Below are 455531 nucleotides of genomic sequence, written 5' to 3'. Positions count from 1 at the left end.
CGGTCCGCCCGGGTCTCCGCCCACCCGTCCTGATCATTCATGATCAGGTCTGATCGGCCCTGATCCACCCTGATCCGCCCCGAGTTCCCGGTTCCGTCCCCGGCAGCCACCCCCCGCCGGGGCCGGAGCCGGTCCCTCCGCGGGCGGACGCCGATTGTCACTGCCCGCAAGTAGGGTGTGTGACATGGCCGACCCCAGCAGCTACCGACCCAAGCCGGGACAGATCCCCGACTCGCCGGGGGTCTACAGATTCCGTGACGAGCACGGCCGGGTGATCTACGTCGGGAAGGCGAAGAGCCTGCGCCAGCGCCTCTCGTCGTACTTCCAGGACCTCGCCGGCCTGCACACGCGCACCCGCACGATGGTGACCACGGCCGCCTCCGTCGAGTGGACCGTGGTCTCCACCGAGGTCGAGGCGCTCCAGCTGGAGTACACCTGGATCAAGGAGTACGACCCGCGGTTCAACGTCAAGTACCGCGACGACAAGAGCTATCCCTCCCTCGCCGTCACCATGGGCGAGGAGTTCCCGCGCGTCCAGGTCATGCGCGGCCCCAAGAAGAAGGGCGTGCGCTACTTCGGCCCGTACGCCCACGCCTGGGCCATCCGCGAGACCGTCGACCTGATGCTGCGCGTCTTCCCCGTGCGCACCTGCTCGGCCGGGGTGTTCAAGCGCTCCGCCCAGATCGGCCGCCCCTGCCTGCTGGGGTACATCGGCAAGTGCTCCGCCCCCTGCGTCGGCCGGGTCAGCCCCGAGGAGCACCGCGAACTGGCGGAGGAGTTCTGCGACTTCATGGCCGGCCGCACGGGCGCCTACCTGCGCCGCCTGGAGCAGCAGATGCACGAGGCCGCCGAGGAGATGGAGTACGAGAAGGCCGCCCGCCTGCGGGATGACATAGAGGCCCTCCGGCGCGCCATGGAGAAGAACGCCGTCGTCCTCGCCGACGCCACCGACGCCGATCTCATCGCCGTCGCGGAGGACGAGCTGGAGGCCGCGGTCCAGATCTTCCACGTGCGCGGCGGCCGGGTGCGCGGCCAGCGCGGCTGGGTGACCGACAAGGTGGAGGCCGTCGACACCGCCGGCCTCGTCGAGCACGCCCTCCAGCAACTCTACGGCGAGGAGAGCGGCGACGCGGTGCCCAAGGAGGTCCTGGTCCCGGCCCTGCCGGAGCCGGTGGAGCCCGTCGCCCAGTGGCTGGGCCAGCGCCGGGGCTCCCGCGTCGACCTGCGCATCCCCCAGCGCGGGGACAAGAAGGACCTGATGGCGACGGTCCAGCGCAACGCCCAGCAGGCCCTCGTCCTGCACAAGACCAAGCGCGCCTCCGACCTGACCACCCGCTCCCGGGCGCTGGAGGAGATCGCCGAGGCCCTGGGGCTGGATTCGGCGCCGCTGCGCATCGAGTGCTTCGACATCTCCCACCTCCAGGGGCAGGACGTGGTCGCGTCCATGGTCGTCTTCGAGGACGGCCTGGCCCGCAAGAGCGAGTACCGCCGCTTCCAGATCAAAGGCTTCGAGGGGCAGGACGACGTCCGGTCCATGCACGAGGTGATCGGCCGGCGCTTCCGCCGCTATCTGCTGGAGAAGCAGAAGGCGGGGGAGTGGTCCGAGGAGAACGCCGTCGAGACCGTCGAAACCGGCGAGGCGGCCGACGGGGAGGCCACTCGGACCGACGACGGCCGCCCCAAGCGCTTCGCCTACCCGCCGCAGCTCGTGGTGGTCGACGGCGGGCAGCCGCAGGTGGCCGCCGCCCGCCGCGCGCTGGACGAGCTCGGCATCGACGACGTGGCGATCTGCGGCCTCGCCAAGCGCCTGGAAGAGGTCTGGCTGCCCGGCGAGGACGACCCCGTCGTCCTGCCCCGCACCAGCGAGGGCCTCTACCTCTTGCAGCGCGTGCGTGACGAAGCCCACCGCTTCGCCATCGCCTACCAGCGCAGCAAACGCTCCAAGACGTTCAAGGCCGGGCCGCTGGATGCGGTCCCGGGCCTCGGGGAGACCCGCAAGAAGGCCCTGCTCAAGCACTTCGGCTCGGTCAAGCGGCTGCGCGCCGCCACGATCGAGCAGATCTGCGAGACGCCGGGCATCGGTCGCAAGACCGCCGAGACGATCGCCGCCGCGCTCGCGGCGGCCGCCCCGCCCGCCCCCGCCGTGAACATGGCGACGGGCGAGATCATGGAAGAGGCGGGGGAATGACGGGACACGCAGTATGGAAGGACGGGGCCGCGACCGCGGCGCCGTCGGTGAGACGGGGGTAGCAGCATGACCGGGAACGACCGAGACGGAGCACAGGTGAGTACGGGCACGACGGCGGATGCGGCGGCCGAGACGGCGGGCATCCCCGAACTGGTGATCATCTCCGGCATGTCGGGGGCGGGCCGCAGCACCGCCGCCAAGTGCCTGGAGGACCTCGGCTGGTTCGTCGTCGACAACCTGCCGCCCGCCCTGATCCCCACCATGGTGGACCTCGGCGCCCGCTCCCAGGGCAACGTGGCCCGCATCGCCGTGGTGGTGGACGTCCGCGGCCGGCGCTTCTTCGACAACCTCCGCGAGTCCCTGGCCGACCTGGCAGCCAAGCAGGTCAAGCGGCGCGTGATCTTCCTGGAGGCATCGGACGACGCCCTGGTGCGCCGCTTCGAGTCCGTGCGCCGCCCGCACCCCCTCCAGGGCTCGGGCCGCATCGTCGACGGCATCGCCGCCGAGCGGGACCTGCTGCGCGAGCTGCGCGGCGACGCCGACCTGGTGATCGACACCTCCAGCCTCAACGTCCACGAGCTGCGCGCCAAGATGGACGCCCAGTTCGCCGGCGAGGAGGAGCCGGAGCTGCGGGCCACCGTCATGTCCTTCGGCTACAAGTACGGCCTGCCCGTCGACGCCGACCTCGTCGTGGACTGCCGCTTCCTGCCCAACCCGCACTGGGTGCCGGAGCTGCGCCCCTTCACGGGCCTGAACGAGGAGGTCTCGGGCTACGTCTTCAACCAGCCCGGCGCCAAGGAGTTCCTCGACCGCTACACCGAGCTCCTCCAGCTCATCGCCGCGGGCTACCGCCGCGAGGGCAAGCGCTACGTGACCATCGCGGTCGGCTGCACGGGCGGCAAGCACCGCTCCGTGGCCATGTCCGAGAAGCTCGCACACCGCCTCGTCTCCGAGGGCGTGGAGACGGTCGTCGTGCACCGGGACATGGGGCGCGAGTGACCGGCCGCACGTCCAGGCTCCACCGGGTGCGCCGCCTCGTCCCCGGGCGGGCCGTGCGCGGCCCCGAGGGGCGCACGAAGCGCGGCGCCCAGCCCAAGGTCGTCGCCCTCGGCGGCGGCCACGGCCTGTCCGCCTCGCTCGCCGCCCTGCGCCGGATCACCGGCGACCTCACCGCCGTCGTCACCGTCGCCGACGACGGCGGCTCCAGCGGGCGGCTCCGCGACGAGCTGGGCGTGCTGCCCCCCGGCGACCTGCGCAAGGCCCTCGCCGCCCTGTGCGGCGACGACGACTGGGGCCAGACCTGGGCCCGGGTGATCAAGCACCGCTTCACCAGCGAGGGCGACCTGCACGACCACGCCGTCGGCAATCTGCTGATCGTCGCCCTGTGGGAGCAGCTGGGCGACCCCGTCCAGGCGCTCGACCTGGTCGGCAAGCTGCTGGGCGCGCACGGCCGGGTGCTGCCCATGTCCGCCGTGCCGCTGGAGCTGCAAGCGCTCGTCCGGGGCCACGACCCCGCCGAACCCGACGCCGTCACGACCGTCCGCGGCCAGGCCACGGTGGCGCTGACCCGCGGCGAGGTGCAGTCCGTGCACGTCGTCCCGGAAGATCCGCCGGCCGTGCCCGAGGCCGTCGCCGCCGTCCTCGACGCCGACTGGGTCGTGCTCGGTCCCGGCTCCTGGTTCTCCTCCGTCATCCCGCACCTGCTCGTCCCTGAGCTGCTGGAAGCCCTCCAGGAGACCAAGGCCCGCCGGGTGCTGTCGTTGAACCTCGCACCACAACCGGGTGAAACCGATGGCTTCTCCCCGCAGCGTCATTTGGAGGTTTTGGCCCGACACGCCCCTAAACTCGCCCTGGACGTGGTGCTGGCCGACGAGGCCGCCGTGCCCGACCGGGAGAGCCTCACCGAAGCCGCGAAGCGGCTCGGGGCCGCGGTCGAGCTGGCGCCGGTCGCCGCGCCCGACGGCTCCCCGACCCATGACCCGGAGCTGTTGGCCGCCGCGTACGACCGTATTTTTCGGATGCATGGAAGGATCGGCCCATGGCGATGACGGCAGCGGTGAAGGATGAAATCTCCCGGCTCCCCGTCACCCGCACCTGCTGCCGGAAAGCGGAGGTCTCGGCGATCCTGCGGTTCGCGGGCGGTCTGCACCTGGTCAGCGGGCGCATCGTGATCGAGGCGGAGCTGGACACCGGGATCGCCGCCCGGCGGCTGCGCAAGGACATCCTGGAGATCTTCGGGCACGCCTCCGACCTGGTGGTGATGGCCCCCGGCGGGCTCCGCAGAGGCAGCCGGTACGTGGTCCGGGTGGTGGCGGGCGGTGACCAGCTGGCGCGCCAGACCGGCCTGGTCGACGGCCGCGGCCGGCCGATCCGCGGGCTGCCCCCGCAGGTCGTCTCCGGCGCCACCTGCGATGCCGAGGCCGCCTGGCGGGGCGCCTTCCTCGCGCACGGCTCCCTCACCGAGCCCGGCCGCTCCTCCTCCCTGGAGGTGACCTGCCCCGGGCCCGAGGCGGCGCTCGCGCTGGTCGGCGCGGCCCGTCGGCTCCAGATCGCGGCCAAGGCGCGCGAGGTGCGCGGCGTGGACCGGGTGGTCGTCCGCGACGGCGACGCGATCGGTGCCCTGCTGACCCGGCTGGGCGCGCACGAGTCGGTGCTGGCCTGGGAGGAGCGGCGGATGCGCCGCGAGGTCCGCGCCACGGCCAACCGCCTGGCCAACTTCGACGACGCGAACCTGCGCCGTTCGGCCCGCGCCGCGGTCGCGGCCGGCGCCCGGGTGCAGCGCGCGCTGGAGATCCTGGGCGAGGAGGTGCCCGAGCACCTCGCCGCCGCGGGCCGGCTGCGCATGGAGCACAAGCAGGCGTCGCTGGAGGAGCTCGGCGCGCTGGCCGACCCGCCGCTGACCAAGGACGCCGTCGCGGGCCGCATCCGGCGCCTGCTCGCCATGGCCGACAAGCGCGCCCAGGACCTCGGCATCCCCGGCACCGAGTCCAACCTCTCGGACCTGTCGGACCTGTCCGAGGAGATGGCGGAGGGCATGGCCGGCTGAGCGGCCCTCCCCGCCGGCCGGCGGCTGACCGGCCGCCGCCTGCTGGACGGTCGGCTGACCGGCCGCCGCCTCACGTTCGAGCCACCCCGGTGCCGTGCAGGGCGCCGGAGGGTGGCTGTTTCTGCATCGTTGACATGATCATGCAGTCTCTCCAGTCTGGCGTCCGTGCACTGACGTGGCAGACAACAGCAAGGGGGGCTCATGAGACGCAGGACGAGATCGGTCCTCGCGGCGGCTTCGCTGCTCTTCGGCGGACTCGCCGCGGCACCCTTCGCCCACGCACAACCCGCCGCCGCGGCCGCGGCGCGGGACGATGACGGCGCACCGGCCGTCTGGACCGCCCGGATCACCGCCGACCAGGTGCCGCTGCTGCTCGCGGCCGGCGTCGACGGCCAGGAGCTCGCCGAGCGCCCGCAAGGGACCAAGGCGGCCTCCGTCGAGCTCTACCTCACCCCCGGCCAGGCCCGTGACCTGCGCGCACGCGGCATCGGCCTCACCGAGAAGCGAATCCCCGAGCGCACGCAGAAGCGCCTCAAGGCCGCGGGCGACGGCGTCTTCCGCCCGTACAGCGGCAAGAACGGCCTTCAGCAGGAGCTCCTGGACACCGCCAAGGCCCACCCCGGCCTCACCAAGGTCGTGAGCATCGGCAAGACCGTCCGCGGCCAGGACATCCTCGCCCTGAAGCTCAGCAGGAACGCCCGCACCGAGGCCGACGGCCGCAAGCCCGCCGTGCTGTACATGTCCAACCAGCACGCCCGGGAGTGGATCACGCCCGAGATGACGAGGCGGCTGCTCCACCACTACCTCGACGGCTACGGCAAGGACGCCCGCCTCACCGACGTCGTGGACCGCGCCGAACTCTGGTTCGTCCTCTCCGCCAACCCCGACGGCTACGACTACACCTTCCAGAGCCCGGCCACCCGCCTGTGGCGCAAGAACCTGCGCGACAACAACGGCGACGGGAAGATCGCCCCGGGCGACGGCGTCGACCTCAACCGCAACTTCCCGTACAAGTGGGGCTACGACAACGAGGGTTCGTCCCCCCGCCCGGGCTCCGAGACCTACCGCGGCCCGGCGCCCGCCTCCGAGCCGGAGACGCGGGCGCTCGACGCCTTCGAGAAGAAGCACCGCTTCGGCTACGCCGTCAACTACCACTCGGCGGCCGAACTGCTGCTCTACGGCGTCGGCTGGCAGGTCGCCACGCCCACCCCGGACGACGTCCTGTACAAGGCGCTCGCCGGCACCCCGGAGAAGTCCGCGATCCCCGGCTACCACCCGCAGGTCTCCTCCGAGCTCTACACGACCAACGGCGAGGCCGACGGCCACGCGGCGAACGTCAACGGCACGATGATGTTCACCCCGGAGATGTCGACCTGCCGCACCGCCTCCGAGGCCGACCCCCATGACCGCTGGGACCCGGCCGACTGCCCGTCGTCCTTCAGCTTCCCCGACGACGAGAAGCTCATCCAGCAGGAGTTCGCGAAGAACATCCCGTTCGCGCTCTCCGTGGCCGAGACCGCCGTCAACCGCGAGGGCGCCGACCGGCCCCGCTCGTCCGTCGGCCTGACCGCCCCCGACTTCACCCCCGACGCCTTCACCACCTCCTACGCCCTCGGCGACGAGCAGGAGGTCTCCGTCACCGCCCGCAAGAGCCTGCGCGAACTCCGCCTCAACTACCGCATCGACGGCGGGCGCACGCACTCCGCACCGCTGGAGGCCTGGAAGGGCGGCGACCGCTACGGCGGCCGGGACAGCATCCGCTTCGCCGAGTACCGCGGCTACGTCGAGGGTGCCGAACCCGGCTCCAGCGTCCGGGTCTGGTACACGGGCCGGACGCACGACGGGAAGCCCACCGCCAGTGAACCCTTCACCTACACCGTGGCGCACCGCCCCGAGGCCGACACCCTGGTGATCGCCGACGAGGGCGGCACGAGCGCCGCCCGGCACACCGCCGCCTACACCGGCGCCCTGTCCGCGGCCGGCCGCGACGCCGCCGTCTGGGACGTCGCCACCCGAGGCGCGCCGCACGCGCTCGGCGTGCTCGGCCACTTCAAGAGCGTCCTCTGGTACTCCGGCGACAACCGGCCCGGCGGCGCCACCCTGCTGGCCGTGCGGGACTTCGTCAACGAGGGCGGCAAGCTCGTCGCCGCGGGCAAGCAGGCGGGTGGCTACGCCGTCGTCGGCGATGCCGAGACGAACGACTTCAGCCAGTACTACCTGGGCGCCGGCAGCCGGGCGCCGCAGCCCGCCCCCGCGCGCTTCACCGGGGCCGGCGCCCTCGCCGGCACCGCCGTCCGCCTCGGCGACGCCCCCGGCGACCGGGTCGACGGCGCGGGCACGTACACCCCCGTCTCCGACGAACTGCCGCCGGCGGGCTTCCCGCAGTTCCGCAGCGCCGCCGCGGGGGAGTACACGAACGGCCCAACGGGCACTCCGTGCACCGGGACCGCCGTCACGCTCCGTGACGAATCCTGCCCGGCGTCGGCCGGCGCACGCCGCGCGGCCGCCGTCTCCACCCCCGCCACGGTGCTCCTGGGATTCGGTCTCCAGCACGTCCCGGACCCCGCCGAAAGGTCCGCGCTCATTAGTGCAGCCCTGCGCTCTGTCAAGGGGTGAAGCCGCCTCAGAGGCCCAGTGACGCCAATGTCACGTCCCTCCCTTCTTAGAGGTAGGGTCGGTGGTGGTCGGGGACATCCCAATACAGCCCGCCGGCGGACAGTCCGGCACACCAACGAGGAGATCGGTTCGTGACGATCCGCGTAGGCATCAACGGCTTTGGCCGTATCGGTCGCAACTACTTCCGCGCGCTGCTGGAGCAGGGCGCGGACATCCAGATCGTCGGTGTCAACGACCTCACCGATAACGCCACTCTGGTGCACCTGCTGAAGTACGACAGCATCCTGGGTCGTCTCAAGCAGGAGGTCAGCCACACCGACGACACGATCACTGTCGGCGACATGACCTTCAAGACGATGGCCGAGCGCGACCCGGCGAACCTGCCCTGGGGCGAGCTGGGTGCCGACATCGTCATCGAGTCCACCGGCATCTTCACCAAGCGCGAGGACGCCGCCAAGCACCTCGCCGCCGGTGCGAAGAAGGTCCTCATCTCGGCTCCGGCCAAGAACGAGGACATCACCATCGTGATGGGCGTCAACCAGGACAAGTACGACGCGGCCAACCACCACGTCATCTCCAACGCCTCCTGCACCACCAACTGCGTGGCGCCGATGGCCAAGGTCCTCGACGAGACCTTCGGCATCGTCAAGGGCATGATGACGACGGTCCACGCGTACACCAACGACCAGCGCATCCTGGACTTCCCGCACTCCGACCTGCGTCGCGCCCGCGCCGCCGCGGAGAACATCATCCCGACCTCGACCGGTGCCGCCAAGGCCACCGCCCTGGTCCTCCCGCAGCTGAAGGGCAAGCTGGACGGCATCGCCATGCGCGTCCCGGTCCCGACCGGCTCGGTCACCGACCTCGTCCTGGAGCTCGACCGCGAGACCACCAAGGAAGAGATCAACGCCGCCTTCCAGAAGGCCGCCGAGGGTCAGCTCAAGGGCATCCTCGAGTACACCGAGGACCCGATCGTCTCCTCCGACATCGTCAACTGGCCCGCCTCCTGCACCTTCGACTCGCAGCTGACGATGGTCCAGGGCAAGCAGGTCAAGGTCGTCGGCTGGTACGACAACGAGTGGGGCTACTCCAACCGCCTGGTGGACCTGACCGTCTTCGTCGGCGGCCAGCTCTGATCTCACTGCCCGCTGATCGTACGATCACAGGCATCGGGATGTAGGGGACGGGGCTCGTGCGACGCGATGGAGCGTCGTGCGGGCCCCGTCCCATGACTGTCCCCCAGCTGGATGCTGGGAGGGGCCCGCACTACGGAAGCCACCGGAGTCACCGTATGAAGACGATCGACGAACTCATCCAGGACGGCGTCGAAGGCAAGCGGATCTTCGTCCGCGCCGACCTCAACGTGCCGCTCGACGGCACCACCATCACCGACGACGGCCGCATCCGCGCCGTCGCACCGACGATCGCCAAGCTCGCCGCCGCGGGCGCCAAGGTGATCGTCGCCTCCCACCTGGGCCGTCCCAAGGGCGCCCCGGAGCCCCGGTTCTCCCTCGCTCCGGCCGCGACGCGGCTCGGCGAGATCCTGGGCAAGAAGGTCTCGTTCGCCACCGACACGGTCGGCGACAGCGCGAAGGCCACCGTCGCCGCACTGGCGAACGGCGAGGTCACGCTGCTGGAGAACCTCCGCTTCAACGCGGGCGAGACCAGCAAGGACGACGCGGAGCGCGGCGCCTTCGCCGACGCCCTCGCGTCCCTGGCCGACCTGTACGTGGGCGACGGCTTCGGTGCCGTGCACCGCAAGCACGCCTCGGTCTTCGACCTCCCGGCGCGCCTGCCGCACGCCGCCGGCGACCTGATCGCCACCGAGGTCGGCGTCCTGAAGAAGCTCACCGAGGACGTCGCGCGCCCCTACGTGGTCGTGCTCGGCGGCGCCAAGGTCTCCGACAAGCTGGGTGTCATCGACAACCTGCTGGAGAAGGCCGACCGCATCCTCATCGGCGGCGGCATGTCGTACACCTTCCTCAAGGCCAAGGGCCACGAGGTCGGCATCTCGCTGCTCCAGGAGGACCAGATCCCGGTCTGCCTGGAGTACCTGGCCCGCGCCGAGAAGCGCGGCGTGGAGTTCGTCCTCCCCGTCGACGTCCTGGTCTCGGCCGACTTCCCGGACCTGAAGACCAAGGCCCCGGCCAACCCGGAGCTCGTCGCCTCGGACGCCATCCCGGCGGACAAGGAGGGCCTGGACATCGGCCCGAAGACGCGCGAGCTCTACGCCTCGAAGCTCGCCGACGCCGGCACCGTCTTCTGGAACGGTCCGATGGGCGTCTTCGAGCACCCCGACTACGCCAACGGCACCAAGGCCGTCGCCCAGGGCCTCCTCGACAGCGAGGCCTTCACCGTCGTGGGCGGTGGCGACTCGGCCGCCGCCGTGCGCATCCTGGGCTTCGACGAGAATGCTTTCGGCCACATCTCGACCGGCGGCGGCGCCAGCCTCGAGTACCTCGAGGGCAAGACGCTCCCCGGCCTCGCCGCACTGGAGGACTGAACCACTGTGAGTGCACGTACCCCGCTGATGGCGGGCAACTGGAAGATGAACCTCAACCACCTCGAGGCCATCGCCCACGTCCAGAAGCTCGCCTTCGCGCTCGCCGACAAGGACTACGACGGCACCGAGGTCGCCGTCCTGCCGCCCTTCACCGACCTCCGCTCGGTGCAGACGCTGGTCGACGGCGACAAGCTGAAGATCAAGTACGGTGCCCAGGACGTCTCGGCGTTCGACTCCGGCGCCTACACCGGCGAGATCTCCGGCGCCATGCTCGCCAAGCTCAAGTGCACCTACGTGGCGATCGGGCACTCCGAGCGCCGCCAGTACCACGGCGAGACCGACGAGCTCTGCAACGCCAAGGTCAAGGCCGCCTACCGGCACGGCCTGACCCCGATCCTGTGCGTCGGCGAGGGCCTGGACGTCCGCAAGGCCGGCGCCCAGGTCGCGCACACCCTCGCGCAGGTCGACGGCGCCCTCAAGGACGTCCCGGCCGAGCAGGCGGAGAGCATCGTCATCGCCTACGAGCCGGTGTGGGCCATCGGCACCGGCGAGGTCGCCACGCCCGAGGACGCCCAGGAGGTCTGCGGGGCCATCCGCGGCCGCCTGACCGAGCTCTACGGCCGCGAGGTCGCCGACAAGATCCGCATCCAGTACGGCGGCTCCGTCAAGTCCGGCAACATCGCCGCGATCATGGCGCAGCCCGACGTCGACGGTGCCCTGATCGGCGGCGCCGCGCTGGACGTGGACGACTTCGTCAAGATCGTGCGCTTCCGCGACCAGTAGCAGCGCTATGACGAGGAACGCTCCTCGTCGTACCCTGTCGGGGCCGGGACCGGCACATTCCGTGCCGCCCGGCCCCTCACCGTTCACCGTCCGAGAGAGTTGGTCCAGCCGTGGTCATGGGGTTCTCGATCGCCCTCATCATCTTCAGCGTGCTGATGATGATGCTGGTGCTCATGCACAAGGGGAAGGGCGGCGGCCTGTCCGACATGTTCGGCGGTGGCATGCAGTCCTCCGTCGGCGGCTCCTCCGTCGCCGAGCGCAACCTCGACCGCATCACCGTGGTCGTCGGGCTGCTCTGGTTCGCGTGCATCGTCGCACTCGGCCTGCTGATGAAGCTCGATAGCTGACGTACCGTCGTGAACGCGGCCTATCATTGGGGTCGCGTCCACACGGCCGGGCTGTAACTCCTGCCACTGGACGCGCGTTGGGCCTTACGTAGACTGGGGCGCCCGCAGCGGAGCCGTCGGTTCAGACGGTCCGCAGCACCATTACGCAGGGAGTTACGACCGTGGCAAGTGGCAACGCGATCCGGGGAAGCCGGGTCGGAGCGGGGCCGATGGGTGAGGCCGAGCGGGGCGAGTCCGCGCCGCGCCTCCGCATCTCCTTCTGGTGCTCTAACGGGCACGAGACGCAGCCGAGCTTCGCCAGCGACGCACAGGTGCCGGACACGTGGGACTGCCCGCGCTGCGGCTTCCCGGCAGGTCAGGACCGGGACAATCCGCCGGACCCGCCGCGCACCGAGCCGTACAAGACCCATCTCGCCTACGTCCGGGAGCGGCGCAGCGACGCCGACGGCGAGGCGATCCTCGCCGAGGCGCTCGCGAAGCTCCGCGGCGAGATCTGACGAAACGGCACCCCTCGTGGGTGCCGTTTCGCGTTGCGCTCGAACCGGCCGCAGATCAATTAGGTTGGAGGGCGGCGGGGCAGTTACGACAACGAATGGGCTGATGTCCGAGATGAACGCAGAGGACCGCACCAGGCTGGACCGGACCCCGGAGTGGAACGCTCTGGCCAAACACCGGGACGAGCTGGGGGAGGTGCAGCTGCGCGAGCTCTTCGCGGACGACCCGCGGCGGGCCGAGAAGTACGCCCTCACCGTCGGCGACCTCCACCTGGACTACTCCAAGCACCTCGTCACCGACGAGACCCTGCGCCTGCTGCGCGAGCTCGCCGCGGCCACGGGCGTCGCGGAGCTGCGCGACGCCATGTTCCGCGGCGAGAAGATCAACACCACCGAGGGCCGCGCCGTGCTGCACACCGCGCTGCGCGCCCCGGAGTCCTCCGTCGTCAAGGTCGACGGCGAGAACGTCGTCCCGGCCGTGCACGCCGTGCTCCGCAAGATGCAGGTCTTCTGCGACCGGGTGCTCTCGGGCGACTGGAAGGGCCACACGGGCCGGCCCATCAAGAACGTCGTCAACATCGGCATCGGCGGATCCGACCTCGGTCCGGCGATGGCCTACGAGGCGCTGCGCGCCTACACCGCCCGCGACATGACGTTCCGTTTCGTCTCCAACGTGGACGGCGCCGACCTGCACGAGGCCCTGCGCGACCTCGACGCCGCCGAGACGCTCTTCATCGTCGCCTCCAAGACGTTCACGACGATCGAGACCATCACCAACGCCACCTCCGCGCGGAACTGGCTGCTGACCGAGCTGCGGGCCGGCGAGGAGGCCGTCGCCAAGCACTTCGTGGCCCTGTCGACGAACGAGGAGAAGGTCTCCGAGTTCGGCATCGACACCACCAACATGTTCGAGTTCTGGGACTGGGTCGGCGGCCGCTACTCCTACGACTCCGCCATCGGGCTCTCCCTGATGCTCGCCATCGGCCCGGACCGCTTCCGCGAGATGCTCGCCGGCTTCCACCTCGTCGACGAGCACTTCCGCACGGCGCCCTTCGAGGAGAACGCCCCGCTGCTGCTCGGCCTGCTGGGCGTCTGGTACGGCAACTTCCACGGCGCGCAGTCGCACGCGGTCCTGCCCTACAGCCACTACCTGTCCAAGTTCGCGGCGTACTTGCAGCAGCTGGACATGGAGTCCAACGGCAAGTCGGTCGACCGGGACGGGCAGCCCGTCGGCTGGCAGACCGGTCCCGTCGTCTGGGGCACCCCCGGCACGAACGGGCAGCACGCGTACTACCAGTTGATCCACCAGGGCACGAAGCTGATCCCGGCGGACCTGCTGGGCTTCGCGAAGCCCGTGGACGACCTCCTGCCGGGGCTGGTGGCCCAGCACGACCTGCTGATGGCGAACCTGTTCGCCCAGGGCCAGGCGCTGGCCTTCGGCAAGACGCCGGAGGAGGTCGCGGCGGAGGGCGTCCCGGCCGAGCTCGTCCCCCACAAGACGTTCCGCGGGAACCACCCGACGACGACGATCCTCGCGAGCGAGCTGACGCCGTCGGTGCTGGGGCAGTTGATCGCCTTGTACGAACACAAGGTGTTCGTCCAGGGCGCGATCTGGAACATCGACTCCTTCGACCAGTGGGGTGTGGAACTGGGGAAGGTCCTGGCGAAGCGGGTGGAGCCGGCGCTGACGGCTTCCGCCGAGGTTGCGGGGCTGGACGCGTCCACGGCCGCGCTGGTCGCCCGCTACCGCGAGCTGCGGGGGCGCTAGCCCCTTGGCCTGAGGCGGGTCCGGCACCGCCGGAGACGTTGACGGTGGTTGCGCGCCGCTGCGGCGGTTCGAAGGATGCGGGGCATCCTTCACCAGGTGAAGGGCGCTTGCGCCCTTCATTCCGCCGCAGCGGCGCGCAACCACCGCGGCGCATCCCGGCGGTGCCGAAAATGGCCCGGCCCCCTCGCGGGGGACCGGGCCATCGGTCTACGGGGCAGAGCCCCGTCAGGGGGACGCCGGCGGGTACAAGCCCCGCGGGAGCCGCGCCGCCGCGGCCGCGTCCAGCAGCCACAGCGTGCGGCTGCGGCCGTACGCGCCGGCAGCCGGCGCCTGGATCTCGCCCGCACCGCTGAGCGCGAGCGCAACGGCGTTCGCCTTGTCCTCGCCCGCCGCGAGCAGCCAGACCTCCCGCGCCGCGCGGATCGCCGGCAGCGTCAAGGAGACGCGCGTCGGCGGCGGCTTGGGCGCGCCGTGGACGCCCACGACCGTGCGCTCGGTCTCCCGTACGCCCGGCATCTCGGGGAAGAGCGACGCGACGTGCGTGTCGGGGCCGACGCCCAGCAGGAGCACGTCGAAGGACGGCACGGGGCCGTGGTCTTCGGGCCGCGCCGCCTTGGCGAGCTCGGCCGCATAGGCCTCGGCCGCCGCGTCGGCGTCGTCGTGGGTGCCGTCGGCGGCGGGCATGTAGTGCACCCGCGCCGGATCGAGGTCCACGGCGTCCAGCAGGGCCTCGCGGGCCTGCGTGGCGTTGCGCTCGGGGTCGCCCTGGGGCAGGAAGCGCTCGTCGCCCCACCACAGGTCGAGCCGGGACCAGTCGACCGCGTCCCGGGCGGGCGCCGCGGCGAGGGCCGCGAGCAGCCCGTTGCCGTTGCGCCCGCCGGTGAGGACCACGGACGCCGAGCCGCGGGCGGCCTGGGCGTCGACGATCTTCGTGATCAGCCGGGCCGCCGCGGCCTGAGCCATCAGCTCCTTGTCCCGGTGGACGACGATCTGCGGGGTGCTCACTTGCCGGCCGCCTTCTTGCCGCCGGCCTTCTTGGCGGGTGCCGGGGCAGCCTTCTCCTCGGCACCTGGAGCCTCGGCGGCCGGGGCCTCGGCGTCGGCGGGCGCCGGAGCGGCCTCCGCGGCCGGGGCCTTCGTGGCCGGCTCGTGGTTCAGCCGGTCCACCCCGTACTTGAGCGCGGACTGGTAGATGTCGTCCGGGTCGAGCCGGCGGAGCTCCTCCGCGAGGAGCTCCGCCGTCTCGCGCCGCTGGAGGGCGACGGCGCGGTCGGGCTGGCCGGGCATGGAGAGCGTGGCCAGGGAGCCGTCCGGGCGGCCCAGGACGACGGGGCCGGCCTTGGTCTCCAGGCGGACGGCCGTCAGGCCGGGGCCGTCGGAGACGGTGCGGCGCACCGGGACGCCGAGGCGGTCGGCGAGCCACAGGGCGAGGAGCTCGGCGCTGGGGTTGTAGCCCTCGCCCTCGACCTCCGCGGAGACGACGTCGGCGTGCTGCTGGTCCAGGGCAGCCGCGAGCATCGAGCGCCACGGCGTGATCCGGGCCCAGGCGAGGTCGGTGTCGCCGGGCGTGTAGTGCGCCGAGCGGGCCGAGAGCTCCTTGACGGGGTCCTCGGCGGCGTACGCGTCGGTGACGCGGCGCTGGCCGAGGGCGCCGAGCGGGTCCTCGTGGGGGTCGACCGGGGAGCCGACGGGCCACCAGACGACGACGGGGGCGTCGGGCAGCAGCAGCGGCAGGACGACCGACTGGGCGTGGTCGATCACGTCGCCGTAGAGCCGCAGGACGACCGTCTCGCCGGTGCCGGCGGAGGTGCCGACCCGGACCTCGGCGTCGAGGCGGGCCTTGGCGCGGTCGCGCGGGGAGCGGCTGACGCGCTTGATGACGACGAGCTTGCGCGAGGGGTGCTCGCGGGACGCCTCGTTGGCGGCCTTGAGCGCGTCGTAGGCGTGCTCCTCGTCGGTGACGATGACGAGGGTGAGCACCATGCCGACGGCCGGGGTGCCGATCGCTCGGCGGCCCTGGACCAGCGCATTGTTGATCTTGCTGGACGTGGTGTCCGTGAGGTCCATCTTCATGGCCGGCGCCAGCTCCGTCCGTCTCGTGCGAGCATCTCGTCCGCTTCGACCGGGCCCCAGGTGCCTGCCGGGTAGGAGGCGGGCTTGCCGTTCTTGTCCCAGTACTCCTCGATGGGGTCGAGGATCTGCCAGGACAGCTCGACCTCCTTCAGGCGCGGGAAGAGGTTGGCGTCGCCCAGCAGCACATCGAGGATGAGCCGCTCGTAGGCCTCGGGGCTGGACTCGGTGAAGGATTCGCCGTAGGCGAAGTCCATCGAGACGTCCCGGACCTCCATCTGGGTGCCGGGCACCTTCGAGCCGAACCGCATGGTGACGCCCTCGTCCGGCTGCACCCGGATGACCAGGGCGTTCTGCCCGAGCTCCTCGGTGGCGGTGTGGTCGAAGGGCGAGTGCGGGGCGCGCTGGAAGACGACCGCGATCTCGGTGACGCGGCGGCCCAGCCGCTTGCCGGTGCGCAGGTAGAAGGGGACGCCCGCCCAGCGGCGGTTGTCGATCTCCAGCTTGATCGCGGCGTAGGTGTCGGTCTTGGAGTTCGGGTCGATGCCGTCTTCCTCCAGGTAGCCGACGACCTCCTCGCCGCCCTGCCAGCCGTGCGCGTACTGGCCGCGGACGGTCTCCTTGCCGAGGTCCTTGGGCAGCCGGACGGCGCCCAGCACCTTGGTCTTCTCGGCGACCAGCGCGTCCGCGTCGAAGGAGGCGGGCTCCTCCATGGCGGTCAGCGCAAGCAGCTGGAGGAGGTGGTTCTGGATGACGTCGCGCGCGGCGCCGATGCCGTCGTAGTAACCCGCGCGGCCGCCGATGCCGATGTCCTCGGCCATGGTGATCTGCACGTGGTCGACGTAGGACCGGTTCCAGATCGGCTCGAAGAGGGTGTTGGCGAAGCGGAGCGCCAGGATGTTCTGGACGGTCTCCTTGCCGAGGTAGTGGTCGATCCGGAAGACCTCTTCGGTCGGGAAGACCTCGTGGACGATCCGGTTGAGCTCCTGGGCGCTGGCCAGGTCGTGGCCGAAGGGCTTCTCGATGACGGCGCGCCGCCAGGAGCCCTCCTTCTGGTCGGCCAGGCCGTGCTTCTTGAGCTGCTGGACGACTTTGGGGAACCACTTCGGTGGAACGGAGAGGTAGAAGGCGAAGTTGCCGCCGGTGCCCTGGGCCGCGTCCAGCTCGTGGATGGTGGTCTTGAGGGTCTCGAACGCCTCGTCGTCGTCGAAGTCGCCCTGCACGAACCTGCAGCCCTGGACCAGCTGCTGCCAGACCTCCTCGCGGAAGGGCGTGCGGGCGTGCTCCTTGACCGCGTCGTGCACGATCTGGGCGAAGTCCTCGTTCTCCCAGTCGCGGCGCGCGAAGCCGATCAGCGAGAAGCCCGGCGGCAGCAGACCCCGGTTGGCGAGGTCGTACACCGCCGGCATCAGCTTTTTCCTGGACAAATCGCCCGTGACGCCAAAGATGACCAGGCCCGACGGCCCCGCGATGCGCGGGAGCCGTCGGTCCAGAGCGTCACGCAGCGGATTGCTGCTTGTGCTCAATTCACGCCTCCGGAGCGAGGCGCTTGAGCTCCGCCTCGGTGGACTTCAGCAGGTCGTTCCAGGACTGCTCGAACTTGTCGACGCCCTCGTCCTCCAGGAGCTGCACGACGTCGTCGTACGAGATCCCGACCTTCGCGAGCGCGTCGAGCTCGGCCTTGGCCTGCTCGTACGTGCCGCGCACGGTGTCACCGGTGATCTGGCCGTGGTCGGCCGTGGCCTCCAGGGTGGCCTCCGGCATGGTGTTGACCGTGTTCGGGGCGACCAGGTCGTCCACGTACAGCGTGTCCTTGTAGGCCGGGTCCTTGACGCCGGTCGAGGCCCACAGCGCACGCTGCTTGTTGGCGCCGGCCTTCTCCAGGGCGGCCCAGCGGTCCGAGGAGAAGACCTCCTCGTAGGCCTGGTAGGCCAGGCGGGCGTTGGCGAGGGCGGCCTTGCCGCGCAGCGCCTTGGCCTCGTCGGTGCCCAGGGCGTCCAGGCGCTTGTCGATCTCGGTGTCCACGCGGGACACGAAGAAGGACGCGACCGAGTGGATCAGGGACAGGTCCAGGCCCGCGGCCTTGGCCTGCTCCAGACCGGTCAGGTAGGCGTCCATGACCGCGCGGTAGCGCTCGAGGGAGAAGATCAGCGTGACGTTGACGCTGATGCCCTTGCCGATCACGTCGGCGATGGCCGGCAGGCCCGCCTTGGTGGCCGGGATCTTGATCAGCGTGTTGGGGCGGTCCACCAGCCAGGCCAGCTGCTTGGCCTCGGCGACGGTGGCCTTGGTGTTGTGCGCGAGGCGCGGGTCGACCTCGATGGAGACCCGGCCGTCCTGGCCGTTCGTCGCGTCGAAGACCGGGCGCAGGATGTCGGCGGCGTCGCGGACGTCCGCCGTGGTGATCATGCGGATGGCCTCGTCGACGGTGACCTTGCGGGCCGCGAGGTCGGCGAGCTGCTGCTCGTAGCCCTCACCGCTGGAGATCGCCTTCTGGAAGATCGACGGGTTGGTCGTGACGCCCACGACGTGGCTCTGGTCGATCAGCTCGGCCAGGTTGCCGGACGTGATGCGCTTGCGGGACAGGTCGTCCAGCCAGATCGCGACGCCTTCGTCGGAGAGGCGCTTGAGTGCGTCTGTCATGGGTTCTGCATCTCCTACTTGCTCGTAAAGGGGCGTCAGCGGCGGTTGGCGTCGGCGTGCTCGATCGACTCGCGCGCGGCCGCGACGACGGCCTCGGTGGTCAGACCGAACTCGCGGTAGAGCACCTTGTAGTCGGCGGAGGCGCCGAAGTGCTCCAGCGACACGATGCGGCCGGCCTCGCCGACGTAGCGGTGCCAGGTCAGGCCGATGCCCGCCTCGACGGCGACGCGGGCCTTGACGTCCGGCAGCAGCACGCCGTCGCGGTACGCCTGGTCCTGCTCCTCGAACCACTCGACGGACGGCATCGAGACCACGCGGGTCGGGATGCCCTCGGCCTGGAGCTGCTCGCGGGCCTCGACGGCCAGCTGGACCTCGGAGCCGGTGCCGATCAGGATCACCTGCGGACGGCCGCCCTCGGCCTCGAACAGGACGTAGCCGCCCTTGGCCGCACCCTCGTTCGCCTCGTACGTCGGGACGTTCTGGCGGGTGAGGGCCAGGCCGTGCGGCGCGGGCTTGACGGTGTGGCGCTTGGTGATCTCGCGCCAGGCGATGGCCGTCTCGTTGGCGTCGGCCGGGCGGACCATGTTCAGGCCCGGGATGGCGCGCAGGGCGGCCATGTGCTCGACCGGCTGGTGGGTCGGGCCGTCCTCGCCGAGGCCGATGGAGTCGTGCGTCCACACGTAGGTGACCGGCAGCTTCATCAGCGCGGCCAGGCGGACCGCCGGGCGCATGTAGTCGGAGAACACCAGGAAGGTGCCGCCGTAGACGCGGGTGTTGCCGTGCAGCGCGATGCCGTTCATGGTCGAACCCATGGCGTGCTCGCGGATGCCGAAGTGGATGGTGCGGCCGTAGGGGTTCGCCTCCGGCAGCGGGTTGCCCTTCGGCAGGAAGGACGACGACGGGTCGATCGTCGTGTTGTTCGAACCGGCGAGGTCGGCGGAGCCGCCCCACAGCTCGGGGATCACGCCGCCCAGCGCCTTGAGGACCTCACCCGACGCCTTGCGGGTGGCGACGTCCTTGCCGGCCGGGAAGACCGGGAGGGCCTTCTCCCAGCCGTCGGGCAGCTCGCCCGCGGCGATGCGGTCGAAGTCGGCGGCCCGCTCCGGGTTGGCCTCGCGCCACTCCTGGATGCGCTTGTCCCACGTGGCGTGGGCCTCGCGGCCGCGGTCGACGACCTTGCGGACGTGCGTGAAGACCTCGTCCTCGACCTGGAAGTGCTGCTCGGGGTCGAAGCCCATGACGCGCTTGGTCGCGGCGACCTCTTCGGCGCCCAGCGCCGAGCCGTGCGACGCCTCGGTGTTCTGGGCGTTCGGGGCCGGCCAGGCGATGATCGTGCGGGCGGCGATGAGCGAGGGACGCCCGGTCTCCTCCTGCGCGGCCTTCAGCGCGGCGTGCAGCGCGTGGATGTCGAAGTCGCCGTCGGCACCCTGCTCGATGCGCTGCACGTGCCAGCCGTAGGCCTCGTAGCGCTTGAGGACGTCCTCGGAGAACGCCGTCTCGGTGTCGCCCTCGATCGAGATGTGGTTGTCGTCGTAGAGCGCGACGATGTTGCCGAGCTTCTGGTGGCCGGCGAGCGAGGACGCCTCCGCGGAGATGCCCTCCTCCAGGTCGCCGTCGGAGACGATCGCCCAGATGGTGTGGTCGAACGGGGAGGTGCCCTCCGGCGCCTCCGGGTCGAACAGGCCGCGCTCGTAGCGGGCGGCCATGGCCATGCCCACGGCGTTGGCGATGCCCTGGCCCAGCGGGCCGGTCGTCGTCTCGACGCCACGGGTGTGGCCGTGCTCCGGGTGGCCGGGGGTCTTGCTGTCCCAGGTGCGGAAGGACTTCAGGTCCGACAGCTCCAGGCCGTAGCCCGCCATGAAGAGCTGCACGTACAGCGTCAGGCTGGTGTGGCCGGGGGAGAGGACGAAGCGGTCGCGACCGGTCCAGTCGGCGTCACTGGGGTCGTGCCGCATCATCTTCTGGAACAGCAGGTAGGCGGCGGGCGCCAGGCTCATGGCCGTGCCCGGATGGCCGTTGCCGACCTTCTGCACGGAGTCCATGGCCAGGACGCGGGCGGTATCGACGGCCCGCTGGTCCAGTTCGGTCCATTCGAGGTCTGTGGTGGTCGGCTTGGTGCTCACCCTTGGATCAGGGCTCCTCTCCACATGGTCTTGTCTGCCGGGGGCGGTATGTTCCGCCACGACGCGGCGTGGTCGAGCCTACCCCTGCGGGGACGCGCATCTTTTCGACGTACAGTCGGCTGCCCGCTCGCGGGCAGCCGAATCGCGGCGGCAGGGATTCCCGCCGCGGGTGCGGCGCCCTGGGTCCAGCCTGACGGGCGGCGCGCCCGCCCGCCTCCCGAAGACGACCGTTCCGTCATGTCCGGGGAGCTCCGCGGTCCTGTCCGGGGCGCGCGGCGACGCGTCCGTGATCCGTTGTGCGCGCCCCCAACACGACCCACCCCGGCGGAGGCCGCGCCATGGCCTGCGTCTAAAGTGGCGTGGTACGCGCAAGTCTTTACCGGGCTTTCCGTCCCGGATGTGCTTGCTGGCCTTATCTCTGTCAGGGGTGTGCGTGACGGCCGTCGAATCCCGTCCTGCGGGTGGGGGTACCTCCCACGCCCTTAAGGCTGTGGGGGAGCTCGTGGAGAGCCCCGGGCACCGGCCGTTCGGGGCCCGTGCCAAGGCGTTCGTGGCGCTGACCAAGCCGCGTGTCATCGAGCTGCTGCTGATGACCACCGTGCCGGTGATGTTCCTCGCGGCGCAGGGCGTGCCGGACCTCTGGCTGGTCCTGGCCACCTGCATCGGCGGCTACCTGTCCGCGGGCGGCGCCGGCGCGTTCAACATGTGGTACGACCGCGACATCGACGCCCTGATGGACCGCACGTCGCAGCGCCCGCTGGTGACCGGCATGGTCTCCGCGAAGGAGTGCCTGGTCTTCGCCTCCGCGCTGACCGTGGGCTCGACCCTGTGGTTCTGGTTCCTGGTCAACCCGCTGTCGGCGATGCTCTCCCTCGGTGCCAACGCCTTCTACGTCGTCATCTACACGATGATCCTCAAGCGGCGCACCGCGCAGAACATCGTCTGGGGCGGCATCGCGGGCTGCATGCCGGTCATCATCGGCTGGTCGGCCGTCACGAACTCCGTCTCCTGGGCCGCCGTCGTCCTCTTCCTGGTGATCTTCTTCTGGACGCCGCCGCACTACTGGCCGCTGTCGATGAAGGTCAAGGACGACTACGAGCGCGTCGGCGTGCCGATGCTGCCCGTCATCGCCGGCAACAAGGCGGTCGCCAAGCAGATCGTCCTCTACAGCTGGGTGATGGTCGCCGTCTCGCTCTCCCTCCAGCCGCTCGGCTACACCGGCTGGTTCTACACGGTCGTCGCGGCCGCACTGGGCGCCTTCTGGCTGAAGGAGGCCCACGCGCTCCAGGCCCGCGCCAACGCCGGCATCACGGGCGCGAAGCTCAAGGAGATGCGGCTCTTCCACTGGTCCATCACCTACGTGTCGCTGCTGTTCGTCGCCGTGGCCGTGGATCCCTTCCTTCGTTAATTACTGGTGGGTAGCATCTGCGGCATGGCAGATGACACCACCCCGCAGGCACCGGCCGCACCCGACGCCCGGGCGGACCGCAAGGCCGCCCGGCTCGCCCGGCAGATCGACACGTTCGCCAAGAGCCACGGCGGCTCCGCCGAGGGCCAGCTGGCCCACATCGCCCGCGGCACCGTCCGGGTCGCCCTCGTGGGCGCCGACGGCGAGTGGGGCAACCTCGTCGCCCCCTCCCTGGACGTCGCGCGGAAGGCCGCCGAGAAGGCCGGGCTGACCCTCCACGACGACTTCGACGGCGAGCTCGCCGCCAAGGTCCGCACCGGCCCGTACGAGTGGTCGCGCATGGCGGGCATCCAGATCGGCGGCCCGCGCAACCCCGCCGCATAGCGAGCCGCGCAGGGAGCCGGTGACCAGCCGGTAGGCGACGCCCGGTGGACGCCTGGCGCACGTCGATCACCGGCGCCGATAACTGACGGGCCCCTCGGCCGTTAGACCCCCGGGGAGCGGCCGCACGCGCGCCGCTCGGGGCGGGACGGCACGAGGGGGGGCGGATGGACGGCATGCCGCCGCTCGTCGACCAGCACAGCCACGGCGCGGTCCACGGCGAGCTGGGGCTCGGCGGGTTCGAGGCGCACCTGGCCGCGGCCGCGGGCGCCGCGGGCCCCGCCCCGCCCGGCACGTCCTTCTTCGACAGCCGCACCGGCCTCGCGCTGCGCCGCTGGTGCCCGCCCCTCCTCGGCCTGGAGCCGCACTGCTCGCCCGTGCGCTACCTGGCGCGCCGCCGCGAGCTGGGCGCCTACCGGGCCGGGCAGCTGCTGCTGCGCGGCGCCGGCATCGGCACGTTCCTGCTGGAGACGGGGGAACCGAGCGCCCTCACGTCCGCCGCCGAGCTGGCCGGGGCCGCCGACGGCAGCGCGCACGAAATCGTCCGGCTCGAACCGCTCGCCGAGCAGGTCGCGGACACCTCCGGCAGCGCGGAATCCTTCACCGCGTACACGGCAGAAGCGCTCTACGCGGCCGCCCGCAGCGCCATCGCGTTCGCCTGCCGCGTGCCCTTCTGCGAGGGGAGCCCGCCGGGCCTGGCGGAGGTGCGCAGGGCCGCGGGGCAGTGGCTGCGGTCGCGCCGCCCGGGCGGCCGCCTGGACGACCCCGTGCTCGCCCGCCACCTGCTGTGGAGCGCACTCGCCGCCGGGCTCCCCGTCCAGCTGCACTGCGCCGACCCGCTGCGCCTGTCACGCTTCCTGCGGGCCACGGCGGGCCTGGGGTGCGATCTGGTGCTGCTGCCGGACCCCTGGCACCACCGGCAGGCCGCGCAGCTCGCCGGGGCCTTTCCGCACGTCTACGCGGACGTGGGGCCGCACCCCGGGGAGACGTTGCGCGAGGCGCCCTTCGGCAAGCTGCTGTTCTCCTCCGGCGCGCGCGGCCCGGCGGAGCTCTACGTGGTCGCCGCCCGGTCGTTCTCGCAGGCCATGGAGCGGCTGATGAGCGACTGGGTGGCCGACGGCTGGTGCCGGCGGGCGGACGCGCGCAGGATCGCCTCGCTGGTCGCGGCCGGCACCGCCCGCAGGGTCTACCGGCTGGACGCGCCGGCCGGCTGAGCCGGGACGGCCTCGTGCCCGTCCGCGGGGGCGGGCACGACGGGCTGCTCGCCGCGGTCGCGCAGCGACAGGAAGACCCGCAGCACGGCGATCCACACCAGGCAGGAGCCGAACATGTGGGCGCCGACGACGATCTCGGGCTCGTCGTTGAAGTACTGCACGTAGCCGATGACGCCCTGGAGCATCAGCACGGCGAACAGCTCGACGACCCGGCGGCGCGGCAGGGCCGGCGCCTTCACGGCCCGCAGCACGAACCACAGGGCGGCGGTCAGGCCGACCACGATGTAGACGAAGTCGACGTGCAGCTGCGTGACCTCGCGCCAGTCCAGCGGGATGCGGTGGACGTCCTTCGAGGCGTCGCCCGCGTGCCGGCCGGAGCCGGTGACGACCGTGCCGACGAGGATCAGCACGGTGGTCGCCGCGACCAGCACCCAGCTGAGCTGCCGCACGGGGCGGGCCACCAGGTCGCGCGGTGCGTCGTCGCCCTCGCCCGAGCGGTGCCACATCACCACGGCCACCGTCAGCAGAGCGGTCGCCGCGAGGAAGTGCAGGGCCACGATGTACGGGTTGAGGCCGGTGAGGACCGTGATGCCGCCGATGATGCCGTTGCTCGCGATGAGCCAGAACTGGGCCCAGCCCAGCTGCGTCAGGGGGCGGCGGCGCGGGGCACGCGCGCGTGCCGCCACGATCGCCACGCCGACGACCGCGCACAGCACGTACGTCAGCATGCGGTTGGTGAACTCGATGATGCCGTTGACGCCCATCTCGGGGGTGGGCGTCAGGCTGTCCTCGGTGCAGGTCGGCCACGTCGGGCAGCCGAGCCCCGACTGGGTGAGCCGGACCGCGCCGCCCGTCACCACGATGACCACGCCCATCACCACGCAGGCGAGGGCCGCTCGCTCGACGAAGCGCGCGGACGGCTGCCAGCGGTCGGCGACGATCTGGAGGGGGTTCAGCGTTTTCGGCACGGGCTCATCGTAAGGGGGAGCTTGTGCACGGATTCACGAGGGGTGGGTGTCCCTCTGCCGTGTCCCTCTGCCGTGTCCCTCCGGGGCTTCACTCCCAGCGGAAGAGCTTCCCCGCCGCTCCCAGGCCCAGGACCGCCCACACCGCGAGGACGCCGAGGTCGCCCCAGGGCATGCCCGCGCCGTGCTGGAGCACGTCCCGCAGGCCGTCCGAGAGCGCCGAGATCGGCAGCAGCTCCAGCACCGCCCGCACCCCGCCGGGGAACTTCTCCATCGGCACGATCACGCCGCCGCCGACCAGCAGCAGGAGGAAGACGAGGTTCGCCGCGGCGAGCGTCACCTCGGCCTTCAGCGTGCCGGCCATCAGCAGCCCCAGTCCGGAGAACGCCGCCGTGCCCAGCAGGAGCAGCAGCAGGACCGCGAAGGGGTTGCCCTGCGGGGACCAGCCCAGCGCGAAGGCGATCACCGTCAGCAGCACGATCTGGAGCACCTCGGTGACCAGCACCGAGCAGGTCTTCGCCGTCATCAGCGCCCAGCGCGGCAGCGGCGTGGCGCCCAGGCGCTTGAGCACGCCGTAGCGGCGCTCGAAGCCGGTCGCGATGGCCTGGCCGGTGAACGCCGTGGACATCACCGCCAGCGCGAGCACGCCCGGGGCGAGGAAGTCGACGGCCTTGCCCTCACCGGTGTCTACGATGTCGACGGCGCTGAAGAGCACCAGCAGCAGCGTGGGGATGACGACGGTCAGCAGCAGCTGCTCGCCGTTGCGCAGCAGCATGCGGGTCTCCAGCGCGGCCTGCGCGCGGATCATCCGGGAGAGGGGTGCGGCACCGGGCCGCGGGCTGTGTTCCCCCGGGGGGCAACCCCCGGCCCCCCGGCCGGTCTCTACGTACCCGCTCATGCCCGCAGCTCCTTACCGGTCAGTTCGAGGAAGACGTCCTCCAGCGTGTGCCGCTCGACCGCGATGCGGTCGGGCATGACGCCGTTCTGCGCGCACCACGTGGTCACCGTGGCGAGCAGCTGCGGGTCGATGCGGCCGCCCACGCGGTACGTGCCCGGGGTCAGCTCCGTCGCCGTGGACTCGGCGGGCAGGGCCTTCAGGAGCGAGCCGAGGTCCAGGCCGGGCCGGCCGCTGAAGCGCAGGGTGTTCTCCGCGCCGCCCCGGCACAGCTCCTCGGGGCTGCCCTGGGCGATGACGCGGCCGCTGTCGATGATGGCGACGTCGTCGGCCAGGGCCTCGGCCTCGTCCATGTAGTGCGTGGTGAGGACGACGGTGACGCCGTCGGCGCGCAGCTCGCGCACCAGGTCCCAGGTGGCGTGCCGGGCCTGCGGGTCCAGGCCGGCCGTCGGCTCGTCCAGGAAGACCAGCTCGGGGCGGCCGACGACGGCCATGGCGAGCGCGAGGCGCTGCTGCTGGCCGCCGGAGAGCCGCCGGTAGGCGGTCCGGCCGCAGCTGCCGAGGCCCAGCCGGTCTATCAGGGAGGGCACGTCCAGGGGGTGGGCGTGCAGGGCGGCGACGTGGCGCAGCATCTCCTCCGCGCGCGCCCCTGCGTACACCCCTCCGCTCTGCAGCATCACGCCCACGCGGGGGCGGAGGGCCGCGGAGTCGGCGACGGGGTCGAGCCCGAGGACGCGGACGGTGCCCGCGTCGGGGCGCCGGTAGCCCTCGCAGGTCTCGATCGTGGTGGTCTTGCCGGCTCCGTTGGGGCCGAGGACGGCGGTGAGGCCGCCCCGGGCGACGGACAGGTCGAGCCCGTCCACCGCGGCCTTCGGTCCGTACCGCTTGACCAGACCGCGGACCTCGACCGCGGGCCGGTCCGGGGCCTCGGGGGTGTCCCCCGGGAAGACGCTGCGCATGGCGGGAAGTCTACGAAGCCGGGCGTGTCCCCACAGGCCCCGGGGTGGAACCGGAAGCGGAGGAGGGGCCCTCGCCCGCCTGCTCCGGGCTGCTTCCCGCCGCTTCCCCGGTGCTCCCCGGGCAAGATCGACGGGTGGCGCTTAGGTAACCCTTAGTGATCGAGGACACCGCCGGACGGCGGGGGCGAGGCTTGTCCGCCTCCGGGTAATTACGCAACAATGGTGTTGTGAAATACGCGGGCGAGGCTTCGCAGGGCCCCGCGGCCGGTCCGGGAGGACCCGTGGCCGCCGGGCCGCAGCAGCCTGCGCCCGGGCCCGTGCGCGAGGACGAGCGCCGCGAGCACGGCCATGACGAGCAGCGCGGCACCCGCAATCGCGTCGCCCGCTCCATCCTCGATCACGGCCCCTCCACCGCGGCCGAGCTGGCACTGCGCCTGGAGCTCACCCAGGCCGCCGTCCGCCGCCACCTCGACACCCTCGTCGCCGAGGGCGTCGTCGAGCCCCGCGAGAAGCGGGTCTACGGCGCCCGGGGCCGCGGCCGCCCCGCCAAGGCCTTCGCCCTGACCGACTGCGGCCGCGACGCCTTCGACCAGGCCTACGACCAGCTCGCGGGCGACGCCCTGCGCTGGATCGCGCAGGCCGCCGGCGGCGGCGAGATGGGAGAGGCCGCCGTCGCGGCCTTCGCCCGCGCCCGGATGGCCGCCCAGGCCGAGGGCTACCGCCGCGCGCTGGAGGCGGCCCCGCCCGAATCCCGCACGGAGGCCCTGGCCAGGGCATTGACCGCGGACGGGTACGCTGCTACGGCGCGTAGCGCGCCGGTCGGCGAACAGCTTTGCCAGCACCACTGCCCGGTCGCCCATGTCGCCGAGCAGTTCCCGCAGCTGTGCGAGGCGGAGACCGAGGTCTTCTCCCGCCTGCTCGGGACACATGTGCAGCGTCTTGCCACCATCGCCCACGGCGACGGGGTGTGCACGACGTTCATCCCGAAGAGCAAGACCAAGACCACCACAGCATCCGCCAGCACGGCCGGGAGGAACCCCGCATGACTCTCCCCACGGAGACTGCCCACCCTGAGCTCGAAGGCCTGGGCACGTACGAATACGGCTGGGCCGACTCCGACGTGGCCGGCGCCGCAGCCAAGCGCGGCCTCTCCGAAGCGGTCGTCCGCGACATCTCGGCCAAGAAGTCCGAGCCGGAGTGGATGCTCAAGCTGCGCCTGAAGGGCCTGAAGCTCTTCGACAAGAAGCCCATGCCGACCTGGGGCTCCGACCTCTCCGGCATCGACTTCGACAACATCAAGTACTTCGTCCGCTCCACCGAGAAGCAGGCCGCCACCTGGGAGGACCTGCCGGAGGACATCAAGAACACCTACGACAAGCTGGGCATCCCGGAGGCCGAGAAGCAGCGCCTCGTCGCCGGTGTCGCCGCCCAGTACGAGTCGGAGGTCGTCTACCACCAGATCCGCGAGGACCTGGAGGAGCAGGGCGTCATCTTCCTGGACACCGACACCGCCCTGAAGGAGCACCCCGAGCTCTTCCAGGAGTACTTCGGCACGGTCATCCCCGTCGGCGACAACAAGTTCGCCTCGCTGAACTCCGCCGTGTGGTCCGGCGGCTCCTTCATCTACGTCCCCAAGGGTGTCCACGTGGACATCCCGCTCCAGGCCTACTTCCGCATCAACACGGAGAACATGGGCCAGTTCGAGCGGACGCTGATCATCGTCGACGAGGACGCCTACGTCCACTACGTCGAGGGCTGCACCGCCCCGATCTACTCCTCGGACTCGCTGCACAGCGCCGTCGTGGAGATCATCGTCAAGAAGGGCGGCCGCTGCCGCTACACGACCATCCAGAACTGGTCGAACAACGTCTACAACCTCGTCACCAAGCGCGCCGTGGCCTACGAGGGCGCGACCATGGAGTGGGTCGACGGCAACATCGGCTCCAAGGTGACGATGAAGTACCCCGCCGTCTACCTGATGGGCGAGCACGCCAAGGGCGAGACGCTGTCCATCGCCTTCTCCGGCCAGGGCCAGCACCAGGACGCCGGCGCCAAGATGGTCCACATGGCGCCGAACACCTCCTCCAACATCGTCTCCAAGTCGGTGGCGCGAGGCGGCGGCCGCACCTCCTACCGCGGCCTGATCGAGATCGGCGAGGGCGCCCACGGCTCCAAGTCGAACGTGCTCTGCGACGCCCTGCTCGTGGACACCATCTCCCGCTCGGACACCTACCCCTACGTCGACGTCCGCGAGGACGACGTCTCCATGGGCCACGAGGCGACCGTCTCCAAGGTCAGCGACGACCAGCTCTTCTACCTGATGAGCCGCGGTCTCTCCGAGGACGAGGCGATGGCCATGATCGTGCGCGGTTTCGTGGAGCCGATCGCCCGCGAGCTGCCCATGGAGTACGCGCTGGAGCTCAACCGGCTGATCGAGCTGCAGATGGAAGGCTCCGTCGGCTGACCCTCCCCCCGCCCCGGAGGCGGGGGAGGGGCACGGACGCCCCCGACCGCAGCAGCGAACCCTTTGTGACAGGAAGAGAGCACGACGACAGCCATGGCTGACAACACCCCCGCCGGCAGCACGACCGACGGCGCCATCCAGGTGGGCGGGCCGCAGCAGCCCATCGACGCGCGCGTGAGCGCCCCCGCCTCGTACGACGTGGCGGACTTCCCCGTGCCGCACGGCCGCGAGGAGGAGTGGCGGTTCACCCCGCTGGAGCGCCTGCGCGGTCTGCACGACGGCACGGCCGTCGACCAGGGCGTGGACGGCGGCGGCGTCAAGGTCGAGGTGAGCGCCCCCGCGGGCGTCACCGTCGAGACCGTCGGCCGCGACGACGCCCGCCTCGGCCGGGCCGGCAAGCCGGTCGACCGCGTCGCCGCCCAGGCCTACAGCTCCTTCGAGAAGGCCTCGGTCGTCTCGATTCCCAAGGACGCGGTGCTCACCGAGCCCGTCACGATCTCCGTGCACGGCGAGGGCGGCGTGGCCTTCGGCCACCAGGTGATCGAGGTCGGCGCCTTCGCCGAGGCCGTCGTCGTCCTCGACCACACCGGTGACACCACGCTCGCCGCCAACGTCGAGTTCCTCGTCGGCGACGGCGCCAAGCTCACCGTCGTCTCCGTCCAGGACTGGGACGCCACCGCGGTGCACGCCGCCCAGCACACCGCGCTGGTCGGCCGCGACGCCTCCTTCAAGTCCGTCGTCGTCACCTTCGGCGGCGACCTGGTCCGCCTCCACCCCCGGGTCGTCTACGGCGCCCCCGGCGGCGAGGCCGAGCTCTACGGTCTGTACTTCACGGACAAGGGCCAGCACCAGGAGCACCGCCTCTTCGTCGACCACGACACCCCGCACTGCCGCAGCAACGTCGCCTACAAGGGCGCGCTGCAGGGCCAGGACGCCCACGCCGTCTGGATCGGCGACGTCCTCATCCGCGCGGAGGCCGAGGGCACCGACACCTACGAGCTCAACCGCAACCTCGTCCTCACCGACGGCGCCCGCGTCGACTCCGTGCCCAACCTGGAGATCGAGACCGGCGAGATCGTCGGCGCCGGCCACGCCTCGGCGACCGGCCGCTTCGACGACGAGCAGCTGTTCTACCTGATGGCCCGCGGCATCCCGGCCGACGAGGCCCGCCGCCTGGTCGTCCGCGGCTTCTTCGCCGAGCTGGTCCAGCAGATCGGCATCCCGGAGCTGGAGGAGCGCCTCATCGCCAAGATCGAGGCCGAGCTGGAGGCGTCGGTGGCATGAGCGAGACCCTCTACGTCAAAGTGGCCGCCCTGAGCGACCTGGAGGAGGACACCCCCAAGCGGGTCGAGATCGACGGCGTCCCCGTCTCCCTCGTCCGCACCGAGGGAGAGGTCTTCGCCATCAACGACATCTGCTCCCACGCGAACGTCTCGCTCTCCGAGGGCGAGGTGGAGGACTGCGCCATCGAGTGCTGGCTGCACGGCTCCAGCTTCGACCTGCGCACCGGAAAGCCCTCCGGCCTGCCCGCCACGCGCCCCGTCCCCGTATACCCCGTCAAGATCGAAGGGGACGACGTGCTCGTCTCCGTCACCCAGGAGTCCTGAGTTCCCCATGGCAACGCTTGAGATCCACGACCTGCACGTCTCCGTCGAAGCCGAGAACGGCCCGCGCGAGATCCTCAAGGGCGTCGACCTGACCGTGAAGCAGGGCGAGACCCACGCCATCATGGGCCCCAACGGCTCCGGCAAGTCGACCCTGGCGTACTCCCTGGCGGGTCACCCCAAGTACACGATCACCGGCGGCACCGTCACCCTCGACGGCGAGGACGTCCTGGAGATGTCCGTCGACGAGCGCGCCCGCGCCGGCGTCTTCCTCGCCATGCAGTACCCCGTCGAGGTGCCCGGCGTCTCCGTCTCCAACTTCCTGCGCACCTCCGCCACCGCCATCCGCGGCGAGGCCCCCAAGCTGCGCACCTGGGTGAAGGAGGTCAAGGGGGCCATGGAGCGCCTCAACATGGACCCCGCCTTCGCCGAGCGCAACGTCAACGAGGGCTTCTCCGGCGGTGAGAAGAAGCGCCACGAGATCCTCCAGCTGGAGCTCCTCAAGCCGAAGATCGCGATCCTCGACGAGACCGACTCCGGCCTCGACGTCGACGCGCTGCGCCAGGTCTCCGAGGGCGTCAACCGCGTCCGCGAGACCGGCGAGGTCGGCACCCTGCTGATCACCCACTACACGCGCATCCTGCGCTACATCAAGCCCGACTTCGTCCACGTCTTCTCGGGCGGCCGCATCGTCGAGTCCGGCGGCGCCGAGCTCGCCGACAAGCTCGAGGCCGAGGGCTACGAGGCCTACCAGACGAAGGGTGGCATCACCGCGTGACCATACTGCCGGGCCTCCTCGACACCGAGGCGATTCGCAAGGACTTCCCCATCCTGGACCGCACGGTCCACGACGGTAAGAAGATCGTCTACCTGGACTCCGCGGCCACCTCCCAGAAGCCGCGCCAGGTGCTCGACGCGCTCAACGCGTACTACGAGCGGCACAACGCCAACGTCCACCGCGGCGTCTACACCATCGCCGAGGAGGCCACGGCGCTGTACGAGGGCGCCCGCGACAAGGTCGCCGCCTTCATCAACGCGCCCAGCCGCGACGAGGTCATCTTCACCAAGAACGCCTCCGAGTCGCTCAACCTCGTGGCCAACATGCTCGGCTGGGCCGACGAGCCCTACCGGGTCGACCACGACACCGAGATCGTCATCACGGAGATGGAGCACCACTCCAACATCGTCCCGTGGCAGCTGCTCTCGCAGCGCACCGGCGCGAAGCTGAAGTGGTTCGGCCTCACCGACGACGGCCGGCTCGACCTGTCCAACATCGACGAGATCATCACCGAGAAGACCAAGGTCGTCTCGTTCGTGCTGGTCTCCAACATCATGGGCACGGTCAACCCCGTCGAGACCATCGTCCGGCGCGCCCAGGAGGTCGGTGCGCTCGTCGTCATCGACGCCTCCCAGGCCGCCCCGCACATGGTGCTGGACGTCCAGGCCCTCCAGGCCGACTTCGTGGCCTTCACCGGCCACAAGATGTGCGGCCCGACGGGCATCGGCGTCCTGTGGGGCCGCCAGGAGCTGCTGGAGGACCTCCCGCCGTTCCTCGGCGGCGGCGAGATGATCGAGACCGTCTCGATGCACTCCTCGACCTACGCGCCCGCGCCGCACAAGTTCGAGGCCGGTACGCCCCCGATCGCCCAGGCCGTCGGCCTCGGCGCCGCGGTGGACTACCTCTCCGCCATCGGCATGGAGAACATCGCCCGGCACGAGCACGCGATCACGCAGTACGCGGTCACGCGCCTCCAGGAAGTCCCGGACCTGCGGATCATCGGCCCCACCACGGCCGAGGACCGCGGCGCCACGATCTCCTTCACGCTCGGCGACATCCACCCGCACGACGTGGGCCAGGTCCTCGACGAGCAGGGCATCGCCGTCCGCGTCGGCCACCACTGCGCGCGGCCCGTCTGCCTCCGGTACGGAATTCCCGCGACCACGCGAGCGTCGTTCTATCTGTACTCCACCCCCGGCGAGGTCGACGCCCTGGTCGCGGGTCTGGAGCACGTCCGGAACTTCTTCGGGTAGAGCGGGGTACTTGTGAAGCTTGATTCGATGTACCAGGACGTCATCCTGGACCACTACAAGCACCCGCACGGGCGGGGCTTGCGGGACGGCGACGCCGAGGTGCACCACGTCAACCCCACCTGCGGCGACGAGATCACGCTGCGGGTGCGCATGTCCGGCGACACCATCGAGGACGTCTCGTACGAGGGCCAGGGCTGTTCCATCAGCCAGGCCAGCGCCTCCGTGCTCAACGAGCTGCTGGTCGGCAAGGAGCTGGAGCAGGCGCGGAAGATCCAGGAGACCTTCCTGGAGCTGATGCAGTCCAAGGGCCGCATCGAGCCGGACGACGCGATGGAGGAGGTGCTGGAGGACGCGGTCGCGTTCGCCGGCGTCTCCAAGTACCCGGCGCGCGTGAAGTGTGCTCTGCTGAGCTGGATGGCGTGGAAGGACGCGACCGCCCAGGCCATGGGTGAAGGCCGCGACAACACAGCAAGGAAGACCGCATGAGCGACAACGCAGAGATGACCACCAAGCCGGCCACCGAGGAGGAGGTCCGCGAGGCCCTCTACGACGTGGTCGACCCCGAGCTGGGCATCGACGTCGTCAACCTCGGCCTGATCTACGGCATCCACATCGACGACGCCAACATCGCCACCCTCGACATGACCCTGACGTCCGCGGCCTGCCCGCTGACCGACGTCATCGAGGACCAGGCGAAGTCCTGCACGGAGGGCATCGTCAACGAGCTCCGGATCAACTGGGTCTGGATGCCGCCGTGGGGCCCCGACAAGATCACCGACGAGGGCCGCGAGCAGCTCCGCGCCCTCGGCTTCAACGTCTGAGGCGTCGCCCGAGCAACGTCTGAGCCGTACTCCGTACGACGGCAGCAGCCCGCCCCTGACCCCCGGTCAGGCGGCGGGCTGCTGCTGTGTGGCGCAGTGGATGCCGCCGCCGCCCTCGGCCAGGTCGTGGATCCCGACCGTGCGGACGGCGTGTCCCGGGTGGAGATCGGCCAGGAGGGACGCGGCGCGTTCGTCGGCGCGGCGGTCGCCGAAGCGGGGGACGATCACGGCGCCGTTCGCCACGTAGTAGTTGGCGTAGCAGCCGAGGAAGTCCTCGCCGCGCCGGCCGAGGGCGGCCGGGTCGGGCTCGGGGAGGTCCACGATCTCCAGGGGCCGGCCGCGGGCGTCGGTGGCCGCCTCCAGGGTGGCGCGCGCCTGCTCGTACACGCGCGTCCAGACGTCCGGCTGCGCCCCCGGCGGCGGGCTGCTGAGCAGGACGGTGCCGGGGGCGGCGAAGCGGGCCAGGGCGTCGACGTGGCAGTCGGTGACGTCCTCGCCGCGCACGCCCTCCAGCCAGATCACCTTGCTGACGCCGAGCAGGTCCACGAGCATGCGTTCGATCTCGTCGCGGGTCCGGCCCGGGTTGCGGTTGTCGTTCACCAGCGAGCTCTCGGTGACCAGCAGCGTGCCCTCGCCGTCGGTCTCCAGCGAGCCGCCCTCCGCGACGAGCGGCGCCTCGACGCGCGGCACGCCGAAGGCCTCCAGCACCCGGCGGGCCACCAGGGCGTCCCTCGGGTGGGCCTGCTTGCCGCCCCAGCCGTTGAAGCCGAAGTCGATCCCGGCGGGGCCGTCCGGGCCGGTCACGAAGACGGGCCCGGAGTCCCGCAGCCACAGGTCGTCGACGGGCACCTCCACGACCTCCACGCCCCCGCCGCACGCCTTCCGCGCCGCCGCGGCGTCCTCGGGCCCGGCGAGCAGCACCACCGGCTCGTACTCCGCGATCACCCGGGCGACGGCGGCGACGTCCCTCCGCACGGCGCCGGTGTACGGGCCCCACACGGGTCCGGCCGGCGGCCAGCCCATGAAGGTGCGCAGGTGGGGCTGTGATTCGGCAGACATCTGATGCATCGTGGGGAATCCTCGGAGCCGCTCGGACAGACTGTGATCATGGCTTCTTCGCTCTACACCGTCGTCATCGACGCACACGACATGCGCGCGCAGGCGCAGTTCTGGTGCGGGGTCCTCGACTGGAAGGTGCTCTACGAGGATGACGCGGAAATCGTCATCGGCGTTGACGAGACCGCGACCCCCGGCATCACCTTCGTGCCCGTGGAGGAGGGCAAGACCCTCAAGAACCGGCTGCACATCGACCTCAACCCCGACGACCTCGACGCCGAGGTCGCCCGCATCACCGCGCTCGGCGCCCGCCCGGCGGACGTGGGGCAGGGCCCGGACGTCACCTGGCGCGTCCTCGCCGACCCCGAGGGCAACGAGTTCTGCGTGCTGAGCCCCAAGCGGTCGCTCGTGGCCTAGCCACCGGCTCCGGGCCGGAGGCACGGGCCGGGTGCCGGGGCGCGGGCGCCCCACCGTGGCGACCGGTTCGCCTTGAGAGGCTCCGGCCGGTTAGGTTTTCGAGCATGACCGATGCTGTTGCCACCCGTACCACCGGCGCCGTCGCCGCCGGCCTCGCCACGATCACCCAGGACGGGACCGTCCTCGACACCTGGTTCCCCGCCCCGGAGCTCACCGGGGACGCCGGCCCGGCCGGCACCGAGCGGCTGACCGCCGAGCGCGCCGCCGAGCTGCTCGGCGAGAACGCCCTCAAGGCCGTCGGCCCGGACCCGCGCCGCGGCGTCGAGGTCGTGGCCGTCCGTACGGTCATCGCCTCGCTGGACGACAAGCCGCTCGACGCCCACGACGCCTACCTGCGCCTGCACCTGCTCTCGCACCGCCTGGTGAAGCCGCACGGCCAGAACCTGGACGGCATCTTCGGCCTGCTCGCCAACGTCGCCTGGACGTCCCTCGGCCCCGTCGCCGTCGACCAGGTCGAGACGGTGCGCCTGAACGCCCGCGCCGAGGGCCTGCACCTCCAGGTGACGAGCATCGACAAGTTCCCCCGGATGACGGACTACGTCGCCCCGTCCGGCGTCCGCATCGCCGACGCCGACCGGGTCCGCCTCGGCGCGTACATCGGCTCGGGCACGACCGTCATGCACGAGGGCTTCGTCAACTTCAACGCCGGCACGCTGGGCACCTCCATGGTCGAGGGCCGCATCAGCGCGGGCGTCGTCGTCGGCGACGGCACCGACATCGGCGGCGGCGCCTCCACCATGGGCACGCTCTCCGGCGGCGGCAAGCAGATCATCTCCATCGGCGAGCGCTGCCTGCTCGGCGCCGAGTCGGGCATCGGCATCGCCCTCGGCGACGAGTGCGTGGTCGAGGCCGGCCTCTACGTGACCGCGGGCACCCGCGTCACCCTGCCGGACGGCGAGGTCGTCAAGGCGCTGACCCTGTCGGGCGCCGACAACATCCTCTTCCGCCGCAACTCCACCACGGGCGCCGTCGAGGCCCGCCCGTACAAGAGCTCCTGGGGCGGCCTGAACGAGATCCTGCACAGCCACAACTAAGCAGGGCCGAGCACGGCTGAGCACGGCGACGCAGCGGAGCGGCCGCACCCCGGGCGAGGGGTGCGGCCGCTCCTGCGCCGGCGGGGGCCTCAGAGCGCCTTGTACGCCTGGAGCAGTGCCTCCGTGCGCTCCGGGGCCGCCGCGCGCAGGGGCGCCCGTACCGGACCGGCCGGCAGGCCGAGGGCGTTCAGCAGGGCCTTCGCCGTCACCGTGCCCGGCAGGCCCGACGCCATCATCAGCTCCACCAGGGGCAGCAGCCGCGCGTGCAGCCGGGTCGCCTCCGCGGTGTCGCCGCGGTCGTACGCGTCGAGCACCGACGCCACCGCCCCGCCCGCGACGTTCGCGACCGTGCTGATGTATCCGACGCCTCCCACCGAGCGCAGCGGAAGGTTCAGCTCCTCGCAGCCCGAGTAGTAGGCGAGGTCCGTCGCGGCGATGACCTTCGCGCTGCCCAGCAGGTCGTAGGCGCAGTCCTTGACGCCGGCGATGCGCGGGTGCTCCGCGAGCCGCAGCATGGTGGCGGGCTCGATGCGGGTGCCGGTGCGGCCGGGGATGTCGTAGAGCATCACCGGCAGCCCGGTCGCGTCGGCCACGGTCAGGAAGTGCTCGGCGATGTCCTCCTGCGGCGGCCGGCTGTAGTACGGGGTCACCACCAGCACCCCGTGCGCCCCCGCCGCCTCGGCGGCCCGGGCCAGCTCGGCGGTGTGCCGGGTACTGGCCGTGCCGACGCCCGCCGTGATCCGCGCCCGGTCGCCGACGGCCTCCGCCACGGCGCGGATGAGCGCGCTCTTCTCCGCGTCGCTGGTCGTCGGCGATTCGCCGGTGGTGCCGCTGAGGACGAGCCCGTCGCAGCCGCCCTCCCCGACGAGCCGGTCGGCGAGGGCCTGCGCTCCGTCGAGGTCGAGCTCTCCCTCCGGGGTGAAGGGGGTGACCATCGCGCAGACGGTACGGCCGAAGGGGCTGGCGGGAGTCGTGATCGTCATGGACGCGATTCTCGGCCCCTTCGACCGTACAGGTCTATTTAATTGTTCTCGCTGTCACCGCTAAGCACTGCTTACGGCTTCCAGCGCAGCACCTGCGGGTCATGGTCGCTCGCCTGGTCGGCGAACTCCGCGTTGACGTGGACGATGTCGTAGTCCACCCGGCGTACGTGAGGGCTGGTCAGGATGTGGTCGAGCACCTGGGAGTTGCCCTGGTAGACGTAGCCGTAGCGCTGGGCGCGCGGCAGCCGGGCGACCTGGTCGGTGAGCACCTTGCCCGCCGTGAGGGCCTTCAGCGCGGGCGAGAACTGGTAGTCGTTCAGGTCGCCCGCGACGATGACGTTCGCGTTCCGGTCGGCCGCCAGCAGCTGCTTGACGAACCCGTTCACGAGCTCGGCCTGCTGGGTGCGCTGCACCTCCGAGGAGCGGGCCGGCGGCTGGAAGCGGCTGTCGACGCCCTGGTCGCCGCCCTTCGAGTTGAAGTGGTTCGCGACGACGAAGACCCGCTGACCGCGGAAGGTGAACTGGCCCGCGAGCGGCTTGCGGCTGTTCGCCCACGCGGCGTTCCCGGGCTCGACCCGGCCCGGGGAGGCCGACAGCGCGGCCTTGCCACCCTCGCGGACGGCCTTCACCGCGGTGGTGGAGTCGCCGCCGGGCTTGTCGGTGAAGGACACCCGGGCGGGGTTGAAGAGGAAGGCGGTACGGATGTTGCCGCCCGGCTGGCCGCCGTCCTGGTCGTTGACGGGGTTGATCTGCCGCCACTGGTAGGCCGGGCCGCCCGCCGCCTTGATGGCGTCCGTGAGCTTCTTCAGCGTCTGGCCCGCGTCCACCACGCCGTTGTCGGTGACGCCGTTGTCGTCCTGGACCTCCTCCAGGGCGACGATGTCGGGCGAGGCGAGGTTGGTGACCAGCGCGGACGCCAGCCGGTCGAACTTCGCCTGCGACGTCTTGGGGGAGAGGTTCTCGACGTTGTACGTGGCGACCGCCAGCTCGTCGCCGCGCTGCTTGCGGGTGGTCTCGCGCTTCAGGCCCCGGTCGGTGAGCTTGCCGAGCTCGGTGGCCTGGAGGGTGTAGCCGCCGAAGTTGTCGTAGTCCAGCGGGCCCGCGGTGGTGCCGGACAGCTCGTCGCCGACGTTGGCGACGGGGAAGGGCCGCTGGGCGAACGGGATCAGCGAGGTGACCTTGACACGGCCGGCGTTCGGGTCGCGGTACGCGCCGTAGAGCGCGCCGCCGCGGCTCGTGCGGTTGCGGCGGGGCTCGGCGGTGACCCACAGCTCGTTGTGCGGACTGGTCGCGCCGACGACGGGGGCGTTCTGCACGGAGACGCGCATGCCCTCAAGCGACTCGTAGCGGTCCAGGGCGTACGTGCCCGGGCGCAGCGCCAGCTTCTCGATCGAGCCGCCGTGCGCGTCGGGCGCGTAGCGGTCCGGGATCTGCGACGGGCTGAGCCGGACGGGGGCCGGCAGGGCGTTGCCGGAGGACGCGACGCGCCACGTGGCCTTGGTGAGCTCCGTGACCGACTGGAGGCCGGCCGCCTCGCCGCCCGGGTAGTACTCGGTGACGGTGCCGGAGACGGTCACGGCGTCGCCCACGGCCACGGCCGGGGTGGTGGAGCCGGTGAAGACGAAGATGCCCTCGCTCGTGGCGTCGTTGCGGTCCGGGTGCGTGTCCTGCATCCAGAAGCCGCGGGCCGAGCCGAAGGCGCGGACGGCGGTGACGACGCCCGGCACGTCCGCGACCTGCCGGCCGGCGAGCGGGGAGAGGCGGGTCGTGCCCTGGATGTCGTGGATGCGCAGGCCCTCGGCGCTCGCCGCCTCCGGGGCGGCGAGCAGCCCGGCCGCGAGCGCGGTGGCGAGGAGGGAGCCGAGGGCCGCGGGTCTGCGCAGGGTGGCGCGGCGGGCGGACGGGGGAGTGGGCACGGTGGCCTCCGGTAGGGATTGCGAGGGGGGTATGACGTGGAGGAGTCGTCGTTGACGCGATCCTGACGATCTCTACGCGCGTCAATGTCTTGCGAGCCCAGGGAAGTTGTCAAGGTTCCGCGGGTAACCGTCAGCCATATGTCCGGCGGCGGTTCGGCGAACCGGGCGGCAGGGCGGAAATCCCGTCTACGCTTGGGCGTACCGCGCCCGGTCTGCGGCGCCGCATGCCACACCGCATGTCACCACGCGTGTCGCCGCACGTCACCGCACGTGCCGCGGCGCATGTCACGACGAGGAGAGACCCCCCTGATGTCCGGAGACCGTCCGACCATGCCGCCGGTGCGGCTCCCCTCCGACGCGGAGCTCGCGCGCGACGCGCTGTCCGCGCCGCTGCTCGCCCGCGCCGCGAAGCTCGCGCGCTGGGCCGGCGAGGAGGGCATTCCGGTCGGGGTCGGCGGCGAGCTGCTCGCGGCGCAGCTGCGGGAGGCCACGGAGCTCCTCGGGCTCGCGGGCGACGAGGACGGCGACGCGTACGCCATGGACGCGTGGCAGCACGCGCTCGACACGGGGCTGGTCGACTTCGAGGAGCACGAGGAGACCGGGGACGGCGAGGAGGCGGAGCCCGGCGAGGACGAGCCCCGCGGCATCGCCGTCGCCGGCGAGGAGCTCGCCACGCTCGCCTCCGGCAGCCCCTCCGACATCCTCGAGCTGTGGCTCGCCGGCTTCGAGAGCGTCCTCGCCGACGCCGCCGCGCCCGACCTCGGCGACATCGCCGACCGGATCGCCGAGGGCGAGGACCTCGACCTCGACTCCCTCGACTGGGACCCCGAGGGCGAGGCCGACTTCCTCGACGGCGTCCTCGGCAACCTCTACCTGCTCACCGCGCTGGAGCAGAGCGACGCCGAGCGGCCCGTGCCGCTGCCGGCGCTCGCCGCGTCCATGATCGTGCCGGATGACATGGACGAGCCCACGGACGACATCCTCGAAGAGGTCTCCGACGCGATGATGCGCCTGGACGACCAGTTCCGGCTGCTCGCGCCCACCGGCGTCATCGCGTACCGGCCCGTCGACGAGTCCCTCATCGAGGAGGTCGACGGCGAGGGCCACATCCGCGAGTCCGTCGACGGCGTCACCTCCGACAGCCCCGAGGAGGAGGACGTCAGCCGCTACGGCATGGTCTCCCTCACCCCGCTCGGCGTCCTCGCCGTCCGGGACCGGATGCAGGAGGCGGGCGTCGACGCCCCCGTCGTCGGCGACCTCGCCGACAAGGGCGCGGACGCGCTCCTGGCCGCGCTGCCCGGCCACCCGGAGACGGCCGCGCGCGCGGAGGCCGAGCTGTGGCTCGCCCGCCGTACGCCTGAGGCCGCCGCCGCGGAGCTGCTCGCCGCCGGGCGCGGCGACGACCTGGACGCGCCGTCCCGCCGCCTCGCCTGCCAGCAGACGCTCTCCCTCCTCGGCGCCGGCGCCGAGCCCGCCGTGCGCGAGGTCCTCGACGACCGCGAGCTCGGCGGCCTCGCCCGCGTGTGGCTCGCCGAGCACGGCGCGGCGGACGTGCCCGAGCCGGGCGAGGACATGGTCTTCTGGCTGACCATCGACACGATCGCCGCCCAGCTGGCGGCCTCCGGCGACACGGACGAGCTGCGCGGGCTGGTGGAGGGCCTCGTCGGGCAGCACAGCGGGTTCTTCGACGCGGCGTGGCGGGTGGACCACCCGGCGACGGCGGACGTCCTGGAGGCGATGGGCCGCCTCCACCCGGACAAGAAGGTGGCCAAGGAGGCCCGCAAGGCCGCCTTCAAGGCCCGCTCCCGAGGCTGACACGCGGGGCCCGGCGGCGCCGGGAGCTCCTTCGCCGCGGCGCGCCAGGATCTCCTTCCGCCGCGGCGGTGATCAGCCACCGCGGTGGTGTCCGGCGGTGCCGTGCGGGCTTGAGCGGGTTTCGGCACCGCCGGTAGGGGTCGTGGGGCTTGTTCGCCGTTGCGGCGGGAGAGTGCGGCGGCGCTACGTCCCGGGGGCGGGTCGGTCGGCGCTGCCGAAACCTGCTTCCGCCGCGGCGGTGATCAGCCACCGCGGTGGTGTCCGGCGGTGCCGTGCCGGCTTGAGCGAGTTTTGGCCCCGCCGGTAGGCGCCGCGGGGCTTGTTCGCCGTTGCGGCGGGGGGCACGTCGGGGCCGCCGGAGGCCCCCGGCGCGGTGGGGCGCGTGACGGGCGCCCCGGGAGTGGTGTTCGGGGCGCTGCGCGCCCCGCGACGCTTCGCGTTCCGTTGCGCGTGGTTCGTGTGGTGTTCATACCGTATTCGGTGGGGAACGGGACCGTAGGCGCGTAGCCAGCGGACCCGGGAGTGCAGATGACCCTCAGCCGAAGAGACTTCGCGAAGCGATCCGCCGTCGCCGGCGCCGGGGTGGCGCTCACCGGCAGCGTGGGTGTCCTCGCCACCGCCCCCGGCGCACTCGCCGGCACCGTGCCGGAGCAGCGCGGCGCTCGCCCCCGCCCCGCCCGCGGGCCGGGCTACGGCCCCCTCGTCCGGGATCCCCAGGGCCTCCTCGCCCTGCCGGCCGGCTTCTCGTACCGCGTCATCACCCGGGCCGGCACCACCCGACTGGAGTCGGGCGAGCCCACCCCCTCCCACCACGACGGCACCGCCGCCTTCGAGGGCCCCCGCGGCACCACCCTGCTCGTCAACAACCACGAGCTCAAGGGCCCCCGGGCCGACTGGAAGTACCCCGTGCCGCTCGCGCAGGACCTCGTCTACGACCCCGCCGCGTCCGGCGGCTGCACCGTCGTCGAGGTCTCGCACGACGGCGCGCACGTCACGGAGTGGGTCGGCATCGCCGGCACGTCCACCAACTGCGCCGGCGGCGCCACCCCCTGGGGCACCTGGCTGACCTGCGAGGAGACCGAGGACAAGGCCGGCCGGAACGGCATGACGAAGACGCACGGCTACGTCTTCGAGGTCGACCCGCACGACCGCCGCGCCAACCGCGCCCCCGCGCCCGTCAAGGCCCTCGGCCGGTACGCCCACGAGGCCGTCGTCGTCGACCCGGCCCGCGGCCACCTCTACCTCACCGAGGACGCCGCCGGCCCCAACGGCCTGCTCTACCGCTGGACCCCGCCGGCCGGCTTCCGGCACGGCCGCGGCCGGCTGCGCACCCTCGCCGCCGACGCGGGCAGGCTGCAGGCCTTTAAGTGCTTCGACTCCGGCGGCCGGTTCGTCGACGACCTCTCCCGCGCCACCCGCCCCGGCACGGTGTACGGCGTCGACTGGGCGGACGTGCCCGACCGCGACGCCGCGTCCGTCTCCGTCCGCAAGCAGTTCAAGGGCGGCGAGGTCACCCGGGCCCGCAAGCTGGAGGGCATGTGGTGGGCGGACGGCGGCGCGTACGTCGTGTCGTCGTTCGCCCGCGAGGAGAGCCCCGTGCAGCACGACGGCCAGGTGTGGTTCTACGACCCCCGCCGCCGCACGCTCACGCTGAAGGTCCGCTTCGGCGTCAACGAGGACCCGGAGCGGGACGGCGCCTTCGACGGACCGGACAACATCACGGTCTCCCCGCACGGCGGCCTGGTCATCGCCGAGGACGGCGAGGGCGTGCAGCACCTCTTCGGCGCCCTGGACGACGGCCGCACGTACCCCATCGCCCGCAACGACCTGAACATCGGCACCGAGCAGAAGCCCTCGTACAGCGAGTTCACCGGCGTCACCTTCTCGCCGGACGGCAGGACCCTCTTCGCCAACATCCAGGAGCCCGGCATCATGCTGGCGATCACCGGCCCCTGGCGCCGCCAGGGCAAGTGACCAGCGCCGGGAATCATGACCGGTCGCCCTTGTTGAAGAAGAGGTGACGATCCGGCTCTCCGTACTCGACCGCTCCCGCACCCGCCGGGGCCGCCCGCAGGCCGAGGCACTGCGCGACACCGTACGGTTCGCGCAGCAGGCCGAGGCGCTCGGCTACCACCGCTTCTGGGTCTCGGAGCACCACGGCGTGCCCGGCGTGGCGGGCTCGGCCCCGACCGTGCTCGCCGCGGCGGTCGCCGCCGCGACCTCGCGGATCAGGGTGGGCACGGGCGGCGTGATGCTGCCCAACCACCGCACCCTGGTGGTGGCCGAGCAGTTCGGGGTGCTGGAGTCCCTCTTCCCGGGCCGCATCGACATGGGGCTGGGCCGCTCCGTCGGCTTCACGGACGGCATCCGCCGGGCCCTGGGCACGGAGAAGGAGGCCATGGGGGACTTCGGCGGGCAGCTCGCCGAGCTGGAGGGCTGGTTCACGGACGGCCCGCGGCCGCACCCCGAGGTGCACGCCCGCCCGGCCGAGGGCCTGCGCATCCCCGCGTTCGTCCTGGCCAACGAGGCGGGCGCGGACGTGGCGGCCGCCGCGGGCGCGGCCCTGGTGATCGGCGGCCTGAGCGGCGAGGAGCGGATGCTCGCCGCCGTCGGACGCTACCGGCGCGCGTTCCGGCCGTCGTCGTGGTGGCAGCGCCCGTACGTCGTGGTGGCGGGCAACGTGGCCGTCGCCGGCACCCGCGAGGAGGCCCGCCGGCTGCTCGTCCCCGAGGCGTGGGCGCTGGCCCATTCCCGTACGCACGGCGTCTTCCCGCCCCTGGAGCCCGCGGAGGAGACCGAGGTGCGGGCGATGACCGAGCGCGAGCGCCGCCTGTACGAGGAGGGGCTGCGCGGGCACCTCCACGGCACGGAGGACGAGGTGGCCGCCGCGCTCGGCGCGCTGCTGGAGCGCAGCGGCGCCGACGAGGTGCTGGTCACCACCTCCTCGTACGACCGGGAGGCCCTGCTGGACTCCTACCGCCGGCTGGCCCGGCTCGCGGGCCTGCCGGCGGCGGGAGCCCCGGTGCTCACAGCGCCTGCGCCGCCGGCTTGACGAGGTCGCGGACGGTGCGGGACTTCACGAACTCGCCGAGGGCGGTCATCTCCCACTCGCCCGAGTACTGCCGGACGAACTTCGCCATGAGCACGCCCGTCTTGGGCTCGGAGCCCGTGAGGTCGAAGCGCACCAGCTCCTCGCCGGTGCGGGCGTCGAGGAGGCGGCAGTAGGCCTTGGCGACCTCGCTGAACTTCTGACCGTTGAAGGAGCTGACGGTGAAGACCAGGCCGGTCACCTCCGGCGGCAGACCGCCCATGTGGACCGTGATCGTCTCGTCGTCGCCGGAGCCCTCGCCGGTGAGGTTGTCGCCGGAGTGCTGGACGGCGCCGTTGAGGATCTGGAGCTTGCCGAAGTAGCAGGCGTCGATCATGTTGCGGTCGGGGCCGTAGGCGATGACGGAGGCGTCCAGGTCGATGGCCCGGCCGCCCCATGCGGGCTCCCAGCCCAGGCCCATCTTCACCGACTCCGTCAGCGGCCGGCCGCCCTTGACCAGGGACACCGTCTGGTTCTTCTGGAGGCTCACCCGGCCCTTGTCCAGGTTGACCTTCCCGCTGCCGGGGGCCGGGGCGGGCGGCGCCGGGGGCGCCGCGGGCACGGGCGGCGCGGCCGCGGGCATCGGCGGGGCGGCGACGGGCGGCTGCACGGGGGCCGGGGCGGTGGGCGCCGGGGCGGGGGCCGCGGGCTCCTCCACGCTCACGCCGAAGTCGCCGGCGATCCCCGCCAGGCCGTTCGCGTACCCCTGGCCGACCGCACGCACCTTCCAGGCGCCGGCCCGCCGGTAGACCTCCACGACGACGAGCGCGGTCTCGGAGCCCAGCCGGGGCGGCGTGAACGTGGCCAGGACGGAGCCGTCGTCCGCGCTGCGCACGGTGGCGGTGGGCTCGATGCCCGCGAACGTCTGGCCCTGGGCGTCCGGGCTCGCGGTCACCACGATCTTGTCGATGCCGGCCGGGACGGCGGCGGTGTCCACCGTGATGGCGTCGGGCGTGCCGCCGGACGCGGCGCGGTGGGTCACCCCCGGCCCGGAGGGCTGGTTGTAGAAGACGAAGTCGTCGTCGGAGCGCACCTTGCCGTCGGCGGTGAGCAGCAGGCCCGATACGTCGAGCCGCACCGGGGCGGCGACGTCCACCGTCACGCGGGCGACGGAGAGAGGGATGTTCGAGCCGGGTGTCATAGCGGTCATGCCCCGGGTAACGAGTGGCCGCTCTTTGCGGTTCCATTACCGAACACCTGATGCGGGCTCAGTGCGCTTTCTTTACGGAGTCGGCCGTTCTTTGCCGTCGCCGCAGGTCAGGAGGGGTGCCAGCAGGGCGGCTCGGCGCCGCAGAACTCGCCGCCGACGAACGTGCGGCCGAGGTCGTGGCCCTCCCGCGGGGACTGCTGCTCCTCGTCGGCGAGGAGGGCGGCCGCGTACGGCTCCGAGTCGTCCTCGGGCTCGTAGCCGAGCGCGCGGGCCGAGGACAGGTCCCACCACGCCCGGGTGTTGGCGGAGCTGCCGTAGGCGACGGTGTGGCCGACGCCCTCGGCCGTGAGCGCGGCGTGCACGAGCCGTGCGCAGTCGGCGGGGCTCAGCCAGACCGACAGCATGCGCACGGACGTCGGCTCCGGGAAGCACGCGCCGATGCGCAGGGAGACGGTCTCGATGCCGTACCGGTCCCGGTAGAGGGAAGCGAGGTCCTCGCCGAAGCACTTGGAGAGGCCGTAGAGGGTGTCGGGGCGGTGCGGCGTCTCCACGGGCAGCGGACGGCCGTCCTCGGCGGGCGGCAGGGGCGTGAAGCCGACGGCGTGGTTGCTGGAGGCCAGCACCACGCGCCGTACGCCCGCCTCCCGCACGGCCTCGTAAAGACGGTAGGTGCCCTCGATGTTGGCGCGCAGGATGTCCGCGAACGGCGCCTCCAGGGGGATGCCCGCCAGGTGGACGACCGCGTCCACGCCGTCGAGGGCCTTGCGCAGCGCCTCGCCGCCGGCGCCCGGGTCGGCGAGGTCCGCGGTGGTCGCCTCGGGCTCGCCGGGCACCGGCCGGACGTCCAGGAGGCGCAGCCGGTGGCCGTGGGCGGGGAGCAGGGTGCGCAGGTGGGTGCCGATGCGGCCGGCCGCGCCGGTGAGGAGGACGGTGCGGGGTGAGGGCATGCGCGGGGCCTCCTGAAGGGGGGACGGGACGATGGTCACAAAATAAACGCGGAGGTGCCGGTCCTTGCTCCCGCCGCGGCGGAGGGCGTGCGCGGCGCACGCCCTTAGGCGTGCCCCGGGGTCAGCGGGGGGAGACGAAGCCGCATTCGTAGGCCGCTATGACCGCCTGCGTGCGGTTGCGGACGCCCAGTTTGGAGAGGGCGCCCGCGACGTGGGTCTTCACCGTCGCCGCGCCGAGGAAGAGCTCCGCGGCGATCTCCGCGTTCGACAGGCCCCGGGCCATCAGCCGCAGCACCTCCGCCTCCCGCTCCGACAGCTGCGCGCGCAGCCGCCCCGCGGCCGCCCGCGCCCGGCGCGCCTCCGCGTGCTCCGCGGCGAGGGCGCGCACCGCGGCGGGGAAGAGGAGCGAGTCGCTGCGGGCCACCAGCCGGACGGCCTGGACGAGTTCGTCCGCGTCCGACCGCTTGAGGAGGAACCCGCTCGCCCCGGCGCGCAGCGCGTCGTACACGTAACTGTCGTTCTCGAACGTGGTCACGACGACGACCCGCGGCGGCTTCTCCATCCCGCCGCCCAGCAACTGCTCCGTGGCGCGGATCCCGTCGACGCCGGGCATCCGTACGTCCATCAGCACGACGTCCGGCCGCAGCTCGCGGACGACGGAGACGGCCTCCGCGCCGGTCGAGGCCTCGCCGACGACCTCCAGGTCCTCCTCCGCGCCGAGGATGGCGCGCAGAGCCGTCCGTACCATGCGCTCGTCGTCGGCGAGAACGATCCGCAGGGGCGTTGCCGCCGTCATCGCCCCGCACCCCCGCCCAGCGGCAGGCGGACGGCGAGCCGCCACACGCCGTCCCGCTCGCCCGCACTGCTGCTGCCGCGCAGCAGCCGGGCGCGCTCGGCTATGCCCGTCAGACCGCGGCCGCCGCCGGTGCGGCGGTGCACGCGGTGTGCGTGGCCCTTGCCAGGAGTGACCGGATTTTCCACAGTGACCTCCACGGCCTCGTCGTCCACAGTGATCCGCAGCAGGACGGGCACCCGCCCGGCGTGCCGCAGGGCGTTGGTGAGCCCCTCCTGCACGATCCGGTACGCCTCGCGGGAGACGACCGGGGGTACGCGCTCCAGGCCCGGCGGCGCGGTGAGCTCGACCGCGCCGCCCGCCGCCCGGGCGCGCTCCAGCAGCCCGGCCAGACCGTCGAGGGTCGGGGCGGGCGCGGCGGAAGCGGCGCCGTCCTCGCGCAGCAGCCCCAGGACGGTGTCCAGCTCGCCGACCGCCTCGCGCGTGGTCTCCTCGATCGCGGCGAGCGCCTGCCGGGCGAACTCCGGGTCGGTGTCCAGGACCTTGCGCGCGGCGCTCGCCTGGAGCGTCACCGCGCTGAGGGCGTGCCCCACCGAATCGTGCAACTCGCGCGCCAGCCGGTTGCGCAGGGCCAGCCGCATGGCGTGCTGCTCGGCGGCGGCGAGCCGGTCCGCGGCCGTCGGCCCGAGCAGGACGGGCGCGCAGCGCGCGAGCAGCGCCCCCACGCCCGCGGACAGCGCGGCGAGCAGGGCGAGCAACGCCAGCCCGGCGAACGGCATCAGCAACCGCCCCGGCAGCGACAGATCGCCCAGCCCGTAGGGGGAGTCCGCGCCGCCGGGCGCGCCGGTGACCGGCAGGGCGATCAGCAGCAGCGCGAACGGGGGCATGGCCAGCGACATGCCGCTCACGACGCCACCGGCCAGCAGATGCAGGGTGTACCACAAGGCGGCCCGCCCGCGCGCGGCCCACGACTCGGCCGGGCCCGTCGCCAGCGCCTCCTCGGGCAGCCCGCACAGGGCCCGGGCCGCCACGGACTCCAGGGACCGCACCAGCGGCACCAGCGCCGTCACGGCCGCGGGCACCAGCGCCAGCGCGAAGACGCCGAACTGCCGCCCCGGAGTGTCCGGAAACAGGACGTTCGTACTGCTGATGAAGACCGACAGCAAGGTGCTCGCCAGCAGGTAGTACGGCATCAGCAGCGCGCCCCCGAGCAGGAGGTGCACCCACCGGAGGCGGGCGCGGCGGCCCAGCAGCGCGCGGGCACCGCGCCGGAGAAGAACCGTCACAGGGTGAAGGCCTCCGCCTCGGTGCGCCGCGGAACCGGGGCCGGAACGCGGAGCGGGACCGCCGCAGGCGTACGCGCCGCCGCCGAGCGCACGGCGAAGAAGCGCGCGCCCGCGCCGAGGACCAGCAGGCCGGTGATCACCTGCACAGCGTAGGTGACCGCCATCGCCGCCGTCGGCCCCCGGCCGTCACCGGCCAGCGGCGTCAGCATCGCGAGCAACTGCCAGCCGCCCCACGCGGCCGAGGCGGCCGAGCCCACGCCCGCGAGGAGCAGCGGCACGCGCAGGGGGAGACGGCCGCCCCTGTTCGCCCCGGAGAGCAGCAGGGCGATGCCCGCGACCGTCGCGGCGGCGTAGAGCACGTAGCCCGACTCCACGACCGCGGAGTCGGCGCCGTACCCCCGGGCGATCCGCGGCGACAGGCCCGCCGGCCGGCCGCACGCCCACAGCAGGTGCACCGCGCCGGGCACGACGGCCAGCACCGCCGCCGCGGTCAGCGCGGCACGCTGTCCGCGGCCCGGGGCGGTACCCGCCAGGTCACCGACGCCGCCCTGCCACAGGTGCCCCCAGCGGTCGCGTGCGTACAGCACGAACAGGGCGCCCAGGGCCAGCCCTTGAACGATGAAGCCCGTGTAGACCACCCCGAACACCCACGCGTCCAGGAACGGCCGCTCCCCACTGCCGCCTTGAGCGCCGGCCGGGGGGTTGCTCCCGCCCAGCGCCCGCACCAGAAACTGCACCGGAAACCCGTACATGATGGGCGTCAGCAGCCCCACCGCGCCCCACATCGGCAGGAGCAGCAGCCACGCGGGGACGCGCCTGCCCCACGGGCGCGTCAGCAGCAGGGCGAGAACAACGACGGCGGCGTCCGTCAATACGGTCACGGCGTTCACCACGGCCAGCCCCGCGTCGGCATCCAGCAGGACGCTGCCCTCCGGAATGCCGAGGTGACTCCCCGACAGCCAGGCGGCCTTGAGGCCGAGATAGGGCAGGCATGCGGTGATGGCCGCGGCGCGGAGGGCGCGGCGTTTGGTGGCGTGGTCGTCCCGGAGGAGCGTCGTCGTGCGGGTCATGAGACCAGGGTCCCGGCGTGCACGCGGCCGGGCATCGGCCTGAGCGGCGGACCGCCTCCACCGCAGGGTGGAGCGGCGTCTCCACCCTGCCTCCACCCCTGGTCCGTGGACGGCGGGATCACTGCCGCGCATAGTGGACGAATGGATGACATGAGCAGCGTGATCAGGAGTGGGGGCGCGGGCATCGGGAGCCTTGCGCCCGAGGAGTTCGCGCCCGAGACCGTCTACGTGAACACTGCCGCCACCGGCCTGGTCCCCGCGTCGGCCGTCGCCGCCATGCACGAAGCCGCGACCGCGTTCGCCCGGGGCCGGGCCGGCAGCGAGGACCACTTCGAGGTGGTGAACGCCGTCCGCGGCGCCTTCGCCCGGCTGGTGGGCGTGCCCGCGCGGCGTGTGGCTACGGGGGGATCCGCCGCGGTCTTCTGCGGGCTCATCGCCCAGTCGCTGCCGGACGGCGCGGAAGTGCTGTGCGCCGAGGGCGACTTCAGCTCCCTGGTCAATCCGTTCCACGTCCGGGGGGACCTGCACGTCCGGACCGTCCCCTTGGAGAAGCTCGCCGCGGAGATCCGGCCCGGGACGGCGCTCGTGGCGGTCAGCGCCGTGCAGTCCGCGGACGGGCGCCTCGCCGACCTGCGGGCGATCGGGGAGGCCGCCCGCGCGTACGGGGCCCGGACGCTCGTGGACATCAGCCAGTCCGCGGGGTGGCTGCCGACGGACGCCGGCGCGTACGACTTCACCGTGTGCGTCGGCTACAAGTGGCTCATGGGGCCGCGCGGCACGGCCTTCCTCACCGTGCCGGAGGACCTGGGCGGCCTCAGCCCCGTCTTCGCCGGCTGGGTGGCCGGGAAAGACCCCTGGGAGAGCACGTACGGGCCGGTGACCGAGCTCGCCTCCTCGGCGCGGCGCTACGACCACAACCCCGCCGTCCTCACCTACGTCGGGGCGCAGGCAGGGCTGCGGATCATCGAGGAGCTCGGCCCGGAGCGGATCGCGGCGCACGACCGGGCCCTCGCGGACCGCTTCCGCGAGGGCCTCGTCCGGCTGGGCCACCGGCCGGTGCCGGCGGACGGCTCCGCCATCGTCTCCGTCCCCGGCCCGGGCCCCGCCACGGAGCGCCTCTCGGCGGCGGGCGTACGGGCGAGCGTCCGCGCGGGCCGCCTGCGCGTGGCCTTCCACGTCTACAACGACACGTCCGATGTGGACGCGGTGCTGGCCGCCTTGTCCTGAGGCCGGCCCGGCATCGCCGGGCACCTCCGGTGGGGGTGCCCGGCGATGCGGCCGGCCGCTAGGACACCGGGGTGAAGTCGCGCGCTCCGATGAACTCCGGGCGGGGCACAGGAGCCGCGAAGGGGGCTTCCGCCGTGTTCTCCACGCTGTTGAAGACGATGAACACATTGCTCCGCGCGAACGGCGTGATGTTGTCGCCCGAACCGTGCATGCAGTTGCAGTCGAACCACGTCGCCGAACCGGCCGGGCCGGTGAAGAGACGTATGCCGTGCTGCTCCGCGAGCCCGGCGAGGGCCGTGTCCGACGGCGTGCCCGCCTCCTGCATCCGCAGGGACCGCTTGTAGTTGTCCCGCGGTGTCACCCCCGCGCAGCCCAGGAACGTCCGGTGCGACCCCGGCATGATCATCAGGCTGCCGTTGGTGGGGAGGTTCTCCGTCAGCGCGATCGACACCGACACCGTCCGCATCCGCGGCAGCCCGTCCTCCGCGTGCCACGTCTCGAAGTCCGAGTGCCAGTAGAACCCGGCGGCCCCGAAGCCCGGTTTGACGTTGACCCGCGACTGGTGGACGTAGACGTCGGAGCCGAGGATCTGCCGCGCCCGGCCCACGATCCGCGGATCGCGCACCAGCCCGGCGAACACCTCGCTGATCCGGTGGACCTCGAACACCGACCGCACGTCCTGCGAGTGGGGCTCGACGACCGCTCTCTCGTCGGCCCGCACCGCCGGGTCACTGATCAGCCGGTCGAGCTCGGCGCGCAGGGCGGCCACTTCGTCCGGGGTGATCAGTTCGTCCACGGTGAGGAAGCCGTCGCGTTCGTAGCCCGCGAGGCCGGCCGCGTCGACCGGCCCGGGGGCCGGGGCCCCGGAGGCGGAGGGCCACACCACCGGGTCCCGCCGCGGTACGGCGGCCTCGCGCGTGCCGCGCGTGGGGTAGAGGTCGGTGACCGCGGCCATGGTTCAGCCCTCCTCGGTCAGCAGCGGGTAGACGCCGTTCTCGTCGTGGTCCTCCCGCCCGGTGACCGGCGGGTTGAAGACGCACACGCAGCGGAAGTCGGTCTTCACCCGCAGGGTGTGCCGCTCGTGGCCGTCGAGCAGGTACATGGTGCCGGGCGAGATCCAGTGCTTCTCGCCGGTCTCGTCGTCGGTGAGCTCGGCCTCGCCCTCCACGCACAGCACGGCCTCGATGTGGTTGGCGTACCACATGGACGTCTCGGTCCCGGCGTAGAGGACGGTCTCGTGCAGGGAGAAGCCGACCCGCTCCTTGGCGAGGACGATCCGCTTGCTCTCCCACGTACCGCTGCGGGCCTTGACGTGCCGGTCGGTGCCTTCGATGTCCTTGAGGGAGCGGACGATCATGGTGATTGCCTTTCTGTTTGTTCTCCGTGCTTCCTGTTCAGGCCGTTTCTCAGGCCGTTTCTCAGGCCGTTCTCAGGCCGTTCTCAGGCCGTTTCGCGGACCGCGCGGGCCAGGATCCTCAGCCCCTCGTCCAGCTCCTCGGGCGAAATCGTCAGCGCCGGCAGCAGCTTGACGACCTCGCCCTCCGGACCGGACGTCTCCACGAGCAGGCCGAGCTCGAAGGCCCGCCGGGAGATCGCCGAGGCCCGCGCCTTGTCGGCGAACTCCAGCCCCCACACGAGCCCGCGGCCCCGGTACCGCGCGCCGAGCTCCGGGTGCTCGGCGCAGATGGCGCGCAGGGCCTCCTCGGCCTGCTCGCCGCGGGCGAGGGTCTGCTTCTCCATCTGCCCGTCGGTCCAGTAGGCGTCGAGCGCCGCCGCGGCGGTCACGAACGACGGGTTGTTGCCGCGGAAGGTGCCGTTGTGCTCGCCGGGCTCCCACACGTCGAGCTCGGGGCGGAAGAGGGTGAGCGACATCGGCATGCCGTAGCCGCCGATGGACTTGGACAGCGTCACGATGTCCGGGGTGATGCCCGCCTCCTCGAAGGAGAAGAAGGAGCCGGTGCGGCCGCAGCCCATCTGGATGTCGTCGACGATCAGCAGCATGTCGTGCCGCTCGCACAGCGCGGCGAGCCCGCGCAGCCACTCCGGGCGGGCGACGTTGATGCCGCCCTCGCCCTGCACCGTCTCGACGATGACGGCGGCCGGGGTGTTCAGGCCCGAGCCCTGGTCGGCGAGGAGCCGCTCGAACCACAGGAAGTCCGGCACCGTGTCGTCGAGGTAGTGGTCGAACGGCATGGGCGTGCCGTGCACGAGGGGGATGCCCGCGCCGGCCCGCTTGAAGGCGTTGCCGGTGACGGCGAGCGAGCCGAGCGACATGCCGTGGAAGGCGTTGGTGAAGGACACGATCGCCTCGCGGCCCTTCACCTTACGGGCCAGCTTGAGCGCGGCCTCGACGGCGTTGGTGCCCGTCGGGCCGGGGAACATCACCTTGTACGGCAGGTCGCGCGGGCGCAGCACGACGTTCTGGAAGGCTTCCAGGAAGGCGCGCTTGGCGGTGGTCCCCATGTCCAGGCCGTGGGTGACGCCGTCGCGTTCGATGTAGTCGATCAGCGCGCGTTTGAGGACCGGGTTGTTGTGCCCGTAGTTGAGCGCTCCGGCACCGGCGAAGAAGTCGAGGTAGGTGTGGCCGTCCTCGTCGTACATCCGGCTGCCCTGGGCCCGGTCGAAGACCGCGGGCCAGCTGCGGCAGTAGCTGCGGACCTCGGACTCGAGGGCTTCGAAGACGCTGAGGGCGGGCGGGGTGATGGTCATGGGCTGCTCCTGTTCGATGCGTTCGGGGCGTGTGATGCCGTCGGTGAGCGCGTTCAGCGCGCGAGGGGCCCGAGGGGGCCGATGCGGTGCAGCACTTCCGGGTCGTGGCCGTCCTCGGGGAACAGGCCGCCGTGGAAGAGGACTTCGCGGTCGACGGTGGCGCCGTGCCGCTCGGCGAAGGAGGCGAAGAGGCGGTTGGAGGCGGTGTTGCCCGGCGTGATGGTGGTCTCGATCCCGTCGAGCCCGCCCGTCTCGCGGGCCACCCGGGCGACGAGGCCGTCCAGCAGCCCGGCGGCCAGGCCGCGGCCGCGGTGGGGGCGGTCCACGGCCACCTGCCAGACCACGAGGGTGCGGGGGCGGGCGGGGCGGATGTAGCCCGTGATGAAGCCCGCGGGCTCCCCGTCGCCGGGGCGGCGGGCCACGGCGGAGGTGGCGGCGAAGTCGCGGCACCACAGCAGGTAGCTGTACGAGGAGTTGAGGTCCAGGGTTCCGGAGTCGCGGGCGATGCGCCAGATCGCGGCTCCGTCGTCGACGCGCGGGACGTCGAGCGTGAGGTCCTCCGGAATTCCCGGGAATTCCCGGGAGGAGGCGGGGCGGGCACGTGCAAGGTCTGCTTGTGCGGCGGTCATGCGGAGGGAATTTACCGATGCGGATCGGAAATCGCATCGGGGGTGCGGGTTACCCGGCGGCGGGTGGTTGTGTTATCGCGCGAAGGCGCGTGGGCGGGCGAGGCGAGAGTGATACGGGGTGCTTTGCCCGGAAATAACCGGGCGAAAGGGGCGCGATGTGGAGTGTGTCACAAGGGATTGCGGGGCGGATGAATTCCCTTGCGGAAACGTAAGGAAAAAGCTGTGTTTAGGGTGCGGGAAAGCGGGCAGGAGAATGCGCGGGGAGTTGTCTGTGTGAATAAGAAAGGCGGGTCCCGGGGAATTGCCCGGGGTGCGGGCGGGGCCGGCCGGTATCCCGGGGCCGGCGGCCCCTTGGCGAGTGGGAGGAGCGGGCTCGTACAGTGCGGTTCATGAGCGACAGCGGTGTGCTGCACATCAAGGGGCGGGTGCTCGTCGGCGCGGACCCGGACGGCGGGGTGCGTGACGAGTTGTGGGTCGTCGACGGCCGGATCACCTTCGAACGGCCGGTGGGGGCGCGGGACGTCACCACTATCGAGGGCTGGGCGCTGCCCGGCCTCGTGGACGCGCACTGCCATGTGGGGCTCGACGCCCACGGGCCGGTCGACGAGTCCACGAGCGAGAAGCAGGCGCTGACCGACCGGGACGCGGGGGCCCTGCTCCTGCGGGACGCCGGCTCGCCCTCCGACACGCGCTGGATCGACGACCGCGAGGACCTGCCGCGGATCATCCGCGCCGGGCGGCACATCGCGCGCACGCGGCGGTACATCCGCAACTACGCGCACGAGATCGAACCGGACGACCTCGTCGCGTACGTGGCGCGGGAGGCGCGGCGGGGCGACGGCTGGGTCAAGCTCGTCGGCGACTGGATCGACCGCGAGACCGGTGACCTGTCCGCCTGCTGGCCGCGGGGCGAGGTGGAGGCGGCGATCGCCGAGGCGCACCGGCTCGGGGCGCGGGTGACGGCGCACTGCTTCGCGGAGGAGTCGCTGGCGCCGCTGGTGGAGGCGGGGATCGACTGCATCGAGCACGCGACGGGGCTCACCGAGGACACGATTCCGCTGTTCGCGGAGCGGGGGGTCGCCATCGTGCCGACGCTGGTCAACATCGCGACGTTCCCGCGGCTCGCGGAGGGCGGCGAGGCGAAGTTCCCGCGCTGGGCGGACCACATGCGGCGCCTGCACGCGCGGCGCTACGACACGGTGCGGGCGGCGTACGACGCGGGGATCCCCGTCTTCGTCGGGACGGACGCGGGGGGCTCGCTCGCCCACGGCCTCGTCGGCCAGGAGGTCGCCGAACTCGTCAAGGCCGGCCTCCCGCCGGTCGACGCCCTCGCCGCCACGACGTGGGCGGCCCGCGCCTGGCTCGGCCGCCCGGGCCTGGAAGAGGGCGCCCCGGCCGACATCGTCGTCTACGCGACGGACCCCCGCGCGGACGTCCGCGTCCTGGGCACGCCGAGCCGCGTGATCCTCCGGGGGCGGGTAATCCGCTGACGCGGGGGCACCTCCGGTGGGGCTCCCGGGAATCCGGCCGGCCCCGGGCGCCTTTGAGGCGGGCCCGGCACCGCCGGGCACCTCCGGTGGGGGTGTGCGCCGTGGCGGCGGGAAATCCCTCCGCCGCGGCGGTGATCGGCCACGATGCTGCTGTCCGGCGGGTGCCTGACGGCCTTGGGTGGGTTCGGCACCGCCGATGGCGTCCGGTGGGGGCTGCTCGCCGTCGCGGCGGGAGGATTCGGGCAGGCCGTGCCTGGTAGCTCGTTCCGCCGCGGCAGCTCTTCCGCCGCGGTGGTGATCGGCCACGATGCTGCTGTCCGGCGGGTGCCTGACGGCCTTGGGTGGGTTCGGCACCGCCGATGGCGTCCGGTGGGGGTTGCTCGCCGTCGCGGCGGGAGGATTCGGGCAGGCCGTTCTCGGCAGCTCTTCCGCCGCGGCGGTGATCGGCCACGACGGTGGCGTCCGGCGGTGCCGAACCCGCCTCGGGTCTGCTCGGCACCGCCGGTTACGTCCGGTGGCTCGGGCGCCTCGACATCCACGCTGCCACCACCGACCCCGACACGTTGTGCCACACCGAGAAGACCGCCGCCGGGAGGGCCGCCGCGGGGCTGAAGTGGGCCGTGGCCAGGGACGCCGCCAGGCCCGAGTTCTGCATGCCGACCTCGAAGGCCATCGCGCGGCTCGACGGGCCGCCCAGGCGGGCCGCGCGGCCCGCCGCGTAGCCCAGGGCCAGGCCGAGCCCGTTGTGGAGGACGACGGCGAGGAGGACGAGCGCCGCCGCGTCCTTGATGCGCGCCGCGCTGCCCGACACCACGATCAGGACGAGCACGGCGATCGTCAGCGCCGACAACGACGGCAGAACACCCAGCACCCTGGCGATTCGCCGCCCCGCAGCCATCCGCACCAGCGCCCCGCCGACCACCGGCACGAGCACGGTCTTGAGGATGTCGGTGAACATCGCGCCCGCGTCCACGTCCAGGAACCGGCCCGCCAGCAGCAGCGTCAACGGCGGTGTGACCAGCGGCGCGACGAGCGTCGAGACGGTCGCGACGGACACCGACAGAGCGACGTCCCCGCGCGCCAGGTACGTGACCACGTTCGACGCCGTCCCGCTCGGCGCGCAGCCGACCAGGATCACCCCGGCCGCCAGCTGCGGCGGCAGCCCCAGCGCCGTGGCGATGAGCCAGCCCAGCCCCGGCATGATCACGTAGTGGGCGACGAGGCCGAGCCCGACCGCCCAGGGCCGCTTGGCGACCGCGCGGAAGTCGTCACCGGTCAGGGTGAGGCCCATCGTGAACATCACGACGCCCAGCAGGTACGGCACGGCCGGCGCCCAGCCGGTGAAGTGCGACGGCGCGGCCAGCCCCAGCGCCCCGGCCGCGACGACGAGCAGCGGGAAGACGGTGACGGCCAGCCGCGCCGTCCGGTCGGCTGAGGACGAGGGTGAGGCCGAGGCTGCTGCCGGGCGTATACGCGTTCTCGGGGTCGACATACGGCGGACCTTAGCGATCACTCCGCCCCTCGGCCAGAGCCGGTCTCACCCCTCGGCGAGCGCCTTGCCCAGCGCCTCCGCGAAGCGGTCCGTCGTCGCGCGGTCCCGGACCGCGAGGCGCAGATAGTCCGGCCCCAGCCCCGGAAACGTGTCGCCGCGCCGCACCGCGAACCCCAGCCCCCGCAGCCTGCCCCGTACGGCCGCGCCGCCCCGTACCCGGATCAGCAGGAACGGCCCGGCCGCCGGCCCGTGCACCCGGACCCCCTCGAACTGGCCCACCGCGGCCGCCAGATACGTCCGGTCCTCCGCGAGCCGCCCCGCCGCGTCCTCGGCCTCCGCGAGCGCCGGGGCGGCACTGCACGCCTCCGCCGCCGCCAGCGCCGGCGACGACACCGGCCACAGCGGCTGCGCGCGCTCCAGCCGGGCTATGGTCCCGGGCGACGCGAGGACGTAGCCGATGCGCAGACCCGCCAGCCCCCACGTCTTGGTGAGGCTGCGCAGCACGACCAGCCCCGGCAGGTCCGTGACCGAGGCCAGGGACTCCGCCTCGCCCGGCACCGCGTCCATGAACGCCTCGTCCACGACGAGCGTCCGCCCCGGCCGGGCGAGCCGCGCCAGGTCCCGCGCCGGGTGCAGCACGGACGTCGGGTTCGTCGGATTGCCGACGACGACCAGGTCCGCGTCCCCCGGCACCGCGCGCGGGTCCAGCCGGAAGCCGTCCGCCTCGTCGAGCAGCACCCGCTCCACTTGGTGCCCCGCGTCCCGCAGCGCCGCCTCCGGCTCCGTGAACTGCGGGTGCACGACGACCGGCCGCCGCACCCGCAGCGCCCGCGCCAGGAGCACGAACGCCTCCGCCGCGCCCGCCGTCAGCAGCACCCGCTCCTCCGGCAGCCCGTGCCGCGCCGCCACCGCGCGCCGCGCGGCCCGCCCGTCCGGGTACGCGGCGAGCCCGTCCAGCGACGCGGCGATGCGCTCCCGCAGCCACACCGGCGGAGTGCCCGCCCGTACGTTCACCGCGAGGTCCGTCAGCTCCGCGCCGGCACCCCGCACTTCGGCGTCACCGTGGTGGCGCAGGTCGGGTTCGCTGGGAGTGTGCATGGCCGCGGGCCGCCTTCTTCTCAGTTTCTCAGTGCCGGATCGTCGTCGGCGGGCGCGTGCGGCCCACCCCGAAACGGTACTGACGGCCACCGAACGGCCGTCAAGCGGGTCCGTACGCGACCGCGCACGTCGCCCGCGCGGACTTCCGCTTCCCCACGGCCAGTACGGCGCCCGGCCCGGCCGCCAGCAGCGCCGCCGCCTCCGCCACCGCGGGCGTGCCCACGGCGGCCAGGGCGGCGGCCGACGAACCCGCCGGCACGGCGACCTGTGACAGGGCGTCCGCCCCGTAGGACCGCAGCGGCACCCCCAGCCGGGCGGCCGCCGCCAGCAGGCCGGGCTCGTCCGCCTTCGCCTCCACCGTCACCAGCGCGGACGGCCGCGGCCCGGCCGCCCCCGCCCCCGCCCCCGCTTCCGCAAGCGTCTGCTCGATCAGCTCCAGCACCTCCGCGGCCGGCACGCCGCGCCGGGCGCCCACGCCCACGTAGACGGCGGCCACCGGCATCACCCGCGGGCGGCGGCGCCCGCCACGAGCCGGGCGGCCGCGCCGGGGGCGCCCGCCCAGTGCACGTGCAGGTACGAGGCGTGGACTCCGCCGAGCACGAAGCCCTCCGTTCGGCGCTCCGGGTGCGTGAAGCCCCACGCCGGGGTCCCGCCCGCGCCCGGCTCCGTCACCGTGCGGTGGAACTCGTGGCCCCGGACGCGGGTGCCCGCCTGCGCCAGCGGGTTGTCCGCGATCGCCACGGCCTCGCGGTAGCCGAGGGTGAGGCGGCCGGACATCCGCGCCTCCGCGGGCAGCACGCCGCACATCGGCTTGCCGTCCAGCGAGCGCGACAGGTACAGCAGGCCCGCGCACTCGGCGACGACCGGGGCGCCGGTTGCCGCGAGGGCGGCGACCGCCTTGCGGAGGGGTTCGTTCGCGGAGAGTTCCGGGGCGTAGACCTCGGGGAATCCGCCGCCTATGACGAGGGCGGCGGTTCTTTCCGGGAGGGACTCGTCGCGGAGGGGGTCGAAGGGGACGACCTCCGCGCCGGCGGCCCGGAGCAGTTCTGTGTGTTCCGTGTACGAGAAGGTGAACGCGGCACCGCCGGCTACGGCGATGATCGGTGCGCTTTTCGGGTGCGGCTTGGTGGGTGGTTTGTGCCCACCCGTTCCGCCTTGCGGAACGCCTGCCCACAAACCAGCGGGATCCCACGGCTCCGCCGTGAGCGGTGGTGCCGTGCGCGCCAGCGCCAGCAGGCCCTCCAGGTCGCAGCCCTCTCTGACCTGGGCCGCCTGGGCCGCCACCGCGTCCGTCGCCTCGGTGCTGCGCTCCGCCACCGGGACCAGGCCCAGGTGCCGGGACGGCGTGTGCACCTGCTCGACCCGCCGCACCGCCCCCAGCACCGGGACCCCCGACTCCGTCAGGGCCTCCCGCAGCAGGGCCTCGTGGCGGTCCGAGCCGACCTTGTTGAGGATGACGCCCGCGACCCGTACCTCCGGGTCCCAGGACGCGAAGCCGTGCACCAGCGCGGCCACCGAACGCGACTGCGACGACGCGTCGACGACCAGCACGACCGGCGCCTTCAGCAGCTTCGCCACGTGCGCCGTCGACGCCAGCTCGCCCTGCCCGCTCGCCCCGTCGTACAGGCCCATCACGCCCTCGACCACCGCGACGTCGCAGCCCGCTGCCCCGTGCAGGAACAGCGGGGCGATCCGCTCGGGGCCGCACATGTACGCGTCGAGGTTGCGGCCGGGCCGCCCCGTCGCCAGCGCGTGGTAGCCGGGGTCGATGTAGTCCGGGCCGACCTTGTGCGGGGACACGGCGAGGCCCGCGTCCGTGAAGGCCCGCATCAGGCCGGTGGCCACCGTGGTCTTGCCGCTGCCGGAGGCCGGCGCGGCGATGACCAGGCGGGGGATGCGCGTACTCACCACTCGATGCCCCGCTGGCCCTTCTGGCCGGTGTCCATCGGGTGCTTCACCTTCGACATGTCCGTCACCAGGTCCGCGAACTCGACCAGCTTCTCCGGGGCGTTGCGGCCCGTGATGACCACGTGCTGAGTGCCGGGGCGGTTGCGCAGCACCTCGACCACCTCGTCCGTGTCGATCCACCCCCAGTGCAGGGGGTAGGCGAACTCGTCCAGCACGTACAGCTTGTACCGCTCGGCCGCCAGGTCGCGCTTGACCTGCTCCCAGCCCTCGCGCGCCTTCTCCTCGTTCGAGAGTTCGCCCTCTTTGGCGTCGCGCTGGATCCACGACCAGCCCTCGCCCATCTTGTGCCAGTCGACGCTGCCGCCTTCGCCCGACGCACCGAGCACCCGCAGGGCGTTCTCCTCGCCGACCTTCCACTTCGCCGACTTCACGAACTGGAACACCCCGATCGGCCAGCCCTGGTTCCAGGCCCGCAGCGCCAGGCCGAACGCCGCCGTCGACTTGCCCTTGCCGATGCCGGTGTGGACGAAGACGAGCGGCCGGTTGCGGCGCTGGCGCGTCGTGAGGCCGTCGTCGGGAACGGTGGTCGGCTGCCCCTTGGGCATTACGCGGCCCTCCTGGTGTGAGTGGTCCGTACGGTGTGTACGAGCGCGGAGATGCTGTCCGCGCGCAGCTCGTCCAGCGTCACGACCGGGCCGCGCAGCTCGCGGCCCAGCTCGGCGGCGAGCCCGAGCCGCACCGGCCCCTGCTCGCAGTCCACGACCACCGACGCCGTGCCCTCGCCGGCCAGCAGCCGCGCCGCGCGCGCCGCCCGTGCCAGCGGCTCGGGGCCGCCCGTCGCCCGCCCGTCGGTGACCACGACCACCAGCGGCCGCCGCGACGGGTCGCGCAGCCGCTCCACCCGCAGGACGTCGTGCGCCCGCAGCAGGCCCGCCGCGAGCGGCGTGCGGCCGCCCGTCGGCAGCTTCTCCAGCCGGGCCGCGCCGGCGTCCACCGACGAGGTCGGCGGCAGCGCCACCTCGGCGCCCGCGCCGCGGAACGTGATCATCCCGATCTTGTCGCGGCGCTGGTACGCGTCCAGCAGCAGCGACAGCACCGCGCCCTTCACGGCGCTCATCCGCTTCCGGGCCGCCATGGAGCCGGAGGCGTCCACGACGAACAGCACGAGATTGCCCTCGCGGCCCTCGCGCACCGCCTCCCGCAGGTCGTCGCGGCGCACGACCAGGCCGGGGCCGCTGCGGCCGCGCGCCCGCTGGTGCGGCGCGGCCGCCTGCACCGTCGCGGCCAGGTGCAGGCGGGACAGGGCGCCGCGGGGACGGCGGGAACCGGTCGTCCGGCCGTGCGCCGTACGGGCCCGCGAGCGGCGGCCGTCGGCGCCCTCGCCGAGACCGGGGACGTCGAACCGGCGGGTCCGGAAGGGGGCGGAGGCGGCCACGGCGGGGGCCTCGGGGGCTTCTCCGGCCGCGGGCGCGCTCTCAGGGGCGTCCGGGGTCTCCCGGGAGGCGGGGCCGGAGTCGGCCCCGGTCTCGGCGGGCTCCTGCCGCTGCTGCGGCACGTCGGGCGCGCCGTCAGCGGCCGGGCCGTCCTGCGGGGGCTGCTGCCCGCCGCCGTCGGGACCGCCGGGGCCGTCGTCGTCCGGGCCTTCCGGCTCCGGGCCCGGCTCGGGGTCCGGCTCCTCGTCCTCGAAGCTGTTGAGGATCTCGTCGAGCTTGTCCTCGTCCAGGCCCGGGGCGTCGAAGGGGTTGCGCCGGCGCCGGTGCGGCAGCGACAGCAGCGCTGCCTGCCGGACGTCCGCCGTCGTCACGTCCGTACGGCCCGCCCACGCGGCCAGCGCCGTCGCCGTCCGCGCGGTGACGATGTCGGCGCGCATGCCGTCCACCTCGAACCCGGCGCACACGGCGGCGATGCGGCGCAGCGCGCCGTCACCCAGCCGCACGTCCGGCAGCAGCGCCCGCGCGGCGGCGATGCGCTCGCGCAGCCCGTCCTCCTCCGCCGCCCACTTGGCGGCGAACGCGGCCGGGTCCTCGTCGTAGGCGAGGCGGCGGCGTACGACCTCGACGCGCTCGTCGGGCTCGCGCGAGGCCGCGACCTCGACGGTCAGGCCGAAGCGGTCGAGGAGCTGGGGGCGGAGCTCGCCCTCTTCGGGGTTCATGGTGCCGACGAGCAGGAAGCGGGACGCGTGACGGACCGACACTCCCTCACGCTCGACGGAGGAGGAGCCGGTGGCCGCCGCGTCGAGCAGCGAGTCGACCAGGTGGTCCCCGAGGAGATTGACCTCGTCGACGTAGAGGACGCCCCGGTGCGCGGCGGCCAGCAGGCCCGGCTCGAACGCCTTCACGCCCTCGCCCAGCGCCCGCTCGATGTCGAGCGCCCCGACGAGCCGGTCCTCGGACGCGCCGACGGGCAGCTCGACCATGCGGGCGGGCCGGGAGGCGCTCGGCCCGCCCTCGTGCGGGCCGTCGGGGCACGAGGGGTCCGGGGCGGCGGGGTCGCAGGAGAAGCGGCAGTCGGGGACTGCCACGACGTCGGGCAGCAGCGTGGCCAGGCTGCGGACGGCGGTCGTCTTGGCCGTACCTTTCTCGCCCCGTACGAGCACTCCGCCGATGGACGGCGAGATGGCGTTGAGCAGCAGGCCCAGCCGCATGTCGTCCATGCCGACGATCGCGGTGAACGGGTAGGTGGCCGAGGCCATCAGGTGGTACCCCCTTCGAGGGAATCGATCCGGCTGGGAACTTCGGTGGCCGCTGGACCCGGCAGAGTGTTGCCGTGCCCCGCGCGAGCGGGGGTGAGCCGGGGACTGCCAAGACGACGACGGTCCGGGCTCTGTTCTCTCTGCGCAGGCGGAGGTGGGGCCCCCGGCGGTATGAACCGTAGACCGCTGGGCACCCCGTCCTCGATCAGCCGCAGCAGCGCGTCCGTGTCCGCGTGTTCCTCGATCAGGTCGCCCAGCCGGTCCAGCTGTTCCTCGCGCAGCGCCGCGAACGACGTGTCCGGGGCCGGGACGAACGCCCTCCCCGCCGCCTCCGCGACGCGCCGCAGGAACGCCCGGCGGAAGCCGTCGCTCTCCAGGGAGCCGTGCCAGTGCGTGCCCCACACCGAGCCCACCCGGCAGCCGTCCAGGAACGGTTCGTCCCCGCCCCGCACGTCCGCCACGCCGTGGTGGATCTCGTAGCCCTCCACGGGCTCGCCCAGGGCCGTGCCCACCGGTCTCGCCAGGGTCTTCTCCGCGGCGAAGCGGATGCGCACCGGCAGCAGGCCCAGCCCCTCGACCGTGCCCGCCTTCGACTCGACCTCGTCCTCGATGCGCTCGCCCAGCACCTGGAAGCCGCCGCAGATGCCCAGCACCGGGCGGCCCTCCGCCGCGCGCCGCGCGAGCGCGTCCGCGAGGCCGCGCTCGCGCAGCCACGCCAGCGCGCGCACCGTGCCGCGCGTGCCCGGCACGACCACCAGGTCGGCGTCCGCGAGCTCCTCCGCGCGGTCGACGAAGCGCACGACCACGCCCGGCTCGGCCGCCAGCGCGTCCACGTCCGTGAAGTTCGACATCAGCGGCACCGCGCACACCGCGACCCGCAGCACGTCCGCCCCGTGCGGCGGCGCCACCACCGACTCGCGCACCGCGCCCCGCAGGGAGACCCGCAGGCCGTCCTCCTCGTCGATGCCGAGGCCGTGCGCGAACGGCAGGACGCCGAACGTCCGCCGGCCCGTCAGCTCGTACAGCATGTCCAGGCCCGGCTCCAGCAGCGTCACGTCGCCCCGGAACTTGTTGACGACGTAACCCGCTATCAGCTCCTGGTCCTCCGGCGACAGCAGCGCCGTCGTGCCGAAGAACGACGCGAAGACCCCGCCGCGGTCGATGTCGCCCACCACGACCACGGGCAGCCGGGCCGCCCGGGCGATGCCCATGTTGACGATGTCGCTGCGCCGCAGGTTGATCTCGGCCGGGCTGCCCGCGCCCTCGCAGATCACCGCGTCGTGCGTGCGCCGCAGCTCCTCCAGGCACTCGGTCACCGTGCCGAACAACTGCTCCTGGCGGCCCGCGTGGTAGCCGCGGGCACTCAGCTCGCCGACCGGCTTGCCCATCAGGACGACCTGGCTGCTGCGGTCCCCGCCGGGCTTCAGCAGGACGGGGTTCATGAGCGCGCTCGGCTCCACGCGGGCCGCGGCCGCCTGCATGGCCTGCGCGCGGCCTATCTCCGCGCCCTCGCGCGTCACGAACGAGTTGAGCGACATGTTCTGCGCCTTGAACGGCGCGACCTTGACGCCCTTGCGGACCAGCCAGCGGCAGATGCCGGCCGTCACCACGCTCTTGCCCGCGTCCGAGGTGGTGCCGGCCACCAGCAGGCCCCCGCCCAGCGGGCCCCCGGGCCCGCTCCTGTCAGCCGTCACCGGTTCCTCCTTGCCGTCGTCAACAGGCTGCCCACTGTGCGGGCCGCCACCGCCGTCCCCAGGGCCAGCAGCGACACGCGGCGCGAGAGGCGTACCGCGCGCTCGATGTCGTCCGTCCGCACGGGGCGGTTCTCCGCGCCCAGGACGGGGCGGTGCTCGACCCGGCCCGCGTACGCGAGCGTGCCGCCCAGCCGCACGCCGAGCGCCCCCGCGAACGCCGCCTCCACGGGGCCCGCGTTGGGGCTCGGGTGACGGGAAGCGTCGCGCCGGGCCACGCGCCAGGCGCCGCGCCGGTCCGGGCCCGCGAGGACGGTGAGGGCGGCGGTCAGGCGGGCGCCGGGCCAGCCGGCCACGTCGTCCAGGCGGGCCGAGGCCCAGCCGAAGCGGCGGTAACGGGCCGACTTGTGGCCGACCATGGCGTCCAGGGTGTTCACGGCCCGGAACGCCACCAGGCCGGGCACGCCGCCGAACGCGCCCCACACGAGGGCGCCGACGACGGCGTCCGAGGTGTTCTCGGCCACCGACTCCACGACGGCGCGGGCGATCTGCTGACCGTCCAGCGCCTGCGGGTCGCGGCCGCACAGGTGCGGCAGGCGCTCGCGGGCGACGTCCACGTCACCGGCGGCGAGCGCGCCCCCGATGGCGCGCGCCTCGCGGCCCAGCGATGTGCCGCCGAGCACGGCCCAGGTGGCGGCGGCGGTCAGCGCGACCTCGGCGGTACGGGAACGGGAGGCGCGTACGGTACGGGCCAGCAGCGCGGCGCCGGCGGCAGCGCCCCCGGCGCACACCAGCGTGTGCAGGGCGCCGCGGCCGCGGTCGTCGCGCCACAGGCGCTGCTCCACGGCGAGCGCGGCGCGGCCGAACGCGGCGACGGGGTGGCCGCGGCGGGGGTCGCCCAGGACGCGGTCACCGAGGAAGCCGAGGGCGGCGCCGCACGCGAAACCGATCGGGTCGGCACGCATCGGCTCAGACCGCCGTCACGCCTCGGCGGGGGAAGAGGGTGCTGCGGGGCGTTCGGTGGCGGGCGCCGGGCATGACGATGTGTCCTCACTCAGGGTCCGCGCCCTGGCTCGACGTGACCGGCGACCAGAGTCTCCTGGCTCCCGGATCCGCGTCCGCCCCGGCCTTCCGGCTCGCCGCCGTGGCCATGGTGTGGGGAGACGCTCCCCGGTGACAGTGGCGGGACCGCGCCGGATTCGCACCGGCTTCCTCTGCTGTCGCCGTTTGGCTCCGGAAGTCCACCATGCGCCGCGGGCGCCGTCAACTCATGTCTGACCTGGCCCGACGCGGACGCCTCCGGCGGGAGTTCTGTTGCGCGGCAACGGAATTGCCCCTGGGCACGCGAACGGCCGGGCCCCCTCGGGGGCCCGGCCGTCGTCGTCGGAGCGTGCGCTTACGCCACGATCAAGTAGATGCCGTAGCCCACGGCCGCCGCGCACAGGGCGAAGCACGCGTACGCGCCGGAGCGCGCGAGCGCCCCCGCGCCCGTACCCGCGGCCGCGTCCGCCGAGGCCCCCGTGCGGGGCGCCGTGCCCATGATGCCGAGGGTGAAGATGCCCACCAGGCCGACCGTCACCACGAGGCTGACGCCGAAGACCTGGCCGAGAGCTGCCCAGTCGATGTGCATGCTGTGTCTTCCTTATGCCTTAGCTCGCCGCGGCGGCGGCAGGAGCCCGCCCGGCCTCGGGGGAGGGGGAGGCCGCGGAGGCCAGGGGCCCGGCCGGCGGCGGGGCGACGGCCTGCAGGGCCGCGGTGACGACACCGGCCGGCTCGGCGCCGGCGACGGCGTCGCGCGCGTCCAGGTCGTCGTGGGTGACGGGCTTGCGGCGCGAGGCCAGCCAGATCGCGGCGGAGACGCCCAGGCCGAGGACGGCGACCGCGCCGACGCCCCAGTCGCCCTGGTCGGCGAGGAGGGCCGCGCCGCCGGCGACGAGGCCGGCCGCGGGCAGGGTCAGGCCCCAGGCCATGACCATGCGCCCGGCGGTGGACCAGCGCACGACGCCGCCCTTGCGGCCGAGGCCGGCGCCCATGATCGAGCCGGAGCAGACCTGGGTGGTGGAGAGCGCGAAGCCGATGTGCGAGGAGGCGAGGATCACGGTCGCGGCGCCGGTCTGGGCGGCGAAGCCCTGCGCGGGCTTGATGTCGGTGAGGCCCTTGCCGAGGGTCTGGATGATGCGCCAGCCGCCCAGGTACGTGCCGAGGGCGATGGCCAGGCCGGCCGAGACGATGACCCACATCGGCGGGTCGGAGTGCGGCGCGACGACGCCGCCGGCGACGAGCGCGAGGGTGATCACGCCCATCGTCTTCTGGGCGTCGTTGGTGCCGTGGGCGAGGGAGACCAGGGCGGCCGAGGCGATCTGCCCGGCGCGGTAGCCCTTGGCGGTGTCGCGCTCGTCGCGGCCGCGGGCGAGCCGGTAGGTGAGCCGGGTCGCGCACCAGGCGGCGAGGCCGGCCACGATCGGCGCGGCGACGGCGGGGATGAGGACCTTCATGACGACCTTGTCGGCATTGACCGCGTCGAAGCCGACGGAGACGATCGTCGCGCCGATGAGACCGCCGAAGAGGGCGTGCGAGGAGCTGGAGGGCAGACCGGCGAGCCAGGTCAGCAGGTTCCAGACGATCGCGCCGACCAGGCCCGCGAAGATGACCTCCGGTCTGATGCCCGCGCTCTCATCGATGATTCCCCCGGAGATCGTCTTGGCGACCTCCACGGACAGGAATGCGCCGACGAGGTTCAGCACGGCCGACATCGCCACTGCCACCTTGGGCTTGAGGGCCCCGGTGGAGATGGTGGTGGCCATGGCGTTGGCCGTGTCGTGGAAGCCGTTCGTAAAGTCGAACACCAAGGCCGTGACGATCACGATCCCGATGAGAAGCGTGATGTGTTCCATTCACCCAGGCAATCAGCTCGATGGTCAGTACAGCGGGGACCGTAAAGACCTTGGGTGAACGGAAGGTGAACTGATCCCGGCACGGCAGTGACGCGAACCGGAGGCAGTAGCGGATGCAGACGGATGGAGGACGGATGACGGAGACCGAGCGGATCCGCCGGACGTGGGCCGATGTCCTGGCCACGGCCCGCCGCACCACCGCCGAGGGCCTCGTCGTGGGCACGTCGGGCAACGTCTCCGCCCGGACCGGCGACGTGATCGTCGTCACACCGAGCGGCGTCCCGTACGACCGGCTGACCGCGCGCGACGCGGTCGCCGTCGACCTGGAGGGCCGCCCGCTCCTCGGCGACCTCGCCCCCACCAGCGAGCTCCCCCTGCACCTGGCGGTCTACCGCGCCACGGACGCCGCCGCGATCGTGCACACGCACGCCGTCCACGCCACGGCCGTCTCCACCCTCGTCGACGAGCTGCCCCTGATCCACTACATGTCCGGCGCCCTCGGCGGGCCGGTCCGCGTCGCCCCGTACGCCCTCTACGGCAGCGACGAGCTGGCCGCGCACGCCCTGGAGGCCCTCGACGGCCGCACCGGCTGCCTCCTGCGTAACCACGGCACCCTCACCTACGGCGCCGCCCTCGACCAGGCCTACGACCGCACCGCGCAGCTGGAGTGGATGTGCCGCGTCTGGCTCACGGCCTCCTCCATACCCGGCCGCGCCCCCGCCCTCCTCACCCCCGCCCAGGCGGACCGGGCGGCGGAGAAGCTCCGCGGCTACGGCTCCCGGCGCTGACCGCCGCGTTCCGGCCAGGGGCGTACGGAGCGCCGCCGTCGCCCACTGGCCGGGTGCGCCGCGGCCGCTCACACTGGACGTGATGGGCATACGAGCGACGGCGGCCGCGGCCGCCGCGACAGCGATCGGTGCCGGCGCAGCCGCCCTCGCGGCCGGCCGGTACGCCTCCGACGCCGCCCTCCGCGCAGCCCCCGGCGGCCCCCCGCCGGACCAGCCGCGCCTCGCCGTCCACTCCGTCGACGGCGACCACATCACCCTCACCCGCCACCAGGCCTCGCTGCGCCCCGGCACCTACGGGCTGACCGGGCGCGGCCTGCACGCCGTCGTCGGCCCCGTCGTCCAGGACGCGCCGCACTCCGCCGACGCCGTCGTCCGCCGCCTGGTGCGCGTCACGCGCGGCGCCCCGGAGCCGGGTGACCGGGTGTGGCTCACCCCGCAGGTCCACGCCGGGAACCCCCGCGACACCCTCGGCCTCGACCACGCCGACGTCACCGTCCCCGGCGAGTTCGGACCGCTCCCCGCCTGGTTCCTGCCCGCCGCCCGCGACACCTGGGTGATCGCCGTGCACGGCCTCGGCGCCACCCGCGAGCACCCCATGGTCGTCATGCCGTTCCTGCACCGCCTGCGGCTGCCGGTCCTCGCCCTCGCCTACCGGGGCGACCCCGGGGCGCCCCGCCCACCGGACGGAATCAGCCGTTTCGGGCTCGCCGAATGGCATGATCTCGCCGCTGCCGTCCGCTATGCCCTGGCCCACGGTGCCCGCCGGGTCGTCCTCCACGGCTGGTCCACCGGCGCCACCATGGCCCTGCTGGCCGTCACCGACCCCGAGCTGCGCCCGCACATCAGCGGCGTCGTCCTCGACTCGCCGGTCCTCGACTGGCCGGCGGCCCTGCACGCCCTGGCCGCCGGCCGCGGCGTGCCCGCCCCGTTCCTCCCGCTCGCCGTGCACGCCGCCCGCGGCCGGACCGGAATGGCCCCCGACGGGCTCGACCGGCTCCGCGACCCGGCCCGGCTCGCCGTCCCCGCCCTCCTGGCCCACGGCCCCGACGACAGCGTCGCCCCGTGGCACACGTCACGCGAACTCGCGGCCGGCCGCCCCGATCTGATCGTCCTGCACACCGTCCGCCGCGCCCCGCACGCCGCGATGTGGAACGCCTCCCCGGAGCGTTACGAAGAGGCGCTGCGGAGGTTCCTCATCCCCTTCATGTGACGCCTCCACAGCCTCCAAGCTGCCCTGATCCAGCGGCAGGAAGTGAATGGTGGAGGGCTGGACAATTGATTCCGATTGGGTTTTCGGAGCGGCAGCGGCAAGACTGCTCCTGTGACGTCCCGTACTCCGCGCGACTCCCGGCTCAGACTTGTCCCCCGACAGCCGATCGCCGCTGCCCGCCGGGCCGTGGCCAACCGAGGCACCCGCCCGGCGCCCCGCCCGCCGGCCGGCACCCCGGCCCCGGCGGAACTGGCCCGGCAGGCCAGAGACTGCCTCACCGGCGCGGTCCGCGTGGCCCGCTGGGCGGCCGACGAGCGAGGCCGCGGCGCCACCCTGCGCCCCGGCACGACCGGCGGGCTCTCCGCGGAGACGGCCGGGCGGGCCGCCGCGGCCCTGGGCCTGACGCCCCACCAGACGCGCGCCGACTGGGACCGCGCCCGCCTCGCCGGGCTCGTCGAGCTCCACGGCGGCAGCGCCCGCCCCGGCTGGCGGATGCAGGCCTGGGACCGCGACGACGGTGCGGTCCTGCGCGGCTGGGTCGCCCTCTTCGACGCCTGGTCCCTGGCCCACCCCGCGCCCGAGGGAACCGACGCCACGGTCGCCGCCGAGGTCGTCGAGGCCGCGCCCCAGCTGCTGTCCGTCATGCACCTGTCGGCCGGGTCCGTGCCCGTCGCCATGCTCCTCGACCTGCTCCAGCAGCGCGTCGCCGAGATCCGCGCCGAGCGCTGTGAGGTCCCCTACGGCGGCCGGCCCGTCCCCGCGGCCCGGTCCGTCTCGACCGACGGCGACCTGCTGGAGGAGCTGCTCGGCTGGGCCCTCGAAGGGCTCGCCTCCGTCGGCGCCCTGGTCGTGCGCGGCGGCCCCGGGCCGCAGGCCGAGGCCGTGCTGACCCCGCTGGGCAACTGGGCGGTGTGGGTCAAGCTGGAGCAGATCTGCGTCGCCGCGCAGAGCCCCGCGGGCAACATCGAGCTGTCCGCCGAGGCCATGCTGCGCGGCTGCGCCGACCTCACCCCGGGCCCGGCCCGCGCCGAGTACCGCGCGTGGCTCGCCGCCCGCCCCGCCGGCAGCGCCCTGTGCGAGCTGCTGGACGCGGCCCGCGGTGACGACGCCCTCGTCCGGGGCCTGGCCTTCGAGGCGCTGCGGGCCGTCGGCGCGGCCGCGGAGCCCGCCGTCCGGGCCGTCGTGGAGGAGCCGTGCCTGCGGCCGTACGCCCTGCTGTGGCTCGCCGAGCACGAGGGGCGGGATCCGGAGCAGGCGGCCGAGGTCCTCACCCGCGAGGAGGCCACCTGGCTGTGGGTCGATACGGCCGCGGCCGTCGCCGACCACGGCGAGAGCCGGCTGCTCGTGCGGCACCTCGACTCGGCGGTGCAGGGCACGGTGCCGGGGCTGCTGGAGGAGGTGCGGGCGGTGGGGCATCCGCGCACGGTGCAGGTGCTGGTCGCCCTGGCGGCGGCCCATCCGGACCCGGCCTTGGCCAAGGCTGTCCGGAAGGCGGCCTTCCAGGTGCACACGGGCGGAGCCTAGGAATCCGGAGCCCGGCCGGCCCCGCGGGCCGCGCCGGGCTCAGCCCGCCGGGACGTACGTCCCGAAGCTCCACACGTTCCCCTCCAGGTCCCGCGCCATGTAGTCCCGCGAGCCGTACTCCTGGTCCGTCGGCGGCATCAGGATCTCCACGCCGCCCTTCTCGGCCCGCCGGAAGTGCGCGTCGGTGTCCTCGACCACGACGTAGACGCCCACCGGCCCGCTCTCCCGCATCGCCTCGGCGAACACCCCCACCCGGCCCTTCGAACCGATCATCACCCTGCCGTTGCCGTAGGCGAGTTCGGCGTGCAGGACCGTGCCGTCCTCGCTCTCGTACAGGGCGGCCTGCGTGAAGCCGAACGACTTGGTGAGCTGTTTGATCGCCGCCTTCGCGTCGCGGTAGAGCAGCGTGGGGTACATGCTCGGCGTGTGCGTGCCAGTCATCAGATGTCACTCCTTAGCGGGGGCTCGCCGGCCGGGCGCGCCGCTCAGCGGAAGGTGTTGCAGCGGGCCATGTCCCCGGTGCTGTAGCCCGTGTTGAACCACTGCTGCCGCTGCGCGGCCGAGCCGTGCGTCCAGCTCTCCGGCGTCACCCGGCCCTGGAACTTCTCCTGGATGCGGTCGTCGCCGACGGCCGCGGCCGCGGACAGGCCGTCGTCGATGTCCGCCCTGGTCAGCTTGCTGATCAGCGGCCGCCCGGTGGACTTCTCGGGCGTGGTCGTCGCGTGCCGGGCCCAGACGCCCGCGTAGCAGTCGGCCTGGAGCTCGACCTTGACGGAGTTGCTCTCGGCGCCCGTGCGCCGGTCCTGGGCGCGGCCCAGCGTGCCCATCAGGTTCTGGATGTGGTGCCCGTACTCGTGCGCGACGACGTACGCCTCCGCGAACGGGCCGCCGCTCGCCCCGAACTTCGTCCGCAGCTCGTTGAAGAACCCCAGGTCGAGATAGACCTTGCGGTCGCCCGGGCAGTAGAACGGGCCGACGGCCGAGGACGCGGTCCCGCAGGCCGTACGGACCTGGCCGGTGAAGAAGACGGTCGACGCGGGCGTGTACGTACCGGAGCGGCGGGCGAACTCCTGGCTCCAGAACGACTGCGCGCTGTTGACCACGGCGACGATCCGGCAGTCCTCGCGGGTGTTGGCGTCGCGGCCCGTCCGGCAGTGCTGGTTGACCTGCGCGTCGCTGCTCGCCGTGCCGCCGGGGGCCGGTTCCGAGGTCAGGCCGAGCTCCTGCGGGCCGATGCCGAAGAACAGCCCCAGGACCAGGGCGATCAGGCCGACGATGCCGCCGCCGATCGTCACCCCGCCGCCCGGGATCCGGCCGCCGCGCTCGTCCTGGACCTGGGAGGTGTCCAGTCCGGCGTCGTCGTCGAACTGCATGCGCCCACCGCCTTCCCACCCCTGAGTATCGGTGAATCGCCCCGTATGTCGCTATTGCTCGGGCGTCCGGTCCGGCGTGTCGGCGAGGCCGGCCGGCGGCGCCCGGATATCCAGGACAAACGGTACGGAAGGAGTGCCCTCATGGCGACGGCGGACACGGTGCACGACGGGCACCGCACTCCCTTCCGGGCCTCCCTCGCGCTCCTCCTCGCGGTGCTGCTCCTGACTCCGCCGCTGGCCGCCCTCGCCGTCCGCGGGCGGCACGCCCCGTTCGGCGACCGGCTCACCCTGCACGCCGCCGCGCGCGTCGCACGGCCCGCGAGCGCGCCCCGGGTGCGGGTCGTGCGGGGCGGGCTGGAGGCGTACGACCCCGGCACGGGCGCCCGCCGCTGGACGTACGCCCGTGACGGCCACCACCCGCTCCAGACCGCCCGCCCCGCCCGCGGCGGGGCCGTCGCCCTCTGGGACGACGGGCTCGTCACCGGCACCGCCCTGCGCGGCGGCGCGCTCTCCGTCTGGCACCGCGGCGTCCCGGGCGCCGCCGGGCGGGCCGCCCGCGGCGCCCTCCACCTGCTCGGCACGCCGCCGGGCGCGGTGGCCGTCGTCACCCCGCGGCTGGTCACCGCCTACGGGCCCGCCGACGGCGACCTCCGCTGGCACCGCGAGGCGGGCCCCGGCTGCGCCTTCGACCCGGCCCGCACGGCCCACCACGCGGGCTTCCTCCTGATCGCCCGCCGTTGCGCCCCCGGAACGCCCTGGACGACCGGAATCGCCGCCATCTCGGCGACGTCGCCGTTCGCGTAGCCCTCCGGAGCGGCGTACGGCACCGCCGGACCGGCGGTGCCGGTCCGGACCCGGCGGAGCTCAAACGTCCTCGCGGATCACCGTTAGACTGATGGGTATGGCATTCCTCCTCGTGCATTAGACGGCGCCGGCCGCCGCCCCGCAGGGGCCCCGCGGCCGAGATGACTCCCGTCCCCACCGCCGTCCATCCCGCCCTGGAGTAATCCCGTGATCACCGCTTCCGGCATCGAGCTGCGCGCCGGCGCCCGCATCCTCATCGAGAACGCCTCCTTCCGCATCGCCAAGGGCGACCGCATCGGCCTCGTCGGCCGCAACGGCGCCGGCAAGACCACCCTCACCAAGTGCCTCGCCGGCGAGGGCATGCCCGCGGGCGGCACGATCTCCCGCTCCGGCGAGGTCGGCTACCTCCCCCAGGACCCCCGCACCGGCGACCTCGACGTCCTCGCCCGCGACCGCATCCTCTCCGCCCGCGGCCTGGACGAGGTCCTGCGCAAGATGCGCGAGAACGAGGACCGGATGGCCAACGGCAAGGGCGCCACCCGCGAGAAGGCGATGAAGAAGTACGAGCGCCTGGAGACGGAGTTCCTGACCAAGGGCGGCTACGCCGCCGAGTCGGAAGCCGCCACCATCGCCGCCGCGCTCAGCCTGCCCGACCGGGTGCTCGGCCAGCCGCTGCACACCCTCTCCGGCGGTCAGCGCCGCCGCGTCGAGCTCGCCCGGATCCTCTTCTCCGACGCCGACACCCTGCTCCTCGACGAGCCGACCAACCACCTCGACGCCGACTCGATCGTCTGGCTGCGCGACTACCTCAAGACGTACCGCGGCGGCTTCATCGTGATCTCCCACGACGTCGACCTCGTCGAGACCGTCGTCAACAAGGTCTTCTACCTGGACGCGAACCGCTCGCAGATCGACGTCTACAACATGGGCTGGAAGCTCTACCAGCAGCAGCGCGAGGCCGACGAGAAGCGCCGCAAGCGCGAGCGCCAGAACGCCGAGAAGAAGGCCGCGGCCCTCAACTCGCAGGCCGACAAGATGCGCGCCAAGGCCACCAAGACCGTCGCCGCGCAGAACATGGCCAAGCGCGCCGAGCGCCTGCTGTCCGGCCTCGAAGCGGTACGGGTCTCCGACAAGGTCGCCAAGCTCCGCTTCCCCGACCCCGCGCCGTGCGGCAAGACCCCGCTGATGGCGGAGGGCCTCTCCAAGTCCTACGGCTCGCTCGAGATCTTCACCGACGTCGACCTGGCCATCGACAAGGGCTCCCGCGTCGTCATCCTCGGCCTCAACGGCGCCGGCAAGACCACGCTGCTGCGCCTGCTCGCGGGCGCCGAGAAGCCCGACACCGGGCAGGTCATCGAGGGCCACGGCCTGAAGATGGGCTACTACGCCCAGGAGCACGAGACGCTCGACCCCGAGCGCACCGTCCTGGAGAACATGCGGTCCTCCGCGCCCGACCTGGACCTCGTCGAGGTCCGCAAGACGCTCGGTTCGTTCCTCTTCTCCGGCGACGACGTCGACAAGCCGGCCGGCGTGCTCTCCGGCGGTGAGAAGACCCGGCTCGCGCTGGCGACCCTGGTCGTCTCGTCCGCCAACGTGCTGCTCCTCGACGAGCCCACCAACAACCTCGACCCCGCCAGCCGCGAGGAGATCCTCGGCGCCCTGCGCACCTACAAGGGCGCGGTCATCCTCGTCACCCACGACGAGGGCGCGGTCGAGGCCCTCGAACCCGAGCGCATCATCCTGCTGCCGGACGGCGTCGAGGACCTCTGGGGCCCGGACTACGCGGACCTGGTCACGCTCGCCTGATCCGGGGCCGTGACGGCCGTCGTCCTTCCGCCGCTTCGCACGGCTTCCCGCGGCCTTCCCCGCGGCTGCCCGCCCGAGCCCTGCCCCGGGCCCGGGCGCTCCGTAGCGCTCCGTGACGGCGTGATCGGTGCCGTCCCGATCATTCGGCCGACGGGTGATCCATCATCTGAGTGAGAGCGGCTCGTACCTCGCTGTCACCCGCCGCCCCGGCGCACGACCCGTGTCATGCGCCGGGGCGTTCGCACCACCGGCCGGGAGTGCCCCGTCTGACCTGCTCCTTCGCCGCGCCACCCGTACGGCCGTACGAGCGTGATCGTTCGGAATTACCTGCTCCGAGGCCTGTGAACGCCGGAAATCCGGGCCTCCGAGGGCCCCGGACTTCTCATGGACCTTGTCGAATGGGTGGCCAGGAGGCCGTATAGGGGTGATCATGAGAGTCAAGAGGCGCATCTCCCATGAGGAGGCACGGGTGGCCGAGACTCTGAAGAAGGGCAGCCGGGTAACCGGCGCCGCGCGCGAGAAGCTCGCGGCAGACCTGAAGAAGAAGTACGACTCCGGTGCGAGCATCAGGGCGCTGGCCGAAGAGACCGGCCGCTCCTACGGCTTCGTACACCGGATGCTCAGTGAATCCGGCGTGATCCTCCGGGGTCGCGGCGGAGCGACGCGCGGCAAGAAGGCCGCCTCGGCCTGACGCCCGCGCACCCAGGGCACCGACAGTGTGGGCAGTGCCACCCGGTCGGTCGAGCAGTCGGCCGGGTGGTTACTGTGCAGTCACCTACTGTGCAGTAGCCCGATCGGAGGCCCTTCGATGACTGCCCCCAGCGACAAGACTCTGCTCGACACCCTGCTCGACCGTGACGGCGTACGGCTCACCGTGGACGACGCGGTGGCCACCGTCACCCTCACCAACCCCGCCAAGCGCAACGCTCAGTCGCCCGCGCTCTGGCGGGCCCTGACCGAAGCCGGCCGGCTGCTCCCGGGCAGCGTCCGGATCGTCGTGCTGCGCGGCGAGGGCAAGTCCTTCTCCGCCGGGCTCGACCGGCAGGCCTTCACCCCCGAGGGCTTCGAGGGCGAGCCCTCGTTCCTCGACCTGGCCCGCGGAAGCGACGAGGCGCTCGACGCCGAGATCTCCGCGTACCAGTCCGCGTTCACCTGGTGGCGGCGCAACGACATCGTCTCCATCGCCGCGGTCCAGGGCCATGCGATAGGCGCCGGCTTCCAGCTCGCCCTCGCCTGCGACCTGCGCGTCTGCGCGGAGGACGCCCAGTTCGCCATGCGCGAGCCCAGCCTGGGCCTGGTGCCCGACCTCGGCGGCACCCAGCCGCTGGTCTCCCTCGTCGGCTACGCCCGCGCGCTGGAGATCTGCGCCACCGGGCGCTTCGTCCGGGCCGCGGAGGCCGAGCGCACCGGGCTCGCCAACCTGGTGGTGCCGGGCGACGAGCTCGACGGCGCGGTCCACGACCTCGCCGCGGCGATCCTCGCCGCCCCGCGCGACGCCGTGGTCGAGACCAAGGCGCTGCTGCGGGGCGCGGCCGGGCGGACGTACGACGAGCAGCGGACGGCGGAGCGGGCCGCGCAGGGGCGGCGGCTGCGGGATCTCGCGGGGGTGGGGGAGTAGTACCGGTCGTAGTGCCGGTTACTTCGTTACGCCGGCAGCTTCTGCGTGCCGGCTCTCGGGTTCCCGTGCGGGTTCGTGTTCGGGTCCGCGTTCGGTCAGCCCCGGACGCGGACCCCGTAGCGGGTGCGCAGCACGTGCAGCTCCCAGTACGACACCGCCGTCACGGAGAGCGGCCCGCCGAGGAACGCGGCGACCTGCACGGCCACCGGGCCGTTCGGCAGCCCGTCGCCGAGCTGGGCGACGTTCAGCACCCACACGAGGACGGCCGTGAGCACGGCCGGCAGGGCGGCGTGCACGTCGGCCGTGTTGAAGGCGTAGCGGGCGGCGGCGCCCGAGGCGAAGAAGAGGAAGAGCGCCGCCCAGATCAGCAGCGGGATGCCGGCGAGCAGGACGGTCAGGGCGATCACGGCCTGGAGCGCGAAGATGCCCTCCAGCGCCTTGTTCAGCACGAGCAGGAGCAGCACCGCGGCGGCCGCGCCGAGCGGTATGCCCAGGTACCAGCCGATGGCCCGGAGCGGGTAACGCAGCCGGGCGCGCAGCACGGGGCGGTGCTGCGGCGGCGCGTACCAGATGAAACCGGCGATCACGAGCGGGCCGACGAGGATCAGGACGAGCGGTGCGAGGAAGAGCTTCGTGAAGCCGTCCTCGAAGACGGCGCTCCAGCCGCCGTCGACGCCGTAGACGGATATCAGCAGGAACGTCGTGAGCGCGCCGGCGGCGGCCCGCGCCTTCTGGACGCGGCCTATGACGGGGTCGATGACCCGGCCGGGGCCGGCGGCGGCGAAGATGCCGTGGGCGTGGCGGCGGGCGTGGCGGGCGAGGCTCACCCCGTTGATCTTCAGCAGCTGTCTCAGCGACATGTGGCGTGCTCCCCCTGTGGTGCGGTACGTGCGTTACTGCGCGTCAAGATTTCGCGGAAGCTTATCCGGGGCTTATCCCCGGACGCGCACGCCGTAGCGGGTGCGCAGGTAGTACAGCTCCCAGGCGGAGACCGCGGTGACGGAGAGGGGACCGCCGAGGAAGGCGGCGATCTTGACGGGCAGGGGGCCGTTGGGGAGACCGTCGCCCATGGATATGAGGTTGAGCCCCCAGACGCAGATGGCCGTGAAGATCGCGGGCAGCATGGGGTGTACGTGCCCCGTGTTGAAGGCGTGCCGTGCAACGGTGCCGGAGGCGAAGAACATGAAGGCGGCCAGCCACAGGAGCATGGCGAACAGGGCGATCCTCAGCACGATGCCGAGCAGCAGGCCCTTGTAGCTGTAGCCGGCGATCGAGTGGTAGATGTCCTGCACATTCAGTAGCGCCAGGAAACAGCCGCCGGTTGCCGCGGCGCCCAGGAGGTAAAGGACGACGGCCTTCAGCGGATAGCCCAGGCGGGAGCGGAACAGGGGGCGTTTCTCCTTCGGCGCGTACCAGATGAAGCCCACCAGTACGAGCGGGCCGATCGCCAGCAGGACCACCGGCGCGAGGAAGAGCTTGCTGATCCCGTCCTTGAACGCGGCGCTCCAGCCGCCGTCCACGCCGTACGTCCAGAGCATGAAGAGGGTCGCCACCGTGCCGAGGACTGCCCGCAGCACCTGGATGCCGGTGATGTTGTCGTCTTCTATGCGCTGCGTGGGGCTGGTGACGGCGTAGCGAGCCACTCTGTGGGCGCTGGTCAGGAAGACCACCAGGCAGCCGCCGTTGTCTTCCGCTTGCCCGGTCTGTCCGGCCTGCTGGGTGTCCGCCATGGGTCCCCTCCTGGGGACCTGCTGTTGCCGCCCCGCGTTCTTGATCGAATGGGCGGGATTCTATCGCTGTGGGCATGACAGCCGGGGTCGTGTGCCCTCGCGGCCTCCCGCGATGCCGCGCGCACGCCCGGGCGCGTTCCGGGCCGAGGCTCACCCCCGTGGAGGCCTGCTCCCGTCGTTTCCCCCGGATCCCCCGCGCGGTCCGGGGAAAGCGCACCTAAGGTGGCAAAGGGAGCCCGTAGCCCATGGCCCGTAGCCGAGAGAGGCGAATGGACGATGAGCGAACACGTAAGCAGCAAGGAAAGCGTTCCTACCGCCCCGGCCGACCGCGGCCGCACCACGATCGCCGACGGGGTCGTCGAGAAGATCGCCGGGCTCGCCGCCCGTGATGTCGTCGGCGTCCACGCGATGGGCAGTGGGTTCTCCCGGACGTTCGGGGCCGTCCGGGACCGCGTCCCGGGCGGCAGCCGGTCCGTCTCGCGCGGTGTGAAGGCCGAGGTCGGCGAGGTCCAGACCGCGCTCGACCTGGAGATCGTCGTGGATTACGGGGTGGCGATCGCCGACGTCGCCCGGTCCGTCCGGGAGAACGTCATCGCGGCGGTGGAGCGGATGACCGGCCTGGAGGTCGTCGAGGTCAACATCGCCGTCACGGATGTGAAGCTGCCGGACGAGGAAGAGGACGAGCCGGAGCCGAGGCTCCAGTAGCCCAATCTGCGTAGCGGGGTTTGCACAGCCGGGATCGAGCGGCCGGGGTTCGCGTAGCCGGTCTGAGTGGAGGAGCTCGCGATGAGCATGGCCGTCGTCGGCATGATCGCCGGCATGGCGCTCGGGTTCGCCGGGTACTTCGGCGGGTTCGGGGCGTTTCTGCTCGTAGCCGCCCTGGGCGCGCTCGGGTTCGTGGTGGGCCGCTTCCTCGACGGGGACCTGGATCCGGGGGAGTTCTTCCGGACACGGGACCGGGACGGGCGGCGGCGGTGACGCTTCCGGCCGGTGAGCGCGGGGCGACCCGGATCGCCGACCGCGTGGTGGCGAAGATCGCTTCGCAGGCGGCGCGGGAGGCGCTTCGCGGGGCCGGGGTGCGGGGCGCGGGTGTCTCCCTTTCGGCCGGCGACGAGGCCGGGCCGCCCTACGCCGACGTCACCGTGCACGACGACATCGTCCGGGTGCGCGTCGCCGTCGAGCTCGGCTACCCCTCGGACATCGGTGCGCAGTGCGGGGCGGTACGGCGGCGGATCGCCGAACGGGTGAAGGCCCTGGCCGGGATGGACGTGCCGGAAGTGGCCGTCACCGTGGAACGGCTGCATTCCGTGCACACGGGGGCGACGGGGCGGGAGCGGGTGCGGTGAGCGGGGTCGAGGGCGGGATCGAGGGCGGGATCGACGGTGGTGTCGAAGGCGGGGTCGGGGGTCAGGGCGAGGGCCGGATTCCGGGGGCCCGGCGGTTTTGGGCCGTACGGCGGGTGCCTGCGTTTTTGGTAGCTGCCGTCGTTCTGGGTGCGGCCGGGATGCTGCTGTACGACGTTGCTGCTGTTCGCGCTCACCGGCCCGCCATGGAGTGGCGGCGGCGGCTCGCCCATGAGCTCGCCACCCGGCCCCTTGGCGATGGGTGGGTTGTGGGCGGTGCTGTTGTTGCCGTGGTGGCGGGGGTGTGGCTCGTTGTTCTTGCTGTCACCCCGGGGCTGCGGTCCGTGCTGCCCATGCGGCCCGACCGCGCCGACCTCCGCGCCGGGATCGACCGGCGCGCCGCGGCGCTCGTCCTGCGGGACCGCGCCATGGAGGTGGCCGGAGTGCAGTCCGTACGGGTCAACGTGGGGCGCCGGCGCGTGACCGTACGCGCGCAGTCCCACTTCCGGGACCTCGACGACGTACGGGCCGACGTGGAAGACGTGATCGGGGAAGGCGTGCGGAAGCTGGGGCTTGCGCACGAACCGGGGGTGTCGGTACGGGTCGGGCGGCCGGCGCCGGCGAAGCGGTGAGGGGCGGTGTGCGGTGCTGAGGGGTGTTAACCGGGTGCTGGTGGGTGCGGCCGGGGTCGTGCTCGTGAGCGTAGGGGCGGCTGTTCTTGTCGGAGCGCTCGATCTTCAGCGGCGCTGGGGCTTCACCCTGCCGTCCGCCTGGCCCTTCGACGGGCCGCGGGACGTGCTCTTGAGCCGGGGCGCGCGGACGAAGTGGCGGGGTGCGGGGTGGCGGTGGCCCGCGGTCATCGCCGGGCTGGGGGTTGTGGTGCTGCTGGCGCTGTGGTGGCTGCTGGCGCAGGTGCGGCGGCGCCGGCTGCGGGAGCTCGTCGTGGACTGCGGGGACGGCGAGGAGGCGGTGCTGCGGGGGAGAGCGCTGGAGGAGGTGGTGTGTGCGGAGGCGGAGGCGCTGGACGGGGTTGAGCGGGCGTTCGTCGCCCTGGAAGGGCGGCGGGGGGCGCCGGAGGCGCGGGTGGGGCTGACGCTGGCGCCGCACGCGTCGCCGGCGGTGGCGCTGTCGCGGCTGGACGGCGAGGCGCTGGAGCATGCGCGGGTGTCGGCGGGGGTGGGGCGGTTGGCGGTGTCGGTGCGGGTGCGGGCGGTTCGGCATCGGGCTGAGCGGGTGGGGTGAGTGCGGGGCCGGTGAGTGCGGGGCCGGTGCGTGCGGGGTGCGGGGTGCGGGGTTCGTGGTGGTGCGGGGCCGGTGCCTCCGGGGCAGGGGTCCGGGACCGTATATTTACGGGCCCGTTCCCCGCGTTTCTTTTGCGCCCTCATGCGCATCGGGCCCGCAAATACACGTCAGCGTCCCGGACCCCTGCCCCTGCGGCCCCGGCCCCTCCCGTCTCGTCGTCCGCTGACCGCCGGTCTCAGATGCCGTGGCGCGCCCCGCCGTCCACCGGCAGCATGACGCCGGTGAGGTAGGAAGCTGCGGGGGAGAGGAGGAAGGCTGCTGCCTTGCCGAATTCCTGAGGGGTTCCGTAGCGGCGCAGGGGGATTTGTGCTGCGTGGTGTGCTTTTGTTTTTTGCGGGTCGTCTGATCGGGCGTCCAGCTCCCTGACCCTGTCCGTGTCGATGCGGTGGGGGAGGAGGCCTATGACGCGGATGCCTCTCGGGCCCAGTTCCGTGGACAAGGACTTCGCGAAGCCCGCCAGGCCCGGCCGCAGGGCGTTGGAGATGGTCAGGCCCGGGATCGGTTCGTGGACCGAGGCCGAGAGGACGAAGCCGATCACGCCGCCCTCGGAGAGTTCGCCCGCGGCGGTGCGGGCCGTGCGGATGGCGCCCAGGAAGATCGTGTCGATGGCTCTTTGCCACTGGTCGTCGGTGACCGCGGCCGCGGTTCCCGCGGGCGGGCCGCCCACGCTGATGAGGATGCCGTCGAAGCCGCCGAAGTGGTCGCGGGCCGCGGCGATCAGGCGGTCCGGGGTGGCGGGGTCGGCGTTGTCGGCCGCCACGCCGAGGGCGTTGGGGCCCAGGGCCGTCGCGGCGGAGCGTGCGGATTCCTCCGTGCGGCCGGTGATCACTACCTTCGCGCCGTCAGTGATCAGTTCCTGGGCGGTGGCGTTGCCCAGGCCTCTGGTCGCCCCGGTGAGGACGTACGTGCGGTCTTTCAGTCCTAGATCCATGGGGTCAGTCTTGCGGAGAGAAGAGGGCCAGCGCGGCGTTGACCAGGCCGATGTGGCTGAACGCCTGGGGGTAGTTGCCCAGGTGGCGCAGGGCGTCCGGGTCGTACTCCTCGGCCAGGAGGCCGACGTCGTTGCGGAGGGAGAGGAGCCGCTCGAAGAGGTGGCGGGCCTCCTCGGTGCGGCCGGTCCGGTGCAGGGCCTCGGCCAGCCAGAAGGAGCAGGCCAGGAAGGCGCCTTCGTTGCCGGGGATGCCGTCCATGGGCTTGTGGTCGCTGGTGTAGCGGCGCAGGAGCCCGCCGTGGGACAGCTCGTGGCGGACGGCGTCGACGGTGCCGGTGACGCGGGGGTCGTCGGGCGGGAGGAAGCCGACGCGGGGGATGAGGAGCGTGGCGGCGTCGAGCTCGCGGGAGCCGTAGGACTGGGTGAAGGTGCCGCGCTCGGCGTCGTAGCCCTTTTCGCAGACCTCGCGGTGGACCTCGTCGCGCATGGCGCGCCAGCCGTCGAGGTCGCCGGGCAGGCCGGGGTCGGCCTCCAGGGCGCGGACGGCGCGGTCGGCGGCGACCCAGGCCATGACCTTGGAGTGGACGAAGTGACGGCGGGGGCTGCGGACCTCCCAGATGCCTTCGTCGGGCTCGCGCCAGTGGTCCTTGATGTACTCCATGAGGGAGCGCTGGAGCTTCCACTCGTGGGGCTTGGCGGGCAGGCCCCAGTGGCGGCAGAGGTGGAGGGAGTCCATGACCTCGCCGTAGACGTCGAGCTGGAGCTGGTTGACGGCGCCGTTGCCGGTGCGGACGGGGGCGGAGCGCTCGTAGCCGGCGAGCCAGGGCAGCTCGGCCTCGGTCAGCCGGCGCTCGCCGGCGAGGCCGTACATGACCTGGAGGTCGGCGGGGTCGCCGGCGGCGGCGCGCAGGAGCCAGGCGCGCCAGGCGGCGGCCTCGTCGCTGTAGCCGGCGGAGAGGAGGGCGCCGAGGGTGAGGGTGGAGTCGCGGAGCCAGCAGTAGCGGTAGTCCCAGTTGCGGACGCCGCCGAGCTCTTCGGGGAGGGAGGTGGTGCAGGCGGCGGCGATGCCGCCGGTGGGGGCGTAGGTGAGGGCTTTGAGGGTGATGAGGGAGCGGATGACGGCTTCGCGGTGGGGGCCGTCGTAGGTGCAGCGGGCCGCCCACTCGCGCCAGTCCGCGAGGCTTTGCTGCAAGGCTTCGTGGGGGTCGACGAGGGCGGGGCGGGGCTGGTGGGAGGGGTGCCAGGTGAGGACGAAGGCGACCTTGTCGCCGGCGGAGACGGTGAACTCGGAGCGGGTGCTGAAGTCGCGGCCGTAGGTCTTGACGGGGGGCTCGCTGCGCAGCCAGGCGGAGTCGGGGCCGGCGACGGCGACGCGGTGGCCGTCGGTGCGCCGTATCCACGGGACGACGCTGCCGTAGTCGAAGCGCAGGCGGAGGACGCTGAGCATGCCGACGGTCCCGGAGACGCCCTCGACGATGCGGACGACGTCGGGGGCGCGGTCGCGCTGGGGCATGAAGTCGGTGACCTTGACGGTGCCGTCGGCCGTCTCCCAGACGGTTTCGAGGATGAGGGAGTCCGGGAGGTAGGAGCGGCGGGTGCAGGGGGTGCCGGGGTCGGTGCCCGCGGGGGCCAGGCGCCAGTGGCCGTTGTCCTCGTCGCCGAGGAGGGCGGTGAAGCAGGCGGCCGAGTCGAAGCGGGGCAGGCAGAGCCAGTCGACCGAGCCGTCACGGCCGACCAGGGCGGCGGTCTGGAGATCGCCGATGAGCGCGTAGTCCTCGATGCGTGCTACCACGCGGACCGTCTTCCCGCGCGGCGGGAGGGCTACTCGGGGGTTGCGGCTGTACGGGCTACGTCCGGTTGCGCGGCGGGCGCGGCAGGGGCGGTTCCGGCGGCGCGGTCGCGGCGCTCGCGGCGGACGAGGATGATCCAGCCGACGGGCACGAAGGCGGCGAAGAGCCACCACTGGACGGCGTAGGCCATGTGGGGGCCGATGCTGTCGTGGTCGGGGGCCGCCACCGGCTCGGGACCCTTGGCGCCGGGGTCGGGGTCGGTGAGCTCGATGTAGCCGCCGAGGACGGGGCGGTGCAGGGACTGCGCCTGGCGCTCGCTGTTGATGCGCATGACCTGACGGGGCGGCAGGCCGCGGGTGTCCTTGATGCCGCTGGAGTCGGTCTCGTCGGCGCGCAGCCGGCCGGTGACGGTGATCTTGCCGGAGGGCGGGGCGGGGACCTCGGGGAACTTCGTCAGGTCGCCGGTGGAGGGGATCCAGCCGCGGTTGACGAGGACGGCCCGCCCGTCGGCCAGGAGGAGGGGGGTGAGGACCATGTAGCCGGACTTGCCGTCGGCGTCGGTCCGCAGCCGGACGACGACCTCGTCCTTGGTGTCGAAGGTGCCGCTCGCGCTGACCCGGCGCCAGACGTCGTCGGAGACGTCCTTGCCGGGCGCGGACAGCTCGGTCACCGGCACGGGGTCGGCGGCGAGGCTGCGGGCGACGAAGTCGTTGCGCGCGACCCGGTGCTCGTGGCGGTGGAACTGCCAGAAGCCCAGTTTGATCATCACCGGGATGAGGACGAGCCCCACGAGGGTGAGGATCACCCACTGCCGGGACAACAGGAAGCGGTACACGCATTTGACGGTACCTGGCCCGGTTCGCCCCGGGTGCAGTGGGTGGCGCTGCCGGCGGCCTCAGCCCTTGGGAGCGGGCGTCACGTGCGACAGCAGCTGGACGAAGGCCGCCTCGTCGATCACCGGCGTGCCGAAGGAACGGGCCTTGGTGGTCTTGGTCGTGGGGGAGCCGGGGTCGTTGGTGACCAGCACGCTGGTGAGGCGGGACACGCTGGTCGCGACGTGCAGCCCCGCCTCGACGGCGCGGTCCTCCAGCAGCTCGCGGTCGATGGAGGTGTCGCCCGAGAACGCCACCCGCATGCCCTGAATGAGCTGTTCGCCCTCTTTGTACCGCCCGGGGTTGGGGTACGGGCAGGCCGGGCGCTTACGGCTCGGCCGCCAGGAGGAGGGCGAGCTGCTCCCGTATCCGTATCCGGAGCCGTGGGAACGCTGCTGTCCGATATGACCGCTTTGGCGGGGTGTTGCCGGTCCGTCGGACCATTCGGTCAGCGGCTGGCACGCGAGCAGCGGCAGCCGCAGGCCGGCCTCCGCCGCGAGGTGCAGGCTCGGCCGGAAGGCTTCGGCCAGCACGCGGGCGTCGTCGAGCGCGTGGTGGGCGCGCTGCTGCACGACGCCGTAGTGGGCGGCGAGCGACTCCAGCTTGTGGTTGGGCAGCGGAAGCTGGAGCTCCTTGGAGAGCGCGATGGTGCACAGCCGCTGGCGGACGGGCGCGGTCGCCCGGGCGCGGGCGTACTCGCGGGCGATCATCGACCAGTCGAAGGCGGCGTTGTGCGCGACGAGGACGCGGCCTTCGAGGCGCTTCGCGAACTCGTCCGCGATCTCGGGGAAGAGCGGCGCGGAGGAGAGCACGGCGGTCGTCAGACCGTGGATCCACACGGGGCCGGGGTCGCGCTCGGGGTTGACCAGCGTGTACCAGTGGTCTTCGACCCGGCCGCGGGCGTCCAGCTGGTAGACCGCCGCGGACACTATCCGGTCGTCCCGGGCGAGCCCGGTGGTCTCCACGTCGACGACCGCGTACCCCTCGGGGTACGCGGCCGGCCACGGAGTCGGAGCGGCGGCTGCGGTCTGGTCTTCGAGCATGGTCAGAAAGAATACGGGCCGGGACTGACACCGATCGTTCCGGGCGGTCACTCGAAGACGAGGCGCTCGGGTGGGAAGAGGTCCGCGCCGCGGATGGGGGTAGCCGTCCGGATGGTGATGGTGAGGTGTTCCAGAGGGGCCAGAGACGTCAGGTCGATCGGTCCCCCGTCGGCCGACTTGCAGGCGCTCAGGCTGAGTGCTGTGAGGTCTGGCATCTCGGCCAGGGGGGCGAGGCTGCTGCTTAGTACGCAGGCCGCCAGCCGCAGCTCCTGAAGTTGGCGGTGACAAACGAGCGTCTCTGGATCGAGTGCCGATTGGTCCAACACTTGCAGGGTCGTCAGGCTCGGAGGATTCGTCTGCCGAGCGAGCTCGGCTACCTGTGCCTCTCCAGCGATGGTCAGCCAGGAGAGTTCAGGCCACCGGTCGAGGCCGTCAAGAGCCGTCCCACGAGCGTCGCCGAGAAGAGAGAGGCCGGTGAGCTGGGGGCCGACGGGGATCTCTCCCGCCGTCCGGGCCAAGCGGCTATGGAGGTGGAGGAACCTCAAAGCGGTGTGCCCGGCGAGCGGCGCCAGGGACAGGACTCCCATCCCTTCGCCGAGGGTGAGAGCCTCCACCTCGGTTGCAGCGAGTGGAGCGAGGCCCTTGACCGCAGGGCATTCGATGAGTCCAAGGCTCTTCAACCGCGGGCAGTGGACGAGCGGCGTGAGGTCTGTCAGCTCGTAGTTGTTGACGAGGTACAGCGTCGTCAGGTGCGCGTTTCGGGTGATTTCCCTGGTGAGCCGGTGATTTCCCACGACGGTCACATGCCGGGCGTGCGGAATCTGCGGGAGGGCTTGAATCTGCTCTGCCGACTCCAGCCGTACGAAGATGCGCCTCACATTCGCCTTGGCAAGCACGGCGTCGACGAACTCCTGGGTGCCGAAAGCGTTCCAGCACCCCGCCAGCGCCACCTGAACCCGTGACCTCTCATCCCCCCGGAACCGCGAGATCACCGCCAACCCCCCATCCCCACCGATCAACCCCGCCGTCCGTACCGTCGCCCGCGCGCTCTCCTCGTCCAGCTCCTCCGGGCCCTGGAGCAGCTCCAATACAAGATCGCCCGCCTTGGCCAAGGCCTCCGCGTCCTCGTCGCTCCGCGGCGGCAGCAGCGCCCTCGTCCGCCGCTCGATTTCCCCCCGTACGTCCGGGTCCAGCTCCGCCGCCTGCTCCAGGCAAGCCGCCATCAGCAGCGTCAACCGGTGCCGATGCCGTTTCACCCGGTCCGCGCGCCGCATCAGTTGCCGCAGTACTCTCGCCCGCTCCTCCGGACGTGCGTGGCCGACGGCCATCCGGACCACGTCCTCCCACTGGTCGTCGTGCGCCTTGCTCACCAGCAGGCCGAAGTCCCGGGCCTCCACGGCCGCCCGCGCGCCCAGATAGTCCTGGAACGTCCGATGGACGAAATGCACCGAACCCGGAATCGGCTCCCGCAGCAGCCCGCTGCGGATCAGCAGGTGCCGGAAGACCCGCTCCGCATCCCCCTGCGCCCGCACCTGCGGCATCGCCGCCAGCCACTCCTCGATCATCTCGACCGCGTCCCCGCACGCCGCCTCCGTCTGGCCGTTGCGGATCAGCCAGTACGCGAGCCGCTGGAGCAGCAGCGTCTGCTCGTCGCGCGTCAGGTCGACGCCTTCCAGGGCCGCGCCGATGTCGCGCTCGGTGTCCCGCCGCACGAGCAGCATGTCGAGCGCCGCGTCGTACAGCTCCTTCCGCGCCCGTGGCAGGTGCATCCGCCGGTCGCGGTTCAGGGCGCACAGCAGGGCGCACATCAGCGGGTTCGTGGCGAGCCGCCCGAGCTCCCGCCGCGTGGCGACCGCCTGCTGCAAGGACTCCTCGAAGGCCTCCTCCGCGCCTGCCGCCCGGTGCCAGTGGGCGATGAACCTGCGGATGTCCTCGCGGTCCATCGGCTGGAGCGCGTACGCGGTGAAGCCCTGGCCGTCCAGCCAGTCCTCCGGGACCGCCGACGGTCTCGTCGTCACGACGTAGCGCGCCTTCGGAAACGCGGTCAGCAGCGACTGGAGCCACTCCCGCGTACGCCGCCGCTGGTCGGCCGGGACCTCGTCCACGCCGTCGATCAGCACCAGCGCCAGGCCGCTCGACAGCAGGCCCTCCGCCCAGCCCGCCGGCGCCAGGCCCGCCAAGGGGTTTCCCGTCGCGCTCAGGAACTCCCCCGGCCCCGGCAGCGCGCCGCCCCGCTGCGTGAGCGTCCGCAGCCGCAGCACGAACGGCACGCAGCAGTTCCACTCGAAGTACTCCGGGGCGAACGTCCGCCGCGCCGCGTTCGTCGCCAGCCACTGCACGAGCGTGCTCTTGCCCGAGCCCGCCGGACCCCGCAGCAGCATCCGCTCGCAGCTCGCCAGCGCCTGCTCCGCGGAGAGCGACGCCTGCGCGAGGTGTGGTGAGGCGTCGGCGGCCCAGCGAGTCTCTTCCCCACCCGTCACCTTGAGCGAGATGTACGCCGTGCTCAGCGCCCACTTCTGCTCCCCGCACCCCAGCGTCAGCCCGAACAGCTCCACCCGCCCGTACGTCTCCGCGATGTAGTCCCGGTAGCGCCTGTCGAACTCCGCGCCGCCCGGCACACCGTCCATACGGCCGAGCAGCTCCGCCAGCCTGCGCTGCGACTCACCTGAGCGCCGCACCAGCTCCACGTCCGCCCGCGCCGCGAACGCCGGCTGCGACGTCGCGTACTCCACGACGTGGAGGCACGCCGTCTCCAGCAGCTCCCGGAACGCCGCTTCCCCCGCCTCGCCGAGCCCCGCCCGCTCCACTGTCCCCGGGCACCGCGCGAGCAACTCCGTACGTAAACGCCCGGGGTCGAGGTCGGCCGCGAAGAGCACGCGCTGGTCGAGCGTGCCCGCCGCCGCGAACACCTCGCACACCGCATCGGCCGCCGCCCGCCACTCGCCCTCCGGCAGCCGCTCCCACGGGCCGCCCTTCCGGAGCGCCGCGAGGCGCCGCGTCAGGCGCGCCGTCTCCTCCTCCCCGAGCGACGGCGGGCGCAGGCCCGGCCCCACCAGGGCGCCCGCTTTGCCCGTAAGCCCCGCCCCGCGCCCCCTGGCCAGCAGCGACTTCGCGAGCGCTCCCGCCACCGCCCCCGCCACCCGCGCCAGCACCGCTTCCCCTGCGACCACCCCGCGCCCCCTCCGCGAACCTTCGGTAACACAATTCGATACCGATGAGTAACTACCCCTAGCGGCACGCCCGATGGCGCGCCTATCGTGCGTCCATGCCGCACCTTCCCGACGCCGTGCTGTGGTCCATACCCGCCTTCGTCCTGCTCACCGTCCTGGAGTTGGTGAGCTACCGGCTGCGCCCCGCCGAGGAGACGGGCGACGCGGGCTACGAGGCCAAGGACGCGGCGACCAGCATCGGAATGGGCGCCGGCAGCCTCGTCTTCGACGCGCTGTGGAAGATTCCGATCGTCGCCGCCTACACCGCCCTCTACGAGCTCACGCCGCTGCGCGTCCCCGTCCTGTGGTGGACGCTCCCCCTGATGCTGCTCGTGCAGGACTTCTTCTACTACTGGTCGCACCGCGGGCACCACGTCATCAGGATCCTGTGGGCCTGCCACGTGGTGCACCACTCCAGCCGGAAGTTCAACCTCACCACCGCGCTGCGCCAGCCCTGGACGACGCTGACCGTGTGGCCGTTCTACCTGCCGATGATCGCCGTGGGCGTGCACCCGGCCGCGGTGGCCTTCTGCTCGTCGGTGAACCTCGTCTACCAGTTCTGGGTGCACACCGAGCGGGTCCGGAAACTGCCCAGGCCCTTCGAGTACGTCCTGAACACGGCCTCCCACCACCGCGTCCACCACGCCTCCCAGGGCGGCTACCTGGACCGCAACTACGGCGGGATCCTGATCGTCTGGGACCGGATGTTCGGCTCCTTCGTGGCCGAGGGCGAGAAGCCGGTCTTCGGGCTGACCAAGAACATCGACACGTACAACCCGCTGCGCGTCGCCACCCACGAGTACGCCGCGATCGCCCGCGACCTGCGCGCCGCGCGGGACTGGCGGGAGCGGCTGGGGCGGGTGTTCCGTGGCCCGGGGTGGCAGCCGGCGCCCCGTCAGGGGGCCCCCGCCACCGCGGCCGAGGCCGTTCCCGCGCACGAGCACGCCGCGTGAGGGCCCGCCGCGCCCTCACCGCCCTCTTCGGCGCCGTCGCCCTCGCCCACCTCGGCGCCCTGCTGGCGGCGCCCTCCGTCGCGCTCTTCACCAAGCCCGCCCTGATGCCCCTGCTCGCGGCGTACGTCCTCGCGCGCGGCGGGCCCCGGCTGCTCGTCGTGGCGCTGCTGTTCGGGTGCGGCGGCGACGTCCTCCTCCAGGTGGGCGGAGACGTGCCGTTCCTGCTCGGCATGGGCTCGTTCGCCGCCGGGCACGTCTGCTACCTCGTGCTCTGCTCGCGGCACGGCAGCCCCGGCGGCGCCCGCACCCGCCGGCTCGCCGCCGGCTACGGGGCGGCCTGGCTCGTCACCGTCGCGCTGCTGTGGCCCGGCCTGGAGGCCGGGCTGCGCGTGCCCGTCGCGCTCTACAGCCTGCTGCTCGTCACGATGGCGCTGTGCGCGACCCGCACCGTGCCGCTCGCCGCGGCCGGCGGGGCGCTGTTCGTCGTGTCGGACACCCTGATCGCCACCGGCGTCGCCGGCTGGCCCCAGGCGCCCGCCGCCCAGTTCTGGGTCATGCTCACCTACATCGGCGCGCAGCTCCTGCTCGCCGAGGGGATCCTGCGCAGCGCGGCCCTGTCCGACGCGGAAGGGGCCGGGCGCGTGCCCGGCCCCTCTGCTCACCGGCGCGAACGTCAGCGCACCGCGTCCAGGGCGTCGACGATGCCGAAGCCGTAGAAGCCGTTGACGTTCTTCGTGCCGGTGCACACGGCGTCCACCTTGCCGTCGCCGTCACCGTCGTACGGGGCCGTCGGGCAGCCGGGGTTGTCGGCCTGCGCCTTGAGGAGCCACTGGATCTCCTGCGGGGACGACGTGGGGTGCGCGCTCTTCATCAGCGCCGCCACGCCCGCCACGTGCGGACCGGCCATCGAGGTGCCCTGCAGGAAGCCCCAGTCGCCGCCGGGCAGCGTGGAGAGGATCCGGCCGTCCTTCGCGGGCAGGTCCGGGACCTGGTACTTGTCGCCGCCGGGGGCCGCCACGTCGATCTGGCCCAGGCCGTAGTTGGAGTAGTACGACTTCTGGCCCTTCACGCCGGTCGCGGAGACGGTGACCACGCCGGGCAGCTGGGCGGGGACGTCGAGGCAGACGGACGGGTCGATCTTGCGGGTCTGTGCCGGCCGGCCCTTGTCGTTCGGGCTGGAGGAGTCGGTGATCTCCTTGGCGGCCAGGTCGAAGTTGGAGTTGCCGGCCGAGGCCACGTTGACCGTGCCCTTGTCCTGGGCGTACTTCGACGCGCGGGCCACCGACTCGGCTATCGCCTTCTGGTCGGGGTCGTCGGCGCAGTTGAACATCCACGGGTCGACGTAGTAGCTGTTGTTGGTCACCGCTATGTCGTGCTCGGCGGCGAAGACGAAGGCGCAGACCACGCTCTCCGCGTAGAAGAAGCTGTTCTTGTCGGAGACCTTGAGGGCCGAGACCTTGACGTTCGGGGCGACGCCCGCGACGCCCACGCCGTTGCGGGCCGCGGCTATCGTGCCGGCCACGTGCGTGCCGTGGTAGTCCTTGTCCGGGTTGTACGGGCGCCAGGCGCCGGGGCTGGTGTCGGCCTTGCCGCTGACGCAGCTCGCCGACTGGGCCCGGGAGAAGTTCGGGGCCAGGTCCGGGTGGGTGTCGTCCACACCCGTGTCGATGACGCCGACGGTCACCTTGCGGCTGCCCGGGTTGACCTTCGCGGCCTGGTCCGCCTTGATGGCGGGCAGGTCCCACTGGAGGCTTTCGAGGGGCTCGGCCCCGCCGGCGGACTCGCGGGCCGCCGCCGCGGCGTTGGCCTTGGGCAGCTTCACCTTCTCGGGCTTGCCGACGTCGGTGGTGGCGGCCGGGGTGATCGGCGCGGTGCGGGTGGCGCCCGCGGACTGCACCCCGGGGACCGCGCGCAGCGCCTTGGCGAAGTCGGGGTTCGCGGAGCGGGCGACGACGACGCCTATCCGCTCGTAGGCGGTCACGACGCTGCCGCCGGACGCGGCGACGGCCTTCTTCACCCGGGCGACGGTGGCGCGGTCGGCGGAGGTGTTCACCACGTACGACAGCAGGGGGCCGTCCGTGGCGGCCTGCTTCGCCTCGGGCGCGGCCTGCGGCGTGGCGGAGGCCACCCCGGGCAGGAGACCCAGCGAGGCGGTGAGGGCGAGACCGACGGGGACGGCGAGCAGTGCGTGCCGTCTGTGACGCAGGTGAGCCATGGGTTCTCCACATCATCCGAAGACCGCCGGGGCGCGGGCCGCGCGCGGGCGGGTACATGACGAGTGAAGCTAGCGCCGATCATGGCACCGGGCAATACATTCCGGAACAAACGCCCTGGCAGTCATCGTCAGGCAGCAAATGGCCCCGGGGCGGCGGGAATTCGGAAGAGGAGCATCCGGATCCGAGGGGTGGGATCGTACGGCTCGCGGCGGGGGTGGAGCAGCGGGTCCCGGGCCGGGGCACGGGGTCAGGGACCGGTGGTGGCCGGGGACAGGGACCGGGGCGGTGCGCTCAGGGGCCTTGCGCGCTCAGGGAGCCAGGTCGCTGTCGCGCAGCGCGTCGATGCTCAGCGGCGGCAGCGGCACCCGCGGCCCGTACCAGCGGCCCGCCCTCGGCGGGGGCACGGACCGGCCGGTCGGCACCGCCGCTATGGGCGCCGTCAACCTGACGATCCCGAACGGCCGACGACCGGGGGACGGCGGGGGAGGAGGAGGCGCATCGCTCACACCAGGGTCAACGAGTCCGCGGGCGGGCGGTGTCGCCCCTGCCGCCGGCCGCTCCCGAATTCCGGGCTTCCCCCCTGTCGCATACTGCGACCTGCCTCTACGATGCGTGATCCGGATCACAAGCCATCGGCTCGCGCCTCACTCCCCCCTTGTCAGGAGAGACCGTGGACACCGCACCAGCCACCACTCAAGAGCCGGACGAGCCCGACGGCCCGGACACCACCGCAGCCGCTGCGCCCGGCGCCGCGGCTGATCGTTTCAGCGAGGTGCAGTCGAGCACCGAGTTCGGCGAACTCCGCCGCACCCAGCGCACGTTCGCCTTCCCGCTCACCCTCGCCTTCGTCTCCTGGTACCTGCTGTACGTCCTGCTTTCCAACTACGCGGGCGACTTCATGGGCACCCAGGTCGCGGGCAACATCAACGTCGCCTTCGTGCTCGGCCTCGCCCAGTTCCTCACCACCTTCCTGATCGCCTGGTGGTACTCGCGCCACGCGGCGGCAAAGCTCGACCCGAAGGCCGAGGCCCTGCGGGCCCGCCTGGAAGCGGGGGAATGACCCGAATGACCAGCATGACCAGCGCCCTGCACACCGGTGTCCCCCTCGCGGCCGGCGCCGCGAGCGAGCACCGCACCCTGATCATCACGCTCTTCTCCGTCTTCGTCGCCGCCACCCTCGCCATCACCGTCTGGGCCGGCCGGCAGACCAAGGACGCCACCGACTTCTACGCCGGCGGCCGCTCCTTCACCGGCTTCCAGAACGGCCTCGCCATCTCCGGCGACTACATGTCCGCCGCGTCCTTCCTCGGCATCGCGGGCGCCATCGCCCTCTACGGCTACGACGGCTTCCTCTACTCCATCGGCTTCCTGGTCGCCTGGCTGGTGGCCCTGCTGCTCGTCGCCGAGCCGCTGCGCAACTCCGGCCGCTTCACCATGGCCGACGCCCTCGCGTACCGGCTCAAGCAGCGGCCCGTGCGCACCGCGGCCGGCACCTCCACCATCGTCGTCTCGATCTTCTACCTGCTCGCGCAGATGATCGGCGCGGGCGCCCTCGTGGCGCTGCTGCTCGGCGCCTCGGGCGAGGGCTCACGGCGCTGGATCATCGGCCTCGTCGGCCTGGTGATGGTCCTCTACGTGACCATCGGCGGCATGAAGGGCACCACCTGGGTGCAGATCGTCAAGGCGGTCCTGCTCATCCTCGGCACCCTGCTGATCACCGTCCTCGTGCTCAACAAGGTGGGCTGGAACGTCTCCACCCTCCTCGGGCGCGCCGCCGAGGAGAGCGGCAAGGGCAAGGCCTTCCTCGAACCGGGCCTCCAGTACGGCAAGGACGGCACCACCAAGCTCAACTTCATCTCGCTCGGCCTCGCCCTCGTCCTGGGCACCGCCGGCCTGCCGCACATCCTCATCCGCTTCTACACCGTGCCCACCGCCAAGGCCGCCCGCAAGTCCGTGAACTGGGCCATCGGCATCATCGGCGCCTTCTATCTCATGACCATCGCGCTGGGCTTCGGCGCCGCCGCCCTCGTCGGCTCCAAGTCCATCACCGCCTCCGACCCCTCCGGCAACACCGCGGCCCCGCTGCTCGCCCAGGAGGTCGGCGGCGGCGCCGGCTCGACCGGAGGCGCCGTCCTCCTCGCCGTGATCTCCGCGGTCGCCTTCGCGACGATCCTCGCCGTCGTCGCCGGCCTCACCCTGGCCTCCTCGGCCTCGTTCGCCCACGACCTGTGGGCCAACGTCATCCGCAAGGGGAAGACCAGCGAGAAGGAGGAGCTCCTCACGGCCAAGTGCGCCGCCGTCGTCATCGGCGCCGTCGCCATCGCCCTGAGCATCTTCGCCCACCGGCTCAACGCCGCCGCCGTCGTGGCCCTCGCCTTCGCGGTCGCCGCCTCCGCGAACCTCCCGACCATCCTCTACAGCCTCTTCTGGAAGCGCTTCACCACCCGGGGGGCCCTGTGGTCGATCTACGGCGGGCTGATCTCGTCCGTCGGCCTGGTGATCTTCTCCCCGGTGGTCTCCGGCAGTGAGAAGGCCCTCTTCCCCGGCATGAGCTTCGACTACTTCCCGCTCGGCAACCCCGGCCTGGTCTCCATCCCGCTCGGCTTCCTGCTGGGCTGGCTCGGCTCGATGCTGTCCGAGCCGGAGCCGGACGCCGACGCCAAGTACGCCGAACTCGAGGTCCGTTCCCTCACGGGACACGGGGCGCACTGACACACCTGCCGGACGGGCCGTAAGCCGGCCCGTCCGGCCGTCGCGTACGCTGCGAAGGTGAACGAACGTTCAACCTGAGGCCGCAGGAGGCGCAGCGTGCTCATCGATACCTACGGTCGCGTCGCCACCGACCTGCGCGTCTCCCTGACGGACCGCTGCAACCTGCGCTGTACCTACTGCATGCCCGAAGAGGGCCTCCAGTGGCTCGCCAAGCCCGACCTGCTCACCGACGACGAGATCGTCCGCCTCGTCCGCATCGCCGTGACCGCGCTCGGCATCACCGAGATCCGCTTCACCGGCGGCGAGCCCCTGCTGCGCCCCGGCCTCGTCTCCCTCGTCGAGCGCTGCGCCGCCCTCCGGCCGCGCCCCCGGATATCCCTCACCACCAACGGCATCGGCCTCGCGCGCACCGCCCCGGCCCTGGCGGCCGCCGGTCTCGACCGCGTCAACGTCTCCCTCGACACGCTGCGGCCCGACGTCTTCCAGCGGCTGACCCGCCGCAAGCGCCACCAGGACGTCCTCGACGGCCTCGCCGCGGCCCACGCCGCCGGCCTCACGCCCGTCAAGATCAACGCCGTGCTCATGCCCGGCCTCAACGACGACGAGGCCCCCGACTTGCTCGCCTGGGCCCTCGGCCACGGCTACGAACTGCGCTTCATCGAGCAGATGCCGCTCGACGCCCAGCACGGGTGGCGCCGCGACGGCATGATCACCGCGGTGGACATCCTCACGAGCCTGCGCACCCGCTTCGCCCTCACCCCCGAGGGCGCCGGCGAGCGCGGTGCCGCACCCGCCGAGCGCTGGCTCGTCGACGGCGGGCCCGGCCGGGTCGGCGTCATCGCCTCCGTCACCCGCCCCTTCTGCGGCGCCTGCGACCGCACCCGGCTCACCGCCGACGGGCAGGTCCGCAACTGCCTCTTCGCACGCGAGGAGACCGACCTGCGCGCGCTGCTGCGCTCCGGCGCCCCGGACGAGGAGCTCGCCGCGCGCTGGAAGCACGCCATGTGGGGCAAGAAGGCGGGCTCGGGCCTGGACGACCCGGCCTTCCTCCAGCCCCAGCGGCCGATGTCCGCCATCGGCGGCTGACCCGCCGCACCTGCCGCACCCGCCGCCCTGCGAGCTCGCCCGTGCCCTACGGGCGCGGCGACGCCTCCCACTCCTCCAGCGTCACCACGTCCTTCAGGAAGCCGCGCAGCCCGAGGAAGTTGGACAGGTGCTCGCGGTGCTCGTCGCACGCGAGCCACGTCTTGCGGCGGTCCGGCGTGTGCAGCTTGGGGTTGTTCCACGCCAGCACCCAGACGGCGGGGGCACGGCAGCCCTTGGCGGAACAGATCACGGCGGCGGAGTCATCGGCGGAAGTCATACCCCGGACTCTACGAACCGCGTGCAGACACGGCGACGCCGGGCAGCCACGGGGGGAGCCGCCCGGCGTCGGTCTGTCGCTCCGACGGGGGATGCGGAGCGCTTAGGAAGTATGTCACGGGGTGCCCGGCGTGCGGCACTGAAACCACATGATTGATCTGAGGTTTTCTTGAGCTTTGCGGCGCGCGGCACGGGCCGCCGCGCCCCCGCGGCGTATCAGCCGTGGTCACGCCCTTGATCGGCCCCGGAGCGACGGCCCGCTTCCGGGACGGATTCCGCCGGCTCCTCACCGGCACCCGGCATCAGCACCGGCCGTGTCGGGGCCGGGACGAAGGTGCCGGGCAGCGAAGGGGCGTTCTCCCGCCCCGCGTTGGCGATCACGACCGCCACGTACGGCAGCGCGGCACCCAGGATCAGCGTGCCGATCGCCACAAAGCGCTCGACGTTCCACAGCACCACGGTGAGCACCACCGACAGGGTGCGGATCGCCATCGAGATGACATAGCGGCGCTGGCGGCCGCGCACGTCCTCGGCCAGGCCCTGACGGGCACCGGTGATCCTGAAGACCGCCGCCCCGCCCTGCTTCCGCATCACGTTCCACCACCTGATCCGCCGCGCCCGCGCACCCGTGCCGGGACTCCTCCCACGTTACGCCGCGTGGCCGCCGGGTACGAGAGCGGGTCCCCCCGCGTCCCCGTTCCCACCTGCGGTTGCGTACGGCACGCCCGCACGGCGGCGGACGGACCGCTCCGGCGTGCGCCGTACCGGCGGCGGCCACAGAATGGCGGGGCACGGCACCTCGCGCCGCTGAGGAGGCGACATGAGCTGGTTGTGGGCCATCATCGTCGGACTTGTCCTGGGCCTGATCGCCAAGGCCATCCTGCCGGGCAAGCAGCAGGTCCCCCTGTGGCTGACGATCATCCTGGGCATGATCGGCAGCCTGCTCGGCAACTGGGCGGCCACGGCCCTCGGCATCAACGAGACCAAGGGCATCGACTGGGGCCGGCACCTGCTGCAACTGGCCGGAGCCGTCCTCGTCGTCGGCGTCGGCGACCGGCTGTGGGTCGCGGTCCGCGGCCGCAACAGGAGCGGCGGGAGACACGCGGCGTGAGGGGCGGGAGGGGTCACGCCCCGTAACGGCGCCGGGGCGGTCCGCGCGCGTCTCGCGCACGGACCGCCCCGGCCACGTCTCCGGCGGATTCCCTACCGCAGCTCGGCGATCTTCCGGCCGGCCTTGAGGTACACCCGTCCGGCCCCGGCGACCTTCGCGACCGTCTCCGTCACGACCTCGCCCAGCGGGCGGATCGCGTCGGCCTCGGCCAGCACGACGGCCTCCTGGCCGCCGTCCGTCTCGACCACGAGCCGCAGACCGTTCTGCTTGGCGACCCGGCGGGCCGCCGAGGCGGACGGCTGGAAGCCCAGGACCTGGCTGAGCACCGCCGTCGCCGGGGCGGCGCCGTGCTCGGCGAGCTCCACCACGGGCGTCTCCACGTCGGAGAAGCTCTTCTTCGAGAACTGCGCGACGAACCCGGCCCGGGCCGCCATCGCCGCCTCGATCCCGTACAGCGCGGACACGACCTCACCCGCGAGGATCTTCTTGAGGTCCATCGGGTGCAGCGAGCGCTCCTCGACCCGGGACAGCGCGAGGGCGATCTCCTCGTCCGTCCACTCGGTCCACGCCTTCAGGTACGGCTCCATCAGCCGGTCCGGAACCGACATGATCTTGCCGAAGACGTCGTCGGCCGGAGCCGTCAGGCCCACGTAGTTGCCCTTGGACTTGGACATCTTCGCGCCCGTGCCGTCCGTGCCCTCGATCAGCGGCATCGTGACGACGAGCTGCGGCGTCTGGCCCTTCAGCTCCATGAGCTTGCGGCCCATCTGGAGGTTCAGCAGCTGGTCGGCGCCGCCGAGCTCCACGTCGCAGTCGAGCGCGACCGAGTCCAGGCCCTGGGCGATCGGGTACAGCAGCTCCGACATCGTCAGGCCCGAGCCCGCCGCGAGGCGGTTGCGGAAGTCCTCGCGCTGGAGCAGCTGCGAGACCGGCACCTGCGAGAGCAGCCCGAGCAGCTCCGGGAAGGTGTACGGCGCCAGCCAGCTGCTGTTCTGGACGAACGTGACCTTCTCGAAGTCGAAGAACGGGCGCACCTGCTCGCGGTAGCCCGCGAGGTTCTGCGCGATGTCCTCGTCGGTCAGCGGCGGGCGCTCGGCCGTACGGCCCGTCGGGTCGCCGATCTTGGCCGTGAAGTCGCCGATGAGGAGGGTGACGTCGTGGCCCATGCGCTGGAAGCGGCTGAGGATGATCACCGGCACGGCGTGCCCGAGGTGGACGTCGGCCGCCGTCGGGTCGATGCCCAGCTTGAGCTTCAGGCCCTTGCCCGCCGCCCGCCGCTCCTCGATGCGCTCGGCCAGCTTGTCCACGCCCGGCAGCACCTCGACGGTGCGGGAGGCGATCAGCTCGGCCTGCTCCTTCGGCGACAGGTCCGTCAGGTCGAGATAGCGCCGCGAGCCCGTCTCCTGGAGCAGCCGCTGGACGGTCTGGTCGGAGGAGAGGTCCTGCGCGAGGAGCTCGCCGGCGCGGGCGACGGATTCGCCGAGGCGTGTCATGACGTTCCTGAGGTGAGAAGGGGACGGTGGACGCGGACCAGTCTATTCGGACCGGTACCGCGCCCCCGCTGTCACACCCCCGCCCCCGTCACACCCCCCGGCTCACCGAGCTCATGTTGAAGTCCGGCACGCGCAGGGCGGGCGCCGCAGCCCGGGTGAAGTAGTCGCTCCACTCGCGCGGCAGCGTCGGCTCGGTGCGCCCCGCCTCGGTGGCGCGCGACAGCAGCGACACCGGGGACTCGTTGAAGCGGAAGTTGTTGACCTCGCCGACGACCTCGCCGTTCTCCACGAGATAGACGCCGTCCCGGGTCAGCCCGGTCAGCAGCAGCGACGCCGGGTCGACCTCGCGGATGTACCACAGGGAGGTCAGCAGCAGGCCGCGCTCGGTGGCCGCGACCATCTCCTCCATCGACCGCGTGCCGCCCGCGTCCAGGATCAGGTTGTCCACGAGCGGGGCGACTGGCAGGTCCGTGAGCCCGGCGCTGTGCCGCGTGGTCACCAGGTGCTCCAGCACGCCGTCGCGGATCCAGTCCACCGGACCCAGCGGCAGGCCGTTGTCGAAGACCGACGCGTCGTCCCCCGAGGCGGACGTGAGGACGAACGGCGCGCACTCCAGGCCCGCCGCCCGCGGGTCGCTGCGCAGCGTCAGCGGCAGCGGGGACAGCTTCTCCCCGACGCGGGTGCCGCCGCCGGTCTTCGAGAAGACCGTCCGGCCCTCCGCGGCGTCGCGCGCGGCGGCCGACCACATCTGGTAGACGAGCAGGTCCGCCACGGCAGTCGGCGGCAGCAGCGTCTCGTACCGCCCGGCCGGCAGCTCGATCTTCCGCTCGGCCCACGCCAGGCGCTGCGCCAGCTCGGCGTCCATCACGCGCGGGTCGACGTCCGTGAAGTCGCGGGTGGCCCGGCCCGCCCACGCCGAGCGCGTGCCGTCCGGCGACTTGGCGTTGAGCTCCAGGGTGCCGGCCGGCTGGTCGTGGCGCAGCCGCAGCCCGGCGGACGTGCCGAGGTAGTACGAGGAGACCTCGTGGTGGGCGAAGCCGTACAGCTCGCGGCCCGCGGCCCGCGCCCCGGCGAAGGACTCGCCGAGCGCGGGCGCGAAGGCGTCGAAGACGGCGGAGGACGTCTCGGCGGGCGCGGCCGTGAAGTCGGGGGAGTGCGGCACGCCCGTCACCAGCGGCTGGGCGTCCTCGGCCGGGCCGGCCTCGCGCGCGGCGGCCTCGGCGGCCCGCACCAGCGGCTCCAGCTCCCCGGCCGTGACGGCCGAGCGCGACACGACGCCCGAGGCGGTGCCCTCGGCGCCGTCGACGGTGGCGATCACCGTGACCGTACGGCCGCGGGTGACGCCGTTCGTCGTCAGGGCGTTGCGCGCCCAGCGCAGGTTGGCCGTGGAGCGCTCGCCGGCGATCACCATGCAGCCGTCGGCGCGGGACAGCTCCAGGGCCCGTTCGACGATCTCGTGCGGCTGGTTGCGAGGGCTCACTGACCCGCCTCCTCGGTGGTGTTCAAGATGTTGACGTTCTCGAAGAGGGCCGAGGGGCAGCCGTGGGAGACGGCCGCGACCTGGCCCGGCTGCGCCTTGCCGCAGTTGAACGCGCCGCCCAGCACGTACGTCTGCGGCCCGCCGACGGCCGCCATGGACCCCCAGAAGTCGGTGGTCGTGGCCTGATAGGCCACGTCCCGCAACTGCCCGGCCAGCCGCCCGTTCCGGATCGCGTACGCCCTCTGCTGCGTGAACTGGAAGTTGTACCGCTGCATGTCGATCGACCAGGAGCGGTCACCGACCACGTAGACGCCGCGCTCCACGCCGGAGATCAGCTCCTCCGTCGAGGGCCCGCCCTGCGCCGGCTGGAGCGAGACGTTGGCCATGCGCTGGACCGGGACGTGGGCGGGGGAGTCGGCGAAGGCGCAGCCGTTGGACCGCTCGAAGCCCGTGAGCTTCGCGATCCGCCGGTCCAGCTGGTAGCCGACCAGGACGCCGTCCTTGACGAGGTCCCAGGACTGGGCCTCGACGCCCTCGTCGTCGTAGCCGATCGTGGCGAGGCCGTGCTCCGCGGTCCGGTCGCCCGTCACGTTCATCAGCGGGGAGCCGTACTTCAGCTTGCCCAGCTGGTCGAAGGTCGCGAAGGACGTGCCCGCGTAGGCCGCCTCGTAGCCCAGCGCGCGGTCCAGCTCGGTGGCGTGGCCGACCGACTCGTGGATCGTCAGCCACAGGTTGGACGGGTCGACCACCAGGTCGTACGAGCCCGCCTCGACGCTCGGTGCGCGCATCTTCTCGGCCAGCAACTCGGGGATCTCCGCCAGCTCGGCGTCCCAGTCCCAGCCGGTGCCCGTCAGGTACTCCCAGCCGCGGCCGGCCGGGGGCGCGAGCGTGCGCATCGCGTCGAAGCCGCCGGTCGCCGGGTCGACCGCGACCGCCGTCAGCTGCGGGTGCACCCGGACGCGCTGCTGGGTGGTGGTCGTGCCCGCCGAGTCGGCGTAGAACTTGTTCTCCTGGACGGTCAGCAGGGACGCGTCCGCGTGCGCCACCCCGTCCGCCGACAGCAGCCGCGCGCTCCAGTCCGCGAGCAGCGCGCTCTTCTCCGCGTCCGGCACGTCGAAGGGGCTGACCTCGTACGACGACACCCACGTCCGGTCGGCGTGCACCGGCTCCCGCGCCAGCTCCACCCTCTCGTCGGAGCCCGCGGCCGCGATCACCTTCGCCGACAGCTTCGCCATCGCGACGGCCTGCCCGGCCACCCGCGCCGCCGCGTCCATCGTCAGGTCCACGCCCGACGCGAAGCCCCAGCTCCCGCCGTGCACCACCCGCACCGCATACCCCAGGTCGGTGGTGTCCGAGGTGCCCGCCGGCCGGGCGTCCCGCAGCCGCCAGGACGCGCTGCGCACCCGCTCCAGGCGGAAGTCCGCGTGGTCGGCCCCCAGGGCGCGGGCGCGCGCGAGGGCCGCGTCGGCGAGTTGCCGCAGCGGCAGCGCGAGGAACGACTCGTCGATTTCATGTGGCACGGATGGCCTCCCCTAGGCGTGCGATGTCTCCCGAAGACGCAGTGAATCACGCCGCACCACGCGCCGGGGCGGCCTTCCGCGCAGTTCAGGGGCGGACCGGGGCGCACTCCGGGAAGCGTCCTCCGCGGGCCGCGCCGCCTCGTGCGGCGCCGCTTTCTGTAGGGACCCGACAGGGACCGCCATGTGCTCCTGTTCGGGGCGGGCTGCGCGCCGTGCGCCGGGGCCAGATAGTTTTCGTACGGTACAGACGACCAATGGCAGCTGAATGGCAGCTACACGTGAAGGAAGGGTGGTCCTTTGAGCCGCTCGGTTCTGGTCACCGGAGGAAACCGGGGCATCGGCCTCGCCATCGCCCGCGCCTTCGCGGAGGCGGGCGACAAGGTCGCCTTCACCTACCGCTCGGGCGAGCCGCCGGCCGCCCTCCTGGAGCTGGGGTGCCTCCCCGTCAAGTGCGACATCACGGACCCCGAGCAGGTCGAGCAGGCCTACAAGGAGATCGAGGAGAAGCAGGGCGCGGTCGAGGTGCTGGTGGCCAACGCCGGCGTCACCCGCGACCAGCTGCTGCTGCGGATGTCCGAGGAGGACTTCACCTCCGTCGTGGACACCAACCTCACCGGCACCTTCCGGGTCGTCAAGCGGGCCACGAAGGGCATGCTGCGCGCCCGCAAGGGCCGCGTCGTGCTGATCTCCTCCGTAGTGGGCCTGCTGGGCTCCGCGGGCCAGGCCAACTACGCCGCCTCCAAGGCCGGCCTGGTGGGCTTCGCCCGCTCGGTCGCCCGTGAGCTGGGCTCCCGGAACATCACCTGCAACGTCGTCGCCCCCGGCTTCGTCGACACCGACATGACCCGCGTGCTCACCGACGAGCAGCGCGAGGGCATCACCAAGCAGGTCCCGCTCGCGCGCTACGCGCAGCCCGAGGAGATCGCCGCCTCGGTCCGCTTCCTCGCCTCCGACGAGGCCGCATACATCACTGGAGCCGTCATTCCTGTCGACGGCGGATTGGGCATGGGTCACTGAACGACATGAGTGGAATCCTCGCAGGCAAGCGCATCCTGGTCACCGGCGTCCTCACGGAGTCGTCGATCGCCTTCCAGGCCGCGAAGGTCGCCCAGAACGAGGGCGCCGAGGTCATCCTGACCGGCTTCGGCCGGCTCTCCCTGGTCGAGCGCATCGCCAAGCGCCTCCCCAAGGAAGCCCCGGTCATCGAGCTGGACGTCACCAACCAGGAGCACCTGGACGGGCTGGCCGGCAAGGTGCGCGAGCTCCAGGGCGAGGACGCCCGGATCGACGGCATCGTGCACTCCATCGCCTTCGGCCCCCAGGGCGCCTTCAACTTCCTGGAGGCCACGTGGGAGGACGTCTCCACGGCCGTCCAGGTCTCGGCGTACTCCTACAAGTCGCTGGCCATGTCCCTGCTGCCGCTGATGAGCGAGGGCGCCGCGATCGTCGGCCTGACGTTCGACGCGCAGATCGCCTGGCCGAAGTACGACTGGATGGGCGTGGCCAAGGCCGCCCTCGAGGGCACGAACCGCTACCTGGCGCGTGACCTCGGCCCCAAGGGCATCCGCTGCAACCTGGTCTCCGCCGGCCCCATCAAGTCGATGGCCGCCAAGTCCATCCCGGGCTTCGAGGAGCTCGCGGACGTGTGGAACCACCGCGCGCCCATCGGCTGGGACCTGGCCGACCCGGAGCCGGCCGGCCGCGGCGTCGTCGGCATGCTGTCGGACTTCTTTCCGCGCACGACGGGCGAGATCGTCCACGTGGACGGCGGCGTCCACATGATGGGGGCCTAGCACCCTCGCCGGGCGGAGTCCGGCGCAGCCGTCCGAAGCCTGTGAGGCCCTCCGGGGCCGAGCAGTGCGAGGGCGGCGTGCAGGAGAGGTCGGCGGCGTCCACATGATGGGGGCCTGAGCCGCTCCGCTGCGGTTCGCGGGCGTACGGGTTCGCGATCGGTCGGCTGCGGGCCGTGCGTGGCTGGTCGCGCAGTTCCCCGCGCCCCTGACGGGGCACAGGGCTGCCCCATGATGGCCGCCCCGGACCCGTAGCGCACGCCCGGTGCCCGTTCCGTTAGTCCGGAACGGGCACCGGGCTTTTCCGGCTCGTGCGGCGGGGCCCGCCCCCGCACACTGAAGGGCGGGAGGTACGCGCATGAGGTCCCCGCTCCGCCGCACCACGGCCCTGCTGTTCGCCGCCACGGCCCTGGCAGGCTCCACGGCCCCGGCCTTCCCCGTGGCCGCCGCGGCACCGGCCGCAGCCCGCACCGCCGCACCGGCCGCCGCCCGGCCGGGGGCCCGGCACGCCGAGTGCCGCACCCGCGTCCACGGCTCCCACGCCACCGCCCACTGCTTCAACGGCAACGCGACGACCGACCACGTCCAGCTGCACGTCGAGTGCGTGCGCTGGTGGGACCCGGACATGGACACCGCCCGGGCCGCCGTCGGCCCCGCCGGCCACGTATCCCTCGCGCAGCGCTGCTGGCTCGGCATACGCCACGCCTGGGTGACCCACCCCGCCGCCTGAGCCCGGCCGGCCGGCGCACTCAGCAGGCGCCGGCCACGCCCCGGCAGCCGAACGGATAGGCGCTCGCCTCCGCCCCCGCCGTCTCCTCGTCGCCCTCCTCGATGGCCGCGACCAGCCGCCCGTGATCCACGAGCCCCTCGGGCCGCAGCGCCGTGCCCACGCCCGCCCGCAGGAACTCGCGCATCACCCCGCCGAGGTCCGCGTACACCTCGGACATCACCTCGTTGTGCGCGGCGGAGACGACGGCCGCGTGCAGCGTGGCATCCGCCTCCACGAACCGCTCCGCGTCGCCCGAGCGCCACGCCTCCTCGCGCCGCTCCAGCAGCGCGGCCAGCTGCACCAGGTCCTGCTCGGTGCGGCGGCGGGCCGCGAGCCGGGCGGCCGAGGCCTCCAGGGCGCTGCGCAGCTCCGCCACGTGCAGCGGGTCGGCGTCGGCGAAGCGGCGGTTCATCACGCCGGCCAGCTCGCTCGTCGCGACGACGTACGTGCCCGAGCCCTGCCGGATGTCGAGCAGCCCGTTGTGCGCGAGGGCGCGCACCGCCTCGCGCACGGTGTTGCGGGCCACACCGAGCTGTTCGACCAGCTCGGGCTCGGTGGGGATGCGCGAGCCGACCGCCCACTCACCGGAGGTGATCTGGCCGCGCAGCTCGGCGATGACCTGGTCGACGAGGCAGGAGCGCCTGGGGGAGTTCAGTGGCATCGACAGCCTCCATTCATCCCATGATTCTATCTATGATGCGGTCATGGCATCTACGGCAGACGAAGACCTCAGAGCAGCCGGCACCTCCGCGCCCGCCCCCGCATCCGCCGCGCCCGCCGCCTCCCCGGCCGGTCCGGCCCGCCGGGCCCGGGGCGTCCCGCTCCTCGTCGTGGGCCTCGTCCTCGCCGCGCTCAACCTCCGCTCCGCCGTCACGAGCCTCGGCTCGCTCCTCAAGGAGGTCCGCGCCGACCTCGGCATGAGCGGGGCGGTGGCCGGCCTGCTGACGTCCGTGCCCGCCTTCTGCTTCGCCGTCTTCGGCCTCGCCGCACCCCGCCTGGCCCGCCGCTTCGGCCCCGCCGCCGTCGTCTGCGCCGGCATGGCGGCGATAGCCGCCGGCCTCGCCCTGCGCCCGTACGTGGGCGGGGTCCCCGGCTTCCTCGCCCTCAGCGTGCTCGCGCTCGCGGGCATCGCCGTCAGCAACGTCCTGATGCCGCTGGCCGTCAGGCGCTGGTTCCCCGACCGGGTCGGCCCGATGACCGGCCTGTACTCCATGGCCATCGCCGCGGGCGCGGCGGGCGCCGCGGCCGCCACCGTGCCGCTCGCCGACGCGATGGGCCACAGCTGGCGCCTCGGCCTCGGCTCGTGGGCGCTGCTCGCCGCCGCGGCCGTGGTGCTCTGGCTCGTGGTCGCCCGCCGTGACCGCACGGACCGCGCCGCGGCCCCCGCGGCCGCCGCGCAGGACGCCCCGCGCACCAGCATCACCCGCAGCCCCACCGCCTGGGCCCTCGGCATCTTCTTCGGCATCCAGGCCACCGGCGCCTACATCGTCATGGGCTGGATTCCGGCGATCTTCCGCGACGCCGGGGTGGCCCCCTCCACCGCGGGCGTCCTGAGCGCCGTCACGATGCTGACGGGCGTTCCGCTCGCCTTCGTGCTGCCGCGCCTCGCCGCCCGCCTGCCCCACCAGGGCGTCCTGGTCGTCATCCTGGGCTGCTTCGGCCTGGCCGGCTACGCGGGCCTGTGGCTGGCCCCGGCCGGGGGCGCCTGGGTCTGGGCCGTGCTGCTCGGCGTGTCCAACAGCGCCTTCACGCTCGCCCTGACGCTGATCGGCATGCGCGCCCGCACCGGCGGGGGCGTGGTGCGGCTGTCGGCGTTCGCCCAGAGCACCGGCTATCTGATCTCGATCCCCGGCCCGCTGCTCGTGGGCTGGCTCAACGAGCGCACCGGCGGCTGGGACGTGCCGCTCGCCCTCATGGCCGCACTGATGGTTCCTCAGATCGTGGCGGGCGTGCTGGCCGGCCGCGCCCGCACCGTCGAGGACGAGCTCTGACGGCGAGCTCTGACGGGGCCTGCCCGTTCCGCCCCCTCCTGCCCCGTACCGCCCCGGCCGCGGCCGCGGGGGCGCGGGGTGGGACACTGGTCCGCATGCAGCCTGTGCTCGATCCGAACCCCAAGAACGGCCAGAAGGCCCTGCTGACGATCCTCGGGGCGATGCTCGCCATCACCGTGGTCATCTCGGTCATCGCGACGGTGTTCTCCCCCTGACCGGCCCCTGACTACCCCTGCCGCTGACCCCTGCTCCCGGCCCTGGCGGTCCGCCTCCATGCGGGGGTGGGGCTAGCCCCCCGTCCCCTAGGGGGTCTGGGTCAGGGACAAGTGGGTGGTCCACCGGATGGGAGCGGGCCCCCGTTCTCCGTAGCTTCGTAGTACACCGCGACGCGGCGGTGCACAGAGCACTCGGAGGCGATCGATCCCATGCCCGCCGGTAGGAAAGTGACCGCCGGTCCGAAGGCCCGGGCCGCCGGCACGGTGCAGTCGGGCCTGCCGTGGTGGGCCCTCGCGCTCGCCGTCGCGGCCTTCACCGGCTTCTTCGCCCTCCTGGCCGCGCCCGCCTCCGCCGACCCCGGCCCGGACGCCGCCGGCGCGGGCACCGTCGCCCGCGTGGTCGCATTCGTCCAGCTGGCGCTGGGCGAGCTCGCCGCGTGACGCCGTGCGGGGCGCCCGCGCCGCTTCGGGTGGAAGCCCCCCAACACCCCGCGCCTCGCCGTGGGTTTCGTGCGAAGCTGGACGGCATGAGCTCCGAACCGACCCGCAGGATCGTCATTCTCCGGCACGCCAAAGCCGAATGGTCCGACGGCGACGACCACGAACGCCCCCTCGCGGACCGTGGCCGCAAGGACGCCCCGGTCGCCGGCCGCTGGCTCGCCGGGTCCGGCGTCACCCCCGGCCTGGCCCTCTGCTCCACCTCCGCCCGCACGCGCGAGACGTGGAAGCTCGCCGTCTCCGAGCTGCCCGAGCGCCCCCGGACGGCCTACGAGGAGCGGATGTACGAGGCCTCGCTCGGCGAGCTGATCGCCCTGCTCAACGAGGTCTCCGACGAGGTCCAGGACCTCGTCCTGATCGGGCACAACCCCGGCATGCACGCCCTGGCCGACGCCCTCGCGGGCGAGGCGGACGGCGATCTGCTGGCCCGGATGAACCGCTCCGGGTTCCCCACCGCCGCCATCGCGGTGCTGGCCTTCACCGGATCGTGGAAGTCCGTCGAGCACGGCGTGGGCCGCCTCGTCGCCTTCTGGGCGCCTCACGCGTAGCGGCTTGCCGCCGTTGCGGAGCGCGCGCCGGTCACGGTGCCGGCCTCTTCCGCCGGACCCTCGCCGCGGGGGCTTGTCGCCGTGGCGACGGACTGTTCTTCCGGGGATCCCGCCCGTTGCGGGCGGAGCACAAGTGCCCGCCGCAACGGCGAGGCACCCCGATGGCGAGGGTCCGGCGGAATCCGCACTCACCGGAACCGGCACGCCGGGCAGGTCACTCGTGCGTGCGCGCCGCCTCGACCTCTTCGCGGGTGACGCCCAGCAGATACAGCACCGTGTCCAGGAACGGCACGTTCACCGCCGTGTGCGCGGCCTGCCGGACCACCGGCTTGGCGTTGAAGGCCACGCCCAGCCCCGCCGCGTTGAGCATGTCGAGGTCGTTCGCGCCGTCGCCGATCGCCACGGTCTGCGCGAGCGGCACCCCCGCCTCGGCGGCGAACCGCCGCAGCAGCCGTGCCTTGCCCGCCCGGTCCACGATCTCCCCCGTGACCCGCCCGGTCAGCTTGCCGTCGGCGACCTCCAGGGTGTTCGCCGAGGCGAAGTCCAGGCCGAGCCGCTCCTGAAGGTCGTCGGTCACCTGGGTGAAACCGCCCGAGACCACGCCCACCTGGTAGCCGAGCCGCTTGAGGGTGCGGATCAGGGTCCGGGCGCCCGGCGTCAGCCGCACCTCCGCCCGCACCTTGTCCACCACGGACTCGTCCAGGCCCGCCAGCAGCGCCACCCGGGCGTGCAGCGACTCCTCGAAGTCCAGCTCGCCGCGCATCGCCCGCGCGGTCACCTCCGCGACCTCGGCCTCACAGCCCGCGTGCGCCGCGAACAGCTCGATGACCTCGTCCTGGATCAGCGTGGAGTCCACGTCCATCACGATCAGGCGCTGGGCCCGCCGCTGCAAGCCCGCCGCGACGACCGCGACGTCCACCCCGCGCTCGTGCGCCTCCAGCGCGAGCGCGGTGCGCAGCGCCTCGGTCTCCGTGCCGGACACCGCGAATTCCACGGCGGTCACGGGGTACTTGGCGAGCCGGAAGATGCGGTCGATGTTGCCGCCCGTGCCGGTGATCCGCGCCGCGATGGCCGCCGTCGACTCGGCGGTGAGCGGGTGCCCCAGCACCGTGACGTGGGAACGCCCGGTGCCGCGCGGGCGGTTGTCGCCCCGGCCCGAGATGATCTCCGCTTGCATCCGCATCGACTCGGCCCAGCTGTGCACCGTGGCCCGCAGCCCGCCCTCGGCGTTCGCGCCGCCCTCCGGCGCCGTGACCAGCGCGCACAGCGTGATCCGGCCCCGGGTGACGACCTGCTCGATGTCGACGACGTCGACGGCGTACGCGGCGAGCGTGTCGAAGAGCCCGGCGGTGATGCCCGGCCGGTCCTTCCCGAAGATCTTGACGAGGAGCGTCGGCTCGTCGTCGCTGGTTACGGGGGTGGCAGGCGAGGTCTGCGATGCACTCATGGTCCTCTTACCGTATCGGGCCCCGTACCCGATACGTACAGGTGTCCCGGGGAGCGGACGGCGAAGACCTGGCCTACTTCGTGTGAACCCCGCTCAACGCCGGCGTGGTGGCGGCCCGGGCGGCGGAGGCGGCGGTTCCTCGGGCGGCGGGGCGCCGTAGCGGTATCCGCTGCTCCGGGGCCGCCTCGGCGGCGGCAGGGGCCGGCCCGTCTGCGTCGGCGCGGTGGAGCGCTCGTCGGGCAGCAGGGGCCGCTTGTACGGGTTGGTGTCGTCCCGCGCGGGCCGCCCCGGCGAGGGGCGGTACGGGCCCGGGGGCCCCGCGGCCTGCGGGTGGGCCGTGCCCGCCGCGGCCGGGCGGGCCGCCGGGGCCGCTCCCGGCCTCCGGAGCACCGCCCGCCGCCCCGCCGTCCCCGTCGCGCACGCCAGCAGGCCCCCCAGAGCCCCGGCGGCGGCGCCCCACGCGGCGCCCAGGGCCAGCGCCATCGGGGCGTTGCCCCGGAGCTCCAGGCCCGCTCCGAAGACGTCGAAGCTCAGCACCGACAGGCTCGCGTCCGCCTTCACGCGGGTCGCCAGCACCAGCAGCGGCAGGGCCGCGGCGGTCGCGAGCCCCAGGGCCACGGCGCAGCGCGCGGCGAACGCCGTCACCCCCAGACCGTCCCGCGGCGTACGGACCGCGGTGAGCACCCCGACGCACAGCATCATCAGCACGCAGCCCACCGCCAGCAGCCACACCAGCGAGTCGAGCTCCGCCAGCCGCCCCAGCGTGACCGGCTCGTCGGCCCGCGCGCTGAGCAGCTCGTCCAGCGGCGAGGGCAGCACCTTGGTGAGCGCGCCGCTGGCCGTACCGCGCCAGGAGACGAACAGCCCCAGCGGCACCGCGAGGAACACCCCGTTCGGCGCCCCGAGCAGCGCCGCCCCGAGGACCCGCTTCGGGGCGTCGTCCCCGGCGGCCGCGTACGCCGCGGCGGCCAGGCCCGCCGCCACCGCCAGGACGAGCACCGCGCACAGCGCCGACACCGCGGGCCGCACCCCGCGGTGCAGCACCTCCCAGCCGCGGGGGAGCGGGGCGCGCCGCGCGGCCAGCACCGCGATCAGCAGCACGCCCAGCACCCAGGCCGCGCCGCCGAGCAGCGAGGGCCCGGTCCGGACGCTGAAGCCGACGGCCGCCTTGGCGTTCACCAGCCCCGTGAGCCGGTCCGGCAGCCCGCCCGCGATGTCCCCGATGTCGCCGATCCCCGGGATCTCCAGCTTGGGACCGCTCCCGCCCCCGCCGCCCCCGAGACCGAGGCCGCTCCCGTCGAAGGTGATCGAGTCCTCCCCGGCCCAGGCGAGGCCGGCGAGCAGGACGAGAAACAGGACGGCCACTGAGGCGGCCCGTACGGCGAGCTCTCCGGCGCCGATCGTGGCACCGGCCCGGCGCAACGATCGCGTAAAGATCATTCCCAGCAGGAGGGCGCCCACGAGGCTCACTCCCAGTGGCGCGATATCGATGGCGGTGTGCGCCCCGGCGCCCTTCAGTCCGAATGCTTCAATATCGCCCGAAGGCATGAGGGATCCGCCTACGGCCAGCACGACGGCCGCCGCCGTCATCGGCCCGAGCGCGCCCGCCGCATCCGCGCCCAGCAGGTGCAGCCCCAGTGCGGCGATCCCGGCCATGGCCAGAAAAGCCCAGCTCACAGCGGCAATGGAAGTCAGCAGCAGCTCCGCCGGGCGCGCTGTGCGCCGGCCCCCGTCCATGCTCATCACGGCCCCCCGTGCCGGTCAGCAACCTGGCTGTTGCCCGGATACGCATGATCCGTACATATCCGTGGCGGTAACTACTCTCAGGGTGCGTTTCGGTGGCGTCAACGGTGCCTGTTACACGGTCGCGGCAATCCCCGACTTTCGGTTCGGGGACTGTGCCTGAAATAGTTCCTCCCGATGTTCGCCATCCCTAGACTCCCCTTGCAGGGGGCTCATCGGGGGACAAGTAGTGGGGCATGGAGTGCCGGAACTCGTACTGGAATTGAATGGACAGACCTGGACGCTCGATCCGTCCAGGTCCTACACCCTCGGGCGGGATCCGCAGGGTGACATGGTGCTACAGGACGCGCGCGTCTCGTGGCGGCACGCCACCGTACGGTGGGAGGGCCGCAGTTGGGTCATCGAGGACCACGGCAGCACCAACGGCACGTACGTGCAGGGCCAGCGGATCCACCACATGGAGATCGGCCCCGGCTCGACGGTGCACCTGGGCAACGCGACGGACGGCCCGCGGCTGAATCTCACCGCGGGCGCCGCCGGCGCCGGAGTGGGAGCCCCCGCCGCGGACCTCTACAGCGCGCAGACGGCCATGGCCGCGCCGCTGCAGCAGCAGGCCCCGCCGCAGCAGGCGCCGCACCAGCCGCCGCAGCACCAGCAGCCCGGCGCCTGGCAGCAGCCGGGGCAGCAGCCCCAGCAGTACCAGCAGCCGCAGCAGGGCGGCTGGCAGCAGCAGCCCCAGCAGGCCTACGTCCCCCAGCAGCCGGGCCCCGGTGGTCCCGGCGGCCAGCAGCCCCCCGCGCACGGCGGCGCGCCCTCGCAGGGCGGCGCCCCGCCCGTCTACGGCGACCGCAGCCCCACGAGCTTCCACCAGATGGCCGTCGGCCGCGGCACGATGCGCATCGGCCGTGCCCTGGAGAACGAGCTGGTCGTCTCCGACCTCCAGGTCTCCCGCCACCACGCCGAGTTCCGCGCCACCGGCGACGGCCGGTTCGAGATCGTCGACCTCGGCAGCCACAACGGCACCTACGTCAACGGCCAGCCGGTCCGCCAGCAGGTCATCGGCCCCAACGACATCGTCGGCGTCGGTCACTCCACCTTCCGCCTGGTCGGCGACCGCCTGGAAGAGTTCGTCGACACCGGCGACGTCTCCTTCTCCGCGCGCCACCTCACGGTCACCGTCGACGGCGGCAAGCAGATCCTCAAGGACGTCTCCTTCGGCGTCCCGGAGAAGTCCCTCATCGCCGTCATCGGCCCCTCGGGCTCCGGCAAGTCCACCCTGCTCAAGGCGCTCACCGGCTACCGGCCCGCCAACCAGGGCGACGTCCTCTACGACAACCGGAACCTGTACAAGCAGTTCGCCGAGCTGCGCCAGCGCATCGGTCTGGTCCCGCAGGACGACATCCTGCACAAGGAGCTCACCGTCCGGAAGGCGCTGCGCTACGCCGCCAAGCTCCGCTTCCCCGGCGACACCGCGGCCTCCGAGCGCGAGGCCCGCATCGACGAGGTGCTGCGCGAGCTCAAGCTCGACATCCACAAGGACAAGAAGGTCACCGCCCTCTCCGGCGGCCAGCGCAAGCGCGTCTCGGTCGCCCTGGAGCTGCTGACCAAGCCCTCGCTGATCTTCCTGGACGAGCCCACCTCCGGCCTCGACCCGGGCATGGACCGCGACGTCATGCAGCTGCTGCGCGGCCTCGCCGACGACGGCCGCACCGTCCTCGTGGTCACGCACTCCGTCGCCGAGCTGGCGCTCTGCGACAAGCTGCTCGTCATGGCCCCCGGCGGCTCCGTCGCCTACTTCGGCCCGCCCGAGGAAGCCCTCAACTTCTTCGGCTACGAGACCTGGGCGGACGTCTTCTCGGCCTTCGAGAACTACCGCGACTACGACTGGTCGGGCCGCTGGCGCGGCTCGCAGCACTACCAGATGTACGCCGCCGACATCGACGCCGTCGCCCCGCAGTCCGTCCACGTCCAGCCGCAGATGGTGCGCCCGCCGAAGGCCCAGAGCTGGGGCTCCCAGCTGTGGACCCTGATGCGCCGCTACTCCTCCGTCATCGCCTCGGACCGCGGCTTCATGGCGCTGATGCTGATCCTCCCGGCCGTCCTCGGCGGCGTGAGCACGGTGATCCCGTCCGACTTCGGGCTCGGTCCCGCCACCAAGGGCCACTTCAACCAGGACGCCGGCACGATCATGCTGATCCTCGCGGTCGGCATGTGCTTCTCCGGAGCCGCCAACTCCGTCCGTGAGCTGATCAAGGAACGGGTCATCTACGAACGGGAACGGGCCGTCGGCCTCTCCCGCTCCGCCTACCTGATGTCCAAGGTCGTCGTCCTCGGCCTGATCACCGCGGTGCAGGGCGCCCTCATCTGCGCCATCGGCTTCTCGGTCCGCAAGCTGCCGGAGAGCGGACTGGTCTTCAAGGCCGCGCCCGCCGCCGAGCTCTGCCTGGTGATCATCGCCCTGGGCTTCACCTGCATGATGATCGGCCTCGTCATCTCCGCCCTGGTGAAGACCGCCGAGAAGACCATGCCGCTGCTGGTCATGTTCGCGATCGTCCAGGTCGTCTTCACCGGCATCCTGTTCAAGATCTACGACTCGCCCGGCGTCGAGCAGGTCGCCTGGCTGATGCCGGCCCGCTGGGCCATCGCCGGCGCCGGCACCACGCTGGACCTCTCGCACGTCATGGCCCCGTTCGACAAGAGCAGGCCCCCCAAGCTCGACCCGCTCTGGGAGCACACCGCCACCCAGTGGGGCATCGACATCGTGGCCCTCATCGTCATCGGCGTCGCCTGCGGATTCGCGGTCGCACGTTTGCTGCGCCGTCACGAGCCGGAGGTCATGCGCAAGTAGTCGCACGCCTTCCGTACGCGCCGAAGGGCGGCACCCGCAATCGGGTGCCGCCCTTCGGCGTTGTCGTCCGCGCTCGCGCTCTTAGTAGGCGGAGTTCACGTTGTCCATCGAGCCGTACACCTTGGCCGCGTAGTTGCAGGCGGCGGTGATGTTGGCGACCGGGTCGTAGATGTTCCAGGACGTGCCCTCGACGTGGTACGCCTTGAAGGTCGGGTCGATCACCTGGAGCAGGCCCTTGGACGGGATGCCCTTGGCGGCGTTCGAGTCCCAGTTGTTGATGGCGTTCGGGTTGCCCGTCGACTCCCGCATGATGTTGCGGTAGATGCCGTTGTAGGAGCCCGGGATGCCCTTGGCCTTCATGATGTCCAGGGCTTCCTTGATCCAGCCGTCAAGGTTGTTGGCGTAGGTCTTCGGGGCCGGGGCGGCCGGGGCGGCCTGGACCGGCTTGCGCTCGGCGGACCGGCTGGCGGCCTCCTTGTCGGCGCGCTCCTTGTCGGCCTTGGCCTTGGCGGCGGCCGCGTCGGCGTCCGCCTTCTTCTTGGCCTCGGCCTCGGCCTTCGCCTGCTTGGCAGCGGTCTCGGCCTGCTTGCCGAGGTGCTCCTGCTGCTCCTGGGTGCCGAAGGCCTCCGCGCTCCACGCGACCGGCTTCACGCCGATGGACTGGGCGCTGGTCGCGGTGTCCGAGGAACCCGGTATCGCGGCGAACGTCAGGGCCGCGACGCCCGCGGCGGCGATGCCCGCGGTGGTGAACTTCTGGATCTTGGTCAGGCGGCTATAGCCAGAGATGGGGGAGCGCATGATTGTGCTGAACCTCTTCTGTTCGCTTCAAGTCGCAGTGGCCCGGATCGGCGCGAAAAAGCGCCGCGTCTCGATCGACGGCGCCGTGCAACGTGAGAATTCTTAGCGGCCGCAAAAAGGTTCGGCAAAGGAGTGACGTACTACCCGGCTTCGTTGCCGAGGGGCTGGCGGGGAGGGCCCGCGGGAAGGTCAAAAGGGCCCCTGCCACCCGCTTACGCCGGATTTATCTCTCCACTATGCGTGGTCGTAGGTGACGTGCGTCCTATGTGCGGCGTCACACCGGGCGAGCGCTCCCGTCGCCCGGCGTGACCGGCCCCGCACGCAGGGTGCCTCCCTGGAGTTACACTTCCACCAGCACCTGACCGAGGCTCTTGCGCACCAGGTCCGGCACCTCGCAGTCGTCCGCCGGATAGCCGACCGGGATCACCGCGAACGCCTTCTCGTTCACCGGCCGCCCCAGCGCCTCCGACAGGAACCGCATCGGGCTCGGCGTGTGCACCAGCGCCGCGAGCCCCGACAGGTGCAGCGCCGACAGCAGCATCCCGACCGCGATGCCGACCGACTCGTCCACGTAGTAGTGCTTGCGCTTCTCCCCGCCCTCACCCAGCCAGTACCGCTGCTGGAAGACCACGATCAGCGCCGGCGCGTCCGTCAGGTGCGGCTTGACCTCGTCCGTGCCCAGCGGCCGCAGCGCCTCCAGCCACTCCTCGCCCAGCCGGCCCGCGTACGAGCGCTGCTCCTCTTCCTCCGCGGCCGCCCGGATGCGCCGCCGCACCCCGGCGTCCTTCACCAGGACGAAGGTCCACGGCTGCTGGTGCGCCCCCGAGGGCGCGGTGGCCGCGCACGCGATCGCGTCCCGCACCACCTGCTCCGGCACCGGGTCCGGCGAGAACTGCCGTACGGTCCGGCGCCGCCCCATGCGCTCGCGCAGCTCCGCGGCGCGGGCGAGGGACTCGGCGGTGGGCATGCGCTCGGGGCGGTAGGCCACGGGCCGGTAGGGATCGCCGTGGGTGGGTGTCCACTCGGTTGGTATAGACATGACGAGAACATGCCCGCTACCTCGTTGTGGGCAATCGTCCCCTCATACGGAACGGAACCGGCGGGCACCACCGGCCCGCCGGCAGGACCACCGGCCTAGGGCTGGGGAACCAGCTCCCGGCCGTCGGCGGCCCGATCCGCCCGGCCCGGCACCCTCGGTACCGTGATCCCATGACCACCGGCCCCCGCTCCGGCCTCACGGCCGTGAGCACCGCACTCCTCGCCATGAGCAGACACCTCCAGGTGCACGACGTGCTCAAGACGATCGTCGTCTCCGCCCGGGAGCTGATCGGCGCCCGGTACGCGGCCCTGGGCGTCCCCGACGACCACGGCGGCTTCGCCCAGTTCGTCGTCGACGGCGTCAGCGACGAGCAGTGGAAGGCCATCGGCCCCCTGCCCCGCCAGCACGGCGTCCTCGCCGCGATGATCCAACAGGCCACCCCCGAGCGCCTCGCCGACGTCCGCGCCGACCCCCGCTTCGGCGGCTGGCCGGCCGCCCACCCCAACATGCGCGACTTCATCGGCATGCCGGTCGCCGACGGCGACGAGATCCTCGGCGCCCTCTTCCTCGCCAACAAGAAGCGCCCCGACCGCCCCGGCGAGCCGCCCTGCGGCCTGGAGGAAACCGCGCCCACCTGCGGCTTCACGGCGGAGGACCAGGAGCTGCTGAGCGTGCTGGCCCAGCACGCGGCCATCGCCCTCACCAACGCCCGCCTCTACGAGCGCAGCCGTGAGCTGACCATCGCCGAGGAGCGCGCCCGGCTCTCCCACGAGCTGCACGACGCCGTCGCCCAGAAGCTCTTCTCCCTGCGCCTGACCGCCCAGGCCGCCGCCGCGCTCGTCGACCGCGACCCGGCCCGTGCCAAGGAGGAGCTCCACGAGGCCGCCAGGCTCGCCGCGGAGGCCACCGACGAGCTCCGCGCCGCGGTCGTCGAGCTGCGGCCCGCAGGGCTGGACGAGGACGGCCTCGTCGCCACCCTGCGCACCCAGGTCCAGGTCCTCGACCGCGCCCACACCGCCAAGGTCACCTTCGCCTCCCACGGCATACGGGCCCTGCCTGCCGCCCAGGAGGAGGCGCTCCTGCGCGTCGCCCAGGAGGCCCTGCACAACGCCCTGCGCCACTCCGGGGCGGACCGCGTCCAGGTCACCCTCACCCGGGCGGGGCAGGGCGCGGCCCTGTGCGTGGCCGACGACGGCTGCGGCTTCGAGCCCGAGGCCGTCCGCAAGGCCGGGCGCCATCTGGGCCTGGTGTCGATGCGGGACCGTGCCAGCGGCGTCGGCGGCAGTCTGACCGTTACCTCGGAGCCCGGCCTGGGCACCGCGATCGAGATGGAGGTGCCCGGTGGCTGAGGACGTCATCCGTGTGGTGCTGGTGGACGACCACCAGGTGGTCCGCAGGGGCCTGCGCACCTTCCTGGAGGTCCAGGACGACATCGAGGTGGTGGGGGAGGCCGCGGACGGCGCCGAGGGCGTCGAGCGCGCGGAGGAGCTGCGCCCGGACGTCGTCCTCATGGACGTGAAGATGCCCGGCATGGACGGCATCGAGGCGCTGCGCCGGCTGCGGGAGCTGGAGAACCCCGCGCGGGTGCTGATCGTCACCAGCTTCACCGAGCAGCGCACGGTCGTCCCCGCCCTGCGCGCGGGCGCGGCGGGCTACGTCTACAAGGACGTGGACCCCGACGCCCTGGCGGGGGCGATTCGCTCGGTGCACGCCGGGCACGTCCTGCTCCAGCCCGAGGTGGCCGGGGCGCTGCTGTCGCAGGACGAGCCCGGTGGCGGCGGCCACGGGCGGGGCAACGCGCTGACCGAGCGCGAGCGGGAGGTGCTGGCGCTGATCGCGGACGGCCGGTCCAACCGGGAGATCGCGCGGGCGCTGGTGCTCTCGGAGAAGACCGTCAAGACCCACGTGTCGAACATCCTGATGAAGCTGGATCTCGCCGACCGCACGCAGGCGGCCCTGTGGGCCGTCCGACATGGGATCGGAGCCTGATCAGAGGTGGCGCGCGGCAAAACGGAACGTCGCATTCTGATCAGAGATTCATACGACCGTGTGGCTGTAGCCCCGGCCCCGCAACCCGAATGGCCGCAGCCCGTTCTCCATGGCGTACGCGGCGGCTGGCCGTGGCAACGCCCTAGGAAGGTCATTAGAAGAGTGAAGAACATGAAGAAGGCCGCAGTCCTCACCATCGCCGCCGGCGGTCTCGCCATCGCCGGTGCGGGCATTGCTTCCGCGCACGAGGCTGACGGCAAGGCGATCGGCAACCCGGGCGTCGTCTCCGGCAACGTGGTCCAGGTGCCCGTGCACGTCCCCGTGAACGTCTGCGGCAACACCATCAGCGTGGTCGGTGTCCTCAACCCGGCCGCTGGCAACTTCTGCATCAACAAGTAAGCCCGGCGCATCCGTCTGCCCGGTGGTGCGTCGCATAGCCGGGCAGGCGCGGGCGAGCAATCGTCCGAACGAGGGCAACACCGCCGATGGCCGTGCCGTCGGCGGTGCGCTGGCGTTCATCACTACGCGACCCCGCGGCTGGGGCCGCTGAGAACGTCAGCAGAAGGAAGACCCTCCATGAACAGTGCCAAGAAAGCAGCCCTCGCTCTGGCGGTCACAGGGCTCGCCGTAGGTTCCACCGCGGCCGTCGCCTCCGCGCACGACCACGGTGGCCGCCAGGTGCTCCAGCACCGCCACCACCCGGGAGGCGCCATCGCCAACGGCGTCGCCAAGGGCTCGCCGGGCGTCGTCTCCGGCAACGTCATCCAGGTGCCGATCCAGATCCCGCTGAACGTCTGCGGCAACAGCATCGACATCATCGGCCTGCTCAACCCGACCTTCGGGAACACCTGCGTCAACGCAGCCCCCGGCTGGGACGAGTTCCACGCCCACCGCGAGTTCCACGGCCACGGCCACGGAGGTGGCCACGACAAGCACGGCCACGACGGCGGCTGGGGCGGTCACGGTGACCACGGCGGTCACGGCGACCACGACGACGACTGACCGTAAAGGCGTAACGGAAAGGCCCCGCGGACCTCAGGGACCGCGGGGCCTTCCCGCGCCCGCGACCCCGTCCCCCCCCCGTCCGCGGTCACGGCCTCAGTGCCGCCTGCGGGCCCGCTCCTCGACGATCGCGTTGTACGCGGCCACCTGGGCCCGCCGCGCCGTCCGCTCCACCGGCCGCAGCGCCTGCGCCCGTGCCGCTATCTCCGACGCGCTCACCGCGGCCCCGTGCTCGCGGCCGCCGCCGTCCCCCGGCGCGTGGGCGATCGCGATCAGCGCTCCCACGCGCTGCGCCAGCTCCAGCACCCGCACCGCCCGCGGCGGATATCCCGGGGCCAGCACCTCGCCCCCGCGCTCCGCGCGCGCCCGGTACGCCTCCAGGGCCGCCTGCGCCACCGGCCCCGAGCCCGCCACGTCCAGCCGGGTGAGCACCTCCGTGGCGTCCCGCAGCGCCTCCGCGAGCTCCCGCTCGGCCTCTCCGAGCGAGGGCACGTCCGCCGGGTGCGCGTCCCGCGCGGGCAGGCAGTGCCAGAGCACCTCGACGTGCACGTCGCCCTCCGGCCCGGCCTCGTACACCTCCGGTACGAGCCCCAGTGCGGCTCCCGTGGCGACGACCGCCTCGCCGGCCTCCAGGGCGCGTGCGTTGAACTCCGGCGGGCCGCTCAGGCCCAGCGGGTGCCCGGGCGCGGGCAGCGCGAGGCGAAGCCCCGTGGCCCCGAGGGCCCGCAGCCGGCCCAGCGCGAGCGTCAGGCCGACGGGCCCGGATTCACCGGGAAGGCCCACGACGCGGTGGACGGCGTCATCTCCGGTGATGTGGTGCGCGGCGTCATCAGGTGCGGCAAATCCCGCAATAAGGGCATTTCCCCACGCGGTGAGGCGTCCTGAGCGATGTTCATCGAGCATGGTCACCAGCCTAAGGACTGGCGCCCCCGGTGGGTGGCGTAGGTTTTCCCTGGGGGCTGCGCTTACCGGCGCCGCGACGACGAGACTGCAATGGGAGACAACGCGCTCATGAGCGAAGTGCTGGAACTGGTGGACGTATCCGTGGTCCGCGAGGGCCGGGCTCTGGTGGACCAGGTCTCCTGGTCGGTCAAGGAGGGAGAGCGCTGGGTCATCCTGGGCCCCAACGGCGCCGGCAAGACCACCCTCCTGAATGTCGCCTCCAGCTACCTCTTCCCGACCACCGGCACGGTCAAGGTCCTGGGCGAGAAGCTGGGCTCCGTGGACGTCTTCGAGCTGCGCCCGCGCATCGGCGTGGCGGGCATCGCCCTGGCGGACAAGCTGCCGCGCAGCCAGACCGTCCTGGAGACCGTCCTCACCGCCGCCTACGGCATGACGGCCACCTGGCAGGAGAACTACGAGGAGGTCGACGAGCAGCGCGCCCGCGCCTTCCTCGACGTCCTCGGCATGACCGAGCTGCTGGACCGCAAGTTCGGCACCCTCTCGGAGGGCGAGCGCAAGCGCACCCTCATCGCCCGCGCGATGATGACCGACCCCGAGCTGCTGCTGCTCGACGAGCCCGCCGCGGGCCTCGACCTCGGCGGCCGCGAGGACCTCGTCCGCCGCCTCGGCCGGCTCGCCCGCGACCCGCTCGCCCCCTCGATGATCATGGTGACGCACCACGTCGAGGAGATCCCCGCGGGCTTCACCCACGTCCTGATGATCCGCCAGGGCAAGGTGCTGGCCGCGGGCCCCGTCGAGCTGGAGCTCACCTCCCGCAACCTCTCGCACTGCTTCGGCCTCCCGCTGGTCGTCGAGCGCAAGGGCGACCGCTGGACGGCCCAGGGCCTGCCGCTCTCCTGACGCCGCGCCGGACCGGGGCGCCCCGCCGCGGGCGCCCTGTCCCGGGGCGCCCGCCCCGCCTACCATGACCTTGTGGACACATGGGTGTGGTGGCTGGTGGCCGCCGTCGGACTGGGCATCCCGCTGGTGGTGACCGCGATGCCCGAGTTCGGCATGCTCGCGATCGGCGCCGTCGCCGCCGCCGTGACCAATGCGCTCGGCGCGGGCACCGTGGCGCAGTTCATCGTCTTCGCGGCCGTCTCGGTCGCCCTCATCGCCGTCGTCCGGCCGATCGCCATGCGGCACCGCGCCCAGCGGCCCGCCCTGGCGAGCGGCATCGAGGCCCTCAAGGGCCGGCAGGCCGTCGTCCTCGAACGGGTCGACGGCAACGGCGGCCGCATCAAGCTCGCGGGCGAGACCTGGTCGGCCCGCTCCCTGGACGAGGACCGCGTCTTCGAGGCCGGCGAGCACGTCGACGTCGTCGAGATCGAGGGCGCGACGGCCCTCGTCATGTGACGCGCGATCCGACGCGGCCCCATGAAGTGCCGTCAACGCCTGCACGGCGGTCCCGCGTTCTGAAAGACTCGAACTGGATCAGCCCGGTCCACCCGATCAACGACCAGCGGCACGGGGAGCCCCGATGGAACCGATCATCATCGTCCTGATCATCTTGGTGGTGCTCGTCTTCATCGCCCTCATGAAGACGGTGCAGGTCATCCCGCAGGCCAGCGCCGCCATCGTGGAGCGCTTCGGCCGCTACACCCGCACCCTCAACGCCGGCCTGAACATCGTCGTCCCCTTCATCGACTCCATCCGCAACCGCATCGACCTCCGCGAGCAGGTCGTGCCGTTCCCCCCGCAGCCGGTGATCACCCAGGACAACCTGGTCGTCAACATCGACACCGTCATCTACTACCAGGTGACCGACGCCCGCGCCGCCACGTACGAGGTCTCCAGCTTCATCCAGGCCATCGAGCAGCTCACCGTCACCACCCTGCGCAACATCATCGGCGGCATGGACCTGGAGCGGACCCTGACCTCCCGCGAGGAGATCAACGCCGCCCTGCGCGGCGTCCTCGACGAGGCCACCGGCAAGTGGGGCATCCGCGTCAACCGCGTCGAGCTCAAGGCCATCGAGCCCCCGACCTCCATCCAGGACTCGATGGAGAAGCAGATGCGCGCCGACCGCGACAAGCGCGCCGCGATCCTCACCGCCGAGGGCATCCGCCAGTCCCAGATCCTCACCGCCGAGGGCGAGAAGCAGTCCGCGATCCTGCGCGCCGAGGGTGAAGCCCGGGCCGCCGCGCTGCGCGCCGAGGGCGAGGCCCAGGCCATCCGTACGGTCTTCGAGTCCATCCACGCCGGCGACGCCGACGAGAAGCTGCTCGCCTACCAGTACCTCCAGATGCTCCCGAAGATCGCCGAGGGCGACGCCAACAAGCTCTGGATCGTGCCCAGCGAGATCGGCGACGCCCTCAAGGGCCTCAGCGGCGCCGTCGGCAGCCTCAACCCCACGGCCGGCGCGCCCAAGATCCGCAAGGACTCCCCGCGCCGCGAGCAGCCGGGCATCGACTGACGATTCGACCTCGACCGGCAGCCGCTCTCTCCTGCATGATCAACGAGGCCCCCCGACCTGTCATGGCGGGGAGGCGACAAACGGATCATGAAGGAGATGGCCTTGTCCATCTGGGAAGCACTCGCGGTCTTCGCCGCCGGCATCGGCGCCGGCACCATCAACACCATCGTCGGCTCCGGCACCCTGTTCACCTTTCCGGTGCTCCTCGCCATCGGCCTGCCGCCGGTGACCGCCAACGTCTCCAACACCATCGGCCTGGTCACCGGCAACATCAGCGGCGCCGTCGGCTACCGGCGCGAGCTCCGCGGCCAGGGCGCCCGAGCCGTCCGCCTCGGCCTCACCGCCCTCGTCGGCGGCCTCGCCGGAGCCGTCCTGCTCCTCGCCCTGCCGTCCAAGGCGTTCAACGCGATCGTGCCCGCTCTCATCGGCATCGCCCTCGTCCTCGTCATCCTCCAGCCCCGGCTCGCCAAGGCGCTCGCCCGCCGCCGCGAACGCAACGGCACCGAAGCGACCTCCCACCCCGACGGCGGCCCCGCCCTCCTCGTGGGCCTGCTCCTCGCCAGCGCCTACGGCGGCTACTTCGGAGCGGCCCAAGGAGTGCTCTACCTCTCCCTGATGGGCCTGCTGCTCCGCGAGGACCTCCAGCGCATCAACGCCCTCAAGAACATCCTGGCCGTCGTCGTCAACGGCGTCGCCGCCCTGTTCTTCGTCTTCGTCGCCCACGTCGACTGGACCGCCGCCCTCCTCATCGCCGCCGGATCCACTCTCGGCGGCCAGATAGGAGCCAAGGTCGGCCGCCGCCTGTCACCCACGGCGCTGCGCGGCGTCATCGTCGTGGTGGGCGTCGTCGCCATCGTGCAGATGGTGCTGCGCTAAGCCGCGGCGCTGCGGCGGCCGGGGGCACCGTACGCCCCCGCCGCCAGCAGCAGCGACTCCGCCGGAGTGGGCTCGAACGGGAGCTTCAGCAACGGCATCCCCGCCTGCTCCGGCGTCCGGTCCGCCTTGCGGTGGTTGTCCTCCGCGCACGCCGCGACCGTATTCAGCCAGCTGTCCTCGCCCCCGCGGGACCGCGGCACCACGTGGTCCACCGTCGTGGCCCGCCGCCCGCAGTACGCGCACCGGTGTCCGTCCCGCACCAGCACCCCCCGCCGCGACCAGGGCGCCCGTCTTCGGAACGGCACCCGTACATACCGGCAGAGCCTGATCACCTGCGGCGCGGGAACGTCGACCGCAGGGCCCCGCACCCGGCGCCCCGGGCGGGCCTGCTCGACCACGGCCTTGCCCTGAAGGACGAGCACCACCGCACGCCGCAGCGACACCGTCGCCAGCGGCTCGAAGCTCGCATTGAGGACCAACGTCTCCCGCATCCCGGCCACCTCCCGGCTCACCCCGCCCCAGCGGCGAGATGGCTCAACTGTGCCGGTGCCGTCGCGGCCCGGACAACGCAATTTCCTTACACAAAAAGGAAGTTGAGGTGAATGGGAGGGGTGTGAGCAGGGAGGGAACGGGGGGCAACGCTCCGGGCCCTTCCCCCGTAACGCACACGGGCCCGGAGCGTACGGCAGCGGACGCGGTCGCCCGGCACGCAGCCCGGCTCCGGCAGACCGCGGACGCAACTGCGCCCCGCCGCCCCCGCCACTGCGGTGTCCACTGCCCGACGGCCATGCGGGGCCGTCAGCCATGCACCACTGTGCGATCCAAGGGCGGCGGGGCGCAACGGAATTTCCGCGGCCACGCCGGGCCGTGCCGGGCCCGCGTCGGCGGGGCGGGTCCGCCCGGGGGCCTCAGCCCGCGGCCGGCACCTCGTACTCACCGATCAGCTGGGCGCGGCCCAGCGCGTGGAACCGCAGGTGGAAGCCCACCACGGCCGGCGACGCGTCCGCGTCCGGGCCAAGCTTCTCCCCGTCCACGGCGTACACCGTGAACACGTAGCGGTGCGGGCCGTCGCCCGCCGGCGGAGCGGCCCCGCCGAAGTCCCGCGTGCCGTAGTCGTTGCGCGCGTGGACCACGCCCGCCGGCAGCCCCTTCATGTCCCCGCTGCCCGCACCCGCCGGCAGCTCCGTCACCGAGGCCGGGATGTCGAACAGCACCCAGTGCCAGAATCCGCTGCCCGTCGGCGCGTCCGGGTCGTAGCACGTCACCGCGAAGCTCTTCGTGCCCGCGGGGAATCCCTCCCAGCGCAGGTGCGGAGACGTGTTCCCCCCGCTGTGGACCTGATCCCGGCCGAGCGTCCCACCGTCCGTCAGATCGTCGCTCACCACCGTGAACGAGGGCACCGGCGGGTGGAAATCGTGGGGGAGCGGCCGTCGCTTCTGCTCGGACACCTCTGGGCCTCCTGTAACGCGCGGAATGCTGGGGATCACCAGCGTGCGGATCCTGCGGATCCCTCTGCTACGGATCACTGAAGACGCCAGCCTAACGAGCCCTCAGAGCCTCCGGCTGAGACCATACGAAGCGTGCTTCGACAGTTTGGCCCCATCGGACGACCGGCCGGCCGCGCCCTGCGCAGTCTGACCGTCCTCCTCGCCGCCCTCCCCCTGCTCCTCCTGCCCGCCTGCTCCTCCTCGGACGGCAGCCACAGCAAGAAGGGCGGGAGCGGCGGAGCCTCGACCGCCGCACCACCCGCGCCCGCGTGGGCACACGGCATGAAGACCGTCTCCCGGGAGAAGCTGCCACCTGAGGCCCGCAAGACCCTCGACCTCATCGACAAGGGCGGTCCCTTCCCGCACGACAAGGACGGCACCGTCTTCGGCAACTACGAGAACCGGCTGCCGAAACAGGCCCGCGGCTACTACCACGAGTACACCGTCCCCACGCCCGGGGCCCGCAACCGCGGCGCACGCCGCATCATCGCCGGCAGCCACGCCGAGCGCTACTACACCAGCGACCACTACGAAACCTTCGAAGCGGTGGTACAGCCATGACCGACCTGCTGCCCGCCCCGGGACTCACCGGACTCCTCCTCGGCACGACCCCGCCGGGCGTCTACCGGCTGCCCCCCGCCGACACCGCCCCCCGCGTGATGGCGCTCGCCGCCGAAGCCGACTGGCGGGGGGCCACCCTGCACCTGGGCGGGGTGACCACCAAGACCGCCTTCATGGATCGCTGCGCCACCGGCCTCGAGCTCCCCGACTGGTTCGGCCGCAACTGGGACGCCCTCGCCGACTGCCTCACCGACCTCTCCTGGTGGCGGGAGGAGGGCAAGGCACGTGGCTTCCTGGTGCTCGCCGAGGAGTGGGCGGCCTTCAAGAAGGCGGCGCCGCGCGAGGCCCGTACCGCCGAGGCCGTCTTCGGCGACGCCGTCGACTACTGGGCGGAGGCGGAGTCACCGCTGGCGGTCCTGCTGGGGTGACCGGCGGGGGAGGGACGGAGCCGGCCGGGCGCTCAGAACCAGTTGCGCCGGCCGCCGACCTCCGCCAGCCACTGGTTGAGGTAGGCCGCCCAGTCCGTCTGCCCGTACGCGTGCAGGTCGACCGTGAACGACCGGTACGTGTCACTGCCCTCCGTGAACAGCCCCGGCTTCTTGTCCATCTCCAGCACGACGTCCATCTCACGGTCGTCCGCGACGAACGACAGCTCGACCTCGTTCAGCCCCCGGTACTGCGACGGCGCCCGGAACTCGATCTCCTGGTAGAAGGGCAGCCGCTGACGCGTCCCGCGGATGTGGCCGCGCTCCAGGTCCGCACTCTTGAACGCGAAGCCCAGCTGCCCGAAGGCGTCCAGGATCGCCTGCTGCGCCGGCAGCGGGTGCACGTTCACCGGATCGAGGTCGCCGGAGTCGACGGCGCGCGCGATGGCCAGGTGCGTGGTCACCCCCACGTTCATGCCGGTGAGGTGCCGCCCGAGGAAGGTGGTGACCGGCGTCTCCCACGGGATCTCCAGCCCGAACGGCACCGTGTGCACCGCCCCGGCCTGCACTTCGAACGCCCCGCCCAGCTGTACGCGCGTGAACTCGACGTCCTGCTTGTACTCGCTGTCGTCGCCCTCGACCTCGACGCGGGCCTGCAGCCCGACGGACAGTGCCTGGATCGCCTGGGCGACGGAGCCGCCCTGGATGCGGACCTCGCCCTGGACGATGCCGCCCGGGACGACGTTCTCCTCGAACAGCACCGTCTCCACCGAAGCGCCCCCGGCGCCCAGGCTCGCCAGCAGCTTCTTGAACCCCATGGCCGCGACCTCTCCTCTTCTGTTCTTACCGTTCCGGTCTTGCCGGTCCGGTCCGTTACGCTCGATCGGCATGATCGCAGCGCCTGACCGTATGCCCATCACCCGGGACTTCTTCGCCCGTCCTGTGCTTGAGGTCGCCCCCGAACTGCTCGGCCGCACACTCGTCCGCACGACCCCCGACGGGCCGATCGAGGTCCGCATCACGGAGGTCGAGGCGTACGCGGGAGAGGCGGACCCCGGCTCCCACGCCTACCGCGGCCGGACCGAGCGCAATGCCTCGATGTTCGGACCGCCCGGCCACGCGTATGTCTACTTCATCTACGGCATGTGGTTCAGCCTCAACCTCGTCTGCGGGGAGGAGGGCACCGCGAGCGGCGTCCTCCTCAGGGCGGGCGAGGTGATCAGGGGCCAGGAGCTCGCCCGGGAGCGCCGCCCCAAGGCGCGCAAGGACCGCGAGCTGGCCCAGGGGCCGGCGCGGCTGGCCACGGCACTGAGTGTCGACCGGGCACTGAACGGCACGGACGTGTGCGCCGGCCCGGACGCCCCGCTGTCCGTCCTCACCGGCCACCCCGTGCACCCGGACCGCATCCGCAACGGCCCGCGCACCGGCGTGGGCGGCGCGGGGGCGACCCACCCCTGGCGCTTCTGGGCGGACGGCGACCCGACGGTCAGTCCGTACCGGGCGCACGTCCCGCGGAACAGGGGAGGCGGCGCCGGCAAGACCGGCCGACAGGCCGGTGCTTGACTTCGGAGTGAGGAGGACCTAACGTAGCCCGAGCCGCTTGAGACGGACGCGCTGTGTGCACGGACCGGTGGGCGGCACCACTCACTACCTACGAGGTCGCCCCGGATCGGGGTCATATTTTGGTGCGCCGAAATATGACGCCGGACGGACTCGACCGGCTCGATTAGGAGCCGGACGGGAAAGCCGCTAAAGTAGTGAACACCCCGCCGACGGGGATCGGAAAACGAATTTCGAGCCGGAAACGGCAAGGAAAACGATCTGATAGAGTCGGAACACGAAATACCGAAGGGAAGCGCCCGGAGGAAAGCCCGAGAGGGTGAGTACAAAGGAAGCGTCCGTTCCTTGAGAACTCAACAGCGTGCCAAAAGTCAACGCCAGACTATAAAATACCCCGTCTCCGGTCATCTTTGATCGGGACGCGGTTCCTTTGAAAGTCCTTCCTCTAGGGGAAGGCACACAGCGAGGACGCTGTGAACGACCGGGACTATTCCTCCTGGTTGTTCCGCTCAACGCGAGTGTCACACCGGATTACCGGTAAACATTCACGGAGAGTTTGATCCTGGCTCAGGACGAACGCTGGCGGCGTGCTTAACACATGCAAGTCGAACGATGAAGCCCTTCGGGGTGGATTAGTGGCGAACGGGTGAGTAACACGTGGGCAATCTGCCCTGCACTCTGGGACAAGCCCTGGAAACGGGGTCTAATACCGGATATGACCTTTGAAGGCATCTTCAAAGGTGGAAAGCTCCGGCGGTGCAGGATGAGCCCGCGGCCTATCAGCTTGTTGGTGGGGTGATGGCCTACCAAGGCGACGACGGGTAGCCGGCCTGAGAGGGCGACCGGCCACACTGGGACTGAGACACGGCCCAGACTCCTACGGGAGGCAGCAGTGGGGAATATTGCACAATGGGCGAAAGCCTGATGCAGCGACGCCGCGTGAGGGATGACGGCCTTCGGGTTGTAAACCTCTTTCAGCAGGGAAGAAGCGAAAGTGACGGTACCTGCAGAAGAAGCGCCGGCTAACTACGTGCCAGCAGCCGCGGTAATACGTAGGGCGCAAGCGTTGTCCGGAATTATTGGGCGTAAAGAGCTCGTAGGCGGCTTGTCACGTCGGATGTGAAAGCCCGGGGCTTAACCCCGGGTCTGCATTCGATACGGGCAGGCTAGAGTTCGGTAGGGGAGATCGGAATTCCTGGTGTAGCGGTGAAATGCGCAGATATCAGGAGGAACACCGGTGGCGAAGGCGGATCTCTGGGCCGATACTGACGCTGAGGAGCGAAAGCGTGGGGAGCGAACAGGATTAGATACCCTGGTAGTCCACGCCGTAAACGTTGGGAACTAGGTGTGGGCGACATTCCACGTCGTCCGTGCCGCAGCTAACGCATTAAGTTCCCCGCCTGGGGAGTACGGCCGCAAGGCTAAAACTCAAAGGAATTGACGGGGGCCCGCACAAGCAGCGGAGCATGTGGCTTAATTCGACGCAACGCGAAGAACCTTACCAAGGCTTGACATACACCGGAAACGGCCAGAGATGGTCGCCCCCTTGTGGTCGGTGTACAGGTGGTGCATGGCTGTCGTCAGCTCGTGTCGTGAGATGTTGGGTTAAGTCCCGCAACGAGCGCAACCCTTGTCCTGTGTTGCCAGCATGCCCTTCGGGGTGATGGGGACTCACAGGAGACTGCCGGGGTCAACTCGGAGGAAGGTGGGGACGACGTCAAGTCATCATGCCCCTTATGTCTTGGGCTGCACACGTGCTACAATGGCCGGTACAATGAGCTGCGATACCGTGAGGTGGAGCGAATCTCAAAAAGCCGGTCTCAGTTCGGATTGGGGTCTGCAACTCGACCCCATGAAGTTGGAGTTGCTAGTAATCGCAGATCAGCATTGCTGCGGTGAATACGTTCCCGGGCCTTGTACACACCGCCCGTCACGTCACGAAAGTCGGTAACACCCGAAGCCGGTGGCCCAACCCTTGTGGAGGGAGCCGTCGAAGGTGGGACTGGTGATTGGGACGAAGTCGTAACAAGGTAGCCGTACCGGAAGGTGCGGCTGGATCACCTCCTTTCTAAGGAGCATATAGCCGACTGCAAGCGAATGACTTGCACGGTTGCTCATGGGTGGAACGTTGACTATTCGGCACAGTTCAGGATCTCCCTGTTAGTACTGCTTCGGCGTGGAACACAGAGAGTGAGTGGCTGGGCCGGGCACGCTGTTGGGTGTCTGAGGGTACGAGCGTTGCTCGTCCTTCTTGACGCCGGCCCCAGTGAACTCCGGGTTTTGGTCCGGGGGTGATGGGTGGCTGGTCGTTGCTTGAGAACTGCACAGTGGACGCGAGCATCTGTGGCCAAGTTTTTAAGGGCGCACGGTGGATGCCTTGGCACCAGGAACCGATGAAGGACGTGGGAGGCCGCGATAGGCCCCGGGGAGCTGTCAACCGAGCTTTGATCCGGGGGTGTCCGAATGGGGAAACCCGGCAGTCGTCATGGGCTGTCACCCGCTGCTGAACACATAGGCAGTGTGGAGGGAACGCGGGGAAGTGAAACATCTCAGTACCCGCAGGAAGAGAAAACAACCGTGATTCCGGGAGTAGTGGCGAGCGAAACCGGATGAGGCCAAACCGTATGTGTGTGATACCCGGCAGGGGTTGCGCATGCGGGGTTGTGGGATCTCTTTTTCATAGTCTGCCGGCTGTGAGACGAGTCAGAAACCGTATGGATAGGCGAAGGACATGCGAAAGGTCCGGCGTAGAGGGTAAGACCCCCGTAGCTGAAATCTATGCGGCTCGTTTAAGAGACACCCAAGTAGCACGGGGCCCGAGAAATCCCGTGTGAATCTGGCGGGACCACCCGTTAAGCCTAAATATTCCCTGGTGACCGATAGCGGATAGTACCGTGAGGGAATGGTGAAAAGTACCGCGGGAGCGGAGTGAAATAGTACCTGAAACCGTGTGCCTACAAGCCGTGGGAGCGTCGCTTGCAAGCTTGCTTGCAAGTCGTGACTGCGTGCCTTTTGAAGAATGAGCCTGCGAGTTTGCGGTGTGTTGCGAGGTTAACCCGTGTGGGGAAGCCGTAGCGAAAGCGAGTCCGAATAGGGCGATTGAGTAGCGCGCCCAAGACCCGAAGCGGAGTGATCTAGCCATGGGCAGGTTGAAGCGGAGGTAAGACTTCGTGGAGGACCGAACCCACCAGGGTTGAAAACCTGGGGGATGACCTGTGGTTAGGGGTGAAAGGCCAATCAAACTCCGTGATAGCTGGTTCTCCCCGAAATGCATTTAGGTGCAGCGTCGTGTGTTTCTTGCCGGAGGTAGAGCACTGGATAGGCGATGGGCCCTACCGGGTTACTGACCTTAGCCAAACTCCGAATGCCGGTAAGTGAGAGCGCGGCAGTGAGACTGTGGGGGATAAGCTCCATGGTCGAGAGGGAAACAGCCCAGAGCATCGACTAAGGCCCCTAAGCGTACGCTAAGTGGGAAAGGATGTGGAGTCGCAGAGACAACCAGGAGGTTGGCTTAGAAGCAGCCACCCTTGAAAGAGTGCGTAATAGCTCACTGGTCAAGTGATTCCGCGCCGACAATGTAGCGGGGCTCAAGCGTACCGCCGAAGTCGTGTCATTGCAGCAATACTCCCAACGGAGGCTGTGATGGGTAGGGGAGCGTCGTGTGCCGGGTGAAGCAGCCGCGGAAGCGAGTTGTGGACGGTTCACGAGTGAGAATGCAGGCATGAGTAGCGATACACACGTGGGAAACGTGTGCGCCGATTGACTAAGGGTTCCTGGGTCAAGCTGATCTGCCCAGGGTAAGTCGGGACCTAAGGCGAGGCCGACAGGCGTAGTCGATGGACAACCGGTTGATATTCCGGTACCCGCTTTGAAACGCCCAATATCGAATCCATTAATGCTAAGGCCGTGAAGCCGCCCTGGACCCTTCGGGGAAAGGGGAGTGGTGGAGCCGCTGACCCAAGGTGGTAGTAGGTAAGCGATGGGGTGACGCAGGAAGGTAGTCCAGCCCGGGCGGTGGTAGTCCCGGGGTAAGGGTGTAGGGCGCTGTCCAGGCAAATCCGGACAGCATGAAGCCTGAGACCTGATGCCGAGCCGATTGTGGTGAAGTGGATGATCCTATGCTGTCGAGAAAAGCCTCTAGCGAGTTTCATGGCGGCCCGTACCCTAAACCGACTCAGGTGGTCAGGTAGAGAATACCGAGGCGTTCGGGTGAACTATGGTTAAGGAACTCGGCAAAATGCCCCCGTAACTTCGGGAGAAGGGGGGCCACAACCGGTGATGAGTCTTGCACTCTGAGCTGGGGGTGGCCGCAGAGACCAGCGAGAAGCGACTGTTTACTAAAAACACAGGTCCGTGCGAAGCCGTAAGGCGATGTATACGGACTGACGCCTGCCCGGTGCTGGAACGTTAAGGGGACCGGTTAGCTTGGATTCGTTCAGGCGAAGCTGAGAACTTAAGCGCCAGTAAACGGCGGTGGTAACTATAACCATCCTAAGGTAGCGAAATTCCTTGTCGGGTAAGTTCCGACCTGCACGAATGGCGTAACGACTTCTCGACTGTCTCAACCATAGGCCCGGTGAAATTGCACTACGAGTAAAGATGCTCGTTTCGCGCAGCAGGACGGAAAGACCCCGGGACCTTTACTATAGCTTGATATTGGTGTTCGGTTCGGCTTGTGTAGGATAGGTGGGAGACTGTGAAGTCATGGCGCCAGCCATGGTGGAGTCGTCGTTGAAATACCACTCTGGTCGTGCTGGATGTCTAACCTGGGTCCGTGATCCGGATCAGGGACAGTGTCTGGTGGGTAGTTTAACTGGGGCGGTTGCCTCCTAAAGAGTAACGGAGGCGCCCAAAGGTTCCCTCAGCCTGGTTGGCAATCAGGTGTTGAGTGTAAGTGCACAAGGGAGCTTGACTGTGAGACCGACGGGTCGAGCAGGGACGAAAGTCGGGACTAGTGATCCGGCGGTGGCTTGTGGAAGCGCCGTCGCTCAACGGATAAAAGGTACCCCGGGGATAACAGGCTGATCTTCCCCAAGAGTCCATATCGACGGGATGGTTTGGCACCTCGATGTCGGCTCGTCGCATCCTGGGGCTGGAGTCGGTCCCAAGGGTTGGGCTGTTCGCCCATTAAAGCGGTACGCGAGCTGGGTTTAGAACGTCGTGAGACAGTTCGGTCCCTATCCGCTGTGCGCGTAGGAGTCTTGAGAAGGGCTGTCCCTAGTACGAGAGGACCGGGACGGACGAACCTCTGGTGTGCCAGTTGTCCTGCCAAGGGCATGGCTGGTTGGCTACGTTCGGGAGGGATAACCGCTGAAAGCATCTAAGCGGGAAGCCTGCTTCGAGATGAGGACTCCCACCCACTTGATGGGGTAAGGCTCCCAGTAGACGACTGGGTTGATAGGCCAGGTGTGGAAGACCGGTAACGGTTGGAGCTGACTGGTACTAATAGGCCGAGGGCTTGTCCTCAGTTGCTCGCGTCCACTGTGTTAGTTCTGAAGCAACGAACAGTTGCTGGTTTGAGCAGAACCACTTAATTGAAGAGTGTGCTTGTTCGCTCGAAACCGATAGGGTTTCGGTGGTCATAGCGTTAGGGAAACGCCCGGTTACATTCCGAACCCGGAAGCTAAGCCTTTCAGCGCCGATGGTACTGCATGGGGGACCGTGTGGGAGAGTAGGACGCCGCCGAACAATATTTCAAGGACCCTTGGTCCCAGCGTTCACGCTGGGACCAAGGGTCCTTTTTGTATTTCTGCCGAAGCGCGCCGGTCCGCCGGTTGCGCGAGAATGACTGCGGTACCTGAAGACAGGAGTCACGTCGATGCCCACCAACTCTCCCGACGACCGTTCGGGTGGCGACCGCGGCGGTTTCCGCCGCGACGACCGACGCGGTGGCCCCCGCCGTGATGACCGCGGCCCGCGTCGCGATGACGACCGTGGCGGCCGTCCGGCCGGCGGTGGTTTCCGTGGCGGCCGTGACGACCGTGGCGGCGACCGTCCGTCCTTCCGTCGTGACGACCGCCGTGATGACCGTGGCCCCCGTCGCGACGATGACCGCGGTGGCTTCCGCGGCGGCCGCGACGACCGCGGTGGCGACCGTCCCTCCTTCCGTCGCGATGACCGCGCCCCGCGCCGTGACGATGACCGCGGTGGCTTCCGCCGTGACGACCGTGGCGGCTTCGACCGTGGCCCGCGTCGCGACGACCGCGGGGGGCGTCCCGCCGGCGGTGGCTTCCGCGGCCGCGACGACCGCCCCTCCTTCCCCCGTGACGACCGCGCTCCGCGTCGTGACGATGACCGCGGTGGTTTCCGCCGTGACGACCGTCGCGACGACCGCGGTGGCGACCGTCCCTCCTTCCGCCGTGACGACCGCGGCGGCTTCGACCGCGGCCCGCGTCGCGATGACGACCGCGGCGGCTTCCGTCGCGACGACCGTCCCTCCTTCCGTCGTGACGACCGTCGTGATGACCGTGGCCCCCGTCGCGACGATGACCGCGGTGGCTTCCGCGGCGGCCGCGACGACCGTGGCGGCGACCGTCCCTCCTTCCGTCGCGACGACCGCCGTGACGACCGCGGCCCCCGCCGCGACGATGACCGCGGCGGTTTCCGCGGCGGCCGCGACGACCGTCGCGACGACCGTGGTGGCGACCGTCCCTCCTTCCGCCGTGACGACCGTCGTGACGACCGTGGCGGCTTCGACCGCGGCCCGCGTCGCGACGACGACCGCGGCGGCCGCCCGGCCGGCGGTGGCTTCCGTGGCGGCCGTGACGACCGCGGTGGCGACCGCCCGTCCTTCCGTCGCGACGACCGTCGCGATGACCGCGGCCCCCGCCGTGACGACGACCGTGGCGGCTACGACCGCGGCCCCCGTCGCGAGGACGACCGCGGCGGCTTCCGCCGTGACGACCGCGGCCCGCGCCGTGACGACGACCGCGGTGGCTACCGCGGCGGCCGCGACGACCGTGGCCCCCGTCGTTCGTTCCGTGACGACCGCCAGGGCGGCGGCTACCGCGGCGGGCGTGACGAGCGTTCCGGCGGCTACGGGCGCCGTGACGACCGCGACCAGTACCGCAGCGACCGCGAGCCGGTGAAGCGCCTGCCGATCCCCGACGACGTCACCGGTGAGGAGATCGACGCGGACGTGCGGCAGGAGCTCATGAGCCTGCCGAAGGGCCTCGCCGAGGAAGTCGCCCGCAACCTCGTCATGGTCGCCAACCTGCTCGACGAGGACCCGGAGCAGGCCTACGCCTACTCCCGGATCGCCCTGCGTCTCGCCTCCCGCGTCGCCGCGGTCCGCGAGGCCGCCGGCTTCGCCTCGTACGCGACGGCCAAGTACTCCGAGGCGCTCGCCGAGTTCCGTGCGGCCCGCCGCATGACAGGCTCCGTGGAGCTGTGGCCCGTGATGGCCGACTGCGAGCGCGGCATGGGCCGCCCCGAGCGCGCGCTGGCCATGGCCGGCGAGCCCGAGGTCAACAAGCTCGACAAGGCCGGCCAGGTCGAGATGCGCCTGGTCGCCGCCGGTGCCCGCAAGGACATGGGCCAGGCCGACGCCGCCGTCGTGACGCTGCAGAGCCCCGAGCTCGCCTCCAACTCGGTCCAGCCGTGGACCGCGCGCCTGCGCTACGCGTACGCCGACGCGCTGCTGGACGTCGGCCGCGAGGCCGAGGCCCGCGAGTGGTTCGCCAAGGCCCTCGAAGCGGACCAGGGCGGCCAGACGGACGCCTCCGACCGCCTCGCGGAGCTGGACGGCGTCGAGTTCACCGACGCCATGGTGGACTCCGAGGACTCCGAGGACGAGGTCGCCTCCGGCGAGGAGTCCGGCGTTTCCGAGGCCGAGGCGTCTGCCGAGCAGCCCGTCGAGACTGAGCAGCCTGTCGAGGCCGAGCAGCCTGTCGAGGCCGAGAAGTCCGCTGACGCCGACAAGGCCGGCGACGACAACCGCTGACACCGTAGTAGGGCAGCAATGAGACAGTGACGAAGAGGCCGGCACCCCGATCCCGGGGTGCCGGCCTCTTCGTTCAGTTCAGGGCCAGGCTCCGCAGCACCAGCCCCGTCGCCGGCTTGGGGCCGAACGAGGTGGACTTGCGCGGCATGGTCACGCCCTGTTCCGCCAGCTCCCGGACCACGTCCTCCTTGACCGGATGCATCAGCACCGCCGTGCCGCCGTGCCGCTCGGCCTGCTTCACGGCCGCCGCCGTCTCGTGGATGTAGCCGATGTGCTCCGGGTCGTCCGGCACCCGCCACACGTGCTCCAGCAGGACCGAGTGCAGGACCGTGGCGTCCAGGGTGCGCCAGGCGTCCGGGCGGTCCGCCGGGACCAGGCGGGCCAGCAGGGCCGGGTCCGGGCGGTCGAGGAGGTGGAAGCGCCCGTCGCCCGCCAGGACGAAGGCGTTCCCCGGCTCCTCCGACGCCTCCGCCAGTGCGTCGAGCGCCGCCGGCAGCGGGCCGTCGACCGTACGGACGCGGAAGACGCCCTCGACGGCGGCCAGGGCCTCGGCGACCGGCAGCCGGTGCAGCAGGCGGTGGATGGCCCGTACGCGCAGCGGGTAGCGGGCGGTGTCCACCAGCAGCACGAGGCCGAAGTCCCAGGGGCCGGGTGCGGGCTGCTCGGCGCGCAGCCGCAGGTACGTCGCCCAGCGGTGGTGGCCGTCGGCGATGAGGGCGTGCTGCTGCGAGAGGTCCTTGCCGATCAGTTCGAGGTCGTGCGGATCGGTGATGGACCACAGGCGGTGCGCGTAGCCGTCGTCGGTCGTCGTGGACAGCAGCGGCGGGGTGGCGGTGACGCGGTCGATGACGGCTGCCGCGCCGGTCGTGCTGCCGTTGCCCCGGTAGGAGAAGAGCAGCGGTTCGAGGTTGGCTCCCGTGTCGCGCATGAGGGCCGCGCGGTCCTCGACGATGTGCGGCATCACGTCCTCGTGGGGGAGGACGACACCCTCCTCACGGGGGCTGAGGCGCAGTGCGCCGATGAGGCCCCGCTGCAGTATGCCGCCGCCCCGCTGCTCGTACACGTACAGCGCGGGATCCGGGTCGGGGGCCAGGACCTGCTCGTCCTGCCAGCGGCGCAGCGTCTCCGCGGCCAGCCGGTGCCGGTCGGCGGCGCTCGCGGCCTGGGGGAGGATCAGCCGGACGATGTTGTGCGGGTCCGCGGTCTCCAGGTGACGCAACCCGTCGGGCCGTACGACGACGTCGTACGGTGGCGAGGTGACGGCGGCGAGGCTGCCGACCCGCTCCGGGACATAGCGCAGCCCTCGGAAGGGGGCGAGTTGAAGTCCTTGCCCTGCTTTCCCTGCTCGGCCTGGAGTGCTCATTGGGAAATGTTATGTCTCATGGCCCCGTGAGCAATGATCGTGGAAGAGACGTACAGCACAAGGAGCGAGTACAGGATGAATCAGACCGTCCGGACGCGGCCCGACGGCAGCGAGCGGCCCCTCGGCGAGGCCTACGACACGGCGCTGCTCGACCTCGACGGCGTGGTGTACGCGGGCGGCGAGGCCATCGCGCACGCCGTCGAGTCGCTGGAGACGGCCCGCGCGGGCGGGATGCACCTCGCCTACGTGACGAACAACGCCGCGCGCACCCCGGAGACGGTGGCCGCCCACCTCACCCGGCTGGGCGTGCCGGCCGAGCCCTCCGACGTGATCACCTCGGCCCAGGCCGTGGCGCGGCTGATCTCCGAGCAGGTGCCCGCCGGCTCCCGGGTGCTGGTGATCGGCGCCGAGGGGCTGCGGGTCGCGCTGCGCGAGCGCGGGCTGGTGCCGGTGGACTCGGCGGACGACGACCCCGCCGCCGTCGCGCAGGGCTACGGCGGGCCCGACATGCCGTGGTCGCGGCTGATGGAGGCGTCGTACGCGGTGGCGGCGGGCGTGCCGTGGTTCGCCTCCAACACCGACCTGACGATTCCCAGCGGGCGCGGCATCGCCCCGGGCAACGGCTCGGCCGTGGAGGTCGTCCGGATAACCACGGGCGCGACGCCGCAGGTGGCGGGCAAGCCGCAGCCGCCGATGCACCGGGAGACGGTGCTGCGGACGGGCGCGGAGCGGCCGCTGGTGGTCGGCGACCGGCTCGACACGGACATCGAGGGCGCGAACGTGGGCGGGGTGGACTCGCTGCTGGTGCTGACCGGCGTGACGACGGCCGCGCAGCTGGTTGCGGCGCGGCCGGAGCATCGGGCGACGTATGTGGCCGCGGACCTTCGGGGGTTGCTGGTGGCGCAGCCGGCGGTTGTGCCGGCCGGGGACGGGTTCCGGTGCGGGGGGTGGACCGCGTCCGTTGACGGGGGTGCGCTTGCCCTTGAGGGTGAGGGGGATTCCGTGGACGGGCTTCGGGCGCTTTGCGCTGTCGCGTGGACGGCTGCGGGGAGTGGGGTGTGCGAGCTCGACTCCGCCAAGGCGGTGGGGCTGCTCGGGCTGTGACGGAAGGTTTTTAGGCCAGCTCCGCCAGCAAGTCCTCCTCCGTTGCTCCCCTGCGCCAGTAGCCCGTGAACGTCACCGTGCGGCGGTCCAGGCTGCGGTCGTTGACCAGGTGGCGGCGGAGGCCGCGGACCGTGCCGGATTCGCCGGCCAGCCACGCGTAGGGCTTGCCGGCGGGGAGGTCCGCGGCGCGGACGGCGCTCAGGACCGGCTCGGCCGCGCCCCGTACGAGCCAGGTGATCTCGGCGGCGGCGTCCGTGGGCAGGTCCTGGACGTCCTCGGCGTGGGGGACCTCGATCCACACCTTGGCGGGCGTGCCGGCCGGGAGCCGGGCGAGGATGCCGGCGACGGCCGGCAGCGCGGTCTCGTCGGCGGCGATCAGGACCCAGTCGGTGTCCGCGGGCGGCTGGAAGTCGACGCCGCCGTTGTCCTCGACGACGGGGGCGAGGACGGTGGCGCTGTCGCCGGGGCGGGCGGCCTGGGCCCAGTTCGTGGCGGGGCCGCCGTGCCCGTTGGCGTCGCCGTGGACGGCGAAGTCGACGTCCATCTCGTCCGGCCCGTACCGCATGTCCCGCACGGTGTAGGTGCGCATGAAGGCCCGTACGGCCGGGTCCTGGGCCCGCCACTCGGTGAACCAGTTCTCGTCGCGGGCGGCGGGCAGCACCGGCGCGTCCTGGCCGGGCTGCGGCAGGAACAGTTTGAAGCGCTGGTCGCGGCCGCCGGTGACGACGTCGCGGAGGCCCTCGCCGCCGAAGGTGACCCGCACCATGGCGGGGCTGATCCGTTCGGTGCGGAGGACCTCCAGGTCGAAGAAGCGGTACGGGAGGGTGGTGGGGCTGGCCATGCGCGGCGTTTCCCTTCGCTTGTCAGGCGGTCTTCTTGGCCTTCTGGACCGCCTCGGCGAGGGCTTCGACGAGCGGTGCGCAGCCCGCGTACGAGTAGCGCGGCTCGCTGAGCCAGGGGCTGACCTGGCCGGCCTTGACGGCGGGCAGCCCGGCCCAGGTGGGCTTGGCGGCGAGGTCCTTGGGCTGGAGAGCGGAGGTGCGGTTGTCGAGGAGGATCAGGTCCGCGGCGTACTTGCCGGCGTTCTCCCAGCTGAGGCTCTCGAAGAAGCCGCCGGTGACCTTGTCGGGGGTGACGAAGTCGACGCCGAGGGACCTGAAGTAGGTGAGGTCGGCGTAGACGGCGGGGTCGGAGACGTAGAGCAGGTCGGCGGAGCCGGAGGCGGCCATCACCTTGAGGCCCTTGTTGGCCTGGGCAGCCTTGCGGAGGGTCTCGGAGGCCTTCTCGAAGCGGGCCTTGGCGTCGGTGACCTGCTTCGCCTTGAGGTCGGCGCCGAGGGAGGCGGCGAGTTCGGCGTAGCGCCCGATGACGTGGGTGAGGGACACCTTGGAGACGTTGATGCCGACGGCGGGGGCGAAGCCGAGGATCTTCTTCTTGCTCTCGTCCGGCACGTACCAGAGCTCGGTGCCCTGGATCATGTTGGTGACGAGCAGCTCGGGGGAGAGGGCGGCGTACTTCTCGACGTTGAACTCGCCCCAGGCGTTGCCGAGGACGGTCAGCTTGCCGACGTCGAGGTCACCGGCCTGGGGGTCGGGCTTGCCGCCCTTGAGGACGGTCGGGCCGAAGACGGCGGTGCACTCGACGCCGAAGTCGTGGAGGGCGGCGGCGGTTCCGGTGAAGGCGACGACCTTCTTGGGGGTGCGGGCGGCCTTCGCGGTCTCGCCGCGGTCGTCCTTGAACGTCCACGGGCCGGAAGCGGAATCTGATTCCCCGTCCGTGGAGCCCTTCGAGCCGCCGCCTCCGCAGGCCGTCAGGAGGGCGCCGGCACCGAGCGCGCCACCCGCGGCCAGCAGGCTGCGGCGCGAGAGGAGGGAGTTGCGGAGGGTTCGGGGGCTGCTCATGGTGGTGCGCTTCTCTCAGGAACGAGGCAAGAACGGGGGGAGTTAAGGGTAGGCTAACCTAAGGCTTGTGTTGGTTGACAGTCCCCCCGAGCCCCCGGCGGATACCGCTCCGCCACCGCCGCAGATACCCCCGGCAAGCCGTAAGCGGAATGCCGCCCGGGCCGCCGGTCTGCTCGCGGCGACCGGTCTGCTGCTGCTCGTCGCGGTCGCGAGCGTCGCCATCGGCGCCAAGCCGCTGCCGCTGGAGGCCGTCTGGCACGGGCTGTTCCACACCTCGCACGGCGAGGCCGACGTCATCGTGCGCGACGTCCGCCTGCCCCGCACGCTGCTCGGTCTGCTCGCCGGTGCCGCCCTCGGGCTCTCCGGCGCCGTGATGCAGGCCCTCACCCGCAACCCGCTCGCCGAACCCGGCATCCTCGGCGTCAACGCGGGCGCCGCCGCGGCCGTCGTATCCGCCATCACCTTCCTCGGCGTCAGCTCGGCCGGCGGCTACGTGTGGTTCGCCCTCCTCGGAGCGGCCGTCGTCTCCGCCGTCGTCCACGTGCTCGGCGGCAGCCGCGGCGCCACGCCCGTCCGGCTCGCGCTCGCCGGCACCGCCGTGACGTACGCGCTCTACGGCTACGTCAACTCCGTCCAGCTGATGGACTCCGCCGCGCTCGACCGGATGCGCTTCTGGACCGTCGGCTCGCTCGCCTCCGCCAACGCGGACGTCATCCGGCAGGTCCTGCCCTTCATCGCCGCCGGCACGCTGCTCGCCCTCGCGCTCGCCCGGCCGCTGAACGCCATGGCCCTCGGCGACGACAGCGCCCGCGCCCTCGGCACCCGGCCCGCCCGCACCCGTGTCCTCGCGCTGGCCGCCGTCACCCTGCTGTGCGGCGCCGCGACCGCCGCCTGCGGGCCCATCGTCTTCATCGGCCTGATCGTCCCGCACCTCGTGCGCGCCCTCACCGGCCCCGACCAGCGCTGGATCCTGCCCTACGCGGCCGTCCTGTCGCCCGTGCTGCTGCTCGGCGCGGACATCCTCGGACGGGTCGTCGCCCGGCCCGGCGAACTCCAGGCCGGCATCGTCACCGCCGTCATCGGCGGACCCGTCTTCATCCACCTCGTACGGCGCCGGAGGGTGGCCCAGCAGTGAGCTCGTCCCCACGAACCCTCCGTACCGGCGGCGGGCTCTCCCTGCGCGTCGACGCGCGCGCCGCCCTGGTCGTCCTCCTGCTGCTGGCCCTCGCAGCGGCCGCGTCCGTGGCCCTCATCGGCACCGGCGACTTCCCCCTCTCACCCACCGACGTCCTGCGCACGCTCACCGGCGGCGGCACCCCCGCACAGGACGTGATCGTCCACGACCTGCGGCTGCCGCGCGTCCTCGTGGGCCTCCTCGCCGGCGGCAGCCTCGGCCTGGCCGGCGCCGTCTTCCAGTCCGTCTCCCGCAACCCGCTGGGCAGCCCGGACGTCATCGGCTTCGGCCAGGGCTCCGCGGCCGGCGCGCTCGTCGTCATCGTCCTCTTCCACGGCGACCCGTTCGCCGTGTCCGCCGGAGCCGTCGCCGGCGGACTCCTCACCGGCCTCGCCGTCTACCTCCTGGCCTGGAAGAAGGGCATCAACGGCTACCGGCTCGTGCTCGTCGGCATCGGCGCCGCCGCCGTCCTGACCGGCCTGCGCGACTACCTGATGACCAAGGCCGACCTCGTCGACGCCACCCGCTCCATGATCTGGATGGTCGGCTCCCTCAACGGCCGCGACTGGGAGCAGGTGTGGCCCCTGCTGTGCGCGGCCGCCGTCCTCTTCCCCCTCGTGCTCGGGCACGGGCGCGCGCTGCGGATGCTGGAGATGGGCGACGACGCCGCCCACGCCCTCGGCGTACGGGCCGAGCGGACCCGGCTCGTGGTCATGGCCTCCGCCGTGCTGCTCACCGCCGCCGCCACGGCCGCCGCCGGGCCCATCGGCTTCGTGGCGCTCGCCGCGCCGCAGCTCGCCCGCCGGCTGACCCGCGCCGCCGGGCCGGGCCTCTTCGCCGCCGCGGCCATGGGCGCCGCCCTGCTCGTCGGCGCCGACTGGGCCTCGCAGCGGCTCTTCGGGGCCGACAAGCTGCCCGTCGGCGCGCTCACCGGGATGTTCGGCGGCTGCTACCTGCTGTGGCTGCTGTTCAAGGAGCGGAGGGCCGGGCGGGTGTGACAGGTACCCCCGGCCCTCCGTACGAGCATGACGACCCCTCAGCGACGACCCCTCAGCAAGGAGACCGCACCATGAGCCGACTGACGGCCGAATCCGTCACGCTCGCCTACGACCAGCGCGTCATCGCCGAGAACCTCTCGGTCGCGATCCCCGACCGGTCCTTCACCGTCATCGTCGGCCCCAACGCCTGCGGCAAGTCCACCCTGCTGCGCGCCCTCGCCCGGATGCTCAAGCCGGCCGCCGGATCCGTCCTGCTGGACGGATCCGCCATCAGCTCGTACCCGGCGAAGCAGGTCGCCCGCACGCTCGGGCTGCTCCCGCAGTCCTCCATCGCACCCGACGGCATCACTGTCGGCGACCTCGTCGCCCGCGGCCGCTACCCCCACCAGGGCCTGCTGCGCCAGTGGTCGCGCGAGGACGAGCGGATCGTCACCGAGTCCATGGCCGCCACCGGCGTCGACGCCCTCGCCGAGCGGCACGTCGACGAGCTCTCCGGCGGCCAGCGCCAGCGCGTCTGGATCGCCATGGCCCTCGCCCAGCAGACCCCGCTGCTCCTGCTGGACGAGCCCACCACGTACCTGGACATCCAGCACCAGATCGAGGTCCTCGACCTGTGCGCCCAGCTCCACGAGGAGCAGGGCCGCACCCTCGTCGCCGTCCTCCACGACCTCAACCACGCCGCGCGCTACGCCACCCACCTGATCGCCATGCGCGACGGCAAGGTCGTGGCGGAGGGCGAGCCGGGGGACGTCGTCACCGCCGAGCTCGTGGAGCGGGTGTTCGGGCTGCGGTGCCAGGTCATCGACGACCCGGAGACGGGGACGCCGCTGGTCGTGCCGGCGGCCCGGAAGGCGCGTGCGGCCGTTGCGGCGCAGCTGTAGGAGTTACAGCAGCGACCGTAGGCGCAGGACGTCGCGCAGGCTCGCCTGGACCCTGACCCGGCCGGCGGCCCACGCCTTCGCGAAGTTCAGCCGCCCGTCCACCAGGGCCACCAGGTCGTCGCCCGACATCGTCAGCGCGATCTCGGCCCGCCGCTCGGGCGTGCCCGCCAGCCGCTCCACGTCCTGGATGTGCCCACCCATGAGGTGCCCGGTGAACGTCACGTCGAGGTCGGTGATGTGGCAGCTGAGCGAGCGGTCGGGCGCAGCGGCGTCGCGGAGCTCGCCCTTCGCCCCCGCGAGGTTCTCCGCCAGTCTGTCGAGTGCGGCGCGGCACTCCTCGATCGTCGCCATCACCAGGGACGGTACCGCAGCAGGCCGCGTACGCCGCAGAGGCGCCGTTCCGGGGTAGCGTCGGGGTCATGAGCGATGCGATGACTCCCGCGGATCCGGTGTCTCCCGCGGGCCCCGTGACTCCCGCGGACCCGGAGCCGAGTGAGGCCGGTGAGGCGGCGGCCGAGCCCGGGCCGCAGCCGCTCGGGGTCGCCCGCACCGCGGCCGGCGACCCCGCCGTCGACGCGCAGCTCGACCGGCTGGCCGACGCCGACCACCTCGCCGTGAGCGGCCACCTGGAGGTGTACGAGGATGTACACCGGGGCCTGCGGGACGCGCTGAGCGCGCTCGACCGGGGCCCCGGCCCGTCCGGGGCACCCGCCGCCCCGGGCGCACCCGCTTCGTACGACACCAGGAGCTGAACCACCCGTGGCAGTGACCCGCCCGCGACGCAGCCGACTCGACGCCGAGCTCGTGCGCCGTAAACTCGCCCGCTCCCGCGAGCACGCGAGCCAGCTCATCGCGGCGGGCCGGGTGACCGTCGGCGGCGCCGTCGCGACCAAGGCGGCCACCCAGGTCGAGCTCAGCGCCGCGATCGTCGTCACCCAGGACGAGACCGACCCCGACTACGTCTCCCGCGGCGGCCACAAGCTGGCCGGCGCGCTCGCCGCCTTCGTGCCGCGCGGGCTGAAGGTCGAGGGCCGCCGCGCCCTCGACGCGGGCGCGTCCACCGGCGGGTTCACCGACGTCCTGCTGCGCGCCGGCGCCGCGCACGTCGTCGCCGCCGACGTCGGCTACGGGCAGCTCGCCTGGTCGCTGCAGAGCGACGAGCGGGTCACCGTGAAGGACCGCACCAACGTCCGCGAGCTCACGCTGGAGCAGATCGACGACGTCCCCGTCGACCTGATCGTCGGCGACCTGTCCTTCATCCCGCTCGGCCTCGTGCTGCCCGCGCTCGTGCGCTGCGCCGCGCCCGACGCCGACCTGGTGCTCATGGTCAAGCCGCAGTTCGAGGTCGGCAAGGAGCGGCTCGGCAGCGGCGGCGTCGTGCGCAGCACCCAGTTGCGGGCCGAGGCCGTGCGCGGTGTCGCCGCCCGCGCCGCCGAGCTGGGGCTGGGCGTGCTCGGCGTGACCGCCAGCCCGCTGCCCGGCCCCTCCGGCAACGTCGAGTACTTTCTGTGGCTGCGAGCCGGAGCGCCCGAACTGGACCCGGCGGACGTTGACCGTGCAGTGGCGGAGGGGCCGCGTTGACGACTTCACAAGCAGCATCACAGGCGACAACAGCAACAGGGGCGGGGGAGCGGGAGGCGGCTGCCGAGGGCGGCCGCACCGTGTTCCTGCTCGCGCACACGGGCCGCCCGGCGGCCATCCGCAGCGCCGAACTCGTGGTCCAAGGGCTGCTGCGGTGCGGGATCGGCGTACGGGTCCTCGCCGAGGAGGCGGCCGACCTGCCGCTGCCGTCCGAGGTCGAGCTGGTCGAGGCCGGCCCGGGCCGGCCGGACGTCCTGGAGGGCTGCGAACTCCTCGTCGTCCTCGGCGGCGACGGCACGCTGCTGCGCGGCGCCGAGTTCGCGCGCCGCTCCGGCGTGCCGATGCTCGGCGTCAACCTCGGCCGCGTCGGCTTCCTCGCCGAGGCCGAGCGGGACGACCTCGACAAGGTCGTGGACCGGGTCGTGACCCGGGCCTACGAGGTCGAGGAGCGCATGACGCTCGACGTCGCCGTCCTGACCGACGGGCACGTCGTGCACACCGACTGGGCGCTCAACGAGGCGTCCGTGGAGAAGGCCGCGCGGGAACGGCTCCTGGAGGTCGTCACCGAGGTCGACGGGCGCCCGGTGTCCCGCTTCGGCGGCGACGGCGTCGTGTGCGCCACGCCCACCGGCTCCACCGCGTACGCCTTCTCGGCCGGCGGGCCCGTGGTCTGGCCCGAGGTCGAGGCCCTGCTGATGGTCCCGATCAGCGCCCACGCGCTGTTCGCCAAGCCGCTGGTGACGGCCCCGGACTCGGTCCTGGCGGTCGAGGTCCAGCCGCAGACCCCGAACGGGGTCCTGTGGTGCGACGGCCGCCGGACGGTGGAGCTGCCGGCGGGGGCGCGGGTGGAGGTGCGGCGCGGGGCGGTGCCGGTGCGCTTGGCGCGCCTGCACCACGCGTCCTTCACGGACCGGCTGGTGGCGAAGTTCGCGCTGCCGGTGGCGGGGTGGCGGGGCGCGCCGCACTAGCGTTTCCGGCGGGGAGCGGGGTGCCGGTCAGTGACTTGCGCCCCTCAGCACCTCCAAGGCCCTCGCCAGGGCCGGGTCACGGTGTTCCGTGAGGTCTTCCTCCGTGAAGACGCTCGTGCGGGCGTCCGGGGCGATGCCCGTGCCGTCGTACGTCGTCCTGCCGTCCTGCGCGCTCAGGAACTCCTCGTTCGGGAGCCAGAACTGCCAGCCGTTCGGCAGGGTGCGCATGAGCCGGTCCGAGAACAGGCCCTGCGTGTTCTCGCCGATGAGCGTGGGCTTCGGGCCGCGCTGCATCAGTGCCTGCGTGAGCGTCTCGCCCGCGCTCATGGTGAGCCGGCCGGTGAGGACGGCGAGGGGTCCGGTGTAGACCGGGCCGCGGTGCGGGGCGACCCGTACCGGTTCGGCGGGGGTGAACCTGCGCGGGTCGCGGGCGTCGTCGCGCGCGTGCTTGAGGTAGGCCGTGTACGGCCGGGCGGTCAGCCGCTCGGCCACGTCCAGGGCGAGGCGGTCCGAGCCCCCGCCGTTGAGGCGCAGGTCGAGGACGAGGCCGCGCAGGGCGTCCGGGCCGGTCGTGCGGGCGGCGGTGAAGACCTCGTCGAGGGCGGCTTCCAGCGCGGCCTTGTCGGCCTCGTAGCCGCCGTCCTTTGCGTAGTTCGCGAACGACGTGATGCGGAGGAAGCCCGTCCGGCCGGGGAGCTCGGCGTACGTGATCTGCCCGCCGGCCCAGGAGCGCTGCGTGCCGGCGCCCGCCTTCGCGACGCTCCCGGCGACGGCCTCGTCGATCCGGGCCCGCGCCGCCGCGTCGGGGATGACGGTGTCCCGGCGGTGCCCCGCGAAGTAGCCGGCGGGGTCGGCCGGGTCGACGAGGCCGGTGTGGCCGTCGTACAGCGGCCGGATCATGTCCGACAGGATGCCGAACAGCTCGGCCTTGCCGGTGGTGGCGGTGACCCGGGGACGGTAGTGGTCACGGACGGCGTTCCAGTCGACGTGCCGGGCGGCGAAGAACGGATAGTTCTCGGCGTAGGTCTGCCAGAACGTGTCGAAGACCTTCCGCGGGTCCGCGGCCGGGTCCGGGGCGGGGGCGTTCCGGCAGCCGGACGGCAGGGCGGGGACGCGGTGCAGTGTGCGGTGGCCCACGTTGTCGGCGAACGCCAGCCGCGCCGTGTCGCGCCCCTGCGGGGTCACCGTGACGGCGGGCTCGCCCTCCTGCCGGAAGGGGCCGGAGGCGTCCGTACGGGCGGCGGTGAGGGCGCCGGGGAGGCAGCTCACCTGCGTGGTCTCGTACGTCCGCAGCCGGCGGCCGCCGTCCTCGACGACGGCGAGCGTGCCGTAACCGTCCATGCGCCACACGCCGTCGAGCGCTGCGGGCGCCGCCGGGCGGGGGCTGCGGGCGAGCGCGCTCGCCGTGCCGGCGGCGGTGGTCACGGCGACCGCGGCGGCGAGGAGGAGCGCGGCGGCGCGGGATGAACGGGGACGAACGGGCATACCGACCTCATGGGGCAGGGAGGGGCTTTGCGGTCGCCATCAGACTCCTCCGCCGGGGTCCCCCGGGGCCATGGAGAGATCACCCGGAACGGTGGTGGGGTTTCCCCCAGGGGGGTCGGTGGGGGTGGCCGTCGCGAGGGGGCCCCGGAACCTCGTATGGTCGTATCCGTGTTGGAGGAGATGCGGATCCGGTCCTTGGGCGTCATTGATGACGCGGTCGTCGAGCTGTCGCGCGGTTTCACCGCGGTGACCGGCGAGACCGGCGCGGGCAAGACCATGGTGGTGACCAGCCTCGGTCTGCTGCTCGGCGGGCGTGCCGACCCCGCGCTGGTGCGGATGGGGGCCCGGTCCGCGGTCGTCGAGGGGCGGCTCGCCGTCGACCCCGCCTCGTCCGTGGCGCTGCGGGCGGAGGAAGCGGGCGCCGAGCTGGACGACGGCACCCTGCTCATCAGCCGCACCCTCTCCGCCGAGGGGCGCTCCCGGGCGCATCTCGGCGGGCGCAGCGTGCCCGTCGGGCTCCTCGGCGAGCTCGCGGACGACCTCGTGGCCGTCCACGGCCAGACCGACCAGCAGGGGCTCCTGCGGCCCGCGCGGCAGCGGCAGGCCCTCGACCGGTACGCGGGCGACGCGGTGGCCGCGCCCCTCGCCAAATACGCCGACGCCTACCGGCGGCTGCGCGCCGTCACCGCCGAGCTCGCCGAGCTGACGACGCGGGCCCGCGAGCGCGCCCAGGAGGCCGACCTGCTGCGGTTCGGGCTGGACGAGGTCGCCGCCGTCGAGCCGCTGCCCGGCGAGGACGCCGAGCTCGCCGCCGAGGCCGAGCGGCTCGGGCACGCCGAGTCCCTCGCCTCCGCCGCCACCGCCGCGCACGCCGCGCTCGCGGGCAACCCCGAGGACCCCGAGGGCATCGACGCCGCCACGCTCGTCGCCGGCGCGCACCGGGCCGTGGAGGCCGTACGGTCCCACGACCCGGCGCTCGCCGCCCTCGCCGACCGCATCGGCGAGATCGGCATCCTGCTGTCCGACGTCGCCGGAGAGCTCGCCGGATACGCCTCCGACCTCGACGCCGACCCGCTGCGGCTCGCCGCCGTCGAGGAGCGGCGCGCCGCGCTCACCCAGCTCACCCGCAAGTACGGGCCGGACATCGCCGAAGTGCTCGCCTGGGCCGAGCGGGGCGCCGCGCGGCTCGGCGAGCTCGACGGCGACGACGAGCGGATCGAGGAGCTCACCGCCGAACGGGACGCGCTCCGCGCCGAGCTGGGCGGGCTCGCCCAGGCCGTCAGCGACGCGCGGGCCGAGGCCGCCGAGCGGTTCGCCGAGGCGGTCACCGCCGAGCTCGCCGAGCTGGCCATGCCGCACGCCCGCGTCACCTTCTCCATCCGGCAGACCGAGGCCGCGGACGCGGACAGCGGCATCGACGTCGGCGGGCGCGCGGTCGCGTACGGGCCGCACGGTGCGGACGAGGTCGAGCTCCTCCTCGCCCCCCACCCCGGGGCGGTGCCCCGGCCCATCGCCAAGGGCGCGTCCGGCGGTGAGCTCTCGCGCGTCATGCTCGCCGTCGAGGTCGTCTTCGCGGGCTCCGCGCCCGTCCCGACGTACCTCTTCGACGAGGTCGACGCGGGCGTCGGCGGCAAGGCGGCCGTCGAGGTGGGCCGCCGTCTCGCGCGGCTCGCGCGTACGGCCCAGGTCGTGGTGGTCACGCACTTGCCGCAGGTGGCGGCCTTCGCCGACCGGCACCTGGTGGTGGAGAAGACCCACGAGGGGTCGGTGACGCGCAGCGGCGTCCAGGCCATGGAGGGCGAGGACCGCATCCGCGAGCTCTCCCGCATGCTGGCGGGCCAGGAAGACTCCGAACTGGCCCGCGCCCACGCGGAAGAACTCCTCGCCACAGCGCGGGGCGCCTCCGGCGGGGGTGCGTAGACGGTACGGGGTGCGCCGGGTCGCCTCCGGCGGGGCGTGTAAGCGCTCCGCGCGGGGTTCGCTTCGTACGTACCGGTGCCGGCGGCTGCGCATTCCGCCGGACTCCCGCCGCGCCGGTTTCTCGCCGTAGCGGCGGGATGAAAGGTGCCGGTCACCTTTCATCCCGCCGCGATGGCGACCGGCCACGACGGTGGTGACCGGCGGTGCCGTTCCGGGCCCGGCTCGGCCTGGTCCGGCACCGGCGTGGGCGCGCGCTCCGCACCGCGGGCCGGTCCGGCACCGCCGGGCTGCGGCGTTGTGGTTGATCGCCATCGCGGCGGGATGAGAGTGGCCGGGGTGGGCCGGCCGAGCCCCGGCGGTGCCGGGATGGCCCGCTGTGGGGGGCCGGCGAGACCCCCGGCAGGGAGTCGTAGGGTCGGGCCATGATCACTTCGAGGGCAGTCGGGAAGGCGGCGTTCCGTGGGGCCGTCGTGGCGCGCGGGGTCTACGAGGCCGCACGCAGGCGCAGCGGCCGGGGCGCCGTATGGGAGCGCACCAATCACGTCGGCCGCACCGTCCACCTCCACGCCGGCCCCGCCGCAGCCGCCGGCACCGCGCTCGCCCTGGCCACCGCCGCCGGGCTGCCGCCGCGCGCCCGGGCGGCCGGAGCCCTGACCGTGGTCGCCGCCGCGGCGTGCGGGGCCTACGACGACTTCGTGGGGGCCGGGGACCCCCGGCGGGGGTTCCGGGCGCATCTGGGGGCGCTGCGGCGGGGTGAGGTCACCAGTGGTGCCGTGAAGCTCATCGGCATCGGGGCGGCCGCCTGCGCCGCGGGGGCGGTCGTCAAGGAGCGGCCGCTCGACAAGGCGCTCGCCGCGGTGGTGATCGCCGGGTCCGCGCACCTCGTCAACCTGCTGGACGTCAGGCCGGGGCGGGCGACCGGAGCCGTGCTCGCACTGGCCGCGCCGGGCCTCGCCCGCCGCGGCTCCGCACCCCTCGCGGCCGCCCCGATGGGCGCCGCGGCCGCGCTGATCGCGGACGATCTCGCCGAGCGGACCATGCTCGGCGACACCGGCGCCCACGCGCTCGGCGCGGGCCTCGGGCTCGCCGTCGCGGTGGGCAACGGCCGTGCCGGGCTCGCTCTGCACGCCGCCGCACTGGTGGGCACGGCCCTCGCCATGGACGCGAGAAATCACCTATGTGAGTGAATCCGCGGATGTGCGGGCGAGGTAGGGCGCTCAACCCGCGAGACGGTGGTCCCGTGATGTCGGCGGGCGCTGGCATCCTGGGCGGCAGCAATGCGCCGTACGCCCACCGACGATGCCGACGCCGAATCAGGAGCCCTCACCGCGTGAGCAGTACACCCGCACCCCAAGGGCGGCCGCCCCTGCACGTGGTGCAAGTGCTGGGCAGCGGGGGAGCCGGCAGCGGTGCGCACGTGCGGTCGCTGGCGGCCGGCCTGGTGGCGCGCGGCGTGCGCGTCACGGTGTGCGCCCCGCAGCCGACGGGCGAGGCGTACGGGTTCACGGCCGCGGGCGCGGCCTTCGCCCCGCTGTGGTCCCGGCCGGACGCCCTGGCCGTGGCCGGCATCAGGGCGGCAGGTGCCGGGGCCGACGTCGTGCACGCGCACGGCCTGCGCTCCGCCGTCCTCGCGGCCCTCGCGCTGCGCGGCCGCAGCACCCCCCTGGTGGTCACGTGGCACACCACGCGGCCCGCGGAAGGCGCCCGCGGCCGCTTCGTACGGCTGATGGAGCGGCGCGCGGCCCGTGCCGCGGCCGTCGTCCTCGGGGTGACGTCGGAGCTGGTCGACCGGGCCCGGTCGCGCGGCGCGCGGGACGCCCGGCTGGCCCCCGCGGCCGTGCCCGCCCCGCGCCCGCCCTCGGACGACGACGAGCCGAAGGACAAGACCCGCGCCGAACTGGGCGCGGTGGCCCGCCCGTTGCTGGTCACCGCCGGCCGCCTGGAGCCCGGCCAGGGGCACGGCCCGCTGCTGGACGCGGCCCGCGCGTGGCGCGAGCTGGACCCCGAGCCGCTGCTGCTCGTCGCGGGCGAGGGGCCCGAACGCCCGCTGTTGCAGCGCCGCATCGAGGACGAGGGCCTCCCGGTCCGCCTGATCGGCCGCCGCGACGACGTGCCCGCGCTGCTCGCCACGGCCGACGTGGCGATCCTGCCGAGCCGGTGGGAAGCCCGCTCCCTGCTCGCCCAGGAGGCGCTGCACGCGGGCGTCCCGCTGGTCGCGACGGCGGTCGGCGGCGTCCCGGACCTCGTCGGCTCCGCGGCCGTCCTCGTCCCGTACGGGGATCCGGCCGCGCTCGCCGGTGCGGTGACGTGCCTGCTGGCCGACCCCGCTCGCCGCGCCGAGCTCACCGCGGCCGGGCGTGCCCAGGCGGCCACCTGGCCCACGGAGGACGACACCGTCGCGCACGTCCTCAGCGTCTACGACGAGCTGCTGTCGAGCCGCTAGGGGCTCCTACGCCCAGTGCCCCGGCCGGCTCAGCCCCGCCGGCAGCTTCGTCCGCGCATCGCCCCGCGCCGCGTTGAGCTGCGCCTGGGTGAGGAAGATGCTTCCGGTGAGGTCGGCGCCGCTCAGGTCCGCGTCGCGCAGATCGGCCCCGAGGAGGTCGGCCGTCCGCAGGTCCGCGCCGCCGAGGTCGGCGGCGATCAGGTACGCCCCGCGCAGCTGGGCGCCCCGGAGGTTCGCGCCGCGCAGCCGGGCCCCCATGAGGTCGGCCCCGCGCCGGTTCTTCTTCTTGCCCGGGACCTGCGCCCGGACGAGCTCGCTGGTGCGCTGGAGCAGCTCGCCGACCTCCTGCCGGCGCACCGCCACGTTCACCTCGAGGATCGCCTCGGGGCTCTCGTGGGTGAGGCGCTCGACGGCGTCGTGCACGCGGCGGACCTCGGCGTGCAGCTGCCGGGCGGCCGGGAGGGCGAGGGCCTCGGCCAGGTACCAGAGCAGCTCGTGCAGCTGCCGCATGACGGGGTAGACGGCGAACATCTGCCGGGCCGTCCCCGGGTCCTGCCGCCAGTCCCGCCCGCCGAAGGTGACCTGGGAGACCTTCTGTCCCGCGCCCTGGCAGTCGTAGACCGTGCAGCCCGAGTAGCCCTTCTTGCGCAGCCCGGTGTGGATGCCGCAGCGGAAGTCCTGCTGGAGGTTGCCGCACGGCTTCCCGGCGTCCTTGCTCGCGGCGAAGTCCGCCGACGCCACGAACGGCAGCGCGACGCAGCACAGCGCGAAGCAGCTGCCGCAGTCCGCCCGCAGGTCTTCGCGGTCCGTGGTGGCGACGCCGGCGGCCGCCGCCTCGTTCTTCTCTATCCCGGTCACCAAACGAGTAGAGCCCGGTGCGTCTGCGCAGGTCAAATCCATTCCGTGTGCCGTCGGGCACGCAGCGCCAGACCCAGTGACAGCACCGTCTCCGGGTCCTCCAGGTCCCTGCCCAGCAGCCGCCCGATCCGGGCCAGCCGGTCGTAGAGCGTCTGGCGGTTGAGGTGGAGCTCACGCGCGGTCTCCGCCTTGCGGCCCGCGTGCGCGAGGTACGCGGCGAGCGTGGGCAGCAGCGCCGGCCGCGCCGCGGCGTCGTGCGCGATCAGCGGGCCCAGCACCCGGTCGACGAACGCCGCCAGGTCGCCCTGGGAGCGCAGCCGCCACAGCAGCACGTCGACGTCGAGCCCCCGCACGTCGTGCCAGGGCCGGTCCGGCAGCCCCTGGGCCGCCGTCGCCGCCTCGGCCGCGTGCCGCAGCTCCGCACCCGCCGTCTCCCACGTCGCGGGCGCCCCCGCCACCACGACGGGCGCCGGGAACCCCGCCCGCTCCGTCCCCGCCCGAAGCGCCGCCGCCACCCGGTCGGCCACCGCCGCCCGCTCCGCCGCGTCCCGCAGCCCCACCAGCAGCGGAACCCGGCCCTCCGGCAGCCGGACGCCCAGCAGCACGGGCACCCCCGCCCCGGCCAGCTCCTCCTGCACCGCGCAGGCCAGCGCCGCCCGGCCCTCCGCCGGCGCCAGGTCCGTGGCCGGCCGCATCACCAGCGGCAGCAGCGGACCGGAGCCCGGCCGGAAGCCCAGGACCCGCGCCTGCGCCGGTGCCTCGGCCGCCGGCACCCGGCCTTCGGCCAGATCGGCCAGGAAGTCGCCGCGGCCGCGCGCCGCCAGCTCCTCCTCCTGCCGGGCCTGGAGCAGGACCACCGCCAGCAGCCCCGCCGTACGCTCCGCCGCGATCCGGTGCACGGGCGCCAGCGGCGCGTCCACCGGCAGGACGGCCAGCCGGGCCCGCACGGCACCCGGCCCCGGCCCGTTCCCCGGGACGTCCGTGACCACGGCCCCGGCGGGCCGGCCCGCCGACGACCGCAGCCGCTCCCACACGTGCAGCGGATCCGTACCGCCCGCCGCGCCCTCCGGACCCGCCGCGTACAGCAGCCGCCCGTCCGGCGTCTCCAGGAACACCGGATTGCCCGCGAAGCCCGCGAACAGCCGCAGCACCTCCGGCACCCCGCCGCCGCTCAGCAGCACCTCCGTGCAGCGCCGGTACACCTCCTCCGCGCGTTGCAGCACGGCGTAGTGCTCGTTGACGAGCTCGGTGTGGATCTCCTCCGTCACCGCCACGAACGGCACCTCCCGGTGCAGCTGCACCAGCGGCAGCCCGCACGAGCGCGCCGTGTCCACCACCGCGGCCGGCAGTGTCGCGAACCGCGCGCCCAGCTCCACCACCAGCGCCGCGATGCCCCGCGCGGCGAGCCCGCGCACGAAACCGCGCTGCTCGGCGGGGCGGCTGCCCAGCCCCAGGCCCGTCGTCAGCAGCAGCTCGCCGCCCTTCAGCAGGGCGGCGATGTTCGGGGCCTCGCCCGCGTGCACCCACCGGACGGCACGGTCCAGCCGGTCGCCCGCGGCGAGCACTTCGGGCAGACCCTTGCGCAGCGCGGGCAGTTCGAGGGCCCGGGCCACGGTGATGCCCTGCTGGGCGCGCGCTTCCATGACCGGATTCTGCACGTGAGGACCCCCTTCGCCACCGCCGCCCCTACCCTGTCCCGCATGACCGCAGCCCCCGACAGCCACGAGTCCATACCCTCCGGCATATCCCGGGACCAGGACTCCGCCCTGCCCGACCGCGCCGCCGTCCAGCGCCGTACGGTCAACGTCCTCATGGCCGCCCAGGTCGTCATCGGCATCGGCATGGGCGCGGTGATCTCCTCCGGCGGGCTGCTCATCGAGCACCTCACCGGCTCCGAGGCCGCCGCCGGCTTCGCCACCACCCTCGTCACCCTCGGCGCCGCGCTGCTGTCCGTCCCCCTCGCCGCCCTCTCCCGGGCCCGCGGCCGCCGCGCCGGCCTCGGCGCGGGCTGGCTGATCGCCTCCGCGGGCGCGCTGACCGTGCTCGCCGGCGCCGCGCTCGGATGGGCCCCGCTCGCCCTCCTCGGCCTGCTCCTCCTCGGCGCCGGCACCGCCGCCAACCTCCAGTCGCGCTACGCCGCCACTGACCTCGCCGAGAAGGACGGCCGGGCCCGCGCGCTCTCCCTCGTCGTCTGGTCGGCGACGGTCGGCGCCGTCCTCGGCCCCAACCTCACCGGGCCCGGAGCCGCCGTCGCCCGCGCCCTCGGGCTGCCCGAGGCGTCGGGCACCTTCGTCTTCTCCTGCGCGGCGTTCCTCGCCGGCGCGGCCGTGATCCGCGCCCGGCTGCGCCCCGACCCGCTGCTCCTGGCGGCCCGCCTGGACGCGGCCGCGGCGCCCGCGCGGCAGGGCCGCTTCCTTACCCGAATGAGCGGCGCCCTGCGGCACGTGGCCGCATCACCCTCCGCGCTGACGGGGCTGACCGCGCTCGTCCTCGGGCATGCCGTGATGGTGTCGGTGATGACGATGACGCCTGTGCACCTCGCCCACCACGGCGCCTCGCTCAGCGTCGTCGGCTTCACCATCAGCCTGCACATCGCAGGCATGTACGCGCTCTCGCCCCTGGTGGGCAAGGCCGCGGACCGGGCCGGACGGGTGCCGGTGATCCTGGCCGGGCAGGTGATCTTCGTGGTGGCGACGCTGCTCGCGGGCACGGCGGGCAGCCGGCAGTGGGCGATCGCGGCCGGGCTGTTCCTGCTGGGCGTCGCGTGGTCGTGCGCGACCGTCGCCGGTTCGACACTGCTGAGCGAATCGGTGGACGCGGAACACCGGTCCGAGGTGCAGGGCGCCTCGGACACGCTGATGAACCTCGTCGGCGCGGCGGGGGGTGCGCTCTCCGGCGCGTTCGTCGCCTTCTCCGGCTACGGAGGGCTCAACGCGGCCGCGGCCGTCCTGGTCGTCCCGGTCAGCGCGTGCGCGCTGTATTTCGCCTTGCGGCGTCGTTAGCCGGAGCCGGGCTCGGCTCGGCACCGCCGGTCAGACGCGTCGTGGCTGTTCGCCGCTGCGGCGGAAAGAAGCGGAAAGAAAGGGGCCGGAGCCCCTTTCAGCCCGGCCGGCTCGGGCGGGACAAAGCCGCCGCCGCGGCCGAAGAACCGGCCCGCTGCGGCGCAGCGAAATCTGATCCCGCCGCCGCGGCGAGGAACCCCCACCCCGCGGGTCCGGCGGAATGGTCACCCACCGCAACCCGTACGTACCGCTACCCCCCGAACGCGCTGGAGGCCGTAAGCCGCAGTGCCGTGTCGATCAGCGGCACGTGGCTGAAGGCCTGCGGGAAGTTCCCCACCTGGCGCTGGAGCCGCGGGTCCCATTCCTCCGCCAGCAGCCCCAGGTCGTTCCGCAGCCCCAGCAGCTTTTCGAACAGCTGCCGCGCCTCGTCGACCCGGCCGATCATCGCCAGGTCGTCCGCGAGCCAGAAGGAGCAGGCCAGGAACGCGCCCTCGTCGCCCGCCAGGCCGTCGACGCCGGCCTCCTCGCCCGCCGTGGGGTAGCGGAGCACGAAGCCGTCGGGCGTGGACAGCTCGCGCTGGATGGCCTCGATCGTGCCGATGACGCGCTTGTCGTCGGGCGGCAGGAAGCCCATCTGCGGGATGAGCAGCAGGGAGGCGTCCAGCTCCTTCGACCCGTAGGACTGGGTGAAGGTGTTGCGCTCCTTGTCGTAGCCCTTCTCGCACACGTCCCGGTGGATGTCGTCGCGCAGCTCGCGCCACCGCTCCAGGGGCCCGTCCACGTCGCCGGACTCGATGAGCTTGATGGTGCGGTCGACGGCGACCCAGGCCATCACCTTGGAGTGCACGAAGTGGCGGCGCGGGCCGCGCACCTCCCAGATGCCCTCGTCGGGCTCGTTCCAGTGGTCTTCCAGGTAGCCGATGAGGCGCAGCTGGAGGACCGACGCGTAGTCGTTGCGGGCGAGGCCCGTCATGTGGGCCAGGTGCAGGGCCTCGGTGACCTCGCCGTAGACGTCGAGCTGGAGCTGGTCGGCGGCGCCGTTGCCGACGCGCACGGGCGTGGAGTTCTCGTAGCCGGGCAGCCACGGCAGCTCGGCCTCGCCGAGCTCGCGCTCGCCCGCGATGCCGTACATGATCTGGAGGTTCTCGGGGTCGCCCGCGACGGCCCGCAGCAGCCACTCGCGCCAGGCGCGGGCCTCCTCGCGGTAGCCGGTGCGCAGCAGCGAGGAGAGGGTGATCGCCGCGTCGCGCAGCCAGGTGTAGCGGTAGTCCCAGTTGCGGACGCCGCCGATCTCCTCCGGCAGGGAGGTCGTCGGGGCGGCCACGATGCCGCCGGTGGGGGCGTACGTCAGGGCCTTGAGCGTGATCAGGGAGCGGATCACGGCGTCCCGGTAGGGCCCGTGGTACGTGCAGTGCTCGACCCACTCCCGCCAGAACTCCTCCGTGGCCGTCAGCGAGCCCTCCGGGTCCGGCAGGGCGGGCGGCTCGCAGTGCGAGGGCTGCCAGCTGATGGTGAAGGCGACGCGCTCGCCGGGGGAGACGGTGAAGTCGGAGTAGGTGGTGAGGTCCTTGCCGAAGGTGTCGGCGGAGGTGTCGAGCCACACCGAGTCCGGGCCGGCCACGGCCACCGAGCGGTCGCCGACCTTGTGCACCCAGGGCACGACCCGGCCGTAGGAGAAGCGCATCCGCAGCGCCGAGCGCATCGGCACCCGGCCGCTGACCCCTTCCACGATGCGGATCAGCTGGGGCGCGCCCTGGCGCGGCGGCATGAAGTCGATGACGCGCACGGTGCCCCGCGGGGTGTCCCACTCGGATTCGAGCACGAGGGAGTCCCCCCGGTACCGGCGGCGGTCGGCGGCCGGTGGAGCCGCCCCCGAGGGGTGCGCGGGCCCGACCCGCCAGAAGCCGTGTTCCTCCGTGCCGAGCAGACCGGCGAACGCGGCATGGGAATCGAAACGGGGCAGGCACAGCCAGTCGGCCGTACCGTCCCGGCAGACAAGGGCGGCGGTCTGCATATCGCCGATGAGTGCGTAATCCTCGATACGCCCGGCCACGGTCATCTCCAGTCGAACGGCGCCACATGACCCCGTGGGGGTCCCTCTTGCGGTCAAGCGATCTTTAGACGAGCTCTGTTCCGGAAGGTGCGTCTCCCTGCGGATGAACCGGTACCCCCGGCGGTGGCCGGGGGAGGTGGCTGGGGGAGGGCGGGATGATGCCGTGCCGGCCGGCTCGCTGCATGTGTCCGAGCAGGATACGACGCGGAGTTGGTGCGACGCGCGACGGTTGGAGGACGAATCTGAGCCGAATGGGTGGCCTGTGACGAAGCCGCCGCGCACGGTCGCGCAAGGGGCCCGGACGCGTCGGCGGAAGCGGCCGGCCCGGGGCGCTGATACCCTGGTACCCCGTGGACCGGTGGGCGCAAGACCCCCCAACCGCAGCGACGGCACCCCCGAAAACCCCGGGTCGGCGCCGGTACGCACCCTCCACTCGCGACCACGGGAGCCCCCCTTTGGCCATTGCCGCTAAGCCCACGACGACCAAGCACCTCTTCGTCACGGGGGGTGTCGCCTCCTCGCTCGGCAAGGGACTGACGGCCTCCAGCCTGGGCGCGCTGCTCAAGGCGCGGGGACTGCGGGTCACGATGCAGAAGCTCGACCCCTACCTCAACGTAGACCCGGGCACGATGAACCCGTTCCAGCACGGTGAGGTGTTCGTCACCAACGACGGCGCCGAGACCGACCTGGACATCGGCCACTACGAGCGCTTCCTGGACGTCGACCTCGACGGCTCGGCGAACGTCACCACCGGCCAGGTCTACTCCTCCGTGATCGCCAAGGAGCGGCGCGGCGAGTACCTGGGCGACACCGTGCAGGTCATCCCGCACATCACCAACGAGATCAAGCACCGCATCCGCCGCATGGCCACCGACGACGTCGACGTCGTCATCACCGAGGTCGGCGGCACGGTCGGCGACATCGAGTCGCTGCCGTTCCTGGAGACCGTCCGCCAGGTCCGCCACGAGGTCGGCCGCGACAACGTCTTCGTCGTGCACATCTCGCTGCTGCCCTACATCGGCCCCTCGGGCGAGCTGAAGACCAAGCCCACCCAGCACTCGGTCGCCGCCCTGCGCAACATCGGCATCCAGCCCGACGCGATCGTGCTGCGCGCCGACCGCGAGGTCCCCACCGCCATCAAGCGCAAGATCTCCCTGATGTGCGACGTCGACGAGGCCGCGGTCGTCGCCGCGATCGACGCCCCGTCGATCTACGACATCCCGAAGGTCCTGCACACCGAGGGCCTGGACGCCTACGTCGTCCGCAAGCTCGACCTGCCGTTCCGCGACGTGAACTGGACCCAGTGGGAGGACCTGCTGGACCGCGTCCACAACCCCTCGCACGAGGTCACGGTCGCCCTGGTCGGCAAGTACATCGACCTGCCCGACGCCTACCTGTCGGTCACCGAGGCCATCCGCGCCGGCGGCTTCGCCAACCGCGCCAAGGTCAAGGTCAAGTGGGTCGCCTCCGACGACTGCAAGACCCCGGCCGGCGCCGCCGCCGCGCTCGGTGACGTCGACGCCATCTGCGTCCCCGGCGGCTTCGGCGACCGCGGCGTGAACGGCAAGGTCGGCGCGATCACCTACGCCCGCGAGAACAAGGTGCCGCTGCTGGGCCTGTGCCTGGGCCTGCAGTGCGTGGTCATCGAGGCCGCCCGCAACCTGGCGGGCATCGAGGGCGCCAACTCCACCGAGTTCGACCCGGCCACCGCCAACCCGGTCATCTCCACCATGGCCGAGCAGCTCGACATCGTCGCCGGCGAGGGCGACATGGGCGGCACCATGCGGCTCGGCATGTACCCGGCCAAGCTCGCCGAGGGCTCCATCGTCCGCGAGGTCTACGGCAACGAGCAGTACGTGGAGGAGCGCCACCGCCACCGCTACGAGGTGAACAACTCCTACCGCGCCGAGCTGGAGAAGGCCGGCCTGCTCTTCTCGGGCACCTCCCCGGACAACAAGCTCGTGGAGTACGTGGAGTACCCGCGCGACGTGCACCCCTACCTGGTGGCCACCCAGGCCCACCCGGAGCTGCGCTCCCGCCCGACCCGCCCGCACCCGCTCTTCGCGGGCCTGGTGAAGGCGGCCGTCGAGCGTCAGCAGGGCTGACCTATACGGTTGACCGGGGTGAAGGTTTCCGCACGGAGGCCCTCACCCCGGTTTCCGTATTTCTGGAGGACGCACATGGGCATCAAGGACACCGCCGCCGAGTGGCGGGTCATCGCCAGCGAGACCCCGTTCACCGGCAACAAGACCAGCGTCCGCACGGACGAGGTGGTCATGCCCGACGGAACGGTCGTCAAGCGCGACTACCAGGTGCACCCGGGCTCCGTCGCCGTCCTCGCCCTGGACGACGAGGGCCGCGTGCTGGTCCTCAGCCAGTACCGCCACCCCGTCCGGCAGCGGCTGTGGGAGATCCCCGCCGGCCTGCTCGACGTGCCCGGCGAGAACCCGCTCCACGCCGCGCAGCGCGAGCTGTACGAGGAGGCCCACGTCAAGGCCGAGGACTGGCGGGTGCTGACCGACGTCTACACCACGCCCGGCGGCTGCGACGAGGCCGTGCGGATCTTCCTGGCCCGGGACATCTCCGACGTCGAGGGCGAGCGCTTCGAGGTGGAGCACGAGGAGCTCGACATGGAGCTCGACCGGGTGCCGCTGGCGGAGCTGGTGCGGGGCGTCCTCGCGGGCGAGCTGCACAACAACTGCCTGGTCGTCGGCGCCCTCTCGCTCGCCGCGGCCCTGGCCGGCGACGGCCTCGACGCCCTGCGGCCGGCGGACGCGGAGTGGCCCGCGAGGCCCTTCGAGGCGTAGGGCTGTCCGACCATCATCAGAACCGAATAGGTGATCTTCTGCGGGGCCGGTGGGGATTCACCGGGTCGTGCCGGGGCGTGAACTAGGCTCATCGCGTGCCCGACCGCGGCCGCGGCGGGCTCGTGCGTGGCAGGTGGACGGAGTGTGCCCCGTGGCGGAGCAGGCGGTGGAGACCGGCGACGGGATGGCGGCGGTGCCGCCGGGGCGGCGGCTGTCCGTCCCGGCGGCCGGCGGCCCGGCCCGTACGGCGGTCCCCGTGCTGCCCGGTTTCGTCGGCCGCCGCCGGGAGCTGGAGGAGCTGCGCGCCGACATCGTGCGCGCCGGCCTCGACACCCTCGCCGGCCGCAAGAGCCCGCGCGGCCGGGTCCTCCTCATCGCCGGGCGGCCCGGCTCCGGCCGCACCGCCCTGGCCGAGGAGCTCGCCGGGCAGCTCGCCGGCCAGTATCCCGACGGCGTGCTGCGCGCCCGGCTCACCGAGGCCGGCGGCGCCCCCGTCCCCACCGAGCGGACGGCCCGCGCCCTGCTCGGCGCGCTCGGGGCGCCCGTCCCCGCGGGGGCCGAGGAGGACGAGCTGACGCAGGCGGTGCGCGCCGCCCTCAAAGGCCGCCGCGCACTGCTGCTCCTCGACGACGCGGCGGGCGCCGAGCAGGTGGACCCGCTGCTGCCGGACAAGTCCGAGTGCCTGATCGTGGCCGTCTCGCGCGGCCCGCTGACCGGCGTGCCCGACGTGCGGCCCTGCACCCTGGGCGGCCTGGACTCGGCCTCCGGCGTCGAGCTCCTGGAGCGCTACGCGGGCCCCACCCGCATCATGGTCGACCCGGCCGCCGCGAACGCCGTGGTGGAGGAGTGCGGCGGCCAGCCCGCGGCGCTAGTCCTGGTCGGCGGCTGGCTCGCGGCCATGTCCAAGCTGTCCGTGGTCGACGCGGTCACCCGGCTGCGGGAGCTGCCGCCCGGCGACGGCCACGACATCGCGGGCCGCCCGCTCGCCCGCGCCTTCCGGCTCGCCTACGAGGCCCTGCCGGCGTCCTCCGCCCGCGTCCTGCGGCTGCTCGCGCTGGCCCCGGCCGGCCGGGCCGACGCCCACACGGCCTCCGCGCTCGCCGGCTGCTCGGTGTCCGCCGCGCAGACCTCCCTGGAGGACTTCGAGGCCCGCGGCCTGCTGCGCGCCGAGCCCGCCGTGGGCTCGCTGCCGCCGCAGTACCTCGTCCCGGGCTGCCTCCTGGACATGCTGCGGGAGCTGATGCGGACCGAGGAGCGGCCGGCCGAGGTCGAGCTCGCGCGGGCGCGGATGCTGGAGCGCACCGTCCGCCAGCTGCACTCGTGCCGGGCCGCCACCCGCACCGACGACCCGCTGACCCGCAAGCGCCTCGCCGAACTGCCCCGGCCGCTGCGGTTCGCCTCGCCGCAGGCGGCGGGGGAGTGGCTGACCTGCCGGCTCCCGGCGCTCCTGGCGGCCGCCCGGCTGGCCGTGCAGGACGGCCGCCTGGACACCCTGGCCCGCCGCCTGGTGTCCGCGCTGACCCGCGCCCTGACCGCGCACTTCGGCGCCGAGGAGGCGGGCCCCGAGCTCTACGGCCTCCACCAGCTCGTCCTGGACGTCGCCCGGCGCTGCGAGATGCCCCTGGAGAAGGCCGCCGCCCTGCTCAACATCGGCGACCTGGACGCCCGCGCCGGCCGGACCTCCGCCGCCCTCGGCCGCTACCGCGAGGCGCTGGACGCGGCCCGCCGCGCGGGCGACCCGTACGCGATCAGCCGCTCCCTGGAGTCGATCGCCGCCTCGTACCACGAGCTCGGCGACTGGCAGCGGGCCGTCGACTGGTACGGGCGCGCCCTGGAGCTGCGCCTGACGCGCGGCGAGCTCGCCGACGAGGCGCGGCTGTACGGCCGGCTGGGCGCCGTACGCAGCTACGCCGGGCAGTGGAACGAGGCCCTCCGCGACTGGCGGGCAGCGGCCTCCGCATGCCGCCGGCTGCGGGACCTGCCCGGGCACGCCCGGGCCCTCGGCGAGATCGCCCGGGTGCACGAGCACGCGGGCCGGCCCCAGGACGCCGTGCGGACCTGCCGGGAGGCGGTGGAGTGCGCGCGGCAGGCGGGCGACGACCGGCTGCGGGCGGCGATGCTGCTGCGCCTGGCGGACACCCTGGAGCGGCTCGGCGACCCCGCGGCCGCGGCCGGGCACCGGTCCGCCGCCGGGGAGCTGCTGGCGGGCGCCGCCTCCGGCCCCGCCGGGCCCGCGGCCTCCGCCGCGCAGCCGGGCGGCGCCATAGTGCCGCTCCCCTCGCCGGCCGAGGGCGAGCTGCCCGGTACCAGGACGGCACCGCCGGACTGACCGCATCCCCGAGGGGTTACCTGCGAAACCGGTAGTGCTTTTCCAAAAGATTGGCCCTTTGCAAGGCTAGACAGCGCAGGATCCTTCATTAGACTGGTTGGGCCGCGGTTGCCGCGGTCTGCTCTGGTGTGCCCCCGCATTTCCGGAATAGCCTGTATTTCTCTGATTCAAGGACCGTGATCGACGTGAAGGTCGGCATCCCCCGCGAGGTCAAGAACAACGAGTTCCGCGTTGCCATCACGCCTGCCGGCGTGCATGAGCTCGTCCGCAACGGCCACCAGGTCTTCGTCGAGAAGAACGCTGGTGCCGGCTCGTCCATCACCGACGCCGAGTACGTCTCGGCCGGTGCCGCGATCCTGGACACGGCCGACGAGGTCTGGGCCACCGCCGACCTGCTGCTGAAGGTCAAGGAGCCCATCGCGGAGGAGTACCACCGCCTGCGCAAGGGCCAGACCCTCTTCACGTACCTGCACCTCGCCGCCTCCCGCGAGTGCACCGACGCCCTGCTGCAGTCGGGCACCACGGCGATCGCGTACGAGACGGTCGAGCTCGCGAACCGCGCGCTGCCGCTGCTCGCCCCCATGTCCGAGGTCGCGGGCCGGCTGGCCCCGCAGGTCGGCGCCTACCACCTGATGCGCTCGGCCGGCGGCCGCGGCGTGCTGCCGGGCGGCGTCCCGGGCACCCACGCGGGCAAGGCCGTCGTCATCGGCGGCGGCGTCTCCGGCTGGAACGCCGCGCAGATCGCCGTCGGCATGGGCTTCCACGTCACCCTGCTCGACAAGGACATCAACAAGCTCCGCGAGGCGGACAAGGTCTTCGGCACCAAGGTGCAGACCATCGTCTCCAACGCCTTCGAGCTGGAGAAGGCCGTCGTCGAGGCCGACCTCGTCATCGGCGCCGTCCTCATCCCGGGCGCCAAGGCCCCGAAGCTGGTCACCAACGAGCTCGTCGCCAAGATGAAGCCCGGAAGTGTACTTGTCGACATTGCGATCGACCAGGGCGGCTGCTTCGAGGACTCCCGTCCGACCACCCACGCCGAGCCGACCTTCCAGGTCCACAACTCGGTCTTCTACTGCGTCGCCAACATGCCGGGCGCGGTGCCGAACACCTCCACCTACGCGCTGACCAACGCCACGCTGCCCTACATCGTGGAGCTGGCCAACCGCGGCTGGCAGGAGGCGCTCAGCCGGGACGCCGCCCTCGCCAAGGGCCTCAACACCCACGAGGGACAGGTCGTTTACGGCCCCGTCGCCGAGGCGCACGGCCTGCCGTTCGTCGAACTGAGCACCCTGCTCGGCTGAGTCGTCAACACGACACGCCAAGAGCGCACCCCCGGCCGGGCCTTGTTCAGCAAGGCCCGGCCGGGGTCGTTTCCACCCAGTTTGCGACTGGTTTCGACGCCTGGTCACCCACCCGCGAAACTTCCGGGTCGGGGTCCGCAGGGCCTTGACAGAACCCTGTTCGATTGCCGACACATCGTGCCGTCTCCGGCGGATTGTGTTGCTGCGAACCGCCGACACGCCATAGAGTCGCCAACCGTCGGCATGGTGCAACGCTGACCTATCTAGATGTTTCCTGGTCACCAAGGAGGTAGGACGACTTGTGAATGAGTCGACATTTGCTCCCGGGGGTGGTCACCCAGGAATGTCTGCGCAGGGCCAGAGTCCCAGGGGACTCGAAGCTGTCGGCTCCGTCGCTGTCCACACCTTCGCGGCACACCAGAACATCCAGAGCACACCGACAGCCCACCAGAGCATGGACGGCCATCACGTGAACGCCATGGCCGGCGACCGCGGCGGGGTCGATCCCGCGCGGCTCGCCGACTACGAGGACGTGCCCGACGGGCACTTCTACGACCCTGACGCGGAGTACGAGCCCGACCCCGAGTACGCGGCCACCCTCGCGCCCGACGCTGCCCGGCAGCGCCGCGAGCGCATCGGCCCGACCGGGCGTCCCCTGCCGTACTTCCCCATCCCCGGACCGCTGACCGACCACGGCCCCGCGAAGATCATCGCGATGTGCAACCAGAAGGGCGGGGTCGGCAAGACCACCTCGACCATCAACCTGGGTGCCGCCCTGGCCGAGTACGGACGCCGGGTGCTGCTCGTCGACTTCGACCCGCAGGGCGCGCTCTCCGTCGGCCTCGGCGTCAACCCGATGGAGCTGGACCTGACGGTCTACAACCTCCTCATGGAGCGGGGCATGTCGGCCGACGAGGTCCTCCTCAAGACGGCCGTGCCCAACATGGACCTGCTGCCCAGCAATATCGATTTGTCAGCGGCCGAGGTCCAGCTCGTCAGCGAGGTGGCCCGCGAGTCGACGCTCCAGCGCGCCCTCAAGCCGCTGCTCGCCGACTACGACTACATCGTCATCGACTGCCAGCCCTCGCTCGGCCTGCTCACCGTCAACGCCCTGACGGCCGCTCACAAGGTGATCGTCCCCCTGGAGTGCGAGTTCTTCGCGCTGCGCGGTGTGGCGCTGCTCACCGAGACGATCGAGAAGGTCCAGGAGCGGCTCAACCCCGACCTGGAGCTCGACGGCATCCTCGCCACCATGTACGACTCGCGGACCGTGCACAGCCGCGAGGTCCTCGCACGGGTGGTCGAGGCCTTCGACGACCACGTCTACCACACCGTCATCGGCCGGACGGTCCGCTTCCCCGAGACCACGGTCGCGGGCGAGCCGATCACCACGTACGCGTCCAACTCCGTGGGCGCCGCCGCCTACCGACAGCTCGCCAGGGAGGTGCTCGCCCGGTGTCACGCCGAGTGAGTCTGCCCGGCGCCGACGAGCTGTTCCGTACGACCGGGGGGTCCGGGCTCCAGTCCTCCTCCCCCCGCCGGCAGGCGAACGCGGAGGGCGGCCCGCGGGTCCCCGGCCCCGCCGGTGACTCCGACGCGCCGTCCGAGGGCGGCGCCGCCGGCGCGGGCACCGAGCACAGCGGCCGCGGCACGGCCGCGGCCGAGCGGGAGAACGCCCCCGAGCGCCGCCCCGCGGGCGCGCAGGAGCGCCCCGCGGGCGCCGGCCGGGCCGCGGGCCAGGGCGAGGCCGCCCCGCCCGCGCAGGGCCGCCGCCGCGGGCGCGGGGCGGGGCGCCGGCCCAGCGGCCGCGAGCGCCACGACGAGAAGATCACCGTCTATGTCTCCGCCGAGGAGCTCATGGACCTCGAGCACGCCCGGCTGGTGCTGCGCGGCGAGCACGGCCTCGCGGTCGACCGCGGCAGGATCGTGCGGGAGGCCGTCGCGGTCGTCCTCGCCGACCTGGAGTCGCGGGGCGACGCGAGCATCCTCGTACGGCGCCTGCGCGGCCGCTGAGGGGTTCCGCTGCGCTAGCCTCGCTAGCCTCTGCCGTGACCGCGCCCCGCGCGCCGTCGTACGGCCCGTTCCGCCCCCACCCTGGATCACCGATGCCCGCAGCCGCCTCCTCTCCGGCCCGCCGTCCCCTCGGCCGTGGCCCGGGCGGCCGGCCGCATCCGCAGCCGCCTGCCGGCGGCGAGGCCGGGGCCGCCGTGAGCGAGGCCCGTGGGCCGTCGGTTCCCGCGGCGGACACCGCTGCGGCGGAGCCCTCCGGGGCCGGAGCGCCGGCTGCGGAGCCGGCGCCCGGGCCGGGTGCCGCCGCGCCGGAGACCCCCGCCGGAGGCGACTCGTTCACCGTCCGGCTCGACAACTTCGAAGGGCCCTTCGACCTCCTCCTCCAGCTGATCGCCAAGCACAAGCTGGACGTCACCGAGGTCGCCCTCTCCAAGGTCACCGACGAGTTCATGGCACACATCCGCGCCATGGGCCCCGCCTTCGACCTCGACCAGACCACCGAGTTCCTCGTCGTCGCCGCCACCCTCCTCGACCTCAAGTGCGCCCGGCTGCTGCCGGCCGCCGAGGTCGAGGACGAGGCCGACCTCGCCCTCCTGGAGGCCCGCGACCTGCTGTTCGCCCGGCTGCTCCAGTACCGGGCCTACAAGCGGGTCGCGGAGATCTTCAGCGCCCGGCTGGACGACGAGGCCCGCCGCTTCCCCCGCACGGTCGGCCTGGAGCCGCACCACGCCGAGCTGCTGCCCGAGGTCGTCCTCGGCATCGGGCCCGCGCGCCTGGCCGAGCTGGCCGTCAAGGCCATGCGGCCCAAGCCGGTGCCGCAGGTGTACGTCGACCACATCCACGCGCCGCTCGTCAGCGTCCGCGAGCAGGCCGAGGTCGTCGTGGCCCGGCTGCGCGGCGCCGGCCGGGCGACCTTCGGGGAGCTGACCGGCGACGCCCCCGACACCCTGACCGTCGTCGCCCGCTTCCTGGCCCTGCTGGAGCTCTACCGCGAGCGCGCGGTCGCCCTGGACCAGGACGAGGCCCTCGGGGAGCTGACGGTGTGCTGGACCGGCGAGGACGGGGCGCGCCCGCTGGTGACCGACGAGTTCGACCGCGCGCCGGAGACCGAGCCGGAGGAGAAGGCCCAGTGAGCGAAGCGGAAGCAGTGGCGGAAACGGTCGACGAGGGCCTCGCGGGGGACTCCGCCGTGGCCCGGCTCGACCTGCGGCCCGCGCTGGAGGCCGTCCTCATGGTCGTCGACGAGCCGGCTACCGAGGAGCACCTCGCCAAGGTCCTCCAGCGCCCCCGCCGCGAGATCGCCGACGCCCTCGCCGGGCTGGCCGGGGAGTACGACGCCCAGGGGCGCGGCTTCGAGCTGCGGCAGGTCGCCGGGGGCTGGCGCTTCTTCACCCGCCCGGCCTACGCCGACGCCGTCGAGGCCTTCGTCCTGGACGGCCAGCAGGCACGGCTCACCCAGGCCGCCCTGGAGACGCTGGCCGTCGTCGCGTACCGTCAGCCGGTGAGCCGTTCGAAGGTCTCGGCGGTGCGCGGCGTGAACTGTGACGGGGTCATGCGCACCCTCCTCCAGAGAGGTCTGGTGGAGGAGGCGGGGACGGAACCCGAAACAGGTGCGATCCTGTACAGGACGACGAACTACTTTCTGGAGCGCATGGGCCTGCGCGGCCTGGACGAGCTCCCGGAGCTCGCGCCCTTCCTCCCCGAGGCGGAGGCGATCGAGGGCGACACTCAGGAAGGTGTGCCGTCGTTCGATCCGGACGCACCGGACACCGAAGCGGACGACAAGACGGAACTTTGATGCGAAGCAGCGGCAGGAACAGCGGAAGCGGCAACCGGGACGACCGGGGCGGGCGAGGACGTCCGGCGTCCGGGGGCGGGCGCGCGGGCGGCGGCCGTTCCGGCGGCGGGCGTGCGGGCGGCAGCTGGTCGGGAGGGCGGCCCGAGGGCGGCGGTCGCTCCGGCGGTGGCCGCTCCGAGGACCGGCGTGACGATCGCCGCGACGACCGCCGGGACGACCGGCAGCAGGAGCGTCCGCGCCGTCCGCGTCCCGAGGAGCGCCGCTACGACGTGGGCCCCGACGCCGAGCGCACCCGCGGCGGCGCCACCAGCGGCCGTCAGAGCGGTCCCACCAGCGGCCGCGGCGCGGCGGCCCGCGGCGGTGCCAAGGGCGGCCCCAAGCGCAGCTCCACGGCCGGCGCCGGCGGCCGCAGCAGCGGGCCCGCCCGCGGCCACGGCTACGCCCCCGCCCGCCCGCGCGAGCTCGACGCCAAGATCGAGGAGCGCAACCGGGAGCGGCACAACAAGCCGCAGGTGAAGACGCCCAAGACCTTCCCCGGCGCCGAGCAGGAGGGCGAGCGCCTCCAGAAGGTGCTGGCCCGGGCCGGCATGGGCTCGCGCCGCGCCTGCGAGGAGCTCATCGAGCAGGCCCGCGTCGAGGTCAACGGCCAGATCGTCACCGAGCAGGGCCTGCGGGTCGACCCCGAGAAGGACGAGATCAAGGTCGACGGCCTGACCGTCGCCACCCAGTCCTACCTCTTCTTCGCCCTCAACAAGCCGGCCGGCGTCGTCTCCACCATGGAGGACCCCGACGGCCGCCAGTGCCTCGGCGACTACGTCACCAACCGCGAGACCCGGCTCTTCCACGTCGGCCGTCTCGACACGGAGACCGAGGGCATCATCCTGCTCACCAACCACGGCGAGCTGGCCCACCGGCTGACGCACCCGCGGTACGGCGTGCAGAAGACGTACCTCGCCGCGATCACGGGGCCGCTGCCGCGGGACATCGGCAAGCAGCTCAAGAACGGCATCGAGCTGGAGGACGGGTACGCCCGCGCGGACAACTTCCGCGTCATCCAGCAGACCGGTAAGAACTACCTGGTCGAGGTCACCCTCCACGAGGGCCGCAAGCACATCGTGCGGCGCATGCTGGCCGAGGCGGGCTTCCCCGTCGAAAAGCTGGTCCGCACGTCGTTCGGCCCGATCCCCCTCGGCGACCAGAAGTCGGGCTGGCTCCGCCGCCTGACGAACACGGAGGTCGGCATGCTGATGCGCGAGGTCGACCTCTAAGCCGGTCGGGGGTTCCGGCCCCATCGGGGCCCGGTGGTGCGGCCCGGCTACGTCCCTCCTGCCGCCGCGGCTGATCGCCGCGGCGGCGGAGTGCGGGGTGCGCACGGCTGTCCGCCTAGCCCGCCGAAGCGCGGCGGACGCGTATCAGGAAGTCTTCGACCCGTGCCCGGTCCGGCTCCTCGGGGAGGGGGGTCGTGCGGGCCGCCTCCCCGGCCTCCTCGGTGAGGCGGTTCAGCCACGCCTCCGCCTCGGCCCATGGCAGCTCGCCCCGCCGCACGGCGAGCAGCGGCTCGCGGAGTTCGCCGACGTCGAGCACGAGGGAGCCCGTGCGCAGCAGGTCGCGGCCGCACATCAGCAGCCGCAGCGCGTGCATGACGGGCTTCCACCGCCGCGGCGCCCCGTGCGCCCGGACGTCCGCCATGAACTTCTTGCGCTGGTCCGCCGCGTAGCCCGCGTACGTCTGGTGCACCCTGCGGGAGAGGAACGCCTCCCGCAGGGCCAGCAACTCGCGCCCGGTGGCGTCGGCGTGCTCGACGAGAGGGGAGTGCAGGCACTCCAGGATGTTCGGGTTGCCCCGCAGCGCCAGCTCGCAGAAGCGCTCCAGCTCCCAGGAGAACTGCTCCTCCGCGGGGCCCTCCACGTGCGGCGGCGGCTTGTCGAAGCCCCAGAACAGCGGCGTGGGCGCCACGTACACGCCGCGCCGGTCCGTATCGCTGGCCTCCGTGGCCAGCCCGAAGGCCCGCGAGCCCATCACGCACGCGTAGACGGTGTGCTCGGTCACGAGCTCGACCGGTCCGGCCGGCGTCACGAGCGTCACGACCACACCGCCAGGCCCGTCGCCCGGCCGTCCTCGTCGCGCTGGATCTCCATCATGCCCTCGACCGCGTCGCGGTTGATGCGGCCGAAGACGTGCGGGAAGAGCGTGCCGGGGGCGACGCCCGGCGGCGGGGCCGGGTCGGCGGCCTCCCAGCGGACCAGGACGTCCAGCTTGTGCTCGTCGATCAGGAGGACCATCAGCGGGCCGCGCACGTCCTTGTAGAAGGCCGTGGCCACGGCGAGCGTCGTCTCCTCGTCGGGCGAGCAGTGGACGAAGCCTTCCTCGGAGAGGGAGGCGGGGGAGTACGGGCGGTCGGGCACGGCCAGCCAGTCGTCCAGGGGCACCACGTGGTAGATCATGTGCACGGTTCTACCGGACGCGGGCCCGGCAGTCCCGCTTCGGCGCCCGCCCCGCCCGGCCGGCGGAGCGGCTGGATAGGCTGGCCGGGCCCGCTCTCCGTCACGCTCCACGCACCTCACAAGGACTCCCCGTGAGAACCGCCCTCGTCATCGGCACCGGACTGATCGGCACCTCCGCCGCGCTCGCCCTCGCGGGCCGCGGGGTCCACGTCCACCTCAGGGACCACGACCCGGACGCGGCGCGGACGGCCGCGGCCCGGGGCGCCGGGACGGACCAGGCCCCCGAGGGCCCGGTCGACCTGGTGATCGTCTCCGTGCCGCCGGCGCACGTCGCGGCCACCCTCGCCGCGGCGATCCGGGACGGCCTCGGCCGCGGCTACGTCGACGTCGCGAGCGTCAAGGGCGGCCCGCGCCGCGAGCTGGAGGCGCTCGGCGCCGACCTCTCCGGCTACCTCGGCACGCACCCGATGGCCGGCCGCGAGCGCTCCGGCCCCATGGCCGCCACGGCCGACCTCTTCGAGGGCCGCCCCTGGGTGCTCACGCCGACCCGCGACACCGACACCGAGGTCCTCAACCTCGCCCTCGAGGTCGTCGCCCTGTGCCGGGCGGTGCCCGTGGTCATGGACGCCGACGACCACGACCGGGCCGTGGCCCTCGTCTCGCACACCCCGCACCTGCTCTCCAGCATGGTCGCCGCCCGCTTGCGGGACGCCGACGAGACGGCCGTACGGCTGTGCGGCCAGGGCATCCGGGACGTGACCCGGATCGCCGCGTCCGACCCGCGGCTGTGGGTCGAGATCCTCTCCGCCAACCCGGGCCCCGTCGCCGACGTCCTCGCCGCCGTCGCCGCCGACCTGGACGAGACGGTACGGTCCCTGCGCGCGCTGGAGGCCGCCGACGACGGCAAGCGCGAGGAGGGCGCGGCCGGCCTGGAGGACGTCCTGCGGCGCGGGAACGCGGGCCGCAGCCGGGTGCCGGGCAAGCACGGGGCGGCTCCGGCCGCGTACGAGACGGTCACCGTCCTCATCGGCGACCAGCCGGGCGAGCTCGCCCGGATCTTCGCCGACGCGGGCCGGGCCGGCGTGAACATCGAGGACGTCCGCATCGAGCACGCGACGGGCCAGCAGGCGGGCCTGATCCAGCTCATGGTCGAACCGGGCGCGGTCACTTCTTTGAGCGCCGCGCTCCGCGACCAGGGCTGGTCGCTGCGGCAGTAGCGCTCCGTGCGGCTCGGGCCAGTGCTCCGTGCGGCCCGGGCCGCTCCCGCGAGCCAGTAACCTTGTCGGAGGCTGATATGAGCCGCCCGTACCCCACCCCGTGCACAAGGAAGGTGTCAGACACCGTGGAAACCGCCGCCCGGACCGCTCCGGCAGCAGTCATCGTCGGCATCGACGGCCCCTCCGGCACGGGCAAGTCCAGCACGTCCAAGGCCGTCGCGGCCAAGCTCGGCCTTCGCTACCTGGACACCGGCGCGCAGTACCGCGCGATCACCTGGTGGATGCTGAGCAACGGCATCGACGTGAACGACGCCGCCGCGGTCGCGGACGCCGCGGGCAAGCCCGAGATCGTCTCCGGCACCGACCCGTCCGCCCCGACCATCACGGTCGACGGCGCCGACGCCGCGGGCCCGATCCGTACCCAGGAGGTCACCTCCGCGGTCAGCGCCGTCAGCGCCGTCCCGGAGATCCGCACCCGCCTGACCGAGCTCCAGCGGGCGATCGCCGCCGAGGCTCCGGCCGGCATCGTCGTCGAGGGCCGCGACATCGGCACCACGGTGCTGCCCGACGCCGACCTCAAGATCTTCCTGACGGCGTCCGCCGAGGCCCGCGCCGCCCGCCGCAGCGGCGAGCTGAAGGGCAAGGAGGCCACTGACCTGGCCGCCACCCAGGCCGCGCTGGTCAAGCGGGACGCCGCCGACTCCGGCCGCAAGACCTCGCCGCTGGCCAAGGCGGGCGACGCGGTCGAGGTGGACACCACGGAGTTGACCTTGGACCAGGTCATCGAGTGCGTGGTGACCCTGGTTGAGGAGCGGCGGTCGGCGTGACCGCGTCCCCCGGGGGTGCCGCCGTCGGCCGGCGGATCGGCATAGGCCTGATGTACGGGCTGTGGAAGCCGCGCGTGCTGGGCGCCTGGCGGGTGCCCGCCGCGGGGCCGGTCATCATGGCCGTGAACCACTCCCACAACGTCGACGGCCCGATGCTCATGGGCACCGCGCCCCGGCCCGTGCACTTCCTGATCAAGAAGGAGGCGTTCACCGGCCCCCTCGGCCCGTTCCTGGAAGGGATCGGCCAGCTGAAGGTGGACCGGGAGAGCGCCGACCGCGCCGCGATCACGGAGGCGCTGGGCGTCCTGGAGGGCGGCGGGGTCCTGGGGATCTTCCCCGAGGGCACCCGGGGCGAGGGCGACTTCGCCTCGCTGCGCTCCGGCCTCGCCTACTTCGCGGTGCGCTCCGGGGCGCCGATCGTGCCCGTGGCGGTGCTCGGCAGCGCCGAGCGCAAGAGCCGCCTCGTGCGGGGCCTGCCGCCGCTGCGCAGCCGGGTCGACGTCGTCTTCGGGGACGCCTTCGAGGCGGGCGACGGCAGCGGCCGGCGCACGCGCAAGGCGCTGGACGAGGCGACCGTCCGGATCCAGCAGCGGCTGGGCGCGCACCTGGCGGACGCCAAGCGGCTGACCGGCCGCTGAACGAGACTTAGTAGCGGACCCGCGGGTCCGCCGACCATACGAACGAGGAACGGACTTCATGAACGACCAGATCCACGGCGACGAGCACGGTGAGCTTGGCGACGCCGAGTACGCGGAGTTCATGGAGCTCGCGGCGCAGGAGGGCTTCGACGCCGACGAGATCGAGGGCGCCCTCGGCGAGGCCGGCCACGGCCCGCTGCCCGTGCTCGCCGTCGTCGGCCGCCCCAACGTCGGCAAGTCGACGCTGGTGAACCGCATCATCGGCCGCCGCGAGGCCGTCGTCCAGGACAAGCCGGGCGTCACCCGCGACCGCGTCACCTACGAGGCCGAGTGGGCGGGCCGCCGCTTCAAGGTCGTCGACACCGGCGGCTGGGAGCAGGACGTCCTCGGGCTCGACGCGTCCGTCGCCGCCCAGGCCGAGTACGCGATCGAGGCCGCCGACGCGGTCGTCTTCGTCGTGGACGCCACCGTCGGCGCCACCGACACCGACGAGGCCGTCGTCAAGCTGCTGCGCCGGGCCGGCAAGCCCGTCGTGCTGTGCGCCAACAAGGTCGACGGCCCCTCGGCCGAGGCCGACGCCGCGATGCTGTGGTCGCTGGGCCTCGGCGAGCCGATGCCGGTCTCCGCGCTGCACGGCCGCGGCACGGGCGACATGCTGGACGAGGTCCTCAAGGCCCTGCCCGAGGCCCCGGCCCAGCTCTTCGGCACCGCCCTCGGCGGCCCGCGCCGCATCGCCCTGATCGGCCGCCCGAACGTCGGCAAGTCCTCCCTGCTCAACAAGGTGGCGGGCGAGGAGCGCGTCGTCGTCAACGAGCTGGCCGGCACGACCCGTGACCCGGTCGACGAGCTGATCGAGCTCGGCGGGGTGACCTGGAAGTTCGTGGACACCGCGGGCATCCGCAAGCGCGTCCACCTCCAGGAGGGCGCCGACTACTACGCCTCCCTGCGCACCGCCGCCGCGGTCGAGAAGGCCGAGGTCGCGGTGATCCTGATCGACGCGAGCGAGAGCATCTCGATCCAGGACCAGCGCATCGTCACCATGGCCGTCGACGCCGGCCGCGCGATCGTCATCGCGTACAACAAGTGGGACACCCTCGACGAGGAGCGCCGCTACTACCTCGAGCGCGAGATCGAGACGGAGTTCCAGCAGATCGCGTGGGCGCCGCGGGTCAACGTCTCGGCGCAGACCGGCCGGCACATGGAGAAGCTCGTCCCGGCGATCGAGACGGCCCTCGAGGGCTGGGAGACGCGCGTGCCGACCGGGCGGCTGAACGCCTTCCTCGGTGAGCTCGTCGCGGCCCACCCGCACCCGATCCGGGGCGGCAAGCAGCCGCGCATCCTCTTCGGCACGCAGGCGGGCACGAAGCCGCCGCGGTTCGTCCTCTTCGCCTCCGGCTTCATCGAGGCGGGCTACCGGCGCTTCGTGGAGCGTCGCCTGCGCGAGGAGTTCGGCTTCGAGGGGACGCCGATCCACATCTCGGTGCGGGTGCGGGAGAAGCGCGGCAAGAAGAAGTAGGGCGAGCTCTGCCGGGCCCCCGGCTGGGGGTCCGGGGGTCATCCCCCGGGAGATGCAGCATCGAGGCGGGCTACCGGCGCTTCGTGGAGCGTCGCCTGCGCGAGGAGTTCGGCTTCGAGGGGACGCCGATCCACATCTCGGTGCGGGTGCGGGAGAAGCGCGGCAAGAAGAAGTAGAAGTAGAAGCAGCAGTACGCCGTGGGGGGTGTCCGGGTCGGTCCCGGACACCCCCCACGCCACGTCTAATAGCCGCGCATGCGGCCGTCACGTGGTGCGGGCGGCAGCGCGGGCACGTGCCCGCGCTGCCGCCCGTAGTGCGTGTCCCAGGCGGACTGGTAGCCCGACGGGACGTGGTAGCCCAGCTGGCCCGCGTAGCCCTGCTGCCCGCCGTACTGGCCGTAGCCGAGCTGCGGGTGCGGACCGAAGCCCACGAACCTCAGGTCCTCCTCGCCGGAGCGGTCGAAGGGGAGCGCCCGGAACGAGCGGCGGTACTCGGAGTAGAGCGCATCGTAGATCGGGGTGACCGAGGCGGGATGGCTCTGCGGGGTGGTGTCGCGGGGTGGGCGCATACCGGGGATGTGGTTCGGGTACGGAATCCGCGGGGCAGGCTCGTATGAGTGCACATACGAGCCAACGAGTCCGTGGCCCGGGGGATGCGGGCCCGGCTCGTAATGGCCCGCCGGAGCGCCGCCGGCGGGGTGCACGGGGTGCACGGCGCTCGTCACATACCCGCGAGCGGCATGGACGCGGCGACGAGCCGGCCGGCCGCCGCCGCCCGGTCGAGGGCCTCGCGCAGCAGGTCCTCCCGCGGCTGGGAGCCGATCGTGCCGACCGGCGCCGCGAAGACGAGCACCTGCTTGGTCTTGTTCACCGCCGAGCGCCACTCGGGAGCGACCTGCATCGCCTGGTGGGCCTGCCACCACGCGCTGGGCGCGGCGCCCGGGACGCCGCCCGGCATCAGGATCGCGTGCAGCTGCCCCATGGCGAGCAGTACGGACCAGCCGGGGGTGGGCGGCGGCACCTGCTCCACGGTGGCGACGGGCGCGAAGCCCTGCTCGATCAGGAGCGGCAGGAAGACGTCGACCGGCCCGGACGTGCCGGGGCGGGCGATCGGCCCGAGCGGCTCGACGACGAGCGCCGGGTGCAGGTCACCCTTGATGAGCACCAGGCCGCTGGTGACGCCCAGCTCGGCCTGCACGGGCCCGTCGGGCGCTGCGGGCATCGTGGGCATGGTGGCGGGCGCCGGCAGCTGGGCCCCGGCCTGCCCGCCCTCGCCCTGGATGGAGCGCACGGCGCCCTGGAGCTGTTCCTCGGACACCGCGACGACCTGGGAGGGGATGCAGGCGGCGTGCGCGAAGGCGAGCACGGCCGTCTCCTCGCCGACGAAGAGCACGGTGCTGGTCCGCTCCCGGTCCGTGTCACCCGGGGTGCGGCAGGACGTGCAGTCGTAGCTGCCCGGGGCGGTGTCGCCGCCCAGCAGTCGTTCGGCCTCTTCGTCGCCGATCTCGGCGCGGACGTCGTCACTGACGTCGAGCATGCGCGGCACGGGTGGCTCCTAGATATCGGTGCGTATCACACGGGGGTTCCCGGTTCGTAAGAGCACAACGGGCGATCCGTGGCAGGGGTCACGCGTAACGAGTTGGTGATCAGGGCCAACCTCACGCGCCCCGCCACGGTCTAATCTCTGGGTAGGCGGGCTGGATGGAATGTCCGCGGCACACGGCTGGGGACGAATGCACATCTCATTCCTGATTCACAACGCGTACGGCATCGGCGGGACGATCCGGACCACGTTCAACCTCGCGAGCACCCTCGCCGAGCAGCACGACGTGGAGATCGTCTCCGTCTTCCGCCACCGGGAGGAGCCGGTCTTCTCGCCCGGCGGCAAGGTGCGCCTGCGCCACCTGGTCGACCTGCGCAAGGGCACGCCCGGCTACGAGGGCGACGACCCGGAGTACGAGCGTCCCGCGGCGGTCTTCCCCGCCACCGAGGGCCGCTACAAGCAGTACAGCGCCCTGACCGACCGGCGGATCGCCGAGCACCTGCGCACCCTGGACAGCGACGTGGTCGTGGGCACCCGCCCCGGCCTCAACGTGCACATCGCCCAGCAGGCCCGCCGCGGCCCGGTCCGGGTCGGCCAGGAGCACCTGACGCTGAGCACCCACTCCCAGCCGCTCAAGCTGACGCTGCGCACGCACTACCCGCGGCTGGACGCCGTCACCACCGTGACCGAGGCCGACGCCGCGACGTACCGCAAGCTGATGCGGCTGCCCGGCGTGCGGGTGGAGGCCGTGCCCAACAGCATCCCCGCCCCGGCCGTGGCCCCCGCCGACGGCACCGGCAAGTGGGTGGTCGCCGCCGGCCGCCTCGCCCCCGCCAAGCGCTACGACGTGCTGATCCGCGCCTTCGAGAAGGTCGTGGCCGAGCGGCCCGACTGGAAACTGCGGATCTACGGCGCGGGCGCCGAGCGCGCCAAGCTGCGCGCCCTGATCGACAAGCGCGGCCTCTACAACCACGTCTTCCTCATGGGCCCCGCCAACCCGCTGGACCCCGAGTGGGTCAAGGGCTCCATCGGTGCCGTCACCTCCAGCCTGGAGTCGTTCGGCATGACGATCGTCGAGGCGATGCGCTGCGGCCTGCCGGTGGTCTCCACCGACTGCCCGCACGGCCCCGGCGAGATCATCGACGACGGCGTCGACGGCCTGCTGGTGCCGGTCGGCAAGACCGACAAGATCGCCGCCGGGCTGCTGAAGCTGATCAACGACGACGAGCTGCGGCAGAACATGGGCCGGGCGGCGCTCGCGAGCTCCGCCCGCTTCGACCCGGCCGAGGTCGCCGGCCGCTACGAGCGGCTCTTCGGCGACCTGGTGGCCCGCGGCTCCCTGCGCGGCTCCCTGCACCGCACCCGCGGCGCCCTGCTCAGCAGCGCGTTCAGGACGTCGGACGCGAGCCGCTCCGCCCTGCGCCGGGTGCGTGCCGCATGACCGACGAGGACCGCACACCCCCCGTGCCCGCGAACGCCGCCGGATCCGGCGGTTCCACCACCCCCGAGGAGAGCACCATCGTGTCTGCCCCGGCACCGCCGCGCGCCGACTGCATCGCGGACTCCGCGGGCGGGCTCACCTTCGACCTCGACGCCCCCGGCTCCGGCCCCGACCTCAGCGAGCCGGGCCACTGGACCGCCGCACTGGTCCTGCGCCGCCGCGGCGACGACGAGGCCGAGGAGGTCCGCCTGCCGCTCGCGCCCGACGGCGAGGGACGGCTGCGCGCCGTGCTGCCGAGCACCGTCGCGCTCCCCGAAGGGCGCTGGGACGTCTACGTCGCCTTCGCCGACACCGAGCCCCGCCGCCTCGTGCCGGGCCTGGCCGACCTCAGATCGCTGGTCGACCGCAGACCCGGGCCGAGCACCTCGCCGCTCGCGGTCCGCATCCCGTACGCGACCAAGCACGGCAATCTCTCGCTGCGCAGCTGGCTGCGCGCCCCGCACGCCGAGGCCGGCGACCTGCACCCGGACGCCTCGGGGCTGACCGCCCACGGCCGCCTGCACGGCGTCGCGGACCCGGCCGCCTGGCTCGCGGGCGCCGTCGTGGAGGCCCGCTGCCGCCGCGCGCCCGACCTGGTCGTCACGGCGCCGGTCACCCAGGAGAAGCGGCCGGACGACGCTCCCGCGGAGGAGGGCGGCCAGGACTTCTCCTTCACCCTGGACTACGCCCGGCTCGCCGCGGAGTGGCGGGGCGGCCTGGACGTCTGGGACCTGTGGCTGTGCCCGGCGGACGGCTCGGAGCCCGCCCGCCTCGCCCGCCTCCTCGACGACGTCGTCGACAAGCAGCAGGTCTTCGCCTATCCCGTGCTGCCGGTCGACGCCGATTACGCGCCTGCCCAGGCCGGCCCGTGCTACACCACCGACAACGACCTTTCGGTCCGGATCGAGGAGCGCCCGCCCGTAGCGGGCTGACCCCGGGGCCGCCCGCCCGGCCCCGGGGCACCGCATGCCACGGTCAGAAGCGGTCAGGGCGCGGCCGCCCCGGGCGCTTCCGCCGTCTGCGGGGTGGTCACCCGCGCCACCTCCGGGTGGTGCAGGTCGAAGGCGGGCGACTCGGAGCGGATCCTGGGGAGGGCGACGAAGTTGTGCCGGGGCGGCGGGCAGGACGTCGCCCACTCCAGCGAGCGCCCGTAGCCCCAGGGGTCGTCGACGCCCACGGGCTTGCCGTACTTGGCGGTCTTCCAGATGTTGTAGAAGAACGGCAGGTTGGACAGGCCCAGCAGGAACGCGCCGATCGAGGAGACGGTGTTGAGGGCCGTGAAGCCGTCGGCCGCGAGGTAGTCGGCGTAGCGGCGGGGCATGCCCTGGGCGCCCAGCCAGTGCTGGACCAGGAACGTGAGGTGGAAGCCCAGGAACAGCGTCCAGAAGTGGACCTTCCCCAGCCGCTCCTCCAGCATCCTGCCCGTGAGCTTCGGCCACCAGAAGTAGAAGCCCGCGAACGTCGCGAACACCACCGTCCCGAACACCACGTAGTGGAAGTGCGCGACGACGAAGTACGTGTCCGTCACGTGGAAGTCCAGCGGCGGCGACGCGAGGATCACGCCGGTCAGGCCGCCGAAGAGGAAGCTCACCAGGAAGCCGACGGCCCACAGCATGGGCGCCTCGAAGGACAGCGAGCCGTGCAGCATGGTGCCGATCCAGTTGAAGAACTTCACTCCGGTCGGCACCGCGATGAGGAACGACATGAAGGAGAAGAAGGGCAGCAGCACCGCCCCGGTGGCGAACATGTGGTGCGCCCAGACCACCAGCGACAGGGCCGTGATGGCCATGGTGGCGCCGATGAGCGACAGATAGCCGAAGATCGGCTTCCGGGAGAAGACCGGGATGATCTCGCTGATGATGCCGAAGAACGGCAGCGCGATGATGTAGACCTCGGGATGGCCGAAGAACCAGAAGAGGTGCTGCCACAGCAGCGCCCCGCCGCTCGCCGGGTCGAAGACCAGGGACGAGAACCGCCGGTCCGCCTCCAGCACCAGCAGCGACGCCGCCAGGACGGGGAACGCCAGCAGGATCAGGACCGAGGTGAAGAGCACGTTCCAGGTGAAGACGGGCATCCGGAACATCGTCATCCCGGGGGCGCGCATCCCGATGATGGTGGTCAGGAAGTTCACCGCGCCGAGGATCGTGCCGAAGCCGGAGAGCGCCAGGCCCATGATCCACATGTCGGTGCCGATGCCGGGGGAGCGGGCCATGCTGTTCAGCGGGGCGTAGCCGGTCCAGCCGAAGGTGGCGCCGCCCTGCGGCATCAGCAGGCTGGACACCACGATCAGGCCGCCGAAGAGGTAGAGCCAGTACGCGAACATGTTGAGCCGCGGGAAGGCCACGTCCGGCGAGCCGATCTGCAGCGGCATGATCGCGTTGGCGAAGCCGGCGAAGGCCGGCGTCGCGAAGAGCAGCAGCATGATCGTGCCGTGGGCCGTGAAGGCCTCGTTGAACGACTCGTTGGTCATGAACTGCAACCCCGGCCGGGCCAGCTCGGCGCGCATCAGCATCGCCAGCAGGCCGCCGCCGAGGAAGAAGGCGAACGAGGTGATCAGGTAGAGGTTGCCGATGGTCTTGTGGTCGGTCGTCGTGAGCCAGTCGACGACGAGCCGGCCCGGTCGGCGCTTCCGCACCGGGCCGGTGGTCGCCTGCGCGGTGTCCGTCCCCATCTGCGCTCCCTCGATCGCTCGGTCGTGCACCTCGACGGGCTTGCGGGCTCACGCCATGATGCTCGCCCCGCGCCCGGCGCGCGAGGGTGCCTCCTATTCGGAATTACTTATTCCAGTTACTTACGGGCTACACCATTCCGATGACCGCGAACATGGATCCGCAATATCCGCCGGGTCCCTTGTGTGGTCATTCGAACCATCCTGGCGGGGGTTTTCGGGGAGGGTACGGGAAAGGAGGCGTGTATTTCCCGCCCGCGCTTTGTGAAGACGCCCGGCCCGGTGGCGTAATCCCCGTAGGAGTGAAAGATTCCGGGGTAAACCACACCGGGTTCTCTGTGACAGAAGTGTGACCGCGGGGGGACGGCAGTGCCATGCCCGCGTGCTGCCCGCCCCCGGCCGCTTCCTTCCCGCCCGTCCCGTCCGTCCTTCCCGCTCCGCTTCCGTCCGGCGGCGGGGGCGGCCTACGGTGACGGGCATGGCACCTCTACCGAACCTCCCCGCCGACCCCGACGACGACCTCACCGCCTACGTGGGCCTCGGCACCGCCGCCGCGGCCGAGCGGGCCCGCGCCCGCGGCTGGGCCACCGTGCGCGCCCTCGCGCCGGGCACGATCGTCACCATGGAGTACCAGGCGGGACGGCTGAACTTCGAGGCCGAGAACGGCGTCGTGAAGCGCTGCTGGAAGGGATGACCGGCCGGACGCACGGCGGACGTACGACGGCGGCCCCGGACCTCCGAAGAGATCCGGGGCCGCCGTCGCACTGAGGCAGCGGGGCTACGGGCCGTCAGCCGCCCACCGTCCGGCCGCGGCCCGAGGCCGGGCCCAGCGGGGCGGTGCGCGGCACCCGGTCCGGGTTCGGCGGGCGGCGGCTGCCGGTCGGGGTGACCGGGGTCCGCTCCGAGCGCGCCGTGTGCGGCCGGGCCGGCAGGTACGGCCGGCCCTCTCCGGCGCGGCCGCCCGCCGTACGGCTCCCGACGCCCACCGGCTCGCGGGCCGGCTGCTCGTCGTCCGCGGGGGCGCGCGGGGCGGCCACGGGCACCGGAGCCACCGGGACGGGCACGGCCGCGCCGCGCTCGCGCACCCGGCGCCACAGGGCCAGCAGCCACACCTCGGCACGGGCCATCGGTGCCTCGAACCAGGGCAGGGCCAGCAGCACCAGCAGGCCCGCGGTCCAGCCGAGGGTCACGTCGCTCATCCAGTGCGTACCGAGGTAGACCGTCGTCATGCCGACGCCCAGCGCGAGCAGCGCGGCGATCACCGAGGCCACCCGGCGGGTGCGCGGCGTGGTGGCCAGATAGGCCAGGACGCCCCAGGTCACCACGGCGTTGGCGGTGTGCCCGGAGGGAAATATGTCGCCGCCCGCGAACATCTCGTTCGAGCCGATCGAGGTGGCGTAGTGCGGGCCGAGCCGGCCCATGCCGATCTTCGCCGCGCCCACGGTCGCGTTGAGCAGCAGCAGGGACGTGCCGAGGACCAGCAGCGGGCGCAGCGTCCCCTGCCGGTAGGTGCGCCAGCCCAGCCAGGCGGCCACCGCGACGGCGGTCGGGCCGCGCTGGCCCAGGACCACGAAGTAGTCGAGGAAGGTGTGGATCTCCGGCCACTGCTTGTACGGCCGGAAGAGCATGACCTGCCAGTCGAACCGCACCGGCCAGGACGTGGTGAGCACGCCGACCACGATCGCCAGGTACACCACGGAGGTGGCCACGAAGATCCCGAGGCGGGTCCGGGTCATCCGCGGCCGCACGGGCTCGGTCGGGCGCTCCTCCGCTTGGACGAGCTCGTCGTTGGTACGCACTCAATCGACGTTACATTGAGTGACAGGAAGCTTCGGCCGATCGGGCCTGTTCGTGATGACGATGTGATGTGGAATGCGTCTCAGCCATGACATGCGCCACATTCGATTCCCCGGGACGACCGTCGCACCGGAAATTCCGGAGCCTCTCCGGCCGTCCGCCGGGGCCGTTTTGCCGGGTATTCCGAGCCGTCGTTTATCGGGGATTGGCCCGGGCGTTCCACGGCGTTTTCCCCGGGCCCGGGAGACCGTACGGAAGATCACCGGGAAAACGATCAGAGGGCCGCGGGGGCGGTGCACGATCGTGGGGGAGCGGAGATCACGGGGGGCCGGAGCCGTTCAGCCAGAACGCCCCGTACACCGCCGAGACCAGCACCACCGTGCTCACCGTCAGTACCGCCCGCACCGGCCGGGCCCGCGCGGCGGCCACCGCGAGCGGCAGCAGCAGCGGGAACGCCGGCATCATCAGGCGCGGCTTCGAGCCGAAGTACCCCTTCGCCGTCAGGGCCAGCAGCAGCACGGCCCCCGCGTAACCGAGCAGCGGCAGCGGCTGGCGCTGCCGCACGCACGCCGCGTACAGCCACAGCACCAGACCCACGCCCACCAGCAGCCCCAGACCCGCGGCGAACGCCGGGCCGAAGAGCCGCTGTGCGATGAAGGAACCGAAGGCCAGCCCGCCGTCGAAGCCGTTGCCCCAGCCGCCCTGCACGTCCAGATAGCCCGTCGGGCTGCCCGTGCGCACGCCCACCCACGCGAAGTAGGCGAGCCAGCCGAGCGGCGCGAGCACCGCGCCCAGCAGCATCCGGGGCAGCGCCGGACGCGCACCCCTTTCCCCCTGCCGCAGCGCCACCAGCACCCCGAGCCACACGGCGAGCACCACCGCCGCACCCACCGGGCGCGTCAGCCCGGCCAGCGCCGCGAGCGAGCCCGCCCACACCCAGCGGCCCGTCAGCACCGCGTACAGGCTCCACGCCGCCAGCGCCGTGAACAGCGACTCCGAGTACGCCATCGACTGCACGATCCCGACCGGCAGCGCCGCCCACAGCGCCACCAGGGCCACGCCCGCCCGGCGCCCGTACAGCCGCTCCCCGATCAGGAAGACCGCCCAGGCGGCCGGCAGCGACGACACCGCGCTGACCACCAGGCCCGCGTCGCCCGCGGACAGCGGGAAGACCGCCGACAGGCCCCGCTCCAGCCAGGGCAGCAGCGGGAAGAACGCCAGGTCCGCATGGACCTTGCCGCCCGGCAGGTGGAGCGTGTAGCCGTAGCCGTCCTCGGCGATGCGCGCGTACCAGAGCGAGTCCCAGCGCGCCGAGAGCAGCTGGTGCGGGCTCTTGCCCGTGCAGTAACCCCACACCGCGAGGACCGCGATCCCCAGCGCCCGCACCCCCGCGTAGACCAGCAGGGCGGGCAGCGCACGGCGCAGCGCGCCGCGCGCCCGGAGGACGGCCCGGGGCAGGGGAGCCCCGGCGCCCGTACCGGCGGGAGAAACAAGATCAGTCACCGATCAATTGTCCAGCATGCGCGGAGCGCCTCCACGATGGGCCCGGACGGTGACGGAGCACACGGATCCGTGCCCGGGACTCGCGTACTCTGTCGAGTCACTCGCCGACGACGCCGCACGGTCCGCAGTCCCCAGGGCCGGCGGGCGGCCGCGAGCGCACGACACGGAGGTGTGAATGTCCGGGACGACCACGGCCGGCCCGCCGCGGGCTGACGGCGTCCCCCGGCAGCGGTACCGGCGCGGACAGCGGCAGCGGCCGCCGTACGGGCCTTCCGCCTGCGCCGGGGTGAGCCGCTGGACCGTCCTCGTCGTCCTCTGCGTCAGCCTGCTCCTCGTCGCCGTCGACGCGACCGTCCTGCACGTCGCCGTCCCGGCCGTCACCGAGGACCTGCGGCCCGGCGCGATCCAGCTCCTGTGGATCGTCGACGTCTACCCGCTCGTGTGCGCCTCGCTGCTCATCCTCTTCGGCACCCTCGGTGACCGCGTCGGCCGCCGCCGAGTGCTCCTGCTCGGCTACGGGCTCTTCGGCGCGGCCTCCGCGCTCGCGGCCTTCGCCCCCACCCCGGAAGTGCTCATCGGGGCCCGCGCGCTGCTCGGCGCCGGCGGCGCGATGATCATGCCGGCGACGCTGTCCATCCTCCGCCAGGTCTTCCCCGACCGGCGCGAGCGGGCCGTCGCCGTCGGCGTGTGGAGCGCGGTCGCCGCGGTGGGCGCGGCGGTCGGGCCCCTGCTCGGCGGCTTCCTGCTCGAACACTTCTGGTGGGGATCGGTCTTCCTCATCAACATCCCGCTGATGGCCGCCGCCCTGCCGGTCGGGCGGTGGCTGCTGCCCGAGTCGACCGGGCCGCGCGACGGGCCGTGGGACGTGACCGGTGCGCTGATGGCGGCGTTCGGGCTGTTCGGGCTCGTCCTCGGCGTGAAGCGGGCCGGCACGGGCGACGCGCTCTCGCTCGGCACGGTCGTCCCCGGCGCGGTCGGGGCGGCCCTGCTCGTCCTCTTCGTGCGCCGGCAGCGGCGGCGGGCCCACCCGCTCGTCGACCTGCGGATGTTCTCCCGGCCCGCCTTCGGGACGTCCGTCGGGTGCATCGTGCTCGCCATGCTCGCGCTCGTCGGGCTGGAGCTGATCGCCGCGCAGTACCTCCAGCTCGTCCTCGGGCTCACCCCGCTGGAGACCGGCCTGCGGCTGCTGCCGCTCACGCTCGCCGCGATGGCCGCGGGGCTCGTCGGCTCCCGGCTGCTGCAACGGCTCGGCCCGCGCACGATGGTCGCCCTCGGGTTCGTGCTGACCGCCGCGGCGGTCGCCTCGCTGACCGCGATGGGCCTCCACGACCGGCCCGGCGTGCTCGTCGGCTGCTTCGTCCTGCTCGGTTTCGGCCTGGAGACCACGCTCTTCGGCGCGTACGAGTCGATGCTCAGCGAGGCGCCCGTGGAGTCCGCGGGCGGCGCCGCGGCGATCGGCGAGACCTCGTACCAGCTGGGTGCGGGCATCGGCATCGCCCTGCTGGGCAGCGTCATGAACGCCGCCTACGCGCCGGGCGTCGCCTCCGTCCCCGGCGTCCCGAGCGCGGCCGGCGCCTCCGCGAGCCACTCCCTCGGCGAGGCGTACGACGTCGCCTCCCGGCTGGGGGGACCGGCGGGGTCCGCGTTGCGGGTCGCGGCGCGGGACGCCTTCGTGCACGGCCTGCACGTGACGCTGGCGCTGAGCGCGTGTCTGCTGCTGGCGGGGGCGGTCGCGGCGCTGCGCCTGCCGCGGGCGATGGATTGCGGGGTGCCTGCGGCGGTTCCGGAGCGCCTGGAACTCGAGGCGGGCTCGGCACCGCCGGTGACGTAGCGGTCGGCTGAGCGCCGTCGCGGCGGGGGAGGGGCCCCGGGCCCGCCCCTTCCCGAAACCCCTGCGGGGGGCTGGGGGCTTGCCCCACCCCCGCCCCGCTCTGGACTCGGCCGGTTACCCGGCCGTAGCGTGCTGGCGAAGCGATCACTCATTCGCCCGCACCCCGCCGGAGGCACCCGTGTTCGACCCGCATGACCCCCTCGGCATCGACGACCTCCTCACCGACGAGGACCGCGCCGTCCGGGACACCGTCAGGCAGTGGGCCGCCGACCGCGTCCTCCCGCACATCGCGCAGTGGTACGAGGCCGGCGAACTCCCCGTCGTCCGCGAGCTCGCGCGCGAGCTCGGCGCGATCGGCGCCCTCGGCATGCAGCTCGACGGCTACGGCTGCGCGGGCGCGAGCGCCGTGCAGTACGGCCTGGCCTGCCTGGAGCTGGAGGCCGCCGACTCCGGCATCCGCTCCCTGGTCTCCGTGCAGGGCTCCCTCGCGATGTACGCGATCCACCGCTTCGGCTCCGAGGAGCAGAAGCGGCAGTGGCTGCCGTCGATGGCCGCGGGCGAGACGATCGGCTGCTTCGGCCTGACCGAGCCCGACCACGGCTCGGACCCCGCCGGCATGCGCACGTACGCCAAGCGCGACGCCGGCGGCGACTGGGTGCTGACCGGCCGCAAGATGTGGATCACCAACGGCTCGGTCGCCGGCGTCGCCGTGGTCTGGGCGCAGACCGACGGCGGCATCAGGGGCTTCGTCGTGCCCACCGACCTCCCCGGCCTGTCCGCGCCGGAGATCCGGCACAAGTGGTCGCTGCGCGCCTCCGTCACCAGCGAGCTGGTCCTGGACGAGGTGCGGCTGCCCGCGGACGCGGTGCTGCCGGAGGTCACCGGCCTGCGCGGCCCGCTGAGCTGCCTGAGCCACGCGCGCTACGGCATCGTCTGGGGCTCGATGGGCGCGGCCCGCACGAGCTTCGAGACCGCGCTCGACTACGCGCGCACGCGCGAGCAGTTCGGCAAGCCCATCGGCGCCTTCCAGCTCACCCAGGCCAAGCTGGCCGACATGGCGGTGGAGCTGCACAAGGGGATCCTGCTGGCCCACCACCTGGGACGGCGGATGGACGCGGGGACGCTGCGGCCGGAACAGGTGAGCTTCGGCAAGCTCAACAACGTGCGGGAAGCGATCGAGATCTGCCGGACGGCGCGGACCGTCCTCGGTGCGAACGGGATCTCGCTGGAGTATCCGGTGATGCGGCACGCCACGAACCTGGAGTCCGTGCTGACGTACGAGGGGACGGTGGAGATGCACCAGCTGGTGCTGGGCAAGGCGCTCACCGGTCTCGACGCGTTCCGGTAGGCCTTGGGTGTATTACGCCCGTTATGGCCGCTTAAGTTCTTAAGGCCTTAAACCCTTAGGTCCTGACCTGAGGTGCGCGGCTCCTCGCCGCGCACCTCAGCTCTGGTTGTAGAAGCCGCCGTTCGCCCGCCCCACCGGCTCCCCGCTCACCACCTTGTAGTCGGCGGGGGTCAGCAGGAAGACCCGGTTGGCCACGCGCTCGATGGAGCCGCGCAGCCCGAACGTCAGCCCGGCCGCGAAGTCCACGACGCGCTTGGCGTCGTTGGGCTCCATGCCCGTGAGGTTGACGATCACGGGCACGCCCTCGCGGAAGAGCTCGCCGATGCCCCGGGCGTCGCGGAAGCCGTCCGGGGTGACGGTGGCGATGCGCGTGCCCTGCTCCTGCGCGGCCTCGTCCGCCACGCGCACCTTGGGGTTGGTGACCCAGGCGTCGCCGGGCTCGGGTCCCTCGGCGTAGTCGTCGTCGTAGTAGCGCTCGTCATCGCTGTCGTCGACGAGGCCGAGCCAGGCACTCGCCTTGCGCACCGATCCCATGAACGCCTCCTCTCACACGCGGTGTGTTCCGTCCGCATCCCTATCGTCGTCCATGATGCGGATGGTGTGCCAAGTGGATGGCCGCCGGACGAGCATTTCGTGACGCATCTGGTGCAAACCGGTTGGCGGTGCGTCAGAAACCCCGTAGGCCCCTTCTTGCGCCCTGGACCTGGGCATATGCGGTTACGGCGGGCGATTCGGGGGCGTGGTGCGGGCCCCGGTCGGGTCGGGTGGTCAGGTGATTAGGATGCCCGGGTCCATTCACACCACACACGGGGGCTGGGTTTTGTTCGGGATCATAAGGCCATGCCGGCACCGGTTGTCAGAGGCCATGCGCACGGAATGGATGGCGCATCTGTGCGGACTGTGCCTCGCGCTGCGCGGCGACCACGGTCAGTTCGCACGCGCGGCCACCAACTACGACGGTCTGGTCATCTCGGTGCTGGTGGAGGCCCAGTCGCCGGCGGACGAGGGCGCCAACTCCTGGCGGCGCACGGCGGGCCCGTGCCCGCTGCGCGGCATGCGCACCGCTTCCGTGGCCAAGGGCGAGGGCGCGCGGCTGGCCGCCTCGGTCTCGCTGGTGCTGGCCTCGGCGAAGATGCGCGACCATGTTGCCGACGGCGACGGCGTGTTGGCGCGCCGCCCGGTCGCCGCGGCGGCGCGCCGGGTGGCCGCGAAGTGGGACCGGGCGGGTGCCCGTACGGGAGCCGACCTCGGGTTCGACACCGCGGTGCTGGTCGACGCGGTCGAACGGCAGGCCGGCATCGAGGCGCTGGCCGGTGCGGGGACGTCGCTGCTGACGGTGACCGAGCCCACCGAGACGGCCACTGCCGCGGCCTTCGGTTACACCGCCGTCCTCGCCGGACGGCCCGCCAACAAGGCGCCCTTGGAGGAGGCGGGCCGGCTCTTCGGACGGCTGGCTCACCTGCTGGACGCCGTCGAGGACCTGGCGGAGGACGCGGAGAGCGGCGCGTGGAACCCCGTGGCCGCGACGGGCACCGGGCTCGCCGAGGTGCGCAGGCTGTGCGACGACGCGGTGCACGGCGTCCGCCTGGCGCTGCGCGAGGTCGACTTCGCGAGCAAGAGCCAGAGCCGGCTGGCGCACGTGCTCCTCGCGCACGAGCTGGAGCGCGCCGTCGACCGGGCGTTCGGCACGGCGGGCTGCGGGCACGGCGGGCATGCGCATGCCGGAGCGGCCGGGCACGCCGCTGCCGCAGGACATCAGGACGGTTCGCCGCAGGGCGCGTTCGGGCCGCCGCCCGTCATGCCGCCGGACCGGATGCCGCCGGGGCAGGGGGCGCCTCCCGGCGCGCCGCCCGAGCCGCCGCGGCGCGGGCGGCGGCGCGGGCTCATCGCCGGCTGTGCGGTGTGGGCCACGCTTTTCTGCACGTGCCAGGTCTGCTGCCGGGACCCGTACTTCGACCCGTGGGACGGGCAGCAGCGGGAAGGCTGGTGCCACAAGTGTGACTGCGGCGACTGCGATTGCAGCAACTGTGGCGATTGCTGCGACTGCTGTAACTGTTGCGAGAACTGTGATTGCTGCGACTGTGGTTGCGACTGCGGCTGTTGAGTGAGCGCTGTGCGACGTACGAGGTGCTGCGAGGGGAGGGGTGCGCGGCGCTGGAGTGCCGCTGATGTGAAGGCGTGAAGGGGTACGCGGGGCTGATGGCCGTAGGGGAGATCAGCCCCGGCCCGGAAGGGGCGCGTGGAAGCCGGGACACGACGCGGACCACACCCGACCGAAGTCGATGTGGTGCCGGGTGACGAGCCGTTGCCCTGAGTGCATGGGCCAAGTGGAACAGCCATCCGTATCCCCGTCAACTGTCCTGAGACGACTTGTCCATCATGTGGACCTGTCAGTGGACAAGCTTGACAGTTGGCCAAGGCACCGGAATAGCCTCGGAGTTCGGCCGTGCTGAGGGGCGCGGCCGGATGCGCCGCGCCCTGAAGCGGTCGCCGCATCCAAGGTGTTCGATGTGTCCGACGTGAAGGCACCACCCGTGTTCGATCCCGTATCCACGGAGCCTTTCGCGTGACCGGCGGCGTCCCGCCACCTCTCTTCTTTTCTCTCCCCTCCCTCCTTTCTCTCCCCTCGCACCGGGCCCCAGCGCCACCATGGCCCCCACACCCCCAGGGAAGCCCATGCCCGCACCCATCCGGCCGTTGCACCTGGCCGTGAGCATCGACCGCCCCGGCGTCCGGGACGCCGGGCCCTACGTCCGCGCCGCGCGCCTCGCCGAACGCGGCAGGCTGGACTTCGTCACCCTCGGCGACACCCTCGGCCCGCCCCGGCGCGGCGAGAGCCGCCTCGACGCCCTCGCCGTCCTCGCCCGCGTCGCCCCCGCCACCCGGCGGATCGGCCTCGTGCCCACCGTCACCACCACCCACACCGAGCCGTTCCACGTCGCCGACGCCGTCTCCACCCTCGACCAGGTGAGCAACGGCCGCGCCGGGTGGACCGCCGAGGTGTCCGCCACCGAGGCCGAGGCCCGCCACTTCGGCCGCCGCGCCCCGGCGCCCGCCGACGCCCTGTGGCGCGAGGCCGCCGCGGTCGCCGACGTCGCCGCCCGGCGCTGGGACAGCTGGGAACCCCGGCCCCCGCAGGGCCGGCCGGTGACCGCTGTCGACGCCACCCGCCTGCCGCCGCGCGAGGCCGCCGCCCGCCACGCCGACGTCGTCTACCTCCGCACCGGCCCCACGCCCGCGCCCGGCGCGGTCCGCGCCGCCCGCGACGACCTGCACGCCCGGCTGCGCGCGCTGGGCCGCGACCCCGGCCGCGTCGTCTTCCTCGCCTCGCTGCCCGTGGCGCTGTACGCGGCCGCCGACGCCGTCGCCCTCGCCGACCTGGCCGGCTCCTGGTGGGCGGACGGCGTCGTCGACGGCTTCCACTTCCGGCCCCGGGACCCCGACCGGGACCTCGCGCTGCTGGTCGACGGGACCGTGCCCGTCCTCCAGCACCGGGGCCTGCTCCGCTCCTTCTATCCCGGCGGCACGCTCCGCGAGCACCTGTGCCTGCCGCGCCCCGCCAACCGCTATGCCGCCGCAGCCACGGTAGGGAGGACCGCATGACCACCGGCAGGGCGCGGCAGCGCAAGCAGATGCACCTCGCTGTGCACTTCCCCGGTGCCGACGACGCCACCGTGTGGGCGGACCCCCGGGCCGGCAGCCGGACCGGCTTCGCGTCCTTCCGGCACCTCGCCGCCACCGCCGAACGCGGCCTCTTCGACTTCTTCCTCCTTTCCGAAGGGCCGCGGCTGCGCGAGCACAAGGGCCGGATCCACGACCTGGATGCCGTCGGCCGCCCCGAGCCGGTCACCGCGCTCAGTGCCCTGGCCGCCGTCACCGAACGGATAGGCCTGGCCGCGGCCGTCGGCACCACGTTCCACGAGCCGTACGAACTGGCCCGCCGGCTGGCCTCCCTGGACCACCTCAGCGGCGGGCGGGCCGCCTGGAACGTGATCAGCTCCTCCGATGACGCTTGCACCGGCTTCATCGGCGCGAACTTCCGGCGCGGCGGCGGCCTCGACCGGTCGGACTGCCACGCCCGGGCCGCCGAATTCGTCGCCACCGCGCGTGACCTGTGGGGCTCGTGGACGCCCGGGGGAGTGCCGCGGCCCTTCGCCCACCACGGGCGCCACTTCTCGGTCTCCGGCACGTTCGACGTGGCCCGCAGCCCGCAAGGGCACCCGGTCGTCATACAGGCCGGGGGCTCCGGTGAGGAACGGGAGTCCGCGGCCTCCGCCGCCGACGTGATCCTCGCCGGTCACGGGTCGCTTGAGGCCGGGCAGGCCTTCTGTGCCGACGTCAGAGGGCGGCTCGCCGCGTACGGGCGGCGGCCCGAAGAGCTGAAGGTCATGCAGGGCGGCGTGACGTTCGTCCTCGGGGACACCGGCGCCGAGGCGCAGGAGAACGCCGCCGAGATCCGTAAGCAGCAGGTCTCGCCGCAGAAGGCGCTGTTCGCCGTGGAGCGGGTGTGGGGCCGGGACCTGTCCGGCTACGACCCCGACGGGCCGCTGCCCGCCGTCGACCCGGACCCCGCCGTCGCCGGCTCCCTCGCCGTCGCCGCGCGGTGGCGGGCCGTTGCCGAGGCCAAGGGTCTGTCCCTCCGGCAGACGGTGATCGAGGTGACCGGGCGGCAGTCCTTCATCGGGACCCCCGCCTCGGTCGCCGCACAGCTGGACGAGTACGTCACCGCCGGGGCCGCCGACGGCTTCGTCCTCGTCCCGCACCTCGTTCCGGGCGGGCTGGACGACTTCGCCGACCGCGTCGTGCCGCTGTTGCAGGAGCGTGGCGCGTTCCGTACGGAATACACGGGCGCGACGCTCCGCGAGCACCTCGGGTTGCCGGTGCCCGTATGGAAAGGTTGACGGTCATGAGCACGGACACGGCGCGCGACGCACGACAGCAGTGGAACGCGTGGCGCGAAGAGCGCACGGAGACGGTCTCGGCACCGTACGGACCCCTCGCCCTGACGGGGACGCACTGGCTCGCCGACGCCACCGAGGGGCGAATTCCCGCCATTCCCGGGCGGTGGGCGGAGGAAGAGGAAGCGGTACGGCTGACCGCCGCGGCCGTCGACGGACTCACCCTCGACGGGCGGCCGCTGGACGGCGTGGTCCGGCTCCGCCCCGACAAGGGGCCCGCGGCCGGGGCCCGGCTCTCGTACGGGGGGCGGAAGCTCGTGGTGATACGGCGGGAGGGGCTGTGGGCGGTGCGCGTCTTCGACCCCGGCTCGGCCGGGCGCCGGGAGTTCGCCGGCATCGACGTCTTCGGCCACGACGAGGAGTGGGTGCGGGACGGCGTCTTCCGCCCGTACGGCAGCAGCCGGCGGGTGAGCGTCCCGAACGCGGACGGGCGGGAACGGGGGCTGGGCCTGGACGGTGAGCTGGCGTTCACGGTCGCCGGGGCCGAACACACGCTGCAAGCCGCGCTGGAGGTGGACGGGACGCTGTGGGCGGTGTTCGCCGACGCGACGAGCGGTACGTCGAGCTACCGCTTCCGCTTCCTGCGCGCGCCGGCGCCGGGCGTCGACGGCCGGGTGACGCTCGACTTCAACCGGGCCTTGCTCCCGCCGTGCGCCTTCGCCGACCACTTCATCTGCCCGTTCCCGCCGCCGGGGAACACCCTCGCGATCGCCGTACCGGCAGGCGAACGAGACGTCTTGCGGGGCTAGTTCCCCCACGTCGTACGCTTCGCCCCGCGCGAGGGCCCGTCCGAAAGCGGCTCTTGCGAGGGGCGTTGCGCGGCCCGAATACTCCCGAGAAGCGCTTGTCAGGGGCACGGCGAAAACGGAATCCCGCGTGCCCGTACGTCCTGGCTGCGCCTCACCTACCGACCCCACTCGGGAGGAACCACGTGAGGATCAAGCGCACCACCCCCCGCCCGCGCACCCGCACCGCGACCCGCGTCGCCCTCGCCTCCACCCTCGCCGCCGCGGCGGCGCTCCTCGGCACCGCCGCCCACGCCGAGCCCGCCGCCGGATCAGCCGGCTCCGCCGGATCGGCCGCCCTGCTCGCCTCCGCCGCCAGCGCCGTGCAGTCCGCGGACGTCGCCGGCACCGCCTGGGCCGTCGACCAGGGCAGCGGCACCCTCGTCGTCACCGCCGACTCCACCGTCCCCGACGCCGCCCTTGCCAGAATCAAGCAGCAGGCCGGCCCCGCCGCCGACGCGATACGCGTCGAGCGGACCACCGGCGTCCTCCGCCCCTACCTCGGCGGGGGCGACGCGATCTACGCCCCGAGCTGGCGCTGCTCCCTCGGCTTCAACGTGCGCAAGGGCAACACCGCCTACTTCCTCACCGCGGGCCACTGCACCGAGGGCAAGCCGCCCTACTACACCAACTCCGGGCACACCACCAGCATCGGCCCCACCACCGGGACCAGCTTCCCGGGCAACGACTACGGCATCGTGCAGTACACCAACGGCTCCCTCGCGCACCCCAGCGAGGTCAACCTCTACAACGGCCGCACCCAGAAGATCACCGCCGCGGGCAACGCGAGCGTCGGCCAGGCCGTCCAGCGCAGCGGCTCCACGACCGGCGTGCACGGCGGCAAGGTCACCGGCCTCAACGCCACCGTCAACTACGGCAACGGGCAGGTCGTCCGCGGTCTGATCAAGACCAATGTGTGCGCCGAACCCGGCGACAGCGGCGGCGCCCTGTTCGCCGGATCCACCGCGCTCGGCCTCACCTCCGGCGGCAGCGGGAACTGCAGCTCCGGCGGGACGACGTTCTTCCAGCCCGTCGGACCGGCCCTGAAGGCGTACGGCGTGACCATCGGCTGAGCACGGCGCGCCCAGGCTGCCCCTGCCGGGGACTCGACCCTGTGCCCGATACGGGCATACCGTGGACATAACACCTGAGATGTACGGCAGGGGGCCTCCCATGGTCGAGGATCTGGTGGTGGCAGCCGTGGGCGTGGCGTCCGCCGGGGCGGTCTACGTCATGGCGGCGGCCCGCGTGGTCAAGCAGTACGAGCGCGGCGTGGTGCTGCGGCTCGGGCGGCTCATGCCCGACGTCCGCCCGCCGGGGTTCACCCTGGTCATCCCGGGCGTCGACCGGCTGCGCAAGGTGAACATGCAGATCGTGACGATGCCCGTCCCCGCGCAGGAGGGCATCACCCGCGACAACGTCACCGTGCGGGTCGACGCCGTCGTCTACTTCAAGGTCGTGAACCCCGCCGAAGCAGTGATCGCCGTGGAGGACTACCGCTTCGCGGTGTCGCAGATGGCCCAGACGTCCCTGCGCTCGATCATCGGCAAGAGCGACCTCGACGACCTGCTCTCCAACCGGGAGAAGCTGAACCAGGGCCTGGAGCTCATGCTCGACAGCCCCGCCATCGGCTGGGGCGTGCAGATCGACCGCGTGGAGATCAAGGACGTCTCGCTGCCGGAGACGATGAAGCGGTCCATGTCCCGGCAGGCCGAGGCGGAGCGCGAGCGGCGGGCGCGGGTGATCAACGCGGACGCGGAGCTGCTGGCGTCGAAGAAGCTGGCCGAGGCGGCGGCGACGATGGCCGACCAGCCGTCGGCGTTGCAGCTGCGACTGCTCCAGACGGTGGTGGCGGTGGCGGCGGAGAAGAACTCCACGCTGGTCCTGCCGTTCCCGGTGGAGCTTCTGCGCTTCCTGGAGCGGTCGGCTCAGCAGGGGCTCGTGCCGCCGGATCCGCCGCGGCGTGCGGAGAAGGAGGAGGTGGAGAAGCCGGCGCCTCCACCTCCTCCTCCGGAGGAGCTCCCTCCGGCCCCGGAGCTGTGACCCCTGCCCGGGCGGGCTACGTCCCTTGAGCCCCGCTCCACGGAGAGCCCTTCCGGCGGTGCCGGTCGGTCCGGCACCGCCGGGCTGCGCCGTGGGGCGTCTCGCCGTTGCGGCGGGGATGAGGGGGCCCGGCGCCCGGGCCGGGTGAGGGGCGTGGCCAGGCATGCGGCGGCGGGCGCGGGCCCTTGCTCCCGCCGCCGCGGTGAGCAACCCCGAACGACGTAGTCCGGCGGTGCCGGGCTGACCGGTACCGCCGGTCCGTGCCGCGAGGCGTCGCGCTCCGTCATCCCAACGGTCTAGCCCCGTGGGGTAAACCGCGGGGCGGTCGCGCGTAGCGCGTGCGCGGGGCGTGCTGCGTATCGCACGCGCCAAAGGAATTCCGCCTTGTGCGCGCCCTCCCCGGGTCCGGGATACTCAACAAGCCAACTTGGCATGGACGCGCCCTCTGTAAAGCCGTCGGCGAGCCCGTGTCGTATGTCCTCCGGGCCCGGCGAATCACCTCTCCGTGGCCCAACCCCCCACCGGAGGTGCCGAGTTGAAGCGTAGATGGATTCCCGCGCGCGTCGCCCTCGCCGCCGCGTCGACCGCCGCCCTCGCGGCGGTGACCCTCAGTCCACAGCAGGCCGACGCCTCGCCCGGCTCGCCCGCCGCTCCGGCCCGCGCACCGTCCGCCGCTTCGAACGCTTCGGACGCCTCCCTCACCAGGACGCTCGTCGCCGCACTGGGCGGCGCTGTCGCGGGTTCGTACTACGATTCCACTCTCGGCCGGCTCGTCGTCGACGTCACCGACAGCGACGCCGCCGGCATCGTCCGCGCGGCAGGCGCCGCGCCCCGCGTCGTGGAGCACTCGAAGGCCGAGCTCGACTCCGCCCACGCGGCGCTGGACTCCCGCATCACCACCCCCGGCACCGCCTGGGCGGCCGACCCGCGGCTCAACAAGGTGGTCCTGACCGCCGACCCCACGGTCACGGCGGCGGACCTCGCGCGGATCAAGGACACCGCCCGCTCGCTGGGCAGCGCGGTCGTGGTCAAGCGGTCCGCCACGAAGCTCACCCGGTTCATCGCCGGCGGCGACGGCATCTGGGGCTCGCAGTACCGCTGCTCGCTCGGCTTCAACGTGAAGCGGCCCGGCAAGCCCGACGCCTTCGTGACGGCCGGGCACTGCGGCAAGGTCGAACCCGACTGGCGCGCCTCGAACGGCGGCCCGGTGATCGCGAGGACCGAGGCCGCCACGTTCCCCGTCAAGGACTACGCCATCGCCGCGTACCCCGCCACCGGTGCCGTCGACCACCCGAGCGCCGTGAACCCGGGCCTGAAGCCCATCACCGGCGCCGGCGCCGCGACCGTCGGCCAGGCCATCAGCCGCAGCGGCTCCTCGACGGGGCTGAGGAGCGGCACGGTCACCGCCCTCAACGCCACGGTCAACTACAAGGAGGGCCAGGTCACCGGGCTCATCGAGACCAGCGCCTGCGCGGAGTCCGGTGACAGCGGCGGACCCCTCTTCGCCGGGACGACGGCGCTGGGCGTGCTGTCCGGCGGCTCCGGGAGCTGCACGATGCCGCTCCCGGAGCCGAGGACGTACTACCAGCCGGTCCAGGAGATCCTCGCGGCGTACGGCGCGACCATCCCGTAAGACCGAAGCCGAAGCCGAAGCCGAAAGCGAAGCCGAGGACACCCAGGACGCGGCCCCCGGACACACCTCCACGGTGTCCGGGGGCCGTTCCACGCTCAACCGGTCTCTGCGTTCAGTCGTTCAGTCGTTCAGCCGGTCCGCGGGGGGTTTCAGAACTCGAAGAGCGTGCCCTTGCCCGCCTTCGCCTCGCACGGGTTCGCGAAGGTGCGCTCGAAGTGGACCCGCTGGCCCTCCCAGACGCCGTCGGCGGTCACGACGCTCGGGTTCCACTCCTTGGTGCAGGCCGTGCCGGACTTGATGGTGGTGGCCTTCTTGAAGTCACCGTCGGCCGCCTTCAGCGCGGCGCAGGCGCCCTTCGCGTCCGGGTGCGAGCCGGTCGCCTTGGGGAAGCAGGTCAGCGTCACCGCGCGGTCGACCGAGGCCTCGGTGGAGTTCGCTCCGTGACCGACGGTCAGGACCAGGGCGGAGGCGGCGTACAGGCTCTGCGCCTGCGCCGCGGGGACAGGTGCGGGTGCTGCGCTCGCGGTCGTCGTTCCGGCGGCCAGGAGGCCGCCGCCCAGTGCGAGCGCGGCGCCCATCGCGATGCCCCCAGTGATGTACCGCATTCCGAACACTCCCTTGCTCGTGGCTGCAGATAACGGACGGAAGTCTTACCCAAGTTGGGCATGAACGCACATCGAACGAACACTTTCAGTCGCTGGTTGAAAACCCTCCGTAGTGGCCGGATCTCGTGTGAGGCACGTCTCATACGGGCCTTGAGGGAGAGGGTCCGACCCCGCCCGGCGTCCGCTTCAGGGCAATTGCGGGGATTTAATGTTACGGGGATGTTGACCAGCAAGGATTCCTTGTAATCAATGAAGAATTATCCAACTCGCCTTTAAAAAGATGGATTGCAGCCGCTCATTTCGTTGGATCTAATGATCTGCACGCCGGATCGGGCGATCCCCGCACACCGGCCGAAAAGAGGCCCGCCGCGTGACCGAGCGGCGGCCGGAGCGATACAGGAGCGCGGCAGCAAATGGCCGAAGAGCACTCAGGGAGAGCCCCTCGGGGCACCCTCGAAGCGCCCTCCCAGGGGCCCTCCGCCACCCCCTCCCGCGGCCCCTTCGCCACCGCCTGCCGCGCATTCCGCCGCGACCGCACGGGCATGGCCGCGCTCGCCGTCGTCGTGTTCTGCGCGCTGCTCGCGGCCGCCGCGCCCCTGGTCACGGCCCTCTACGGGAAGGACCCCACCTCCCACTACGGGCAGCAGACCCCCGGTCTGCTGAGCGCCGAGGGCCTTCCGGTCCTGCCCAACGGCGGCATCTCCGCCGACCACTGGTTCGGCATCGAACCCGGCCTCGGCCGCGACGTGTTCGCCCAGCTCGTGTACGGCATGCGCACGTCGCTTCTGGTGGCCTTCGCCTCCGTCGCGGTGATCGCCGTGACGGGCGTCGTCCTCGGCGTGACCGTCGGCTACCTCAGCGGGCTCGCCGACCGGGCCTTCACTTTCGTATGCAATGCACTGCTCGGTTTTCCGACACTTCTGCTTCTCCTCGCGCTCAGCCCGGTGATCCGGACCCGCTTCGTCGGGCCGGGTGAGAACGAGCCCGCATGGATGCAGTTCACCTCGCTCATCCTGGTGTTCTCGGCCTTCGGCTGGGTGCCGCTCGCGATGGTCCTGCGCACCTCCGTACGGGCCCTGCGCGAGCAGGAGTTCGTCGAGGCGGTGCGGGCCGTCGGGGCGAGCCGCCGGCACGTCGTGCTGCGCGAGCTGCTGCCCAACGTGTGGGCGCCCGTGCTCGTGCACATCACGCTCGCCGTCCCCGGCATCGTCACCGCCGAGGCCGCGCTGTCCTTCCTCGGCGTCGGCATCAACGAGCCGGTCCCCGACTGGGGCCGCATGATCTCCCGCGGCTCCGAGGTCTTCTACGACGACCCGACGTACATGGTCTTCCCGGGCGTGGCGATCCTCGTCTTCGTCCTCGCGTTCAACCTGCTCGGCGACGCGGTCCGGGATGCGCTCGATCCTCGGATCGTGCGCTGAGATTTCCGCCCGGAGCGTTGTCGGCTGCGGGTCGGTTTCGGCTGGTCGCGCCCACGCGGCGGAGCCGCAGATTGATACAGCCCCGCGCCCCTGCGGGGCGCGCTGCCTCCCTTGCGGGACGCACCCTCTTTCCCTTCCTCAACTCGGAGTTCACCATGCCCCGCATCCGCCCGCGCACCGCAGCCGTCCCGGCACTTCTCACCGCCGCCGTCATGCTGCTCTGCTCCTGCTCGGCCGGCGCAGAGGCGGGCAGCGGGGAGCAGGGGAAGGACGCGGACGCCGCCAAGAGCGGGCAGCGGCTCACCGCCACTCTCGGTACCGCCGCGGACAGCCGGGGCCCGGCCCCCGCCGTCGAGGGCGCCCGGAGCGGCGGCACGATCCGCATCGCCAACGCCGACGACTACTCCCACCTCGACCCGCAGAAGATCTACGCGGGCGAGTCGTACAGCACCTCCCTGCTGTGGGGCCGCCAGCTGACCCAGTATCAGATCGTCGCCGGCAAGCCCAAGCTCGTGGGCGACCTCGCCACCGACACCGGGAAGTCCACCGACGGCGGCCGCACCTGGACGTACCAGCTCAAGGACGGCATCGCCTGGGAGGACGGCGAGCCCATCACCTCCGAGCACGTCAAGTACGGCATCGAGCGCACCTTCGCCCCCGGCTTCGAACTCGGCCCCACCTACTGGCCCGAGTGGCTCACCGGCTCCGAGGACCGCACCGCCGCCGTGAAGAAGTACGCCGGGCCCGAACACGGCGACCTCGGCGCCATCGAGACGCCCGACGCCAAGACGATCGTCTTCCACTTCCCGCAGCCGCAGTCCGACGTGCCCTACATGGCCGCCCAGTCCTCCTCGTCCCCCGTCCGCAAGGACAAGGACACCGGCACCGCCTACGACACCCGGCCCTTCGCCACCGGTCCGTACCGGATCGCCGCGCACAAGCAGAACCAGAGCCTGACCCTGGAGCGCAACCCGCACTGGAAGCCGGAGACCGACCCCATCCGCCACCAGTACGCCGACCGCTTCGAGTTCACCTTCGGCAAGAAGATCCTCAACACCGCGCAGGAAGTCCTCAACGGGCGCGGCGACGGCCCGGCCACCCTCTCCACCAAGAGCGAGGTCCCGCCGGAGCTCTACGCCGAGGCCCGGCGCGACCCGCGGCAGAAGGAGCTCCTCGTCGCGGGCAGCCGGGGCGCGTACACCAGCGACCTCTACATCAAGAACAGCCGCGTCACCGACCCCGAGGTCCGCAAGGCCATCCACTACCTCTTCCCGCGCGAGCAGGCCCGCCAGGTCCTCGGCGGCCCGCGCCTGGGCGACTTCGCCACCACGCTCTCCTCGCCCGCCGTCGTCGGCTGGAAGAAGTACGACCTCTACCCCGTAGCACCCGCCGGCGACATCGAGAAGGCCAAGGAACACCTGGCCAGGGCCAAGACGAAGGTCGACACGCTCACGTACGCGTACGAGAGCGACGCCCCCGAGAAGGACCGGCTCGCCCAGGTCCTCGCCGACGCCTTCGCCAAGGCCGGCATCAAGCTTGTCACCAAGCCCCTGGAGAAGGCCGCGTTCACCAACGAGGTCTTCCGCGGCCCGGCCCCCTACGACCTCTGGCTGTCCACCAACTCCGTCGACTGGCCCACCCCGTCCACGCTCCTGCCCGACAGCTACCACAGCAAGCTCGACGCCCTCGCCAACCCCGTCCGCTACGCCAACCCCGCGGTCGACAAGGAGCTGGAGCGCATCGCCGGCATCGGCGACGCCCAGCAGAAGGCCGACGCGCTCATGGCCCTGGAGGAGAACGTCATGAAGGACGTCCCGGTCGTGCCGTTCCTCTACGCCGGCGTCACGCAGTTCCGGGGCGCGAACGTCGGCGGCGCCGCGATCCATCCGATCTACGGCTCCATCGCGGCCGCCGACCTGTACCTGAAGAGGTCGTAAGACTCCATGACCGGCTACCTCCTGCGGCGGGCCCTCCAGGCCGCGGCGGTGCTCCTCGCGATCACCGCCGCCGCCTTCGGCCTCTTCTACGCCGCCCCCTCCGACCCCGCCCTCATCGCCTGCGGCCCCAAGTGCGACACCGCACAGGTCGAGGCCGTCCGCCACAGCATGGGCCTCGACCAGCCGCTCGGCGGCCAGTACCTCGACTACCTGCGCGGCCTCGTCGCCGGCCGCACCATCAGCGACGTCGACGGCAGCCCCATCGACTGCACCGCCCCCTGCCTCGGCTACTCCTACACCCTCCACCAGCCGGTCCTCGACGCCATCGGCGACCGTTTCCCCGTCACCCTGTCGCTGGCGGGCGGCGCACTCGTCGTGATCGTCGTCCTCGGCATCGGCGCGGGCTTCGCCGCCGCGCTGCGCCGCGGCACGGCCACCGACCGGCTGCTGTCCGGCTTCACCCTGGTCGGCGCGAGCGTGCAGATCTACTTCCTCGGCTACGCCGTGCAGTACCTGCTCGTCTACAAGACCGGCCTCCTACCGCTGCCCGGCTACGCACCCCTCGCCGGCGGGCCGGGCCCGTGGGCCGCCGGGCTGCTCCTTCCCTGGCTCGTCCTCGGCTTCGTCAACGCCGCCGTCTTCGCCCGCCTCGCGCGCTCCCAGACGCTGGAGACCATGCACGAGGGGTACGTGCGGACGGCCCGCGGCAAGGGGCTCACCGCGCTGCGGGCCCACGTGAAGTACACGGCGCGCGGCGCCGCCGGGCCCCTCGTCCAGCTGCTCGGGCTGGAGGCCGGGGCGCTCTTCGGCGGCGCGTTCATCACCGAGACCGTCTTCGGGCTCGGTGGCGTCGGCAAGCTCGCCGTCGACTCCGTCGTCCAGAACGACCTGCCCACGGTCGTCGGCACGGTGCTGCTCGCCGCGTTCTTCGTCGTGGTGTTCGTGGCCCTCGCCGACGTGGTGGTGGCCCGGCTCGACCCGAGGGTGAGGCTCGCATGACGGCGTCGGCTTTGTCCGCAGCCCTGTCCGTAAGGGATCTGACGGTCGCCTTCAAGGGGCGGGACGGTACGGAGACCACGGCCGTCGACGGCCTTTCGTTCGAGCTGGCGCGCGGTGAAGTGCTCGGCCTCGTGGGGGAGTCCGGCTCGGGCAAGTCCACCGTCGGGCTGGCCGCGATGGGGCTCCACGACCCGGCCCGTACGCGGGTGAGCGGGAGCGTGCTGGCCGGGGGAACGGAGGTGGTGGGCGCGCCCGAGTCCGCGGTGCGCGCGCTGCGCGGCTCCCGGATCGGCATGGTCTTCCAGGACGCGCTGGCCGCGCTCTCGCCCTTCCACACGGTGGGCGCGCAGGTGGCGGAGGCCTATCGTGTCCACGCCCCGGCGGGGGCGGGGCGGCGGGCCGAAGCGAAGGAGAAGGCCCTCGCGATGCTGGAACGCGTCGGCATCCCGGCCGCCCGTGCCCGCGACTACCCGCACCAGTTCTCGGGCGGCATGCGGCAGCGGGTGATGATCGCGATGGCGCTCGTGAACAGCCCGGACGTGGTGATAGCCGACGAACCGACGACCGCGCTGGACGCGCGCGTGCAGCGGCAGATCCTCGAACTGCTCGCGGAGCTGCGGGAGGAGAGCGGTACGGCGGTGCTGCTCGTCACGCACGACGTGGGCGTCGTGGCCGGGACGTGCGACCGCATGCTCGTCATGCGGGGCGGGCGGGGCCTGGAGCTGGGCCCCACCCGCAAGCTCCTGACCGACGCGGCCCACCCGTACACGCGCGCCCTGATCAGCGCGGCACCGACGCTGAACACGGTGCCGGGGACGCGCTTGCCGACGGTGGAATCCGGCGGTGCCGGACAGGCCCCGGCTGTACGGGCCGCCTTCGCGGAGGCACAGGCACCCCGCGGCGGCGGACCCACCCCCGTCCATCCCCTCGCCGAGGTCGTCGACCTCCACGTGGAGTTCGGGGGCCGCCGCGGGCTCCTCCGGCGGGGGCGGGGTGCCGTGCACGCCGTACGGGGCGTGAGTCTGCGGATCGGCGCCGGAGAGACGCTCGGGCTCGTGGGGGAGTCCGGGTCCGGGAAGTCCACCACGGCGAGGGTCCTCGCGGGGCTGCAGCGGCCCACGTCGGGGGACGTGCGGTTCGACGGCCGGGACATCTCCCGCGCCGCGGGCGACACGCGCCTGCGGCGCGCGCTCAGCCGCGACGTACAGCTGGTCTTCCAGGACCCGTACGCGTCACTCAACCCGCGCCGTACGGTCGAGGAGATCGTGACCACCCCGCTGCGGGTGCACACCGGCCTGGACAAGGGGGAGCGCCGCGCGCGGGCGGCCGAGCTGCTGGAGCAGGTGGGCCTGCAAGCAGCCCATCTGCACCGCTACCCGCACGAGTTCTCCGGCGGCCAGCGCCAGCGCATCGGCATAGCCCGCGCGCTCGCCCTCCGCCCGCGCCTGGTCATCGCGGACGAGCCCGTGTCGGCGCTGGACGTGTCCGTGCAGGCCCAGGTGCTCAACCTGCTCATGGACCTCCGCGCCGAACTGGGCCTGTCGCTGCTGTTCGTCTCGCACGACCTCGCCGTCGTCCGGCACTTCTGCGACCGGGTGGCGGTGATGCGGGCCGGGAGCGTGGTCGAGAGCGGTCCGCGGGACGAAGTCTTCGACGATCCGAAGGCCCCCTACACGCGGGAGCTACTCGCGGCCACGATGTAGGGCGGTGCCCGCGCCGCCGCTCGTGGAGGGGACGGGCGGTGGCGCGGGACGCCGGGGGCGCAGCAGGTCCACCGGGACACCGGTGACGTCGTCGGCGAGGAGCAGCGGCCGGGTCTCCCCGGCCGGACCCTCGCGCAGGGCCCACGCCAGGTGGCCGTCGGCCCAGAGGGAGAGCGCGCGGCTCCAGGCGGCGACGGCCGCGGAGGAGGACGCGGGGGCCTCGTCTTCGAGACGGTCCAGCGCGCCCCGGAGCGCCTCCCGGGCGGCACCGCCCTGGGTGAGCACCGAGACCGCGGCCGCGACCGCTTCCTGATGGGGCGCCAGCTCCCGTACGGCGGCGGGTAATTCGTTTCGGCAGGCGTATTCGACGAGGTCGGGCACGATCCCGGGCGCGAGCCCGTCCCAGGGCCGCCGCCCGGCGGCGCACTCCCGGAAGCGCGCGGTGACCCGGGCGCGCCACGCGGGCGACATCGCGGGCGCGGTCATCCGCCAGACGTCGGCGAGCGCCCGCTGGAGGGCGGTCCGCGGCGGCGGCGTGCGCCCGCCGTCCGGCGGCAGGAAGTCGGGCAGCGCGTCGTACCCGTACGGGCTCTCCTCCTCCCGGTGGTGGAACCGGTCGTCGAGGGCGTGGAACCACACCAGCCAGGCCGAGACCCGCTGCAACCGCCCGCACTCGGCCTCCGGCGCCACCCGCGCCGCGAACTCCGCGCAGCCCGCCCTGCGGAAGCGCCGCTGGGCGGAGAAGGACTGGATCAGCCCGGTCCGCCGCACCCAGCGGTCGGTGAACGCGGCGGCTTCGTCGAGGTGCGGGCTGATCCGGGACACGGCGTTCCTCGAGGAGGAGGGGGTGGACGACGGAGGCGCACGCGAGGTGCTGACGTCACAGCGTCCACCCCGCCCCCGCACCGGATCCATGGCCCTGCCCCGTTTCACCAACGGCTCATCAGTGCACCACGAGGCGCGCGGACCCGGCTCGCGCGCCGGGGTGCCATTCGCTGGGGCGGGACCGTGGCTGGGATCCGTGGGTGGGGTGCGGGGTAGAACAGGATGACTGTCGTGGGCGCTCTGCTCGGCTTGTGTCACCGGTGCGGCTGAATGGCAGCCCGGATGTGGCGGGGAGACGCTAGGCTGATATTTGCCCCGGTCGGCCAGGCATACGGCCGAGGTGCGGTCGTCGGGTGGGCATATCCGCGACCGGGACGTATCAAGAGAGGCCCCCACCACGGATGGGCGAATCCGCGGCGAGGGCCAAACCGGAAACGATGTTCCGGCCGGAGGCTTCTACTTCGAGCCTCCGGTCACTTCCGGCACATCCACCTCCACAGTTCACGGATCACCGCAGCGACCCGTTCCCACAGAGGCGTCTTCCGGTGGCGTCCCGTCATGCGGGCGCCCCCCTTTCCTACTGCGGCCATGCCCGGTGGCCGCTCCGGAGGAACCCGGTCGTCCGGGCCCTCCGCGAACCCGACGACTGTCGGCTCCTCCTGGAAGGGGGGCGCCCGTTCAGGGGCGCCGCAGAGCACATTAGTCGCGAACCGGGATCAACTGCCGCCCTGCGAAGGGGTGTTCACTCTTCGGGGTTCTTTTCCTGTCGTTTGAGCACCGAGCACGCCATCGTCACCACCACCCCCGCCACCGCCCAAGCCGCCAGTACCAGCAGGGACGGGGCCAGGCCGTTGCCGCTGAAGTAGGCGAGGGAGCGGGCGGACCAGGTGGCGGCGCCCGGGGGGAGGGCGGGGCCGAGGGCGTTCCAGAAGGGGGGCAGGAGGGGGTACGGGTAGGCGCCGCCCGCGCTCGGGTTGCCCAGGACGACCACGATCGCGATGGCCAGGCCGATGCCGACGACGCCCGCGAGGCCCTGGAGGGCGAGCGTCGTCGCTCCGACGGCGAAGACCACCAGCGCTCCCAGGCCCCACAGTCCGAGGATGCTGCCGGGCAGCGCGTCCAGGACGGGGCCCGCGATGACGGCGCCGAGCAGGCCGGCCGCGGCCGCGTAGAGGGCGAGGGCACCGAGCCGGATGACGGCGCGGTGGGAGTTGGCGGGCCGGGCGCCCGCGCTGATGGCGAGGATCGCGGCGCACAGGTAGCCGCCCACGCACCAGCCGACCGCCAGGTAGAACGCGGTCAGGCCGCGAGCGTCGCCGGCCGCGGCGGGCGCGACGTCCTTGACCCGCACCGTGCGCCCCTCCGCCGCCTCCGCGCGGGTGAGCACCGCCTCGGTGGCCTGGGCGAGGGAGGCGCCCGCACCGCTTGCGACCAGCAGGGTGTCGGTGTTGCCGCGGGGGTCGACGATCAGCGCCGCGTCGAGGTCGCGGTTGCGGATCTCCCGGGTGGCCGCGGCCTCGCCGCCGTCCACCGTGCGCGGGTCCAGGGGGCCGCCCGGCAGCCCGCCCAGCCGCTGCACCAGCTGCCCGCCGATCTGCCGCGGGGCGACGACGCCGAGCGCGACGTCCCGCGGCCGGGGGCTGTGGAAGGCGCCCACGTACGAGGCGATGAAGGCGAGCTGGAGCACCAGGGTGCCGATCACCAGGACCGCGGCCCGGCCCGTCACCGCGCTCCGCAGTTCCTGGACGAATGTGGGCATGCCCCGAGCCTGCGGGGTGCGGAGGGCCGGCGCAGGCGGTGCGGGCCGTCCGGGTGATCGAAGCCCGCGACCCGGGCTCGCACTCACACATATGTTCGTACGAATGTTCGAGAGTGTGGTTTATGGTGGATGGAGAGGGCGGTTTTCAGCCAGGGGGTGACAGGAACGGCAGGAGGTGCGATGACCGGGCTGAACACGTTCACGCACCTGCACACCGCGTCCGGCTTCTCGACGCGGTACGGGGCCACGCACCCCGAACAGCTGGCCGAGCGTGCCGCCGAGCGCGGCATGGACGCCGTCGCCCTCACCGACCGCGACACCCTCGCCGGAGCGATCCGGTTCGCCACGGCGTGCGCCGGGGCCGGGGTGCGCCCGGTGTTCGGCGTGGACCTGGCCGTGCGGGACGAGCCGCCGCGCCCCCCGCAGCCCCCGCGGCCGTCCGCCCATCCCGGCCCCCGCCCCCGTACCCCCGTACGCGGCGGCGCCTTCGTCGACGAGTCCGCGCCCCGCGCGGTCTTCCTCGCCCGGGACGGCGCGCGCGGCTGGGCCGCCCTGTGCGGACTGGTCTCCGCGGCCCATGCGAATGCCGCTTCCACCCCTCCCGAGCTCACCCGTGAAGACCTTGCGGCCGCCGCCCCCGGCATCCGCGCCCCCCTCCACGTCCTCCTCGGCCCCGGCTCCGAGCCCGGTCGCGCCCTCGCCGCCGGCCGCCCCGACCGGGCCGCCCGGCTGCTCGCGCCCTGGCGGGAAATGTTCGGTGACGCCCTGCGGCTGGAGGTCGTCTGCCACGGCCGGACCGGCACCGGTCCCGGCTCGCTGCGGCTCGCCGCCCGTACCGCCGGCTTCGCCGCCGACCAGGGCGTCCCCGCCGTCCTCACCAATGCCGTGCGCTACGCCGACCCCGGCCAGGGGCCCGTCGCCGACGTCCTCGACGCGGCCCGCCGGCTGGTCCCGGTCGACCCCCGCAAGCCGGAGTCCCTCGACACCGGCGAGCGCTGGCTCAAGGGGCCGGCTTCCATGGCCGCCCTCGCCGAGCGGATCACGGAGGCCGCGGGGCTCGGCAAGGGCGCGGCCCGCCGGCTGCTCGCCACGACCGAGGAGACCGCCGCCGCCTGCCGGGTCGGCCCCGAGGAGGACCTGAGGCTCGGCCACGTCCACTTCCCCGAGGCGCACCTGGTCGGTGCCGGTCACCGCACCGCCGACCGCGTGCTGCGCTCCCGCTGCACGGCGGGCATGGTGCTGCGCGGCTACGACCGGAAGCGCCGCTACCGGGAGCGGCTGGAGGAGGAGCTGGCGATCATCGCCGGGAAGGGCCTCGCCTCGTACTTCCTCACCGTCGCCCAGGTCGTGGACGACACCCGCGCCCTCGGCGTACGGGTCTCGGCCCGTGGCTCCGGCGCAGGCTCCCTGGTCAACCACCTGCTCGGCATCGCCCACGCCGACCCCGTCGAGCACGGCCTGCTGATGGAGCGCTTCCTGTCGGTCCACCGCAAGGCGCTGCCCGACATCGACATCGACGTGGAGTCCGCGCGCCGCCTGGACGTCTACCGCGCGATCTTCGACCGCTTCGGCGCGGACCGCGTCGCGACCGTCGCCATGCCCGAGACCTACCGGGTCCGGCACGCGATCCGGGACGTGGGCGCGGCCCTCGGCAAGGACCCGGCCGAGGTGGACCGGCTCGCCAAGGCGTTCCCGCACATCCGCGCCCGCGACGCCCGCGCGGCGCTGGCCGAGCTGCCCGAGCTGCGCGGGGTGGCCGCGGAGGACCACGGCCGGCTGTGGGAGCTGGTCGAGGCGCTGGACGGGCTGCCGCGCGGCGTCGCCATGCACCCGTGCGGCGTGCTGCTGTCGGACGCGAGCCTGCGTGCCCGCACGCCCGTCGTGCCGACCAGCGGCGAGGGCTTCCCCATGGCGCAGTTCGACAAGGACGACGTGGAGGAGCTCGGGCTGCTCAAGCTCGACGTGCTGGGCGTGCGGATGCAGTCCGCGATGGCGCACGCGGCGGCCGAGATCGAGCGGGCCACCGGGCGCCGCCTCGACCTCGACGACCCCGCGCACGTGCCGCCGGGTGACCCCCGTACGTACGAGCTGATCCGGTCGACCGAGACCCTCGGCTGCTTCCAGATCGAGTCGCCGGGCCAGCGCGACCTCGTCGGCCGGCTGCAGCCCACGACCTTCCACGACCTCGTGGTGGACATCTCCCTCTTCCGGCCGGGCCCGGTCGCGGCCGACATGGTGCGGCCCTTCATCGAGGCCCGGCACGGGCGCGCGCCCGTGCGCTACCCGCACCCGGACCTCGAACCCGCCCTGCGCGAGACCTACGGCGTGGTCGTCTTCCACGAGCAGATCATCGAGATCCTGCGCATCATGACCGGCTGCGACCGGAGCTTCGCGGACGAGACGCGCCGCGCGCTGTCCGACCCGCAGCTGGTGGGGCGGGTGCGCACGTGGTTCGGGCGGGAGGCGGCGAAGCTCGGTCGCTCGCCCGAGTCCGTGCGCCGCACCTGGGAGATCGTGGAGGCGTTCGGCAGCTACGGCTTCTGCAAGGCGCACGCCGTCGCGTTCGCCGTGCCGACCTACCAGTCGGCGTGGCTGAAGGCCCATCACCCGGCGGCCTTCTACGCGGGGCTGCTCACCCACGACCCGGGGATGTACCCCAAGCGGCTGCTGCTCGCGGACGCGCGGCGGCGCGGCGTGCCGATCCTGCCGCTGGACGTGAACCGGTCGGGCACGGCCTATTCGATCGAACTGGTGTCCGGTGATGCTGGCGGGGCCGGCGCCGTATGGGGGCTCCGCATGGCCCTCTCCGACGTCCAGGGCATCACCGGGGCCGAAGCCGCACGCATCGCGGAGGGCCGCCCGTACACCTCCCTCCCCGACCTGTGGCAGCGCGCCCGTCCGGCCCGGCCCGTCGCCGAACGCCTCGCCCGGGTCGGCGCGCTGGACGCCTTCGGCGGCAACCGCCGCGACCTGCTCCTGCACATCGCCGAACTGCACCACGGGCAGGGCCGCTACGGGCACGGCCGCCGCGGGCACGGGCGCGGAGGCGTGGACCAGCCCACCCTGATCGACAGCGTGCGGGCCGAGCCCATCGGCCTGCCCGACCTCGACGCGGAGGAGCGGCTCGGCGCCGAGCTCGGCGTGCTCGGCATGGACACCTCCCGGCACCTGATGTCGGACCACCGGGCGTTCCTCACCGAGCTGGGCGTCGTCCCCGCCCGCCGGCTGCGCGACGCGCGCCATGGCGAGACCGTCCTGGTCGCGGGCGCCAAGGCCGCCACCCAGACCCCGCCCGTCCGCTCCGGCCGCCGCGTCATCTTCACCACCCTCGACGACGGTACGGGCCTGGTCGACTGCGCCTTCTTCGACGACAGCCACCCCGCCTGCGCGCACACCGTTTTCCACTCCTGGCTGCTGCTCGTCCGCGGCGTCGTCCAGCGCCGCGGGCCGCGCAGCCTGAGCGTGGTGGGCGCGGCGGCGTGGGACCTCGCGCAGCTGACGAGGCTCCGTGCGGAGGGCGGGCTGGAGGCAGTGGCTTCGGTGCTGGCGGCCCCGGCAGCAGCTCCGGCGACCGCGGCGGCTTCCGCGGCCGGGACCGCGGGGCCGGACCCGGCCGGGAGCCCGGGCCGCCGCATCCACCTCCCCACCGGCTACGCCATGCACCCGTGGGCGGATCTGCAACCCGCGGGCGAGGGTGCGGCCACGGGCCGCAAGCTGTGGCACGCGAGTCCCGGGAGCGCGGGATGAGCGCCCGGGCGCGGCTCGCCGCGGTGCCGGACCCACCGCCCGGTCCGGCCGGCGCGCCCACCGTGCTCTACGTCCACTTCCACGCCGGGGCGGGCGCACCCCTGGGCGAGGAGACCTACGACGGACTGCTCGGCCTGCTGGCCGAGGTCAGCCCCGTCGTGCAGGCCGTCCCTCCCGACGCGGCGCTCGTGGAAGTCCGCGGCGCCACCCGCTACTTCGGGCAGGACCCGGCCGGGCTCGCCGCGCTCGTACGGGTACGGGCGCTCGCCCGGTACGGGGCCGACTGCACGGTCGGCATCGCGGGCAATCCGATGCTGGCCCGGATGGCCGCGCAGGACGGCCCGCCCGGCGCGGTGCGCACGCTCCCCGGGGACCCGGCCGCCGTGTCCGCGTTCCTCATGGGCAAGCCGGCCGCCGCCCTGTACGGCGTGGGCCCGGCCACCGCCCGCACCCTGGCCACGTACGGGCTCGGCACCGTCGGCCGGATCGCCGCCGCGCCGCTGCCCGCGCTCCAGCGGATCCTGGGGCCCGTGGCGGGCCGGCAGCTGTACGAGCGGGCGCGCGGCATCGACCCGACCCCCGTCACCCCGGGGGCGCGGGCCCGTTCGATGGCCGCGGAGCACCGCTTCGAGCGGGACGAGCTGGACGCCGACCGGCGCCGCCGCGCGCTGCTGGCGCTCGCCGACGGGCTGGGCGGCCGGCTGCGGGAGAGCGGCCAGGTCGCGCGCGGTCTGACCCTCACCGTGCGCTACGCGGACGGCTCGGCGACCACCCGCTCCCGCACCTTCGCCGAACCGACCGCGCACACCCCCGAGCTGACCGCGACCGCGTACGCGCTGCACGACGCGCTCGGGTTGCAGCGCGCCCGGGTCCGGGCCGTGGCGCTGCGCGCGGAGGGCCTCGGCGACGCCGGATCCGCCGCGCACCAGCTGTCGTTCGACCCCGCCGACGAGAAGGCGCGCCGGGTCGAGGCGGCCGTGGACCGGGCGCGGGCCCGCTTCGGGCCGGGGGCGGTGGGCCCGGCGGCGGCGCTGAGCAGGCGTGCCGTGGCCTGAATCCGTTACGGAGCGATGTCTTCCACATAAAGAACGCGTGACGGATTCCTTGACCGATCAAGGTGCGCCACGCATCCTTACTGGCACGTAAGTTAACGCCCTTTCAGCAAACCGCGGTTCCGGGCCACCCGTGTGCCCACCGTCGGTGACCACCCCCCACCAGCGAGGTGTTCATATGAAGCTGCCCTGGAGACCCCTGCGCACCCTGCTCCCCGCACTGGCCCTCGCCCTCTCCGCCGCCGCCCTCACCGCCCCCGGGGCAGCGGCCGCTTCGTCTCACGATTCCCGCCCGGCCGCTGTCGCCGGCAAGGCCGTCAACAGCGGCTGGAACGACTACTCCTGCAAGCCGTCGGCCGCCCACCCGCGCCCCGTCGTCCTCGTGCACGGCACCCTCGGCAACTCCTGGGACAACTGGGCGGCCTTCGCGCCCTATTTGGTGGGACGCGGCTACTGCGTCTTCTCCCTCGACTACGGGCAGCTGCCGGGCGTACCGGTCTTCCACGGCCTCGGCCCGATCGACAAGTCGGCCGAACAGCTCTCCACGTACGTCGACAAGGTCCTGAAGGCGACCGGCACCTCCAAGGTCGACCTGGTCGGGCACTCCCAGGGCGGCATGATGCCGCGGTACTACCTGAAGTTCCTGGGCGGCGCGGACAAGGTCAACGCGCTCGTCGGCTTCGCCCCCAGCAACCACGGCACGACGCTGTCCGGCCTGACCAAGCTGCTCGACGTCGTCCCGGGCGCGCGCGACGTCATCGCGGCCAACGCCCCCGGCCTGACCGACCAGGTCATCGGCTCGCCCTTCATGAAGCGCCTCGACGAGGGCGGCGACACCGTGCCCGGCGTCCGCTACACCGTGATCGTCACCAAGTACGACGAGGTGGCCACGCCTTACCGCAACGGCTTCCTGACCGGCCCGAACGTCCGCAACGTCGTCCTCCAGGACCTGTGCGCGGTCGACATCTCCGAGCACGTCGCCATCGGCACCATCGACCGCGTCGCCTTCCACGAAGCCGCCAACGCCCTCGACCCGGCCCACGCGACGCCGTCGACGTGCGCCGCGATGGTGACCGGCTGAACCCGGCGGAAATCCAGTGGCTCCACGGCCCGTCGTGGGGCAGCCTCATCTCCCATGAGCACCACGAGTTTCACACTGGAGCCCGGCAGTGACGTGACCGTCACGCTGGTCAAGGAATCCCGGTCCGGCATCGGCTACCCCGCGGTGGTGGTGCGCGACGACGGCACCCACGCCGTCGTCCGCGCCCCGTGGGCGGCCCCGTCGGACCGGGACTTCGGCTTCGTCCGCTTCGAGCGCGGCGACGTCTTCACCGAGCACTACTGGCGCGACCGCTGGTTCGCCGTCAAGGAGGTGCGCGGCGCCGACGGCGTCCTGAAGGGCTGGTACTGCGACATCACCCGGCCCGCCGAGATCACTCCGGGCGCCGTCGTCTCCACCGACCTGGACCTCGACCTGTGGGTCTCCGCCGACGGGGCCACGGTGCTCCGCCTGGACGAGGACGAGTTCGAGGAGAGCGGCCTGGCCGGGCGCGACCCCGGAGCGGCGGCGAAGGCCTGCGCGGCCCTGGACGAGCTGGAGGCGCTGGCGTGCGGCGGCGGGCTGACGGGGCTGCTGGGCTAGCGGGGTTGCGGCGTACCGCCCGGCGGCGCCGGTGTCCTGTCTCAACGAAGTTAGTCGTCCGCATGCCGCGGACCTGCGTGGACTGGATTGAGTGAGACGCGTGGACTCGGTTCGTTGAGACAGACGTCAGTTTCCGGATCGGAGCGGGCTGTCCCGTCTCGAAAGACCTGGACCCCGTAGGCAGGCGAACTGGTCCACTTCACCTGCGGTCTCAGGTGAAGTGGCGCGCCGGGTCCGCGAGGCGACCAGGCACGGGCCTGTCGGCGGCGGCCAGTCCCAGCGCCGGGAGGTTGCTACATCACCGCGTCGGTCTGCAGAGGGCCCGCGGTGATGCGCAGTTCACGAACGCGGACAGGCTCCTCGTCGGCGAGGTAGAAAATGTGCATGAATGGAGCGCGCACCACGCGCTCCGGTTCACTCTTCTTGGCCATGGTCGCCTCTCCGCGCAGCAGGCGGACGCCGTCGCACGCGGTCCAGAACTCCAGGACCTCATGAGCGATGATCAGCGGCTCGTCGATCTTGACGAAGAACGCCTTGATGGCCTCGACGCCGTGGATGTGTTCGGTGCCGAAGAACATGTCGGTGTCCTCGGTCAGCGGCGAGAAGCCCTCCCCGAAGTCCAGTGTGTCGATGGCACCCATGAACTTCAGGACCCATTCGGGCGCAGTCGTTGCCTGTGCTGTGTTCGCCATCGCCGTCCTCTCCCCATCAGGCCACCGTCCACCGTAACCCGAGCAACCGACGCACGACGCCGGACCAGATCACTGGAGACACCTCCAACGTCCAAGCGCCGAGAACCAGTTCACCCGAAATTCCCGGCCGCCCGGCGTCTCAGTCGATCCGGTCGCCGCAGGACACAGCTCTGGTCACGGACCAGAACACCGAAGACGGGACACGGACCCCAGCGCACTCAACCGCGCGCCTAGGTTCGCTGAGACAGAAGGCCGAACGACTCGGTTCGCTGAGAAAGCGACTCGATTGAGTGAGACAGGACAGCCGGAAAGGGCCGGCCGCTCGGCCGACCGGCCCTTGTGCCACTTGTGTTCCTTTGTGTTCCTGTGTGTTCCTCAAGCGGCGGACGTCACCCGCCGCACTGGCAGGAGCCACCGTTCTGGCATCCGCAACTGCATCCCGGACCACAGGTGCAATCAGCACCGGGCGCCGCGACAGGCTCGTGAGCAGCCATGGTCAACCGCCTCCTTCGACGCGGGGATCGGGGTGTTCCCCGATCCAGCGAACACCCGTCCGCCCTCACGGACAAGACCCGTTGCGGTCAAGCCGCGCCGTGGCCGTCCTCCTCCAGCTCGACGACAACGAGCGTGCCGCGGCTCCCGGGCCGCACCGCGTGCCGCACCCCCGCGGGCACGACGCAGAGCTCACCCGGCCCGACGTTCACCACCTCGCCGCCGACATCGAGCCCGAGCCGCCCATCGAGGACGAGCAGTGCCTCCGGGGCGTCGTGGCTCTCCTCGTCCACGGGCAGCTCATTCATGCGCAGCACCTTGAGACAGACCGGCCCGACGCGCCCCAGCACGCGGGAGCGCCACGCTTCGGGGAGGGCTGCGACGGTGTCGTTCAGATTGATCACTGTCATGGAGCAGACGCTAGGTGACCTGCGGGGACGGTTGGTCGACCGTCGGGTAAAGGATCTGGGGGCAGGCGGAACGTCTCCGGACGGGGGTGGTGAGGATGGTGACGTGCTCTCCGAACCGTGCGATCCCGGATCAGCCGGGCCCGGCCGGAGGGGGGACGGGGCGGGTTCAGATCCGTGGGTTGGGTGCGGGTCAGAACAGGCTGGCAGCAGGGGGAGGAGTGGGGGCTTGTGCACGTCGGGTGTCCGACGCCCGGTGGGTGGTTGGGCGCCGTACTCCTGCCGCCACGGATGGCACGTGCGTGAGGAGACCTTGCGTATAGGTCTGGGCTGAGGGGGAGCGGGCTGCTGCCGCGATGTGGCTGGGCCCGTCGTGGGCGTTCCACTCACCTTGTCGCCGTCGTGGCTGAGCGGCCGGGTGCGGGATGGTGGGGGTTGGTGTCCTCTCGGCGCGGAAAACCACCGGCGGGGCGGGGCTGCGCGGCGTAGAAGTGCGCTGGGAGTGCAGTCGGTGCGCCTCACCAGCCCCACCCGGCAGTCCGGCGCCTCACGAGCCTCGGTGACCTTCCCAGGACAGAAGTCACCCGACTCTGCGGCCGTACGCGGCGTACAAGTGGGCTGGGAGCGTCAGCCGCCCCACTTCACCAGACTCTTCCGGCCGTCCGCGCCTCTCTAACCCCAGCCTCACTCCGCTTGTCAGCCGCCTCGACCTGGCCCAGAAGCGACCCCACGGGTCCTCGGGAATGGATCACGGCATTCCGTGGTTGTCCTGTATGGATCGCCATCGAGCTGGCGATTGCCGCCACTTGGCTACACACAAGCAGTTTTGAAGGAGCGTCAGCACTGTGTCCGTTACACCATCCGCCGCTGAGCGTGTACGCGTCTCCGCGGAGCCCGACTGGTACGAGTCGGCCGGTATATCGCTCGGCATCCGCGTCGGGAATCTGGTCTTCACCTCAGGCCAGGCCCCGATCGACGCCCAGGGGGCCACGGTCGGCGCTGGGGACTTCGAGGCGCAGGCCCGCCAGGCGCTCGCGAACCTGTCGACGGTATTGACGAACGCGGGCTCCAGCCTCGCCGACGTGATCAAAGCGACCGTGTTCGTCACCGACATTGCACGGCAGGACAACTTCGCCAAGCTGCGCACGGAACATTTCCCCAACGAGCCCCACCTCGCGGAGTCGTTCGTAGAGGTCTCCTCACTCGCCGACCCCGAGTGGATGATCGAGATTGAAGCCATCGGCCTCGTCCGGTGAAGTGAGGGGCTAAGGACTGTGCGGCGGATCATCAACGAACCCACAGCCGGATCGCGGCGAGGGTGATCGCTCCGTGAAAGACGTACGCTCTCTTGTCGTACCGGGTCGCCACGGCGCGGAAGCCGTTGAGAGCATTGAGGGTCCGCTCGACTTCGTTCCTGCGGGCATACCGTGCCCGGTCGAAACCAGCGGGGCGACCGCCCCGGCTGCCGCGCCGCCGGCGGTTGGCTCGCTGGTCCCGGCGCTCGGGAATAGTGTGCTGGATCTGCCGTCGCCGCAGGTAACGGCGGTTTCGGCGCGAGCTGTACGCCTTGTCGCCGCACATGTGATCCGGGCGCGTCCGTGAGTGCCCGCCCGCCGGACGCGGGACACGGATTCGGTCCAGCACCGGGATCAACTGCGGCGCGTCACCCCACTGTCCGGGCGTGACCACGATGGCCAGCGGGCGACATCTGCCATCACTCGCTAGGTGGATCTTCGTCGTGAGACCGCCGCGTGAACGACCGATCCCCTCGTCGCCCCGGCGGCATGCTGATGGGCACGGCACACCGTGGAATCCACACTCACCACACTCCAGTCGATCCGGTCCTCCGCGTCGGCGTTGCTCTGGACGGCCCTCAGGACTTTCTCCCATGTGCCGTTCGCCGACCAACGCCGGTGCCGATCATGAATGGTCTTCCACTTGCCGAACCGCGCGGGTAAGTCCCGCCACGGGATGCCGGTCCGCTGACGGAAGAGGATGCCGTTGATGACGGTGCGGTGGTTCTTCCACCGTCCACCCCGACCGACGTTCCTCGGAAGGTGCGGCCGCAGCCGAGCCCACTCAGTATCTGATAGATCTCCCCGCCCCACACCAAGCGAACGATCTGCTCGCAAGCCCGTCACCCGACCCGTCGGACACTCCCTAGTGGAACGCCCGCGACGGGAGAAACCACATCGCGGCAGCAGCCCGCTCCCCCTCAGCCACGGACGGAGCGTCCGGTCTCCTCACGCAGCCGCATCCGTGACGGCGCGAGTACGGCGGCCAACCGCCCACCCACCGCAAGTCGCCTCCGACAAGCGCAACCCCCCCCAACCCTCCTCCGCTGCCGGCCTGTTCTCACCCGCACCCGAACCACGGATCCCAGCCACCGGACGGTACCTAACGCGGCAGGCCCGCCCCCTTCACGTGGGACACGAAAGCGGCCCACGCCCTGGCCGGGAGGACCAGGGTGGGGCCGTGGGGGTTCTTGCTGTCGCGGACGGGGACCATGTCGGCGACGCCGTCCGCCACCTGTATGCAGTCGCCCTGGTGCCCGCTGTGCGTGCTCTTGCGCCAGGTGACGCCTCCGGGGTCCCTCTCTCGCCGGTTTGGGTGCCTCACTCGAGATCCTTTATGACGTGTGCGATGAGGTCGCGCGATGACACCGCGTTGAGCGCTGCTGCGCAGATGTTCTCGAACAGCTGGCTGTAGGTCGCGAGGTCGGACTTTCGCTCCAGCTGAATGCTACTCGTGTGGGACTCGGTGTACACGACGTCGAGATCGCTCCGGACGGGGAACTGAAGGATCATGAACGATCCTGTCATCCCGGCGTGCGCGCCCGCCGCGAACGGCAGTACCTGCAAGGCGATGTGGGGTTCTTCGGATGCTTCCAGCAGGTGGCGGAGCTGTTGAGCCATGGTCTGTGCGCCGCCGATCGCCCGGCGCAGCGCTGCTTCGTCGAGCACTACCCGTAGGTCGAGCGGATCGCTGCGACGGAGAACGGCGTTCTGCCGCGAAAGCCGGACGCTCACCAAGGCGTCGATCGCGTTCGGAGCCAGGTCCGGCTGGAGCGCGCTGAGTACTGCGCGGGTGTATTCCGGAGTCTGGAGCAGACCGGGGATCAGCGTGTCGCGGAAGCTCCTCATGGACGTCGCGTCCGCTTCCAGCGCGATGTACGAGGCGTACCTCGATGTGATCACGTCGGAGTAGGGCGTCCACCACATCCGTTGCCTGCCCTCCGTGGCAAGTGCCGAGAGGGAGGCCCGGGCGTCGGCTGTGGCTACCTCGTAGGCGTCGAGCACGGAGGAGACCTCTTGGGTGCGGATACCGGAGCGTCCGCTCTCCACCCGGCTCACCTTGGACTGGTGCCAACCGATGCGCTCGCCCATTTCGCTGGTGGTGAGCCCCAACCCCTCGCGGAGCTGGCGTAGTTCGGCGCCGAGAATCCGGCGGCGCACAGTGGGCAGTGCGGGCACTTCGAACCTCCGGGGGTGGCGGTGTGGCCCTCAGTCTGCCGGAGGGGCCGACAAGTGCAGCCAACGTTCACGCGTTCCGATGCACTTTCGCGGTTTTCGTTGCTGGCTGAGAGCAGGGTGTGCATGCTTCTGGCCAGAAGAAGACCCCGGCGACCGCTGCAACGGCCCCGGGGCGTGGTCAACGCTGCACCAGGAGCGTCAACGTGCGTCATTTTATCGCCCGCTGCACGGGATGGTTCCGGACCTTCGGGTTCGGAACTCGTGTCCGTAAGGAAGCCCTCGCCGCTTCCGATGCAACCCCCGCCGCACCGCCCGAAGCCTCCCCGGTCCCGGCGCCCGAGCCCCCGTCCCCGTCCTGCAAGGTCTACGTCTGGGCGACCGCCCATGGCATTGATCTCAGTTCGCCCGGCCCGCTGTCCTCATGCAAGTGCGGAGAGCCCGAGCCGGAGGCACACCGCCGGGCGACCGACTCCCAGCTGCTCAGTGCCAAAGTGCGGCAGGCCAACTCGGCGAGTCGCTGGGGGAAGTGAGTCGCGGCTACGCCCGGCGCGCCCGCCCCCGTCCCGCCAGCGTCGTGAAGCCCCACGACAAGCCTGCCAACACCACCGGTATCAGCAACAGGATCCCCGAGAAGGCCAGTACCCCCGCCGTAAGGACGGAACTGGCGATCCCCGCGTACCAGAGCCACGTCCGGCGCGGGAGCAGGGCCAGCGCCGACAAGAGGCCCGCCAGGGTTACTGAGGCCAGGCAGGTTGACGTGGCGCGCATCAGGGCGTCCAGGTCGCCGCCGGCGAGCCAGGCTGCCGTGCCGACCGCCGCGCAGGCGCCCGCCAGTACGGCCAGGCTGCGCCGCGGGACCTCGCCCGGGGCCGCGCCGCGGGCGAGCCAGCGGGGGGCGGCGCCGTCGCGGCCGAGGGCGGCGCCCAGGCGGGAGGCGCCGGCGAGGTAGGTGTTGACGGCGCCGAAGGTGAGGAACAGGGCCGCCGCGGCGGCGATCGGGCGGGCGGCCGTGCCCGCGCTCTGCGCGAGCAGGTCCGTCAGCGGGGTGTCCGTGCCGGCGGCGGCCGGGCCGAGCGCGCCGATCGTCGTCACGGCGAGCCCGAGGTAGAGGACGGAGACGGCGGCCAGGGTGTACACCGTCACCCTCGGCAGGTCGCGGGCCGGGTTCGCGAACTCGCCCGAGAGGTGGCTGGCCGCCTCCCAGCCCGCGAAGGCGAAGAACAGCACGCCCGCGGCCGAGCCCACCGAGCCCCAGCCGTGCGGCATGAACGGGGTGAAGTGCGCGGAGGCCATGTGGGGCGCTGCCGCGAGCGCGGCCCCGGCCAGCACCGCCGCCAGCAGGGCCACCAGCAGCAACTGCACGCGCCCCGACAGGTGCAGGCCCACGCAGTTGGCCGCGAACGACGCCGCGATCACCACGGCCCCGATGGCCGCGGCCGCCACCGGGCCCAGCCCCAGGGCCCCGGCCACGTACTGGCCGCCGATGAGGGCCGCCGCCACGACGCCGATCGGCACGGCCCCGTAGAACCACCAGCCGACCGCCGCCGCGGCCCGCGGGCCCGCCGCCCGGTGCACGAAGGTCGCGACCCCGCCGCCGTCCGGGAACCGCGCGCCGAGCGCGGCGAACGACAGCGCTACGGGCACGCTCGTCACGAGCAGGACCAGCCAGGCCAGGATCGAGGCCGGCCCGGCCGCGTCGGCGGCCAGCGCGGGCAGGGCCAGGACGCCCGGGCCGAGGACGGCACCGGCGCACAGGGCCGTGCCGCTGCCGACGCCCAGGCCCCGAACGGACGGCCGGGAAGGGGCGGGAGCATGAGTGGTTCGTACGGTCACGGGTGGTGAAGTTAGCTCGACCAGTGGGAGAAAAGGCCTCCTGCCGAATCAAATTCGGTGCGTGCGGCATCATGTGCCCTTATGGACGACATAGATTCGGCGATCGTCAGGGAACTCCAGCGCGATGCACGGCAGACCAACCGCGACCTCGCCCGGACCCTCGGCATCGCCCCCTCCACCTGCCTGGAGCGGGTACGGGCGCTGCGTCAGCGCGGGGTGATCACCGGGTACCGGGCGACGGTCGACCTGCGGGCGCTGGGGCGGCCGGTGCAGGCGCTGCTGTCGGTGCGGATCCGGCCGATGAGCCGGGAGGTCATCGAGGGCTTCAAGGCGTACCTCATCGGGCTGCCCGAGGTGCTCAACGTGTACGTCGTCGCGGGCGGGGACGACTTCCTGGTGCACGTGGCCGTGCCCGAGGTCGACGACCTGCACAGCCTGCTGATGGACCGCTTCTCCGGGCGCCGCGAGGTCGTGGGCTTCCGCAGCTCCGTGATCTACCAGCACGTGACCAAAGACGTGGTGGGGCCGCTCGTGACAGGGTGACGGCATGAACGCGAGCAACCACCGCACCTCCGCCCTCGACCTCGTCCACGCCGTGGTGGACCCCGGCAGCTGGAGCAGCTGGGACGAGCCCGTCGAGGTCACGACGGACGACCCCGCCTACCGCGCCGACCTCCTCGCCGCGCGCGAGCGCACCGGCCTCGACGAGTCCGTCGTCACCGGCGAGGGGCGGGTGCACGGCCGCCGGGTGGCCGTGGTGGCGTGCGAGTTCCGCTTCCTGGCCGGGTCGATCGGCGTCGCGGCGGGGGAGCGGCTGGTGCGCGCGGTGGAGCGGGCCACGGCCGAGCGGCTGCCGCTGCTCGCGGCGCCCGCCTCGGGCGGCACCCGGATGCAGGAGGGCACGGTGGCCTTCCTCCAGATGGTCAAGGTCGCGGCCGCCATCACCGACCACAAGGCGGCCGGCCTGCCCTACCTCGTCCACCTCCGGCACCCCACGACGGGCGGCGTCCTCGCCTCGTGGGGCTCGCTCGGGCACCTCACCTCCGCCGAACCGGGCGCGCTCATCGGCTTCCTGGGGCCGCGCGTCCACGAGGCCCTGTACGGCGAGGAGTTCCCGCCGGGGGTGCAGGTCGCGGAGAACCTGCTGGCCAACGGGCTGGTGGACGCCGTGCTGACCGCCGAGCAGCTGCCGGGGGTCGTGGCGCGGGCGCTGGGGGTGCTGTGCGGCGAGCCGTCCGCTCCCGTCCCCGCCGCCCCTGCCGGGAGCTCCCCGGCCGCCCCCGCCCCCTCCGCGGAAGAATCGATTCGCCGCTCCCGTGACCCCGAACGCCCCGGCGTCCGCGCCCTGCTGGACGCCGCCGCCACCGACGTCACCCCCCTCAGCGGTACGGGCGCGGGGGAGCGCGACCCCGGGCTGCTGCTCGCCCTCGCGCACGTCGGCGGCACGCCCTGCGTGGTGCTCGGGCACGACCGCGGAAGCCGTACGGGGGCGACGGCCGGGGCGGGCGCGAGCGGTGTGCCCGCCGCCGGGCAGGCGCTCGGCCCCGCCGGGCTCCGCGCCGCCCGGCGCGGCATGCGGATCGCCGCCGAGCTGGGCCTGCCGCTGCTCACCGTGGTCGACACGGCGGGAGCGGCGCTGTCCCGCGACGCCGAAGAGGGCGGCCTGGCCGGCGAGATCGCGCGCTGCCTGGCCGACCTGGTGACCCTGCCCGCGCCGACGCTGTGCCTGCTGCTCGGTCAGGGCGCGGGCGGCGCGGCGCTCGCGCTGCTGCCCGCGGACCGGGTCGTCGCGGTCCGGCACGCGTGGCTGTCGCCGCTGCCGCCCGAGGGGGCCTCGGCGATCCTGTACCGCACGACGGACCGGGCCTACGAGGTCGCCGGGCGGCAGGGCGTACGGTCCGCGGACCTCTTGGCCAACGGCATCGTGGACGTGGTGGTCGAGGAGCCGGACGGGGGCACGGAGCAAGCCCCGTACACCGGCCCGGCGGACGCCGCGGACGGCGATTTTCTGCCGCACCTCGGTGCCCTTCTCGGTGCCGAAATGGCCGCCCTCCGCGCCCGCGAGCAGGGCGAACGCCTGGCCGACAGGCGTGCGCGCTACCGCCGGATCGGGCTGGGAACGTGATGCCCCGGCGCCCATAAATGGGCATTGAGGGCATGGGAGAGTGTGCGTTCCATGAAGAATTGACAAGGTAAGCCTTACCTAACCTAGGGTCTCCCTCGTGAACGAGACCGCTCCAGGGGCCGCCACGGCGGCCCCCGGCTCCGCCGTGCCCGCCGCCGGGCGTCCGGCCCCGGCCCGCCGGGCCGCCCTGCTGCTCGGCGGCGTCGCCCTGCTGGCCCTCTGCGCGGCGCTCAGCCTCGCGCTGGGCTCCCGCTCGGTGCCCCTGGAGACGGTGTGGCACGCCCTCGTTGACGACGACCGGAGCCGCGACGGCCTCGTCGTGACCGGCCTGCGGGTGCCGCGCACCGTGATCGGCCTCGTCGTCGGCGCCGCGCTCGCCCTCGCGGGCGCCCTCGCCCAGGGCATCACCCGCAACCCCCTCGCCTCGCCCGCCACGCTCGGCATCAACCACGGGGCCGGCTTCGCCGTCGTCGTCGCGAGCTACGCGCTGCACCTCTCGCACCCCGCGCAGTACTTGTGGTTCGCCTTCGCCGGCGCCGCCCTGGCCACGCTCGCGGTCCTCTCCCTCGCCCGCCGCGCCGGCGACCTGGACCCCGTACGCCTCGCGCTCGGCGGCACCGTGCTGGACGCCGTCCTCATCTCCTGGACCTCCGCGGTGATGCTCACCAGCCACCGCACCCTGGACGAGGCCCGCTTCTGGCTGGCCGGGTCGCTCGCCGGACGGCAGGCCGACATCCTGCTGCCGGTCCTCGTGCCGCTCCTCGTCGGCCTCGTCCTCGCCCTCGCCGTCGCGCCCGCGCTCAACGCCCTCGCCCTCGGCGACGAGACCGCGCAGGCGCTCGGCGTCCCCGTCGCCAGGGTCCGCGCGGCCGGAGGGCTCGCGGTCGTGCTGCTCGCGGCCTCCTCCGTCGCGGTCGCGGGACCCCTCTCCTTCGTGGGACTCGCGGCCCCGCACCTCGTACGCAAGCTCGTCGGCAACGACCACCGCTGGGTGCTGCCCGGCTGCCTCGTCGCCGGGCCGCTGCTGCTGCTCACCGCGGACGTCGCCGGCCGCCTGGTGCTGCGGCCCGTCGAACTCGAAGTGGGCATCGTCACCGCCCTGCTCGGTGCCCCGCTGCTGGCCTTTCTCGCCCGGAAGGTGGCGCGATGACCCCCCTTGCGACCACCCCCGCCCCGGCGGTCCCCCGTGCGCTCGCCCGGCAGCGCCGGCGCACCGCGCTGCTGAGCACCGCCGCTGTGGCCCTGCTGGTCGTGCTGACGGCCGTCGGCCTCGGCACCGGTGAGGTGTCCGTCCCGCCGGTGGACGCCCTGCGCGGCCTGGTGGGCCTCGGCGACCCCGGCACGGTGATGCTCGTTCAGGAACTGCGCGCGCCCCGCGTGCTGTCCGCCCTCGTGGCCGGCGCCGGGCTGGGCGTCGCCGGAGCGCTCCTCCAGCGCGTCGCCCGCAACCCCCTCGCCTCCCCGGACGTGGTCGGCGTGACCGGCGGCGCCTCCCTGGGCGCGGTGGCCGCCATCGCCACGGGTGCCTCGGCCGCCTACACCCCGCTCGCCGCCCTCCTGGGCGGGCTGCTCGCGGCCGTCCTGCTCGGACTGCTCGCCTGGCGGGGCGGGTTCACCGTCTCCCGGCTCGTCCTCGTCGGCATCGCCGTGCAGTCGGGGCTCGCCGCCGCCGTCAACCTCTTCATCGTGCGCTTCCCCCGCGAGCTCGCCTCCACCGCACTCCAGTGGACCACCGGCTCGGTCTACGGACGGACCTGGACCGAGTTCGGCGCCGGGGGAGCGGCGATCCTCGCCGGGATCGCCCTCGCGCTGGCCTGCAACCGGCGGCTCGCCGTCCTCGACCTGGGCGACGACGCCGCCGGCGCCCTCGGCCTGGCCCCCGGGGCCGCCCGGCTGCACCTGCTCCTCCTCGCGGTCGTCCTGGCCTCGGTCGCCGCCGCCCTCACCGGGCCCATCGGCTTCGTGGCCCTGGCCGTCCCGCACGTCGTGCGGTTCCTCGCCGGGCCGCCCACCCTGGGCACGCTCGCGCTGACGGGCCTGACCGGAGCCGCCCTGCTGCTGGGCGCCGACCTGATCGTGCTGCACCTGCTGCCCGTGCACGGGCTGCCCGTCGGCGTCGTCACCGCGACGCTCGGGGCGCCCTGGCTGCTCGTACTGATGCTGCGTCAGTTGAAGCCCAACGCTGGGAGTACCACCCGATGAGCGCCACGAAGCCCTCCACGCATGCGAGTGCTGCGAGCACCGCGGCCCCTGCCGGTGCCGCAGCGGGCACGGGCCGCCTCGCCGCCCACGCCCTCACCCTCGGCTACGGCGGCACGGTCGTCGTCGACGGCATCGACCTCGCCCTGCCGGGCGGCGCCGTCACCGCCGTGGTCGGCCCCAACGCCTGCGGCAAGTCCACCCTGCTGCGCGGCATGGCCCGGCTGCTCGCCCCCACGGCCGGCACCGTCACCCTCGACGGCAGCGACATCCACCGGATGCCCGCCCGCGCGCTGGCCCGCCGCATGGGCCTGCTCCCGCAGCAGGCCGTCGCCCCCGAGGGCATCACCGTCGAAGCCCTCGTACGCCTCGGCCGATACCCCCACCAGCGGATGCTCACCCCCTGGTCCCGGGCCGACCAGGCGGCCGTCGAGGAGGCCCTCGCCCGCACCGGCACCGCCGTGCTGCGCGACCGCGCCGTCGACGAGCTCTCCGGCGGCCAGCGCCAGCGCGCCTGGATCGCCCTCGCCCTCGCCCAGGACACCCCGCTGCTGCTCCTGGACGAGCCCACCACCTTCCTCGACCTGCGCCACCAGCTCGACGTGCTCGACCTGGTCGAGGAGCTCAACGCCGAGGCCGGGCGGACGGTCGTGATGGTCCTGCACGACCTCGGCCAGGCCGCCCGCTACGCCGACCACCTGGTCGTCATGTGCGAGGGCCGGCCGGCCGCGGCCGGGCCCCCGGCGGACGTCCTCACCGCCGAACTCGTCGAGGAGGTCTTCCGGGTCGCGTGCCGGGTCGTCCCTGATCCCGAGACCGGCACCCCCCTCGTCGTGCCCCGCGCCCGGTCCGCCAAGCGCGCGGCGCGAACCACCTCCTGACGCCCCCCCACTCACCCACCGCCCGAAAAGGAACCCCACCATGACCGTGCTCCGGCCGGCCCAGAACCGCATGCGCAGAGTGTTCGCCGCCTCTCTCACCGTGATCATCGGCGCCGCCGCCCTCGGCGCGTGCGGCGACGGCGAGACGAAGCAGGACGACGACCAGCCCGCAGCCGCCGGCACCGGCTTCCCGCGCTCGGTCACCCATGCCATGGGCACCACCGAGATCAAGAAGAAGCCGCGGCGCGTCGTCGTCCTCGACACCGGCGAACTCGACGACGTCACCATGCTCGGCATCGAGCCGGTCGGCGCGGTCTCCCCCCACATGAAGACCGAGGGGGGGTTCCCCTCCTACCTCTCCGGCAAGACCAAGGACACCAAGGACGTGGGCCCCATGGCGGAGCCCAATATCGAACGCATCATGGCGCTCAAGCCCGACCTGATCCTGTCCTCCAAGGTCCGCCACGCCAAGGTCTACGACAAGCTCAAGGGCATCGCCCCCACCGTCTTCACCGAGACCACCGGAGCCCCCTGGAAGGACAACCTGAAGGTCCACGCCGAGGCGCTCGGGCTGGAGAAGGAGGCGCAGGCGGCCATGGAGGCGTACGAGAAGCGCGCCAAGGCCCTGGGTGAGGAGATCAAGAAGAAGAACGACGGCACGATGCCCACCGCGTCCGTCGTCCGCTTCGTCGCCGGCCCCACCCGCCTCTACCAGAAGCAGTCCTTCAGCGGCATCGTCCTCTCCGACGTCGGCCTCCGCCGCCCCGCGTCGCAGGACGTCGACAAGGCGATGCTGGAGGTCTCCCCGGAGCAGATCGACAAGGCCGACGCCGACCTGATGTTCGTGACCGTCGCCGACGACCCGAAGAAGACCCAGCAGTCCGCCGTCCAGGACAACCCGCTCTGGAAGGAGCTCGGCGCCGTCAAGAACGACAAGGTCGTCCAGGTGCCGGACGAGACGTGGATGTCCGGCATCGGCATCCAGGCCGCGAACCACGTCGTGGACGACATCGCCAAGGCCGCCGGCGTCCCCGCGCCCCGGTAGGCCCGGGCCGCCCGGGTGCAAGCCCGGCCGTCCCCCTTCCTCCGCCGGGCCGCCTCTGCGGTGCGGCCCGGCGGAAGCCCTTCCCCGCGCTCCCCCCACCAGCACGCTCCTGCCCGCGAAAGGCCCACCCGTGCGCCGGCTGTATCTCCTCGCGCTCAACCCCACCGACTCCGTCACCGAGGGCTTCCTGCCCGCCGCCGCCCGCCTCGGCCTCGCGGTGACCCTCCTGACCGACCAGCCCGACGCCCACCGCCGCGCCTACGCGCGCCACGTCGCCCACGGCGGCGCCCCCCTGCCCGAACTCCGCCTCGCCGCCTGCGACGTCCGCGACTTCCGTGAAGTCATCGGCCGGATCTCGGCCCTCGGAGCGCCCGACGCGGTCTTCACCAACAGCGACCACCTCCAGACCCAGGCCGCCCTCGCCGCCGACTACTTCGGCCTCCCCGGCAAGGACTGGCGGGCCGCCCTGCGCGCCAAGAACAAGGCCGAGCTGCGCCGCAGCCTCGCCGAGGCGGGCCTCGACGCCGTCTGGTCCGCCGAACTCGGCCCCGACGAGGACCTCGACGCCCTCGCGGACGGCCGCCTCGAAGGCGCTCCCTTCCCGTGCGTGGTCAAACCCCGCGAGGGCGTGGCCAGCGAGGACGTCGTCCTCGTCGGTGACGCCGCCGCGCTGGCCGACCGCTGCCGCGAGATCCGCGCCCGCCGCCCCGGCACCGCCCTGGTCGTCGAGGAGTACCTGGACGGCGAGCTGCACACCCTCGAAACGCTCGGCGACGGCACCACGCTGCACGCCTTCGCCTCCTTCCACACCGAACTCTCCCCGCCCCCGTACTTCATCGAAGAACGGATGCGCCTCCTGCCCGCCCCGCTTCAGCCGCACACGGAGCAGCTCCTCGCCCAGCTCAAGGCCCTCGGCATCGGCTTCGGCATCTGCCACACCGAGTACGTCGCCCAGGGCGACCGCGCCCGGCTCATCGAGGTCAACTACCGTGCCATCGGCGACCAGTGCGACCTCACCCTCGCCCAGCTGCTGGACGTCCCCCTCTTCGAGCACGTCCTGCGCACCCACCTCGGCGAGCAGCTCCCGGCCCAACTCGGTGCGCGCACGGACGGCCGGGTACGTATGGAGTATGTGTGCGCCGGGCGCGGCGGCACGCTCAAGTCCGCGCCCGGGGCGAGCGACACCGAGCACGACGGCGTGCGACTGGTCTACCGGCCGCTGCGCGAGCTCGGCGAGGACCACCCGCTCTACCGCACGAACCGCGACTACGTAGGCGTGTTGCGGGCGACCGGTACCGACCAGGACCGGATCGACCGTGCCGTCGCGGACTTCCTGTCTGCCCAGCGATGGGAGATCGTTTCATGAGCACGGCCGCGACGGCCGCCCCCGCCACGCACGGCGCCGTGGAGGACGAGCTCCTCGGCAGGGTGCTCAGCACCCTGCTGCGCGAGGACGCGTACCAGCTGCGCAGCAAGGCCGTCACCGAGCACCGCCCCGACGGCGACTGGCTCCGGCTCCCCGTCCCGGGTGAAACGTTGCTGCTGCCGGTGGCCCCCGAGGGCTTCCAGTGCGAGATCCGGGCCCGCGAGCCCGTCCTGCACACCGCCGGCGGCCCCGTACGGGGTCTGCAACCCGTGCTGGCCCGGCTGCACGGCGCCGTCGCCCCCGAGGACCGGGCCGGGTACGAGGCCTTCCGCACCGAGTGCCACGAGGCCCTGGCCACCGTGCAGCTGCACGGCGCGGTACGGGAGGAGACCGTAGGACGGCTGGCCGCCGCGTACGGACGCAGCACCGCCGAGTGGACCGGCCTGCGCGGCAGCCTCGCCTACGACACCCTCGCCGCCTACCGCGACCACCCCGTCTACCCCACCGGACGGGCACGCTCCGGCCTTTCCGAAGCCGAACTACGCGCGTACACCCCCGAATTCCACCCCTCCTTCGCCCTGCGCTGGCTGGCCCTGCCGCGCGAGGCGGTCACCGGCGGCCGCGCCGGGCTGCCCCCCTGGTGGCCCACCCCCGCCGCCCTCGGCCTGCCCGCCCTCGACGCCACCCACCTCGCCCTGCCCGTCCACCCCCTCACCGCGGGCGCCCCGCTCGCCGGGGCGCTGCGCGCCCGCGGCCTCGAAGGCTCCGCGCACCTCGCCGAGAAGCCCTGGCTGGAGGTGATCCCCACCCTGTCGACCCGTACCGTCGCCGTCGCCGACGACCCCGGCACCCACCTCAAGCTCCCCCTCGCCACCGCCACCCTGGGGCAGCGCAACCGGCGCACCATCAAGCCCGGCACCCTCCTCGACGGCGAGGTCGGCCAGCGGCTGCTCGAAGAGATCGTGGCGCGCGAGCCGCGCTTCGCGGACGCCGTGCTCCTCGCCGACGAGACCACCCACCTCGGCGCGGACCACGAGCTCCTCGCGGCCCTCGTGCGCCGCTACCCGGCCGGGCTCCAGGACGCCCACGTGGTGACCGTCGCCGGGCTCCTCGCCCGCACCCCGGACGGCCGGCTCGTCGCCGAAGCCCTCGCCGACCGGTACTACGGCGGCTCGCTCGCCGCCCTCCTCGACGCCTACCTCACGCTGCTGCTGGACTGGCACACCACCCTCTTCTCGTACGGCATAGCCCTGGAGTCCCACCAGCAGAACACCTCCGTCGTGCTCGACGCGTACGACGGACGGCCCCGGCTGCGGCTGCTGCTGAAGGACAACGACGGCCCCCGCGTGCACTCCGTCCGCCTCGCGGCCCGCATCGGCGGCCAGGCCGCGGACCTGCTCGGCTTCGACGACCGGCGCATCCTCGTCGGCGGCGACGGACCCGTGGCCGACGTCTTCGCGACCATCACGGTCCACCTGTGCGCCGGCGCCCTCGCCTTCGAGCTGGCCCGCCTGGGCCGCGGACCGCTGCGGCAGTGGCTGGACCAGCTGCGCGACCGGCTGGCCGAGGCGGTCGGCAGACTCCCCGAAGGCCCGGCGGGCGTGCTGCGCGCCCGCGTCCTCGACGCCGACCGGCTGCCCGTCAAGGCCATGATCACCGCCGGCACCCTGCTGACCAAGGAGCGCTCCGGCGCCGCCGACATCAACAAGCACTACGTCGACGGCCCCAACTACCTGCGGGGGGAGGCGCGGTGACCGCCGTCCTGGAGCGCACGAAGGCCCAGGCGCCCGCGTCGCTGCGCACCCGCCAGATCCACGCGGTCGCCGCCTGCTACTTCGTCGCCTCGTTCGCCGCGCTCGGCCTGCCGCCCTACCTCACCGAGATCCTGCCCTCCCTCGGCGACCGCGAGGCCCGCTGGGCCGGGCTGCTCTACATCGTGCCGACCGTGTTCGGCGCGATCGGGGCACCCCTGTGGGGGCGGCTCGCCGACCGCTACGGGCGCAAACGGCTGCTGCTCCGCGCCCAGCTGGGCCTGGCCGTCTCCTTCCTGCTCGCGGGCTGGGCGGACAGCCTTCCCGGCTTCACGGCCGCCCTCGTCCTGCAAGGCGTCCTCGGCGGCACCTTCGCGGCCTCCAACGGCTACCTCGCCGCGGCACTCGACGGGCAACGGCTCTCCTGGGCCCTGACCTTGATGCAGGGCGCCGCCCGGCTCGCGCTCGTCGCCGCACCCGTCCTCGTGGGCTCGCTCTCCCCGTGGATCTCCCCGCACCGGCAGTACGCGCTGCTCGCCGTCCTGCCGCTGGCCGCCGCCCTGATGCTGGCCGCGCTGCCCGAACCGCCGCGTCCCCGGGCGCCGGACCCCGGCCCGGAGAGCACGGAGACCACCGAGGACGCCGCGGCGAGCTCGCCCCGGCGCGCGCTCCGCACCCTCTACACCCTCGAATTCGCCTTCGTCTTCGCCACCGTCGTCTCCTACCCGTACATGATCACCCTGGTCGAGGACCGGCTGCCCGGCCTCGGCGGAGCCGTCGGCGGCGTGCTCTTCGCCCTCCCGCACGTGTGCTACCCGCTGCTCGCCAAGCCCGTGCACACCGCCGTCGCCTCCCGCCCGACGCTCGGTGCCGTCACCGGCTTCGCCCTGGTGGCCGTGGCGCTCGCCGGGCACTGGGGCGCCGGGAGCCTCGCCTCCTTCGTGGTGCTGCGGCTGCTGCTCGGCGCGGGCATGACCCTGGGCCTGGTGAGCCTGTCCGCACTCGCCGCCGACGCCTGCCGCGGCCGCAGACCCGGCCGGATGTTCGGCTCCCTGGAGTTCATATCCAAGGCCGGGGCCGTCGTCGCCGGAGCGGTCGCCGCCCTCTCCAACGACGTCTGGGGCCCGGCCGCGCCCATCGTCGCAGGATCCGCCGTCGCAGCCCTGACGGCGCTCATCAGCACGCCCGTCCTCCTCCGCTGGAGCCGCTGAAATGTCCTCCTCAGCACCCATCGCCACCCCCGCCACGTGCCCGTCCGCCGTCCCGGGCGTGCCCACCGCCGACCACGTGGTCGCCCACACCCTGCTCAACTGCCTGCTGCGCGAGGTCTCCGGACCCGAGCACCAGACCGCCGTCAGCGACGGCCACCTCCTGCTGCGGCTGCCCCGCACCGGCGACCTGCTCCGCGTCCGGCTGCGGCGCGCCTCCCTGATCGGCGCCCACCGCTTCACCGGGCCGGTCACCGTGCAGCGGGACGGCGAGCAGGGCGGCGGCTGGGCCGAACTGACCTGGCAGGCCCTCGCCGAGCTCATCCACCGCGAACTGCGGCTGCGCACCGGCGTCCGCAACGAGGAGTTCCTCGACCAGGTGGCCTCCAGCCACGCCGGCGTCAGCGCGGCCCTCGCCGCCCGGCGCCCGGGCGCGGACGAGCCCGCCGGGACCGACCGCTACGTCGACTCCGAGCAGTCCCTGCTCTACGGCCACCGCTTCCACCCCACGCCCAAGGCCCGCACCGGCGCCGCCGAGGACTGGGACCGCTACGCCCCCGAGGCCCGCGCCCGCTTCGCCCTGCGCCACCTGGCCGTGCGCAGAGAACTCGTACGCGAAGAGGCCGCGACCCCCACCGCGCTCGCCGCCCTCGACCGGCAGGGATCCGTACCGGAGGGCTACGTCCTGCTGCCCGCGCACCCCTGGCAGTACGGCATGTTCCGGGACCACCCCCTGCTGCGCGCGGCCGCCGGGCGCGGCGACGTGATCGACCTGGGCGAGCGCGGCCCCGCGTTCGCGCCGACCGCCTCGGTGCGCACGCTCTACGACGGCAAGGACTTCCTGAAGTTCAGCCTCAACATCCGCATCACCAACTGCCTGCGCAAGAACTCCGAGTACGAGCTGACGGGCGCCGTCGCCCTGACCCGCCTGCTGGAGCCCGCCGCCACCGGCCTCGCCGCCCGCTTCCCCGGCGCCGACCTGCTGCGCGAGCCCGGCTACCGCACCCTCGACCTGGGCAGCCGTGAGCTCGCCGAGGCCTTCGGCGTCATCGTCCGCGAGGGCCTCGGCGCCCGCCTCGCGCCGGGCCTGACCGCCCTGCTCGCCGGAGCCGTCGCCGACGAGTACCCCACCGGCGCGGCCCAGGTCTCCCGGCTGCTGGCGGGCACCGGCCCCGAGACCGCCCTGGCCTGGTGGGACGCCTACCTCGGCCTGCTCGTTCCCCCGGTGCTGGCCGCCTACTTCGACCACGGCATCGTCCTCGAACCCCACCTCCAGAACGTCGTCGTCGGCGTCGACGGGGCGGGCATGCCCCGGCAGGTCCTCCTGCGCGACCTCGAAGGCACCAAGCTGCTCCCCGAGCACCACGCCGAGGCGCTGGCCGCCCTCGGCGACGACGTGGCCCGGCCCATGACCTACGACCGGGAGCGCGGCTGGGACCGGGTGGTCTACTGCCTGGTCGTCAACCACCTCGCCGAGATGCTCGCCGCCCTCGCCGACCGCCACCCCCGCCTGGAGCCCGAACTGTGGTCCGCCCTGCGCCGGGTGCTGGCCGCCCGGTCCGCGGCCCACGGCAACCCGCCGCTGCTGCGCGCCCTGGTCGCGGGCGTCCCGCTGCCCGCCAAGGCCAACCTGCTGACCCGCTGGGAGCGCAAGGCCGACCGGCACGCCGGATACGTCCGCATCGGCTCGCCGCTCGTGTCCGACCTGCTCTCCGAAGCCTCCCGCACCGCACCCTGGAGCACCGCCTCGTGATCACCCCCCGCGCCGCCGCCCTCGCCGGCCGCCTCCCGGCCGGCGACCTGCCGTCCTACCTCTACGACCTCGCCGCCCTCGGCGAGCACGCCCGCGCGGTACGGGCCGCCCTGCCCGAAGGCGTCGAGCTCTGCTACGCGGCCAAGGCCAATCCCGCCCCCGAGATCCTCCAGGCCCTCGCCCCGTACGTCAGCGGCTACGAGGTCTCCTCCGGCGGCGAACTCGCCCACGTCCGCAACGCCGTCCCCGGCCTGCCGCTCGCCTTCGGCGGCCCCGGCAAGACCGAGGCCGAGCTGCGGCTCGCCCTCGACCTGCGCACCGAGCGCATCCACGTCGAGAGCGAGAGCGAACTGCGCCTGCTCGCCGCCCTCGCCGCGGAACGCCCCGGACAAGAGCCCGTCGACATCCTGCTGCGCGTCAACCTGCCCGCCGGCGACGGCGAGCTCGGCGGCGCCGCCCTCGCGATGGGCGGCCGCCCCAGCCCCTTCGGCCTCGACCCGCGCCGCGCCGAGGCCTGCCTGCCCCTGCTGCGCGGCACCCGGCTGCGGCTGCGCGGCATCCACGCCCACCTCGCCAGCGGGCTCGACGCCCCCGCCCTGCTCGCCGTCGCGGCCCGCGTCACCGCTTGGGCACGCGCCCTCGACGAGCGGCACGGCCTCGGCCTCACCGAGGTCAACGTGGGCGGCGGCATGGCCGTCGACTACGCGCGCCCGCACGCCCGCTTCGACTGGGCCGCCTACGGAGCCGGCCTCGCCGCCCTCGCCGTCGGACACCCCGGCTACCGGCTGCGCATCGAGCCCGGCCGCGCCCTGACCGCCCACTCCGGCTGGTACGTCACCGAGGTCCTCGACATCAAGCACAGCCACGGCGAGGCGTTCGCCGTCGTGCGCGGCGGCACCCACCACCTGCGCACCCCCGCCGCCAAGGGCCACGACCAGCCCTTCACGGTACTGCCCGCCGACGTGTGGGAGCGCCCCTGGCCGCGCCCGGCCGCGCTGGACGAGCCGGTCACCCTCAGCGGGCAGCTGTGCACGCCCAAGGACGTCCTCGCGCGGGCGGTCCCGGTGGCCGAGCTGCGGGCGGGGGACCGGATCGCCTTCGCGATGGCCGGCGCGTACGCCTGGAACATCTCGCACCACGACTTCCTGATGCACCCGGCGCCCACGTTCCACTTCCTGTCCTGAGCAGGGGCATTGGCTGGAACCGACTGCTTTCCCGGCGTTTTACCACCACATGGATGGCCTATGCATCTACATGGGCGTACGGTGAACCGAGCGGTCCCCGCCGCCCCCGAGGCGGGGACCGCGCCCCACGGGGGACAGCCACACCCGGAAGCGACCCGGGACGGCCTACCGAAAGGGGAGACCGCGACCATGTGCGGGATCACCGGATGGATCTCCTACGCCGACGACTTCACCGCCCCCACCGCCGCGCGCGGCACGCTCGACGCGATGACGAAGACCATGGCCTGCCGCGGACCCGACGCCGGCGGCACCTGGTTCGGCCCCCACGCCGCCCTCGGCCACCGGCGCCTCGCCGTCATCGACCTCGAGGGCGGCGCCCAGCCCATGCGCGTCGAACGCGGCGGCCGCACCCTGCTCGTCACCACCTACAGCGGCGAGGTCTACAACTACCGCGAGCTGCGCGCCGAGCTCGAAAGCCACGGGCACACCTTCCGCACGCAGAGCGACACCGAGGTCGTCCTGCACGCCTACCTCCAGTGGGGCGAGGACTTCACCGAGCGCCTCAACGGCATGTACGCCTTCGCCCTGTGGGACCCGCGCACCGAGGAACTCCTGCTCGTCCGCGACCGCATGGGCATCAAGCCCCTGTACTACTACCCGCTGCCCGACGGCGTCCTCTTCGGCTCCGAGCCCAAGGCCATCCTCGCCCACCCGGCCGTCCGCCCCGCCGTCGACGCCGAAGGCCTCGCCGAACTCGTCGCCTTCACCAAGACCCCCGGCCACGCCGCCTACAAGGGCATGTACGAACTGCCCCCCGGCCACACCGCCCGCATACGCCGCGGAGGCCTGACCCTCCGCCGCTACTGGGCCCTCGAAGCCCGCGAGCACACCGACGACCTCGACACCACCGTCCGCCACGTCCGCGACCTGCTCGACGACATCGTCGGCCGCCAGCTCATCGCCGACGTCCCCCTGTGCACCCTGCTCTCCGGCGGCCTCGACTCCTCCGCCATCACCGCCCTCGCGGCCCGGGGCCTCGCCGCCGCCGGCGCGGGACCGGTCCGCTCCTTCTCCGTCGACTTCACCGGCCACACCGAGAACTTCCGCCCCGACCCCCTGCGGCCCACCCCCGACGGCCCCTACGCCCACGCCCTCGCCGCCCACGTCTCCTCCCACCACTCCGACATCGTCCTCGACGCCGCCGACCTCATGGCCAAGGCCAACCGCGACGCCGTCCTCACCGCCCGCGACATGCCCATCAGCGGCTTCGGCGACGGCGACGTCTCCCTCTACCTGCTCTTCAAGGCCATCCGCGAACAGTCCACCGTCGCCCTCTCCGGCGAGTCCGCCGACGAGGTCTTCGGCGGCTACCGCTGGTTCCACGACCCCGCGCACGTGCACGCCGACACCTTCCCCTGGGCCGCCGCCGGAGCCGCCGACCGCTTCGCCGGCGAGCACAGCGGGGGGCGCTCCGCCCTCCTCGACCGCGGCCTCCTCGCCAAGCTCGACCTCGCCGGCTACCAGGACGCCCGCTACCACGAAGCCCTCGCCGAAGTGCCCCGCCTGCCCGGCGAGACCGGCCTCGAACGGCGCATGCGCGAGATCAGCCACCTGCACCTCACCCGCTTCGTCCAGCTCCTCCTCGACCGCAAGGACCGGGCCAGCATGGCCGTCGGCCTGGAGGTCCGCGTCCCCTTCTGCGACCACCGCCTCGTCGAGTACGTCTTCAACACCCCCTGGGCCATGAAGACCTTCGACGGCCGCGAGAAGTCCCTGCTGCGCGCCGCCACCCGCGACGTCCTCCCCGCGAAGGTCGCCGACCGCGTCAAGAGCCCCTACCCCAGCATCCAGGACCCGCGCTACGCGGCCGCGCTGCGCGCCGAGCTCGCCCGCGTCCTCGCCGACAAGGACGCGCCCGTACGGCCCCTGCTCGACACCGAGGCCGCCGCGGGCTGCCTCGCCGGCGACGCCGGCGAAGGCTTCCGCTCCGCCACCGAACTCGTCCTCAACCTGGACACGTGGCTGCGTATGCACGACACCGTGCTGGAGCTGTAGAAGCGGTAGAGTCCGGGCGTGGCCCTGAAGATCACCGTCGACCCGGACGCGGCGGAACCCCCGTACGAGCAGATCCGCGCCCGGATCGCCGAGCGAGCGCGCTCCGGCGACCTCCCCGTCGGCTACAAGCTGCCCACCGTCCGCGGCTTCGCCGAAGAGCTCGGCCTCGCCGCGAACACCGTCGCCAAGGCCTACCGCGCCCTGGAAGCCGACGGCGTCATCGAAACCCGGGGCCGCCACGGCTCCTTCATCGCCGCCCCGGGCGACACGGCGGCCCGGGAAGCGGCCTCCGCCGCAGCGGAGTTCGCTGCGCGGGCGCACCGCCTGGGCCTGGACCGCGAGGCCGCCCGCGCGGCAGCGGAAAACGCCCTGCGGGCGGTGTACGGCTAGCACCGGGCTGCGGCCGGTCCGGCACCGCCGGTCTCCCACGCCGTGGTTGCGCACCGCGGCGGCGGGCCTTCTCCTCCGCAGCAACGGCGCTCAGGCACTACGTGGCGGTCCAGCGGTGCCGGACCAGGCCCGGCCGCCGGGCGACGTCCTGCTCACGCACCGCCGTGGCGAGCACGTTCCTTCCGCCGCAGCGGTGCTCAGCCACCACGTGCCGGTCCGGCGGTGCCGGACCAACCCCGGCCGCAGCGCTGTCAGGCCGGGCGCGTCACAAGTACAACCCCGCGTCCGCCTCGCCGTCCCGGGACGCCGGCACCGACGCCGGTCCGCTGCCACGCCGCAAGGCGAACAGCTCCGCGAGCGTCGCGCCCTCGCGGCCGACGCCCTCCTCCGAGCCCAGCCAGCTCACCGCCTCCCCGCGGGACAGCGGCCCGACCTCGATCCGGGCCAGGCAGCGGCCCGGCCGCACGACGGCCGGGTGCAGCCGCTCCAGGTCCTCGTTGGTGGTGACACCGACCAGGACGTTGCGGCCCTGCCCGAGCAGCCCGTCCGTGAGGTTCAGCAGCCGGGACAGGGCCTGCCCCGCCGTGTGCTTGGCCTCGCCGCGGATGAGCTCGTCGCAGTCCTCCAGCAGCAGCAGCCGCCAGCGGCCCTTGGAGCTGCCGTCGTCCTCGCCGATGGCGATGTCCATCAGATAGCCGACGTCGTTGAACAGCCGCTCGGGGTCCAGCACGCAGTCCACCTGGCACCAGTCCCGCCACGACCGCGCGAGCGTGCGCAGGGCGGACGTCTTCCCCGTGCCGGGCGGGCCGTGCAGGAGCAGTAGCCGCCCCGCGATGTCATCCGGGGTGATCTTCATCAGGCGGTCCATCGCGTCAGCGACCCGCGCCGTGTAGTTGGGCCGGACCTCCTCCCACGTGCCGGCGGAGATCTGCCGCGTCGTCCGGTGCGGGCCGCGCCGCGGCGAGACGTACCAGAAGCCCATGGTCACGTGCTCCGGCTGCGGCTCCGGCTCGTCCTCCGCGCCCTCGACGGCCTGGCCGAGCACCTTCTTGGCCAGCTCGTCGGTGGTGGCCGTCACGGACACGTCCGCCCCCCGGTTCCAGCGGGAGACCAGCAGCGTCCAGCCGTCGCCCTCGACGAGGCTCGCGCTGCGGTCGTCGTCCCGCGCGGAGCGCACCACGCGGCCCGACGGCGGGATCAGGGTGGCCCCGGACTTGACGCGGTCCACGGAGTGGCTGTGCGCGTACGGCTGCTCGCCGGTGGCGAACCGGCCCAGGAAGAGGGCGTCGATGACGTCGGACGGCGAGTCGCTGTCGTCCACGTTCAGCCGGATGGGCAGCGATTTCTCGGTCGGAGTGAAGTCCGGGTCGGTGGGCAGGGCCTGCCTCCTGGCGCTGGGTCGGCGGTCGGCACACATGCCGCCCATGATCCGGCACCGGGGCCCCTTGCGCACACAGGTTTTCGCCGATTCCCGGACGGAACCCGGGGCTTTCCCTCCACGGGGCCGTGAACGGAACCACGACACCTGCCCACGTTCGTCCGGAACGCGCCCACGGGGATTCGGCCGCGGATACGCTTGCCCGTGATGGGACGACGTGGCGCAGTTCGGACGTTTCGGCGGGCAGGCCGGTGGAAGTTCGCCGTGGCGGCCGGAGCCGGCGCGCTCGCGCTGGCGCTGCTGCTCGTCCTGTGGGCGACCAGCCGGCAGAGCGGCGACGACCTCTCCGACGGGTCCGGCGGCGGCCAGTCGGCGGCCGTGGAGCTGGGCTGGGGCTTCACCCACACCCAGTACAGCGCCGACCGCGGCGACGACGCCGCCCGCCGCACCACGGCCGGGCTCCTCTCCGCCACCCCCATGCCGCAGAACCAGCACATCATGGGCTGGGGCGTCGACAACCCCGAGCCCAAGCCCGGCACGTACAACTTCGGCGACCTCGACCGGCGCGTCGCCTTCATGCGCAAGACGAACGCGACCCCCGTGCTCACCCTGTGCTGCGCGCCCGACTGGATGAAGGGCGGCGGCGAGCGCACCGACTGGTCGCAGAAGTCGCTGGAGAAGGCGCCCGACCGCGCCCACTACCAGGACTTCGCCAAACTCGCGGGCGTCATCGCCAAGCGCTATCCGGACATCCGCCACTTCATCGTCTGGAACGAGTTCAAGGGCTTCTACGACGAGCGCAAGGGCCGCTGGAACTACGAGGGCTACACGGAGCTGTACAACCTCGTCTACGCGGAGCTGAAGAAACAGAACCGCGCCAACGCCGTCGGCGGCCCGTACATCAGCATGGACAGCAATCCGCCCGGATCCTCCTCCAACGCCTCGTCCCTGCGCGGGCCCTGGGGATCGGTCGACCAGCGGGCCGTCGACGCCCTCACGTACTGGAACAGCCACAAGAAGGGCGCCGACTTCCTCGTGGTCGACGGCGCCAGCTACACCCGCGAGGGCAGCAAGCTCTTCCCCGACGAGTTCGCCGCGACGGCCAAGTTCGCCGACGTGACCACCTGGCTGCGCAAGTCCACCGGCCTGCCCGTCTGGTGGTCCGAGTGGTACGTGGAGCCCGCCGACGCCAACGACGACCGCAAGATGTGGACCGAGCAGCACCGCCTCGCCGTGCACGCCACGGCCATGATGCAGCTCGCCAGAGCGGGCGCCTCCGCGGCCTTCTACTGGAACCCCGAGGAGACCGGCGCCGACTGCCCCGGCTGCCTGTGGCGCAGCACCGAACCGAAGGGCGGTGGGGGCGGCCTGCCCATGCTGGACCTGCTGACCCGCTTCGGCAAGGACTTCCCGCCCGGCGTGGAGCTGCGCACCCCGGAGGTCACGGGGGACAACCGCGAGGCCGTCAGCGCGCTCGCCGCGGGCAGCACCGTCCTCGTCGTCAACATGCAGGACCGCCGGCTGACCGCCGAGGTCGACGGCAAGCCGGTGGACCTGGCGCCCAACGAGATCCGCTGGACCGGCTGAAGCAGCCTTCAACCGGCCCCGCGCGGCTACGACATCGTCGCGAAGCGGTACACCAGCGACGCCAGCAGGACCAGCAGCAGCGGCAGCGCGAACCAGTACGAGCCCTGCAGCCAGCGCAGCTGCCGCACCCCCGGCCGGACCATCACCCGCGTCAGCTCCCGCACCGTCAGCAGCACCAGCAGCGCCGCCGCCGCGAGCGCGCCCACCACCGACACCGGCGTCCACGTCACCCGCGGGCCCGCCGGCCCCGGCCTGGGCTGCGGCGCCTCCCCGGCGGGCTTCTGCTTCAGCTCGTACAGCACGGCGTCCTTGTTCCAGAACGCCCGGCGCAGCTCCGGCCGCCCGTCGAGCGCCCGCATCACCCGGCCGTCCCAGCCGTCCGCGTAGCCCGCGTCGAGCTGGAGGTACACCGACTGGCCGCGGTTGACGATCAGATACGCGTTCGGGCCCGACTTCCGGAGCGCGGTGACCAGATCCTCCACGCGCGCAGGGTCGCGCGGGGCGAGCATCGCGTCGTACTGCACCCGCTCCATGTCCTTGGCGCCCCACGGCATGGCCGGGGTGACGTTCTTCGACGGGTCGCTGCTCATCCACAGCAGCCGGACGGTCGGCTTGTCGTGCGCGTACACGAAGTCCATCGCGGCGACCTCACCGGGCCGCACCCGCTCGAACGGCTCGTTCCCCCAGCGGGCCACCAGGAAGCCGAAGACCAGGACCAGGCCCGCCAGCAGCGCCGCCAGCGGCGCGACGAGCGGGCGGCCGGTGCCCTCCGCGGCGCGCGGGAACAGCGCGAGCGCCCCCAGGACGCACGCGCCCGGCAGCGCGAACAGGAACACCCGCAGGGCCACCTCGCCGCCGTACGACTGCATGCCGAAGGCCAGGAACGGCACGGCGGTCAGCACCAGCAGCGCCACGTCGCCGATCCCGGCGCGCCGCCGGCGCCACCAGCCGACCGCGGCGAAGGCCAGCACCCCGCCCGCGAGCACGACCCGGGTGTAGAGCACCAGCTTGTGGACCGGGCTGCCGCCCTCGATGCGGCCCGAGACCGACGAGGAGACGTTGCCGCCCAGGGACCCCAGGCCGCCGAAGAGCTCGTCGAAGTGGCCCGACCAGTACGGCTCCGCCAGGAAGCCCACCCACACCACCAGCATCACGCCGCACAGCAGCGGCAGGCCGCGCAGCGTCGAACGGCGGGTGACGACCAGGGCGGTCAGCACGCCCAGCATCACGAACGGTGTCAGCTGATGGCTGACCACCGACGCCGCGAACAACGCGATCACCACCGCCAGCAGCGCGCCCTGCGCCCGCCGGCCGGCCGGGAGCGGCTCCGTCTCGCCCGGGAGCAGCGTGCCGCGCAGCTGCCGCGGCCAGCGGAACCACACCAGCAGCACCGCGGCGAACAGCAGGTAGAAGAAGTAGTTGAGCGCCTGCGGGGAGAAGTAGTCCTGCCCGACCCAGCCGCACAGCACGAACAGCCAGGCCGCCGTCCACTTCGCCCGCCACCCCGCGCGCACGGCACGCAGCAGCAGCGCGAGCGGCGCCAGGCACAGCAGCTGAATGGCCGTCGGCCACCAGCGCAGCACCTCCGTCAGGTCGCTCACGCCGGCCACCTTCGCCGCGAACGCCATCAGGGCGAAGAACCCGGGCCAGCTCCAGCGGGCGTCCAGATCCGGCGCCGCCACGCCCGTACGGTCGATGAAGTCCAGGAAGCCCAGGTGCTGCCAGGCCGTCGCGAAGCGCGGCTGCGCCTCCAGCACGGCCGGCAGGGCGTGCAGGCACACCACCGTCAGCACCAGGACAGCCGTGAGCAGCCGGCGCCGCTGGCCGTCCAGGCACAGGGCCGCCGCGAACGCGGCGATCAGCAGGGCCGCCCCGGCCAGCGTGGCCACGGGCAGCACGGAGATCAGGCCGAGCCCGCCCATCCGGTCCAGCGTCGCCTCGCCGGCGCCCGCCAGCGGCGCCCAGTACAGCGCGAGGGCCGCGGCCAGCAGCAGCCAGACAGCCGTCTCCGGGCGGCGCCACCACGGCGGCGGGCCCGGGGGAGCGGCGGTCTTCTCGTGGGCAGTCTCTTGGAGGATCGCCTTCTCCTGGGGGGCGGCCTTCTCCCGCGCGGGCGGCGTCACGGACGGGCCGGGCGCGGCCGGGGAGACCGAGTGGGACACGACGACTGCCTCCGGGGTGTGCCGGAGATCAGGGCGCCTCTCCAAGTGGTCGAAGTCCAGCCGCACGCCCAGCGGCATCGTGTCGGCGTCGAGCGCGGCGCGCAGGGCCCAGCGGGTGCCGTAGCCGCCGGTGTCTCTGTCCCCGGGCGCCTCCTCGCCCTCACCCCCTAAGCCGCGGGTGAGGCCGTGCCGCACCCCGCGCCGGACGCCGTGCGGCTCGGTGCGCGGGGCGTCCCGCCGGTCGCCGCGGACCGCCAGGTCGGCCAGATCGCCGTCCGGGGCCACATCGGGGGCGTAGGAGGAGGGCGCGGGCCGGACGCCGCGCAGGATCCGCCGGAGCTTGACCGCCGAGATGGACACGATCACCGCCAGGCTGCTGATCTCGGCCACTCCCGCCCCCGTGAGCCCCATGCGCGGCAGGAGCAGCAGCGTCAGCCCCAGCACCAGCACGCACAGCAGCCCCTGGAGATAGGCCAGCCCCGCCGTGCGGCTCTGGGCCCGCAGCACCGCGAAATAGACCTCCATCACCACGCGCAGCGCCGCCCCCACCGCGAACCAGCGCAGCAGCGGCGTGGCCGCCGCGGCGTAGCCGGGGCCGAAGACGCGCAGGATGTACGGGGCGAGGAAGAACAGCAGCAGACAGACCGGCACCATGATCGTGGCCATCCGGCGCAGCGCCGCCCGGCAGTTCTCCGCGAGCCGCGCCGGGTCGTGCGAGCCCTCCACCGTCAGCGACGCGCCCATGTTGATCGCGAGGAGGTTGACCGTGCCGCCGATGGTGGTGGTGATGTAGAAGTACGCGTTGTCCTCGGAGCTGACCTGCGAGGCGATGATCACCGGCACGAGGTAGACCACGGCCAGCGAGAACAGCGAGCCCGTGTAGTCCCCGGCGAGGAAGCGGCCCATCTCGCGGTACGAGGCGGGCCGTGCTGTCGCCTCCGTCGCCGCGACGTGCCGGGGCACGAGCTTGCGGAACACCAGCCAGCCCAGCGGCAGCACCGACACGGCGATCGAGACCACCCACGACACGAACACGCCGGAGGTGGGCAGCGTCGCCGCCAGCCCCACCAGCAGAGCCAGCTTCACCGCCGAGAAGACCGTGTTGCCCACGGGCACCCACAGCGCCCGGCGCAGGCCGGTGAGCACCCCGTCCTGAAGGGTGAGGACCGACCAGGCGACGACGGCGGCGATGAAGCCCAGGCCGTTGAGGGTGCCGTGCAGGAAGCTGTACGACGGCCCCCACGAGCCCAGGGTGAGCAGGAAGGCGCTCGCCGCGAGCGCGACGACCAGCGAACTGCCCGCGTAGGTGCGGAAGACGAGCTTGCCCGTCGTCCGCCCGGCGACCGGGATGAACCGCGCCAGCCCCCCGGTCAGGGTCACCGCGGTGAGCCCCGCGATGAGCTTCATCGCGGCGATGGCCGCCGAGCCCTGGCCGACCGCCCCCTCCGTGTAGTACCGGGCGGCGATCAGCCAGTACCCGAGACCGAGGACGGCGCTGATGCCCGTGTTGAGCATCAGCGCGAAGGCGTTGCGGAACAGCGGGCTTCCGCCGCCCCGCCCCGGCAGCCGCAGCCTGCGGCCGGCCGGCCCCTCCGTCTCCCGCTCCTCGGTTCGGGTGGACGTGTCAGACACGGGTTTCGCTTGCCTTCCTGACGACCTGTCGGGTTCTGCGGTAGAGGGCGTACCCCTTGGTGAGCGTCCGGTCCCGGGCGAAGATCCGCCCCACCCCCCGGCCCTCCACGAGCCGCTCGAACTCGGCCATCCCCGTCGAGCGCCGCACCGTGACCCGCTCCAGGGCGTACGGCCCCTGGGGGCGGGAGGCCAGGCTGTTGCCCACGGCCAGGGAGATGCCGAAGCCCGCCGCCCGCACGATGCGCCGCACCCGGCGGCTGGAATAGCCGTACGGATACGCGAACGAGACCGGCGCCCGCCCCAGCTCCGTGGCCAGTATCTCGCGGCACCGCAGCACCTCGAACCACAGCTGGTCGTCCGGGAGTTGATCGAGCTGCGGGTGGGTGTGGCTGTGCCCGCCGATCTCCACCCCCGACGCCGCGAGCTCCCGCACCTGACCCCAGCTCAGCATCAGGTCGAGCGCGCCCCCCGTCTCGTGCGCACCGCGGAGCCAGCCCGTGGAGGCGAACAGCGTGGCGCTGAAACGGTGCTCCACCAGCGTGGGCAGGGCGTGCCGGTGCACGCCCTCGTAGCCGTCGTCGAAGGTGATCAGCACCGGCTTCCGGGGCAGCCCGGAGCCGGCCCGCCACGCCTTCGCGAGCTCCTCGGTCGTCAGCGGGTGGAACCCGCGGTCGGCCAGGAGCCGCATCTGCCGCGCGAACGCGTGCGGCGAGACCGACAGGCCGTAGGTGGCGCGCGCGGGGGTGTGGGCCACCGCGTGATACATCAGTATCGGGACCCGGCTCGCGCTCATGCGCCCGCCTCCTTCGCCGGTCTGAGCCCGGCCGGCTCCCCGGCCGCCGCCACCGCATAGCGCCCGCCGATGCGCCGCGCCCGGAGCGTGCCCACCGCATAGCCGCAGGTCGCGGCCGTCAGCCCGGCCACGATCGCCCCCGCCCGCCCCGCACCGCCGGGCCTGCCCAGCAGGGCGTCGCGCAGCCCCCGGGCGACCCCGGCGGGCAGCACCCGCGTGGTGTACCGGCGCTCGGACGCCAGCCCCTGCTGCGTTCCCACGCTCCGCGTCACCAGGGCCTTGGACAGGCCCTCGGCGTACGAGCGGGTCCACAGATAGCCGAAGCGCTCGCGGGCCGCGGGCACCCGGTGGTGGATGACCGACCGGTCGTCGATCAGCAGGACCGCCCCGGGCACGGCCCGGGTCAGCCGGATGCACAGCTCCGTCTCCTCGCAGCCCAGCGGCAGCCGGTCGCCGTCGCGGCCGATGCCGCTGGCGAACCCGCCGGCCAGCTCGAAGGCCGACCGGCGGAAGGAGGCGTTGCCCCCGAGGACGTTGCGCACTTGCACCCTGCCGGGCGGCAGGCCCCGGTAGGTGCAGCCGACGGCCCAGTCGAGCTCCTCGGGGAACCAGGCGGGCCGCCGCCGGGACGCCCACACCGGCCGGGTGCGGCCGCCCACGGCCATCACCCGGGGGTCGGCGTAGGCCTCGGCGAAGTGGCGCAGCCAGTCCCGCTCGGCGACGGCGTCGTCGTCGAGGAAGGCGATGACCTCGCCGGACGAGGCCGCGATGCCGGTGTTGCGGCCCGCGGACAGGCCGCGGGGGCCCGCATTGGCGAGCACCCGCACCCCGTCCCCGGCGCAGCCGTCGTCCCCGAACTGCTTGGCGAGCCGTCGCAGCAGGGCCGGATTGTGGTCCACGACCACCAGGATCTCCAGCGCGGGCCGGGACTGCTCGCGGACGGAGGCCACCGAGGCGACGATGTCGTCCCAGCGGTCCTCGGTGTAGACGCAGATGACCACCGAGACGGAAGGCCCGGTGGCCGGGCCGGCGCCGTCCGCCGCGCCGGCCGGGGCACCGCTGGGGGAGTCGGTCGAGGTCAAGACACTTCCCCACGGTTGGCGGCGGGCGCGATGGCCGGCCGCTGCGGGCGGCGGCGCCGGGTGCCGCGCTCCTGCAAAATCACTTTCAGCACGCGCAGCCCGTCCCGCACGGCCCGCAGATTGCTGGCGCCGTGGATGCGGACGAACTCGTGGCTGGGAATCTCCTGGACGCGCAGGCCCGCCTTGACGACTCTGATGTTCATCAGGGTCTCGACCTCGAAGCCGGCGCAGTCGAGGGCGATGTCGTCCAGGCAGTGCCTCCAGAAGGCGTTGTAGCCGTAGCACAGGTCGGTGTAGCGGGCGCCGAACTTGTGGTTGACGATCGAGCACAGCACGCGGTTGCCGAGCTTGCGGATCGGGGTCATGTCGTCCGTGCCGCCGCCGTTGGCGAACCGGGAGCCCTTGGCGAAGTCCGCACCGCCGACGAGGGCGGACACATAGCTCACGATCTCGCTGCCGTCCGCGGAGCCGTCCGCGTCGACCATCACGATGATGTCGCCCGTGCAGGCGGCGAAGCCCGTGATCAGGGCATCGCCCTTGCCCTTGCCGAGCTGCTGGACCACCTTGACGTCCGGCCACAGCTCCCGGGCGACCTCGATGGTGTCGTCCGTGGAGTTGCCGTCGACCAGGACGACCTCGTGGATCCACTCCGGCAGGGTCTTGAACACGTACGGGAGGTTCTCCGCCTCGTTCATGGCGGGGATGACGACGCTCACCGGTGGCGCTATGGCGAAGTGCGTCGTCACCGGGCGGTAATGGGCAGCGACCAGGCCCTCCTGATCAGCCGCCGGGCGCAGGAAAGAACTCATGACTCGGATGTCCCTCTCGTCCGGTGGACCGCCCGCCCCGAGCGGTCCGGTGGCGTATCCGGTTCGAAAAGGGGGTACTCACCCCGCCCTGACGGCACTCAGCACCGCATGGGCAGGGTGAGCTGGCAACGGTTGCTGGCCGCGCGGTATACGCGACACGGCGACTCTGATCAGCCGGACGCGGCACCCCCCACCGCGCCCCGCCCCGGACACCATCGCGACGCTTGCCCTCCCCTTGAGCCGCTTTGCATGATGGGCCGATGCGGGTGGATGTACGACGGTATTGATGGTTGAGACTGTATGGCAAGAGCTGGTGCGTTGACTCCTCCTTTGGGTGTTTTTTGCGCCCAACTCGTGTGTCCTGTTGACGCTTTGCGCTGTTGACGGCGCGCGCCGGGCGCAGTGCGCCCCTCAGTCCCCCTGGCGCAACCTGCCCACGCGTTTGAGCAACCGGTCGGCAGGCTCGAAGAGTTCGGGCCGGGACAGCACCGTGTTGCGCAGGGCCCGCACCGGCGCACGCCGGGCACGGTGTCCCAGCGCCACCGGGTGACGGCGCGTCACCCACCCCTCCGACACGCACAGTTCGCGCGTCTTGAGCGAGTTCTTGTAGTCCTTCTCGCCCCGCCCGAGGTCGAGGTAGGCCATTCCCGCGGCGGCCGCCCCCTCCGCCATCCGCAGGTGCAGCACCAGGCCCGGCGAGTACTTGGCGAACGCCGGGTCGTACGACGGGAACCAGCAGGCGAGCACCTGCCGCGAACGCAGCCCGAAGTGCGCCGCGACCGGCCGCCCCCCGGCGTACAGCACCGACAGCAGGCCCGCGAAGGACTCCGTCCTGGTGTGGAAGAGCTGCTCGACCAGGCGCGCTATCCAGGGGCGCGCGAACCGGTCGCTGCGCCCCGTTCTTCGGTACTGCGCGGACTTCCAGGCGATCAGGGTCCGCAGCGCCTCCGGGTCGCGCTCGTCGTGCACGTAGCGCACCTCGCCGATGTCGCGGCCGAGCCGGCGCTCCTTGGCGAGCGTGGTGCGGGTGAACTTCGGCGACTGCTTGCGCAGGACCGCCAGATACGGCTCGAAACCCTGCTCGACGTCCACCACGGGCGACCGGTAGGACCCGGAGGCGCCGGCCTCGAACGGCTTCTGCCCCTCCACGAGGTGGTCGAACTCCCACACCGACAGCCCGCAGGCGTGCAGCAGCTCGCGGGCGTCCCACTGGAAGCCGGGCCGGTGGATGAGCCCCTGGGCGTCGGAGACGCCGAGGCCGATCGCCCGGCCCACCCCGAGGGCGGAGCGCTGGTACGGGAAGAAGCCGGCCGGCTCGCCGTCCTCGCGCACCACGGCGATCCGCGCCCCGGCCCGGCACCGGCCGACCGCAAGGGCGAACTCGGGTGCGAGGAAAGGATTCGCAAGCTGCGGAGAGCCGTCCTCCACCGCCTTGGCCTGCAGGGCGGACCAGGCCGCCCGGTCGGCCGCGGTGAGCTCGCCGGGCCGGTACACGCTGATGTTCACGTCAGGAAGCCCGACTTTTCGCCGCACGGCCCCGGTGGCGCCGCACGTGTGCCAGCAGGAACAGGAGGAGGCTGACCGCCGCGACCGCCGCGACGCCGCCCCGCACCGTCCAGGTGTGGAGCGCGAGCATGGCCTGGGCGACCAGCATGTCGACGGCGACGGCTCCGCCCGCCGCCACCACGGACCTGCTGAGTGGATCGAGGCCGCGCAGCGCCGCCCCCACGGCGCAGGCCGGCGCGACGAGCAGGAAGAAGAGGGTGAACGGCGCACGCAGGGGTGAGCCGATGTCGGCGAGGGCCAGCACGGCGCCGACCCCCGCGATCGCCGTGGCGGCCCCCGCCACCACGGGAAGGGAATCCCCGGCCGGTGCTCCGCCCGCGGCCACCGGCCGGTCGGGTGCGGCTGCGGGCCCGGTGTGATCCGTGTGCTCGACGGTGGCGGCCGGGCCGGGCGGGCCGGGAGAGCCGGTGCTTCCGGGCGGGCCGGACGGGCTGGAAGGAATGGATGTGCCGGGTGTGCCGGACGGGCCGGTGAGACCGGTGGGATCTGTGAAGCTCTGCATTGGCGACTTTGCCCCCCGAAGCGCCGGATGCCGAGGCTTCAATGTCGCGCAATCGGCGGAGCGACGTCAAGATGTGAAGGCCGTGCAAACAGCCTCCGGTTACCGCATCGGAAGAGAACCGGAGGCTTTCGGTCAGGTGAATACTGCACGAATATGTTGACCCGTCAGATTGTCCCCCGCTGTAGGTGATTGAGCGTTCATTGGCTCACACCTTTGACATGGACACTTCCATGAATCGCGGTCTGCTGCTACCACGGGTACGGCAGAAACCCTGGTAAAGGAGGTTCCATGAAGCTGTCCCGCCTCGCGGGTTCCCTCTCCGCGTTCGCCCTCGCCACCACGCTGGCCCTCACCGGAGCCGGCGCCGCCCAAGCCGCGCCGCAGGCCGCAACTCCCGGCTACGTAGCGCTCGGTGACTCCTACTCGTCCGGCCTCGGAGCCGGCAGCTACTACACGAACAGCGGGGACTGCAAGCGCAGCTCCAAGTCCTATCCCGCGCTCTGGGCGGCCGCGCACGCCCCTTCGAGCTTCGCCTTCACCGCCTGCTCCGGCGCCCGAACGGGTGATGTTCTGAGCAAGCAGCTCGGCCCGCTGAACAGCACGACCGGCCTCGTCTCCGTCAGTATCGGAGGGAATGACGCCGGTTTCGCCGACACCATGACGACCTGCGTGCTCAGCAGTGACAGCGCGTGCCTGGACCGGATCAATCAGGCCCGTACATATGTCCAGAACACGCTTCCCGGGGAACTCGACAAGGTCTATACCGCCATCAGAGGCAGAGCCCCCGCCGCCCACGTCGTCGTCCTCGGATATCCGCGCTTCTATAAACTCGGCACCACCTGCACCGGGCTCAGCGAGACCAAGAGGTCGGCCGTCAACGCCGCCGCGGAGCTGATCAATTCCGTGATCGCCAAGCGGGCCGCCGACCACGGCTTCTCCTACGGGGACGCCGCCGCCGGCTTCACCGGCCACGAGCTCTGCTCGGGCAGCCCCTGGCTCAACAGCGTGACCTTCCCGGTCGACAGCTCCTACCACCCGAACGCGGCGGGCCAGGCCGGGGGCTACCTCCCGGTCTTCTCCTCAGCCGCCTGACCCGTAGTCAGCCGCCTGAGCCGTGGCCATAGCTGTAGCCGTAGCCGTACGTCGGGCCCGTCGGAGCGGAGGGCGACGGGCCCGCCGGCCGGGACGGTGATGCCGAGCCCGGTGCCGACGGCTTGTCCGACGGCCTGCTGGACGAAGAGTCCTTGCAGGTCACCGTGAACGACACATGGTTGGAGGTGACCTTCTGCGGGTCCTTGACCTCGACGCCTATCCAGTCCTTTCCCGAGTCGCGGGGGACCTCGACGTGCCGCAGCGTGGCGGTCCTGCCGTTCGTGACGTCGACGGACTGGTCGGCGCCCACCTGCCCACTGCCGGTGACCCAGTGGTACACGAGACGGACGGGGGAGCGGTCGACGGTGAACGTCACCCGGAACGTGGGGCCCGAGCTCGCCGGCTGCGGCGGGCAGGGTCCCGTGTACGCGCCGCGCTCCGCCTCGACGGAGGCCCGAACGCCCGGCGAGGAGCCGCCGGCCGAACCGCCGGCGTCCGGGGACCTGCCCGGGGAGCCGCCCGCCTGTCCCGCCCCCGCGTTCTTGTCCGGGGCGGCGGAGTCGCTGCTGCCGGTGGCGCCGCTGTCGCCGCCGCCCCGGGTCAGGGCCCACACCAGCCCCGCGGTCAGCAGCACGAGCACGACGGCGGCCACCGCGAACACCACGGCGGGGCGGCGCCGCCGTGCGTCGCCGCCGCCCGGCCCGGCGGGAGGGCTCCCGCCCGGCGGGCCGAAGCCGGCGCCGGGGTCCCCGCCGCGCTCCCCGGCGGACCCCGCCGGGCCGCCGGCCGGGTCGTGCGGCGGGGTCTGCGCGGGCACCGTCGGCGCCTCGGAGGCGAGCGCCGTGTCCGTGCCGGAGACGGTGCCGCCCCGCGCCACCACCCGCAGCATGTCCTCCGCCTCCTCGGCACCGAGCCGCAGGGCGGGGTCCTTGCGCAGCAGCCCTTCCAGGACGGGCGCGAGCGCCCCCGCCCGCACCGGCGCCGGAAGCTGCTGGTCCACCACGGCCCGCATGGTGGAGAGCGGGGTGTCCTGGCGGAAGGGGGAGACGCCCTCCACCGCCGCGTACAGCGTCACGCCCAGGGACCAGAGGTCGGAGGCGGGGCCCGGCGGGTGCCCGAGCGCCCGCTCGGGGGCGAGGAACTCGGGCGAGCCCACCAGCTCCCCGGTCCGGGTCAGCGCCGAGCTCCCCTCGACCGTCGCGATGCCGAAGTCGGTGAGCACGACACGCCCGTCGTTGGCGAGGAGGACGTTGCCCGGTTTCACGTCACGGTGCAGCACGCCCGCCGCGTGCGCTCCCCGGAGCGCGGAGAGCACCCCGGCGCCGATGCGCGCCGCGTGCGCCGGGGGCAGCGGGCCCTCGGTCTCCAGGGCGTCGGCCAGTGAGAGGCCGCGCACCAGCTCCATCACGATCCAGGGCCGGCCCTCGTCGGAGGCCACGTCGAAGACGGTCACGACATGGGGGTGCGCGATGCGCGCGGCGGCCCTGGCCTCGCGTTCCAGCCGTACGTAAAGCTGCTGGACCTCGTGGTCGAGCAGGCCCGCCGGGGCCCGCACCTCCTTGACGGCCACGTCGCGGTCGAGCACCTCGTCCCGCGCGCGCCAGACCACTCCCATGCCGCCCCGGCCCAGCCGCTCCAGCAGCCGGTACCGGCCCGCCACCACCCGGCCCGGCGGCACCGCTGCCCCCTCCGGACCGCCCCCGGACATCCCGCTCATCGACGGGCCCCCTCCAGCAAGAGAGCGATTCGGGGTGAATCTACCGCAACGGAGCGTGATTGCCCCCTCTTCTGCATATCCTTGACCCGCTAACTCGCCGACAGTGACGGCAGGTTCACGCCAGCCCTGTCAACGCCCTTGACGGAGCGGTGAATCCGCCCCGCCGATGCGCGGGTGACGTAAGAGGGCGGTAGGGTTACCCTGCCTGAGCCGGGTGCCTCGTTCGGGTGGGGAGTCTCAATGGATCAGATAGCAATGCGTGGCAGGCCTCGGGTGCCTGCCATCAACTGCAACAGCGGTGCGTCCAGTGCGCGCCTCGACCGCCATCTCGCGGTGCTGGGCGGGCCTGCCGTGCCCCAGCGCGAAGTCGAGGGGGCGACCCTGCTCATGCGCGAGCTGACCACACGTGATCATGCGCGCGCCAAGCAGAGCCGGACCGCCAAGGTCTCCCTCCTCGCGCCGCTGAGACGGCTGCGCCGCTCCCTGTTCGGCAATCACGGCTGAACCCCGACTCCCGAGCGTAAGCGCCCCACCGTCGACGCCGTCGGCCCTCCACCCTCTCCCCAGGGCGCGGCCGCACGGCGCCGTCGCACGTCAGGCCCCTCTCCGGTATGCCGGGGAGGGCGGTACGCCCCGCGGTGCGCGCGGCGGTGCGCGCCCCCTTCGAGCGCCATGAGCCGCCCCGTGCGTCAGTCCGCCCCCGGCTCCCGGCCCGTCCGCGGCTCGGGGTCCGTGCCCGTCTCCGTCTCCAGCGTGGTCTCCGTCTCCAGCGTGACCGTGAAGGAGAACCGGTCGCCCCGGTAGCGGATCCGGGCCACGTCCACCGCCCGGCCCGACGCGTCGTACGTCACGCCCGTGTAGTGCAGGATCGGGCTCAGCAGCGGCACTTGCAGCAGCCGCGCCGTCTCCGGGTCGGCGAGCCGGGCCTCGACCGTGTCCGTGATCCGGCTGATCCGGACGCCCACGGCGTCCCGCAGCACCTTCGTCATCGGCCACCGGGCCAGGTCCGCCACGTCGATGCGCGCGGCGACCTCCGGGCGGACCAGGTTCTCCGCCCAGTTCGTCGGCTCGCCCGACTCCCCGTCACAGCGCAGCCGCCGGAAGGCCACCGCCTCCGCCAGCCCGGGGAAGTGCTCGGCCAGCTCCGCCGGGACGGGGGCCGGGCCGTGGCCCAGCACGGTCGTCCGCTCGCCGGACTGCTGCGCCACGATCGCGTCCACCGAGCCGAGCAGCCGCACGGGGGAGCCGCGCCGGGCGCTCGGCTCGATGAAGGTGCCGCGCCGCCGGTGCCGGCTGATCAGCCCCTCCTCCTCCAGCTCCTTCAGCGCCTGCCGCATGGTCAGGACGCTCACGCCGTAGTGCTCGGCGAGGGCGTCCTCGGTGGGCAGGCGCAGCGGGTCGCCCGGGCAGCGCCCGAGTATCGAGGCCCGCAGCGACTGCGACACCTGGTACCAGAGCGGCAGCTTGCGGTTGAGCGCGAGGGAGTCGGGGGCGAAGGTGGTCACGCGGAGCTCCGTGGGCGTCAGCGACGGAAGTGGCGCTGCAGACCCTGCCACACGCCGTCGTAGCCCGTCTGCAGGTGGTCGGCGGCGGCCGCCTGCGCGGTGAGCGCCACGGGCCAGCGCGTCTCGAACATGAAGGCCAGCCCGTCGTCCACCTTCTGCGGCTTCAGCTCGGCCGCGCTCGCCCGCTCGAAGGTGTCCCGGTCCGGCCCGTGCGCCGACATCATGTTGTGCAGCGACCCGCCGCCCGGCACGAAGCCGCCCTCGCCGGCGGTCTTCGCGTCGTACGCGCCCTCGATCAGGCCCATGTACTCGCTCATCACGTTCCGGTGGAAGTACGGCGGCCGGAAGGTGTCCTCGCCCACGAGCCAGCGCGGCGCGAAGACGACGAAGTCGACGCCCGCCAGGCCCGGGGTGTCCGACGGCGACGTGAGCACCGTGAAGATGGACGGGTCCGGGTGGTCGTAGCTGATCGAGCCGATCACGTTGAAGCGGCGCAGGTCGTAGACGTACGGGACGAGGTTGCCGTGCCAGGCGACCACGTCGAGCGGCGAGTGGTCGTACGTCGCCGTCCAGAGGTCGCCGCAGTACTTACTGACGACCTCGACGGGCCTCTGGACGTCCTCGTACGCGGCGACCGGCGCGAGGAAGTCCCGCGCGTTCGCCAGCCCGTTCGCGCCGATCGGCCCCAGCTCGGGGAGGACGAACGGCTGCCCGTAGTTCTCGCAGACGTAGCCGCGGGCGGTGGCGTCCAGGAGCTCGACGCGGAAGCGCACCCCGCGCGGGATCAGCGCCATGTGCCCCGGCTCGGCGCGCAGCAGCCCGAACTCCGTCCGCAGCAGCAGCCCGCCGCGCTCGGGCACGATCAGCAGCTCGCCGTCGGCGTCGCTGAACACCCGGTCGGTCATCGAGGCGTTCGCGGCGTAGAGGTGGACGGCCATGCCGGTGCGCTGCGCGACGTCGCCGTTGCCGCCGAGGGTCCACAGGCCGGCGAGGAAGTCCGTGCCCGCGGGCGGCTCGGGCAGCGGGTTCCAGCGCAGCCGGTTGGGGTCGTGCACGGCGCCGGCGAACGGCGCGCTCGCCAGCCCGCCGTTGCCGGTGCGGGTGAACTGCGGGTGCGCGGCCGAGGGCCGGATGCGGTAGAGCCACGACCGGCGGTTGCTGTGCCGGGGCTCGGTGAAGGCCGTGCCGCTCAGCTGCTCCGCGTACAGCCCGAGCGGGGCCCGCTGCGGGGAATTGCGCCCTTCCGGCAGCGCCCCCGGGACGGCCTCGCTGCTGTGCTCGTTGCCGAAACCGGCCGAGTAGGAGAGCCCCTCGGCGGTCTTCCGCGCCTGCTCGTTGCCCGTACCGCTCATCGCGTGCTCCCAGCGCTGATGGATTCCTATGGGAGACCGTAGGATTCCCGGCGGGGCGCGTCAATGGATCAGGGGCGGCGTGTGGGGGGACCGGGCCGGGCGCGCTACTTCTTCGCGTACCCCACCATGCGCAGCGCCAGGTCCGCGTACAGCTCGCCCACCTCGTCCGGCGTGCGCTTACCCCCCGACGTGAACCAGCGGGCCACGTCGATGCACAGGGACAGCACGGCCAGCGTGGTCCCCGGGACGTCCGGGGTGTCGAACTCGCCCGCCGCCACGCCGTCCTCGACGATGGAGCGGACGGCGGCGTCGGTGTCCCGGCGCAGGGCGACGATCTCCGCGTAGTGCTCCTCGGCGAGCGCCCCCAGCTCGTACTGCACGACGCGCGCCGTCGTGTGGTGCTCGGCGTGCCAGCGGACGAAGGACCGCACGGCCTCGCAGAGCCGGTCAGCGGGGCTGCCGGCGGAGTCCCGCGCCCGGCGCAGGATGTCCAGGGCGAGCCGGTGGCCGACGATGCTGATGCGGTAGAGCAGCTCTTCCTTCGTCTTGTAGTGGATGTAGAGCGCGGCGGGGCTCATGCCGGCGCGGCCCGCGATGTCGCGGGTGGTGGTGGCGTGGTAGCCGCGCTCGGCGAAGGCCTCGACGGCGGCGGTCACCAGCCGCCGCGCGGCGTCGGGCGTGACGTCGGCCCACTGCCCGCTCTGCTGCCCCTCCGCACCCATCCCACGCCCCGCTCTCCCGGTCCGCCCCGGGCCCTGCGCCCGCGGAACGAACACCATACCCCGGGGTGAGCGGGCGCTTAGGGAGGTGGGGAGGAGCCCCGGCCGGCCCCCGCCACGGCTTTTCCGGCCGCCGGCCCGGGCGTTACGGGCGCAGCGCCCGCATCAGCAGATCGGCCAGGTGCCCGGCCACCTCCTGCGCGCTCAGCCTGCCCTCCGCGCGGTACCAGGCACCCAGGTGGTGCACCGAGCCGAAGTGGTAGTCGACCACCAGGTCGGCGGGGGTGGCCGTGGTGAACACGCCCGCGCGCTGGCCCTCCTCGACCAGGGCCCGGAAGCGCTCGTGGTAGCGGCGCCGCTCCGCCCGGACCTGCGCGAGCTTCTCGGGCCCCAGGTGGTGCATGGAGCGGAAGAAGATCGTCGTGTCGTCGAGGTTCTCTATGGTGGTGATCACGACGTCGGCGGCGGCCTCCCGCAGCCGCTTCTCGACGGGCGCCCGCGAGCCCGCGAGGGCGTCCAGCCGCTCCTGCTGGAGCCGCAGCACCCGCCCGTAGACCTCGTGCAGCAGGTCGTCCTTCGACCCGAAGTAGTGGTAGAGGGCGCCCTTCGTGACGCCCGCGGCCTCCACGATCTCCTGTACGGACGTGCGGTCGTAGCCGCGGTCGGCGAAGAGCCGGGTGGCGGCGGCCAGCAGCCGCTGCGGCACGGAGTCGCCGTCCGGCGCGGGCTTCGTGTCGGCCTGCGGCCCGGCGGCCGCGCGTGCGCCGCCGCTCACAGGCCCTCTTCCAGCTTGCGCTGGAGGTGGTTCATGCCGCGCAGCCAGCGGTCGGGGTCGGTCGCGCGGGCCGCGTAGTAGTCCGCGACCTCCGGGTGCGGCAGGATCAGGAAGCGGCCCGCGGCCATCCCGTCGAAGAGCGCGTCCGCCACCTGCGCGGGCTCGATCGCCGTGGGCACGAGGATCAGGTCACCGGCCGGGCCCGTGCCGCGCAGCATGTCCGTCCGCACGCCCTGCGGGCAGATCGCGTGGACCTCGATGCCGCAGTGCCGGTAGGTGAGCGAGAGCCACTCGGCGAAGGCCAGGGCCGCGTGCTTGGAGACGCTGTACGGGGCCGAGCCGAGCATCGTCAGCAGCCCGGCCGCGGAGACCGTGGACACGAACCGGCCGCTGCCGCGGTCGAGCCACTCGGGCAGCAGCTTGCGCGCCGCGCGCACATGAGCCATCACATTGACGTCCCAGGCGGTCTCCCAGAGGGCCTCTTCGGCCTCGGGCCCGCCGGTGGGGGCGACTCCGGCGTTGGCGCAGTAGATGTCGACGCGGCCGCCGAGCGCCTCGCGCGCGGCCTCCACGACGTCGGAGGCGTCGCCGGGCACGGCCGTCGCGCCGATCTCCGCCGCGACCGCCTCGGCCTTGCCGGCGTCGAGGTCGTTGACCGCGACCCGCGCCCCCTCGGCCGCGAACCGGCGGGCGAGCGCGGCGCCGATGCCGCCTCCCGCCCCGGTGACGACGACTCCCGCGTCCCGCACGATGCCCACGCTCGGTCTCCCTCGGCTCGGCTGCACCGCGCAGACTAACCAGTCGGTATGTGCCGGGGGAAGAGGCCCGGAACGCGGTCCGGAGGCGCGCCCTCCGGCATTCTGCCCACCGGGCCGCCGGAGCGTTAGCGTGCATGACCATGCGGCACTCTTCCGGGGGACGCCCCCCGTACGCACGGCATGTGACGCGCCGCCAGGTGCTGGGAACGGCGGCCGCGGGCGCCCTCGCCGGCCCGGCCGCCGCCCCGCCGGCGCGGGCCGCGTCCGCCCCGCGCGTCCGCACCGGCTTCGAGCGGCTGGCGGAGAGCGGATACGCCCTCCTCGACGGGGACCGGATCGGCGTCGTCACCAACCCCACGGGCGTCACCAGCGACCTCCGGCACGTCGTGGACGTCCTGCACGCCGACCGCCGCGTGGACCTCCGCGCGGTCTTCGGCCCCGAACACGGCTTCCGCGGCACGGCGCAGGCCGCCGGCTCGGAGCCGACGACCACGGACCCGGCGACCGGCCTGCCGGTCCACGACATCCACGGCAAGCGCGGCCGGGAGCTCGCGGACCTGTTCGCCCGGGCCGGCGTGGACACCGTCGTGTTCGACATCCAGGACGTGGGCGCGCGCTTCTACACGTACGTGTGGACGCTCTACGACTGCCTGATCGCCACGGCGCTCGCGGGCCTGCGGACCGTCGTCCTGGACCGGCCCAACCCCCTCACGGGCCGCGGCGCGCACGGCCCGGTCCTGGAGCGCCCGCTCGCGTCCGGCGTGGGCCGCGAGCCGGTCGCGCAGGCGCACGGCATGACCGTCGCCGAGCTGGCCCTGCTGTTCAACGCGGCGTACGTGCCGGCGGCGGCCGGGCGGCCGGCGCGGCTGGACACCGTGCCCATGAGCGGCTGGCGCCGCGGCGACCTCTTCGCGGACACCGGGCTGCCGTGGGTCCCGCCCAGCCCCAACATGCCCACGCCGGACACCGCCCTCGCCTACCCGGGCACCTGCCTGCTGGAGGGCACCACCCTCTCCGAGGGGCGCGGCACCACCCGCCCGTTCGAACTCGTGGGCGCCGAGGGCATCGACCACCGCTGGGCAGCCGCCCTCAACGCGCTGGACCTGCCCGGCGTGCGTTTCCGGGAGGCCTACGCGGTCCCCGCGTTCTCCAAGTTCCAGGGGCGCACCATCGGCGGCGTACAGCTGCACGTGCACGACCCCCGGGCCTTCGAGCCCGTACGGGCGGGCATCGCGCTGCTCGTGACCGCCAAGCGGCTCCGGCCCGGCTTCGCGTGGCGCCCGGACCGGTGGATCGACCGGCTCGCGGGGACCGCGTCCGTCCGCACGATGACCGACGCGGGCGCGCCCGTGGACGACATCGTGGCGGCCTGGCGGCCCGGGCTGGAGGAGTTCCGGGCCCTGCGCGAGGAGCACCTGCTCTACGGCTGACCGCGAGCGCCCCTACGGCTGACCGCCGTGACCGCCCGGGGGCTGTCCCCACCCCGTCCCCGGGGGCGCATCGGATGGTCCCGCAGGGCCGCGCCGGGAATCGTGGAACGGGCCACCGACGCACGGCCCACCGACACGGTCCGACCCCGAGGAGTGCCCCGCATGACCCCCCAGCGCCGCCGCCGGCGCACCGGCCTTCCCGCCGCCCTGCTGCTCACCCTGCTCGTGTGCGCCCTCTCCTGGACACCCGTCCTCGTGCAGCGGGCGCAGGCCCGCCCCGCGGACGCCGTGGCGGCCCTCGCCTCCGCCGCCCACCCCCTGCGCACCACCGAGCCGGGCGGCAGCGTCGCGGACCTGCGCCCGCTCGGCGCCATGATCGGCGACGCCGAGGTCGTCGGCGTCGGGGAGGCCACGCACAGCTCGCACGAGTTCTTCACCAACAAGCACCGCATCTTCCGCTACCTCGTAGAGGAGAAGGGCTTCACGGCCTTCGCCCTGGAGGCGAACTGGAGCGCGGGCCTGCGCATCAACGACTACGTGCTGCACGGCAAGGGCGACCTGCGGAAGATCATGCAGGAGGAGTTCCAGGACGCGTACCAGCTGTGGAACACCCGCGAGTACCTCGACCTGTTCACCTGGATGCGCGACTACAACGCCCACCACGCGCGCAAGGTGCAGTTCCTGGGCAACGACGCCGCCTACGCCGGACCGGAGCTCTTCGACCGGGTGACCGGCTACGCCCGTGAGCACCACCCCGCGCTCCTGCCCCGCCTCGCCGAGCTGTACCGCGGGCAGCGCCCCGAGCCCGGCACGAGCGTCAAGGACACCATGCAGGCGCTCCTGAAGCAGCCGCTCGCCGAGCGGCGCGCGAACGCCGACCGGGCCCGGCAGGCCCTCGACCTGCTGGCCGGGCAGCACCCCGGCGGCGGCCACAGTGGCTCCGACCACCGCGCCTTCGACAGCGCCGTGCAGGACGCGCGCGCCGTCGCCCAGGTCGCCGGGATGTACACCTACGACCTCGACGATCCCAAGGGCGTCGCCGACTGCATGCGCTACCGCGACCGGGTCATGGCCGACAACACCGTCTGGTGGCAGCGGCACACCGGGCAGAAGATCCTCCTGTCCGCGCACAACGCCCACGTCTCCTACGTGAGCGACAACCCGGCGCAGTACCCGAAGATGCAGGGCGCGTTCCTGCGCGACCGGCTCGGCAGCGCGTACGTCAACGTCCGGCTCACCTTCTCGGAGGGCTCCTTCAACACCGTCGACGACGAGGGGCGCACGAAGCCCGTCACGCTCGGCCCCGCCGCGCCCGGCAGCAACGAGCACACCCTCGACCAGGTGGCCCACCGCCCGGCCTGGCTGCTGGACATGCGCACCGCGCCCCGCGCCGCGAAGGACTGGCTGGCCGCCGCCCGGCCGACCCGCAACATCGGCACCGCCTACCCGGAGCCGGAGTACATGACCGCGCTCGGCCGCTCGTACGACCTCCTCATCCACGTCCACCGCATCCGGGCGGCCGAACTCCTGACCCCCTGACGATGCCCTGATCCGCGGTGCGCACGGTTCCAGGACACGGAAGCGTGAACCGCGTGACAGGAGCCTGGACAGTCCTCCCCGGCAGCGGGACGATGCGCCCGCATCGGGCCGCTGCCGAGGGGGAATGCCATGTCCGGCATGAGCGCGGAACCTTACTGGGAGCTCACGTTCGACGCCGGCGGGGACGCCGACGCGGGCGAGCGCGACGCCCTGATACGCGGCGCCGTGAGCGAAGGCCTCACCGATCTGGTGGTGTTCGCCCACGGGTGGAACAACGACAGGCCGATGGCCACGGACCTCTACTCCCGCTTCTACGCACCCTTCCCCGGCCTGGTCGCCCGCGCCCCCGGCGTCCGCATGGGCTACGCGGGCGTGATCTGGCCGTCCATGCGCTTCCCGGGCGAGGCCGTCCCCGACTTCCCGTCGGCGGCCCCCGAGGCGCCCCCCGCCCCGCCCGCCCTCGACGCCGCCACCCGCGAGGCCCTGGTCAGGATCCTGCCGTGCGAGCGGGCCGTGATGGACCGGCTCGCGGAGCTGGCCGCGGAGCAGTCCGATGACCCCGCGCGCCTGGAGGAGTTCGTCTCCCTCGTCCGCGGCCTCGCCCCCGCGCAGCCGCAGGGCCTCGGGGCCGGGGAAGCCGCCGAAGGGCCCGACGAGGGGGACGCCTCGTACCTGCTCACGGGCGACGCCCGGCAGGTGTGCGAGAGCTTCGCCGCCGCCCTCGACCGGATGGGCGCCCTGCCGCCCGCCTTCCTCGGCGGAGCCCTGAAGCGGCTGTGGGGCGGCGCCCTCGAAGTGCTCCGGCAGATGTCGTACTACACGATGAAGCGGCGCGCGGGCACCGTCGGCGAGAAGGGCCTCGGGCCCGCGCTCGCCCTGCTCGCCGAATCCGCCACCGGGCTGCGCGTCCACCTGGCAGGGCACAGCTTCGGCGCCCGCCTCGTGTCCTACGCGCTGCGCGGCCTGCCCGACGGCGGCACCGCCCTGAGCAGCGTGACCCTCCTCCAGGGCGCCTTCTCGCACTACGCCTTCTCGTCCCGCCTGCCGTTCGACACCGGCCGCGGCGGGGCGCTCGACGGGCTGCACCGGCGGATCCGCGGACCGCTGGTGGCCTGCCACTCGCGCCACGACTCCGCGCTGGGCACCCTCTATCCCCTCGCGTCCATGACGTCCCGCGAGGACAGCAGTGTTCTCGGCGGTCTCGGCCTCGACGACGGCCGGTGGGGCGCCGTCGGCCACGACGGCCTCCGGGCCGTGGACCCCTGCGCCCGGATCGCCCTGGACGCGGCGCTGCGCGGCGGCCTGCCCGCCGAAGGGTGCGTGAGCGTGGACGTCTCGTCGGTCGTCGCCCGCGGCGGCCCCCCGTCGGGCGCCCACAGCGACATCTGCCACGAGGAACTGGCCCGCGTCATCCTCCACGCCGGCCGGGTCCTGCCGGCCGGGCCGTGAAGGAGGCCACCGGACCGGGCCGAGCCGGCCGGACCGGGCGACTGAACCGAGCCTGATGAACCCGTCCCCACATCCCGGCGCGACTTCGGGGTAGCAGAGCGGAGTCGGCCGCACACCGCGGCCGAGGGATCCGAATGGCGATGAGTTACGTCCCTTCCATGTCGATCCGAGTCCGCGCTGTCGGAGGTGGGATGCAGTGGCAGGTTTCAGAGCACTCGCACGAGAGGTGCGCAATCCACGGAACACCATCGCCTTGCGGCGGACCTCCCTGCGCAAGTGCCTCGAGCGCTTCGCCCCGTACGGGCACCGGGCGACCTGGCACCACCTGTGCGACCTGGCCGGGATCGCCCCGGCCGACCGGGCCCCCGACCCGGCCCGCCTGGTCGTCGCCCTGAGCGAGCTGGAGGAGGCCCGCGCGGTCTGGCTGGCCTACGAGGCGTCCTTCGCCGACCGCCGCAAGCGCGAGAAGCACGACGGCATCCGGCAGCCCGCCGCCGTCGACGCATGGCACCGCAACACCTGGGGCGGCTGTGACATCGTGCCCTGCGTGAGCCCCGACGTCTACCCGGCCGAACGGCTCTCCGACGTGCTGCGCCGGGTGATCGCCGCCATGGAGGCCGAGCCCGGGAACGTCTGCCCCGTCTGCTCGCAGGACCATCTGGAGTGGCGCCCCGACCTGGACCGCTGCCCCGCGCAGGGCCCCGTCTGCGCGGACTGCGGCATCGTCGTGCCCGCGCCCGTACTCACCGCGGGGGCGCTGGCGTCGGCCCGCCGCCGGGTGCTGGAGGACCGTTACGCGGCGGTGTGAGCGAGGCCGCGGCGTGGCGGAAGTGATCCGCAGGAGGCCGGGAAAGGGGGGTGTCCGCCGTCCGGTGGTGGTGCGAGGATGCAGCGCACGGCCCACCGGTGTGCGAGAAGAGGCGGACGGCATGGCGCAGTTGCACGATCTGACCGCGTTGGAGCAGGGGGCGGCGGTGCGGGCGGGAGAGGTCTCGCCCGTCGAGCTGACCGAGCACTACCTGGAGCGCATCGGACGGCTGGACGCCACCGTCGGGGCGTTCGTCACCGTCACCCCCGAGACGGCGCGCAAGCAGGCGGCCGACGCCGAGAGCGCGGCCTCGGCCGCCCGGCGCGAGGGCCGCGCGCTGCCGCCGCTGCACGGCGTGCCCGTCCCGGTCAAGGACCTCAGCCAGGTCGCCGGCGTGCGCTGCACGATGGGCTCGGCCGCCTACGCCGGCAACGTCGCCACGATGGACGACCACGTCGTGGTGCGGCTGCGGGAGGCCGGCACGATCCTGCTGGGCAAGACCAGCACGCCCGAATTCGGCCTGTCCTCGCACACCGAGAACGCCCTCGTGCCGCCCGCCCGCACCCCCTGGGACCTCGGCCGCTCGGCCGGCGGGTCGAGCGGCGGGGCGGCGGCCGCGGTCGCCGCGGGCCTCGCGCCGCTCGCGCACGGCGGCGACGGCGGCGGCTCCATCCGCATCCCGGCGTCCGCGTGCGGCCTGTTCGGCATCAAGCCCAGCCGCGGCCGGGTGAGCGGCGGCCCGCTCCTGCACGACGTGACCGGCCTGGTGACCCACGGGCCCCTCGCCCGTACGGTCGCGGACGCCGCCGCGCTCCTCGACGTCCTCGCGGGGCCGATGCCCGGCGACCCGTACGCGGCGCCCGCGCTCCCGCCCGGCGAGACCTTCGCGGAGCACGCCCGGCGCGCCCCGGGCCGGCTGCGCGTCGCCCACCTCACGGAGGCGCCCGTTCCGGGCGTGGAGGTGCACCCCGAGTGCCGGCGCGCCGCGCAGGAGGCGGCGGACCTGCTGCGGGAGCTCGGCCACGACGTGGAGGAACTGACGCTCCCCGGCGACGAGTCCCTCGCGCGGGCCTTCATCACCGTCTGGGAGGTGACCGCGACGCTCCCGCCCGTACCGCCGGGCGGCGAGAAGCTCCTGCTGCCCCTCACCCGCCACCTGCGCGAGCGCGGCGCCCGGGTCACCGGCACGGAGTTCGCCGCCGCCCTGCGGCAGATGCGCGGGATCGCCCAGCTCGTCGACGACGTCCTGCAAGCGCCGGGCACCGGCTACGACGTGCTCCTGTCGCCCACCCTCGCCCGGCCCCCGCTGCCCGTCGGCGGGCTGCGCAACGACGACGACCCGGCGCGGGAGTTCGCGGACCTCGCCGCCTTCACGCCGTTCTGCCCGCTCTACAACGCGACCGGCCGGCCCGCCGTGAGCGTGCCGCTGCACTGGACGCCCGAGGGCCTGCCCGTCGGGATCATGCTCGGCGGCCGCTACGGCGACGAGGCCGGCCTCATCGCGCTCTCCGCCCAGCTGGAGGAGGCCCGGCCGTGGGCGGGGCGGCGGCCGGGCATGTGGTGAGGGCGGGCGCCCGGGGAGCGGTGTTCGCCGGCGCCCGGCTCGGTCAGCGCTCGACCAGCAGGCGCGAGCCCGCGCCCCGCAGGCCGTTGCGGTCGTCGGGGTTGGACAGCGCGCAGGTGTCCAGCGACAGGCAGCCGCAGCCGATGCAGTCGTCCAGGTGGTCCCGCAGCCGGGTCAGCTGCTTGATGCGCTGCTCCAGCTCGCCGCGCCACGTCTCGGACAGCCGGGCCCAGTCCTCGTGGTTCGGGGTGCGCTCGTCCGGCAGCTCCGAGAGCGCCTCCCGGATCGTGGCCAGCGGGATGCCGACCCGCTGCGCGGCCCGGATGAAGGCCACGCGGCGCAGGGCGTCACGGTCGTAGCGGCGCTGGTTGCCCGAGGTGCGGCGGCTGCTGATCAGACCCTTGGTCTCGTAGAAGTGCAGCGCCGAGACCGCCGCGCCGCTGCGCGCGGACAGCTGGCCGACGGTCAGTTCCTGGAGCGTGTACGAAATCTGCGGCACGAACAGACCTTACGTGACCGGTGGCTCCCGGCATTGAGACGACGGCCACACCGCCGCGTGGGGCGCACTCTGGTACGGCCGGTGCGCGCGGCGCTAGCGTGGGGTTTTCCGCAGTTATCCGAAGCTGTCAGCAGCTTTCCCGATCCGGGACCCGGAGCCTTCCCTCCGGTTCCGCTTTCGCGAGGAGACGACCCGTGAGCGCGCACGACGGCATGTACATCGACGGAGCCTGGCGCCCCGCCGAGGGCACCGGCACGATCGACGTCGTGAACCCGGCCGACGAGCAGGTCGTCGGCACCGTCCCGGCCGGTGACGCCCGGGACGTCGACGCGGCCGTCCGGGCGGCCCGCGCGGCCCTGCCCGGCTGGGCGGCCACGCCGCCCGCGCGGCGCGGCGAGTACATCGCCGCCCTGCGCGACGCGCTCGCCGCCCGCAAGGACGAGATCGCCGCCACGATCACGGCCGAGCTCGGCTCGCCCAAGGGCTTCGCCCAGCGGGTCCAGACGGGGCTGCCGATCGCCGTCGCCGGCTCGTACGCCGAGCTCGCCGCGAGCCACCCCTTCGAGGAGCGGATCGGCAATTCGACCGTCCTCCACGAGCCCGTGGGCGTCGTCGCCGCCATCACGCCCTGGAACTACCCGCTCCACCAGGTCGTGAACAAGGTCGCCCCCGCGCTGGCCGCGGGCTGCACGATCGTCCTCAAGCCCGCCGAGGACACCCCGCTGACCGCGCAGCTCTTCGCCGAGTGCGTGGACGCGGCCGGGATCCCCGCGGGCGTCTTCAACCTCGTCACCGGCCTCGGGCCGGTGGCCGGCCAGGCGCTCGCCGAGCACCCCGGCGTCGACCTCGTCTCCTTCACCGGCTCCACGGCCGTGGGCAAGCGGATCGGCGCGCTGGCCGGCGCGGCCGTCAAGCGCGTCGCCCTGGAGCTGGGTGGCAAGTCCGCCAGCGTCATCCTGCCCGGCGCCGACCTCGCCAAGGCCGTTGCCGCGAACGTCGCCGACGTCTGCCGCAACACCGGCCAGTCCTGCAACGCCCTCACCCGTACGCTCGTCCACGCCGACGTCTACGAGGAGGCCGTCGCCCTCGCCGCCGCCGCGGTCGCCGACTTCGCGCCCGGCGACCCCGCGCAGGACGGCGTCCGGGTCGGCCCGCTCGTCAACGCCAAGCAGCACGCGCGCGTGCGCGGCTACATCGACAAGGGCGTCGAGGAGGGCGCACGCCTCGTCGCCGGCGGCGCGACGCCCCCCGAGGGCCTCGACAAGGGCTACTACGTCACCCCGACCGTCTTCGCCGACGTCACGCCGGAGATGACCATCGCCCAGGAGGAGATCTTCGGCCCCGTGCTCTCCTTCATCAAGTACGAGGACGAGGACGAGGCCGCCCGGATCGCCAACGGCACGGTCTACGGCCTCGCCGCCGCGGTCTGGGCCGCCGACCAGGAGACGGCCGCCGCCTTCGCCCGCCGGCTGGACGCCGGCCAAGTGGAGATCAACGGCGGCGGGTTCAACATCCTGGCGCCCTTCGGCGGCTACAAGGAGTCGGGCGTCGGGCGCGAGCTGGGCGTCCACGGGCTGGGGGAGTACCTCCAGACGAAGTCGCTCCAGTTCTGACGCCTTCCGCTTTCGCTTCCGCTTCCGCTCCCGCCTCCGCCTCTGCACCGCATCGCCGCATCGCCCCACCGTCGAGAGGAATGGCATGGTCCGCGCCGCCGTACTGCCCGCCGTGGGTGCTCCGCTCCGGATAGAAGAGATCGTCCTGCCCGCGCCCGGCCCCGGGCAGGTGCGGATCCGCCTCGCCGCCGCCGGGGTGTGCCACTCCGACCTCTCCTTGTCCAACGGCACGCTGCGCCAGCCCGTGCCCGCCGTCCTCGGGCACGAGGGCGCGGGCCGGGTCACCGCGGTCGGCGAAGGGGTCACGCACGTGGTGCCGGGCGACCTGGTCGTCCTCAACTGGGCGCCCTCCTGCGGCGGCTGCCACTTCTGCGGGCTCGGCGAGCCCTGGCTGTGCGCGGGCTCCGCCGCGGCCGCCGCCATGCCGTACGCGAGCCTCGCCGCCGACGGCAGCGCGCTCTACCCGGGCCTCGGCACGGCCGTGTTCGCGGAGGAGACCGTCGTCCGCGCGGATGCGGCCATTCCGCTGCCCGTGGGGATCCCGCCGGTCGAAGCGGCGCTGCTGGGCTGTGCGGTGCTCACCGGCTACGGCGCGGTCCACCACTCCGCGCGGGTCCGCGCGGGCGAGTCCGTCGCGGTCTACGGCGTCGGCGGCGTCGGGCTGGCCACCTTGCAGTCCGCGCGGATCGCCGGCGCGGGCACGATCGTGGCCGTGGACGTCTCCCCGGAGAAGGAGGCGCTGGCCCGGGCCGCCGGCGCCACCCACTTCGTCGTCGCCGGCGCGGACACGGCCAAGGTGGTCCGCAAGCTCACCGGCGGCTGGGGCGCGGACGTCGCCATCGAGTGCGCGGGACGGGCGGACGCGATCCGTACGGCCTGGTCGTCGACGCGCAAGGGCGGCCGGACGACGGTCGTCGGCATCGGCGGGATGGACCAGCAGGTGACGTTCTCCGCGCTGGAGCTCTTCCACTTCGGCCGCACGCTCTCGGGCTGCGTCTACGGCAACAGCGACCCGGCGAAGGACCTGCCCGTGATCGCCGAGCACGTGCGCGCGGGCCGCTTCGACCTGTCCGCCCTGGTGACGGCGCGGATCGGCCTCGACGGGATAGCCGACGCGTTCGAGGCGATGCTCGCGGGGCGGGGCGGGCGGTCGCTCGTGGTCTTCTCGGGCGCGGAGGTGTAGGAGGCGGCTCCGGGCGGCCCTGCCGGTCCTCGGGCCGCCCGGGCCGTCAGCCCTCCGAGTGCCACTGCGGAGACGGCAGGTGGATCAGCACGAGCACGAACCCGGCCAGCAGGAAGTTCCGCTCCGCGGCCTGCAAGCCGTTCCACTTCTGGGACTGCCACATGGCGAACCACTCGCCGCCGATCGCGATGAAGCCCGCGCCGAACAGCAGCAGGACCATCACCAGCCCCAGCGTGCTCACGCGCCGCGCGCGCCGGAAGCCCGCGCCGCGGCTCGTGAAGCCGCGCACCCACAGGACCGTTGCCCCCACGAGCACGACCGCGGCCAGCACCTCCCAGATGATGATCGCGAGGTAGGCGATGTCCTGGAGCGTACGGTCCGTGATGGACCGCCACATCAGGTCGTCGTCCCGGAACGTCGTGTCCATCGCCAGGACGTGCCGCACGAACTCCTGGTTCGTCCCGAAGTCGGTGATGTTCCCGAAGGCGACGAGCGCCATGTAGAGCGCGACGGTGCCGGTGAGCGCGGCAGCGGCGAACGGCAGACCTCCCAGCCGCATGGTGTCCCCCTTAATGGCCTTGGGCCTTGGCCTGATGGCTCTTTACATGGCTTCCCGGTCCGCAAAGAACCAAGCCTGCCCAGGGCCCGGCAGGGGCGGGCCACCACCCGGCCCGCCGGCCGGAAGGCTAGCGATACTGCCGCAGCTCCCGCCGCGCCAGTGACCGCTGGTGCACCTCGTCCGGCCCGTCCGCCAGCCGCAGCGTCCGCGCCGCGGCCCACAGCTCCGCCAGCGGGAAGTCCTGGCTCACGCCGCCCGCCCCGTGCAGCTGGACGGCCTTGTCGAGGATGTCCACGACCGTCCGCGGAGTGGCGATCTTGATGGCCTGGATCTCGGTGTGCGCGCCGCGGTTGCCCACGGTGTCCATCAGCCACGCGGTCTTGAGCACCAGCAGCCTCAACTGCTCCACCGCCACGCGCGAGTCGGCGATCCACTGCTGCACGACGCCCTGCCCGGCCAGCGGCTTGCCGAAGGCCGTACGGTCCAGGGCGCGCCGGCACATCAGCTCGATCGCCCGCTCGGCCATCCCGATCAGCCGCATGCAGTGGTGGATGCGGCCGGGGCCGAGGCGCGCCTGGGCGATCGCGAAGCCGCCGCCCTCCTCGCCGACGAGGTTCGCCACCGGCACCCGTACGCGGTCCAGGACGATCTCGGCGTGGCCGCCGTGGTAGTGGTCCTCGTAGCCGTAGACCCGCATGGCGCGCCGGACCTCCAGGCCGGGTGTGTCCCGCGGGACCAGCACCATCGACTGCTGGCGCCGCGGGTCGGCGCCGTCCGGATCGGTCTTCCCCATCACGACGAAGATCTCGCAAGCAGGGTTCATGGCACCGGAGATGTACCACTTGCGGCCGGTGATGACGTACGCGTCGCCGTCGCGCTCGATGCGGGTCCCGATGTTCGTCGCGTCGGAGGAGGCGACATCCGGCTCGGTCATCGCGAACGCCGACCGGATCCGGCCGTCGAGCAGCGGCTCCAGCCAGCGCTTGCGCTGCTCCTCGCTGCCGAACTGGGCGAGCAGCTCCATGTTCCCGGTGTCGGGGGCGGCGCAGTTGAGGGCGGTGGGGGCCAGCTGCGGGCTGCGGGCGGTGATCTCGGCGAGCGGGGCGTACTGGAGGTTGGTCAGCCCGGCGCCGTACTCCTCATCAGGAAGGAAGAGGTTCCACAACCCCTGCCGCCGCGCCTCCGCCTGGAGCTCGGCGACGACCGGCGGCGCGGTCCACGGGTCGGTCAGCCCGGCGCGCTGCTCCTCGGCGACGGCCTCCGCCGGGTACACGTGCTCGTCCATGAACGCGAGCAGCCGCCCGCGCAGTTCCTCGGTGCGGGCGTCGAATGCGAAGTCCATGGCCGGTCAGCCCTTCCGCAGGGTGGTGAGTCCGTTGTCGATGAAGCGCGGGACGAGCTGCCCGATGCGGTCGAAGCCCGCGCCGACGGTCTGCCCGAGGGTGTAGCGGTAGTGGATGCCCTCCAGGATCACGGCGAGCTTGAAGTAGGCGAACGCCGTGTACCAGGGGAGGGCGGAGACGTCGCGGCCGGACGCGGCGGCGTAGCGGTCGACGATCTCGGCCGGGCCGGGGTGCCCCGGGGCGTCGCGCGTCGTGCTGATGGGGGAGCCGGGGACGGGCTCCTGCTCGCTGTACATCACCAGCAGGCCGAGGTCGGTGAGCGGGTCGCCGAGCGTGGACATCTCCCAGTCGAGGACGGCGGCGACCGTGTCGTCCGCGCCGATCAGGACGTTGTCGAGCCGGTAGTCGCCGTGCACGACCGTGGCGGCGGGGGAGGCGGGCAGCGCCGCGGCCAGGGCGGAGTGCAGCGCGTCGATGCCGGGCAGCTCGCGGTTGCGGGACGCCTCCAGCTGCTTGCCCCAGCGCCGCAGCTGCCGCTCCAGGAAGCCGTCGGGCCGCCCGAAGTCCGCGAGCTGGGCCGCCTCCGGATCGACGGCATGCAGCCGTACGAGCGTGTCGGCGAGCCCCAGCACGACCTTCCGGGTGCGCTCCGGGCCGATCTCCGCGAGCTGCGCCGCCGTCCGGTACGGCGTCCCCTCCACGAACTCCATCACGTAGAACGGCGCCCCGAGCACGCTCTCGTCCTCGCACAGCAGCAGCGTCCCCGGCACCGGCACCGCGGCCGTCCGGTGCAGTGCACTGATCACCCGGTGCTCGCGCCGCATGTCGTGCGCGGTGGCCAGGACGTGCCCGAGCGGCGGCCGGCGCACCACCCACCGGCCCGTGCCGTCACTGACGGCGTACGTGAGGTTGGACCGCCCCCCTTCGATCAACTCGGCGGCCAGCGGCCCCCGCACGAGCCCGGGAAGCTCCCGGTCCAGACAGGCCCGCAGCCGCTCCGGATCGAGTCCGGGGGGATTGCCCTTGCTCATCGCACGCTCCTCGTCAGGGGAGTTGACCACCACGTCCGCAGGCCATCATGCCGACCGGTCGGTATGCCGTCCAGAGCGCGCCGGACGCCGGGTGCCCGGGCGCCGGATCACGCGTGGCAGACCATCAGGCGGCCGCCGTTCATCGTCATCATGTCGCCGACGGCGGCCGGCAGGTCGAGGGGCTCCCCCAGGGGGCGGCCCTCCAGTTCGGCGTAGGCGCGGTGGAGGTTGGCGACCAGGCGTTCGCTCTCGTGGAGGGCCGCGAACTCGCCGAGGTCGGCGGCGCGGGCGGCCTCCAGGGGAGTGCGGCCGGCGGCGTGTTCCGTACGGGCCAGGTCCTGCAGCCAGTGGAAGTAGCGCTCCAGGACGTCGTACGCGCCGGGGTCGGTGACCGGGCCGTGGCCGGGCACGACCGTCTCGGCGTCCAGTTCGCGCAGGACCTTCAGGGAGTGCAGCGAGCCCGCGAGGGAGCCCATGAGGAGGAACGGGGTGCCGCCGTTGAAGACGAGGTCACCGGTGAAGACGACGCGCTGCTCGGGCAGCCAGGCGATGGTGTCACCGGTGGTGTGCGCCGGGCCCGGGTGGATCAGCCGGATCTCGGTGTCGCCCACGTGCAGCGCGAGGGTGTCGGTGTACGTGACCTCGGCGGGCGTGATCCGGACGTCCCCGTACTCGACCCCGGGCCAGATGCCGTGCAGTTGCAGGCCGGCGTCGAGGGTCTGGCGGCGGCACTCCTGGTGGCCGACGACCGTCGCCTCGGGGAAGACGCAGTTGCCGTAGGTGTGGTCGCCGTGGTGGTGCGTGTTGACGATCGTGGAGGGCAGGGGCGCGCCCGCGTCCGTGACGGCGTCGCGCAGCAGCCGCGCCCGGCGGACGGTGGCCGTGGTGTCGATCAGCGCCGTCCGGCCGCCGCCGGTCACGATCCCCGCGTTGTTCAGGCACCAGCCGCCGTCGGGCTGGACGAAGGCCGTGACACCGGGGGCGACGTCGACGGTGTAGGGCTCGGCCTGCTCCGCTCCGACGGGCGCGACCGGGCTCGTGCTGCACATGGAAGACCTCCCCTTGCCTCCGCGCGGGGTGCGCGGAACGGACTGCCCGTCAGAATACGGGCGACGGGGAGGCGGCACGGAAAGGGCCGGCCACGGTGCTCCGGGCCCGTCAGCCGCGGTGCTCCATGCCGGGGCGCAGGCGCTCCAGGAGCCCGTACAGCGTGGTGCGCTCCTCCTCGTCGAGGGCGTCGAGCGCGCTGTGGGTGGCCTGCATCTCGGCGCGGACGCGGCGGATGGTCTCGTGGCCCTCGTCGGTGGCGACGACGTTCTTCACGCGGCGGTCGGCGGGGTCCGGCTCGCGGCGCACCAGGCCGCGGGCCTCCAGGCGGTCCACGATGCCCGTGACGTTGGAGGCGTCGCACACCAGCAGGGTGGCGAGCTTGCGCATGGGGACGGGGCCCTTGAGCTGGGCGAGGAGCTTGGCCTGGACGGACGTGAGGCCGTGCCGGGAAGCGGCGGCGGCGAAGTCCTGCCACTGGGCGGTGCCGAGCGCCGCCACGAGCTCCAGGAGCTGGGCCTTGGTCGGGGTCCGGGGTGCGGTGGCGGTCATGCCTCGAGTGTACTCAAGAGGTTGAGGTAATAAAACATTAACTTGACTACCTGAAGTATTCCGGCCTACCGTGGTCCGAGTTGCTTGACGATCTCAAGCATCAATGTCGTGAAGTAACAAGAAGGACTCCCCTTGACCTCCTCACCGGCCGCTGCACCGGCCTCTCCGCGCAACGAGACGGTCATCGTCTTCGCCCTGAGCCTCGCCGCCATGGTCGTGTCGATGATGCAGACCCTGGTCGTCCCGATCCTCGGCCTCATCCAGAGCGACCTGGAGACCAGCTCCGCCAACGTCAGCTGGGTCACCACCGCGACCCTGCTCTCCGCCGCCGTCTTCACCCCGCTCCTCGGCCGCTTCGGCGACCAGCACGGCAAGAAGAAGACCCTGGTCGCCGTGCTGATCGTCATGGTCGCCGGCTCCGTCCTCGCCGCCGTCACCCACTCCCTGCTGTGGCTGATCGTCGGCCGGGTCCTCCAGGGCGCCGCCACCGCGATCTTCCCGCTCGCGCTCTCCGTGCTGCGCGAGGAGGTCCGCCCCGCGAAGCTGCCCGGCGCCATGGCCATGGTCAGCGGCACCCTCGCCTTCGGCAGCGGCCTCGCCCTCGTCGCCACCGGCCTGCTGACCTCCGGCGACAACCCCGACTACCGCAGCGCCTTCTGGCTGGCCACCGGCCTCGCCGCGCTCGCGCTCCTCGCCGTCGTCTTCCTGGTCCCCGCCACCCGCGAGACCACCGGCGGCCGCACCGACGTCCTCGGCGCGCTGACCCTGGCCGCCACCCTCGTCCTGCTCCTGCTGCCCATCACCCAGGGCCACGAGTGGGGCTGGTCCTCCGCCCGTACGATCGGCTGCTTCGCCGGCGCCGTCGTGATGGCCGCTGTCTGGACGCTCGTCGAGCGCAAGGTGCGCGAGCCGCTGGTCGACATGAAGATGTTCGCCCACCGCCCGGTGCTCTTCGCCAACATCGCCGGCCTCCTCGTCGGCTTCGGCTCCTTCGCCCTCTTCATCGGCGTGTCCTACCTCGTCCAGATGCCGGAGAAGATCGCCGGATACGGGTTCTCCGCCAGCGTGCTGCGCGCCTCCGTCGAGTACCTGCTGCCCAGCACCATCGTGTCGCTGCTCGCCGCCCCGGTCGGCGGCCAGCTCGTCCGCCACAAGGGCCCCCGCCTGGTCCTGCTGCTCGCCTCCCTCATCGGCACCGCCGGCTTCGTGTGGATCGCGCTCGACCACGAGCACACGGTCTCCGTGATCGCCGCCGGGATGTTCGTCGGCGCCGCGATCAGCTTCGGCTACGCCGCCATGCCCGCCGTGATCGTCGCCAGCGTCCCGCCCCGGCAGACCGGCATCGCCAACGGCATCAACTCCATCTCCCGCTCCACGGGCAGCGCCATCGGCAGCGCCATGATCACCACGGCGCTCGCCTCCAAGAGCCTGGAACACCTGCCGCCGGGCGCGCCGAAGCTGCCTGCCGAGAGCCAGTTCACGCTGACCTTCGTCATCGCCGGCACGGCGTTCCTGCTGGTCGCCTTCGTCGCCGGGCTCGGCCTGCGGAAGATCCACGCCCGGCACGCCGAAGTGGCGGACCACGCCGCCACGGCGGACGCTGAGACCGCACCCGCCGGCGCCTGACGCGCACGCCCGACACCCCCCCCGCGAGGAGCACCACCCATGAAGGCCATCAGCTACCGGACCTACGGCGGGCCCGAGGTCCTCGAATACGGCGAGCGGCCGAACCCCAAGGTCGGCCCCGACTCCGTCCTGATCAAGGTCAAGGCCGCCGCGGTCAACCCCGTCGACTGGAAGGCCCGCGCCGGCTACCTCGACCCCGCCCTCGACGCGGTCTTCCCCGTCATCCCCGGCTGGGACGTCGCGGGCGTCGTGGTCCGGCCCGGCGCCGACGCCACGGAATTCGCCGAGGGCGACGAGGTCATCGGCTACGTCCGCGAGGACTTCCTCTCCCGCGGCACCTTCGCCGAATACGTCGCGGCACCCGTACGGACCCTCGCGCGCAAGCCGAAGAACCTCACCTTCGAGCAGGCCGCGGGGCTGCCGCTGGCCGGGCTCACCGCCTACCAGGCCCTGGTCAAGGCGCTCCGGCTGTGGGAGGGCGAGACCGTGCTGATCCACGCCGCGTCCGGCGGCGTCGGCAGCATGGCCGTCCAGATCGCCCGGCACTTCGGGGCGCGGGTCATCGGCACGGCCAGTGAGCGCAACCACGAGTACCTGCGCTCCCTCGGCGCGGAGCCCGTCCTGTACGGGGACGGGCTCGCCGAGCGGGTGCGGGCGCTGGCCCCGGAGGGCGTCGACTCCGTGCTCGACCTCGCCGGCGGGGACGCGCTCACGGTCTCGCCCGGGCTGCTCGCCCACGGCGGCCGGCTCGCCTCCGTCGCCGACCCGGCCGTCCTCGGCCTCGGCGGCCGCTACGTCTTCGTCCGCCCGGACCACTCCGACCTCACGGCCCTCGCCGACCTGGCGGAAAACGGCAAGCTCACGGTCGAGGTGGCGAAGACGTTCCCCCTGGCTCGCACGGCGGAAGCCCACCGCCTCAGCGAAGAGGGCCACACCCGGGGCAAGATCGTAGTAACGGTCGACTAACGCGCCGAGCCGCGGCCCCACCGCCCGCGCGCACTCCGGGCCCGGCCCGGCCTGACCGCCGGTGCCGGCACTTTTCTCCGCCGTGGCGGCGAGCAACTACCACGGCGGATCCCGGCGGTGCCGCTCCGGGCGTGGCCCGGGTTGGGCACCGCCGTTCAGGCGCGTGGTGGTTGCTCGCCGTGGCGGCGGAGGGGATGTGTGCTCGGCTGCAGAGTTGCCGGCTCCTGGCATGGTCCGGACCTCAGTGCCGGGCCGGCCTCTGACGACTCGGCCGGGTCACCGGCACTTTTCTCCGCCGCGGCGGCGAGCAGCCACCACGGCGGATCCCGGCGGTGCCCCACCCGGCTGTGCCCCGAACGGCACCGCCGGTCAGGCGCGCCCCCGCAGGCGCCGGTACGCCTCATATCCGTCCGGGACCCAGTCCCACTCGGCGAGGCGTTCTTCCAGCTCCTCCTCGGAGAGGAACCCGTGCCAGGCGACCTCCGACACCTGCGGCCGCACCGGAAGCTCGCACCGGACCTCGTACACCGCCGACCACCACGAGCCGCCCTCCCCCTCGTAGAGGAACCGGAACAGCGGCGCCGGCGCCGGCAGCCCCGAGACGCCGAGCTCCTCCTCGGCCTCCCGCAGCGCCGCCTCGTCGTACGTCTCGCCCGCCCCGACGACCCCGCCCACGAACATGTCGTGGCGCGAGGGGAAGACCAGCTTCCCGGCGGTACGCCGGTGGACGAAGATCCGCCCCTCGCCGTCCCGGGCGAGGACGAACACACAGCGGTGACGCAGCCCCCGCGCGTACGCATCGCCGCGCGCGGCCCGTCCCACCACCCGGTCCTGCTCGTCGACGATGTCCAGCACCTCGTCCGCGGGCTGCGGTGTCTGATTGCTCATGCGCCCATGAAAGCAGCGAGGGCGAGCCGCCACGCAACCGCTCAGTGCGGCTGGAGATCGCGCATCCGGTCCACCTCCGCCGTCCCCGACGGCATCGCCGGATGCCGCCCGATCAGCACGATGCCGATCACGATGGCCACCAGGCCGGTGACCTCCCAGGCCAGCGCCCCGGGCGAGGTGTCCAGCCGGTCGCCGAGGAACCCCACCCCGCAGGCGATCCCGGCCAGCGGCTGCGCCGCCGTCAGCGCGGGCAGGGACATCCGCAGCGGGGCCGTCTCGAAGGCGCTCTGCACGAACAGCAGCGCCGTCAGACCGAGCGCGAGCACCCCGTACGGCTGCCAGCTCAGGAAGAACGCCGTCCAGCCGTGCTGGGACAGCCGCTCGCCGCTCACGCGCGTGAGGGCGTCCTGCACGCCGTAGAGCATCCCGGCGGCCACCGCCAGCAGCGGCGCCTCGATGCTCATCCGGGCCCGCTTCGACGCCGCCGCCAGCGCGAGCGCGCCGCCCACCATGACGCCGATGATCAGCCAGTGCCGCAGCGGGTCGGTGACGGTGGCGCCGCCGTGCGGGCGGCCCGCGACGATGAAGGCGGCGACGCCGCCGGCCAGCAGCCACAGCCCGCCCCACCCCGACCGGCCCAGCGGCTGGCGGGTCTGCCAGCGGGAGAGGGCCATCGCGAACAGCAGGTTCGTCGCGAGGAGGGGCTCGACCAGCGAGACCTCGCCCTGGCTCAGCGCGATCGCGCCGAGCACCATGCCGCAGACCATCATCCCGATGCCGGCCAGCCAGCGCGGCATCCGGACGAGGTCGAGCAGCAACCGGAGGGAGAGGAAGTCGCTCATCGGGGCCCGCTGCGCGGCGTTCTGCTGGAGGACGAAGCCGATGCCCAGGCAGCAGGCCGCGCTCACGGCGAAGGCGAAGACCATCACGTCGCGCACCTCAAGACCATTCGGTTCAAGACCATTCGGTCGTCGGGGACTTGACAGAAAAACGATAGCCGCCTTGAGGGCGGTGTGACGCCCGAGTACCCCTCTTTCGGGCGGCCATCCCCTCCAACGGTCGACACCTCCGGGGAGTGCCCCACCCTCTGTCGAACGGTTGTTCACGGGTTAGATGTACGAATTGATGGGCCGACGCGGTGCCGGGGAGTGAACCCCGGTAACCGGAACTGACTGCTGGTGAGTTGATGTCATGTCAGCCCCAAGATCGGGTCTTGACTCGGAGTAGTGACTACCGCTTTGCTGTGCGTGACTGACTGGATGCATGCGGACGCCCCGACCAGGCGGCCGGAGGGGACGTACGCCGTGGAGGAAGCCCGCAGATGACGCCCCCGCCACCCCTGGGGAGAGCGGCCCGGTCTGCCCGCTCCCGGAGCAAGGACGGAGTGATCTTCGACCCCGCCCTGGACGACGGCGAACTCGCCACGGTCCGTGACGCGCTGGCCCGCGGCCGCTGGACCGAGGCCCGCCATCTCCTCGCCGAGACCGGCGACGACTGGGACCGCCGCGGCCACCGCCTCGTCGTCCTCGCCGAAGGGCCCGCGAGCCTGGCCTGGGCCCGCGAGTGGCAGCTCGCCGAGCCCGACAGCCCGGACGCCGCCGCCCTCCTCGCCTGCGCCACCGTCTTCCGCGCCGTGGGCGGCAAGGACAGCCCCGAGGCGGCCCGCGCCGCGTGCCTGGTGGCGGCCAGGATGGCCCCCACGGACCCGTCCCCCTGGCTCGCCGTCCTCATCCTCGCCCGCCGCACCGGCACCGACGACGAGCGCGTGCGCGCCTTCGACCAGGTCCGCGCCCGGCACCGCGACCACCACCACGCCCACCACCTCATGGCCGCCTGCCTCGCCGAGCACCAGGAGGGCGATCGCGACGACCCCCTGCACGAGGTCTACGACTTCGCCTCCTGGGCCGCCGAACAGGCGCCCGCCGACTCGCCCTTGGCCGTCCTGCCCGTCGTCGCCCACGCCGAGCGCTACCGCGTCCTCGCCCGCGCCGGCCTCGAACCCCGCGACCCCGCCCGCTCCGGCCACTGGACCAGCCGCCGCGCCCGCCAGGTGATGAAAGCCGCCTTCGACTGGTGGCTCGAATGGGACATAGACGAGAACGACGAGCAGACGGGCGCCTCCGCCGGCAGCGCCCACCCCCGGCGCAAGGTCGACCTCAACTACCTCGCCCACGCCAAGCTCCACGAAGGCCGGCTCGCCGAGGCGGCGGCCCTGCTCACCCGCATAGGACCGCACGCCACCCGCGCGCCCTGGTCCTATCCCGACCGGGACGCCGGCCGGGCCTTCCAGGACGCGCGCCGCGCCGCCCTCGGCTCCGCCTGACCCGCCCGGCGGCCCGCCCCCCCCGCACCACTGTCCCCGCTCTCCCCACGGGAAGGACCACCCCGCCATGACGACGGGCACGACGAGCGAGATCAGCACGTTCAAGGGCCAGGAGAGACGCCTGCGCGCCGACCGCATAGGGCTCGCCGGCCTGCTCCTGTCGGTCGTCGCCGCCAGCGCCCCGCTCATGGTGACGGCCGGCGTCATGCCCACCACGTACGGCACGATGGCCATCGTCGGGCAGCCCCTGCTCTTCGTCATCCTCGGCGTCGTGCTGACCCTCTTCAGCTTCGGCTACGCCGAGATGAGCCGCCACGTCCACAACGCCGGCGCCTTCTACGCCTACATCGCCCGCGGCCTCGGCGGCACCGCCGGCGCGGCCGCCTCCGTCGTCGCCCTCGTCGCCTACAGCCCCATGCAGTTCGGCATCTACGGCATCTTCGGCTACGAACTCTCCGGCCTGCTCGACGAGCACCTCGGCATCTCCGTCGGCTGGTGGGTGCCCGCCCTCGCCGCCGTCCTCGTCGTCGGCGTCCTCGGCTGGCTGAAGATAGACCTCAGCGCCAAGGTCCTCGGCGTGCTGCTGCTCATCGAGTGCGTGATGGTCGTCGTGTTCGACATCGCGGGCATCGCGAGCCCCGGGCCGCAGGGCGTCTCCCTGCACGCCTTCGACCCCGCCACCCTCGGCGGCGGCGGGCTCGGCACCGCCCTCTGCTTCACCATCGCCGCCTTCGTCGGCTTCGAACAGGCCGCCGTCTACGCCGAGGAGACCAGCCGCCCGAACGTCGTCGTCGCCCGCGTCACTTTCCTCGCCGTCGGCTTCGTCGCCCTCTTCTTCGCCGTCAGCTCGTGGGCCCTCAGCGTCGCCGCCGGGCCCGGCCGCATCGTCGGCCTCGCCCAGGAACAGGGCCCGAACCTCCTCTTCGGCCTCACCGAGGACCGGCTCGGCGGCACCTTCACCGACGTCATGCACGTCTTCTACGTGACCGGCATGTTCGCCGCCATGCTCAGCTTCCACAACGTCGTCGCCCGCTACGCCTTCGCCATGGGCCGCGAGGGCCTGCTGCCCGCCGCCGTCGGCCGCACCTCCCGCGCGAGCGGCGCCCCCGCCTACGGCTCCCTGCTCCAGAGCGCCGTCTCGCTGATCGCCGTCCTGCTCTTCGCCGTGACCGACGGCCGCCCGCACGGCGACCCCACCGCGCCCGTCCTGCGCCTGTTCACCTGGAGCGGCAACGTGGGCGCGCTCGGCGTCATCGTGCTCATGGCCGCCGCGTCCGCCGCGGTCATCGCCTTCTTCGTACGGCGCGGCGCCGCGCGGACCCAGGCGCCCCGCCTCGTCGCGTCCGGCGTCGCCGGCGCCGCCCTCCTCGTCATCGCCGGGTACGCGGTCAAGGACTTCGACGTCCTCCTCGGCGCGGACCCCGGGTCGCCCCTGCGCTGGATCCTGCCCGGCACCATCGGCGCGGCCGTCGTCGCCGGCATCGGCTACGGCATCGTCCTCAAGTACGTACGACCCGGGGTGCACGGCAGCATCGGCCTGGGGAACGAGGCGTTCCAGCTGGAGAAGGCGGCCGCGGCCGCCGAGCGCGGGTAGCCGGAGGGGGTGGAGGGGCGGGCTACCCCTCCACGGCCTTCCCCACTCGCCGCGACACCGTGAACGCGTACAGGTCCAGCACCCCGGGCGGCTCCGCCAGCCCGGGCCCGCCGGCCCGGATCCACGCGGCTATGTCCGCGAGCGCGTCGTCGTCGTTGACCAGCCCCAGCCACACGGGCCGGCCCCCGGCCGCCCGCCCCGCCGCCGACGGCTGGACGACCACCACGTTCGCCTGGTCGCACACGTCCAGGCACTCGGACGCCCGCACCTGCGCGGCATCGCCCAACGCCGCCCGCAGCCGCGGAATCTGCCCCGCGTGGTCGACCCCCGGCACCTTCCGCGCGTCCCCGCAGCAGCAGCCGCGGCAGACGGTGACGCGACAGGGTGCGGAGGAGCCCGCCGGCGCCCGGCGCCGGGACTGGTTAGTGATCATCCGCCAGATAATACGCACGGGACAAAGCCCGCAGGCATAACAAAAGAGCCCCAGCATTGCTGGGGCTCCTCGCCGGTGTCCGAGGGGGGACTTGAACCCCCACGCCCGATAAAGGGCACTAGCACCTCAAGCTAGCGCGTCTGCCATTCCGCCACCCGGACCAGGTGTTTTGTCTTCCGGGCCGTTGCCCTTCCGACGAGGAAAACAATACCAAACATCTGGGGGTGGTCGATCACGTGGCCGGTGGGGGCGGCGCGGGCGGGTGTGACGGGCGGATGTCGGGAGCATTGCGGCCTTGGGCTGCGGCGGGCGGAGAGAGAGGATGGCCGAGGACCCACGCCGCGGACCGCCCCAGCGGGCGGGCCGCGGCAGCGAACCAGGAGGAGGCAGCGTGAGCGAGTCGAAGCCGGCCGGGGCCGGGACGGGCAGGGGTGGCGAGGACGAGGTCGTCGACCTCTGCCGCGATCTGATCCGGATCGACACCAGCAACTACGGCGACCACTCCGGGCCCGGCGAGCGAGCCGCCGCCGAGTACGTGGCGGAGAAGCTCGCCGAGGTCGGGCTCGAACCGCAGATCTTCGAGTCCCACAAGGGACGCGCGTCGACCGTGGCGCGGATCGAGGGCGAGGACCCCTCGCGGCCCGCCCTGCTCATCCACGGCCACACCGACGTCGTGCCGGCCAACGCCGCCGACTGGACCCACCACCCCTTCGCGGGCGAGATCGCGGACGGGTGCCTGTGGGGCCGCGGCGCCGTGGACATGAAGGACATGGACGCGATGACCCTCGCGGTCGTCCGCGACCGGATGCGCACCGGCCGCAAGCCGCCCCGCGACGTGGTGCTCGCCTTCCTGGCGGACGAGGAGGCCGGCGGCGTCTACGGCGCGCGGCACCTGGTCGACAAGCACCCCGGGCTCTTCGACGGCGTGACGGAGGCGATCGGTGAGGTCGGCGGCTTCTCCTTCACGGTCAACGAGAACCTGCGGCTCTATCTGATCGAGACGGCCCAGAAGGGCATGCACTGGATGCGGCTCACGGTCGACGGCACCGCGGGCCACGGTTCGATGACCAACAAGGACAACGCGATCACCGAGCTGTGCGAGGCGGTCGGCCGGCTCGGGCGGCACGAGTTCCCGGTCCGGATGACCAAGACCGTGCGGTCCTTCCTCGACGAGCTCTCCGACGCGCTCGGCACCCCGCTCGACCCCGAGGACATGGAGGCGACGCTCACCAAGCTCGGCGGCATCGCCCGGATGATCGGCACCACGCTGCGCAACACCGCGGCCCCGACGATGCTCGGCGCCGGGTACAAGGTCAACGTGATCCCGGGACAGGCCACGGCGCACGTGGACGGAAGGTTCCTGCCGGGCTACGAGGAGGAGTTCCTCGCCGACCTCGACCGCATCCTCGGGCCGCGGGTCAAGCGCGAGGACGTGCACGCGGACAAGGCGCTGGAGACGAGCTTCGACGGCAAGCTGGTCGACGCGATGCAGTCGGCGCTGAAGGCGGAGGACCCGATCGCGCGCGCCGTCCCGTACATGCTCTCGGGCGGTACGGACGCGAAGTCCTTCGACGACCTGGGCATCCGGTGCTTCGGGTTCGCGCCGCTGCAGCTGCCGCCGGAGCTGGACTTCGCGGGCATGTTCCACGGGGTGGACGAACGAGTGCCCGTGGAGGGGCTGAAGTTCGGCGCACGGGTTCTCGACCGCTTCCTCGATCAGTGCTGAATCAGGGGCTAAACTCCGTAAGTTTGTGCCGAGTTAACCGTAACGAGTGAATGATTCGAGGGTTGCGTAGCCCGATTACCTCCTCGTCGTTACAGGTGTGCGGTCCGCGGCTGGGACCGCATTGCCAACAAGGAGGAATCCATGATCAAGAAGGTCGTCGCTTCCGCGGCCGTTACCGGTGGTCTCGTGCTCGCGGGTGCTGGCCTTGCCGCTGCGGACGGACAGGCCCAGGGGGCTGCCGTGAACTCGCCCGGCGTGGTCTCCGGCAACGTCATCCAGGTCCCGGTGCACGTCCCGGTCAACGCCTGCGGCAACTCGGTCAACATCGTGGGCCTGCTGAACCCCACGTTCGGCAACACCTGCGTCAACGACTGACGTCGTGCCTCAACCCGTAAGGGTCTGACATGGGCGGCTTCGGAGTGACATGCGTGCACTCCGGGGCCGCCCGGGCTTTCGATGCGCGAGCAGTGGGCACTTTGTCCCCATTGCTGGCGCGTATCCGTATAGCGCAAGCAGAGAGGCAGGACTCATGCGACAGGTCACCAAGAAGGGCCTGATCACAGCAGCGGCGGCGAGCGGCGTGCTCGCGGCCGTGACCGGCAGTTACGCCCAGGCGTCCTCGGGCGCCTCGGGCCACTCGGTCAACTCGCCCGGTGTGGCCTCCGGCAACACCGTCCAGGTCCCGGTGCACGTGCCGGTCAACGCCTGTGGCAACACGGTGAACGTGATCGGGGCGCTCAACCCCGCGTCGGGCAACCAGTGCGCCAACGGCGGCGGGCACGGCGGTCAGGGTCACGGCGGTCAGGGCCACGGCGGTGGCAACCACGGGCACGGCGGTTCCGCCGCTCAGGGCTCCGCCGCCCACTCGCCCGGCGTGCTGTCGGGCAACACCGTCCAGGCGCCGGTCGACGTGCCGGTCAACGCCTGCGGCAACAGCGTCAACGTCGTCGGCGTGGGCAACCACACCACCGGCAACGACTGCGCCAACGTGAGCGGTGGCGGGCACGAGTGGCCCGGCCACCCCGGTCACAAGCCCCCGCACAACCCCGGTGACCACGACGGGGCCCACAAGCCGCCGTCGCACCCGGGCCACCCCGGCGGGCACGACTGCGACCACAAGCCGCCGGCCAAGGACCACGACAAGCCGGCCGGTCACAAGCCGGGCGGCCACACCCCGGGCCAGGACAAGCCGGGCGAGCACGCCCCCGCCGGGCACAAGCCCGCGCGGACGGATGCCGCTCACATCCCCGCCCCCGCGGTGAAGGACGCCCACAAGGGCGCCCCGATGGCCGCCCCGGCCATGGCCGCCGGTCCGGCCGCCAAGGCCGTCGAGCTCGCGCACACCGGCGCGGGCCAGCTGGGCATGGCCGGCGCCGCCAGCGCCGGTCTGCTGCTCGGCGGCGCGGTCATCTACCGCCGCGCGCGTGCCGGGCAGAACTGACCCGGTCGCTCGCAGCACCGCCTGAACGGCACGGAGCGGGCCCCGCCACGCGGGGCCCGCTCCGTCTGCGTGTCACCAGGTGGCGCGCACCTGGCGGATGATCCTGCGGCGCAGCCGCACTCTGCGACTGCCGTCGGGGTAGAGGCGAAGTCGGTCCAACTCCCAGTGTCCGTACTCGGCGTGATCGGTCAGCAGGCGTGTGGCGGCACCCCGGGAGACCCCCCGTGGCACATACACATCACAGAATTCGTATTCCGGCATCGCATCTATTGTGCGGGAACGGGCCTGGTGCGGATAGCGTCTGCACTATGTCTGATGCTGCGCAGCCATCCGCTGCCGAGGTACGCGCCGCCGCCGAGGCGGTCAAAGCCGCTCTGGACCGCCACCTCGACGCCGTCGAACGCCGGTCGGGCGAGGACGACCCGGCCGTCTACGCCGCGTTCAACGACCTGGCCGCGACAGCCGAGGCCTACGACGAGCTGCTCTACGACGTCTACGACGAGGTCACGCCCTTCGAGATCCCCGGCGACGACACCCTGCCCGCCTACGCCGGACCGGAGGAGCCGAGCGCGCTCAGCGTCATGATCCGCAGGGACTACGCCGTGGTCGAGCCGCAGCGGCTCCTCGCCCAGGCCCAGCGCGTCGCCGACCTCGACCCCGATGTCGACACGCCGCCCGGGACGGCCGCCGCGGCCGTGGGCAACGTGGGGGGCAGCGTGCACGCCGCGCTCGGAGTGATCTTCGGTGAGTACGAGCCGGACGAGATCGCCTCGCGGCACAAGGAATTCGGCCTTGAGGAAGGCGACTCCACGCTCTGGGTCACCGCGGCGGAGGACCCCGCGGAGCCGGGGGAGTGGCTGTCGGTGCCCTTCGAGCAGGCCGACCCGCAGCGGGTGATCTGCCGGTTCGACGTCAGCGCGGTCTTCGACGAGGAGCAGGATCTGGACGACGACGGCGACGACGATGCGGATGACGTCGACGACGTCGATGACGGGGACGACGGTGATGACGTCCTGGACGTCGACGCCGACGACGATGCGCACGGCACTCCGGAGGCAGGGAGCGGCGGCGCGCCGGCTTCCTCCCCCAAGCGCTGACCCGCTCCGGGCCCGGGCACGTGCCCGGGCCCGGATGCCTCACTCGGCCGGACGCACCTGGGCCCGCAGCAGGGCCCGCAGCCGGGTCGTCCGCTCCTTCGCCGGGACCTCCGCGACCGCGCGGGGCAGCGCCTGGTCCACGCCGTGCACGACGGACAGGTGCTGCCCGGCCCGGCCGAAGGCTGTGTAGACCCACGAGCGCGTGAGCGTACGGGCCGCGTCGCCCGGCAGGACGACCACGGCCGCCGGCCAGCGGATGCCGGCCGCCTGATGGGCGGTGACGGCCCAGCCGGGGCGGACCATGTCGGCCACGCGCTCCCGCGGGACGAGCACGGAGGAGCCGCCGCAGTCCAGCCGGAGCCCTTCCGGCTCCGCGGCGGTCACGGTGCCGGGGACCATGCGGCCCGGCGCCGGCACGTACGCCACGCGGTCGCCCGGGTCGAAGCCGCCGAACCGGCCGGGGCCGGGGTTCAGTCGCTCCTTCAGCGCCGCGTTGAGCGCGCGGGTGCCGGCGGGGCCGCCGTGGCCCGGGGTGATCACCTGGGTCTGCTCGGCGGGCACGCCGATGGCCCGCGGGATGGAATCCGCGACCAGCTGCACCGTGCGGTGCACGGCCTCGCCCGGATCCCGCACCGGGACGATCACGACCTCCTTGCCGGGGGCCGCCGGCTGCGTCAGCTCGCCGACGCCGATCCCCGACACCAGCTCGCCGACCGGGCCCTCGTCCGGCGTGCGGGAGACGACCGCCGGGCAGGCGCGGGCCGCCACCACGTCCGCGAAGACGCGGCCCGGGCCGGCGGACCACAGGACGGCCGGGTCGCCGCTGAGCACCAGGCGGGTGCCGTCGGCGAGCGACTCCACCAGCACGGCCGCCGTCTCGACGTCGAGCTGCGGGGCGTCCAGGACGGCCAGCACGTCGAGGGCGAGGGCACCGTCCTCGTCCCGGCCGGGGCCCTCCGCGCCGGACAGCAGGCCCGCCACCGTCACCGCTTCCGGATCGCCCGCCGCCGCCAGGCGCCGGCGGCCGTCCTCGGTGTGCGCGGCGGCGCAGGCGCGCAGGCCCAGGGCGCGGGCCGCGGCGACCAGGGCGGCCGGCTCGGCGCGGGCGGCCTCGCCGCCGCTGTGCGTGACGAGGCCCGCGGCCGACGCGGCGCGGATCAGCTCCGCTGCGGAGGGTGTGGGGGCAGTGGCCGCCGCCCCCTCCCACTCGGCTTCGCCGGCCGTGAACGTGCTGATCAGCCGGGCCAGGCCGTCGGCGAGGCTCTCCTCGGCCATGGCGTAGCGGTCGAGGCCCAGGAGCAGGCGCACCGGGACCTCCTCGTCCTCGCCCTGGGGCGCGGCGGCGCCGGGCGCGGGCTCCACGGCCTCCTGGAACACCAGGACCGTGCCCTCGGCGATGGCGGACTGGAGGGCCTCGTCCGGGTCCGGGACGGCGTGCTGGGCGAGGGCCGCGGTCAAGGCCGGCGCCTCCAGGACGGTGTGGCCTTCGAGCGCGGCGCGCTCCAGCAGCCAGCCGGTCAGGGCCTGGGCCCGGCGCTCGTCCCCGGGGCCGGCCTCCGTGCCCAGCAGGGCCCGCGCGAAGCCGTCCGCCTGCTCGGGCCGTACGCCCGGGACGGCCAGCAGCCGCCAGGGGTCCTCCTGGAGGGCCTCGGCGGCCTGCTCGCCCAGGGCCTCGGCGACGGGGACCGCGAGCTGCTCGGGCGCGCCGCCCGCGGCGAGGACCTGCCGTACGCCGGCGAGGCCCTCGGCGTCGATGCGGGGGGCCGCGGCGGCGGCCGGCGCGGGGGCGGGTGCGGGTGCCGCTTGGCGGGGCGGCCGGGCGGGCGCGCGCCGCGGCGCCTCCGTAAAGAACGACGCCGCGTCCCGCTCTCCGCTCTCCACGGCCCGAACGGCCGCGGCGAGCGCCTCGGCAACGGCACTCTTGGGTGCCGCGGCTGCGGGGCGCGCGGCGGGCGAGCCCGGAGCGCTCCGCGCGGCCTCCGGCGCGTCGGGCTCGCCGGCGCTGCCGCGCGAGGGGGCGGCGGGCTCGCCGCCAGGAGCGGCGGGAGCCACGGCCGGTTCCTCGCCGGAGGTGGCGCCCGCACCCTCGGTGGCGGGTTCGCCGTCCGCGGCGGCCGGTTTCTCGCCGGTGAGGGCGGGGCCCTCCGGCGGTTCCGCGGCGGGGTCGCCGGGGAGGCGATCGGTGTTCACAGGGTGCTCCAGTCCTGATCGGGATAGCGGTGCACGGGCGCCGAGACATCGTCCAGCGCCCGGCAGATCTCGTCGGGAAGCGTAAGGCTCTCCACTGACAACGCGGACCTGAGCTGCTGCGCCGTGCGCGCGCCGACGATCGGGGCGACGACTCCGGGGCGGTCGCGGACCCAGGCGAGGGCGACCTTCAGGGCCGTCGTGGCGAGCCCGTCCGCCGCGGTGGCGACGGCGTCGACCACGCGGCCCGCCGTCTCGTCCAGATACGGGGCGACGAAGGGCGCCAGGTGCCCGGAGGCGCCGCGGGAGTCGGCGGGCGTCGTGTGGCGGTACTTGCCGGTGAGGACGCCGCGGCCGAGCGGCGACGAGGGCAGCACCCCGATCCCGAGGTCCAGCGCGGCCGGCAGCACCTCGCGCTCGATGCCGCGCTGGAGCAGCGAATACTCCATCTGGGTGCTGGCCAGCCGCGTACGGACGCCGGGCGCGGCGAGCTGCCACGTGGCGGCGCGGGCGAGCTGCCAGCCGCAGAAGTTGGAGACGCCGGCGTAGCGGGCGCGGCCGCTGGTGACGGCGATGTCGACGGCCTGGAGGGTCTCCTCGACGGGCGTGTGCGGATCGAAGGCGTGGATCTGCCACAGATCCACGTGGTCCGTGCCGAGCCGCTCCAGGGAGGCGTCGAGCGCGTCAAGCAGGTGGCCGCGCGAGCCGTCGAAGCGCCGGTCGGGATCGGGGACGCTGCCGGACTTGGTCGCGATGACCAGGTCGCGGCGCGGCACCAGATCCTCCATCAGCTGCCCGAGGAGATACTCGGCCGCGCCGTCCGCATACACGTCCGCCGTGTCGATCAGCGTGCCGCCGGCCTCCCAGAACGTCTTCAACTGCTCTGCGGCGTCGCCCTCGTCGGTGTCCCGGCCCCAGGTGAGCGTGCCGAGCCCGATCCGGGACACCCGCAGGCCCGTACGGCCGAGATGCCTCAGTTCCATGAGCGCTGAGATTACTGGCCGCGGCCCCCGCCGTGGCCGCCTGTGGACAACGCCCCACCGGCCGACCGGTGACGTACCCCGCGGCGGCGCGCTACAGTCCCCGCAACAAGGACGTTACTGATCAGTAAGGGGAGCCGGCATGAGTCGCATGAAGCTCGGGATCAACCTCGGCTACTGGGGCGCGGGGATGGACGCCGACAACCTCGCCGTCGCCCGCGAGGCTGACCGGCTGGGCTACTCGGTCTGCTGGGCCGCCGAGGCCTACGGCTCCGACGCCGCCACCGTCCTGTCCTGGGTCGCCGCGCAGACCGAGCGCATCGACGTCGGCTCGGGCATCTTCCAGATCCCCGCCCGGACGCCCAGCATGACGGCGATGACCGCCGCCACCCTCGACTCGCTCTCCGGCGGCCGCTTCCGGCTCGGCCTCGGCGTGTCCGGCCCGCAGGTGTCCGAGGGCTGGTACGGCGTGCGGTTCGACAAGCCGCTGGCCCGCACCCGCGAGTACGTGGAGATCATCCGCAAGGCCATGTCCCGCGAGCGCCTCACGCACGAGGGCGCGCACTGGACCCTGCCGCTCCCCGACGGCCCCGGCAAGCCCATCAAGCTCACCGTTCACCCGGTCCGCGAGCACATCCCGCTGTACATCGCCGCCATCGGCCCGAAGAACCTGGAGCAGACCGGCGAGATCGCCGACGGCGCGCTCCTCGTCTTCTTCGCCCCCGAGCACGCCGAGGAGACCACGCTCGGCGCGCTCCGCGCCGGCCGCGCGAAGGCCGGCAAGGACCTCGACGGCTTCGACATCGTCCCGACCGTCCCCATGGCCGTCGGCGACGACATCGACGGCCTGGCCGACCTCTTCCGCCCGTACACCGCCCTCTACGTCGGCGGCATGGGCAGCGCGAAGCAGAACTTCTACAACAAGCTGGCGCAGCGCATGGGCTACGGGAAGGCCGCCGCCGAGATCCAGGAGAAGTACCTGGCCGGGGACAAGGCGGGCGCCGCCGCGGCCGTCCCCCGCGACCTGATCGACTCCACCACGCTCATCGGCTCCGTGGACCGCATCGCCGACCGTATGCAGGCCTACGCCGCGGCCGGCGTGACCACGCTGTCCCTCGCCCCGGCCGGCTTCACGCTGGACGAGCGGATCGCGAGCCTGCGGGCGGGCGTCGAGGCCCTGGAGCGCGCCGGCCTGGCGTAACCCGCGGAAGCGGAGAGAGCGGAGAAACAGAGAAGACCAGCGGCCGTGGTGGGGGCTCGGGGGCCTTCCCCGCCACGGCCGGTACAGAAGACAACGCCCGTACGGGCGCCGGGTTACGCGCCCGGCACGGCCTCCGGCGTCGCGCATTCGGCCGAGCGGACACCGCCCCCGATTGCCGCTCCGCAACGATGGCACTTGACTCGGGGTTCACGGGACGCATGCGCCATGCGCCGTGAACGGAGGTGGGTCCGTCATGCTCTCGGCCAGAAGCCTGTTCCAGGAGATCCTCAACGACGACGAGGCGTACCGGCTCTTCTGCTCCATCGCCGCCAGCGGCGAGGCGCAGGGCGGCTGGGAGAACGCCCGGATCGCCGCTCTCGTCCCGGAGGAGCAGCGCGCCCTCGCGCCGAAGATCGCCCGGCACGGCGCCGACGAGGACAAGCACGGCCGCATCTTCCACGCCCTGCTGCGCAAGCGCGGCCTCGAACCCGTCCCGGTGCCCGGCGACACCGACTACACGATGCTCCTCGAACGCCGCGGCATCGGCCTGCCCCACACACTCCTCCACGGCGAGAAGCCGCTGACCGAGCGGGACGTCGTGACCTACCTCGCGCACAGCCGTGTCACCGAGCAGCGCGCCGCCGACCAGATGGAGATGCTCACCACGCACTTCGGCGACCACCCCGAGGTCGGCAGGGCGATCCGGATGATCGCCCACGACGAGGTCAACCACCTCTCGTACTGCCACGAGGAGCTGCTGCGTCTGGCGCGCGAGGGCCACGGCCGGACCATCCGCGCGGTCCTGCGGGAGAGCGCCCGCGCGGAGAGCCGCGTCTACCGGGACGTGAGCCTGGCCGTCATGGAGCGCATGGGGGCCATCCTGCGCTGGCCCCGGCCGAAGGCGCTCGCGCTGTCCCTCGGCATCCGGGCCGCGTACGCCTACGAGCGGCTGGCCGGCTGGCGGCGGATGGTCACCCTGCGCATGCCGGAACACCGCGACGCGCTGGGCGGAGCACCGGCCTCCGAGCCCGAGTTCGCCTGACGGACGGGTCCGGGTACGGACTCACAGCCGTCCCGCGCTCACAGCCGTCCCGCGCTCACAGCCGTCCCGCGCTCACAGCCACCCGCGCCGCTTGAACAGCCGGTGCAGCCAGAACACCAGCGCCGCCATCACCACCACGACCGCCGGATAGGCCCACGGCTGCCGCAGCTCCCACATGTGGTCGAAGTTCATCCCGTAGATCCCGGCGATCATCGTCGGGACGGCCGCCATCGCCGCCCACGCCGAGATCTTGCGCATGTCGTCGTTCTGCTGGACGCCCATCTGCGCGAGGTGGGCGGACAGTATGTCCGACAGCAGCCGGTCCAGGCCCTCGACGGACTCGTTCGCCCGCGTCAAGTGGTCGCTGACGTCCCGGAAGAACGGCTGCGACCGCTCCGGCACGAACGGCACGCCCAGCCCCGCGAGCCGCCCCATCGGCTCGGCCAGCGGCGCCGAGGCCCGCCGGAACTCCAGCACCTGCCGCTTGAACGAGTAGATCCGCGACGCGATGGTCCGGTTGTCGCCGCCCATCGGGGCGAACACCTCCGCCTCCAGCTCCTCCAGGTCCAGCTGAAGCTCCGTGGCCACCTCGGTGTAGTGGTCCACGACCGCGTCGCACACCGCGTAGAGCACCGAGGCCGGCCCGTGCCGCAGCACTTCCCGCTCGTGCTCCAGCCGCTGCCGCACCTCCGCGAGCGGGCTGCCCTCGCCGTGCCGCACGGTCACCACGAACGAGTCGCCGACGAACAGCATCAGCTCGCTCGTGGTGACCGTGTCCGCGTCGTCGTCGTACGTCACCGGCTTGAGCACGACGAACAGGGAGCCGTTGTAGAGCTCCAGCTTCGGCCGCTGATGTGCCTTCAGGGCGTCCTCCACCGCCAGCGGATGCAGGTTGAACTCGCTCGTGATGAGCTCGAACTCCTCCTCCGTCGGCTCGTGCAGCCCGACCCACAGGAAGGAGTCACCCGCCGCCCGTGCCTCGTCCAGGGCATCGGAGAAGTCGGCGGGGCCCTCGGTGCGGCGTCCGTCCCGGTAGATGGCGCAGTCCACGATCACGCAGGGCATTGTGCCGCCGATTCGCCCGGAGCACACGGAGTCGGCGCCTCCGGCGCGGAAAACGCACCCGGGACCGGGCCGCGGTCCGGCGGAATCCGCGGCCGCCGGCACCCGCGCGCCCGCCCCCGCCCGCCGCACAGGCCGTACCCTGGCGGCCATGCCCACGCTGATCCTGGTCCGGCACGGCCGGTCCACCGCCAATACCGGTGGAGTCCTCGCGGGACGCACCCCCGGCATCGCCCTGGACGAGCGCGGCACCGCCCAGGCGGCCGCCCTCCCGGGCCGGCTCGCGCAGGTGCCCCTCGCCGCGGCCGTCACGAGCCCCCTCCAGCGCTGCCGCGAGACCCTGGCGCCCCTCCTCGCCGCCCGCCCGGGCCTGGCCCTGCACACCGACGAGCGTGTCGGCGAGTGCGACTACGGCGACTGGTCCGGCCGCAAGATCGCCGAGCTCACGGACGAACCCCTCTGGGAGGTCGTCCAGCGCCACCCGTCCTCCGCCGCCTTCCCGGGCGGCGAGTCCGTACGGGCCATGCAGGCCCGCGCCGTCGACGCCGTACGGGACTGGAACGCCCGCATGGAGGCCGGGCACGGCCACGACGCCTGCTACCTGGTGTGCACGCACGGCGACATCATCAAGGCCCTCGTCGCCGACGCCCTGGGCCTGCACCTCGACCTCTTCCAGCGCATCGCCGTCGACCCCTGCTCGGTCACCGCGATCCGCTACACCCGGCTGCGCCCCTTCCTGGTGCGCCTCGGCGACACCGGCGACCTGCGCGGCCTCGCGCCGCACGAGGAGACGCCGGGGCAGGCGCGGCGCCCGGAGGAGGACGGCGTCGTGGGGGGCGGGGCGGGGGCACCGTGATCGCGGCGCGCAGTAGGGTGGTGGCGCGGCAGGGTCCGCCCGTCACCCCGTGACCGGCGCCGGATCCGCCGGAGAACGATCGCCCGCACTCCGATCGCCCGAACGACCCGAACCAAATGGAGCAGGACGTTGTCCCGTCAGGTGTTCCTCTACGACCCGCCGGACCGTTTCGTCGCCGGTACGGTCGGGCTGCCTGGCCGCCGCACCTTCTTCCTGCAGGCCACCGCGGCCGGCCGCACCACCTCCGTCGCCCTGGAGAAGGCCCAGGTCGAGGCGCTCGCCGAGCGCATCGACGAGCTGCTGGACGAGGTCGTCCGGCGCACGGGCGGCAGCGCCCCCGTGCCCGCGGTCGCCCCGGCCGAGCTCGCCGACACGGGCCCGCTCGTGACCCCCATCGACGAGGAGTTCCGCGTCGGCACCATGGCCCTGGCCTGGGACGGCGAGCACCAGCGCATGATCGTCGAGGCGCAGGCCCTCGTCGAGCTGGACGCCGCCACCGACGAGGACCTCGCCGAGGCCGAGGAGCGCCTCCTCCAGGACGAGACGAACGGCCCGCCGATGCTGCGCGTCCGCATCACCGGCACCATGGCCCGCGCCTTCGCCAAGCGCGCCCTGGAGGTCGTGAACGCCGGCCGCCCGCCGTGCCCGCTGTGCAGTCTGCCGCTCGACCCGGAGGGACACGTATGTCCGCGCCAGAACGGATACCGCCGCGGCGCGTGAGCCCGCAGGAACTGCTGGCCAAGGGCGAGCTGACGGTCCGTGGCCGGATCTCCGGAGCGTCCAACGCGGTGCTGTACTGCACGGTCGAGTACGAGGGCGTGAGCGCCGCCTGCGTCTACAAGCCCGTCGCGGGGGAGCGGCCCCTGTGGGACTTCCCCGACGGCACGCTCGCCCAGCGCGAGGTCGCCGCGTACGAGCTCTCCGAGGCCATGGGATGGGGCCTGGTGCCGCCCACCGTGCTGCGCGACGGCCCGTACGGCGAGGGCATGTGCCAGATGTGGATCGAGGCCTCCGCCGAGGACGCGGCGCTGCTCGCACTCGTCGAGGGCGAGGAGCCGGAGCCGGGCTGGAAGGCCGTGGGCCTCGCCGACGTGGGCGAGGAGCGCACGGCGCTGCTCGTGCACGCCGACGACGAGCGGCTGCGTCGGCTGGCCGTGCTGGACGCCGTGATCAACAACGGGGACCGCAAGGGCGGCCACCTGCTCCCGGCCGCGGACGGCCGGCTCTATGCGATTGATCACGGAGTGACCTTCAACGCGGACGACAAGCTGCGCACACTGCTGTGGGGCTGGGCGGGCGAGCCGCTCACGGAGGAGGCCATGGAGGCGCTGCGGCGTCTTTCGGCCAATCTGGCCGACGGCAGCCCCTTGGCGGGGCGGCTCGCCGAGCTGATCACCGCGGAGGAGATCACGGCGCTGCGGACCCGGGTGGCGGAACTGCTCCGTACGGGACGGCACCGGGAGCCCAGCGGGCAGTGGCCGGCCATCCCGTGGCCGCCGGTGTGAGCGGATCACCCCGGTATCGGCCCTGCCGGACCTCGCCCCCGAACGCCGGACAGGCGTGATCTATTCCCCTGCACAGCCCGGGAACTTCCACAAGAGCGCCTGTTCGGCCAACAGCCGGATCCGGTTCGTATCCGGAACATGCGTCCGGTTACGCTCATGACATGCATGCCTGGCCCGCTTCTGAGGTTCCCGCCCTGCCCGGCAGTGGCCGCGACCTCCGGATCCACGACACCGCGACCGGTGGACGGGTGACCCTCGTCCCCGGCCCCGTCGCCCGTATCTACGTCTGCGGCATCACGCCGTACGACGCCACCCACATGGGACACGCGGCGACCTACAACGCGTTCGACCTCGTTCAGCGCGTGTGGCTCGACACCAAGCGGCAGGTCCACTACGTCCAGAACGTCACGGACATCGACGACCCGCTGCTGGAGCGGGCCGTCGCCAACGGCGACGACTGGACCGAGCTCGCCGAGCGGGAGACCGCCCTCTTCCGCGAGGACATGACCGCCCTGCGGATGCTCCCGCCCCGGCACTACGTCGGCGCCGTCGAGTCGATACCGAAGATCGTCCCCCTGGTGGAGCGCCTGCGCGACGCCGGTGCCGCCTACGAGCTCGACGGCGACGTCTACTTCTCCGTCGAGTCCGACAGCCGCTTCGGCGAGGTCTCCGGCCTCGACGCCGAGGCCATGCGCCTGCTCTCCGCGGAGCGCGGCGGCGACCCGGAACGCCCCGGCAAGAAGAACCCGCTGGACCCCATGCTGTGGATGGCCGCCCGCCCGGGCGAGCCCAGCTGGGACGGCGCCTCGCTCGGCCCCGGCCGCCCCGGCTGGCACATCGAGTGCGTCGCCATCGCCCTGGAGCACCTCGGCATGGGCTTCGACGTGCAGGGCGGCGGCTCCGACCTCGTCTTCCCGCACCACGAGATGGGCGTCTCGCACGCCCAGGTCCTCACCGGCGAGCACCCCTACGCCAAGAGCTACGTCCACGCCGGCATGGTCGCGCTCCACGGCGAGAAGATGTCCAAATCCAAGGGCAACCTCGTCTTCGTCTCGGCCCTGCGCCGCGACGGCGTCGACCCCGCCGCGATCCGGCTCGCGCTCCTCGCGCACCACTACCGCGCCGACTGGGAGTGGACCGACGCCGTCCTGCACGAGGCCGTCGAGCGCCTCGGCCGCTGGCGCGCCGCCGTCTCGCGCCCCGACGGCCCGTCCGCCGACGCGCTGGTGGAGGAGATCCGCGAGGCCCTCGCGGACGACCTCGACTCGCCCCGGGCCCTTGCCGCCATCGACCGCTGGGCGGCCGCCCAGGCCGCCGGCGGCGGCACGGACGAGGGCGCGCCCGGCCTCGTCTCCCGGGCCGCCGACGCCCTGCTCGGCGTGGCGCTGTGACGCGCTGAACCCGCACAACGGCGAAGAGGGCCGGGTGCGCACCGCTCAGCGGTGCGCACCCGGCCCTCCGGCGTTCTGCCCGGTGCGCGGTGACGTGCCTCAGCGCGCGTTGAAGTACTTCGCCTCCGGGTGGTGGATGACGATCGCGTCGGTGGACTGCTCCGGGTGCAGCTGGAACTCCTCGGAGAGGTGGACCCCGATCCGCTCCGGCTCCAGCAGCTCCGCGATCTTGGCGCGGTCCTCCAGGTTCGGGCAGGCCCCGTAGCCCAGGGAGAAGCGGGCGCCGCGGTACTTCAGGGCGAACATGTCCTCCACGTCCGCCGGGTCCTCGCCGGCGAAGCCGAGCTCGGCGCGCACGCGGGCGTGCCAGTACTCGGCCATGGCCTCGGCCAGCTGGACGGACAGGCCGTGGAGTTCGAGGTAGTCGCGGTAGGCGTCGGCGGCGAACAGCTCGGCCGTGGCCTCCCCGATCCGCGAGCCCACCGTGACCACCTGGAGGCCCACCACGTCCTTCTCGCCGGACTCCTCCGGGCGGAAGTAGTCCGCGAGGCACAGCCGGCGCCCGCGGCGCTGCCGGGGGAAGGTGAAGCGCGTGCGCTCGGTCCCGTCCTCGTTGAGGAGGACGAGGTCGTCGCCCTTGGAGTAGCAGGGGAAGTAGCCGTAGACGACGGCCGCTTCGAGCAGGTTCTCGGTGTGGAGCTTGTCCAGCCAGCCGCGCAGCCGCGGGCGGCCCTCGGTCTCCACCAGCTCCTCGTAGGTGGGGCCGCCGGCGCGGGCCTGCTTCAGGCCCCACTGGCCCTTGAACAGGGCGCCCTCGTCCAGCCAGGACGCGTAGTCCTTCAGCGGGATGCCCTTGATGACACGGGTGCCCCAGAACGGCGGCTCGGGCACGCGGTTGTCGACGGCGACGTCGGAGCGGACCGAGCCCTCCGGCTCCTCCACCTCCAGGACGGCCGTCGCCGCCTTCTTCGCCACCCGCCGCTGCTTGAGCTCCGGCAGGGTCGCGCCCGGCACGCCCCGCTTGACGGCGATCAGCGCGTCCATCAGGCGCAGGCCCTCGAAGGCGTCGCGGGCGTAGCGCACCTCGCCCTCGTAGATCTCGTGCAGGTCCTGCTCGACGTAGGCGCGGGTGAGGGCCGCGCCGCCGAGGATCACCGGGTAGCTGGCGGCCAGCTTGCGCTGGTTGAGCTCCTCCAGGTTCTCCTTCATGATCACGGTGGACTTCACCAGGAGGCCGGACATGCCGATGACGTCCGCCCGGTGCTCCTCGGCGGCCTCCAGGATCGCCGAGACCGGCTGCTTGATGCCCAGGTTGACGACGTTGTAGCCGTTGTTGGACAGGATGATGTCGACCAGGTTCTTGCCGATGTCGTGGACGTCGCCGCGGACGGTGGCCAGCACGATCGTGCCCTTGCCCTCCGCGTCGGACTTCTCCATGTGCGGCTCCAGATAGGCCACCGCCGTCTTCATCACCTCGGCCGACTGGAGCACGAACGGCAGCTGCATCTGGCCCGAGCCGAACAGCTCGCCGACGACCTTCATGCCCTCCAGCAGCGTGTCGTTGACGATTTCCAGCGCCGGGCGCTCGGCGAGCGCCGCGTCGAGGTCCGCGTCCAGGCCGTTCTTCTCGCCGTCGATGATCCGGCGCCGCAGCCGCTCCTCCAGCGGCAGCGCGAGGAGCTCCTCGGCCTTGCCCGCCTTCATGGACTTGGTGTCCACGCCCTCGAAGAGCTCCAGCAGGCGCTGCAGCGGGTCGTAGCCCTCGCTGCGGCGGTCGTAGATCAGGTCGCCGGCGACCTTGACCTGCTCCTCGTCCAGGCGCGCGATGGGCAGGATCTTCGAGGCGTGGACGATGGCGGAGTCCAGGCCGGCCTTGACGCACTCGTCCAGGAAGACGGAGTTGAGGACCATGCGGGCGGCCGGGTTGAGGCCGAAGGAGATGTTCGACAGGCCCAGCGTCGTCTGCACGTCGGGGTGGCGGCGCTTGAGCTCGCGGATCGCCTCGATCGTGGCGATGCCGTCCTTGCGGGACTCCTCCTGACCGGTGCAGATGGTGAAGGTGAGGCAGTCGATGAGGATGTCCGACTCCAGCACCCCCCAGTTGCCCGTCAGGTCGGCGATCAGCCGCTCCGCGATCTCGACCTTCTTCTCGACGGTGCGGGCCTGGCCCTCCTCGTCGATGGTGAGCGCGATCAGCGCGGCGCCGTGCTCGGCCGCCAGCCGGGTGATCCGCGCGAACCGCGACTCCGGGCCGTCGCCGTCCTCGTAGTTGACGGAGTTGATGACGGCCCGGCCGCCCAGCTTCTCCAGGCCCGCCTGGATGACGGCCGGTTCGGTGGAGTCCAGCACGATGGGCAGCGTCGAGGCGGTGGCGAAGCGGCCGGCGATCTCGGCCATGTCCGCCACGCCGTCCCGGCCCACGTAGTCCACGCACAGGTCGAGCAGGTGGGCGCCCTCGCGGATCTGGTCGCGGGCCATCTCCACGCAGTCGTCCCAGCGGCCGTCCAGCATGGCCTCGCGGAACTTCTTCGAGCCGTTGGCGTTCGTCCGCTCGCCGATGGCCAGGTAGGCGGTGTCCTGGCGGAAGGGGACCGTCTGGTAGAGGGAGGCGGCGCCGGGCTCGGGGCGCGGCTCCCGCTCCGTGGGCTGCAGCCCGCGCACGCGCTCGACCACCTGGCGCAGGTGCTCCGGGGTCGTGCCGCAGCAGCCGCCGACCAGGGACAGTCCGTACTCCCGTACGAAGGTCTCATGGGCGTCCGCGAGCTCGGCGGGGGAGAGGGGGTAGTGCGCGCCGTCCTTGCCCAGGACCGGCAGGCCGGCGTTGGGCATGGCCGAGACGCGGGTACGGGCGTGCCGCGAGAGATAGCGCAGGTGTTCGCTCATCTCGGCCGGCCCGGTGGCGCAGTTGAGGCCGATCATGTCGATGCCCAGCGGCTCCAGGGCGGTCAGCGCCGCGCCGATCTCGGAGCCCAGGAGCATCGTGCCGGTGGTCTCCACCGTCACCTGGACGAGCAGCGGAAGGTCCGCGCCCAGGGACTCCATGGCGCGCCGCGCGCCGATGACCGAGGCCTTGGTCTGGAGCAGGTCCTGGGTGGTCTCCACCAGGACCGCGTCGACGCCGCCGGCGACCAGCCCCTCGACGTTCTGCTGGTAGGCGTCGCGCAGGCCGGCGTACGGGGCGTGACCGAGCGTCGGCAGCTTGGTGCCCGGGCCCACCGAGCCCAGCACCCAGCGGGTCCGCCCGTCGCGGGCGGTGAAGTCGTCGGCGGTCTCGCGGGCGACGCGGGCGCCCGCCTCGGACAGCTCGAAGATGCGGTGCGCCACGTCGTACTCGCCGAGGGCGGCGAGGTTGGCGCCGAAGGTGTTGGTCTCCACGCAGTCCACGCCCACCGCGAAGTACGCCTCGTGGACGGAGCGGACGATGTCGGGACGGGTGACGTTCAGGATCTCGTTGCAGCCTTCGAGCTGCTCGAAGTCCTCCATGCTCGGATCCTGCGCCTGGAGCATCGTGCCCATGGCCCCGTCGGCCACGACGACCCGGGAGGCGAGCGCCTCCCGCAGTTCGGAGGCTCGGGCGGTGCTTGCGGTCGATGGCGTGTACGAGGCCATGGAAGTGCTCCCGGGGTTGCGACGGCTGTCGGCTTTGCGCCCTCCGGAAGAAGGCGCACGCCGTCAGCGTAACCGCAGCAACCGGAATTCGGGCGGGTGTCCCACCCTTCGGATACGGGTCGGATACGCGGGGGACGGGGCCGGGCGCGGGGCCCGGAGCGCCTCGGCGATCATGGTCCAGCCGCCGGTCAGCTATCTCCTGGTCGGCATCGGCCGATAGTGTTCAGCAATGCCGAACGGGCATTTCGGAGGAGGATGAGCGATGGCACGGACCATCCAGTCGCTCGAACGGGCGGCAGCGATGCTGCGGCTGCTCGCGGGGGGCGAACGACGGCTGGGACTGTCCGATGTGGCCTCCGCACTCGGGCTGGCCAAGGGCACCGCCCACGGCATCCTGCGCACCCTGCAGCAGGAGGGCTTCGTCGAGCAGGACCCCGCCTCGGGGCGCTACCAGCTCGGCGCCGAGCTGCTGCGCCTGGGCAACAGCTACCTGGACGTACACGAACTGCGTGCCCGCGCCCTGCTGTGGGCGGACGACCTGGCCCGCTCCAGCGGCGAGAGCGTCTACCTGGGCGTCCTGCACCAGCAGGGGGTGCTGATCGTCCACCACGTCTTCCGGCCGGACGACAGCCGGCAGGTGCTGGAGGTCGGCGCCATGCAGCCGCTGCACAGCACGGCCCTGGGCAAGGTGCTGTGCGCCTACGACCCGGTGGCGCACAGCCAGCTGCTGGAGGCCGAGCGCGAGGCGTTCACCGTGCGGACGGTCACCGCGCTGCCCGACCTGGAGGGCGTGCTGGACCTGACCCGCGCCCGCGGCTGGGCCGCGGACGTCGAGGAGACCTGGGAGGGTGTGGCCTCGGTGGCCGCCCCCATCCACGACCGGCACCGGATGCCCGTGGGGGCCGTCGGCGTCATGGGCGCGGTGGAGCGGGTCTGTGAGGACGGCGAGCTGCGGGCGCAGCTGGTCGCCGCCGTCCGGGACTGCGCGCGCGCCGTCTCCCGCGACCTGGGAGCCGGTCGCTTCTGACCCCGGGGACTTTGTTGTGCCCGGTGGTGACTACCGGGTACTACTGGTCGGTAACCGATCGTGTCCGGTACGGCAGTTTTCAGCCACTCCTGCCTAGAGTTTTCGGTCACAGGACTCTTGACGAGCCCTTAACCGTGCAGAAAACTGCCGTGCATCGGTCGGCATTGTCGAACACCTAACGACAATATTCGCTATGGTGGACACTGCCGCGGGCCGATCGAAGCTCTCCATCGGAGAGCTGCGGACCACCCGGAGGGACCTGGGGGTCCGCCTTCCCCTGGACGAAGGACAAAGGAGTCGCGGGTGTCCAGCTCCGACATCTTCACCGGTGAGCTCATCGGTACCGCAGTGTTGATCCTGCTCGGCGGTGGCGTCTGCGCCGCCGTCACCCTGAAGCGTTCGAAGGCACAGAACGCCGGCTGGCTCGCCATCACGTTCGGCTGGGGCTTCGCCGTGCTCACCGGTGCGTACATCGGCGCCAAGTCAGGTGCGCACCTCAACCCCGCCGTCACCCTCGGCCTCGCCATCGACGGCGGCGTCAAGTGGAGCGACGTTCCGCTCTACATCGGCTCCCAGATGCTGGGCGCGATGATCGGTGCGACGCTGGTCTGGCTCGCCTACTACGGCCAGTTCAAGGCCCATCTGACGGACCCCGAGCTCGTCTCGACGCTCAACCCGGCCGAGGGCATGGTCGACCAGACCGCGACCCCGCAGGCCGGCCCGGTGCTGGGCATCTTCTCCACCGGCCCCGAGATCCGCAACGTGGTGCAGAACCTCGTCACCGAGATCATCGGCACCGCCGCCCTGGTGCTCTTCATCCTCTGCATGGGTCTGACCAAGGGCCTGGCCGTCAGCGGCACGGGCACCCTGATGGTGGCCTTCGTCGTCGTCGGCATCGGCCTCTCGCTCGGCGGCCCGACCGGTTACGCGATCAACCCCGCCCGCGACCTCGGCCCGCGCATCGTGCACGCGCTGCTGCCGCTGCCCAACAAGGGCGGTTCAGACTGGCGCTATGCCTGGATCCCGGTCGTCGGCCCGCTCGCCGGCGCCGCCCTGGCCGCAGGCATCCACAAGATCGCGTTCTGACCGCATCCGCCGAGACCCTTCAGACCTGTAGGAGCAGACACACCATGACCGACGCGCACATGCAGGGCCCGTTCATCGCGGCGATCGACCAGGGCACCACCTCCTCCCGCTGCATCGTCTTCGACCGCGACGGCCGCATCGTCTCCGTCGACCAGAAGGAGCACGAGCAGATCTTCCCGAAGCCGGGCTGGGTCGAGCACGACGCCACGGAGATCTGGACCAACGTCCAGGAGGTCGTCGCCGGCGCCGTCGAGAAGGCGGGCATCACCGCCGCCGACGTCAAGGCCATCGGCATCACCAATCAGCGCGAGACCACGCTGATGTGGGACAAGAACACGGGCGAGCCGGTCTACAACGCCATCGTCTGGCAGGACACCCGCACCGACGCGCTCTGCAAGGAGCTCGGCCGCAACGTCGGCCAGGACCGTTTCCGCCGCGAGACGGGCCTGCCGCTGGCCTCGTACTTCTCCGGCCCCAAGGTCCGCTGGCTGCTGGACAACGTCGAGGGCCTGCGCGAGCGCGCCGAGGCCGGCGACATCCTCTTCGGCACCATGGACTCCTGGGTCATCTGGAACCTCACCGGCGGTGCCGAGGGCGGCGTCCACGTCACGGACGTCACCAACGCCTCCCGCACCATGCTGATGAACCTGCGCAAGCTGGAGTGGGACGACCGCATCCTGTCCTCCATGGAGATCCCGGCCGCCGTGCTGCCGGAGATCCGCTCCTCCGCCGAGGTCTACGGCACTGCCAAGGGCGGCGCCCTGGCCGGCGTCCCCGTCGCCTCCGCGCTCGGCGACCAGCAGGCCGCCCTCTTCGGCCAGACCTGCTTCGACCAGGGCGAGGCCAAGTCGACCTACGGCACCGGCACGTTCATGCTGATGAACACCGGTGACGAGCCCGTCCAGTCGTACAACGGCCTGCTGACCACCGTCGGCTACCGCATCGGCGACCAGAAGCCCGTCTACGCCCTCGAAGGCTCCATCGCCGTCACCGGCTCCCTCGTGCAGTGGATGCGCGACCAGATGGGCCTGATCAAGAGCGCCGCCGAGATCGAGACGCTCGCCAGCTCCGTCGAGGACAACGGCGGCGCCTACTTCGTGCCGGCCTTCTCCGGCCTGTTCGCCCCCTACTGGCGCTCCGACGCGCGCGGTGTCATCGCGGGCCTGACCCGCTACGTCACCAAGGCGCACATCGCCCGCGCCGTGCTCGAGGCCACCGCCTGGCAGACCCGCGAGATCACCGACGCCATGACCAAGGACTCCGGCGTCGAGCTGACCGCACTCAAGGTCGACGGCGGCATGACCTCCAACAACTTGCTGATGCAGACCCTCTCGGACTTCCTGGACGCACCCGTCGTGCGCCCGATGGTCGCCGAGACGACCTGCCTCGGCGCTGCCTACGCCGCCGGCCTGGCCGTCGGCTTCTGGCCGGACACCGACGCCCTGCGCGCCAACTGGCGCCGGGCCGCCGAGTGGACCCCCCGCATGGACGCGGACACGCGTGACCGCGAGTACAAGAGCTGGCTCAAGGCCGTCGAGCGGACCATGGGCTGGATCGAGGACGAGGAGTAATCATGACAACCCCGCAGAGCGTTCCGACCCTGGGAACGCACCCGGCTGCCGGCGCCAACCCGGGCCGAGCCGAGACCCGGGAACGGCTGTCCAAGGCGACGTACGACCTCCTGGTGATCGGTGGCGGCATCCTGGGCACCTCGGTGGCCTGGCACGCCGCGCAGTCCGGCCTGCGGGTCGCGATGGTGGACGCCGGCGACTTCGCCGGCGCCACCTCCTCCGCCTCCTCCAAGCTCGTCCACGGCGGTCTGCGCTACCTGCAGACCGGCGCGGTCAAGCTGGTCGCGGAGAACCACCACGAGCGCCGGGTGCTGGCCAAGGACGTGGCCCCGCACCTGGTCAACCCGCTCACCTTCTACCTGCCCGTGTACAAGGGCGGCCCGGTCGGCGCGGCCAAGCTCGGCGCCGGTGTCTTCGCCTACTCGGCGCTGTCCGCCTTCGGCGACGGCGTCGGCAAGGTGATCTCGCCGGCCAAGGCCAAGGCCGACAACCCCGGTCTGCGCACGGACAACCTGAAGGCCGTCGCGGTCTACTACGACCACCAGATGAACGACTCCCGCGTTGCCGTCATGACGGTCCGCGCGGCCGTCGAGTCCGGTGCCGTGGTGCTCAACCACGCCGAGGTGACCGGCCTGCGCTTCACGCACGGCAAGGTCACCGGCGCCGAGCTCAAGGACCGCCTGGACGGCACCGAGTTCGGCATCGACGCGCGCGTCGTCCTCAACGCCACCGGCCCGTGGGTGGACCACCTGCGCAAGCTGGAAGACAAGGGCGCCGCGCCGTCGATCCGGCTCTCCAAGGGCGCGCACATCGTGATGAAGCGCAAGTCGCCGTGGAAGGCCGCCATGGCCACCCCGATCGACAAGTACCGCATCACCTTCGCCCTGCCGTGGGAGGACCAGCTCCTGCTGGGCACCACCGACACCCAGTACGAGGGCGACCCGGCGGACGTCCGCGCCACCGAGGCGGACATCCAGCAGATCCTCGACGAGGCGGCGTTCTCCATCCAGGACGCGGACCTCGACCGCGACCTCATGACGTACGCCTTCGCCGGCCTGCGCGTGCTGCCCGGCGGCCCGGGCGACGTCGCCCAGGCCAAGCGCGAGACGGTCGTCTCCGAGGGCAAGGGCGGCATGCTCTCCGTCGCCGGCGGCAAGTGGACGACCTACCGTCACATCGGCCGCACGGTCATGAAGAAGCTCGCCCAGGTGCCCGGCAGCCCGCTGACCGAGGACATGGAGCCCATCTCCAGCCTCGTGCGCCGCACCCCGCTGCCCGGCGTCGCCAACCCCAACGCGGTCGCCCACCGCCTGCTCGTCGACCGCGAGCCCGGCGCCCGCATGGACCCGCTGACCGCCCGCCACCTCGCCACCCACTACGGCTCGCTGTCCTTCGACATCGCGCGCCTGGCCAACGAGAACCCCGAGCTCGGCGAGCGCATCCACCCCGACGGCCCGGAGATCTGGGCCCAGGTCGCCTACGCCCGCGACCACGAGTGGGCCGCGACCGTCGACGACGTCCTGCGTCGCCGCACGACCCTGACCATCCGCGGCCTGGACGACGAGAACGTCCGTGCCCGCGTCAAGGACATGCTGGCCGACCAGGGCTGATCCACCGGCAGCTGCCGTACCCCCGGGGGCGGGACACCGCGTGTGTCCCGCCCCCGGGGCGTGTCCGTTTCCGCCGCAGGGCAACTGACCTGCCCTTTTTCTCGTCCCTACAGAACAGGAGAACGAGGGGGACGAGATGGAGAAGCAGGCCGGCCGGAGCCTGGTGGCCAGGGTGCGCGCCTGGCGCCCGGGCAGGAAGACGGCGATACGGGCCGTCCTGGCCCTCGTCCTGGTGGTGCTGGTGCCCGTCGTCGCCGCGGGCAGCGCCCTGCGCGCCTCGTACGCCGGAACGCCCGCCGCCGACGCCGTCACCCGCGGCCGGGACGCCGTCTGGCTCGGCCACGCGTGGCTCGACGGACGGCGCGGGCCCGCGGACATTGCCGCCCTCAAGCGCAACCTCGCCGGCACCGGCATGCGCGACCTGTACATCCACGCGGGCCCGCTGGAGCACGACGGCACCCTGCCCGCCACCGCCTATCCCGACGCCCGCCGGATGATCGGCGTCCTGCACCGCGAACTGCCCGGCATCCGCATCCAGGCCTGGCTGGGCGACAAGCTGGTGCGCCCCGGCGAGGGCTCGGGAGGCCTGCGCCTGGACGACGCGCGGGCCCGCGCCGCGGTCGTCGAGAGCGCGCGGCAGGTCATGCGGGCCGGCTTCGAGGGCGTCCATCTCGACGTCGAGCCCGTCCGCACCGGTGACCGCGACTTCCTCGCCCTGCTCGACGCCCTGCACCCGGCCGTGCGGGACGCCGGGGGAGTGCTGTCGGTCGCCGCCCAGCAGATCGACCCGGTGCCCGCGATGCACGCCGCCGCCCGCCTGGCCGGCAGCCCCAAGTGGTGGACGCAGCGCTACTTTGCCCAAGTCGCCCGGCGCACCGACCAGATCGCGGTCATGTCCTACGACACGGCCCTGCCGGTCGAGAGCCTCTACGGCGGCTACGTCGCCCGGCAGACGGAGCTCGCCCTCCAGGTCACGCCCGCCGGCACCGACCTGCTGATGGGCCTGCCCTTCTACCACACGGACGATCTGGGCCACCACGGTCACGCCGAGACCGCCGCGGCGGCCGTCCGCGGCGCACGGCTCGGCCTGTCCCGCGAGGACCGCGCACGCTCGCACTTCGGGCTCGCGCTCTACGTGGACTTCGCCGCCACCGAGGACGACTGGCGTGCCTACCGGAACGGCTGGGGGGCAAGGGGCTGAGGAAGAGCCCGTACAGGGGCTGCGACCGGGCAGCAGGGAAGTCGTAGTCTTGGGGTCGCACAACAGAGCAGCAGAAGAATCCGCAGGGAACAGCAACCGGAGCCGCCGCAGGGGGCCCGGTCGGAAGGAGGCGCTGGGTGATCGAGCTTGAGGGGGTTCCCGAGCTGATCGACCCGGTCATGATCTGTGCCTTCGAGGGCTGGAACGACGCGGGGGACGCCGCCTCCAGCGCGGTCGCGCACCTGGACCGGGAGTGGAAGGGCGAGGTCTTCGGCGCGCTCGACGCGGAGGACTACTACGACTTCCAGGTCAACCGCCCCACCGTCTGGCTCGACGGCGGAGTCCGCAAGGTCACGTGGCCGACGACCAGGCTGTCCGTCGTGCGCACCGGCGGCGACGGCAAGGGCTCCTCGCGCGACCTCGTGCTGGTCCGCGGGATCGAGCCCAGCATGCGCTGGCGCTCGTTCTGCAACGAGATCCTGGGCTTCGCCCACGAGCTCGGCGTGGAGCTGGTGGTGGTCCTGGGCTCGCTGCTCGGGGACACCCCGCACACCCGCCCCGTCCCGGTCAGCGGCGTCACCTCCGACCCCGACCTCGCGCGGACCATGGACCTGGAGGAGTCCCGCTACGAGGGCCCGACCGGGATCGTCGGCATCCTCCAGGAGGCCTGCACCCACGCCGGCGTCCCGGCGGTGAGCCTGTGGGCCGCCGTCCCGCACTACGTCTCGCAGCCGCCGAACCCGAAGGCCACCCTGGCGCTCCTGAACCGCCTGGAGGACCTGATCGACCTGCGCATCCCGCTCGGCGAGCTGCCGGAGGACGCGCGGGCCTGGCAGCTGGGCGTGGACCAGCTGGCGGCCGAGGACAGCGAGGTCGCCGAGTACGTGCAGTCCCTGGAGGAGGCGCGCGACACGGCCGACCTGCCGGAGGCGTCCGGGGAGGCCATCGCTCGCGAGTTCGAGCGCTATCTGCGCCGCCGCGACCCGCAGTCCGGCGACGGCTCGTACCTGCGCGACACCACCAGCGGGCGCACGCGCCCGCAGCGGTCGCCGAAGGACGAGCAGCCGGCGGCCGAGGAGGAGCCCGAGGGCCCTGAGGACGAGGCCTGAGGACGAGGTCTGAGTGACGAATCCCCGATATTGAAGAGACGTCCGCAACCGTCCGCCGTACACTTGTCGGTCCGGTGAAGGCCGGTTCGCACAGCCCCGCCGCGGGCCGCGCGAGCCGGCCTTCTCGTCCCCCAGGAGGTGTGCCCCGGATGACCAGCAGCATCACCGTCGCCCCGCCCCGTACGGCCGCGGGCGGAGCCCTGCAGGCGGTCCTGCTCGACATGGACGGCACCCTCGTCGACACCGAGGGCTTCTGGTGGGAAGTGGAGGTCGCCGTCTTCGCCGAGCTGGGCCACCAGCTGCTGGAGGAGTACCGCGAGGTCGTCGTCGGCGGCCCGATGGCGCGCAGCGCCTCCTTCCTCATTCAGGCCACGGGCGCGAAGATCGCCCTGACGGAGCTCACCGTCCTGCTCAACACGCGCTTCTCCGAGATGATCGGGCGCGGCGTGCCGCTGATGCCGGGCGCCCGGCGGCTGCTCGCCGAGCTCGCCGCCCACAAGATCCCCACCGCCCTGGTCTCGGCCTCGCACCGCGAGATCATCGACCGCGTGCTGCTGTCCCTGGGCCCGGAGCACTTCGCGCTGACCGTCGCGGGCGACGAGATGGAGCGCACCAAGCCGCACCCCGACCCGTATCTGCTGGCGGCCGCCCGGCTCGGGGCGGAGCCCGGCCGGTGCGCGGTCGTGGAGGACACCCTGACCGGGGTGACGGCCGCGGAGGCGGCCGGCTGCCGGGTGGTCGCGGTCCCGTCAGTGGCGCCCATCCCGCCCGCCGCCGGGCGGACCGTCGTCGGCTCCCTCGAAGAAGTGGATCTCGGTTTTCTCCGTGGCCTGATCACGGGAATGCACCGGCCCGTGTACTGAGCGTGCCACGGGGAAAGTTCAAGGAACTCTGGGCGCCGGAACGAGTGTTTTCCGTGACGAATGCGGTGACTTAATTCCCGCGGCCGCACGGAAGCCGCCCGAGTGACCTTCGTCACCGCCCATGGCGGCGGAGCGTGCGGGACCGATCACTCGACGGGCCCTTCGCCCGGGTAGAAGCGCACCCTTGTGTCCCGATTGATGATCGAGTGCGCGAATCGTTCCGGCGTCCGGATATCGCGAAGCGCCGCCCTTGTTATCGCCGCGTGATATCGCGTCAACTTCTCCGTGTTCCAGCGCCACCGGCCCCCGGCACTAATCTTTTCGCGAGAACTTCACGGCTTGCCCGTGGCCCGCGCACCGGTCGTCGGTAGGGTCCCGGGAACCGATCGCACCACAGGGAGAACCCCGCACAATGAACCGCAAGACGTTGGTGCTGCCGACCGTGGCAGCCCTGCTGGCCCCCGTGCTCGTCGCCTGTGGCGGGAGCGGCGGAGCCGGCAAGGGCGGCGGCGCCATCGTCATCGGCACCACCGACCGGTTCGAGGAGACGACGGACGCCCCCGCGCCGTTCGATCCGGCCGCCGCGTACGACATCGGCGCCTGGAACGTCCTCCACAGCACGTTCCAGACCCTGCTGCGGCTGCCCCGCTCCGGCACCAACCCGGTCCCCGACGCCGCCTCCAAGTGCGCCTGGAGCGACCGCAAGAACGAGCAGTTCCGTTGCACCCTGCGCAGCGGCCTGAAGTTCTCGAACGGGCACGCGCTCACCGCCGAGGACGTCAAGTTCTCCATCGACCGCGCCCGCGCCATCAACTTCGAGAACGGCCCGGTCTCGCTGCTCAGCAACATCGACCGGGTGGAGACGCCGGGCGAGCTGGAGGTCGTCTTCCAGCTGAAGACGCCCGACGCGACCTTCCCGCAGAAGATCGCCACCCCCGCCGCCGCCATCGTCGACGCCGAGTCCTACGACAAGAACAAGCTCGACAACGGCTTCAAGGTCGTCGGCTCCGGCCCGTACACGCTCCAGACCGAGGAGAAGGACGGCCGCGTCGTCAAGGCCGTCCTCAACCGCAACAAGAGCTACCAGGGCGCCGTCGAGCCGCAGAACGACAAGGTCGAGATGCGCTTCTACGACGACGCCGGGTCGATGGAGAAGGCCCTGAAGTCGGGCGGCATCGACATCATGAACCGCACCCTGTCCCCGGACCAGGTCAGCCGCCTGCGCGGCGAGGCGAGCAAGGACGTCAAGCTGCTCGAGGCCCCCGGCCAGGAGATCAGCTACCTCGCCTTCAACACCGACGACCCGGCGGTGAAGAACAAGGCCGTCCGCCAGGCCATGGCCCAGGTCGTCGACCGCCCGGCGCTGGCCCGCGACTCCTACGACCGCACCAACGACCCGCTGTACTCGCTGGTGCCCATGGGCATCACCGGTCACCAGAACTCGTTCTCCAACAAGTACGGCGACCCCAGCGCGGAGAAGGCCCGCGGCATCCTGCGCGCCGGCAACGTCAGCACCCCCGTGCCGCTCACCCTCACCTACACCACCGACCACTACGGTGAGGCCACCGAGAAGTCCTTCAAGACCCTGCAGAAGCAGCTGAACGACAGCGGGCTGTTCAGCGTCAAGCTCCAGGGCAAGGAGTGGTCCGAGTTCCGCCCCGAGGCCGCCGCCGGCAAGTACTCCGTCTACGGCATGGGCTGGTTCCCCGACTTCCCGGACCCTGACAACTTCGTCGCCCCGTTCGTCGGCAAGGACAACTTCCTCCGCTCGCCGTACCGGAACAGCAAGATCAGCAATGAGCTGATCCCCGACTCCCGCGAGGCCGCGCAGCGCGAGGCGGCGGCCAAGTACTTCCAGCAGGCTCAGGACATCGTCGCCGACGAGGTGCCGGTGCTGCCGCTGTGGCAGGGCAAGCAGTACGTGGCGGCCCGGGAGAACGTCACCGGTGCCGAGTGGGCGCTCAACTCCGCCTCGGAGATGCAGCCGTGGGAACTCGCCCGCGGCGTCTGAGGCCCCTGAGCCCGTCGCCCCGGCTCCGCCGGCGACGTGTTCGTAATTTGTTCAGAGACGAACAAGGAAACTGTGAGGAACGTGCACGTGAGGAAACGTGACCAGTGGCTTGCCGCCCCGCTCGGCGCGGGGCTCGCCGCCGCCCTGCTCACCGGGTGCGGTTCGGAAGACGGCAACGCGGGCGGCACCGGTGAGTCGGTGGTCATGGGGATGTCCGACGAGGTCGTCTCCACCGACCCGGCATCCGGCTACGACCCGGGCTCGTGGGTGGTCTTCAACAACGTCTTCCAGTCGCTGATGAGCTTCCCCAAGGGGAGCACCATCCCTCAGCCGGACGCTGCCGACAAGTGCAGCTTCAAGGACGAGAGCAGCACCGTCTACCAGTGCACCCTCAAGGAGGGGCTCAAGTTCAGCAACGGCCACGACCTCACCTCCGAGGACGTCGCCTACTCCTTCAACCGCACCCTGAAGATCAACGACAAGAAGGGTCCCGCTTCGGCCCTGCTGTCCTCGATCAAGAACATCAGGACGCCGGACAAGCTGAACGTCGTCTTCGAGCTCAAGCGCTCCGACGCCACCTTCCCGCAGAAGATCGCCTCCGGCGCCGGCTCGATCGTGGACCACCAGGAATACCCCCTGGACAAGCTCCGCACCGACGGCAAGGCGGTCGGCTCCGGCGTCTACAAGCTGGACTCGTACGACGAGAAGCAGGCCAAGTTCTCCGTCAACAAGAACTACAAGGGCGGTGCGGTCGTCCAGAACAGCGGCCTCACCATGAAGCTCTTCCACGGCGAGCAGGCCGAGCTGAAGGACGCCGTCCAGAAGGGCGACATCGACCTCGCCTACCGTGGTCTGGCCATGAAGGACATCGCCGACCTCGACGCCGCGGCCGGCAAGCACAACCTCAAGGTCGTCGAGGGCACCAGCGCCGAAGTCCAGCACCTGGTGTTCAACACCAAGGACCCGGTGGTCGGCAAGGTCGGCGTCCGCAAGGCCATCGCCTACCTGATCGACCGCAGCGCCCTCGTCCGCGACGTCTACAAGCGCACCGCCGAGCCGCTGTACTCGATCGTCCCCAGCGGCATCACCGGTCACAAGACCTCGTTCTACGACACCTACGGCGACCGGCCGCAGCCCGAGAAGGCCTCCGCCGCCCTGAACTCCGCCGGCATCAAGGACAAGGTCAAGCTCACCCTGTGGGCCACCCCGGTCCGCTACGGCCCCGGCACCGTCCCGGAGTTCCAGGAGATCGCCCGGCAGCTCAACAAGAGCGGCCTCTTCGAGGCGGACGTGAAGTCCGTCCCGCTGGCGGAGTACGAGCAGGGCATCGCCGCCGGCAAGTACGGCGTCTACGTGAAGGGCTGGGTCCCCGACTACCCGGACCCCGACAACTTCACCGCGCCCTTCTTCGGCGAGGACAACGTGGTCTCCAACAACTACGAGTCCAAGGAGATCACCAGCCGCATCCTGGCCACCGCCGCCAACGGCAGCCGGCCCTCCACGGTCAGCGACTACGCCAAGGTGCAGAACACCGTCGCCCAGGACGTACCGCTGCTCCCGCTGTGGCAGGGCAAGCAGTACGCCGTGGCCAGCGAGCGCATCTCCGGTCTCCAGTGGACCCTCGACGCCTCGACCGTCTTCCGTTTCTGGGAGATCAGCAAGAGCGCCAAGGGCTGACCGGCTCACCACGCACACGTGCCCTCCCCCGGACGTCCGGGGGAGGGCACCGTGCTTTTCCGTGCTTCCTGGGCCGGCGGCTACTGCGCGCCCGGCCGCACCAGACCGCTCTCGTACGCGTAGACCGCCGCCTGCACGCGGTCCCGCAGCCCGAGCTTCGTCAGGACGTGCCCCACGTGCGTCTTCACCGTGGTCTCGCTGACGAACAGATCCGCCGCGATCTCCGCGTTCGACAGGCCGCGCGCCACCAGCTTCAGCACCTCGACCTCGCGGTCCGTCAGCGTGTGCAGCGTGTCCGGCAGCGGCTCCTCGCCCGACGGCAGGTGGCCCGCGTACTTGTCCAGCAGCCGGCGCGTGATGCTCGGCGCCAGCATCGCCTCGCCGCCCGCCACCACCCGGATCGCCTGCACCAGCTCATTGGCCGGCGCGTCCTTCAGCAGGAAGCCGCTCGCCCCCGCGCGCAGCGCCTCCACCACGTACTCATCGAGGTCGAAGGTGGTCAGCACCAGCACCTTCGCCGGGCCGTTCCGGTCCGGGCCGGTGATCTGGCGCGTCGCCTCGACGCCGTCCATCCGGGGCATCCGGATGTCCATCAGGACCACATCCGGCTGCAGGGCCCGCACCTGATCCAGCGCCTGCAGACCGTCCCCCGCCTCGCCCACCACCGCGAGGTCCTGTTCCGCTTCGAGAATCATCCGGAAGCCGGTGCGCAGCAGCGGCTGGTCGTCGACCAGTAGGACGCGGATCGCCACAGGAACTCCTTCGTTAGACCGCGTCCATTCTGCCCTGAGCCGTCCCCTGCGGGGGCACCCGGCCGTCGCGCTGCGCCACGACCGGCAGCGGATACGGCGGGGGAGTGCCGCCGAACTCCGGGCACACCGCCTGGTGGTCGCACCAGCCGCACAGCTTCGTCGGCCGGGGCCGCCACTCACCGGTCTCCGTGGCCAGCACGATCGCGTCCCACAGGGCCCGCAGCTTGCGCTCGACCGCCCGCAGCTCGTCCTCCACCGGGTCGTACGTGAGCACGTCCCCGCTGCCGAGGTAGACCAGCTGGAGCCGGCGCGGCACCCGGCCCTTCAGCTTCCACAGCACCAGCGCGTAGAACGTCATCTGGAACAGCGCCCCGTCACGGAACTGCGGGGGCGGGGCCTTGCCCGTCTTGTAGTCCACGATGCGCACGTCGCCCGTCGGGGCCACATCCACCCGGTCGATGAAACCGCGCAGCAGCGGGCCCGACTCCAGCGCCGTCTCCACGTACAGCTCGCGCTCCGCGGGCTCCAGCCGCGTCGGGTCCTCCAGCGTGAACCAGCGCTCGACCAGCCGCTCCGCCTCGCCCAGCCACTTCGCCAGCAGCTCCGGGTCGTGCGCGCCGTCCTCACCGTGGAACAGCTCGGCCAGCTCCGGGCGGGAGGCCAGCAACCGCTCCCATTCGCCGGGCACCAGCCCCCTGGCCCGCTCCGTCGTCCGCTCCGCCGCGGGAGCGTCGAAGAGCCGCTCCAGCACCGCGTGCACCACCGTGCCGCGGGTGGCCGCGGCGCTCGGCTTCTCCGGCAGCCGGTCGATCACCCGGAACCGGTACAGCAGCGGGCACTGCATGAAATCGCCCGCCCGCGACGGCGAGAGCGCCTTCGGCCGTCCCGCTCCCGTACCCGTCTCCGCAGGCCCGCGGCGCGCTTCCGCCCCGGCCTGCCCGGCGGGGGCCCCACTGTCCATACCCATGACAGAAAACCCTAAGGCCCGCCACCGACAGCCGGCGTCATACCATCGACCACAGACCCCTTCGCACTGCATGATCGGAACAGCACCCGGTCACCAGCGAGGGCCGCATCGGACGAGGGGACACCGTGGAGAACAGCGGGCAGAGCAGGTCCGGCGGCGGGGACGCCGGTGACCGGCACGAGCCCGGCAAGCCCCCGCCCGAACGCCGCCGCGAGAGCGGCGGCGGCATCCTCATGGGCCGCCCCTTCGGGGTACCCGTCTACGTGGCCCCCAGCTGGTTCCTCGTCGCCGCCCTCATCACCTGGGTCTTCGGAGGCCAGCTCGACCGCGTGCTCCCCGAGCTCGGCCGCGCCCGCTACCTCGTCTCCCTCTTCTTCGCCGTCGCCTTCTACGCCTCGGTCCTCGTCCACGAGCTCGCCCACACCGTCGCCGCGCTCCGCTTCAAGCTCCCCGTGCGCCGCATCCAGCTCCAGTTCTTCGGCGGGGTCTCCGAGATCGAGAAGGAGACCGAGACCCCCGGCCGCGAATTCGTCCTCGCCTTCGTCGGCCCCCTGCTCTCCCTCGTCCTCGCCGGCGTCTTCTACCTCGGCCTGCTCGCCGTCGAGCCCGGCACCGTCCCCGGCGTCCTGCTCGCCGGCCTGATGGTCTCCAACCTGCTCGTCGCCGCCTTCAACCTGCTCCCCGGCCTCCCCCTGGACGGCGGCCGCATGCTCCGCGCCGTCGTCTGGAAGATCAGCGGCAAGCCCATGACCGGCACCGTCGCCGCCGCCTGGATCGGCCGCGCCCTCGCCGTCGCCGTCCTCATCGGCCTGCCCCTGCTCACCCGCGCCGGCGGCGGCCTCGGCAGTTCCGGCGCGAGCCTCGGCGGCCTCGACTCCCTCACCGACGCCCTCCTCGCGGCGATCCTCGCCGCCATCATCTGGACCGGCGCCGGCAACAGCCTCCGCATGGCCCGCCTGCGCGAGCGCCTCCCCGGCCTCCGCGCCCGCGTCCTCACCCGCCGCGCCGTTCCCGTCGAGGCCGCCACGCCCCTCTCCGAGGCCCTGCGCCGCGCCGGGGAGGCCGGCGCCCGGGCCCTCGTCGTCGTCGACGGCCAGGGCCGCCCCACCGCCCTCGTCCGCGAGGCCGCCATCGCCGGCGTCCCCGAGCACCGCCGCCCCTGGGTCGCCGTCAGCGCCCTCGCCCAGGACCTCAAGGACGGCATGCGCGTCCCCGCCGACCTCGCCGGCGAAGAGCTCCTCGACACCCTCCGTGCCACCCCCGCCACCGAGTACCTGGTCGTGGAGCCGGGCGGAGAGGTCTACGGCGTGTTGTCGGCCTCCGACGTCGAGCGGGCCTTCGTGGCCGCCATGTCCCGCCCTTCCTCCTCGGCCCGCACGCCCTCCTGAAGCCGCGCACGGGGCCCGTCACAGGGCCTGGGCAGCGGCGCCGTGTCCGTACGCCCGCCGGATGACGGGTAGGCTGGGCACATGTCCGAACCGACCGGTGCCGCCCGCCGTCGCGGGCCCTTCCAGGTCGGGGACCAGGTCCAGCTCACCGACCCCAAGGGACGCCACTACACCTTCACGCTCGAAGCCGGGAAGCAGTTCCACACCCACAAGGGTGCCTTCCCCCACGACGAGCTGATCGGTGCCCCCGAAGGCAGTGTTGTCCGTACCACGGGAAACGTCGCCTACCTCGCGCTGCGCCCCCTGCTCCCCGACTACGTCCTGTCCATGCCCCGCGGTGCCGCCGTGGTCTACCCCAAGGACGCGGGGCAGATCCTGGCCTTCGCCGACATCTTCGCCGGCGCCCGCGTCGTCGAGGCCGGGGTGGGCTCCGGCTCGCTCAGCGCCTTCCTGCTGCGCGCCATCGGTGACCAGGGCATGCTGCACTCCTACGAGCGCCGCGCGGACTTCGCCGAGATCGCCCAGGGGAACGTCGAGCGCTACTTCGGCGGCCCGCACCCCGCCTGGCAGCTGACCGTCGGCGACCTCCAGGACAACCTGTCCGACACGGACGTCGACCGCGTCATCCTCGACATGCTCGCCCCCTGGGAGTGCCTGGAGGCCGTCTCCAAGGCGCTCGTCCCCGGCGGCATCCTCTGCTGCTACGTGGCGACGACCACCCAGCTCGCCCGGACCGTCGAGTCGATCCGCGAGATCGGCTGCTTCGCCGAGCCGCAGCCGTGGGAGTCGATGATCCGCAACTGGCACGTCGAGGGCCTGGCCGTCCGGCCGGACCACCGCATGATCGGCCACACCGGCTTCCTGGTCACCGCCCGCCGCCTCGCGGACGGCGTCGAGCCGCCCATGCGCCGCCGCCGCCCCGCCAAGGGCGCCTACGGCGACGACTACGAAGGCCCCAACAAGGGCTGACCCCGAACGCCGCGTGCCCGGCACGCACGGCGCCGCCCCCGGACCCCCCGCACCGCGGGGAACTCGGGGGCGGCGCCTCTTCGTTCGGCTCACCCGCCCGGCTTCGCCCGGTGGATTCCGGCTGCCTTTCTCCGGTCTTTTTCCGGCGTGCCCGCTGTTCACCGGTACGCGGTGATGTGGCACGATGCTGATCACTTCCGCATCTCCAGCATTCCCCGCAGTCACCGCCTCCAGGAGTCAGCGCGCGTGCAGCCACCGGCCGGCAGTCTTCACCCAGACCGTGCTCATCCCGACCCCGAGCCCGCCGAGCCCCTCCCGCACACCCGCCCCGGGCCCGTGCACTGGGTGGTCACCGCAGTGGCCCTGGCCGCCGTGATCGCCGTCGCCTGCCTCACCGGCCCCCGCGAGGACCCGGCCCCCGCCCGCGCCGTCGCACCGGCCGCGGCCACCCGGGCCCCCGACGCGCTCGCCGCCCGCTATCCGCTCGAGTGCGGCCCCGGCGGCGGCCCCGACGTGGTCCAGCAGATCACCTCGGACCTGGACCACGACGGCCGGCCGGAGACCGTGGCCGTCGTGCGGTGCCGCGCCGGCGGCGGCACCCCGCCCAGCGGGGTCTACCTGCTCGCCGAGCCCCGTGAGTACGGTGAGCCGCCGCGCGTCCTCGCGACCCTCGTCGACCCCGGGGAGAAGATGACCGTCACCGGTCTCAGCGTCACCGAGGGCATCGTTTCGGCCACTCTGCTCGGCTACTCGTCCCCGAGCGTGCCGCGTTGCTGCCCGGACATGCAGCGGACCGTCGAATGGCACTGGCAGAACGGGAAGTTCGTCGTCCGGCCCCATCCGGTCGCGGGGAGTGTGTGATCCGTTACTCGGCGTCGGGGCCGTAGATCTCCACCTTGTCCGAAATGCGGCGTACATGAATACAGTCGCCCGGGCACTCCTTCGCGGAGTCCCGGACATCGGCGAGCAGGGTCAGCGGCACCGGCGTCGTCGCGCCGGGCTCTTGCAGCAGCTCGTCGTCGGCGCTCTTCACATAGGCCAGACCGTCGATGTCCAGCTCGAAGACCTCGGGCGCATACTGGGCGCAGATCCCGTCCCCGGTGCACAGGTCCTGGTCGATCCAGACCTCCAGGGCATCGCCCGTCGCGCCCGCCGCCTCCGTCGCGTCCCGGCCCGCCGGAGCCCCGGCCGTGCCTGCGCGGTCCTCGTTCTGCACGGTCATCTCGCCCTGCCGTTCGCTACGTATCTGAATCAATTGGAGCCAGCCCTGACGGGTGTTGACCGACTCGACGATACAACCGCCCGCTTTCCGATGTTGATGGGTGGGTATTCCCCTGCTGTGGGGACGTGCGCAAGGGTGAAGATCGGACACACTCCGACCGGGTTTGTGATCTAGGGGTTTCAACCTGCACCGGCCCAGGTAGGGTCAGGAAGCGTCCAGCTCCCCTTGGAGGAGGTGAGGACCGTGGCAGCCCACGACGACGACATGAACCGCGGCATCCGGCCGGGACGAGCGTCCGACGACCTCGCGAGCCAGGTTGCCTATTACGAGCAGGAGATCGCCGTCCTGCGACGCAAGCTCGCCGACTCTCCGCGTCACACGAGGATTCTCGAAGAGCGGATCGTCGAGCTCCAGACCAACCTGGCCGGCGTGTCCGCGCAGAACGAGCGGCTCGCCAACACCCTCCGTGAGGCGCGCGACCAGATCGTCGCCCTCAAGGAGGAGGTCGACCGGCTCGCACAGCCGCCGGCCGGCTTCGGGGTCTTCCTCAAGGCCAACGACGACGGCACGGCCGACATCTTCACCGGGGGCCGCAAGCTCCGGGTGAACGTCAGCCCGAGCGTCGAGGCGGAGGACCTCAGGCGTGGCCAGGAGGTCATGCTCAACGAAGCGCTCAACGTGGTCGAAGCCATGGAGTTCGAGCGGGCCGGGGACATCGTCACCCTCAAGGAGATCCTCGAGGACGGCGAGCGCGCCCTGGTCATCGGGCACACCGACGAGGAGCGGGTGGTGAGGCTCGCCGAGCCGCTGCTGGACACCACCATCCGTCCCGGAGACGCCCTGCTTCTGGAACCCCGTTCCGGCTACGTCTACGAGATCATCCCGAAGAGCGAGGTCGAGGAGCTCGTCCTCGAAGAGGTCCCGGACATCGACTACACCAAGATCGGCGGTCTGGGGAACCAGATCGAGCTGATCCGTGACGCGGTCGAGCTCCCCTACCTCTACCCCGACCTCTTCAAGGAGCACGAACTGCGGCCGCCCAAGGGCGTGCTGCTGTACGGGCCCCCCGGCTGCGGCAAGACGCTCATCGCCAAGGCCGTCGCCAACTCCCTTGCCAAGAAGGTCGCCGAGGTCACCGGCAAGCCCGCGGGGAAGAGCTTCTTCCTCAACATCAAGGGCCCCGAGCTCCTCAACAAGTACGTCGGGGAGACCGAGCGGCACATCCGGCTGATCTTCCAGCGGGCCAGGGAGAAGGCGAGCGAGGGCACCCCGGTCATCGTCTTCTTCGACGAGATGGACTCCCTCTTCCGCACCCGCGGGTCGGGGGTCAGCTCGGACGTCGAGAACACCATCGTCCCCCAGCTCCTCTCCGAGATCGACGGCGTCGAGGGCCTGGAGAACGTGATCGTGATCGGCGCCTCCAACCGGGAGGACATGATCGACCCGGCCATCCTGCGCCCCGGCCGTCTCGATGTGAAGATCAAGATCGAGCGCCCGGACGCCGAGGCCGCCAAGGACATCTTCTCGAAGTACCTCACCAGGACCCTGCCCATCCACGCGGACGACCTCACCGAGCACGGCGGGGACTCCGGGGCCGCCGTGGCCGGCATGATCCAGTCGGTCGTCGAGCAGATGTACGCTGAATCCGAGGAAAACCGCTTCCTCGAGGTCACCTACGCCAATGGCGACAAGGAAGTCCTCTATTTCAAGGACTTCAACTCCGGCGCCATGATCCAGAACATTGTGGACCGGGCGAAGAAGATGGCGATCAAGGCCTTCCTCGACCACAACCAGAAGGGTCTGCGCGTCTCCCACCTGCTCGCCGCCTGCGTCGACGAGTTCAAGGAGAACGAGGACCTGCCCAACACCACCAACCCGGACGACTGGGCCCGGATCTCCGGCAAGAAGGGCGAGCGGATCGTCTTCATCCGCACCCTGGTCACCGGGAAGCAGGGCGCCGACACCGGTCGCTCGATCGACACGGTGGCGAATACCGGCCAGTACCTGTAGCACCGCCGTCCGGCTGCGGATGTCCCGCCCCCGCCCTGGCGGGGGCACACCCCGGGACAACCGCGGCCGGACGCGTTTTTCCGCCGCCCGCGCCGAATTCCGCAGGTTTCCCGCCAGGATCGCGCCACGGGGAGCGTCCTTGGCCCGGGTACGCCACGAACCGGAGCAATGACTGTAATGATCTCCCCACCGCCGCAAAGCCGTTCTAGGCTCTTCGATACCGCCGCAGCGCGCGCCGGGGGAGCGAGGGCCGGACACGGACCGGATGCGCAGCGGTACTTGAGCGCCGACCCCACCAGGGGGCGCCGCCGGGCAAGGAGGGCCGCATGACCGTACGGCGAGTAATGGGCATCGAGACGGAGTACGGGATCTCCGTCCCCGGTCACCCGAACGCCAATGCCATGCTCACCTCGTCCCAGATCGTCAACGCCTACGCCGCGGCGATGCACCGGGCGCGACGCGCCCGCTGGGATTTCGAGGAGGAGAACCCGCTGCGGGACGCCCGGGGCTTCGACCTCGCCCGCGAAGCCGCGGACTCCAGCCAGCTCACCGACGAGGACATCGGCCTCGCCAACGTCATCCTGACCAACGGGGCGCGGCTCTACGTCGACCACGCCCACCCCGAGTACAGCTCGCCGGAGATCACCAACCCCCGCGACGCCGTCCTGTGGGACAAGGCCGGGGAGCGGATCATGGCCGAGGCCGCCGAGCGCGCCGCCCAGCTGCCCGGAGCCCAGCCGATCCACCTCTACAAGAACAACACCGACAACAAGGGCGCGTCCTACGGCACCCACGAGAACTACCTGATGAAGCGGGAGACCCCCTTCTCGGACATCGTGCGCCACCTGACGCCCTTCTTCGTCTCCCGCCAGGTCGTGACCGGCGCCGGCCGCGTCGGCATCGGCCAGGACGGCCACGAGCACGGCTTCCAGCTCAGCCAGCGCGCGGACTACTTCGAGGTCGAGGTGGGCCTGGAGACCACCCTCAAGCGGCCGATCATCAACACGCGCGACGAGCCGCACGCCGACGCCGAGAAGTACCGCCGGCTCCACGTGATCATCGGTGACGCGAATCTCTCCGAGATCTCCACCTACCTCAAGCTGGGCACCACCGCGCTGGTCCTGTCCATGATCGAGGACGGCTTCATCGTCTCCGACCTGGCCGTCGACCAGCCCGTCCGCACGCTCCACCAGGTCAGCCACGACCCCACCCTGCAACGCCTGATCACGCTCCGCAGCGGCCGCACGCTCACCGGCGTCCAGCTCCAGATGGAGTACTGCGAGCTGGCCCGCAAGTACGTCGAGAACCGCTTCGGGGCCGACGCCGACGAGCAGACCAAGGACGTCCTGGACCGCTGGGAGGACGTGCTGAACCGGCTGGAGCACGATCCGATGAGCCTGGCCGGCGAGCTCGACTGGGTGGCCAAGCGGGAGCTCCTGGAGGGCTACCGCCGCCGCGACGGCCTGGGCTGGGACGCGGCCCGGCTGCACCTGGTGGACCTCCAGTACGCGGACGTGCGGCCCGAGAAGGGCCTGTACAACCGTCTCGCGGCCCGCGGCAGGATGAAGCGGCTGCTGGACGAGACCGAGGTGGAGCGCGCCCGTACGGTCCCGCCCGAGGACACCCGGGCCTACTTCCGCGGCCGCTGCCTGGAGCAGTACGCGGACGACGTGGCCGCGGCCTCCTGGGACTCGGTGATCTTCGACCTCCCGGGCCGTGACTCCCTGCAACGGGTGCCCACCCTGGAGCCACTGCGCGGCACGCGCAACCACGTCAAGGAGCTCCTGGACCGCTGCCGCACCGCGGAAGAGCTGGTCCGGGTCCTCTCCGGGGGCTGAGCCAGGTCTGAGAGGGGAGCGTTCAGGGAATCATCACGGTGGTTCCGGGACGTTGTAGCAAGTGCCGGGCCGATGCCGGACCCGGGTTATAGGGTCTGATCATGCAGGCCCGAGTACGGCTGAGTACGACTGTGCACGTCCGATCTTGTACGTCGAACCGAGCGGGGTGAGGGATATGGCGACCAAGGACACCGGCGGCGGTCAGCAGAAGGCCACGCGATCCACCGAGGACGTCGAGGAACAGGCGCAGGACGCGCAGGTCTCGGAGGACCTCAAGGAGCGGCAGGAGAAGCTGTCGGACGACGTCGACTCCGTGCTGGACGAAATCGACGATGTGCTCGAGGAGAACGCCGAGGACTTCGTGAGGTCCTTCGTCCAGAAGGGCGGAGAGTAGGCACCTGCCGCCGCCTGTCGATCATGATCATGGGACCGGTAAGGTCCCTGGCGTACTGCGCCCCAGCTCCGACGCGGCCCTGGGGCGGTTCAAGGATCGAGCGGACGTCATGGGGCGGGCCGCTGCATACCTGGAAGGAAACGTGTGGAAGCCAACACTCGTAGCACCGGGCGTCTGCCGGCTGCCTTCCTGACCCCCGGTTCCTCGTCGTTCATGGACTTCCTCTCCGCGCACTCGCCCGACCTGCTCCCGGGCAACCGGGTGCTCCCCCCGGTGCAGGGCGCGATCGAGATTCCCCATGGGACGACCATCGTCGCGGCCTCGTTCCCCGGCGGTGTGGTGCTGGCCGGTGACCGCCGGGCGACGATGGGCAACGTCATCGCCCAGCGCGACATCGAGAAGGTCTTCCCCGCCGACGAGTACTCGGCGGTGGGCATCGCCGGCACGGCCGGGCTGGCCGTCGAGATGGTCAAGCTCTTCCAGCTGGAGCTGGAGCACTTCGAGAAGGTCGAGGGGGTCCAGCTCTCGCTGGAGGGCAAGGCGAACCGGCTGTCGACGATGATCCGCAGCAACCTCGGCATGGCCATGCAGGGCCTGGCCGTGGTGCCGCTCTTCGCCGGCTGGGACGTCGACCGGCAGAAGGGCCGGATCTTCTCCTACGACGTGACCGGCGGCCGCTCCGAGGAGCACGGCTTCGCCGCCACCGGTTCGGGCTCGGTCTTCGCCCGGGGGTCGCTGAAGAAGCTCTTCCGTGAGGATCTGACGGAGGGCCAGGCGCTCACGCTCGTCGTCCAGGCGCTCTACGACGCCGCCGACGACGACTCGGCGACCGGCGGGCCGGATCTCGCACGGCGCATCTATCCGATCGTCACCGTCATCACCGACGAGGGGTTCCGCAAGCTCACCGAGGCGGAGTGCTCCGAGGTCGTCCGGGCGATCCACGACCGGCGCCTCCAGGAGCCGGACGGCCCGCGGGCCGCCCTCCTCTGAGAGCTGCGGAATGAACTCCTCATCGACAGAAAGGGACGGATAACCGGTGTCGACGCCGTTCTACGTATCACCTCAGCAGGCCATGGCCGACCGCGCCGAGTACGCCCGCAAGGGCATTGCGCGCGGCCGCAGCGTCGTGGTGCTCCAATACACCGATGGCGTTGTCTTCGTGGCCGAGAACCCGTCCCGGGCCCTGCACAAGGTCAGCGAAATCTATGACCGGATCGCGTTTGCCGCGGTCGGAAAGTACAACGAATTCGAAAATCTGCGGATCGGCGGCGTGCGCTATGCCGACCTCCGTGGTTACACCTATGACCGGGACGATGTCACGGCCCGTGGCCTGGCCAACGTCTACGCCCAGACGCTGGGCGGGATCTTCTCCAGCGCGGCCGAGAAGCCCTACGAGGTCGAGCTGATCGTCGCCGAGGTCGGCGCGGGCCCCGAGGACGACCAGATCTACCGGCTGCCGCACGACGGCTCGATCGTGGACGAGCACGGTTCGGTCGCCATCGGTGGCAATGCCGATCAGATCAGCAGTTACCTCGATCAGCGGCACCGCGACGGCATGACGCTCTCCGAGGTGCTGAAGCTCGCCGTGGAATCCCTCACCCGCGATAACAACGGCGGCGAGCGGACACTGACCGCGGAGCAGCTGGAGGTCGCGGTCCTGGACCGCACGCGGCCGCAGCAGCGGAAGTTCAAGCGGCTGCTGGGCCGTCAGCTGTCGCGGCTGCTGGAGGGGGACACCTCTGCCGCCGCCGAGGCGGACGCGGAGCCGGAGACGGCTCCGGAGGAGGGCGGAGAGGCCTCGGCCGAGAGCTGATCCCTCCTGCTTTTGCCGACGCCGTGCGCCCCGCCGGGTTTCCCCGCCGGGGCGCACGGCGTTGTGCGTGCTAGGTGCGGGCGTGTGCCGTGGTGCCGCGGGTGACCAGGCGGACCGGGAGGGCTTCGGGGGCCGGGGTCCGGCCGTCGAGGACGGCGACGAGGGCGCGCATCCCGGCCTCGCCGACCGCCTCGGCCGGCAGCTGGACGGTGGTGAGCTCGGGCTCGACGGCCGTGGCGAGGGCCAGGTCGGTGAAGCCGGTGACGGAGAGGTCGGCGGGCACGTGCAGGCCCAGCCGGCGGGCGGCCTTGCAGGCGCCCGCGGCGAGGACGTCGTCGTCGCAGATGATCGCGGTGGGGCGGTGGCCGGGCTCGGCGAGCGCCTTCTCCGTGGCGCGCAGCCCGTCGGCGACGGTCAGGGGCGCCCGCTCCGTGCGCACCGTCACGCCGGCCGTCGCGCACAGGGCGTCGGCGAGGGCGCGGGCGCGGACCCGGAAGGTCCAGGTGTCGATGTCCGAGGCGAGGTGCAGGAAGCGCCGGTGGCCGAGGCCCAGCAGGTGCCCGGCGACCTGGCGCATGCCGTCGGCGATGTCGGGGTTGACGGTGGCGGAGGCGCCTTCGCGGCCGGGGTCGCTGTCGAGCATGACGAGCGGGAGGCCGCCGCCGCGGAGGGCGCCGACGGCTTCGGCGGCCATCGAGGAGGCGAGGACGCCGTCGAGGGTGGCGCTGGCGGAGGCGAAGGGGTCGGGGGCCGGGCCGGTGCCCTCGGGGGAGAGGTAGAGGACGACGCCGAGGCCGTGCTCGCGGGCGACGCGGACGACTCCGGTGTGCACCCGGGCGAAGAATTCGTTGGTGAGCGCGGGGACGACCAGCAGGACCGTACGGGTGCGGCCCAGGCGCAGGTCGCGGGCGGCGAGGTTGGGGCGGTAGCCCAGGCTGCGGGCGGCGGAGCGGACGGCCTCGGCGGTGCGCTCGGAGACGCGGCCGCGCCACTTCTCGCCCATGACCAGGGAGACGGTGGCCTGGGAGACGCCGGCGGCGCGGGCGACGTCACGGCTGGTGGCACGGGCCCCGGCGCGGGGGCCGCGGGCCGTGGGCCACCGCTCGCCGGGGCGCTGCGGGGTCTCTTCGCCGCTGGTCACTGTAGGTGCCTCCCCTGAGTGGCGCGGCCTGCGGCGTTGGACCCGCGGGCTGCGGCCATGATACGTATGACGCTTCAAGTTATACGTAAAACCCGAGGCTCGGGGAAGAGAGGAAGTCACCGATGGCGGCCGGCTACGGCGAGATGCTCCGAACGCGGTACGCCGCGCGCCTGCTCACAGGCACGCTGGTCGGCCGTCTGCCGAACGCCACGGCCGCGCTCGCGATCGTCCTCTTCGTCCGCGCCGAGGGGGGCAGCCTCGCGCTCGCCTCGGCGCTCTCCGCCGTCTACGGCGTGGCGAACGCGGTGGGCCAGCCGCTGCTGGGCCGGGCTGTCGACCTCTACGGCCAGCCGCGCGTCATGCTGCCGTCGGCCCTGCTGGCCGCGCTCGGCATGACGGTCTTCGCCGCCGCCGGTCTGGAACCCGTCGCCCTAGCTTACGCGGCCATGGTGGTGTCCGGATTCTTCACGCCGCCGCTGGAGGGCGGGCTGCGGGCGCTGTGGCCCGCGGTCCTCAAGAGCGAGGAGCGCATCCACGCCGCGTACTCCCTCGACGCCATCGCCCAGGAAGTGATCTACGTCGTCGGCCCGCTGATCATCACCGGGCTGGTCGGCGTGTGGTCCCCGGCCGGCGCGCTGTTCGTGATCAACGCCCTGGGCGCCCTCGGCGCGCTCGCCGTCGTCACCTCGCCGCCCTCCCGCGAGTGGCGCAGCGCGCCCCGTGAGGCGCACTGGCTGGGTGCTCTGCGCTCGCGCGGGCTGCTCGTGCTGCTCGGGACGTTCTTCTTCATCGGCTCCGCGCTCGGCTCGATCGCGGTCTCCGCGGTGGCCTACGGCGAGGCCCACCACGACGGCAACGTGGCCGGCTACCTGCTCTCCGCGGTCGGCGTGGGCGCCTTCATCGGCGGCACCGTCTACGGCCACCGGCAGTGGCCCGGCAGCCCGGAGCAGCGGCTGCGGCTGCTCGTCACCGGCCTCGCGGTGTGCTACCTGCCGCTGCTGCTGGTGCCGGGCGTCGTGCCCATGACGGTCTTCGCCGGTGTCGCCGGCATCTTCCTGGCCCCCTGTCTGGCCTGTGCCTTCGTGGTCGTGGACCGGCACGCGCTGCGCGGCACCGTGACCGAGGCGTTCTCGTGGCTGGTGACCGCCTTCGGCGTGGGCGCGGCCATCGGCACGGCCTTCGCCGGTCCCGCGCTGGAGGGCATCGGGATCCGCGCGGGCTTCGCGGTCGCCGTGGGCTGCGGCGTGGCCGCCCTGGTCGTCATGCTGGCGGCACGGCGTGCGCTGCAGGCTCCGGCGAGCCCCTCGCCCATCGTGGCGCGGTCGGAAGAGGAGCCCGTCGCGGCCCGGTCGGAAAATGATCGGAACGGTGCGGTCGAACCCGGTTTCAGCGCAGGGCATCAGGCGTAATGTTCAGGCATGGACCGCCGCATTTTCGGGCTGGAGAACGAGTACGGCGTCACGTGCACCTTCAGGGGACAGCGCCGGCTGTCGCCTGACGAAGTGGCGCGCTACCTCTTCCGCCGTGTCGTTTCCTGGGGCCGCAGCAGCAATGTCTTCCTGCGCAACGGAGCGCGTCTCTACCTGGATGTGGGTTCGCACCCGGAATATGCAACGCCGGAGTGCGACAGCGTGATCGAGCTGGTCACCCACGACAAGGCGGGCGAGCGCATTCTCGAAGGCCTGCTCGTCGATGCCGAACGGCGCCTGCACGAGGAGGGGATCGCGGGCGACGTCTACCTCTTCAAGAACAACACCGACTCCGCCGGGAACTCCTACGGCTGCCACGAGAACTATCTCGTCGCGCGGCACGGGGAGTTCTCGCGTCTTGCGGACATTCTCATCCCGTTCCTGGTGACGCGGCAGCTGTTGTGCGGGGCCGGGAAGGTCCTGCAGACGCCGCGGGGCGCGGTGTACTGCGTCAGCCAGCGCGCGGAGCACATCTGGGAGGGCGTCAGCTCGGCGACCACCCGCTCCCGCCCGATCATCAATACGCGGGACGAGCCGCACGCCGACGCCGAGCGCTACCGCCGGCTGCACGTCATCGTCGGGGACTCCAACATGTCCGAGACGACGATGCTGCTGAAGGTCGGTGCGACGGACCTGGTGCTGCGCATGATCGAGGCGGGCACGGTCATGCGCGACCTGACGCTGGAGAATCCGATCCGGGCGATCCGTGAGGTCAGTCACGACATCACGGGCCGGCGGAAGGTCCGCCTCGCGAGCGGGCGCGAGGCGTCGGCCCTGGAGGTCCAGCAGGAGTACTACGAGAAGGCCGTGGACTTCTGCGAGCGCCGCGGCATCCGCACGGGCACGGTGGAGCGGGTCCTGGAGCTGTGGGGCCGCACCCTGGAGGCCGTCCGGGACGAGGACCTGGACCGCATCTCCACGGAAATCGACTGGGTGATGAAGTACCAGCTCATCGAGCGCTACCGCGCGAAGAACAACATCACGATGTCGCACCCGAGGGTGGCGCAGATAGACCTCGCGTACCACGACATCCACCGCCGCCGCGGGCTGTACTACCTGCTGGAGAAGCGCGGTCAGGCGGCCCGGGTGTGCAATGACGTCAAGATCTTCGAGGGCAAGTCTGTGCCGCCGCAGACGACCCGGGCCCGGCTGCGGGGCGACTTCATCCGCCGTGCGCAGGAGCAGCGGCGCGACTTCACGGTCGACTGGGTGCACCTGAAGCTCAATGACCAGGCGCAGCGGACGGTGCTGTGCAAGGACCCGTTCCGGTCGGTGGACGACCGGGTGGAGAAGCTGATCGCCGGGATGTGAGCCGGCGGTGCGGGCAGCGGGGTGCACCGGGTCGTACGGGGCCCGGTGCACCGCCGTGTCGGGCGGGGTTGATCGCACAGATTCAGGCCGTAGAGTGGCGGGCACTGCTCAGCCACCCCCCTAGCCCGAGTTGGACTGATGAACCTCACGAAGAACACGCGTCGCCTGGCCGCGGCGCTGGCCGTGCCTGCCCTGCTGTTCTCCGCCGCGGCGTGCGGCGGTGACGACAAGGGGTCGTCCGAGGCGAAGGTCTCGGTGAAGGGGGACTTCGGCCAGAAGCCCGAGATCTCCGTGGAGAAGGACTCGAAGCCGGGCGACGAGCTCTCCGTCAAGACGCTCTCGGAGGGCAAGGGCGACAAGGTCGAGAAGGGCACGTTCGTGCGGCTCGACTTCGCCGTGCAGAGCATGAAGGACGACAAGCCGCTGGGCGGTTCCTGGTCGAGCCAGGGGCAGATCCCGGGCAACAAGGACGTGCGCCGCCAGGACGTCTTCGCGGTGGGCCAGCCGGGCCAGCAGGTGCCCGCGAAGGTGGCGGACGCCGTGACCGGCCAGCGGGCCGGCAGCCGGGTCGAGGTCGTGGGCACGGTGAAGGACACCATCGGCGAGCAGGTCAACCCGCAGCTCGGCCTGGCCCCGGAGGACGGCCTGGTGTGGGTCGTGGACGTGGTCGGCGGCCAGAAGGTCGACTCGAAGAGCGAGGTCAAGGGCGACCAGGCGAAGCCGGACGAGGGCATGCCCGAGGTGAAGGTGCTGCCGCAGAAGGCCGCGGAGATCACCATTCCCAAGGACGCCAAGGCGCCGTCGGACCTCAAGGAGCAGGTGCTGATCAAGGGCACGGGCCCGGAGGTCAAGGCCGGCGAGGGCCTGATCGCTCAGTACACCGGCGTGAAGTGGGAGGACGGCAAGAAGTTCGACTCCTCCTGGGACCACTCGGGGGCCACGAGCTTCCAGATCGGCACGGGCTCGGTCGTCCAGGGCTGGGACAAGGGCCTGGTCGGCAAGCACGTCGGGGACCGGGTCGAGCTGGTGATCCCGCCGAGGCTGGGCTACGAGGGCCAGGCCGGCAGCGGCCTGGACAAGAACACGCTGGTATTCGTCGTGGACATCGTGGGCAAGGTCTGATCCGCGACCGTTATCTGCCAGACTTGCACGGTTGTCTACAAGATTCGTTCGTAGGAGCACTTTCGTGAGCATCGACAAGCCCGAGATCGACTTCCCCGAGGGCCCGATCCCCACTGACCTGGAGATCACCGAGGTCTGGGAGGGCGACGGCGCGGTCGCCAAGGCCGGCGACTTCGTCAAGGTTCACTACGTGGGCGTGGCCTTCTCCACCGGCGAGGAGTTCGACGCGAGCTGGAACCGCGGCAACCCGCTGGAGTTCAAGCTGGGCGCCGGCCAGGTCATCGAGGGCTGGGACAAGGGCATCCAGGGCATGAAGGTCGGTGGCCGCCGCAAGCTGGTCATCCCCGCCCACCTCGCCTACGGCGAGCGTGGCGCCGGTGGCGGCGTGATCGCCCCGGGCGAGACGCTGATCTTCGTCTGCGACCTGATCGCGGTCTGAGTCACCTGCTGACGGGCCGAGGGTCCATGCTCCTCCGGGGCATGGACCCTCGGCTTTTGCGCAGGAAGACCGTAGCGGTACGGTCAGCGGTTGAGAGCACAAGCAGAGAGGGCGTCGATGGCGATTGCCAAGGCCGAGCGGTTGATGAACCTGGCACTGTGCCTGCTGGGGACGCGCCGCCCGCTGAGCAAGCGGGAGCTTCGCGGGTCCATCGAGGCCTACCTGGAGGCCTTCGGGCCGGGGTATGCGACGGCCTTCGGGCCGGGGTACGCGGCGGCTTCGGGCGCCGGCTCCGGGGCTCCGGACAACGCCCAGGGCAGTGACGACGCCTTCAACCGCATGTTCGAGCGCGACAAGGAAGACCTGCGCGAGCTCGGCCTGATCATCGAGACGGTGGAGAGCGTCGACGGCGAGACCGGCTATCTGGCCCGCCGCGACAGCAACCGCCTGCCTCCCATCACGCTGGACGTCGAGGAGGCCGCAGCCCTGGGGCTGGCGGCCAGCGTCTGGCAGCAGGCGCGCCTGGCCGCCGCGGCCAGCGGGGCGCTGCAGAAGCTGCGGGCGGCCGGGATGCCGCTCGCCGAGGAGATCTACGGCAGCCACAGCGCGCTGGAGACGCGGATCCCGGTGCACGAGGCGGCCTTCGAGCCGCTGATGCTCGCGGCACGCGACCGGCGCCCGGTGGTCTTCGACTACCGCAAGGCGAACTCGGCCCGCCCCGAGCAGCGGCACGTCGAGCCGTGGACGCTGGAGTGCTGGCGCGGCCACTGGTACCTGGCGGGCTGGGACCGCGACCGCAAGGCGGAGCGGGTCTTCCGGCTGTCCCGGATCACCGGCAAGGTCCGTTCGCGGGGCATCCCCCTCACGGCGCCGGTGCCCGACCACGTGACGGTCCGCGAGACCGTCGAGCGGTGGGCGGGCGAGACGGCGACGGGCACGGCCCGGATCAAGGTGCGGGCCGACCACGGCTATCCGCTGCGGGCCCGGGCCACGAGCACGCGCGAGCTGGGCGACGGCTGGGACGAGCTGGAGATCCCGTACGGGCACGGGCTGGACGCGTGGCTGGTGGAGTTCGGCCCGGACGTGGTCGTGCTGGAGCCGGCCGAGCTGCGGGAGCAGGTCCTGGACCGGCTGCGTGCCGTGGCCAAGGGCTGAGCTGAGACAAGGCTGATACGGGGACAGGCGGACGACGGGCCCGAGGGTCCGTCGGGGGCTGAGAGGAACGGACCGACTTCTGATGGCCGGAAACGCCATTGACCAGACGCGGCGCATGTTGTCGCTGGTCACCTATCTGCGGGAGCGCCCCGGCGCCCGGGTCACGGACGTGGCGCGGGCCTTCGGGATCACCGAGGACGAGCTCATCGGCGACCTCGACGTGCTGCCCATGTGCGGCACCAGCTTCCGCGGTGGTGACCTGCTCGACATCGACACCGACGGCGACCGCATCTGGTGGCACAACCCGGACGCCTCGGGCAGCAGCACCGGCGAGCCGCTGCGGCTCGCCGCCGACGAGGCCACGGCCCTGCTGGTGGCCGCGCGCGCCGTGGCCACGCTGCCGGGCCTGCGCGAGAGCGGCCGGCAGGCGCTGGTGCGGGCCACCGCGAAGATCGAGGCCGCCGCGGGCGAGGCCGCCGGGGCCAGCTCCCGGCTGTCGGTGACCTTCGAGTCCGAGGGCGGCGTCTTCGCGGACGTCGACCGGGCGATCGCCGAGCGCCGCCGCGTGCTGATCACGTACTACTCGCCCGCGCGCGACGAGCTCACCGAGCGCGAGGTCGACCCGATCCGGCTGTTCGTCGTCGGCCACACGTACATGGAGGCGTGGTGCCGGCTGTCGGAGGCCCGGCGCACCTTCCGCCTGGACCGGGTGGCCGAAATCCGGCTGCTGGACGAGCCGTCCGATCCGCCGCCGGTCGAGCTGCGGGACCTCTCGGAGGGGCTGGTGCAGCCGGCCGCCGAGGACCCGGAGGTCGTGATCGAGGTCGGCCCCGGTGGCCGCTGGGTCGCCGAGTACTACCCCCACGACAGCGCCGTGGAGCTGCCCGACGGGGGCCTGCGGATCACGCTGCGCACCCCGGAGCCGGCCTCGCTGCGCCGGCTCGCGCTGCGGCTGGGCGGCGACGGGCGCATAGTCTCGCCGGCCGTGCTGGCGGACAGCGCCCGGGACGCTGCCCGCGAGGCCCTTGCGGCGTACGGGGAGTGAGGGTGGACGCGATGGACGGGCGGGTGCCGGGCGCCGCGATGTTCAAGGCGGCGTGCCCGGACTGCCGCGGCCGCTTCGAGCTGGCGGCGAGCGCGCTGCGGCTGGCGATCGGCGGCAGCCGCCGCACCACCTTCTACTCCTTCACCTGCCCGGACTGCGGCACCGCGGTCCGCAAGCCGGCGGGGGAGCGGATCGTGGAACTGCTGACCGGCGGCGGGGTGCGGACGCTGCGGCTGCACTCGACGGTCTGAGCGAGCCGCTCAGACAAGCTCAGGCAAACGGTTGTTTTGAGTCATTCCGACATCCCGATAGGTTCGCCCCATGTTCTGGCCCATGCTCGCCGTCGCCCTCGCCTTCCTGGGCATCGCCGTCCTCGGGGTGCTGGCCGCCCGGGTCCTGGCCGAGGTGCGGCGGCTGGCCGGCCAGGTCTCGGAGAGCTCGCTGCGGATCAGCCGGGCCGCGGAGGAGCTGGAGCGGGCCGCCGGGCCGCTCGCCGCGGCGAGCTCGCAGGCCGTGCAGACTTTGCGCCAGGAATGAGCGGTTCTGACAACCTCGCTCCCGCTCTCTGCTAAGGCCACTGACCGGGCGGTACGCTGTTTCGGTGGCCCCGGCGACGAGGCGGGGGGCCGCTTCCGGGAGTACGCACGGGGATTGCCCGGCGTTCACCCCTGCGCGTTACGATCGCTGCCGTGCGTCTGATGGACAAATGTCCGATCAGTCGGGCAGTACCCACCCCATGCCGCCTCGGTGAGAAGGTAAACGCAAATGTTCGGTAGGCTCGGCGCCCCCGAGATCATCCTCATTCTCGTCGTCATCGTCCTGCTGTTCGGTGCGAAGAAGCTCCCGGACATGGCGCGTTCCCTCGGCAAGTCCGCCCGCATCCTCAAGAGCGAGGCCAAGGCCATGAAGTCGGAGGGCCAGGACAACGCCTCCGCTCCGGCCGACCCGCCCGCCGGCCAGGCCCCGCGTACGATCAAGGCCGCTCCCGGCGACGTCGCGGGCGCGCGCCCGGCCACCGAGCCGAGCGACCGCACGACGCAGCACTGAGCAGCACTTTTCCAGGGACGATCGAGGCGGCCGCCCCCGCGGCGTCCGTCTGCCGCACGAGATAGGGACGTGGGTTGCCCAAGTCTGCCCGCAAGAAGGAGAAGGACCCCGAGGGGCGGATGCCGCTCGCGGAGCACCTCCGTGAGCTGCGCAACCGGCTGGCCAAGGCGGTCCTCGCGATCATCGTGGTCGCGATCGTCGCTGCCTTCTACCAGAAGCAGCTCACGGATTTCCTCTCGAGCCCCGTTCCCAAGTGCCCCGGGCGCGACCTCGCCCAGAGCCACGGCGGCAACTGCGCGATCGTCGTCTTCAACAGCCTGTCGTCGCCGTTCACGACGATCGTCAAGATCTGCCTCCTGGCGGGCGTGACGGTCTCCTCGCCGATCTGGCTCTACCAGCTGTGGGCGTTCCTCGCCCCCGGCCTGCACAAGAGCGAGAAGAAGTACACGATCGCCTTCGTGGCGACGGCGGCCCCGCTCTTCGTCGCGGGCGCCTGGCTGGCCTACGAGATCATGCCCATGAGCATGCGGGTGCTGTTGCAGATCACACCCGATTCCGCGGCCAACACCCTCAACCTCGACGACATCCTCGACTTCACCGTCCGGATGATCCTCGTCTTCGGCCTCGCCTTCGAGCTGCCGCTGCTCCTGGTGATGATGAACATCGCCGGCATGGTCACCGGCAAGACCATGATCAAGTGGTGGCGGGGCGTCGTCATGGGCACCTTCGTCTTCGGTGCCGTGGCCACGCCCAGCACCGACCCGTTCGGCATGTGCATCCTCGCCGTGCCGATCATCATCCTGTACTTCGGTGCGGTCGGGTTCTCGATGCTCAACGACAAGCGCCGGGAGCGGAGCAACCCCGACCGCCTGCTGTCGGACGACGAAGCCGCGCCACTGGACCTGAGCCCGCAGTCCCTCGGTGACTCCGAGCCGATGCCGGCCCTGCACGACGGGCCCGAGGGCGGACGCCGCGAGGCCGCCCGCAACAGCTACGACGACGTGACGTGACCTGAGGTGACCCGCCTCCCCGGCGCGGGCGCGCGGCTTCCCCGGAGGGAGCCCCGTGCCCGGCCGGGGAGCTCGATAAAGATCAGGTGACTGTCCGAGGTCACCGGTAGGCTCGTACACAAGATGACCGACGACATGTCCCCTGCTGAGCGCTACGCCCTTTCGCGGGTCCGCGCCGCCGAGCAGGCCACCGCGCTCGCACCGTTCCGCGAGATGTACGACTTCGCACTGGATCCGTTCCAGATAGAGGCCTGCAAGGCCCTGGAGGCCGGGAAGGGCGTCCTGGTCGCCGCGCCGACCGGCTCCGGCAAGACCATCGTGGGCGAGTTCGCCGTCCACCTGGCCCTCACCCAGGGCCGCAAGTGCTTCTACACGACGCCCATCAAGGCCCTGTCGAACCAGAAGTACAGCGATCTCGTCCGGCGCTACGGCGCCGCCAAGGTCGGCCTGCTGACCGGCGACAACAGCGTCAACGCCGACGCCCCGGTGCTCGTGATGACCACCGAGGTCCTGCGCAACATGCTCTACGCCAACTCCCAGGCGCTCACGGGCCTGGGCTACGTGGTCATGGACGAGGTGCACTACCTCTCCGACCGCTTCCGCGGCGCCGTCTGGGAGGAGGTCATCATCCACCTCCCGGACTCGGTGACCCTCGTCTCCCTCTCGGCCACCGTCTCCAACGCCGAGGAGTTCGGCGACTGGCTGGACACCGTGCGCGGCGACACCGAGGTGATCGTCTCCGAGGAGCGCCCCGTCCCGCTCTGGCAGCACGTGCTGGCCGGCCGGCGGATGTACGACCTCTTCGAGGAGGAGACCGACCACGGCGGCCGCGGCGCCGCGCGCCGGGAGGTCAACCCCGACCTGCTGCGCATGGCCCGCATGGAGAACAGCCGCACGTACAACCCGCGGGAGCGGCGCCGCGGCAAGATGGTGCGCGAGGCCGACCGCGAGCGCGAGCGCCGCCAGCGCAGCCGGATCTGGACGCCCGGCCGCCCCGAGGTCATCGAGCGCCTCGACGCCGAGGGCCTGCTGCCCGCCATCACCTTCATCTTCAGCCGCGCCGGCTGCGAGGCCGCCGTCCAGCAGTGCCTCTACGCCGGCCTGCGGCTCAACGACGACGCGGCCCGCGCCCGGGTCCGGGAGATCGTCGAGGAGCGCTGCGCCTCCATCCCCGACGAGGACCTGCACGTCCTCGGCTACTTCGAGTGGCTGGAGGGCCTGGAGCGCGGCATCGCCGCCCACCACGCCGGCATGCTGCCGACCTTCAAGGAGGTCGTCGAGGAGCTCTTCGTCAAGGGCCTGGTCAAGGCGGTCTTCGCGACCGAGACGCTGGCCCTCGGCATCAACATGCCGGCTCGCACGGTGGTGCTGGAGAAGCTCGTCAAGTGGAACGGCGAGACCCACGCGGACATCACGCCCGGCGAGTACACCCAGCTCACCGGCCGCGCGGGGCGCCGCGGCATCGACATCGAGGGGCACGCGGTCGTGCTGTGGCAGCGCGCCATGGACCCGGCCGCGCTCGCCGGCCTCGCCGGCACGCGCACCTATCCGCTGCGCTCCAGCTTCAAGCCCTCGTACAACATGGCGGTCAACCTCGTCTCGCAGTTCGGGCGGCACCGCTCCCGCGAGCTGCTGGAGACGTCGTTCGCGCAGTTCCAGGCCGACAAGTCGGTCGTCGGCATCTCCCGGCAGGTGCAGAAGAACGAGGAGGGCCTGGCGGGCTACCGCGAGGCCATCACCTGCCACCTCGGCGACTTCGACGAGTACGCCCGGCTCCGCCGTGAGCTGAAGGACCGCGAGAACGAGCTGGCCAAGCAGGGCGCGGTGCAGCGGCGTGCCGCCGCCGCCACGGCCCTGGAGCGGCTCAAGCCCGGTGACGTCATCCACGTCCCCACCGGGAAGTACGCGGGCCTGGCCCTCGTCCTCGACCCCGGTGTGCCGCCCGCCCGCGCGGACCGGCACCGCGGCTTCGACCCCTACGACGGGCCGCGCCCGCTGGTGCTCACCGCGGAGCGGCAGGTCAAGCGGCTCGCCGCGATCGACTTCCCGGTGCCGGTGGAGCCCCTGGAGCGGATGCGGATCCCCAAGTCCTTCAATCCGCGCTCCCCGCAGTCGCGCCGCGACCTCGCCTCCGCGCTGCGCACCAAGGCCGGGCACATCGTGCCCGACCGGCATCGCAAGTCCCGCTCCGCCGCCACGGACGACACCGAGATCGCCCGGCTGCGCACGGCCATCCGCGCGCACCCCTGCCACGGCTGCTCCGAGCGCGAGGACCACGCCCGCTGGGCCGAGCGCTACCACCGGCTGCAGCGGGACACCCGCCAGCTGGAGCGGCGCATCGAGGGGCGGACGAACACCATCGCCCGCACCTTCGACCGGATCTGCGCGCTCCTGACCGACCTGGACTACCTCCACGGGACCGAGGTCACCGAGCACGGCAGGCGGCTCGCCCGGCTCTACGGCGAGCTCGACCTGCTGGCCTCGGAGTGCCTGCGCGACGGCGTGTGGGAGGGCCTGAAGCCGGCCGAGCTGGCGGCGTGCGCCTCCGCGCTGGTCTTCGAGGCCCGCACGGCCGACGACGCGGCGCCGCCGAAGCTGCCCGCGGGCCCCGCGCAGGAGGCCCTCGGCGAGATGGTGCGCATCTGGGGCCGGCTGGACGCCCTGGAGGAGCAGCACAAGATCAACCAGGCGGAGGGCGTCGGCCAGCGCGAGCCGGACCTGGGCTTCGCCTGGGCCGCGTACCGCTGGGCGTCCGGGCACGGCCTGGACGAGGTGCTGCGGGAGATCGAGATGCCGGCGGGCGACTTCGTCCGCTGGTGCAAGCAGCTGATCGACGTGCTGGGCCAGATCGCGGCGGCGGCGCCGCCGGGCAGCACGGTGGCGCGGAACGCGCGCCGGGCGGTGGACGGCCTGCTGCGGGGCGTCGTGGCGTACTCGTCGGTGGGCTGAGCGGGGCGGCACCGCCGGTCAGCTCCGGTGGGGGCCGGGCGCCGTCGCGGCGGGGACGTTCACCTGGCCCTCCCCTCAAGGGGGGGCCAGGCGTTTCCTCGGCTACGCCGCCGCCGTGCCCTCCTGCTCCACCTCCACCTGCTGGTTCCACTCGCGCTTCGACGCCTGCCAGCCGTCCTCGTCGTGGCCGCGGCGCCAGTAGCCCGACACCGAAAGCCGCTCGCGCGGCACCTCGCGCTCCACGCGCAGGTAGCGGCGCAGCTCCTTCACGAAGCCGGCCTCGCCGTGCACGAAGGCCTGGACGTCACCGGCGGGGAAGTCGAGCCCGCGGACGGCCGCGACCAGCGCCTCGCCGACGGGCGCGCCGCCGCGGTGCAGCCACGTGACCTCGACGCCCTCGGCCAGCTCCAGCTTCTGCTCCTCCTCCGGGCCCGCGACCTCGACGAAGGCGTGGACGCGCGTGCCCGCCGGAATCCGCTCAAGGGACGCGGCGATCGCCGGCAGCGCGCTCTCGTCGCCCGCCAGCAGGTGCCAGTCGGCAGCGGGGTCGGGGGAGTAGGCGCCGCCGGGGCCGCGGAAGAGCACCTCGGCGCCCGGCTGCACGGAGGCCGCCCACGGGCCGGCCAGGCCCTCGTCGCCGTGGACGACGAAGTCGATGGCGAGCTCGCGCGCCTCGCGGTCGAAGGACCGCACCGTGTACGTACGGGTCTTCGGCCACTGCTCGGGCGGCAGTTCCTGGCGGATGACCTGCATGTCGAACGACTCGGGGTAGGTGACACCGGGCACGGGGAAGAACAGCTTCACGTAGTGGTCGGTGTGCTCGCCCGCGCCGAAGTCGGCGAGGCCCTCGCCGCCGAGGATCACGCGCACCATGTGCGGCGTGAGCCGCTCGGTGCGCAGCACGTGCGCGCGGTTGAGCGTGGGCTGCTTCCGTACGGGACGGTCTGCCATGGCTGTCTCCCCTGATCCCCTGATCCTGAAAAAGTTAGGTCCGCCTAACTTAACAAAGTTAGGCGGACCCGGCCCAGCGACCGGCCCGGCGACTCAGCCCCCGAGCACGCCCAGCAGCCGCTGCAGGGACCCGCCCAGCCCCCACCGCTCCGCCAGCGCCTCCAGCACCTCCGGGTCCCGCGGCTCCGCCGGCAGCGCCGCGTCGAACGGCGCGAGCGGGACGTCGGACGCGACCCGTACGACCTTCGGCGCCACCGCCAGGTACGGCCGGGCCTCCGCCAGCCGCGTGCGCTGCGCCGGGGTCAGCTTCGCCGCCGGGTCGTCCACGGCCGCCAGGATCCCCGCCAGGTCGCCGAAGGCGGCCAGCAGCTTCGCGGCCGTCTTCTCGCCGACGCCCGGCACGCCCGGCAGGCCGTCGCTGGGGTCGCCGCGCAGCAGCGCCAGGTCGGCGTAGCCGGAGCCGTCCACCCCGTACTTCTCGCGCAGCAGCGCCTCGTCGACCGGCTGGAGCGTGCCGACGCCCTTGACCGGATACAGCACGCGCACCCCGCGCCGGTCATCCACCAGCTGGTACAGGTCGCGGTCGCCCGTGACGATGTCGACCGGGCCCGCGGCACGGCCCGCGAGCGTGCCGATCACGTCGTCGGCCTCGTACCCCACGGCGCCCACGCGGGCGATGCCGATCGCGTCGAGCACGGCCTCGATGACCGGGACCTGCGGGGAGAGGGTGTCGGGCACCTCCTCCTCGTCCGGGCCGGCCTCCGTCTCCTCGGCGACGCGGTGCGCCTTGTAGGAGGGGATGAGCTCGACCCTCCAGTGCGGCCGCCAGTCGAAGTCCATGCAGGCCACGAGGTCGTCCGGGTGGTGGTCCTGGACGAGGCGGGCGATGAAGTCGAGCAGGCCGCGCACGGCGTTCACCGGGGTGCCGTCGGGGGCGCGGACGGAGTCCGGCACGCCGAAGTAGGCGCGGAAGTACAGGGAAGCGGTGTCGAGGAGCATCAGGCGTCGCGTCACGCTCCGATCATGCCGCAGACCACTGACACCCCTCCCGCAACCCCACCCCGCCGATGTGAACCGGGTCACTGTTCCGTTTGCCCTGATTGATCGGGGGCAGGCGCGGCACCGGAGCGGACCCGGTCCTCGGCACGTGTGCCTGGAAGCGGGCGCGCGGACCGATTGCCGCACCGCTCCACGGCCCTGCCACCCGGGGGAGGCAGGGCCGTCGTGAGTTCGACCCGAGAGGTGTATGTGTCCAGGCTCCAGGCCGAGCATCTGTACAAGGTGTTTGGCAGACGACCCGAAGCCGCCGTCGAACGGCTCGAAGGCGGCGCCGACCGCGACGAGCTGCGCGCCGACGGCACCACCGCAGCCGTCATCGACGCCTCGTTCGAGGTCGAGGCCGGCCAGATCTTCGTGGTGATGGGTCTGTCCGGATCCGGCAAGTCCACCCTCCTGCGCATGCTCAACGGCCTGCTGGAGCCGACCGCCGGACGCGTCCTCTTCGACGGCCAGGACCTGACCGCCCTGGCCCCGCGCGACCTGCGCACGGTGCGCTCCCGGAAGATCAGCATGGTCTTCCAGCACTTCGCGCTGTTCCCGCACCGCAGCGTGCTGGAGAACGCGGCCTACGGCCTGGAGGTCCAGGGCGTGCCGCGCGCGGAGCGCCAGGAGCGCGCCGCCGAGGCGCTGGAGCTCGCGGGCCTCAAGGGCTGGGAGACCTCCTGGCCCGACCAGCTCTCGGGCGGCATGCAGCAGCGCGTCGGCCTCGCCCGCGCGCTGGCCACCGACGCGGACCTGCTGCTGATGGACGAGTCCTTCAGCGCCCTCGACCCGCTGATCCGCCGCGACATGCAGGACCAGCTCCTGGACCTCCAGACGCGGCTGAAGAAGACCATCGTCTTCATCACCCACGACCTCAACGAGGCCATGCGCCTCGGCGACCGGATCGCCGTCATGCGCGACGGCCGGATCGTGCAGAACGGCACCGCGGAGGACATCCTCGTGCGCCCGGCCAACGACTACGTGGCCTCGTTCATCCAGGACGTCGACCGCAGCCGGGTGCTGACCGCAGGCTCGATCATGAACACGGGGGCCGCGGCCCCGGCCGGTGCCGCCACCGTCCCCGCCGCGACGCCCGTCGCCGAGCTCTTCACCCCGCTCGCCCGCAGCACGGACCCCCTCACCGTCACCGACGCGCAGGGCGAGCCGGCCGGCGTCGTCACGCGCGACCTGCTGCTCGCCGCGCTCAGCGAGGAGGCCGAGGTGCCCGCCCCGCGGACCCCGGACGCCACGGAAGCCGGAAAGCCCGCGGCCGCCGCGAAGGCGGCGACCGCGAAGTCCCCGGAGACCGGCGACGAGCCCGCGGAGGCCGCCACGCCTGCCCACGCCGACGAGGCGGAGGTGAGCGCCCGTGCCTAGGATCCACCTCGGAAGCTGGGCGGAGAACGCCGTCAGCTGGCTGCAAACCCACCTGAACTGGCTCTTCGACGCCATCAACACCGTCCTGACCGGCATGTACGACGGCGTCGACGCCGTCCTCGGCAGCCCCGAGCCGCTGCTGATGGCCGGCATCCTGGCCGTCGTCGCCTGGTGGCTGCGCGGCCTCCTGCCCGCCGTGCTCACCTTCGCCGGCTTCGCCCTGGTCGACTCCTTCGGCCTGTGGGAAGCCGCGATGGCGACCCTTTCGCTCGTCCTCGTCGCGAGCCTGATCACCCTGCTCGTCGCCGTGCCGCTCGGCATATGGGCGGCCCGCAGCAGCAAGGTCAGCGGGGCGCTGCGCCCCGCGCTGGACGTCATGCAGACGATGCCGGCGTTCGTCTACCTCATACCCGGCGTCATGTTCTTCTCGATCGGGCCGATCCCCGGCCTGATCGCGACCGTCGTCTTCTCGATGCCGCCCGGCGTCCGCATGACCGAGCTCGGCATCCGGCAGGTCGACGGCGAGCTCGTCGAGGCCGCGACGGCCTTCGGCACCACGCCGCGCGACACCCTCACCCGGGTCCAGCTGCCGCTCGCCCTGCCCACGATCATGGCGGGCGTCAACCAGGTGATCATGCTGGCCCTGTCCATGGTCGTCATCGCCGGCATGGCGGGCGCGGGCGGCCTCGGCGAGGCCGTGTACGCGGCCGTCACCAAGGTCGACATCGGCGGCGGCGTCGAGAGCGGCCTGGCCGTCGTCGTCCTCGCCATCTACCTGGACCGGATGACCGGCGCCCTCAACCAGCGGGTCTCCCCGCTCGGCCGGCGCGCCGCCGCCAAGGCCGCGGCCGCCACCCGCGGGCTCGCCGTCCTGCGCTACCGGCCCGGCACGGCCGTCGCCACCGTCGGCGTCGTCGTCCTGGCGCTGGTCGCCGGCGGCATGAACCTCGCCCGCAGCGGCGACGACGGGCACAGTGTCGCGGCCGGCGCCGACGTGGGCCACGGCCGCGGCATCAAGCTCGGCTACTTCCCGTGGGACGAGGCCGTCGCCACCACGTACCTCTGGCAGAACATCCTGGAGGACCGCGGCTACAAGCCGGACGTCAAGCAGCTCGACCCCGGCCCGCTGTACACCGCGCTGGCCCAGGGCCAGATGGACGTCCAGTTCGACTCCTGGCTGCCCACGACCCACAAGCAGTACATGGACCGCTACCGCGACCAGCTCACCGACCTGGGTGCCTGGTACGGGCCCACCTCGCTGGAGCTGTCCGTGCCCGACTACGTCAAGGGCGTGGACTCGCTGGCGGACCTCAAGGGCAAGAGCGGGCAGTTCGGCGGGAAGATCGTCGGCATCGAGTCCAGCGCGGGCATGATGGGCACGCTCAACGACAAGGTCCTCAAGGAGTACGGCCTGGACGGCGAGTACAAGGTCGTCTCCTCGTCCACCTCCTCGATGCTCGCCGACCTCGACCGGGCCATCAAGAAGCAGGAGCCCATCGTCGCCACCCTGTGGTCGCCCCACTGGGCCTACGGCAAGCACAAGCTGAAGAAGCTCAAGGACCCGAAGGGCGCCTGGGGCAAGGGCGAGGAGATCCACGCCGTCGGCAAGAAGGACTTCGGCAAGGACTTCCCCGAAGTCACCGCCTGGCTGAAGGACTTCAAGCTGTCCGAGCAGGACCTCGCCTCCCTGGAGGTCGCGGTCCAGGACGGCGGCAAGGGCAAGGAGAAGGAGTCCGCCCGCCACTGGCTGGACGCCCACCCGGGCCTGGCCGACAAGCTCGCGCCTGTCAGCCACTGACGAACGGGCGTACGGTGGGGCGGTGGTCACCGCAAGGAGCAGCCGCCCCGCCGTACGCCGCGTCGTCTCCCTCGTCCCTTCCCTGACGGAGGCCGTCGCCGCGTCCGAGCCCGGCCTGCTCGTCGGCGCCACCGACTGGTGCGACCACCCCGCGGGCCTCGGCGTCGTACGGATCGGCGGGACGAAGAACCCCGACACGGCGCGGATCGCCGCCCTCGCGCCCGACCTCGTCCTCGCCAACGAGGAGGAGAACCGCGCCCCCGACCTCGGCGCGCTGCGCGCCGCCGGGCTGGACGTGCTCGTCACCGAAGTCCGCACGCTGCCCCAGGCGTTCACGGAGCTGGAGCGGGTCCTGGTGCGCGGCTGCGGACTGGCCCGGCCCGGCTGGCTGGCCGACGCGGAGGACGCGTGGCGGGACGTGCGGGCCGCCGGGCCTGCCGTGCCGGCCGTGGTGCCGGTGTGGCGGCGGCCCTGGATGGTCCTCGGCCGGGACACCTTCGCCGGCGACCTCCTCGCCCGGCTCGGCGTCGCCAACGTCCACGCCGGCCACCCCGAGCGCTATCCGCGCATCCCCCTCGACGAGCTCAACGCCTGCGGCGCGGAGCTGGCCGTCCTGCCCGACGAGCCCTACCGCTTCACGCACGACGACGGCCCGGAGTCCTTCCCCGGGCTGCCGTGCGCGCTCGTCAGCGGGCGTCACCTCACGTGGTACGGACCCTCACTGACGGAAGCTGCTGCGGTGCTGGGCGCGGCGCTGCGAGCAGCCGGCCGCTGACCAGGCCCTGCGCGGTACGGGCGGCCGCCACCGCCCAGGCCGCCACCAGGACGGCGTACAGGCCCACGGACAGCCAGGTCAGGGCGTGCAGGCCGGTGTGGCGGGCGAGACCCGCGGCGCCCGTGACGCAGGTGCCGATCGGGAACGTGAACGCCCACCAGGTCATCGCGAAGCCCATGCCCTGCCGGAACGCCCGCAGCACCATGGCCAGGGCCAGCGCCAGCCACAGCAGCGCGAAGCCCATCACCGGGGCGCCGTACAGCACGGCGAACGGCGCCGCGGCGTGCGCGTACGGGGCGGGCAGCGCCCCCTGCGCGGCGTCGGCGAGGTTGCCGACCGCGGTGGTCGACTGGCCCAGCGGGCCCAGCACGAGGAAGAGGGCCGGGGTCAGCGCGAGCGGCAGCGGGCCGTGGTGGATCAGCCGCGCGAAGACCGCGGGCAGGATCAGCAGGGTCGCCAGCAGGCTCATCCCGAAGAGCGCGTAGCAGGCCAGCACCATGGCCTCCCGCCCCTGCCCGGCGGGCAGGTGCGGCACCAGGGCCGGGCCCAGCGCCGCGGAGACCATGGGCGCCACGACCGGCAGCAGCCACACCGGGGAGGCCTGGCCCGGCTCTATCCGGTGCCGGGTCACCATCAGGTACGGGATGCCCGCCGCGGCGGCCAGGCCCGTCACGGTGCCGGCCGTCCACAGGACCGCGTCGGCGGCCACGGCGGCGCCCGTGCCGATCACCCCGGAGCCCACGGAGAGGGTGGCCCCGCCGACCGCCAGCAGGGCCATCGCGGCACAGCCGTAGAACGGTGCCACCGCCGGGTCACCGAGGTGCCGCCTCGCCTGGTCGGCGTGGCGGGCCCAGTGCACGGCCCGCGCCATGAGCAGGGCGGCCAGCATCGCCGCCGACAGCACCCACACCGCCTCGCACGCCCCGGTCAGGCCCGGCGGCCGCACGGGCAGCGCGCGGCCGGCGCTCGCGACGATCGCGGTGCCCATGACGGCGGCGTACCAGTTGGGGCCGAGGTGGCGTAGGGGTGCGGTGGTGCGGGAGGTGCTCATGACTCAAGGATCGGCGGGGGCGCTGCCCGCCACCAGGGACCTTGTCTCTATGAGGGCATAACCTGGAGTTATGACGCATGGGCGGCTGACGGACCGTGTACCCGACCTCGCCGCGCTGGAGCTGCTGCTGGCCGTGGCCCGGCTGGGCAGCCTGGGGCGTGCCGCGCGGGAGACCGGCATCAGCCAGCCCGCGGCGAGCGGGCGGATCCGCAGCATGGAGCGCATGCTCGGCGTCGCCCTGGTCGAGCGCTCGCCCCGCGGCTCGACGCTCACCGAGGCGGGCGTCCTCGTCACCGACTGGGCCCGGCGCGTCGTCGAGGCCGCCGAGGCCTTCGACGCCGGCGCGGAGGCGCTGCGCGGGCGGCGGGACTCGCGGCTGCGGGTCGCCGCGAGCATGACCATCGCCGAGTACCTGCTGCCCGGGTGGCTGGTCGCCCTGCGCGCCCGGCGGCCCGGGACCGCGGTGTCCCTGCTCGCCGGGAACTCGGAGGCCGTCGCCGAGCGGCTGCGGGCCGGCGAGGCCGACCTGGGGTTCGTCGAGGGGCTCGCCCTGCCGGCCGGCTTGTCCGGCGCGGTCGTCGCCCGCGACCGGCTGGTGGTCGTCACGGCCCCGGCCCACCCCTGGGCCCGGCGCCGGGCGCCCCTGGGCGCGGGGGAGCTGGCCGCGACCCCGCTCATCCTCCGCGAGCGGGGCTCGGGCACGCGGCAGGTCCTGGACGCGGCCCTCGCCGCGCACGGGGGGCTCGCCGAGCCCCTGCTCGAACTCGCCTCCACGACGGCGGTGAAGGCGGCGGTGGTGGGCGGCGCGGGGCCGTCCGTGCTCAGCGAGCTCGCGATCGGGGAGGAGCTGGCGTCCGGCCGCCTGGTCGAGATCCCCGTCGGGGATCTCGACTTGCACCGGTCACTCCGCGCGGTCTGGCCCGCCGGCCACCGCCCCACGGGCCCGGCCCGAGACCTCTTGGGCCTGACGAGGCCGTGACCAGGCCCTGACCGGGGGCCGGACTGCCTTCGTCTCGGTGCCGGGCACCATCCCTCCCGCCGCAACGGCGAGGCGCCACGAACGACGTGTCCGGCGGTGCCGGGCCGCCCTCGGCCGGACAGGGCGGGCACCGCCGGTGAGGTGGCGTGCGGCTGATCGCCGTTGCGGCGGGGGGTGGGTGCGGGCGCCGTCAGCTCGCCGTGTTGCCGGCCGGGCACCACATCTCCCGCCGCATCGGCGATCAGCCACGTACGAGGCGTCCGGCGGTGCCGGGCAGACATGAGGGGCGTACGGCACCGCCCGTCCCCGCCGTGGTGGCGCGCCCGGAACGGAACGCCTAGTTGGTGGTTGCCGCCTCCACCAGCGCTCGCGTCAGGCGCAGATCGTCCCGTGCCTCCGGGTGCCATTGGACGCCCACCGCGAACACGCCGGCACCCGGCCGTTCCAGCGCTTCGATCGTGCCGTCCTCCGCGTGGGCCGTGGCGACGAGGCCGGCGCCGAGGCGGGCGACGGACTGGTGGTGGTGCGTGGCGACGTCGCACGGCTCGGGCAGGAGGTCGCCCAGCCGCGTCCCCGGCACCGGCTTGACCAGGTGGCCGGTGAAGGCACCGACGACCGGGTTGTGGTCCTCGTGGCCCACCTCGTCCGGCAGGTGCTGGCACAGCGTCCCGCCCGCGTGCACGTTCATCAGCTGCATCCCCCGGCAGATCCCGAGCACCGGAACCGCCCGCTCCAGCGCGGCGTCCAGCAGAGCCAGCTCCCAGGCGTCGCGCTCGGGCACGGGCGCGCCCGCGCGCGGGTGGGGGCGTTCGCCGTAGAGCCCGGGGTCGAGGTCCTCGCCGCCGGCGAGGACCAGCCCGTCCAGCCGCCGCACTATGTCGCCGGCGGCGGCCGGGTCGTCCGGCGGCAGCTGTACGGCCAGGCCGCCGGCCCGCTGCACGTGCTGCGCGTAGGAGGCGGGCAGGAGCGCGGCCGGCAGGTCCCACGCGGCGCCCCAGCGGGCCCGGGTGAGGTAGGTGGTGACGCCGATCAGTGGCTGGCGGGGCATGGAGCGGGTCCTTTCCGTACGCGAGTCAATCCGTACGCGAGTCATTCCGTACGCTACGACGTTGATCACACCGTTCAGTCGCGGTTCAGTTCCGCCTCAGCCGCGGCAAGCGCCGCGAACTCCTCCTCGGGCGCCCCCGCGACGAGCCGGTGCCGGCTCCAGCAGGCGAAGTACACGGCGGCGACGGCGTAGACGCCGAGGGCGACGAGCGCGGCGGTGACGTCGACGAGGAACGTCGCCACGAGCGCCGCGCAGGCCAGCAGGAAGGCCAGCGCGGAGGTGGCGACGCCGCCGGGCGTGCGGTACGGCCGCGCCAGCCCCGGCTCGCGGCGGCGCAGCACGATGTGGGAGAGCGACATCAGCGCGTACGAGACGGTGGCGCCGAAGACCGCGACGTTGAGCATCCGTGCCCCGTCCCCGGTCGCGGCCGCGAGCCCGAAGCCGAGCGCGCCGGGCACGACCAGGCCGAGCCAGGGGGCCTTGCGGCGGCTGGTGAGGGAGAGGACGCGGGGGAGGTAGCCGGCCCGGGAGAGGGCGAAGAGCTGCCGCGAGCCGGCGTAGATGAGGGAGAAGAAGGAGGCCACGAGGCCCGCGAGCCCCGCGTAGTTGATGACGCGGCCGAGCACGGTGGGGTGCCCGTCCGGCTGTACGGCGGCCACGAGCGGGTTCCCGGCGTCCTTGAGGGCGTCCGCGCCGCCCGCGCCCGTCGAGGCGAGGAAGGTGAGGAGGGCGAGGACCAGCAGGATGCCCATGGCGGCGGCCATGGCCCGGGGCAGGGACCGCACGGGGTCCTTGGTCTCCTCGGCCGCGAGCGGCACGCCTTCGACGCCGAGGAAGAACCACATCCCGAAGGGGAACGACGCCCAGATCCCGAGCACCCCGAACGGCAGCCAGGAGGACGCGCCGAGGGCGCTCGTGTCGGCGGGGATGTCGTGCAGCCGGGCGGCGTCGAAGTCGGTCAGCGCCCCCGCCGCGAAGATCAGCAGCGCGGCGACGGCGACGCCGGTGACGACGAAGCTGAACCGCAGCGCCTCGCCCACGCCCCACAGGTGGATGCCGATGAAGAGGACGAAGCAGGCGAGGTACACGGGCCAGGAGGAGGTGAGCCCGAACAGGCCGAGGGACTCGACGTAGTCGCCGATGAAGAGGGAGATCGCCGCGGGCGCGAGGACGTACTCGATGAGGATGGCCGTGCCGGTGAGGAAGCCGCCCCACGGGCCGAGCGCGCGCCGCGCGAAGCCGTAACCCCCGCCCGCCGTCGGCAGGATGGCGGCGAGCTCGGCGAGGGCGAAGACCATGCAGGTGTACATCAGGCCCATGAGGGCGGCGGCGACGGCGAGCCCGCCGAAGCCGCCGTGCGCGAGGCCGAAGTTCCAGCCGGAGAAGTCGCCGGAGACGACGTAGGCGACGCCGAGGCCGGTGAGGAGCAGGGGGCCGGCGCTGCCGCGGCGCAGGGTGCGCTTCTCCAGGTAGCCGGGGGAGCCCGGGGAGTCCGGGCCGTCCGGCGTCCGGTCCGGGGAGCGTGGCGCTGCCGTGGGTGTCTCCGTGCGTTCGGGCATGCTGCCGCTCCTGCCTCGGGAGGTAAAGGTTTTGCGCCATACCTTTGCCTCGCGGTGGCTGATTCGGCAACCCCCTTGCGTAAAAGACTGGTTACGAGAGGGGCTCTCGTGGGTTAACGCGGCTTGTGCGGGCTACGCCAGGAACCCCCGCAGCAGCGCCGCCGTCCCGCAGCAGTGCTCGCGCATCACCTCGCGCGCCCCTTCCGCGTCGCCGTCGAGGATCGCGTCCACGAGCGCGGTGTGCTGCTGCTGCGAGTGCTCCAGGTTCCGGACCAGCAGCGGAATGCAGTCCAGCAGGTCGTTGACCGTCGCCCGGACGGCGGCGTACCGCTCGGCCAGCGACGGGGATCCCGACAGCTCGGCGAGCGTCAGGTGGAACAGCGTGTCCGCGCGGCGGTACCCGGCCAGCGGCGCGTCGTGCGTGGCGGCCAGCGCGGCGCGCAGCCGCCCGGCCCCACCCTCGGGGAGCCCGTGCGCGGCGCACAGCCCGGCCGCGCCCACCTCCAGCACCTCGCGGAAGCGCAGCGTGTCCTCGACGTCCACGCCGGCGACCCGGCGGCGCAGTTCGTCCTCGCCCGCTTCCGTCGCCGGCCGCGCGAGCACGAACGTGCCGCCGTAGCGGCCGCGCCGGCTCTCGACGAGCCCCTGGTCCTGCAAGACCTTCAGCACCTCGCGCAGCGTCACCCGGCTCACGTGCAGCCGGTCGGCCAACTCGCGCTCGGCAGGCAGTCGTTCGCCCTCGGCCACCAGGCCCAGCCGCATGATCTGGAGTATCTGCTCCAGCGCCTCCTCGAAGCCGTTGCCCGCGCGGACCGGACGCAGCACCGGGGCGAGCCGGTCCGCCCGGTCCGTCCGGTCGGCCGCATGATCGTTCATCTGACCCCTTCCCTTTAATGGTCTTCAGCCCTACCTTAAGACCTCCGGTCGCACCGACAGGAGGCATCACTGTGGCAGACCGCACGCCCCCGCTCGCCGTCGAGGAGTTGCGCAGGCTGGTCGACACCGGGGAGATCGACACCGTCGTCCTCGCCTTCACCGACATGCAGGGACGACTCCAGGGGAAGCGGTTCGCCGCCAGGTTCTTCCTCGACGACGTCCTCGACCACGGCACCGAAGGCTGCAACTACCTCCTCGCCGTGGACGTCGACCTCAACACCGTCGACGGCTACGCCATGTCGTCCTGGGAGCGCGGCTACGGGGACTTCGCCATGCGCGGCGACCTCTCCACCCTGCGCCGCACCCCCTGGAACCCCGGCACGGCCATGCTCACCGCCGACCTCGCCTGGCACGACGGCTCGCCCGTCCTCGCCTCGCCCCGGCAGATCCTGCGCCGCCAGCTCGACCGGCTGGCCGAGCACGGCTGGAGCGCGTACGCGGGCACGGAGCTGGAGTTCATCGTCTTCAAGGACACGTATGAGGAGGCCTGGAGCCGCGGCTACCGCGGCATGACCCCGGCCAACCAGTACAACTGCGACTACTCCGTCCTCGGCACCGGCCGCGTCGAACCCCTCCTGCGCCGCATCCGCAACGAGATGGGCGCCGCCGGGATGACCGTGGAGTCCGCCAAGGGCGAGTGCAACCTCGGCCAGCACGAGATCGCCTTCCGCTACGACGACGCCCTCACCACCTGCGACCAGCACGCCGTCTACAAGACCGGTGCGAAGGAGATCGCCTCCCAGGAGGGCATGGCGCTCACCTTCATGGCCAAGTACGACGAGCGCGAGGGCAACTCCTGCCACATCCACCTCTCGCTGCGCGACGAAGCCGGGCGGCCCGTCCTCGCCGACGACGAGGGCCCGTACGGCATGTCGAAGACGATGCGGCACTTCCTGGCCGGACAGCTGGCCGCGCTGCGCGACTTCACGCTCCTCTACGCCCCCAACATCAACTCCTACAAGCGGTTCCGGCCCGGCTCCTTCGCGCCCACCGCCGTCGCCTGGGGCCCCGACAACCGCACCTGCGCCCTGCGCGTCATCGGCCACGGCCACTCCCACCGCTTCGAGAACCGCCTGCCGGGCGGCGACGTGAACCCGTACCTCGCCGTCGCGGGCATGGTGGCCGCCGGCCTGTACGGCGTCGAGCACGAGCTGGAGCTGCCCGAGGTCTGTACGGGCAACGCCTACGCGGGCGACGCACAGCACGTCCCCGCCACCCTGCGCGAGGCCGCCGCCCTGTGGGAGGCCAGCCCGATAGCACGGGCAGCCTTCGGCGACGAAGTCGTCGAGCACTACCTGCACATGGCGCGCGTCGAGCAGGAGGCCTACGACACGGCGGTGACGGACTGGGAGCGGTTCCGCTCTTTCGAGCGGATGTAGCCCGGCACAACGGAACCACCGGCGTGCAGCTGGACACGAAACGCGGCGGAGCGACCCAGGAGAAGGACGTGCACGAGCACCAAGTGATCAACCCGGCGACCGAGGAACTCGTCGCCACCATCCCCGCGGCGACGCCGCAAGACGTCGACGCGGCAGTCCAACGCGCCGCACAAGCCCGGCGCAGCTGGTCCGCCCTCGCCCCGGCGGACCGCGCCCGCCACCTCCGCCGCTTCGCGGCCACCGTAGACAGCCACCTGGAGGACCTCGCCCAGCTGGAGGTCCGCGAGGCCGGGCACCCGATCGGCAACGCCCGCTGGGAGGCGGGCAACGCCCGGGACCTGCTGGAGTACGCGGCCGGGGGAGCGGAGCGCCTCGCCGGCGCCCAGATCCCCGTCGCCGGCGGCCTGGACGTCACCTTCCACGAGCCGCTGGGCGTCGTCGCCGTCATCGCCCCGTGGAACTTCCCGATGCCCATCGCCGCCTGGGGCCTCGCCCCCGCCCTGGCCGCGGGCAACGCCGTCCTCCTCAAGCCGGCCGAGACCACCCCGCTGACCGCCCTGCGGCTGGCGGAGCTGGCGCTGGAGGCGGGGCTGCCCGAGGGCCTCTTCCAGGTCCTGCCCGGCGCCGGGCCCGTCGCCGGCAACGCCCTCGTGGAGCACCCCGGCGTCGCCAAGGTCGTCTTCACCGGCTCCACGGCCGTCGGCAAGCAGATCATGGCCAAGTGCGCGGCCGGCGTGAAGCGCGTGACCCTCGAACTCGGCGGCAAGAGCCCCAACATCGTCTTCGCCGACGCCGACGTCGAGGGGGCCGCCGCGGCCGCCCCCGGCTCCTTCCTCGACAACACCGGCCAGGACTGCTGCGCCCGCAGCCGCATCCTCGTCCAGCGCTCCGTGTACGACCGCTTCATGGAGCTCCTGGAGCCGGCCGTGAAGTCCTTCGCCGTCGGCGACCCGGCGGATCCGGCCACGCAGATGGGCCCGCTGATCTCGGCCGCGCAGCGCGAGCGCGTACGGTCCTACGTCAGCGAGACCGCGCCCGCCGCGATCCGCGGCGAGGCCCCGCAGGGCAAGGGCTTCTGGTACCCGGCGACCGTCCTGGAGGGCCGGGCGGAGGACCGTACCGCCGTCGAGGAGATCTTCGGCCCCGTCGCCGTCGTCATCCCCTTCGAGGACGAGGCGGAAGCCGTACGGATCGCCAACGCCACCGACTACGGCCTCTCCGGCTCGATCTGGACCCGCGACGTCTCCCGGGCCCTGCGCGTCTCCCGCGCCGTCGCCGCCGGCAACCTCTCCGTCAACTCCCACAGCAGCGTCCGCTACGCGACGCCGTTCGGCGGCTTCAAGGGCTCCGGGCTGGGCCGGGAGCTGGGCCCCGACGCGCTGGCCGCGTTCACGGAGACCAAGAACGTCTTCATCGCCGTCGACCCCGGGCCCGCCGAGGGGTAGCCGGCGGCCCTCCACCCTCCCCTCGTACCAACAGCGCACCCCCGCACCTCACAGAAAGGCCACTGCCTTGACCGAAGAAACCCCCGTCTGCCGCCGCCTCGTCGGCCGCACCGCCGTCGTGACCGGCGCCGGCAGCGGCATCGGCCTGGCCACCGCCCGCCGCCTCGCCTCCGAGGGAGCCCGCGTCGTCTGCGCCGACATCGACGAGACCGCCGGCAAGGCCGCGGCCGCCGAGACCGGCGGGCTCTTCGTCAAGGTCGACGTGACCAGCCCCGAGGAGGTCGACGCGCTCTTCAAGACCGCCTACGACACCTACGGCTCGGTCGACATCGCCTTCAACAACGCCGGCATCTCCCCGCCCGACGACGACTCGATCCTCACCACCGGGCTCGACGCCTGGAAGCGCGTCCAGGAGGTCAACCTCACCTCCGTCTACCTCTGCTGCAAGGCCGCCCTCCCCTACATGCAGCGCCAGGGCAAGGGCTCCATCATCAACACCGCCTCCTTCGTCGCCGTCATGGGCGCCGCGACCTCCCAGATCAGCTACACCGCCTCCAAGGGCGGCGTCCTGGCGATGTCCCGCGAGCTCGGCGTGCAGTTCGCCCGCGAGGGCATCCGCGTCAACGCCCTGTGCCCGGGGCCGGTGAACACCCCGCTGCTCAAGGAGCTCTTCGCCAAGGACCCCGAGCGGGCAGCGCGCCGCCTCGTGCACGTGCCCGTCGGCCGCTTCGCCGAGCCGGAGGAGATCGCCTCCGCGGTCGCCTTCCTCGCCAGCGACGACTCGTCCTTCGTCAACGCCGCGGAATTCCTCGTCGACGGTGGCATCGCGGGCGCGTACGTGACCCCGCTGTAGGGTCCATGATCAACGGCGAGACCGGTTCGCGGGTGCAGACCCCGGGGGCCGGTCCCGCCGTGGATCCCCGGGTGCCGGGCCCGCAATGGCCGGCGCCGGGGGATTCCCCTGCCACCGCACGCACCACCGCAAAGAGAGCACATGCGCACCAAGTCCGCCATCGTCGCCGGCCTCGCTGCCGCCGCGGCCCTCGCCACGGCAATTCCGGCCACCGCCGCGCCCTCCCACGACGCGCCCCGCCGCAACTGCCCCCAGCTCGACAAGAAGCTGCCGTGGGCGGGTGACAACCGCGCCCGGCTCCAGAAGATGATCGACGAGCGCGGCACCTGCTCCGGCAAGGGCGGCCCCCGCCCCGTCGCCGCCTTCGACTGGGACAACACCGTCGTCAAGAACGACATCACCGACGCCACGCTCGCCTGGGCGCTCAAGCACGACAAGATCCTCCAGCCCCGCAGCTGGAAGGCCACCAGCGCCTGGCTCACCCCGGCCGCCGACAAGGCCCTCACCAAGGCCTGCGGCACCGCCGTGCGCCCCGGCCGGCCGCTGCCCACCTCGAAGAACACCGCCTGCGCCGACGAGATCTTCGAGATCCGCGAGAAGTCGAAGACGATGGCTGGCGCCGACGCCTTCGCCGGTGACTGGAACCACCGCCGCACCGTCCCCGCGTACGCCTGGATCCCCCAGCTGTTCGCCGGTCACACGCCCGCCGCCGTGACCTCCATCGCCAAGCAGGCGCGCGCCGAGCAGCTCGCCGCGCCCGTCGGCGCCCAGCAGACCGTCGGCACGCACACCCTCGCCGGCTACGTCCGCTACTACGACCAGCAGAAGGACCTCATCCGCACGCTCAAGGCGGCCGGCTTCGACGTCTACATCGTCTCCGCCTCCTCCGAGCCGATCGCCGAGGCCTGGTCGGGCGGCGTGGGCCTGGACGCCGAGCACACCATCGGCATCCGCAACATCACCAAGCACGGCCGCCTCACCACGGCCATCAAGGGTTGCGGCGGCGTCGAGACCGGGCGCGGCGACGCCCTGCCGTACATGGACGGCAAGCGCTGCATGATCAACCAGGAGATCTTCAAGATCAAGGGCGCGAAGGCCTGGCAGCAGCAGGACTTCCGGCACCGCATCGCGCTCGGCGCGGGCGACGCCGACACCGACGTGACGTTCGTGAACGACGCCACCGGTGCGCACGTGGCCATCAACCGGAACAAGTCCGAGCTGATGTGCCGCGCCTACGACGACGCGGACGGCCGCTGGGTGGCCAACCCGATGTTCATCGACCCGATGCCGCGCAAGTCCGGTACGTACCCGTGCGCGACGACGGGCGCGACGGCGGAGGACGGCTCGAAGATCCCGGTCCGCCGCGCGGACGGCTCGGTCATCCCGGACCAGGCGGACAAGGCGTTCTGACGCCGGACGTCCACCCTGCGAGGCCTCACAGAAACGTTTGCCCCTCGCCCCGGTAGGTGGCGACCGTATCCACGATGCGGTCGCCATCGATCAGCCGAAGCGCGGAGAACCGCTCACACAGCTCGCCCGCCTTCGCGTGCCGGAACCACACCTTGTCCCCGACCAGCAGATCGTCCGCGGGCCCGCCGAGCAGCGGCGTCTGCACCTCGCCCGCCCCCTCCCGCGGGTCCAGCCGCAGCCCCGCCGGCAGGTACGGCTGCGGAAGCCGGTCGGAACCGGCCGCCCCCGACGCGGGGTACCCACCGCCCAGGACGGTCACCACGCCGACTCCCGGCCGCCGCACCACCGGCAGCGCGAACAGCGCCGCCGGGCGGCCGCGGAACGACCGGTAGTGGTCGAACAGCCGGGGCACGAACAGCCCCGACCCCGCGGCGACCTCCGTCACCGCGTCCTCCGCGGCCGTGTGCTGCACGCTCCCCGTGCCGCCGCCGTTGACGAACGCGAGCTCCGCCACGGCCCGCACGGCCCGGACGGCCTCCGCCCGGCGCGCCTCCAGCTCCCGGCGCGCCGCGGCCTGCATCAGCCGCACCGCGCGCGAGTACAGCGGCCGGCCCTCCACGGCGTCCCCCACACCCGCCACATGCGCCTCGTAAGCCATCAGGCCCACCAGCCGGAAGCCCGGCCTGCGCACCACCGACCGCGCCAGGTCCGCCAGCCGCTCCGGGTCGCGCAGCGGCGAGCGCAGCGCCCCGAGCCGTAGCCGCCCGCCCAGCAGGCGCAGCGAGGTGTCCAACTCCAGGCACACCCGCACGTCCTCACGCCCCGTCCGGGCCGCGTCGATCAGCGCCAGCTGGGCCGGGTCGTCCACGGTCACCGTGACCGCCCGGGCCAGCTTCGGATCCGCCGTCAGCTCCGCCAGGCCCGCCCGGTCGGCCGTCGGATACGCCAGCAGGACGTCCTCGACGCCCGAACGCGCCAGCCACAGGGACTCCGCCAGCGAGAAGCTCATCACGCCCGTGAAGCCGTCCCGGGCGAGCACCCGCTCCAACAGCGCCCGGCAGCGCACCGACTTGCTCGCCACCCGCACCGGCTTGCCCTGCGCCCGGCGCACCAGGTCCGCGGCGTTGGCGTCGAACGCCTGGAGGTCGACCACGGCCAGCGGCGCGTCGCAGGAAGCCGTCGCCCGGTCCAGGCGGGCCCGCTCGGTGCTCGCGTGCACGGCGGGACGCGCGGCCTGAAGTGCTGCGGGAGGTGCGGCGGGAAGGCGCATGGGGCGCAGCTTGCCAGAGCCGCCCGGCGGTGGACAGGGGCCCCGCACGGGCGAGATGGCAGCGCCCGCCGCCCGCCCCGTAGAGTGGCGCCCACGCCGCGGGCCGCACGTCCTGCGGAGTGATGTCCGGATACGGACCGGCCTGTCCCGTAACGAGAACCGGGCGCGGGCAGGGGACGCCAGCTCACGAGGGGGAGCGCAGGGTGAGCACCGAGGCGGACCGCGCGCCCGCACTGCCCGTCCGTCCCCTCCCGGCCTCCGCCTTCTTCCCGCCTCCGCCGCCGTCCCTGCCGCCGCTGCCCCCGATGCCGCCTCAGGGCGCCGGCCGCCGCTCCGGGGCCCGGACGCTGTCCGCCGCCGTCTGCCTCGTTCTCGGCCTCGGGCTCATCGGCGGTGCCGTCGCCGGGAGTTGGCTCGCGGACGGCAGCGGCGGGACCGCGGCCGAACGCGACTTCGCCCGCGGCGGCACGCTCTGGCGCACCACCCCCGTCGACGACCTCTTCCCGCCCGTCCTGCGCGCCGACGCGGCCGGGCCCGGTGGCGCCGAGCGCGCCTGGACGCGGATCGGCGTCGCCCCCGACAGCGGCTGCGAAGAGGCCTTCGACCCGCTCCTGGAGAAGGCCCTCGCCCCCGCCGGCTGCACGCGGCTGCTCCGTGCCACCTACACCGACGCCACGTCCACCGCCGTCACCACCGTCGGACTGCTCGTCACCGCCACCGGCAGCCAGGGGATGCGCGACCTGCGCCGGCGGTTCGCCGACGAACGGCTCGACGAGCGCACCGACCTGATGCCCCGCCCGTACGCGCCGCGCGGCACCGTCGCCGAGAGCTTCGGCGACGCGCAGCGCGCGAGCTGGGCCGTCAGCGTCCTCACCGACGCGCCCGCCGTCGTCTACGCCGTCACCGGCTTCGCCGACGGCCGTACGGGTACGCCGCCGCAGCCGGCCACCCTCGCCACCCGCCCCGGCGCCACCACCGCCCCCGCGCAGGCGGGGCTCGGCCACGAGGCCGCCGCGCTCGCCGGGCGCGTCGAGAACGGCTTCCGGCAGGCGCTGCGGCAGTCCACCGGCCAGGGGGGTTCCCGGTGACCGCTGTTGCGTTCCGGGGCCGTGGCCGCAGGCCCTTGTCCACGGCTGTCCTCGCCGCCGCGCTCGTTGTGCTGCCGGCCGCCGGGACCGCGCACGCCGACTCCATACGCGTCCAGGAGTGGGCGCTCGACGCCCTCCACACCGAGGAGGCCTGGCAGACCACCAAGGGCGCCGGCATCACCGTCGCCGTCCTCGACACCGGCGTCGACGACGGCCACCCCGACCTCGCCGGGCAGGTCCTCCCCGGCAAGGACCTCATCGGCTTCGGCGCCGGGCCCGGCGACCGCGCCTGGGCCCGGCACGGCACCGCCATGGCCGGCATCATCGCCGGGCGGGGGCACGGGGCGGACGGCACGGACGGGGTGGTCGGCGTCGCCCCCGAAGCGAAGATCCTTCCCGTGCGGGTGATCCTCGAAGACGGCGACCCCTCCCGGGCCAAGGCCCGCAGCGGGCGGGGCAACGCCCTCGCCGACGGCATCCGCTGGGCCGCCGACCACGGGGCCGACGTCATCAACCTCTCCCTCGGCGACGACAGCGACACCGCCCACCCCGAGCCGCAGGAGGACGCCGCCGTCCAGTACGCGCTCGGCAAGGGCGCCGTCGTCGTCGCCTCCGCCGGCAACGGCGGCGAGCAGGGCGACCACGTCTCCTACCCGGCCGCCTACCCCGGCGTCATCGCCGTGGCCGCCGTCGATCGCTACGGCAGCCGGGCCGCGTTCTCCACGCGCCGGTGGTACGCGGCCCTCAGCGCGCCCGGCGTCGACGTCGTCATCGCCGACCCCGACCGGCACTACTACGAGGGGTGGGGTACGAGTGCGGCCGCCGCGTTCGTCTCCGGCGCGGTCGCGCTGGTCCGCTCCGCGCACCCGGATCTGAGCCCCGCCCAGATCCGCAAGCTCCTCGTCGACACGGCCCGGGACGCGCCGCCCGGCGGGCGCAGCGACGCGCTGGGGGCGGGGGTGGTCGACCCCGCGGCGGCGATCGCCCGCGGCGGGGACCTGGCCCCGGAGACGCCGGGCCCCCGGGTCACCCGCGAGTACAGCAGCCCGTACTTCGGCACGTCCGGCCCTGCGGGCGGCCCCCCGGGTGACCCCCCGGCCACCGAGAACTACACGGCCCCGGCCGCGGGCGCCCTGGGCGTCGCACTCCTGGCCACGGCCACGGCCTTGTGGCGCGGCCGCCGCCGCGAGCCGTAACGGGGCGTGGCGGGCCCCTCCGCGCTGAGGCCGGCCCGGCACCGCCGGGCTCCACCCTTGTGGTTGCGCGCCGCGGCGGCGGATTCAAGGGGCCGGGCCCCGGCCCCTCAGGGGGCGAGCGAGGTGTGGGGAGCGCCTGCGCCGACGGTGGTCCGTGGGGCACGGGGAGCCCTGGCACCCCCTTCCGCCGCGGTGGTGATCAGTCCCCGCGGCGTGGTCCGGCGGTGCCGGACACTCCTGGGCGCGGTCCGGCACCGCCGGTCGCCACCGTTGTGGTTGCGCGCCGCCGCGGCGGATCAGGCGGTCTGTGACGGCGCCCTCCACCCGGGCGGAAGCCGTTGTCACAGGCACCCATAGACTCTTCTGGTGGCGCTGAAGAATATTCCTGATCCCGGGTTCTCCGACGACGACGGTTCCGCCGACGCGGAGCTGACCGCCGCGCTCGCCGCGTGGTCCGCGGACCCGGGCGGCGGTGCCGAGGCCCGCGTGCTCGCCGCGCTCCGCGGCGCACGGCTGCTCGTGCCCGTCGTGGCCGTGCTCGGGGAGGTCGAGACGGGCCCGGACGGGCTCAAGCGCGAGAAGACCAGCGACATGGCCGTACCCACGCTCCAGGCCCCGGACGGCCGCAAGGCGCTCCCCGCGTTCACGTCCACCGACTCCCTGGCGCGCTGGCGCTCCGACGCCCGCCCCGTAGCCGTACCCCTGCACCAGGCGCTGCAGGCGGCCGCGCACGAGAAGGCGGACACGATCGTCCTGGACCTGGCCGGCCCCGTCCCGTACCAGCTGACGGGCCCCGCCCTGCTGGCCCTCGCGGAGGGCCGCGAGAGCACTGACCCGCTCGCCGACCCGGCCGTCGCGGACGCCCTCCGGGCCGTCCTGACCGCCGAGCCGGCGGTGCGCCGCGCCCACCTGGCCCCCTCGCGGGAGGCGGACGGCACGCTGGCCCTGGCCCTGGCCGGTGACGCCGAGGTCTCCGCCGCGGTGCAGCGCATCGCACAGGCGCTGGCCTCCGACGAGGTCCTGCGGGCCCGCCTCGTCCGCGGCCTCGACCTGGCCCTGCTGCCGGCCGGCGCCTCCGTCCCCGGGGAGCCGCTCTTCACCCGCTAGCCGCGTTCCGGCTGTTTCCGGCCGTTCCGGCCGACAGGCGCTCCGCAGTGGATCGACCGACAATGCGAAGAGGTCCACGAGAGATCCCGGAGATCCCTGGAGGAACGCCATGGACGTGAAGCTGGGGGCCGCAAGTCTCGACTCCGTGGAGACGAGAACCGTCGCCGCCGAGTTCCTCGGCACGCTGCTGCTGGTTTTCTTCGCCGTCGGCTCCGCGGTCCTCGCGGCCGACTACATCGGAGTCCTCGGCATCGCCCTGGCCTTCGGCTTCGTCCTGCTGGCCCTCTGCTACGCGCTGGGCCCGGTGTCGGGCTGCCACGTGAACCCGGCGGTGACGCTCGGCATGCTGCTGGAGGGCCGGATCGCGCTGCGCACGGCGATCGAGTACTGGGTCGCGCAGCTGCTCGGCGGCATCGTGGGCGCGGCGCTGCTGTTCCTGCTGGCCAAGCAGGTGCCGGGGCTGAGGACGGACGGGGCGTTCGGCAGCAACGGCTGGGGCCGGCGCTCGGCGGTGCACCTGAACACGGGCGGCGCGTTCCTCGCGGAGGTCGTCCTGACCTTCCTGCTGGTCTTCGTGGTGCTCGCGGTGACCCACAAGATCGCCCTGGTGGGCTTCGACGGGCTGCCCATCGGCCTGGCCCTCGCGGTGATCCACCTGGTCGGCATCCCGCTGACGGGCACCTCGGTCAACCCGGCGCGGAGCCTGGGCCCGGCGCTGTTCGCGGGCGGGGGCGCGCTGTCCCAGCTGTGGCTGTTCATCGTCGCGCCACTGATCGGCGGCGCCCTGGCGGCCTGCGCGCACCGCGTCACGCATCCGCCGTTCAGCCCGTCGAACCTCGCGGACGACCTGGCCCTGCCGCACTACCCGAAGGGTCCGACGACGGCCGCGCACCCGACGGAGGAGCGTCCCGCGCCGCGGGAGGAAAGCGGTGGCGTGGACGAGGGCGGGGAGCGCCCCGGCCGGCCGGGCCCGTCGGGTCCGGCCTGACCGGGGCGCCACAGCCCTGAGACGGGGCGATCAGCCGAAGACGGGGCCCGTGAACTTCTCGCCGGGCCCCTGACCCGGCTCGTCCGGCACGACGGACGCCTCGCGGAAGGCCAGCTGGAGGGACTTCAGCCCGTCGCGCAGCGGCCCGGCGTGGAAGTTGCTGACCTCGGTCGCGCTGGCCGTCACGAGCCCGGCGAGCGCGGTGATCAGCTTGCGGGCCTCGTCGAGGTCCTTGTGCTGCTCGCCCTCCTCGGCCAGGCCGAGGTTGACCGCGGCCGAGCTCATCAGGTGCACCGCGACCGTGGTGATCACCTCGACGGCGGGGACGTCCGCGATGTCGCGGGTCATGGTGTCAAAGTCCGGCTTCTCGCCGGTGGGGGTCGCGTCGCTCATGGCGGACACGATACGTGCCGGTGCCGAATCGGTTCGCCACGGGTTAGCACGCCTGCTCCCCAGCTGGTAGGGTGAGGGAACGACCGGCTGGACACACATGTGCCCGGCCCACAAGTGGAGCTCCGTTCTCCCACCTCGCCCGGCCCCAGGTCGGCAGGTCTCCGGTCAGGCGGCGCCCATCGTTCCGTACGGACGATGGAGCTGCCCGATGCGCCCCGCGGCATGCCGTGGCGGTGTTCCGGTTTTATGGAGCCCCGCCTGTGTCCCGTCGGGGCATTTTTGTGTGTACCGGCGCGGTTGGTCTTAGGAAAAGACGTTACGTGGCCGCCCGCCAGGCCGCCGCGTGGTGCTACCGAGGAGGATCCATCAGCGCCGAGCCCCGCATCAACGACCGGATTCGAGTCCCCGAGGTGCGACTTGTCGGTCCCAGTGGCGAGCAGGTCGGCATCGTGCCGCTTGCCAAGGCACTGGAGCTTGCGCAGGAGTACGACCTCGACCTCGTCGAGGTGGCGGCGAACGCCCGTCCGCCGGTCTGCAAGCTCATGGACTACGGGAAGTTCAAGTACGAGTCGGCCATGAAGGCCCGTGAGGCGCGCAAGAACCAGGCGCACACGGTCATCAAGGAGATGAAGCTCCGGCCGAAGATCGACCCGCACGACTATGACACCAAGAAGGGTCACGTCGTCCGGTTCCTCAAGCAGGGCGACAAGGTCAAGATCACGATCATGTTCCGTGGTCGCGAGCAGTCCCGGCCGGAGCTCGGCTACCGACTGCTGCAGCGCCTCGCGGAAGACGTCCAGGACCTCGGTTTCGTCGAGTCGAACCCGAAGCAGGACGGCCGAAACATGATCATGGTCCTCGGTCCGCACAAGAAGAAGACCGAGGCGATGGCCGAAGCCCGCGAGGCACAGGCCGCCCGCAAGGCGGAGCGCACCGGCGCTGCGCCCGCGGACGCCGCCGAGGAGCCCGCAGAGGCGTGATCCGGGGGCGCCCCGCGCCCCGGATGACCCCCGGGGCATCCGCCCCGGACACCAACCGAAACAGATGACACTCCCGTGCGCCCTGATCCGGCCGGGGGAGTGCCACCGACGAGGAGAGAACGGCGCTATGCCGAAGAACAAGACGCACAGCGGTGCCAAGAAGCGCTTCAAGGTCACCGGCTCCGGCAAGGTCCTGCGCGAGCGCGCCGGCAAGCGCCACCTGCTCGAGCACAAGTCGTCCCGCCTGACGCGTCGCCTCACCGGCAACGCCGAGATGGCCCCGGCCGACGCCAAGAAGATCAAGAAGCTTCTCGGCAAGTGACGTTCCGGCTTCGGCCGCACGTCCACACCGGGACCCAATCGATTTCGGGTCGTGTGAGAATCCACCACGACCCCGCTACAAGGAGTTAACAAGTGGCACGCGTCAAGCGCGCAGTCAACGCGCACAAGAAGCGTCGGGCGATCCTCGAGGCGGCCAGCGGTTACCGCGGCCAGCGGTCGCGTCTGTACCGCAAGGCCAAGGAGCAGGTCACCCACTCCCTGGTCTACAACTACAACGACCGCAAGAAGCGCAAGGGCGACTTCCGTCAGCTGTGGATCCAGCGCATCAACGCCGCTGCCCGCCAGAACGGCATGACGTACAACCGCCTCATCCAGGGTCTGAAGGCCGCCAACATCGAGGTGGACCGCAAGATCCTCGCGGACTTGGCCGTCAACGACATGAACGCGTTCGCCGCGCTCGTCGAGGTCGCCCAGAAGGCCCTGCCGGCCGACGTCAACGCCCCGAAGGCCGCTGCCTGACCGGCACCCCGAGGCTGTTGCTGACCGGACCCGCAGGCCCACGGCCTGCGGGTCCGCTCGCGTCCGGCCCCAGGACCCCCGCTGCCGCCCCGCCGGCACCGCACCGCGCACACCAGCAACCGAAAGTGAGCCCATGGCGGCCCCCGAGCTGACCTCCCTGCGATCGCCCCGTGTCATCGCGGCCCGCCGTCTTGCCAAGCGCAGCTTCCGCGCCAAGGAGCGCCGCTTCATCGCGGAGGGACCGCAGTCCGTCCGCGAGGCCATAGGCCACCTCGTCGAGGTGTACGTGACGCCGGACGCCGCCGAGCGCCACGCGGACATCGTCGCCGCCGCCCTCGCCGCCGGGGTGCCCGTCCTGACCGCGACGGACGAGGTCATCGCCGAGATGTCCGACACCGTCACCCCGCAGGGCATCGTCGGCCTCTGCCGCTTCCTGGACACGCCGTTCGAGGAGATCCTGGCCGGCCGGCCCCGCCTGGTCGCCGTCCTCGCCCACGTGCGCGACCCCGGCAACGCCGGCACCGTCCTGCGCTGCGCCGACGCCGCGGGCGCCGACGCCGTCGTGCTCACCGACGCCTCCGTGGACCTCTACAACCCCAAGGCTGTACGGGCCTCCGTCGGCTCCCTCTTCCACCTGCCGGTCGCCGTGGGCGTCCCCGTGGAGCAGGTCGTGAGCGGTCTCCAGGGCGTCGGCGCCCGCATCCTCGCCGCCGACGGCGCGGGCGACCGCGACCTGGACGCCGAGCTGGACCGGGGCACCATGGGCGGGCCCACCGCCTGGGTCTTCGGCAACGAGGCGTGGGGCCTGCCGGAGGAGACCCGCGCGCTCGCCGACGCCGTGGTGCGCGTCCCCATCCACGGCAAGGCCGAGAGTCTGAACCTCGCGACGGCCGCCGCCGTGTGCCTCTACGCCTCCGCCCGTGCGCAGCGTGCACCCGGAGGGTGCCGCTCCGTGACCTTCAGCTAGTAGGGTTGCCCCCGGGGGATCGGGAGGGGGTGCGGATGACGAACGTCAGGACTTCCGGGGGCGTGGCCGACGCCGCTCCGGCGGCGGATGCTGCGCCGCACGGTTCCCCCGGGCAAGGAGCGCCTGCTCAGGGGCTCGCGGGCCTCGGCCTGCACCCCGACGAGCTCCCCGACGGCCTCGTCGTCGCCGACGAGAACGGCCGGGTCACCTGCTTCAACGCCGCCGCGGCCCGGATCACCGCGGTCCGGCCCGACGAGGCGCTCGGCCGCTCCCTGGAGAGCGCCCTGCCCCTGGAGGACCTGGACGGCCGCCGCTGGTGGCCGATGACCGATCCGTACGGCGGCCTGACCACCCGGGTGGGCCAGCCCGAGCGGAATCTTCTCCTCCCCGGCGGCCGCGAGGTCCTCGTCTCCGTGCGCTACGTGCGCGAGCACCCCGCCGGCCCCGTGCGCCGCCTCGTCGTCCAGCTGCGCGGCACCGACGCCCGCCGCCGCACCGAGCGCAGCCACGCCGAGCTCATCGCCACCGTCGCCCACGAGCTGCGCTCGCCGCTCACCTCCGTCAAGGGCTTCACGGCCACGCTCCTCGCCAAGTGGGAGCGGTTCACCGACGACCAGAAGCGGCTGATGCTGGAGACCGTCGACGCCGACGCCGACCGCGTCACCCGGCTGATCGCCGAGCTCCTCGACATCTCCCGGATCGACTCCGGCCGTCTGGAGCTGCGCCGCCAGCCGGTCGACGTCGTCGCGGCCGTCCGCCGCCACGTCCAGGCGTACACCACCGCGGGCCACCGCCCCGACCGCTTCGAGGTCAAGGTGACGGCCCCCCTGCCCGCCCTCTGGGCCGACCCCGACAAGGTCGACCAGGTCCTCGGCAATCTCCTGGAAAATGCGGTGCGCCACGGCGAGGGGCGCGTCACGATAGAGGTGGCGCCGGCGCTGCTGACGGCACGGCCGGAGGGCACGGAAGGTACGGCGATCACGGTGAGCGATGAGGGGCCGGGCATCCCCGAGGAGTCGATGAGCCGCGTCTTCACCCGCTTCTGGCGGGGCAGCAAGCGCGGCGGCACCGGCCTGGGCCTCTACATCGTCAAGGGCATCGTCGAGGCCCACGGCGGGACGATCACCGTCGAGCGGGCCGCCTGCGGCGGCGCGCGGTTCCGATTTACCCTGCCCGTGGGCGCCCCGGCCTTTCTCTCACAGGCCTGAAGCGGGCGGCCCGCGGGCCCGACGACCACCACGCGCCCCTTAGACTCGACCTTTGGCACCTTTGGCACGACCTTGGCACCCATCTGTCGGGCAAGCGCCGCCGGCGAAGCGAAGCCTGGGGGCACCTCCCAGCGGTAGCTGGGAGAAAATCGGAAGCACGGGAAGAGATGTCCGCACCCAATAAGTCGTACGACCCTGTCGAGGTCGAGGCACTGAAACCGGAAGAGATCGAGCGCATGCGGGACGAGGCGCTCGCCGCCGTCGCCGCGGCCGCCGACCTCGACGCTCTGCGCGAGGTCAAGGCCGCGCACGCCGGTGACCGCTCGCCCCTCGCCCTCGCCAACCGCGAGATCGGCGCCCTGCCGCCGCAGGCCAAGGCCGAGGCCGGCAAGCGCATGGGCATGGCCCGTGGTGCCGTGAACAAGGCCTTCGCCGCCCGCCAGGCCGAGCTGGAGGCCGAGCGCGACGCCCGTGTGCTGGTCGAGGAGGCGGTGGACGTCACCCTGCCGTACGACCGCACCCCGGCCGGCGCCCGCCACCCCATCACGACCCTCAGCGAGCGCATCGAGGACGTCTTCGTGGCCATGGGCTACGAGGTCGCCGAGGGCCCCGAGGTCGAGACCGAGTGGTTCAACTTCGACGCGCTCAACATCGCGCAGGACCACCCGGCCCGCGCCATGCAGGACACGCTCTTCGTGCAGGCGCCGGGCAAGAAGGACGCCGAGTCCGGCGTCGTGCTGCGCACCCACACCTCCCCGGTGCAGGTCCGCACGATGCTCGACCGCGAGCCGCCCATCTACGTGATCTGCCCCGGCCGCGTCTACCGCATGGACGAGCTGGACGCCACGCACACGCCGGTCTTCACCCAGGTCGAGCTCCTCGCCATCGACGAGGGCCTGACCATGGCCGACCTCAAGGGCACCATCGAGCACATGGTGCGCTCGCTGTTCGGCGAGGGCCTGACCACGCGCCTGCGCCCCAACTACTTCCCCTTCACCGAGCCCTCCGCCGAGCTGGACATGCAGTGCTATGTCTGCCGCGGCGAGTCGGCCGGCAACCCCGACCGCCCCTGCCGCACCTGCTCCAGCGAGGGCTGGATCGAGCTGGGCGGCTGCGGCATGGTCAACCCCCGCGTGCTGACCGCCGCGGGCATCGACCCGGAGAAGTACAGCGGCTTCGCCTTCGGGTTCGGTATCGAGCGACTGCTGATGTTCCGCCACAACGTCGAGGACATGCGAGACATGGTCGAAGGTGACGTGCGCTTCACCCGGCCGTTCGGGATGGAGATCTGATGCGAGCCCCGCTTTCCTGGCTGCGGGAATACGTCGACCTGCCGGCCGGTGAGACCGGCCGCGACGTGCAGGCCAAGCTGATCGCCGCGGGTCTCGAGGTCGAGCGCGTCGAGAGCCTCGGCGCGGACCTGAAGGGCCCCCTGGTCGTCGGCCAGGTCCTCACCATCGAGGAGCTGGAGGGCTTCCGCAAGCCGATCCGCTTCTGCACCGTCGACGTCGGCACGGCCAACGGCACCGGTGAGCCGCAGGAGATCGTCTGCGGCGCCCGCAACTTCTCCGTCGGCGACAAGGTCGTCGTCGTGCTGCCCGGCGCCGTCCTGCCCGGCGACTTCGCCATCGCCGCCCGCAAGACCTACGGCAAGGTCTCGCACGGCATGATCTGCTCCGGCGAGGAGCTGGGCATGGGCGACGACGGCACGCACGGCATCATCGTGCTCCCGCAGGAGTACGAGCCCGGCACCGACGCCATCGAGCTGCTCCAGCTCGTCGACGAGGTCCTGGACATCGCCGTCACCCCCGACCGCGGCTACTGCCTGTCGATGCGCGGCATCGCCCGCGAGGCCGCCACCGCCTACGGCCTGCCGCTGCGCGACCCGGCCCTGCTCGACGTGCCCGGGCCCAACACCCTCGGCTACCCCGTCCAGGTCGCCGACCCGGCCGGCTGCGACCGCTTCACGGCCCGCACGGTCACCGGTCTCGACCCCGAGGCCCGCTCCCCGATCTGGCTGCAGCGCCGCCTCCAGAAGGCCGGCATGCGCCCGATCTCGCTGACCGTCGACATCACCAACTACGTGATGCTGGAGCTCGGCCAGCCGCTGCACGCCTACGACCGCTCGCGCCTCGACGGCCCGATCGGCGTCCGCCGTGCCGAGCGCGGCGAGAAGCTGACCACCCTCGACGGCACCAAGCGCGTCCTGGACGCCGAGGACCTGGTCATCACCGACAACCGCGGCCCCATCGGGCTCGCGGGCGTCATGGGCGGCGCCGACACCGAGATCGCCGGCCACGCGGACGGTCAGGCCACCACCGAGGTGGTCATCGAGGCGGCCCACTTCGACCCCACCGCCATCGCCCGCGCCGTCCGCCGCCACAAGCTGCCCTCCGAGGCGGCCAAGCGCTTCGAGCGCGGCGTCGACCCGGAGGCGGCCGCCGCGGCCGCCCAGCGCACCGTCGACCTGCTGGTGCTGCTCGCCGGCGGCACCGCCGACGCCGGCGTCACCGCGTTCACCGCCCCCAGCGGTCCGCGCACCATCGCGATCAGCGCCGACCACCCGGACCGCGTCGCCGGTGTCGAGTACGGCCGGGAGACCGTCGTCCGCCGCCTCCAGCAGGTCGGCTGCGACGTCTACGGGCAGGACGAGCTGATCGTCACCGTCCCGAGCTGGCGCCCCGACCTCACCGACCCGAACGACCTCGCCGAAGAGGTCATCCGGCTCGAGGGCTACGAGAACCTGCCCGCCACCCTGCCGGCGCCCCCCGCCGGCCGCGGCCTGACCCACCGTCAGCGGCTGCACCGCCGCGTCGGCCGGGCGCTGGCCGGCGCGGGCTACTCCGAGGTGCTCAACTACCCCTTCGTCGGGGACTGGGCGCTCGACCACCTGGGCCTGGAGGCCGGTGACCCGCGCCGCACCACGGTGCGCCTGGTCAACCCGCTCTCCGAGGCCGAGCCCTCCCTGCGCACCACGATGCTGCCGGGCCTGTTCACGGCCCTGCGCCGCAACGACAGCCGCGGTGAGCACGACCTGGCCCTCTTCGAGACCGGTCTCGTCTTCCTGCCCACGGGCGAGGAGACCACCCCGGTCCGGCTGCCCGTCGACCGCCGCCCCACCGACGAGGAGATCGCCGGCCTGAACGCCGCGCTGCCGCAGCAGCCGCGCCGTGCCGCCGCCGTCCTCGCCGGCGCGCGCGAGCGCGACGGCTACTGGGGCAAGGGCCGCCCGGCCGGCTGGGCCGACGCCGTCGAGGCCGGCCGCACCGTCGCCCGTGAGGCCGGCGCCGAGCTGATCGTCCGCCAGGACCAGCGCGCGCCGTTCCACCCGGGCCGCTGCGCCGCCTTCTACGCCGTGGTCGACGGCGCCGAGGTGTTCGCCGGCTCCGCCGGTGAGCTGCACCCGCGCGTCATCAAGGCCTTCGGCCTGCCGGAGCGCACCTGCGCCATGGAGATCGACCTCGATGTCCTGGAGCGGGCCGGCACCGGTGCCGTCGAGGCTCCGCACGTGTCCTCCTTCCCGGTGGCCACGCAGGACGTCGCGCTCGTCGTGGACGCCTCCGTCGCGGCCGCCGACGTCGAGGCCGCGCTGCGGTCCGGCGCGGGCGAGCTGCTGGAGTCGCTGCGCCTGTTCGACGTCTTCACCGGCGAGCAGCTCGGCGCGGGCAAGAAGTCGCTCGCCTACGCGCTGCGCTTCCGGGCGGCCGACCGCACGCTGACCGCGGAGGAGGCGTCCGCCGCGCGCGACGCCGCCGTCGCCGCGGCCGTCGAGCGCACGGGCGCGGTGCTGCGAGGCGCCTGAGGCCGGTGACGCCGTGTGACGGCCGTCAAGCGCTTGCGCGGCGGCCGAAAACAGTCGGCGGAGGCTGACCAAGACGCGGGAGACCGCGGAAAGAAGCAGCCAGAACGAGGGGCGCATCCGGGTGAACCGGGTGCGCCCCTCGCGCGTTCCCTCGCTCAGGAGTGTCCGAATATCACTCAATAGGGTGGAAACGAAGGTCCGGGTCGTTACTTAGCGCTGAACACTCGCGAGAATCGGGGGCGTCATTGCTGCTAGGGGGGCCAACGGCATGATCCGGACAAGAGCGGTGGGCTGGCGGCGGGGGGTGGTCTTCGCTCTCCCCGGCCTGTGGGTACTCGGAGTGGTCGTGTGGGAGCTTCTGTGCCCCCGGGGCCAGGCCGTGCAGCTGCTCGCCGCCGCGCCCGCCATCGCCTGCGCGGGCACCGGCCGCCGCCAGTGCGTGGCCGCCGCGGGGGCCTGCGCGATCCTCGCCCTCGTGCCCCTGGGCTCGGCCGGGCGCGCCGACGCCGGCATCCGCGCCGGCACCTGCTGCGCGATCGTCGCCGTCGCCGCCGCGGGCTGCGCCGTCACCGTGCGCCGCCGCCGGCTCCTGCGCGAGCTGGAGCGCGCCCGCGAAGTCGCCGCCACGGCCCAGAGCGTGGTGCTCCGCCCCCTGCCGCCCCGGCTCGACGGGATCGCCGTCGCCGGCGGCCACCTGTCGGTCAGCGAGGGCGCCCTCGTCGGCGGCGATCTGTACGAGGCGCTGGCCACGCCGTACGGCGTGCGCATCGTCATGGGCGACGTCCGCGGCCACGGCCTCACCGCCATCGGCACCGTCGCCGCCGTCCTCGGCAGCTTCCGCGAGGCCGCCCACGACGAGCCCGACCTCGCCGATGTGCTCCGCCGCCTCGACCGCGCGCTCCAGCGCCATCTGTGCGAGCGGGCCCGCGCCGAGGGAAGGGCCGGGCCCGGAGCCGATCCGGAACGCTGGCTGGGCGAGGAGTTCGTGACCCTCCTGCTCCTGGAAGTCGCCCCCGACGGCGTCGTCACCGCGCTCAATTGCGGCCACCCCTGGCCGTATCGGCTCGCCTGCCCGGCCGGAGACGGCGACGGCGTCGGCGCCCGGGCCGCCTCCGTCGGCCGGGGCGACCCGCTGCCGCCCCTCGGCCTCTTCCCGCTGCCGTCCGAGCTGCCCGTCGCCCGCCTGACCCGGCTGCTGCCGGGGGACGCCCTCGTGCTCCACACGGACGGCGCGGAGGACGCGCGCGATGCGGCCGGGGCCTTCTTCCCGCTGGCCAGGGTCCTCGGCGATGCCGCGGGCGGGGCGCCCATCGTCCCCTCCAGAGTCATCGACCGCGTCCAGGCCGCCCTGCTGCGGCACACCGGCGGCCGGCTCTCCGACGACATCGCCCTGCTGGTGCTCAGCAACGACCGCCGCCGCGCCGCGGGGCACGGGCCGCGCCCGTGCCTGGTCCGCTCGGGCCGCCCCCGCCGCTGACGCCGGCCGCGAGCCGCCCAACTGACGCTCCGCCACGGCCGGTTCACACCCCGTGCGAAGCGATCTCCACTACGCTGGGCCCACCGAGCGCATGCGGAGGGGCAGGATGGAGCCCAACACTCTCCTAGACGCCATCCTCGACGAAGCAGGCATATCCCACGCCGGACTGGCCGCCCACATCAATGCGGCGGGCCGGGCCCGGGGGCTTTCCCTGCGGTACGAGCACACCGCCGTCGCCCGCTGGCTGAAGGGCCAGCGGCCCCGCGGCCAGGTGCCGGACCTGATCTGCGAGGTGCTCGGCGAGCGGCTGCACCGCCCGCTGACCCTCGACGACATCGGCCTCGGCACCCCGGGCAGCCCCCGCCTGCCCAACACCCCGCTCTCCGGCTTCGTCGAGCGGGCCACCGCCCTCTGGCGCTCCGACGAGCAGCAGCGCGAGCACGTCGTCACCGCCCCCGCCGTCACCGGGACCCCCGCCGTCATCCCGGTCTGGGAGTGGGAGAACCCGCCCGAGGACGCCGACGTCTCCCGGCGCGGCCTCACCCGGGTCTCCATGGACGACATCGAGATGCTGCGCGCCGCCCGCACCCACTACGAGCAGATGTACCGCAAGGCCGGTGGCATCGCGACGCGCGCCCGCGTCGTCGGCTTCCTCAACGCCGAGGCGGCCCCGCTGCTGCGCGGCAGCTACCCCGACGAGACGGGTCGTCAGCTGCACCGGGCCACCGGCGGCCTCGTCGCCGTCGCCGGCATCTGCGCGTACGACTCCGACGCCCACGGCCTGGCCCAGCGCTACTTCCACCAGGCGCTGCGGCTGGCCAAGGCCAGCGGCGACCGGGGTCTCGGCGGCTACGTCATCGCCCTGCTCGTCAACCAGTCGCTGTTCATGCGCGAGTACCGGCAGGCCGTCGCGTTCGCCGAGTCCGCGCTGCGGGCGGCGGGCGCGGAGCTCACCCCGGCCCTCGCGGCCGATCTCTACGCGATGCAGGCCAAGGCGTACGCCCGGCTCGGCGACGGCGCCGGCGCGCTCGCCTGCATCCGCCGCGCCGAGACCGCCGCCGAGCGCATCCGCCGCGGCCAGGAGCCCGCCGAGACCGGCTATGTGCAGCCCGGCCTGGTGAACGTGCAGGTGGCGGAGGCGCTTCTCAGCCTCGGCGATCTCGGACCCGCCCGTGAGCACGCGGACCGGGCCGTCGACACCCCCGCCCACGACCGGGGACGTGTCCACCGGCTCGCCATGCTCACGCACATCGAGCTGCGTCAAGGAGACGCGGACAAGGCGGTGGCCACCGCGCGGGAGATGACCGAGCAGGCGAGAGGCATGGAATCGCAGCGCTTACGGGACCGGCTCCGGGCGGTGCGCGAGCACCTGATCGAAAGTGGGTGTGCGGCCACTGCCGAGGCCGCCGAGATGATCGACGGGGCGCTGCGCGTGCCCCTGTGAGGACAGCGCCCGGGGAGGTGGCCACCTCGGCGGAAGGTGGCAACACGTGCGTTGGAAGAATCTCAGGGAACGGACGGTCTACGCGAACCGCTGGTTCCGGGTCAATCTCGCGGACGTCCAACTCCCCGACGGCCGCCACCTCGACCACTTCCTCATCAGGCTGCGGCCCGTCGCCGTGGCCACGGTGGTCAACGAGGCCAACGAGGTCCTGCTGCTGTGGCGGCACCGCTTCATCACCGACAACTGGGGCTGGGAGCTGGCCGCCGGCGTGGTCGAGGACGGCGAGGACCTCGCCGGCGCGGCGGCCCGCGAAATGGAGGAGGAGACCGGGTGGCGGCCGGGCCCGCTGCGGCACCTGATGTCCGTGGAGCCGTCCAACGGCCTCACCGACGCCCGGCACCACATCTACTGGTCCGACGAGGCCGAGTACATCGGTGACCCGGAGGACGCCTTCGAGTCCGACCGGCGCGAGTGGGTGCCGCTGAAGCTGGTGCCCGACATGATCGGCCGGGGTGAGGTGCCGGCCGCGAACATGGCGGCGGCCTTGCTGCTGCTGCACCACATCAGGCTCGGCTGATGCCTGTCCGGCGGATCCTCGCCCGGCTGCGGCGGAAGAAGTTGTGCCCGCCGCAGCGGTGGCACGCCACAGCGGTGAGGGTCCGGCGGAGTCCACGGCCGCCGGAGCCGACGCGTACATCATGATCCGCCGGACGGGCAGCGGCGCTCACCGGCCGGTCGCCTGCCAGACGGCCAGTGCCAGGGCGGCGACCCCGGTGAGCGCGGCCAGCGAGGGCAGGGGCCACCTGCCGTGCTCCAGCGCCCGCACCCGGCCTGCCATCTCGGTGATGTCGCGCTCCGACTGGTCGCTGCGCTGGGTGAGGAGGGCGAGGTGGCCGTCGATGCGGACGACGCCGACATCGAGGCTACGACGGAGCTCCGCGAGCTCAGCCGTTCTGGTGGCCTGCTCGGGATGCATGGTCACGGTCCGTACCCCTTCCGGAATGAGTCCTGTGTGTCCGACGAGCCGAGTCAATCGCGTAGCGGCGCGGAACGGGAGCGTGTGCGGGGGGTATATGCGAGTCACCGCCGCACACCCCGTGCGAACACGGGTGTGCGGCGGTGACGGTGCGTGACGGGTGCCCGGCGGTCCGGGCGACCTCGGTCCTCGGTTCTCAGTACGAGTAGAAGCCCGAGCCGGTCTTGCGGCCGAGGCGGCCCGCGTCGACCATGCGCTGGAGCAGCGGGGGAGCGGCGTACAGCGGCTCCTTGTACTCCTGGTACATGCTGTCGGCGACCGAGGCCACGGTGTCCAGGCCGATGAGGTCGGACAGTTTGAGCGGGCCCATCGGGTGGGCGCAGCCGAGCTCCATGCCGTTGTCGATGTCCTCGCGGCTGGCGATGCCCGACTCGAACATCCGGATCGCGGAGAGCAGGTACGGGATGAGCAGGGCGTTGACCACGAAGCCCGAACGGTCCTGGGCCCGGATCGCGTGCTTGCCCAGCACGTTGGCGACCAGCGCGTCGGCGCGCTTGATCGTTTCCTCGCTGGTGGTGAGCGCCGGGATGAGCTCCACGAGCTTCTGCACCGGGGCCGGGTTGAAGAAGTGGATGCCGATGACGCGGTCCGGCCGGGAGGTGGCCACGGCCAGCTTCACCAGCGGGATCGAGGAGGTGTTGGAGGCCAGGATCGCGTCGGGGCGGGTGACCACCTGGTCGAGCACCTGGAAGATCTCGCTCTTGACCTGCTCGTTCTCGACGACGGCCTCGATGACCAGATCGCGGTCGGCGAACTCGCCGAGGTCGGTGGTGAAGCTCAGCCGGGCGAGCGTCGCGTCGCGCTCCTCCTCGGTGATCTTGCCGCGCTCGGCGGCCTTGCCGAGGGAGTTGGTCAGGCGGGTGCGGCCGATCTCCAGAGCCTCACCGGTGGTCTCGGCGACCATGACGTCCAGGCCGGCCCGGGCACAGACCTCCGCGATCCCCGCGCCCATCTGGCCGCAGCCCACCACCCCGACACGCGCTACGTCTGCCACAGTGTCCGTCAACATCGTGCCTTTCGCTGATCTTGGTCGTCCGGCGGGGCGCCGCGTCCTGCGCCGCGCTCTCCGCCTCGTTCCAGACGTTACTCCGCGCCGTGCGGTCCCGGCGGTGCCGGGGCGGGCATGCTGGCCCCGAACGGTGTGACCGATCCGACGAGACGGCGAAAAGAGGTCCCGCAAATGGGGCGTATGACCCGAAGAGGGTTCACCGTGGCCGCCGCGGGGATGATGTCCTCCGCGATGCTGGCGTCCGGCGAGGCCGCAGCGGAGGAGCCGGGAGCGGTGGAGCCGGGCAGGCCGGGGCCCGCGCTCGCGGGCGCGGCCGGCGAACGCCGGCGGCGGCGCGAGTTCCGGGGGATGTGGGCCGCGACCGTCGTCAACGTCGACTGGCCCTCGAAGCCCGGCCTGGAGCCCCGGCAGCAGCAGGACGAGCTGACCGCCCTGTTCGACGCCGCCGTCGAGCGCCGCCTCAACGCCGTGATGCTCCAGATCCGTCCCACCGCGGACGCCTTCTGGCCCTCCCCGTTCGAGCCCTGGTCGGAATACCTGACGGGCACTCAAGGGCGCTACCCGGGCTGGGACCCGCTCTCCTTCGCCGTCCGCGAGGCCCACCGGCGAAGACTCGAACTGCACGGCTGGTTCAACCCGTACCGCATCGCCAACCACACCGACCCCGGCCGGCTCGTCCCCACCCACCCCGCCCGCATCCACCCCGAGTGGGCCGTCCCCTACGGCGGGAAGCTCTACTACAACCCCGGCCTGCCCGAGGTGCGCCGCTTCGTGCAGGACGCCATGCTCGACGCCGTCTCCCGCTACGACCTCGACGGCGTGCACTTCGACGACTACTTCTACCCGTACCCCGTGGCCGGGCAGCGCTTCGACGACGACACCGCGTACGCCCGCTACGGCTCCGGCTTCCCCGACCGGGCCGCCTGGCGGCGCGCCAACATCGACCGGCTGGTGCGGGAGACGGGGGAGCGCATCAAGCGGCGCAAGCGGCACGTGCAGTTCGGGATCAGCCCGTTCGCGGTCTGGCGCAACCGCTCCACCGATCCGCTCGGCTCGGACACCCGCGCGGGCGTCCAGACCTATGACGACCTGGGCGCGGACACGCGGAAGTGGGTCCGCGAGGAGTGGATCGACTACATCGTGCCGCAGGTCTACTGGCACATCGGCTTCGCCGCGGCGGACTACGCGAAGCTCGTGCCGTGGTGGGCGGAGACCGTGCGCGGCACGGGGGTGCGGCTGTACGTCGGCGAGGCGCTGTACCGGGCGGGCGACCCCGCCCAGCCCGCCCCCTGGCAGGACCCGGCGGAACTCTCCCGGCACGTGGCGCTGGGGCGGGGGCACGCGGAGGTGCAGGGGAACGTCTACTTCTCGGCGAAGTACGTGGTGGGGGACCCGATCGGGGCGATGGGGCGTGTGGTGAGGGACCACTACCCGACGAGGGTGAGACCGCCGCGGTGAGGGCGGGGCGGGGGCGGGGCACCCTTGCTGCTCCCGCACCTCACCACCGCCGCGGCGTGCTCAGCCACCTACGAGGTGTCCGGCGGTGCCGAACCGGCCTGGGGCCCGTACGGCGCCGCCGAAGGCCGCCGCGGTGGCAAGTCGCCGGGGCGGCGGCACAAAAGCGCGGCGCCGCCGGAGACAACCTCGCCCGCGGCCGGGCCGGGCGCTAGCTAACGCTGATCGCTCGCCTTGCGGTGGTCGACCACGGAGTCCGGGCCGGGCGACATGATCGTCTCGTGGCCGTTCTCGGCGCGGACCCGGTACGGCGGATTGCCGTTGGGCCCCAGCACCTCGACGATCTCCACGACGTGGTCTTCCTTGCCGACCGTCCGCCCGTGGACCACCAACCGGTCACCTTTGCTCGCATGCATCGACGGTGCCCTTCTGTTCGAGTTCCGTTCGAGATTCGCGATCCGAGACGTGTGCTGGGATGCTCCCAAGTCTACGGTGACCGGCGGTATATGGCCCGCCCCTCGGCCAGGTGGAGCAACGCGGCGAGCGCCTCCGCGGGCCGCGGCGGGCCGCCCGCTCAGCCGCGCGCCCGCTGCGTCACCCCGATGCACACGAGCACCGCCACGGCGGCCACCGGTGCGGCGGGCGTCAGGTGCTCGCCGAGCAGCAGCACCGACCAGACCAGCGTGAGCAGCGGCTGAGCCAGCTGCAACTGGCTCGCGCGGGCCACGCCGATCGCGCCCATGCCCCGGTACCACACCCACATGCCCACGAACTGCGACCCCGCGGCGAGCCACAGCAGCCCCGCGATCGTGTGCCCCGTGAGGTGTACGGGCTCGGCCGGCAGCGCCAGCGCCGCCCCGACGGCCGCGACCGGCAGGCACAGCACCAGCGCCCAGCCGATGACCTGCCAGCCCGGCATCTCGCGGGCCAGTTGCCCGCCCTCCGCGTAGCCCGCCGCGCACACGAGCAGCGCCGCGAACAGGTACAGGTCGCTGCCCGTGGGGCTGCCGCCGCTCTGCTGCACGGCGAAGGCGATCACCACGGCGGCGCCGACCACGGCCGCGCCCCAGAACGTGCGCGAGTGGCGCGTCCGGTTCCGTACGGACGAGTAGGCGGCCGTCGTCAGCGGCAGCAGGCCCACGACGACGGCGGCGTGCGAGGTGGTGGAGGTCTGCAGCGCCAGCGTGGTCAGCAGGGGGAAGCCGACGCAGGTGCCGCCGGCCACCGCGCACAGCGCCGGCCAGTGGCGGCGCGCGGGAGCCCGTACGCGCAGGGCGAGCAGGCAGATGCCGGCGATCAGGCCGCCGAGCGCCATCCGGCAGCTGACCAGGGACCACGGGCCGAGCCCTTCCAGGGCCCATGCGGTCGCGGGGAACGTCAGCGAGAAGGAGGCCACGCCCAGGGCGGCCAGCAGGACGCCGCTCCGCGTGCGGCCGACCGCGCCGGCGGCTGCGACTGCGGGGCTCTGCACTGCTATCGCAGTCGGGCGGATAGCGCTATCTTTGAGTTTCATGTATGAGCGTAACAGCGTGGCTGAGCTGGCTGAAGCCCTTAAACGGGAGCTGGACCGCTACTCTCCGGGTGAGAAGCTGCCGTCCAGCCGGGCCCTTGTCGAGCGCTTCCGCGTCAGCCCCGTGACTGTTTCGCGCGCCCTCGCCACGCTCGCCGCGGAGGGGCTGGTGACCACCCGCCCCGGCGCGGGCGCCTTCCGTACCGCCCCGCACAGCGCGCCCGTACGCCTCGGCGACACCTCCTGGCAGCAGGTCGCCCTCAGCGCCGAGAGCTCCGCGGAGGCGATCCCGCGCGCCGTGGACGCCACCGGCGTGCTCACCACGCTCGCCGAGCCGCCGCCCGGAGTCATCGAGCTCAGCGGCGGCTACCTCCACCCCTCCCTCCAGCCCGAGCGCGCCCTCGCCGCAGCTCTCGGCCGCGCCGGCCGCCGCCCCGGCGCGTGGGGGCGCCCGCCCATCGAGGGGGTGACCGAGCTCCGTGCCTGGTTCGCCCGCGAGATCAGCGGACCGGCCGGCACCCTCGCCGCCTCCGACGTGCTGATCACCGCCGGCGGCCAGAGCGCGCTGACCGCGGCGCTGAGGGCCCTCGCCCCGCCGGGGGCGCCGGTCCTCGTCGAGTCCCCCACCTACCCCGGCATGCTCGCTGTCGCCCGCGCCTCCGGCCTGCGGCCCGTCCCCGTCCCGGCGGACGCGCACGGCGTGCGCACGGATCTGCTGGCCGAAGCGTTCCGGGCGAGCGGTGCCAGCGTGTTCGTCTGCCAGCCGCTCTTCCAGAACCCCTCCGGCGCGGTCCTGGCCGAGGAGCGGCGGCGCGAGGTGGTCCGGGTGGCGCGCGAGGCCGGGGCCTTCGTCATCGAGGACGACTTCGCGCGCCGCCTCGCCCACGAGGACGCCCCGCCGCTGCCGCCGACGCTCGCCTCCGACGACCCCGACGGCATCGTCGTCCACGTCTGCTCCCTCACCAAGGCCACCTCGCCCAGCCTGCGCGTGGGGGCGCTCGCCGCCCGCGGGCCTGTCCTCGAACGCCTGCGGGCCATCCAGGTCGTCGACAGCTTCTTCGTGCCGCGGCCGCTGCAAGAAGCCGCCCTCGAACTCGTCGGCTCGCCCGCCTGGCCCCGCCACCGGCGCAACTCCGCCGCCGAGCTGCGCGTCCGCCGCGAGGCGCTGCTCACCGCGCTGCGCCGCGAACTTCCCGACGTCACCGTGGACTTCGTCCCGCCCGGCGGCTTCCACATGTGGGCCCGCCTCCCGGACGGCACGGACGAGGACGCCCTGGCCGCGGCCGCGCTGCGGGCCGGGGTCGCCGTCGCCTCGGGCCGCCCCTCCTACCCCGCGGAAGCCGCCGCCCCGCACCTGCGGCTCAGCTTCGCGGCCGCCACGGGCGTGGCGGAGCTGGCGGAGGGCGTGGGGCGGCTGCGGACGGCGTTCGAAGACGTCGCGGGCCGGTGACCGGCGGGGGCGGCGGGCTAGAGTCGGTACATGGCTTCAGGTGAGGGGAGCGGCCCGGTTCGGGTCGACAGCTGGATCTGGTCCGTACGGCTCACGAAGACGCGCTCCGCGGCGGGCACGGCCTGCCGCGCGGGGCACGTCCGCGTCAACGGCGACCGCGCCAAGCCGGCCCAGCCGGTACGGGTCGGCGACGAGGTACGGGTGCGGCTCGCCGGGCGCGAGCGCGTCGTCGTCGTGTCGCGGCTCATCAGCAAGCGCGTCGGCGCGCCCGCCGCGGCGGAGTGCTACGTCGACAACTCCCCGCCGGAACCGCCCCGCGAACACGTGGCCGCGGCCGCCGTCCGCGACCGCGGCACGGGCCGCCCCACCAAGCGGGACCGCCGAGACCTGGAACGCCTACAGGGCGCCCAGCGGGGCCGCTAGCTCTGCCACGCTACGGGGAGGGCCGGGCCCGTCACCGCCGATACGGCGTGCATGCGCTTGCGCGACGGCCGGCGCAGGGGCCGGTTCGGCACCGCCGATACGGTGCTCGGCGCCGGCCCGGCACGTAACCATGGCAGGCCGTGTCGGCGGTGCCGGGCGGCCTGTCGGCCGGGCTGTGCGGCCGTGCCATGACCGGGTGCGGCCTCGCGCGCACACACTCGGTGCAGGGCCGGCACATTCCCCCCGCCGCAATGGCGCGCAACCACCACCGGCCCTATCGGCGGTGCCGGACAGCCTGTTGGCCGGGTCGCGCGGCGCGTGCGTGGACGTGCCGGGTCGGCACAGACGGTCCGTCGTGGCCGCCGGGACAGCCGGGCCGGGCCCGGCCGCCGCGTCAGTACGCCACCGTGAACCGCGTCCGGTGGTGCTTCGGGCGTTCCGCCTCGTCGAGGAGGGCGACCGCCAGGTCTTCCATGGAGATGGCCGAGACGCCGTCCGGGTCCACCAGGAGTTCGTCCGTGCCCAGCCGGTAGCGGCCGGTGCGCTCGCCCGGTTCCAGCAGGGCCGCCGGGCTCAGGTAGGCCCAGTCCACGTGCTGGTCCGCGCGGCAGGCCGCGAGCTGGTCGTTGCAGGCCAGGGCTATGGGCCGCCAGTCGGCGGGGAACCCGGGGCCGTCGATCACGGTGGTGCCCCCGGCGCCGGGAAGGGTCAGGCTGCCCGCGCCGCCGACGAGCAGCAGCCGTACCCCCGTGCGGGCGAGCCCGGCCAGCAGCCCCTCCGTCGCGGCGACGAGCTGCCCCTCGCTGCCGGGCGCAGGACGGGTCGCACCGATCACGACGTCCTGCCCGGCGCTGAGCCGGGCGACGTCGTCCGCCACCGACGCGTCGCCCGTACGGGCGTCCGCCGCGGCCGGCAGCCCGGGGAAGCGGGCGGCGTCACGTACGACGGCGGTGACCTGGTGGCCGCGGGCCAGGGCCTCGGCCACTACCCGGCTGCCCACGTTGCCGGCTGCTCCGAAGACGGTGATGCGCATGACTGTCAGCTCCTGTGCTGGTTGGAAGAGGCGGCCGCGGCAACCGGCCGGGCCGTGGACGGAAGAGTATGCGTGCTGCGCGGACCCCGCCCGCGCCCTGCCTGCGCCGCGACGAGCGAGCCGAGGACGACCACCGCCCCGAACCCCTGTGCCACGGTGAGCTCCTGACCGAGCGCCAGCCACCCGAGCACCGTGGCGACCAGCGGGCTGAGCAGCCCGAGGAAGGTGACGTCGGTGGGGGAGAGCAGCCGGATCCCGCGGAACCACAAGGCGTACGCGAGGGCCGAGCCGATGACGGCGAGGTAGGCGTAGCCGGCCAGGTTCGTGCCGGTCGGTACCGGCGGCGGGCCCTCGGCGAAGAAGGCGACGGGGAGCAGGAGCAGGCCGCCGGCAACGAGCTGCCACCCGGTCGTCGCGAGCAGCGGCGCGGGCGACGCCCAGCGCTTGCTGAGGACGACCCCGGTGGCCATGACGACCGCCCCGCCGGCCGCGGCGGCGACGCCGAGCCCGTCCAGCCGTGCACCGGCCCGCAGGACGAGCAGGCTGACGCCCGCCACGCCGGCGACGGCGGCGATCAGCGTGCGCGGCTTGAGCCGCTCACCGAGCAGGCCGGAGGCGAGAAGGGCGACCAGCAGCGGCTGGATCGCGCCGACGGTCGCGGCGACTCCGCCGGGCAGCCGGTACGCGGCGACGAACAGCAGCGCGAAGAACGCGCCGATGTTGAGCGCGCCCAGCACCAGCGCCCGCCACCACCACACGCCCTGCGGCAGGCGCCGCGTGACGGCGACGAGCGCGAGCCCGGCGGGCAGGGCGCGGACGACCGCGGCGAGCAGCGGGCGGCCCGGCGGGAGGAGCTCGGTCGTGACGAGATAGGTGGTGCCCCAGACGGCGGGCGCCAGGGCGGTGAGCAGCAGGGTTCCGACTCGATTGCTTAGCACTAAAGCAATGTATCTCACCGCTAAGCTATTTAGGGGGTCCGTGACCTTGTGAGGTACCTCACCGCTAAGGCAAACGCCGTCGATCCACTACCCTGAGCCCATGGCAGATCACGTCGACCGAGTGCTCGAACAGTGGGCCGCACGCCGCCCCGACCTCGATGTTTCGCCGATGGCGGTGATCGGGCGCCTGTCGCGCCTCTCCCGGCTCGTGGATACCGAACTGCGCCGCACCTTCACCGCCCACGGCCTCGACGCCGCGTCCTTCGACGTCCTCGCCACGCTGCGGCGCAGCGACCCGCCGCACAGCCTCACCCCCGCCGAGCTCATGCGCTCCTCGATGGTCACCTCCGGGGCGATCACACAGCGCCTCGACCGGCTGGAGGCCCGCGGCCTGGTGCGCCGCAGCCCCAGCGCCTCGGACGGCCGCAGCGTCGTCGTCGCGCTCACGGACGACGGCCGCGAGCTCATCGACGCGGCCCTGCCCGATCACGTCGCCACCGAGACCCGCCTGCTCGCCGCGCTCACGGAAGGCGAGCGCGACACGCTCGCGACCGTCCTCGCCACCCTCCTGGAGTCACTCGGCGACGCAAAGGGATGACCTCCCGGTCTCCGAGCCCCGGTCTCCGAGCCCCGGTCTCCGAGCCCCGGTCTCCGAGCCCCGGTCTCCGAGCCCCGGTCTCCGAGCCCCGGTCTCCGAGCCCCGGTCTCCGAGCCCCGGTCTCCGAGCCCCGGCCGCCGCTGCCGCCCGCGCCTCAGAACTCCGTCTGCACGTCCAGCCGCCCCAGCCGCTCCGGATCCGCAAGGATGTCGATCTCGACGATCCGGCCGTCCGCGATCGTGAATCCCAGCACCGAGAGCAGGCGCCCCTCCAGGGCCGTGACGACCCCCGCGGCGCCGTTGACCAGCGCCCGCCGCGCGAAGAGCGCCGGGGACCGGAACAGCATGGCCTGCCCCGCGACCTCCCGCGCACCGCGGACCTCCTGCGACGCCCTCACACCACCGGCCCCGGCATCGGCCCGCAGCACCACATCCGGGTCGAGCACGGCCACCAGCGCGTCGAAGTCACCGGCCCGCGAGGCCGCCATGAAGGCGTCGACGACCTTCCACTGCCGGGCCAGGTCCGTCTCGGGCTCGGGCGCCGCGCCCCGCACCCGGCGCCGCGCCCGGCTCGCGAGCTGCCGCGCCGCGGCCGTCGTCCGCCCCACCATGGGCGCGATCTCATCGAACGGCATGCCGAACATGTCGTGCAGGACGAACGCCAGCCGCTCGGCCGGATCCAGCGTGTCCAGCACGACCAGCAGGGCGAGGCCGACCGAATCCGCCAGCAGCGCCGCGTGCTCGGGATCGACCTCGTCCGCGCCGCGGCTCACGAGCGGGTCGGGCACCCGTACGTCCAGCGGCTCCTCGGCCCGCGACGCGCGCGAGCGCAGTATGTCGAGGCACACCCGGCCGACGACCGTCGTCAGCCACCCGCCGAGGTTGGCGACGCCGTCCGCGCCGGAGCGGTCGAGCCGCAGCCACGCCTCCTGCACGGCGTCCTCCGCCTCGCTGAGTGAGCCGAGCATGCGGTAAGCGACCGCCCGCAGGTGGGAGCGGTGGGCCTCGAAGCGATCCGCCAGGAATTCGTTCTCGTTCATCGGTCACACTCTTCCGTCGCGATCCGTCGAAGAGATGACGGACGGGAGGACACCGATGTGACACGTGAGTGTGGCCAGGGTCCTGTCGAGAGGGGCCCCGGCACGAGATATCTTGATGTCGAGCAATGTTACAGACGTGGAGCGGAGCACCCGGTGACTGACTCGACCATCATCTATACGCACACCGACGAGGCCCCGGCCCTGGCCACGCACTCGTTCCTGCCTGTGGTCCAGGCCTACGCCTCGACGGCCGGGGTCACCGTGGAGACGCGTGACATCTCCCTGGCCGGGCGCATCATCGCCGGCTTCCCCGAGTACCTCGAGGAGAGCCAGCGGATCGACGACGCCCTGGCGGAGCTGGGTGAGCTGGCCAAGACGCCCGAGGCCAACATCATCAAGCTGCCGAACATCTCGGCGTCCATCCCGCAGCTGAAGGCCGCCGTAGCGGAGCTTCAGTCCCAGGGCTACGCCCTGCCGGACTACCCGGACGACCCGAAGACCGACGAGGAGCGCGACATCCGCGCCCGCTACGACAAGGTCAAGGGCAGCGCCGTCAACCCGGTCCTGCGCGAGGGCAACTCCGACCGCCGCGCCCCCGCGTCGGTCAAGAACTACGCCAAGGCGCACCCGCACCGCATGGGCGCCTGGTCGGCCGACTCGAAGACGAACGTCGCCACGATGGGCGTCGACGACTTCCGCTCCACCGAGAAGTCCGCGGTCGTCGCCGAGGACGGCACGTTCCGCATCGAGCTCAAGGGTGACGACGGCTCCACCACCGTCCTGCGCGAGTCGATCCCCGTGCGCGCGGGCGAGGTCGTCGACGCCTCCGTCATGCGCGTCGCCGCGCTGCGCGAGTTCCTCGCGGCGCAGGTCGCCCGCGCCAAGGCCGAGGGCGTGCTGTTCTCCGTGCACCTGAAGGCCACGATGATGAAGGTCTCCGACCCGATCATCTTCGGCCACGTGGTCCGCGCCTTCTTCCCGAAGACCTTCGCGAAGTACGGCGAGGTGCTCATCGCGGCCGGCCTGACCCCGAACGACGGCCTCGGCGGCATCCTCAAGGGCCTGGAGACGCTGCCCCACATGGGCGACGAGATCAAGGCCTCCTTCGACGCCGAGCTCGCCGAGGGCCCCGCCCTGGCGATGGTCGACTCCGACAAGGGCATCACCAACCTGCACGTCCCGAGCGACGTCATCGTCGACGCCTCCATGCCGGCCATGATCCGCACCTCCGGCCACATGTGGGGCCCGGACGGCCAGGAGGCCGACACCCTCGCCGTCCTCCCGGACAGCAGCTACGCGGGCGTCTACCAGGCCGTCATCGAGGACTGCCGCGCGAACGGCGCCTTCGACCCGGCGACGATGGGCTCCGTGCCGAACGTCGGCCTCATGGCCCAGAAGGCCGAGGAGTACGGCAGCCACGACAAGACCTTCGAGATCCCCGTCACCGGCACGGTCCGCGTCCTCGACGCCGCCGGCAACGCCGTGCTGGAGCAGACGGTCGGCCAGGGCGACATCTTCCGCATGTGCCAGGCCAAGGACGCCCCGATCCGCGACTGGGTCAAGCTCGCCGTCACCCGCGCCCGCGCCACCGGCGCCCCGGCCGTCTTCTGGCTCGACGAGACCCGCGCCCACGACGCGCAGCTCATCAAGAAGGTCAAGGCGTACCTGCCGGAGCACGACACCGAGGGCCTGCAGATCGAGATCATGTCGCCGGTCGAGGCGACCAAGTTCTCCCTGGAGCGCATCCGCCGCGGCGAGGACACCATCTCCGTCACCGGCAACGTCCTGCGTGACTACCTGACCGACCTGTTCCCGATCCTCGAGCTCGGCACGAGCGCGAAGATGCTGTCGGTCGTCCCGCTCATGAACGGCGGCGGCCTCTTCGAGACCGGCGCCGGCGGCTCCGCCCCCAAGCACGTGCAGCAGCTCGTCAAGGAGAACTACCTCCGCTGGGACAGCCTCGGCGAGTTCTTCGCCCTCGCCGCCAGCTTCGAGCACCTCGCGACGACCACGGACAACGCCCGCGCCAAGGTCCTCGCCGACACGCTCGACCGCGCGACCGGCACCTTCCTCAACGAGGACAAGTCGCCGAGCCGCCGCCTGGGCGGCATCGACAACCGCGGCAGCCACTTCTACCTCGCGATGTACTGGGCCCAGGAGCTCGCGAAGCAGACCGACGACGCGCAGCTCGCGGAGGCGTTCGGGCCGCTGGCCAAGACGCTGACCGAGCAGGAGGACACCATCGTCGGCGAGCTGATCGCGGTGCAGGGTTCCCCGGCCGACATCGGCGGCTACTACCAGCCCGACGTGACGAAGGCCTCGGCCGTCATGCGCCCGTCGGCGACGCTCAACCAGGCCCTGGCGACCCTGGCCTGACGCGCCCGCACACGGTAAACCGTTCCGCCCCGGCCGGCCCTGCGCCCGGCCGGGGCGGTTCTGTCCGCCCGGGGCACAGGCGCGCGTCAGTCCTGCGCGACGGGCAGGAGCCCGCGCTCCCCGAAGACCTTCTTGGCCACGAAGGTGGCGTTGAGCGCCCGGGGCATCCCGCAGTACACGGCGGAGTGCAGCAGCGCCTCGGTGATCTCCTCGGGAGCGAGGCCCACATTGAGGGCCGCGTTGATGTGCACGTCCAGCTGCGGCTCGCAGCCGCCCAGGGCGGTGAGCATGCCGAGGGTCACCAGCTGCCGGTCGCGGGGGGCCAGGCCGGGCCGGTCGTAGATGTCGCCGAAGGCCCAGGAGACGACCTGGTGGCCGAGCTCCGGCGAGATGTCGGCCAGGGAGTCGATGACCTTCTGCCCGCTCTCTCCGTCGATGCGGGTCAGGACCTCCATGCCGTGGTCGAAGCGCTCCTGGCGGGTCCTGGCGGTGCTGTTGTCCGTAGTCATGGCAAGACCGTAGATCTTGGAGTGCGCTCCAGGGCAAGCGCGACCCAAAGGGGATGAAAAAGGTGATACGGAGACATGGGGGCGCGGGGGCGTATCTGTACCTCAAGGACGCCGAGGGACGGGACGCCCTGGGGCTCGCCCGGCACTGGCACGTGACCGGCGTCGAGAGCGAACTGCGCCGCAGAACCGGGGCGACGGGCCCGGTCGTACGCAGGGCGGCCCGGGAGGGATGGGGAAGCGCGTGCGAAGAGCTGTCGCTCGGCGGCCTGACCGTACGCAACGGACACGCCGCGATCCTCACCGAGCTGGAGCCGAAGTACGGGATCAAGCCGTCCTTCGCGGAGCTGCTGGGCCGCGCCCTGACCGAGCCGGACGTCGACCAGCCGGTGTGGTCCGCGACGACGTTCGCGGCCCACGAGCGCGACGACCCCGCTGTCCGGGCGGAGGCCGCCGCGCTGCGGGACCGGCCGGATCCGCTGGAGCGGTACGTGCACCCGGGACCCGGACGCTGCGGTCCGCGAGCAGGCGTGCAGGGCCCTCACCGGCTCCCCGGCCCCCGCGGACGCCCTCGCCGCCTGTCGCTACGGCAGGCCCGCGTCCGGATGATGAGGTGGCACGGTGACCAACCACGATGAGGCGGCGGCTGTCCGGCCGCGGACACTGGCCTGGGTGAGCCGGCACCTGGAGGCCGGCGAGCGGATCGTCGGAACCGAGGCGCTGCACGGCGGCATCACTGCCGAAATGCGGAGGCTGACCATCAGCACGCGGGACGGAGGCACCCGCGACCTGGTGCTCCGGACCTTCACCACCGCGGAGCACGCCGAGGCCCGGCTGGACAGGGAGTCCGGCGCCCTGACCCTGCTGGCGGGGACCGGCGTGCCGGCTCCTGGGCTGGTCGCGGTCGACCGGACCGCCGCGCATTGCGAGTATCCGTCGCTCCTGATGACGCATATGGCGGGCCGGACGGTCCTCGACGACGAGGGGTTGGAGACGCGCGTCCCTCTGCTGGCCCGCCAACTCGTGGCGATCCACGCGCTGCGACCCGTTGTGCGGCCCCGAGAGTACGTGGCGTTGACGACCGCCGACTCCGTCGTGACCCCGAAGGGTGCCGACGCGGCGGCGTGGGCCGCGGCGATCGAGCTGATCCGCAGGCCCGCGCCGCCCTACGAAGGGCGACTCCTGCACCGGGACTTCCAGCCCGGCAACGTGCTGTTCGACGTGCCGCCCTCAAGTCCGGCAGGCGCCCGGATCACCGGCGTCGTCGACTGGGCGGCGAGTTCCTGGGGGCCGGCGGATCTCGATGTGGCGCACTGCTCCACCAATCTCGCGCTGCTGCACGGCCCGGGGTGGGGTCTGCGGTTCGCCGAGGCTTACGAGGAGGCCGGCGGCGTGCCGGCGGCGGCCGCGAGCGAGCGGCTGTACTGGCGGGTGCGGAGCGGGCTGGCGTTCTCGGAAGAGGTGCGGGCGGTGTCCCGGCCGTGGCGGGAGGCGGGGAGGACGGAGCTGACGACGCGAGCCGTCGAGGAGCGGCTGGACGCGTATGTCACCGCCCTGATGGACGGGGCGGCCGGCGCCGGTGCCCCGGGCCCGTCGGGTGCGTGCCCGTGACGCCCATGACCGCCGAATAGAGGCTGGTCCGGGCGGTGATGAAGAGACGGTTGCGCTTGGCTCCGCCCCAGGAGATGTTGGCCACCGTCTCGGGGATGTCGAGCCGCCCGATCAGCGTGCCGTCGGAGTCGTAGCAGTGCACCCCGTCCTCCATCGCGGCCGCCCACAGCCGGCCGTCGTCGTCGAAGCGGAGGTTGTCGAAGCGCGCGTTCTTGCGGCGCCCGGCGTCGGCGAAGACCTCTCCGTCGGAGAGCGTGCCGTCGTCCCGCACGTCGAAGACCCGGATGCAGCCCGCCCGGGTGTCGGAGACGAACAGCTGCCGCTCGTCGGCCGAGAAGACCAGGCCGTTCGGCGCCGCGAAGCAGTCGGCGACCAGGCGTACTTCACCGTTGTCCGGGTCGATCCGGTAGACGTTGCTGGCGCCGATCTCGCTCTCGGCGCGGTACCCCTCGTAGTCGCTGGTGATGCCGAAGTCGGGGTCGGAGAACCAGATGGAGCCGTCCGACTTCACCGCCGCGTCGTTCGGGCTGTTCAGCCGCTTGCCCTGCCAGCGGTCGGCCAGCACCGTGATCGTGCCGTCGTGCTCGGTCCGCGTCACCCGGCGGTTGCCCTGCTCACAGGTGATCAACCGGCCCCGGCGGTCGAGGGTGTTGCCGTTGGTGTGCCCGGCGAAGCGGCGGAAGACGCTGACGGCACCGGTCTCCTCGTCCCAGCGCAGCATCCGGTCGTTGGGGATGTCGCTCCAGATCACCTGCCTCCAGGCCGGGAGGTAGACCGGCCCCTCGGCCCAGCGGCACCCCGTGTACAGCACCTCCAAGCGGTCATCGCCGTTCATGCACTGCCCGGTGCGGAACCGGTCGTCGAACATCTCGTACAGCGCAGGGCGCTCGCTGGTCATGGGTCCCCTCCACAAATATGAGCCGAATATTCTTCGGCTTGGTGGCGAGATTGCAAGATGGGCTATGGTCTTCGCAAGGTTATAGCGAATGGGGAGCTGTGGATCATATTGACCGCGCCCTGCTGGCGCAGCTCCAGCAGGACGCCACCCAGTCCTACGCCGCGCTGGGCCGGGCCGTGGGCCTGTCCGCCGGTGCGGCCCACGAGCGCGTGCGCAAGCTGCGGGAGCGCGGCGTCATCCGGCGCACCACGGTCGAGGTGGACCCGGCGGCGGTGGGCGGCGGCGTCCTGGCCTACGTGATGGTCGACTCGACCGCCTGGATGGGCGACTCGGCGAAGGACTTCGCCGCGCTCCCCGAGATCCTGGAGGCGCACGTCATCGCCGGCAGCGCCTCAGTGCTGCTGAAAGTCAGGACCACGACCACCGAGCAGCTCCAGGACGTGCTGCGCCGGCTCTACGCAATCGACGGGGTTAGCGGGACCCAGGCGACGGTCGTGCTGGAGACCTTCTTCGAGCGCCCGGTCTCGCCGCAGGTCGCCGATCGGACGTGATCTCACGCGACGACCTGACGCGCGATCTCACGCGAGCCCAGGTGGTCGACCGCAAGCCCCGCGGGCCTTGTGAAGCGCGTACTGCGATTCACGTAGCGCCATTGCATAAATCTTCATTCATTCGTATAGTCATGCCATCGACCAGGAGGGGCCCGATGGCAGTACGTGTGGCAGTGGCAGGAGCGAGCGGATACGCAGGCGGCGAAGTGCTGCGCCTGCTCCTCGCGCACCCCGGCGTACGGATCGGGGCCCTCACCGCGAACAGCAACGCGGGCCAGCGCCTCGGCGCCGTGCAGCCGCATCTGCTTCCCCTGGCCGGGCGGGTTCTGGAGGCCACGAGCGCCGAGGTGCTGGCCGGGCATGACGTGGTGTTTTTGGCGTTGCCGCATGGTCAGTCGGCGGGGGTTGCCGCTGGGCTGGGTGAGGGGACGCTGGTGGTGGATTGCGGTGCGGATTTCCGGCTGCGGGATGCGACGGAGTGGGAGCGGTTTTACGGGTCTGCTCATGCGGGGACGTGGCCGTACGGGTTGCCGGAGTTGCCGGGTGGCCGGGAGGGGCTGAAGGGGGCGCGGCGGATTGCCGTGCCCGGGTGTTATCCGACGGCGGTGTCGCTGGCGCTGGCTCCGGCGTATGCGGCGGGGCTGGTGGAGCCGGAGGCGGTGGTGGTGGCGGCGTCGGGGACGTCGGGTGCGGGCAAGGCGGCCAAGCCGCACCTGCTGGGCTCCGAGGTCATGGGCTCCATGAGCCCGTACGGCGTGGGCGGCGGCCACCGGCACACCCCGGAGATCGTCCAGAACCTCTCCGCAGCTGCGGGGGAGCGCGTGACGGTCTCCTTCACGCCCACCCTCGCCCCCATGTCCCGCGGCATCCTCGCCACGTGCAGCGCCAAGGCCCGCCCCGGCGTTACGGCGGAGAGCCTGCGGAGCGCGTACGAGGAGGCCTACGCCGACGAGTCGTTCGTGCACCTGCTGCCCGAGGGGCAGTGGCCGGCCACCGCCGCGGTGTACGGCTCCAACGCCGCACTGCTCCAGGTCACGCTGGACGAGGCGGCCGGGCGGGTCGTGGTGGTGAGCGCGATCGACAACCTCACCAAGGGCACTGCCGGTGGCGCGGTGCAGAGCATGAACATCGCCCTCGGCCTTCCCGAGGACATGGGGCTGACGGCCACAGGAGTGGCGCCATGAGCGTGCGCCGGGTCATCGCGACCCTTCTGGCACGGCTGGTGCCGTGCGACACGGCCAGGTACAGCACGGCCACCCACACGACGAGCAAGCGGGCGATGGAGGAGATGCAGTGAGCGTCACGGCAGCACAGGGCTTCACGGCGGCGGGCATCGCCGCCGGGATCAAGGAGAACGGCAGCCCGGACCTGGCCCTGGTGGTCAACCAGGGGCCGCGCCTGGCCGCCGCGGGCGTCTTCACCGCCAACCGCGTCAAGGCCGCGCCGGTGCTGTGGTCCCAGCAGGTCCTCAAGGGCGGTCAGGTCTCCGCCGTGGTCCTCAACTCCGGTGGCGCCAACGCCTGCACCGGCCCCGAGGGCTTCGCCGACACCCACGCCACCGCGGAGAAGGCGGCCGAGGTCCTCGGTCACAGTGCGGGCGAGATCGCGATCGCCTCCACCGGCCTGATCGGTGTCCGGCTGCCCATGGACAAACTGCTCCCGGGCATCGAGAAGGCCGCGGCCGGGCTCTCCGCGCACGGCGGCGAGAAGGCCGCGATCGCGATCAAGACCACCGACACCGTCCACAAGACGGCCGTCGCCCAGGGCGAGGGCTGGACGGTGGGCGGCATGGCCAAGGGCGCGGGCATGCTCGCCCCGGGCCTGGCCACCATGCTCGTCGTCCTCACCACCGACGCCGACATCGACACCCCCGGCCTGGACACCGCCCTGCGCGCGGCGACCCGGACGACGTTCGACCGTGTCGACTCCGACGGCTGCATGTCCACCAACGACACCGTCCTGCTCCTGGCCTCCGGCGCCTCCGGCATCACCCCCGACCCGGACGTGTTCGCCGAGGCGGTACGGGCTGTGTGTGACGACCTTGCGCGCCAGCTCATCGGGGATGCGGAGGGGGCGAGCAAGGACATCCGTATCGAGGTGATCAACGCCGCTACCGAGGACGATGCGGTCGAGGTCGGGCGGTCCATCGCCCGCAACAACCTCCTCAAGTGCGCTCTGCACGGTGAGGACCCGAACTGGGGCCGTGTCCTGTCCGCCATCGGCACCACCTCCGCCGCCTTCGACCCCGACGCGCTCAACGTCGCGATCAACGGCGTGTGGGTGTGCCGCAACGGCTCCGTCGGTGACGACCGCGACCTCGTCGACATGCGCTACCGGGAGATCCGTATCACCGCCGACCTCGCCGAGGGCTCCGAGACCGCCGTCATCTGGGCCAACGACCTCACCGCCGACTACGTCCACGAGAACAGCGCGTACTCCTCATGACGACCACGGACAGCACCGACAGCACAGGCACCACAGACCTCACGGACGGTGCGGGCACGACCCGTAAACACACCGCCCTCCCCAAGGCCCGCATCCTCGTCGAAGCGCTGCCCTGGCTGACGCGGCATCACGGAAAGACCGTCGTCATCAAGTTCGGCGGCAACGCCATGGTCGACGACGAGCTCAAGGCGGCCTTCGCCCAGGACGTCGTCTTCCTCCACCACGCCGGGCTGCGCCCCGTCGTCGTGCACGGCGGCGGCCCGCAGATCAGCGCCCAGCTCGACCGGCTCGGCCTCGTATCGGAGTTCAAGGCCGGCCTGCGCGTCACCACACCCGAGGCCATGGACGTCGTCCGCATGGTCCTCGCCGGGCAGGTCCAACGCGAACTCGTCGGGTTGCTCAACCAGCACGGCCCGCTCGCCGTCGGGATGACCGGCGAGGACGCCCACACCATGACCGCGACCAAGCACTACGCCGAGATAGCCGGCGAGCGCGTCGACATCGGCCGCGTCGGCGAGATCACCGCCATCGACACCGGCGCCGTCCAGGCCCTGCTCGACGACGGGCGCATCCCCGTCATCTCCTCCGTCGCCCGCAGCGCCGACGACGGTCACGTCTACAACGTCAACGCCGACACCGCCGCCGCCGCGCTCGCCGCGGCCCTCGGTGCCGAGACGCTCATGGTCCTCACCGACGTCGAGGGCCTGTACGAGGACTGGCCGCACAGCGACGAGGTCATCAGCCGGCTCACGGCGAGCGAACTGGAGGCGCTGCTGCCGGACCTGGCGAGCGGCATGGTCCCCAAGATGGAGGGCTGTCTGCACGCCGTCCGCAACGGCGTCACCACGGCCCGCGTGATAGACGGCCGCGTCCAGCACTCGATCCTGCTGGAGATCTTCACGGACGAAGGCATCGGCACGATGGTCGTCCCGGACTCAGCGGCACCGGCGGCACCAGCGGCAACCGAACAGGAGGCACGGAAGCCGTGAGCAACGCGGAACTCACCGAGCGCTGGCAAGGCGCCCTGATGGACAACTACGGCACCCCCCGCATCCCCCTCGTCCGAGGCGAGGGCAGCACGGTCTGGGACGCCGACGGCAAGCCGTACCTCGACCTCGTCGGCGGCATCGCCGTCAACGCCCTCGGCCACGCGCACCCTGCGGTCGTCCGGGCCGTGTCCGACCAGATCGCCACCCTCGGCCACGTCTCCAACCTCTTCACCGCCGAGCCGACGGTCGCCCTCGCCGAGCGGCTGCTCGGCCTCGCGGGCCGGCCGGGCCGCGTGTATTTCGCCAACTCGGGCGCGGAAGCCGTCGAGGCGGCCTTCAAGATCGGACGGCGTACGGGGCGGCCCCACATGGTCGCCGCCACCGGCGGCTTCCACGGCCGCACGATGGGAGCGCTGGCCCTCACCGGCCAGCCCGCCAAGCAGGACCCCTTCCTGCCGCTCCCCGCCGGCGTCACCCACGTCCCCTACGGCGACGAGGACGCCCTCCGCGCCGCCGTCACCACCGACACCGCGCTCGTCGTGCTGGAGCCCGTCCAGGGTGAGGGCGGCGTCATCGTCCCGCCCGCCGGCTATCTCGCCGCCGCCCGCGAGATCACCCGCGCCACCGGCACCCTCCTCGTCCTGGACGAGATCCAGACAGGTATCGGCCGGACGGGCCACTGGTTCGAGCATCAAGCACAGGGCGTCGAGCCCGACGTCGTCACGCTCGCCAAGGGCCTCGGCGGCGGCCTGCCCATCGGGGCGACCCTCGCCTTCGGCGCGGCGGCCGACCTGCTGACACCCGGTCAGCACGGCTCCACCTTCGGCGGGAACCCCGTCGCCTGCGCCGCCGCCCTGGCCGTCATCGACACCCTGGAGACCGAGGGAATCCTCGCCCGCGTGGCGGCGGCGGGGGAGCGGCTGCGTGACGGGATCGCTGCGCTCGGCCACCCCCTGGTCGACCGCGTCCGTGGCGCGGGCCTGCTGCTGGGTATTGTCCTTTCCGAGCCCCTTGCACCGAAGGTGCAGCAGGCAGCACAGGACGCCGGCCTTCTGGTGAACGCGGTCGCACCCGACGTGGTGCGTTTGGCCCCGCCGCTGGTCATCACCGAAGATGAGGTGGAAACGTTCCTCCGGGCACTGCCGGGTGTCCTGGACGCCGCTGCTCCCGGGGAACGACGAAGCGGAGACTGACGAGACGATGACCCAGGCGCAGGAGCCGGAGCCGTTCCACGGCGGACAGGCCGTACCGCAGACCCGTACCGCCCGCCACCGCCGGATCGTGGACATCCTCGGCCGGCAGGCGGTCCGGTCGCAGAGCCAGCTCGCCAAGCTGCTCGCCGACGACGGCCTGACCGTCACCCAGGCGACGCTCTCCCGCGACCTCGACGAGCTGGGCGCGGTCAAGATCCGCAACACCGGGGGCGAGCTGATCTACGCCGTTCCCTCCGAGGGCGGCGACCGCACGCCCCGGGCCCCGCTCGGCGAGTCCGCGACCGAGGCCCGCATGGCGCGCCTCGCGGGCGAGCTGCTGATCTCGGCGGAGGCGTCCGCGAACCTCGTCGTCCTGCGCACCCCGCCGGGCGCCGCCCAGTTCTTCGCCTCGGCGATCGACCAGGCGGGCGTTCACGAGATCATCGGCACCATCGCGGGCGACGACACGGTGATGCTCATCAGCCGTGACCCCAAGGGCGGCCAGGCCCTCGCGGACCACCTCCTGAGGCTGGCTCAGAAGGAGCGCTGACGCGCCGTCCGGACGCGGCCGCGGGTGCCGGGGGTGAACTCGCCGCCGGGGTGGGCAGGATGTCGAGGGGCGCAGGGCGTCGGCCTCGTGAACACCGGCCCAACCGCAGGCGTGGGGCGAGGGAGGACACATGCTGGCGATCCGCGCGGCGAAGCTCTTCGACGGGATAGGCCCGGGGACCGTCGAACGGCCCGCGGTGCTGGTGGAGGGCGGGCGCGTCACCGGCGTGGTGCCGGGCGGGAGCGTGCCCGCGGAGGCCGCGCTCGTGGACCTGGGGGAGGCGACGCTGCTGCCCGGGTTCGTGGACACCCACGTCCACCTCGCGTTCGACGCGAGCGAGGACGCCGTCGGCCGGCTGCGGCGCGCCGGCGACGAGGAGCTGCTCGACCGCATGCGGGCCGCGGCCCGCGCGACCCTCGCCGCGGGCGTGACGACCGTGCGCGACCTGGGGGACCGGGGATATCTCGCGCTGCGGATCCGGGAGGAGACCGCCAAGGACCCCACCGCCGGGCCCACCGTGCTCGCCTCCGGCCCGCCCCTGACGACCGCCCGCGGCCACTGCTGGTTCCTCGGCGGGCAGGCCGAGGGCGTCGACGCGATCCGGGCGGCCGTACGCGAGCGGGCCGTACGCGGTGTGGACGTCGTGAAGGTGATGGTGACCGGCGGCGACCTCACCCCCGGCTCGGACCCCTTCCGCGTGCAGTACGGCCACGCCGAGCTGCTCGCCGCCGTGCGCGAGGCGCACCGGCACGGCCTTCCGGCCACGGCGCACGCGCACTCCGCGGCCGGCATCGCCGACGCCGTGGCCGCCGGGTTCGACATGGTCGAGCACTGCTTCTTCGTCACCGAGATCACCGACGAGAGCGACGAGAGCGACCCCGGCGTGGACTTTGACCGGCGGGTGCTCGACGACATGGTCCGCCTCGGCGTGGTCGCCTCCCTCACCCTGGGGTCCCTGCCCGGCGGCCCGCCGCCCCCGCCGCGGATCGCCCGCCGCCTCCCCGGCCTGGTCGCCGGGCTGGCCGCGATGCGCGAGGCGGGCGTGGGAGTGGTCTGCGGCAGCGACTCGGGGATCTTCCCGGTCAAGGCCCACGGCAGCCATCCGTACAGCGTCGCCGCCATGGTGGAGACGGGCTTCACTCCGCTGGAGGCGCTCCGCGCGGCGACCTCGGCCGCGGCCCGCGCTTGCGGCGTCGCCTGCCGCAAGGGCTGCATCGCGCCCGGCTTCGACGCGGACCTCGTGGCCGTCGCGGGGGACCCGCTCACCGACATCACGGCCGTCCACGCGGTGACCGCCGTCTTCCGCGAGGGCGTACGGGTCGCCCTGCCGTAAACGGTCCGGCGAGAGCCCGGAAAACGACGGAAGCCGCTCCCTCGCTGTGCGAGGAAACGGCTTCCGACCTGCGGTTATCCGCTGGTCGGGACGGCGGGATTTGAACCCACGACCCCTTGACCCCCAGTCAAGTGCGCTACCAAGCTGCGCCACGTCCCGGTGCTCGTCCCTCCCGGTTTTCCCCGGTCGGGCGTGCAACAAGAAAATATCCTGTTTGGCGGCGTGATCCAAATTCGGGGTCCGGGAGCCCGTCTGTGTGACCGGATCACCACGCAAAGTGACCCCTGAAGAGGATTGACGAACCATACGGTGGAGTGCATAGTTATACCCATCAGCGAATGCATCGTAAGGAGAAACCCGTGACCGAGCGCGTCGTACTCGCCTACTCCGGCGGCCTGGACACCTCCGTCGCCATCGGCTGGATCGCCGAGGAGACGGGCGCCGAGGTCATCGCCGTTGCCGTGGACGTCGGCCAGGGCGGCGAGGACCTGGACGTCATCCGCAAGCGCGCGCTCGCCTGCGGTGCGGTGGAGGCGGAGGTCGCCGACGCCAAGGACGAGTTCGCCGAGGAGTACTGCCTCCCGGCGATCAAGGCCAACGCCCTCTACATGGACCGGTACCCGCTGGTCTCCGCCCTCTCCCGGCCCACGATCGTCAAGCACCTGGTGGCCGCCGCGCAGAAGCACGGCGCGACCACCGTCGCCCACGGCTGCACCGGCAAGGGCAACGACCAGGTGCGGTTCGAGGCCGGCATCTCCTCCCTCGCCCCCGAGCTCAAGTGCATCGCCCCCGTCCGGGACTACGCGATGACGCGGGACAAGGCCATCGCCTTCTGCGAGGCCAAGGGCCTGCCGATCGCCACCACCAAGAAGTCGCCGTACTCCATCGACCAGAACGTCTTCGGCCGGGCCGTCGAGACCGGCTTCCTGGAGGACATCTGGAACGCCCCGATCGAGGATGTCTACGACTACACGGCCAACCCGGCCACCCCGCGCGACGCCGACGAGGTGATCATCACCTTCGAGCAGGGCGTCCCGGTCGCCATCGACGGCAAGCCCGTCAGCGTGCTCCAGGCCATCCAGCAGCTCAACGAGCGGGCGGGCGCGCAGGGCGTCGGCCGGCTCGACATGGTCGAGGACCGGCTCGTGGGCATCAAGTCCCGGGAGATCTACGAGGCGCCCGGCGCGATCGCGCTGATCACGGCCCACCAGGAGCTGGAGGCCGTCACCGTCGAGCGGGAGCTCGCCCGGTACAAGCGGCAGGTCGAGCAGCGGTGGACCGAGCTCGTCTACGACGGCCTGTGGTTCTCCCCGCTCAAGCGGGCTCTGGACGGCTTCATCGCCGAGGCCAACGAGCACGTCTCCGGCGACATCCGGATGACGCTGCACGGCGGCCGGGCCGTGGTCACGGGCCGGAAGTCCGAGAAGTCCCTCTACGACTTCAACCTCGCCACCTACGACACGGGCGACACCTTCGACCAGTCGATGTCGAAGGGCTTCATCGAGATCTTCGGCCTGTCCTCGAAGATCGCCGCGAAGCGCGACCTGGCCTGACCGCCTGACCGACCGGCCGCCCCCACCACCCCACGAGGAGCACGCAAGTGAGCAACGGCACCACCGACGACGTCCGGCTCTGGGGCGGCCGTTTCGCCGACGGCCCGGCCGAAGCGCTGGCCAAGCTCTCCGCCTCCGTCCACTTCGACTGGCGGCTCGCCCCCTACGACATCGCCGGCTCCCGGGCGCACGCCCGCGTGCTGCACAAGGCCGGGCTGCTCACGGGCGACGAGCTCCAGCGGATGATCGACGGCCTCGGGCTGCTGGAGGCCGACGTCGCCGCCGGCACCTTCACCGGCACCGTCGCCGACGAGGACGTGCACACCGCCCTCGAACGCGGCCTGCTGGAGCGGCTCGGCCCCGACCTCGGCGGCAAGCTGCGCGCCGGCCGGTCCCGCAACGACCAGGTCGCCACGCTCTTCCGGATGTACCTGCGCGACCACGCCCGGATCATCGGCGGGCTGATCGCCGACCTCCAGGAGGCGCTCGTCGGCCTCGCCGAGGCGCACCCGGACGTCGCCATGCCCGGCCGGACGCACTTGCAGCACGCCCAGCCGGTGCTCTTCGCCCACCACGTGCTCGCGCACGTCCAGGCGCTGTCGCGGGACGCCGAGCGGCTGCGGCAGTGGGACGAGCGCACGGCGGTCTCGCCGTACGGCTCGGGCGCGCTCGCCGGCTCCTCCCTCGGGCTGGACCCGGAGGCGGTCGCCGCCGACCTCGGCTTCGAGCGCGGCTCCGCAGGCAACTCCATCGACGGGACGGCCTCGCGGGACTTCGTCGCCGAGTTCGCCTTCATCACGGCCATGATCGGCGTCGACCTGTCGCGCATCGCCGAGGAGGTCATCATCTGGAACACGAAGGAGTTCTCCTTCGTGACCCTCCACGACGCCTTCTCGACCGGCTCGTCGATCATGCCGCAGAAGAAGAACCCGGACATCGCCGAGCTGGCGCGCGGCAAGTCCGGGCGGCTCATCGGCAACCTCACCGGGCTGCTCGCCACGCTCAAGGCGCTGCCGCTCGCGTACAACCGGGACCTCCAGGAGGACAAGGAGCCGGTCTTCGACTCCTGCGACCAGCTGGAGGTCCTGCTCCCGGCCTTCACCGGCATGATGGCCACCCTCACGGTCAACCGCGCCCGGATGGAGGAGCTGGCCCCCGCCGGTTTCTCGCTGGCCACCGACATCGCCGAGTGGCTGGTCAAGCAGGGCGTGCCGTTCCGCGTGGCGCACGAGGTGGCGGGGGAGTGCGTCAAGGAGTGCGAGGCGCGGGGCATCGAGCTCGACGGGCTCACCGACGAGCAGTTCGCCGCCATCTCGCCGCACCTGACGCCCGAGGTCCGCTCGGTGCTGAGCGTGCCCGGCGCGCTGGCCTCGCGCAGCGGTCGGGGCGGTACCGCGCCGTCCGCGGTCGCGGTCCAGCTCGGCGAGGTCAAGGCGGACCTGGCGGTCCAGCGCGAGTGGGCGGAGGCCGCGCGCGGCTGACGGCGGTGGCCGGGGGACATCGGTACCCCCGGCCGCCGCAGCGCCTCCAGCGGTCCGTGCACTCGCGGTCCGGATGAGACGGCGGCAACCCGTGTGAGACATGTGCGTCTCATTCGGGTTATCGTCGTCTCATGAGTGTTGACCGGGACCATGTGCTGAGGGAGGCCGCCGCCCTGCTCACCCGCAAGGCGACCGCCTCCATGGATGAGATCGCCAAGGCCGCGGGGATCGGCCGCGCCACCCTCCACCGCCACTTCGCCGGGCGCGACGCGCTCGTCCGCGCCCTGGAGGAGCTGGGCATCCAGCAGTTCGGGCAGGCCCTGGACGCGGCCCGGATCGAGGAGGGCGACGCGGCCGGCGCCGTCCGCCGTCTGATCGCCGAAGCCGAGCCCGTCGCCGGCATGCTCGCCTTCCTCTTCACCGAGAACCAGCTCTACGAGAACGGCACCAACGAGGGCTGGAACCGGCTCGACACCCGCGTCCAGCAGCTCTTCCGCCGCGGCCAGGAGGAGGGCTCCTTCCGCCTCGACCTCACGCCCGCCTGGCTCACCGAGGCCCTCTACGGCCTGATCGGCACCGGCGCCTGGGCCGTCCAGGACCGGCGCGTGGCCGCCAAGGACATGCCTCACATGGTCGCCGAGTTGCTCCTGGGCGGCGCCGAGCGAAGGGCCGGGACCGAGCGGAGGATGAAACGGTGACCGGTACCACCGGCGGCCCGCGGACCCTCGCGGCCCCCGCCGAGACCCCCCGCCCCGGACGCTGGCTCGCGCTGGCCGTCCTCGCGCTGGCCGTCCTCCTCGTCGCCGTCGACGCGACCGTCCTCGGCCTCGCGACGCCCTTCCTCAGCGAGGACCTGCGCCCGTCGGGCACCCAGCTGCTGTGGATCGGCGACGTCTACTCGTTCGTCATCGCCGGGCTCCTGGTCTCCATGGGCAGCCTCGGCGACCGCATCGGCCGCAAGAAGCTCCTGCTGACCGGTGCCGTGGCCTTCGGCGCGGTGTCCGTGCTGAACGCCTACGCCACCAGCCCGGAGATGATGATCGCGGCCCGGGCCCTGCTGGGCGTCGCGGGCGCGACGCTGATGCCGTCCACGCTCGCCCTCATCCGCAACATCTTCCACGACCCCAAGGAGCGCAGCCTGGCCATCGGCATCTGGGGCGCCATGGCCTCGGCGGGCGCCGCGGTGGGCCCGGTCGTGGGCGGCTTCCTGCTGGGCCACTTCTGGTGGGGCTCGGTCTTCCTGATCAACCTGCCGGTGATGGCCGTGCTGGTGCTCGTCGGCATCAAGCTGCTGCCCGAGTCGCGCGACCCGTCGCCCGGCCCGTGGGACCTGCTGAGCGTGGTGCTCTCCATGAGCGGCATCATCGCCGTCGTCTACGCGATCAAGGAGGGGGCTACGCACGGACCGCGCTGGGACGTCGCCGCGGCGGCACTCCTCGGCATCCTGGCGCTCGTGTGGTTCGTACGCCGCCAGCTCACGCTGCCCTCGCCGCTGCTGAACATGCGTCTCTTCCACAACCGGGGCTTCTCCGGCGCGGTGCTGGCCGACCTGCTGACGGTCCTCGGCCTGTCCGGCATGGTCTTCTTCCTCTCGCAGTTCCTCCAGCTCGTCCAGGGGCGCAGCCCGCTGGAGGCGGGGCTCGCCGAGCTGCCGGCGGCGGTCGGCGCGGTCACGGCGGGGCTGCTCGCGGGGCGGGCCGCCCGGCGGTTCTCGGTGCGCTCGGTCGTGGCCGGCGGGCTCGGGGGGATCGGCCTCGCCCTCGCGGTGCTCGTCTGGCTCCAGTCGGACACCGCCTACCCGGTGCTCGGTGCGACGCTGCTCGTCGTCGGGGTGGGCGCGGGCTTCTCCTTCACCGTCACGGCCGACGTGATCCTCTCCAGCGTGCCCAAGGAGCAGGCGGGCGCCGCCTCGGCCGTCTCGGAGACGGCGTACGAGCTCGGCGCGGCGCTGGGCATCGCGCTGCTCGGCTCGATCGTCACCGGCGTCTACCGGGACTTCGCCGTCCCCGCGGGCGTGCCGGCGGGGACCGCCGCGGAGGCCCACGAGTCCCTCGGCGGCGCCGTGGAGGCGACCTCCGCGCTGCCGGCCGACCAGGCTGCGGGCCTGCTCACCTCCGCGCAGGAGGCCTTCGTCGAGGGCTTGCGGATCGCCTCGGGCGTCGGCGCGGTGGTGCTGCTGGCGACGGCCGTCGCCGCGTGGTTCCTGCTCCGCGGGCAGAAGCTGGAGGAAGGGTCCGGCGGCTGATCCGCCGCGCGGGCACAGCAAACGGAACGGTGCTCACCGGATTGAGCCGGGCGCGGCTCACATGAGCAAAGCGCACGACGGGCCGGGGCGGCAAGCCCCGGCCCGTGTGACATATGCCGGAAACAATTTCCCTTGACGTCATGCTTATGCGCGGGCAACGATCACGACCACTGGTCGACATTGTCGAACGCGGTTCGGTTCCGACGGCGGTCCCCCGCCGTCCCGTTGCCAAAGGAAACCCCCCTCATGCGCCTCCGCAAAACGGTCAGACTGCTGCTCGCCGCCGCGGCCACCGCGGCCCTGGGCCTCACGGGCCTCGCCGCGTCGCCGGCCTCCGCCTCCGTCCTCGACATCCCGCCGAAGGGCGCCAACGACTGGTCCTGCAAGCCGGATTCGGCCCACCCCGAGCCGGTGGTGCTGGTCAACGGCACCTTCAAGCTCATGGGCGAGAACTGGGCCGCGCTCTCCCCGAAGCTGAAGGAGGCGGGCTACTGCGTCTTCGCCTTCAACTACGGCAACATGGAGACCGCCCCGATCCCGCAGGCGGCCACGGAGCTGCGCGACTTCGTGGAGGCCGTGCGCGGCGCCACGGGCGCGAAGAAGGTCGACATCGTCGGCCACAGCCAGGGCGGCATGCTGCCGCGCTACTACGTGAAGTTCCTGGGCGGCGCGGACAAGGTCGACGACCTCGTCGGCATCGTCCCGTCCAACCACGGCACGAAGAACCCGCTCGCGATCCCCGCCGGCTGGACGTTCTGCCCGTCCTGCGTGGACCAGCGCTGGGGCTCGGACTTCATGAAGAAGCTCAACGAGGGTGAGGAGGCGCCGGCCGGCCCCGACTACACCGTCATCAGCACGCGCTACGACGAGGTCGTCATCCCGTACACCAGCGCCCTCCTGAACGGCCCGGCCGAGCGCGTCACCAACGTCGTGCTCCAGGACAAGTGCAAGCTCGACGTCTTCATGCACGACCAGTCCACCAAGGACCCGGTCGTCGCCCAGTGGGTCCTCAACGCGCTCGGGCGCAAGGGCCCGGCCGACCCGGCCTTCCACCCGACCTGCATCGGTCTGGGCTAGCCGGGCCGCGGCCGGAGGGGTGACGTGGCGTCAGGCGGCCTTGGCCTTGGTCGCGTAGACGTCCACGTACTCCTGGCCCGACAGGCTCATGACCTCGCTCATGACCTCGTCGGTGACGGCCCGCAGGATGTAGCGGTCGCGGTCCATGCCCTCGTAGCGGGAGAAGTCCAGCGGATCGCCGAAGCGCACCGTCACCGGGGCGAGGTGCAGCATGCCCTTGCCGCCCGGCTGGACCTTGTCCATGCCGATCATCGCGAACGGCACCACCGGCGCGCCCGTCATCAGCGCGAGGCGGGCGATGCCGGTGCGGCCGCGGTAGAGCCGGCCGTCGGGGGAGCGGGTGCCCTCGGGGTAGATGCCGAAGACCCGGCCCTCGTCGAGGATCCGGCGGCCGGTCATCAGCGCCGCGACACCGCCGCGGCCGCCGTCACGGTCCACCGGGATCATGCCGGAGCTGCGGAAGAACCAGGCCATGAGCCGGCCCTTGATCCCCTTGCCCGTGACGTACTCGTCCTTGCCGATGAAGAACACCTGCCGCTTGACCACCAGCGCGAGGAAGAGCGAGTCGACGAACGTCACATGGCTGCCCGCGAGGATGACCGGCCCGCTGCCGGGGATGTTCTCCGCGCCCTCCACCTTGGGGCGGTACAGGACGCGCATGAGCAATCCGAGGAACGCCTTGAGCAAGATGCGGGACAACGGGGCCCTCCGGTCGTGATGGTCGGTGCGGCGCATGCCTGCGCAGGGGCTGACCATACTCGCCGGTATGACCCACGCGCACCCCGGGTAGGGGGACGCGATACGGAGTGTTGACGTGAGTTTGCACGCCGTTTGTCTTCCGTCTTCACAGACGGAAGTCGTACGTGTTTACGATCTGCGCGTCCGACAGGTGCCCGACCGGCGCCGGGACCCGCAAGCAAGGAGCGTTCATGGATCAGGAGCAGCGGCCGGGCAGGCGCACCCTTCTGGGGGCCGCCGCGGCCCTCGGCGCGGGAGCGGTCGTCCTCGGTGGCGGAGCGGGCACGGCGGCGGCCGCGACCGCCGCCCCGGCGGCGCAGGACCGCGGCCGGGGCCCTGCCGGCGGTTCGTACAAGGACCTGCCGGTGCCGACCGTCATCGGACACCGGGGCGCCTGCGGCTACCGCCCCGAGCACACCCTCGGCTCCTACCAGTTCGCCCTCGACAACGGCGCGGACGTCATCGAGCAGGACGTCGTCCCCACCAAGGACGGGCACCTCGTGTGCCGGCACGAGAACGACATCACCGCCACGACGGACGTCGCCTCCCGCCCGGAGTTCGCCTCCCGCAAGACGACGAAGACCGTCGACGGCGAGGCCCACACCGGCTGGTTCACCGAGGACTTCACGCTCGCCGAGCTCAAGACGCTGCGCGCCAAGGAGCGCATCCCGGGCAACCGGCAGCACAACACCCTCTACGACGGCGTGTGGCAGGTGCCCACCTTCGAAGAGGTCCTGAAGTGGGCCGACGAGCAGGGCCGCAAGCGCGGCCGGCGCATATGGCTGCACGTCGAGACCAAGCACCCCACCTACTTCCGCAAGGCCGGCCTCGGCCTGGAGGAGCGGGTCGCCAAGCTCCTGCGCCGCTACAACCGCTCCGGCCGCAACGGCTACACCTTCCTGCAGTCGTTCGAGCCGAGCAGCCTCCAGCGGCTGAGCCGGCTGGGCGTCGACTGCCCGAAGGTGCTCCTGCTGGACGACCTCAAGACGCAGCCGTGGGACTTCGTCGAGGCCAAGGACCCGCGCACGGTCGCCGACCTCATCACGCCCAAGGGCCTGAAGTGGGTCTCCGGCTTCGCCCAGGGCATCGGCCCGTGGCTGAACCTGATCATCCCGCGCGACAAGAACGACAAGCTGACCAAGCCGACCACGCTGGTCCGCGATGCGCATGCCGCGGGGCTGATCCTGCACCCGTACACCATGCGCAACGAGAACAGCTTCCTGCCGGCCGACTTCCGGCGCGGCACCGACCCCAACGCGTACGGCGACGCGCTCGCGGCGTTCAAGACGTACTTCGCCACGGGGATCGACGGCATCTTCTCGGACAACTGCGATACGGCTGCGCTGGCGCGGGACGCATTCCGTAAGGCCTGACGTACAGGCGTCTTGTTTCCGCCGCGGCGGCGATCAGCCACCGCGGCGGTGACCGGCGGTGCCGGACGAGGGGCGCCACCCGCACGGGTGATTGCCCCGGGACCCGGAACCGGAAGAGCCGGGACGCACGTCCCGCCACGCATGACGCAGAGCGATCTCCTCACCCGGCTGAGCCCGCTGCTCAAAGCGGAGTGCGCCGCCGAGGCGGCCGCGGTCGCCGGGACCGACGCCGCCGATCTCGAACAGGGCGTCTGGGTGCGGCTGCTCAGTGACAGCCGCACCATCGTCTCCGCGGGCCGGCTGCGGGCGACCGTCCGGGCCGAGGCCCGCGCCGCCCGCCGCCGCGCCCGGCGCGAGGTGCCCTACGACCCCACCCACGGCGAGCCGCCGTGCGCCCCCGACGCGGGCGTCGAACAGCAGGTGCTCGCCGCCGAAGAGGGCCGCGCACTGCGCGCCGCCGTGCGCCGCCTGCCCGGCCGGTGCCCCCGCCTGCTGGCGGCCCTGCTGTCCCGGAAGGACCCGACCTACCGAGAAATCGCAGGCGAGTTGGGAATGTCACAAGGATCTTTGGGGCCGGTACGTTCCCGTTGCCTGGGATGCCTGCGCAGAATGCTGACGGCGGAGGTTGCGGCTCCTGAACCCTGGGGAAAGGAGCGATAGACAGCCGTCGCCACGGAGGCGACGTGCACCCGCGACGGCTCCTGTCAGGGCGGATCAGGGCGAACCGAACCGAAAAGGGGAGGCGTGGGCACATGGGCATGAGCGTGACCATCTCTGCGGCGACCGATCACGACGCCGAGCAGATCCTCAAACTCCAGTACCTCTGTTATCAGGGCGAGGCCGAGCTCTACGGCGACTACTCCATCGCACCGCTCACCCAGACCCTTGCCGAGCTCCGCGCCGAACTGGCCGCGGGCTGTGTCCTGGTGGCCAGGCTGGGCGAGGAGGTCGTGGGCTCGGTGCGCGGCGCGGCCGGCCCGGAGGGCACGGCGGTGATCTCGGGGATGATCGTGCACCCCCGCATGCAGCGGCACGGCCTGGGCGGGCGGCTGCTCGCCGCGGTCGAGGCCCGGCTGGCGGGGGAGGGCGCCACCCGCTTCCGGCTGGCGACCGGCCACCGCAACGAGGGCAATCTGCGGCTGTACCGCAAGTGGGGGTACGTGCAGGTGGCCCGCGAGCAGGTCACGCGCAAGCTCACGCTGGTGACGCTGGAGAAGGAGCCGGAGCCGGAGCGGGAGGCGGCGCCGGAAGTCCGCGAGGGCGCCGCCGAGGCGGCGCTCGCGACGAGCCGCTAGCCGTCCTGTGGCTGCGCCGCCCGGCGCAGCCACATCATCGCGGTCACCGGCAGGATGACCGGGATGAAGAGGTAGCCCATGCCGTAGTCGGACCAGACCGTGGCGTCGGGGAAGGCGGACGGCGCGACGAGCGTCCACGTGCCGACGACGAGGACGCCGGCCAGCTCGGCGGCGCAGCAGACGAGCGCCGCCTTGCGGGCCGCGGGGCCGCCGCGCACGAGGGAGTACGTGATGAAGGCGTACACCACGGCGGCGACGGCGGAGAGCACGTAGGCCAGCGGCGCCCGGCCGAAGTCCAGGATCATCTGGACGATCGAGCGGGAGGCCGCGGCGACGGTGAAGACGCCGTAGAGCCACACCAGCAGCCGGCCCGGGCCTTCGCCGAGGTTGAACGCCGGCTTGGCGGGGGTGGTCGGTTCGGTCACGGTCAGCCTCCCCAGATGTCGTAGAGCCGCACTTCGAGCACGGCGAGGATGACGCCGCCGGCCGCCACGGTGGCCGAGCCCCAGCGGGTCCGCTCGGCGAGCGACATGAAGCCCGCGGCGGGCACGGCCGCGGCCGAGCCGATCAGGTAGGCCAGGAAGATGGCGGTGCCCTGCTCGGGCTTGTCGCCGCCGGCCAGCCGCACCACGCCGACGACCAGCTGGGCGACCGCCAGGACGGACACCACGGCCATGCCGATGAAGTGCCAGTCCTTGGTGGACTGGTCGCGGGAGAAGGCGAAGCCGCACCAGGCGGCGAGCGCGAGGGCGGTCACGCCGACCACGAGCGTCAGCGCGTCGATCACCGTGGCCACCGCGCTGCCGGGGCGTGCGGATGGGGCTGGACAAGCATGGGACGACTTTAATGGCCCGCCCCGGGCGCACCGCGCTCGGCCCCGCGCCGGGCGCCGTCGCCCCGTGGCCTTGACCACACCGCGGCCCGTCGCGTGCGGACGAGGCGACGCGTCGCGGTCCGCCTCCCGGTGCGTCTGTGCAGGTCACCGGCGGCTTCCGGGTGGCGTGAAGATCACTTGTGGAACGGCGACGTGTCCATGTACTGGCCACTCGTGTCCGCTATTCGGACAGGCTTGGCCGACTCGCACACCCGTCTGTTTTACTTCCTGCATGACCACGACGAGCAGCCGCACCTGTGCGACCGAGGCGATGACGACGCCCGGCGCTGCTCGTTGCATGTGTCGAATGTGTGACTGCTGAGGGCCCCCGTTCCGTGCCTCGCGCCCCGAAGCGAGACCCGTAGAGCCCGCGTCCCGCGTCCCACCCGGACCGGACCGGAAGGCTCAGCCCCGCGTCACCAGGACCCCCGAAGCCGCGACCCCGCTCGCGCCCGCCGGGGCACCCTATGCCGCGCTCCGCAATGAATGCCCGTGCCCGGCCCCCTCACCGCCGCGCACTCGACAGTGACGGAAACCCCTGTGATCACCACTACGGGCCTGACAAAGGTCTACCGCTCACGCGGCCGCGAGGTCACCGCCCTCGACGGCGTCGACCTCCACGTGCGCGAGGGCGAGGTGTACGGCGTCGTCGGTCAGAGCGGCGCCGGAAAGTCGACCCTCATCCGCTGCGTCAACCTCCTGGAGCGCCCCAGCTCCGGCACGGTCACCGTGGCGGGCCAGGACCTCACCGCCCTCGCCGGGCGCGGCAACCGCGCCGGAGCCGAGCTGCGCAAGGCGCGCAGCCGCATCGGCATGGTCTTCCAGCACTTCAACCTGCTGTCCTCGCGCACCGTGCAGTCCAACATCGAGCTGCCCCTGGAGATCCTCGGCGTCTCCGGCAAGGAGCGCGAGCGCAAGGCCCTCGAACTCCTCGACCTCGTCGGCCTCGCCGACAAGGCCAAGGCCTACCCCGGCCAGCTCTCCGGCGGCCAGAAGCAGCGCGTGGGCATCGCCCGCGCCCTCGCCGGCGACCCCAAGGTGCTGCTCTCCGACGAGTCGACCTCCGCGCTCGACCCGGAGACCACCCGCTCCATCCTCCAGCTACTGCGCGACCTCAACCAGCAGCTCGGCCTGACCGTCCTCCTCATCACCCACGAGATGGAGGTCGTCAAGACGATCTGCGACTCCGCGGCCCTGATGAAGGGCGGCCGCGTCGTGGAGTCCGGCACCGTCTCCGAACTGCTGGCCACCCCCGGCTCGGAGCTCGCGGCCGAGCTCTTCCCGGTCGGCGGCGAGCCCTCCGGCCCGGACCGCACCGTCGTGGACGTCACCTTCCACGGCGACGCCGCGACCCAGCCGGTCATCTCCCAGCTCTCCCGTACGTACAACATCGACATCTCGATCCTGGGCGCCGCGATGGACACCGTCTGCGGCAAGCAGGTCGGCCGGATGCGCATCGAGCTGCCCGGCCGCTTCGAGGAGAACGTCGTCCCCATCGGCTTCCTGCGCGAGCAGGGCCTCCAGGTCGACGTCGCCGATGTGAACCCGGCTCCGGCCGGCGCGCTCCTGAAGGATGGTGCCAAGTGACCTGGGCCGAGATGCAGCCCCTGCTGCGCGACGCGAGTCTGGACACCCTCTTCATGGTGTGGTGGTCCACCCTCTACACCATCCTCGGCGGCCTGCCGCTGGGCATCCTGCTGGTCCTCACCGACCGCGGCGGCCTGCTCCAGAACACCGTGGTCAACAAGGCCGTCGGCGTGGTCGTCAACCTCGGCCGCTCGCTGCCCTTCATCGTCCTCATGGTGTGGCTGATCCCCTTCAGCCGCTTCGTGGTCGGCACCTCCATCGGGCCCAGCGCCGCCGTCGTGGCCCTGGCCATCGGCGCGATCCCGTTCTTCGCCCGGCTGGTGGAGACCGCGCTCCGCGAGGTCGACCACGGCCTCGTCGAAGCCGTCCAGTCCATGGGCGGCGGCACCTGGACCGTGATCTTCAAGGTGCTGCTCCCGCAGGCCCTGCCCTCCGTCATCGCGGGCCTGACCACCACCGTCATCGCCCTCATCGGCTACTCCGCGATGGCCGGCGCGGTCGGCGGCGGCGGCCTGGGCAACCTCGCCATCGTCTACGGCTACCAGCGCTCCGAGACCGGCCTGATGAACATCACCATCGTGCTGCTCATCGTCATCGTCACCGCCGTCCAGCTCGCCGGCGACCTCGCCGTACGGACCCTCGCCCGGCGCGGCGGACGGCAGGCGGCCCCCGTGGGCCTGCGCCGCCTGTGGGCCCCGGCGCGCCCGGCGCCGAAGCCCGTGGCATCCGTCCCGGCCCAGGCCGAGGCCCCGGAGGCCGTCAAGTCCTCCTGAACACCAAGACTTCCTGATCGGAGCTGATCAGGCCTGGCACCGAGGGGCTCTTCGCCCCTCACCGCAGCACCACGAGCCCGGACCCTTTGCCGGGCGCAACACCTCGTGAACCCAGGAAATCCAGAAAGAGGGGCACTCTTCGTGCGTACCACCATCAAGCTCACCGCCGCCGCCGCGGCCGCCGCCGCGCTCACCCTCGGCCTGAGCGCGTGCAGCGCTCCGTCCGACACCTCCTCGTCCGGCAGCTCGGCGAAGAAGGGCAAGGACGCCGACCCGGCCGCCAAGCTCGTCGTCGCCGCCAGCCCGACCCCGCACGGCGACATCCTCAACTTCGTCCGCGACAACCTCGCGGAGAAGGCCGGCCTGAAGCTGGAGGTGAAGGAGTTCAACGACTACGTGCTCCCCAACACCGCCACGCAGAACGGCGAGGTCGACGCCAACTTCTTCCAGCACAAGCCGTACCTCGACGACTTCAACAAGAAGAACAAGACGGACATCGTCCCCGTCGTCAACGTCGAGCTCGAGCCGCTCGGCCTGTACTCCGAAAAGGTAAAGAAGGCCGGCGACCTCGGCAGCGGCGCGACCATCGCCGTGCCCAACGACGCCACCAACGAGGGCCGCGCCCTGAAGCTGCTGGCCGACAACGGCGTCATCGTCCTCAAGAACGGCGTCGGCGCCGCCGCCAAGCTCTCCGACGTCGAGGACGCCAAGGGCATCAAGTTCACCGAGCTCGAGGCCGCCCAGATCCCCAGCCGCCTCGCCGACGTCGACGCCGCCGTCATCAACGGCAACTTCGCCATCGGGCACAAGCTCAACCCGGCCAAGGACGCCATCGCCCTGGAGAAGGCCGACGGCAACCCCTACGCCAACTTCCTCGCCGTGAAGAAGGGCAACGAGGCCGACCCGCGCGTCCAGAAGCTCGCCAAGCTCCTCAACTCCGACGAGGTGAAGAAGTTCATCGAGCAGAAGTTCAGCAACGGCGCCGTCCTGCCCGCCTTCGGCGCGGTGAAGAGCTGACCCCGGCAGCCCCTGCCGTCACCACAACCGCCCCTGTGGCCCCAGGCCCCGCGCACACGACGACGTGCGCGGGGCCGACGCGCTTGGCGCACGCACGCATCGATGCTGCATGCTGGTGCACCCGAGCCCGGACCGCCCCGTCCCGAGCCCACTTCCCCGGCGTTGGAGCAGCACATGACATCCACCTTCCCGGACATCTCCATCAGTACGGACCGGCTGGTGCTGCGCCCGTTCGAAGCCCAGGACGTGCCCGCGCTCGCGGAGATGATGAGCGACGAGCTCGTCACCGCCTGGACCTCCGTACCCCACCCCTACACCACCGCCCACGCCCGTAACTGGGCCCTGCGCGAGGCCCCCGCCGAGCGCACCTCCGGGCGCGGAATCGTCTTTGCGGTCACCGAGTTCCTCACCCACCGCCTCGTCGGCTGCGTCCACCTCCACCACACCGACTGGCGCGCCCTGTCCGCCGAAGTCGGCTACGTCGTCGCCCCCTGGGCCCGCGGCGAGGGCTACGCCTGCGAATCCGTCCTCGCGGTCGCCGAGTGGCTCTTCAACGACCAGAAGTTCGAGCGCCTGGAGCTGCGCACCGCCGCCGACAACACCGCCTCCCAGCAGGTCGCGCAGAAGATCGGCTGCATCAGCGAAGGAGTGCTGCGCAACGCCTGGATAGGACGCGGCCGCACCGAGGACGGCGGCTGGACCGAGCTCCGCTCCGACCTCATCATCTGGAGCCTCCTGCCCGAGGACCTCGACGAGCTGCGCGAGCAGCCCGCCGGCGACCCCGGCTACGCGGCAGCCTTCCGCGACTGGTCCTGACGGCCGCACCTGCCGGGCCCCACCGCCGGTACGGAAAGCGGAGCCGGAAGGTCCGGACCAGCACGGGGTACGCTCACCCTGCCCGCCGACGGGCACCCACCGCAGACCCGCTGACAAGCCCAGGAGAATGACGACGATGGCCGACCGGGTCACGGTGATCGGGTGGGACGGCTCACCACTCACGGACGCGGCCCGCTCCGCCCTGGCCGCCGCCACCCTCGTGGCCGGCGCCGCCCACCACCTCGCGCTCCCCGAAGTGCCGCCCGCCGCCGAGCGCGTCCGCCTCGGCAGCGTCGACCTCGCCGCCCGCCGCATCGCCGGTCACCGCGGCTCCGCCGTCGTCCTCGCCGACGGCGACCCCGGCTTCTTCGGCGTCGTCCGCACCCTGCGCGCCCCCCAGCACGGGCTGGAGGTCGAGGTCGTGCCCGCCGTCTCCGCCGTCGCCGCCGCCTTCGCCCGCGCCGGCATGCCCTGGGACGACGCCCAGATCGTCGTCGCCCACAGCCGCGACCTGCGCCGCGCCGTCAACGTCTGCCGCGCCCACCCCAAGGTCGCCGTCCTCACCTCGCCCGGCGCCGGCCCCGCCGAACTCGCCCTCCTCCTCGGCGACGTCCACCGCACCTTCGTCATCTGCGAGGAGCTCGGCACCGAGCGCGAACAGGTCACCGTCCTCACCTCCGACAAGGCCCCCGACCACCACTGGCGCGACCCCAACGTCGTCATCGTCATCGGCGGCAGCGGAAGCGCCGGCCCCGTCGCCGTCCCCGGCTGGGGCGCCACCCGGCCCCGCGCCGGCGGCGGCTGGATCGCCGGCCGCGACCCCGGCTACCCGCCGGCCGTCCGCGGCTGGGCCCTGCCCGCCGACGCCTACGGCAGCGACCTCGGCGAGGGCGAGGCCACCGAGCTGCGCGCCGCCCAACTCGCCCGCCTCGGCCCCCGCGTCGGCGACCTCGTCTGGGACATCGGCTCCGGCTGCGGCGCCGCCGCCGTCGAGGCCGCCCGCTTCGGCGCCGCCGTCATCGCCGTCGACCGCGACCCCGACGCGTGCGCCCGCACCACCGCCGTCGCCCGCCGCTACGGCGTCCAGCTCCAAGTCGTCCACGGCGCCGCCCCCCAGGTCCTGGAGGACCTCCCCGAACCCGACGTCGTCCGCGTCGGCGGCGGCGGCCCCGCCGTCGTCGCCGCCTGCGCCGCCCGCCGCCCCGAGCGCATCGTCGCCCACGCCGCCACCCGCGACGAGGCCGAGGCCATCGGCCGCGCCCTCGCCGAAGGCGGCTACGGCGTCGAGTGCACCCTGCTCCAGGCCGTGGGGCTCGACCCCGCCGCCTGGTCCGAGCGCGAACGCTCCGTCGCCTTCCTGCTGAGCGGACGCCGCACCCACCTGTGAGCCCGGCGGGCCGGGCGGAGGGTAGGCTGGCGGATCGTTGTACCGCCCTTCGGTGTCCGACACCACAGTCGCCAATGTCCCGAACGCACCCTCCTCTTGGCGGGAGCACGGCAAGGTAGGGGCGGGCGATGCACACGTGCCGCGAGGCACGGACGCTCGTTCTTGACTATGGGCGTGAGCGGTTGGAAGGAGCACTACCGATGGGCGAGGGGTACGCATGACCGACACCGGCCAGTTCCCGGGCGAGGGACAGCCGGAGAACGCAGGCGCGCTGCCCGGCCACCCGTTCCCCACGGACGCCGCAGCCCCTGCCGACCCCGGCGCCCCCGCCGCGTTCACCTTCCTCGACCACGGCGACGGCACGGAAGCCGACGGCGCCGACGAGGACGACCTCCTGCTGATGCCGGGCGCCCAGGGCGCCTGGATGGAACAGCCGGCCGTCCAGGGCGGCACGCACGAGAGCGGCGGGCGCGACACCGGCTCCGTCGACTTCGGCGACGTCCGCACGCCCGCGGCCCCCGCCGCCCCCGCGGCGCCGCGCCGCCCCCTCCACATGGGCCCGCCCGTCCCGGACCCCACCAGCGGAGTCGTCCGCTCCCTCGCCGACCGCGGCCCCGCCGCGCCGGCCCCCGCCCCGGTCCGCCCGCCCGCCCCGCCGGCGGCGCCCGCACCGGGCCCCGAATACCTCGACACCACCACCGACGAGACGGGCACTCAGCAGACGCCGCGCCTCGGCGAGGTGCCGCAGCAGCAGCCGGGCACGTGGGACGCCCAGCCGCAGCCGTCGGCCGCGACGGCCTTCGTCCCGCCCCAGGCCGCCGGCACGGCCGCCCCGGCAGCGCCGGGCCCCGTTGCCGGTGACGTAGCGTCAGCGGCCCCCGAGGCCCCGGCCGGCGCGACGTCGACCGGGCTCTCCGCCATCGACGCGGTGGTCGCCGCGGCGACCGGCCAGATCCACGTGCCGCCGAGTGTCTCGGGGGTCCCGGCGGACGCGGCGGCCCCCGCGGCCCGGCCGGTCGCCGGCGGCGAGCAGGCACAGGAGGCTCCTGCCGCGGTCGCGGACGACGTGCAGGTTGCCGCTGTTCCGCAGACGGCGGTAGCGGGTGCTGACGCCGGAGCCGCCCCGGAGGCGGACCAGCCCGTCGCGGCCGAGGCGGGCATGGAAGCCCCCGCGGAGGCCGCTCCGCAGGCCGGGCAGGCGGCAGATGCGGCAGCTGTCGCCCCGGCGGCTGCGGTGCAGGCTGAGCAGGCCGTGGAGGTCGCTGCGGCTGACGTTTCTCCGCAGGCTGTAGGCGATACTGCGGCCGGCGCCCCGGTCGAGCAGGCGGCGGATGCCGCTGCGGCTGCCCCCGCGGCCCCGCAGGCTGAGCAGCTCGCTGCTGATGCTGCCGGGGCTCCGGCGGTTGCTGAGCAGGCTGCTGAACAGGTCGTGGACGCCGTTGCTGCTGACGCGGTCTCGGCTGCGGGCGCGGCCGATGTCGCTGCGCGGACCGGACAGGCTGCCGACGCGGCTGCCGGTGCGCAGGCCGGGCAGGTGGCGGATGTCGCTGCGGTCGCCGACGCGGCCCTCCAGGCCGGGCAGCTTGCTGACGTTGCTGCCGGCGCTCCGGCTGCTGCTCCGCAGGGTGAGCAGGTCACGGACGTCGCCGCTGAGGCTGCCGCTGTCGCGCCGGCCGAGCAGGCGGCAGACGCCGCATTGCAGGCTGAGCAGGCCGCCGCCGCTGCCCCGGGAGTTGCTCCGCAGGCTGAGCAGGCCGTGAACGTCACTACTGACGCTGCTCCGCAGGCTGCTGAGCAGGTCATAGACGCCACCGCCACCGCGGACGTCGCAGCTGCTGTCCCGGCTGAGCAGGCCGCAGCCACCGTTGCCGCTGCCGTCGCCGCCCCGCAGACGGACCAGCCCGTCGCAGTGCAGGTCGTCGCCCCGGCCGGGCAGCCCGCAGGCGTCGTTCCTGACGCTGCTCAGCAAGCCACCGACATCGCTGCTGCTGACGCCGGGCAGCCCGCTGACGCCGCGGTAGTCGCCGCTCCGCAGGCGGACCAGCCCGTCGTGGCGGAGGCCGGCGCCGCCGCCGTCGCCCCGGCCGGGGAGGCCGCTGGCGTCGTTGCTGACCCTGCTCCGCAGGTTGAGCAGGCTGTCGACGTTGCTGCTGACGCCGGACAGCCCGCTGAGGCCGCTGTCGTCGCCCCGGCCGAGCAGGCCGCAGGTATGGCTTCCGCTGCCGACACCGCTCCGCAGGCCGCACAGCCTGCCGGTGTCGCCCCCGTCGCCCCGGCCGAGCAGCCCGCCGACGTCGTCGCTGCCGGTGCCGACGACGTGCAGGCCGTAGGTGCCGAGGCCGATGCCGACGCTTCTGCGCAGGCCGAGCAGGTGGCGGACGCCCCTGCCACCGCCGGTGCCGCTCCGCAGGTCGGGGAGGCCGCAGGCACCGTTGCCGCTGCCGTAGCCGCCCCTGAGGCAGAGCAGCCGGCCGCGGTCCCGCAGCCCGCCGTCCCCGCTGCCGAAACCCCGGCCGCGCAGCCCGGTGGAGCCGAGCCGACCGCCGGTGTCCCGGCCGCTGCCGAGCCGGCAACGCCGGAGGCCCCGGCCGCCGCCCCGGAAGCCCCGGCCGCCGCCTCCGCCCCGCAGGGTCCCGCTGACACCCCGGCAGCAGCCTCGGAGGAGGCCGCCGGGCAGGCCGCAAGCGTCGTCGCTGACGCACCCGCCGACACCCCGTCCGCCCCGCACGCCCCCGTCGGCGTTCCGCAGCCCGAGCAGGCCACCATCTCTGAACCACAGGCACCCGAGACCGAGGCCGTAGCGCACACCCCGGCGGCCGGCAGTGAGCCCCAGCCGGAGGTGCAGCCCGAGCAGGCGGCCACCGACCTGCCCGAGCCGGCAGCCGACACCAGCACCGGGCCCGACGCACAGCCCGCCGCCGAAGAAGTCCGCGAACCGGCCACCGACCCGGTCGTCGTCCCCGCGCCCCGCGCAGCGGAATCCGCAGCGGAGCCCGCAGCCGAGAGCCCCGAGAGCACCCCCGCAGGGGACGACGCACGGGACAACGTCCCCGCGGCCACCGGCTACGGCGACGCCGAGCGCGAGGCCGTGCACCGCGTGATGCGGGAGCGGCGCGACATCCGCAACGGATTCCGTACGGACCCCATCCCGCACGAGGTCCTGCTGCGCGTCCTGGAGGCCGCGCACACGGCCCCCAGCGTCGGCCACTCCCAGCCGTGGGACTTCGTCGTCATCCGCTCCGCGGAGACCCGGCAGGCCATGCACGAGCTGGCACAGCGCCAGCGCGACGCCTACGCGAAGTCGCTGCCGAAGGGCCGGGCCAAGCAGTTCAAGGAACTGAAGATCGAGGCGATCCTCGAGACGCCCGTCAACATCGTCGTCACCGCCGACCCCACCCGCGGCGGCCGCCACACCCTCGGCCGGCACACCCAGCCGCAGATGGCGCCGTACTCCTCCGCGCTCGCCGTCGAGAACCTGTGGCTCGCCGCCCGCGCCGAAGGCCTCGGCGTCGGCTGGGTCAGCTTCTTCGACGAGCGCGAGATGGTCCGCGCCCTCGGCCTGCCCGACCACCTGGAGGTCGTCGCCTACCTCTGCGTCGGCTACGTCGACGAGTTCCCGGACGAGCCCGAGCTGATGCAGGCCGGCTGGTCCAAGCGCCGCCCGCTGTCGTGGGTCGTGCACGAGGAGGAGTACGGCCGCCGCGCCCTCCCCGGCGAGGACCCGCACGACCTGCTCGCCGAGACCCTCCGCGGCATCCGCCCGCTGGACGCCAAGGCGCTCGGCGAGGCCTGGGAGCGGCAGAAGCGGATGACCAAGCCGTCCGGCGCACTCGGCATGCTGGAGATCATCTCCGCGCAGCTGTGCGGCCTGTCCCGCAAGTGCCCGCCGCCGATCCCCGAGCCCGCCGCCGTCGCGATCTTCGCGGGGGACCACGGCGTGCACGCCCAGGGCGTCACCGCGTGGCCGCAGGAGGTCACCTCCCAGATGGTCGCCAACTTCCTGGGCGGCGGCGCCGTGTGCAACGCCTTCGCCAACCAGGTCGGCGCCGAGGTCTGCGTCGTGGACGTCGGCGTCGCGGGCGAGCTGCCCAGCACCCCCGGCCTCCTGCCGCGCAAGATCCGGCCCGGCACCGCCGACTTCACCGCGGGCCCCACCATGACCCGCGACGAGGCGATGCGCGCCCTGGAGGTGGGCATCGAGACCGCCCGCGACCTGGTCGCGGCCGGCAACAAGGCGCTCCTGACCGGCGAGATGGGCATCGCCAACACCACGGCGTCCGCCGCCCTCATCTCCGTCTACACCGGCGCCGACCCGGCCGAGATCACCGGCCGCGGCACCGGCATCAACGACGAGATGCACGCCCGGAAGATCGACGTGGTCCGCCGCGCGCTCGAACTCCACCAGCCCGACCCCAAGGACCCCATCGGCGTCCTGGCCGCGATCGGCGGCCTGGAGCACGCGGCCCTCGTCGGCCTGATCCTCGGCGGCGCCTCGCTGCGCACCCCGGTGATCCTGGACGGCGTGAGCGCCGGCGCGGCCGCCCTCGTCGCCCGGGCGATCGCCCCCGAGGCCCTCGCGGCCTGCATCGCGGGCCACCGCAGCGCGGAGCCGGGCCACGTCGCGGCGCTGACCAAGCTCGGCCTGCGCCCCCTGGTGGACCTCGACCTCCGCCTGGGCGAGGGCACGGGAGCGCTGCTGGCCCTGCCGATCGTCCAGAGCGCGGCCCGGGCCATGCACGAGGTGGCGACGTTCGACGCGGCGGGCGTAACGGAAAAGGCGTGACGCGTGGGGTTTCACCCACAGCCCCACCCATCCGTTGCCCGGCAGGAGCAGGACTGGCGGTGACAGGAGGGGGCGGGGCGGGACGGGCCCTGGGAGGGGCGTAAAGCAGGATTTGTGGCGGCGACGGGGGCTCGCTCGAGGGCGCCCCTCACCCGCCGTAAATCATGCAGCCCCGGAAGGGCCCGTCCCGCCCCGCCCCCGACCCCCCACCGCCCCGTAAGGTGTCCTCACCAGCGCATTCGCCCACGAGGAGACCCGCACCCCCATGGCCGAGCACAACGAATCCGCCGCCTACCCCGTCGGACTGCGCCTCGCGGGCCGCCGCGTCGTCGTTCTCGGCGGCGGCCAGGTCGCCCAGCGCCGCCTCCCCGCGCTGATCGCCGCCGGCGCGGACGTCCTGCTGATCTCCCCGTCCGCCACCCCCTCCGTCGAAGCCATGGCCGACGCCGGAGAGGTGCGCTGGGAGCGCCGCCGCTACACCGAAGGCGACCTCGACGGCGCCTGGTACGCCCTGATCTCCACCGACGACCCCGACGCCAACCGCGCCGCCTCCGCCGAGGCCGAGGCCCGCCGCGTATGGGCCGTGCGCAGCGACGACGCGGAAGCCGCCACCGCCTGGACGCCCGCCACGGGCCGCAGCGAGGGCGTCACGGTCGCCGTCCTCACCGGCCGCGACCCCCGCCGCTCGGCCGCCGTCCGCGACGCCATCGTCGAGGGCCTGCGCGACGGCTCCCTGACGGCCCCGCACTTCCGCGCCCGCCCCGCCGCAGGCAACGCCGCGGGCCCCGCGGTAGGCCACGTCGCCCTCGTCGGCGGCGGCCCCGGCGACCCGGACCTCATCACCGTGCGCGGCCGCCGCCTCCTCGCAGGCGCGGACGTCGTCATCGCCGACCGCCTCGGCCCGCGCGACCTCCTCGACGAGCTCCCCCCGCACGTCGAGGTCATCGACGCCGCGAAGATCCCGTACGGCCGCGCCATGGCCCAGGAAGCCATCAACAACGCCCTGATCGAGCACGCTCAGGCGGGCAAGGCCGTCGTCCGCCTCAAGGGCGGCGACCCGTACGTCTTCGGCCGCGGCATGGAGGAGGCCCACGCCCTCGCCGAGCACGGCATCCCGTGTACCGTCGTCCCCGGCATCTCCAGCACCATCAGCGTCCCGGGCGCCGCCGGCATCCCCGTCACCCACCGCGGCGTCGCCCACGAGTTCACCGTCGTCAGCGGCCACGTCGCCCCGGACGACGAGCGCTCCCTCGTCGACTGGGAGGCCGTCGCCAGGCTCCGCGGCACGCTGGTCCTCCTGATGTCCGTCGAGAACATCGGTGCCATCGCCGAGACCCTCGTCCGGCACGGCCGGGCCGCCGGAACCCCCGTCGCCGTCGTGCAGGAGGGCACCACCGCCGCCCAGCGGCGCGTCGACGCGACCCTCGCGACGGTCGGCGAGCGCGTCAAGGCAGAGGGCATACGGCCCCCCGCGGTCATCGTCGTCGGCGACGTCGTCAAGGTCGGCACAGGCACAGGCACAGGCACAGGCACCGGCACGGGCACCGGCACGGGCACCGGCACCGGCCGCTAGGCCGCCCGAGCCAGAACCACCCCCGCACGGCACCGCACCGCGACCGAGCACCCGTACGTACCGAGGACCGAGGACCATGGCCGACATCATCACCATCGACGACCCCGCCGACCCGCGCCTGCACGACTACACCGGCCTGACCGACGTCGAGCTGCGCCGCCGCCGCGAACCCGCCGAGGGGCTCTTCATCGCCGAGGGCGAGAAGGTCATCCGGCGGGCCCGCCACGCCGGGTACGAGATGCGCTCGATGCTGCTGTCCGCCAAGTGGGTCGACGTGATGCGCGACGTCATCGAGGAGGCGCCCGCGCCCGTCTACGCCGTGAGCCCGGACCTCGCCGAACGGGTGACGGGCTATCACGTCCACCGCGGGGCGCTCGCCTCCATGCAGCGCAAGCCCCTCCCGTCCCCGGCCGAGCTGCTGCGGACGACGCGCCGCGTCGCCGTGATGGAGGCCGTGAACGACCACACCAACATCGGGGCGATCTTCCGCAGCGCGGCGGCCCTCGGCATGGATGCCGTCCTGCTCTCCCCGGACTGCGCCGACCCCCTCTACCGGCGCTCCGTCAAGGTCTCCATGGGCGCCGTGTTCTCCGTGCCCTACGCGCGCCTGGAGACCTGGCCCCGCGACCTGGAGACCGTACGCGAGGCGGGCTTCCGGATCCTGGCCCTCACCCCCGACGAGAAGGCCACGTCCATCGACGCGGCCGCCCCGCACCGCCTGGACCGCGTCGCGCTGATGCTGGGAGCGGAGGGTTCCGGCCTGTCCACGCGCGCCCTGATGGCGGCGGACGAATGGGTACGCATCCCGATGGCGCACGGCATCGACTCGCTCAACGTGGGCGCGGCGGCGGCGGTGTCGTTCTACGCGGTGACGGCGGGGCGGCCGCCGGCTTAGCGGGACGTGCGGCTGCCCGTCTCCGCGTATTCCGCCGGACCCTCGCCGAGGGGGTTGCGCGCCGTGGCGGCGGGCATTTTTTCGCGTGCCGCGGCAAAGCACCCCGACGCGCCGGACCGGCGGTGCCATAACTCGGCCGGGCCGGACAGCCGTAACCCGGCTGAAGAGCCAGGACGCCGGACCGAGCCGGCGCCGGAACGCCCGGCCCGCTCAGCCCCCGCCGCCCGGCGCCCAGCCGCCCCGCTGTGAAGAAACCACCGGCGCCGGGGCCAGCCCGTCCGTGCGCCGGTCCGGCCCCTGGCACCCCTGGGCCACGGCGATGCCCAGCGCCACCAGCAGCGTCACCACGACGAAGACCGTCACCCGCTGCCGCAGCAGCCGCGGGTCCCGCTGCGGCGCGGGCCGCCGCGCCCCGGAACCGGTCCGCGACGCGGGGGCCCCGCGCCGGCCGGCCGCGGCCCCCGCGGCACCCCGCGCGGCGCCCTGGCCACGCTGGCCGCCCACCCGCCCCGGCCGCGCGGCCGGCCGCCGGCCACCCGGCTCGGGCCGGGCCTGCGGCGGATGATGCGGCGCGGGCGCCTTGACCGTAGGCCGCTCCGTACGCTGCTCGGCATACTCCGCGGCGCGCCGGTCAGCCGACCGGTCGGGCTCACGGCGCGTCAGGGGGAGCCGTCCCTCGGAGAGGCCCTGCGCCTCCCGGGCGGCGATCTCCTTGAGCCGCAGCGACAGCTGCAGCGTGCTCGGCCGCTCCTCGGGGTCCTTGGCCAGGCACGCGTGGATCAGCGGCGCCAGGGCGTCGGGCACGGCCATGAGCTGGGGTTCCTCGTGGACGACCCGGTAGAGCATGACCTCCGAACTGCCCTGGCCGAAGGGCGAGTCCGCGGTCGAGGCGTAGGCGAGGGTCGCGCCGAGGGCGAAGACGTCCGTGGCGGGGGTGACCGCGGCGCCCCGGACCTGCTCGGGGGCGAGGAAGCCGGGGGAGCCGACGGCGGTGCCCACGTGGGTGAGCGTGCTCGCGCCCGTCGCCCACGCGATGCCGAAGTCGATGATGCGGGGGCCCTTGGGGGACAGCAGGATGTTCGACGGCTTGAGGTCCCGGTGCACCACGCCCGCGTCGTGCACGGCCAGCAGACCTTCGGCCAACGCCGCCCCGATCGAGGCGGTCTGAGCCGCCGACAGCGGCCCGTCCTCGTTCACCTTGTCGTGCAGGGAGGGCCCCGGCACGTACTGCGTCGCGAACCAGGGGCGGTCCGCGTCCAGGTCGGCGGCCACGAGCCGCGCCGTACAGCCGCCGCGGATCCGCCGGGCGGCCTGCACCTCGCGGGCGAACCGCGAGCGGAACTCCTGGTCCTCGGCCAGGTCCGGCCGGATCACCTTCAGCGCCACGCGCTGCCCGCGCCGGTCGGAGCCGAGGTACACCACGCCCATGCCGCCCGCGCCGAGCCGGCGGTGAAGCCGGAACGAGCCGACGACACGCGGGTCCTCGCGCCGGAGCCGCATCATCGCCATCTTCATCCCCGCTGCCCGGTCCGTCTGACGTGGCACAGCTTACGGATTGACGGGCGGGCGCGCTGATAGGCCGCGCATGCGTCGGCAAGTGGATTGCCCGCGCCCGGTACCGCCGGCCGGCCGTGGGCCCGTGGCGGTGGCCGGACGCGCCGGGCGCGGGGGAGCGGGCCCAAGAGCCCGGCCCCGCAGGGGGATTGGGGCTGTGCCGGGCCCGGGAGCGCATGTTCCGCGCGAGGCGAGTGAGGTCCGTGGGGCGGGTGCGGCGGGCGGGGGAGCGGCCGCCGGGGCAGTGAAGATCATTACGCTCGGGGGCGGGCCGGACGTGAGCGAAACCACACCGACCAGGACGGTTCCCGGACGCCTCCGGGGCTCCCCCTCCGGGAAGTCCCCGGGGGGCGGACCCCCCGTCTCCAACCAGGGGAGTAGCCGCCCGGGCCCCGCTCATCCTCCCGGATGCCCGCCAATCGGTACGAGGGCATGACGCCCGCCCGGGGCCGCGCCCCTAAATTGGAATCCGAGCGGCGGGTGACAGCACTCGTCCCCCGAGGTCAGACGCCCGCCGCTCGTACGACGTCACAAGGCGGGAGCACGGCGAGGACAGAGGGAGCGGCACCATGGCGGACACGGCGGGACGTACGGCCGGCCGGGCACGCGGCCACCGCGCCGCCGGCCTGGTCGCGGGCCTCTTCGCGCCCCAGCCCTCCGGCACCCGGCACCCGCTGGTGGCGGTGGCCATGGTGGTGCCCCTCGCGGCCTTCCTCGCCTTCCTCTTCGGCGGCTGGGACGCCGTCGTCACACAAGCGTCGTCCGTCGCCGGAATGCTGGGGCGCTGAGCGCCCCGGGCCCGGGAGAGCGGCCCGGGCCGGGGACAAGCCGGTGGATCAACCCCGTGGGGACGGGGGTACGGCGGACGGCACGAAGGGCCGGGCACCTGGGGAGGCGCCCGGCCCTTCGTACTGCCTTCACGACATCCGCTCGCAAGCGCTCCACCTGCGAAAACGACCGGACTGCCGACGAAAACGACCGGAGGCCGGAGCCCTTGAGCCCCGGCCTCCGGCCGATCGGTGTGCGCGATACTGGGATTGAACCAGTGACCTCTTCCGTGTCAGGGAAGCGCTCTCCCGCTGAGCTAATCGCGCGGGAAGGTCTGCGAAGACCTGGTGGACGATACTGGGATTGAACCAGTGACCTCTTCCGTGTCAGGGAAGCGCTCTCCCGCTGAGCTAATCGTCCGGGACGCACCGCGAAGACGCGGGTGCAGCGTGCGCGATACTGGGATTGAACCAGTGACCTCTTCCGTGTCAGGGAAGCGCTCTCCCGCTGAGCTAATCGCGCGGGAAGGTCCGTGAAGACCTGGTGGACGATACTGGGATTGAACCAGTGACCTCTTCCGTGTCAGGGAAGCGCTCTCCCGCTGAGCTAATCGTCCTTGGAGGTGGAGACGGGATTTGAACCCGTGTAGACGGCTTTGCAGGCCGTTGCCTCGCCTCTCGGCCACTCCACCAGGAGTGCGGGGGTTCGGGAAGATCCCCCAACTCGAGCGGACGACGAGACTCGAACTCGCGACATCCACCTTGGCAAGGTGGTGCTCTACCAACTGAGCTACGTCCGCAGTGTCTGTCCGGTCCGCTTCCGCGTCCCGGCGACGTGTTGAACTCTAGCGGATTCCGGCGCCAGCTCAAATTCCGTTTCCGCAGCGTGCTGCCCTGATTGTTCACCCGGGCCACTCCGGACGGCCCCGCCATAGACTCGGTGACGTGCACAGCTTCCCCCCGAGCCTCCCTCCGATGGCCCGCTTCGGCGGCCTCCTCGCCACCGATCTGCGCGATGTCACCCGCGACCCGGCAGCCCTGGAGTCCACGGGCTGGTGGGCGGTGGTCGCCGACTTCGAGGGGCGGCTGACCTGCGCGCGCTTCGGCGACGTACGCCCCGAGCCGCCCCGCCCCGCGGCCCCCGCACAGTGGCGCGGCCCGGCCGCCGGGGACTGGACGAGCTCCCTGGACCACACCGCCTACACCGCGGGCGTCCGCCGCATCCGCGAGCACATCGCGGCCGGCGAGGTCTACCAGGCCAATCTCTGCCGCGTCCTCAGCGCGCCCCTGCCCGACCCCGCCGCGGCCGACGTCGACGCGCTGACCGCCCTCCTCGCGCGCGGCAACCCCGCTCCGTACGCGGGCTGCGTACGCCTCCCCGCCCACGGCGTCGAGGTCGCCACCGCCTCCCCCGAGCTCTACCTGCGCCGCACCGGCCGCACCGTCGAGTCCGGCCCGATCAAGGGCACCGGCCGCACCGCCGCCGACCTCCTGGAGAAGGACCACGCCGAGAACGTGATGATCGTGGACCTCGTCCGCAACGACCTCGGGCGCGTCTGCACCACCGGCTCCGTGACCGTCCCCGCGCTCTGCGCGGTCGAGCCCCACCCCGGGCTCGTCCACCTCGTCTCCACCGTGCGCGGGCGGATCGCCGACGGCGCCGGGTGGCCCGAGCTCTTCTCGGCCACCTTCCCGCCCGGCTCGGTCACCGGCGCCCCCAAGGAGAGCGCCCTCCAGATCATCCGTGCCCTGGAGACCGCCCCCCGCGGCCCCTACTGCGGCGGCATCGGCTGGGTCGACGCCGACCGCGGCACCGGCCAGCTCGCCGTCGGCATCCGCACCTTCTGGATCGACCGCACCGCCGCCCCCGGCCCCGTGCTGCGCTTCGGCACCGGCGCCGGCATCACCTGGGGCTCCGACCCCGAGCGCGAGTGGGCCGAGACGGAACTCAAGGCTTCCCGGCTCCTCGCGATAGCGTCGGGCACCCATCAGCCGCTCGGAGGGACGATCCGGTGACGATCTGGCTCAATGGCTCCCTGCACGACACGGACAGCGCGCGCGTCTCGGTCCTCGACCACGGCCTGACCGTCGGCGACGGCGTCTTCGAGACCCTCAAGGCCGTCCGGGGCCGCCCCTTCGCCCTGACCCGCCACCTCGCCAGGCTGACCGCCTCGGCCCGCGCCCTCGGCCTGCCCGAACCCGACCTCGACGAGATCCGCCGCGCCTGCACGGCCGTCCTCGACGCCAACCCCGTGCCGCTCGGCCGGCTCCGCATCACCTACACCGGCGGCCTCGCCCCGCTCGGCTCCGAGCGCGGCGCCGCGCGCCCCACCCTCGTCGTCGCCGTGGCGGAAACTCCCCCCGCCCCGCGCACGGCCGCCGTCGTCACCGTGCCCTGGACCCGCAACGAACGCGGCGCCCTGACCGGCATCAAATCCACCTCGTACGGCGAGAACGTCATCGCCCTCGCCCGCGCCAAGGCCCACGGCGCCGGCGAGGCCCTGCTCGCCAACACGGCCGGAGCCCTGTGCGAGGGCACCGCCTCCAACGTCTTCGTCGTCCTCGACGGGGAACTGCACACCCCGCCCCTCGCCTCCGGCTGCCTCGCCGGCATCACCCGCGCCCTCGTCCTGGAGTGGGCCGGCGCCAAGGAGACCGAGCTGCCCTACGACGTGCTGGAGCGCGCCGAGGAGGTCTTCCTGACCTCCAGCCTCCGCGACGTCCAGGCCGTCCACGCCGTCGACGGGCGGGAACTGCCCGGAGCCCCGGGGCCCGTCACCGCCAAGGCCGCCCGGATCTTCGACGAGCAGTCGGCGGCGGACCTCGACCCGTAGGCCCTGCGCGGGCCCTCCTCGCCGCACCCTCGCAAACCCCGTGGCGCGGACCCGCCGGGCCCGGTACAACACGAGGATGACCACCACCCTGCGGCCCACCGCACCCGAGCAGCGCGGCCCCGGCGGCGCCCGGTCCCGCTCGTACGAGGTCTGCGTCAACAGCAGGCCCGTGGGCGCCGTCGACCTCGCCACCGACCACCGCTTCGGACCGGCCGCCGGCCGCATCCTCCGGCTCGCCGTCGACGAGCGCGACCGCCACCGCGGCCGCGGCACGGTCGCCGCGCTCGCCGCGGAGGAAGTGCTCCGGGGCTGGGGCTGCACCCGCGTCGAGGTCTCCGTCGACGCCGGCGCCGAGGTCGGTCTCGGACTCGCCGGCGCGCTCGGCTACGTCGAACGCAGCCGCACCATGGTCAAAACACTGACCGCCGCCCCCCGGCTGCCCGAGGGCACCGAAGGGCGGCGGATGACGGAGGCGGAGTACCCCGGCTGGCGCGCGGCGTCCCGCGCGGGCTACATCCAGGACTGGGTCGACCGCGGCGTCCCCGCCGCCGAGGCCCGCGCCAAGGCCGAGACCGACGAACACACCCTGCTCCCCGGCGGCATGCACACCGAGGGCACCGTGCTGCGGATCCTCACCCACCAGGGCGGCGCCGTCGGCAGGCTCTGGGCGGCCCTGCGCGACGCCCGCCCCGGCGAGGCGGACGCCTTCGTCTTCGACGTCGAGGTCGTGCCCGAGCACCGGGGGCGCGGCCACGGCCGTTCGCTGATGCTCCTGGCGGAGGCCGAAATGCTCGCCCTCGGCGCGCGGGTCCTCGGCCTCAACGTCTTCGCCGGCAACGTCCCCGCGCTGCGTCTGTACGAGTCGCTGGGCTACGCACCGACGGCGTACCACCTGTACAAGCCGCTGCTGTAGCGGTTCCTGCCCCGGCGGAATCCCCGCTGCCGGGCTAGCCGAGGAGACGGTCCGCGATCTCCTCGATGCGTTCGCGCAGGCCGTCCTGGTTCTTGCTGCCGTCCAGGAGTTCACCGCCGATGGCGTACGTGGGCGTGCCCTTGACGCCGATCGCCTTGCCCTCGGCCTGGTCCGCGTCCACGATCAGCATGTGGCGGCCGTCGACGAGGGCGATGTCCACCTCCTCGGCGTCCAGCCCGAGCTCGCCCGCCACCTCGGTCAGCAGTGCCTCGCCGCGCGCACCCAGCTCCTCGGCGCGGGCCAGCACGGCCTCTGCGTACGGCCAGCCCTGCCCCTGCTCGGCCGCCTCCTCCGCGGCCTGCGCCGCGGCGTAGGAGTGCTTGTGCTTCTCCAGGGGGAAGTGCCGCAGCCGCAGCTCCAGCCGGTCGCCGTAGCGTGCGCGCAGCGCCCGCAGGTCGTCCAGGGCTGTACGGCAGTCGGGGCACTGCAGCTCGCACCACACGTCGAGGACGACGGGGGCGGTGTTGGTCTCGCTCATGCGGCCAGTCTTCCAGGCGGCGGGGGCGGCGGCCCTCCGGGCCCTCGGGGTCCTCGGGGTCCTCGGGGTCCTCGGGGTCCTCCCCGTCCTCCAGGGATGACGCCGTGGGGGATGACCCGGAGATCTCCCTGAGCTCGGCGGCCGGGCATGGCCCGCCCGGCGGTGGGCGGTGCACGATAGAAGGGCGAGCCCGGCAGTGAAGAGCAGGAGGAGCCCGATGCTGACCTCGACCATCTGTGCCGCGGTGTCCGCGGCGGGCCTCGGCATCGCCGCGCTGACGGCCTACCGCAAGCGGTTCCTCGCGGCGACCCGCATCGCCGCCTTCTCCCTCGTCCCCATCGGGCTGGTCCTGACCGGGATCGTCGACTGGCTCACCGACGTCGTCTTCAAGCCGAGCGTCTGGGCCGGCTTCGGGGTCCTCGCGCTCTCCGCCCTGCTGTTCATGGTGAGCAGGGTGGCCGAGCGGCGCCGCATCGGCGGCGGCCGCCAGGAGCGCAGGACGGTGGAAGCCACTGCGCAGCGCGATGCCATGGCCCCCGGTGCCTCCGCTCCGTCACTGGGCCCGGGCCGCAGCGCGAGCCGCCCGCAGGGCAGGGCGAAGAAATCGCCCGACGGGGAGGACTTCTCGGATATCGAGGCGATTCTGAAGAAGCACGGAATATGACGGGCCGTCGGGCCTGGCCGCCGGGAGGCCGCCCCGGCGGATTGCATGGTGCCCGGACCCGGCCCCGTAGCGTGCACTCCCGCGGTGCTGCGGCCGTGTGCCCGCAGCCGTTTTCCGGGTAATTCACCGGGCGCCTTTTCGCCCGCCCGCTAAAGGGACGGGGAAAGCAGTGTTTCCTGCCCGGTTTCAGACCGCCGCGCCGGACCCCTCGGCCTCCGCGCCGGCTCCTTCGGCCTCCGCTCCCCGCCGCCGCGCCCGGTACGCGGCCACGTGCAGCCGGTTCCCGCACGTGCGCCCGTCGCAGTAGCGCCGCGAGCGGTTGCGGGACAGGTCCACGAAGGCGTGCCCGCAGTCCGGCGCGTGGCAGCGCCGCAGCCGGTCCCGCTCGCCCGCGACCAGCAGGAACGCCAGCGCCATGGCCCCGTCGGCCGCGAGGTTCTCGGCGACGGAGGCGCCGGGGGCGAAGTAGTGCACGTGCCAGTCGTAGCCGTCGTGCGCGCTCAGCTGCGGCGTCGTCCCGGCCTCGGCCACCAGCTCGTTGATCAGCCCGGCCGCCTCGCCCGTGCTCGCCGCGTCGAAGACCTGCCCGAACCGCTCGCGTATCGACCGCACCGCGACGACGTCCCGCTCCCGCAGCACGACGCCGGTGATCCCGTGCCGCGTCACGAAGGAGCGCAGCTCCGCCAGGTCCTGCGGGCCCGTGTTGAGGAGATCGACGACGGAGTCGAGCGCAGCCTTGGTGTCGTGGTTGATCTGCACGTTCGTACGCTCCCTGGCCGGTCGGAGGCGGCAAGTGTTCGACCGCGGCCCCCGACCTTACTGGCTGGGCGGCATCCGCGCGGCCCCGTGACGCGACGGCGCCGTCGTCCGCGGAGCGCTCCGCGGACGACGGCGCCGTGCCGTGCCCTGTGTGCGAGATGTGGCGCGCAGCCTCCCCGAGTGGGCTGGCGCGCTCCGGGTCAGCCCCGGCCCGGACTCAGCTCTCCGCCAGGATGTGCGAGAGCTCCGTGTCCAGGTCGAAGTGACGGTGCTCGGTGCCCGGCGGCACCGCGGCGTCCGTCCGCTTGAGGAACGACTCCAGGGCCCGCGCGGGGGCCTCCAGCAGCGCCTCGCCCTCCGGGGAGCTCAGCGCGATGCATACGACGCCCTGACCGTGGCTGCGGGACGGCCAGACGCGGACGTCGCCGGTGCCGGTGGGCCGGTGCAGCCCCTCGGCGAGCAGATCACGGGCGAACACCCATTCGACCGTTTCTTCGGCTCCGGTGTGGAACGTGGCGTGCACGGCATACGGATCCGCCGTGTCGTACCGCAGGCCTGCGGGAACAGGCAGCGAGGATTCGCTCGACACGACGAGGCGCAAGTGCAGCTCGCAGCTGACCGTGGTGTTCATAAGCGCCAGGGCCTTTCGCTCAGTGTGCGCTCGGGGATTCGCACGTCGGCGAAATCGACATGCCACCTACGGTGCCGTTGTAAACCCCTCTGACCGTTTTGAGACTGTTCGGATACCTCGGACGGCCCAGCCGCTCACGCCGTAATACCGCCATTCCGGTGAGTTCCGGATCGGTCCGGTAGGTTGGGGCGTATGAATGCGGAGAGTGACCGGCGGCAGGACGCCGCCGCGGCGGGGGACGCCACGCAGGGTGAGGGAGCGGGCCGGGGCGGTGAGGCGCAGCCGCCCGCCCTCGGGTCGCGCGCGCCCCGTTTCATCAAGCGCTCACGGGCCCTGCATCTGAGCTGGCAGGTCGGCGTCTTCGTCGTCGGCCTGGCCGTCGTCGTCGCGGGCATCATCATGCTGCCCCTGCCCGGCCCCGGCTGGCTCGTGATCTTCGCGGGCATGGCCATCTGGGCCACGGAGTTCGTCTGGGCCCAGCTCGTGCTCCGCTGGACCAAGCGCAAGGTCACCGAGGCCGCCCAGCGCGCCCTCGACCCCCGCGTCCGGCGCCGGAACATCATCCTCACCGTGACGGGCCTGGTGATCGCCGGCACCCTCGCCGGGATCTACCTCTGGAAGTTCGGCATGGTCCTGCCGTGGAAGGCCCACGGCTAGGAACGCACGGCGCGAGGAGCCCCGGCCGACCGGCCCGCCACCGGTTCAAAGCACCGTCTGACATGCGGTAATGTTTGCGGTGCGCCCGGGCGATTAGCTCAGCGGGAGAGCGCTTCGTTCACACCGAAGAGGTCACTGGTTCGATCCCAGTATCGCCCACACAGGACCGAGGGTCCGCAAGGTTCACCCCTTGCGGACCCTCGGTCGTTTGGTATCCGCTGGCCCCATGCCCTCACCGGCCGCGGCCCTCGCCCGGATCCACCACTACCGCTTCCACGGCGCCTGGGCCCTCGCCGCCCCGCCCGACGCCGTCTACGCCCGCCTCGAAGCCGTCGAGGACTACCCCCGCTGGTGGCCGCAGATCCGCGAGGTCCGCCGGTCGGGCGCCACCTCCGGCACCGCCCGCATCCGCTCCCTGCTCCCCTACGACGTGACCGTCGGCGTCCGCTCCACCCGGCACGACCCCGCCGCCCGCGTCCTGGAGATCGCCATGACCGGCGACCTCGAGGGCTGGGCCCGCTGGACCGTCCTCCCGCACGGCCCCGCCGCCTGCACCGCCCGCTACGAGCAGGACGTCGAGGCCCGCAAACCCCTCCTCAGACGCCTCGCCCTGCCCGCCCGGCCCTTCTTCACCGCCAACCACGCCTGGATGATGCGCACCGGCCGGCGCGGCCTGCGGGCCCTGCTGGCCGCCGAGACGACCGCGGGCGCGACAGGGATTTGATGGAGAGCCGCCACGACCTGTATTGTTCAGTGCGTTGCCGGGGGAAACCCCGCACGAATCCCGGGCGATTAGCTCAGCGGGAGAGCGCTTCGTTCACACCGAAGAGGTCACTGGTTCGATCCCAGTATCGCCCACACAAAGGCAAGGCCGGTCCGTCAATCGACGGACCGGCCTTGTGCGTTGCCCGCCCGACGCGTACAGCACTCACCACCCGGACCCGCCGACACGCACCACCCGGCACCCCGGCACACCGGCCGGCAACCCCCTCAGGCCGCGGCCGGCAGCGCGGGCCGCAACGGCCACGCCGGATCGCACGCCTCCTCCGTCCCGTTCCGCGCGAACCACGCCTGCAAGCCCCGCGCCTGTGCCGCGTGCCACACCGCCTGCCGCGCGTGCAGCTCCGCCGGGCTCAGCCGCTCCAGCCGCGCCGCGAACCGGCGCCCCACCGCCCGCACCACCTGCAACGCCGCCAGCGCGTCCGACGCCGCGTCGTGCGCGCCCGTCAGCTCCACCCCGTACTGCGCGCACAGGTCCGTCAGCGTCCGGCGCCCCTTGCGATAGCGGTCCAGGTGCTTGTCCAGCACCCACGGATCCATCACACACAGCGGCGCGGCCCCCAGGTAATCGGCCAGCGACGACGCCCGGTGCCGCCGCAACTCGCGGTCCAGCAGCGTCAGGTCGAACGGCGCGTTCATCACCACCAGCGGCGTCGCCCGCGCGGCCTGCCCGGCCACCGCCCGCGCCACCTCCTCCATGACCGGCGCCGGCCACCGGCCGTTGCGCTGCAAAAAGGCATCCGTCAGCCCATGTATCGCAATGGCCCCCTCCGGCACCGGGACCCCCGGGTCGACCAGCCAGCGCGTCACGACCGGAGCGGCCTCGTCCGCCGACTGCACCACGAGGGCCGCCGACACGATCCGGTCGTGCTCGACATCCACCCCGGTGGTCTCGGTATCGAACGCGGCGAGTGGCCCCTCGAACCAGCACATGTTCACAACTCCTCGCACTTGCCCGGCGAATGGCGTGTTTCACCCTCCCCGGCAGGTGATACCCGGCCACGGAGTCATGCGAACCGCCGTTGTTTGCACGGGAGTTGCAAAGGAAACAACACAGATGTACGGATCGAACGCCCGAAGTCGCCCGGAAGGATTCGGACATGGCGTTCCCGCGGCCCGAACCGGGCGGGCTGCTGTCTGAGCCACCCCAGCCCACAGCCCCCGCCCCCGCACGCGGCTCCCTCGCCACCACCGCCTGCATGGAGACGCTCCAGATCGGCTATCTGCACGCCGTCGCCGCGGCCGCAGGCTGCTCGCTCGCCCAGCCCTTCCCCGACCACGGCATCGACTGGCACCTCAGCCACACCGCCCCCGGCCACGCCGTCGACGACGAGGTCACCATCAAGGTGCAGCTCAAATGCACCTACCAGCTCGGCCCCCGCCCGGCCGTCCAGCCGCCGCCCCGCGCCCCCGCGGCCCCCGCCGGCCGGGCCGCCGCCCCGGTGCCGGCGCCCACCTTCGCCTTCACCCTCGACAACGACCACCTGGCCAAGCTGGCCCGCACCCCCGTCGCCGTCCACCGGATCCTCGTCGTGATGATCGTGCCCAGATCGCGCGACGACTGGCTGCGCGCCGGCCACGACAGCCTCCAGCTGAGGCACTGCTGCTACTGGACGAACCTCGCCGGCCACCCCGTGACCGGCAAGCAGAGGACCACCGTGCGGATCCCGGCCACACGCGTCTTCGACGACCGCGCACTCTGCGAGATCATGACGCGGGTCGGGGCGGGAGGGAGACCCTGATGCACCGGCCGACCGCACCCGATGGGCAGCCCGGACGCCCGCCCCGGCACACCCCGCCCGGCGGCCCCCCGCCCGAGACCGTCGACCCCGCCGTCCTCACGGCGCTCCTCGCCCGCCACGGCTGGCGCCGCAGCGGCTCGGCAGCAGGCACGTACAGCCGCTGGACCCCGCCCGACGGCGCCGGCATGCCGGCCCGCGGCCGCACCAGCCTCCTCGTGCCCGAAAGCCGCGCCTACCCCGACAGCACCGACCTCATCGCCGAAGCACTCACCGCACTCCAGCACAGCGCCACCCCCTCCGCCCCCGACATCCTCACCGCCCTGCGCACCCCCCTCGACGAGATCCACTGGCAGCGGGACACCGCCGATCCCGACGCGCCCGCGGCCGCCTGGGCCGCCCAGGAACAACTGCGCTCCGGCGCCCGCGCCCTCCTCCTCGCCGCGGCCCTCGCCGCGCGCGGCCGGGCCGGCTACCACGGCGCCCGCCACCGCCGGCACGCCGAAGCCGCCCTCGACCGCCTCCTCGCCGGCACCGCCGCCGGCGGCCGCGAGCTGACGACCTTCCTCCCCGTGGGCACCTCCGCGGCACCCGGCCCCGACGACGGCCGCCTGATCACCACCACCCTGCTCCGCGCCCTGTGCGCCACCCGCGACGCCACCGACCACCAGCGGGCCACCGGCGGCTGCGAGGCTTTCGAGCCGGCCGTCGAGGCGGGCGTCTGCCAGGAGCTCACCGAGGCGATCGGCAAGCTCGTCCGCGGCTCCGGAGGCATCCGCATCACCCTCCACTGGGCCCCCGCGGCCGGCCCGCCCCCCGGCTTCGCCGCCCGCCCCGCCCCCGTCGAGTTCACCCCTGGCGACCTCCCCGTCCTCCGCGAGGCCGGCGCCCGCTACATCCGGGACGAGCCGCCCGTCACCGTCCACCTCACCGCCGTGGTCCTCCGCATGCGCCGCGAGTCCCAGAGCGGCCCCGGGGCGGTCCGGCTCAAGGTCCTCGCCGGCGCGGACGTGCCCCAGATCCGCGCCGTCCTCGACGAGGACGACTACCGCATCGCGGGCCACGCCCACCTCGTCGGCCTGCCCGTCCGCATGAGCGGCCGCCTGGAGAGCAAGGGCGGCTTCCGGCGCCTGACCGGCGCCCGCGACGTCATGCCCGTACGGGTCGAGGACGGGGAGCGCGACCGCCTCCTGAAGTCGCTCCACGAGAACCTCGACTTCTTCGAGGAAGCCTGCGGCGGCGACTGACCACGGGCCCTTCCCTGGTCGCCCGGTAAACCGTTTCGCGACCAGGGTGCCGCTCTCGGTACGATTCAGGCGCGCAGTGTCCGCTGCGGCGACCCATACGTCAGGAGAGACCGGTGTCAGACGTCCGTGTGATCATCCAACGCGATTCCGAGCGGGAAGAGCGCGTGGTGACGACGGGCACTACGGCCGCCGAGCTCTTCGCCGGTGAGCGCACCATCGTCGCCGCGCGCATTGCGGGCGAGCTCAAGGACCTCGCCTACGTCGTCGCCGACGGCGAGGAGGTCGAGCCTGTCGAGATCTCCTCCAAGGACGGTCTGGACATCCTGCGCCACTCGACCGCGCACGTCATGGCCCAGGCCGTGCAGGAGCTCTTCCCTGAGGCCAAGCTGGGCATCGGCCCGCCGGTCAAGGACGGCTTCTACTACGACTTCGACGTCGAGAAGCCCTTCACCCCCGATGACCTCAAGGCCATCGAGAAGAAGATGCAGGAGATCCAGAAGCGCGGGCAGAAGTTCTCCCGCCGTGTGGTCACCGACGAGGAGGCCCGCGACGAGCTCGCGGCCGAGCCGTACAAGCTGGAGCTCATCGGTCTGAAGGGCGCCGCCTCGCACGACGACGGCGCGGACGTCGAGGTCGGCGCGGGCGAGCTGACGATCTACGACAACCTGGACGCCAAGACCGGCGAGCTGTGCTGGAAGGACCTCTGCCGGGGTCCGCACCTGCCCACCACGCGGGTCATCCCGGCGTTCAAGCTGATGCGCAACGCCGCCGCGTACTGGCGCGGCAGCGAGAAGAACCCCATGCTCCAGCGCATCTACGGCACCGCGTGGCCGACCAAGGACGAGCTGAAGGCGCACCTGGACTTCCTCGCCGAGGCCGAGAAGCGCGACCACCGCCGCCTCGGCAACGAGCTGGACCTCTTCTCCATCCCGGAGCAGATCGGCTCGGGCCTGGCCGTCTTCCACCCCAAGGGCGGCATCATCCGCCGGGTTATGGAGGACTACTCGCGGCGGCGGCACGAGGAGGAGGGGTACGAGTTCGTCTACACCCCCCACGCCACCAAGGGGAAGCTCTTCGAGACCTCGGGCCACCTGGACTGGTACGCCGACGGCATGTACCCGCCCATGCAGCTCGACGAGGGCGTGGACTACTACCTCAAGCCCATGAACTGCCCGATGCACAACCTGGTCTTCGACGCCCGGGGACGCTCGTACCGCGAGCTGCCCCTGCGGATGTTCGAGTTCGGCACCGTGTACCGGTACGAGAAGTCGGGCGTCGTGCACGGCCTCACCCGTGCCCGCGGCTTCACGCAGGACGACGCGCACATCTACTGCACCCGCGAGCAGATGGCGGAGGAGCTGGACCGGACGCTCACCTTCGTCCTGGACCTGCTGCGCGACTACGGTCTGAACGACTTCTACCTGGAGCTGTCCACCAAGGACGAGACCAAGTTCGTCGGCTCGGACGAGGCCTGGGAAGAGGCCACCGAGACGCTGCGCAAGGTGGCCGAGAAGCAGGGCCTGGAGCTCGTCGCCGACCCGGGCGGCGCGGCCTTCTACGGCCCGAAGATCTCGGTCCAGGCCAAGGACGCGATCGGCCGGACCTGGCAGATGTCGACCATCCAGCTCGACTTCAACCTGCCGGAGCGCTTCGAGCTCCAGTACACCGCGGCGGACGGCTCGCGCCAGCGCCCCGTCATGATCCACCGCGCGCTCTTCGGCTCGATCGAGCGCTTCTTCGCGGTCCTGCTGGAGCACTACGCGGGTGCGTTCCCGGCGTGGCTGGCCCCGGTGCAGGCGGTCGGCATCCCGATCGGTGACGCCCACGTCGAGTACCTGCAGGAGTTCGCCGCCGAGGCGAAGAAGAAGGGCCTGCGGGTCGAGGTGGACGCCTCCTCGGACCGCATGCAGAAGAAGATCCGCAACCACCAGAAGCTCAAGGTTCCGTTCATGATCATCGTCGGTGACGACGACATGGCGGCCGGCACGGTGTCCTTCCGCTACCGCGACGGCTCGCAGAAGAACGGCATCCCGCGCGACGAGGCCCTGGCCGAGATCCTCAAGGTCGTCGAGGACCGCGTCCAGGTCTGATCCGCAGCCTTACGGGCCCCGGAGCGTCAACAGCGCTCCGGGGCCCATATGCTTCCCATCATGACGAGTGAGCCGGAGCAGCAGATCGGAGTCGGGGCGCCGGACGCGTTCCAGCGCTTGTGGACGCCCCACCGGATGGCGTACATCCAAGGCGAGAACAAGCCGACCGGCCCGGGGGCCGACGACGGCTGCCCGTTCTGCTCGATTCCGGAGAAGAGTGACGAGGACGGGCTGGTCATCGCCCGTGGCGAGCGCGTCTACGCCGTGCTGAACCTCTACCCGTACAACGGCGGCCACCTCATGGTCGTCCCCTTCCGGCACGTCGCCGACTACACCGAGCTCGACGACGCCGAGACCGCCGAGCTCGCCGACTTCACCAAGCGGGCCATGACCGCGCTGCGCACCGCCTCCGGCGCGCACGGCTTCAACATCGGCATGAACCAGGGCGCGACCGCCGGTGCCGGCATCGCCGCCCACCTGCACCAGCACGTCGTCCCCCGCTGGGGCGGCGACACCAATTTCATGCCGGTCGTCGGCCACACCAAGGTCCTGCCCCAACTGCTCGCCGACACCCGCAAGATGCTCGCCGACGCCTGGCCCGCCGTCTGAGGACACGCGCCCCAGCAAAGCGGGCAAATCTCCCCGATTCCTCATTAGAAGCAGTTCTAATGGTGCGGTGACGTTCCTCCACCGCCGCACCGTGCTGCGCGCGGCCGCCGGCGGTGTCCTCGCCGGGGCCGCCGCGGTGGGCTGCGGTCCGTCGGACGGCGAGGCGGGCGACGGGGCCGCCGCGGACCCGTCCGTACGGGCCACGGGGCCGCCGCCCGGGCGGTCCGCACCGTCCAAGCGCCCGAAGGGCGGCAAGGCGTCCCGGCTGCCGGGGCCGTCGGCGTCGCCGTCCAAGCCGCCCCCCTCCCTGACTCTGGCCCCGCTCCCGCCGGGGCTTCCCGCGCAGATCGAGCACGGCCCCCGTACGGGCAAGGACGTGGCGCTGACGTTCCACGGCCAGGGGGAGCCGAAGTCCGTCACCGAGCTGCTGGGGGAGGCCGAGCGGGGCGGAGCGCGGGTGACGGTGCTCGCCGTGGGCACCTGGCTGGATGCCCAGCCGCAGCTCGCCCGGCGCGTCCTGGACGGCGGGCACGAGCTGGGCAACCACACGATGCGCCACCTCGACATCTGTGCCATGCCCGCGGCCGAGGCCTCCGCGGAGATCACCGAGTGCGCGGAGCGGCTGCGGCGGCTGACGGGCGGGATCGGCCGCTGGTTCCGGCCGTCGCGCGCGCGGCGGGCCACCGAGCAGGTGGCCGAGCTGGCCCGGCGGGCCGGCTATCCGCACGTCCTCTCCTACGACGTGGACTCCCTGGACTTCACCGACCCGGGGCCCGAGGCGGTCCGGCGGGCCGTGCTGGGCGCGGTGCGGCCGGGTTCGGTGGTGAGCCTGCACTTCGGGCACGCGGGCACGGTCGCCGCGCTGCCCGCGATCCTCGACGGCCTGCACCGCCGCGGCCTGCGCGCGGTGACGACTACGGAGCTGCTGACCTGATGAACCAGTTCTCCTCGTTCCCGAGCTCTCTGCGGCGGCCGCGTCTGCGCGGGGTGCACCGTGCCGTGCTGTTCGCCGCTGCCTGTGCTCTGCTGGTCTCCGGTTGCGGCGGGGAGTCCGGTACGGAGGCGGCCGACCGTGCGCCGCACAAGGACGGGCAGCAGCAGCGGCAGCAGCCGCAGCAGCGGGGGGCGGCGCCGGCGGGGCTGCCCGGGATGCCGCCGCTGCTGGACCCGCACGACCTGTACGCGGCGGACCGGCCGAACAAGCTGTCGTCGGTGGTGAAGGACTTCCCGTCGCGGGTGTACGTGCCCAACACGGAGTCGGACACGGTGAGCGTCATCGACCCGAAGACGTACAAGGTGATCGAGACGATCCCGGTGGGGGCGCAGCCGCAGCACGTGGTGCCGTCGTGGGACCTGAAGACGCTGTGGGTGAACAACGACCGGGGGCACACGCTGACGGCGATCGATCCGGCCACGGGGAAGAAGGGGCGGACGGTCGACGTGCACGATCCGTACAACCTCTACTTCACGCCGGACGGGAAGTACGCGGTGGTGATGGCGTCGATGGACCGGGAGCTGGTGTTCCGGGACGCCCACACGATGAAGCGGAAGAAGACGGAGCCGGTGGCGTGCAAGGGGGTGAACCACGCGGACTTCTCCCCGGACGGCCGGTACTTCATCGTGTCGTGCGAGTTCTCGGGTGAGCTGCTGAAGGTCGACACGGCGAGGATGAAGGTGATCGGCAAGCAGAAGCTGCCGTTCGAGGGGGCGATGCCGCAGGACGTGAAGATCTCCTCGGACGGGAAGACGTGGTACATCGCCGACATGATGGCGGACGGGGTGTGGGTGCTGGACGGTGACCGGTTCACCGAGCCGTGGCTGATGCCGACGGGGAAGGGCGCGCACGGGCTGTACGTGAGCCGGGACTCGAAGTCGATGTACATCTCGAACCGGGGCGAGGGGTCGATCTCGGTGCTGGACCTGCCGAGCCGCAAGCTGGTGAAGAAGTGGGAGCTGCCGGAGGGCGGGAGTCCGGACATGGGCGGGGTGTCGGCGGACGGCAATGTGCTGTGGCTGTCGGGGCGTTACGACTCGGAGGTGTACGCGATCGACACGCGGGACGGGCATCAGATCGCGAAGATCCGGGTGGGTGCGGGGCCGCACGGGCTGGCGGTGTACCCGCAGCCGGGCCGGTACTCGCTGGGCCACACGGGGATCTTCCGGTGAGGCCGGGGGAGTGAGGGCGGGGCGGGCGTAAGGCCGAAGAGCCGGGCGTGGGACGGGCGCCGGGAATGTTCCCGGCGCCCGGTCAAGCGTTTCCAGCCGGGCGTTTCCCGTCAGGCGTTGTAGACGTCCGCGGCGGACGGCTTGGCGTCCTGGACGGCGCCGCTGAGGGACATGGCGCGGCTGGTGAAGCGCTCGGTGTTGACGCCGTGCTCCTTGAGGACGCGCAGGGCGGCCTCGTGCACCACGCGCAGGACGGGGGTGGTGGCGCGGAGGGCGTCGTCGGCCATGAAGCGGTGGCGCCAGGGCTTGCCGGCCCAGGCGTGGCGCAGGCCGAAGGGCTCGGGCAGGACGAGCTTGCCGCCCCAGTGCTCCAGGAGCGGGGGGTACCAGGTGAGGGGGGCGCGGGCGGCGAGGCGGACGACTTCGCGGGGCGGGACGACGGAGAGGGTCCTGGTCCGGTTCTCCCAGAACTTGATGGTCTTGGCGGTGGTCTTGGTGCGGGCGGAGGGCTTGCCCATGAAGACGCCGTGGACGGGGCCGAGGGCGTGGCCGGTGACCTCGATGCGCAGGGTCTTGTGGAGGACGGTGACGGTGATGAGGAGGGTGATGACGAGCTGGCCGTCCCAGAGGACGAACTGGACGCCGAGGTAGTGCCGGCTGCCCGCGCCGAACTGCTGTTCGTTGCAGATCTTCTGGAGTTCGGCGCCCCTTATCTGGAAGCCGTCGTTGCCCTCGGGGCGGGAGACGGCGCCGGCGCCCTCGCCGACGTCGGAGACGACCCAGTGCTCGACGGAGGGGGTGGGGAAGCCGCCGGTGTGCAGGGGGCTGCGCTCCAGGAGGTGGAGCTGGTCGTGGATGGCGCGGACGACGTCCCAGCTGCGGAAGGGGTTGATCTCCTTGCCGGGTTCGAGCGGGACGAGCTCTTCGGCGAGCTGCCAGCTGCCCCAGCGGGTGCCCATGCCGAGTATGCCCTTGGTGCCGGCGTAGAAGGCGACGTTGCTCTGCTGCTCGGCGGCGAGCCGCTCCAGGGACTGGCGGAGCCGCTCGGCGGCGGTCTCGCCGGGGTTCTTGGGGACGGCTTCGGGGATCTTGGCGCCGATGCCGCCGCCGGAGAGCAGGCCGGCCCAGCGCTCGCGGAGGTCCTTGGCGGTCCGCTCGCAGACGGCCTTGGCCCAGAAGCCGCCGACGAGCGGGGCGATGAGCATGGCGCGCAGGTAGAACGCCCAGAAGCCGTGGAAGGGCAGCTTGATCAGCATGATGGCGGCGAGGATGCCGAGGGCCAGGAGGAGGGCCGTGCCGAGGGCCCCGACGCGCTTGTTCTGGGCGCCGGCGATGGTGCGGCGGAGCTGGAAGGCGCCGAGCCAGAGCAGGACGCCGGGGAGGAAGAGCAGCCCGCAGACGCCCATGATGAGGGTGAGCCTGGCGTCGCGCTGCTTGCGGATGCGGTTGGCGGCGAGGCAGTGCTCGACGACGGGCTGGGGGTCGAGGCCGAAGGACTGGATGAGGGGCTTGCGGCCGCCGCCGAGCACGCGCAGCTGGACGGCGCGGGCGAAGGCCTCGCCCAGGTTGGGCTCGAAGAGCGATATGCGGGGCGGCTTGACCTCGGACTTGGCCCAGTCGGAATTGGCCTTGAGGAGCTGGTCGACCGGGCCGTCGCGGTAGGCGGCCGAGGCGAGTGCCTGGGTCGCCGCGGTCTGTCCGGAGGAGCCCGAGAGCGGGATCTGTGCCCCGGGGCTGAAGTCGAACGGGTCCCCTGCTGCCACTGCTGCCCCCAATGCCGCGCATGTCCGGTGCTGCGGCCTTCCGACGGATGCCGACGACCGCCCGCGTCATACGTGTTGGTCCGCGGGACCAGCGTATCGGCGCGGGGTGCCGGCTGTCGCAGAGATCGTGAAGGCCGCCCGCCCCACCGGGTCGCGGGGCGGGCGGTTCGCGCTCGTTACGCTCCGCCCTCGGCCGATTCCCGCAGCCGCTCGGCGATCTGAGGGGGCATCGGTTCGTGGCGGGCGTAGGAGCGGGTGAACCGGCCGGTGCCGTGCGAGAGGGAGCGCAGGTCGACGGCGTAGCGGCCGATCTCGATCTCGGGGACCTCGGCGCGCACGAGGGTGCGGCCGGCGCCGGACTGCTCGGTGCCGATGACGCGGCCGCGGCGGCCGGAGAGGTCGCTCATGACGGGGCCGACGTAGTCGTCGGAGACCAGGACCTCGATCTCGGCGACGGGTTCGAGGAGGTGGATCTTCGTCTCGGCGGCGGCCTCGCGCAGGGCGAGGGCGCCCGCGGTCTGGAACGCGGCGTCGGAGGAGTCCACCGAGTGCGCCTTGCCGTCGAGGAGGGTGACCCGGATGTCGACCAGGGGGTAGCCGGCGGCGACGCCGCGGGCGGCCTGGGCGCGGATGCCCTTCTCCACGGAGGGGATGAACTGGCGCGGCACGGCGCCGCCGACGACCTTGTCGACGAATTCGATGCCGGAGCCGCCGGGCAGCGGTTCGACCTCGATCTCGCAGATGGCGTACTGGCCGTGGCCGCCGGACTGCTTGACGTGCCGGCCGCGGCCGGCGGCCCTGCCGCCGAAGGTCTCGCGGAGCGACACCTTGTGGGGCACGACGTCGACCTGGACGCCGTAGCGGGTGCGCAGCCGTTCCAGGGCGACGTCCCGGTGGGCTTCGCCCAGGCACCACAGGACGACCTGGTGGGTCTGCTGGTTCTGCTCCAGGCGCATGGTGGGGTCTTCGGCGACGAGCCGGGCGAGGCCTTGGGAGAGCTTGTCCTCGTCGGCCTTGCTGTGTGCCTGGATGGCGACGGGCAGCAGCGGGTCGGGCATCTGCCAGGGCTCCATGAGGAGCGGGTCGCCCTTGGCGGAGAGGGTGTCGCCGGTCTCGGCGCGGGTGAGTTTGGCGACGCAGGCGATGTCGCCGGCGATGGCCTGGGGGAGGGGCCGCTGCTGTTTGCCGAAGGGTGAGGACAGCGCGCCGATGCGTTCGTCGACGTCGTGGCTCTCGTGGCCGCGGTCCTCCAGGCCGTGGCCGGAGACGTGGACGGTCTCGTCGGGGCGCAGGGTGCCGGAGAAGACGCGGACGAGGGAGATCCGGCCGACGTACGGGTCGGACGAGGTCTTGATCACCTCGGCGGCGAGGGGGCCCGCGGGGTCGCAGGTCACGGGGGTGCGGGGGCGGCCGTCGGGGGTGGTGACGGCCGGGGCCTCGCGTTCGAGGGGGGTGGGGAAGCCGCCGGTGATCAGCTCCAGGAGCTCGACGGTGCCCAGGCCCTGCTTGGCGCCCTCGGGCGCGGGGGCCGCGGCGAGGACGGGGTGGAAGCTGCCGCGCGCCACGGCGCGCTCCAGGTCCTCGATGAGGGTCTTGACGTCGATCTCCTCGCCGCCGAGATAGCGGTCCATGAGGGTCTCGTCCTCGCTCTCGGCGATGATGCCCTCGATGAGCCGGTTGCGGGCCTCCTCGATGAGGGGCAGGTGCTCGGGGCCGGGTGCGGTCTCGGCCCGGGTGCCGGAGGAGTAGTCGAAGACGCGCTGGGAGAGCAGGCCGATGAGGCCGGCCACGCAGCGGTGCCCGTCGGGGCCCTCGGGCCCGTGCAGGGGGAGGTAGAGCGGCAGCACGCCGTCGGGGGAGTCGCCGCCGAAGGCCGTGCGGCAGGTCTCCGTCATCTCCTCGAAATCGGAGCGGGCCGCCTCCAGATGGGTGATGACGATGGCGCGGGGCATGCCGACGGCGGCGCACTCCTCCCAGACCATGCGGGTGGCGCCGTTGATGTGCTCGGCGCCCTCGGCGGCCGAGACGACGAAGAGGGCCGCGTCCGCCGCCCGCAGACCGGCCCTGAGCTCCCCGACGAAGTCGGCGTAGCCGGGGGTGTCCAGCAGGTTGATCTTGATGCCGGCCCATTCGACCGGGGCCAGCGACAACTGCACCGAGCGCTGCTGGCGGTGCTCGATCTCGTCGTAGTCCGACAGTGCGCCGCCGTCCTCGACGCGGCCGGCCCGGTTGACCGCACCGGTCGCCAGTGCGAGGGCCTCCACCAGCGTCGTCTTTCCGGAGCCGCTGTGGCCGACCAGCACCACATTGCGTACGTGGCTCGGCCGGTCGGCCGATACTGCTCTGCCCGCGGCCCCTGGGTACGTGCCCGTCTTCTCGCCCATGTGTCCCGCCTCCCGGTCGACACCTGCGGTACACCGAGCTTTCCACTGCGGTAACGCTGCGTCCATACGTCGCACGCGCGGGCACATCCGTACGCCCCGCGGGGGCGCTGCCGGGGGCGGCGGCCGCACCGGTGCGCGCGCTGCGAGCAGTGCGTGCGCGGCGCCAGGGGGGCGCCTGGCTACGATGGGCCAGCCGGTGGCCTGCTTGACCACGCGGCCCGATACGACACCCCTCCGGGAAGGCCATGCTGAACAAGTACGCGCGTGCGTTCTTCACGCGTGTTCTCACGCCGTTCGCCGCCCTGCTCATCCGCCTCGGCGTCAGCCCCGACGCGGTGACCCTCGTCGGGACCGGCGGTGTGGTGGCGGGCGCCCTGGTCTTCTACCCGCGGGGGGAGTTCTTCTGGGGCACGGTCGTCATCACCCTGTTCGTCTTCTCGGACCTGGTGGACGGCAACATGGCCCGGCAGCTGGGCCGCTCCAGCCGGTGGGGCGCCTTCCTGGACTCCACGCTCGACCGCGTCGCCGACTCGGCGATCTTCGGCGGGCTCGCGCTGTGGTACGCGGGCAGAGGTGATGACAACGTGCTCTGCGCGGTGTCGATCTTCTGCCTGGCCAGCGGCCAGGTCGTCTCGTACACGAAGGCGCGCGGCGAGAGCATCGGTCTGCCCGTGAACGTCAACGGCCTCGTCGAGCGCGCCGAGCGGCTGGTCATCTCCCTGGTGGCGTGCGGCTTCGCGGGCCTGCACAAGTTCGGCGTGCCGGGCATCCAGTACCTGCTGCCCGTGGCGCTGTGGATCGTGGCCGCAGGCAGCCTCGTGACCCTGATCCAGCGGGTGGTGACCGTGCGCCGCGAGTCGGCCGAGGCGGAGGCCGAGGCCGCGGCGGCGGCGCAGGGCGGTGGCAACGGGTGAAGGAACGGCTGACCGACGCGCTCTACGGGCTCGGCTGGGCCGCCGTCAAGAAGCTGCCGGAGCCGCTGGCCGTACGGCTGGGGCAGCAGATCGCCGACGTGGCGTGGCGCCGGCGCGGCGGCGGCGTGCTGCGCCTGGAGGCCAACCTGGCCAGGGTTCTGCCGGGGGCGTCCGCGGAGCGCCTCGCGCAGGTGTCCCGGGCGGGCATGCGCTCGTACATGCGCTACTGGATGGAGTCCTTCCGGCTGCCGGTGTGGAGTGCGGAGCGCACGCGCTCGTCCTTCGCCCCGGAGGGCCTGGACCATCTGGAGAAGGCCCTGGCGAGCGGGCGCGGCGTGGTGGTCGCGCTGCCGCACATGGGCAACTACGACCTGGCGGGCGCGTGGGTGACCACGCGGCTCGGGGTGCCCTTCACGACGGTGGCCGAGCGGCTGAAGCCCGAGACGCTCTACGACCGCTTCGTGGCCTACCGCGAGGGCCTGGGCATGGAGGTGCTGCCCCACGCGGGCGGCAGCGCCTTCGGCACGCTGGCGCGCCGGCTGCGCGCCGGGGGACTGGTGTGCCTGGTGGCCGACCGCGACCTGTCCTCCTCGGGCATAGAGGTCACCTTCTTCGGCGAGGCCACGAAGATGCCCGCGGGGCCCGCGATGCTCGCCGTGCAGACCGGGGCGCTGCTGCTCCCCGTGACGCTCTGGTACGACCGCTCGCCCGTGATGAAGGGGCGGGTGCACGCCCCGGTCGAGGTGCCCGCGGAGGGCACGCGCGCCGAGAAGGCCGCCGCCATGACCCAGCAGGTCGCCGACATCTTCGCCGCCGGGATCGCCGAGCACCCGGAGGACTGGCATATGCTCCAGCGACTGTGGCTCGCCGACCTGGAGCCGCGCCCGGCGGAGAGCGACCGGAGGGACGGGGCATGAGGATCGGGATCGTCTGTCCGTACTCATGGGACGTGCCCGGTGGCGTGCAGTTCCACATCCGGGACCTGGCCGAGCACCTCATCCGGCTGGGCCACGAAGTGTCCGTGCTGGCCCCGGCGGACGACGAGACGCCGCTGCCGCCCTTCGTCGTCTCCGCCGGGCGGGCCGTGCCCGTCCCGTACAACGGCTCCGTGGCGCGGCTGAACTTCGGTTTCCTGTCGGCGGCCCGCGTGCGGCGCTGGCTGCACGACGGCGACTTCGACGTCATCCACATCCATGAACCCACCTCCCCCTCGCTGGGCCTGCTGGCCTGTTGGGCCGCGCAGGGCCCGATCGTGGCGACCTTCCACACCTCCAACCCGCGCTCCCGCGCGATGATCGCGGCCTATCCGATCCTCCAGCCCGCCCTGGAGAAGATCAGCGCCCGCATCGCGGTGAGCGAATACGCCCGCCGGACCCTGGTCGAGCACCTGGGCGGCGACGCCGTGGTCATCCCCAACGGCGTCGACGTGGACTTCTTCGCCCGCGCCGAGCCCAAGCGGGAGTGGCAGGGCGGCACGATCGGCTTCATCGGCCGCATCGACGAACCCCGCAAGGGCCTGCCCGTGCTCATGCGCGCCCTGCCGAAGATCTTCGCCGCGTGCCCGGACGCCCGGCTGCTGGTCGCCGGCCGGGGCGACGAGGAGGAGGCCGTCGCCGGCCTGCCCCGCGAGATGCGCGACCGCGTCGAGTTCCTCGGCATGGTCAGCGACGAGGACAAGGCGCGGCTGCTGCGCAGCGTCGACGTCTACGTCGCCCCCAACACGGGCGGGGAGTCCTTCGGCATCATCCTGGTCGAGGCGATGTCGGCGGGCGCCCCCGTCCTCGCCAGCGACCTGGACGCCTTCGCCCAGGTGCTCGACCAGGGCTCGGCCGGCGAGCTCTTCGCCAACGAGGACGCCGACGCGCTCGCCGCCGCGGCCGTCCGGCTGCTGGGCGACCCGCGGCAGCGGGCCGGGCTGAGCGAGCGCGGCAGCGCGCACGTGCGCCGCTTCGACTGGTCCCGTGTGGGCGCCGACATCCTGGCCGTCTACGAGACGGTCACGGCCGGGGCGGCCTCGGTCGCCGCCGACGAGCGCACCGGCCTGCGCGCCCGCTTCGGCCTCGCCCGCGACTAGCCGATCCGGCGGATTGCCGGGCACGCTCCGGTTTCGGCAGTGTGCGCATTCCGCCGGACTCTCGCCGTGGTGGCTTCTCGCCGTTGCGGCGGCCCATTTTTCCGGTCCGGTGACGGACCGCCGCAGACGGCCTACGCCGGGCCCTCCGCCTCGCGTGGCGCCGGGCCGTCGGTCCGGCCCGCCGAGCCCGCCGTTCCGAACAGGGATATGCCGTGCCGCGCCCGGAAGCGCCGGCTGCGCCGTACGGTGATCAGCACCACCAGGGCCAGCAGGGTGAACGACTGGATCCGGCCGACGACCGGGACCGCGTCGACGGGCAGCACCAGCGCCTGCACCGTGCTCAGGGCGGCGTCGAGCAACTGCAAGCCTGCCCACAGCAGGGTCAGCCCCCGCAGCGCCTGCCGGTACGCGGGCACCTCCTGCCAGGCCCGCTCAGCCTCCGCGTCGCCGCTGCCGCGCCGCAGGTGCGCCCCGAAGTGGAAGGCGAAGGGCCGCGAGAGGAACAGCGTGGCCCCGATCCACAGGCCCAGCACGGCCGGGATCGCGGCGTCCTTCAGCAGCAGCACCCGCGGATTCCCGCTCACCATCGATGTGGCCGCCGAGACGGCGAGCAGGGCGACGACGAGCAGGTCGAAGAAGGCGACGTGCCGGCGGCGGACGGCCGTGACGACCGCGTGCGCGGCCGGTATCGCGCCACTGATCAGCAGGGCCTGCCACTGGGCGGTGCCCTGCGCCCGCAGCACGTAGTACAGCGCGACGGGCAAGGCGATCGTGATGGTCAAGGGGACGAGCAGCGCTCGCCAGGCGTGCGGTGTCATGGTGCTTCCTCCCCGGCCCTTCGCCGGTCTTCTGCGTCCTGCAACGACGCTAGGCGCGGGCCGGGTGGAGGCGGATCGGAGCCGGGGTGGAGAAACGCACGGACCGGCGGTCCGTCCAACTCCACCCGCGGGTGGAGCCGGAGGCCGATATCGCCCCGCACAGCGGCCCCGCGGCGAGCGGTAACGTGGCCCGGCGTGACCACATTGATCTGGATCGTCGCCGCGCTGGTCGTCATCGGCGTCTATCTGAGCTGGACCGCAGGCCGGCTGGACCGCCTGCACAGCCGCATCGACGCCGCCCGCGCCGCGCTGGACGCCCAGCTGCTGCGCCGCGCCTCCGTCGCCCAGGAGCTGGGCACGGCCGGAGTCCTCGACCCGGCCGCCTCCATCGTGCTCTACCAGGCCGCCCATGCGGCCCGGCAGGCCGAGGAGGAGCACCGCGAGGTCGCCGAGAGCGAGCTGAGCCAGGCCCTGCGCGCGGTCTTCACGGAGGGCCCGCAGGTCGAGGCCGTCCGGGAGGCCCCGGGCGGCGAGGAGTCGCTGACCGAGCTGTCGGAGGCGGTGCGCCGGGTGCCGATGGCCAGGCGCTTCCACAACGACGCGGTCCGCGCCGCCCGCGCCGTGCGCAAGCACCGCGTGGTGCGCTGGTTCCGCCTCGCCGGTCACGCGCCCTTCCCGATGGCCTTCGAGATGGACGACGAGCCGCCCGCCGCGCTGGAACCCGTGATGAACAGCTGACCGGAGGAGCCACCGGCCTCCGATTGGCTCTTTTTCCGGGGATTCCCGGCTGGGTTGTATGAGGGCCGCAGCATCACCGCCCTTGATAGTGAGGTCACCACGTGTCCAGCACGGTCCCCAGCACGTCCACCACCCCCGAGACCGGTACCGCCCGCGTCAAGCGCGGCATGGCCGAGCAGCTCAAGGGCGGCGTGATCATGGACGTCGTCAACGCCGAGCAGGCGAAGATCGCCGAGGACGCGGGCGCGGTCGCCGTCATGGCGCTCGAGCGGGTTCCGGCCGACATCCGCAAGGACGGCGGCGTGGCCCGGATGTCCGACCCCAACATGATCGAAGAGATCATCGGCGCCGTCTCCATCCCGGTCATGGCCAAGTCCCGCATCGGCCACTTCGTCGAGGCCCAGGTCCTGCAGTCGCTCGGCGTCGACTACATCGACGAGTCCGAGGTCCTCACCCCGGCCGACGAGGTCAACCACTCCGACAAGTGGGCCTTCACCACCCCCTTCGTCTGCGGTGCCACCAACCTGGGCGAGGCCCTGCGCCGCATCGCCGAGGGCGCCGCCATGATCCGCTCCAAGGGCGAGGCCGGCACCGGCAACGTCGTGGAGGCCGTGCGCCACCTGCGCCAGATCAAGAACGAGATCGCCAAGCTGCGCGGCTTCGACAACAACGAGCTGTTCGCCGCCGCCAAGGAGCTGCGCGCCCCGTACGAGCTCGTCAAGGAGGTCGCCGAGCTCGGCAAGCTGCCGGTCGTCCTCTTCTCCGCCGGTGGCGTGGCCACCCCCGCCGACGCCGCGCTGATGCGCCAGCTCGGCGCCGAGGGCGTCTTCGTCGGCTCCGGCATCTTCAAGTCCGGCGACCCGGCCAAGCGCGCCGCCGCCATCGTGAAGGCCACCACCTTCTACGACGACCCGAAGGTCATCGCGGACGCCTCCCGCAACCTCGGCGAGGCCATGGTCGGCATCAACTGCGACACCCTCCCCGAGGCCGAGCGCTACGCCAACCGCGGCTGGTAACACCGCACCGCTTTTCCCGGCCGGGCGGCCCGCGCACGACGGCGGGCCGCCCACCGGTCGTCCAGACCCGAGACGGAGAACTCCCCCGTGGCATCCCTTTCCACGCCCACCATCGGCGTCCTCGCCCTCCAGGGCGACGTCCGCGAGCACCTGGTCGCCCTCGCCTCCGCCGACGCCCTCGCCCGCCCCGTGCGCCGCCCCGAGGAGCTCGCGGAGATCGACGGCCTGGTGATACCCGGCGGCGAGTCCACGACCATGTCCAAGCTCGCCGTCGTCTTCGGCATGCTGGAGCCGCTGCGCGAGCGCGTGCGGGCCGGGATGCCCGTCTACGGCACCTGCGCCGGCATGATCATGCTCGCCGACAAGCTGCTCGACGGCCGCGAGGACCAGGAGACGCTCGGCGGCATCGACATGATCGTCCGCCGCAACGCCTTCGGCCGGCAGAACGAGTCCTTCGAGGCGGCCGTCGAGGTGGCCGGCATCGAGGGCGGCCCCGTCGAGGGCGTCTTCATCCGCGCCCCCTGGGTCGAGTCCGTCGGCGCGGCCGCCGAGGTCGTCGCCACCTACGACGGCCACACCGTCGGCGTGCGCCAGGGCAACGTGCTGGCCACGTCCTTCCATCCGGAGCTCACCGGCGACCACCGCGTCCACGCCCTGTTCGTGGACATGGTGCGCGCAGCCCAGTAGCCCGGCCCCGGTAGGATCTCTGTCGTTCGTTTCAGAAGTTGGTTACGCGAAGGAGACAGGCAGATGTCCGGCCACTCTAAATGGGCTACGACGAAGCACAAGAAGGCCGTGATCGATGCCAAGCGCGGCAAGCTCTTCGCGAAGCTGATCAAGAACATCGAGGTCGCGGCGCGCATGGGCGGCGTCGACATCGAGGGCAACCCGACGCTCTACGACGCCATCCAGAAGGCGAAGAAGCAGTCGGTTCCGAACAAGAACATCGACTCCGCGGTCAAGCGCGGCGGCGGCCTTGAGGCCGGCGGCGCCGACTACGAGACGATCATGTACGAGGGCTACGGCCCGAACGGCGTCGCGGTGCTCATCGAGTGCCTCACCGACAACCGCAACCGCGCCGCCTCCGACGTGCGCGTCGCCATGACCCGCAACGGCGGCTCCATGGCCGACCCGGGCTCCGTGTCGTACCTGTTCAACCGCAAGGGCGTCATCATCGTCCCCAAGGGCGAGCTGACCGAGGACGACGTCCTGGGCGCGGTCCTCGACGCCGGCGCCGAAGAGGTCAACGACCTCGGCGAGAGCTTCGAGGTCATCAGCGAGGCCACCGACCTGGTCGCGGTCCGCACCGCGCTCCAGGAGGCGGGCATCGACTACGACTCCGCCGAGGCCAACTTCGTCCCCACCATGCAGGTGGAGCTCGACGAGGAGGGCGCGCGCAAGATCTTCAAGCTCATCGACGCGCTGGAGGACAGCGACGACGTCCAGAACGTCTTCGCCAACTTCGACGTCTCCGACGACGTTATGGCGAAGGTCGACGCGTAAGACACGCGAGGCATCCGCCTGCGGTCGGCCGACGGGCCGGCGGGACACGCGTCCCGCCGGCCCGTCGTCGTGAACGGCCGTTGTCAGTGGCAGCCGGTAGCCTGCCCGGGCAGGTGAGCGAACAGAGGGGGACAGATGCGGGTGCTGGGTGTGGACCCCGGTTTGACGCGCTGCGGCGTCGGCGTGGTCGAGGGCACCGCGGGCCGCCCACTGCGCATGGTCGGGGTCGGAGTGGTCCGCACGCCCGCGGACGCCGAGGTCGCCGACCGCCTCGTCCTCATCGAGCGCGGCATCGAGCAGTGGCTCGACGAGCACCGGCCCGAATGCGTCGCCGTGGAGCGCGTCTTCAGCCAGCACAACGTCCGCACGGTCATGGGCACCGCCCAGGCCAGCGCCGTCGCCATGCTCTGCGCCGCCCGCCGCGGCCTGCCCGTCGCGCTGCACACCCCCAGCGAGGTCAAGGCGGCCGTCACCGGCTCCGGCCGGGCCGGCAAGGACCAGGTCGGCTCCATGGTCACCCGCCTCCTGCGGCTCGACGCACCGCCGAAGCCCGCCGACGCCGCCGACGCCCTCGCCCTGGCCATCTGCCACATCTGGCGCGCCCCCGTGACGAGCCGCTTGCAGCAGCTCGCCGCCGCCCAGCGCCGCGCCACCGCCCCCGTACGCCTCCCGAAGGGCACCCGATGATCGCCTTCGTCTCCGGCCCCGTCGCCGCCCTCGCCCCCGACACCGCGGTCGTCGAGGTCGGCGGCATCGGCATGGCCGTCCAGTGCACGCCCGGCACGCTGGCGGCCCTGCGCGTCGGGCAGCCGGCCCGCCTCGCCACCTCCCTCGTCGTCCGCGAGGACTCCCTGACCCTCTACGGCTTCGCCGACGACGACGAGCGCCAGACCTTCGAGCTGCTCCAGACCGCGAGCGGCGTGGGCCCCCGCCTCGCCCAGGCCATGCTCGCCGTCCACAGCCCCGACGCCCTCCGGCTGGCCTTCGCCTCCGGCGACGAGAAGGCGCTCACCGCCGTCCCCGGCATCGGCAAGAAGGGCGCGCAGAAGCTGCTCCTGGAGCTGAAGGACCGGCTCGGCAAGCCCATGGGCTCCGCCGCGCCCGCCGCGGCCGCCCCCGCCGCCGCGGGCTGGCGCGATCAGCTGCACGCCGCGCTCGTCGGCCTCGGCTACGCCCCGCGCGAGGCGGAGGAGGCCGTGGCCTCCGTGGCGCCCCAGGCGGAGGCGGTGACCGCCGAAGGCGGCACCCCGCAGGTCGGCCAGCTGCTGCGGGCCGCGCTGCAGAGGCTGAACCGGGCGCGCTGAGCAAACCGACCAAGCATCCGACCGTGAGGTTCAACCCGTGAACTGGGACGACGAATCCGCATCCGCGGACACACCGGCAGGCGACCGCCTCGTCGGCACCGACGCCGACGGCGAGGACCGGGCCGTCGAGGCCGCGCTGCGCCCCAAGGACCTCGGCGAGTTCGTCGGCCAGGAGCGCGTCCGCGAGCAGCTCGACCTCGTCCTCAAGGCCGCCCGCGCCCGTGGCGCCACCGCCGACCACGTGCTGCTCTCCGGCGCCCCCGGCCTCGGCAAGACCACCCTCTCGATGATCATCGCGGCCGAGATGGGCGCCCCCATCCGCATCACCTCCGGCCCCGCCATCCAGCACGCCGGCGACCTCGCCGCGATCCTCTCCTCCCTCACCGAAGGAGAGGTCCTCTTCCTCGACGAGATCCACCGCATGTCGCGGCCCGCCGAGGAGATGCTCTACATGGCCATGGAGGACTTCCGCGTCGACGTGATCGTCGGCAAGGGCCCCGGCGCCACCGCCATCCCCCTGGAGCTGCCGCCCTTCACCCTCGTCGGCGCCACCACCAGGGCCGGCCTCCTGCCGCCCCCGCTGCGCGACCGCTTCGGCTTCACCGGGCACATGGAGTTCTACGCCCCCGCCGAGCTCCAGCGCGTGGTGCACCGCTCCGCCCGCCTGCTGGACGTGGAGATAGCGGACCAGGGCGCCGCCGAGATCGCCGGACGCTCCCGCGGCACCCCCCGCATCGCCAACCGCCTGCTGCGCCGCGTCCGCGACTACGCCCAGGTCAAGGCCGACGGCGTGATCACGCGCGAGATCGCCGCCCAGGCCCTGGACGTCTACGAGGTCGACGCCCGCGGCCTCGACCGCCTCGACCGCGCCGTCCTGACCGCCCTCCTCAAGCTCTTCGGCGGCGGACCGGTCGGCCTGTCGACGCTGGCCGTGGCCGTCGGCGAGGAGCGCGAGACGGTCGAGGAGGTCGCCGAGCCGTTCCTCGTCCGCGAGGGCCTGCTGGCCCGTACGCCCAGGGGCCGCGTCGCGACCCCGGCCGCGTGGGAGCACCTCGGCCTCGTGCGGGACGCGGGCGCGGCGGGCACCCCGTCCCAGCAGGGCCTCTTCGGCGGGTGACGGCGCGGGGGCTGGTCCGGTCAGGAACCACGGTGCCATGCTGGGCGTTGTTCCATAGGTGCGGACTCGCTTAGACTCCGCCGATGCCGTCCGGTACCGGCACGGCATACCACCCCCGTAGAAGGCCGCGTCCCGCGGTCGTGTGAAGGAAACCCCGTCCCGTGAATATCGTGACTCTCCTGCCGTTCATCGTGCTCATCGGGGCCATGTTCCTGATGACGCGGTCGGCCAAGAACAAGCAGCGCCAGGCGGCGCAGATGCGCGACCAGATGCACCCGGGCACCGGTGTGCGGACGATCGGCGGCATGTACGCCACCGTCAAGGAGGTCAACGACGACACGGTCCTCCTCGAGGTGGCCCCCGGCGTCCACGCCATCTACGCGAAGAACGCCATCGGCGCCGTTCTGGAGGACTCCGAGTACAACCGCATCGTCCACGGGATCGACCAGGACGAGTCCGAGACCCCTGTCGTCCCGGACGATGCGTCGTCGCTGACCGACGCCGAGGCCGAGGCCCCGGGCGAGAAGAAGATCGACCTGGGCAAGGGCGAGGCCGCCGAGGCGGAGAAGGCCGCGGAGCCGGAGGACGCCGGGAAGGCCGCCGAGCCGCAGGCCAAGGACGTCAAGGACGCCAAGGGCGCCGAGCGGGACGGCAAGGACGGCGACACCGACGCGAAGTAGCCCATCGAGGAACCGCGGAGCACCGCTCGGTCGGTGCGCCGCGGTTCCCTGACGGTCTAGGCTCCGGCGGGGGGCAGGTCCCCACTACATTCGTGGCCGCCCGGCCACTGCACGGCGCCGGGCGGTTGGACAGGGAGAAACGACAAGGTGGCAGCACCGAAGAAGGGCCGCAGGTCCCCGGGCGGCCAGGGCAGGCCGGGCCGGGTCCTGGCCCTGATCCTGATCGCCATGGTGGCGCTCACCGGGGGGATGTTCGCCTCCGGGCGGACCACGCCGCGGCTGGGCATCGACCTCGCGGGCGGCACCAGCTTCACGCTGGAGGCCAAGAACGAGCCCGGCAAGCCCAACGCGATCAACCCGACCAACATGAACACCGCGGTCGGCATCATCGAGCGGCGTGTCAACGGTCTCGGCGTCACCGAGGCCGAGGTCCAGACGCAGGGCGACAACCACATCATCGTGAACATCCCCAAGGGGACGAACGCGAAGCAGGCCCGCCAGCAGGTCGGTACCACCGCCAAGCTCGGCTTCCGCCCTGTGCTGTCCGTGGCCCCCGGTGCGAAGACCGAGCCCACTCCCAACGCCTCCACCCCCGGTAAGGACAAGGACGGCAAGGCCAAGGACGACAAGAACAAGCCGTCCGGCTCGCCCTCCGCCTCCTCTTCCGCTTCGGCCGGCGCCGGCAGCCCCTCCGCGAGCGCGAGCCCGCGCCAGCAGGGCCGCCCCGTCACCGACGCCGTCAAGGCCGACGCCACCCCGTCCGCCTCGGCCGTCGCCAAGGACGACAAGGCGAAGGACGAGAAGAAGGACGACGCCAAGAAGGACGACAAGGCGAAGGACGACAAGTCCAAGGACCCGACGCCGTCCCCGGCCGACGCCGCCGCGCTGCAGAAGCGGCTCGACGCCCTGGACTGCACCACCCCCGAGGGCCGCGCCAAGGCCAACGAGGCCGCGTCGAGCGCCACGCCCACCGACGTCATCGTCGCCTGCAAGAAGGACGGTTCGGCCAAGGAGATCCTCGGCCCGGTGTCCGTCGAGGGCACCAACGTCACCGGCGCCAGCGCCGTCTTCGACAGCCAGCAGGGCCGCGGCTGGCTCGTCCAGCTGAAGTTCGACTCCACCGGCTCCAAGAAGTTCGCCGCGGTCACCGGCCAGCTCGCGAGCAAGCAGGCCCCGCAGAACCAGTTCGCGATCGTGCTGGACGGCGAGGTCGTCTCCGACCCGTCCGTCTCCACCTCGATCACCGGCGGCCAGGCGGAGATCTCCGGCGGCTTCACCCAGGCCACCGCCCAGGACCTCGCCAACGTGCTGTCCTACGGCGCCCTGCCGCTCTCCTTCGACGTCGTCACCGAGCAGACGGTCACGGCCGCGCTGGGCGGGGACCAGCTGCGCGCCGGCCTCCTCGCCGGTGCCATCGGCCTGCTCCTGGTCGTCGTCTACCTCGTGGCGTACTACCGCGGTCTCGCGCTCGTCGCCCTCGCCAGCCTCCTGTGCTCGGCGATCCTCACCTACACGATCATGGTGCTGCTGGGCCAGGCCATCGGCTTCGCGCTGAACCTGCCGGCCGTCTGTGGTGCGATCGTCGCGATCGGCATCACCGCCGACTCCTTCATCGTCTACTTCGAGCGCATCCGCGACGAGATCCGCGAGGGCCGCACCCTGCGCCCGGCGGTCGAGCGCGGCTGGCCGCGCGCCCGCCGCACGATCCTGGTCTCCGACTTCGTGTCGTTCCTCGCCGCCGCCGTGCTCTTCATCGTCACCGTCGGCAAGGTGCAGGGCTTCGCGTTCACGCTCGGCCTGACCACCCTCCTCGACGTCGTCGTGGTCTTCTTCTTCACCAAGCCGCTGATGACGCTCCTGGCCCGCCGCAAGTTCTTCGCGAGCGGTCACCCCTGGTCCGGGCTCGACCCGAAGCGGCTCGGCGCCAGGCCGCCGCTGCGGGCCTCCCGCCGCCGCCCCGCCGCCCCCGTCGACCCGAAGGAGGCGTGAGATGTCCAAGCTCGGCAATCTCGGTGCCCGGCTCTACCGCGGCGAGGTCGGCTACGACTTCGTGGCCAAGCGGAAGATCTGGTACGGCATCTCGATCCTCATCACCATCACGGCCATCGTCGGCCTGGCGGTGCGGGGCCTGAACTTCGGCATCGAGTTCTCCGGCGGCGCGGTCTTCACCACGCCCAAGACCTCGGTCTCGGCGGACGCCGCCCGCCAGACGGCGGAGGAGGCCTCCGGCCACACCGCGATCGTCCAGAAGCTCGGCAACGGCCCGCTGCGCATCCAGGTCAGCGACGTCACCACCGAGCAGTCGCGCGCCACCCAGGAAGCCCTGGCCAAGAAGCTCGGCGTCTCCACGGACAAGGTCAACACCGACATCGTCGGCCCGAGCTGGGGCGACCAGATCGCCAACAAGGCATGGACCGGCCTGGCCGTCTTCATGATCCTCGTGGTGATCTACCTCGCGATCGCCTTCGAGTGGCGGATGGCGCTCGCCGCCCTGGTCGCGCTGATCCACGACCTCACCATCACCGTCGGCGTCTACGCCCTGGTCGGCTTCGAGGTCACCCCGGGCACCGTGATCGGTCTGCTCACGATCCTCGGTTACTCCCTCTACGACACCGTCGTCGTCTTCGACGGTCTGAAGGAGAGCTCGAAGGACATCACGAAGCAGACCCGCTTCACCTACAGTGAGATCGCCAACCGCAGCCTCAACGGCACCCTGGTGCGCTCGATCAACACCACCGTGGTGGCGCTGCTGCCGGTCGCCGGCCTGCTGTTCATCGGCGGCGGCTTCCTCGGCGCGGGCATGCTCAACGACATCTCGCTCGCCCTGTTCGTCGGCCTCGCGGCCGGCGCCTACTCCTCGATCTTCATCGCCACCCCGCTGGTCGCCGACTTCAAGGAGCGCGACCCGCAGATGAAGGCCCTCGCCAAGCGGGTGCGCGCCAAGCGCGCCGCCGCGGCCGCGAAGGGCGAGACGGGCGAGGCGGAGCCGCGCGACGCCGTCCCCGGAGCCGAGGACGGCCAGGATGAGGACGCCGGCGCCGCCGGTGTCGTCGCCCCCCGCGCCCGCGGCAGCCGCGGCCGTGCCCAGGGGAAGCGCCGATGAGCGCCACGGGAGTCGGCCCGGCCGACGAGAAGCTGCGTGACCTGCTGGTCGCGCACATCCACGATGTCCCCGACTATCCGAAGCCGGGCGTGATGTTCAAGGACATCACCCCGCTGCTCGCCGACGCCACGGCGTTCGCCGCCCTGACCGACGCCCTGGCGCAGGCGTGCAAGCGCCACGGCGCCACCAAGGTCGTCGGCCTGGAGGCCCGCGGCTTCATCCTCGGCGCCCCGGCCGCCGTCAGCGCCGGGCTCGGCTTCGTGCCCGTGCGCAAGGCGGGCAAGCTCCCCGGCGCCACGCTGGCCCAGGCGTACGAGCTGGAGTACGGCACGGCGGAGATCGAGATGCACGCCGACGCCGTGGGCCCGGGCGACCGCGTCCTCGTCATCGACGACGTGCTGGCCACGGGCGGCACCGCCGAGGCCTCGGTCCGGCTGATCCGCCGGGCCGGCGCCGAGGTGGCCGGCGTCGTCGTGCTCATGGAGCTCGGCTTCCTGCCCGGCCGCGAGCGCCTCGCCGGCGCCCTCGAGGATGCGCCGCTGGAGGCGCTGATCACCGTCTGACCTGCCACGACGGCACAGACCGGACAAGCGGGACGGCCCCCGGGGAAGACCCCGGGGGCCGTCCCGCGTTCTTGTGAGCACAGCCGGGTGCGCGGCGCCCCCGCCGCCCGGGCTCGATACCATGGCAGTCCGGACCTGATCGGGGGGCCGGACCCCGCATGAGGAGTGCTCTTGCCAGACGAGGCCCAGCCGCTCACCGCCGCACAGCAGGACAAGCCGTCTCCCGAGGCCGCGGCGGCCACGGGTACGCCCACGGGCCGCCCGCAGAGCGCGCCTGAGTCCACGCCCCGGCCGCCCGCCGGCACCGGGGCGGGCAGCGGGCCGAAGGGCCCGGTCCCGGCCGTCGCCGGCACCTCACCCGCCCGGCCCACGCCCCCGCCGAGCGCTCCCCGCCCCGGCTCCTCCAGCCGCGTCCGGGCCCGCCTCGCCCGCCTCGGCGTCCAGCGCTCCAGCCCGTACAACCCCGTGCTCGAGCCGCTCCTGCGCATAGTGCGCGGAAACGACCCGAAGGCCGACGCGACCACGCTGCGCCAGATCGAGCGCGCCTACCAGGTCGCCGAGCGCTGGCACCGCGGCCAGAAGCGCAAGAGCGGCGACCCGTACATCACGCATCCCCTCGCGGTGACCACGATCCTCGCCGAGCTCGGCATGGACCCGGCCACGCTGATGGCGGGCCTGCTGCACGACACCGTCGAGGACACCGAGTACGGCCTGGACGACCTGCGCCGCGACTTCGGCGACCAGGTCGCCCTGCTGGTGGACGGTGTCACCAAGCTGGACCGCGTGCAGTTCGGCGAGGCCGCGCAGGCCGAGACCGTCCGCAAGATGGTCGTCGCCATGGCCAAGGACCCGCGCGTCCTGGTCATCAAGCTCGCCGACCGTCTGCACAACATGCGCACCATGCGCTACCTCAAGCGGGAGAAGCAGGAGAAGAAGGCCCGCGAGACCCTGGAGATCTACGCTCCGCTGGCGCACCGGCTGGGCATGAACACCATCAAGTGGGAGCTGGAGGACCTCGCCTTCGCGATCCTCTACCCCAAGATGTACGACGAGATCGTCCGCCTCGTCGCCGAGCGGGCCCCCAAGCGCGACGAGTACCTCGCGATCGTCACCGACGAGGTCCAGGCCGATCTGCGCGCCGCCCGCATCAAGGCCACCGTCACCGGCCGCCCGAAGCACTACTACAGCGTCTACCAGAAGATGATCGTGCGGGGCCGGGACTTCGCCGAGATCTACGACCTGGTGGGCATCCGCGTCCTCGTCGACACCGTCCGCGACTGCTACGCGGCGCTCGGCACCGTCCACGCCCGGTGGAATCCGGTCCCGGGGCGGTTCAAGGACTACATCGCGATGCCCAAGTTCAACATGTACCAGTCGCTGCACACGACGGTCATAGGCCCCAGCGGCAAGCCCGTCGAGCTGCAGATCCGTACGTTCGACATGCACCGCCGCGCCGAGTACGGCATCGCCGCGCACTGGAAGTACAAGCAGGAGGCCGTCGCCGGTGCCTCCAAGGTGCGCACCGACGTGCCCAAGAACGCCGGCAAGAACCAGGACACCGTCAATGACATGGCCTGGCTGCGGCAGCTGCTGGACTGGCAGAAGGAGACGGAGGATCCGGGCGAGTTCCTGGAGTCCCTGCGCTTCGACCTCTCCCGCAACGAGGTCTTCGTCTTCACCCCCAAGGGCGATGTCATAGCGCTCCCGGCCGGGGCCACCCCGGTCGACTTCGCCTACGCCGTCCACACCGAGGTCGGCCACCGGACGATAGGGGCCAGGGTCAACGGGCGGCTCGTGCCCCTGGAGTCCACCCTGGACAACGGCGACCTGGTCGAGGTCTTCACCTCCAAGGCGCCCGGCGCCGGCCCCTCCCGCGACTGGCTGGGCTTCGTCAAGTCCCCCCGCGCGCGCAACAAGATCCGGGCCTGGTTCTCCAAGGAGCGCCGCGACGAGGCGATCGAGCAGGGCAAGGACGCCATCGCGCGCGCCATGCGCAAGCAGAACCTGCCGATCCAGCGGATCCTCACCGGCGACTCCCTGGTCACCCTCGCGCACGAGATGCGCTACCCCGACATCTCCTCCCTCTACGCCGCCATCGGCGAGGGCCACGTCGCGGCGCAGGGCGTCGTGCAGAAGCTGGTCCAGGCCCTCGGCGGCGAGGACGCGGCGACCGAGGACATCGAGGAGACCGCGCCGATCCGCGGCCGCTCCAAGCGCCGCTCCAGCGCCGACCCCGGCGTGATCGTCAAGGGCGTCGAGGACGTCTGGGTGAAGCTGGCCCGCTGTTGTACGCCGGTGCCCGGCGACCCCATCATCGGCTTCGTCACCCGCGGCAACGGCATCTCGGTGCACCGCGCCGACTGCGTCAACGTCGAGTCGCTCTCGCAGCAGCCCGAGCGGATCATCGACGTCGAGTGGGCGCCCACCCAGTCCTCGGTCTTCCTGGTCGCGATCCAGGTCGAGGCGCTGGACCGCTCCCGGCTGCTGTCGGACGTCACGCGCGTCCTGTCCGACCAGCACGTCAACATCCTCTCGGCTGCCGTGCAGACGTCCCGGGACCGGGTGGCCACGTCGCGCTTCACCTTCGAGATGGGCGACCCGAAGCACCTCGGCCACGTCCTGAAGGCCGTACGGGGTGTGGAGGGCGTGTACGACGTCTACCGCGTGACGTCGGCCCGCCGGCCGTAAATGCGCACATGAGTAAGGGGCTCCGGCAATAGCCGGAGCCCCTTACTCATGGGGTGATTCAGCCGCCGAACTCCTCCAGGCCCTTCAGAGCCTGGTCCAGAAGGGCCTTACGGCCCTCCAGCTCCTGCGAGAGCTTGTTCGCCTTGGCGTCGTTGCCCGCGGCACGCGCCTTGTCGACCTGCTCCTGGAGCTTGTCGACGGCCGCCTGAAGCTGGCCGGTCAGGCCCGCCGCACGGGCCCGGGCCTCCGGGTTCGTACGCCGCCACTCGGCCTCCTCGGCCTCCTGGATGGCGCGCTCCACCGCGTGCATCCGGCCCTCGATCTTCGGGCGGGCGTCGCGCGGGACGTGGCCGATGGCCTCCCACCGCTCGTTGATCGAGCGGAACGCGGCGCGGGCGGCCTTCAGGTCGGTGACGGGCAGCAGCTTCTCGGCCTCGGCCGCGAGCTCCTCCTTGTGCGTCAGGTTGACCGACTGCTCGGCGTCGCGCTCGGCGAACACCTCGCTGCGCGCCTGGAAGAAGACGTCCTGCGCACCGCGGAAGCGGCCCCACAGCTCGTCCTCCGCCTCGCGCTGCGCACGGCCGACGGCCTTCCACTCCGCCATCAGGTCGCGGTAACGCGCGGCCGTCGGGCCCCAGTCGGTGGAACCGGACAGCGCCTCGGCCTCGGCGACCAGCTTCTCCTTGGCCTTGCGGGCGTCCTCGCGCTGGGCGTCGAGGGCCGCGAAGTGCGCCTTGCGCCGCTTCGAGAACGCCGAGCGGGCGTGCGAGAAGCGGTGCCACAGCTCGTCGTCGGCCTTGCGGTCCAGCCGCGGCAGGCCCTTCCAGGTGTCGACCAGGGCGCGCAGCCGCTCGCCGGCGGCCCGCCACTGCTCGCTCGCCGCCAGCTCCTCGGCCTCGGCGACCAGCGCCTCCTTGGCCGTGCGCGCCTCGTCGGCCTGCTTGGCCTTCGCCGCCTTGCGCTCCTCGCGGCGCGCCTCGACGGTCGCGACGAGCTTGTCGAGCCGGGTCCGCAGCGCGTCGAGGTCACCGACGGCGTGGTGCTCGTCGACCTGCGTGCGCAGGTGGTCGATCGCGACCATCGCGTCCTTGGCCGACAGGTCGGTGGTCTTGACCCGCTTCTCGAGGAGGCCGATCTCGACGACCAGGCCCTCGTACTTGCGCTCGAAGTAAGCAAGGGCCTCCTCGGGAGACCCGGCCTGCCACGATCCGACGACCTGCTCACCGTCGGCAGTACGCACGTACACGGTCCCCGTCTCGTCGACGCGGCCCCATGGGTCGCTGCTCACAGCGCCTCCTCCACATGATGGCGGGGCCGGTGTGCGGCCCTCGCGCATCGTCCACAGTTGTTCCGGGCAGGGCCGCGCCCTGGCCGGTCCGGCGGCTTGATCATCGCCTTGATCATTCGGGTGCGGGTAGCCGCCGGATCAGGCACCCTACACAACGCCAACATAGGCGACCGGCGCCCTGGCTGTCCGTATCCCGCGCGACCGAAATTTCGCTGAGCGGGCAACAGCCGGGCACCGGAGGCCTGATCGGAGCGGTGCGCCCGGAGTCAGGACTTGGCGACCGTCGCCTTGTCGATGACCACGGTCGCGTTCGGGGCACCGTCGCCGGCGCCGGACGCCTCGCCCGCGCCGGTGATCTTCTTGAGCGTCTTCATGCCCTCGGCGCCGATCGTGCCGAAGGGCGTGTACGACGGCGGCAGCGGGCTGTCCTGGTAGACGAGGAAGAACTGGCTGCCGCCGGTGTGCGGCTGGCTGGTGTTGGCCATCGCGACCGTGCCCGCGGGGTAGACGTTCCCCTTGAGCTTGGGGTCCTTGAGGTTCTCGTCGGGCAGGGTGTAGCCCGGGCCGCCCTGGCCGGTCCCCTTGGGGTCGCCGCACTGGAGGACGTAGATCCCGGCGGTGGTCAGGCGGTGGCACTTGGTGTGGTCGAAGTAGCCCTCGCCGGCCAGGAAGTTGAAGGAGTTGACCGTGTGCGGGGCGTTCGCCGCGTCGAGCTTGACGTCGATCGTGCCGCAGGTCGTCTTCAAGTCCATGGCGTACGCCGCGGACTTGTCGATGCTCATCTCCGGCTCCGACTTCCATGTCTTCGTGGCGGGGGAGCCGGGGGCGGGCTTGGCACACGGGTCCGGCCCCTTGGAAGGCGCCTTGGAGGTCTCGGGTGCCGCGGCGTCGGTCTTGTCCTTCTTGTCGTCGCCGGACAGCGCGCCCGTGGCGTACGCGGTCACGCCCGCGGCCACCACCACCGCGAGGACGGCGGCGATCACCGCGTTCCGCCGCCGGGCCTTGCGCCGGGCCTCTTCGCGGCGCTGCTGCTGCCGCTCGAACTTCTCCCGGGCGAGCTGCCGCCGCCGCTGCTCGTTACTGACCACCGGGTCTACTCCTCATACCGACTTGTCCATGTCATGAGCCCTGTGTTGCTGGTGTGCCCGTACGGTATACGGGTTCGCGGCCGCGGAGGTGCCGCCGGTAGGCTCTTGTTCGCAGCCGGTGATCCCCGCAGGGCGTCGCGGCCGCACCGCTGGATGAAAACTGCTGGTCGATCATTAAGGACGAATGTGCTGATTGCCGGGTTCCCCGCCGGGGCCTGGGGGACCAATTGCTATCTGGTCGCCCCTGCCGCCGGCGAGGAGTGCGTGATCATCGACCCGGGCCACCAGGCGGCCCCTGGGGTCGAGGAGGCGCTCAAGAAGCATCGGCTCAAGCCCGTCGCCGTCGTCCTCACCCACGGCCACATCGACCACGTCGCCTCGGTCGTCCCGGTGTGCGGCGCCCACGACGTCCCGGCCTGGATCCACCCCGCCGACCGCTACATGATGAGCGACCCGGAGAAGGCCCTCGGCCGCTCCATCGGGCAGCAGCTCATGGGCGAGCTGACCGTCGGGGAGCCGGACGACGTCAAGGAGCTGACCGACGGCTCGCGCCTCGACCTCGCCGGGCTGGAGTTCACCGTCGCGCACGCGCCCGGCCATACCAAGGGGTCGGTGACCTTCAGGATGCCCGAGACCTCCGAGGTCCCCTCGGTGTTCTTCTCGGGCGACCTGCTGTTCGCCGGCTCCATCGGACGCACCGACCTGCCGGGCGGTGATCACGCCGAGATGCTCCGGTCGCTGGCACGCGTATGCCTGCCCCTGGACGACTCGACCGTGGTCCTCTCCGGCCACGGCCCCCAGACCAGCATCGGCCGCGAGCGCGCCACCAACCCGTACCTGCGGGAAGTGGCGGACACGCTGCGCGGCTCCGGAGGCGGCCCTACCGCCGCTCCGCGAAGAGGAATGTGACGATTTTCCCGTGAGTACGTTCAAGGCCCCCAAGGGCACCTACGACCTCAAGCCCCCCACCTCCGCCGTCTACCTCGCGGTCCGCGAGGCCATCGCCGCCCCGCTCAAGCGGGCCGGCTACGGCTACGTCGAGACCCCCGGCTTCGAGCAGGTCGAGCTGTTCTCCCGCGGCGTCGGCGAGTCGACCGACATCGTGACCAAGGAGATGTACACCCTCACCACGCGCGGCGGCGACCAGCTCGCCCTGCGCCCCGAGGGCACCGCCTCCGTGCTGCGCGCCGCCCTGGAGGGCAACCTCCACAAGGACGGCAACCTGCCCGTCAAGCTCTGGTACTCCGGTTCGTACTACCGCTACGAGCGTCCGCAGAAGGGCCGCTACCGCCACTTCTCGCAGGTCGGCGCGGAGGCCATCGGCGCCGAGGACCCGGCGCTGGACGCCGAGCTGATCATCCTGGCCGTCGACGCGTACAAGTCGCTGGGCCTCGCCGACTTCCGCCTCCTGCTGAACTCCCTCGGCGACAAGGAGTGCCGCCCCGTCTACCGCGCCGCCCTGCAGGACTTCCTGCGCGGCCTGGAGCTGGACGAGGACACCCGCCGCCGCATCGAGATCAACCCGCTGCGCGTCCTGGACGACAAGCGCGAGGACGTCCAGAAGCAACTCGTCGGCGCCCCGCTCTTCCGCGACCACCTGTGCGAGGCCTGCACGGCCTACCACGACCAGGTGCGCGAGCTGCTGACCGCCGCGGGCGTCGATTTCGAGGACGACCCCAAGCTCGTCCGCGGCCTCGACTACTACACCCGCACCACCTTCGAGTTCGTCCACGACGGCCTCGGCTCGCAGTCCGCGGTCGGCGGCGGCGGGCGCTACGACGGCCTGTCCGAGATGATCGGCGGCCCCGCGCTGCCGTCCGTCGGCTGGGCGCTCGGCGTCGACCGCACGGTGCTCGCCCTGGAGGCCGAGGGCATCGCGCTCGACCTGCCCTCGCCCACCGAGGTCTACGCCGTCCCGCTCGGCGAGGAGGCCCGCAAGGTCCTCTTCGGCCTGGTCACCGAGCTGCGCCGGCAGGGCGTCGCCACCGACTTCGCGTACGGCGGCAAGGGTCTGAAGAACGCGATGAAGTCGGCCAATCGCTCCGGCGCCCGCTTCGCGGTCATCGCCGGCGAGCGCGACCTGGCCGAGGGGAACGTGCAGCTCAAGGACCTGGAGAGCGGCGAGCAGAAGGCCGTCGCCCTCACGGACGTCGTGGGTGAAGTCCTGGCCAAGCAGGGCTGATTGTCACTCCGCTGGTGCAGAATGGGCGCCAGGGACCGACTGATGGGATCAACGGCGCTATGACCACTTCGGCACTCGACCGCTCCGACACCGACGGCGACGAGCGGGACGGCCCCGCGACCGGCGCCGTGGGCGGCAGCCGCGCGTTCGCCCTGCTGTTGGTGATCACCGGCGCGATGGGGGTGCTCGCCTCCTGGGTCATCACGCTCGACAAGTTCAAGCTGCTGGAAGACCCGAACTTCGTGCCGGGCTGCAGCCTGAACCCCATCGTGTCCTGCGGCAACATCATGAAGAGCGAGCAGGCCGCGGCCTTCGGGTTCCCCAACCCGATGCTGGGCCTGGCCGCCTACAGCGTGATCATCGGGATCGGCCTCGCCCTGCTGGGCGGGGCCCGCTTCCCCCGCTGGTACTGGCTCGGCATGGAGGCCGGCTGCCTCTTCGGCGTCGGCTTCGTCACCTGGCTCCAGTACCAGTCGCTGTACGTCATCGGGTCGCTGTGCCTGTGGTGCTGCCTGGCCTGGGCCGCCACGATCTTCATGTTCTGCTACGTGACCGTGCAGAACGTCCGGCACCGCTTCATCCCGGCACCGGACGGCGTGCGCCGCGCCCTGCTGGAGTTCCACTGGGTCGTGCCCGTCCTGTGGATCGGCATCATCGGCATGATGATCCTCACCCGCTGGTGGGACTTCTGGACGGGCGGCACCGCCTGACCCCGGTCCTCGCGGACCTGGCTTGATCGACGCCGCCGGACCTCCTGGTCCGGCGGCGTTGTCAGTGGGGTGGCATAGGGTTTCGGACGTGGAGCCCGACCTGTTCACCGCAGCCGCAGAGGACCGCCAGGAGAAAGACCCGGCGAGCAGTCCCCTGGCCGTGCGCATGCGCCCCCGCACGCTCGACGAGGTCGTGGGGCAGGGACATCTGCTCAAGCCCGGCAGTCCCCTGCGGAGGCTGGTGGGGGAGGGCAGCGGCGGCCCGGCCGGCCCCTCGTCGGTGATCCTCTGGGGCCCGCCCGGCATCGGCAAGACGACCCTCGCGTACGTGGTCAGCCAGGCCACCAACAAGCGCTTCGTGGAGCTCTCCGCGATCACCGCGGGCGTCAAGGAAGTACGGGCCGTCATCGACGGCGCGCGCCGCGCCTCCGGGGGCTACGGCAAGGAGACCGTCCTCTTCCTCGACGAGATCCACCGCTTCAGCAAAGCCCAGCAGGACTCCCTGCTGCCCGCCGTGGAGAACCGCTGGGTCACGCTCATCGCGGCCACCACGGAGAACCCGTACTTCTCGATCATCTCCCCGCTGCTCTCCCGCTCCCTGCTGCTGACCCTGCAAGCGCTCACCGACGAGGACCTGCGGGGGCTGCTGCACCGCGCCCTCACCGACGAGCGAGGGCTCGGCGGCGCCGTGACCCTGCCCGAGGACGCCGAGGCGCACCTGCTGCGGATCGCCGGCGGCGACGCCCGGCGCGCCCTCACCGCGCTGGAGGCGGGTGCGGGCTCGGCCATAGCCAAGGGCGAGGGCGAGATCACCCTGGAGACGCTGGAGGAGGCCGTCGACCGGGCGGCCGTGAAGTACGACCGCGCCGGTGACCAGCATTACGACGTCGCGAGCGCCCTGATCAAGTCGATCCGCGGCTCCGACGTGGACGCCACGCTGCACTATCTGGCCCGCATGATCGAGGCGGGCGAGGATCCGCGGTTCATCGCGCGGCGGCTGATGATCTCCGCGAGCGAGGACATCGGCCTGGCCGATCCCACGGCCCTCCAGACGGCGGTCGCCGGTGCGCAGGCCGTCGCGCTGATCGGCTTCCCCGAGGCGAGGATCACGCTGAGCCAGGTGGCGATCGCGCTGGCGCTGGCCCCGAAGTCCAACGCGGCCTACCTCGCCATCGACGCCGCCCTCGCCGACGTCCGGGCGGGCCTCGCCGGCCCGGTGCCGCCGCACCTGCGGGACGGCCACTACAAGGGCGCGGAGAAGCTGGGGCACGCGCAGGGGTATCTGTATCCGCACGATCTGCCCGGCGGCATCGCGGCGCAGCAGTACGCGCCGGACGCGGTCCGGGGCCGGAGCTATTACGCGCCGACCCGGTACGGGGCGGAGGCCCGCTATGCGGACGTGGTGGAACGCGTGCGGTCCCGCTTGCGCGGGGAGCAGGAGGGCTGATCCTGGTTCGGCACCGCCGGTCAGGCACCTTCAGCGTCTCGCCGTTGCGGCGGAAAAGAATGGTCCCGCCGCAGCGGCGCGCACCCCCCACCGGAGGTGATCGGCGGTGCCGGACCCGTGCTCAGCCCGGTCGTGAAGGCGGGCCCCGCCCTAATCGGCCGCGGCCTCGAAGAGGCGATGCATCGCCCGGCGCAAGCCGACCACGTCGCGGACCGGCTCCGGGAATTCAAACCGCGCGTCGAAGGACCGGTCCGCCGGCGCCCCGCTGCCCGCGCGGGTGAACCGCACCCGCAGCCCGAAGCGGTCCAGCGCCAGCGGCACCGCGCGGTCGCCCGCGCGGCGCGCGTCCTCGGCCCGCTCGCCGAGGAGCGCGTACAGCCCGAGGACCTGGTCGCCGTGGCCCGCGTGCAGGTGCTGGAGCAGCTCGGCCTCGTGGCCGATGAGCGGGTCCGGCTGGGCCCGGGTGAATTCCTCGGGCTCGACGTCCTCCGCGCCCCACAGGTCGTCCACGCTCGCCTCGCCGACCTCCAGGCGCACCATCATCCGGCCGGGCTCGGTCACGCCGGGCACGCAGGTGACCCAGCCGGAGATCCAGGCCCGTCCGCGGATGCGGCTGGGCACGGAGACCGGGGCCACGTCGGTGAGCTCCAGGACGGCGGGCAGCTCGTCGTCCTGGGCGTGGGTGGCGGCGCGCACGGCCGGGCTGTCGGCGGGGAAGACCAGGAAGACCTCGCCGTCGGGACCGACGCTGCGCGCCTCGGGCATCAGCTGGTCGGGACGGGTGGCCGCGGCCCCGGGAACGAGCAGCACCGCGGAGCATGTACTCTGTACGAGAGTTCGTGTGCGCTCGGCTGCTGACGGCATCCGCGCGATTTCAAGTCCGCTGGGACGCGGCTGACCACGATCTGATCGGACCTCCGTCACGTCGGCGCCATCGAGAGCGCCGGTCTTCTGCGTGCTGTCCGTGATGTGACTGGTGTTCCCCGGGCGAGACATGCGATCTCCTTGAGTAAGGTAAGCCTAACCTAACCTATTTCGGAGGTCTGGAGAACGTGCCTAACCAGTCGCGTCCCAAGGTCAAGAAGTCTCGTGCGCTCGGCATTGCGCTGACCCCGAAGGCCGTCAAGTACTTCGAGGCCCGCCCCTACCCGCCGGGTGAGCACGGCCGTGGCCGCAAGCAGAACAGCGACTACAAGGTCCGTCTGCTCGAGAAGCAGCGTCTGCGCGCCCAGTACGACATCAGCGAGCGCCAGATGGTCCGTGCCTACGACCGCGCCCGCAAGGCCGAGGGCAAGACCGGCGAGGCCCTGGTGGTCGAGCTCGAGCGCCGCCTCGACGCCCTCGTCCTGCGTTCGGGCATCGCCCGCACCATCTACCAGGCCCGCCAGATGGTCGTCCACGGCCACATCGAGGTCAACGGTGGCAAGGTCGACAAGCCGTCCTTCCGCGTCGCCCCGAACGACGTCGTGATGGTCCGCGAGCGCAGCCGCAGCAAGCCGCTGTTCGAGACCTCCCGCGCCGGTGGCTTCGCCGCCGACGGTGAGACCCCGCGCTACCTGCAGGTCAACCTGGGCGCCCTGGCCTTCCGCCTGGACCGCCTGCCCAACCGCAAGGAAGTTCCGGTCATCTGCGACGAGCAGCTCGTCGTCGAGTACTACGCCCGCTAAGTCCGGGTGTACCCCCCGGCAGCAGCCGGGGGAGCAGGACT

At 72.6% G+C, this 455531-nt stretch carries 404 protein-coding genes, 10 tRNA genes, 3 rRNA genes, 3 pseudogenes and 1 riboswitch; of the genes and pseudogenes, 270 read left to right on the top strand and 150 right to left on the bottom strand.

What is annotated here, in order from left to right:
- Positions 1-184: 184 nt before the first annotated feature.
- The 11 genes and pseudogenes from uvrC to pgi all read left to right on the top strand — a co-directional run bounded on the left by uvrC (position 185) and on the right by pgi (position 13745).
- Positions 185-2188 (top strand): excinuclease ABC subunit UvrC, encoded by a 2004-nt coding sequence (uvrC, locus tag PS271_RS05585; RefSeq protein ID WP_398380588.1) that lies wholly within the window; start codon positions 185-187, stop codon positions 2186-2188.
- Positions 2189-2254: 66 nt separating this feature from the next.
- Entirely contained in the window at positions 2255-3187 is a 933-nt protein-coding gene (gene rapZ / locus PS271_RS05580; RefSeq protein WP_030366603.1) for an RNase adapter RapZ, read from the top strand.
- Positions 3184-4236: a gluconeogenesis factor YvcK family protein gene (locus PS271_RS05575; RefSeq protein WP_398380587.1), complete on the top strand. Its 1053-nt coding sequence runs from the start codon at positions 3184-3186 to the stop codon at positions 4234-4236. Before rapZ ends, PS271_RS05575 begins: the two co-directional genes overlap by 4 nt.
- Positions 4227-5234: a DNA-binding protein WhiA gene (whiA, locus tag PS271_RS05570; RefSeq protein ID WP_030366605.1), complete on the top strand. Its 1008-nt coding sequence runs from the start codon at positions 4227-4229 to the stop codon at positions 5232-5234. Before PS271_RS05575 ends, whiA begins: the two co-directional genes overlap by 10 nt.
- Positions 5235-5435: 201 nt before the next feature.
- Positions 5436-7646, top strand: a pseudogene (locus tag PS271_RS05565) (M14 family metallopeptidase); the annotation flags it as partial.
- Between the two features lie 335 nt (positions 7647-7981).
- Positions 7982-8986 carry a type I glyceraldehyde-3-phosphate dehydrogenase gene (gene gap, locus PS271_RS05560; protein WP_398380586.1) on the top strand — a complete coding sequence of 335 codons (1005 nt, stop codon included), beginning with the start codon at positions 7982-7984 and terminating at the stop codon, positions 8984-8986.
- Between the two features lie 155 nt (positions 8987-9141).
- Positions 9142-10353: a phosphoglycerate kinase gene (locus PS271_RS05555; protein WP_398380584.1), complete on the top strand. Its 1212-nt coding sequence runs from the start codon at positions 9142-9144 to the stop codon at positions 10351-10353.
- Between the two features lie 6 nt (positions 10354-10359).
- Complete coding sequence (gene tpiA, locus PS271_RS05550) at positions 10360-11136, top strand: triose-phosphate isomerase (protein WP_364968333.1); 777 nt, start codon at positions 10360-10362, stop codon at positions 11134-11136.
- 116 nt (positions 11137-11252) lie between these two features.
- On the top strand, positions 11253-11483 hold the full coding sequence (gene secG, locus PS271_RS05545) for a preprotein translocase subunit SecG (protein WP_030366610.1): 231 nt from the start codon (positions 11253-11255) through the stop codon (positions 11481-11483).
- Between the two features lie 161 nt (positions 11484-11644).
- Entirely contained in the window at positions 11645-11980 is a 336-nt protein-coding gene (locus tag PS271_RS05540) for an RNA polymerase-binding protein RbpA (RefSeq protein WP_003957010.1), read from the top strand.
- Positions 11981-12092: 112 nt separating this feature from the next.
- A complete protein-coding gene (pgi, locus tag PS271_RS05535; protein ID WP_398386687.1) occupies positions 12093-13745 on the top strand; it encodes a glucose-6-phosphate isomerase in 1653 nt (550 codons plus the stop codon).
- A gap of 225 nt (positions 13746-13970) precedes the next feature.
- Here pgi and pgl read toward each other — a convergent pair whose 3' ends face one another.
- From pgl to tkt, 5 genes are read right to left on the bottom strand one after another with little or no spacing between them, the layout of a single operon-like run.
- Positions 13971-14750: a 6-phosphogluconolactonase gene (gene pgl, locus PS271_RS05530; protein WP_030366612.1), complete on the bottom strand. Its 780-nt coding sequence runs from the start codon at positions 14748-14750 to the stop codon at positions 13971-13973.
- Positions 14747-15817 carry a glucose-6-phosphate dehydrogenase assembly protein OpcA gene (opcA, locus tag PS271_RS05525; RefSeq protein WP_398380581.1) on the bottom strand — a complete coding sequence of 357 codons (1071 nt, stop codon included), beginning with the start codon at positions 15815-15817 and terminating at the stop codon, positions 14747-14749. Before opcA ends, pgl begins: the two co-directional genes overlap by 4 nt.
- Positions 15814-17340 carry a glucose-6-phosphate dehydrogenase gene (gene zwf, locus PS271_RS05520; RefSeq protein ID WP_120754124.1) on the bottom strand — a complete coding sequence of 509 codons (1527 nt, stop codon included), beginning with the start codon at positions 17338-17340 and terminating at the stop codon, positions 15814-15816. The genes opcA and zwf overlap by 4 nt, the downstream gene beginning before the upstream one ends.
- A gap of 1 nt (position 17341) precedes the next feature.
- Complete coding sequence (gene tal / locus PS271_RS05515; RefSeq protein WP_359106536.1) at positions 17342-18457, bottom strand: transaldolase; 1116 nt, start codon at positions 18455-18457, stop codon at positions 17342-17344.
- Positions 18458-18492: 35 nt separating this feature from the next.
- Entirely contained in the window at positions 18493-20580 is a 2088-nt protein-coding gene (gene tkt / locus PS271_RS05510; RefSeq protein WP_398380579.1) for a transketolase, read from the bottom strand.
- Between the two features lie 433 nt (positions 20581-21013).
- Between tkt and PS271_RS05505 the strand changes: the two genes are divergently transcribed.
- From PS271_RS05505 to PS271_RS05495, 3 genes are all read left to right on the top strand, one after another.
- The gene (locus tag PS271_RS05505) at positions 21014-21988 is read left to right on the top strand and encodes a heme o synthase (RefSeq protein ID WP_398380578.1); all 975 of its coding nucleotides are present in this window, start codon (positions 21014-21016) and stop codon (positions 21986-21988) included.
- A gap of 24 nt (positions 21989-22012) precedes the next feature.
- Positions 22013-22372 (top strand): hypothetical protein, encoded by a 360-nt coding sequence (locus tag PS271_RS05500; RefSeq protein WP_398380576.1) that lies wholly within the window; start codon positions 22013-22015, stop codon positions 22370-22372.
- A gap of 164 nt (positions 22373-22536) precedes the next feature.
- Positions 22537-23583: an amidohydrolase family protein gene (locus PS271_RS05495; RefSeq protein WP_398380575.1), complete on the top strand. Its 1047-nt coding sequence runs from the start codon at positions 22537-22539 to the stop codon at positions 23581-23583.
- On the opposite strand, the gene PS271_RS05490 is transcribed toward PS271_RS05495, so the two are convergent.
- The 3 genes from PS271_RS05490 to PS271_RS05480 all read right to left on the bottom strand — a co-directional run bounded on the left by PS271_RS05490 (position 23556) and on the right by PS271_RS05480 (position 26402).
- Positions 23556-24551 carry a COX15/CtaA family protein gene (locus PS271_RS05490; protein ID WP_398380574.1) on the bottom strand — a complete coding sequence of 332 codons (996 nt, stop codon included), beginning with the start codon at positions 24549-24551 and terminating at the stop codon, positions 23556-23558. The genes PS271_RS05495 and PS271_RS05490 overlap by 28 nt on opposite strands.
- Before the next feature lie 88 nt (positions 24552-24639).
- Complete coding sequence (locus tag PS271_RS05485) at positions 24640-25446, bottom strand: ABC transporter permease (protein WP_398380573.1); 807 nt, start codon at positions 25444-25446, stop codon at positions 24640-24642.
- The gene (locus tag PS271_RS05480) at positions 25443-26402 is read right to left on the bottom strand and encodes an ABC transporter ATP-binding protein (RefSeq protein WP_398380572.1); all 960 of its coding nucleotides are present in this window, start codon (positions 26400-26402) and stop codon (positions 25443-25445) included. The genes PS271_RS05485 and PS271_RS05480 overlap by 4 nt, the downstream gene beginning before the upstream one ends.
- A gap of 227 nt (positions 26403-26629) precedes the next feature.
- Here PS271_RS05480 and PS271_RS05475 point away from each other — a divergent pair, with 227 nt between their 5' ends.
- From PS271_RS05475 to PS271_RS05440, 8 genes are all read left to right on the top strand, one after another.
- Positions 26630-27448 carry an ArsR family transcriptional regulator gene (locus tag PS271_RS05475; RefSeq protein ID WP_398380570.1) on the top strand — a complete coding sequence of 273 codons (819 nt, stop codon included), beginning with the start codon at positions 26630-26632 and terminating at the stop codon, positions 27446-27448.
- On the top strand, positions 27445-28866 hold the full coding sequence (gene sufB, locus PS271_RS05470) for a Fe-S cluster assembly protein SufB (protein ID WP_058044943.1): 1422 nt from the start codon (positions 27445-27447) through the stop codon (positions 28864-28866). Before PS271_RS05475 ends, sufB begins: the two co-directional genes overlap by 4 nt.
- Positions 28867-28959: 93 nt before the next feature.
- Positions 28960-30150, top strand: a complete 1191-nt coding sequence (gene sufD / locus PS271_RS05465; RefSeq protein WP_398380567.1) for a Fe-S cluster assembly protein SufD — start codon at positions 28960-28962, stop codon at positions 30148-30150.
- The gene (locus tag PS271_RS05460; RefSeq protein WP_356274601.1) at positions 30147-30473 is read left to right on the top strand and encodes a non-heme iron oxygenase ferredoxin subunit; all 327 of its coding nucleotides are present in this window, start codon (positions 30147-30149) and stop codon (positions 30471-30473) included. Before sufD ends, PS271_RS05460 begins: the two co-directional genes overlap by 4 nt.
- 7 nt (positions 30474-30480) lie before the next feature.
- Positions 30481-31248, top strand: a complete 768-nt coding sequence (sufC, locus tag PS271_RS05455; RefSeq protein ID WP_398380565.1) for a Fe-S cluster assembly ATPase SufC — start codon at positions 30481-30483, stop codon at positions 31246-31248.
- A complete protein-coding gene (locus PS271_RS05450) occupies positions 31245-32501 on the top strand; it encodes a cysteine desulfurase (protein ID WP_398380563.1) in 1257 nt (418 codons plus the stop codon). Before sufC ends, PS271_RS05450 begins: the two co-directional genes overlap by 4 nt.
- A 12-nt stretch (positions 32502-32513) precedes the next feature.
- On the top strand, positions 32514-32987 hold the full coding sequence (sufU, locus tag PS271_RS05445; protein WP_398380561.1) for a Fe-S cluster assembly sulfur transfer protein SufU: 474 nt from the start codon (positions 32514-32516) through the stop codon (positions 32985-32987).
- Positions 32984-33322, top strand: coding sequence for a metal-sulfur cluster assembly factor (locus PS271_RS05440; RefSeq protein WP_235486682.1), 339 nt, complete (start codon positions 32984-32986; stop codon positions 33320-33322). Before sufU ends, PS271_RS05440 begins: the two co-directional genes overlap by 4 nt.
- Positions 33323-33388: 66 nt before the next feature.
- On the opposite strand, the gene PS271_RS05435 is transcribed toward PS271_RS05440, so the two are convergent.
- Positions 33389-34381, bottom strand: a complete 993-nt coding sequence (locus PS271_RS05435; protein WP_398380558.1) for an agmatine deiminase family protein — start codon at positions 34379-34381, stop codon at positions 33389-33391.
- Positions 34382-34429: 48 nt separating this feature from the next.
- Between PS271_RS05435 and PS271_RS05430 the strand changes: the two genes are divergently transcribed.
- Both PS271_RS05430 and dapD read left to right on the top strand, forming a co-directional pair.
- Positions 34430-34795, top strand: a complete 366-nt coding sequence (locus tag PS271_RS05430) for a VOC family protein (RefSeq protein ID WP_398380557.1) — start codon at positions 34430-34432, stop codon at positions 34793-34795.
- A gap of 104 nt (positions 34796-34899) precedes the next feature.
- Positions 34900-35889, top strand: a complete 990-nt coding sequence (gene dapD, locus PS271_RS05425; RefSeq protein ID WP_398380554.1) for a 2,3,4,5-tetrahydropyridine-2,6-dicarboxylate N-succinyltransferase — start codon at positions 34900-34902, stop codon at positions 35887-35889.
- 89 nt (positions 35890-35978) lie between these two features.
- On the opposite strand, the gene dapA is transcribed toward dapD, so the two are convergent.
- The gene (gene dapA / locus PS271_RS05420) at positions 35979-36872 is read right to left on the bottom strand and encodes a 4-hydroxy-tetrahydrodipicolinate synthase (RefSeq protein ID WP_398380552.1); all 894 of its coding nucleotides are present in this window, start codon (positions 36870-36872) and stop codon (positions 35979-35981) included.
- A gap of 71 nt (positions 36873-36943) precedes the next feature.
- Entirely contained in the window at positions 36944-38788 is a 1845-nt protein-coding gene (locus PS271_RS05415) for a DUF8508 domain-containing protein (RefSeq protein ID WP_398380550.1), read from the bottom strand.
- A 309-nt stretch (positions 38789-39097) separates the two neighbouring features.
- On the opposite strand from PS271_RS05415, the gene PS271_RS05410 reads away from it, so the two are divergent.
- From PS271_RS05410 to PS271_RS05400, 3 genes are all read left to right on the top strand, one after another.
- Positions 39098-40603, top strand: coding sequence for a hypothetical protein (locus PS271_RS05410; protein WP_398380548.1), 1506 nt, complete (start codon positions 39098-39100; stop codon positions 40601-40603).
- 528 nt (positions 40604-41131) lie between these two features.
- Positions 41132-42577, top strand: a complete 1446-nt coding sequence (locus tag PS271_RS05405; RefSeq protein ID WP_398380546.1) for an alkaline phosphatase PhoX — start codon at positions 41132-41134, stop codon at positions 42575-42577.
- Between the two features lie 43 nt (positions 42578-42620).
- Complete coding sequence (locus tag PS271_RS05400) at positions 42621-43655, top strand: MsnO8 family LLM class oxidoreductase (protein WP_398380544.1); 1035 nt, start codon at positions 42621-42623, stop codon at positions 43653-43655.
- Here the strand turns inward: PS271_RS05400 and PS271_RS05395 are convergent.
- The 5 genes from PS271_RS05395 to PS271_RS05375 form a co-directional block, all read right to left on the bottom strand.
- Positions 43630-44841, bottom strand: coding sequence for a TerD family protein (locus tag PS271_RS05395; RefSeq protein ID WP_398380542.1), 1212 nt, complete (start codon positions 44839-44841; stop codon positions 43630-43632). The two genes, PS271_RS05400 and PS271_RS05395, sit on opposite strands and share 26 nt — an antisense overlap.
- Before the next feature lie 107 nt (positions 44842-44948).
- Positions 44949-45788 carry an NAD-dependent epimerase/dehydratase family protein gene (locus tag PS271_RS05390; RefSeq protein ID WP_398380540.1) on the bottom strand — a complete coding sequence of 280 codons (840 nt, stop codon included), beginning with the start codon at positions 45786-45788 and terminating at the stop codon, positions 44949-44951.
- 121 nt (positions 45789-45909) lie between these two features.
- The gene (locus PS271_RS05385) at positions 45910-46584 is read right to left on the bottom strand and encodes a response regulator transcription factor (RefSeq protein WP_398380539.1); all 675 of its coding nucleotides are present in this window, start codon (positions 46582-46584) and stop codon (positions 45910-45912) included.
- The gene (locus PS271_RS05380; RefSeq protein WP_398380537.1) at positions 46581-47867 is read right to left on the bottom strand and encodes a sensor histidine kinase; all 1287 of its coding nucleotides are present in this window, start codon (positions 47865-47867) and stop codon (positions 46581-46583) included. Before PS271_RS05380 ends, PS271_RS05385 begins: the two co-directional genes overlap by 4 nt.
- Positions 47864-48937 carry a hypothetical protein gene (locus tag PS271_RS05375; protein ID WP_398380535.1) on the bottom strand — a complete coding sequence of 358 codons (1074 nt, stop codon included), beginning with the start codon at positions 48935-48937 and terminating at the stop codon, positions 47864-47866. The genes PS271_RS05380 and PS271_RS05375 overlap by 4 nt, the downstream gene beginning before the upstream one ends.
- A 105-nt stretch (positions 48938-49042) precedes the next feature.
- On the opposite strand from PS271_RS05375, the gene PS271_RS05370 reads away from it, so the two are divergent.
- A complete protein-coding gene (locus PS271_RS05370) occupies positions 49043-50164 on the top strand; it encodes an aminotransferase class V-fold PLP-dependent enzyme (RefSeq protein WP_398380533.1) in 1122 nt (373 codons plus the stop codon).
- Between the two features lie 58 nt (positions 50165-50222).
- Here PS271_RS05370 and thpD read toward each other — a convergent pair whose 3' ends face one another.
- From thpD to ectA, 4 genes are all read right to left on the bottom strand, one after another.
- Positions 50223-51119 carry an ectoine hydroxylase gene (gene thpD / locus PS271_RS05365; RefSeq protein WP_398380531.1) on the bottom strand — a complete coding sequence of 299 codons (897 nt, stop codon included), beginning with the start codon at positions 51117-51119 and terminating at the stop codon, positions 50223-50225.
- A gap of 3 nt (positions 51120-51122) precedes the next feature.
- Positions 51123-51521: an ectoine synthase gene (locus PS271_RS05360; protein ID WP_367135830.1), complete on the bottom strand. Its 399-nt coding sequence runs from the start codon at positions 51519-51521 to the stop codon at positions 51123-51125.
- Positions 51522-51604: 83 nt separating this feature from the next.
- Positions 51605-52873 carry a diaminobutyrate--2-oxoglutarate transaminase gene (ectB, locus tag PS271_RS05355; protein WP_398380528.1) on the bottom strand — a complete coding sequence of 423 codons (1269 nt, stop codon included), beginning with the start codon at positions 52871-52873 and terminating at the stop codon, positions 51605-51607.
- Between the two features lie 53 nt (positions 52874-52926).
- Positions 52927-53502: a diaminobutyrate acetyltransferase gene (gene ectA / locus PS271_RS05350; RefSeq protein WP_398380526.1), complete on the bottom strand. Its 576-nt coding sequence runs from the start codon at positions 53500-53502 to the stop codon at positions 52927-52929.
- A gap of 389 nt (positions 53503-53891) precedes the next feature.
- On the opposite strand from ectA, the gene PS271_RS05345 reads away from it, so the two are divergent.
- On the top strand, positions 53892-54992 hold the full coding sequence (locus PS271_RS05345) for an amidohydrolase family protein (RefSeq protein ID WP_398380524.1): 1101 nt from the start codon (positions 53892-53894) through the stop codon (positions 54990-54992).
- Between the two features lie 505 nt (positions 54993-55497).
- Here PS271_RS05345 and PS271_RS05340 read toward each other — a convergent pair.
- From PS271_RS05340 to PS271_RS05295, 10 genes are all read right to left on the bottom strand, one after another.
- Positions 55498-56484, bottom strand: coding sequence for a bile acid:sodium symporter family protein (locus tag PS271_RS05340; RefSeq protein WP_398380522.1), 987 nt, complete (start codon positions 56482-56484; stop codon positions 55498-55500).
- A 45-nt stretch (positions 56485-56529) separates the two neighbouring features.
- Positions 56530-57582 (bottom strand): Rv2231c family histidinol phosphate aminotransferase CobC, encoded by a 1053-nt coding sequence (gene cobC / locus PS271_RS05335; RefSeq protein WP_398380520.1) that lies wholly within the window; start codon positions 57580-57582, stop codon positions 56530-56532.
- Between the two features lie 100 nt (positions 57583-57682).
- Complete coding sequence (locus PS271_RS05330; RefSeq protein ID WP_398380518.1) at positions 57683-58084, bottom strand: cobalamin biosynthesis protein; 402 nt, start codon at positions 58082-58084, stop codon at positions 57683-57685.
- Positions 58084-59490 (bottom strand): cobyrinic acid a,c-diamide synthase CobB, encoded by a 1407-nt coding sequence (locus tag PS271_RS05325; protein ID WP_398380516.1) that lies wholly within the window; start codon positions 59488-59490, stop codon positions 58084-58086. The genes PS271_RS05330 and PS271_RS05325 overlap by 1 nt, the downstream gene beginning before the upstream one ends.
- Positions 59487-60095, bottom strand: a complete 609-nt coding sequence (gene cobO, locus PS271_RS05320) for a cob(I)yrinic acid a,c-diamide adenosyltransferase (protein ID WP_120754090.1) — start codon at positions 60093-60095, stop codon at positions 59487-59489. Before cobO ends, PS271_RS05325 begins: the two co-directional genes overlap by 4 nt.
- Positions 60095-62182, bottom strand: coding sequence for a putative cobaltochelatase (locus PS271_RS05315; protein WP_398380513.1), 2088 nt, complete (start codon positions 62180-62182; stop codon positions 60095-60097). The genes cobO and PS271_RS05315 overlap by 1 nt, the downstream gene beginning before the upstream one ends.
- Positions 62182-63843, bottom strand: coding sequence for a cobyric acid synthase (locus PS271_RS05310; protein WP_398386686.1), 1662 nt, complete (start codon positions 63841-63843; stop codon positions 62182-62184). Before PS271_RS05310 ends, PS271_RS05315 begins: the two co-directional genes overlap by 1 nt.
- Positions 63844-63872: 29 nt before the next feature.
- Positions 63873-64838 (bottom strand): cobalamin biosynthesis protein, encoded by a 966-nt coding sequence (locus tag PS271_RS05305; protein ID WP_398380511.1) that lies wholly within the window; start codon positions 64836-64838, stop codon positions 63873-63875.
- A gap of 128 nt (positions 64839-64966) precedes the next feature.
- Positions 64967-65087, bottom strand: a riboswitch (cobalamin riboswitch).
- Between the two features lie 182 nt (positions 65088-65269).
- Positions 65270-65503, bottom strand: coding sequence for a hypothetical protein (locus tag PS271_RS05300; protein ID WP_398380509.1), 234 nt, complete (start codon positions 65501-65503; stop codon positions 65270-65272).
- A gap of 19 nt (positions 65504-65522) precedes the next feature.
- The gene (locus tag PS271_RS05295) at positions 65523-66767 is read right to left on the bottom strand and encodes an inorganic phosphate transporter (protein ID WP_398380507.1); all 1245 of its coding nucleotides are present in this window, start codon (positions 66765-66767) and stop codon (positions 65523-65525) included.
- Positions 66768-66901: 134 nt separating this feature from the next.
- Between PS271_RS05295 and PS271_RS05290 the strand changes: the two genes are divergently transcribed.
- The 3 genes from PS271_RS05290 (at position 66902) to PS271_RS05280 (ending at position 70289) form a co-directional block, all read left to right on the top strand.
- Complete coding sequence (locus tag PS271_RS05290) at positions 66902-67555, top strand: class II aldolase/adducin family protein (protein ID WP_398380505.1); 654 nt, start codon at positions 66902-66904, stop codon at positions 67553-67555.
- 82 nt (positions 67556-67637) lie between these two features.
- Positions 67638-68765, top strand: a complete 1128-nt coding sequence (locus tag PS271_RS05285; protein ID WP_398380503.1) for an alpha/beta hydrolase — start codon at positions 67638-67640, stop codon at positions 68763-68765.
- 111 nt (positions 68766-68876) lie between these two features.
- On the top strand, positions 68877-70289 hold the full coding sequence (locus PS271_RS05280; RefSeq protein ID WP_398380501.1) for a hypothetical protein: 1413 nt from the start codon (positions 68877-68879) through the stop codon (positions 70287-70289).
- Positions 70290-70328: 39 nt separating this feature from the next.
- Here the strand turns inward: PS271_RS05280 and PS271_RS05275 are convergent, their stop codons facing one another.
- Both PS271_RS05275 and ypfJ read right to left on the bottom strand, forming a co-directional pair.
- Positions 70329-70730 carry a VOC family protein gene (locus PS271_RS05275; protein WP_398380499.1) on the bottom strand — a complete coding sequence of 134 codons (402 nt, stop codon included), beginning with the start codon at positions 70728-70730 and terminating at the stop codon, positions 70329-70331.
- Positions 70731-70774: 44 nt separating this feature from the next.
- Positions 70775-71662, bottom strand: coding sequence for a KPN_02809 family neutral zinc metallopeptidase (gene ypfJ / locus PS271_RS05270; RefSeq protein WP_398380497.1), 888 nt, complete (start codon positions 71660-71662; stop codon positions 70775-70777).
- 141 nt (positions 71663-71803) lie between these two features.
- On the opposite strand from ypfJ, the gene PS271_RS05265 reads away from it, so the two are divergent.
- The 4 genes from PS271_RS05265 (at position 71804) to PS271_RS05250 (ending at position 75890) form a co-directional block, all read left to right on the top strand.
- Positions 71804-72466 (top strand): hypothetical protein, encoded by a 663-nt coding sequence (locus PS271_RS05265; RefSeq protein ID WP_398380495.1) that lies wholly within the window; start codon positions 71804-71806, stop codon positions 72464-72466.
- A gap of 207 nt (positions 72467-72673) precedes the next feature.
- Entirely contained in the window at positions 72674-74272 is a 1599-nt protein-coding gene (locus tag PS271_RS05260) for an ABC-F family ATP-binding cassette domain-containing protein (RefSeq protein ID WP_030366668.1), read from the top strand.
- A gap of 469 nt (positions 74273-74741) precedes the next feature.
- Positions 74742-74963 carry a helix-turn-helix domain-containing protein gene (locus PS271_RS05255; RefSeq protein WP_030366669.1) on the top strand — a complete coding sequence of 74 codons (222 nt, stop codon included), beginning with the start codon at positions 74742-74744 and terminating at the stop codon, positions 74961-74963.
- A gap of 117 nt (positions 74964-75080) precedes the next feature.
- Positions 75081-75890, top strand: a complete 810-nt coding sequence (locus PS271_RS05250) for an enoyl-CoA hydratase/isomerase family protein (RefSeq protein WP_398380492.1) — start codon at positions 75081-75083, stop codon at positions 75888-75890.
- A 95-nt stretch (positions 75891-75985) separates the two neighbouring features.
- Here the strand turns inward: PS271_RS05250 and PS271_RS05245 are convergent, their stop codons facing one another.
- Both PS271_RS05245 and PS271_RS05240 read right to left on the bottom strand, forming a co-directional pair.
- Entirely contained in the window at positions 75986-76750 is a 765-nt protein-coding gene (locus PS271_RS05245) for a hypothetical protein (RefSeq protein ID WP_398380490.1), read from the bottom strand.
- A 72-nt stretch (positions 76751-76822) separates the two neighbouring features.
- Positions 76823-77620: a hypothetical protein gene (locus PS271_RS05240; RefSeq protein ID WP_398380488.1), complete on the bottom strand. Its 798-nt coding sequence runs from the start codon at positions 77618-77620 to the stop codon at positions 76823-76825.
- A 276-nt stretch (positions 77621-77896) separates the two neighbouring features.
- Between PS271_RS05240 and PS271_RS05235 the strand changes: the two genes are divergently transcribed.
- The 5 genes from PS271_RS05235 (at position 77897) to amaP (ending at position 80205) form a co-directional block, all read left to right on the top strand.
- Positions 77897-78325, top strand: coding sequence for an Asp23/Gls24 family envelope stress response protein (locus PS271_RS05235; RefSeq protein WP_398380486.1), 429 nt, complete (start codon positions 77897-77899; stop codon positions 78323-78325).
- Positions 78326-78406: 81 nt separating this feature from the next.
- A complete protein-coding gene (locus tag PS271_RS05230; protein ID WP_106679380.1) occupies positions 78407-78598 on the top strand; it encodes a hypothetical protein in 192 nt (63 codons plus the stop codon).
- Positions 78595-78966, top strand: a complete 372-nt coding sequence (locus PS271_RS05225; protein WP_398380484.1) for an Asp23/Gls24 family envelope stress response protein — start codon at positions 78595-78597, stop codon at positions 78964-78966. The genes PS271_RS05230 and PS271_RS05225 overlap by 4 nt, the downstream gene beginning before the upstream one ends.
- Positions 78967-78995: 29 nt before the next feature.
- Positions 78996-79595, top strand: coding sequence for a DUF6286 domain-containing protein (locus tag PS271_RS05220; protein ID WP_398386684.1), 600 nt, complete (start codon positions 78996-78998; stop codon positions 79593-79595).
- 13 nt (positions 79596-79608) lie between these two features.
- Positions 79609-80205 (top strand): alkaline shock response membrane anchor protein AmaP, encoded by a 597-nt coding sequence (gene amaP, locus PS271_RS05215; protein WP_398380482.1) that lies wholly within the window; start codon positions 79609-79611, stop codon positions 80203-80205.
- A 235-nt stretch (positions 80206-80440) separates the two neighbouring features.
- Here amaP and PS271_RS05210 read toward each other — a convergent pair whose 3' ends face one another.
- From PS271_RS05210 to PS271_RS05190, 5 genes are read right to left on the bottom strand one after another with little or no spacing between them, the layout of a single operon-like run.
- The gene (locus PS271_RS05210; RefSeq protein ID WP_398380480.1) at positions 80441-81196 is read right to left on the bottom strand and encodes an SDR family oxidoreductase; all 756 of its coding nucleotides are present in this window, start codon (positions 81194-81196) and stop codon (positions 80441-80443) included.
- 4 nt (positions 81197-81200) lie between these two features.
- Positions 81201-82988: a glycoside hydrolase family 15 protein gene (locus PS271_RS05205; RefSeq protein ID WP_398380479.1), complete on the bottom strand. Its 1788-nt coding sequence runs from the start codon at positions 82986-82988 to the stop codon at positions 81201-81203.
- A 29-nt stretch (positions 82989-83017) separates the two neighbouring features.
- A complete protein-coding gene (locus PS271_RS05200; protein WP_398380478.1) occupies positions 83018-83821 on the bottom strand; it encodes an SURF1 family cytochrome oxidase biogenesis protein in 804 nt (267 codons plus the stop codon).
- Between the two features lie 60 nt (positions 83822-83881).
- Positions 83882-84901: a DEDDh family exonuclease gene (locus PS271_RS05195; protein WP_398380476.1), complete on the bottom strand. Its 1020-nt coding sequence runs from the start codon at positions 84899-84901 to the stop codon at positions 83882-83884.
- Positions 84902-84948: 47 nt separating this feature from the next.
- Entirely contained in the window at positions 84949-88071 is a 3123-nt protein-coding gene (locus PS271_RS05190; RefSeq protein ID WP_398380474.1) for an NACHT domain-containing protein, read from the bottom strand.
- A gap of 95 nt (positions 88072-88166) precedes the next feature.
- Here PS271_RS05190 and PS271_RS05185 point away from each other — a divergent pair, with 95 nt between their 5' ends.
- Complete coding sequence (locus tag PS271_RS05185; RefSeq protein WP_398380473.1) at positions 88167-89063, top strand: sterol desaturase family protein; 897 nt, start codon at positions 88167-88169, stop codon at positions 89061-89063.
- A complete protein-coding gene (locus PS271_RS05180; RefSeq protein WP_398380472.1) occupies positions 89060-89779 on the top strand; it encodes a lysoplasmalogenase in 720 nt (239 codons plus the stop codon). The genes PS271_RS05185 and PS271_RS05180 overlap by 4 nt, the downstream gene beginning before the upstream one ends.
- Here the strand turns inward: PS271_RS05180 and PS271_RS05175 are convergent.
- Together PS271_RS05175 and PS271_RS05170 are read right to left on the bottom strand one after the other, a co-directional pair.
- Positions 89737-91278, bottom strand: coding sequence for a S8 family peptidase (locus PS271_RS05175; RefSeq protein ID WP_398380471.1), 1542 nt, complete (start codon positions 91276-91278; stop codon positions 89737-89739). The genes PS271_RS05180 and PS271_RS05175 overlap by 43 nt on opposite strands.
- A 309-nt stretch (positions 91279-91587) precedes the next feature.
- The gene (locus PS271_RS05170) at positions 91588-91722 is read right to left on the bottom strand and encodes a hypothetical protein (protein WP_398380469.1); all 135 of its coding nucleotides are present in this window, start codon (positions 91720-91722) and stop codon (positions 91588-91590) included.
- A 227-nt stretch (positions 91723-91949) separates the two neighbouring features.
- Between PS271_RS05170 and PS271_RS05165 the strand changes: the two genes are divergently transcribed.
- The 3 genes from PS271_RS05165 (at position 91950) to moaA (ending at position 95077) form a co-directional block, all read left to right on the top strand.
- Positions 91950-92339 (top strand): DUF485 domain-containing protein, encoded by a 390-nt coding sequence (locus PS271_RS05165; RefSeq protein ID WP_398380468.1) that lies wholly within the window; start codon positions 91950-91952, stop codon positions 92337-92339.
- 5 nt (positions 92340-92344) lie between these two features.
- Entirely contained in the window at positions 92345-93991 is a 1647-nt protein-coding gene (locus PS271_RS05160; RefSeq protein WP_398380467.1) for a monocarboxylic acid transporter, read from the top strand.
- A 96-nt stretch (positions 93992-94087) separates the two neighbouring features.
- Entirely contained in the window at positions 94088-95077 is a 990-nt protein-coding gene (gene moaA, locus PS271_RS05155; protein ID WP_398380465.1) for a GTP 3',8-cyclase MoaA, read from the top strand.
- Between the two features lie 46 nt (positions 95078-95123).
- Here moaA and PS271_RS05150 read toward each other — a convergent pair whose 3' ends face one another.
- Both PS271_RS05150 and PS271_RS05145 read right to left on the bottom strand, forming a co-directional pair.
- Entirely contained in the window at positions 95124-95354 is a 231-nt protein-coding gene (locus PS271_RS05150; RefSeq protein ID WP_398380463.1) for a hypothetical protein, read from the bottom strand.
- 215 nt (positions 95355-95569) lie between these two features.
- On the bottom strand, positions 95570-95944 hold the full coding sequence (locus tag PS271_RS05145) for a DUF3099 domain-containing protein (RefSeq protein WP_398386683.1): 375 nt from the start codon (positions 95942-95944) through the stop codon (positions 95570-95572).
- A 229-nt stretch (positions 95945-96173) separates the two neighbouring features.
- Between PS271_RS05145 and PS271_RS05140 the strand changes: the two genes are divergently transcribed.
- The gene (locus tag PS271_RS05140; RefSeq protein ID WP_398380461.1) at positions 96174-96464 is read left to right on the top strand and encodes a GlsB/YeaQ/YmgE family stress response membrane protein; all 291 of its coding nucleotides are present in this window, start codon (positions 96174-96176) and stop codon (positions 96462-96464) included.
- A 92-nt stretch (positions 96465-96556) separates the two neighbouring features.
- Here the strand turns inward: PS271_RS05140 and tyrS are convergent, their stop codons facing one another.
- The 3 genes from tyrS to PS271_RS05125 all read right to left on the bottom strand — a co-directional run bounded on the left by tyrS (position 96557) and on the right by PS271_RS05125 (position 100957).
- A complete protein-coding gene (gene tyrS / locus PS271_RS05135; protein WP_398380459.1) occupies positions 96557-97957 on the bottom strand; it encodes a tyrosine--tRNA ligase in 1401 nt (466 codons plus the stop codon).
- 88 nt (positions 97958-98045) lie between these two features.
- Positions 98046-99437, bottom strand: coding sequence for a metallopeptidase TldD-related protein (locus PS271_RS05130; RefSeq protein ID WP_398380457.1), 1392 nt, complete (start codon positions 99435-99437; stop codon positions 98046-98048).
- Complete coding sequence (locus PS271_RS05125; RefSeq protein ID WP_398380455.1) at positions 99434-100957, bottom strand: TldD/PmbA family protein; 1524 nt, start codon at positions 100955-100957, stop codon at positions 99434-99436. Before PS271_RS05125 ends, PS271_RS05130 begins: the two co-directional genes overlap by 4 nt.
- 297 nt (positions 100958-101254) lie before the next feature.
- On the opposite strand from PS271_RS05125, the gene fabG reads away from it, so the two are divergent.
- From fabG to PS271_RS05110, 3 genes are all read left to right on the top strand, one after another.
- Positions 101255-101974, top strand: a complete 720-nt coding sequence (gene fabG, locus PS271_RS05120; RefSeq protein WP_356289928.1) for a 3-oxoacyl-[acyl-carrier-protein] reductase — start codon at positions 101255-101257, stop codon at positions 101972-101974.
- A 5-nt stretch (positions 101975-101979) separates the two neighbouring features.
- Complete coding sequence (gene fabI, locus PS271_RS05115) at positions 101980-102750, top strand: enoyl-ACP reductase FabI (RefSeq protein WP_398380452.1); 771 nt, start codon at positions 101980-101982, stop codon at positions 102748-102750.
- Between the two features lie 355 nt (positions 102751-103105).
- Positions 103106-103477 (top strand): hypothetical protein, encoded by a 372-nt coding sequence (locus PS271_RS05110; RefSeq protein ID WP_398380451.1) that lies wholly within the window; start codon positions 103106-103108, stop codon positions 103475-103477.
- Between the two features lie 19 nt (positions 103478-103496).
- Here the strand turns inward: PS271_RS05110 and PS271_RS05105 are convergent, their stop codons facing one another.
- On the bottom strand, positions 103497-104177 hold the full coding sequence (locus PS271_RS05105; RefSeq protein WP_398380449.1) for a FadR/GntR family transcriptional regulator: 681 nt from the start codon (positions 104175-104177) through the stop codon (positions 103497-103499).
- Positions 104178-104220: 43 nt separating this feature from the next.
- On the opposite strand from PS271_RS05105, the gene PS271_RS05100 reads away from it, so the two are divergent.
- The 4 genes from PS271_RS05100 (at position 104221) to PS271_RS05085 (ending at position 106768) form a co-directional block, all read left to right on the top strand.
- Positions 104221-105507, top strand: coding sequence for a CynX/NimT family MFS transporter (locus PS271_RS05100; protein WP_398380447.1), 1287 nt, complete (start codon positions 104221-104223; stop codon positions 105505-105507).
- Positions 105508-105602: 95 nt separating this feature from the next.
- Positions 105603-105722, top strand: a complete 120-nt coding sequence (locus PS271_RS05095) for an SGM_5486 family transporter-associated protein (RefSeq protein ID WP_267470821.1) — start codon at positions 105603-105605, stop codon at positions 105720-105722.
- Between the two features lie 210 nt (positions 105723-105932).
- Positions 105933-106163, top strand: coding sequence for a hypothetical protein (locus tag PS271_RS05090; RefSeq protein WP_398380446.1), 231 nt, complete (start codon positions 105933-105935; stop codon positions 106161-106163).
- Positions 106164-106249: 86 nt separating this feature from the next.
- Positions 106250-106768: a SixA phosphatase family protein gene (locus PS271_RS05085; protein WP_398380444.1), complete on the top strand. Its 519-nt coding sequence runs from the start codon at positions 106250-106252 to the stop codon at positions 106766-106768.
- A 214-nt stretch (positions 106769-106982) separates the two neighbouring features.
- Here the strand turns inward: PS271_RS05085 and serB are convergent, their stop codons facing one another.
- Both serB and PS271_RS05075 read right to left on the bottom strand, forming a co-directional pair.
- The gene (gene serB, locus PS271_RS05080; RefSeq protein WP_398380443.1) at positions 106983-108215 is read right to left on the bottom strand and encodes a phosphoserine phosphatase SerB; all 1233 of its coding nucleotides are present in this window, start codon (positions 108213-108215) and stop codon (positions 106983-106985) included.
- A gap of 93 nt (positions 108216-108308) precedes the next feature.
- The gene (locus PS271_RS05075) at positions 108309-109892 is read right to left on the bottom strand and encodes a streptophobe family protein (RefSeq protein ID WP_495656747.1); all 1584 of its coding nucleotides are present in this window, start codon (positions 109890-109892) and stop codon (positions 108309-108311) included.
- A gap of 295 nt (positions 109893-110187) precedes the next feature.
- On the opposite strand from PS271_RS05075, the gene PS271_RS05070 reads away from it, so the two are divergent.
- Positions 110188-112806 carry an ABC transporter ATP-binding protein/permease gene (locus tag PS271_RS05070; protein WP_398380439.1) on the top strand — a complete coding sequence of 873 codons (2619 nt, stop codon included), beginning with the start codon at positions 110188-110190 and terminating at the stop codon, positions 112804-112806.
- Positions 112807-112887: 81 nt separating this feature from the next.
- Here the strand turns inward: PS271_RS05070 and PS271_RS05065 are convergent, their stop codons facing one another.
- Positions 112888-113604 (bottom strand): transglycosylase SLT domain-containing protein, encoded by a 717-nt coding sequence (locus PS271_RS05065; protein ID WP_398380438.1) that lies wholly within the window; start codon positions 113602-113604, stop codon positions 112888-112890.
- A 340-nt stretch (positions 113605-113944) separates the two neighbouring features.
- Positions 113945-114643: a nitroreductase family protein gene (locus PS271_RS05060; protein ID WP_398380436.1), complete on the bottom strand. Its 699-nt coding sequence runs from the start codon at positions 114641-114643 to the stop codon at positions 113945-113947.
- 170 nt (positions 114644-114813) lie between these two features.
- Here PS271_RS05060 and PS271_RS05055 point away from each other — a divergent pair, with 170 nt between their 5' ends.
- From PS271_RS05055 to PS271_RS05040, 4 genes are all read left to right on the top strand, one after another.
- Entirely contained in the window at positions 114814-115992 is a 1179-nt protein-coding gene (locus tag PS271_RS05055) for a GAF domain-containing sensor histidine kinase (RefSeq protein ID WP_398380435.1), read from the top strand.
- On the top strand, positions 115985-116632 hold the full coding sequence (locus tag PS271_RS05050; RefSeq protein WP_398380434.1) for a response regulator: 648 nt from the start codon (positions 115985-115987) through the stop codon (positions 116630-116632). Before PS271_RS05055 ends, PS271_RS05050 begins: the two co-directional genes overlap by 8 nt.
- Before the next feature lie 162 nt (positions 116633-116794).
- Positions 116795-117031, top strand: coding sequence for a chaplin (locus PS271_RS05045; RefSeq protein WP_398380433.1), 237 nt, complete (start codon positions 116795-116797; stop codon positions 117029-117031).
- Between the two features lie 177 nt (positions 117032-117208).
- The gene (locus PS271_RS05040; RefSeq protein WP_398380432.1) at positions 117209-117634 is read left to right on the top strand and encodes a chaplin; all 426 of its coding nucleotides are present in this window, start codon (positions 117209-117211) and stop codon (positions 117632-117634) included.
- Positions 117635-117730: 96 nt separating this feature from the next.
- Here PS271_RS05040 and PS271_RS05035 read toward each other — a convergent pair whose 3' ends face one another.
- Positions 117731-118537, bottom strand: coding sequence for an Rv1486c family protein (locus PS271_RS05035; RefSeq protein ID WP_398380431.1), 807 nt, complete (start codon positions 118535-118537; stop codon positions 117731-117733).
- A gap of 90 nt (positions 118538-118627) precedes the next feature.
- On the opposite strand from PS271_RS05035, the gene PS271_RS05030 reads away from it, so the two are divergent.
- The 4 genes from PS271_RS05030 to PS271_RS05015 all read left to right on the top strand — a co-directional run bounded on the left by PS271_RS05030 (position 118628) and on the right by PS271_RS05015 (position 121868).
- Positions 118628-119437 (top strand): ABC transporter ATP-binding protein, encoded by an 810-nt coding sequence (locus PS271_RS05030; protein ID WP_030366709.1) that lies wholly within the window; start codon positions 118628-118630, stop codon positions 119435-119437.
- Positions 119438-119521: 84 nt separating this feature from the next.
- Positions 119522-119932 (top strand): NfeD family protein, encoded by a 411-nt coding sequence (locus tag PS271_RS05025; RefSeq protein ID WP_398386682.1) that lies wholly within the window; start codon positions 119522-119524, stop codon positions 119930-119932.
- A gap of 124 nt (positions 119933-120056) precedes the next feature.
- Complete coding sequence (locus PS271_RS05020; RefSeq protein WP_030366711.1) at positions 120057-120992, top strand: SPFH domain-containing protein; 936 nt, start codon at positions 120057-120059, stop codon at positions 120990-120992.
- Between the two features lie 102 nt (positions 120993-121094).
- A complete protein-coding gene (locus PS271_RS05015; protein ID WP_398380428.1) occupies positions 121095-121868 on the top strand; it encodes a sulfite exporter TauE/SafE family protein in 774 nt (257 codons plus the stop codon).
- Here the strand turns inward: PS271_RS05015 and PS271_RS05010 are convergent.
- On the bottom strand, positions 121865-122359 hold the full coding sequence (locus PS271_RS05010; RefSeq protein ID WP_398380427.1) for an HNH endonuclease: 495 nt from the start codon (positions 122357-122359) through the stop codon (positions 121865-121867). The two genes, PS271_RS05015 and PS271_RS05010, sit on opposite strands and share 4 nt — an antisense overlap.
- Before the next feature lie 417 nt (positions 122360-122776).
- Positions 122777-123316 carry a YbhB/YbcL family Raf kinase inhibitor-like protein gene (locus PS271_RS05005; protein WP_398380426.1) on the bottom strand — a complete coding sequence of 180 codons (540 nt, stop codon included), beginning with the start codon at positions 123314-123316 and terminating at the stop codon, positions 122777-122779.
- Positions 123317-123448: 132 nt separating this feature from the next.
- On the opposite strand from PS271_RS05005, the gene PS271_RS05000 reads away from it, so the two are divergent.
- Together PS271_RS05000 and PS271_RS04995 are read left to right on the top strand one after the other, a co-directional pair.
- Complete coding sequence (locus PS271_RS05000) at positions 123449-123916, top strand: guanyl-specific ribonuclease (RefSeq protein WP_398380424.1); 468 nt, start codon at positions 123449-123451, stop codon at positions 123914-123916.
- Positions 123913-124344: a barstar family protein gene (locus PS271_RS04995; protein WP_398380422.1), complete on the top strand. Its 432-nt coding sequence runs from the start codon at positions 123913-123915 to the stop codon at positions 124342-124344. The genes PS271_RS05000 and PS271_RS04995 overlap by 4 nt, the downstream gene beginning before the upstream one ends.
- Before the next feature lie 32 nt (positions 124345-124376).
- On the opposite strand, the gene PS271_RS04990 is transcribed toward PS271_RS04995, so the two are convergent.
- Complete coding sequence (locus PS271_RS04990) at positions 124377-125159, bottom strand: sporulation protein (RefSeq protein WP_120754036.1); 783 nt, start codon at positions 125157-125159, stop codon at positions 124377-124379.
- Between the two features lie 70 nt (positions 125160-125229).
- Between PS271_RS04990 and PS271_RS04985 the strand changes: the two genes are divergently transcribed.
- The 6 genes from PS271_RS04985 to PS271_RS04960 all read left to right on the top strand — a co-directional run bounded on the left by PS271_RS04985 (position 125230) and on the right by PS271_RS04960 (position 133843).
- Positions 125230-125904, top strand: coding sequence for a DNA-3-methyladenine glycosylase (locus PS271_RS04985; RefSeq protein ID WP_398380420.1), 675 nt, complete (start codon positions 125230-125232; stop codon positions 125902-125904).
- Positions 125905-126445: 541 nt separating this feature from the next.
- Positions 126446-127969, top strand: a 16S ribosomal RNA gene (locus tag PS271_RS04980).
- Between the two features lie 277 nt (positions 127970-128246).
- A 23S ribosomal RNA gene (locus PS271_RS04975) occupies positions 128247-131367 on the top strand.
- A gap of 105 nt (positions 131368-131472) precedes the next feature.
- A 5S ribosomal RNA gene (rrf, locus tag PS271_RS04970) occupies positions 131473-131589 on the top strand.
- The 16S, 23S and 5S rRNA genes sit together here, the layout of an rRNA operon.
- Positions 131590-131750: 161 nt before the next feature.
- Entirely contained in the window at positions 131751-132989 is a 1239-nt protein-coding gene (locus PS271_RS04965) for a hypothetical protein (protein ID WP_398380418.1), read from the top strand.
- Between the two features lie 50 nt (positions 132990-133039).
- On the top strand, positions 133040-133843 hold the full coding sequence (locus tag PS271_RS04960; RefSeq protein WP_398386680.1) for a tetratricopeptide repeat protein: 804 nt from the start codon (positions 133040-133042) through the stop codon (positions 133841-133843).
- 73 nt (positions 133844-133916) lie between these two features.
- Here PS271_RS04960 and PS271_RS04955 read toward each other — a convergent pair whose 3' ends face one another.
- Positions 133917-135206 carry a DUF1015 domain-containing protein gene (locus PS271_RS04955; protein ID WP_398380416.1) on the bottom strand — a complete coding sequence of 430 codons (1290 nt, stop codon included), beginning with the start codon at positions 135204-135206 and terminating at the stop codon, positions 133917-133919.
- Between the two features lie 75 nt (positions 135207-135281).
- On the opposite strand from PS271_RS04955, the gene PS271_RS04950 reads away from it, so the two are divergent.
- Positions 135282-136310, top strand: a complete 1029-nt coding sequence (locus tag PS271_RS04950; RefSeq protein ID WP_398380414.1) for an HAD-IIA family hydrolase — start codon at positions 135282-135284, stop codon at positions 136308-136310.
- A gap of 10 nt (positions 136311-136320) precedes the next feature.
- On the opposite strand, the gene PS271_RS04945 is transcribed toward PS271_RS04950, so the two are convergent.
- Both PS271_RS04945 and PS271_RS04940 read right to left on the bottom strand, forming a co-directional pair.
- Positions 136321-137151 (bottom strand): siderophore-interacting protein, encoded by an 831-nt coding sequence (locus tag PS271_RS04945; protein WP_398380412.1) that lies wholly within the window; start codon positions 137149-137151, stop codon positions 136321-136323.
- A gap of 22 nt (positions 137152-137173) precedes the next feature.
- On the bottom strand, positions 137174-138211 hold the full coding sequence (locus PS271_RS04940) for an ABC transporter substrate-binding protein (RefSeq protein WP_398380410.1): 1038 nt from the start codon (positions 138209-138211) through the stop codon (positions 137174-137176).
- 67 nt (positions 138212-138278) lie between these two features.
- Here PS271_RS04940 and PS271_RS04935 point away from each other — a divergent pair, with 67 nt between their 5' ends.
- From PS271_RS04935 to PS271_RS04925, 3 genes are all read left to right on the top strand, one after another.
- Positions 138279-139346: an iron chelate uptake ABC transporter family permease subunit gene (locus tag PS271_RS04935; protein WP_398380408.1), complete on the top strand. Its 1068-nt coding sequence runs from the start codon at positions 138279-138281 to the stop codon at positions 139344-139346.
- Positions 139343-140383: a FecCD family ABC transporter permease gene (locus PS271_RS04930; RefSeq protein WP_398380406.1), complete on the top strand. Its 1041-nt coding sequence runs from the start codon at positions 139343-139345 to the stop codon at positions 140381-140383. The genes PS271_RS04935 and PS271_RS04930 overlap by 4 nt, the downstream gene beginning before the upstream one ends.
- Before the next feature lie 71 nt (positions 140384-140454).
- On the top strand, positions 140455-141264 hold the full coding sequence (locus PS271_RS04925) for an ABC transporter ATP-binding protein (RefSeq protein ID WP_398380404.1): 810 nt from the start codon (positions 140455-140457) through the stop codon (positions 141262-141264).
- 3 nt (positions 141265-141267) lie between these two features.
- Here PS271_RS04925 and PS271_RS04920 read toward each other — a convergent pair whose 3' ends face one another.
- Positions 141268-141615: an SCP2 sterol-binding domain-containing protein gene (locus tag PS271_RS04920; RefSeq protein WP_398380402.1), complete on the bottom strand. Its 348-nt coding sequence runs from the start codon at positions 141613-141615 to the stop codon at positions 141268-141270.
- A 68-nt stretch (positions 141616-141683) separates the two neighbouring features.
- On the opposite strand from PS271_RS04920, the gene PS271_RS04915 reads away from it, so the two are divergent.
- The 3 genes from PS271_RS04915 to PS271_RS04905 all read left to right on the top strand — a co-directional run bounded on the left by PS271_RS04915 (position 141684) and on the right by PS271_RS04905 (position 143813).
- On the top strand, positions 141684-142016 hold the full coding sequence (locus tag PS271_RS04915) for a hypothetical protein (RefSeq protein WP_398380400.1): 333 nt from the start codon (positions 141684-141686) through the stop codon (positions 142014-142016).
- 13 nt (positions 142017-142029) lie between these two features.
- Positions 142030-142845 (top strand): TlyA family RNA methyltransferase, encoded by an 816-nt coding sequence (locus PS271_RS04910; protein WP_398386678.1) that lies wholly within the window; start codon positions 142030-142032, stop codon positions 142843-142845.
- Positions 142846-142925: 80 nt separating this feature from the next.
- Positions 142926-143813, top strand: coding sequence for an NAD kinase (locus PS271_RS04905; protein WP_120757908.1), 888 nt, complete (start codon positions 142926-142928; stop codon positions 143811-143813).
- Between the two features lie 27 nt (positions 143814-143840).
- On the opposite strand, the gene PS271_RS04900 is transcribed toward PS271_RS04905, so the two are convergent.
- Positions 143841-145298 carry a S41 family peptidase gene (locus PS271_RS04900; protein ID WP_398380398.1) on the bottom strand — a complete coding sequence of 486 codons (1458 nt, stop codon included), beginning with the start codon at positions 145296-145298 and terminating at the stop codon, positions 143841-143843.
- Positions 145299-145454: 156 nt separating this feature from the next.
- Here PS271_RS04900 and recN point away from each other — a divergent pair, with 156 nt between their 5' ends.
- The 3 genes from recN to PS271_RS04885 all read left to right on the top strand — a co-directional run bounded on the left by recN (position 145455) and on the right by PS271_RS04885 (position 149661).
- Positions 145455-147218 carry a DNA repair protein RecN gene (gene recN, locus PS271_RS04895; RefSeq protein ID WP_398380396.1) on the top strand — a complete coding sequence of 588 codons (1764 nt, stop codon included), beginning with the start codon at positions 145455-145457 and terminating at the stop codon, positions 147216-147218.
- Between the two features lie 422 nt (positions 147219-147640).
- Complete coding sequence (locus tag PS271_RS04890) at positions 147641-148405, top strand: hypothetical protein (RefSeq protein WP_398380394.1); 765 nt, start codon at positions 147641-147643, stop codon at positions 148403-148405.
- Positions 148406-148548: 143 nt separating this feature from the next.
- The gene (locus PS271_RS04885; RefSeq protein ID WP_398380392.1) at positions 148549-149661 is read left to right on the top strand and encodes a glycosyltransferase family 4 protein; all 1113 of its coding nucleotides are present in this window, start codon (positions 148549-148551) and stop codon (positions 149659-149661) included.
- A 6-nt stretch (positions 149662-149667) separates the two neighbouring features.
- Here the strand turns inward: PS271_RS04885 and PS271_RS04880 are convergent, their stop codons facing one another.
- Positions 149668-150519, bottom strand: a complete 852-nt coding sequence (locus PS271_RS04880) for a pentapeptide repeat-containing protein (protein ID WP_398380390.1) — start codon at positions 150517-150519, stop codon at positions 149668-149670.
- A 32-nt stretch (positions 150520-150551) separates the two neighbouring features.
- The gene (locus PS271_RS04875) at positions 150552-152162 is read right to left on the bottom strand and encodes a PucR family transcriptional regulator (RefSeq protein WP_398380388.1); all 1611 of its coding nucleotides are present in this window, start codon (positions 152160-152162) and stop codon (positions 150552-150554) included.
- A gap of 57 nt (positions 152163-152219) precedes the next feature.
- On the opposite strand from PS271_RS04875, the gene PS271_RS04870 reads away from it, so the two are divergent.
- Positions 152220-153521: an MFS transporter gene (locus PS271_RS04870; protein ID WP_398380386.1), complete on the top strand. Its 1302-nt coding sequence runs from the start codon at positions 152220-152222 to the stop codon at positions 153519-153521.
- 250 nt (positions 153522-153771) lie between these two features.
- Here the strand turns inward: PS271_RS04870 and PS271_RS04865 are convergent, their stop codons facing one another.
- Positions 153772-155574: a glycoside hydrolase family 15 protein gene (locus tag PS271_RS04865; RefSeq protein WP_398380384.1), complete on the bottom strand. Its 1803-nt coding sequence runs from the start codon at positions 155572-155574 to the stop codon at positions 153772-153774.
- A gap of 455 nt (positions 155575-156029) precedes the next feature.
- Between PS271_RS04865 and pyrG the strand changes: the two genes are divergently transcribed.
- From pyrG to PS271_RS04820, 9 genes are all read left to right on the top strand, one after another.
- On the top strand, positions 156030-157679 hold the full coding sequence (gene pyrG, locus PS271_RS04860; protein ID WP_398380382.1) for a CTP synthase: 1650 nt from the start codon (positions 156030-156032) through the stop codon (positions 157677-157679).
- A 75-nt stretch (positions 157680-157754) separates the two neighbouring features.
- Positions 157755-158381 carry an NUDIX domain-containing protein gene (locus PS271_RS04855; RefSeq protein ID WP_356289877.1) on the top strand — a complete coding sequence of 209 codons (627 nt, stop codon included), beginning with the start codon at positions 157755-157757 and terminating at the stop codon, positions 158379-158381.
- Positions 158382-158532: 151 nt separating this feature from the next.
- Positions 158533-160710, top strand: coding sequence for a tetratricopeptide repeat protein (locus PS271_RS04850; RefSeq protein ID WP_398380380.1), 2178 nt, complete (start codon positions 158533-158535; stop codon positions 160708-160710).
- A 185-nt stretch (positions 160711-160895) separates the two neighbouring features.
- Positions 160896-162011: an alanine dehydrogenase gene (ald, locus tag PS271_RS04845; protein ID WP_398386677.1), complete on the top strand. Its 1116-nt coding sequence runs from the start codon at positions 160896-160898 to the stop codon at positions 162009-162011.
- 343 nt (positions 162012-162354) lie between these two features.
- Positions 162355-163482: a ParA family protein gene (locus tag PS271_RS04840; RefSeq protein WP_120757898.1), complete on the top strand. Its 1128-nt coding sequence runs from the start codon at positions 162355-162357 to the stop codon at positions 163480-163482.
- Entirely contained in the window at positions 163467-164024 is a 558-nt protein-coding gene (locus tag PS271_RS04835) for a single stranded DNA-binding domain-containing protein (protein WP_398380378.1), read from the top strand. Before PS271_RS04840 ends, PS271_RS04835 begins: the two co-directional genes overlap by 16 nt.
- Positions 164025-164116: 92 nt before the next feature.
- Complete coding sequence (locus PS271_RS04830; protein WP_398380376.1) at positions 164117-165154, top strand: segregation and condensation protein A; 1038 nt, start codon at positions 164117-164119, stop codon at positions 165152-165154.
- Positions 165155-165252: 98 nt separating this feature from the next.
- The gene (gene scpB / locus PS271_RS04825) at positions 165253-165819 is read left to right on the top strand and encodes an SMC-Scp complex subunit ScpB (RefSeq protein ID WP_398386676.1); all 567 of its coding nucleotides are present in this window, start codon (positions 165253-165255) and stop codon (positions 165817-165819) included.
- Positions 165819-167087 carry a pseudouridine synthase gene (locus PS271_RS04820; protein WP_398380374.1) on the top strand — a complete coding sequence of 423 codons (1269 nt, stop codon included), beginning with the start codon at positions 165819-165821 and terminating at the stop codon, positions 167085-167087. Before scpB ends, PS271_RS04820 begins: the two co-directional genes overlap by 1 nt.
- Positions 167088-167202: 115 nt before the next feature.
- Here the strand turns inward: PS271_RS04820 and PS271_RS04815 are convergent, their stop codons facing one another.
- Together PS271_RS04815 and PS271_RS04810 are read right to left on the bottom strand one after the other, a co-directional pair.
- A complete protein-coding gene (locus PS271_RS04815; protein WP_398380372.1) occupies positions 167203-167904 on the bottom strand; it encodes a nucleotidyltransferase domain-containing protein in 702 nt (233 codons plus the stop codon).
- Positions 167901-168263 carry a DUF952 domain-containing protein gene (locus tag PS271_RS04810; RefSeq protein ID WP_398380370.1) on the bottom strand — a complete coding sequence of 121 codons (363 nt, stop codon included), beginning with the start codon at positions 168261-168263 and terminating at the stop codon, positions 167901-167903. The genes PS271_RS04815 and PS271_RS04810 overlap by 4 nt, the downstream gene beginning before the upstream one ends.
- Before the next feature lie 131 nt (positions 168264-168394).
- On the opposite strand from PS271_RS04810, the gene PS271_RS04805 reads away from it, so the two are divergent.
- From PS271_RS04805 to PS271_RS04785, 5 genes are all read left to right on the top strand, one after another.
- Positions 168395-169480 (top strand): prephenate dehydrogenase, encoded by a 1086-nt coding sequence (locus PS271_RS04805; protein ID WP_398380368.1) that lies wholly within the window; start codon positions 168395-168397, stop codon positions 169478-169480.
- A gap of 113 nt (positions 169481-169593) precedes the next feature.
- A complete protein-coding gene (cmk, locus tag PS271_RS04800) occupies positions 169594-170307 on the top strand; it encodes a (d)CMP kinase (RefSeq protein ID WP_398380366.1) in 714 nt (237 codons plus the stop codon).
- Positions 170308-170357: 50 nt separating this feature from the next.
- A complete protein-coding gene (locus PS271_RS04795) occupies positions 170358-170945 on the top strand; it encodes a lysophospholipid acyltransferase family protein (protein ID WP_398386674.1) in 588 nt (195 codons plus the stop codon).
- 58 nt (positions 170946-171003) lie between these two features.
- The gene (der, locus tag PS271_RS04790) at positions 171004-172461 is read left to right on the top strand and encodes a ribosome biogenesis GTPase Der (RefSeq protein ID WP_398380364.1); all 1458 of its coding nucleotides are present in this window, start codon (positions 171004-171006) and stop codon (positions 172459-172461) included.
- Positions 172462-172469: 8 nt separating this feature from the next.
- On the top strand, positions 172470-172637 hold the full coding sequence (locus tag PS271_RS04785; RefSeq protein WP_398386673.1) for a hypothetical protein: 168 nt from the start codon (positions 172470-172472) through the stop codon (positions 172635-172637).
- A gap of 65 nt (positions 172638-172702) precedes the next feature.
- On the opposite strand, the gene PS271_RS04780 is transcribed toward PS271_RS04785, so the two are convergent.
- Positions 172703-173029 (bottom strand): hypothetical protein, encoded by a 327-nt coding sequence (locus PS271_RS04780; protein ID WP_398380362.1) that lies wholly within the window; start codon positions 173027-173029, stop codon positions 172703-172705.
- A gap of 152 nt (positions 173030-173181) precedes the next feature.
- Positions 173182-174006 carry a DUF8842 C-terminal domain-containing protein gene (locus PS271_RS04775; RefSeq protein ID WP_398380360.1) on the bottom strand — a complete coding sequence of 275 codons (825 nt, stop codon included), beginning with the start codon at positions 174004-174006 and terminating at the stop codon, positions 173182-173184.
- A gap of 187 nt (positions 174007-174193) precedes the next feature.
- On the opposite strand from PS271_RS04775, the gene PS271_RS04770 reads away from it, so the two are divergent.
- Together PS271_RS04770 and PS271_RS04765 are read left to right on the top strand one after the other, a co-directional pair.
- A complete protein-coding gene (locus PS271_RS04770; RefSeq protein ID WP_398380358.1) occupies positions 174194-175444 on the top strand; it encodes a glycosyltransferase family 4 protein in 1251 nt (416 codons plus the stop codon).
- The gene (locus PS271_RS04765) at positions 175441-176415 is read left to right on the top strand and encodes a hypothetical protein (protein ID WP_398380357.1); all 975 of its coding nucleotides are present in this window, start codon (positions 175441-175443) and stop codon (positions 176413-176415) included. The genes PS271_RS04770 and PS271_RS04765 overlap by 4 nt, the downstream gene beginning before the upstream one ends.
- A gap of 53 nt (positions 176416-176468) precedes the next feature.
- Here PS271_RS04765 and ctaD read toward each other — a convergent pair whose 3' ends face one another.
- The gene (gene ctaD, locus PS271_RS04760) at positions 176469-178154 is read right to left on the bottom strand and encodes an aa3-type cytochrome oxidase subunit I (protein WP_398380356.1); all 1686 of its coding nucleotides are present in this window, start codon (positions 178152-178154) and stop codon (positions 176469-176471) included.
- A gap of 475 nt (positions 178155-178629) precedes the next feature.
- On the opposite strand from ctaD, the gene PS271_RS04755 reads away from it, so the two are divergent.
- Positions 178630-178845 (top strand): I78 family peptidase inhibitor, encoded by a 216-nt coding sequence (locus tag PS271_RS04755; protein WP_398380355.1) that lies wholly within the window; start codon positions 178630-178632, stop codon positions 178843-178845.
- A gap of 94 nt (positions 178846-178939) precedes the next feature.
- Here the strand turns inward: PS271_RS04755 and PS271_RS04750 are convergent, their stop codons facing one another.
- Positions 178940-179950 carry a phosphatase PAP2 family protein gene (locus tag PS271_RS04750; protein WP_398380354.1) on the bottom strand — a complete coding sequence of 337 codons (1011 nt, stop codon included), beginning with the start codon at positions 179948-179950 and terminating at the stop codon, positions 178940-178942.
- Between the two features lie 316 nt (positions 179951-180266).
- Positions 180267-181451 (bottom strand): glycosyltransferase family 39 protein, encoded by a 1185-nt coding sequence (locus PS271_RS04745; RefSeq protein ID WP_398380352.1) that lies wholly within the window; start codon positions 181449-181451, stop codon positions 180267-180269.
- Positions 181452-181626: 175 nt separating this feature from the next.
- Here PS271_RS04745 and PS271_RS04740 point away from each other — a divergent pair, with 175 nt between their 5' ends.
- Together PS271_RS04740 and PS271_RS04735 are read left to right on the top strand one after the other, a co-directional pair.
- A complete protein-coding gene (locus tag PS271_RS04740) occupies positions 181627-183282 on the top strand; it encodes an MFS transporter (RefSeq protein WP_398380350.1) in 1656 nt (551 codons plus the stop codon).
- A 178-nt stretch (positions 183283-183460) separates the two neighbouring features.
- Positions 183461-184630 carry an acyl-CoA dehydrogenase family protein gene (locus PS271_RS04735; RefSeq protein ID WP_398380349.1) on the top strand — a complete coding sequence of 390 codons (1170 nt, stop codon included), beginning with the start codon at positions 183461-183463 and terminating at the stop codon, positions 184628-184630.
- Positions 184631-184726: 96 nt separating this feature from the next.
- Here the strand turns inward: PS271_RS04735 and PS271_RS04730 are convergent, their stop codons facing one another.
- The gene (locus PS271_RS04730; protein ID WP_030369536.1) at positions 184727-185164 is read right to left on the bottom strand and encodes a cell division protein SepF; all 438 of its coding nucleotides are present in this window, start codon (positions 185162-185164) and stop codon (positions 184727-184729) included.
- Positions 185165-185450: 286 nt separating this feature from the next.
- On the opposite strand from PS271_RS04730, the gene PS271_RS04725 reads away from it, so the two are divergent.
- From PS271_RS04725 to PS271_RS04695, 7 genes are all read left to right on the top strand, one after another.
- Positions 185451-186734, top strand: a complete 1284-nt coding sequence (locus tag PS271_RS04725) for a DUF5685 family protein (protein WP_398380347.1) — start codon at positions 185451-185453, stop codon at positions 186732-186734.
- Positions 186735-187306: 572 nt separating this feature from the next.
- Positions 187307-188233, top strand: a complete 927-nt coding sequence (locus tag PS271_RS04720) for an LLM class flavin-dependent oxidoreductase (protein WP_398380345.1) — start codon at positions 187307-187309, stop codon at positions 188231-188233.
- Positions 188230-189531, top strand: coding sequence for an NtaA/DmoA family FMN-dependent monooxygenase (locus PS271_RS04715; RefSeq protein WP_398380343.1), 1302 nt, complete (start codon positions 188230-188232; stop codon positions 189529-189531). The genes PS271_RS04720 and PS271_RS04715 overlap by 4 nt, the downstream gene beginning before the upstream one ends.
- 5 nt (positions 189532-189536) lie before the next feature.
- Positions 189537-190337, top strand: a complete 801-nt coding sequence (locus PS271_RS04710; RefSeq protein ID WP_398380341.1) for a DUF1684 domain-containing protein — start codon at positions 189537-189539, stop codon at positions 190335-190337.
- A 182-nt stretch (positions 190338-190519) separates the two neighbouring features.
- The gene (locus PS271_RS04705; protein WP_398380339.1) at positions 190520-191446 is read left to right on the top strand and encodes a S1 family peptidase; all 927 of its coding nucleotides are present in this window, start codon (positions 190520-190522) and stop codon (positions 191444-191446) included.
- Positions 191447-191546: 100 nt separating this feature from the next.
- On the top strand, positions 191547-192416 hold the full coding sequence (locus PS271_RS04700) for a slipin family protein (RefSeq protein WP_398380337.1): 870 nt from the start codon (positions 191547-191549) through the stop codon (positions 192414-192416).
- Between the two features lie 535 nt (positions 192417-192951).
- The gene (locus tag PS271_RS04695; protein WP_398380335.1) at positions 192952-194049 is read left to right on the top strand and encodes a S1 family peptidase; all 1098 of its coding nucleotides are present in this window, start codon (positions 192952-192954) and stop codon (positions 194047-194049) included.
- 149 nt (positions 194050-194198) lie between these two features.
- Here the strand turns inward: PS271_RS04695 and PS271_RS04690 are convergent, their stop codons facing one another.
- A complete protein-coding gene (locus PS271_RS04690) occupies positions 194199-194654 on the bottom strand; it encodes a subtilase-type protease inhibitor (protein WP_398380333.1) in 456 nt (151 codons plus the stop codon).
- A gap of 413 nt (positions 194655-195067) precedes the next feature.
- Between PS271_RS04690 and PS271_RS04685 the strand changes: the two genes are divergently transcribed.
- The 4 genes from PS271_RS04685 to PS271_RS04670 all read left to right on the top strand — a co-directional run bounded on the left by PS271_RS04685 (position 195068) and on the right by PS271_RS04670 (position 200714).
- On the top strand, positions 195068-196075 hold the full coding sequence (locus tag PS271_RS04685) for an ABC transporter permease (protein ID WP_398380331.1): 1008 nt from the start codon (positions 195068-195070) through the stop codon (positions 196073-196075).
- 155 nt (positions 196076-196230) lie between these two features.
- Positions 196231-198012, top strand: coding sequence for an ABC transporter substrate-binding protein (locus PS271_RS04680; RefSeq protein ID WP_398380329.1), 1782 nt, complete (start codon positions 196231-196233; stop codon positions 198010-198012).
- Between the two features lie 6 nt (positions 198013-198018).
- The gene (locus tag PS271_RS04675) at positions 198019-199011 is read left to right on the top strand and encodes an ABC transporter permease (RefSeq protein WP_398380327.1); all 993 of its coding nucleotides are present in this window, start codon (positions 198019-198021) and stop codon (positions 199009-199011) included.
- Entirely contained in the window at positions 199008-200714 is a 1707-nt protein-coding gene (locus tag PS271_RS04670) for a dipeptide ABC transporter ATP-binding protein (protein WP_398380326.1), read from the top strand. Before PS271_RS04675 ends, PS271_RS04670 begins: the two co-directional genes overlap by 4 nt.
- On the opposite strand, the gene PS271_RS04665 is transcribed toward PS271_RS04670, so the two are convergent.
- Both PS271_RS04665 and PS271_RS04660 read right to left on the bottom strand, forming a co-directional pair.
- The gene (locus PS271_RS04665; RefSeq protein ID WP_398380325.1) at positions 200694-201539 is read right to left on the bottom strand and encodes a terpene synthase family protein; all 846 of its coding nucleotides are present in this window, start codon (positions 201537-201539) and stop codon (positions 200694-200696) included. The genes PS271_RS04670 and PS271_RS04665 overlap by 21 nt on opposite strands.
- Before the next feature lie 742 nt (positions 201540-202281).
- Positions 202282-203298, bottom strand: a complete 1017-nt coding sequence (locus PS271_RS04660; RefSeq protein WP_398380324.1) for a YhgE/Pip domain-containing protein — start codon at positions 203296-203298, stop codon at positions 202282-202284.
- Between the two features lie 180 nt (positions 203299-203478).
- Here PS271_RS04660 and PS271_RS04655 point away from each other — a divergent pair, with 180 nt between their 5' ends.
- From PS271_RS04655 to PS271_RS04640, 4 genes are all read left to right on the top strand, one after another.
- A complete protein-coding gene (locus PS271_RS04655) occupies positions 203479-207045 on the top strand; it encodes a DNA polymerase III subunit alpha (RefSeq protein ID WP_398380322.1) in 3567 nt (1188 codons plus the stop codon).
- Positions 207042-208100: a DNA polymerase Y family protein gene (locus PS271_RS04650; RefSeq protein ID WP_398380320.1), complete on the top strand. Its 1059-nt coding sequence runs from the start codon at positions 207042-207044 to the stop codon at positions 208098-208100. The genes PS271_RS04655 and PS271_RS04650 overlap by 4 nt, the downstream gene beginning before the upstream one ends.
- A 175-nt stretch (positions 208101-208275) precedes the next feature.
- On the top strand, positions 208276-209178 hold the full coding sequence (locus PS271_RS04645) for an esterase/lipase family protein (RefSeq protein WP_398380319.1): 903 nt from the start codon (positions 208276-208278) through the stop codon (positions 209176-209178).
- Positions 209179-209232: 54 nt separating this feature from the next.
- Positions 209233-209739 carry a ribonuclease FAU-1 family protein gene (locus tag PS271_RS04640; protein ID WP_398380318.1) on the top strand — a complete coding sequence of 169 codons (507 nt, stop codon included), beginning with the start codon at positions 209233-209235 and terminating at the stop codon, positions 209737-209739.
- A 293-nt stretch (positions 209740-210032) separates the two neighbouring features.
- Here PS271_RS04640 and PS271_RS04635 read toward each other — a convergent pair whose 3' ends face one another.
- Together PS271_RS04635 and PS271_RS04630 are read right to left on the bottom strand one after the other, a co-directional pair.
- The gene (locus PS271_RS04635; protein WP_398380317.1) at positions 210033-210431 is read right to left on the bottom strand and encodes a nuclear transport factor 2 family protein; all 399 of its coding nucleotides are present in this window, start codon (positions 210429-210431) and stop codon (positions 210033-210035) included.
- 581 nt (positions 210432-211012) lie between these two features.
- Positions 211013-211333 (bottom strand): cupin domain-containing protein, encoded by a 321-nt coding sequence (locus tag PS271_RS04630; protein WP_398380316.1) that lies wholly within the window; start codon positions 211331-211333, stop codon positions 211013-211015.
- An 842-nt stretch (positions 211334-212175) separates the two neighbouring features.
- Between PS271_RS04630 and PS271_RS04625 the strand changes: the two genes are divergently transcribed.
- Positions 212176-212586 carry a RidA family protein gene (locus tag PS271_RS04625; RefSeq protein ID WP_398380315.1) on the top strand — a complete coding sequence of 137 codons (411 nt, stop codon included), beginning with the start codon at positions 212176-212178 and terminating at the stop codon, positions 212584-212586.
- Between the two features lie 31 nt (positions 212587-212617).
- Here the strand turns inward: PS271_RS04625 and PS271_RS04620 are convergent.
- From PS271_RS04620 to PS271_RS04605, 4 genes and pseudogenes are all read right to left on the bottom strand, one after another.
- Positions 212618-213438: pseudogene (locus tag PS271_RS04620) on the bottom strand (IS5 family transposase).
- 289 nt (positions 213439-213727) lie between these two features.
- Positions 213728-213949, bottom strand: coding sequence for a DUF397 domain-containing protein (locus PS271_RS04615; RefSeq protein ID WP_398380313.1), 222 nt, complete (start codon positions 213947-213949; stop codon positions 213728-213730).
- Positions 213946-214803, bottom strand: coding sequence for a helix-turn-helix domain-containing protein (locus PS271_RS04610; protein ID WP_398380311.1), 858 nt, complete (start codon positions 214801-214803; stop codon positions 213946-213948). The genes PS271_RS04615 and PS271_RS04610 overlap by 4 nt, the downstream gene beginning before the upstream one ends.
- A 537-nt stretch (positions 214804-215340) precedes the next feature.
- A complete protein-coding gene (locus PS271_RS04605) occupies positions 215341-216636 on the bottom strand; it encodes an APC family permease (protein WP_398380310.1) in 1296 nt (431 codons plus the stop codon).
- 81 nt (positions 216637-216717) lie between these two features.
- Between PS271_RS04605 and PS271_RS04600 the strand changes: the two genes are divergently transcribed.
- From PS271_RS04600 to PS271_RS04540, 13 genes are all read left to right on the top strand, one after another.
- Positions 216718-217179, top strand: a complete 462-nt coding sequence (locus tag PS271_RS04600; protein ID WP_398380309.1) for an Lrp/AsnC family transcriptional regulator — start codon at positions 216718-216720, stop codon at positions 217177-217179.
- Between the two features lie 4 nt (positions 217180-217183).
- Positions 217184-218761 (top strand): carboxyl transferase domain-containing protein, encoded by a 1578-nt coding sequence (locus PS271_RS04595; protein ID WP_398380307.1) that lies wholly within the window; start codon positions 217184-217186, stop codon positions 218759-218761.
- 145 nt (positions 218762-218906) lie between these two features.
- Positions 218907-219911: a FecCD family ABC transporter permease gene (locus PS271_RS04590; RefSeq protein WP_398386671.1), complete on the top strand. Its 1005-nt coding sequence runs from the start codon at positions 218907-218909 to the stop codon at positions 219909-219911.
- Positions 219908-220963, top strand: a complete 1056-nt coding sequence (locus tag PS271_RS04585; protein WP_398380305.1) for a FecCD family ABC transporter permease — start codon at positions 219908-219910, stop codon at positions 220961-220963. Before PS271_RS04590 ends, PS271_RS04585 begins: the two co-directional genes overlap by 4 nt.
- Entirely contained in the window at positions 220960-221841 is an 882-nt protein-coding gene (locus tag PS271_RS04580; RefSeq protein ID WP_398380303.1) for an ABC transporter ATP-binding protein, read from the top strand. The genes PS271_RS04585 and PS271_RS04580 overlap by 4 nt, the downstream gene beginning before the upstream one ends.
- 40 nt (positions 221842-221881) lie before the next feature.
- Positions 221882-222886 (top strand): ABC transporter substrate-binding protein, encoded by a 1005-nt coding sequence (locus tag PS271_RS04575; protein WP_398380301.1) that lies wholly within the window; start codon positions 221882-221884, stop codon positions 222884-222886.
- A gap of 130 nt (positions 222887-223016) precedes the next feature.
- Positions 223017-224252, top strand: coding sequence for an ATP-grasp domain-containing protein (locus PS271_RS04570; RefSeq protein ID WP_398380300.1), 1236 nt, complete (start codon positions 223017-223019; stop codon positions 224250-224252).
- Entirely contained in the window at positions 224249-226006 is a 1758-nt protein-coding gene (locus PS271_RS04565; RefSeq protein WP_398380298.1) for an IucA/IucC family protein, read from the top strand. The genes PS271_RS04570 and PS271_RS04565 overlap by 4 nt, the downstream gene beginning before the upstream one ends.
- Complete coding sequence (locus tag PS271_RS04560; protein WP_398380296.1) at positions 226003-227214, top strand: MFS transporter; 1212 nt, start codon at positions 226003-226005, stop codon at positions 227212-227214. Before PS271_RS04565 ends, PS271_RS04560 begins: the two co-directional genes overlap by 4 nt.
- A gap of 1 nt (position 227215) precedes the next feature.
- Complete coding sequence (locus PS271_RS04555; RefSeq protein ID WP_398380294.1) at positions 227216-228964, top strand: IucA/IucC family protein; 1749 nt, start codon at positions 227216-227218, stop codon at positions 228962-228964.
- On the top strand, positions 228961-230148 hold the full coding sequence (locus PS271_RS04550; protein ID WP_398380292.1) for a type III PLP-dependent enzyme: 1188 nt from the start codon (positions 228961-228963) through the stop codon (positions 230146-230148). The genes PS271_RS04555 and PS271_RS04550 overlap by 4 nt, the downstream gene beginning before the upstream one ends.
- Positions 230149-230337: 189 nt before the next feature.
- Positions 230338-232203 (top strand): asparagine synthase (glutamine-hydrolyzing), encoded by a 1866-nt coding sequence (asnB, locus tag PS271_RS04545; protein ID WP_398380290.1) that lies wholly within the window; start codon positions 230338-230340, stop codon positions 232201-232203.
- 18 nt (positions 232204-232221) lie between these two features.
- On the top strand, positions 232222-232593 hold the full coding sequence (locus PS271_RS04540) for a GntR family transcriptional regulator (protein ID WP_398380288.1): 372 nt from the start codon (positions 232222-232224) through the stop codon (positions 232591-232593).
- Between the two features lie 265 nt (positions 232594-232858).
- On the opposite strand, the gene PS271_RS04535 is transcribed toward PS271_RS04540, so the two are convergent.
- Positions 232859-234019, bottom strand: coding sequence for a DUF5925 domain-containing protein (locus tag PS271_RS04535; RefSeq protein WP_398380286.1), 1161 nt, complete (start codon positions 234017-234019; stop codon positions 232859-232861).
- A gap of 159 nt (positions 234020-234178) precedes the next feature.
- Here PS271_RS04535 and PS271_RS04530 point away from each other — a divergent pair, with 159 nt between their 5' ends.
- Complete coding sequence (locus PS271_RS04530; protein WP_398380284.1) at positions 234179-235558, top strand: xylan 1,4-beta-xylosidase; 1380 nt, start codon at positions 234179-234181, stop codon at positions 235556-235558.
- A gap of 26 nt (positions 235559-235584) precedes the next feature.
- Here PS271_RS04530 and PS271_RS04525 read toward each other — a convergent pair whose 3' ends face one another.
- The 6 genes from PS271_RS04525 to PS271_RS04500 all read right to left on the bottom strand — a co-directional run bounded on the left by PS271_RS04525 (position 235585) and on the right by PS271_RS04500 (position 244104).
- Complete coding sequence (locus PS271_RS04525) at positions 235585-239352, bottom strand: lipopolysaccharide biosynthesis protein (RefSeq protein WP_398380283.1); 3768 nt, start codon at positions 239350-239352, stop codon at positions 235585-235587.
- On the bottom strand, positions 239345-240145 hold the full coding sequence (locus tag PS271_RS04520) for a polysaccharide deacetylase family protein (protein ID WP_364966652.1): 801 nt from the start codon (positions 240143-240145) through the stop codon (positions 239345-239347). Before PS271_RS04520 ends, PS271_RS04525 begins: the two co-directional genes overlap by 8 nt.
- Entirely contained in the window at positions 240142-241146 is a 1005-nt protein-coding gene (locus PS271_RS04515) for a glycosyltransferase family 2 protein (RefSeq protein WP_398386669.1), read from the bottom strand. Before PS271_RS04515 ends, PS271_RS04520 begins: the two co-directional genes overlap by 4 nt.
- A gap of 77 nt (positions 241147-241223) precedes the next feature.
- A complete protein-coding gene (locus PS271_RS04510) occupies positions 241224-242036 on the bottom strand; it encodes a glycosyltransferase family 2 protein (protein WP_356288443.1) in 813 nt (270 codons plus the stop codon).
- 411 nt (positions 242037-242447) lie between these two features.
- A complete protein-coding gene (locus PS271_RS04505) occupies positions 242448-243542 on the bottom strand; it encodes a GNAT family N-acetyltransferase (RefSeq protein WP_356288445.1) in 1095 nt (364 codons plus the stop codon).
- 1 nt (position 243543) lies between these two features.
- Positions 243544-244104, bottom strand: a complete 561-nt coding sequence (locus PS271_RS04500; protein ID WP_398380281.1) for a hypothetical protein — start codon at positions 244102-244104, stop codon at positions 243544-243546.
- Positions 244105-244392: 288 nt separating this feature from the next.
- Between PS271_RS04500 and PS271_RS04495 the strand changes: the two genes are divergently transcribed.
- Positions 244393-245196 (top strand): SGNH/GDSL hydrolase family protein, encoded by an 804-nt coding sequence (locus tag PS271_RS04495; protein ID WP_398380279.1) that lies wholly within the window; start codon positions 244393-244395, stop codon positions 245194-245196.
- A 7-nt stretch (positions 245197-245203) separates the two neighbouring features.
- On the opposite strand, the gene PS271_RS04490 is transcribed toward PS271_RS04495, so the two are convergent.
- Positions 245204-246913, bottom strand: a complete 1710-nt coding sequence (locus PS271_RS04490) for a serine/threonine-protein kinase (RefSeq protein WP_398380277.1) — start codon at positions 246911-246913, stop codon at positions 245204-245206.
- Positions 246914-247153: 240 nt separating this feature from the next.
- Between PS271_RS04490 and PS271_RS04485 the strand changes: the two genes are divergently transcribed.
- Positions 247154-247417 carry a hypothetical protein gene (locus PS271_RS04485; protein ID WP_120757847.1) on the top strand — a complete coding sequence of 88 codons (264 nt, stop codon included), beginning with the start codon at positions 247154-247156 and terminating at the stop codon, positions 247415-247417.
- A gap of 185 nt (positions 247418-247602) precedes the next feature.
- On the opposite strand, the gene PS271_RS04480 is transcribed toward PS271_RS04485, so the two are convergent.
- The 5 genes from PS271_RS04480 to PS271_RS04460 form a co-directional block, all read right to left on the bottom strand.
- Entirely contained in the window at positions 247603-248418 is an 816-nt protein-coding gene (locus tag PS271_RS04480) for a GntR family transcriptional regulator (protein ID WP_398380275.1), read from the bottom strand.
- A gap of 17 nt (positions 248419-248435) precedes the next feature.
- On the bottom strand, positions 248436-249770 hold the full coding sequence (gene hmgA, locus PS271_RS04475; protein WP_398380273.1) for a homogentisate 1,2-dioxygenase: 1335 nt from the start codon (positions 249768-249770) through the stop codon (positions 248436-248438).
- Between the two features lie 104 nt (positions 249771-249874).
- Entirely contained in the window at positions 249875-250492 is a 618-nt protein-coding gene (locus PS271_RS04470) for a TetR/AcrR family transcriptional regulator (protein ID WP_398380271.1), read from the bottom strand.
- 142 nt (positions 250493-250634) lie between these two features.
- Positions 250635-251264: a TetR-type transcription factor C-terminal domain-containing protein gene (locus tag PS271_RS04465; protein WP_398380270.1), complete on the bottom strand. Its 630-nt coding sequence runs from the start codon at positions 251262-251264 to the stop codon at positions 250635-250637.
- Positions 251261-252022: an SDR family oxidoreductase gene (locus PS271_RS04460; RefSeq protein WP_398380268.1), complete on the bottom strand. Its 762-nt coding sequence runs from the start codon at positions 252020-252022 to the stop codon at positions 251261-251263. Before PS271_RS04460 ends, PS271_RS04465 begins: the two co-directional genes overlap by 4 nt.
- A 134-nt stretch (positions 252023-252156) precedes the next feature.
- On the opposite strand from PS271_RS04460, the gene PS271_RS04455 reads away from it, so the two are divergent.
- The 5 genes from PS271_RS04455 (at position 252157) to PS271_RS04435 (ending at position 258812) form a co-directional block, all read left to right on the top strand.
- Entirely contained in the window at positions 252157-253452 is a 1296-nt protein-coding gene (locus tag PS271_RS04455) for an exo-beta-N-acetylmuramidase NamZ family protein (protein ID WP_398380267.1), read from the top strand.
- Positions 253453-253614: 162 nt separating this feature from the next.
- Positions 253615-254991 (top strand): erythromycin esterase family protein, encoded by a 1377-nt coding sequence (locus PS271_RS04450; RefSeq protein WP_398380265.1) that lies wholly within the window; start codon positions 253615-253617, stop codon positions 254989-254991.
- 138 nt (positions 254992-255129) lie between these two features.
- On the top strand, positions 255130-256440 hold the full coding sequence (locus tag PS271_RS04445) for a serine-threonine protein kinase (RefSeq protein ID WP_398380264.1): 1311 nt from the start codon (positions 255130-255132) through the stop codon (positions 256438-256440).
- Between the two features lie 196 nt (positions 256441-256636).
- A complete protein-coding gene (locus PS271_RS04440; protein ID WP_398380263.1) occupies positions 256637-257248 on the top strand; it encodes a hypothetical protein in 612 nt (203 codons plus the stop codon).
- A 121-nt stretch (positions 257249-257369) separates the two neighbouring features.
- The gene (locus tag PS271_RS04435) at positions 257370-258812 is read left to right on the top strand and encodes an amidase (protein ID WP_398380261.1); all 1443 of its coding nucleotides are present in this window, start codon (positions 257370-257372) and stop codon (positions 258810-258812) included.
- Positions 258813-258855: 43 nt separating this feature from the next.
- On the opposite strand, the gene soxR is transcribed toward PS271_RS04435, so the two are convergent.
- Entirely contained in the window at positions 258856-259311 is a 456-nt protein-coding gene (gene soxR, locus PS271_RS04430) for a redox-sensitive transcriptional activator SoxR (protein ID WP_120757838.1), read from the bottom strand.
- Positions 259312-259505: 194 nt separating this feature from the next.
- On the opposite strand from soxR, the gene PS271_RS04425 reads away from it, so the two are divergent.
- Both PS271_RS04425 and PS271_RS04420 read left to right on the top strand, forming a co-directional pair.
- Positions 259506-260924: an aldehyde dehydrogenase family protein gene (locus PS271_RS04425; RefSeq protein ID WP_398380260.1), complete on the top strand. Its 1419-nt coding sequence runs from the start codon at positions 259506-259508 to the stop codon at positions 260922-260924.
- 85 nt (positions 260925-261009) lie between these two features.
- Positions 261010-262107: a Zn-dependent alcohol dehydrogenase gene (locus tag PS271_RS04420; protein ID WP_398380258.1), complete on the top strand. Its 1098-nt coding sequence runs from the start codon at positions 261010-261012 to the stop codon at positions 262105-262107.
- A 46-nt stretch (positions 262108-262153) separates the two neighbouring features.
- Here PS271_RS04420 and PS271_RS04415 read toward each other — a convergent pair whose 3' ends face one another.
- The 5 genes from PS271_RS04415 to PS271_RS04395 all read right to left on the bottom strand — a co-directional run bounded on the left by PS271_RS04415 (position 262154) and on the right by PS271_RS04395 (position 266639).
- Entirely contained in the window at positions 262154-262666 is a 513-nt protein-coding gene (locus PS271_RS04415) for a DUF2165 domain-containing protein (protein WP_398380257.1), read from the bottom strand.
- 127 nt (positions 262667-262793) lie between these two features.
- Positions 262794-264008 (bottom strand): acyl-CoA dehydrogenase family protein, encoded by a 1215-nt coding sequence (locus PS271_RS04410; RefSeq protein WP_398380256.1) that lies wholly within the window; start codon positions 264006-264008, stop codon positions 262794-262796.
- 6 nt (positions 264009-264014) lie between these two features.
- Complete coding sequence (locus tag PS271_RS04405) at positions 264015-265040, bottom strand: phosphotransferase family protein (protein WP_398380254.1); 1026 nt, start codon at positions 265038-265040, stop codon at positions 264015-264017.
- 107 nt (positions 265041-265147) lie between these two features.
- Positions 265148-266089, bottom strand: a complete 942-nt coding sequence (locus tag PS271_RS04400; RefSeq protein ID WP_398380253.1) for an MBL fold metallo-hydrolase — start codon at positions 266087-266089, stop codon at positions 265148-265150.
- Between the two features lie 109 nt (positions 266090-266198).
- Positions 266199-266639 (bottom strand): MarR family winged helix-turn-helix transcriptional regulator, encoded by a 441-nt coding sequence (locus PS271_RS04395; RefSeq protein WP_120757830.1) that lies wholly within the window; start codon positions 266637-266639, stop codon positions 266199-266201.
- A 132-nt stretch (positions 266640-266771) separates the two neighbouring features.
- On the opposite strand from PS271_RS04395, the gene PS271_RS04390 reads away from it, so the two are divergent.
- Both PS271_RS04390 and PS271_RS04385 read left to right on the top strand, forming a co-directional pair.
- Complete coding sequence (locus tag PS271_RS04390; RefSeq protein ID WP_398380251.1) at positions 266772-268265, top strand: MFS transporter; 1494 nt, start codon at positions 266772-266774, stop codon at positions 268263-268265.
- A gap of 39 nt (positions 268266-268304) precedes the next feature.
- The gene (locus PS271_RS04385; protein WP_398380249.1) at positions 268305-269231 is read left to right on the top strand and encodes an NADP-dependent oxidoreductase; all 927 of its coding nucleotides are present in this window, start codon (positions 268305-268307) and stop codon (positions 269229-269231) included.
- Between the two features lie 369 nt (positions 269232-269600).
- Here PS271_RS04385 and PS271_RS04380 read toward each other — a convergent pair whose 3' ends face one another.
- Together PS271_RS04380 and PS271_RS04375 are read right to left on the bottom strand one after the other, a co-directional pair.
- On the bottom strand, positions 269601-270119 hold the full coding sequence (locus PS271_RS04380; protein ID WP_398380247.1) for an NUDIX domain-containing protein: 519 nt from the start codon (positions 270117-270119) through the stop codon (positions 269601-269603).
- Between the two features lie 41 nt (positions 270120-270160).
- Positions 270161-271045 carry a DMT family transporter gene (locus tag PS271_RS04375; RefSeq protein ID WP_398386667.1) on the bottom strand — a complete coding sequence of 295 codons (885 nt, stop codon included), beginning with the start codon at positions 271043-271045 and terminating at the stop codon, positions 270161-270163.
- A 395-nt stretch (positions 271046-271440) separates the two neighbouring features.
- Here PS271_RS04375 and PS271_RS04370 point away from each other — a divergent pair, with 395 nt between their 5' ends.
- Both PS271_RS04370 and PS271_RS04365 read left to right on the top strand, forming a co-directional pair.
- Positions 271441-272442, top strand: coding sequence for a hypothetical protein (locus tag PS271_RS04370; protein WP_398380245.1), 1002 nt, complete (start codon positions 271441-271443; stop codon positions 272440-272442).
- Positions 272443-272509: 67 nt separating this feature from the next.
- Complete coding sequence (locus PS271_RS04365) at positions 272510-274036, top strand: APC family permease (RefSeq protein ID WP_398380244.1); 1527 nt, start codon at positions 272510-272512, stop codon at positions 274034-274036.
- A gap of 22 nt (positions 274037-274058) precedes the next feature.
- Here the strand turns inward: PS271_RS04365 and PS271_RS04360 are convergent, their stop codons facing one another.
- Together PS271_RS04360 and PS271_RS04355 are read right to left on the bottom strand one after the other, a co-directional pair.
- Positions 274059-274469 carry a (2Fe-2S) ferredoxin domain-containing protein gene (locus PS271_RS04360; RefSeq protein ID WP_398380243.1) on the bottom strand — a complete coding sequence of 137 codons (411 nt, stop codon included), beginning with the start codon at positions 274467-274469 and terminating at the stop codon, positions 274059-274061.
- Positions 274470-274545: 76 nt separating this feature from the next.
- Positions 274546-274630: transfer RNA gene (locus PS271_RS04355), tRNA-Leu, on the bottom strand.
- A gap of 230 nt (positions 274631-274860) precedes the next feature.
- Between PS271_RS04355 and PS271_RS04350 the strand changes: the two genes are divergently transcribed.
- The 3 genes from PS271_RS04350 (at position 274861) to PS271_RS04340 (ending at position 277636) form a co-directional block, all read left to right on the top strand.
- Positions 274861-276195 carry a M20/M25/M40 family metallo-hydrolase gene (locus PS271_RS04350; RefSeq protein ID WP_398380242.1) on the top strand — a complete coding sequence of 445 codons (1335 nt, stop codon included), beginning with the start codon at positions 274861-274863 and terminating at the stop codon, positions 276193-276195.
- Between the two features lie 141 nt (positions 276196-276336).
- The gene (locus PS271_RS04345; RefSeq protein ID WP_398380241.1) at positions 276337-276570 is read left to right on the top strand and encodes a chaplin; all 234 of its coding nucleotides are present in this window, start codon (positions 276337-276339) and stop codon (positions 276568-276570) included.
- A gap of 154 nt (positions 276571-276724) precedes the next feature.
- On the top strand, positions 276725-277636 hold the full coding sequence (locus tag PS271_RS04340; RefSeq protein WP_398380240.1) for a chaplin: 912 nt from the start codon (positions 276725-276727) through the stop codon (positions 277634-277636).
- Between the two features lie 72 nt (positions 277637-277708).
- Here PS271_RS04340 and PS271_RS04335 read toward each other — a convergent pair whose 3' ends face one another.
- Positions 277709-277897: a DUF5703 family protein gene (locus PS271_RS04335; RefSeq protein WP_106678739.1), complete on the bottom strand. Its 189-nt coding sequence runs from the start codon at positions 277895-277897 to the stop codon at positions 277709-277711.
- Between the two features lie 47 nt (positions 277898-277944).
- On the opposite strand from PS271_RS04335, the gene PS271_RS04330 reads away from it, so the two are divergent.
- Positions 277945-278733, top strand: coding sequence for a hypothetical protein (locus PS271_RS04330; protein WP_398380239.1), 789 nt, complete (start codon positions 277945-277947; stop codon positions 278731-278733).
- A gap of 39 nt (positions 278734-278772) precedes the next feature.
- Here PS271_RS04330 and PS271_RS04325 read toward each other — a convergent pair whose 3' ends face one another.
- Positions 278773-280923, bottom strand: coding sequence for a helix-hairpin-helix domain-containing protein (locus PS271_RS04325; RefSeq protein ID WP_398380238.1), 2151 nt, complete (start codon positions 280921-280923; stop codon positions 278773-278775).
- On the bottom strand, positions 280920-281903 hold the full coding sequence (locus PS271_RS04320) for an aldo/keto reductase (protein WP_398380236.1): 984 nt from the start codon (positions 281901-281903) through the stop codon (positions 280920-280922). Before PS271_RS04320 ends, PS271_RS04325 begins: the two co-directional genes overlap by 4 nt.
- Before the next feature lie 148 nt (positions 281904-282051).
- Between PS271_RS04320 and PS271_RS04315 the strand changes: the two genes are divergently transcribed.
- Positions 282052-283101 carry an LLM class F420-dependent oxidoreductase gene (locus PS271_RS04315; protein ID WP_359595384.1) on the top strand — a complete coding sequence of 350 codons (1050 nt, stop codon included), beginning with the start codon at positions 282052-282054 and terminating at the stop codon, positions 283099-283101.
- A 253-nt stretch (positions 283102-283354) separates the two neighbouring features.
- Positions 283355-284143, top strand: coding sequence for a ferritin-like domain-containing protein (locus PS271_RS04310; protein ID WP_398380234.1), 789 nt, complete (start codon positions 283355-283357; stop codon positions 284141-284143).
- 72 nt (positions 284144-284215) lie between these two features.
- Here the strand turns inward: PS271_RS04310 and PS271_RS04305 are convergent, their stop codons facing one another.
- Complete coding sequence (locus tag PS271_RS04305; protein WP_398380233.1) at positions 284216-285208, bottom strand: magnesium and cobalt transport protein CorA; 993 nt, start codon at positions 285206-285208, stop codon at positions 284216-284218.
- 148 nt (positions 285209-285356) lie between these two features.
- On the opposite strand from PS271_RS04305, the gene PS271_RS04300 reads away from it, so the two are divergent.
- From PS271_RS04300 to mshC, 4 genes are all read left to right on the top strand, one after another.
- Positions 285357-286061, top strand: a complete 705-nt coding sequence (locus PS271_RS04300) for a histidine phosphatase family protein (protein ID WP_398380231.1) — start codon at positions 285357-285359, stop codon at positions 286059-286061.
- 129 nt (positions 286062-286190) lie between these two features.
- The gene (locus tag PS271_RS04295; protein ID WP_398380229.1) at positions 286191-286781 is read left to right on the top strand and encodes a DUF3090 domain-containing protein; all 591 of its coding nucleotides are present in this window, start codon (positions 286191-286193) and stop codon (positions 286779-286781) included.
- Positions 286745-287566, top strand: a complete 822-nt coding sequence (locus tag PS271_RS04290) for an SCO1664 family protein (protein ID WP_398380227.1) — start codon at positions 286745-286747, stop codon at positions 287564-287566. Before PS271_RS04295 ends, PS271_RS04290 begins: the two co-directional genes overlap by 37 nt.
- A 161-nt stretch (positions 287567-287727) precedes the next feature.
- Positions 287728-288957 (top strand): cysteine--1-D-myo-inosityl 2-amino-2-deoxy-alpha-D-glucopyranoside ligase, encoded by a 1230-nt coding sequence (gene mshC, locus PS271_RS04285; protein WP_398380225.1) that lies wholly within the window; start codon positions 287728-287730, stop codon positions 288955-288957.
- 99 nt (positions 288958-289056) lie between these two features.
- Here the strand turns inward: mshC and metH are convergent, their stop codons facing one another.
- Entirely contained in the window at positions 289057-292566 is a 3510-nt protein-coding gene (gene metH, locus PS271_RS04280) for a methionine synthase (protein WP_398380223.1), read from the bottom strand.
- Between the two features lie 262 nt (positions 292567-292828).
- Here metH and PS271_RS04275 point away from each other — a divergent pair, with 262 nt between their 5' ends.
- From PS271_RS04275 to PS271_RS04235, 9 genes are all read left to right on the top strand, one after another.
- Positions 292829-293593, top strand: coding sequence for an IclR family transcriptional regulator (locus tag PS271_RS04275; RefSeq protein ID WP_194961976.1), 765 nt, complete (start codon positions 292829-292831; stop codon positions 293591-293593).
- A 303-nt stretch (positions 293594-293896) separates the two neighbouring features.
- The gene (locus tag PS271_RS04270) at positions 293897-294679 is read left to right on the top strand and encodes an MIP/aquaporin family protein (RefSeq protein ID WP_398380221.1); all 783 of its coding nucleotides are present in this window, start codon (positions 293897-293899) and stop codon (positions 294677-294679) included.
- Between the two features lie 44 nt (positions 294680-294723).
- On the top strand, positions 294724-296250 hold the full coding sequence (gene glpK, locus PS271_RS04265) for a glycerol kinase GlpK (protein WP_398380219.1): 1527 nt from the start codon (positions 294724-294726) through the stop codon (positions 296248-296250).
- A gap of 2 nt (positions 296251-296252) precedes the next feature.
- Positions 296253-297860 carry a glycerol-3-phosphate dehydrogenase/oxidase gene (locus PS271_RS04260; RefSeq protein WP_398380217.1) on the top strand — a complete coding sequence of 536 codons (1608 nt, stop codon included), beginning with the start codon at positions 296253-296255 and terminating at the stop codon, positions 297858-297860.
- A 136-nt stretch (positions 297861-297996) separates the two neighbouring features.
- Complete coding sequence (locus PS271_RS04255; RefSeq protein ID WP_398380215.1) at positions 297997-299061, top strand: glycoside hydrolase family 18 protein; 1065 nt, start codon at positions 297997-297999, stop codon at positions 299059-299061.
- Positions 299062-299198: 137 nt separating this feature from the next.
- Positions 299199-300170 carry a PAC2 family protein gene (locus tag PS271_RS04250; RefSeq protein ID WP_398380213.1) on the top strand — a complete coding sequence of 324 codons (972 nt, stop codon included), beginning with the start codon at positions 299199-299201 and terminating at the stop codon, positions 300168-300170.
- A 149-nt stretch (positions 300171-300319) separates the two neighbouring features.
- A complete protein-coding gene (locus PS271_RS04245) occupies positions 300320-301033 on the top strand; it encodes an HAD family hydrolase (RefSeq protein WP_398380211.1) in 714 nt (237 codons plus the stop codon).
- 412 nt (positions 301034-301445) lie between these two features.
- Positions 301446-303044 (top strand): ABC transporter substrate-binding protein, encoded by a 1599-nt coding sequence (locus tag PS271_RS04240; protein ID WP_398380209.1) that lies wholly within the window; start codon positions 301446-301448, stop codon positions 303042-303044.
- Positions 303045-303131: 87 nt separating this feature from the next.
- Positions 303132-304721 (top strand): ABC transporter substrate-binding protein, encoded by a 1590-nt coding sequence (locus tag PS271_RS04235; RefSeq protein ID WP_398380208.1) that lies wholly within the window; start codon positions 303132-303134, stop codon positions 304719-304721.
- Between the two features lie 80 nt (positions 304722-304801).
- On the opposite strand, the gene PS271_RS04230 is transcribed toward PS271_RS04235, so the two are convergent.
- A complete protein-coding gene (locus PS271_RS04230) occupies positions 304802-305473 on the bottom strand; it encodes a response regulator (RefSeq protein ID WP_030367627.1) in 672 nt (223 codons plus the stop codon).
- Between the two features lie 13 nt (positions 305474-305486).
- Positions 305487-306440: a RecB family exonuclease gene (locus tag PS271_RS04225; protein WP_398380206.1), complete on the bottom strand. Its 954-nt coding sequence runs from the start codon at positions 306438-306440 to the stop codon at positions 305487-305489.
- Between the two features lie 125 nt (positions 306441-306565).
- Between PS271_RS04225 and PS271_RS04220 the strand changes: the two genes are divergently transcribed.
- The 3 genes from PS271_RS04220 (at position 306566) to PS271_RS04210 (ending at position 309658) form a co-directional block, all read left to right on the top strand.
- A complete protein-coding gene (locus tag PS271_RS04220; protein WP_398380204.1) occupies positions 306566-307828 on the top strand; it encodes a site-2 protease family protein in 1263 nt (420 codons plus the stop codon).
- 81 nt (positions 307829-307909) lie between these two features.
- Positions 307910-308797: a tRNA (adenine-N1)-methyltransferase gene (locus PS271_RS04215; RefSeq protein WP_120757800.1), complete on the top strand. Its 888-nt coding sequence runs from the start codon at positions 307910-307912 to the stop codon at positions 308795-308797.
- Positions 308798-309142: 345 nt separating this feature from the next.
- Positions 309143-309658: a hypothetical protein gene (locus tag PS271_RS04210; RefSeq protein ID WP_398380202.1), complete on the top strand. Its 516-nt coding sequence runs from the start codon at positions 309143-309145 to the stop codon at positions 309656-309658.
- A gap of 4 nt (positions 309659-309662) precedes the next feature.
- On the opposite strand, the gene PS271_RS04205 is transcribed toward PS271_RS04210, so the two are convergent.
- A complete protein-coding gene (locus PS271_RS04205) occupies positions 309663-310019 on the bottom strand; it encodes a ferredoxin (protein ID WP_398386665.1) in 357 nt (118 codons plus the stop codon).
- Between the two features lie 243 nt (positions 310020-310262).
- Here PS271_RS04205 and arc point away from each other — a divergent pair, with 243 nt between their 5' ends.
- The 6 genes and pseudogenes from arc to prcA all read left to right on the top strand — a co-directional run bounded on the left by arc (position 310263) and on the right by prcA (position 316074).
- Positions 310263-312029 carry a proteasome ATPase gene (gene arc, locus PS271_RS04200; RefSeq protein ID WP_367131667.1) on the top strand — a complete coding sequence of 589 codons (1767 nt, stop codon included), beginning with the start codon at positions 310263-310265 and terminating at the stop codon, positions 312027-312029.
- A 326-nt stretch (positions 312030-312355) separates the two neighbouring features.
- Entirely contained in the window at positions 312356-313867 is a 1512-nt protein-coding gene (gene dop, locus PS271_RS04195) for a depupylase/deamidase Dop (RefSeq protein WP_398380199.1), read from the top strand.
- Positions 313868-314042: 175 nt separating this feature from the next.
- Positions 314043-314261 (top strand): ubiquitin-like protein Pup, encoded by a 219-nt coding sequence (locus tag PS271_RS04190; protein WP_058045164.1) that lies wholly within the window; start codon positions 314043-314045, stop codon positions 314259-314261.
- Between the two features lie 16 nt (positions 314262-314277).
- A pseudogene (locus PS271_RS04185) lies at positions 314278-314454 on the top strand (endonuclease domain-containing protein); the annotation flags it as partial.
- Complete coding sequence (gene prcB / locus PS271_RS04180) at positions 314406-315251, top strand: proteasome subunit beta (RefSeq protein WP_398380196.1); 846 nt, start codon at positions 314406-314408, stop codon at positions 315249-315251. The pseudogene PS271_RS04185 and the gene prcB, both read left to right, overlap by 49 nt.
- Positions 315252-315297: 46 nt before the next feature.
- A complete protein-coding gene (prcA, locus tag PS271_RS04175; RefSeq protein WP_398380194.1) occupies positions 315298-316074 on the top strand; it encodes a proteasome subunit alpha in 777 nt (258 codons plus the stop codon).
- A 70-nt stretch (positions 316075-316144) separates the two neighbouring features.
- Here prcA and PS271_RS04170 read toward each other — a convergent pair whose 3' ends face one another.
- A complete protein-coding gene (locus PS271_RS04170; RefSeq protein ID WP_398380193.1) occupies positions 316145-317215 on the bottom strand; it encodes a LacI family DNA-binding transcriptional regulator in 1071 nt (356 codons plus the stop codon).
- Positions 317216-317337: 122 nt separating this feature from the next.
- Between PS271_RS04170 and PS271_RS04165 the strand changes: the two genes are divergently transcribed.
- The 11 genes from PS271_RS04165 to PS271_RS04115 all read left to right on the top strand — a co-directional run bounded on the left by PS271_RS04165 (position 317338) and on the right by PS271_RS04115 (position 328762).
- Positions 317338-318624 carry an MFS transporter gene (locus PS271_RS04165; protein ID WP_398380191.1) on the top strand — a complete coding sequence of 429 codons (1287 nt, stop codon included), beginning with the start codon at positions 317338-317340 and terminating at the stop codon, positions 318622-318624.
- 9 nt (positions 318625-318633) lie between these two features.
- Positions 318634-319995, top strand: a complete 1362-nt coding sequence (gene pafA, locus PS271_RS04160; protein WP_356281756.1) for a Pup--protein ligase — start codon at positions 318634-318636, stop codon at positions 319993-319995.
- Between the two features lie 138 nt (positions 319996-320133).
- Positions 320134-321117, top strand: a complete 984-nt coding sequence (locus PS271_RS04155; RefSeq protein WP_398380188.1) for an FKBP-type peptidyl-prolyl cis-trans isomerase — start codon at positions 320134-320136, stop codon at positions 321115-321117.
- Positions 321118-321181: 64 nt separating this feature from the next.
- Positions 321182-321556, top strand: coding sequence for an FKBP-type peptidyl-prolyl cis-trans isomerase (locus PS271_RS04150; protein WP_398380186.1), 375 nt, complete (start codon positions 321182-321184; stop codon positions 321554-321556).
- Between the two features lie 117 nt (positions 321557-321673).
- On the top strand, positions 321674-322711 hold the full coding sequence (locus tag PS271_RS04145; RefSeq protein ID WP_398380185.1) for a helix-turn-helix transcriptional regulator: 1038 nt from the start codon (positions 321674-321676) through the stop codon (positions 322709-322711).
- Positions 322712-322793: 82 nt separating this feature from the next.
- Entirely contained in the window at positions 322794-323756 is a 963-nt protein-coding gene (locus PS271_RS04140; protein WP_398380184.1) for a helix-turn-helix transcriptional regulator, read from the top strand.
- 11 nt (positions 323757-323767) lie between these two features.
- Complete coding sequence (locus PS271_RS04135) at positions 323768-324007, top strand: hypothetical protein (protein ID WP_120757920.1); 240 nt, start codon at positions 323768-323770, stop codon at positions 324005-324007.
- A 70-nt stretch (positions 324008-324077) separates the two neighbouring features.
- Positions 324078-324293: a hypothetical protein gene (locus PS271_RS04130; RefSeq protein WP_398380182.1), complete on the top strand. Its 216-nt coding sequence runs from the start codon at positions 324078-324080 to the stop codon at positions 324291-324293.
- Positions 324294-324521: 228 nt separating this feature from the next.
- Positions 324522-324803, top strand: coding sequence for a Sec-independent protein translocase subunit TatA (gene tatA / locus PS271_RS04125; RefSeq protein WP_398380180.1), 282 nt, complete (start codon positions 324522-324524; stop codon positions 324801-324803).
- Between the two features lie 119 nt (positions 324804-324922).
- Complete coding sequence (tatC, locus tag PS271_RS04120) at positions 324923-325813, top strand: twin-arginine translocase subunit TatC (protein ID WP_398386664.1); 891 nt, start codon at positions 324923-324925, stop codon at positions 325811-325813.
- A gap of 123 nt (positions 325814-325936) precedes the next feature.
- On the top strand, positions 325937-328762 hold the full coding sequence (locus PS271_RS04115) for a DEAD/DEAH box helicase (protein WP_398380179.1): 2826 nt from the start codon (positions 325937-325939) through the stop codon (positions 328760-328762).
- Between the two features lie 102 nt (positions 328763-328864).
- On the opposite strand, the gene PS271_RS04110 is transcribed toward PS271_RS04115, so the two are convergent.
- Entirely contained in the window at positions 328865-329713 is an 849-nt protein-coding gene (locus PS271_RS04110) for a siderophore-interacting protein (protein WP_398380177.1), read from the bottom strand.
- A 93-nt stretch (positions 329714-329806) separates the two neighbouring features.
- On the bottom strand, positions 329807-330712 hold the full coding sequence (locus PS271_RS04105; protein ID WP_398386663.1) for a 5'-3' exonuclease: 906 nt from the start codon (positions 330710-330712) through the stop codon (positions 329807-329809).
- A 249-nt stretch (positions 330713-330961) separates the two neighbouring features.
- Here PS271_RS04105 and PS271_RS04100 point away from each other — a divergent pair, with 249 nt between their 5' ends.
- The 3 genes from PS271_RS04100 to PS271_RS04090 are packed head-to-tail and all read left to right on the top strand — an operon-like array spanning position 330962 to position 334704.
- Positions 330962-332131 carry a quaternary amine ABC transporter ATP-binding protein gene (locus tag PS271_RS04100; RefSeq protein WP_398386662.1) on the top strand — a complete coding sequence of 390 codons (1170 nt, stop codon included), beginning with the start codon at positions 330962-330964 and terminating at the stop codon, positions 332129-332131.
- Positions 332124-333929 carry an ABC transporter permease/substrate binding protein gene (locus tag PS271_RS04095; RefSeq protein ID WP_495656746.1) on the top strand — a complete coding sequence of 602 codons (1806 nt, stop codon included), beginning with the start codon at positions 332124-332126 and terminating at the stop codon, positions 333927-333929. Before PS271_RS04100 ends, PS271_RS04095 begins: the two co-directional genes overlap by 8 nt.
- A gap of 22 nt (positions 333930-333951) precedes the next feature.
- Positions 333952-334704, top strand: coding sequence for a helical backbone metal receptor (locus tag PS271_RS04090; protein ID WP_398380175.1), 753 nt, complete (start codon positions 333952-333954; stop codon positions 334702-334704).
- On the opposite strand, the gene PS271_RS04085 is transcribed toward PS271_RS04090, so the two are convergent.
- Positions 334631-335755, bottom strand: coding sequence for a TDT family transporter (locus PS271_RS04085; protein WP_398380173.1), 1125 nt, complete (start codon positions 335753-335755; stop codon positions 334631-334633). The two genes, PS271_RS04090 and PS271_RS04085, sit on opposite strands and share 74 nt — an antisense overlap.
- A gap of 70 nt (positions 335756-335825) precedes the next feature.
- Here PS271_RS04085 and PS271_RS04080 point away from each other — a divergent pair, with 70 nt between their 5' ends.
- Positions 335826-336734: a LysR family transcriptional regulator gene (locus PS271_RS04080; RefSeq protein WP_398380171.1), complete on the top strand. Its 909-nt coding sequence runs from the start codon at positions 335826-335828 to the stop codon at positions 336732-336734.
- 337 nt (positions 336735-337071) lie between these two features.
- Here the strand turns inward: PS271_RS04080 and PS271_RS04075 are convergent, their stop codons facing one another.
- The 3 genes from PS271_RS04075 to PS271_RS04065 form a co-directional block, all read right to left on the bottom strand.
- A complete protein-coding gene (locus PS271_RS04075) occupies positions 337072-337782 on the bottom strand; it encodes a gamma-glutamyl-gamma-aminobutyrate hydrolase family protein (RefSeq protein ID WP_398380170.1) in 711 nt (236 codons plus the stop codon).
- A gap of 74 nt (positions 337783-337856) precedes the next feature.
- Complete coding sequence (gene eat / locus PS271_RS04070; protein ID WP_398380168.1) at positions 337857-339341, bottom strand: ethanolamine permease; 1485 nt, start codon at positions 339339-339341, stop codon at positions 337857-337859.
- 132 nt (positions 339342-339473) lie between these two features.
- Positions 339474-340217 (bottom strand): FadR/GntR family transcriptional regulator, encoded by a 744-nt coding sequence (locus PS271_RS04065; protein ID WP_398380166.1) that lies wholly within the window; start codon positions 340215-340217, stop codon positions 339474-339476.
- Between the two features lie 71 nt (positions 340218-340288).
- Here PS271_RS04065 and PS271_RS04060 point away from each other — a divergent pair, with 71 nt between their 5' ends.
- From PS271_RS04060 to PS271_RS04045, 4 genes are all read left to right on the top strand, one after another.
- Complete coding sequence (locus tag PS271_RS04060; RefSeq protein ID WP_398380164.1) at positions 340289-341656, top strand: glutamine synthetase family protein; 1368 nt, start codon at positions 340289-340291, stop codon at positions 341654-341656.
- A 23-nt stretch (positions 341657-341679) separates the two neighbouring features.
- Positions 341680-343101, top strand: a complete 1422-nt coding sequence (locus tag PS271_RS04055) for an aldehyde dehydrogenase family protein (RefSeq protein WP_398380162.1) — start codon at positions 341680-341682, stop codon at positions 343099-343101.
- A gap of 67 nt (positions 343102-343168) precedes the next feature.
- Positions 343169-343954 carry a 3-oxoacyl-ACP reductase gene (locus PS271_RS04050; protein ID WP_398380160.1) on the top strand — a complete coding sequence of 262 codons (786 nt, stop codon included), beginning with the start codon at positions 343169-343171 and terminating at the stop codon, positions 343952-343954.
- A 141-nt stretch (positions 343955-344095) separates the two neighbouring features.
- Positions 344096-345364: an HAD family hydrolase gene (locus PS271_RS04045; RefSeq protein WP_398380158.1), complete on the top strand. Its 1269-nt coding sequence runs from the start codon at positions 344096-344098 to the stop codon at positions 345362-345364.
- Between the two features lie 25 nt (positions 345365-345389).
- On the opposite strand, the gene PS271_RS04040 is transcribed toward PS271_RS04045, so the two are convergent.
- On the bottom strand, positions 345390-346634 hold the full coding sequence (locus PS271_RS04040) for an alanine racemase (protein WP_398380157.1): 1245 nt from the start codon (positions 346632-346634) through the stop codon (positions 345390-345392).
- A 203-nt stretch (positions 346635-346837) separates the two neighbouring features.
- On the opposite strand from PS271_RS04040, the gene PS271_RS04035 reads away from it, so the two are divergent.
- The 4 genes from PS271_RS04035 to PS271_RS04020 all read left to right on the top strand — a co-directional run bounded on the left by PS271_RS04035 (position 346838) and on the right by PS271_RS04020 (position 351013).
- Complete coding sequence (locus PS271_RS04035) at positions 346838-347722, top strand: hypothetical protein (protein ID WP_398380156.1); 885 nt, start codon at positions 346838-346840, stop codon at positions 347720-347722.
- Positions 347719-348918 (top strand): type VII secretion-associated serine protease mycosin, encoded by a 1200-nt coding sequence (gene mycP / locus PS271_RS04030; protein WP_398380154.1) that lies wholly within the window; start codon positions 347719-347721, stop codon positions 348916-348918. The genes PS271_RS04035 and mycP overlap by 4 nt, the downstream gene beginning before the upstream one ends.
- 366 nt (positions 348919-349284) lie before the next feature.
- Positions 349285-350025, top strand: coding sequence for an SseB family protein (locus tag PS271_RS04025; RefSeq protein ID WP_398380152.1), 741 nt, complete (start codon positions 349285-349287; stop codon positions 350023-350025).
- 145 nt (positions 350026-350170) lie between these two features.
- Entirely contained in the window at positions 350171-351013 is an 843-nt protein-coding gene (locus PS271_RS04020; protein ID WP_398386661.1) for an MIP family channel protein, read from the top strand.
- Between the two features lie 30 nt (positions 351014-351043).
- Here the strand turns inward: PS271_RS04020 and PS271_RS04015 are convergent, their stop codons facing one another.
- Positions 351044-351406, bottom strand: a complete 363-nt coding sequence (locus PS271_RS04015; protein WP_398380150.1) for a DUF1844 domain-containing protein — start codon at positions 351404-351406, stop codon at positions 351044-351046.
- Between the two features lie 320 nt (positions 351407-351726).
- On the opposite strand from PS271_RS04015, the gene infC reads away from it, so the two are divergent.
- The 10 genes from infC to PS271_RS03965 all read left to right on the top strand — a co-directional run bounded on the left by infC (position 351727) and on the right by PS271_RS03965 (position 362662).
- Entirely contained in the window at positions 351727-352386 is a 660-nt protein-coding gene (infC, locus tag PS271_RS04010; protein ID WP_398380148.1) for a translation initiation factor IF-3, read from the top strand.
- A 127-nt stretch (positions 352387-352513) separates the two neighbouring features.
- Positions 352514-352708, top strand: coding sequence for a 50S ribosomal protein L35 (gene rpmI, locus PS271_RS04005; protein ID WP_030369870.1), 195 nt, complete (start codon positions 352514-352516; stop codon positions 352706-352708).
- 92 nt (positions 352709-352800) lie between these two features.
- Entirely contained in the window at positions 352801-353187 is a 387-nt protein-coding gene (gene rplT, locus PS271_RS04000; protein ID WP_030369869.1) for a 50S ribosomal protein L20, read from the top strand.
- A gap of 133 nt (positions 353188-353320) precedes the next feature.
- Positions 353321-354154 (top strand): TrmH family RNA methyltransferase, encoded by an 834-nt coding sequence (locus PS271_RS03995; RefSeq protein ID WP_359098536.1) that lies wholly within the window; start codon positions 353321-353323, stop codon positions 354152-354154.
- A gap of 35 nt (positions 354155-354189) precedes the next feature.
- On the top strand, positions 354190-355362 hold the full coding sequence (locus tag PS271_RS03990) for a sensor histidine kinase (protein ID WP_398380145.1): 1173 nt from the start codon (positions 354190-354192) through the stop codon (positions 355360-355362).
- Between the two features lie 167 nt (positions 355363-355529).
- The gene (pheS, locus tag PS271_RS03985; protein WP_398380143.1) at positions 355530-356654 is read left to right on the top strand and encodes a phenylalanine--tRNA ligase subunit alpha; all 1125 of its coding nucleotides are present in this window, start codon (positions 355530-355532) and stop codon (positions 356652-356654) included.
- Complete coding sequence (gene pheT, locus PS271_RS03980) at positions 356654-359164, top strand: phenylalanine--tRNA ligase subunit beta (protein ID WP_398380141.1); 2511 nt, start codon at positions 356654-356656, stop codon at positions 359162-359164. The genes pheS and pheT overlap by 1 nt, the downstream gene beginning before the upstream one ends.
- A gap of 268 nt (positions 359165-359432) precedes the next feature.
- Positions 359433-360641, top strand: a complete 1209-nt coding sequence (locus PS271_RS03975) for a PP2C family protein-serine/threonine phosphatase (RefSeq protein WP_398380139.1) — start codon at positions 359433-359435, stop codon at positions 360639-360641.
- A gap of 106 nt (positions 360642-360747) precedes the next feature.
- A complete protein-coding gene (locus tag PS271_RS03970; RefSeq protein ID WP_398380137.1) occupies positions 360748-362085 on the top strand; it encodes a tetratricopeptide repeat protein in 1338 nt (445 codons plus the stop codon).
- A gap of 46 nt (positions 362086-362131) precedes the next feature.
- Positions 362132-362662, top strand: coding sequence for an NUDIX hydrolase (locus tag PS271_RS03965; RefSeq protein ID WP_030369862.1), 531 nt, complete (start codon positions 362132-362134; stop codon positions 362660-362662).
- Between the two features lie 147 nt (positions 362663-362809).
- On the opposite strand, the gene PS271_RS03960 is transcribed toward PS271_RS03965, so the two are convergent.
- Together PS271_RS03960 and PS271_RS03955 are read right to left on the bottom strand one after the other, a co-directional pair.
- Positions 362810-363067, bottom strand: a complete 258-nt coding sequence (locus tag PS271_RS03960) for a hypothetical protein (RefSeq protein ID WP_398380134.1) — start codon at positions 363065-363067, stop codon at positions 362810-362812.
- Between the two features lie 190 nt (positions 363068-363257).
- Positions 363258-364115 carry a 3-hydroxybutyryl-CoA dehydrogenase gene (locus PS271_RS03955; protein WP_356281842.1) on the bottom strand — a complete coding sequence of 286 codons (858 nt, stop codon included), beginning with the start codon at positions 364113-364115 and terminating at the stop codon, positions 363258-363260.
- 195 nt (positions 364116-364310) lie between these two features.
- Here PS271_RS03955 and PS271_RS03950 point away from each other — a divergent pair, with 195 nt between their 5' ends.
- Complete coding sequence (locus tag PS271_RS03950) at positions 364311-365588, top strand: glycoside hydrolase family 10-like protein (RefSeq protein ID WP_495656771.1); 1278 nt, start codon at positions 364311-364313, stop codon at positions 365586-365588.
- A gap of 212 nt (positions 365589-365800) precedes the next feature.
- Here PS271_RS03950 and PS271_RS03945 read toward each other — a convergent pair whose 3' ends face one another.
- Positions 365801-366001: a DUF1918 domain-containing protein gene (locus PS271_RS03945; RefSeq protein WP_398380130.1), complete on the bottom strand. Its 201-nt coding sequence runs from the start codon at positions 365999-366001 to the stop codon at positions 365801-365803.
- 158 nt (positions 366002-366159) lie between these two features.
- A complete protein-coding gene (locus PS271_RS03940) occupies positions 366160-367098 on the bottom strand; it encodes a DMT family transporter (RefSeq protein WP_398380128.1) in 939 nt (312 codons plus the stop codon).
- On the opposite strand from PS271_RS03940, the gene PS271_RS03935 reads away from it, so the two are divergent.
- Together PS271_RS03935 and PS271_RS03930 are read left to right on the top strand one after the other, a co-directional pair.
- The gene (locus tag PS271_RS03935; protein WP_398380126.1) at positions 367097-368545 is read left to right on the top strand and encodes an aminotransferase-like domain-containing protein; all 1449 of its coding nucleotides are present in this window, start codon (positions 367097-367099) and stop codon (positions 368543-368545) included. The genes PS271_RS03940 and PS271_RS03935 overlap by 2 nt on opposite strands.
- Before the next feature lie 30 nt (positions 368546-368575).
- Complete coding sequence (locus PS271_RS03930; RefSeq protein ID WP_398380124.1) at positions 368576-368968, top strand: RNA-binding S4 domain-containing protein; 393 nt, start codon at positions 368576-368578, stop codon at positions 368966-368968.
- A gap of 394 nt (positions 368969-369362) precedes the next feature.
- Here the strand turns inward: PS271_RS03930 and PS271_RS03925 are convergent, their stop codons facing one another.
- Entirely contained in the window at positions 369363-370001 is a 639-nt protein-coding gene (locus PS271_RS03925; RefSeq protein WP_398380122.1) for an NAD(P)-dependent oxidoreductase, read from the bottom strand.
- Positions 370002-370006: 5 nt separating this feature from the next.
- Positions 370007-370939, bottom strand: a complete 933-nt coding sequence (locus PS271_RS03920; RefSeq protein WP_398380120.1) for an EamA family transporter — start codon at positions 370937-370939, stop codon at positions 370007-370009.
- A 100-nt stretch (positions 370940-371039) separates the two neighbouring features.
- On the opposite strand from PS271_RS03920, the gene PS271_RS03915 reads away from it, so the two are divergent.
- On the top strand, positions 371040-371537 hold the full coding sequence (locus tag PS271_RS03915) for a MarR family winged helix-turn-helix transcriptional regulator (RefSeq protein WP_398380118.1): 498 nt from the start codon (positions 371040-371042) through the stop codon (positions 371535-371537).
- A 154-nt stretch (positions 371538-371691) separates the two neighbouring features.
- Here PS271_RS03915 and PS271_RS03910 read toward each other — a convergent pair whose 3' ends face one another.
- Positions 371692-372576 carry a sigma-70 family RNA polymerase sigma factor gene (locus PS271_RS03910; RefSeq protein ID WP_398380116.1) on the bottom strand — a complete coding sequence of 295 codons (885 nt, stop codon included), beginning with the start codon at positions 372574-372576 and terminating at the stop codon, positions 371692-371694.
- 153 nt (positions 372577-372729) lie between these two features.
- On the opposite strand from PS271_RS03910, the gene PS271_RS03905 reads away from it, so the two are divergent.
- A complete protein-coding gene (locus PS271_RS03905; protein WP_398380114.1) occupies positions 372730-374952 on the top strand; it encodes an NADP-dependent isocitrate dehydrogenase in 2223 nt (740 codons plus the stop codon).
- Between the two features lie 86 nt (positions 374953-375038).
- Here PS271_RS03905 and PS271_RS03900 read toward each other — a convergent pair whose 3' ends face one another.
- Positions 375039-375461 carry a carboxymuconolactone decarboxylase family protein gene (locus tag PS271_RS03900; protein WP_356286690.1) on the bottom strand — a complete coding sequence of 141 codons (423 nt, stop codon included), beginning with the start codon at positions 375459-375461 and terminating at the stop codon, positions 375039-375041.
- Positions 375462-375514: 53 nt separating this feature from the next.
- Here PS271_RS03900 and PS271_RS03895 point away from each other — a divergent pair, with 53 nt between their 5' ends.
- Together PS271_RS03895 and PS271_RS03890 are read left to right on the top strand one after the other, a co-directional pair.
- Positions 375515-376096 (top strand): hypothetical protein, encoded by a 582-nt coding sequence (locus PS271_RS03895; protein ID WP_398380112.1) that lies wholly within the window; start codon positions 375515-375517, stop codon positions 376094-376096.
- Positions 376080-377069: a phosphotransferase family protein gene (locus tag PS271_RS03890; RefSeq protein ID WP_398380110.1), complete on the top strand. Its 990-nt coding sequence runs from the start codon at positions 376080-376082 to the stop codon at positions 377067-377069. Before PS271_RS03895 ends, PS271_RS03890 begins: the two co-directional genes overlap by 17 nt.
- Here the strand turns inward: PS271_RS03890 and PS271_RS03885 are convergent.
- A complete protein-coding gene (locus tag PS271_RS03885; protein WP_398380108.1) occupies positions 377005-377967 on the bottom strand; it encodes an SMP-30/gluconolactonase/LRE family protein in 963 nt (320 codons plus the stop codon). The genes PS271_RS03890 and PS271_RS03885 overlap by 65 nt on opposite strands.
- Before the next feature lie 98 nt (positions 377968-378065).
- Here PS271_RS03885 and PS271_RS03880 point away from each other — a divergent pair, with 98 nt between their 5' ends.
- From PS271_RS03880 to PS271_RS03850, 7 genes are all read left to right on the top strand, one after another.
- Complete coding sequence (locus tag PS271_RS03880) at positions 378066-378518, top strand: Lrp/AsnC family transcriptional regulator (RefSeq protein ID WP_398380106.1); 453 nt, start codon at positions 378066-378068, stop codon at positions 378516-378518.
- Positions 378519-378673: 155 nt separating this feature from the next.
- Positions 378674-379702, top strand: coding sequence for an N-acetyl-gamma-glutamyl-phosphate reductase (gene argC, locus PS271_RS03875; protein ID WP_398380104.1), 1029 nt, complete (start codon positions 378674-378676; stop codon positions 379700-379702).
- 109 nt (positions 379703-379811) lie between these two features.
- On the top strand, positions 379812-380963 hold the full coding sequence (gene argJ / locus PS271_RS03870; protein WP_398380102.1) for a bifunctional glutamate N-acetyltransferase/amino-acid acetyltransferase ArgJ: 1152 nt from the start codon (positions 379812-379814) through the stop codon (positions 380961-380963).
- A complete protein-coding gene (gene argB, locus PS271_RS03865) occupies positions 380960-381952 on the top strand; it encodes an acetylglutamate kinase (protein WP_398380100.1) in 993 nt (330 codons plus the stop codon). The genes argJ and argB overlap by 4 nt, the downstream gene beginning before the upstream one ends.
- Positions 381949-383145: an acetylornithine transaminase gene (locus PS271_RS03860; protein ID WP_398380098.1), complete on the top strand. Its 1197-nt coding sequence runs from the start codon at positions 381949-381951 to the stop codon at positions 383143-383145. Before argB ends, PS271_RS03860 begins: the two co-directional genes overlap by 4 nt.
- A gap of 7 nt (positions 383146-383152) precedes the next feature.
- Positions 383153-383695, top strand: a complete 543-nt coding sequence (locus tag PS271_RS03855) for an arginine repressor (protein ID WP_120759949.1) — start codon at positions 383153-383155, stop codon at positions 383693-383695.
- Between the two features lie 130 nt (positions 383696-383825).
- On the top strand, positions 383826-385028 hold the full coding sequence (locus tag PS271_RS03850; protein ID WP_398380096.1) for an amidohydrolase family protein: 1203 nt from the start codon (positions 383826-383828) through the stop codon (positions 385026-385028).
- Between the two features lie 82 nt (positions 385029-385110).
- On the opposite strand, the gene PS271_RS03845 is transcribed toward PS271_RS03850, so the two are convergent.
- A tRNA-Pro gene (locus PS271_RS03845) sits at positions 385111-385187 on the bottom strand.
- 200 nt (positions 385188-385387) lie between these two features.
- Between PS271_RS03845 and PS271_RS03840 the strand changes: the two genes are divergently transcribed.
- The 5 genes from PS271_RS03840 (at position 385388) to PS271_RS03820 (ending at position 391384) form a co-directional block, all read left to right on the top strand.
- Positions 385388-386581 carry an argininosuccinate synthase gene (locus tag PS271_RS03840; protein ID WP_356286669.1) on the top strand — a complete coding sequence of 398 codons (1194 nt, stop codon included), beginning with the start codon at positions 385388-385390 and terminating at the stop codon, positions 386579-386581.
- A gap of 47 nt (positions 386582-386628) precedes the next feature.
- A complete protein-coding gene (gene argH, locus PS271_RS03835; protein WP_398380093.1) occupies positions 386629-388062 on the top strand; it encodes an argininosuccinate lyase in 1434 nt (477 codons plus the stop codon).
- 131 nt (positions 388063-388193) lie between these two features.
- On the top strand, positions 388194-388760 hold the full coding sequence (locus PS271_RS03830; protein ID WP_398380091.1) for a TetR/AcrR family transcriptional regulator: 567 nt from the start codon (positions 388194-388196) through the stop codon (positions 388758-388760).
- Positions 388757-390307 (top strand): MFS transporter, encoded by a 1551-nt coding sequence (locus tag PS271_RS03825; protein WP_398380089.1) that lies wholly within the window; start codon positions 388757-388759, stop codon positions 390305-390307. The genes PS271_RS03830 and PS271_RS03825 overlap by 4 nt, the downstream gene beginning before the upstream one ends.
- A 246-nt stretch (positions 390308-390553) precedes the next feature.
- On the top strand, positions 390554-391384 hold the full coding sequence (locus PS271_RS03820) for an alpha/beta fold hydrolase (RefSeq protein WP_398380087.1): 831 nt from the start codon (positions 390554-390556) through the stop codon (positions 391382-391384).
- A 30-nt stretch (positions 391385-391414) separates the two neighbouring features.
- Here the strand turns inward: PS271_RS03820 and PS271_RS03815 are convergent, their stop codons facing one another.
- Positions 391415-392083 (bottom strand): lysophospholipid acyltransferase family protein, encoded by a 669-nt coding sequence (locus tag PS271_RS03815; RefSeq protein ID WP_398380085.1) that lies wholly within the window; start codon positions 392081-392083, stop codon positions 391415-391417.
- Between the two features lie 230 nt (positions 392084-392313).
- On the opposite strand from PS271_RS03815, the gene PS271_RS03810 reads away from it, so the two are divergent.
- The 3 genes from PS271_RS03810 to PS271_RS03800 all read left to right on the top strand — a co-directional run bounded on the left by PS271_RS03810 (position 392314) and on the right by PS271_RS03800 (position 394790).
- Entirely contained in the window at positions 392314-393495 is a 1182-nt protein-coding gene (locus PS271_RS03810; protein WP_398380083.1) for a glycerophosphodiester phosphodiesterase, read from the top strand.
- 141 nt (positions 393496-393636) lie between these two features.
- Entirely contained in the window at positions 393637-394155 is a 519-nt protein-coding gene (locus PS271_RS03805; RefSeq protein WP_120759920.1) for a sigma-70 RNA polymerase sigma factor region 4 domain-containing protein, read from the top strand.
- A gap of 92 nt (positions 394156-394247) precedes the next feature.
- Positions 394248-394790 (top strand): GNAT family N-acetyltransferase, encoded by a 543-nt coding sequence (locus PS271_RS03800; protein WP_398380081.1) that lies wholly within the window; start codon positions 394248-394250, stop codon positions 394788-394790.
- Here the strand turns inward: PS271_RS03800 and PS271_RS03795 are convergent.
- Positions 394787-395215, bottom strand: a complete 429-nt coding sequence (locus tag PS271_RS03795) for a hypothetical protein (protein ID WP_398380079.1) — start codon at positions 395213-395215, stop codon at positions 394787-394789. The two genes, PS271_RS03800 and PS271_RS03795, sit on opposite strands and share 4 nt — an antisense overlap.
- A gap of 2 nt (positions 395216-395217) precedes the next feature.
- Positions 395218-395577 (bottom strand): hypothetical protein, encoded by a 360-nt coding sequence (locus PS271_RS03790; RefSeq protein ID WP_398380077.1) that lies wholly within the window; start codon positions 395575-395577, stop codon positions 395218-395220.
- 573 nt (positions 395578-396150) lie between these two features.
- Here PS271_RS03790 and PS271_RS03785 point away from each other — a divergent pair.
- From PS271_RS03785 to PS271_RS03750, 8 genes are all read left to right on the top strand, one after another.
- A complete protein-coding gene (locus PS271_RS03785; RefSeq protein WP_120759915.1) occupies positions 396151-397251 on the top strand; it encodes a methionine ABC transporter ATP-binding protein in 1101 nt (366 codons plus the stop codon).
- Complete coding sequence (locus PS271_RS03780; protein WP_398380074.1) at positions 397248-398024, top strand: methionine ABC transporter permease; 777 nt, start codon at positions 397248-397250, stop codon at positions 398022-398024. The genes PS271_RS03785 and PS271_RS03780 overlap by 4 nt, the downstream gene beginning before the upstream one ends.
- A 141-nt stretch (positions 398025-398165) precedes the next feature.
- Positions 398166-399041 carry a MetQ/NlpA family ABC transporter substrate-binding protein gene (locus PS271_RS03775; RefSeq protein WP_398380072.1) on the top strand — a complete coding sequence of 292 codons (876 nt, stop codon included), beginning with the start codon at positions 398166-398168 and terminating at the stop codon, positions 399039-399041.
- Between the two features lie 174 nt (positions 399042-399215).
- Positions 399216-399857 (top strand): GNAT family N-acetyltransferase, encoded by a 642-nt coding sequence (locus tag PS271_RS03770; RefSeq protein ID WP_398380070.1) that lies wholly within the window; start codon positions 399216-399218, stop codon positions 399855-399857.
- A gap of 136 nt (positions 399858-399993) precedes the next feature.
- Positions 399994-401244 (top strand): precorrin-6y C5,15-methyltransferase (decarboxylating) subunit CbiE, encoded by a 1251-nt coding sequence (gene cbiE / locus PS271_RS03765; RefSeq protein ID WP_398386660.1) that lies wholly within the window; start codon positions 399994-399996, stop codon positions 401242-401244.
- A gap of 217 nt (positions 401245-401461) precedes the next feature.
- Positions 401462-406027 (top strand): nicotinate-nucleotide--dimethylbenzimidazole phosphoribosyltransferase, encoded by a 4566-nt coding sequence (gene cobT, locus PS271_RS03760; protein WP_398380069.1) that lies wholly within the window; start codon positions 401462-401464, stop codon positions 406025-406027.
- 265 nt (positions 406028-406292) lie between these two features.
- Positions 406293-407600, top strand: coding sequence for a uroporphyrinogen-III C-methyltransferase (gene cobA, locus PS271_RS03755; protein WP_398380067.1), 1308 nt, complete (start codon positions 406293-406295; stop codon positions 407598-407600).
- Positions 407601-407676: 76 nt separating this feature from the next.
- The gene (locus PS271_RS03750) at positions 407677-408495 is read left to right on the top strand and encodes a TrmH family RNA methyltransferase (protein ID WP_398380065.1); all 819 of its coding nucleotides are present in this window, start codon (positions 407677-407679) and stop codon (positions 408493-408495) included.
- 210 nt (positions 408496-408705) lie between these two features.
- Here the strand turns inward: PS271_RS03750 and PS271_RS03745 are convergent, their stop codons facing one another.
- Positions 408706-410004: a serine/threonine-protein kinase gene (locus PS271_RS03745; protein WP_398386659.1), complete on the bottom strand. Its 1299-nt coding sequence runs from the start codon at positions 410002-410004 to the stop codon at positions 408706-408708.
- A gap of 614 nt (positions 410005-410618) precedes the next feature.
- On the opposite strand from PS271_RS03745, the gene PS271_RS03740 reads away from it, so the two are divergent.
- Complete coding sequence (locus tag PS271_RS03740; RefSeq protein ID WP_356286626.1) at positions 410619-410837, top strand: hypothetical protein; 219 nt, start codon at positions 410619-410621, stop codon at positions 410835-410837.
- Between the two features lie 234 nt (positions 410838-411071).
- Here the strand turns inward: PS271_RS03740 and PS271_RS03735 are convergent.
- The 6 genes from PS271_RS03735 to PS271_RS03710 form a co-directional block, all read right to left on the bottom strand.
- Positions 411072-411143: transfer RNA gene (locus PS271_RS03735), tRNA-Val, on the bottom strand.
- Between the two features lie 19 nt (positions 411144-411162).
- A tRNA-Val gene (locus tag PS271_RS03730) sits at positions 411163-411237 on the bottom strand.
- 30 nt (positions 411238-411267) lie between these two features.
- Positions 411268-411339, bottom strand: a tRNA-Val gene (locus tag PS271_RS03725).
- Between the two features lie 19 nt (positions 411340-411358).
- Positions 411359-411433, bottom strand: a tRNA-Val gene (locus PS271_RS03720).
- A 1-nt stretch (position 411434) separates the two neighbouring features.
- A tRNA-Cys gene (locus PS271_RS03715) sits at positions 411435-411508 on the bottom strand.
- A gap of 35 nt (positions 411509-411543) precedes the next feature.
- Positions 411544-411616, bottom strand: a tRNA-Gly gene (locus tag PS271_RS03710).
- 175 nt (positions 411617-411791) lie between these two features.
- Between PS271_RS03710 and PS271_RS03705 the strand changes: the two genes are divergently transcribed.
- The 3 genes from PS271_RS03705 to PS271_RS03695 all read left to right on the top strand — a co-directional run bounded on the left by PS271_RS03705 (position 411792) and on the right by PS271_RS03695 (position 414563).
- Entirely contained in the window at positions 411792-412832 is a 1041-nt protein-coding gene (locus PS271_RS03705) for a chorismate-binding protein (RefSeq protein WP_398386658.1), read from the top strand.
- Positions 412829-413650: an aminotransferase class IV gene (locus PS271_RS03700; protein ID WP_398380063.1), complete on the top strand. Its 822-nt coding sequence runs from the start codon at positions 412829-412831 to the stop codon at positions 413648-413650. Before PS271_RS03705 ends, PS271_RS03700 begins: the two co-directional genes overlap by 4 nt.
- 76 nt (positions 413651-413726) lie before the next feature.
- Positions 413727-414563, top strand: coding sequence for a GNAT family N-acetyltransferase (locus tag PS271_RS03695; RefSeq protein WP_398380061.1), 837 nt, complete (start codon positions 413727-413729; stop codon positions 414561-414563).
- 34 nt (positions 414564-414597) lie between these two features.
- Here PS271_RS03695 and PS271_RS03690 read toward each other — a convergent pair whose 3' ends face one another.
- Positions 414598-415101: a DsbA family protein gene (locus PS271_RS03690; RefSeq protein ID WP_398380059.1), complete on the bottom strand. Its 504-nt coding sequence runs from the start codon at positions 415099-415101 to the stop codon at positions 414598-414600.
- A gap of 217 nt (positions 415102-415318) precedes the next feature.
- Here PS271_RS03690 and PS271_RS03685 point away from each other — a divergent pair, with 217 nt between their 5' ends.
- Positions 415319-415765 carry a hypothetical protein gene (locus PS271_RS03685; RefSeq protein WP_398380057.1) on the top strand — a complete coding sequence of 149 codons (447 nt, stop codon included), beginning with the start codon at positions 415319-415321 and terminating at the stop codon, positions 415763-415765.
- A 186-nt stretch (positions 415766-415951) separates the two neighbouring features.
- Here PS271_RS03685 and PS271_RS03680 read toward each other — a convergent pair whose 3' ends face one another.
- Together PS271_RS03680 and PS271_RS03675 are read right to left on the bottom strand one after the other, a co-directional pair.
- Positions 415952-416524 (bottom strand): CGNR zinc finger domain-containing protein, encoded by a 573-nt coding sequence (locus PS271_RS03680; RefSeq protein ID WP_120758307.1) that lies wholly within the window; start codon positions 416522-416524, stop codon positions 415952-415954.
- A gap of 217 nt (positions 416525-416741) precedes the next feature.
- On the bottom strand, positions 416742-417155 hold the full coding sequence (locus tag PS271_RS03675; protein WP_003959770.1) for an SsgA family sporulation/cell division regulator: 414 nt from the start codon (positions 417153-417155) through the stop codon (positions 416742-416744).
- Between the two features lie 192 nt (positions 417156-417347).
- Between PS271_RS03675 and PS271_RS03670 the strand changes: the two genes are divergently transcribed.
- From PS271_RS03670 to PS271_RS03655, 4 genes are all read left to right on the top strand, one after another.
- Positions 417348-417812: a TIGR02611 family protein gene (locus PS271_RS03670; protein WP_398380055.1), complete on the top strand. Its 465-nt coding sequence runs from the start codon at positions 417348-417350 to the stop codon at positions 417810-417812.
- A gap of 87 nt (positions 417813-417899) precedes the next feature.
- Positions 417900-417971 (top strand) — tRNA-Val (locus PS271_RS03665).
- 67 nt (positions 417972-418038) lie between these two features.
- Positions 418039-418536 carry an SRPBCC family protein gene (locus tag PS271_RS03660; RefSeq protein WP_398380053.1) on the top strand — a complete coding sequence of 166 codons (498 nt, stop codon included), beginning with the start codon at positions 418039-418041 and terminating at the stop codon, positions 418534-418536.
- Between the two features lie 62 nt (positions 418537-418598).
- Positions 418599-418670 (top strand) — tRNA-Val (locus PS271_RS03655).
- 132 nt (positions 418671-418802) lie between these two features.
- Here the strand turns inward: PS271_RS03655 and PS271_RS03650 are convergent.
- Positions 418803-419525: an exonuclease domain-containing protein gene (locus tag PS271_RS03650; protein WP_398380051.1), complete on the bottom strand. Its 723-nt coding sequence runs from the start codon at positions 419523-419525 to the stop codon at positions 418803-418805.
- Positions 419526-419692: 167 nt separating this feature from the next.
- Here PS271_RS03650 and PS271_RS03645 point away from each other — a divergent pair, with 167 nt between their 5' ends.
- From PS271_RS03645 to PS271_RS03620, 6 genes are all read left to right on the top strand, one after another.
- The gene (locus PS271_RS03645) at positions 419693-420334 is read left to right on the top strand and encodes a DUF4365 domain-containing protein (RefSeq protein ID WP_398380049.1); all 642 of its coding nucleotides are present in this window, start codon (positions 419693-419695) and stop codon (positions 420332-420334) included.
- Positions 420334-421578, top strand: a complete 1245-nt coding sequence (locus PS271_RS03640; RefSeq protein ID WP_398380047.1) for a hypothetical protein — start codon at positions 420334-420336, stop codon at positions 421576-421578. The genes PS271_RS03645 and PS271_RS03640 overlap by 1 nt, the downstream gene beginning before the upstream one ends.
- 113 nt (positions 421579-421691) lie before the next feature.
- On the top strand, positions 421692-423668 hold the full coding sequence (gene thrS, locus PS271_RS03635) for a threonine--tRNA ligase (RefSeq protein WP_398380045.1): 1977 nt from the start codon (positions 421692-421694) through the stop codon (positions 423666-423668).
- A gap of 48 nt (positions 423669-423716) precedes the next feature.
- Positions 423717-424277: an HIT family protein gene (locus tag PS271_RS03630; RefSeq protein ID WP_398380043.1), complete on the top strand. Its 561-nt coding sequence runs from the start codon at positions 423717-423719 to the stop codon at positions 424275-424277.
- 67 nt (positions 424278-424344) lie between these two features.
- The gene (locus PS271_RS03625) at positions 424345-425211 is read left to right on the top strand and encodes a polysaccharide deacetylase family protein (RefSeq protein WP_398380041.1); all 867 of its coding nucleotides are present in this window, start codon (positions 424345-424347) and stop codon (positions 425209-425211) included.
- Positions 425211-426443 carry a YncE family protein gene (locus tag PS271_RS03620; RefSeq protein WP_398380039.1) on the top strand — a complete coding sequence of 411 codons (1233 nt, stop codon included), beginning with the start codon at positions 425211-425213 and terminating at the stop codon, positions 426441-426443. The genes PS271_RS03625 and PS271_RS03620 overlap by 1 nt, the downstream gene beginning before the upstream one ends.
- 110 nt (positions 426444-426553) lie before the next feature.
- Here PS271_RS03620 and PS271_RS03615 read toward each other — a convergent pair whose 3' ends face one another.
- Positions 426554-428206, bottom strand: a complete 1653-nt coding sequence (locus PS271_RS03615; protein WP_398380037.1) for an AbeC-like domain-containing protein — start codon at positions 428204-428206, stop codon at positions 426554-426556.
- Positions 428207-428382: 176 nt separating this feature from the next.
- A complete protein-coding gene (locus PS271_RS03610; RefSeq protein WP_398380035.1) occupies positions 428383-430590 on the bottom strand; it encodes an elongation factor G-like protein EF-G2 in 2208 nt (735 codons plus the stop codon).
- A 245-nt stretch (positions 430591-430835) separates the two neighbouring features.
- On the opposite strand from PS271_RS03610, the gene pgsA reads away from it, so the two are divergent.
- Genes pgsA through PS271_RS03595 form a run of 3 tightly spaced genes read left to right on the top strand, consistent with a single transcriptional unit; the run spans position 430836 to position 433578 of the window.
- Positions 430836-431504 (top strand): phosphatidylinositol phosphate synthase, encoded by a 669-nt coding sequence (pgsA, locus tag PS271_RS03605; RefSeq protein ID WP_398380033.1) that lies wholly within the window; start codon positions 430836-430838, stop codon positions 431502-431504.
- Entirely contained in the window at positions 431501-432421 is a 921-nt protein-coding gene (locus PS271_RS03600) for a phosphatidylinositol mannoside acyltransferase (protein ID WP_398380031.1), read from the top strand. The genes pgsA and PS271_RS03600 overlap by 4 nt, the downstream gene beginning before the upstream one ends.
- Positions 432418-433578, top strand: a complete 1161-nt coding sequence (locus PS271_RS03595) for a glycosyltransferase family 4 protein (protein ID WP_398380030.1) — start codon at positions 432418-432420, stop codon at positions 433576-433578. The genes PS271_RS03600 and PS271_RS03595 overlap by 4 nt, the downstream gene beginning before the upstream one ends.
- 131 nt (positions 433579-433709) lie before the next feature.
- Here the strand turns inward: PS271_RS03595 and PS271_RS03590 are convergent, their stop codons facing one another.
- Complete coding sequence (locus PS271_RS03590; RefSeq protein ID WP_398380028.1) at positions 433710-434396, bottom strand: VC0807 family protein; 687 nt, start codon at positions 434394-434396, stop codon at positions 433710-433712.
- Positions 434397-434591: 195 nt separating this feature from the next.
- Between PS271_RS03590 and PS271_RS03585 the strand changes: the two genes are divergently transcribed.
- The 12 genes from PS271_RS03585 (at position 434592) to PS271_RS03530 (ending at position 447108) form a co-directional block, all read left to right on the top strand.
- Positions 434592-435134 (top strand): LemA family protein, encoded by a 543-nt coding sequence (locus PS271_RS03585; RefSeq protein ID WP_398380027.1) that lies wholly within the window; start codon positions 434592-434594, stop codon positions 435132-435134.
- 101 nt (positions 435135-435235) lie between these two features.
- Entirely contained in the window at positions 435236-436150 is a 915-nt protein-coding gene (gene pdxS / locus PS271_RS03580; RefSeq protein ID WP_120758291.1) for a pyridoxal 5'-phosphate synthase lyase subunit PdxS, read from the top strand.
- Positions 436151-436237: 87 nt separating this feature from the next.
- Complete coding sequence (gene pdxT, locus PS271_RS03575) at positions 436238-436837, top strand: pyridoxal 5'-phosphate synthase glutaminase subunit PdxT (RefSeq protein WP_398380024.1); 600 nt, start codon at positions 436238-436240, stop codon at positions 436835-436837.
- Between the two features lie 63 nt (positions 436838-436900).
- The gene (locus tag PS271_RS03570) at positions 436901-437653 is read left to right on the top strand and encodes a YebC/PmpR family DNA-binding transcriptional regulator (RefSeq protein ID WP_398380022.1); all 753 of its coding nucleotides are present in this window, start codon (positions 436901-436903) and stop codon (positions 437651-437653) included.
- Positions 437654-437788: 135 nt separating this feature from the next.
- Complete coding sequence (ruvC, locus tag PS271_RS03565) at positions 437789-438340, top strand: crossover junction endodeoxyribonuclease RuvC (protein ID WP_398380020.1); 552 nt, start codon at positions 437789-437791, stop codon at positions 438338-438340.
- Positions 438337-438957 (top strand): Holliday junction branch migration protein RuvA, encoded by a 621-nt coding sequence (gene ruvA / locus PS271_RS03560; protein ID WP_398380018.1) that lies wholly within the window; start codon positions 438337-438339, stop codon positions 438955-438957. The genes ruvC and ruvA overlap by 4 nt, the downstream gene beginning before the upstream one ends.
- 37 nt (positions 438958-438994) lie before the next feature.
- Entirely contained in the window at positions 438995-440074 is a 1080-nt protein-coding gene (gene ruvB / locus PS271_RS03555; protein ID WP_356276862.1) for a Holliday junction branch migration DNA helicase RuvB, read from the top strand.
- Positions 440075-440235: 161 nt separating this feature from the next.
- Entirely contained in the window at positions 440236-440754 is a 519-nt protein-coding gene (gene yajC / locus PS271_RS03550) for a preprotein translocase subunit YajC (RefSeq protein WP_398380015.1), read from the top strand.
- A gap of 147 nt (positions 440755-440901) precedes the next feature.
- Positions 440902-442743, top strand: coding sequence for a protein translocase subunit SecD (secD, locus tag PS271_RS03545; RefSeq protein WP_398380013.1), 1842 nt, complete (start codon positions 440902-440904; stop codon positions 442741-442743).
- A gap of 1 nt (position 442744) precedes the next feature.
- Entirely contained in the window at positions 442745-443857 is a 1113-nt protein-coding gene (secF, locus tag PS271_RS03540) for a protein translocase subunit SecF (protein ID WP_398380011.1), read from the top strand.
- Positions 443854-444420, top strand: a complete 567-nt coding sequence (locus PS271_RS03535) for an adenine phosphoribosyltransferase (protein ID WP_398380009.1) — start codon at positions 443854-443856, stop codon at positions 444418-444420. The genes secF and PS271_RS03535 overlap by 4 nt, the downstream gene beginning before the upstream one ends.
- A 171-nt stretch (positions 444421-444591) precedes the next feature.
- The gene (locus PS271_RS03530; protein ID WP_398380007.1) at positions 444592-447108 is read left to right on the top strand and encodes a RelA/SpoT family protein; all 2517 of its coding nucleotides are present in this window, start codon (positions 444592-444594) and stop codon (positions 447106-447108) included.
- Between the two features lie 58 nt (positions 447109-447166).
- Here PS271_RS03530 and PS271_RS03525 read toward each other — a convergent pair whose 3' ends face one another.
- Together PS271_RS03525 and PS271_RS03520 are read right to left on the bottom strand one after the other, a co-directional pair.
- A complete protein-coding gene (locus PS271_RS03525; RefSeq protein ID WP_398380005.1) occupies positions 447167-448396 on the bottom strand; it encodes a DUF349 domain-containing protein in 1230 nt (409 codons plus the stop codon).
- A gap of 266 nt (positions 448397-448662) precedes the next feature.
- On the bottom strand, positions 448663-449484 hold the full coding sequence (locus PS271_RS03520) for a peptidylprolyl isomerase (protein WP_398380003.1): 822 nt from the start codon (positions 449482-449484) through the stop codon (positions 448663-448665).
- Positions 449485-449670: 186 nt separating this feature from the next.
- Here PS271_RS03520 and PS271_RS03515 point away from each other — a divergent pair, with 186 nt between their 5' ends.
- From PS271_RS03515 to PS271_RS03500, 4 genes are all read left to right on the top strand, one after another.
- A complete protein-coding gene (locus tag PS271_RS03515; RefSeq protein ID WP_398380001.1) occupies positions 449671-450393 on the top strand; it encodes an MBL fold metallo-hydrolase in 723 nt (240 codons plus the stop codon).
- A gap of 10 nt (positions 450394-450403) precedes the next feature.
- The gene (hisS, locus tag PS271_RS03510; RefSeq protein ID WP_398379999.1) at positions 450404-451666 is read left to right on the top strand and encodes a histidine--tRNA ligase; all 1263 of its coding nucleotides are present in this window, start codon (positions 450404-450406) and stop codon (positions 451664-451666) included.
- A 59-nt stretch (positions 451667-451725) separates the two neighbouring features.
- A complete protein-coding gene (locus PS271_RS03505; RefSeq protein ID WP_398379997.1) occupies positions 451726-452376 on the top strand; it encodes a vitamin K epoxide reductase family protein in 651 nt (216 codons plus the stop codon).
- Between the two features lie 88 nt (positions 452377-452464).
- On the top strand, positions 452465-453823 hold the full coding sequence (locus PS271_RS03500; protein WP_398379995.1) for a replication-associated recombination protein A: 1359 nt from the start codon (positions 452465-452467) through the stop codon (positions 453821-453823).
- 150 nt (positions 453824-453973) lie between these two features.
- Here PS271_RS03500 and PS271_RS03495 read toward each other — a convergent pair whose 3' ends face one another.
- On the bottom strand, positions 453974-454687 hold the full coding sequence (locus PS271_RS03495; RefSeq protein WP_398379993.1) for a DUF2470 domain-containing protein: 714 nt from the start codon (positions 454685-454687) through the stop codon (positions 453974-453976).
- 188 nt (positions 454688-454875) lie between these two features.
- Between PS271_RS03495 and rpsD the strand changes: the two genes are divergently transcribed.
- Positions 454876-455490 (top strand): 30S ribosomal protein S4, encoded by a 615-nt coding sequence (gene rpsD, locus PS271_RS03490; RefSeq protein ID WP_235481951.1) that lies wholly within the window; start codon positions 454876-454878, stop codon positions 455488-455490.
- Positions 455491-455531: the final 41 nt, after the last annotated feature.

Source organism: Streptomyces sp. SCA2-17, assembly GCF_044336695.1.
The sequence above is the reverse complement of the archived record's forward strand: the minus strand, read 5'-3'. Positions and strand labels throughout refer to the sequence as shown.

Excerpts from the sequence above, each read along its gene's own strand:
- PS271_RS05340 (WP_398380522.1), bottom strand. The coding sequence starts at position 56,484 with ATGTCGACCCCGAGAACGCGTATACGCCCGGCAGCAGCCTCGGCCTCA.
- serB (WP_398380443.1), bottom strand. The coding sequence starts at position 108,215 with ATGAGTGCATCGCAGACCTCGCCTGCCACCCCCGTAACCAGCGACGAC.
- PS271_RS03705 (WP_398386658.1), top strand. The coding sequence starts at position 411,792 with ATGGCCCGCTTCGGCGGCCTCCTCGCCACCGATCTGCGCGATGTCACC.
- PS271_RS04065 (WP_398380166.1), bottom strand. The coding sequence starts at position 340,217 with ATGAACGATCATGCGGCCGACCGGACGGACCGGGCGGACCGGCTCGCC.
- cbiE (WP_398386660.1), top strand. The coding sequence starts at position 399,994 with ATGGCCGACCGGGTCACGGTGATCGGGTGGGACGGCTCACCACTCACG.
- PS271_RS03810 (WP_398380083.1), top strand. The coding sequence starts at position 392,314 with ATGGATCAGGAGCAGCGGCCGGGCAGGCGCACCCTTCTGGGGGCCGCC.
- PS271_RS04455 (WP_398380267.1), top strand. The coding sequence starts at position 252,157 with ATGACCATGCGGCACTCTTCCGGGGGACGCCCCCCGTACGCACGGCAT.
- cobT (WP_398380069.1), top strand. The coding sequence starts at position 401,462 with ATGACCGACACCGGCCAGTTCCCGGGCGAGGGACAGCCGGAGAACGCA.
- cobC (WP_398380520.1), bottom strand. The coding sequence starts at position 57,582 with ATGCACACTCCCAGCGAACCCGACCTGCGCCACCACGGTGACGCCGAA.
- PS271_RS04650 (WP_398380320.1), top strand. The coding sequence starts at position 207,042 with ATGAGCGCCCGGGCGCGGCTCGCCGCGGTGCCGGACCCACCGCCCGGT.
- PS271_RS05240 (WP_398380488.1), bottom strand. The coding sequence starts at position 77,620 with ATGGCGGACACCCAGCAGGCCGGACAGACCGGGCAAGCGGAAGACAAC.
- PS271_RS04855 (WP_356289877.1), top strand. The coding sequence starts at position 157,755 with ATGGGCATCAAGGACACCGCCGCCGAGTGGCGGGTCATCGCCAGCGAG.
- PS271_RS05360 (WP_367135830.1), bottom strand. The coding sequence starts at position 51,521 with ATGATCGTCCGCTCCCTCAAGGACATCGAAGGCACCGACCGGCACGTC.
- PS271_RS04140 (WP_398380184.1), top strand. The coding sequence starts at position 322,794 with ATGGCCGGAAACGCCATTGACCAGACGCGGCGCATGTTGTCGCTGGTC.
- PS271_RS05040 (WP_398380432.1), top strand. The coding sequence starts at position 117,209 with ATGAACAGTGCCAAGAAAGCAGCCCTCGCTCTGGCGGTCACAGGGCTC.
- PS271_RS03945 (WP_398380130.1), bottom strand. The coding sequence starts at position 366,001 with ATGCATGCGAGCAAAGGTGACCGGTTGGTGGTCCACGGGCGGACGGTC.
- tal (WP_359106536.1), bottom strand. The coding sequence starts at position 18,457 with ATGACAGACGCACTCAAGCGCCTCTCCGACGAAGGCGTCGCGATCTGG.
- PS271_RS03900 (WP_356286690.1), bottom strand. The coding sequence starts at position 375,461 with ATGACTACGGACAACAGCACCGCCAGGACCCGCCAGGAGCGCTTCGAC.
- PS271_RS04500 (WP_398380281.1), bottom strand. The coding sequence starts at position 244,104 with ATGCAGAGCTTCACAGATCCCACCGGTCTCACCGGCCCGTCCGGCACA.
- PS271_RS04300 (WP_398380231.1), top strand. The coding sequence starts at position 285,357 with ATGCCCACGCTGATCCTGGTCCGGCACGGCCGGTCCACCGCCAATACC.
- PS271_RS04135 (WP_120757920.1), top strand. The coding sequence starts at position 323,768 with ATGGACGGGCGGGTGCCGGGCGCCGCGATGTTCAAGGCGGCGTGCCCG.
- PS271_RS04080 (WP_398380171.1), top strand. The coding sequence starts at position 335,826 with ATGACGCATGGGCGGCTGACGGACCGTGTACCCGACCTCGCCGCGCTG.
- PS271_RS04330 (WP_398380239.1), top strand. The coding sequence starts at position 277,945 with ATGTCTGATGCTGCGCAGCCATCCGCTGCCGAGGTACGCGCCGCCGCC.
- PS271_RS05330 (WP_398380518.1), bottom strand. The coding sequence starts at position 58,084 with ATGCCGGTGGCCGCCGTCTACGTGGGCGTGGGCGCCCGGCGCGGCGTG.
- PS271_RS04380 (WP_398380247.1), bottom strand. The coding sequence starts at position 270,119 with ATGAGCAATCAGACACCGCAGCCCGCGGACGAGGTGCTGGACATCGTC.
- PS271_RS04995 (WP_398380422.1), top strand. The coding sequence starts at position 123,913 with ATGACCGACCTGCTGCCCGCCCCGGGACTCACCGGACTCCTCCTCGGC.
- PS271_RS04240 (WP_398380209.1), top strand. The coding sequence starts at position 301,446 with ATGAACCGCAAGACGTTGGTGCTGCCGACCGTGGCAGCCCTGCTGGCC.
- pheS (WP_398380143.1), top strand. The coding sequence starts at position 355,530 with ATGTCCGCACCCAATAAGTCGTACGACCCTGTCGAGGTCGAGGCACTG.
- PS271_RS04810 (WP_398380370.1), bottom strand. The coding sequence starts at position 168,263 with ATGATCTACCACGTGGTGCCCCTGGACGACTGGCTGGCCGTGCCCGAC.
- PS271_RS05110 (WP_398380451.1), top strand. The coding sequence starts at position 103,106 with ATGAGGTCCCCGCTCCGCCGCACCACGGCCCTGCTGTTCGCCGCCACG.
- PS271_RS04755 (WP_398380355.1), top strand. The coding sequence starts at position 178,630 with ATGGCACCTCTACCGAACCTCCCCGCCGACCCCGACGACGACCTCACC.
- PS271_RS04360 (WP_398380243.1), bottom strand. The coding sequence starts at position 274,469 with ATGATCACTAACCAGTCCCGGCGCCGGGCGCCGGCGGGCTCCTCCGCA.
- PS271_RS05020 (WP_030366711.1), top strand. The coding sequence starts at position 120,057 with ATGGAACCGATCATCATCGTCCTGATCATCTTGGTGGTGCTCGTCTTC.
- PS271_RS04890 (WP_398380394.1), top strand. The coding sequence starts at position 147,641 with ATGATCACTTCGAGGGCAGTCGGGAAGGCGGCGTTCCGTGGGGCCGTC.
- PS271_RS04255 (WP_398380215.1), top strand. The coding sequence starts at position 297,997 with ATGGAGAAGCAGGCCGGCCGGAGCCTGGTGGCCAGGGTGCGCGCCTGG.
- PS271_RS03610 (WP_398380035.1), bottom strand. The coding sequence starts at position 430,590 with ATGGGCGAGAAGACGGGCACGTACCCAGGGGCCGCGGGCAGAGCAGTA.
- mshC (WP_398380225.1), top strand. The coding sequence starts at position 287,728 with ATGCATGCCTGGCCCGCTTCTGAGGTTCCCGCCCTGCCCGGCAGTGGC.
- PS271_RS04660 (WP_398380324.1), bottom strand. The coding sequence starts at position 203,298 with ATGCCCACATTCGTCCAGGAACTGCGGAGCGCGGTGACGGGCCGGGCC.
- PS271_RS05345 (WP_398380524.1), top strand. The coding sequence starts at position 53,892 with ATGAGCGACAGCGGTGTGCTGCACATCAAGGGGCGGGTGCTCGTCGGC.
- PS271_RS03935 (WP_398380126.1), top strand. The coding sequence starts at position 367,097 with ATGTATGAGCGTAACAGCGTGGCTGAGCTGGCTGAAGCCCTTAAACGG.
- PS271_RS03940 (WP_398380128.1), bottom strand. The coding sequence starts at position 367,098 with ATGAAACTCAAAGATAGCGCTATCCGCCCGACTGCGATAGCAGTGCAG.
- PS271_RS03640 (WP_398380047.1), top strand. The coding sequence starts at position 420,334 with ATGCACCGGCCGACCGCACCCGATGGGCAGCCCGGACGCCCGCCCCGG.
- PS271_RS04730 (WP_030369536.1), bottom strand. The coding sequence starts at position 185,164 with ATGGGATCGGTGCGCAAGGCGAGTGCCTGGCTCGGCCTCGTCGACGAC.
- PS271_RS03785 (WP_120759915.1), top strand. The coding sequence starts at position 396,151 with ATGCCCGTGCCCGGCCCCCTCACCGCCGCGCACTCGACAGTGACGGAA.
- PS271_RS03595 (WP_398380030.1), top strand. The coding sequence starts at position 432,418 with ATGAGGATCGGGATCGTCTGTCCGTACTCATGGGACGTGCCCGGTGGC.
- PS271_RS05035 (WP_398380431.1), bottom strand. The coding sequence starts at position 118,537 with ATGCTCGATGAACATCGCTCAGGACGCCTCACCGCGTGGGGAAATGCC.
- PS271_RS05295 (WP_398380507.1), bottom strand. The coding sequence starts at position 66,767 with ATGGAACACATCACGCTTCTCATCGGGATCGTGATCGTCACGGCCTTG.
- PS271_RS04680 (WP_398380329.1), top strand. The coding sequence starts at position 196,231 with ATGCCCCGCATCCGCCCGCGCACCGCAGCCGTCCCGGCACTTCTCACC.
- PS271_RS05230 (WP_106679380.1), top strand. The coding sequence starts at position 78,407 with ATGAGCATGGCCGTCGTCGGCATGATCGCCGGCATGGCGCTCGGGTTC.
- dapA (WP_398380552.1), bottom strand. The coding sequence starts at position 36,872 with ATGACGATCACGACTCCCGCCAGCCCCTTCGGCCGTACCGTCTGCGCG.
- PS271_RS03685 (WP_398380057.1), top strand. The coding sequence starts at position 415,319 with ATGCTGACCTCGACCATCTGTGCCGCGGTGTCCGCGGCGGGCCTCGGC.
- PS271_RS04445 (WP_398380264.1), top strand. The coding sequence starts at position 255,130 with ATGAGCGCGGAACCTTACTGGGAGCTCACGTTCGACGCCGGCGGGGAC.
- PS271_RS03800 (WP_398380081.1), top strand. The coding sequence starts at position 394,248 with ATGGGCATGAGCGTGACCATCTCTGCGGCGACCGATCACGACGCCGAG.
- PS271_RS03885 (WP_398380108.1), bottom strand. The coding sequence starts at position 377,967 with ATGACCAGCGAGCGCCCTGCGCTGTACGAGATGTTCGACGACCGGTTC.
- cobO (WP_120754090.1), bottom strand. The coding sequence starts at position 60,095 with ATGCCCAAGGGGCAGCCGACCACCGTTCCCGACGACGGCCTCACGACG.
- PS271_RS05410 (WP_398380548.1), top strand. The coding sequence starts at position 39,098 with ATGTCCGGAGACCGTCCGACCATGCCGCCGGTGCGGCTCCCCTCCGAC.
- PS271_RS03690 (WP_398380059.1), bottom strand. The coding sequence starts at position 415,101 with ATGAGCGAGACCAACACCGCCCCCGTCGTCCTCGACGTGTGGTGCGAG.
- PS271_RS04345 (WP_398380241.1), top strand. The coding sequence starts at position 276,337 with ATGATCAAGAAGGTCGTCGCTTCCGCGGCCGTTACCGGTGGTCTCGTG.
- PS271_RS04600 (WP_398380309.1), top strand. The coding sequence starts at position 216,718 with ATGGACGACATAGATTCGGCGATCGTCAGGGAACTCCAGCGCGATGCA.
- PS271_RS03630 (WP_398380043.1), top strand. The coding sequence starts at position 423,717 with ATGCTTCCCATCATGACGAGTGAGCCGGAGCAGCAGATCGGAGTCGGG.
- PS271_RS04485 (WP_120757847.1), top strand. The coding sequence starts at position 247,154 with ATGGATCAGATAGCAATGCGTGGCAGGCCTCGGGTGCCTGCCATCAAC.
- PS271_RS04840 (WP_120757898.1), top strand. The coding sequence starts at position 162,355 with ATGTCTGCGCAGGGCCAGAGTCCCAGGGGACTCGAAGCTGTCGGCTCC.
- PS271_RS04720 (WP_398380345.1), top strand. The coding sequence starts at position 187,307 with ATGCCCGCACCCATCCGGCCGTTGCACCTGGCCGTGAGCATCGACCGC.
- scpB (WP_398386676.1), top strand. The coding sequence starts at position 165,253 with ATGGTCGTCGACGAGCCGGCTACCGAGGAGCACCTCGCCAAGGTCCTC.
- PS271_RS05485 (WP_398380573.1), bottom strand. The coding sequence starts at position 25,446 with ATGAGCGGGTACGTAGAGACCGGCCGGGGGGCCGGGGGTTGCCCCCCG.
- tyrS (WP_398380459.1), bottom strand. The coding sequence starts at position 97,957 with ATGACACGCCTCGGCGAATCCGTCGCCCGCGCCGGCGAGCTCCTCGCG.
- PS271_RS04225 (WP_398380206.1), bottom strand. The coding sequence starts at position 306,440 with ATGGGTATGGACAGTGGGGCCCCCGCCGGGCAGGCCGGGGCGGAAGCG.
- PS271_RS04765 (WP_398380357.1), top strand. The coding sequence starts at position 175,441 with ATGACCGACGAGGACCGCACACCCCCCGTGCCCGCGAACGCCGCCGGA.
- PS271_RS05395 (WP_398380542.1), bottom strand. The coding sequence starts at position 44,841 with ATGACCGCTATGACACCCGGCTCGAACATCCCTCTCTCCGTCGCCCGC.
- PS271_RS04165 (WP_398380191.1), top strand. The coding sequence starts at position 317,338 with ATGGCGGCCGGCTACGGCGAGATGCTCCGAACGCGGTACGCCGCGCGC.
- secF (WP_398380011.1), top strand. The coding sequence starts at position 442,745 with ATGTCCAAGCTCGGCAATCTCGGTGCCCGGCTCTACCGCGGCGAGGTC.
- dop (WP_398380199.1), top strand. The coding sequence starts at position 312,356 with ATGACCGTACGGCGAGTAATGGGCATCGAGACGGAGTACGGGATCTCC.
- PS271_RS03670 (WP_398380055.1), top strand. The coding sequence starts at position 417,348 with ATGAATGCGGAGAGTGACCGGCGGCAGGACGCCGCCGCGGCGGGGGAC.
- PS271_RS04145 (WP_398380185.1), top strand. The coding sequence starts at position 321,674 with ATGGCGATTGCCAAGGCCGAGCGGTTGATGAACCTGGCACTGTGCCTG.
- PS271_RS03770 (WP_398380070.1), top strand. The coding sequence starts at position 399,216 with ATGACATCCACCTTCCCGGACATCTCCATCAGTACGGACCGGCTGGTG.
- PS271_RS04510 (WP_356288443.1), bottom strand. The coding sequence starts at position 242,036 with ATGAGTTCTTTCCTGCGCCCGGCGGCTGATCAGGAGGGCCTGGTCGCT.
- PS271_RS04630 (WP_398380316.1), bottom strand. The coding sequence starts at position 211,333 with ATGACAGTGATCAATCTGAACGACACCGTCGCAGCCCTCCCCGAAGCG.
- PS271_RS05305 (WP_398380511.1), bottom strand. The coding sequence starts at position 64,838 with ATGCGTGCCGACCCGATCGGTTTCGCGTGCGGCGCCGCCCTCGGCTTC.
- argB (WP_398380100.1), top strand. The coding sequence starts at position 380,960 with ATGACGACCACGGACAGCACCGACAGCACAGGCACCACAGACCTCACG.
- PS271_RS04675 (WP_398380327.1), top strand. The coding sequence starts at position 198,019 with ATGACCGGCTACCTCCTGCGGCGGGCCCTCCAGGCCGCGGCGGTGCTC.
- PS271_RS04915 (WP_398380400.1), top strand. The coding sequence starts at position 141,684 with ATGAGCGATGCGATGACTCCCGCGGATCCGGTGTCTCCCGCGGGCCCC.
- PS271_RS04085 (WP_398380173.1), bottom strand. The coding sequence starts at position 335,755 with ATGAGCACCTCCCGCACCACCGCACCCCTACGCCACCTCGGCCCCAAC.
- PS271_RS03660 (WP_398380053.1), top strand. The coding sequence starts at position 418,039 with ATGCCCTCACCGGCCGCGGCCCTCGCCCGGATCCACCACTACCGCTTC.
- PS271_RS03620 (WP_398380039.1), top strand. The coding sequence starts at position 425,211 with ATGAACCAGTTCTCCTCGTTCCCGAGCTCTCTGCGGCGGCCGCGTCTG.
- PS271_RS03695 (WP_398380061.1), top strand. The coding sequence starts at position 413,727 with ATGACCACCACCCTGCGGCCCACCGCACCCGAGCAGCGCGGCCCCGGC.
- PS271_RS04245 (WP_398380211.1), top strand. The coding sequence starts at position 300,320 with ATGACCAGCAGCATCACCGTCGCCCCGCCCCGTACGGCCGCGGGCGGA.
- PS271_RS05285 (WP_398380503.1), top strand. The coding sequence starts at position 67,638 with ATGGGCATACGAGCGACGGCGGCCGCGGCCGCCGCGACAGCGATCGGT.
- PS271_RS03805 (WP_120759920.1), top strand. The coding sequence starts at position 393,637 with ATGACGCAGAGCGATCTCCTCACCCGGCTGAGCCCGCTGCTCAAAGCG.
- PS271_RS04585 (WP_398380305.1), top strand. The coding sequence starts at position 219,908 with ATGACCCCCCTTGCGACCACCCCCGCCCCGGCGGTCCCCCGTGCGCTC.
- PS271_RS04595 (WP_398380307.1), top strand. The coding sequence starts at position 217,184 with ATGAACGCGAGCAACCACCGCACCTCCGCCCTCGACCTCGTCCACGCC.
- PS271_RS04435 (WP_398380261.1), top strand. The coding sequence starts at position 257,370 with ATGGCGCAGTTGCACGATCTGACCGCGTTGGAGCAGGGGGCGGCGGTG.
- PS271_RS05250 (WP_398380492.1), top strand. The coding sequence starts at position 75,081 with ATGACTGCCCCCAGCGACAAGACTCTGCTCGACACCCTGCTCGACCGT.
- ctaD (WP_398380356.1), bottom strand. The coding sequence starts at position 178,154 with ATGGGGACGGACACCGCGCAGGCGACCACCGGCCCGGTGCGGAAGCGC.
- ypfJ (WP_398380497.1), bottom strand. The coding sequence starts at position 71,662 with ATGCAGTTCGACGACGACGCCGGACTGGACACCTCCCAGGTCCAGGAC.
- PS271_RS04655 (WP_398380322.1), top strand. The coding sequence starts at position 203,479 with ATGACCGGGCTGAACACGTTCACGCACCTGCACACCGCGTCCGGCTTC.
- PS271_RS03950 (WP_495656771.1), top strand. The coding sequence starts at position 364,311 with ATGACCCGAAGAGGGTTCACCGTGGCCGCCGCGGGGATGATGTCCTCC.
- sufC (WP_398380565.1), top strand. The coding sequence starts at position 30,481 with ATGGCAACGCTTGAGATCCACGACCTGCACGTCTCCGTCGAAGCCGAG.
- PS271_RS04395 (WP_120757830.1), bottom strand. The coding sequence starts at position 266,639 with ATGACCGCCACCGCACCCCGGACCCCGACCAAGGCCCAGCTCCTGGAG.
- PS271_RS04490 (WP_398380277.1), bottom strand. The coding sequence starts at position 246,913 with ATGAGCGGGATGTCCGGGGGCGGTCCGGAGGGGGCAGCGGTGCCGCCG.
- PS271_RS04875 (WP_398380388.1), bottom strand. The coding sequence starts at position 152,162 with ATGGAAGCGCGCGCCCAGCAGGGCATCACCGTGGCCCGGGCCCTCGAA.
- PS271_RS03910 (WP_398380116.1), bottom strand. The coding sequence starts at position 372,576 with ATGAACGAGAACGAATTCCTGGCGGATCGCTTCGAGGCCCACCGCTCC.
- PS271_RS04110 (WP_398380177.1), bottom strand. The coding sequence starts at position 329,713 with ATGGCAGACCGTCCCGTACGGAAGCAGCCCACGCTCAACCGCGCGCAC.
- PS271_RS05030 (WP_030366709.1), top strand. The coding sequence starts at position 118,628 with ATGGGAGACAACGCGCTCATGAGCGAAGTGCTGGAACTGGTGGACGTA.
- PS271_RS04190 (WP_058045164.1), top strand. The coding sequence starts at position 314,043 with ATGGCGACCAAGGACACCGGCGGCGGTCAGCAGAAGGCCACGCGATCC.
- PS271_RS04115 (WP_398380179.1), top strand. The coding sequence starts at position 325,937 with ATGACCGACGACATGTCCCCTGCTGAGCGCTACGCCCTTTCGCGGGTC.
- PS271_RS04700 (WP_398380337.1), top strand. The coding sequence starts at position 191,547 with ATGGTCGAGGATCTGGTGGTGGCAGCCGTGGGCGTGGCGTCCGCCGGG.
- thpD (WP_398380531.1), bottom strand. The coding sequence starts at position 51,119 with ATGGCCGCGGTCACCGACCTCTACCCCACGCGCGGCACGCGCGAGGCC.
- PS271_RS04410 (WP_398380256.1), bottom strand. The coding sequence starts at position 264,008 with ATGGACTTCGCATTCGACGCCCGCACCGAGGAACTGCGCGGGCGGCTG.
- PS271_RS05090 (WP_398380446.1), top strand. The coding sequence starts at position 105,933 with ATGCCCGCCGGTAGGAAAGTGACCGCCGGTCCGAAGGCCCGGGCCGCC.
- PS271_RS03675 (WP_003959770.1), bottom strand. The coding sequence starts at position 417,155 with ATGAACACCACGGTCAGCTGCGAGCTGCACTTGCGCCTCGTCGTGTCG.
- PS271_RS05480 (WP_398380572.1), bottom strand. The coding sequence starts at position 26,402 with ATGCGCAGCGTCTTCCCGGGGGACACCCCCGAGGCCCCGGACCGGCCC.
- PS271_RS03505 (WP_398379997.1), top strand. The coding sequence starts at position 451,726 with ATGACCACTTCGGCACTCGACCGCTCCGACACCGACGGCGACGAGCGG.
- pgsA (WP_398380033.1), top strand. The coding sequence starts at position 430,836 with ATGCTGAACAAGTACGCGCGTGCGTTCTTCACGCGTGTTCTCACGCCG.
- PS271_RS04985 (WP_398380420.1), top strand. The coding sequence starts at position 125,230 with ATGATCGCAGCGCCTGACCGTATGCCCATCACCCGGGACTTCTTCGCC.
- PS271_RS05195 (WP_398380476.1), bottom strand. The coding sequence starts at position 84,901 with ATGCTCGAAGACCAGACCGCAGCCGCCGCTCCGACTCCGTGGCCGGCC.
- PS271_RS04305 (WP_398380233.1), bottom strand. The coding sequence starts at position 285,208 with ATGCCCTGCGTGATCGTGGACTGCGCCATCTACCGGGACGGACGCCGC.
- PS271_RS04405 (WP_398380254.1), bottom strand. The coding sequence starts at position 265,040 with ATGAGCAAGGGCAATCCCCCCGGACTCGATCCGGAGCGGCTGCGGGCC.
- PS271_RS04045 (WP_398380158.1), top strand. The coding sequence starts at position 344,096 with ATGCGCACCAAGTCCGCCATCGTCGCCGGCCTCGCTGCCGCCGCGGCC.
- PS271_RS03990 (WP_398380145.1), top strand. The coding sequence starts at position 354,190 with ATGACGAACGTCAGGACTTCCGGGGGCGTGGCCGACGCCGCTCCGGCG.
- PS271_RS03645 (WP_398380049.1), top strand. The coding sequence starts at position 419,693 with ATGGCGTTCCCGCGGCCCGAACCGGGCGGGCTGCTGTCTGAGCCACCC.
- PS271_RS04075 (WP_398380170.1), bottom strand. The coding sequence starts at position 337,782 with ATGCCCCGCCAGCCACTGATCGGCGTCACCACCTACCTCACCCGGGCC.
- PS271_RS05440 (WP_235486682.1), top strand. The coding sequence starts at position 32,984 with ATGAGCGACAACGCAGAGATGACCACCAAGCCGGCCACCGAGGAGGAG.
- PS271_RS05390 (WP_398380540.1), bottom strand. The coding sequence starts at position 45,788 with ATGCCCTCACCCCGCACCGTCCTCCTCACCGGCGCGGCCGGCCGCATC.
- PS271_RS04205 (WP_398386665.1), bottom strand. The coding sequence starts at position 310,019 with ATGACCGTGCAGAACGAGGACCGCGCAGGCACGGCCGGGGCTCCGGCG.
- PS271_RS05060 (WP_398380436.1), bottom strand. The coding sequence starts at position 114,643 with ATGTCTATACCAACCGAGTGGACACCCACCCACGGCGATCCCTACCGG.
- uvrC (WP_398380588.1), top strand. The coding sequence starts at position 185 with ATGGCCGACCCCAGCAGCTACCGACCCAAGCCGGGACAGATCCCCGAC.
- PS271_RS03650 (WP_398380051.1), bottom strand. The coding sequence starts at position 419,525 with ATGTGCTGGTTCGAGGGGCCACTCGCCGCGTTCGATACCGAGACCACC.
- PS271_RS05210 (WP_398380480.1), bottom strand. The coding sequence starts at position 81,196 with ATGGATCTAGGACTGAAAGACCGCACGTACGTCCTCACCGGGGCGACC.
- PS271_RS05150 (WP_398380463.1), bottom strand. The coding sequence starts at position 95,354 with ATGACTTCCGCCGATGACTCCGCCGCCGTGATCTGTTCCGCCAAGGGC.
- PS271_RS04385 (WP_398380249.1), top strand. The coding sequence starts at position 268,305 with ATGAAGGCCATCAGCTACCGGACCTACGGCGGGCCCGAGGTCCTCGAA.
- PS271_RS04040 (WP_398380157.1), bottom strand. The coding sequence starts at position 346,634 with ATGCGCCTTCCCGCCGCACCTCCCGCAGCACTTCAGGCCGCGCGTCCC.
- secG (WP_030366610.1), top strand. The coding sequence starts at position 11,253 with ATGGGGTTCTCGATCGCCCTCATCATCTTCAGCGTGCTGATGATGATG.
- PS271_RS04770 (WP_398380358.1), top strand. The coding sequence starts at position 174,194 with ATGCACATCTCATTCCTGATTCACAACGCGTACGGCATCGGCGGGACG.
- PS271_RS04780 (WP_398380362.1), bottom strand. The coding sequence starts at position 173,029 with ATGCGCCCACCCCGCGACACCACCCCGCAGAGCCATCCCGCCTCGGTC.
- metH (WP_398380223.1), bottom strand. The coding sequence starts at position 292,566 with ATGGCCTCGTACACGCCATCGACCGCAAGCACCGCCCGAGCCTCCGAA.
- PS271_RS03740 (WP_356286626.1), top strand. The coding sequence starts at position 410,619 with ATGGCGGACACGGCGGGACGTACGGCCGGCCGGGCACGCGGCCACCGC.
- PS271_RS04670 (WP_398380326.1), top strand. The coding sequence starts at position 199,008 with ATGACGGCGTCGGCTTTGTCCGCAGCCCTGTCCGTAAGGGATCTGACG.
- PS271_RS04920 (WP_398380402.1), bottom strand. The coding sequence starts at position 141,615 with ATGGCGACGATCGAGGAGTGCCGCGCCGCACTCGACAGACTGGCGGAG.
- glpK (WP_398380219.1), top strand. The coding sequence starts at position 294,724 with ATGACCGACGCGCACATGCAGGGCCCGTTCATCGCGGCGATCGACCAG.
- asnB (WP_398380290.1), top strand. The coding sequence starts at position 230,338 with ATGTGCGGGATCACCGGATGGATCTCCTACGCCGACGACTTCACCGCC.
- PS271_RS05405 (WP_398380546.1), top strand. The coding sequence starts at position 41,132 with ATGACCCTCAGCCGAAGAGACTTCGCGAAGCGATCCGCCGTCGCCGGC.
- PS271_RS05300 (WP_398380509.1), bottom strand. The coding sequence starts at position 65,503 with ATGCACATCGACTGGGCAGCTCTCGGCCAGGTCTTCGGCGTCAGCCTC.
- PS271_RS05385 (WP_398380539.1), bottom strand. The coding sequence starts at position 46,584 with ATGACGGCGGCAACGCCCCTGCGGATCGTTCTCGCCGACGACGAGCGC.
- PS271_RS04310 (WP_398380234.1), top strand. The coding sequence starts at position 283,355 with ATGCTCTCGGCCAGAAGCCTGTTCCAGGAGATCCTCAACGACGACGAG.
- PS271_RS04940 (WP_398380410.1), bottom strand. The coding sequence starts at position 138,211 with ATGAGCAGCCCCCGAACCCTCCGCAACTCCCTCCTCTCGCGCCGCAGC.
- PS271_RS03590 (WP_398380028.1), bottom strand. The coding sequence starts at position 434,396 with ATGACACCGCACGCCTGGCGAGCGCTGCTCGTCCCCTTGACCATCACG.
- PS271_RS05495 (WP_398380575.1), top strand. The coding sequence starts at position 22,537 with ATGGACGGCATGCCGCCGCTCGTCGACCAGCACAGCCACGGCGCGGTC.
- PS271_RS04275 (WP_194961976.1), top strand. The coding sequence starts at position 292,829 with ATGGCACGGACCATCCAGTCGCTCGAACGGGCGGCAGCGATGCTGCGG.
- PS271_RS04870 (WP_398380386.1), top strand. The coding sequence starts at position 152,220 with ATGACCGCAGCCCCCGACAGCCACGAGTCCATACCCTCCGGCATATCC.
- PS271_RS04710 (WP_398380341.1), top strand. The coding sequence starts at position 189,537 with ATGAGCACGGACACGGCGCGCGACGCACGACAGCAGTGGAACGCGTGG.
- PS271_RS03975 (WP_398380139.1), top strand. The coding sequence starts at position 359,433 with ATGATCCGGACAAGAGCGGTGGGCTGGCGGCGGGGGGTGGTCTTCGCT.
- PS271_RS04740 (WP_398380350.1), top strand. The coding sequence starts at position 181,627 with ATGTCCGGGACGACCACGGCCGGCCCGCCGCGGGCTGACGGCGTCCCC.
- dapD (WP_398380554.1), top strand. The coding sequence starts at position 34,900 with ATGACCGATGCTGTTGCCACCCGTACCACCGGCGCCGTCGCCGCCGGC.
- PS271_RS04900 (WP_398380398.1), bottom strand. The coding sequence starts at position 145,298 with ATGCCCGTTCGTCCCCGTTCATCCCGCGCCGCCGCGCTCCTCCTCGCC.
- PS271_RS05140 (WP_398380461.1), top strand. The coding sequence starts at position 96,174 with ATGAGCTGGTTGTGGGCCATCATCGTCGGACTTGTCCTGGGCCTGATC.
- PS271_RS04400 (WP_398380253.1), bottom strand. The coding sequence starts at position 266,089 with ATGTGCAGCACGAGCCCGGTCGCGCCCGTCGGAGCGGAGCAGGCCGAG.
- hmgA (WP_398380273.1), bottom strand. The coding sequence starts at position 249,770 with ATGAGCGGTACGGGCAACGAGCAGGCGCGGAAGACCGCCGAGGGGCTC.
- PS271_RS04105 (WP_398386663.1), bottom strand. The coding sequence starts at position 330,712 with ATGCTCCTCGACACCGCTTCCCTGTACTTCCGCGCCTACTTCGGCGTG.
- PS271_RS04925 (WP_398380404.1), top strand. The coding sequence starts at position 140,455 with ATGAGCCGACTGACGGCCGAATCCGTCACGCTCGCCTACGACCAGCGC.
- PS271_RS04130 (WP_398380182.1), top strand. The coding sequence starts at position 324,078 with ATGTTCTGGCCCATGCTCGCCGTCGCCCTCGCCTTCCTGGGCATCGCC.
- PS271_RS04955 (WP_398380416.1), bottom strand. The coding sequence starts at position 135,206 with ATGAGCACTCCAGGCCGAGCAGGGAAAGCAGGGCAAGGACTTCAACTC.
- PS271_RS04575 (WP_398380301.1), top strand. The coding sequence starts at position 221,882 with ATGACCGTGCTCCGGCCGGCCCAGAACCGCATGCGCAGAGTGTTCGCC.
- PS271_RS05245 (WP_398380490.1), bottom strand. The coding sequence starts at position 76,750 with ATGTCGCTGAGACAGCTGCTGAAGATCAACGGGGTGAGCCTCGCCCGC.
- PS271_RS03535 (WP_398380009.1), top strand. The coding sequence starts at position 443,854 with ATGAGCGCCACGGGAGTCGGCCCGGCCGACGAGAAGCTGCGTGACCTG.
- PS271_RS03830 (WP_398380091.1), top strand. The coding sequence starts at position 388,194 with ATGAGTGTTGACCGGGACCATGTGCTGAGGGAGGCCGCCGCCCTGCTC.
- whiA (WP_030366605.1), top strand. The coding sequence starts at position 4,227 with ATGGCGATGACGGCAGCGGTGAAGGATGAAATCTCCCGGCTCCCCGTC.
- cobA (WP_398380067.1), top strand. The coding sequence starts at position 406,293 with ATGGCCGAGCACAACGAATCCGCCGCCTACCCCGTCGGACTGCGCCTC.
- PS271_RS03820 (WP_398380087.1), top strand. The coding sequence starts at position 390,554 with ATGCGCCTCCGCAAAACGGTCAGACTGCTGCTCGCCGCCGCGGCCACC.
- PS271_RS05065 (WP_398380438.1), bottom strand. The coding sequence starts at position 113,604 with ATGCGCTCCCCCATCTCTGGCTATAGCCGCCTGACCAAGATCCAGAAG.
- PS271_RS04290 (WP_398380227.1), top strand. The coding sequence starts at position 286,745 with ATGTCCGCGCCAGAACGGATACCGCCGCGGCGCGTGAGCCCGCAGGAA.
- PS271_RS03970 (WP_398380137.1), top strand. The coding sequence starts at position 360,748 with ATGGAGCCCAACACTCTCCTAGACGCCATCCTCGACGAAGCAGGCATA.
- PS271_RS04690 (WP_398380333.1), bottom strand. The coding sequence starts at position 194,654 with ATGCGGTACATCACTGGGGGCATCGCGATGGGCGCCGCGCTCGCACTG.
- ruvA (WP_398380018.1), top strand. The coding sequence starts at position 438,337 with ATGATCGCCTTCGTCTCCGGCCCCGTCGCCGCCCTCGCCCCCGACACC.
- argC (WP_398380104.1), top strand. The coding sequence starts at position 378,674 with ATGGCAGTACGTGTGGCAGTGGCAGGAGCGAGCGGATACGCAGGCGGC.
- PS271_RS03570 (WP_398380022.1), top strand. The coding sequence starts at position 436,901 with ATGTCCGGCCACTCTAAATGGGCTACGACGAAGCACAAGAAGGCCGTG.
- eat (WP_398380168.1), bottom strand. The coding sequence starts at position 339,341 with ATGCCCGAACGCACGGAGACACCCACGGCAGCGCCACGCTCCCCGGAC.
- PS271_RS05095 (WP_267470821.1), top strand. The coding sequence starts at position 105,603 with ATGCAGCCTGTGCTCGATCCGAACCCCAAGAACGGCCAGAAGGCCCTG.
- PS271_RS05275 (WP_398380499.1), bottom strand. The coding sequence starts at position 70,730 with ATGACTGGCACGCACACGCCGAGCATGTACCCCACGCTGCTCTACCGC.
- PS271_RS04640 (WP_398380318.1), top strand. The coding sequence starts at position 209,233 with ATGAGCACCACGAGTTTCACACTGGAGCCCGGCAGTGACGTGACCGTC.
- PS271_RS04635 (WP_398380317.1), bottom strand. The coding sequence starts at position 210,431 with ATGGCGAACACAGCACAGGCAACGACTGCGCCCGAATGGGTCCTGAAG.
- PS271_RS03750 (WP_398380065.1), top strand. The coding sequence starts at position 407,677 with ATGGCCGACATCATCACCATCGACGACCCCGCCGACCCGCGCCTGCAC.
- PS271_RS04645 (WP_398380319.1), top strand. The coding sequence starts at position 208,276 with ATGAAGCTGCCCTGGAGACCCCTGCGCACCCTGCTCCCCGCACTGGCC.
- ectA (WP_398380526.1), bottom strand. The coding sequence starts at position 53,502 with ATGACCGCCGCACAAGCAGACCTTGCACGTGCCCGCCCCGCCTCCTCC.
- PS271_RS05375 (WP_398380535.1), bottom strand. The coding sequence starts at position 48,937 with ATGACCCGCACGACGACGCTCCTCCGGGACGACCACGCCACCAAACGC.
- PS271_RS05265 (WP_398380495.1), top strand. The coding sequence starts at position 71,804 with ATGGCGACGGCGGACACGGTGCACGACGGGCACCGCACTCCCTTCCGG.
- PS271_RS04535 (WP_398380286.1), bottom strand. The coding sequence starts at position 234,019 with ATGGGCGGCATGTGTGCCGACCGCCGACCCAGCGCCAGGAGGCAGGCC.
- sufD (WP_398380567.1), top strand. The coding sequence starts at position 28,960 with ATGGCTGACAACACCCCCGCCGGCAGCACGACCGACGGCGCCATCCAG.
- PS271_RS03930 (WP_398380124.1), top strand. The coding sequence starts at position 368,576 with ATGGCTTCAGGTGAGGGGAGCGGCCCGGTTCGGGTCGACAGCTGGATC.
- PS271_RS05160 (WP_398380467.1), top strand. The coding sequence starts at position 92,345 with ATGACCAGCATGACCAGCGCCCTGCACACCGGTGTCCCCCTCGCGGCC.
- PS271_RS05315 (WP_398380513.1), bottom strand. The coding sequence starts at position 62,182 with ATGGCCTCGGCCACCTACCCGTTCACCGCGATCGTCGGCATGGACGAC.
- PS271_RS03855 (WP_120759949.1), top strand. The coding sequence starts at position 383,153 with ATGACCCAGGCGCAGGAGCCGGAGCCGTTCCACGGCGGACAGGCCGTA.
- PS271_RS04370 (WP_398380245.1), top strand. The coding sequence starts at position 271,441 with ATGACGCCCCCGCCACCCCTGGGGAGAGCGGCCCGGTCTGCCCGCTCC.
- PS271_RS05185 (WP_398380473.1), top strand. The coding sequence starts at position 88,167 with ATGCCGCACCTTCCCGACGCCGTGCTGTGGTCCATACCCGCCTTCGTC.
- fabI (WP_398380452.1), top strand. The coding sequence starts at position 101,980 with ATGAGTGGAATCCTCGCAGGCAAGCGCATCCTGGTCACCGGCGTCCTC.
- PS271_RS04950 (WP_398380414.1), top strand. The coding sequence starts at position 135,282 with ATGAATCAGACCGTCCGGACGCGGCCCGACGGCAGCGAGCGGCCCCTC.
- recN (WP_398380396.1), top strand. The coding sequence starts at position 145,455 with ATGGTCGTATCCGTGTTGGAGGAGATGCGGATCCGGTCCTTGGGCGTC.
- PS271_RS04990 (WP_120754036.1), bottom strand. The coding sequence starts at position 125,159 with ATGGGGTTCAAGAAGCTGCTGGCGAGCCTGGGCGCCGGGGGCGCTTCG.
- PS271_RS04520 (WP_364966652.1), bottom strand. The coding sequence starts at position 240,145 with ATGAGCGCGAGCCGGGTCCCGATACTGATGTATCACGCGGTGGCCCAC.
- PS271_RS04315 (WP_359595384.1), top strand. The coding sequence starts at position 282,052 with ATGAAGCTCGGGATCAACCTCGGCTACTGGGGCGCGGGGATGGACGCC.
- sufB (WP_058044943.1), top strand. The coding sequence starts at position 27,445 with ATGACTCTCCCCACGGAGACTGCCCACCCTGAGCTCGAAGGCCTGGGC.
- PS271_RS05105 (WP_398380449.1), bottom strand. The coding sequence starts at position 104,177 with ATGCCACTGAACTCCCCCAGGCGCTCCTGCCTCGTCGACCAGGTCATC.
- ruvC (WP_398380020.1), top strand. The coding sequence starts at position 437,789 with ATGCGGGTGCTGGGTGTGGACCCCGGTTTGACGCGCTGCGGCGTCGGC.
- PS271_RS04015 (WP_398380150.1), bottom strand. The coding sequence starts at position 351,406 with ATGAGCGACGCGACCCCCACCGGCGAGAAGCCGGACTTTGACACCATG.
- PS271_RS04365 (WP_398380244.1), top strand. The coding sequence starts at position 272,510 with ATGACGACGGGCACGACGAGCGAGATCAGCACGTTCAAGGGCCAGGAG.
- pafA (WP_356281756.1), top strand. The coding sequence starts at position 318,634 with ATGGACCGCCGCATTTTCGGGCTGGAGAACGAGTACGGCGTCACGTGC.
- PS271_RS04945 (WP_398380412.1), bottom strand. The coding sequence starts at position 137,151 with ATGGCCAGCCCCACCACCCTCCCGTACCGCTTCTTCGACCTGGAGGTC.
- der (WP_398380364.1), top strand. The coding sequence starts at position 171,004 with ATGAACGACCAGATCCACGGCGACGAGCACGGTGAGCTTGGCGACGCC.
- PS271_RS04530 (WP_398380284.1), top strand. The coding sequence starts at position 234,179 with ATGGGACGACGTGGCGCAGTTCGGACGTTTCGGCGGGCAGGCCGGTGG.
- pgi (WP_398386687.1), top strand. The coding sequence starts at position 12,093 with ATGAACGCAGAGGACCGCACCAGGCTGGACCGGACCCCGGAGTGGAAC.
- PS271_RS03915 (WP_398380118.1), top strand. The coding sequence starts at position 371,040 with ATGGCAGATCACGTCGACCGAGTGCTCGAACAGTGGGCCGCACGCCGC.
- PS271_RS04335 (WP_106678739.1), bottom strand. The coding sequence starts at position 277,897 with ATGCCGGAATACGAATTCTGTGATGTGTATGTGCCACGGGGGGTCTCC.
- PS271_RS05175 (WP_398380471.1), bottom strand. The coding sequence starts at position 91,278 with ATGGCTCACCTGCGTCACAGACGGCACGCACTGCTCGCCGTCCCCGTC.
- tatC (WP_398386664.1), top strand. The coding sequence starts at position 324,923 with ATGCCGCTCGCGGAGCACCTCCGTGAGCTGCGCAACCGGCTGGCCAAG.
- PS271_RS04820 (WP_398380374.1), top strand. The coding sequence starts at position 165,819 with ATGCGAAGCAGCGGCAGGAACAGCGGAAGCGGCAACCGGGACGACCGG.
- PS271_RS04580 (WP_398380303.1), top strand. The coding sequence starts at position 220,960 with ATGAGCGCCACGAAGCCCTCCACGCATGCGAGTGCTGCGAGCACCGCG.
- PS271_RS04830 (WP_398380376.1), top strand. The coding sequence starts at position 164,117 with ATGCCCGCAGCCGCCTCCTCTCCGGCCCGCCGTCCCCTCGGCCGTGGC.
- PS271_RS05010 (WP_398380427.1), bottom strand. The coding sequence starts at position 122,359 with ATGCGGGAGACGTTGGTCCTCAATGCGAGCTTCGAGCCGCTGGCGACG.
- PS271_RS04795 (WP_398386674.1), top strand. The coding sequence starts at position 170,358 with ATGTACGGGCTGTGGAAGCCGCGCGTGCTGGGCGCCTGGCGGGTGCCC.
- PS271_RS04215 (WP_120757800.1), top strand. The coding sequence starts at position 307,910 with ATGTCCGAACCGACCGGTGCCGCCCGCCGTCGCGGGCCCTTCCAGGTC.
- PS271_RS04320 (WP_398380236.1), bottom strand. The coding sequence starts at position 281,903 with ATGGAACTGAGGCATCTCGGCCGTACGGGCCTGCGGGTGTCCCGGATC.
- PS271_RS03895 (WP_398380112.1), top strand. The coding sequence starts at position 375,515 with ATGAAAAAGGTGATACGGAGACATGGGGGCGCGGGGGCGTATCTGTAC.
- PS271_RS05555 (WP_398380584.1), top strand. The coding sequence starts at position 9,142 with ATGAAGACGATCGACGAACTCATCCAGGACGGCGTCGAAGGCAAGCGG.
- PS271_RS05500 (WP_398380576.1), top strand. The coding sequence starts at position 22,013 with ATGGCAGATGACACCACCCCGCAGGCACCGGCCGCACCCGACGCCCGG.
- PS271_RS04565 (WP_398380298.1), top strand. The coding sequence starts at position 224,249 with ATGAGCACGGCCGCGACGGCCGCCCCCGCCACGCACGGCGCCGTGGAG.
- PS271_RS05145 (WP_398386683.1), bottom strand. The coding sequence starts at position 95,944 with ATGCGGAAGCAGGGCGGGGCGGCGGTCTTCAGGATCACCGGTGCCCGT.
- PS271_RS05100 (WP_398380447.1), top strand. The coding sequence starts at position 104,221 with ATGGCATCTACGGCAGACGAAGACCTCAGAGCAGCCGGCACCTCCGCG.
- ectB (WP_398380528.1), bottom strand. The coding sequence starts at position 52,873 with ATGACCATCACCCCGCCCGCCCTCAGCGTCTTCGAAGCCCTCGAGTCC.
- PS271_RS05055 (WP_398380435.1), top strand. The coding sequence starts at position 114,814 with ATGACCACCGGCCCCCGCTCCGGCCTCACGGCCGTGAGCACCGCACTC.
- rapZ (WP_030366603.1), top strand. The coding sequence starts at position 2,255 with ATGACCGGGAACGACCGAGACGGAGCACAGGTGAGTACGGGCACGACG.
- pheT (WP_398380141.1), top strand. The coding sequence starts at position 356,654 with ATGCGAGCCCCGCTTTCCTGGCTGCGGGAATACGTCGACCTGCCGGCC.
- PS271_RS05430 (WP_398380557.1), top strand. The coding sequence starts at position 34,430 with ATGGCTTCTTCGCTCTACACCGTCGTCATCGACGCACACGACATGCGC.
- PS271_RS04260 (WP_398380217.1), top strand. The coding sequence starts at position 296,253 with ATGACAACCCCGCAGAGCGTTCCGACCCTGGGAACGCACCCGGCTGCC.
- PS271_RS05085 (WP_398380444.1), top strand. The coding sequence starts at position 106,250 with ATGAGCTCCGAACCGACCCGCAGGATCGTCATTCTCCGGCACGCCAAA.
- PS271_RS04340 (WP_398380240.1), top strand. The coding sequence starts at position 276,725 with ATGCGACAGGTCACCAAGAAGGGCCTGATCACAGCAGCGGCGGCGAGC.
- PS271_RS05435 (WP_398380558.1), bottom strand. The coding sequence starts at position 34,381 with ATGTCTGCCGAATCACAGCCCCACCTGCGCACCTTCATGGGCTGGCCG.
- PS271_RS05290 (WP_398380505.1), top strand. The coding sequence starts at position 66,902 with ATGACGGAGACCGAGCGGATCCGCCGGACGTGGGCCGATGTCCTGGCC.
- PS271_RS05235 (WP_398380486.1), top strand. The coding sequence starts at position 77,897 with ATGAGCGAACACGTAAGCAGCAAGGAAAGCGTTCCTACCGCCCCGGCC.
- tatA (WP_398380180.1), top strand. The coding sequence starts at position 324,522 with ATGTTCGGTAGGCTCGGCGCCCCCGAGATCATCCTCATTCTCGTCGTC.
- PS271_RS04470 (WP_398380271.1), bottom strand. The coding sequence starts at position 250,492 with ATGGGTGCGGAGGGGCAGCAGAGCGGGCAGTGGGCCGACGTCACGCCC.
- PS271_RS04495 (WP_398380279.1), top strand. The coding sequence starts at position 244,393 with ATGAAGCTGTCCCGCCTCGCGGGTTCCCTCTCCGCGTTCGCCCTCGCC.
- PS271_RS04450 (WP_398380265.1), top strand. The coding sequence starts at position 253,615 with ATGACCCCCCAGCGCCGCCGCCGGCGCACCGGCCTTCCCGCCGCCCTG.
- PS271_RS04375 (WP_398386667.1), bottom strand. The coding sequence starts at position 271,045 with ATGGTCTTCGCCTTCGCCGTGAGCGCGGCCTGCTGCCTGGGCATCGGC.
- PS271_RS05460 (WP_356274601.1), top strand. The coding sequence starts at position 30,147 with ATGAGCGAGACCCTCTACGTCAAAGTGGCCGCCCTGAGCGACCTGGAG.
- opcA (WP_398380581.1), bottom strand. The coding sequence starts at position 15,817 with ATGAAGATGGACCTCACGGACACCACGTCCAGCAAGATCAACAATGCG.
- PS271_RS04420 (WP_398380258.1), top strand. The coding sequence starts at position 261,010 with ATGGTCCGCGCCGCCGTACTGCCCGCCGTGGGTGCTCCGCTCCGGATA.
- PS271_RS04715 (WP_398380343.1), top strand. The coding sequence starts at position 188,230 with ATGACCACCGGCAGGGCGCGGCAGCGCAAGCAGATGCACCTCGCTGTG.
- PS271_RS04415 (WP_398380257.1), bottom strand. The coding sequence starts at position 262,666 with ATGCGGCTGGGAGGTCTGCCGTTCGCCGCTGCCGCGCTCACCGGCACC.
- PS271_RS04155 (WP_398380188.1), top strand. The coding sequence starts at position 320,134 with ATGAACCTCACGAAGAACACGCGTCGCCTGGCCGCGGCGCTGGCCGTG.
- PS271_RS03745 (WP_398386659.1), bottom strand. The coding sequence starts at position 410,004 with ATGGCGATGATGCGGCTCCGGCGCGAGGACCCGCGTGTCGTCGGCTCG.
- rpmI (WP_030369870.1), top strand. The coding sequence starts at position 352,514 with ATGCCGAAGAACAAGACGCACAGCGGTGCCAAGAAGCGCTTCAAGGTC.
- PS271_RS03925 (WP_398380122.1), bottom strand. The coding sequence starts at position 370,001 with ATGCGCATCACCGTCTTCGGAGCAGCCGGCAACGTGGGCAGCCGGGTA.
- PS271_RS03995 (WP_359098536.1), top strand. The coding sequence starts at position 353,321 with ATGGCGGCCCCCGAGCTGACCTCCCTGCGATCGCCCCGTGTCATCGCG.
- PS271_RS04685 (WP_398380331.1), top strand. The coding sequence starts at position 195,068 with ATGGCCGAAGAGCACTCAGGGAGAGCCCCTCGGGGCACCCTCGAAGCG.
- PS271_RS04555 (WP_398380294.1), top strand. The coding sequence starts at position 227,216 with ATGTCCTCCTCAGCACCCATCGCCACCCCCGCCACGTGCCCGTCCGCC.
- PS271_RS03850 (WP_398380096.1), top strand. The coding sequence starts at position 383,826 with ATGCTGGCGATCCGCGCGGCGAAGCTCTTCGACGGGATAGGCCCGGGG.
- PS271_RS03495 (WP_398379993.1), bottom strand. The coding sequence starts at position 454,687 with ATGCCGTCAGCAGCCGAGCGCACACGAACTCTCGTACAGAGTACATGC.